Below are 459,810 nucleotides of genomic sequence, written 5' to 3'. Positions count from 1 at the left end.
GGCGCCGGTATCGGCATGCGCGCCAAGATCGGCACCGGTGGCGATGTCGCGTGCCAGCGCAGCAAGCCGACGCGGGCCGTGACCCAGAGCCTCGGTCTGCTGCCGAAGGCGCAGTGCGACCTGGCCGAGGAACAGGGTCAGGGCCGCGAACATGCCGGCCTGCAGCAACGTTGGCCATAGCGCGGCATCACCCTGCAACGGTGCCAGCAGGGCGAGCGTACCGACGCCACCGGCCAGCCACACCGGAAGGCGATCGCGGTGCCCCAGCAGCACGCCCAGCAACAGCGCAATCGGCAATGCCGGTGACAGGCTGACGATCGCGCACAACACGGCTAGCTGCAGCGACAACAGCAGTGCCAGACCGTTGCGGGCGACGGCCCGGCCTGCCTGCAGTCCGCCCAACCAGGCGGCTGGCAGCACGGCGACGGACGCCAACGCGGCGGCCTGCACCTGCGGACCACGCAGGGCCAGCACCAGGCCAGCCAGGGCCAGTGCCGCGCTGCCGATCAGCAGGCGGCGGTCAGCGTGGCGGGCGAGCTGCTGCAGATGCGGCAGGCGGGCGGTATCGGGGGGGCGGGAGGATGCAACGGACATCGGCGACTCCTGGATCAGCAAACGACAACGGCCACGCCGCGGCGCACGCAGGAGTGCGTGACCAGGGCGCGAGCCGGGAATTCAGGGAATGCGACGCGATCAGCGACGCGGAGACGGGACACCGTGGCCACATCCTGTGGGTGACGGTGCAGCAGAGCGGGCATGCGGACTTCCTTGCAGAACCAGACACACGCCGCAGGCCCGACCGGACCTGCGCGCTGCGGACGCAGGGGCCCGCAACTGATGTATCGGCCGCAGACGCGCGGAGTGAAGCGCGCCGGTGCCTTCGCTCAGCCCGCGTTGTCGTTGTTGAAGAAGCGCAGGATCACGTCTGCGATCTGTTCCGGATCTTCCATGTGCAGGTGATGGTTGCCGGCAAACACCGCAAGACGGCCATCGCGCAGATGCCGCAGGCGATCGCTGCGCATCGGTTCGGGATAGTACGACTGTGCCGGCGTGGCATAGATCACCTGCGTCGGGCAGGCGATGGCCTGCAGCAGGTTGTCGATCTGGCCTTCGCTGAGGCGGATCGCAGTGGGCAGCATCAGGCGCGGGTCGCTGCACCAGCGGTAGCCGCCTTCGACCGGCTCCACGCCGCGCTCGACCAGCAGCCGTGCACAGCGCTCGCTGAGCTGGTTGGTCATCATCCGCGCGCGGATCGGCGCGGCGAGGTCGGGGAACACGCGGAGCTGCTTGCGCGCCAGCCCACGCGTGGCATTCACATGCTCGCGCAGGCGGTTGGCGGTCTCTTCTTCGGGACCACGCAGGCCGCCGAGTGCTTCGATCGCCACCAGCCGTTCCACCCGGTCGCTGACCGAGGCGGTGAGGCTGGCGATGCCGGCGCCCATCGAATGGCCGAGCAGGCTGAAACGGTCCCAGCCCAGCGCATCGGCCACATCGAGCACGTGGCAGATCGCGGCGGCCGTGGTGTAGCTGGCACCGGCCGGCAGATGCGCGCTGTGGCCATGACCGGGCAGGTCGATCGCCACCAATTGCAGCGACGACAGATGCGGCGCCAGCGGCACGAAGCTGGCCGCGTTGTCGAGCCAGCCGTGCAGGGCCAGCACGCGCGGACCATCGCCGTGATTGCGCAGGCCGGCGACGCGCGCGCCACCGACCTCCAGTTCAAACGGTTGCAGACTCATGCCAGCGAGGCCACGGCCAGCCGCGCCAGGGCGCGAGCGTGTTCCGGCTCGGCGTTGAGGCAGGGGATGTAGCGCATCGTCGCGCCGCGCTCGGCCAGCGTTTCGGTGAAGCCCATGGCGACCTCTTCCAGCGTCTCCAGGCAATCGGTGGCGAAGCCGGGGCACACCACGTCGATCTGCTTCACGCCGGATTCGGCCAGCGCCCACAGGCTGGGCTCGGCATACGGCTGCAGCCAGCGCTCGCGGCCGAAACGCGACTGGTAACCCATCTGCCAATCGTCCCTGCCCAGGCCCAGTGCCTTGGCGATGGCCTGCGCACTGGCTTCGCAGCGCTGCGGATACGGATCGCCGGCATCGGCCAGGCGCTGCGGGATGCCGTGGAAGGAGAACATCAGTTTCTGACCGCGACCGTGCTGTTCCCAGTAGCGGCGGATCGAGCCGGCAACGGCGTCGACCCAGCCCGGATCGACCGAATAGTCGCGCACCAGGCTCACCGTCACGCCCGGATTGCGGCGCTGCCAGGCATCGACGCGATCTTCGACCGAGGCGGTGGTGGTGGTGGAGTACTGCGGATACAGCGGCAGTACCACGATGCGGCGCGCACCGTCGGCCGCCAGGCGGTCGAGCTCGCTGGCCAGCGCCGGTTCGCCGTAGCGCATTGCATGGCGAACCTTCAGGGTCGGCAACAGCGCTTGCATGGCCTGGGCCAGCTGGCGCGTATGCACCATCAGCGGAGACCCTTCCGGTAGCCAGACCTGGGCGTACTTGGCCGCTGAACGGCTGCTGCGCAGCGGCAGGATCAGTCCGCGCAGCAGCGGCTGCCACAGCAGTGGCGGGATCGCGACCACGCGGCGGTCGGACAGGAATTCAGCCAGGTAACGGCGTACGGCGGGGGCCGTCGGCGTCTCGGGCGTGCCTAGGTTGACCGCCAGCACGGCGGTATCGGGTGCGTCGAGCATGGGGTGCATTGTCGCCGATCCGGTGTCGCGCCGGGATGCAGGGTTCGGATTGCAGGCATAGCGGGCATCTATGTGAGCGGGGAGCGCTCATTGGCGATTCATGACAACACTACTAATTTCAGTCACTTGCTATATCTTCCTATGGACTGACTTCTGGAGCCTGCCATGCGTCGCCCGATCCAAGCCCTGCTGATCGCCGCCAGCCTGCTGTCCAGCCAGGCCATGGCCGGACCGCAGGAAGACCAGCGTGCGCGCAATGCCGTGCGCGTGCTGGCTGAAATCCAGGAAATCCCTGAACAGGGCATTCCGGATAAATTGCTCGACGAAGGCCGCGCGGTCATCGTCATTCCCGATACGATCAAGGCCGGTCTGGTCATTGGCGGACGTCGTGGCCACGGCCTGATGTCGGTGCGCATGCCCAACGGCGCCTGGTCCAACCCGGTATTCGTGAAGCTCACGGGCGGCAGCATCGGCTTCCAGGCCGGCGTGCAGTCTTCCGACGTGGTGCTGGTGTTCCGCAACGACCGCAGCCTGGACAATCTGGTCAACGGCAAGTTCACGCTGGGCGCCGATGCCGGTGTCGCCGCCGGCCCGGTCGGCCGCAATGCTGCCGCTGCCACCGACGGCCAGCTGAAGGCCGAGATCTGGTCCTGGTCGCGCGCCCGCGGCCTGTTCGCCGGCGTCGCGCTGGATGGTGCGGTGCTGCAGATCGACGATGCCGCCAATCTGGACGCCTACGGCAGCAACACCACGCCGCGCATGATCTTCGAAGGTCGCGCCGTCGGTTCGCCGTCGATGGACGTGGTCGCCTTCCGCGATCGCCTGGAAGAGGCTACCTACGCCGCCCGCAACAACCGCAACGGCAATGGTGGCAACGCGGCGCGTCCGGCGCCGGTCCCGGCGGCAGCTCCTGCGCCTGTTCAGGCAGCGCCGGCCGCCCCCGCCGAAGCCACCACAGCACCGCTGCAGAACGTGCCGCAGACCCCACCGCCGCAGCAGCAGGGCTTCCAGCCGGTCAACGACGGCGAAATCCGCACGGAAACGCTGGGCGGAAACTGACTTTCGTCACGCGCGCCGGCTAACACCCGGTGCGCTATGCTCGACAGCCTGATCACTAACGTAACGAGCGTCTTTATGGGCAGTTTCAGCATCTGGCATTGGTTGGTCGTGCTGGCCATCGTCCTGCTGGTGTTCGGCACCAAGCGCCTGACCAGCGGCGCCAAGGACCTCGGTTCGGCGGTCAAGGAATTCAAGAAGGGCATGCGCGACGAAGACAAGCCGAACGCGCAGCTGGGCGATGAGTCGCGCAGCCAGGACGCCTCGCGCACCGCGCAGGACGAGCACGACCGTAACGCTCGCTGATCCGGAGCGGTCGCGGTGTTTGATATCGGCTTCAGCGAACTGCTGGTGATTGCAGTGGTCGCCCTGGTGGTGCTCGGTCCCGAGCGCCTGCCCAAGGCGGCCCGCTTCGCCGGCCTGTGGGTGCGTCGTGCCCGCAATCAGTGGGATTCGGTGAAACAGGAACTGGAACGCGAACTGCAGGCCGAGGACATCAAGCGGCAGATGCAGGACGTACGCCAGGGCATGCAGGACACCGAGAACCAGCTGCGTGCCAGCGGTGAAGCGATCCGTCGCGAAGCGCAGGAGGCGCAGCAGCAGGGCGATACGCTGGCGCAGGAGGTACGTTCACCGGCACCTGCGGATCTGCCGCCGCACATGGGTGCCGCGCCCGACGCGGTTGAACCGACGCAGGACGGTGGTGCCGCCGAGCCGGTTTCCGCTGCGCCCGCTGAAGCCGGTACGCCGCCGCCGGCGCAGAGCACGGAGCGCCAGCCATGAGTGAACAGGATTTCGGCGAAAGCTCGCTGGTCGAACATCTGGTGGAACTGCGCGGCCGCCTGGTGCGCGCGTTGCTGGGCCTGGGCGTGGTACTGCTGGCGCTGCTGCCGTTCACCCAGAAGCTCTACAACGCATTGGCCGAACCGCTGGTCTCGCAGCTGCCGAACGGGCAGACGATGATCGCCACCAACCCGGCCGGCGCCTTCTTCGCACCGCTGAAACTGACCTTCTTCGTCGCCCTGTTCGTGGCGGTGCCGTGGCTGCTGTACCAGTTGTGGGCGTTTGTCGCTCCGGGCCTGTATGCGCGTGAGAAGCGCCTGGCGGTGCCGCTGCTGGTGTCATCGGTGCTGCTGTTCTACACCGGTTGCGCCTTCGCCTACTTCCTGGTGCTGCCGGCGGTGTTCCACTTCCTCACCACCTTCAGCCCGGACGTGATCGCGATTACCCCGGATGCGAATGCCTACCTGGATTTCGTGCTGGCGATCTTCTTCGCCTTCGGCGGCAGCTTCGAACTGCCGGTGGCGATGGTGATCCTGGTGCTGCTGGGCTGGGTGACGCCGCAGCAGTTCAAGGAAGGCCGCGGTTACGCGATCGTCGGCATCTTCGTGCTGGCCGCAGTGCTCACCCCGCCGGACGTGGTCTCGCAGCTGATGCTGGCGATTCCGATGTGCCTGCTCTACGAGCTGGGCATCCACGCCGCACGCTGGCTGGTGCCGTCGTCGGTAGTGAAGAAGCCCGCTGCCTGAAAAAAGGGGACGGAGGGGATTAAGTCGTTTGTGCCACTGTGCGGCTAACGACTTAATCCCCTCCGTCCCCTTTTTCGTCAGGCGTGGAACACGTCGCTCGAGGTTGGCGTGGACGGAATCGGAGGCGCTGCGCGGCTGCCGCGGTGCACGAACATCTGCTTCCACGCGGCGTAGACCGCGCCGACATACAGCGGCATCAGCACCGTGGTCAGCACCAGCTGGGCGATGAAGGCCGCAGCCAGCGGGCCGCCGACCAGCATCGCGATCTGGATCACGATCACGAACAGGATGTACATGCAGAACGCAGCGATCAGGCCGAGCGCTGCGAAAACGATCATCGCGCCGATGTTCTCGATGCAGCCCTGCAGGCTCAGGCGCAGCGCGTGCATGCCGCTCTGCTTGTCGAACACCACCAGCGCCGGCTGGGTGAACATTGCCAGCGACAGCGCCACCGCGCTCAGGAATACCAGCAGCATCCACAGCGCGATGCGCTTGGCCGGCAGGTTGGCGACCAGCGCGGCGGCATCGTCCGGCTTGATCTGCTGGCCACTGCGGCTGATCTCTTCCATCTTGGTCATGACCTCGCTGAAGGCGGTGAAGCCCTCGCGGCCGATCATCAGGAACAGCAGCGCGCCCAGCAGCAGTACCGCCAGCACCTGGATCGCCAGCGGCACCAGCAGGTGGCTGACGCGGTGGTCGCGGATCGGCTGCAGCAGGTGCGAGGCCAGGCCCGGGCGGCCTTCGTCGATCTCGCCCACGGCGTACAACATGCCGCCGAACATGATCGGCGAGATGGCCAGGGTCATCAGCTGCACGGCCATGCCGGCAGCGCCGGGAATCAGCGTCGACAGCAGAGTCACCACCCAGCTCACCAGCAGCCAGGCCAGGCCGATCCGGGCCAGCTGCAGCGGCGCGCGCCGGTACAGCGAGAACGTATCCAGCAACCACTGGGCGCCCGCCGAAGCCGGCAGCTTGCGAATCTCTTTCATGGACATCCGGGAAGGACAGGAGGGGGCCGGGCGGCTGCCCGTGCCGCCGATTATCCCTGTTTTGCCACCGGCTGGGCTGAAGACAGCCGCGCCTGGCGGACGAAGCGGCGCAACAGCTGGCGGGCCAGCGGTGCGGCGCTGACCGCGCGCTCGATGCTGCGGGCGCAGCCGCCGTGGCGACCGATGCAGTCGGCGCGGGCGCGTACGTAGCCGCGCATGTGGTGGGTGGCGAACTCCGGATGGAACTGCACGCCCCAGGCCTGGCGGCCCCAGCGGAAGGCGTGGCAGCCATCCAGCGGTGAGCGTGCCAGCACTTCGGCGCCGTCGGGTGCGCGCAGCACGGTCTGCAGGTGGGTGGCGTGAGCGGCGAAGTGCTGCGGCAGGCCCTGGAACAGCGGGTCCTGCGCGGCCTGCGGCTGCAGTTCCAACTCGATCGTGCCGGACTCACGGCCGGCCGGGTTGTAGGCCACCTCGCCTCCCAGCGCGTGCGCCAGCAGCTGGTGGCCGTAGCAGATGCCGAACACCGGCAGGTCCGCGTGGGCGGTCTGGCGCAGCCATGCGGCGCTGCGCTCGCTCCATTCGGCGTGGTCGGTGACGAAGGCGGCCGAGCCGGTCACCAGTACGCCAGCGAAGGCATGCGGGTCGGGCAGGGCGCCACCGTGTTCGACATCAACCACCACCGTCTCGTGTTCTTCCAGCCCGGCGGCGACGCGGATCCAGTGCGGAAAGCGCCCGTAGCGGCGCAGCGACGGTACCGGGCGGCCGGTTTCAAGAATCAGGAACGGGGCTGGGTTCATCCGGGGGCGGCAGGACTGACAGGACTTCCTCGATTGTAGTCAGCCCCTGCGCCACCTTTTCAAGCCCGGCCTGGCGCAGGGTTCGCAGCCCTTCAGCCCGTGCGGCCCGGCTGAAACCGGCCAGATCCATGTCGGCGCGGATCTGCCCGCGCAGCCGCGAGCCCAATGGCAGCAACTCATACAGGCCGATGCGGCCAAGGAATCCGGTGCGCCGGCACTCCAGGCAACCGACCGGCCGACAGGGCGTGGCGGCATCTGGATATGCAGCATGGCTATCAGCCAGCACCGCCCAATCGGCGGCGCCGAGGCTGTGTGGCTGCTTGCAGTGCGGGCACAGCGTGCGCACCAGGCGCTGGGCGAGGATGCCGTTGAGGGTGCTGGCCAGCAGGTAGTGCGGTACGCCCAGGTCGAGCAGGCGGGTGACCGCCGAGGGCGCGTCATTGGTATGCAGCGTGGACAGCACCAGGTGGCCGGTCAGTGAGGCCTGCACCGCCATCTGTGCGGTCTCCAGGTCGCGGATCTCGCCGATCATGATGATGTCCGGGTCCTGCCGCAGCAGAGTGCGCACGCCGCTGGCGAAGTCCAGGTCGATGTTGGTCTGCACCTGCATCTGGTTGAACTCGGGCGCGATCATCTCGATCGGGTCCTCCACCGTGCACACGTTCACGTCCGGCGTGGCCAGCCGCTTCAGCGTGGAATACAGGGTGGTGGTCTTGCCCGAGCCGGTCGGGCCGGTCACCAGCACAATGCCATGCGGGCGCTCGACCAGCGCATTCCAGCCGGCCGCCTCCTGCGGGCTGAAACCGAGCTGGTCGATGCTCTTGAAGGCGGCATCGGGGTCGAAGATGCGCATCACGCACTTCTCGCCGAATGCGGTAGGCATGGTCGACAGGCGCATCTCGACCTCGCGGCCGCCCGGCGAGCGGGTCTTGATGCGGCCGTCCTGCGGGCGCCGGCGCTCGGCCAGGTCCATCCGGCCAAGCACCTTGATACGGCTGACCACGGCGGTCATCACCGCCGGTGGCACCTCAAACACCTTGTGCAGCACGCCGTCGATGCGGAAGCGCATGCGCCCCATCTCGCGGCGCGGTTCCAGGTGGATGTCCGAGGCGCGTTGCTCATAGGCGTACTGCAGCAGCCAGTCGACGATGTGCACGATGTGCTGGTCGTCGGCATTGACGTCGCCGGTGCGGCCCAGCTCCACCAGCTGCTCGAAGCTGGGCAGGGTGGTATTGGCCTCGCCACGCACGTCGCCACGGGCGCCGCGTACCGAGCGGGTCACCCCGTAGAACTCCATGGTGTAGCGATGCAGGTCCAGCGGGTTGACCACCGCCAGCTCGATGCGGCGCCGGGTCAGGTGCTGCAGGTCGCGGCGCCATTCCTGCACCAGGGGCTCGCTGGTGGCCACCAGCACGCGCTCGGCATCCACCGCCAACGGCAGGAAACGGTGGCGGCGCGCGTAGGCGTGGGACACCAGCGCGGTCACCGCAGCGACGTCCACCCGGGTCGGGTCGATGCGCAGGTAGCGGCTGCCGGTACGCTGCGCCAGCCATTCGGTGAGACGTTCCAGGGTCAGCTCGCCACCGCCGTTGGCGGCCAGCTTGAGGTTGGACAGCAGCACCAGCGGGTGCACTTCGCTGGCGTTGCGCGCGCCCTGTGCGGAAAACCGCATGCGTTCGCGGTCCTGTTCGGCCACCCGGCCATCGGCGACCACGGCTGCGGCAATCTGCTCGAACTGCAGCCGTCCCCAGGGCAGCGCGACGCCGCCCGCTTCGCCGGGCGTGCCGACCGGCAGCCGATGTTCCATCTGCCTGCTCCTCCCGGGTACGGAATGCCCCGCAGGTCGGCCGTTATACTAACGCACCCCCTTGCCGGCCAAGACTCGTACGCATGTCCGCGACCCCGACCGTTCCGATCACCTTCCAGGGCCTGATCCAGACCCTGAACCAGTTCTGGGCCCAGCAGGGCTGCGTGCTCATCCAGCCGCTCGACCTGGAGGTGGGCGCCGGTACCTTCCACCCGGCCACCTTCCTGCGTGCGATCGGTCCGGAAAGCTGGAATGCGGCCTACGTGCAGCCCTCGCGCCGCCCGACCGACGGCCGCTACGGCGAGAACCCGAACCGCCTGCAGCGCTACTACCAGTACCAGGTGGCGATGAAGCCTGCGCCGGACAACATCCAGCAGCTGTACCTGGATTCGCTGAAGGCACTGGGCATCGACCCGCTGGTGCACGACCTGCGCTTCGTCGAGGACAACTGGGAATCGCCGACGCTGGGCGCTTGGGGCCTGGGCTGGGAAGTCTGGCTCAATGGCATGGAAGTGACCCAGTTCACCTACTTCCAGCAGGCCGGTGGCCTGGAATGCCGCCCGGTGCTGGGCGAGATCACCTACGGTCTCGAGCGCCTGTGCATGTACCTGCAGAACTGCGACAACGTCTATGACCTGGTCTGGACCTACGGCCCGGACGGCCAGCCGGTGACCTACGGTGACGTCTACCACCAGAACGAGGTGGAGCAGAGCACCTACAACTTCGAATACGCCGACGTGGAAGAGATGTTCCACCGTTTCGACGCCTGCGAGCGTGAAGCGCAGAAGCTGGTGGAAGTGAACCTGCCGCTGCCGGCCTACGAGCAGGTGATGAAGGCCAGCCACACCTTCAACCTGCTCGATGCGCGCCGCGCGATCAGCGTGACCGAGCGCCAGCGCTACATCCTGCGCGTGCGCGCGCTGGCCCAGGCGGTGGCCAAGGCGTACTACGAGCAGCGCGAGAAGCTGGGCTTCCCGGGCGCGAAGAAGGCCTGACGGCCGCTCTCCCCCCTTACTCCGGGGCGCCGGACGCGTCGCGCGCTGCGCCCCCACCACAGGATTGAAACGATGAGCCAACTGTCCCCCCTGCTGATCGAACTGGGCACCGAGGAGCTGCCGGTCAAGGCGCTGCCGGGCCTGGCCCAGGCGTTCTTCGACGGTGTCGTCGAAGGCCTGCGCAAGCGCGGCGTCGCGCTGGAACTGGGTGATGCACGCCCGCTGTCGACCCCGCGCCGCCTGGCCGTGCTGCTGCCGGGCGTTGGCCTGGAACAGCCGGAACAGCACAGCGAAGTGCTGGGCCCGTACCTGAACATCGCGCTGGACGCCGAAGGCCAGCCGACCAAGGCCCTGCAGGGCTTTGCCGCCAAGGCCGGGATCGACTGGACCGCGCTGGAGAAGACCACCGACAACAAGGGTGAGCGCTTCGTGCACCGTGCGGTGACCCCGGGCGCGACCACCGCCAGCCTGCTGCCGGAGATCCTGCGCGAGGCGATTGCGGCGATGCCGATTCCCAAGCCGATGCGCTGGGGTGACCACGCGTGGGGCTTCGCCCGCCCGGCGCACTGGCTGGTGCTGCTGCACGGTGCCAACGTGGTCGAAGCCGAGCTGTTCGGCCTGCAGGCTGGCCGCGTCAGCCGTGGCCATCGCTTCCACCACGACCAGGCCGTGTCGCTGGCGCAGCCGCAGGACTACGTTGAAGCGCTGCGCGCCGCGTTCGTGCTGGTCGACCCGAGCGAGCGCCGCGCGCGCATCGTCGCCGAGGTCGAGGCCGCTGCGGCCAAGGCCGGTGGCAGCGCCCGCATCACCGACGACAACCTGGAGCAGGTGGTGAACCTGGTCGAGTGGCCGTCGGCGGTGCTGTGCAGCTTCGAACGTGCGTTCCTGGCCGTGCCGCAGGAAGCGCTGATCGAGACGATGGAAATCAACCAGAAGTTCTTCCCGGTGCTGGATGACAGCGGCAGGCTGACCGAGCAGTTCATCGGCATCGCCAACATCGAATCGAAGGACGTGGCCGAAGTGGCCAAGGGCTACGAGCGCGTGATCCGCCCGCGCTTCGCCGATGCCAAGTTCTTCTTCGACGAGGACCTGAAGCAGGGCCTGGTATCGATGGGCGAGGGCCTGAAGACGGTGACCTACCAGGCCAAGCTGGGCAGCGTGGCCGACAAGGTGGCGCGCGTGGCCGCCCTGGCCGAAGTGATCGCGCCGCAGGTCGGCGCCGATCCGGCGCAGGCCAGGCGCGCCGCCGAGCTGGCCAAGAACGACCTGCAGTCGCGCATGGTCAACGAATTCCCGGAACTGCAGGGCATCGCGGGTCGCCACTACGCTGTGACCGGTGGTGAATCGGCCGATGTGGCGCTGGCCATCGACGAGGCCTACCAGCCGCGCTTCGGCGGCGATGACATCGCGCTCTCGCCGCTGGGCAAGGTGCTGGCCATTGCTGAACGCGTCGACACGCTGGCCGGCGGTTTCGCCGCGGGCCTGAAGCCGACCGGCAACAAGGACCCGTTCGCCCTGCGCCGCAACGCGCTGGGCCTGGCCCGCACGATCATCGAAAGCGGCTTCGAGCTGGACCTGCGCGCGCTGCTGGCCAGCGCCAACGCCGGCCTGGCCGCGCGCAACGTGCAGGCCGACATCGGCGAACTGTACGACTTCATCCTCGACCGCCTGAAGGGCTACTACGCTGACAAGGGCGTGCCGGCCACGCACTTCAACGCCGTGGCCGAGCTGAAGCCGGCCTCGCTGTACGACTTCGACCGCCGCCTGGATGCGATCGGCACCTTCGCCGCGCTGCCGGAAGCCGAAGCACTGGCTGCGGCCAACAAGCGCATCCGCAACATCCTGCGCAAGGCCGAAGGCGACATTCCGGCCCAGATCGACCCGGCACTGCTGCAGGAAGATGCCGAGCGCGCGCTGGCCGAGGCGGTCACCGCGGCCATCGACGACACCGGCGCCAGCCTGCAGCACAAGGACTACGTAGCGGTGCTGGCACGCCTGGCCCGCCTGCGTCCGCAGGTTGATGCCTTCTTCGATGGCGTGATGGTCAATGCGGAAGATCCGGCGCTGCGTGGCAACCGCCTGGCGCTGCTGACGATGCTGGGCGAGCGCCTGGGCAAGGTCGCGGCGATCGAGCATCTGTCGAGCTGAGATGTGGTGCCAAGCAAGCTTGGCACCCACCGGTAGTGCCGGCCGCTGGCCGGCATTGCCACCGATCTGTGGGTTGCCGGCCAGCGGCCGGCACTACCGGAACATCGCCGGCGATGTCCATCGGGGTCATTGCCGGCATCGCGCACGATGCCGGCATCCTCGGCTGCGATCACGATGATCGCCACAACGGCGCGTATTTTGACCGCCACTTAACAACCGATCCCCAATGACGTGATGCATTTCGCATCGTCACCTTCGGTCGGTATGCTGTGCCGCATGCAGCCAAAGAAATACGCCCTGCCGCTGATGGTCCTGTCGCTGGCCGCCACCACCGTGGCCCACGCGCGCGGCACCATCGACAAGGTGGACATCAAGGGATTGGACAAGGGCGACGACGCCGCAATCATCGAGAACATCCAGGAATCGCTGTCGCTGTACGACACGATCGGCAAGGAACAGGGCGAATCCCGCCTGGAATACCTGCTGTCACAGGCCGAGCGGCAGACCCGCCAGGCACTGGAACCGTTCGGGTACTACAACCCGGTGATCAAGGTCGAGGCGCCGCGCGAGGACGAGCACGTGCGCGTGCTGATCCACGTTGACAAGGGCACCCCGGTCACCGTGCGCCGCGAGCACATCGATATCACCGGCCCGGCGATGTATGACCAGTACCTGCAGGACGACCTGGCCGCGTTCAAGCCGCGCAAGGGCCAGCGCTTCGTGCATACCCAGTACGAAGCCAGCAAGATCACCATCACCCGCCGCCTGGCCGAGCGTGGTTACTTCGACGCCGACTACACCCAGCGCCAGGTGCAGATCACCCGCGCCGACAATGCGGCCGACATCGACCTGACCTGGGACAGTGGCCGCCGCTACAACATGGGCCCGGTGCGCTTCGAGCAGGATTACTTCGTCGACAAGCTGTTCGATCCGCTGGTGTACTGGGACCAGGGCAGCTACTACCACGAGGGCAAGCTGGATCGCCTGCGGCAGTCGCTGACCAAGCTGGACTATTTCAGCGTGATTGATATCCAGCCGCGTCCGGACCAGGCCGACGAAAACGGCGACGTGCCGGTGGACGTGAAGCTGACCCGCGCCAAACGCACCATCTACACCGCCGGTCTGAGCTACGGCAGTGAGAGCGGCCCGGGTGTGCGTGGCGGCATCGAGCGGCGGTTCCTGAACAACCGCGGCCACAAGATGAACACGCAGCTGGACTACGCGCAGAAGCGCAAGAGCCTGGTCACCAGCTACCGCATTCCTGCGTTCAACTGGCTCGATGGCTGGTACACCTTTGCCGCCAGCGCCTATGACGAGCAGACCGACTACATCGACCTGCGCAACTTCAAGCTGATTGCCAGCCGCAGCGGCGAGATCAACGAGCACTGGACCGCGATCGCCTCCATCAACGCGCTGCGCGAGCGCTGGCGCTACGCCTCCGGCACCGAGTTCACCAGTGCGGTGTACAACACCTCGACGCTGGTCTACCCGCAGATGGTTGCCGACTACGTCAACGTCGATGACGAGATGTTCCCGCGCAAGGGCATCAGCGGTACGGCGACGATGCGTGCCGGCGTTGAAGGTGCCGGCTCGGACACCAGCTTCGTGCAGGCCAACGCCGTGCTGCGCTGGTACATCCCGGTGGGTGAAAGCAACCGCCTGATCCTGCGCGGCGAAGGGGGCACCACCTGGACCAGCGATCTGGTGGCGATGCCGCCCAGCCTGCGCTACTTCGCCGGTGGTGACCGCAGCATCCGCGGCTATGCCTACCGCGAGGTGGGGCCGCGGACCCCGGCGCCAGACAAGTACGCGCTCGGTGCCAAGAACCTGGTGATCGGCTCGGCCGAGTACGAGCATTATTTCAATGGCGGCCCCTGGGGTGCGGCGGTGTTCGTCGATACCGGCAGCGCCTTCGACAACACCATTGATCTGCACACCGGCGTCGGCTTCGGCGTGCGCTGGAAATCGCCGGTGGGCCCGGTGCGCATCGACGTGGCGCACGGCCTGAACAATCCGGACTCGCAGTTCCAGCTGTACCTGAACATCGGAGCGGACCTGTGAGCACGCCCGCACCGACCCCGAACACGCCGCCACCGCGCGTGCGTTTCTATCGCCGCCGCCGCTTCTGGGCATGGTCCGGCATCGGCGTGATCGGCCTGGTACTGCTGGCCCTGCTGGCGGTCTACTGGCTGCTGCAGACCGTGGCCGGCCGTGATGTGCTGCTGGCACAGGTGGTCGCACGGCTGCCGGTGGGCGCCAGCTTCACCTGGGACAAGGTGGACGGCCCGGTGGCCGGCCCGCTGACCCTGTACAACGTCGACTTCCGCTACGACGACATCCATTTCCACGCCGAGCGCGCGCACCTGGAGCCGGACCTGCGCCCGCTGCTGGGTCGCAAGCTGCTGCTGGACAAGCTGGAGCTGACCAACGCGACGCTGAACCTGGCCAAGAGTGACGAGCCGTTCAAGCTGCCGTCGTGGCCCGATTCGCTGCCGCAGATCGAGATGCCGTTGGCGATCCAGGCCGACGTCATCGCCATTGATGGCTTCCGCATCAGCCAGGCCAACGAGCCTGTGATCGACATCAGCCGCGTGCGTGGTGGCATCGAGATCGCCAATGGTGAGTTCCAGGCGCACAAGCTGGTGGTGGACAGCGACATGGGCAACTTCACCGCCCAGGGCCGCTACATCCCGGCCAAGGACTACGACACCGATGTGACCGTCACCGCGGTGCTGCCTGCTCCACGTGGGCGTACCGCCGCCACTCTGGGTCTGGTCGCGCGCGGTGACCTGTCGCACATGGAAGTGGCGGTGGCCGGGCGTGCGCCGAAGCCGCTGCATGCCATGCTGGTGTTCGACGGCCGCACCGATCCGAGCTGGAATGCCAGCATCCGCAGTGACGAACTGGATCTTTCGCTGTTGTCGCCGGCATTGGCCAGCTCGGCGATCGCGCCGCTGGCGCTGGACTTCACCGCTGCCGGCAAGGGCGGCAACGCCAACCTGCGAGGCAAAGTGAAGCAGGGCGATCAGGAACTGGAGCTGGCACCGTCGGTGGTGTCGTTGCAGGACCAGGTACTGAAGGTCTCGCCGCTGCTGGTGAAGGGCCTTGGTGGCGAAGCCCGGCTGGAGGGCACCGCCGATTTCAGTCAGGAAGACCAGCAGAAGCTCAACTTCTCGGTGGTCGCCCATGATCTGACCTACGTACCGGCACCTGATCCGAACACCGCCGGCAGCGCGCCGGTGCCGGTCACCCTGAAGGAAGCACGCTTCGGTCTGGCCGGTACCCTGAAGGCCTGGGCGGCGATCGGCCGCGCCGAGGTCGAGCGCGAGGCGCAGAAGGCGCAGCTGCAATTCGATGTGCGCGGCAACGATCAGGCCGCGTCGATTCACCAGCTGCAGGCGCAGACGCCGGGTGGCCAGCTGCAGGTGGAAGGCCAGGTGGCCTGGGCACCGCAGCTGGACTGGGATGCCAAGGCCACGCTGAAAGATTTCGACCCCGGCTATTTCGTGCCGGGCTGGAACGGTCGTCTGTCCGGCAACCTGGCCTCCAAGGGACGCCAGCTGCCGCCGCCGGCAAACGCGCCGCCGGGTACCGCCGGCACGCTGGAAGCCACCGTCGATCTGCCGTCGCTGAAGGGTGTGCTGCGCCAGCGCAATCTCGACGCGCAGGGCAAGTTCGCGCTGCAGGGCGCGCAGGGCGAGGGCAATCTGAAACTGTCGCTGGGCAGCAGCCGGGTGACCGCTTCGGGCAAGGTCGGTGATCGCCTCGACATCGATGCGCGTTTCGAGCCGCTGCAGCTGAGCGATCTGCTGCCGGGCGCCGATGGCGGCCTGCGTGGCCAGGTACAGGTGAAGGGACCGCGCGATGCGCCGGACATCACCGCCGACCTGGTCGGCAGCAACCTCAACTGGGACGGCTACGGCGCCGAGAGCGTGAGCATCAAGGGCCACCTGCCGTGGCGCGGCGACAGTGGCACGCTGGCGATCCAGGGCCAGCAGGTCAACGCCGGCATGCTGCTGGAACGCTTGAACGTGGATGCGCAGGGCAGTGTGTCCAACCTGCGCCTGGCGGCGCAGACCCGCAACGAGATGGGCGCGATCGAGCTGCAGGGCAGCGTCCGCCAGCAGGGCGCGCAGTGGCGCGGCGAGCTGGCAGCGCTGCGCATCGCACCGGTGAAGGGCGATGCCTGGTCGCTGCGTGCACCGGCGGCGTTCGCGATCAACGGCAGCACTTACACGCTGTCCGAAGCCTGCCTGGCCGCCGCCAGCAGCGGTGCGCTGTGTGCACAGGCCAACTGGCCACGCGAGGGCCTGGTGGTGCGCAGTGATGCGCTGCCGCTGGCGCTGGTGCAGCCGTGGTTGCCGCCGCAGTCCGGCCGTCGCATCTATCTGCGTGGCGATGTCAGCCTGGACGCCCAGATCCGCCCGCGCGGCAATGCCTGGGAAGGCCATGTGGAAGTGCGCTCGAAGGAAGGCGGCGTGCGCCTGGGCGAGAACCGCAACACCGTGGGCGATACCACCCGTGGCGAACTGGTACGCTATGACCAGTTCTCGCTGAAGCTCGACATGACCCCGGCGAGCATCAAGGGCTATCTGGGCATGGGCTTCCAGGGCAACGGCTTCGTCGACGCGAAGATGCAGACCGGCTGGGAAGCGAGTGCGCCGCTGAACGGCGAGCTCTACCTCAACATGTCACGGCTGTACTGGCTGGAGCTGTTCTCGCCGGACATCGTGCGCCCGACCGGCCTGATCGAAGGCCACGTCAGCCTGCGCGGCACGCGCGGCCAGCCGTCGCTGGGCGGTGATGCGCAGCTGAGCAACTTCAAGGGCGAGTTCCCGGCGCTGGGCCTGACCTTTGACCAGGGCAAGGGCAGCTTCGTCGCCCAGCCCGATGGTTCGGCCAAGATCACTGCGCAGGCCAACTCGGGTCAGGGCACGCTCTATGTCGACGGTGGCCTGTCGTGGTTCGGTGATGCACAGCCGCTGCAGCTGAAGATCCATGGCGAGAACGTGCTGCTGTCCAACACCAGCGAGCTGCGCATCGTCGCCAATCCCAACCTCGACTTCACCCTGGCCAAGGCGGCGATGGAGCTGCGTGGCACCGTGCACGTGCCCGAAGCGGACATCGACATCGAGCGGCTTGACCGCGGCACCTCGGTGTCCGAAGACGTGGTGGTGCTGGACCCGGCCGATCCGGAAGAGTCGCGCACTTCGCCGCTGGATATGGACCTGGTGGTCAGCCTTGGTGACAAGGTGAAGATGACCGGTTTCGGCCTGAAGGGCGCGCTGACCGGCAAGATGCAGGTCTGGGCCAAGCCTGGCCGCGAAATGACCGCCAATGGTGGCCTGGAAGTAAGTGGTCGCTACAAGGCGTACGGGCAGGACCTGACCATCACCCGTGGCAACCTCACCTGGAACTACAACGCGGTGTCCGACCCGCGCGTCAACATCCGCGCCGAGCGCCGGATCGGTGATGTCACCGCCGGCATCGACGTGACCGGGCGTGCGCAGCAACCGCGTGCGGACGTGTGGTCCGATCCGGCGATGTCGCAGTCCGAAGCACTGGCCTACCTGGTGCTGGGCCGCAGCCTGACCGGCGCCAGCAGCGACCAGGCACAGCAGGTGAACGCGGCGTCGGCTGCGTTGTCGGCGGGCAGCGGGCTGCTGGCCTCGCAGCTGGGTGCCAAGCTGGGCCTGGACGATGCCGGCGTAAGCCAGTCGCGCGCGCTGGGCGGCTCGGTGATCGGTGTCGGCAAGTACATCTCGCCCAAGCTGTACGTCGGCTACGGCGTGTCGCTGGTCGGTGCCGGTTCGGTGATTACGCTGAAGTACCTGCTGCGTCGTGGCTTCGACGTGGAAGTGGAGTCGAGCACGGTGGAAAACCGTGGTTCGATCAACTGGCGGCGGGAGAAATAATCCGCCGTGGCATCCCAGTAGAGCCGAGCCATGCTCGGCTTGAGCGCGCAGCGTGGGATGGTGGGGCGGGCAGAAGAGCAGCCGAGCGTGGGCTCGGCTCTACAGGTACGTGCCCCCAACCATCGGCCGTTGCCCCATCGGTCCCCAGCGGCTATGGTCCCGGGCTGTTCTGTCGTACCGGATTGCCTCATGTCGCCACGCAAAGCCCTTCCCACCGCCCTGGCCCTGGGCCTGACCCTGGCCGCCGGTGCCCACGCCGATGAAGGCATGTGGATGCCGACCCAGCTGCCGGACCTGGCCAAGCCGCTGCAGGCCGCTGGCTTCAAGGGCAATCCGGCCGACCTGGCCAATGTCACCGCGCCGCCGCTGAGCGCGGTGGTCCGTGCCGGTGGTGGCACCGGCTCGTTCGTGTCTGCCGACGGCCTGCTGCTGACCAACCACCACGTGGCGATGGGCGTGATCCAGTACAACAGCTCGCCCGAGCACGACCTGATCAATGGCGGCTTCATCGCCAGGGACCGTGCCGACGAGCGCCCGGCCAACCCGGACTTCCGCGTGCTGGTCACCGTCGGCTTCGACAAGGTGACCGACCAGGTGCTGGCACAGGCCCGTGGCAAGACCGGCCGTGCCTACTTCGATGCCGTCGATGCGGCCAGCAAGCAGATCGTGGCCGAGTGCGAGAAGGACGGCAGCGTGCGCTGCTCGGTGGCCAACATGTACTACGGCACCGACTTCTACCGCATCGCCCAGCTGGAGCTGAGCGACGTGCGCCTGGTGTATGCGCCGCCGCGTGCGATCGGCAACTACGGCGATGAGATCGACAACTTCATGTGGCCGCGCCACACCGGCGACTTCACTTTGCTGCGCGCCTACGTGGGCAAGGACGGCAAGCCGGCCGCCTACAGCAAGGACAACGTGCCCTACCAGGCGCCGGCACACCTGCAGATGTCGGTGGAAGGCCCGAAGGAGGGCGACTACGCGATGCTGGCCGGTTACCCGGGCATCACCTACCGCCACCGCACCGCGGCCGAGTTCGCCGGTCAGATCGATACCGTGCTGCCGCGCCGCGTGTCGGTGTTCCAGCAGATGATCGACACCATCGAGGCCGCCAGTGCCAAGGACGCGCAGGCGCGCACCCGCTACGCCTCGCAGCTGCAGTCGCTGAAGAACAACCGCAAGCGCGCCGCCGGTGAGCTGGAAGGCTTGCTGCGCAGCGACGCCAAGGCCCAGCGTGCCGCCGACGAAACGGCGATGCTGGCTGCCACCGACCGCAAGTACCAGGGCGATATCAAGGCGCTGCTGGCCAACCTGTCGCAGGGCGCGGCGGTGGGCGAGCGCGACCTGCTGCTGGACCAGATGGCCGCGCAGAGCCAGCTTCTGCGCTCGGCACTGCTGCTGGAACGCCTGCGTATCGAATCGGCCAAGCCGGACGCGCAGCGTGAGAGCGGTTTCCAGCAACGCGACCAGGCGATGATCGAAGGCGTGCTCAAGCAGGTCCAGCGCCGCTACGCGCCGGAGGTCGAGAAGGCGCTGCTGACCACCCTGCTGACCCGCTACCAGCAGCTGCCGGACGCGCAGCGCGTGGCCGAGTTCGACGCGGCCTTCGGCCGTACCCCGCAGCAGCTGGCCACGGCGCTGGATACCCTGTATGCCGGCACCCAGCTGGGTGACGAGGCGCAGCGCCTGTCGCGCTTCGCCGCCGCACGCGAAGGCAAGGCCCTGGCCGCCGATCCGCTGATCGCCGTGGCCGGCCCGCTGGTGGCCGCGCAGCTGCGCATCGAGAACGAGAGCAAGACCCGCGAAGGCGAGCAGCTGCGCCTGCGTCCGGCCTACATGCAGGCGCTGTTCGCCTGGCGTGCCAAGCAGGGCCGCGCGGTGTATCCGGATGCCAACCGCACCCTGCACATCAGCTACGGCAAGGTCGAGGCGCTGCACCCGCGTGACGGCGTGACCTACTCGCCGGTGACCACTGTGGCCGGTATCGTCGAGAAGAACACCAACGCCTATCCGTTCGATGCACCCAAGCCGTTGCTGGCAGCGATCGCCAAGGGTGACTTCGGCAGCACCGCCGATCCGGCACTGAAGACCCAGACGGTCAACTTCCTGACCAACCTGGATACCACCGGCGGCAACTCCGGCTCGCCGGTGCTCAACGCCAAGGGCGAACTGATCGGCCTGAACTTCGACAGCAACTGGGAGTCGGTCAGCGCCAGCTGGTGGTTCGACCCGCGCTACAAGCGCGCCGTCCACGTGGACATGCGCTACCTGCGCTGGCTGCTGGCCAAGGTCTACCCGGCGCCCGAGCTGCTGAAGGAAATGGGCGTGCCGGCCCAGTAAGACGCCGGCCACGACCCACGGTCGTGGCCCGCACCGCGTAGGCCCCCACCTTGGTGGGGGTGGTTGCCCCCAACGCGCCCGCACCCCCGGCCACGCCTGGCCTACACTGCGGGTTCTTCCGATGGAAACGCGCGCGTGGTCTCCAGCTGGATCCTGCTGCTGGTCTCGGTTGCCTATGCCGCGCTGCTGTTCGGCGTGGCGTGGTGGGGTGACCGTCGGCCGATGTATCCCGACCGGCCGTGGCTGCGGCCGGTGGTCTACAGCCTGGCGCTGGCCGTGTACTGCTCGTCGTGGACCTTCTACGGCGCGGTCGGCACCGCCGTGCGCAACGGCGTGGGCTACCTGCCCATCTACATCGGCCCGCTGCTGCTGCTGTTGTTCGGCTGGCGCATCATCGAGCGCCTGGCGCTGATCGCACGCAGCCAGAACGTAGTCTCCATCGCCGATTTCATCTCCTCGCGCTTCGGCCGCTCGCGGCGGCTGGCGGCGCTGGTGGCGATCATCGCGCTGATCGGCATCATTCCGTACCTGGCCCTGCAGTACAAAGCGGTGGCGATGAGCCTGCAGGTGTTGACCGGCAACACCGGCCCGACCGGCTTCTTCACTGATCCGGCGCTGTACGTGGCGCTGCTGATGGCGTTGTTCGCCACCCTGTTCGGTACCCGCCAGGTCGATGCCACCGAGCATCACCACGGCATGATGCTGGCGATCGCCTTCGAATCGGTGATCAAGTTGCTGGCGATGCTGGCCGTGGGCGTGTTCGCCTACCTGTGGCTGAGCAACCGCAGCGACGCGGTGGTCGAGTCGGTGCACACGCTGTTCACCGGCCTGCCGCCGGTGGGATTCATCTCGCAGACCCTGCTCAGTTTCCTCGCGATCATCTGCCTGCCGCGCCAGTTCCACGTGGCCGTGGTCGAATGCGGTGACGTGCGTGACGTGCGCCGCGCGCGCTGGATGTTCGGTGGCTACCTGGTGCTGATCTCGGGCATGGTGTTGCCGATCGCCACCGCCGGCGTGACGCTGTTCGGCACCGGTGGCAGCGTCGCCGACGATTCGATGGTGCTGGCCCTGCCGCTGGCCGAAGGCCGCAATGCGCTGGCGCTGATCGCCTACGTGGGCGGCTTTTCGGCGGCCACCGGCATGGTCATCGTGTCGTCCATCGCGCTGGCTACCATGGTCAGCAACGACCTGGTGATGCCGGTGCTGCTGCGTCGGAGCGGTGACCACCAGGAGGCCGCCGACGTCGCCTCGCGCGTGCTGTGGATCCGCCGCCTAGCGATCCTGCTGCTGGCGTTGATGGCCTACAGCTACTACCGCACCAGCAGCAACGACAGCACCCTGGCCTCGTACGGCCTGATGGCGTTCGCAGCGGTGGCGCAGTTCGCGCCCGGCCTGATCGGCGGCCTGTACTGGCGCGGTGCCAGCCGGCGTGGCGTCGAGGTGGGCATGCTGCTCGGCTTCGCCACCTGGCTGTACACCCTGCTGTTGCCGGCGATGACCATGGCCGGCTGGGTCGATGCCGGCTGGGTGCAGCACGGCCCGTTCGGCATTGAGTGGCTGCGCCCGCAGCAGCTGTTCGGCATGACCGGCTGGGATCCGCTGACCCATGGCACGTTCTGGTCACTGCTGGTCAATGCGGCGACGATGATGCTGGTGTCCGCGCGCTGGCGGCCCGGCGTCGACGAGCGACTGCGTGCCGCACCCTTCCTCGATCCGTATGCCGAACGACCGTCGGTGGCGGGTGGTTGGCCGGGTCACGTGCATGTGGGCGATCTGCTGGCGCTGGCTTCGCGCGTGGTCGGCGAGCGCCACGCGCGGCGTTCGTTCTTCGAGCAGGCACAGTCGCTGGGCCGTGAGCTGCAATCTTCGGCGCCTGCGGACCGCCCCTGGGTACAGTTCACCGAGCGCCTGTTGGCGGCCTCGATCGGCGCGGCCTCGGCGCGTCTGCTGCTGACCAGCCTGTTGCGTGGTTCGGGCATGGACCTGGGCGAAGTGGTGGCGGTGCTGGACGAAGCCGGGCAGGAACTGCGCTTCAACCGCGAGATCCTGTCGACCACGCTGGAGAACATCAGCGCCGGCGTCAGCGTGGTTGATCCGGACATGCGCCTGACCGCATGGAACCGCCGCTACCAGGACATGTTCGGCTACCCCGACGGCATGCTCTACGTGGGCCGCCCGGTGGCCGACCTGATCCGCTACAACGCCGAACGCGGCGAGCTGGGCGAAGGCGATATCGAGGTGCAGATCAACCGCCGCATCGGTTACATGCGCGCAGGGTCACCACATGTGTTCGAGCGCACCCGCAGCGATGGCAAGGTGATCGAGATGCGTGGCCAGGCGCTGCCCGGTGGCGGCTACGTAACCAGCTACAACGACATCACCGATTACAAGCACGCGGAAAAAGCACTGCTGGAGGCCAACGAGACGCTGGAACAGCGCGTGGCCGAGCGCTCGCATGAGGCTGAGGTCGCGCAGCAGTCGAAGACCCGTTTCCTGGCGGCGATCAGCCATGACGTGCTGCAGCCGCTGAACGCAGCGCGGCTGTTTGCTTCCGCGCTGCGCGACAGTGATCACGTGAGCGACGAGCAGAAGCATCTGGCCGAACGCGTGGATGCGTCGCTGCGTGCGGCCGAAGAACTGCTTGATGGCCTGCTGGACGTGTCGCGGCTGGATGCCGGTGGCCTGCACCCGGTGATCGGCGAGTTCGACGTGAGTGCGTTGATGCGCGAACTGGCCGCGCAGTACACCCCGGTCGCCGCCGGCCGTGGCCTGCGCCTGGACCTGTTCGCACGCCCGGCATGGGTGCGCAGTGACCGCCGCCTGCTGCGCCGCGTGCTGCAGAACTTCCTGGCCAACGCGCTGCGCTACACACGGCAGGGGCGCATCGTGCTGGCGGTACGCCAGCGCGGCGACGAAGTGGAGCTGCAGGTGTGGGATACCGGTCCCGGTATTCCCGAGCACCACATGCGGCAGATCTTCGACGAGTTCCACCGCTACCAGCAGCCCTTCGACTGGGGCGAGCAGGGCTTGGGCCTGGGCCTGTCGATCTGCCAGCGCATCTCGCGCCTGCTCGATCATCGCCTCAATGCGCGCAGCCGGGTCGGCAAAGGGTCGATGTTCTCGATCATCCTGCCGCGGGTGGCGCCGCTACCGGGCTACACCGAACTGGCCGCGCCGGTACAGTCCGTCGCCGCGCCGGTGCGGAGCGATTCGTTGGCGGGCCTGCGCGTGCTGTGCGTGGACAACGACGAAGAGATCCTTGATGGCATGCGCGCGCTGCTCGGCCGCTGGCAGGTGCAGGTGATTACGGCATCGACGGTGGATCAGGCGCTGGAGAAAGTGGCCGAGCGGCCGCAGGTGATGCTGGTGGACTACCACCTGCACGACCGCATGGACGGCCTGGATGCGTTGGTGGCGCTGCGTGAAGCCGCCGGTTACCCGCTGCCGGGTGCGTTGTTGACCGCCGATGGCCGCGATGAGCTGAAGCGGATGGCACGCGAGCGTGGCTACCGCGTGCTGACCAAGCCGATCAAACCGGCTTCGCTGCGCGCCTTCCTGGGCGCGTTGCGCGATGCCCAGTAGATCCACGCCATGCGTGGATGAAATGCCAGGTAGTGCCGGCCGCTGGCCGGCAACCACGCGATCGCTGGCTTCGATGCGTTACCCCACGCCGTGCAGGTGCTCGTACAGGATCGTCGCACCGATGATCACCAGGATCACGCCACCGATGATCTCGGCACGCTTGCCGACCATGTTGCCCAGCACGCGGCCGAGCATGATGCCGGCGGTGACCATGGTCAGCGTGCACAGGCCGATGACCGCGGCCATCACGCCGATATGCACGTCCATGAAGGCCAGGCCGATGCCCACCGCCATCGCGTCGATGCTGGTGGCGAAACCGGTCAACGCCAGCTTCCAGAAGCCGTGGTGCTGCGAGGGGTCTTCCTCTTCCTCGCCACTGTCCGGGCGCAGGCCGTTGTAGATCATGTGGATGCCCAGTGCGCCGAGCAGCCCGAAGGCGATCCAGTGGTCGAAGGCTTCGACGTACTGCAGCGCGGCGCGGCCGAGCAGCCAGCCGATGATGGGCGTGATCGCCTCGATGACGCCGAAGATGATGCCGGCCCGTAGTGCATCGCGGAACACCGGCTTGCGCATGGCCGCACCCTTGCCAATCGCCGCAGCGAAGGCATCGGTGGACATGGCAAAGCCGATCAGGAGGATCGAAATGGGGGACATGGGCAGCTGCTGAGGTCGGGCTAGGACGGACGCACGGCCTGCGCTCGCGCCCAACCTGACGTTGCGCGCGCGGGCCGCTGGTCTCGCCAACCATCATGGTTGTCCACGCCACGGCGCACCGGCCGAGTATGTTGACGTGGACGATTCCTGCGAAGGAATCCGGCTACTCCCCAAGGGGACGCGAAGCTTAGCATCGCGATTCGCGCGTGGCGCATTTCCAGCGAAACGCGCAGGCAGGGCTGGTTTGTATAGCGATGGCTATAACAGGGCGAAGCAAAGGCGTGCCAAGCAAGCTTGGCACCTACCGAAGCGGTTTCGGGTGATTTGGGAGCTGAAGGCGATTGCCGGCCAGCGGCCGGCACTACCGTCAATCTTCTTCCGGCGGCAGCACGATGGCGTCGTTGTCGATCGCCAGCTTGCCCGCCATCAGCACGGCCTGGGTACGGTTGGTCACGCCCAGCTTGCGCAGGATGGCGGTGACGTGGGCCTTGATCGTTGCTTCGGAGACGTTGAGGTCGTAGGCGATCTGCTTGTTCAAGCGACCTGCGCCCAGCATCTGCAGTACGCGGAACTGCTGCGGGGTCAGCTCGCGCAGGCGCTGGCCGACTTCGCGCTCTTCGCTGCCGGTGGGCGGCACGTTGTGCGCTTCCGGCGGTGCCCAGGTCTCGCCATCGAGGATGGTGCCCAGTGCATGACCGATGGTGTCCGAATCCGCAGACTTCGGAATGAAGCCCAGCGCGCCGTGGTCGAGCGCGCGGCGCATCACCGTCGCCTCTTCGCGCGCGGACACCACCACCACCGGCAGGTGCGGATGCAGCGAGCGCATGTGCACCAGCGCGTTGAAACCCTGCGCACCGGGCATGTTGAGGTCCATCAGGACCAGGTCGGCGTCGTTGTGCTGGTCGGCCAGCGCGTACAGCGCTTCCACGCTGTCGGCCTCGAACAGCTGCACGCCGGGGATGACCCGCTGCACGGCCCCACGCAGGGCTTCGCGGAACAGCGGGTGGTCATCGGCAATCAGGAGGGTGGTCATGGGTCGAGCTTATCGATCAGGAAAAAGAGCGACGTGATGGCAGGTGCAGGACGGGTCGGACACGGCCGGGTCCCTCCTCCCGGCCACGTCCCTGGCGCGTCCTGCGCCTGCAGTCACGCCATCAGCGCACCTTGCGCTCGTCCACCAGCGACGCCACCACCGACGGATCGGCCAGGGTCGAGGTGTCGCCAAGCTGGTCCGGCGCGTTCTCGGCGATCTTGCGCAGGATGCGGCGCATGATCTTGCCCGAGCGGGTCTTCGGCAGGCCCGGTGCCCACTGCAGGTGGTCGGGCGTGGCGATCGGGCCGATCTCCTTGCGCACCCAGGCGACCAGTTCCTTCTGCAGTTCGTCGTTGGGGGTCTCTTCGGCCACCAGGGTGACGTAGGCGTAGATGCCCTGGCCCTTCACGTCGTGCGGGAAGCCGACCACAGCCGCTTCGGCCACCTTCGGGTGCGAGACCAGCGCGCTTTCCACTTCGGCGGTGCCGATGCGGTGGCCGGACACGTTGATCACATCGTCGACGCGGCCGGTGATCCAGTAGTAGCCGTCTTCGTCGCGGCGGCAACCGTCGCCGGTGAAGTAGCTGCCCGGGTAGGTGCGGAAATAGGTATCGATGAAGCGCTGGTGGTCGCCGTACACCGTGCGCATCTGGCCCGGCCAGGAATCACGGATGATCAGGTTGCCCTCGGTCGGGCCGTCCTGGATCTCGCCATCGGCATTGACCAGCGCCGGCTGCACGCCGAAGAAGGGCAGGGTGGCCGACCCCGGCTTGAGGTCCATCGCGCCGGCCAGCGGCGAGATGAGGATACCGCCGGTCTCGGTCTGCCACCAGGTATCGACGATCGGGCAGCGGCTGTCGCCGACCACCTCGTAGTACCAGCGCCAGGCTTCCGGATTGATCGGCTCGCCGACGCTGCCGAGCAGGCGCAGCGTCGCGCGCGAGGTCTTCTTCACCGGCTCCTCGCCTTCGCGCATCAATGCGCGGATGGCGGTCGGGGCGGTGTAGAAGATCGTCACCTTGTGCTTGTCGATGACGTTCCAGAAACGCGAGGTGTCCGGGTAGTTCGGTACGCCTTCGAACATCAGCGAGGTCGCGCCGTTGGCCAGCGGCCCGTACACGATGTAGCTGTGGCCGGTGACCCAGCCGACGTCGGCGGTGCACCAGTAGATGTCGTCCTCGCGCAGGTCGAACACCGCTTCATGGGTGTAGGCCGCGTACAGCAGGTAACCGCCGGTGGTGTGCAGCACGCCCTTCGGCTTGCCGGTGGAACCGGAGGTGTAGAGGATGAACAGCGGGTCTTCCGCGTTCATGCGTTCCGGCTCGCAGGTGGACGGCTGGCTGTCCACCACATCGTGGAACCAGCGGTCGCGCGGGGCCTGCATGTCCACCGCGCCGCCGGTGTGGCGCACCACCAGCACGGTTTCCACCGTGTTCGTGCCCGGCAGTTTCAGCGCGGCATCGACGTTGGCCTTCAGCGGAATCTTTCGACCACCACGCAGGCCCTCGTCGGCGGTGATGATCAGCTTGCTCTGGCAGTCGCTGACGCGGTCGGCGATCGAGTTCGGTGCGAAGCCACCGAACACCACCGAGTGGATCGCACCGATGCGCGCGCAGGCCAGCATGGCCACCGCGGCGTCGACGATCATCGGCAGGTAGATGGTGACGCGGTCGCCCTTCTTGACCCCGAGGTTGCGCAGCGCGTTGCCGAGGCGGCAGGTGCGCTCGTACAGCTCGCGATAGGTCACGTGCTGGGCCGGTGCATCCGGGCCGTCCGGCTCGAACAGCAGGGCGGTCTTGTCGCCGCGCGTTTCCAGCTGGCGGTCCAGGCAGTTCACGCTGGCATTGAGCTCGCCATCTTCGAACCACTTGATGTGGAAGTCGGACAGGTCGTAGCTGACGTTCTTGATCTTGGTCGGCTTGCGCATCCATTGCAGGCGCTCGGCGGCCTTGCCCCAGAAACCATCCGGGTCGGTCACCGACGCCTGGTACTGCTGTTCGTACGACGTCTTGTCGATGCGTGCCTTGGCGGCGAACTGCGGATCGACGGGGTAGATATCAGCCATGGCACCCTCACTTGCACGTTGACTTTGTATGTGCGGTCGCAGCATCGCAACGACCGATCCCCCTCAGTTTGCCCCATCCACCCCCGGCCGCGTCACCACCTTGGTTAGACCATGGTCGAAAGTGAGCGTCCTGCAGGGCCGGGTTCGACCAATGGCCAATAGCCGCTGTGCGTGAACGCCCCGCAGTCTCGGCTCGACCGTGCCCCACGCGCGGCATCACCTTGCCACTTGGGAGAGAGGGCAACATGAGCCACCGTACGTTGAAAGCCGTGCGCACACCTTTGGCGGCCTGCCTGTTGGTCGCCCTGGTCGCACCGGGCATGGCGTTCGCAGAGACCGCCAAAGAGAAAGCGCTGGAAGCACGCGTTGCCGAACTGGAACGCCAGGTCCAGCTGCTGCTGTCCTCGCAGCAACAACAACAGACCCAGATCAGCCAGACCCAGCAGGCGGTGACCGAAGTCCGTACGGTGCAGGCCGAGCAGAAGCCGGTCGCCTCTGTGCCGGCAGGCAAGCAGCCGATCCAGGTCACCACCATCACCCCGGGCGCGGCGCCGGGCACCACGGTCAAGATCGGTGGCTTCATCAAGGCCGACTTCCTGGCCACCCAGACCAGCGATGGCCAGCTGGCCGACGACGCCACCGGCCGCTCGCTGTACCTGCCGGGCCAGACCCCGGTGGAAGGCGCTGGCGGCAGCGGCAAGCGTTCGGGCACCGATTTCAACGCCCACGCCAAGTTCTCGCGCTTCAACCTGGGCATCGACAACGTGAGCGAATCGGGCAACAAGGCCGGTGCGTTCTTCGAGATGGACTTCTTCGGCAACTCGCTGGGCAACCAGACCGCCACCAATACCTACGGTGTGACCCTGCGCCACGCCTACATGTACTGGAACAACTGGATGGCCGGACAGACCTGGTCCAACTTCATGGATGCGGCGTCGCTGCCGGAAGCGGTCGACTTCGTCGGCCCCACCGATGGCGTGATCTTCGTGCGACAGGCCCAGGTGCGCTACACCCAGGGCGGCTTCAGCGTCGCACTGGAAAACCCGGAAACCACCACCCTCACCGGAACCCGCAATCCGGTCACCGGGGCCTGGACCAACGCCAGTGCCAACTCCGACCGTGGCAGCCTGCCCGACCTGACCCTGCGCTATGGCTGGAAGGGCAACTGGGGCACCTTCGGTGTCGGCGGCATCGTCCGTCAGCTGAAGGTCGACAACCAAGCCACCGGCGCCAAGGCCGACAAGGTGGCTGGCGGCCTGACACTGGGCGGCAAGTGGGTGATGGGTGACAGCGATTCGCTGCACTACCAGCTGACCGGCGGCGAAGGCATCGCCCGCTACATCGGCCTGGGCATCACTGCCGACAGCGCCTACGACGTGGCCCGCGACGAGCTCAACCCGACCGGCGTGCTTGCTGGCTACGTGGGCTGGCGGCATGCGTTCTCGCCGAAGCTGCGCACCAACCTGATCTACGCGCGCAGCGACTACGACAACGACAGCATCCTCGGCCCGCTGGTGACCAAGAGCGTGCAGAGCATCCGCGGCAACATCTTCTACTCGCCGCTGCCCAAGGTCGATATCGGTGCCGAGCTGATGTACGGCCGTCGCGAAGTGGAGAACGGCAACAAGGGTGACATCACCCGATTGCAGTTCACTACGAAGTACAGCTTCTAAGCGCGTGCCGGCCAACAGCCGGCACCTACCGAATTGAGTGCCGACCAAGGTCGGCACCTACAGAGGGAAAACGTCCCATGTCCAGTACACCCAGCACCGCACACAAAGCGGGCACCCTGACCCAGGGCCACAAGAAGGTCATCTTCGCCTCGAGCCTCGGTACGGTCTTCGAGTGGTATGACTTCTTCCTGTACGGCTCGCTAGCCGCCATCATCGCCAAGCAGTTCTTCAGCGGTGTCAATGAAACCACGGGCATGATCTTCGCCCTGCTGGCGTTCGCCGCCGGCTTCTTCGTGCGTCCGTTCGGCGCGGCCTTCTTCGGCAGCCTCGGCGACCGCATCGGCCGCAAGTACACCTTCCTGGTCACCATCCTGATCATGGGCATCTCGACCTTCCTGGTCGGCGTACTGCCCAACTACGCTTCAATCGGTTTCGCCGCGCCGGTGATCCTGATCATCCTGCGCCTGGCCCAGGGCCTGGCGATGGGCGGTGAGTACGGCGGTGCCGCCACCTACGTGGCCGAGCATGCGCCGGACGACAAGCGTGGCCTGTACACCAGCTTCATCCAGTGCACCGCCACGCTCGGCCTGTTCATGTCGCTGCTGATCATCCTGGCCTGCCGCTACTTCCTCGGCAATGAAGCCTTCGAAGCCTGGGGCTGGCGCATTCCGTTCCTGGTCTCGATCCTGCTGCTGGGCGTGTCCGTGTGGATCCGCCTGCAGCTGAGCGAATCGCCGTTGTTCCAGCAGATGAAGTCCGAGGGCAAGGGCTCCAAGACGCCGTTCCGTGACAGCCTGAAGGGCGGCAACCTGAAGCTGATGCTGCTGGTCCTGCTCGGCGCTGCAGCCGGCCAGGCCGTGGTCTGGTACGGCGGCCAGTTCTACGCGTTGTTCTTCCTCAGCAGCATGCTGAAGGTCGATGCCACCACCTCCTACCTGCTGATCGCGGCGGCGCTGGCGCTGGGCGTGCCGTTCTTCATCTTCTTCGGCTGGCTGTCCGACCGTATCGGCCGCAAGAAGATCATCCTGGCTGGCTGCCTGCTGGCGGCTGTTACCTACATCCCGATCTTCAAGGGCCTGACCCACTTCGCCAACCCGGCCATCGAAGAAGCCCGCAGCAGCTCGCCGGCCCTGGTCGTGGCCGATCCGAACACCTGCTCGTTCCAGTTCGATCCGGTGGGCCTGCGCAAGTTCACCAGCTCCTGTGACGTGGCCACCGCCGCGCTGACCAAGGCCGGTGTGCCGTACGACGTGCAGCCCGCCGCCGCCGGTTCGCTGGCGATGGTGAACGTGGGCAGCGCCAGCGTCACCTCGTATGAGGCCGCCGGCCTGACCAAGGAAGAAGGCAAGGCCAAGGCCGATGCGTTCGGTGCGGAACTGAAGACCGCCCTGACCACTGCCGGGTATCCGGCCAAGGCTGATGGCGCCCGCATCAACATCGCCGGCACCATCTTCATGCTGTGGCTGCTGGTGCTGTACGTGACCATGGTCTACGGCCCGATCGCCGCTTACCTGGTCGAACTGTTCCCGACCCGCATCCGCTACACCTCGATGTCGCTGCCGTACCACATCGGCAACGGCTGGTTCGGTGGCTTCCTGCCGGCGATCTCGTTCGCGCTGGTGGCCGGTACCGGCAACCTCTACTACGGCCTGTGGTACCCCATCATCATCGCGCTGATGTCGGTGGTGATCGGCGGCCTGTTCCTGCGCGAAACCAAGGACGTGGATATCACCAAGTAAGAATGATATTCATCGGATGAAGGAGAGGCCGTGGTGCAGACCACGGCCTTTTCGTTTCCCTGTAGCGCCGAGCCATGCTCGGCGACCGCGCAAAGCGCGGCACAAAATTCCGCAGACGCGAACAGACAGCACTCAATGCCGTAATCGCGGTTGACAGGCATCCGAAGCCACAGCCCGTATCTGACCCCATCGAGACGTGCAGCACCCCGTATAGTCGGCCCATGACCACCACCGCCCCAGCCGACATCCTGCACACCCTGCGTAGCGCCTGGCAGTCGCAGCGCCCCACGCTCGACCAGCGCGAAGCCGACCTGCGCCGCCTGCGTGAAGCGCTGAAGCCGCGTCTGGACGAGATGGCCCAGGCCATCGCCGAAGACTTCGGCCACCGTGCCCACGTCGAATCGAAACTGGCCGATGGCATGAGCGTGCTGTCGGCCATCGACCACCTGCGCCGCCATCTGCGACGCTGGTCGAAGCCGCAGCGGGTCGGTGCCGGTTGGCGACTGTGGCCGGCGCATGCGCAGCTGCGGCCGACGCCGCTGGGCGTGGTCGGGGTGATCTCACCCTGGAACTACCCGGTCACGCTGGCATTGGTGCCGCTGGCCACCGCCATCGCCGCCGGCAACCACGTGCTGCTGAAGCCTTCGGAGCACACGCCGCGCACCAGCGCGTTCCTGGCCGATCTGCTGGACAGTGTGTTCCCGCCCGATCGGGTGGCGGTGGTGCAGGGTGGGGCGGACGTGGCCGCAGCGGTGTCCTCGCTGCCGCTGGACCATCTGCTGTTCACCGGCTCGACGGCGGTTGGCCGCAAGGTGATGGCCGCCGCGGCTGAGCATCTGGTACCGGTCACACTGGAGCTGGGCGGCAAGTCGCCGGCGATTGTCTGCCGCGATTTCCCGCTGGACAAAGCCGCCGCGCGGCTGGCCACCGGCAAGTGGTTCAACGCGGGCCAGACCTGCATCGCGCCGGATTATGTGCTGATCGATACCATTCGCCAGCGCGAATTCGTGCAGGCGCTGCAGCAGCAGGTACGCGAGCGCTACGGCGATTTCAGCAGCGCCGACGACTACACGCGCATCATCAACGAAGGCCAGTACCGGCGCCTGCAGGGCTATCTGACGCAGGCGCGCGAACGCGGCGTGCCGGTGATTCCGCTGGCGCAGGTGGATGAGGCGCGCGCCGACCGCGAGCGCCTGCTGGTGCCGACCGTGGTGCTGGACCCGCCGGACGACCTGGACCTGATGCGCGAGGAGATCTTCGGGCCGATCCTGCCGGTGCGGGCCTACCCGGACCTGGAGGCGGCGCTGGCCGACGTGCTGTCCCGCGACCGGCCGCTGGCGCTGTATCCCTTCAGCCACGACACGGCGACGGTGGAGCGCATCCTCGGCCAGGTGGTGGCCGGCGGGGTGACGGTGAACGACACGCTGCTGCACTTCGCCGCCGATGGCCTGCCGTTTGGTGGGGTGGGGGCCAGCGGCATGGGCGCGTACCACGGCCGGGCCGGGTTCGATGCAATGAGCAAGCGGCTGCCGGTGCTGTGGCAGTCGCGCTGGGCCGCCAGCGACCGGCTGCGTCCGCCGTACTCGAAGATTGCGGGGTTGTTGAAGCTGCTGGTGCGGTGATCGGGTTCCGGTAGGTGCCAACCTTGGTTGGCACAGGGTGATTGCCGGCGCCAACCAAGGTTGGCGTCTACCGGGGTATAAGGGCGCCCATCAAGGCCCACCCGGGTAGAATGCCCGCATGAAGATCGCCTCGTGGAACGTCAATTCGCTCAATGTCCGTCTGCCGCACCTGGAGCAGTGGCTCAAGGAGTTCGGCCCGGACATCGTCGGTATCCAGGAAACCAAGCTGGAGGACCACAAGTTCCCCGATTCGGCGCTGATCGCCGCGGGTTACCGCAGCGTGTTCGCCGGCCAGAAGACCTACAACGGCGTGGCGCTGCTGTCGCGTGAGCCTGCGCAGGACGTGCAGATCGGCATTCCCGGCTTCGAGGACGAACAGAAGCGTGTCATCGCCGGTACCTTCGGCGACCTGCGTGTGATCAACCTGTACGTGGTCAACGGCCAGGACATCGGCACCGACAAGTACGAATACAAGCTGCGCTGGCTGGAAGCGGTGCATGCCTGGATCGCCGAAGAACTGCAGCGGCACCCGAAGCTGATCGTGATGGGTGACTTCAACATCGCCCCGGACGCGCGCGATGTGCACGACCCGGAGGTCTGGAACGACAACCACATCCTGACCTCCACCGCCGAGCGTGGCGCATTGAACAAGCTGTCGCAGCTGGGGCTGCACGATGGCTTCCGCCTGCATAACGACGAGGCGGGCACCTTCAGCTGGTGGGATTACCGTGCGGCGGGCTTCCGCCGCAACCTGGGCCTGCGCATCGACCTGACCCTGGTCTCCGACGCGCTGAAGGGCAGTGCGGTGGCCTCGGGCATCGACCGCGAGCCGCGCACCTGGGAACGCCCGAGCGACCATGCGCCGGCGTGGGTGGAAGTAGAGTCGAGCTTGCTCGACTGATCTCCCATGCAGTCGAGCAAGCTCGACTGATCTCCCATGCAGTCGAGCAAGCTCGACTCTACAGAACGGGGCCCGACAATTGCCGGGCCCGTTCTGGAACATCTGCCGGCCCGTGGCCGGCACTACCCTCAGATCACCGTATGCTCTTGCGGGTGAACAGGTTAACGATCGCCAGCAGGATCACCGCACCGATCAGCGAGAACAGGAACGTGCGGATGGTGATCGCTTCGTTGATGCCGCCGCCGAACAGCCAGCCGGAAATCAGCGCGCCGACGATGCCCACCACGATGTTGAGGATGATGCCCTGCTGGGCATCGCGCTTCATGATGATGCTGGCCAGCCAGCCTACGATGCCGCCGACGATCAGCCAGATGATGATGCCCATGATCGAACCTCCGGTGGGGAACTGTGACCAGTTGACGCGCATGGCCGTGAACCCGTCGTGCAATTGCGTGACGGGCGCGTGCGGATGAGCCTGCCAGCCACCCTCGATGGCCCGTGGCGCTTCGGTCCGGTGACTGTCTGGCGCTGCCCGCACGTGCCGGGCCACCGCGGTGAACCGCAGGCGCGGCAGGTACTGGCACAGGCATTGGGCGCCGACCCGGAGACGCTGCCGCTGGTCCGCGACGACAAGGGTCGGCCGGAACTGAGCGGCGCGCTGGCCCATTACGGCACCGGCTGGAGCCACAGCGGCGAGGTGCTGCTGGTGGCGCTGGGCGAAGGCGTGCGGCTGGGCGTGGACCTGGAGCTGCTGCGGCCGCGGCCGCGCCTGCTGGAGATCGTGCAGCGCTTCTTCCATGCCGAGGAGGTGGCCTGGCTGCAGAGCCTGGATGAGGCCGGGCGCGAGCACTGGTTCTTCCGCGTGTGGTGCGTCAAGGAAGCCATCCTTAAGGCGCACGGGCAGGGCATCTCGTTCGGCCTGCACCGGCTGCAGCTGGCGCCGGGGGCCGATGGTGCCCTGCATCTGCGCTGGTGCGACCCGGAACTGGGCGAGGCCGCGCGGTGGCACCTGCACGAATGGCAGGCCACCGGCCAGTTCCGTGCGGCGTTGGCCTGGTATCCGCACTGAAGCGGGGAATCAGCGCGCAAAACCGGCGATAATGTCGGCATGAGCGAACACCCACTTCCCGCCAGCGTGGCTGCCACGCTGGAACAGGGCCTGGCCAGCATGGGCCTGGACGCCGCGCTGGCGCCGCCGCTGCTGCGCTACCTGGCCCTGCTGCACCGCTGGAACGGCACCTACAACCTCACCGCCATCCGCGACCCGCAGGAGATGGTCACCCGTCACCTGCTCGACTCGCTGGCGATGCAGCCGTTCGTGGCCGATGGCAGCCTGGCCGACCTCGGCACCGGCCCCGGGCTGCCCGGCATCCCGCTGGCGATCGCCTGCCAGGGCCTGCAGGTCACCCTGGTCGAGAGCAACGGCAAGAAGGCGCGCTTCATGCGCGAGGCCGTGCGCCAGCTGGGTCTGGACAATGCCCGCGTGGCCGAATCGCGCGCCGAGGCGCTGGACGAGGCCGGCCGCTACGACCAGCTGACCGCGCGCGCGATGGACACCCTGGCCGGCATCGTCCGCGTTGGTGGCCACCTGCTGCGCCCCGGCGGCGTACTGCTGGCCATGAAGGGCGTCTACCCGCATGAGGAGATCGCGGACCTGCCGGCTGGCTGGCAGGTGCGTGAGGTGACCCCGTTGAGCGTGCCCGGCCTGGCCGGCGAACGCCACCTGGTCACTGTTACAGGCCCCTGATTCCCGCCGCCAGCCCCTTGTGGAACAACGGGTTGGCGATCCACGATTTCCGCAAGGGGCCGGTTGTACGCATAATGACCGGTCCCAGCACACGTCGACGAGGCACACCCGCATGGCCCGCATCATCGCCATCGCCAACCAGAAGGGTGGCGTCGGCAAGACCACGACCGCCGTCAACCTGGCCGCTTCCCTGGCCAACGCACCCAAGCGTGTGCTGTTGGTCGACCTGGATTCGCAGGGCAACGCGACCATGGGCAGTGGCGTGGACAAGCGTGAGCTGGTCTCCTCCACCTACGATCTGCTGCTGGGCGAGTCCAGCGCCGCCGATGTGCGCGTGCAGACCGCCGAAGGCTACGACCTGCTGCCCGGCAACATCGACCTGACCGCCGCCGAGATCCAGCTGATGGCGCAGAGCGAGCGCGAGCAACGGCTGAAGCGTGCGCTGGCACCGATCCGCGATGAGTACGACTACATCCTGATCGACTGCCCGCCGGCGCTGTCGCTGCTGACGCTCAATGCGCTGGCCGCCGCCGATTCGGTGATCGTGCCGATGCAGTGCGAGTACTACGCGCTGGAAGGCCTGAGCGCGCTGGTGGAAACCATCGAAGCGCTACGCGCCAACCTCAACCCGGCGCTGGAGATCGAAGGCGTGCTGCGCACCATGTTCGACGTGCGCAACAACCTGGCCAACGCGGTCTCGGCCGAGCTCACCGAGCACTTCGGCGACCGGGTGTTCCGCACCATCGTGCCGCGCAACGTGCGCCTGGCCGAGGCGCCCAGCCATGGCCAGAGCATCGTCGGCTACGACCGCGCCTCGCGCGGTGGCGTGGCCTACCTGGGCCTGGCCGGCGAGATCATCCGCCGCAACAACGAACGCAACAAGGCCGCCAAGGCCGTGGAGACTGTCTGATGACCAGCAGCAAGCCGGCAGCCAAGAAGCGAGGCCTCGGCCGTGGCCTGGATGCGCTGCTGGGTCCCAAGGGGGCGGTCAGCCAGGTGCAGGCCACCACCGCGGTGATCGAGCCGCTGCCGGGTGAAGTGCTGCGCAAGCTGGCCGTGGGTCAGCTGCAGCCGGGCAAGTACCAGCCGCGCCGTGAAATGGACGAGGGCAAGCTGTCCGAGCTGGCCGACTCGATCAAGTCGCAGGGCGTGATCCAGCCGATCCTGGTGCGCCAGCTGCCGGCGGGCAACTACGAAATCGTCGCCGGTGAACGGCGCTGGCGCGCATCGCAGCTGGCCGGCCTGGACGAAGTGCCGGTGGTTGTGCGCGAGCTGGAAGACCGCACCGTCATCGCGATGGCGCTGATCGAGAACATCCAGCGCGAAGACCTCAACCCGCTGGAAGAAGCCGAGGCGCTGCAGCGCCTGATCAGCGAGTTCACCCTGACCCATGCCGAGGCCGCCGAGGCCGTGGGCCGCTCGCGCGCGGCGGTGTCCAACCTGCTGCGCCTGCTGGAGCTGCCGGTGGCGATCCGCCTGCTGCTGGAAACCCGCCGCCTGGAAATGGGCCACGCCCGCGCGCTGCTGACCCTGGCCCCCGAGCTGGCCGGCAAGCTGGCCCAGGAAGCAGCCGATGAAGGCTGGTCGGTGCGCGAGGTCGAGCGCCGTGCGCAGGCCTTCGCGGCCGGCAAGGTGCCGAGCAACCGCCCGGCGGCCACGCCGAAGGTGCAGCAGGCCGACATCGCCTCGCTGGAGACCGAGCTGTCCGAAGCGCTGGGTGCCAAGGTGGCGATCAGCCACGGCCGGGGCGGCAAGGGCAAGCTGATCATCCACTACACCGATCTGGATACCCTGGACGGCGTGCTGGAAAAACTGCGCACGCGCCAGGGCTGAGCCCGGCGCAGCGCCAGGGGATGCGGCCTGTTCCTGCCGCGTCCTGTAGATGACAGGGAACGCACCGCCGCGCGCGCCGGGGGATGCACTGCTCTCCGGTCCGTGGCCTCATCCAGGGAGCAGGACATGAGCAACACATTCGACGACGTCAGCCCGGGCGGCAGCCCGATCATGGTGCACAGCCGCCAGAAGGACTTCACCCCGCCGCAGGGCGAAGAACACATCGAGGCGATCGGCGCGCACATCGAGCGCCATCTGGGTCCGGTGTCCGGCGTCTTCCACGAGATCATCTCCGACCTGGTGCACATCGACGTGCACGTGGTGCCGGCCAATGACCAGTTCCCGTACCTGCGGCTGGTGACCTCCGGCATGAGCGACCTGCCGATGACCGTGCCCGCCGAGGTGGACGCGGACGCGCCCCGCTACATGGAACTGATGGTGACCCTGCCGGCTGACTGGCCGATTTCGCAGGATGCCTTCGAGGACGAACGCAATTACTGGCCGGTGCGTCTGCTGAAGGGCATGGCGCGGCTGCCGCACGAGTACGACACCTGGCTGGGCTTCGGCCACACCATTCCCAACGGCCATCCCAGCGAGCCCTACGCGCCGGGCGTGGGCTTCGACGGTGCCATCGTGCTGCCGCCGGTGACTACCCCGGAGGACTTCGCCACGCTGGAACTGGACGACGGCAAGACCATCAGCTTCATGACCCTGGTCCCGCTGTATCCGGAAGAGATGGACCTGAAGCTGAAGAAGGGCGCCGAGGCGCTGCTCGACCGCTTCGATGCGAAGAAGATCAAGGATGTAATCGAACCCGGCCGCACCAATGTGGCCAAGAAGCGTTTCGGGCTCTTCTGAGCCCGCAGCGTATCCTCTGCACCTGTACTCATTGATTTCCAGGCCACTGCAATGACCATCCTGCTAACCGGCGCTGCCGGCTTCATCGGTGCCTACACCGCCCGCGCGCTGCTGGAGGCGGGCCAGCCGGTGGTCGGCCTGGACAACTTCAACGATTACTACGACCCGCAGATCAAGCGCGACCGCGTGGCCGCGCTGTGCCCGACGCTGGACCTGCGCGCATTGGACCTGACCGACCGCGAGGGCCTGGCCGCGCTGTTCGATGAAGTGCAGCCGACTGCGGTGATCCACCTGGCCGCGCAGGCCGGCGTGCGCTATTCGCTGGAAAACCCGCACGCCTACGTCGACAGCAACCTGGTCGGCTTCGTCAACATGCTCGAACTGTGCCGTCACCGCGGCGTGCAGCACCTGGTGTATGCCTCCAGCAGCTCGGTCTACGGTGATTCGGCCACGCCGCCGTTCTCCGAGGACCAGCGCGTGGACCAGCCGCGTTCGCTGTATGCAGCGACCAAGGCGGCCAACGAGCTGATGGCCTACACCTACGCACAGCTGTACGGACTGCATGCCACCGGCCTGCGTTTCTTCACCGTGTATGGCCCGTGGGGCCGGCCGGACATGGCACCACTGCTGTTCTCGCGCGCGGTGCTGGCCGGGCGGCCGATCGACGTGTTCAACGAAGGCCGCATGCAGCGCGACTTCACACATGTTTCCGACATCGTGTCGGGTATCCTCGGCGCCCTCGCGCATCCGGCCGACGGTCCGGTGCCGCACCGGGTGTTCAACCTCGGCAACCATACGCCGGTCGAGCTGGAGCGCTTCATCAGCGTGATCGAGCAGGCTGCCGGCCGCCCCGCGCAGAAGGTCTACAAGCCCATGCAGCCCGGTGACATGGTGCGCACGATGGCCGATACCCGGCGCGCCCATGACGCATTCGGCTTCGACGCGGCGACCCCGATCGAAGAAGGGCTGCCGCCTGTCGTGCAGTGGTGCCGCGAGTACTTTGGCGACCGCGCCTGAGGACGGATCCTCACGCCACCGGGTTCATCTTCGGATAACCTCGGTTTCGGAGAATGCGCGGTCTTTGTCCCCCCTTGGCCGAGTGCCTTATGAGCCAACCCGAGCTTTCCGTTGTCGTCCCGGTGTTCAACGAGCGCGACAACGTCGCCCCGCTGGTTGCCGAAATCACCGCTGCGCTGCGTGGCCGGCTGCTGTTCGAGATCGTCTACATCGATGATCACTCGCGCGATGACACCCTGGCGGTGCTGCAGGGCCTGAAGGCGACCACACCGGAACTGCGGGTGCTGCACCACGTGAACCAGAGCGGGCAGAGCACCGCCGTGCGCACCGGTGTCAAGCATGCGCGGGCGCCGTGGATCGCCACCCTGGACGGCGATGGCCAGAACGATCCGGCCGATATCCCCAAGCTGCTCGCCGCGCGCGACGCCGCCGAGGCGCAGGTGAAGCTGTTCGCCGGCTGGCGCGTCAACCGCCAGGACAGTGGCAGCAAGCGCTGGGCCAGCCGCTGGGCCAACGCCATCCGTGCACGCATGCTGCGCGACGATACGCCCGATACCGGCTGCGGCATCAAGCTGTTCGAACGCAGTGCGTTCCTCGACCTGCCGTACTTCGACCACATGCACCGGTACCTGCCGGCGCTGATGCAGCGCGCCGGCTGGAAGACCACCAGCGTGCCGGTCAACCACCGCCACCGTACCGCCGGCGTCTCCAAGTACAACAACCTGGGCCGTGCGCTGGTCGGCATCCGTGACCTGCGCGGCGTGGCCTGGCTGATCACCCGCAGCAAGCGCACCGCGGTGGAAGAGCGGTGATGGGCCTGGAACTGCACTGGCTCGACCAGCCGCTGACCTGGCTGTACTGGACCGGCCTGCACGTGACCGGCTGGAAGCTGATCGGCTATACCGGCGCGCTGATGTTCGGCGGCCGCTGGCTGGTCCAGTTCGTCGCCTCCAAGCGTGCGGGCAAGCCGGTGATCCCGCGCCTGTTCTGGTACATGAGCGTGGTCGGCAGCCTGATGACGCTGAGCTACTTCCTGTTCTCGGCCAAGCAGGACTCGGTGGGCGTGCTGCAGAACCTGTTCCCGGCGTTCACCGCGCTGTACAGCCTGCAGCTGGACATCAAGCACCGGGGCTGGAAGCGGGACAGGGCCAGCCACTAGGTCTTCGGTAGATGCCAACCTTGGTTGGCGCTGGGATTCTCCGGGTGCCAACCAAGGTTGGCAGCTACCAGAGCGGCCGTGCATCGGTAGCGCCGGGCCATGCCCGGCGGCTGTATCCGTCGGCCGCGCTGCGCGCTCGCGGGGCATGGCCCCGCGCTACCACGCGCCTTCGGCGCTGGGTCTCCCCGTCTGCCAACCAAGGTTGGCAGCTACCAGGACACGGCTCAGGCAGGACCTTCGTCCCATGCCATGGGCCGTGGGCGGTGCCATCATCGGGGTCTGCCTTCCCGGGAACCTGTGCTCGTGAAAACCCGTCTTGCCGTTGCCCTGTTGATCGCCCTGTCCGCCCCCGCTGTGGCCCTGGCTGCACCGCCTGCCACCGCCGCGCCGGCCAGCGTGGCCACCGAATCGCCCGCCGACGCCGCCTTCCGCGCGGTGTACGAGAAGGAATGGAAGTGGCGCCAGGATGGCGGCGGCGAGGCCAGCGAGGACGAGGACGCCCCGGCCAATGCCACCCGCATGCCCGACGTCGGCCCGGCCGCGCAGCAGGCGCGCTTGAAGGTGTGGGACGAGACTCTCGCCGCGCTGAAGAAGATCGACCCGAAGACCCTGTCGCCCGACAACCAGGTCAACTACGCGATCTACCGCGACCAGGTGTTCAACCTCGCCGAAGAGGTGCGCCTGCGCGGCTACGAGATGCCGTTCAACGCCGACTCCTCGTTCTGGTCCAACCTGTCCTTCATGGCCCGGCGCGAGATGAAGACCGTGCAGGACTACCAGAACTACATCGCACGGCTGAACGATGTGCCGCGCTATTTCGGGCAGCAGACAGAGAACATGCGCGCCGGCCTGAAGCGTGGCTTCAGCGTGCCGCGCGCGGTGCTCGATGGCCGCGAGGTGTCCATCGCCACCGTCGCCGAGTTGAAGGACCCGACCGAGTCGCCACTGTACGCGCCATTCAAGAAGCTTCCCAACAGCATCCCGGCCGCCGAACAGGCCAGGCTGCAGGCGCAGGCGCGTGAAGCGATCAACGGCAAGGTGGTGCCGGCGTTCCAGCAGTTGCGCACCTTCTTCGTCAACGAGTACGTGCCGCAGGCGCGTACCACCCTGGCCGCCGAAGCGATGCCCGATGGCAAGGCCTACTACAAGCAGCAGATCCACGAATACACCACGCTGGACCTGTCGCCGGACGAGATCCATCGCATCGGCCTGGATGAAGTCGCACGCATCCAGAAGGAAATGAACGACATCATCAAGCAGGTGAAGTTCAAGGGCAGCTTCGCCGAGTTCCTGACCTTCCTGCGTACCGATCCGCAGTTCTATGCAAAGACGCCGGAAGAGCTGCTGTCGCGTGCTGCGTGGATCTCCAAGCGCGCCGATGGCCAGCTCGGCAAGTACATGACGCTGCCGCGCGCGCGCTTCACCATCGTGCCGGTGCCGCCGGATATCGCGCCGTTCTGGACCGCCGGCCGTGGTGGCATGGGCACCTACTGGCTTAACACCTACAACCTGCCATCGCGCCCGCTGTACAACCTGCCGGCACTGACGCTGCATGAGTCGGATCCAGGCCACGCGCTGCAGGGCGCCATCGCCGCCGAGCAGAAGAACCTGCCCGAGTTCCGCCGCAACGCCTACATCTCCGCCTATGGCGAAGGCTGGGCGCTGTACTGCGAGAAGCTGGGCGTGGAGATGGGCATCTACGAGACCCCGTACGAGGATTTCGGCCGCCTGACCTACGAGATGTGGCGCGCCGCGCGCCTGGTGATCGACACCGGCGTGCACAGCAAGGGCTGGACCCGCGAGCAGGCGCTGGCCTACCTGCGTGACCACACCGCGCTGAGCGAGCATGAAGTGACCACCGAAGTGGACCGCTACATATCCTGGCCGGGCCAGGCGCTGAGCTACAAGCTGGGCGAGATCGCCATCGTGCGCCTGCGTGCGCAGGCCGAGAAGGAGCTGGGCGACAAGTTCGACATCAAGGGCTTCCACGACACCCTGCTCAAGCAGGGCTCGGTGCCATTGCCGGTGCTGGAACAGCAGATCCAGGCCTACATCGCCGAGCGCAAGAAGGCCTGACCGCACTACCAGGGATCGGAAACGGGGTCGGATCGCAGGATCCGACCCCGTCATGTTTCACCCCACCGCTCGTGGCTTGGCCACCCGCGCTGCGAAGGTCGGCAGCACCAGCAGGGTCAGCACGGTGGCGGTGATCAGGCCACCGATCACCACCGTCGCCAGCGGCTTCTGCACCTCCGCACCCGAACCGCTGGCAATCGCCATCGGAATGAAACCGACGATCGCCACCAGCGCCGTGGTCAGCACCGCGCGGATGCGGCTGGAGGCACCGTTGATCGCCGCCTGCAGCGGCAGGTCACCGGCGTCCAGGCGCTCGCGGATCGCCTGCATCAGCACCAGGCCGTTCAACGTGGCCACGCCGGATACCGCGATGAAACCCACCGCTGCCGACACCGAGAACGGCATGCCACGCAGCAGCAGTGCGAGGATGCCGCCGACCAGCGCCAACGGTACGCAGCTGAACACCAGAATGGCTTCCTTGCCACTGCGCAGGGCCATGAACAGCAGGCTGCCGATCAGCAGGAACACCACCGGTACCACCGTCGCTAGCCGCTTCTCCGCGCGCTGCAGGTTCTCGAACTGGCCGCCCCAGGTCAGGTAGGCTCCCGGCGGCAGCGCCACGTCGGCCACCGCGGCCTGTGCCTCGCCGACGAAACCGCCCAGATCGCGACCGCGCACGTTGGCCTGCACCACCACGCGGCGGCTGCCGTTGTTGCGGCTGATCTGGTTCGGCCCTTCGCTCACCGTAATGCGCGCCACCGACGACAACGGAATCACGAGCCCCGATGGCGTGGCGATCGGCAGCGAGGCCAGCTGGTCCGGATCGTTGCGCGAGGCATCGTCCAGGCGCACCACCACGTTGAAGCGGCGGTCGCCTTCGAAGATCTTGCCGGCCGCGGTACCGCCGATGCCTGTGGACAACGCGTCACTCACGTCTGCAGCGGTCAGTCCGTACTGCGCCGCCGCCACATGATCGATGGCCACGTTGAGCGTGGGCAGGCCGGAGATCTGTTCCACCCGCACGTCGGCCGCGCCGTTCACCGCACGCAGCTTCAGCGCCACCTGGTCGGCCACCTTCTGCAGCTGGCTGAAGTCATCGCCGAAGATCATCACCGCCAGGTCGGTACGCACGCCGGAAATCAGTTCGTTGAAGCGCAGTTCGATCGGCTGGCTGAACTCGAAGCTGTTGCCCAGCTGCTGCCCGGCCAACTTTTCAAAGCGCGCCACCAATGCCTCCTTGTCCAGCTTCGGATCGGGCCAGTCCTTGCGTGGCTTCAGCACGATCACGCTGTCGGAGATATTGGTCGGCATCGGGTCGATGGCCGCCTCGGCGGTACCGGTACGCGAGAACACGGTCTCCACTTCCGGCTGCTTGGCGATCGCCTTTTCCAGTGCCAGCTGCATCGCCAGTGACTGCTCCAGCGAGGTCGACGGCACGCGCAGGGCCTGCATCGCCACGTTGCCTTCGTCCAGCGTCGGCATGAACTCGCGGCCCAGCAGCGAGAACGCGCCGATGCCCACCACCACCATCATCACCGCACCGGCCAGTACCGTGCGCGGATGTGCCACGGCCTTGCGCACCACTGGTTCGATGCGCGCACGCAGCACGCGGATCAGCTTGGTCTCGTGCTCGCCATCATCGGCATGCGCATCGCCGTCCTTCACCTTCGGCTCGCGCACCAGCAGTGCGGCCATCGCCGGCACGAAGGTGAAGGAGAAGATGAAAGCACCGATCAGGGCCAGCATGAAAGTGGCCGCCATCGGGTGGAACGTCTTGCCCTCCACGCCTTCCAGGGTAAGGATCGGCGCGAACACCAGCAGGATGATCAGCTGGCCGAAGGCCGCCGGGCGTGCCATCTTGCGCGCCGAATCAGCGGCCACGCGCAGGCGTTCCATCGCGGTCAATGCACGGCCCAGTTCGGCGCGGCGCTGGCCCAGCATCAGCAGCGTCGATTCGATCACGATCACCGCACCATCCACCAGGATGCCGAAGTCCAGCGCACCCAGGCTCATCAGGTTGCCACTGATGCCGAAGCGGTTCATGCCGATCACTGCAAACAGGAACGACAGCGGAATCACCAGCGCGGTGATCGTCGCTGCACGCAGGTTGCCCAGCAGCAGGAACAGCACCACCACCACCAGCAGCGCACCCTCGGTGAGGTTCTTGGCCACGGTCTTGATGGTGGAATTGACCAGCACGCTGCGGTCCAGCACCGGTGCTGCCACGATGTCCGCCGGCAGCGACTTGTTGACCTGTTCCAGGCGCGCCGCAGCTGCCTGCGCCACGGTGCGGCTGTTGCCGCCGGCGATCATCAGCGCGGTGCCGAGCACGGCTTCGTGGCCGTTGCGGCTGGCCGCACCCAGGCGCGGTGCGCGGCTCAGGTCAACGTCGGCCACATCGGCCACGCGCACCACCACGCCATTGCGGGTGGCCACCGGGGCCTGCGCCAGATCGTCGGTGGTCAGCGCCAGGCCGTCAGCACGTACCACCAGGCCTTCGCCGGCACGCTGCACGAAGCCGGCACCGGCCTGCACGTTGGAGCGCTGCAATGCGGTGACCAGATCGGCCAGGCCGAGGCCATGCGCGGCCAGCCGCGCGCTGTCCGGATGCACGCCGTATTCCTTGACGTAGCCGCCGACCGTATCGACGCCGGCCAGCCCCGGGCTGGAGCGCATCTGCGGCGCGATGATCCAGTCCTGCACGGTGCGCAGGTAGGTCGCACGTTCTTCGGGTGACCGCAGCAGGTTGCCTTCCGGCGTGCGGTAGACCTCGCCGGCCTGCCAGCCCGCTTCACCGGGCTTGGCCAGCTTGGCCGGATCGAACGCGGTGAAATCCACCGTCCACATCAGCACCTCGCCGAGTCCGGTGGTGACCGGCGACAGCATCGGCGACGCGCCATCGGGCAGGTCTTCCGATGCCTCGCGCATGCGTTCGGCCACCTGCTGGCGGGCGAAGTAGATGTCGGTCGCATCGGTGAAGATGGCGGTGACCTGCGAGAAGCCATTACGCGACAGCGAACGCGTGGTAGTGAGGCCAGGAATGCCGGCCAGCGCGGTTTCCAGCGGATAGGTCACCTGCCGCTCGATCTGTTCGGGCGTCAGCGCCGGTGCCACCGTGTTGATCTGCACCTGGCGATTGGTGATGTCCGGCACCGCGTCGATTGGCAGCTTGCCCAGCTGGAACAGGCCCACGGCGGCGATCAGCGCCGCCATGAACACCACCAGCCAGCGGTGGCGCACCGCTGTTTCAATGATCAGCTTGAACATGGTCGCCTCCTCAGTGGCCGTGCTCGGCTTCGCCCTTGGCCAGTTCGGCCTTGAGCAGGAAGGCGTTGCTGCCAACGATGCGCTCGCTGCCGGTCAGCCCACCGAGGATCTCGATGCGGTCACCAGCGCGACGGCCGGCCAGCACCGGCTGCGCCTTGAAGCCGCCTTCGACGGCGACGAATACCGCACTGCTGCCATCGATGTTCTGCACTGCATCGGCCGGAACGCTGAGCGAGCCATCCTGGCCCTCGGTGACCACCACGGCCGATACCGGCGAGCCGGCCGGTGGCAGCGACGCATCCACCGGCATGGCACGGATCACCGCGACGCCACCCTGCTGGCGGACATCGGCGGCCGAACCGGTGACGGTGGCGGTGAAGCTGCCACCCGGCACGCTCACCTCCAGCTTCATGCCGGGCGTGACCTGTGCGGCCAGCGCCGGTGGTGCGGTGAACACCAGCTCGTTCATCGACGGGTCGGCGACGTCGGCGACTGCACTGCCGGCGGCGACTACGCCACCCGGGGTGACCTGCACGTTGCCGACGATGCCGGCCACCGGACTGGTGATGCGCACACGGCCGCTGCTGTCCGGCGAACCGTTGGCGGCGGCCTGGGCCTGCGCGGCGGCGGCCTGGGCCTGTGCCGCCAGCGAACGTGCGCGCGAGGCTTCCATTTCCTGGCGGGCGACCACGCCCTGGTCGACCAGGGCCTTGTCGCGGCCATAGGCCAGGCGCGCGGCTTCGGCTTCGGCGGATGCGGCCAGCGCATTGGCGCGGAACACCGCCGCCTCGCCACTGACCACGATGGCCAGCGCCTGGTTCTGTTTCACCGCCGTGCCCGGCGCGACCAGCACGCGCTCGACGCGGCCGGTCACCGTGGAGGCCACCGAAGCGCGGGCGCCCACGGTGGGCTCGACCCTGCCGGACAGCCGGGTTGAGCCACCGCCACCGCGACCGATCGCGACCACTTCGATACCGGATGCCTTGATCTGTTCCGTGGTCAGTGCAACCACGCCTTCGTCCGCGTCAGCAGGGGCCTTGGCGGCTTCCGCCTTGGCTTCCTTGCTGTCGGTCGTGTGGCCATGGCCATCGTCGGTGCCCGCCTTGGCCGCGGCGGGGTCTTCATTGGCAGGTGTCTGCGCGTTGCCAGCGCAGCCGGCCAGCAGGACGGTCAGCAGCACGCCGCCGATCAGCGGGAAAGTACGGGAGAGAGTCATGGGGCCTCCACAAAAGGTGCGCGCCCTTCAAGGCGGGCAAGATCGATTTCCGCGGCGACGCGCGACAGGCGCGCATCCACGGCGGTGCCGCGGGCGGCGATGAGGGCGCTGCGCGTGCTGCGCAGTTCCAGCTGCGAGATGCGTCCGGCGTCAAAGCCGACGCGGGCCAGGCGGTACGCCTCTTCGGCGGCGACCACGCTTTCGTCGGCGGCGCGGGTACGGCTGCTGGCGGCTTTCAGTCCGGCGACGGCGGAGAGACGTGCGGCCTCGCTGTCGCGGCGTTGCTGGTCCAGGCGTGCTTCGGCCGCGCGCTGGTCGGCATTGGCGGCGCGGATGCCACCGCGGTTGCGGTCGAACAGCGGGATGCTGAGGCTGACCCCGAGGTTGTAGGCACGCTCGCCGCCTTCGCGGAAGCGGGTCTGCGCGGCGGTGACGCTGAGGTCGGGCAGGGCGCGCTTGCGCTCCACGTCGACCAGCTTGCCCGCCGCATCGGCTTCGGCTTCGGCGATGCGCACCGCCAGCGCACGCTCGGTCGGCGCGCCGCGGCGGCGGCGGCGCGCGGCGGCGCAGCGGCTCGTCAGTCGACTGCACCGGCGCATCCAGCAGCGCGGTACCGGCCAGGCGGGCCAGCGCGGCATCGCGGAAGGCCTGCGCCTCATCCAGCGAGGCGCTGGCGTTGGCCACTTCGCTCTGCGCCTGCACCGCACGCAGCTGCGGTTCGCGGCCCTGCTTGACCATCGCGTTGACGGCGTTGGCGTCATCGCGGGTGAGACTCAGCGCTTCTTCGGCCAGGGCGTAGCGGCGCAGTGCACTTTCCGCCTGTGCGTAGACCACCGCGAGCTGGCTGGCCACATCGCTGCGACTCTGCGCGCCACGCAGGTTGGCCGCCTGTGCCTCGGCGCGGGCGGCACGGACACGCGCGCCACGTTGGCCCCAGACCTCCAGCGGCTGGGACAGGGTGAGCACGGTATCGGCCTTGCCCATGCCGCCATAGGAGCCGGTGCCCCAGGCGTTTTCGGCGGAGTAGGAAAGGGAAGGGTTGGGCAACGCACGCGCCTGGTCGGCGCGCGCGTCGGCGGCCTCGGCCAGTGCCGTACCCACGCGGGTACCGGGCAGCTGGTCCAGGCGTTCAAGCAGGGTGTCGTAGGAGGGGGCGGCTTGCGCCATCACCGATGCCGCCGGGGCCAGGCCCAGCAACACGGCGACGACCAGCCCGGCCGCGCGCGGCGACCGAGGTGTCAGGATCGACATAGGGGGATTCCGGTTGTGAGTGAAACGGGAGCCCGCGATTGCGGGACGCGCTCAACTCACGCCCGGGGGGGACGCGTCAATTCATCCTGGGCGACCGCATAGGTCGCCACGTCGCCGGCATTCATCCAGCGCGCCGGCAGTGGCGTACCGAAGGCGGCGAAATCGTTCGCTGGCAGGCTCAGCGTGGAGTGATGGCAGTGGTTATGCGTGCAGGCACCCGTGTGCTTGCTGTCGCTGTCACCGCCTGCATCGTCCGTAAGGGACTCGACATGGGCGCTGCTGGCATGCGGTTCCACCGCACACACCAGTGCGTCGGCCACCGGAACGACCACGAATGCCGCCATCAGCAGCATCATCAGGTACGTACGCAGTTGGCGGGTGATCCGGCGCATGGAAGGGAGGCTAGCAAGCGGTTTTCGCCGGATACAATATCAATGGTCACCTCGGGAATTCGTCGGAACCTCCCGTTCAGGTGGGCGGCGCCGCCTGCTTTGGTAGGTGTCGACCTTGGTCGACACGCTTTTCGACCCCCGACACATTGCCGGCCAGCGGCCGGCACTACCCGTGTCACGGCAGCTTCGCGATCACCTTGATCTCGAACTGGAACCCATACAGCCAGGTCACGCCGATGCCGGTCAGGGTCGGGTGCGGCGCCTCGCCCCAGTACTCGGGCACGATCGCCCAGGCCTTCTCGAAGTTCGTTTCCGGATCGACCAGGAACACCGTCACGTCGACCACGTCATCGAAGGTGCAGCCGGCAGCGGCCAGCACCGCATTGAGATTCTCGAAGGCACGGCGCACCTGCGCTTCGAAGTCCGGCTCGGGCGAACCGTCCTCGCGGCTGCCGACCTGGCCGGAGACGAACAGGAAGCCGTTGGAACGGATCGCCGGCGAGTAGCGGTTGCGCTCGTACAGGGCCTGGCGACCGGCGGGAAAAACGACATCACGCTGAGACATGGGGAAGATCCCGTGGGAGAGAACGCCATCCTCCGCGCCAGTGCTGTCTGGATAAACCGCGATGATCGGCCTAGATTGATTGTTAATTCCAAACAATCATGGCCCACCATGGACCGTTTCGAGGCGATGCGGGCCTTTGCCCGCGTGGTGGAAACCGGCAGCTTCACCCGCGCCGCGCAGACCCTGCAGATCAGCCGCACCACGGTGACCCAGCTGGTGCAGCAGCTGGAGGCGCACCTGCGGCTGCGCCTGCTCAACCGCACCACGCGCCGGGTCAGCGTCACCGCCGATGGCGCGGCCTACTACCCGCGCATCGCCCGCCTGCTGGCCGAGCTGGAAGAGGTGGAAGGCGGGCTGGGCGACGCCGCTACCCAGCCGCGCGGGCGTCTGCGCGTGGATGTGCCCGGGCCCTACGCGCGGTTGCAGCTGGTACCGGCGCTGCCGGATTTCCAGGCGCGTTACCCGGAGATCCAGCTGGACATCGGCGTCAGCGACCGCGAGGTCGATGTCATCGCCGACAACGTCGACTGCGTGATCCGTGGTGGCACCCCGGCCGACCCGGCACTGGTGGCGCGGCCGCTGGCAGCGCTGCCGATCGGTTTCCACGCCAGCCCCGGCTATGCGCAGCGCTTCGGCCTGCCGACAGACCCACGCGCGCTGGAAGGGCCCGATCACCACATGGTCGGCTTCCTCAGTCCTCGTAGTGGCCGGGCGCGGGTGTTCAGCGCCCAGCGCGGCGATGAGCGCGTTGAGGTGCAGGGCCGCTATACGGTCGGCTTCGATGACGGCAACGCCTATCTGGCGGCTGCGCTTGCGGGGCTGGGCGTGGTGGCGCTGCCCAGCTATATGTCCGAGCCCCATGTGGCGCGTGGCGAACTGCTGCCGGTGCTGCAGGACTGGCAGCTGCCGCCAATGCCGATGCACGTGATGTTTCCGCCGAACCGGCACATGAGCCAGCGGCTGCGGGTGTTCATCGATTGGGTGGTGGGGGCGCTGGGGTGACACATACGGGGCGTGCGAAAATCACCACAGCACGCAACAGGAAACAGCCTCACGCATGAGTCGCATCGTCGCACTGGATACCGAAACCACCGGCATCTCCCACCGCCTGGGGCACCGGGTGATCGAAATCGGTGCCGTCGAGCTGATCGATGGCCAGCTCACCGGTCGCCAGTTCCACACCTACCTGCAGCCGCAGCGCAGGGTCGATTGGGGCGCGCAGCGCGTGCATGGCATCAGCGATGCAATGCTGGTGGGCAAGCCGCTGTTCTCCAGCAAGGCCGCCGAACTGCTCGACTTCCTGCGCGGCAGCGAGATGGTCGCGCACAACGCCACCTTCGATGTGGGCTTCCTGGACAACGAGCTGCGTCTGTGCGGCATCCCCGGCACGCTGGCCCAGCATTGCCGCATCACCTGCAGCCTGAAGCTGGCGCGGGGGCGCTGGCCCGGCCAGGGCAACAAGCTGGACGATGTGCTGCAGCGCCTGCGCATTCCAGGCCAGCGCGGCCTGCACGGCGCGCTGAAGGATGCGCACCTGCTGGCCCAGGTGATTCCTTACCTGCGCTGAGCTGGCCTGGTAGCTGTAGAGCCGAGCCCATGCTCGGCTCGGTCTTACGGGCCGAAGCAGCCGAGCATGGGCTCGGCTCTACAGGAAGGCGGCCGTCGCATTCAGCCTCAGCCTGTGGGTAACTTGCGCAAGTGCTTGAACCCGTGCATAATGCTCGGCTCGCTGTGTCCGGTTTTCTACCGGGCGGCGCCCCCGGGAACACGTCCCCGGCCGCCCAACGCCAGCGTAACCCTTTGATTCTCTTGACGTGTGGTGGGCAACCATCGAGGCCGCCGTCTCCCGGGCTACGGGCTGACACAACTTACTATCGAGGTGCGCAATGTCCCGCGTATGCCAGGTTTCCGGCAAGCGAGTGCAGACGGGTAACAACGTCTCGCACGCCAACAACAAGACCCGTCGTCGTTTCCTGCCGAATCTGCATGAGCGCCGCTTCTGGGTTGCCAGCGAAAACCGCTGGGTGAAGCTTCGTGTTTCCGCGCATGCACTGCGCACCATCGACAAGAACGGTATCGATTCCGTTCTGGCTGAGCTGCGTGCGCGCGGCGAAAAGGTCTGAGGAGTAGACGATCATGGCAGGCAAGCGCGATAAGGTCCGTATGATTTCGACCGCTGGTACCGGTCACTTCTACACGACCGACAAGAACAAGAAGAACACCCCGGGGAAGATGGAATTCTCCAAGTACGATCCGGTCGTGCGCAAGCACGTCCCGTACAAGGAAGGCAAGATCAAGTAATCCGCAAGGATTGCTGGTCGCTTCCGAAGAAACCCGCCCTTGTGGCGGGTTTTTTCATGCCCGACGGTAGGGCCGGTGGGTGCCTGTGGGTGCCGACCGTTGGTCGGCACACTCCCTCCACACCCGGTAGGTGCCAACCTTGGTTGGCACACTTGTCCCGCCCCCGGTAGGTGTCGACCTTGGTCGACACGCTGGTTCAACGCAGTCGAGCCCGGCTCGACTCTACACACCCTGCTGGGCAGAATGGCCCATCACCTCCCGACGGGCGACGCGATGCTGTTCGAGTGGTTGCTGGGTTCCTACCTGCTGCTGATCGACTGGCTGATCCGGCTGGTCGCGCTGTGCTGGATCCCCACCCGCACCACGCCGGGGGCGGCGCGCAGCTGGCTGCTGCTGGTCGGCTTCGTGCCGCTGCTGGGCCTGCCGCTGTACCTGCTGTTCGGCCACCCGTGGCTGTCGCGCGAGCGCATCCGCCGCCAGGCCGAGGCCTCGCAGGTGATCCGCGAGGAACAGGCGCTGCAGCATCGCCTGCGCTGGGCCCCGCAGCCGGACACCGCCAGCGCCGAGATCGTGCCGCTGGTGCAGCGCCAGGGCGATTTCATGCCGGTGCACGGCAACGCGGTCGACCTGCTGACCGACTACGACGAATCGCTGCACACGCTGATTGCCGACATCGATCAGGCCGAAGACCGCGTGCACCTGCTGTACTACCTGATGTTCGACGACGCGGTCGGCGAGGCCATTGTCGAAGCACTGCAGCGTGCCGCCGCACGTGGCGTGCAGTGCCGCGTGCTGCTTGACGCGGTGGGCGCCAAACGGGGACTGCGCGCCTACAGCAAGCGACTGCGGTCACGTGACGTTGAAGTACGCGCGATGCTGCCCGGCGGCCTGCGTTGGCGCCGCAGCGGCCGCATGGACCTGCGCAACCACCGCAAGATCGCGGTGATCGATAATGAAGTGGCCTATGTCGGTTCACAGAACCTGGCGGGTCCGCAGTTCGTGCCCGGCCACCCGAACCGCGAGCTGGTGGCGCGCGTGCGCGGCCCGGCAGTGGCACATCTGGAAGCGGTGTTCGCCAGCGACTGGTACATGGAAACCGGCCAGCGGCTGGACGTCATCGCCGATGTGCCCGAGTGCAGCGACGACATCGCCACCCAGCTGCTGCCCAGTGGCCCGGCCTACCCGTACAGCAACGCGCGTGATGCGGTTGCGGCGTTGATTCATCTGGCGCGACGCCGCCTGGTGATGGTCACCCCGTACTTCGTGCCGGACGAAGCCACGCTCAGCGCCTTGCGCATTGCGGCGTTGTCCGGCGTGCAGGTGCAGCTGATCCTGTCGGCCAGCAACAACCAGCGGCTGACCTCGTGGGCGCAGGAGGCGTACTACGACGAGCTGCTGCGCTGTGGCGTGCGCATTGCCCTGTACGAACCGCAGTTCCTGCACGCCAAGCACATGAGCGTGGACGAGGACATTGCCGTGCTCGGCTCGATCAACATGGATATCCGCTCGTTCGCGCTGAATGCCGAAATCGGCCTGATCTGCTACGACCGCGCGCTGGTGCAACAGCTGTGCGCGATCGAGGATGGCTATCTGCGTGAGTCGCGGCAGCTGGATCTGCAGCAGTGGCGCAGCCGCCCCACGTGGCGGCGCAGCCGCGAGGGCATCGCGCGGCTGGCCGATGCGTTGATGTGAGTGGCGCGCACAACCGGCGGGATGGGTGCAACCGGAGGGGTAGAGTCGACTGTTAGTCGACTATCGCGCGCAGCGCGGGATTTTCTGCAAGAGCAGTCGACTGACAGTCGACTCTACCCCGTCATTCCCGTCATCGCCGATGGCCTACAATCGGCACATGACTGATTCACCGCGTAATGGCGAACTGGACCTGGCAATCATCGGCGGTGGTGCGGCCGGGGTGCTGGTGGCGATCCAGGTATTGCGCCAGGCCAAGGCGCCGTTGGCGCTGGCCATCTTCGAACCCGCCTCGCAGCTGGCCCAGGGCATCGCCTATGCCACGCCGTGGCCGGAGCACCTGCTGAACGTGCCGGCGGCGAAGATGAGTGCGTTTGCCGACCAGCCCGGTGATTTCCTCGACTACCTGATGGCCGCCAACGCCTACCCGGGCGAGGCGCGCGAGGTGCTGGGCGAGCGCTATGTATGCCGCCACTACTTTGCGGCCTACCTGCAGCAGCGCCTGCAGGAGGCCGCTGCGGCCAGCCCGGCGCAGCTGCAGGTGATCGCGCAGCCGGTGCTGGGCCTGCAGCCGGATGACCATGGCTACCAGCTGACACTCGGCGATGGCAGCACGCTGCACGCCGCGCAGGCGGTGCTCGCCACCGGCAACAGCATGCGGCCGCTGCCGGTGGCCGGTGCCGAGGCACTGCCCGCCGATGACGTGATCGAGGCCTGGGACTACGACGGCGTACGCACCCTGGCCGGCGAGCAGGCTGTGGCCATTGTCGGCTCCGGCCTGAGCATGGCCGACACCGTGCTGGCATTGGTTGCTGCCGGCCACACCGGCCCGCTGCACGTGATCTCGCGCCATGGCCTGCTGCCGTTGCCGCATGCGCATGGTGGCCTGCCCACGTTCGACCCGGCTGCGCTGCTGCCGTTGAACCTGCGCCAGCGCCTGCGCGCGCTACGCGGGTTCGCTCGTCAGGCGCAGGCCGACGGCCTGCCGTGGCAGGGCGTGATGGACCGTATCCGTCCGCACGGGCAGGCGCTGTGGTGCAGCCTCGACGCGGCCGACCAGCGCCGCTTCCTGCGCCATGTGGTGCGCTACTGGGATGTGCATCGCCACCGCATCGCCGAAGAGGCCGACGCACAGCTGCAGGCGCTGATCGAAAGCGGCCAACTGCGTGTTCACCGGTCCCGCCTGCAACGCATCGGCCGCGAAGGCGACGCCCTGCGGCTCTCTGGTCGCGATGCCACCGGCAATGAACAGCGGTGGACGATTGGCGGGGTGATCAACGCCACTGGCGTGGAAACCCGCGCCAGCGCGTTGCGCAATCCGCTGCTGCAGCAGCTGCAGGCCGATGGGCTGGCCCGCCCCGGCCCGCATGGGTTGGGCCTGGACAGCACGGTGCCGGGCGACCGCCTGTGTGCTGCCGGGGGCCAGACGCAGGCACGGCTGGGCGTGCTCGGCAGCCTGCGCATCGGCAGCCTGTGGGAAAGCCTGGCGGTGCCTGAACTGCGTCAGCAGGCGCAGGCACTGGCCACCCGGGTGGTCGCAGGAGCCGCGACGGCGATGCCGTAAAATGGGGGCATGGATGTCTCCCACCTGCTTGATGGCCTGAACCCGGCCCAGCGCGAAGCCGTCTCCGCTCCCCCCGGCCACCACCTGGTGCTGGCCGGTGCCGGTTCCGGCAAGACCCGCGTACTTACCCACCGCATCGCCTGGCTGCATGAAGTCGATGGCGTGCCGACCCACGGCATTTTCGCGGTGACCTTCACCAACAAGGCGGCCGGCGAAATGCGCCACCGCATCGACGCACAGCTGCCCAACGGCAGCCGTGGCATGTGGATCGGTACCTTCCACGGCCTGGCCAACCGCCTGCTGCGCCTGCACTGGCAGGACGCGAAGCTGCCCGAAGGCTTCCAGGTGATGGACTCGGACGACCAGCTGCGGCTGGTCAAGCGCGTGGTGCAGGCGCTGGAGCTGGACGACGGCAAGTACCCGGCCAAGCAGATTGCATGGTGGATCAACGCACAGAAGGACGAGGGCCGTCGCCCGCAGCACATCCAGCCCGAGCCGCACGATGCGTGGCTGGAAACCATGCGCCAGGCTTACATCGAATACCAGGCGCGCTGCGACCGCGCCGGCCTGGTGGACTTCGCCGAGCTGCTGCTGCGCGCGCATGAACTGCTGCGCGACAACCCGGCGCTGCTGTCGCACTACCGCGCCCGCTTCCGCGAGATTCTGGTGGACGAGTTCCAGGACACCAACGCCATCCAGTACGCCTTCGTGCGGGTGCTGGCCGGTGATTCCGGCCACGTGTTCGTGGTCGGCGATGATGACCAGGCCATCTACGGCTGGCGCGGTGCCAAGGTCGAGAACGTGCAGGGCTTCCTGCGTGACTTCCCCGGTGCGCAGACCATCCGCCTGGAACAGAACTACCGCTCCACCGCCAACATCCTCGGCGCCGCCAATGCGGTGATCGCGCACAATCCGGATCGCATCGGCAAGCAGCTGTGGACCGACAGTGGCGACGGCGAGCCGATCGACCTGTACGCCGCGTACAACGAGATGGACGAGGCGCGCTACATCGTCGAGCGCGCCCGCCAGTGGGTGCGCGATGGTGGCAGCTACACCGAAGTGGCCGTGCTCTACCGCAGCAACGCGCAGTCGCGCGCGCTGGAAGAAGCGCTGCTGAGCGAACAGGTGCCGTACCGCGTGTACGGCGGCATGCGCTTCTTCGAGCGTGCCGAAATCAAGGATGCGCTGGCCTACCTGCGCCTGCTGTCCAACCGCAACGATGACGCCGCCTTCGAGCGCGCGGTCAATACGCCCACCCGTGGCATCGGCGACCGCACGCTGGACGAAGTGCGCCGCGAGGCGCGCGCGCAGGGTATTTCGCTGTGGGAAGCGACCATGCTGGTCACCCAGGGCAGCGCGCTGGCCGCTCGTGCGCGCAATGCGCTGGCTGGCTTCCTGGTGCTGGTCAACGAGCTGCAGGCGCAGACCGTGCACATGACCCTGGCCGAGCGCGTGGACCACGTGCTGGCCCGCTCGCAGCTGCGCGAGCACTGGAGCAAGGAAAGCCGCAATTCGCTGGATTCAGAATCGCGCACGGACAACCTCGACGAACTGGTCTCGGTCGCCTCGCGCTTCGTGCGCCGCGCCGATGACATCGAGGAAGTGGGCGAGGACATGGACGAGCTGGTCGCGTTCCTGGCCTACGCCGCGCTGGAGGCCGGTGAGGGCCAGGCGCAGGCGGGCGAGGACGGGGTGCAGCTGATGACCCTGCACTCGGCCAAGGGCCTGGAATTCCCGCTGGTGTTCCTGGCGGGCATGGAAGACGGCCTGTTCCCCAGCGCACGTTCGCTGGAAGAAAGCGGGCGGCTGGAGGAAGAACGCCGCCTGGCCTACGTCGGCATCACCCGCGCGCGCCAGAAGCTGGTGCTGAGCTACGCCGAGTCGCGCCGCATCCACGGCCAGGACAACTACAGCCTGCCGTCGCGCTTCCTGCGCGAGATTCCGCGCGAGCTGCTGCACGAAGTGCGCCCGAAGGTACAGGTCTCGCGGCCGGCCTCAATGGGTGCCAGCCGGGTGATGGGCCATGCCTCGATCGAGGCGCCGCCGGTCAAGCTCGGCGCGCTGGTCACCCATCCCAAGTTCGGCGAGGGCATGGTGACCGACTACGAAGGCAGCGGCGCCCACGCCCGCGTGCAGGTCGAGTTTGCCGATGCCGGCAGCAAGTGGCTGGTGATGGCGTACGCCAACCTGACGGTGATCTGATCACCGTCGGGGGGCGGGAATTCCGGTAGAGCCGAGCCATGCTCGGCTGCTTCTGGCGGGAAAGAGCAGCCGAGCATGGGCTCGGCTCTCCAAAGGCGAGTACCCATGACCCGCAACGTGCTCTTCCTCTGTAGCCAGAACCGCCTGCGCAGCCCTACGGCCGAGCAGGTATTCGCCGATTGGCCGGGCATAGAGACTGCCTCGGCCGGGCTGCTGGCCGACGCCGAGGAAGTGCTCAGCCCCGAGCTGCTGCAGTGGGCGGACCTGGTGTTCGTGATGGAGCGGGCGCATCGTAACCGGCTCTCCAGCCGCTACAAGGCCTGGTTGAACGGCAAGCGGGTGATCTGCCTGGATATTCCGGATGACTACGATTACATGGACCCGCTGCTGGTGGAGCTGCTGAAGCGCAAGGTGGCACCGTTCCTGCGTTGACCGCGGTGTTGTAGAGCCGAGCCCATGCTCGGCTGCTTTTCGCGCCAGAAGCAGCCGAGCATGGGCTCGGCTCTACAATAGGCGGCACTTCTTCCAGGACCGCCCCCATGACCGAACCCACGCTGCACGTCACCGTGAAGTTGAACGCCCGGCTGCAGCCGGAGCATCGCCACGAACTGTTCGAGGATCCGCTCGACGCGCTGCTGCAGGCGGCCCAGGTGGGCGAGCTGACTGGCGGCGGCACCGCGATGTCCGATCTCGGCGAGGTCGAATACGGTGATATCGAAGTTGCCCTGGTCGATGCGGCCGGCGTGCCGAAGCTGATCGACCTGCTGGAACAGCTGGGTGCTCCGAAGGGTTCGCAGCTGCAGGGCGCGGGTGAAGCCGACCGCAGCTTCGGCGTGACCGAAGGCCTGGGCATCTACCTCGATGGCCTGAATCTGCCGGACGAAGTCTACGAACAGTGCGATTCCAACCACGTGTTCGAACAGCTGTCGGAGAACATCGACGGCCTGGGCGAGATCTGCAGCTGGTGGCAGGGCCCGACCGAGACCGCGCTGTACATGTACGGCGAATCGTTCGAGGCGATGCGTGATGCGATTGCCGGATTCGTGGCCAGTTATCCGCTGTGCCAGAACGCACGCGTGGTGCAGATCGCCTGAAGGTGGGGGCGCTGTAGAGTCGAGCTTGCTCGACTGCCTTTTATGAGCAGAAGCAGTCGAGCAAGCTCGACTCTACGGCAGCAGGTTATCGGCCGGCTGACTGCCGGGCGTTGTCGCGCTGGGCAAGATCCTTGCCCAGATGATAGCCGCCGCAGAGCAGGACGAAGGTGGCGGCGAGGCTCCACAGGATGATCCTGAGGGTGCTTTGTGATGTCGGCTTGCTGTCCTGCATCAACGTTCTCCCGGGGCGACCCGATACCGCTTGGTCAGCATGCGCCGCGGTCAGTGGGTACGCAAGCTGGCGATGCGCACACGCCGCTGCGCGGCGCCGGATTGATCCTGCTCAAGGCGCGGCCTCCACATCCGGTGTGCAATGGTGTCGTTCCCATCTGGCAGACCGCCACGGAGCCCCACCATGTACAAGCGCATCCTGATTGCCACCGACGGTTCCGAGCTGGCCGACAAGGGCCTGGCCAAGGGCCTGGAGCTGGCCAAGGACCTCAATGCCGAGGTCGATATCGTGACCGTTTCCGAGCCGTGGGCCGTCGGCATGTACGACGCCATGGGCTGGAGCGTGGGCTACATGAACAGCCCTGAGTACAAGGCCGACCGCGAGGAAGGCGCGCAGAAAGTGCTGCAGCCGGCGCTGGCCAAGGCCGCCGAGCAGGGCATCACCGCCAATCCGGTGCATGTGCTGGACCGCTATGCGGCCGACGGCATCATCGAGACGGCGGGCGAGCGCAACAGTGACCTGATCGTGATGACCTCGCACGGCCGCCGTGGCGTGACCCGTGTGCTGCTGGGCAGCCAGACCGCCGAGGTGCTGGCACGCAGCACGCTGCCGGTGCTGGTCATCCGCTGATTCAAGCGTTCCCGGGGAGGGGACCCGACGCCGGCCGCAGGATGCGCGCCGGCGTTGTTTTTCTTGTGGGGCCGGCAGGGCGTATCCACGCATGGCGTGGATCTGCTGAATTGCAGGGATCCGGACCCCGGCTACATCACCAGCTGTACAGCTTCCAGTACACCGGCGACACGCCATCCTTGTCGTTGTCGAAACGGCCGTCGCCGTTCTTGTCGTACATGTAGAACGGCGCACCGCGCGACGGGGTCACCTTGACCATGCGCAGCTGTCCGGACACGCGGTATTCCTCGATGACATCGCCGTTGTCCATGGTGCGCCTGGACACATCCGCGCCCTTGACGTCCACCGGGGGAGCGCCCGCGCCACCCATGCTGGCGCAGCCAGCGAGCAGGAGCAGGGAAGCCAGCATCAGGGTCTTCATCGGCGGGGGCCTTTGCCTGGAATGAGCCTTGATTATGCCCCATCGCCGGGCGCCTGCCGTGTCGCCGCGATGCAGGCACGGGCGCGTAGAATCGACCCATGAGCAGATTAGTCCTGATCGACGGGTCCAGTTACCTGTACCGCGCGTTCCACGCGCTGCCGCCCCTGTCCAATGCACAGGGCGAACCCACCGGCGCGCTGTTCGGCGTGGTCAACATGCTGCGCTCGACACTGAAGGAGCGCCCGGCTTACGTGGCGTTCGTGGTCGATGCGCCGGGCAAGACCTTCCGCGACGACCTGTACGACCAGTACAAGGCCAACCGCCCACCGATGCCCGATGAGCTGCGCAGCCAGGTCGAGCCGATGTGCCGCATCGTCGAGGCGCTGGGCATCAGCATCCTGCGCATTCCCGGCGTGGAAGCCGACGATGTGATCGGCACGCTGGCCCTGCAGGGCGTGGCGCAGGACCTGAAGGTGACCATTTCCACCGGCGACAAGGACTTCGCCCAGCTGGTGCGCCCGGGCATCGAGCTGGTCAACACCATGACCGGCAGCCGCATGGATTCGGATGCGGCGGTGATGGAGAAGTTCGGCGTCCGCGCCGACCAGATCATCGACCTGCTGGCGCTGATGGGCGACGCGGTCGACAACGTGCCGGGCGTGGAGAAATGCGGGCCGAAGACCGCCGCCAAGTGGCTGGCCGAGTACCAGCACCTGGACGGCGTGATGGCGGCCGCGCCGACCATGAAGGGCAAGATCGGCGAAAACCTGCGCGCCGCGCTGGAGCGCCTGCCGCTGAACCGTGAGCTGGTGACCATCCGCACCGACGTCGCGCTGGAGGCCAGCCCGACCACGCTGGCCCTGCGCGAGCAGGACGTTCCGGAGCTGACCGAGCTGTATGCGCGCTACGGCTTCACCCAGGCGCTGAAGGAGCTGGGGGCACCGCTGCCGGCGCCCGCCGCTGCCAGTGAGGCCACCCCAAGCCTGCGCGGCACCGCCGCCGGCTTTGCCCGCGGCAGCGCCGAGGCACCGGCCGCGGGTACGCTGGATCCGGCGCTGGCGGCGCCGGGTGAATACGAGACCGTGCTGACCGCCGAGCAGCTGCAGGCCTGGGTCGAACGCCTGCAGCAGGCCGACCTGATCAGCTTCGATACCGAAACCGATGCGCTGGACGCGATGCGTGCGCGCCTGGTGGGTATCAGCCTGGCGGTCGAGCCGGGCAAGGCCGCCTACATTCCGGTTGGCCATGATTACCCGGGTGCGCCAGCCCAGCTGCCGATGCAGCAGGTGCTGGATGCACTGCGCCCGGTGCTGCAGGACCCGGCGAAGAAGAAACTGGGCCAGCACGGCAAGTACGACCTGCATGTGCTGCGCCGTCACGGCGTGGAGGTGCAGGGTTACCACGACGACACCATGCTCGAGAGCTTCGTGCTCAACTCCACTGCCACCCGCCACGACATGGATTCGCTGGCCCTGCGTTACCTGGGCTACAGCACCATCAAGTTCGAGGACGTGGCCGGCAAGGGTGCCAAGCAGATTCCGTTCTCGCAGGTGGGCATCGATGAAGCCAGCCGCTATGCGGCCGAGGACGCCGACATCACCCTGCGCCTGCACCGTGCGCTGCAGCCGCAACTGTTGGCCGAACCGGCGTTGGACAGCGTGTACCGCGACATCGAGATGCCGCTGGTGCCGGTGCTGACCAGCATCGAAGCCAACGGCGTGCGGATCGACACCGACGAACTGCGCCGGCAGAGCCAGGACCTGTCCTCACGCATGTTGGCGGCGCAGCAGAAGGCCACCGAACTGGCCGGACGCAGCTTCAACCTGGATTCTCCCAAGCAGTTGCAGGCGGTACTGTTCGACGAGCTGAAGCTGCCGGCGGTGGTGAAGACCCCGAAGGGCCAGCCGAGTACCAATGAAGAGGCGCTGGAGGCCATTGCCGACCAGCATGAGCTGCCGCGGGTGATCCTCGACTACCGCGGCCTGGCCAAGCTGCGCAGCACCTACACCGACAAGCTGCCGGAGATGGTCAACCCGGACACCGGCCGGGTGCACACCAGCTACCACCAGTCCGGTGCCGCCACCGGCCGCCTGTCCTCGTCGGACCCGAACCTGCAGAACATCCCGATCCGCACTGAGGATGGCCGCCGCATCCGCCGCGCGTTCATCGCCCCGGAGGGCTTCCAGCTGCTGGCCGCCGATTACTCGCAGATCGAGCTGCGGATCATGGCCCACCTGTCCGAAGACCCGGGCCTGGTGCGCGCCTTCGAGCAGGGTGCCGACGTGCACCGTGCCACCGCCGCCGAGGTGTTCGGGCGTACGCTGGAGGACGTGACCCCGAACGAGCGCCGCGCCGCCAAGGCGATCAACTTCGGGCTGATGTACGGCATGAGCGCCTTCGGCCTGGCCCGCAACCTGGGCATCGACCGTGGCCAGGCGCAGGACTACGTGGCGCTGTACTTCAGCCGCTACCCGGGCGTGCGCGACTTCATGGAGCGGATGCGCCAGCAGGCCCGCGACCAGGGCTATGTGGAAACCCTGTTTGGTCGTCGCCTGTACCTGAACGACATTCATGCACGTAACCAGGGCCTGCGCGCCGGTGCCGAACGCGCGGCGATCAACGCGCCGATGCAGGGCACCGCCGCCGACATCATCAAACGCGCGATGGTGGACGTGGACCAGTGGCTGCGTGACAGCGGCGCACCGGCACGGATGATCCTGCAGGTGCACGATGAACTGGTGTTCGAAACCGAAAGCAGTTTCGTGGAAGACTTGCGTTTGCAGGTGGTGGAGCGCATGTCGCAAGCGGCCAAGTTGCGGGTGCCGCTGGTGGTCGATACCGGCATCGGCAACAACTGGGACGAAGCGCACTGAAGATGTTTCAGGCGGAAAACGACGTGAATTCGTTCATTCGTCAGAGGTTTCTGACTCGATCATGAATGTTTCCCCGATCGATGTTCATTAAATTGGGCCCCTTCACGAACCGTTAGTGTTCGGAGTGCTTCTATAACTCTCGACAGGCGCAATGCCTGTTGTGGATCTCTCCCATCCCCTGGAGCAGATCTCGGAACGGGGACTCCTCCCCAAGTGCCCGTTCCCCGGCCCCGTTGACCTCCCCCTGGTCAGCGGGGCTTTTTATTTGCGCCGCCGGCACTTCGGACCCCAGATGCTAGGCTGGGCGACCGTTCCACAGGGGAAGACCATGCCCGACCTGTTCGCACTGGCAATGCCCTGGTGGGAATTCATCCTGCGCGCGGTGGTGGTCTATGTCGTGGTGCTGGGCATGGTCCGCCTCGGCGGAAAACGCGCGCTGGGCCAGATCACGCCGTTCGACGTGCTGTTGATCGTGCTGCTGGGCAATGCGGTGCAGAACGCGCTGCTGGGCACGGACACTTCGCTGGGTGGAGGCCTGCTGCTGGCCGCCACCCTCATCCTGCTCAATTACGGGGTGGGCTGGCTGACCACCCGGAATCGCCGTATGGAGCGGATGATCGAAGGAGAACCCACCGTGATCGCGCGCGATGGCCGGCTTTTGGAGGGTGTTCTCCGCCGCGAACTGATCAGTCGCGCTGATTTCGACGCCGCGCTGCGCCAGCAGGGCGGGCTGCAGATCGAAGACGTGCAGATCGCCCTGCTGGAGACGACCGGACACATCACCATCATTCCGCGGAAGAGCACCTGATCGTGTAGCGCCGAGCATGGGCTCGGCGCTGCACGGCATCATTCATGGTGTGCAGCGGGTAGTGCCGGCCGCCGGTTTGCGCTCGTAGTAGGCGAAACGGTTGCCGCTGTCGATGCCGACCAGGTTGCCGTTCTGCAGCAGCTGCAGCACGAAGTCGCTGCCGATATCGCGATGGATGAAGATGCGGCCGTCGCGCAGGCTCGCCCGCAGTGGCTGTTCGCGGCCACCGGCCTCAACTACACCCCCCTCGAGGAAGCGCAGCTGCGACAACACGCTGCGCTCGGCTTCAAAGCTGCCACAGGGCAGTGCGGTGGCCGGCACCGGCGTGAGCGCGGAGGTGGAGGCGCTGGCGAGAACGGCAAGGTCCTTGGCCGGACCGCAGGCCGGGGCATCGGCGCGCTGGGCACAGGATCGCTGCAGCGCATCGCGGGCCTGCTGCAGGCGGCCACTGCTCCACAAGGTTTCAGCGGTGTCGGCGCAGAACGTTTCGCCCTGCTGCACGCGGCAAAGGTCGATCAGTTCATCAAGCTGCGCGGGCGGCAGGGGCGCATCCACGGAATGCTGCAGGCCGAGCAGGGCCTTGCCCATCATTTCCGAGGCAATCTCCTTGGCTGCCGTCATGCAACCCTCGGCGTCGAACGACGGCAGCTCCTTCCTGCAGATCTCGGGAATCGGCGGTTCCTCCGTTTTGGGCGCGGCGTCCTTGGCCTGCTGCTGGTAGGTCTCCAGCAGACGCATGCAGGCTGCGCCCACGCCTTCAACGCACCATGCATGAAGCTTCTGGGGAGCGGCCTCCGGCAGCGCTTCCAGGCAGTCGGAGGTGTTCATCACGCAACCGCCCTCGATGGGTTCCGGCATCGTCTTGCAGGCGGCGGCGTGCTCACGGGTGAACTCGCGATAGGGCGTGCTGATCGTGCGGTCGTTGTCCGAGAAGTACCAGTTTTCCAGCTGGCCGGTGGACAGGTTGCCGGTACCGAGCACGTCTTCCTGGCGGGCAACGCGCAGTTCCTCGGTGGCCTGGTAGGGGCCGGACAGGAAGCCGTGTCCTTCGCTCTCCAGGGTCAGCGTGGTGTTGCCGCCGCTGTCCTTGTAGGTGCCGCAGGCCATCGATTGCGCGGCAGCCGGCAGGCTGGCCGAGGCCAGCGCGAGCAACAGCAGGGAGCGCCAGCCCGCAACGCGCGGGCGAAGGGAAACAGCAGCAGACATCGGTTCGTCCTTGAAGGAGATGGAACAGGTCCTGTCCGGTGCGTCGCGCACCGCAGGTAACGAAGGCACCACGCTCAGCCGTGGCACCGGAACTTCAGAGCCAGTCGCGCGGCACCAGGTAGTCGGCCAGGCGCGCTTCGGCGCTGCCCGCTTCCGGACTGAAGCCATACTCCCAACGCACCCGCGGCGGCAGGCTCATCAGGATGCTCTCGCTGCGGCCGCCGCTCTGCAGCCCGAACAGGGTGCCGCGGTCATAGACCAGGTTGAATTCCACGTAACGGCCACGGCGGTACAGCTGGAACTCGCGCTCGCGTTCGCCATGGGCGGCGTCCTTGCGCCGCTGCACGATCGGCAGGTAAGCGTCGAGGAAGCCATCGCCCACCGCGCGCAGGTAGTCGAAATCGCGCTCGAAGTCGCCGTGCAGGTCGTCGAAGAACAAACCGCCGATGCCGCGCGTCTCGTTGCGGTGGCGCAGGAAGAAGTATTCATCGCACCAGCGCTTGTGCGCGCTGTAGCGTTCGTCGCCGAACGGGGCACACAGATCGCGTGCGACCCGGTGCCAGTGCTGCACGTCCTCGTCGAACGGATAGAACGGCGTCAGGTCGAAGCCGCCGCCGAACCAGCTGGCCACCACTTCACCGTCGCGCTGGGCCTGGAAGAAGCGCACGTTGGCATGGGTGGTCGGCACGTAGGGGTTGAGCGGGTGGAACACCAGCGACACGCCGGTGGCGCGCCAGGAGGCGCCGGCCAGTTCCGGGCGGTTGGCCGAGGCCGACGGCGGCAGGCGGCTGCCGGCCACGTCGGAGAAGCCGATGCCGGCCTGCTCGAACACCGCGCCGTCGCGCAGCACGCGGGTACGCCCGCCACCGCCCTCGGCCCGCTGCCACAGGTCTTCCTGGAAGCGGGCCTGGCCATCGGCGGCCTCGATCGCTGCACAGATGCGGTCCTGCAGGTCGGTGAGGTAGGCGCGAACGCGCTCGAATTCGTTCATGGCGCCTACTTTACCGCAGGGCCTGTGCCGGTACCCGCGCGCGCGACGCAGCGGGGGCCGACCCATCGCGCTGGTAGCGGGTGAAGCGGTTGTCGCGGTCGTTCGCCACCAGGTCGCCATTGGCCAGCTGCCAGAACACCCGGTCCTCGCCTCTCCCGCTGCGCACGTGGACGGCTCCCTCGCGCAGCACGGCAGGTTGCGCCTCCAGCCCTGCCATCCGGACCTGGCCATCCTCGCCGAACACCAGGTCGCCGGCCTGCGCCTGGTAGCGGCCACAGGGCAGTGCGTCCAGAGGCGCTATGGCCAGATCCGCCGGTGACAGCGACGCCAGCGGCGTGGCCGTGCTGCAGGCCTGTGGATCCTCGCCGACCCTGCACGCCAGCTGCAGCGCATCGCGTGCAGGCAGCAGGCGCTTGGAAGCCCACAACACAACGGCGGTCGCATGGCAGAAGCTGGCGCTGGGATGTTCGCGGCACAGCGTGCTGACCTCGTCCAGCTGCTCAGCAGGCAGTGACACCTGGTGCGGTGTGCTGCCCGCCAGTGAGAACGCCCAACCGATATCGCGTGCACGGCTGGCTGTCTCGGCTTGCTCGCACGCGTCCCGGTCGTAGCTCGCGGTGCCCTGTTCACAGGACGCTGGCGTGGCCGGCTCTTCGCGATCGCTGGCAAGGGCCATTTCCACCAGCAGGTCGTTGCGGGCATCGCTGCGGTAGTCCTCGATCAGCAGATTGCAGGCGACGGGAACATCCTCGCGGCACCATTGTCGCCAGCGTTCGGGACCGGCGAGTGCCATGTCATCGATGCACTGCGCGATGTCCGTGCGGCAACTCCCGGCCGCAAACGCCGGTGCTGCGCGGCGCTCGGTCGCGCTCTCCAAGCTGTAGCGGTGGTCATCGCCGGCCAGGACGCGGCCGGCGCTGGCGATTTTCAGTGCGCTGACGTTGCCGGTGACCAGGCTGGCCATCACCAGCGACTCGCCCAGTCGCTCCAGGTTGTACGGTTCCGGCGCCACGCCAGGCGCGAGCAGGCGGCCCTGCACAGGGCTTTCCACCTGCAGGCGGGTACCGCTGTCGGCGTCCTTGAAGGTGCCGCACAGCAGCGCCTGTGCGGACACGACCGGACTCAGCAGCAACAGAAGCGCAGCACCCCACCCCACCCCCGTGACAGGCGGTGGCGGATGTCGGTGGCGGAAGGCATCCGGTAACTCCTGGCAGAACGGCAGCGTAAAGGTCAGTGATCATGGCCGAGCGCGGCCCGGCAGCGTGCGTTGGGAAGGGGCCGATATCGCTGGTAGCCGGTCTGCGTGTCCATGCCGAGCAGATCGCCGTTGCCCAGTTGTCGCAGCACAAGCGTTTCACCGTTCTGCTGCAGGTGGACAGCACCCTCGTGCAGGCGGGCCTGCGTGCCCGCACCGAAGTCGATCACGTCAGCATCGGCCTGGTAACGACCACATGGCACCTTCTGCAATGGCACCAGGCGCAGATCGGCGCCGAGTCCGCGCAACGGCGCGGTGCGTTCGCAGGCACTGACGCGTCCAGCATCACAGACCACCTGCAGCGCCTGCACCGCCAGCGCAGGTTCCAGCGCGATCAACTGCTGTTCGGCCACCTCGGTGCAGAAGCGCCCACCGCGCTGGTGCAGGCAGAGCCGCTGCAGCGTGGTGCGCTGCGCGGCAGGCAATGGTGCGTCCTGCTGACCGGCCGCGGCGGCCGGTGAAGCGAGAAAGTGGCGCAGCAGCGCCGAGCATCCAGCGCCGACGCCTTCCTCGCACGCGCGTTGCGCCTGTTGCGGTGGCGCATCCGCGAGCCGCGCAATGCACAGCGCAGGTTGGCCCAGGCAGGCGCCGGGCGCGGGGGCGCGCTGGCAAGCCTGGGGTCGATGCAGCTCGAAGTCGTTCATACCGTCGTTGATATGTGCCCCGTCAGCAGCCACGCTGATGGCGGTGGATGCACCGTCGTCGAGAAACACCAGGTGCAGATCGCCGGCGCTGCGATCGATGCGCAGAGGTGCGCGTTCCTGACCGTCCAGAGCCCGATAGCCGGTGGTGGATGATTCGAACACCAGCGCCATGCCGCCATCGGTGCTGCGGTATTCGCCACACTGCAGCGCGTCGGCGGCAGCAGGCAACGCGGCCGACAGCAGCAGTGCGGGGAGAAGGGTCAGCAAGCGCATGCGACGGTCCTTGTCGTGCGGGAAAAGGTGTGGCTCAGTGGAAGCGCGAGCGGATGTCCGGCCGCAGCAGGCGCCATGCCAACCATCCCTGTGCAACGAGTATGGCCACAGCGCCTCCAGACAAGGTCAGTGCCACCAGGATTCGTTGGACCTGGGCTTCGCGCAGTGTATGTGGATCGGCAATATGCGTCATGAGGCCAGCGAAGATGCTGTCCAGCCACCAGACGACTGCGAAATTCGCCACGGCGGACAACCACAGCAACGCCACGTAACTCAAGAGTCCCCAGCGACGCTGCTGGTAGAAGCCCCAGCTTGAAAGCAGGGCAGGTATGCCGGGCAGCGCCAGCCACAATGTGGCGGCGACCGGGTCCTTCAGCACCCACTGCACGCTGTGGGGGAGACCCTGCTCAGTGGCCATCATGACCATTCTCTGCCAGAGCGGACTGTCAGCCAGCTGCGCAAGCAACACCGCTTGAAGTGCAATGAGTACGATGAATCCTGCGCAGACCAGCAGTGATGCCAAGCCCAGCGGTCGGATGAAATCCTGGGCGGCGACTGCGCTGGGAGGACGGCCTTGGGGCGATTGAAGCGACATCCGATGTCCTGGGCAGCAGTGGGTAATCAGTGGACCGTCACCCGGGTGGCGACGGCCGGCAGGATATGGTGTTCGCTCAACGGTGCCAAGGGCTGGCCGTGCGGCGGCTGCAGCGGCACCCAGGCCAGTTCGGCGATCTCGGCGCGCGCCTGTGGCGTGCCGTCCACCTGTACCCACCACGCCTGGGCCTGCACGCGATGGCCGGGCTCGTTCACCGCCCAATCCTCAAAGGTGCCCAGCGCGACGGCGGTCCCGGCGCACACCTGCACACCGAGTTCTTCGTCCAGTTCGCGCGCCAGTGCCTGCAGCGGTGCTTCGCCGGCTTCAGGCTTGCCACCGGGCTGGATGAAGCGGCTGGCGCCGTGCTTGCGCACCACCAGCGCCCGGCCGCGGTCATCCAGGATGACCGCGGCCACGATATGGATCGTGGCCGCGGCGTTGCTCACTTCAGGTTCTGCTCGAACAGCTTGAGGATGCGCTTGTACTGGTCCAGCCAGGAATCGGCGCGCACGTAGCCGTGGCGCTCCAGCGGGTACGGTGCGATCGACCAGTTGTCCTTGTGCAGTTCGATCAGGCGCTGGGTGAGGTTCACCGAGTCCTGGAAGAACACGTTGTCATCCATCATGCCGTGGGCGATCAGCAGGTTGTCCTGCAGGTTCTGCGCGTATTCGATCGGCGAGGACACGCGGTACGCCTCCGGATCGATGTCCGGCGTGTTGAGGATGTTGCTGGTATAGCCGTGGTTGTACTGGTGCCAGTCGACCACCGGGCGCAGCGCGGCGCCGGCCTTGAACGTGCCCGGCGAGCGGAACAGGGCCATGAAGGTCATGAAGCCGCCGTAGGAACCACCGTAGATGCCGGCATGGTCGCGGTCACCCTGCTGGGTGTCGACCAGCCAGTCCAGGCCGTCCTTGTAATCCTCCAGCTCCGGGTGGCCCATGTTGCGGTAGATCGCCGTACGCCAGTCGCGGCCGTAGCCTTCGCTGCCGCGGTAATCCATGTCCAGCACGATGTAGCCCTTCTGCACCAGCAGGTTGTGGAACATCTGCTCGCGGAAGTAGGCCGGGTAGCGCTGGTGCACGTTCTGCAGGTAGCCGGCGCCGTGCACGAACATCACGATCGGATACTTCCTGCCGGGTTCCTTGTTTTCGGGCTCGTAGTACTTGGCCCAGACCACGCCGGCACCATGCTTGGACGGAACCGCCACCAGCTTCGGCTGGATCCACTGGCGTGCCTTGTACTCGGCGGTGCGGGTATCGGTCAGCACGCGCGTCTGGCCAGCGCCGGTGCTCGGCAGCACGGCGAGCTGCGCCGGCAGGTAGGCGCCGGAATAGCGCACCAGCAGCTGCTGGCCGTCCGGCGACAGCGAGAAATCTTCCACGCCATTGAGGCTGGTCAGCTCGCGCACCTGGCGGCTGCCGGTGTCGACCGCGCAGACTTCGTAGTCATGCGGCGCCTGCTGGTTGCACAGGAAGTAGAAGCCCTTGCCATCGGCCGACGGCACCGGCGCCGAAGTTTCCCACTTGCCGCTGGTCAGCGCCTGCGGCTTGGCAGTGCCGGTCTGGATGTACAGGTGCGAGAAGCCCGATTCCTCCGACAGCAGCCACAGCGTGCGGCCATCGGCCATCCAGCCGAAATCGTTGAAGCCCCAGTTGATCCAGGCGTTGTCGGTCAGGCGATGGCGGTTCTGCACGCGGCCGTCGGCGGCGCTGATGCTGACGATCCAGCGGTCCTTGTTGTCGTTGGCACGCAGCATCACCGCAGCCTGCTGGCCGTCGGCGCTCCAGCGGATGCCACCGCCCATGAAGTCGCTCATCACCTGCAGGCTGCGCTCGCCCTTCAGCGCGTCCTTGCCGGCCTTGCGGCGCAGCTCGGCCAGCGGATCGGTGCTGATGCCCGGCAGGCCGGCCAGCGAAACCTTCTCGACCTTGCCGGTGCGCACGTCCACGTACCACAGCGTGTGTGGCTCGAAGCCGTTGCGGCCGACGCGGGTGCGGGTGTCTTCGGTTTCCTCGTAGCCCGACTCGGTCACGTACAGCGGCATCTTGCCGCCACGGCCGTCGTCGAAGTCCTTCGGCTTGGTCACCACGATCAAGTGGGTCAGGTCCGGCGACAGCACGCTGTCGGCGATCTCCACGTCGGCGCCCAGGTACACCGGGCCCGGCGCGCGGGTCGGGTCGGCCTGGCGCCAGCGCTGGTCCTGGTCCTTCAGTGCTTCGCGCTGGTCACGGTCGCGGCGCAGGGTTTCCAGCGTGCGCAGCTGCTGGTCGCGCAGCACGTCAGCCTTCGGTGCCGTGCGCGGGTCCGTCTCGGCCTTCAGGCTGGCCACCTGCTGCACGCCGCTGGCGGCGGTCCAGTGGAACCAGTTCTGGCCGACGCGCCAGATCACGCCGTTGTCGGCGGCGAAGTTCACGTTGCCCGCGCGCTCGTTGCTGCGGGTCAGCTGGGTCAGCGCGCCGCTGCGCAGGTCACGCACGAACACGTCACCGTTGCGGACGAAGGCGCTGCGGCTGCGGCTGCGGTCATAGACCGGCTCGGCCACGTCCAGGGTGCCGCGCTGGTCATCGGCCACCTGCGCGGCCACGCCACCGGCCACCGGCTGGCGGAAGGTATCGCGCACCGGGCTGCCGTTGCGCTTGAGCTGGTATTCCACCTGCTGGCTGTTCCACGACCACCAGGCCTTCTCGACCGGCGGGCCAATCCAGTCCGGGTCGGCCATGGCCTGTTCGATGGTGATCGGCGTCGGCGCGGCATGCGCAGCCGGTGCGGCCAGCACGGCCGACAGCAGGAGGGACAGGGGCAGCACTCGGGACATGGGCGGACGGCACCAGTAGAGGAAACCGGCCAAGCGTAGCAGCCGCAAGGGCCCGGGGCAGGGGCCACAGGTCATGGCAGCGGGATTGGCAAAGTGGTGCAACCGGTGGCCGGCCTCGCGCATCCATTCTCCTGAACCCGCATCATCCACCGAACAGGAGCCCGACCATGCAGGAACTGATCCCGATCACCCTCTTCATCTGCATCGCCTACGCGATCCATGCCATTGCCGATGCCCGCGCCCGCAGCAAACTGGTGGCCCCGCACGTGCCGGAAGAAGTGATCCGCTCGCTGGCCGTGCTGGAAGAAGAGCGCCGCCGCCAGGGCGCGCTGCGCTGGGGCATCAGCCTGGTCTGCCTGGCCCTGGCCATGGCCCTGCTGGAAGCCATCGGTGCCCGTGACCTGACCTTTGGCGCCGCCGCCGCGCTGGTCGGTAGTGCCGGCCTCGGCCAGCTGCTGGCCTGGCACTTCACCCGTCCTGCTGCGCGCAAGGGCTGAGCCGGCCCATGCCACGGGCACAGGGGGCGCCCCATAGATGAGCCTGCTCGGCGAAGCATTGTCGGCACTGCGGGGCCGCCGCCGCCACGATACGGCGGCGACGGCGGCACCCGCTGCACCGCTGGATGCGGACCAAGCCCTGGTGCGAGCCATCATCGACGGCTCGCAGGCGGCGTTTTCGCAGCTGGTCGAGACCCATCAACGCACCTGCGCGCACGTGATCGGGCGCATGGTGGGCGACCGCGATCAGGTGGCCGACCTGCTGCAGGAAACCTTCCTGGCGGTGTTCCGTCAGCTGCATCGGTTTCGTTTTGAATGCTCGCTGCGCACCTGGGTTTCCCGGGTCGCATACACCACGGCGCTGCAGCACCTGCGCCGGCGGCGGCTGGAAGCGCAATGGATGGTGGCCGTGGAGGTGCCGGAGGAACTGGGTGTCGGCGATGAAGGCCCGGGCCCGGTTGAGTTGAGCGAGGCGCTGCAGGCCGGGCGCCAGCTCGGCGCGGCGCTGGAACGGCTGAGTGCACCGCAGCGGCTGATCGTCGGCCTGCACTACCTGGAGGATTTCGATCTGGCCGAAATCGAGCAGGTGACCGGACTGGCACGCGGTACCATCAAGAGCCACCTGCACCGCGCGCGCCAGGTCCTGAAGCAGGAACTGACGCGGCATGCCGCCGCCGGAGAACTGCTGTGAACCGACCGACCGACCCTCGCGATGCGGAAAAGCGCGCGCTGGCGCAGGCGTTGCGTGAGCAGGTGCAGCAGGAAGAAACGCCGGATGTGAGCGAGGCGCTGCAGAAGCGGATCGCCGCTGAGTCACGCGACAGTGGCGTGGGCTATGTGGTGGTGCAGGTGGTGTTGCTGGGCGCGTTGGTGGCTGCGGCGGTCTGGTACTTCTGGAATTAATCGATTGTCAGTCGTATCCGGCGTGAATTTTCCTCCGTCATTCCCAATGTCGCTGATTCGGAGAATCCCCCGCATCCGACGGATTGCGCCATCTCCAGACGCTACGAAGAGATCCCCGCACTGAGGATAGTTGCAAAGGAATCTGCTGCTATTGATGTCGATGACTCTCCTGGAAAAGTCTAGATCGTCAGCAATCGCTGACGCTGGCCAGGAGCCGCGCAAGCTCACGGCCATATCCAGCAGTATCTACTTCAAAGGAGCTGAATAATGTCGAAGATCTGCAAGTCCGTGCTTCTTCCTCCGGCGCTCATTGCAATGCTTGGTCTATCCGGAGTCGCATCTGCGTCGCAGGGAAGTGCGTCCAATGATCTCACGCAGATCCAGAACGCCTCCGTGCTGGACATCACTCTCGCCAGTGTGGAGGAGTTGCAAGAAGGAGCCGGCGACAACGAGATCGCGGGTGTTCAATGTACCAACTACTCAAGCGGTGGTACTCACTGCGGTCACTACTCGTCAGGTGAAGAGCTCCAGCTTGCGCACGTAGTTCCTGACGCCCAGAAGTTCAACGTCTAAGAACGCGGACGGTCGCCTATGGGGGTGGCCGTCCGTCACCAAGGAGAGGGTGATGAGAACTTCCATAGAGGATCTCAGGAGAGCAATTGAAGATCCATGCAGAACGGTTGATGTTTGCTCGGTGCTGCTGGATGCATGGTTCGAAGTAGCTCCGCGTCGTCTGGGTGAGGCTCTTTCAAGATTCAGAGATGAGCGGCTTGAGAATCAAGAGCGTGTTGAGAATTTTGAAAGAACATTCAAGCAGCTGGATGCTGCGGCGAGAAGAAGATTGCTTGGCTCCCCGTGGGTTTCCGGATTCATGGATGATCCAGATGGAGTCTCCCATGAAGATACAGACGGAATGCCTGTCACAACCATCGAGGCGCTTCATCTCGCCGCAATGGCGGAGTGTCCAGTTGCTCCCATCCATGACGAAATGGGCAAATTTCACCAAGGGAGAGGAGTCGAAAGCCCCCTTGGGGAGTGGGTGATCAGGCGGCATGAATCCGGATTTGAGAAGGTCGAGCGCGCAAAGGTGGGTGGTGTGATCACTCTGGACGTGGACAGCGGGCTGGCGCGTCGGAACGAGCCAGAGAGCGGAACGTTCTGCAATCCATACCTGAGCATCTCATCAGAAGAGCTCGCCGTAATCCAAGAAAAGCTGGAAGCTGCCATAAGGCTTGTGGATGAAGCCACTCCACATCTGGGTCTCCTGATTCGAACATTCACAAGGCGTGTGCTCGTGAGGAAGTCGATCGAGCTGGGTGATCAGGCTTCACCTCTGAATCTTGGATCCGAGTATCGACCGATTCATGCAGGTTGCATCCGAATCCTCAACGTTCACAGGCCGGAAATGACCGTAGATATCTGCGCAGAGGCAATTCTGCATGAGTCCGTCCACTCGTACCTCTCCGCCTATGAAGAGGTGCATGGGAAGTTCATGTCAGGTGCAATCAGAGTTCGCCCGGTTTCACCATGGTCAGGCAACTTCATTCCCAACCATTCACTGGCTCATGCGGTTTTTGTCTACTACGCCATCCACCAGCTTCTCGGGAGGTTGGTTGGTATCGGTGCTGGGATTGGAGAGGAATCCGGGAGGAGAATGAAGCGACGACTGATGCACGTAGCAGGCGGATTCTTCATCGAACGGAAGATATCGACGCTATTCGTACTGGAGTCACCCGCCTCTTTGCAGCTGATGGCGGTCGTGGATGAAATTCAGGAGGAGATCAGGGCCGAGTACAGCCAAAGAATGCCAGGGGAAACGCCGGAGAGCGCGGCATGAAGATTCCAACCATTGTTATCCACTCCGATCCGGAAGACGTCGTCGCAGCCGTGCTCGGGGATGTTCGGGGTGTGAGTGTGATCCATCTGGACGAGCTGACTCGAAATTGGCGCGTTCAGGAGGCTGGAATCATTGAACCCGTACTGGAAAAATCGATTCCGAGCATGTGTTCTTCCTACATCATCAACAGAGTATTCGATCTCTCCTGCACCGAGATTGGAAAGCGTCTTCGTACATTCCGTCTGCATGAGAACTGGGCATACACGGCTTTGGGTTCGGTTCTGTCGCGAGCACACGCACTGGCACACGGAATTGGTCCTCGCGGAGTGAGTAGATCGCTTCTCCCCTTGAATGTGCAGTGGAAGCTTATTTCCGAGCGTATCCCAGACATCAGAACGCCACAGTTCGCTTTTGGGTTCGGTCATCGAATGCCTGATATGTCGCATCTGGACAAGTTCGTACAGAAGTCAGTCTGGTCCTACTTCCGGTGGAATGGTGATTCCGATGTCGTAGAAGGGGAGCAGCAGTGGCATCCATTCTTCGTCGAACAACCGCAAGGCACCCCAATCATATGTAGCTATCACGGAGAGGCGTTCACTCTGAGTTTCCCAAAGGGGCGACCCAAGGCGGATCTCGGGGTTTTTCCCGCTCTCGTATACGCATGCCGGGAACTGTTCGACAACAGGATGGCGGAGATTCTGGTGTACCAAGAGGACGAAAGCCTGACCTTCTGTGCCTGCAGCCCATACATGGCTGGAGTAGGTGAGCTGAGAGAAAGAGAGCAACTTCTTCTACGAGGAGTTCCGTCGAGTTGAAGTTGAGGGCGCTGCAAAGGCCAAGGAGGGTACGTGCACGGTTACTACATCAAGATGGCGTTGATTCGATTCAAGCAGCGAATTGGCACTCATCTGGCAATCGCTCTCATGCTGGGTGCAGGGGTAGGGATCACGACTGTGATGCTCTCCATTGTTTTCCAGGCATCGTCCGATCCCGCACCAGACCGGAGCTCGACATTGTTCCGCCCGTACCTTGACGCGCGTCCAGATGCACTCCGCAGTGGTTCTCCGGATTCTGGTCAGGCACTGACCTGGCCAGACGCGAAGGCGCTTCTGAACCAAGGCGGGACGTGGAAACAGGCAGCTATGGCAGGGGGGGCGGTGACGCTCTCCCGGCCGGGAGAGTCGAGCGCAAGACTGCGCGCCAGGTTCGCCACGTCCGAAGTCTTCAGTGTCCTTGGCATTGCCGTTGTTCAAGGGCGGGCATGGACTGCCGAGGAGGGACATGCTGCGAGTCGAATGGTGGTCCTGTCGCGTGCGCTCGCCAAGCGTGAGTGTGCACAGAACTGCGTTGGTCATCCGTTGGAACTGGGCAGACGCACCTACACCGTAGTGGGTGTCGCGGAGGATTGGCATCCGGTGCCGATGTTTCAGGGAGATCTCACACGCCGGCCGTTTGTGGAGCCTGACGAGATCTACCTGCCAGTTGAAACCGCAATCGCGGACAAGTTGACTGTTGTGGACGGGACGGCGATCTGGGGTGGTGACCAGGACACGGATCTTGCAGGGGGGAACGTTTCATGGCTTCAACTGTGGGCGTGGCTGCCTACCGCAGATGATGTCGCCGCCTACCGCGCGGGTCTGAACGCCTATGCGCAGGCAAAGGGCCTTCGGACCGAGCCAGGTACCCAACAGGTGGCACTCTGGCCGTTGATGGAGTGGCTGGACAGGCTGGGATTGGTTCCGGAGCGGGCCAGGATGCAGCTTCGGCTGTCACTGATCCTTCTCGGTGTGTGCGTCGTCAATGCGGCGGCACTGCTGAGCTTCAGTCTGGGGCGCCGTAGGCGGGAGCTCGCTATACGACGTGCACTGGGAGCGCGACGCCGGGACGTGTTCGTCCAGCTCATGTGGGAATCCATCGCGGCGGGAGTCGCAAGCAGTGCACTCGCTGTCGGCACCTATGCACTGGGAATCCGGGTGGTTGCTGCGGGAGACGTTCTGCCCAGCGCGATCACAGCGATGCATGCTGGGGCAATGCTGATGGCGGCTGCCCTGGGAGTCGTCACGACGTTGCTCTGCTCATTGGTCCCATCGTTTGAAATCTGCAGGGTCAGCTCACTGTCGAGTGCCTTCGCGAAGGGAGCTGCCTGAAATGTTCGAATCGATGAGGGAGACCCGACGACACCTGGGAAGCGCCGCACTGCTTGCAGTGCAGGCAGCGCTTGCAAGCCTGGCATGTGCGTTCGCACTGCAATCTACGCTGGACAGCTTCGCCAGATTGAACACCGGGAGCATCCGGGAGGCAGCATCGATTGGTGTGGTCAGAGTCTCGGATGTCGAAGAAGGCGCGGATGAAGCAGTGCTGCGGGCAGACCTGTCCGCGATCCGGCTACCCGGTGTTCAGGGCGCGGCTCTGAGCGACTCCGTTCCGTTCGGGGGAAGAGCTCATCGATACGGCGTGTGCACCAGCGAGTCGGCCATGGCGCACTCGATGAGCTCCGGCACGACAGACATTGCTGGATGTGATCGCATTCCCGTGGTAACTGCCAGCGCTGGCTTGCTGGCGATGCTGGGCGCGGGAATCGTCCTGGGGCGGGATGCCGCAGAGGACGACATGCTTGAAGGCGCTCCGGTGGTGCTGATAAGTGAAACGCTGGCTGCACATTTGTTCGGAACGGAGAGTGCTGTTGGCCGTCACCTGTACTTCGGCCCCGGCAGCAGCCGGGTCGTCGTGGGCGTATTTGCGTCTGTTGCTGGGCCGGCGCCAGGAGGCAATGAGCGAGACTCGCAGTGGGCGTTGCTTCCGGGCCTTCCCATGGGCGCGAGTCGCTATTATCTGGCGAAGTGGAGGTCTATGGTCGATCGTTCATCGCTTGATCGCATTGTCGATGCGCTGCAACGGCCTTATCGGATCGTGAATCCGACCGGTGTCGAGACGCTGGCGGGATATCGCGACGCCTACGTCAAAGCTGATCGCTTCGCTACGACCGTGCTCGCGGTCATGACGGCCGTTGTTCTCGGTGTCCTGATGGCCGGAATTTCCGGAGTTGTAGGTGCATGGCTTGATCGACGCCGGCACTCCATCGCAATCCGACGCACTTTGGGTGCGCGCGGATCTGTGATCTTTGCCGAAATCATGTTCGAGGTTTCACTGTTCACCACGTTGGGCGCCCTGCTCGGTGCGTTGTCGTTGCAGTGGGTAGGGTCGCTGCAGGACGGCATCACAGGTTCACCGTGGTTCTCGATATCGAGCGCTGTCGTGCTGGTGATGGCGGCCTGCTTGACTGCACTGGTACCCCGGGCGCTGCGAATCGCCAAGGAGCCGCCCTTGACCTTGCTGAAGCCTCTGTAGCCCATTCATCCTGTAATTCGGGTCCCCCTGCGACAAAGTGAAGCAGCGCGTCACCCGGTCGCATCCCACGTTAACGAAATCCTCCTAAAGTGGTCTGGTATCCCACCGGTCTCAGGCAGGAGGCGTCCCTTGGACGCGTTGTTGTTGTCCCGGATCCAGTTCGGATTCGTCATCAGTTTCCACGTGCTGTTCCCCGCCTTCACCATTGGTACGGCCAGCTGGCTGGCCTTCATCGAATGGCGTTGGCTGCGCACGAAGTTGCCCGTTTGGCGCGAGCTGTACTTCTTCTGGCAGAAGATCTTCGCGGTGTCGTTCGGCATGGGCGTGGTCAGCGGCATCGTCATGGCCTTCCAGTTCGGTACCAACTGGCCGCGGCTGAGCGAGGTGGCCGGTACCGTCATCGGACCGCTGCTGACCTACGAGGTGCTGACCGCGTTCTTCCTGGAAGCCAGCTTCCTCGGCGTGATGATGTTCGGCTGGGGCCGGGTCTCGCCGCGCCTGCATTTCCTGTCCACCTGCATGGTCGCGCTGGGCACGCTGTTCTCCACGTTCTGGATCCTGTCGTCCAACAGCTGGCTGCATACCCCGGCCGGCTACGAGATGGTCAACGGCATCGTGCATCCGGTGGACTGGTGGCAGGTGGTATTCAATCCGTCGTTCCCCTATCGCCTGGCACACATGGCGCTGGGCTCGTTCATCACCACCTGTTTCGTGATCGGTGGCGTGGGCGCGTGGTACCTGCGCAAGGGCACGCACGTGGAAGCGGGACGGCGCATGCTGATCGCGGCGGTGGCGTTCGCCGCACTGACCGTGCCGGTGCAGATCTTCGTCGGCGACATGCATGGCCTGAACACGCTCAAGCACCAGCCGATGAAGATCGCGGCGATGGAAGCGCACTGGCATGAAACCAGGGAAGGCGAGGGCGTGCCGCTGGTGGTGTTCGCGCTGCCGAACGAGAAGGAGGAGCGCAACGATTTCGAAGTGGCCATCCCGAAGCTGGGCAGCGTGATTCTCACCCACAGCCTGGACGGCACCTTCGATCCTCTCACCTCAGTGCCGGCCAGCGAGCGCCCGCCGGTGACGCCGGTGTTCTTCGCCTTCCGCATCATGGTCGGGCTGGGCACGCTGATGCTGGTGCTGGCCTGGGTGTCGGCCTTCCAGTTGTGGCGGAAGAAGCTGCTGGATTCGCCGTGGCTGCTGCGCGGCTGGAACTGGATGCTGCCCAGCGGTTTCATCGCGCTGCTGTCGGGCTGGTTCGTCACCGAGATGGGGCGCCAGCCGTGGGTGGTGTATGGCGTGCTGCGCACCGCCGATGCAGTGGGCCCGCAGAGCGCGTGGATGACCGCGCTGTCGCTGGGCGTCTACGTGGTGGGCTACGCCTTCGTGTTCGGCTGGGGCATCTGGTACCTGGTGAAGATCCTGCGCCACGGGCCGCAGCCCTATGCCGAAGGGCCGTCGCTGGACCACGGCAGCCACACCCCGGCGCGTCCGTTGTCGGCCGCCGACGAACCGCTGGAGGAGCGCTGACATGGACCTGATGACCTGGCTGCCGGTGGCATGGTTCGCGGTGATCGGCTTCGGTGTGCTGATGTACGTGGTGCTGGACGGCTTCGTGCTCGGCATCGGCATCCTTGCCCCGTTCGCCGAGGACGAGGAACAGCTGGACCTGATGATGAACACCGCCGCGCCGATCTGGGACGGCAACGAGACCTGGCTGGTGCTCGGTGGCGCCGGCCTGCTGGCGGCGTTCCCGAAGGCGTACGCGGCGCTGTTGTCGGCGCTGTACCTGCCGGTGCTGCTGCTGGTGGTGGCGCTGGTGTTCCGCGGCGTGGCCTTCGAGTTCCGCTTCAAGGCACATCGTTCGCGCCGGCTGTGGAGCGTGGCGTTCGGCCTCGGTTCGCTGCTGGCCACGTTCGCCCAGGGGGTGATCCTCGGCACCCTGGTGCAGGGCATCCCGCTGGTGGACGGTGCCTACCACGGCGGCCCGTTCGCTTGGTTCAGCCCGTTCGCCATGCTGACCGGTGCCGCGCTGGTGGCCGGTTATGCGCTGCTGGGCAGCACCTGGCTGATCCTGAAGACCGAAGGGCGCGTGCAGGCGCTCGCGCGGCAGATGACCCGCCCGCTGGTGGTGGCGGTGATCGCGGCGATGGGCCTGGTCAGCAGCTGGTTGCCGTTCCTCGATTCGCGCCTGATGGAACGCTGGTTCAGCGACGGCAACTTCTGGTGGCTCTCGCCGGTGCCGTTGCTGACCCTGGCGGTGGCTGCCGCGCTGTGGCGCAGTGCCACTCATCCGCGCCGCGATCTGCCGCCCTTCCTGCTCAGCCTGGCCCTGTTCGTACTTGGCTTCCTTGGCCTGGTGCTGGGCATGTGGCCGTACCTGCTGCCGCCGTCGATGACGCTGTGGCAGGCCGCCGCGCCGGCGTCTTCGCTGGGATTCACCCTGGTCGGGCTGGTCATATTGCTGCCAGTCATCCTCGGCTATACAGCGTGGTCCTACCGGGTATTTCGCGGCAAAGTGCACGCTGACGCCGGCTACCACTGAGAACCCTGCGCGGGAACTGCGGCTGGCCGTTCCCGCGTTGTTGTTTGTGAAGACTGCATTCCCTGCGTTGGACGTGATAGCGTGCGCTCCTTTCCGGCAGCCAAGGGGGTAGCCGGCAACGTTCTGGACGGACGCACGGCTGCAGGAAGGGGGAGCCGCGCGTCGCCTTGAGTGGCCCGTGCCTATCGTTCCCCCAGTGAAACACCACCGCTAGATGATTGAATTCTCCGTCGTCGACTGGGCCGCCTGGGCGCCTGGCCTGACCGAGCGCAGCCAATGGCTGCGCTGGGCCGATGCGCCGTTCCTGCCCGTGGGCGAGGGCGCGCCAGCGCTCACCGAAATCCCGGCGATGCAGCGTCGGCGTATCGAACGGCTGGGCCGGATGGCGATCCAGGCCGCATGCTGGTGCGAGGACGCGCAGGGTGCCGACAGCCAGGTGCCCTTGGTTTTCGCCAGCCGACATGGCGATGTGCCCCGCTCGATGGATCTGCTGGCATCGCTGGCAGCCGAAGAACCCCTGTCGCCCACGACCTTCGGGCTGTCGGTGCACAACGCCATTGCCGCCCTGTACTCGATTGCCCGTGGTCATCGCGGCAACTACCTGGCGCTGGCCGCGGGCCGGGCCACGGCGGAAGCCGCCTGCCTGGAAGCGGTCGGTCTGCTGGCCGACGGCGCCCGTGAGGTGCGTGTGGTGGTGTACGAATCGCCCCTGCCGGGCATATACGCGCCGTTCGCCGACGAACCCGACGTGTTCTTCGCATGGTGCTGGCGTCTCACCCAGCCCCGCGAGGGCTGCCCGACCCTGTCACTGCGCTGGGAACCGGCGGGTGCTGCCGAGGGCGTGCCGGGCCATCTGCCGCACGCACTGGACCTGCACCGTTTCCTGTTGTCGAAGATGCCGGCGCTTGAGCATGTAACGCAGGGACAACGCTGGTCCTGGGGTCGCCGTGGCTGAGGGGCTGCGCCGCCTCGATCATGCCTGGCGTGTGTTCGGCACGGCGCTGTGCTTTCTTGCTTTTGGGCTGGGCGGGCTGGTGCTGGGAACGGTGGTAATGCCGCTGCTGCTGCTGATGCGCGACCCACTCGCGCGCCGCCGCCGTGCCCGCCGCCTGGTCCAGCTCGCCTTTGCCGGCCAGCTGCGGCTGATGCGCAGCCTGGGTGTGATGACCTGCGAGATCGAAGGGCGCGAACGCCTGCAGCGCGACGGCCTGCTGGTGCTGGCCAACCATCCAACGCTCATCGATGTGGTCTGCCTTGTGTCACTGCTGCCCAACGCGGACTGCGTGGTCAAACGCGCGGTAGCCAGCAGCCCGTTCATGCGCGGTGCGGTGCGGGCCGCCGGCTACATTGCCAACGACGATGGGCCGGGCCTGGTCGATGACTGCGTGAAGGCGGTCCGCGCGGGTGGCAGCCTGGTCATTTTTCCGGAGGGCACCCGCAGCGTGCCCGGGCAGCCACTGCGGCTGCAGCGCGGCGCCGCCAACATCGCCGTCCGCGGCCGTCTGGACATCACGCCGGTGCGGATCACCTGTACGCCGCCGACCCTGGCCAAAGGGCAGAAGTGGTATCGTATTCCCTCACGTTGCTTTCACGTTCGGCTGCAGATCGGCGAAGATATCCCGATCTCGACATTTCTGGTCGAAGACGACTCGCCAGGAGGGAATGCCCTGGCGGCACGTCGAGTCACCGAGCACCTTTCCCGTTACTTCGACCTGTCTGGAGACCCCACCCGTGCAAGCACTTGAGCACGAGATCAAGGTATTGATCATTTCCTCGCTTTCACTGGAGGACATCACGCCGGAGGACATCGATCCGGTTGCGCCGCTGTTCGTCGAGGGCCTTGGCCTGGATTCGATCGATGCGCTGGAACTGGGCCTGGCGCTGCAGAAGAAGTACGGTGTGAGCCTGTCATCCGACTCGGAAGAGACCCGCCGCCATTTTTCCAGCGTGCGCGCGCTTGGCGAGTTCGTCGCCGCCCATCGGTCGTAACCGGTGCCAGGAACTGCCATGACCAAGAATGAACTGTTCGATCGCATCGTTTCCATCCTCACCGACAGCTTCGAGATCGAACCGGCCCGGATCACGCCCCAGGCCCGGCTGTACGACGATCTGGACATCGACAGCATCGATGCGGTCGATCTGATCGTTCAGCTCAAGCCGTTGCTGGGTCGCAACCTGCAGCCGGAAGCATTCAAGACCGTGCGTACGGTGCAGGACATCGTCGATGTGACGCATGGCCTGCTGCCGGACCAGGCGGCCGCCTGACCGCAGCGCGAGCGTCGTTCCCATGGCACGCGCACGCACGGTGGCGGTGGCTGCGATCTCGTTGGCCTATCCGCTGCTGGTCTATCTGGCGATGGGCCGTTTCGAGCCGCGCTGGTCGTCGCTGCTGTTGTTCGCGCTGGCCCTGCTGCGGGCACTGGGCACGCGGCAACCGGTGTGGTGGGGCGCGGCAGCGGGTGCCGGCCTGCTCGCAGTGCTGGCGACGGTACTCAACCAGGCGCTGCCATTGAAGCTGTACCCGGCGCTGGTCAATGCCGTAATGCTGGTCCTGTTTGCCGGCAGCCTTCGATTCGGTCCTCCCGTGGTCGAGCGCCTGGCCCGCTTGCAGGAGCCGGACCTGCCTGCGTCGGCGGTGCCCTATACCCGTCGCGTCACCCAGGTGTGGTGCGGCTTCTTTGTCTTCAACGGCAGCCTGGCCCTGCTGACCGCGCTGTATGCGTCGGACCGGGTCTGGATGCTCTACAACGGTTTGCTGGCGTACGTGTTGATGGGAATCCTGTTTGCGGGTGAGTGGCTGGTGCGGCAACGGGTCAGGGCGGTGCACACGCATGGCTGAGTGGATTGCCCTGGATCGGCTGCTGCTGGATGCGCGGCCGCAACGCCCGGTCGGTGTCTGCGACGGTGTGCTGCTCGACCACACCGGGTTCCACCGGCGCGTGCTGGCGTGGCGCTCGGCCTTTGCCGCTGCCGAGGGGCGCGACTGGGCCCTGTACTTCGACGATGCCGTGGCCTTCGCTGCAGCGCTGTACGGTGCCTGGCATGCCGGCAAGCGGGTATTCCTGGCGGCTGACAACCTGTCGGCCACGCTGCAGGCCCTGCAGTCACAGGTGAGTGGTTTTGCTGGCGATGTCCCCGCCGACTACCGCCCGCTGGCGGTGGTGGATGCAGAGGTGGACGGCGCGTTGCGGATGCTGGACGAGCGCGCCTGCGAGCTGTGCGTGTTCACCTCTGGCAGCACCGGCCAACCCAGCGCGATCAGCAAGCGCCTGGACCAGCTGGCGCGCGAAGTCGACGCGCTGCAGGCTGCGTTCGGTGCGCAGCTGGAAGGGGCGGAGGTGCATGGCACGGTTTCGCACCAGCACATCTACGGGCTGCTGTTCCGTGTGCTGTGGCCGCTGGCCGCCGGTCGCCTGATTCATCCGCGCCGGTTCTTCCATGAAGATCTGGTGGCGGCGCTGTCCGGTACCGAAACACTGCTGGTGGCCACCCCGGCCCACCTCAAGCGCCTGCCCGAACAGCTGGATTGGTTCAGCCTGCATGGCCGCCTGCGCGCAGTGTTCTCCTCCGGTGGCCCGCTGCCTGAAGAAGCGGCGCGGCAGGTGCGGCAGTGGTTGGGCGTGGCTCCCACCGAGGTGTATGGCAGCAGCGAGACCGGCGGCATCGCCTGGCGTCGCTGGGAAACCGACCTGCCGCCGTGGCGGCCACTGCCGGGCGTGCAGTGGCGGATCGAGGAGGGATGCCTGGCCGTGGCGTCGCCACACCTGGAGAACGCCGGCTGGTGGCGCACCCAGGACCGCGTCGAAGCGCTGGCCGATGGGTGTTTCCGCCTGCTGGGCCGAACCGATCGCATCGTCAAGATCGAAGAGCGGCGCGTCTCGCTGGATGCGCTGGAACGAGCGCTGCGCGAAGACACCGAAGTGGAGGATGCACGCGTGCTGGTGCTGCCGGGCCAGCGCGAGCAGCTTGCAGCGGTGGTGGTGCCGGCAGATGCCGCGTTGCTGGACGGTGGTGACGCGGCGCGTCGTGCACTCGGCCAGCGCCTGGGTGCGCGGCTGGCCCACAGCCACGACGCAGTGACCCGTCCACGTCGCTGGCGACTGGTCCAGTCGCTGCCATTCAATGCGCAGGGCAAGGTCACCCAGGCGGCGCTGGCGGCACTGTTCCAGCCGCTGATGCCGGTACCGCTGTGGGATCACCGCGATACGTCCAGCGCGACATTGCGCATGACCCTCGACCCGGCGCTACGGCCGTTCCAGGGCCACTTCCCGCAGGCACCCATCCTGCCCGGTGTGGCCCAGCTGGACTGGGCGGTGCGTTTCGGCCGACAGGCGTTCGCGATGCCGGCGGGTTTCCTGCGCATGGACGCGGTGAAGTTCCAGCACGTCGCGCGGGCGGGTGACGTGCTGACCCTGCATCTGGACTGGGATGCGGCGCGTGGCGTGCTGGGTTTCCGCTATACCTCCAGCCACGGAATGCACTCCAGCGGAAAAGTGGTGTTCGCCGATGCGGATTGATTCCTCCAGTGCCAGTGCCGCGTTCGCGCCATTGGTGGTGATTCCTGTCTACGACCACGAACATGCGATCGCGGCGGTGGTCGACGGCGTGCTGGCTTCCGGCCTTCCATGCCTGCTGGTGGACGACGGCTCACATGACGCGTGTGCAGCAGTGCTGCGTTCGCTGGCGCAGCGCCAGGGGGTCGACCTGCTGCGCCTGGACATCAACCAGGGCAAGGGCGGGGCGATGCTGGCCGGTTTCGCCGAGGCCCACGCGCGTGGCTACAGCCACGTGCTGCAGATCGATGCCGACGGCCAGCACGATACCGGCGACCTGCCACGTTTCATCGAGGTATCGCGTGCCCATCCGGATGCAGTGATCTGTGGTATCCCGGCCTACGATGCCAGCGTACCGAAGGCACGGCTGTATGGCCGCTACGCCACCCACATCTGGGTCTGGATCAATACGCTGTCGCTGCACCTGCGCGACACCATGTGCGGCTTCCGCGTTTACCCACTGCCACCGGTTCTGCGCGTGGCCGGCGAAGAGACCATCGGCCGGCGCATGGATTTCGATACCGAGGTGATCGTGCGCCTGTACTGGCGGCAGGTGCCGGTCGAGCACCTGGCCACGCGCGTGACCTATCCTTCCGATGGCGTGTCGCACTTTGATATGTGGCGCGACAACGTACGCATCACCCGCATGCACACCCGCCTGTTCTTCGGCATGCTCTGGCGCGCACCGCGCCTGCTGCGCCGCCGCCTGCGGGGGCAGCGCTGAAATGGCGACCCCTCAGGGTGCCCCGCACTGGGCCGATATCGGTGAATCCACCTCGGTGGCCGGCGTGCTGGTCCTGTACTGGGTGCACCGCTGGTTCGGGCGCTGGCCGTTCCGCATGTGCGTGTGGCCGGTGGTGGCCTGCCACTGGCTGGGCAATCGCGTTGGCCGCGAGGCCTCGATGCAGTATCTGCAGCGGCTGCAGGCCTACAGCGGCGTGTTGGGTCGCGCGCCGACCCGGCGCGACAGCCTGCGCCACTTCTTTGCATTTGCCGACACGATGCTGGACAAGATCCTCGGCATCGGTGGGCGCTATCCGCCCGAACGCATCCACCTGCATCGCACCCCGGTGCTGGAGAGGATCGCGCAGCGCGAAGGCGGGCTGATCCTTACCGCGCACATCGGCTGCCTGGAGCTATGCCAGGTGCTGGCCGAGCGGGTCCCCGGCCTGTGCATTACCGTGCTGGTGCATACCGCGCATGCGCAGCGCTTCAACCGCCTGCTGCGTCGGCTGGATCCGCTTGCAGCAGTGGAGCTTGTGCAGGTCACCGAAATGGGGCCTGCCACGGCGATGATGCTGGCCGACAAGGTGGCCGCTGGCGGTTTCGTGGCCATTGTCGGCGATCGCACGCCGGTCGGTGGTGGGCGCTGCCTCAGCGCCGATTTCCTCGGGCAACGTGCGCCGTTCCCCATCGGTGGGTATGTACTTGCCGCCGCACTGGGCTGCCCGGTCTACACCATGGCCTGCCTGCATGAGGGCGAGGGCTATCGGGTCGTGTTCGAGCCGTTCGCTGATCGCATCGTGCTGCCACGGGGGTCGCGTGATGCGGCATTGTCCGCGCAGGTGCAGCGCTATGCGGGCTGGCTGGAGCAGCAGGTCATCCAGTCGCCGCTGGACTGGTTCAATTTCTTCCCCTTCTGGGATCAGGCTCCGCATGACGACTGACGCCGTACCTGTGTGCCGCTTTGGCGATGCACCCTTGACCATCGAAGACGTGGTTGCCCTGGCCCTGCGCCGTTGCGAAGCCGCGCTGAGCGAGGCGCCGGCGTTCCGCGCGCACATCCAGCGCGGTGCCGACTTCCTCGACCGCCTGCTGCGCGATGATGGCGTGATCTACGGTGTGACCACCGGCTACGGCGACTCGTGCACGGTGAACATTCCGCCGGCGCTGGTAGCGGAACTGCCGCACCATCTGTACACCTACCATGGTTGCGGCCTCGGCCGTTACCTGGACCCGGTCGAGACCCGCGCGGTGCTGGCCGCGCGCCTGGCGTCGCTGGTGCGTGGCATGTCCGGTGTCAGCGTACCGCTGCTGGAAGGCCTGGCTACGCTGCTGCAGCACGATGTACTGCCGCTGATTCCGGCCGAAGGTTCGGTCGGTGCCAGCGGTGACCTGACCCCGCTGTCCTACGTGGCGGCGGTGCTGTGTGGCGAGCGCGAGGTGCTGCACGACGGCCGCGTGCAGCCAGCGAGCGAAGTGCTGGCGAAGATCGGCATGGCGCCACTGAAGCTGCGGCCGAAGGAAGGCCTGGCAATCATGAACGGCACCGCCGTGATGACCGGCCTGGCCTGCCTGGCCTGGCAGCGCGCCGACTACCTGGCACGCATGGCCACGCGCCTGACCGCTTTCAATGTGCTGGCCAGCGACGGCAACGCGCACCACTTCGACGAAGACCTGTTCGCGGCCAAACCGCACCCGGGCCAGATGCGCATTGCCGCGCGCCTGCGCAGCGACCTGCACAGCGAGCACCCGCCGCGCAATGAACAGCGCCTGCAGGACCGTTATTCGCTGCGCTGCGCACCGCATGTGATCGGCGTGCTGGAAGACAGCCTGCCGTTCCTGCGCCAGCTGATCGAAACCGAACTGAACAGCGCCAACGACAATCCGCTGATCGATGTGGATGGCGAGCGCATCCTGCACGGCGGCCACTTCTACGGAGGCCACATCGCGCTGGCGATGGATACCCTGAAGAACACGGTCGCCAACATTGCCGACCTGCTCGACCGCCAGCTGGCGCTGGTGGTCGATGCGCGCTACAGCCATGGACTGCCGGCCAACCTGTCGGCCGCCACCGGCCCGCGTGCGGCCGTCAACCATGGCCTGAAGGCACTGCAGATCAGCGTTTCGGCGTGGACAGCCGAAGCACTGAAGCAGACCATGCCGGCCAGCGTGTTCTCGCGGTCCACTGAATGCCATAACCAGGACAAGGTCAGCATGGGCACCATCGCCGCGCGCGACTGCCTGCGCGTGATCGAACTGACCGAACAGGTGGTGGCCGCGATGCTGGTGGCTGCCCGCCAGGGCCTGGCGCTGCGCGAACGGGTTGGCCTGAACGCGCAGCTGCATGGCAGTCTGGCCGATATGTACGCCGACCTGGGGCAGCGCATTGCCCTGGTCGAAGAAGACCGCGCGCTGGATCGCGAACTGCGGGACCTGCTGGTGGAGATCCGCGCGCAACGTTGGGAGCTGTATGCCGGTGAATGAAACAATCGAACGGGTGGCCGAAGTTGCGCTGGCCCCGGCCTTCCATGACTGCGACCCGATGAACGTGGTCTGGCATGGCCATTACTTCAAGTACTTCGAGATCGCGCGTTGTGCACTGCTGGGTCGTTACAACTACGACTACCCGCAGATGCTCGAATCGGGTTACCTCTGGCCGGTGGTCGATGCACGGGTGAAGTATGTGCGCCCGCTGCTGTTCAACCAGCCGCTGCGCGTGGTCGCGCGCCTCGTGGAATGGGAGAACCGGCTGAAGATCGACTATGAAATCCTCGATGCGCAGAGCGGCCAGGTGCTGACGCGCGCAATGACCATCCAGGTGGCGGTGGACGCGGCCAGCAGGGAAATGCTGTACCAGTGCCCGCCGGTACTGTGGGAACGCCTGGGAGTGCCTGCGCCATGAACCGAGCCAACCGTTTCGCGCGTGCGCTGCTGTGCACGGTGTTGCTGCTGGCCGCACCGCTGGTGCAGGCCGCCGATCCGGCCATCGACGCGATCACCCAAGCGGTGGCGCGGCCGGACGTATTGCGTGGCCAGTTCACGCAGGAAAAGCAGGTCAGCGGCTTCAGGAACCCATTGCGCTCGCAGGGCCGGTTCGTGGTCGCGCGCCAGCATGGCGTGATCTGGACCACGCTGAAGCCGTTTCCCTCCGAGGTGGTGGTCACTGCCGACCGCATCCTGAGCCGCCAGCGTGACGGCAGCACCCGCGTCGAGCTCGATGCGCGGCAGCAGCCGGCGATGCGCTCGGTGAACGCGATCATGTTCGCGCTGATGAGTGGCGACGTGCAGGCGCTGTCCGGACCGTTCACCGTGACGGTCAGCCGCGAAGGGCAGGGTTGGCGGCTGCAGCTGACGCCGAAGTCGGCGATGCTGGCCAAGGCGTTCCAGTCGCTGACTCTGCAGGGCGACCGTTACGTGCGCCAGGTCGAGATTGTCGAGGCCAGCAAGGACCGCACGCTGATCCAGTTCAACGCGCTCAGCGAGGCTCCGGCCGCGCTCAGCGCAGACGAGGCGCGCCGCTTTGAGTGAGGACGTGGCGTTGAATGCACCGGACCGGTTGCGCCGCTGGTGGCATTGGCTGGGCATCGCCTGGCTGGTGCTGCTGCTGGCGCTGGGCGTGCAGCAGTGGCACCTGTGGAGCCAGCAATCGCGGATCGACACCGACATCCTCGCGCTGCTGCCGCAGGACGCGCATGACCGTCTGTTGAGCGACGTCACCCGGCGCATCGCCGATGGCAGTTCGCGGCAGGTGGTGGTGCTGCTCGGCAGCAAGGACGGCGCTGCCGCCAAGCGTGCGCAGGCCGCGTTTGCTGCGGCCATGGCCAAGGACGCCGATCACGCGTTGCTGGTACCCAGCGGCTCGATCGAAGGCTGGTTCGATGAGGCGCGCGCGTTCTATGCGCCGTACCGCGACCGCCTGCTGACCCCGGCCCAGCGCGAGCAGCTGCAGGGCGGCGAACCGGGCGCGTTGGCCGAGCAGGCGCTGGCCGCGCTGTACGGCCCGATGGGGGCCCCACGTCTGACCGAGTGGCGGCAGGATCCGCTGTCGCTGTGGCCGCAATGGTGGCAGCAGCAGGCACAGGGCGCGGGCCTGCGGCTGGGCGATGATGGCCTGCTCGACGCCGAAGGCAGGCACTGGGCTGCACTGCAGTTCGATACGCCGGGCTCGGCGTTCAAGCTCGATGGCGAGCGCCATCTGGATGGATTGCTGGAACGCGCCGGGCAGGCGGCGAAGGCTGCCGCTCCGGACCTGGAGATCCTGCATGCGGGCGTGCCGCTGCATGCCGAAGCGGCGGCAGTGCAGGCCAACCGGGAGATCAATACCATCGGCTGGGGCTCGCTGGCGGCGGTGCTGCTGCTGGTGTGGCTCGCGTTCCGCTCGCTGCGTCCGATCCTGCTGGTGGCCACGTCGCTGCTGATCGGCTGCGGCGTGGCGCTGGCGGTGACCGTGCTGGTGTTCGGCAACGTGCACGTGTTGACCCTGGTGTTCGGTGCATCGCTGGTGGGCGTGGCCGAGGACTATGGCATTCACTGGTTCGCCTCGCGCCAGGCCGAGCCGGCTGATCGCCGCTGGAAGCTGCTGAGGCACCTGCTGCCTGGCCTGTGGCTGGCGCTGCTGACCAGCGCACTGGCCTACCTGGCGCTTGGCCTGACGCCTTTCCCGGGCCTGCGCCAGATGGCGCTGTTCTCGGTGGTCGGCCTGGCGGCCGCGTTCCTGACGGTGATCTTCTGGTTCCCGTGGCTGGATGGTGGTGAAATCCGCCAGACCCGTTTCTCGCAGTGGCTGGGCAGCACGCTGGAGCGCTTCCCGCGTCTGCATGGTCGCCGTGCGGTGACGCTGTTCGTGGTGATCACGCTGGCGCTGTCTGCGATCGGCATCGCGCGCCTGCAGAGCAACGACGACCTGCGCAGCCTGCAGTCCTCGCCGCCGGCATTGATGGCACAGCAGATCCGCCTCAGCCAGCTGCTGGGCATGCCCAGCCCGGCGCAGTTCTACCTGGTGCAGGGTGTGGATGCCGCGCAGCTGCTGCAGCGTGAGGAAGCATTGACCGGGCGCCTGCGTGTATTGGCCAACGACAAACGCATTGGTGGCTACCGCGCGATCAGCGATTGGCTGCCGTCGCCATCGCGCCAGCAGGCCGATGCCGCGCTGACCGCGAAGGTGGAACCGGGTGTGCTGTCGGCCGTGTCCGAGGCCGTGGGCGAGCCGCTGCAGCGACCGCAGTTCGCGAATGAGCCGCTCACCGCCGAAGCCTTCCTGGCCTCGCCGGCCTCGCAGCCGTTCCGCCACCTGTGGGTGGGCGACGTGGGCGGGCAGATGATCAGCGTGGTGATGGTCGATGACCTCTCGCGTGCCGATGCGCTGGCCACCCTTCAGGGCGCGGCCGAAGGCTTGCCGGGCGTGCGCTGGGTGGACCGCACTGCCGATTTCTCGCAGCTGCTGGGTCACTACCGCAAGCTGATGGGAGGGCTGCTGCTGGTCGGTATCGCGCTGGTGTTCGGCGCGCTGTGGCTGCGCTACCGCCGCCAGGCCTGGCGGGTATTCGCGCCGACGCTCATCGCCGGTGCGCTGACCCTGGGTTTGCTGGGCCTGTTCGGCCAGCCGCTGCAGCTGTTCAACGTGCTGGCGCTGATGCTGCTGCTCGGCATGGGCATCGACTACGGCATCTTCCTGATCGAGCACCGCGGTGACGCCAGCGCATGGCTGGCGGTGTGCGTGGGCGCGGCCAGCACCTGGCTGTCGTTCGGCCTGCTGGGGTTGTCGCAGACCCCGGCGCTGCGCGCCTTCGGCCTCACGCTGCTGTTCGGCATCGGCCTGGTCTGGCTCATCTCGCCGTTGTTCCGACCGTCACCCCATGCATTGCCGCCGTCCTGAATCGGAGCGCTGGCGCCCTGGCCCGACGCTGGCGCGGCGACCACTTCGGGAACATCATCTATCCCCCTCGACCCGTATCCGGAAGGGCGTTACATGAACAATCCCATCAACAGCGGCTCCCGTGCACGTGTGCTGGAGGCCGCGTGCCGCTGCTGATCGTGCGCAGCATTGCGGCGCTGCTGCTGTGCGCGCTGCTGTCCGCCTGCGCCGGGCGCATGCCAAGGCCGCAGGTCGAGCTACCGCCGCTGCGGTTGGCCCCGTCGAGCCTGCCGACGCCACTGGCGCTGCAGCAGCAGCTGCATTTCCGCTTCGGGCGCCACGAACGTGATCTCGACGCTCTGCTGGAAGCCGATGCGCAGCAGGTGCAGCTGGCGGTGCAGGCCATGGGCCAGACCGGCGTTCGTCTGCACTGGGATGGCCGGCAGTTGACCGAACAGCGTGCATCGTGGTTGCCGCCGCAGGTTCGCGCGGAGCGCGTGCTGGATGATCTGCAGTTCGCGCTGTGGCCGACGGCCGCGATCGCCGCCGTGTTGCCGCCTGGCTGGCAGGTCGGTGATGACGGCCACCAGCGCAGTCTGTCGCGCGACGGTACGGTGTGGCTGCAGCTGCAGCGCCTGCAGGATGGCAGCCTGCAGCTGGACAACCGCGCAGAAGGCTACGCGCTGCGCATCGAATCGATCGATATGGCTGGGCAGGACTGATGGACACTGCCGTTTTCCTCAACGACCTGGGCATTGTCTGCGCGCTGGGCGAGGGCCGCGCGGCGGTGGCGGAGGCGATGTTCGCCGAGGTGCCTGGTGGGTTGAGCAACAACGACAGCCTGTTGCCGGGGCGGACCCTGGCGTTGGGGGAGGTGTGCACGCCGCTGCCGACGCTGGACGAACTCCCGCTGGCCCTGCGTGGGCGCAACAACGCGCTGCTGGCGGTTGCGCTGGCGCAGATCGCGCCTGCGGTGGCCGCGGCCATCGCCCGCTATGGCGCCGAGCGCGTGGCTGTGGTGATGGGGACCAGCACTTCGGGTATTGGCGAAGGCGAGCGGGCCATGTGCTCCCACGCCAGCAACGGTCATTGGCCGGCGGACTACGATTACGCGCAGCAGGAAATGGGAACGACCGCGCAGTTCGTGCGGCTGCGCAGTGGTGCGCAGGGCCCGGCATGGACGCTGTCCACGGCATGTTCATCCAGTGCCAAGGCCCTGGTGTCGGCTGCGCGCCTGTTACGCGCCGGGGTGGTCGATGCGGTCATCGCCGGTGGCGCCGATTCTCTGTGCCGCTTTACCGTTGCGGGTTTCAGCGCGCTTGAGTCGGTGTCCGCGCTGCGCTGCAATCCGTTCTCGCAACATCGATCCGGCATCAACATCGGGGAAGGCGCCGCGCTGTTCCTGCTCACCCGCGACATCGGCCCGGTGGCGCTGGCAGGATGGGGTGAGTCCTCCGACGCCCACCACATGTCCGCACCCGACCCGCAAGGCCAAGGCGCCATCGATGCGCTGCGGCAGGCACTGAAGCGCGCTGTCTGGTCGCCCGCCGATGTCGATTACGTGAACCTGCATGGCACCGCCACCGACCACAACGATGCCATGGAAAGCCTGGCGGTTTCGGAGGTGCTCGGTACCGATGTACCGGCCAGCTCGACCAAGCCGCTCACCGGGCATACGCTCGGCGCCTCCGGCGCGATCGAGGCGGCATTGTGCTGGATGATGCTGGCCGAGAACCCGCTGCAGCGGCTGCCACCGCACTGGTGGGATGGCGCCGTGGATGAGGCGCTGCCGGAACTGTCACTGGTGGCACCAGGCACCCGCCTGGCACGCCCGCTGCGACGGATACTGAGCAACTCGTTTGCCTTCGGCGGCAGCAATGCGGTGTTGGCACTGGAACGCCGATGAACCCTCTCTACGCGATCGAGGAAGTGGTGCCGCATCGCCAGGACATGTGCCTGCTGCAGCGGATACTGCGATGGGACCAGGACAGCATCGAGGCCGAACTGGTGGTACCCGGGACGGGTCTGTTCATCGAGAACGGTGAAATGCCGGCCTGGATCGGCATCGAGTACATGGCGCAGGCGATTGCCGCCTGGTCGGGGTGTCGCGCGCGTGCGGCTGGCGCAGCGCCGCAGCTGGGCTTCCTGCTCGGCAGTCGGCGCTACAGCAGCCTGCGCAGTGGTTTCCCGAGCGGAACCCGCCTGCGTGTGCAGGCGCGTCGCGAACTGCTGGGCGACAATGGGCTGGGGATGTTCGCCTGCCGGATCCTGGCGGGCGAGGAAGAATGGGCGGTTGCCAACGTGTCGGTGTACGAGCCGCTCGACGCGAAGGCCTATCTGGAGAGTGGACAGGCATGACTGGGAATCGATGCGTGCTGGTGACAGGCGCCAGCCGGGGGATCGGCCGCGCCATTGCGCTGCGTGTTGCCCATGACGGATTCGATGTGGCGGTGCATTGCCGCAGCCGCGTGGAGGAGGCACAGGCCGTGGTCGCCGAGATCCAGGCCCTGGGCGTGCAGGCGCGCGTGCTCACCTTCGACGTGTCCGATCGTGATGCCGCCCGCGCGGCGCTGGAGGCCGACGTGGACGCGCATGGCGCGTATTACGGCGTGGTCTGCAATGCGGGCATCGCCCGCGACGGCGCTTTCCCGGCGTTGTCGCCGGAGGATTGGGACCAGGTCATCCACACCAACCTGGATGGCTTCTACAACGTGCTGCATCCGTTGATCATGCCGATGGTGCGTCGGCGCAAGCCGGGCCGCATCGTCACCCTGTCGTCGGTGTCAGGCATTGCCGGCAACCGTGGCCAGGTGAACTACAGCGCGGCCAAGGCCGGCATCATCGGCGCTACCAAGGCCTTGGCACTGGAACTGGCCAGCCGCCAGATCACGGTCAACTGCGTGGCGCCGGGCCTGATCGAGACGGAGATGCTCAACGAGGAAGTGGTGGAGCACGCGCTGAAACTGATTCCTGCCGGCCGCGTTGGTCGTCCCGATGAGGTGGCGGCGACGGTGGCCTTCCTGCTGTCCGAGCCGGCCGGCTACATCACCCGGCAGGTGATTTCGGTCAACGGAGGCATGCTCTGATGGGCATCGACCATCGCGTGGTGGTGACCGGTGCCGCCGCCATCAGTCCGCTCGGCCACGACTGGCCGACCATCCACGCGAAGTTGCGCAGCGGCCGCAACGCCGTGCGCGCGATGCCCGAGTGGGATGTCTATGCCGGGCTGAACACCAGACTGGCCGCACCGGCGCAGCCGTTCGAGCTGCCGCCGACCTACAACCGCAAAAGCACCCGTTCGATGGGCAAGGTGGCGATCATGTCGGTGCGTGCCACCGAAATCGCCCTGCACGAAGCGGGGCTGCACGACCATCCGGTGCTGCGCAGCGGGCGTACCGGAGTGGCCTATGGCTCCTCCTCCGGCAGCCATGAGGCCATCGGCGAACTCGGCCGCATGCTCAACGAGTTCACCACCGATGGCATCAGCGCCACCACCTACCTGAAGATGATGAGCCACACCGCACCGGTCAACATCGGCGTGTTCTTCGGTCTGTCCGGGCGCGTCTACACCACGTCCAGTGCCTGTACATCCGGCAGCCAGGGCGTCGGCGCGGCCTATGAGGCAATCCGCAGCGGCAAGCAGACGGTGATGGTGGCCGGCGGTGCCGAGCAGCTGGACGCCGCCGCGGCCGCGGTGTTCGACACCTTGTTCGCGACCAGCGTGCAGAACGACGCCCCGCAGTCGACGCCACGCCCGTTCGATGCCGGCCGCGACGGCCTGGTGCTGGGCGAGGGCGCGTGTACGCTGATCCTGGAAGACCTGGAGCACGCGCTGGCGCGCGGTGCGACCATCCTTGCCGAGGTGGTGGGGTACGGCACCAACAGCGACGGCCAGCACGTCACCCAGCCCAGTGCCGACACCATGGCCCAGGCCATGCGCCTGGCGCTGGAGGATGCCGGACTGGACGCGGCGCAGATCGACTACGTCAACGCCCACGGTACCGCGACCGAGCACGGCGACATCGCCGAAACCCAGGCTACCGCGCAGGTGTTCGGCTCGCGGATGCCGATCAGCTCGCTGAAGAGCTACGTCGGGCATATGCTGGGCGCCTGCGGTGCATTCGAGGCCTGGGTGAGCATCGAGATGATGCGTGCCGGCTGGTTTGCCCCGACCCTGAACCTGGTGGAGGTCGATCCGCGCTGCGGCCAGCTGGACTTCATCACCGGCCAGGGCCGCGAACTCCAGGCCGAGTACGTGATGAGCAACAACTTCGCATTCGGGGGCATCAACACGTCCCTGGTGTTCCGTCGCTGGGGCGAGTGATCCCGCAGCCGCCAGGTGTGCGAGTGGCTGAACGCCACCGCCACATTGCTGAACCCCGCAGGGGAAACGCCGCCGATCGCGCCGCCATCGTCGGCTGACGGCTTTCCCCGGTGTCGGCTTTCCGACACAATCATGGCTCTTCCCGGGTTATCGTCCCGCGGACATGCACGCCTACGTCTATAAAAGCCAACTCAAGCCGGACACCTACGTCTACGTTCCCCGACGCGATGATTTCAGCGCGCTGCCTCCGCCGCTGCTCACCTCGCTGGGGACGCTTGCCTTCGTCCTGGAGGTGGCCCTGGATGCCCAGCGCCGCCTGGCCCAGGCCGATCCCGAAAAGGTCCGCAGCGAAATGAGCGAACGCGGGTTCTACCTGCAGGTGCCGCCGTCGGTGGCCAGCCTGATGCCGCGGCACTATGACTGACGCCTCCCGTCCGCGCGTACTGTCGATCGCCTTCGCCGTGGGTGCCGTACTGGCGCTGGGCGCCGCCGTGGGCGGCATTCCGGGTGCCATCCTTGCCGCCCTGGCGCAGCCTGCGTTCGCGCTGGGTGTGTCGTGGTGGCGCCGCAGCCGTGCGCTGCTGCCGCTGAAGGTGGTCGCACGCCAGGACCTGCCCGCGCTGCTGGCGCTGTGGGCCGCCGCACCGCTGCTGCTGGCGCTGCTGCTGGCCTGGCCGCTGGCGGCGCTGCGCGACAGCGGCAGCCTGGCCGCTGTGCTGGGCCTGAGCGTGCTGGTCAGTGCCGGCCTGCTGGCGGCTTGGCGTACCTGGCCGTTGTGGAACGACGTTGAACGCCTTGACGGCAGCCCAGCATTGGCAGGCGCTGGCAGGCGCGATCTGACCGCCTGGCGTGGCCTCGGCGTGGCCGCGCTGGTGATCGCACTGGCTGCACTGGTGGTGTTGCCGGCCTGGCCCGACCTGCTGCCGGAAAGCGCACGCTGGCCGGCCGCGCTGGCGGTGCTGGTGCTGTCGCCGCTGCTGCACCTGCTGCTGCAGCGGGTGGCGCCGGCGCCGCTGGTGTCGTTGCGCTCCAGCCCGTTGGCCACGGCCAGCAACGAGCACGAACCGATGTTTGCCGCCGCGGCCGAATCCGTGCCGCTGGAGGCGATGGCACCGCAGGAGCTGACCCCGGCACTGTATGAAGCCGCCCGCCATGGCCGCATCGACCGCGGCCTGCAGCTGCTGCAGGCCGGTGCCGATCCGTATGCGCTGCCGGACCCGAACTGGCGCGACCAGCGCAGCCTGGCGGTGCTGGCGGCGGTGCTGCCCGATCTGCGCCTGCTGCGCGAACTGATCGCCCGCGGCGTTGATGTGAATGCACCGCACCGGGGCATGACCCCGCTGCTGGCCGCCACCCGTGACAGCTGGCATGGTCGCCCCGAAGCGGTCATGACCCTGCTCGCCAACGGTGCTGATTCGCGTGCTACCGACAGCTATGGCAACACCCCGCTGCACCATGCCGCGCGCAGTTCCGACCCGGGCGTGGCGGCGCTGTTGCGCGACGCTGCCGCCGAAGTCGATGCATTGAACAACGAGGGCTGGTCACCGCTGGCCGTGGCCTGCCAGGTCGGCAACTGGCGCTTGGCTCGCTTCCTGCTCGAACGCGGTGCGCGCAGCGAACCGGCCGAGGGCACGCCGGTGCTGCTCGCCGCTGCCGCCACCGAAGACGATGATCCGGCCGGCGTGCAGCTGCTGCTCAAGCACAAGGCGCGCGCCGACGCCCGTGATCGCCAGCGCCGCAGTGCGCTGCACGAGGCGGCGCTGGCCGGCCACGTGGAAATCATCGGTGTGCTGCTCGCCGCCGGCGCCAATCTGGAAGCGCGCGATGCGCTTGGTCGCACGCCGTGGCTGGAAGCGGCCCGCGCCGGTCGCGCCGGTGTGATTGAACATCTGTTGCCGCACAAGCCCGACCTGATCGCGGTGGACGGCGAAGGCCGCAATGCGGTGCAGCTGGCCGTCATGGCCGAGGACGTCTCCCCGCTGCTGATCAAGCGCCTGGTCGATCTGGGCATTGCTGCCGATGCGACCGATCCGGTCGGCCGTCGTGCGGTGGATTACGCCGCCGAAGCCGGCCGCTGGGCGATCGTCGCCCTGCTGGATCCCTCCTATCCATTGCCGGCTGCGGTCAGCGATGGTCTGGCCGAGCGCGGCGAAGCGGCCGCGGCCAGCGGCCTGCTGCCGGATCGCCCGCCGCTGACCCTGCTGCGCGAAGCGCTGGGCTTCGGCAACACCGACGGCATGGCCGCGCTGGCCAAGCTGTGCCAGCCGGAAGAACTGGGCAGCCTGCTGCTTGACCCCGAACTTGCGCTTGAGCCGGACGCGGTCGATTGGCTGCTGGCGCATGGTGCTGATCCCTACGTACGCGATGCCTGCTCGGACACGCCGATGTTCGCGCTGCTGTCGCGTGGCATCGATGCGGTGCCGGCGCTGCAGGTGATGCTGCAGCGTGGCCTGTCACCGGCCGGACGCGGTGGCTTGGCGCGTTTCCTGGCGGCTTGTGCGCAGCACGACCAGGCCGCCCGTGGCCTGGAACAGCTGGCACTGGAACTGCTGGAACGTGGCGCCGATCCGTTCGCCGCTTCGCCGGCCGGTGATCCGCCGTTGTCGCTGGCGGTGCGCCTGGGCTGGCTGCGCCTGCAGCAGGCCCTGCTCAAGGCCGGTGTCGATCGCGAAGCGCGCGACAGCCATGGCATGACCGCATTGCACCTGGCCACTGCATTGGCCCGCGAAGGCGCGCTGAAGCTGCTGGTGCAGCACGGTGCATCGCCGGAAGCACGTGCTGCCGACGGGCAGACGCCGCTGGGCGTGGCGCTGTCGATCGGTCGCCGTGATCTGGCCGACTGGCTCGACTGGCGGGTATGGCCGTTGCCGCGCCGTACGCTGCGCGAGGCCGATCTGCCGGCCGCCGCGATGGCCGGTGATGTGGATGCCGTGCGCCGCCTGATCGACTTGGGCTTCGCCGTTGATGCGGTCGACGCACAGGGCTGCACCGCGCTGCTGCGTGCCGCCGGTGGTGGCCATCTGGCGGTGACCGACCTGCTGCTGGCGCGTGGCGCCAATCCGCAGCACGCTGCGGCCAGTGGGGCTACGCCGCTGTCGGCGGCGGTCAGCATGCGCCAGGTGGATATCGTTTCGGCCCTGCTCGATGCCGGCGCCAAGCTGGAACACCGCCTGCCGGGCGGCGTGACCGTGCTGATGCTGGCCTCGGCGCTGGGCCTGCCGGACATCGTCGCGCGCCTGCTCACCGCCGGCGCCGACGTGCATGCCGGTGATGCGCAGCAGCTGGGCCCTCTGCACTGTGCTGCGCTGTACGGCTTCAGTGCGCGCGACCGTTCGCGCCTGCTGGCGCTGCTCGACACCCTGCTGCTGGCCGGTGCCGAACCGGACCAGGCCGCCGCCGGTTCGGTCACGCCGCTGCTGCTGCTGCTGGGTGCGCGTGCCGAGCCGGGCACTGCCTGCGACGAGCAGGTGGTGATGGCGGCGGTGGAGCGCCTGCTGGATGAGGACGTCAGCCTGGACGTGCGCGATCCGCGCGGCTTCGGTCCGCTGCACCTGGCCGCGCTGCATGGCCTGCCGTTGCTGGTGCAGCGCCTGCTGCGCGCTGGTGCCGATCCGGAAGCGCGCGACAGCCTCAACCGCAGCCCGCGCGAGATCGCGGTGATGCGTGGCTTCATCGACGTGGCCGGCGAGTTCGAACCGCGCGTGCCGGGTGTTTCGTCGATGGCGCGGTTCCTGCGCGACAACGGTTGATCCCGGGAAAAGGGTAGTGCCGGCCGCTGGCCGGCACGCCTACTTGCCGTCGCTTTCCGCGTCGGCCTCGAACAGGTGCATCAGGTCGTTGCGCGCATCGCGCGAGGTCTGGATCACCGCCGCCTCGTCGTCGTACACCAGGTACTGGTCGCGCAGCAGCTGTTCGTCGTGCTCGCGGAAGCGCTGCACATGGCGCTCGGCCACGTCCGGCGCCACGCCCAATGCAGTCAGCACGCGGCCGCTCATCTCCAGGCTGGTGCCGAACACTTCGCGGAACGGCTCGGCCGACATGTCCATCAGACGCCAGGCATGCTGGCGGTTGCGTGCGCGGGCCAGCACCTTCGCGTCCGGGTACAGCCGGCGCACCATGCGTACCGCGCGCAGGTTGGTCTCCGGGTCATCCACGGTGATCACGAACACATCGATGTGCTCGCCGCCCGCAGCGCGCAGCATCTCCGGCCGGGTCGGGTCGCCGTAGTACAGCTGGTTGCCGAAGCGGCGCAGGTCGGCCACGGTGTCCGGATTCGCTTCCAGCGCCACGAACGGCACCTTCTGCGCGGTCAGCAGGCGCGCGATCACCTGGCCGAAGCGGCCCATGCCGGCGATCAGCACCTTGGGCCGGTTGTCCGGCGCCACCTTGTCGGCCTCGGCGGCCTGGCGCGGCGCCGCCTTCTCCTGGCCCAGCAGCTTGAGCAGCGCGATCATCAACAGCGGCGTGATTGCCATCGACAGGCCGACGATCGCCACCAGCCGGTCGTGGTTGGCGTTGCCCAGCAGGTGCGCGCGCTGCGCCTCGTTGAATACGACGAAGGCGAACTCGCCGCCCAGCCACAGCACGCTGCCCAACAGCAGTGACTGCCGCGAACTGAGTTTGGCGATACGCCCGATCACGTACAGCAGGCTGAACTTCACAACCAGCAGGATCGCCACCCCGGCCGCGATCAGCCACGGCTCGGCGGCGATGCGGTCGAGGTCGATGCCCATGCCCACAGCGATGAAGAACAGGCCCAGCAGCAGGCCCTTGAACGGCTCGATCTGCGCTTCCAGTTCGTGCCGGAACTCCGAATCGGACAGCAGCACGCCAGCCAGGAACGCGCCCAGGCTGGGGCTGAGGCCGGCCTCCTGCATGAACCAGGCAGTGCCGAGCACCACCAGCAGGGCGGTGGCGGTGAATACTTCCGGGCTGCGGGTGCGTGCAATGATGCTGAACACCCTGCGCAGCACCGGGCGCCCGCACAGGATCACCACTGCCAGCGCACCCAGCGCCACCATCGCATCCTCGATGCGCAGGGTCTCGTTCTTCGCCCCGCCCAGCAGCGGGATGGCTGCCAGCAGCGGGATCGCGATCAGGTCCTGGAACAGCAGGATGGCAAAGCCCAGCCGGCCATGGTCGCTGTTGATCGCCTTGTGCTCGGACAGCAGCTGCAGGCCGACCGCCGTGGACGACAGCGCTAGTGCCACGCCCACCACCAGCGCGCTTTTCCATTGGAAATGGTCAAGCAGCAGCAGGCCACCCAGCACCAGCCCGGACAGCGCCACCTGCGCTGCACCGGCGCCGAACACCGAGCGCCGCATCACCTTCAGGCGTGCCGGCGACAGCTCCAGGCCGATCACGAACAGCAGCATCACCACGCCGATCTCGGCAGCGCCGAGGATGCGGTCCGCATCCTGCACGAAGCCCAGCCCGTCCGGGCCCAGCACCACCCCGGCCGCCAGGTAGCCCAGCACCGCACCGAAGCCGAATCTCTTGAACACCGGCACGGCGATGACCGCCGCCAGCAGCAGCACCAGGGCCAGTTCCAGACCACCGCTATGCATGGGAATACCTGGTCATCGGGGAAGCCCGCAGTGCGTCCGGTCGGGTGGGGAAAAGCGTGGCGAACGCCACCCCGCCATTATGCGCGCCAGTCTGTGTACGCACGAGAACAACCGGCCGGGTCCCGCCGCAGGGCCGCCGGGTTGACCTGCATGGCCCACGGGTCCAGACTGCCCGCCGCCGGCGGCGCGTCCGTCGGCATACGCATCCCGGAGTCCCCAACCCATGTCCAGCGACAGTAGAAGTCGACCTCGTTCGACGCCAGCGATGGCCACCGCCTGACATCGGGACGGTTTGCCTGCGTTGGCGTTGCGCGAGGTCGCACCCCCACAAGGCAAACCCGATGAACCAGAAGCAATTGCTGCGCCAGGTGGCCGATGCCGCCGCACTGGCCGCACCGCTGGCGAACTACAACACCGCCGACGCGGTGGAATTCCTCAACACGCTGGAACTGACCCGCGCCGCGGAAACGCTGGCCGCGCTGCCGTTGCCGCGTGCGGTGAAGATGCTCGAAGCACCCGAACTGCAGCGCAGCGGGGAGCTGGTGGCCGAGCTGCCACCGGCGCGCGCCGCCGCGCTGCTTGGACTGATGGCCGACGATCGCGCCACCGATATTGTCCACGAGCTGGACGAAGAGGAACGCGCGCGGCTGATCCCGCTGCTGGGCACCGACGCCCGCCAGGCCATCCAGAAGCTGCTCAGCTACCCGCCGAACACCGCCGGCGCGCTGATGACCACCGAGTACGTGGCGGTGCCTGCCAGCTGGACCGTGGCGCAGACCCTGCAGCACATCCGCCAGGTCGAGCGCACCCGTGAAACGGTGTACGCGATCTACGTGCTGGACCCGGCCAGCCAACAGCTGCAGCAGGTGGTGACCATGCGCAGGCTGATCACCGGCCTGCCCGAGGAGTCGATCCTGGACGTGGCGCAGGTCAATCCGCCGGTGACGGTGGACGCGCTGATGGACCAGGAAGAAGTGGCGCGGCTGATCCGCCGCCACGACCTGCTGGCGATTCCGGTGGTGGACGACCAGCAGCAGATGCTGGGCATCGTCACCGTGGACGACGTGCTCGATGCGCTGATCGAGGAATCCACCGAGGACGCGCACAAGTTCGGCGGCATGGAAGCACTGGACAAGCCGTACATGCAGATCGGCTTCCTCGAGATGCTGCGCAAGCGCGCCGGCTGGCTGAGCGTGCTGTTCCTGGGTGAGATGCTGACCGCCAGCGCGATGCAGCACTACGAGGACGAACTGGCACGCGCGGTGGTGTTGACCCTGTTCATTCCACTGATCATGAGTTCGGGTGGCAATTCCGGTTCGCAGGCCACCTCGCTGCTGATCCGCAGCCTGGCGCTGCGCGAACTGCGCCTGCGCGACTGGTGGAAGGTGGCCCTGCGCGAGGTCCCGACCGGCATGGTGCTGGGCGCGATCCTTGGCTGCCTGGCCATCGTGCGCATCGTGATCTGGCAGCTGGGCGGCCTGCACGACTACGGCGAGCACTGGATCCTGCTGGCGATCACCATCGGCGCCGCGCTGGTCGGCATCGTCACCTTCGGTTCGCTGTCCGGCTCGATGCTGCCGTTCATCCTCAAGCGCCTCGGCTTCGACCCGGCCAGTGCCTCGGCCCCGTTCGTCGCCACCCTGGTGGACGTGACCGGCCTGGTGATCTATTTCAGCATCGCCGCGATGATCCTGCACGGCACGCTGCTGTAACAAAAAAGGGGACGGAGGGGATTAAGTCGTTTGTGCCACAAAGACTTAATCCCCTCCGTCCCCTTTTTTGGGTACCGTAGGCGCATGAGTACCTACCACCTGCAGTCTGTGTTCCGTCCGCAGTCGGTCGCGGTGATCGGCGGCAGTCCGCGTGAGCGTTCGGCCGGCCGCGCGGTGATGCGCAACCTGCGCGGCACCGGTTTCCCCGGCAAGGTGGCGTGGATCAACCCGCGGCATGCCGAGATCGATGGCATCCGCACGATCAAACGGTTGAAGGACCTGGACTGGGTGCCGGACCTGGTGGTGATCACCGCACCGGCGGCGATCGTGCCGCAGGTGGTGCGTACCGCCGCAGAACGCGGTGTGCAGGCAGCAATCATCCTCACCGCGCACCTGGGCGAAGGCCCGGGCTCGTTGTCGGAACAGGTGGAGACGGTGGCGCGCAAGCACGGCCTGCGCATCCTTGGCCCACACTGCCTGGGCGTGATCGCACCGCATGCACGGCTCAACGCCAGCATCGCCGCACACTTCCCGCAGGCCGGCGACCTCGCCTTGATCTCCGAATCCTCGGCCATTGCCGCCGCGCTGGTGGAGTGGGGTGTGGCGCGTTCGGTCGGCTTCTCCGCCGTGGTTTCGCTGGGCGACACGATGGACGTCGACTTCGGCGACCTGCTCGATTACTTCGCCACCGACTACCGCACCCGCGCCATCCTGCTCTATGTCGAGCAGATCAAGGATGCGCGCAAGTTCATGTCGGCCGCGCGTGCCGCCGCGCGTGCCAAGCCGGTGGTGGTGGTGAAGTCCGGCCGCGCCGAGCGGGTGCAGCCGGGCAGCCGCGATACCCATGTGCAGGCGCTGGCCCGTGCCGACGACGTCTACGGTGCGGCGTTCAACCGTGCCGGCCTGCTGCGTGTCAGCGCGCTGGACGAACTGTTCACCGCTGCTGAATCGCTGGGCCGGTTGGGGACCTTCCCCGGTCGTCGCCTGGCCATTCTCAGCAATGGTGGCGGTGTCGGCCGCCTTGCCGTGGACCAGCTGATCGCGCTGCGCGGCACGCTGGCAAACCTGTCCGACAGTACGGTGCAGAAGCTCGATGCGGTGCTGCCGCAGGGCTGGTCGCGCAGCAATCCGGTCGACATCGTGGTCGACGCCGATGGTGAGCGCTATGCCACCGCCATCGAAGCGCTGCTGGCCGACAACGAGAATGACGCGGTGATGGTGGTCAACGTGCCGACCGCATTCACCTCGTCTGCAGACGCTGCGCAGGCACTCACCCGCACGCTCGGCCTGCGCCCGCGCCATCACCGCGACAAGCCGGTGTTCGCGGTGTGGCTGGGCAACGATGACCAGGCCACGGCCACGCTCAACGCGGCGCGGGTGCCGACCTATCCGACCGAGGCCGAAGCGGTGCGCGGCTTCCAGCACCTGGTGCGCTACCGCGAAGCGCAGAACGCGTTGATGGAAACGCCGCCCAGCCTGCCGCAGGACTTCAGTGTCGACGCCGCGGCCGCACGCGCGCTGGTCGATGCGGCATTGGCCAATGGCCAGCAATGGCTGGACCCGTTGGCCACGCATGAACTGCTCAAAGCCTACGGCATTCCCTCCGCGCCGGTGATGCATGCGCGCGATGCGCACGAGGCAATGGACCTGGCGCAGCCGCTGCTGGAGCGCGGTGCCACGGTCGCACTGAAGATTCTCTCGCCGGATATTCCGCACAAGTCGGAAGTGGATGGCGTGCGCCTCAACCTGTCCACGCTGCCGGCGGTGCAGAGCGCGGCCAACGCGATCCTGTCGCGCGCACGCCAGCTGCGGCCGGATGCGCGCATCGACGGCCTGCTGGTACAGCCGACCATCGTGCGCCCGAAGGCGCGCGAGCTGATCGTTGGCATTGCCGATGACGCGACGTTCGGTCCGGTGATCGTGGTCGGCCGTGGCGGTACTGCAGTTGAAGTGATCAACGACAAGGCGCTGGCGCTGCCGCCGCTGGACCTGCGCCTGGCCCATGAGCTGATCGGCCAGACCCGTGCCTCGCGCATCCTCAAGGCCTATGGCGATGTTCCTGCCGCCGACGAGCGCGCACTGGCATTGGCGCTGGTCAAGCTGGCACAACTGGCCGCCGACATTCCCGAAGTACGCACGCTGGACATCAATCCGTTGCTGGTCGACGGCAAGGGCATCCTCGCCCTCGACGCCCGCGTGGCCATCGCGCCCTCGCGAATTCTGCACAAGGGCCGTGGCCATCCGCGTTTTTCGGTATTCCCGTACCCGAAGGAGTGGGAGCGCACCATCGAACTGTCCGATGGCGGCCGTGCCTTCGTGCGCCCGGTGCGGCCGGAAGACGACGCGTTGTTCCGTGCGTTCTTCGCCCGCGTCAGCGACGAGGACCTGCGCCTGCGCTTCTTCCAGTCGGTGAAGCATTTCAGCCACGAGTTCATCGCGCGCCTGACCCAGCTCGACTACGCACGCTCGATTGCGCTGGTGGCGATCGAGCCGCGCAGCGGCGAAATGCTGGGCGCGGTGCGCCTGCACGCCGACGCCGATTACCACCGTGGCGAGTACGGCATTCTGATCCGCTCGGACCTGAAGGGCCACGGCATCGGCTGGCGGCTGATGGCGATCATGATCGAGTATGCCAAGTGGCTGGGCCTGGACGTGGTCGAAGGCCAGGTGCTGCGCGAGAACAGCACCATGCTGGCGATGTGCCAGAGCCTGGGCTTCAAGACCAAACTGGACCCGGACGACCCGACGGTGATGATGGTGACCCTGCCGGTACAGCAGGTCGAGGTGCCGACGGCACCGCTGTAGAGTCGAGCTTGCTCGACTGTTGCCATCGAAAGCAGTCGAGCAAGCTCGACTCTACGACCAGGCTACCGCAACGGTTCCACCCCACCGCCGTGCCATAGCACAGCACCTCGGTCAGCCCGGTCATCACGTCGGTGGCGTCGTAGCGCATGCCGATGATCGCGTTGGCGCCGAGCTGCCGCGCATGCTTGATCAGGTCGCGGCAGGTTTCCTCGCGGGCCTGTTCGCACAGCTCGGTGTAGAGGGTGATGTTGCCACCGAAAATCGTCTGGATGCCCCGAGGAAGTTGCCGACGATCGAGCGCGAGCGCACGGTGATGCCGCGCACCACGCCCAGGTTGCGCGTGATGCGGAAGCCGGGCAGCTCGAAGGTGGTGGTGACCAGTGAATCGTCGAAACGTGCCAGCGAGGTCGTCGGATTGCCGCTGTTGCGGGGGTCTGCCATGGCCGCGTCCGTGTCGCTGCCTTCTGTAGAGTCGAGCCATGCTCGACTGGCTGTGCAGCAGTCGAGCATGGCTCGACTCCACAATGCAACCGCCCGTTGCGGCATGGTTCCGTCACCGTGATGGCGCGACAATACCCACCATGACCGACCGTATCCCCCTGTTGTTGCTGCCCGGCCTGCTCAACGATGCCGAGCTGTGGCGCGCGCAATTGGCCGATCTGGCCGACATTGCCGATTGCACCGTGGGTGACCAGACCCGTGGTGAGACGCTGCAGGCGGTGGCCGAGGACGTGTTGGCGCAGGCACCCGAGCGCTTCGCCCTGGCGGGTTTCTCGCTGGGCGGCTTCGTCGCCCAGCAGATCCTGCGTATCGCGCCGGAACGCGTGCTGCAGCTGGCGCTGATCGATACGTCGATCCACGCCGACTCCCCCGAGCGGGCCGAACAGCGCCGCAGCCAGCGCGCCAGCGTGCGCCTGCCCGGCAAGTTCCATGGCTTCGGCGACGCGCTGATGCGCAGCTACATCGATGCCTCGCGGCTGGATGATTACGTGCTGGTGCAACGTGTGCGTGACATGACCGCCCGCCTGGGCGCGGCAGTGTTCCTGCGCCAGAGCGCGCTGGAACGCCGCGATGGGCATGATGTGCTGGCCGGTTACCGCGATCCGCTGTTGATCGTCTGCGGCGCAAACGACCGCATCACGCCGCTGGCGGTGAGCGAGGAAATGCACGCGATGGTGCCGCACTCGCAACTGGTGGTGGTGCCCGACTGCGGGCACCTGGCACCGATGGAAAAGCCGGAAGAGGTCAGTGCGGCGATGCGCGGGTGGTTGCTGCAGGCGTAGGCCAAAGCCGCTTCTGGTGGGTGCGGACCTTGGTCCGCACGGTGTTTCAATGATCGATCAGAGGTCAGTGCCGACCAAGGTCGGCACCTACCGATTGCGATCCGCAACCGCAGTTGGGTTCAATCCCAGGCAGGTGCAATCCCTTCCGGGTTGGCCAGGCGATGGCCGCGGTCCAGCTTGGCGATCTGCGCCATGTCTTCGTCGGTCAGGCGGATTGCTGCCGCTTCCAGGTTGCTCGAGAGATTCTCGCGCTTGGTCGACGACGGGATCACCGAGAAGCCCTGCTGCAGCGCCCAGGCCAGCGCGATCTGTGCCGGAGTGGCCTGGTGACGGCCGGCAATGGCCTGGATCACCGGGTCCTTGATCACCTCGCCATAGGCCAGGCTCATGTAGGCGGTGATGTGGATGCCGTTGTCCTGCAGGAACTTCACCAGCAGGCGGTTCTGCAGGTACGGGTGGATCTCGATCTGGTTGGTGGCGATGGCGTCGGCACCGAGGATGCCGATCGCCTTGCGGGTCTGCGCGATGGTGAAGTTGGAGATGCCGATCGCCTTCGTCAGACCCTGTGCCTTGGCCTCGGCCAGTGCGGTCAGGTACTCCTCCATCGGCACGTCGACCTTGTCGTTCGGCGACGGCCAGTGGATCAGTGCCAGATCGACGTGGTCGGTGCGCAGCTTCTCCAGACTGGTACGCAGACTGGCCAGCAGCGCTTCGCGCTTGAACTCGGTGATCCAGACCTTGGTGGTCAGGTAGATCTCTTCGCGCGGCACGCCGGAATCGGCGATGGCCTGGCCGACCTCGGCTTCATTGCCGTAGATCTGCGCGGTATCGATGGCGCGGTAGCCGACATCCAGTGCGTTGCGCACGGAGTCGATCACGGTCTGGTCTTTCAGGCGGAAGGTGCCGAGACCGAAAGCGGGGACAGTCATGGGGAGCTCCAGCAGAGGGGGAGGGATGCGAATATCCGGCAAAGGGTAGGCCACTGGCTGCATGCGTGCCGGCAACGGTGCATTGCACCACCGTACCGGCAAGGCGCCGGCACGGCATGACATCGCTCAATGCGCGGCCACGGCGATGCCATCGGCGCGGTCATCGATGCCGTCGCGGCGGTCCAGGCGGCCGCTGAGCACGGTCAATGCATACGCGCCCACCACCACCAGCGCGCCCAGCCACGGCGTGTGCATCAGGCCAACGTGCTCCACCACCAGGCCACCCAGCGAGGCGCCCAGCGCGATGCCGATGTTGAAGGCGGCAATGTTCAGCCCCGAGGCCACGTCAGTGGCCTGCGGCGCATAGCGCTGCGCCTGCTTGACCACGTACACCTGCAGGCCGGGCACGTTGCCGAACGCCACCGCACCCAGCGCCAGCACCGTCAGCAGCATCAGCCAGGTGTTGTAGGCGGTGAAGGTGAGCACGAACAGCACGACGGCCAGCAGGGCGAAGATGCGCTTCAACGCGGGCACCGGGCCCATGCGGTCGGCCATGCGCCCACCCCACAGGTTGCCGATCGCCACCGACACGCCGTACACCAGCAGCACCAGGCTGACCGCATTGGCGGAGAAACCAGTGACGTCCTGCAGGATCGGCGCCAGATAGGTGAAGGCCAGGAAGGTGCCGCCGTAGCCCAGCGCGGTCATCGCATAGACCAGCAGGAGGCGGGGCCGGGCGAGCACGGCCAGCTGCTGGCGGAAGCTGGCCGGCGTACTCTGCGGCAGGCTGCGCGGCACGAACAGCAGCGCGCCGAGCAGGGCGATCACGCCGAGGCCGGCCACCGCCAGGAAGGTGGCGCGCCAGCCCAGGTGCTGGCCGATGAAGGTGCCCAGCGGCACTCCGGTCACCAGTGCCACGGTCAGGCCGGTGAACATGATCGCGATCGCGCTGGCGGCCTTCTCCTTCGGCACCACCGCGGTGGCGATGATCGAACCGATCGAGAAGAACACGCCGTGGGCGAGGCCGGTGAGGATGCGGGCGATGATCAGCGAGGTGTAACCCGGCGCCAGGAAGGCGATGATGTTGCCGAGGGTGAACAGCACCATCAGGGCCACCAGCAGCGACTTGCGCGGTACGCGGCCGGTGAGCGCGGTCAGCACCGGCGCACCGATGGCCACGCCGAGGGCATACAGCGAGACCAGCAGGCCGGCCGAGGGCAGGCTGACCTGGAGGTCGGCGGCAATGGTGGGAATCAGGCCGACGATGACGAACTCGGTGGTGCCGATGGCGAAGGCACCGAGGGTCAACGCCAGCAGGGCGAGGGGAATGCCACGGATCATGGCCGGCTCCGGAGGGAAGGAAGGCGCGCAGTGTGCGCGGCGCACCTTTGCCGAAAAACCAGTCTTCACGCCAATCACTATTGCCGCTCAGTCAATAATGGCGGCATGAAGACCACTCTGGACGAAATGCAGGCCTTCCTCACGGTGATCGACAGCGGGTCTATCAGTGCCGCTGCCGAGCAGCTGGGGCAGACGCCCTCGGGCGTGAGCCGTGCGCTGGGCCGGCTGGAGGACAAGCTGGGGATCACCCTGCTGACCCGCACCACCCGCCGACTGCACCTGACCGCCGAGGGCGAGGCATTCCTGCGCCATGCACGGGCGATCATCGATGCGGTGGAATCGGCCGAGGAACAGATGGCGGCGCGCCGCGAGCGCCCGGCTGGGCGCCTGCGGGTGGATGCGGCGATGCCGTTCGTGTTGCACGTGATCGCGCCGCTGGTGAGCGGCTATCGTGCGCGCTACCCGGAAGTGCAGCTGGAGTTGAACAGCTCCGACCGCTACATCGACCTGCTCGAGCGGCGCACCGATCTGGCGATCCGGATCGGGCCGCTGGCCGACTCCACCCTGCATGCGCGGCCGTTGGGGCGGTGCCAGCTGCGACTGGTGGCCAGCCCGGCCTACCTGGCTGCACACGGCGAACCGACCAGCGTCGCCGCGCTGGGCCAGCACACGCTGCTCAGCTTCAACGAACCGGAATCGTTGAATCACTGGCCGCTGCCGGGCGACGCCGATGGCCTGCTGCGGGTGCGTCCGGATATCGCGGTGTCCAGCGGGGAAACACTACGCCGACTGGCGGTGGAAGGCGTCGGCATCACCTGCCTGTCCGACTTCGTCACCGACCGCGACCGCGCTGCCGGCACGCTGGTGCCGGTGCTGGCGGCGCAGACGCTGGATGTGTACCAGCCGATCCACGCGGTGTACTACCGCAACACCGCGGTGTCCGCACGGATCAGCTCGTTCGTGGATTACCTTGCCGATGCGATGGCGCAGAGCGATTACGTGCGCTGATCGGATTCGGTGGGTGCGGACCGTTGGTCCGCACTGCCCCTGCCATCGCCCGACCAACGGTCGGGCGCTACCCATCTGACGCTGGCCGGCAACCGGACCCATCAGGCCGCGCGGGCCAACCCGCCCTTCGCATCCGCCGTGGTCGATAGATCGAACACCTCCACCGCGTCGATCAAGCGGTTCGCCTGCTGTTCCAGGCTGCGTGCGGCGGCACTGGCTTCCTCCACAAGCGCGGCGTTCTGCTGGGTGGTGCCGTCCATCTGGATCACGGTCTGGCTGACCTGTTCGATGCCCGCGCTCTGCTCCTGCGAGGCGGCGGAGATCTCGGCCATGATGTCGGTCACGCGCTGCACCGACGCCACGATCTCGGCCATGGTGTCGCCGGCCTCACGCACGCGCCGTGCACCGTGCCCGACCTGTTCCACCGAGGCTTCGATCAGCGACTTGATCTCCTTCGCGGCCGCGCCGAACGCTGTGCCAGCGTGCGGACCTCACTGGCGACCACCGCGAAGCCGCGGCCCTGCTCGCCGGCACGCGCCGCTTCCACCGCCGCATTCAACGCCAGGATGTTGGTCTGGAAGGCGATGCCGTCGATCACGCTGATGATGTCGGCGATCTGCCGCGACGAGCCTTCGATCGCATCCATCGTCGCCACGACCTGGCCGACCACTTCACCGCCCTGCGAGGCCACGCTGTGTGCGCCGATCGCCAGCTGGTTGGCCTGGCGCGCATGCTCGGCGTTCTGGCGCACGGTGGAGGTCAGTTCTTCCATCGATGCCGCCGTCTCTTCCAGATTGGCCGCCTGCTGTTCGGTGCGGCGTGACAGATCGTTGTTGCCGGCGGCGATCTCCGCTGCCGCCGTGTGGATGTTGCCGGAGGCGTGCTTGATGTCGGTGACGATGGTTGCCAGCTGCGTAGCGGTGGTGTTGGCGTCGCCGGCGATACGCGCGAACACGCCCTGGAAATCACCGTGCATACGCGCGCCAAGGCGGCCATCGGCAATCGCGCGCAGCATGCTGGAGACCTCGCCGAGGTTCAGTTCGGTGGTCTGCATCAATCGATTCAGGCCGTCGACCATCGCGCGGAAGTCATGCTCGAAGCGTGCGCTGTCGCCGCGCTGGCTGAAGTCACCGGCGGCAGCGGCCTCGGCCAGGCGGCGGATCTCGCCATTGATCACGCCGAGATTGGCCTTGGCCGTATCCAATGCGTCGGTGATCACGGCCTTCTCGCCGGGCAGGCGTTCCATGTCCTCGCTGAGGTCACCGATCGCGTAACGGCCCATGATCGCAATCGCACGCAGCTTTACCTGGATATGCGCGTCGACCAGCGCGTTGCTGTCGGCCACCATCGTGCCGAACGCGCCGGGGAAGGCATCGGCATCCATGCGGTGGCTGATGCTGCCGGCTTCATGCGCCTGTGCCATCGTGGCCTGTGCATCCAGCACGTCGCGCAGCGTGGACTGCACCGCCTGCATGGCCTGCGCAAGGCGACCGATCTCATCGCGGCTGCGCACCTGCACAACGTGCTGCAGGTCGCCGGCAGCGACTGCACGCGCGGCGGCTTCCACCGCCAGCACCGGCTGCACGACGGCACGCCGCAGCCACCAGGCCAGTCCCATCAGCAGCAGCACCGCAGCCAGCACGGTCAGCGCCGCGCACAGCAGCAGGGTCTGGCGTGCCTGCTGCGAGCGTGCCGTCAGCGCCGCTTCGGCCACCTGCGTGGCGTGCGTGCTCAGCGCATCCAGTGCCGTCGCCACCGGGCGATCCTTGCCGCGCACGAGGTTGTCGCCGGCGGCCGGGTCGTAGCTGGCCTCGGCGAACGCCTGCAGCGCCCCGTGGTAGTCCTGCTGCAGCTGTGCGTGCAGGCCGATGAAGGCCTGTGCCAGATCACGCGTGCGCGCATCCGGGCTGCTGGTCAGTCCCTTGGCCAGCTGCTCGACCAGGCGGCCTTCACTGTCGAACGCCTCCAGGTGGCGCTGACGCAGTGCGTCGTCGCGGCCGCGCAGCAATACGTTCTTCCATTCCTGTACCTGGCCGCGGAACTCACGCTGCAGGCGTTCCGCATCGCGGCTGTGCGCGACTTCGGGCGGAACTTCGGTGGACAACTTCAACCAGGCGGAGGCCAGGCCCGCCAGTGCGCACAGCAGGACCACGGCCAGACCAACGGAAACCGCGCCGAGCAGCTTGGACTGCAGGCGCGGAGCACGGACAGACGCTTTCATGGAAGGGACTCTCGGGAAGGGGCAATGCGGTATCGACCCGATGCGTGCATGCTGAAGTGGGACGCGCATCACATTCGCGTTTCGTTTAGTGATGTGAAGGAGATGTTTCATAGGACAAATGTGTCCATATGGAACGAATGCGGACTCTCGACAGAGGATTTAAATGTAACTATTGTTGTTACATGAAATCCGCGAACCCGCTTTCCGACGCCCTGCATGTAATGGCGCACCTGGTCGGCCAGGCCGCCCCGCGCACCTCCGAGCAGCTGGCATCGTGCCTGCCCACCCATCCGGTGGTGATCCGGCGCCTGCTGACGCAGCTCCAGAAGGCCGGCCTGGTGAGCAGTGCCCGCGGCCACGGCGGCGGCAGCCTGCTGGCCCGCGATGCTGCCGCAATTACCCTGCATGACATCTATCTGGCCGTGGGCGCACCGCCGCTGGTGCAGGTCGGGGCCCGCGATTCGGGTGGCGGCTGCCCGATCCAGCAGCTGGTCAACGGCGCCCTGCTCGAGGGCGCACGCGAGGCGCAGCGCCTGCTCGAAGCGCGGCTGCAGGCGACCACGCTGGACCAGCTCGGCGCCGACTTCGCCCGACATCTTGCCCATCACCGTTCCCTGGAAGGTCACCATGAATCCTGATGTGCTCATCGTCGGCGGCAGCTACGCCGGCATTGCCGCCGGCCTGATCCTGGCCCGCGCCCGTCGCCCGGTCACCGTCATCGACGCCGGTTCGCCGCGCAATCGTTTCGCCGGTCATTCGCACGGGGTGCTGGGGCTGGATGGCGTCAGCGGCGCCGAGCTGCTGAAGACCGCGCGCAGCAGCTGCTGGACTACCCCACGGTGCGTTGGGTGCATGCCGAAGCCGTGCAGGCCAGCGCCAGCGCCGAAGGTGTGGAAGTACGCACCGCCGATGGCCAGGTCATGGCGGCGCGCAAGCTGCTGCTGGCCAGTGGTATCGCCGACCAGTTGCCGGCGTTGCCCGGACTGACCGAGCGCTGGGGCAGCACCGTGCTGCACTGCCCCTACTGCCATGGCTATGAAGTGGGTGGTGGTGCCATCGGCCTGCTTGGCGGCCATCCGATGTCCGCCAGCAAGGCGCCGCTGTTCGCCGACTGGGGCAATGTCACATTCTTCAGCATGGGACTGGACATAACTGATGACGAGCGCGCCGCCATGCAGCAGCGCGGCGTGCAGATCGAGACCTCGCCGGTACTGGGCGTGCAGGGCGACCAGCCGACCTGGCTGGAAGTGGAGCTGGCCGACGGCCGCCGCATCGCCCAGCGTGCGCTGTTCGTGTCGGCCACCCAGGCGATGGCCACGCCGCTGGTGCAGCAGCTGGGCTGCGCGTTGGCCGAGAGCCCGCTGGGCGTGCTGATCGAGGTCGATGCGATGAAGCAGACCTCGGTGCCGAACGTGTATGCCGCAGGCGATGCCACGACGGTCGGCAACATCACGTTGGCTGCTGCCGAGGGCGTGCGTGCGGGCATTGGCCTGCACCATGCGCTTGTGGCCGAGGACAGCGTGGCGCGCTGATCCTTGCACAGGTGGGTGCCGACCTTGGTCGGCACCGCGCCATTACCCCTTCACGCACAGCACCTGGCGCAGCGTGTGCACCACGTCGACCAGGTCGAGCTGCGCGGCCATCACATCGTCGATCGACTTGTACGCGGCCGGTGATTCGTCCAGCACGCCGCTGTCCTTGCGGCATTCCACGTGCGCGGTGGCCTCGCGGTGCTGGGCCAGCGTGATCTGCTGGCGCGCGGCGCCACGGCTCATCACCCGGCCGGCACCGTGGCTGCAGCTGTGGAAGCTGTCCGCGTTGCCTTTGCCGCGCACGATGTAGCTGCGCGTGCCCATGCTGCCGGGAATGATGCCCAGCTCGCCCTCACGCGCGCTGACCGCGCCCTTGCGCGTCACCAGCAGTTCCTGCCCATGGTGCGTCTCCTTCTGCACGTAGTTGTGGTGGCAGTTCACCGCCATCGTTGCGAGCTGGAACTTCGGCAGTCGATGCCGCATCTCGGCCAGCACGCGCGACATCATCGCCTCGCGGTTGTGCCGGGCGTAGTCCTGAGCCCACGACACCGCTTCGACGTAGTCATCGAACAGCGGCTCGCCTTCCATGAAGAACGCCAGGTCCTTGTCCGGCAGGTGGAAGCCGAGCACACGGCGCGCGAGCTCTTCGCGCGCCTTCTCGATGAAGTAGGTACCGATCAGGTTGCCGGTACCACGTGAGCCGCTGTGCAGCATCACCCACACCGTGTCCGTCTCGTCCAGGCACAGTTCGATGAAGTGGTTGCCGCCGCCCAGCGTACCCAGCTGGCGGTCCAGCTTGTCGGTGCGGATGCGGCGGTGCTTGTCCTTGATCTTCTCCAGGCCGGCGGCCAGCCCGGACTGCACCAGCCGGGTGTGGATGCTGTCGGGCATGCGGTGATGCTCGCCGCCGCGCCCGTTGCCCACCGGAATGCTGCGCTCGATGCTGTTGCGCAGTTGCCGCAGGTCATCGGGCAGGTCGTTGGCGCGCAGCGTGGTACGCACCGCCGCCATGCCGCAGCCGATGTCGACGCCGACCGCGGCCGGGATGATCGCACCGCGGGTCGGGATCACCGAGCCCACGGTCGCGCCCTTGCCCAGGTGTACGTCCGGCATCACGGCCACCCACGGCCCGACGAACGGGATCGCGGCGATGTTGCGCAGCTGCTCATGCGCCTGCGCTTCCAGCGGCACACCGTTGACCCAGCCCTTGATCGGCGTGGTGCCCTCGGCGTGCAGCCATTGATAGTTCTGTTGAGTGTCCATGTCTTCGTGTTTGTCCTTGATGGGCCGGCGGCGCGTCCCTGCGCCGCCGCTACCCCCTACCTGATCGTCACCAGCTGCTTCAGCACGCCATCCAGGCCGCCGAACACGGTGAGCTTGTCGATCTTCTCGGTGACCTTCTCCAGTGCCTCCAGCTCCTTCAAGCGCATCAGCACCGGGTTGTCCTCGATCAGCTTTGCGGTGTTGAGCTGCGAACGCGTGGCGTTGGCCTCCTCGCGGCGACGGATCACGCTGGCCTGGGCCTGCTTCTCGGCCAGCACCACGCCGTTGAGGATCTCCTTCATCTCACCCGGCAGGATCACGTCCTTGATGCCGACGCCGAGCAACCGCACGCCGTGGCCCTCGATTGCCGCCTGCACATGTGAGGCGATCTCGCCGTCCAGCGCCGCCTTGTCGCCCAGCAGCTCGTCCAGGCTGCGCGCGGCAATTGCCTGGCGCAGGCCGAACTGCAGCTGCCGGTAGACGAACTCATCGGCATTGCTGAGCGTGCGGTGTGCACGCACCGGGTCGACGACCTGCACGGTCGCGGCCAGGTTCACCCGCAGGGTCACCTTGTCGCGGCTGAGCAGCTCCTGGCCGGACACGTCCAGTGAACGTGCACGCAGTTCCACACGCTCCACCGACACGTTGCCGTTGAAGTTCCAGAACGCGTGCAGGCCGGCGTCCAGCGTCTGCCGCAGCGTGCCATCGATGAACAGCAGGCCGACCGACTCGCTCGGCACCGTGCTGATCACCGCCACACGCGGCAGCACGCCCAACTGGCCCAGGCGCTGCTGCACGTCCGCCGGAATGCGCGGCTCGTCACCCAACGCCATTACCTGCACCTGGGCATCGACCGAACCACGCCAGTACAGACGGCGGCTGCCCGGCGGCAGAACTTCATCGATGCGACCGTTGCGCAGCACCAGGCCGACCTCGCCGGCACCGACGTTGGCCAGCACGAAGTGCGTGTCCAACTGTGTGCCCAGCGCTTCGATCAGGCTGTCCTGGTCGCTGCCGGTATAGGCCGCGCCCTTCGATGCAGTGTGGATGTCCACGTGCGGCCGGCCGCCGAACGGCGACAGGCGGTGCACGCCCGGCAGCAGGATCTGCTGGAAACGACGGTTGCGATACACCAGGCCGCGCTCGCCGTCGCCGATCACGACCTTGATGGTCCAGAACATGGGAGTCTCTCCTTGTATGGCTCTGGTGGTTCGACCCGTTGCGGATGAACCGCCATGACCCGGGTCGATCAGGTCGTGGCGAGGCCGCCTGCACACCACGTGCAGGCAGCGGAAGAGGGCGGCCATCGGCGGACGGTCCGCGCGCGGAGCCTTCGGTGCACCGGCACTGCTGCCATCGTCGTTGCCGGCAGGCAGCACCGGGGCGGAACGTGGCTGGCAGTGGCGGCGGACCGAGGCCCGGCGTGCGGTCCGTTGCCTTCCACGCCCCGCCCGAAGGCGATGGCGGTGGACGGCGACGATGGCCGCTGGGGCTTGCGCCCCGGGTGTTGCTTCAAGTCATGACGTGACAGGTCATGTGGTTTGGAGTGGGAGTCGAACCCACGACAGACGGAATCAGGATCCGTTGCTCTACCCTACTGAGCTATCCAGTTGGGGACCGCGCGGAATCGAACCGCGTACCGGCGAACCGGCGCCTGCCTCCAGCAGGCGATCCAGGCGATGGCATGTCCGCGACCTCCGGCATACGCCACGGCAACGCCGCGCGCACCAGCCCGTGGTTGAAACGGGACCGTTGGAGAATCGAGGGTGCAGGCCACCGACATTATCGGCGAGCGATAATGTTTTGATGCGATGCAGATAATGTCCAGGCGCTGCCGGTCGCGCGAAGTAAATCCTTCGGCGGGGCGGGAAAAGCCTGGGTCAGTGAGCGGCGGGTTGCCGCGCGGGGTGCAGTTCTGGCATCGCGGTTCCTTGTGCCGACGCAAACGAAAACGCCCCCGGGACTTGCGTTCCGAGGGCGTCGTCAGGCCTCGGAGATCGGGGTGGCCGATCTCCGCAGGGCGGATATCAGGCCGTTGTCAGCTGGTCTTCCTTGCCGAACGCGCGCGCCAGCACGTCCATGCGCAGGCATGGCAGCAGTTTGGCGGTGGCGACGGAATGCGCGTTCAAGGGAAGTTTCCAGTGGTTGTTGAAACGAGGTGCGCACGATAAACCACGATTTACTCGCGCGCAACCATTTTGTTCAATTATTTTCTTCGCTGTTGTGCAATGCCGGCCAGCGGCCGGCACTACAACTCAGGCTTCCGCGCTGGCGGCGTCGAGTTGCGCGATATCCTGCACGCTCAACGACAGGTTGGCCGCTGCCAGCAGATCGTGCAGCTGCTCGATGCTGGTGGCGCTGACGATCGGCGCGGTGATCGACGGCCGTGCGATCTGCCATGCCAATGCAATCTGTGCAGCGCTGGCGCTGTGCTTGCTGGCCACGTCATCCAGCGCCTGCAGGATGCGCAGGCCACGCGGATTCAGATAGCGCTTCACCACCGTTTCGCCACGTGCCGGGCTCTTGGCTGCATCGGCGGGTGTGCGGTACTTGCCGCTGAGGAAGCCGCTGGCCAGGGCGTAGTAGCCGATCACGCCGATCTGTTCGCGCTGCACCAGCGGTTCCAGCTCCTTCTCGTAGCCGGCACGGTCGTACAGGTTGTACTCCGGCTGCAGGGTTTCGTAACGCGGAAGTTTGTAGTCGGTGGACACCTTCAGCGCATCGGCCAGGCGCGTGGCGCTGTAGTTGGAGGCACCGATCGCGCGCACCTTGCCGGCTTCGATCAGGCGGCCGAACGCTGCCAGGGTCGCTTCCAGCGGCGTCGACTCATCATCCTCATGGGCCTGGTACAGATCGATCACGTCGGTCTGCAGGCGGCGCAGCGAATCCTCGACCGCGGCGTTGATGTTGTCCGGGGTCAGGCCGGGGCGCTCGGCCCACTTGGCCACCTTGGTCGCCAGCACCACCTTGTCGCGCTTGCCACTACGGGCAAACCACTTGCCGATCAGCGTCTCCGATTCGCCGCCGGCATTGCCCGGCACCCAGGCCGAGTACACATCGGCGGTGTCGACCAGGTTGAAGCCGGCATCGACGAAGGCATCGAGCAGGGCGAAGCTGGCCTTTTCATCGGCGCTCCAGCCGAACACGTTGCCACCGAAGGCGAGCGGACGTACATGCAGGCCGGAACGGCCCAGTTCGCGGGTTGCCGTCATGGGCACGGACTCCTTGGGGGAAGTGTTCCAGAATAGAACGCGTTGTGTGACCGTGCTGCGGCGGCGACCACAAAACAGTGTTCCGCGATACGCACGCAGCTAACGTTTTGTGAACACCTGGGACGCCGCGGCTGCTAGTCTCGCCGCATCTTCCGCTGGAGTCGCTCCGATGATGCCTGCTTCGTCCCTGCGTGGTTGCCGCCTGCTGCTTGCTTCGGCCCTGCTTGCCGCTGTTCCCGCATTCGCCGCACCGGCTACTGTGGCACCGGCGCAGATCCAGGTGTCGCCGGCCATCGACGCGGCCGTGAAGGCGCCGACCCGCGATGCCAGCAACGTCAAGCGCGATGGCTTCCGTCATCCGGCGCAGACGCTGTCGTTCTTCAAGGTGACGCCGGAAAAGACCGTCATCGAGATCACCCCCGGCAACGGCTGGTACTCGGAAATCCTGGCGCCGCTGCTGCATGACAAGGGTCATTACGTCGCCGCCGTGGTTGATCCGATGGCGGTGCCCGAAGGCCGCGGCCGTGACTACCAGCAGCGCAGCCGCGACAGCCTGGAAAAGAAGTACGCCGCTGCGCCGGCACAGTTCGGCAAGACCGCGGTGGTGGCCTACGATCCGGCCAAGCCGGTGTTCGGCCCGGCCAATTCAGCCGACGTGGTGCTGACCTTCCGCAACGTGCACAACTGGCGCAAGGCCGGGCAGGCGCAGGGCATGTTCCAGGGCTTCTTCAACGTGCTCAAGCCGGGCGGCGTGCTGGGCGTGGTCGAGCATCGCGCCAAGGCCGACGTGGCCGACGAGGATGACACCGGCTATGTCGGCCAGCAGCAGGTGATCGCGATGGCCGAGGCCGCCGGCTTCAAGCTGGACGCGCGCAGCGAGGTCAACGCCAACCCGCGTGACACCAAGGACCACCCGAACGGCGTGTGGACGCTGCCGCCGACCAACCAGCACGACAAGGCCGATGATGCGAAGTACCAGGCGATCGGCGAAAGCGACCGCATGACCCTGCGCTTCATCAAGCCGTAAGGGGGGCATGCGCTGACCCTGTAGAGCCGAGCCCATGCTCGGCTCATCGCGCGCAGCGCGACAGGGAACAACAGCAGCCGAGCATGGGCTCGGCACTACAGGGACGTGGCGCGTGGCACGGCATGGGACAATGCCCCACCCGCCGCCCGCCGTGCCCGCAATGCTGATCGCCTTCAACAAGCCCTTCAACGTGCTCTGCCAGTTCACCGACCGCAGTGTGCCGCCGCGGCCGACCCTGGCCGGGTTCGGCCTGCCGCCGCGCGTGTATGCCGCCGGCCGCCTGGACCATGACAGCGAAGGCCTGCTGCTGCTGACGGATAACGGTACGCTGGCGCACAAGTTGACCGACCCGAAGCACAAGGCCGACAAGACCTACTGGGTGCAGGTGGAAGGCACGCCCAGCGATGAGCAGCTGCAGGAGCTGCGCGATGGGGTGGAACTCAATGATGGGCCGACCTTGCCGGCGAAGATCCAGCGCCTCGATCCGGCGCCGTCGCTGTGGACACGCGATCCGCCGGTGCGCTTCCGCAAGACCGTGCCCGATGCCTGGCTGGCGATCACGATCCGCGAGGGCCGCAACCGCCAGGTGCGGCGGATGACCGCGGCGGTGAACCTGCCGACGCTGCGGCTGGTGCGGGTGTCGATGGGGCCGTACCGGCTGGAGGACCTGCAGCCGGGGCAGTGGCGGCAGATCGGTTGAAATGAAAAGGCCGGAGCCCTTCCTGCGGAAGGACCCCGGCCCTGGCAGTGGCCGACGATCTCAGGCGTCGCTGCCGATATCGCTGTGCTCGTCCACCACGGTGTCGTTGCGGCGGTCGCGTGCGTTGATGCGCTGCGCCTGCCCATTCACCACGTGGCCATTGGCAGCCTTCTTCTTCTGCTGCTTGCGGTACAACGCGTAGCCGAGCAGGCCGACGCCGACGGCAGCTGCGGCAATGGTCACGGCCGGGTTGCGGCGAGCGAACTTGGTGGCGACCTTGCCGCCGGTCTTCACTGCGCCGAGGGCGGCGCCGGTCTTGATCCAGTCCGCATTGCGCAGGCTGCCACCGGCGCTCTTCAGGCCATCGCCGGCGGTGTGGGCCAGTTCCAGGGCGCGCTCCAGAGCGCGGTCGGTGATTACGGTCAGCTTGCTCATGCGGGGGTCCTTTGCCTCGGGTCGAAGTCCAGTGTCGCGTGTTGCCCGTAAACGGTATGTCAGCCGGGGACGCACGTGGTGTGACTTTACCGCAGCCATTCAGGATCAGGCAGGCTCCGCAATCGGCCGTGCCGGCACGACCGGTCAGGTTCCGCGCGGCTTGGCCCGGTGCGTGGCCGTGGCCGTCCACGGATCATCCGGCCACGGATGGCGCGGGTAACGGCCCTTCATCTCCTTTTTCACTTCGGCGTAGGTGCTTTCCCAGAAGTTGCGCAGGTCCTGGGTGACCTGCAGCGGGCGGCCGCCGGGAGAGAGCAGGTGCAGGGTCAGCGGCACGCGGCCATCGGCGATGCGTGGCGTGTCGGCCAGGCCGAACAGTTCCTGCAGCTTCACCGCCAGCACCGGCGGCAGTGGTTCGCCGCTCTCGCTGTCCAGCGCATAGGTGATCGGCCGCTCCAGCCCGGACGGCACGGTGATGCGGATCGGTGCATGGCGTTCGACCAGCTGCCGTTGTGACCACTCCAAGGGCGACTTCAGCGCCTCGCCGAAGCTGGATTCGTCCAGCGCATCCAGACGGGTCTTGCCGGCGAACGCGGGCTGCAGCCATTGCGCACGCGTGGTCAGCAGGGCGTCGTCGCTGCAATCGGGCAGGCCGAGCTCAGGCATCCAGCGCCGCAGCGATTCCACCCGTGCCTGCCACTGGCGCAGGCCTTCGGTCCAAGGCAAGGCCTGCAGGCCGAGTTCGGCGACCGCGTCGGTCAGGGCCTGCGCGGCGTGCTGCGGATCGACCCGCCCGGCCGAGCGGCTGTCCAGCACGATGCGGTCGAAACGGGTCTCGCGCAGGGCCACCAGGGCGCGGCGCTCGCTGTCCCAGCGCACCACATCTTCAGTGACGAAGCGCTCCGGCCACGCCTTCCGCAGTTGGCCTTCGTCCACCGGTGCGGCACGCAGCAGCAGTGCATCGCGTGCCTCAAAGCGAAGCTCGCTGGCCACCAGCCACGGTTCGCCACGCAGGTCGCTCAGCTCGTGCAGGCGCGCGCTGCGGCCATTGGCCAGCAGGTAGCGCAGCGGATCACCGGGATGCTGGAAACCGATCCGGTCGGGGAAGGCATGTGCGAGCAGATCGCCCAGCTCGTGCGCCTCGATGCTGGCCGGCGGCGTAGTTTCACAGCGCAGGCGACGTCGCCACTGCCTGGCGGCCGCATCGATGGCGGCCAGCCCGCTACGGTTGGCGTCACCCGGTGCGCGGCCATTGCGGAACGCGGCCAGTGCGCGCCAGCGGGCCGCCAGCGCGTCACCGCCCTGGCGCAACGGGTCGCGGGCGTCCAGCAGGGCGGCCAGATCGGCGGCCAGCGCCTGCGCACGTGCATCGGGCGCCGCCAGCAGCATCGCTGCCATCCGTGGGTGCGTACCCAGCGCCAGCACACGCCGGCCGAGTGCGGTGATCGCACCACTGCTGGACAGCGCGCCCAACCGCTGCAGCAGTTCGCGCGCGGCGCCCATCGGGCCGGCCGGGGGCGGATCGAGGAAGCGCAGGTCGCTGCTGCCCCAGGCCCGCCAGCTCCAGCGCCAGTCCGGCCAGTTCCACCTGGTCGATCTCGGCGCGGCGCTGCGGCTCCAGCCGCTGCGACTGCGGCCACAGCCGCCAGGCCACGCCTTCGGCCACGCGACCGGCGCGACCGGCGCGCTGGTCGGCCGACGCCTGGGCGATGGCCACCACGTCCAGCCGGGTGAAGCCGCTGTTGGGGTCGTAGCGCGGTTCGCGCGCCTGGCCGCTGTCGATCACCACACGCACGCCGGGCAGGGTCACCGAGGACTCGGCCACGTTGGTGGCCAGCACCACGCGGCGGCGACCATCGCTGGCGGCCTGCAGCACGCGCGCCTGCTGTTCCACCGGCAGCTCACCATGCAGGGCCAGTAGCTCGACGTTGCCGTCGAGTGATTCCTGCAGCCCCGCCTGCACGCGCGCGATCTCGCGTTGACCGGGCAGGAACACCAGCAGGTCGCCGGGGTGTTCGGCCAGCGCCTGCTGCACCGCGCGGCGCACCTGCAGTTCCAGCGCCTCATCGCGGCGCGCCGGGAAGTGACTGACCGCCACCGGGTAGCTGCGGCCCTCGCTGCTCAGCCGCGGCGCATCGAGGAAGCGCGCCAGCCGCTCGCCATCCAGCGTGGCCGACATCACCACCAGGCGCAGGTCGTCGCGCAGCTGCGCCTGCACATCCAGCGCCAGAGCCAGGCCGAGGTCGCCGCTGAGATGGCGCTCGTGGAATTCGTCGAACAGGATCGCACCGACCTCTTCCAGCATCGGGTCGTCCTGCAGCATGCGGGTCAGGATGCCTTCGGTGACGACTTCAATGCGCGTGCGCGCCGAGACCTTGTTCTCGAAGCGGATGCGATAGCCGACCGTGCCACTGACCTCCTCGCCCAGCTGCCGCGCCATGAACAGTGCAGCGCTGCGTGCGGCCACCCGGCGCGGTTCCAGCAGGATGATCTTCCGGCCCTGCAGCCACGGCGCATCGAGCAGGGCCAGTGGCACCTGGGTGGTCTTGCCGGCGCCGGGCGGAGCTTCGAGCACCAGCCGTGGCTGCACGGCGAGGTGCTGCTGGATCTGCGGCAGCAGCGGGGAAATCGGGAAGAGCGGGGCATTCATGTGCAAAGGATAAGGGGCCATGGCGGGCGCAGGTACAATGCGCGGGCACTTTTCCCCCGCGATGACCATGCACCTGATCGATATCGGCGCCAACCTGACCCACGACTCCTTCGACCGTGACCGCGATGCCGTCCTCGACCGCGCACGGCAGGCCGGCGTGGTGCAGATGGTCATCACCGGTGCCAGCCGCGAGCACTCACCGTTGGCGGTGCAGCTGGCGCAGCAGCATCCGGGCTTCCTGTATGCCACGGCCGGCGTGCACCCGCATCACGCGGTGGAGTACACCGAAGAATGCGATGCCGAGATGCGCGCGCTGCACGCCTATCCGGAAGTGGTGGCGGTGGGCGAGTGCGGGCTGGACTACTTCCGTGACTTCTCGCCGCGCCCGGCGCAGCACCGTGCGTTCGAGCGCCAGCTGCAGCTGGCCGCAGACAATGGCAAGCCGCTGTTCCTGCACCAGCGTGATGCGCATGCCGATTTCATGGCGCAGATGAAGAACTTCGAAGGCCGCATCGGGCCGGCGGTGGTGCATTGCTTCACCGGCGAGCGCGATGAGCTGTTCGATTACCTGGACCAGGACTGGTACATCGGCATCACCGGCTGGCTGTGTGACGAGCGCCGCGGCGCGCACCTGCGCGAGCTGGTGAAGAACATTCCGGCCAACCGCCTGATGATCGAGACCGACGCACCGTACCTGCTGCCGCGCACGCTGAAGCCGCTGCCGAAGGACCGACGCAACGAACCGATGTTCCTCTCGCACATCGTGGAAGAGCTGGCGCGTGACCGTGGCGAGGACGTGGCGGTGACGGCGGCCAATGCAACTGCCGCGACGCGTACGTTCTTCCGCCTGCCCGACGCGGGTTGATTCCCTTCGTCGCGTCGAACGCGGCGACCGTGTGTCGTAGAGTCGAGCTTGCTCGACTGCCGTGCAGAAGCAGTCGAGCAAGCTCGACTCTACAAGCGGGTCAGAGTGATTCCAGCAGCCCGCAGTCCTTCCCGGTACGTCGGGAACCTCGGCTTCCAGCCCAGGGCTTGGCGCGTGCCACGGCTGTCGATGCGCTTGTTGCTCTCATAGAAGCGCCGCAGCGTCGGGCTCAGTGCCGGGTCGTCCCAGGCCACGGCAGGCGGCATCGCAAACCCGCCCAGCTTCGCGGCGAAGGCCAGCACATCCTGTGGTGGTGCCGGTTCGTCGTCGCTGGGCAGGTACAGGCCCCGGTGCGCCGGTCGCTGCATCGACGCGATGATCACTGCCGCAAGATCCTCTACGTGCAGGCGGTTGAACGCCAGGCCCGGCCGAATCACATGGCGGGCACGGCCCTCCGCCAACTGCAGCAGGGCATTGCGGCCAGGACCATACAGCCCTGGCAGGCGGAGCACCGCCGAGGCGATGCCGCGTTGTTCAGCCAGTGCAAGCCACTGTGCTTCCGCGAGCAGGCGCCGTACGCCCGTCGTTTCAGTTGCATCGGCCACGCTGGTTTCGTTGATCCAGCCGCCGGCCCGATCGGCATATACCGACGTGGACGACAGATAGCCCACCCAGCGCAGCGCCGGACTTTCGTGCAGAGCCGGAAGCAGCGGACGCAGTGCCGGGTCGCCCTCGGCATCGGGTGGCACGCTGCACAGCACGGCCTCGGTCTGCGTGATCTCATCGAGCAGGGCTGGCGACGGTGGAGTGTCAGCGTGCAGCTGATGCCGCAGCAGGCCATCGTCCGGCGCCGATGAGGGGTCACGCACCGTGCCGACGACGTGCACTCCCCGTGCCTGCAGCTGCGTGGCCAGCACGCATCCGCTCCAGCCCATACCGAGGATCAGCACCCGCGTAGGCAGCGCGCTGGCCTGCAACGGGATGCTCACGCGCCGCGCAGTGCCTGGTAGGCCTGCAGGCTGCTGTAGGCGACCTGCAGCAACAGGGCTTCCTGATCGGCCTTGCGTGCACGCGCCAGCATGTCGCCGACGATCTGCTCGGCCTCGACCTGCTGGCCAGCCTCCAGGTCCCGCAGCATCGATGCCTTCAATGCAGAGCCGGCCTGGGTGAGGGTGCCGCGCGCGGTGTCCTGCGCGGCGTCGGGAATCGGCTCACCGGCAGCTTCGGCCACGGCCAGGCACTCGTCGTACAGGCCACGCACGATCGCCTCGCCATCATCGGTGGCGACGATGGTGCCGATATCCGCACGCAGCAGGCAGGTCGCGGCGGCCAGCGCGGTCAGGAAGGTGTACTTGATCCACTGTTCCTGGCCGATGTGTTCGCTGGCCAGGTGATCAAGATTGGCCTGCGCGCAGGCGGCGGCGAAGGCACGTACGCGTGCGGACGCCGCGCCGCCATCGCGCTCGCCGAAGGTGAGCTTGGCCGGCTTGCCCAGATGCAGCACGGCGCCATCGGGTGCCTTGGTGGCGCTGATGAAGCACAGGCCGCCCAGCACCGCCTCGCGGCCGAAGCGCAGGTCCAGCGCATTGTAGTGATGCAGGCCATTGAGGATGGGCAGCACGGTGGTGTTCGCGCCCACGGCTGGAGCAATGGCGTCGATCGAGCTGTCCAGGTCGTAGGCCTTGCAGCTGAGAATGACCAGATCGAAAGGCTTCTGCGCGGCCAATGCGGGCAGCGCATCGGCGGTGACGTGCTGCACCGGGAAGTTGGCATCGCCGATCGGGCTGCGGATGACCAGGCCATCGCGGTCCAGCTGTGCGGCGCGCGCGGGGCGTACGAGGAAGGTTACGTCCACGCCGGCCTGGGCCAGGCGACCACCGAAGTAACCGCCGGTACCGCCGGCGCCAAGGATCAGGATGCGCATTGCACGTTCACCGTTTTCTGGGGAATCAGGAGTGCGATTGTGCCGGAGATTGCGGCCAACGGCGGAGCCCCTCGTGGTGGTTCGCGCAGTTGGTTTCATGAGCTGGGTCGTGTGAGATGGGTTCGCGGGGGACGCCGTGAACCCCGCTCCGCGGTCCGGCCCAGCCGCTGGCGGCTGTGCGTTCGGGCGCTTGCGAAGCAATGCTTCGCAAGCAAAGCGCCCTCACCCCTGGGGCTTAGCCGCGCCATCCATGGCGCGGATACCCCCGCGAGCCCATCGCACACGACTCCTGACAGTTTCCGGGTGCGGCCACCACGGAAAACAGATCAGCAGCAGAAGCGGGTCGCTCGCTGCGCTCGCTCGTGCAGAGCGGTGCTCAGGTCAGTTGTTCGCTGAAGCCTTCGGTATAGCCCAATAGCAGTGTGGTGCGGGTGGCCAGCGTTGCAGCCAATTGTGACCAGGTGTCGTGTGTTCCGGCAGCGTAGACGCGCTGCAGGTCAGCGACCAACGCATTTGCCTGTGCAGGCGACGGCGCGCTGTCGCGCTGGAAGCCCAGCCACGATGCGCCAAGTCCGAACAGGCGGTAGTCGTGGCGCTCCTGCAGATGCCGTATCAGGGCATGGTTCTGGAAGATGTCCCAGTCCGCGCTGAAGTACCCATTGGGCAGGGCGGCAATCAGCAGGTCATCGCGGTCCACCGGCACCTGCTGCACGCAGACCACCTCGTCGACGATGAGGTCCGGCGTTGCATTGGCGGCGACCAGCGCCTCGATGTCCTCGTTGCTGCACATCAGCGTGCCCGCCAGCGCGCTCCATTCCAGCCGATGAGAGGAATGCTCGAGCTGCGCGACCACATGCGCCAGCAACCGTTCGCGTGCGGCCAATGCATCTTCGGGGGTTTCCGGGTCTTCTTCCTCGTACAGCGCGATGCGCGCGTCGTCTGACGCGTGCATGCTGGTGTAGCGGCACTGGCCGGCATCATCGAGCGTGCACAGGTAGCGATGGCGGGGAGCGGCCACGTGCAGCGAGGCCAGGCAATCCAGCACCTCATCCAGCGTGGGCGAATCGCCCAGCAACGCATGGCTGAAGGCATCGATGGGACCGTCCACAAAGGCCTTTTCCAATGGAATGGCAGTGATCTTCATCGCCACAGCCTAGCCGCAATCCCGAACGAAAAGAGCTGGGCATCGGCTTGGAACGCTTCATCCACGCATGGCGTGGATCTACCGTGTCGACCAAGGTCGACACCTACCAACAGCAGCGGCAATCTGTCGAAGGCGGGGTGGGTCCGGTTGCGGGGGCGTGAGCCGCGTGGATGCGGCGACCGAGCTTACATGGACGTACTTGCAGCGGCCCCCGCAACCGGACCCCCCCCGCCATCCCGCGGATAGTCAGCTTTTGCCGTTGAAGTTGACGTTGACGTTGATTCGGCGGGTGCAGGGCTGCAGGCCCTGCAGGCCACCCTCAGCTGCGCATGCCCACGCCGCGACGCAGCAGCCACAGCGCCAGCGCCGTCAGCACCACCACGAATCCGATCATCAGGCCGTAGGCCACCGGCAGCGGTACGTCACTGCTGCCCAGCAGGCCATAGCGGAACGCATTGACCATGTAGAAGATCGGATTCGCATGCGTGGCCGCTTCGGCCCAGCCCGGCAGCAGCTTCACCGAATAGAACACGCCACCCAGGTAGGTCAGCGGGGTCAGGATGAAGGTCGGCACGATCGCCACGTCGTCGAACTTCTTCGCATACACCGCGTTGATGAAGCCGGCCAGCGAGAAGATCGTCGCGCCCAGGATCACCGTCGTCAGCATCACCAGCGGGTGCGGGATGCGCACCGGGGTGAAGAACATCGCGATGATCAGCACGATCACGCCCACCATCAGGCCGCGCAGCACGGCGCCGGCCACGTAGCCCCACAGGATCACCCAGTTCGGCATCGGACTGACCAGCAGTTCTTCCACGTGACGGCCGAACTTGGCGCCAAAGAACGAGGAACTGATGTTGCCGTAGCTGTTCTGGATCACGCTCATCATCACCAGGCCCGGCACGATGAACTGCATGTAGGTGTAGCCGCCCATGTCACCCACGCGCGACCCGATCAGGTTACCGAAGATCAGGAAGTACAGGGTCATGGTGATCGCTGGCGGCACCAGGGTCTGGCCCCAGATGCGCATGATGCGGGCGATTTCGCGGCGCACGATGGTCATCAGTGCGACGCGGTTGCGCTGGCCGTCGGTCAGCTCGGTGGTGCTCATGCAGGCTTCTCCAGGTTGCCGGTGAGGCGCACGAACAGCTCCTCCAGGCGGTTGCTCTTGGTACGCATCGAACGCACGCGGATACCGGCCTCGTTGAGCGTGGCGAACACGCGGTTGAGGTCCATTGCGCGCGGCATGTCGATGTCCAGCGTGTGCGGGTCCGGCGCGGTCAGCGTCGCACCTTCGATCACCGGCAGCTGCGCCGGCAGGTCACCGTCGATGTCCAGCAGGAAGCCCTCCACGTCCAGCTTGGCCAGCAGGGTGCGCATCGGCCCCTGCTCGACGATCTGGCCATGGTTGATGATCGCCAGGTGGCGGCACAGGTACTCGGCTTCTTCCAGGTAGTGCGTGGTAAGGATGATCGTGGTGCCTGCGGCATTGATCTCCTTCAGCACGCGCCACATGTCGCGGCGGATTTCGATGTCCACGCCGGCGGTCGGCTCGTCCAGGATCAGCAGGCGCGGGCGGGTCATCATCGCGCGGGCGATCATCAGCCGCCGCTTCATGCCGCCGGACAGCGTGCGGCTCATCACCTGTGCCTTTTCCCACAGGTGCGCGCGCTTCAGTTCCTCTTCGGCGCGCTGCTCGGCTTCCTCGCGCGGTACGCCATAGAAGCCGGCGTAGTTCACCAGGATGTCGAAGGGCTTCTCGAACAGGTTGAAGTTGATTTCCTGAGGCACCAGCCCGATCAGGCGCATGGTGGCGCTGCGGTTGCGCACCAGGTCGCTGCCGAACACTTCCACCTGGCCCTCGCTGAGGTTGACCAGGGAGCTGATGATGCCGATCAGGGTCGACTTGCCGGCGCCGTTGGGGCCGAGAAGGGCGAAGAAGTCGCCCGGGGCCACTTCCAGGGAAACCCCCTTCAGGGCCTGGGTGCCGTTGTCGTAGGTCTTGCGCAGGTCGCGCACGCGCAGGGCGGGCGCCGTATCGTTCTGGGATGCCAAGCTCGAAGCCTTCGCGCCCATGGGCTGGCGCTGGAGAGGGGCGGGGAGGGGCTATTATAGAAGACCCCGAGGGCTTGCCCCGGCTACACACTGTCCCGAAAAGTCGTGCCTGTTCAATTCCCCCTCAAGCTGGTCGGCTGCCGCATGCTGGCCCCGACCGTCGGCCACTACCAGTTCGTGCGTGACGATGGACAGCCGCTGGATTTCCAGCCCGGCCAGTTCATCCAGGTCCATTTCAGCTACGCCGACGGCACCGAAACCAAGCGCAGCTACTCGCTGGCGACCATCCACGACCACGCGCTGGGCCCGGGCGAGGCGGTGGATATCGCGGTCAGTTTCGTGCCCGGTGGCGCCGCCACGGCCCTGTTCGAGGCGCTGGAGCAGGGCGGCCAGATCAGTGCGTCCGGCCCCTATGGCCGGTTCTGCCTGAACCCCGGTGATCACAATGCGCGTTACCTGCTGATCGCCACCGGTACCGGCGTTACCCCGTACCGCTCGATGCTGCCGCTGCTGGAAAAGGCCATGGCCGAACGCGGTGTGCAGATCGTGCTGCTGCAGGGCGCGCGCAGCCCGGGCGAGCTGCTGTACAGCGAAGATTTCTACAGCTTCGCCGAAAAGCACCCGAACTTCCGCTATGTTCCGTGCCTGTCGCGCGAGTTGCCGGCTGATCCGCACCCGGACGTACAGCACGGCTACGTGCAGCAGGCGCTGGCCGGCTTCACGCCGGACCCGGCCACCGACATCGCCTACCTGTGCGGCAACCCGGACATGGTCGATGCCTGTGCCGAGCTGCTGAAGGCCGCCGGCCTGGGCAACCCGCAGATCCGCCGCGAGAAGTACGTAAGTTCAACCCCTTCAAAGGCTTAAGTGGCCTATTGACCTTGGCGAACAGCGGGCGTACCGTCCGCTGCAGGTCAGCTCGGAGTCAATCCGATGCAAGTGGTTATGCCCCCTGAGGGAGCCTTTGCACACGCGCCTAAGTTGCAGCATGTACCGATTCTGATCGGTGACGATGGCTCATACCCAATTGAAGCCAACCGCTACCTCGATGAGCGCAGCAACGGGGAATGGCAACTTCCTCGCGACCGATCAAAAGCAAAAGCTGAGAGTGAGCTCTTTTACGGGCCCATCCCAACCTTGCGCTCGCGAAGAAACATGGCCGCAAGGCTTTCTATTTTTCTCGAATGGTGCATAGACCAAGCCACTGATTGGCGAGAAATTTCCTACAACGAGAATATCCTTCATCAGTATCAGCCGGCACTCCTGAGTGGAGACGGCTCCCCGAGTGGGAGGCAGTTGGATCCCGCTACAGTTAACCTCTACGTCAATGAGGCGTGTCTATTTCTGACCTGGGCCAGCGAGCGCGGCTATCGCCTGCCCATGCAGATACCTGTAAGAAAAGTTGCATACACCTACATATCGCCCACAAGCTCGCAAAGCGGAACACTGCGCTCAAAGACTGTGCGGATCGGGTCTCTAACTGCGCCGGAAGCTCCGATCATCCTCCCTCCTGACAGGGAGGTTGAGATGTGGTTGAAGTCGATTTCGGTGCGTGCGCCCGTAAAAATTCTGATCTTCGAGCTGATCATCCGTTCTGGCCTCAGGATCTCGGAAGCCAATCAACTACGGGTCACCTGTTTTCCAGCAAAAAGAACGAGCGAGAGAACCAACTGGCAACCCGACTGGATATTGGCTGGTGAGGTTCCGCTAGTGCTCAAGTATGGCACTAAGGGAGGCAAGGTCAGTCCTGGGTCAGACCTTGGCACAAGATGGCGTACGGTATTTGTGCCACTAGATCTTGCCGAAAGGATCTGGCACTACATTTCGGTGATTCGACCGACCCAGCTGACGAGATATCACATTGGTGATAGGAAACACACCAAGCGGACAGATCGTCTGTGGCTTGGAGAAGGTGTGAACCGACCTGTGAGCAATGAGATGCTTCGCCGGATTTGGACTTCCGATCGGCATTGTCCCAAAGGATGGCACCCTCATACAGGAAGGCACCATTTTGCGGTGGAGAAGATCTGCGCCCTGACGCGGGCGCAGTTGGCCCTCGCAGGCAACTCAGAGCTGAGTGGTGCTGACTTCGGTTGGTTGCATGGGCTCATGGCCGGACAGGTAAAGATGCTTCTCAGTCCGCTTATGGGGCACGTTGATGAGCGCACGACGATGCAATACTTGCGCGCTGCGGTAGCCAAAATTGGTCGTGATCGAGGGCATCCAGCAATTCGTTGGAATGCGATCATCGACGAGGCATTGACGTGAGAGCGCGTGAAGATACAGGGGGAATGCCTGGGAAATGGGTGGTGCCCTGTACACATCCGGACCTCATTAGCACGGGGAAGATCTATGACTTCTCGATTCTGGCGACTGGTGCAAGTGATGCCCCGCCCATTGCCGCAGTCAGGCATTCCTGGAAGGGGGGATTCACTGGTAGGCCGGAGCTGCTGCGCGATCTATGGCCTACGCTGAGCGCGAGTATTGAAGGCATCGCATCAGACGGTGCAGCTGCAAGAAGGGGGGCACTGGTGTCCTTCTGGAGATTCCTCGATGCACTTGAGGGATACATGGCCTCAAATGGAATTCCATTCAAACGGGTGGTTAGACTTCGCGATCTGACATCCCGGCACGTTGCCCTCTACACAAGCCCGGGTCCGGAGGGTGCATGGGATGCCACTATGGACAGCAGAGCTGCCGTCGTCCGCGCGATTATAAAGACCGCGATTAGCTACCATGAACTTCCAGAGCTAGTACTTCCAGTTTTCAGGATAGCCTCGAATCGCCGCGAGACCCCATCCGAAGAGCACGGATTGGCCGTCATTAGGCTGCTACGAGCGGAGGCACTGAAGGTTCTACAGCGGTGGAGGAGAACGGACAGACTCATTCCTCAAGGACGCGATCTGATCGAGTTGTACAGAGAGAATCCTGAGTTCATGAATGCCCCCGACTTCGTATGTACGGAAGCGGATGCGCACGCGACCTATCGCGCGCTCATAAGGCTGACGGGAAATCCAGTGCCTCGGCGATCTCAGTTGTTGGCGATCTTCGGCAAGCGCATCAAAAGACTCCCAAGCTGGTGGGCGCACTACCCCGATGACCACGAACGATCAGGAAGCGAGGTCGGCTGGCACGATCTGGTTGCCGGAACCTATCCTACTAGCGCAGATGTCTCAATTTTCTTCCTGCTCTTTGTAGCGCGGAGCGCCTGGAACCCCGCAACCGCAGCATCCATGAACTTGAGCGACTGGACGGCAGTCTATGATGAGCAGCATGCATGGATCTATGCGCCTAAGGACCGGGCCAAAGGGACCGCGCAATGGACTGTGTCACGGGTAGGCGATGCGACGGGCTGTCATTCGTTAGTTGAGCTTCTTCTGAAGCGGACAGAAGGGCTTCGAGGCCATATCGAAAGAAACCCGCGCCTGTGCCCTCTCCCAGACGTTGTCGCTCGTAGTCCATGGGTGGGCGTAACAGTGCGCGGACGGCGACAAGGGGTGTATGTAGTAAATCCCCGCACAACTCGAACTGCAAACAACTGGCTCGCCTCTCTGATAGAGCAACTCGATGACGGCACCCGTACAGCTTCCGAGACCATGTCAATTGGACAGTTCAGAGATGTCGCCGCGGCTGCGATCTTCAAGGATTCTCAATACTCGAACTGGGTAATGATGGTACTACTTGGTCACAAGAACCTCATGACCACTAGGCACTATGGCTACCGAAGATCTTCTTTTGAGGAATCCTTCTCGCTTGTGTCCGAAGTGATTGATGACTTGTTCTCCCAGCTTCGGGTCAATCGTGTGTTCGACGTAGCCTTGACGAGGGCGAAGCTCGCAAAGTTGGACGTCAGTGAAGCCGAGATCGAAAAGCTGAATCAAGCACGCCGTCATAAGACCTACGACGGAAGCGGATGTGCAGATCCTTACAGCCCGCCAGCAGTCATTGATCCAGGCAATCCGAGAGATGGATGCACTCTATGCGTCCAGCAGCATAGGTGTGCTTCCAGCGGCTGCCCCAACTGTTTTGTGTTCACGGACAGCCTGGACTTCATCTGCCGGCGTGTGGCAGAGCTAGAGGCAGTTCGGACCTCCGTAGGAATGGTTCGGTTCGATGCTGGATCAGATGCAAGTGACCTGGCGCGGCTTCGCCTAACCGTTCTTCAATGGCCAGCAGATGCAGTGAAGTTCGCCATTGATAAGTGGGCGGCAAGGATAGCCTCCGGTGAGCACATGCCAATCTACTTCGCAGGGCAGCACTGATGAAAATGGTCAACCGGTCTCTAGTAGCAGGCAACCATGAACTCCTAGCTCCTGACGTGGAGGTGTCGCTACTGTCGATTAGTCCGAATGAGCTGAGGTTGGCGCCGGAGGCAAAGCTGAAGCAGCTTCAGAAGCTTGTTGGAATGGGGGACAACTGGGGCGTTCTTCGTATTGACGACGAACATCAGTCTGGCCTACGGACCTCTGATCTCGATCTAAGGCTCTATTCTGGAAGGGGCAAGACGTGCAAGGGGAAGCACTCACCCTTCGTAGTTCGAGAGCTTATGAGGCTGGCGATCACGATGGCGATAATTCCAGGCAAAACCGGGAAGGTGTATAGATACACAACGATCCGGACGCTCATTGCCAATCTTAAGAGGGCGATCCAGCGTACAAATGTACGTCCAAGCTCCAAGAGACTCTGGAGCCTGGTCGAACGCGCTGGCCTGACGCAGAAGTACTCTGACTGCCTTGGGGTGGTTGAGTACTACCACCGACTGGGGTGTCTTCCCGATGGCCCCGCGCCCATGCGTCCAACGGTTCATGGAATGAAGGCTGCGCGAGATCGAACGGGTGAACCTGAGCATACAATCCCGGTCAGCATAGCGAAACCTCATCAGCCATACTCAGATGAGTTCGTCTCTGAAGCAGGCTCGATGGCACTGGTGATGATCGAAGTCGTTGGTCCTACTTTGTTGGATGCCGTAGAGGCCGCACTCGCCGCTACTGAAACTACTCGTGATCTGAAAGACGGTCCCTCGCCATCTCCCAGTCGCCGAGCTGCTCGCGTAAGCAATGCTGTGATCCGGTCATGGGAATGGCGGGGGCCTGACGGGGAGCCGCTTAGGGATGCCCCGCTTCAATTTTCGATGAAATCCGGGCGAAGTGGAAAAACCGTCGCATGGCCGCCTCGGACGTTACCCCAGGCCTTGCGCCTGATAGTGGTTCTACAGGGTGCACACGCTTTTCCGGTGGCTCTTTCTGGCGGTCCCCGACATGGTGAACTGCTAACGATGCAGATCGGCTCGCTTGGCAAGCGAGGTGGTTCCAGTGTTTACGAGTTCAGAACCTGGAAGTTTGAGAATCCCGGAGGGAGGCAGAGTGAAGCGCCAGCGCCGTCAATTGCCATTCAAGCGATTCTGCAGCAAGAGCGCCTAGCGAACATTTTTCGACGGCACCACGGCCTAAAGGGGAACGGCCTGTGGGTTTCCCCAAGATATCCAGATAAGGTGCCGAGCCTTGCGCATGTGTTCAATAGCTTCGTGGAGATACTTGGCCTGGAGCGCTGGCTCACCGATGGTGGTATGAACCCGCATCGATTCCGAAAGACCCTCGCTCGAATTGTTGCTCTAGCGCTTGTCCATGCGCCAAAGATTTTGATGGATGTCTTTGGGCACAGGGATGAACAAATGACAATCATGCGCTACATACTTTCGGATCCAGGAATTCTTTCCGAAGTACAGCAAGTTGTACGTGAGATGCTTATTCTAAAGGGAGTGGAGGCGATCAATAAGGCTGATGAGGTTCAGGGGGCCGGCGCAGAGAAGCTACGGGGGCGTGTGGCGCTGTTCGCGCGCCGGCTGGGTAAGTCCGCCCTTGATCCGCAGAACATCAGGGAGTTCGCCCGCGCGATGACTGCTGAGGGCTCTTCTTGGGCAGTTGTCGCACCAGGAATAGTGTGTACGAACTTCACCGATGGAGGCCTTTGCAACAAGGGGCATGGTCAGGCTAATCCACACTACTGTCATCCTGCATGTGAGAATCAGTTGATTCTCCCTGACGACGAGGATAAGGCGTCCAGAAGCGTTGTTCAGGCCATCGAGACAGTTCAGTACAATCTTGAGTTGCTAGAGCACGCTTTCGTGGATGATGACGTTATGCTCATTGCTCAGTTCCGGGGGCAGATCAAGTCCGTGCTCGGCAGGTGGAAGAAGGTGGACGAATACTTCTCGAAGAGCAGTTTGCTGACGCGCCTCGTACCCAATGTGGTACTTCTGAAATGAGACAAAAGAAGAGTCTTGCCGAGCTTGGAAAGGAGCGGACGGAGGCGTTCGTTGCACGCCTTCGATCAACTATGGCCGAGATTGACAGGGAGATATCGGAGAACGACGGAGTGTATCCACGGAACTCTGGTCGGCTGAATGTTGCAGAGCTGTGTCGGCGGGCAAAGGTAACAGCGGTATCGCTGCACGGAGAGAAGCATGCCGGCACCACAAAGCTCGAGGTGCAGGCCTGGCTCACGAAACTTCGAGTGGACGTTCCTACGAGCGTGAAGGCCGCCAGACGAAAGTCCTACTCACAAAGGCTGGGATGGAAAGAGAGGTACGACGGTATTTCTGCGCAGTTCAAGAACATGTACTCGATCGAGGTGGTGCAGCGAGATGCAAAGATCGCCGCCTTGAAGAAGGAGATTTCTGAGCTGAAGTCACAGATCAAGAAGCAGCGCGAGGCGGGCTCAAGGGTGGTTGGAATCGAGAGCGGGAGAAGGAGAAAAGCGAGTTCGTAATAGGGCATCTCGCAAGCTTCGAATGATGCCCCGCCAGAACTCTTAGGAGCGCGTTCGCACCAGCTCCTCAAGTCGATGAAACTGGTTGTTTCGCTCTAGGTCGGGAGCGGCGGCCCTTACTTGAGCTAGGCATTCATTCAGTCCTAGAGGCGCCCATTGTTGGGATCCAACAACGGCACCCAGCAAATCTAAAGCCTCAGTTGGCGACTGGCTACAAAGGCCAGATTCTAGTAGAAGATGGACGATGTAGTCCGAATTCGCTACCGGCTGAAGCCAGTCACGTACCGCCTTCAATGCGGAAGGGAACTCAACCCGGGCCGCGATGGCGAGTCGAGCTAAGGAGGCAGCAATGCTGGGTGTAGCTAGATTGCGCGATTTTGGCCAAATCTCCTGCCAGAAGGGTTGGACTCGATTTCTCCAGAAGTCTTCGCGTTGATCGCCTGCGGCCTCCAGTGCTTGGGAGAGCGATTGTGCGGACTTCTCCAGTCCATCCTGTGGAAGCTTGCCCAATGCAGATCTAAAGTCGTCCCGAGAGTAGCCTTCCAATTGCCCTAGGGCTGAGTGCGTTAGGAAAGCAGAGAACTGTCCTCGGTGTTCACCAAGGTCGGCGTAGTGACCGGCCGTCAATAGGAACTGCGACTTCAATGCCACCATCAATGGCTGGTACAGTCGCGGTGACCAAAGAAATCCTTCCCAGGCTGCTTTCGCTTCGACAGGGTTGGACCAATCGAAGAGCGGTAGTAGCGTCGCTTCGGTCCACGCCCGGTCTACGCGATACAGGGCGATGAGTCTAGATGCGAGCAACACCCTGCCATGGCGGAATCGATCTACTTCAACATCGCATATGGCGGAAAATGCCGCCTTAAGTTCAGGGGGAAGTAGGTCTCCATCGTTGGGCGCCCTCTTGAACCATAGATTGAGCAAGGCGCGCGTGGCATGCCCAATGGGGTGATTAATCGCCTCCGAGACAGGGTTATCGATTGGCTCGCCGTTCCTTGTCATGCCACTACTCAAGGGGATCGGAAGCGCAAGCACTCGACCGGCGAGAGTCAATAGGAGGTTCTCGCGATTCGCGCCGCTTCTTGAAGTGGCCTCCATCCACCACGCTACTGCAGGTGCGATCTCGGACAGAACTTCATCAGGCATTAGCAGTACCAAAGGCGATGCGTACTGCCAGGAGCGGGCTGCCATTGAATCGTCCGACCAAACCTGAAGCGCCTCGCGCCACCGAACTGCGGGCCAGACGTCTTGGTGAGCGAGGTCGCAGAGCGCGGCAAGGCTATGGAAGAAGCGAGTACGGCAGACATCCCGCCAAGTGTCCTCATAGAACGGTCTATGGGCAGGCCTCGGCGATTCAAGCCATTCAACTAGCTCCTTGCGAGTGCGAGGGGCGACATCGACCTCTCTGCCGTCCTCGAAATCCGGATCTCCGGTGCCGCTCATCCAGTGTGAGAATTCGTCCTTCTCGTTAGGGTCCAATCTCAACTCAGGATGCGCGATGGATATCTCCGCTAGGCGCCTTGCTGCAGACACACCAAGATGTAGGCCCGAGGACTCCAGCTTCGCTAGACGAATCCATACTGCGCGAGCAACCAGGCGATCCCAGCGTTCGGACTCCAGATCATCGCGATACATCTCGCGGGGAGGTCCTGCCAAGATGACATTCTCCAAGCGTGCTTGAGACGCGTTGTCTAGAATTCACCCCTGGAGAACAAGAAGCCTCAGCACTTCGCGTGCGGTGCACTGCGACCACAGCCACCGCCCCTCATCCAGTAGCAGCCAATCGACCCACTGCTCCTGCTCGATGCAATTGTCCTGGCTGGCCGCAAACAATGCCAGCCGCTTGAATGTGGGATACGGGATCTCGAACCATGCCTGAGCCATGAGCGTGGATCTCGACTCATCCGTAGCTCGAACTGCTAACCAAGCGTCGCGTAGCAGTTCAATCAGGCTAACCCAGTCTCGGAAGGACCGGTTCTGCCAATGGGGCGTGATTGATGGAAGGTCCCAGTAGGATCTATCGACAAGGTCATCTGCCTCTCCTAGATCTCGAAGAAGGCCCAGCGCGTCACAGAGCAGTTGCTGTAGGTCCGAATGCAGGAGCGGGAGTGCCTTCTCCCACTCACCCTTAGACTGATCCTGGAGGACCGCATGTACATTGTCCTCCGCAAGCACAAGGTCCCAGTCAACCAACTGCTTAATTCGCACTGTCTCGTCTGCACCATCGGCCACTTCGCCGTCCCAAACAAATGGACGCCTTAGTGTGATCTTTGGGCTGAGAAGGCTACGAAGTTCCATCCGAAGAGACGTGTTCAGTCCCTCACGTCTAAGACGCTTGATCCAACGATATAGCAGCCCCCCTGACAGTGGGGTCTTGAGTCGGCCACCGAGCACGATTCTCCAAAGAGTTCGCATCTTTGGATCGGGCACACCCTTTGGGGCGTCCAGGCGAATAAGATCCAGCTCCGAGACTTTGCCATCCCGTTCCAGTGTGGCCAGACGCTCAAGTTCGGAGTCGACTAGAGAGATCCAGCGACTATCCATCTGCCCGCCACGCTCTGCAATCCATATGATCAATCGTGGATCGTCCAGATGACGCACAAGCCAGCGTGCGAGCTGGAACATCAATCCATCCCATCGGCTGGCCATACTTCCAGAAGACGCCAGTGTCATAGGAGGAGCGTGATCATAAGGCGCAGGCCTACGAACCAAGCTGAATCTGAGTTCTGCATCCTCCTCCTTAACCGAGGAGAAGCCAAAGCGGGCTAGATCCCTCTGCAAGAATCGCTCATGGGAAAATGCCTCGAGGAGCCACTCAAGCGGGGGAACTGGATTGAACTCCGCGAAGCGCTTCGCGGGGAGGCCTGACTTGTCTGAAAGAGCCCACAGCATTCGTCCAACAAAATCGTCCTGGAGCGTGCTGTCCTGAGGTTGGGCCATGGCGTGCTTCGCAACAATGGCCTCTTTACCTTGAACTCCATCGCGATAGACATCTGCCCAAGTCCTGATTGTGTCGTGCAACGCAGAGTGGTCATGGGTAGCAGGCTGAACCCTGTAGAGGATAGGTCTAACGCCCTTAGCTTCCCATTCAATAGTCTTCAGATGCTCTTTCCCGGCTTCGCAATCTCCGAACGCCCACGCCTGCGGGGTAACCTCACCGAGCATTCGATCTGCTGCTAATGCGTCCATCATGTACCGGAGGACCGGATCGTCAATGCTGTATCCAATGAAGCAAACGACATAGTTGCGAAAAAGTTCGCTGACGAACCGCGCGGCCCAGCGTTCGGTCAAGTAAGCCAAGCCGAAGTCACCACTGGTGGCCACTAGTCGATGGAGTGCTGCATCATCCTCACTCTCCGGAAGCAGGCCATGCAGAAAGACAAGCCCATCCCAGCGGCTGCTCTTAGGGATCGGCAGCATTGGAGCGGGATAGGCCGGAAATGGTTGGCCCATGCGCTTCGCCGCCGCGTGGAAGGTTCGATCGAAGTTGGTAGTCACCAACCGCAACGCGCCATCCCGGCTTCGTGCTAACCGAAGAAGCGCTGCTTGGGTGTCAATTGCTCCCTTCCGACGAAGCTTGGGTCTCAACGATTTCGCTAGGGCGCGCCGAACCGCCAATCGCTGCCCAGGCAGTCGCCTTTCAAGTAGATCGAGAGTCGCGTCGAACTTTGAATGATCGAAGGCGGCACGCTCGATGTCCGTGAATGATGTCCCATTCGACGCATAGATTTGCTCAACCAGTCCTTTGAAACCAGGTAGTCCTGACGGGTAGGAGACTCCGGCGCCGCAGAAGAAGACTACTCGTCCTTCTTCGTGTGCCTGTAGAAGTGCTTCTGGGATGTCTGGCCCGTCGACGATGAACTGCATTGCAACTCCCTCTGAATGCTCTCGAACAGAGTGTAGGTTCAAATCAGATGGAATTGGCCAATCGCAGCGTCCAATTAAGTTCTTCTTTTGAAGTTTGTGCGGATTCAGTCTGATGGTCCAAGAGGTGAGATCTGTCCGAGCCCGCTCAACGCCTCGTCGTGGCAGTGCCAATCATTCTTCAGTAAATTCGGCTTCGAACTCGTGCTGATGTGGCAGTATTGAAGGTAGGGTTTTTGGTCTCATCCGCGTTTAGGAATGTTAAAGCCAACCACAGCGGAGGACCGCAACTTCAGCGCCTCAACAGTGGTTGGCAATTGAACGCTTCCATATGAAGGGACTGCATTCCGATACCCACTCATATGGACGAGGTGCTTATGGAACTAGCGAGTCCAGGGCATCCATTCTCGGAGTCCTCCGGACTGGCTCTGTCTGATGCCGGTGGCAAGAAGCGCTCTCATTGCCTCACAGCAACCTACATATGTGATCCAGAGGGAGAGTCTGGAGAGCACTCCGGTATCGAACTGGTGATGGAGTACGTTGGCAGACCATTCATGTCGATCCCAACTCCATAGTTTGGAGCATGTTTTAGCATGCATCGATCATCTGTGTCCGAATTACCTCCGCTAGCCCCTTGAGGCCGGGCAGGGATTGGCGACGAGTGGGGTAGTACAGCATGAATGGTGCGCCCATTGATGCCCAGTCTGGCATCACAACTTCAAGTGCGCCGGACGAGATTTCGTCCTGCACTCTGAGTTCCAGACAGTATGCCAACCCCAATCCCTGCAACGTTGCAGCGAGCAGAGAGTCGGTGCTGCTCACCCTCAGCATTCCGCTGGGAATTACCTTGACCATACGATCACCGTCGCCAAGTTCCCAGCGATAGATTGAGCCGTCGCCGATTCTGTTCTCAATACAAACATGCCGCCGCAGATCGCTTGGATTCTCAGGTCTCCCAGCATGTTGCAGATAGCTGGGCGCTGCCACGACCACCCACTTAAGCGGATGTGTAAGCTCCAGACCAACCATCCCCTCTGGCACTCGGTCACCGTATCGAATGCCGCCGTCAAAGCCTTCCGCTACTAAGTCCACCAGGCGTTCTTCTATCACTAGATCAAGATGGACGTTAGGCCAGCGTTGCTGAAAGCTCCACAGCACTGGCCAGAGTAGGAGGCGCGCCGCATCGTGTGATAGCGAGATCTTGAGCATCTGGATCTCTGACTGCTTCCGAGCCCGAATCGCGGCTAGACCCTCTCCAATTGTATCTAGGCCAGTGGCTGCATAGCGTTCCAGTTCGCGTCCTTCAACGGTGATCGAAAGCGCACGGGTCGTACGATTAACGAGACGCACACCCAGTCGATCTTCCAGCCGCTTTAAGGCGTGACTTAGAGCTGAGGCAGATAAGCCAAGTTCGAGGGCGGCGGCGCGCATTGATCCATGCCGAGCGATCTCGATGAACGCAGCTAGATCTGAAATGCTTATTCTCTCTAGATCACCTTTCAAGACACTTCACCCGGGTATCGATTACTAAACGTGCCAATGATCCGCCGCACAAAGCATGATTTATGGATCGAACGCAGTGCAGATGCTTCCCCATTATCGCCGAGGATGGCATGGCAAGAAGCTGCGCCGTCGACGCTTTCGATCATTTCTGAATTGAAAGAACTTCAGCAATAAAATTGCTACTTGCGCATGTTCGCCGCAGTAAAGTTGCGTCTCCTCCACGGTCGCTGTACTCAAATTTGCTTGGGCCAGAGTGACCAATCAACTGGGATGAACATGTCAAATTCGAATAGTGATTTGCCTGAGCACGACGATGAAGCCACGCCGGTCATCGGCCGCAGACAGTTTATTGCGGGAAGCAGTGTGGCCATCGCCAGCGGAATTGCTGCTTCCTCGGCATTCGGTGCTGTGCCCGCTGCGGTACTCTCGGAGGCGCAGGGTCAGGGCCGCCCGCGAGCCGGCCTGATCGACCCTCGGCAGGCATATCCTCGGCCACCCTACCCGCGCCAAGAACAGCCTTGGCCGGGGCTTGCGTCGAAGATGCGTCCGCTGCCGGACCACGGTGAGAAAACCTATCGAGGCAATCGGCGCCTTGAAGGCCGCAAGGCACTGATTACGGGAGGAGACTCAGGAATCGGTCGGGCCGCTGCCATTGCATACGCCCGCGAGGGTGCCGATGTGGCCATCAACTATTTGCCTGAAGAAGAGGAAGATGCGCGTGAAGTTATTGCGCTGATACGCGCAACCGGCCGTCAGGCATACGCTTTACCTGGTGATATTCGCAGCAAAGACTTTTGCCTGGATCTTGTGCGCAAGGCGGCATCGGCGTTGGGCTCGATCGACACCTTGGTGCTGAACGCGGCGTATCAGCAGCAGGAGCCGGACATTCTAAAGATTACCGACGAACACCTCGAGAACACCTTCCTTACCAACATCAATGCAATGGTATGGATGACCCAAGAGGCACTGCGTGTGTCTCTTCCGCCTGGAAGCGTCATCATCGTTACTACGTCTGAGCAGGGCTACGATCCGTCCCCCTACCTGGTCGACTATGCGATGACGAAGAGTGCGCAGGTTAGCTACGTTCGCTCGATGGCTAAGCAGCTTGGCCCTAAGGGGATTCGGGTAAACGGAGTTGCTCCAGGTCCTATCTGGACTCCGTTGCAGATCAGTGGCGGGACTGCATCCGAGAAGATTCCGAACTTCGGGGGGGACAAGCCGCTAGGACGCGCAGGTCAGCCTGCTGAGCTGGGTTCAATCTTCGTCCAACTTGCGGCAAGCGACGCCAGTTATGCGAACGGCCAGGTGTATGGGGCCGAAGGTGGCGCTGCACGCCCCTAACTTGCGTCACAGACGACCCCAACTCCTTTCATGACTCAACTACACCTGGTCGCCAACGAACGTAGGAGATAGACCTTGACAGAAGCAAGTTACAGCCTTAGAAACCGCTGCGTTGCCATTACTGGCGCCGGTTCGGGGATCGGACTGGCAACGGCGGAGATGATCTTACGCAGTGGTGGAAGCGTTCTTGGAGGATCCAGGCGTTTAGGTGACTTCAAGCGGCTACAGGATGAGTTCGGCGCTGATCGCGCCTACTGGATGCGTCTGGATGTGCGCGATCCGGATAGCGTGGGTGCCTTCGCATCTTGCGGCATTGATCACTTTGGAAGCGTACATTCGGTAGTGGCCAACGCCGGGGTTGGCTACTACGGCGGAGTCGCTGACGCAAGCGATGATCAAGTCATCGAAATGTGTGAAATCAACTATCTCGGAACGGTCCTCACGGTACGTGCTTTCCTCCCTCATCTTCGTAGCGTTGGTGGCGGGGATATTTTGATCGTATCGAGCGTCGCAGCTCATCGCAGTGGGGCGGACGAAGCCGTCTACGCAGGTACCAAGGCCGCCCAGCTCATTTTTGCGGGCGGCTTGGACCGAGAAGTAAGGAAAGATGGGATTCGCGTGAGTGCCATCTGCCCCGCAGGTACTCATACATCTTTTGCCGTGGGTCACGGTCGCACGGCCGACGATCCCCGTTTGAGCGAATTCATGGCCGCGCAGGATGTAGCCTCGCAGATTGTCTATTGCTTGCAGCAACCGCGGACCTTGCGGACCGGCGTATGGACGACTTGGAGCATGAGCCAGTCCAGCTGAGGTGCTGCCCAGACAGCATCGGTCGGCCACAGTTTGATACCTGACCTCAAGACGCAAGCCAGCCCTCGACCCGATATGGGCGTTTTCCGGAATCAAGCGAGGCAGCCATTCCCCAGCAATAATGCCCGTTACCGGATTACCCCGAGATGTCGCACACATACCTGAAGTCACGACTTGCTCTTCCCACGCTGACAGTTGCTATTGGTCTGGCCCTTTCTTCGCATGCCAGCGCTGAAGCTTTGACGCATGCCTCCTCCGTCAAGCAGTTGGACACCTTGGTCGTTACCGCCACCGGTGCCCAGCAGTGGATCAGGGATGCGCCAGCCAGCATTAGCGTTATCAGCCGCGAGGAGATCGAGCGTAAGCCGGTCACCAGCATCGGCCAGCTGCTGAGTACCGTCCCTGGAGTGACCGGTGGCTATGCACTGTCCGGAGCGCAGTCGAAGATCCGCCTGCGTGGACTGCCCGAGCAGTACACGCTGATCCTGATCGACGGCCGCCGCCAGGGCAACTCCTCCGGCGTGAACTACCGCGACGACCTGGGTCCGCAGGATCTGAACTGGCTGTCGCCGGACATGATCGAACGAATAGAAGTGGTGCGCGGCCCGATGTCGTCGCTATACGGTTCGGATGCGATGGGCGGCGTGATCAACATCATTACCCGCAAGATTTCCGACCACTGGGGCGGCTCGGTCACCTTGAACCACAGCGTGCCCGATTCATCCACCCGCGGTGATACCACGCAGATGGGTGCCCTTTTCAGCGGCCCACTGACCGACAACCTGGGGATCCGCATCGGGGCCAACGTGACCGACCGCAAGTCCGATCGCCTTGAGGGCCAGACTCCGGGCAGCAAGGCGGAGAATGCCAACCTGCAGTTCCACTGGCGCCTCAACGATGACCACGCACTGACCATAGAAGGGTCGCGCGGCGTGCAGCGCAACACCGGCAGCGGTGATGTATATGCCTGGGGTCTGTCCAAGCTGGTACAGACCGGTTACGTGCTGGGCCATGATGGCCGTTACGGCGACTCCACCACCTCCAAGACCACCCTTGTGCGGAACGACTACCAAGACAAGGGCAGTGCGGTGGGCAACCATTCGAAGGAAACGGTGTTCGATACTGCCTTCACCACCGCTTTCCATTGGGGCTTCGAGCACAGCCTGAACGTGGGTGGTCAGTGGAAGCGCGAGCAGCTGGAAAACAGCGACACCATCGGTACCGTACCTGTGACTTGGACCGGCAGCAGCCGCATCAGCCCGACCAGTGAAGCGGACTCATGGGCCTTGTTCGCCGAAGACCACATCACCCTGCACGAGCGCTTCGTGCTGACTCTGGGCGTGCGCTGGGACAACACCGACAACTACGACGACAACGTGAGCCCGCGCATCTACGGCGTGTGGCACCCGGCAGACGCATGGACAGTACGCGGCGGTGTCTCCAAAGGGTTCCGCGCGCCCAATCTTAAGCAGGGCACCGCTGGTGCGGCCACCCAGTCTCTGGGACGCGGCTGCGGCAGCCTGACCCCGGAAGGCTGGAACAGCCGGCTGATCAACGCCGACGGCACGACCGGCTGCTACATGGCCGGTAACCCGAACCTGAAACCGGAAACCAGCACCAACTATGAGCTTGGCGTGGGCTTCGACCAGAACGGCTGGTCCGCATCGGCCACCTACTTCCTGACCAACTTCGACGACAAGATCGAACAGGTGCCGCTGCGCGAGATCCCAGGCCAGAACACTAGCTTCGTAAACGGCTTCTGGTGGACGGTGGCGCAGAACATCCAGAAGGCTCGCACGCGAGGCGTGGAAGCCAGTGTGACCGTGCCGCTGCACGAGCGACTGAGCTGGACCACCAACGCCACACGCATGTTGGAATCGAAGAACCGCACCACCGGCGCCAGCCTGCTAGTGGTGCCGAAGATCACCGCCAACACTTCGCTGAACTGGAGCGTGTCCGATGCATGGTCGCTTAACCTCAGCGCGCAACACATCGGGAAGCAGCTTGTGTCTTCGTCCAGACCTACCTTCGCCAAGGCATACACCACGGTGGATCTGGTCACCGCTCTCGATGTGAACGAAAACCTGACCTTGCGCGTCGGCGTACTGAACTTGGGTGATGTTTCCACGCTTGAAGAAGGCAATAATTACGACGGCGGCGCACGCACGCTCTTTGTGGGCGCGACCGCGCGCTTCTAAGGCGGGTTGATCAGGTCAGGAGATTGCGTTCGGTTCAGCACGTTCGATCACGTCGATGATTGCAAATGAACTTTGCCGCACTCGGGTTTGGAGAATGTAAGCCCGAGTGCGGCTCTAATCGCAATCCTCCGGTCAAACGCTAGCATTCGAGAGCGAGCCTGTTGGAAGAATGAGGGTCTAACCGAGGTCTATTTGTAGGACGACGCTGGCACTATTCGCTTGGCTCAAGGGTAAAGACGAATGGTCCGACTTCACCCAAGCCGGACCATTCGCCGCAATCAATTACTTCTTCTTCGCAGCCGACTGCGCCTGAGCGTCGCACCTGTCCTTCAGCGCCTTGGTCTGAGGATCGGCAAGATCCACCTTGAACTTCGTCCGGTCAGCCAGCTGTTCACACGTAGCAGGCTTTGCCTTAGGCGCCTCCTTCACTTCCGACTCGGCATGAAGCGCCGGATCATGTGCGAAGGCCGATGCGGACGCTGCAATGGAAGCGAAAAGGACGCTGATGAGGGCAAAACGATTCTTCATGTTGCTTCTCCTAGGTTGATTTCGGCGTTATGCCGGGTGTCACGGCTGGTAGAGGTCGGCTTGGTAGCCGGTAATTTGCACCTCGATGATCACGGGGGTGCTGCCGCGGTTCTGCCAGTACCACCCATGGGTACCTTCAAAGGGAGCAATGAACGTTCCCTCGGCCTGACGCTGGGCGCCTTCAACGGCGTAGCTGGTCCAGGGGCCCTTCACGTCGGGACGCTCGCCGTGCATGTCCACGGCAACATCAGACGTGGCCTTCCAGCTGAAAACCATCCCAGCGCCCTGAGCCATATGGGCCTTCACCTCCTGGCCCTTACCAGGGGCAAGCTCGATCGTCAGTGAGTCCTGCCGTAAAGGAGTGCTGGCGAGAGAGACAGCGGCGGGTTCGAAGGCCTGCTTGCCATTGCTCCCGAAGGCAACCTTGGCCTTCTCGAACAGCGCCGAGACGGCTTCGGCGCTGCCAGCAGATGCCGGAACTGGGGGAGCTACGGCCTCTACCTGGTCAGTGGAGGCTAGGGCGTCCAGACCCAGAACCTTACCTACGCCCGTAGGGTCGATTCCGTACTCCGCGGGAAGCACGGTGGTGAGCAGAATCACCCCTGCAACGGCAGCGGCCAGGGCGGTGGATTTCAGCAGCTTGCGAGTGCTGGGCAGCTGATTGGAAAGCGTGATGGACATGAGTACCTCTGTAGATTCAGGAAACGAAGTAGCCGGTGAGCTGCATGCCAACAAGCACGAAGCCGGCGCACATAAGGGCGGTGTTGATGCTGTACGCCTGTCGATGGAATGACGGCAAGCGGCGCCAGAAGCCCATCACGATCAAGATGCCTGCGAGCGCGAGCAGCTGTCCGATCTCGACCCCCACGTTGAAGGCGAGCATGTTTGGGACAAGCCCGTCAGGTGAGAGCGAGAAATCCTGCAGCTTTGTCGCTAGACCAAAGCCATGGAAGAAGCCAAAGATCAGCACGGCGGCTTTGGTGTTGGGCTGTACCCCAAACCAGCGCTTGAACGCGCCCATGTTGTCCAGCGCCTTGTAGACAACCGACAGGCCAATGATTGCGTCGACCAGGTACGCATTCACATGCAATCCGCCCAGGACACCTAGCAGCAAGGTGGTGCTGTGGCCGATCGCGAACAACGTCACGTAGATGCTGACATCACGCATCCGGTACAGGAAGAAGATCACCCCGAACAGAAACAGGAGGTGGTCGTATCCAGTCACCATGTGCTTGGCGCCGAGGTACGTGAACGCGATGAGCTGCAGGCCGGTACTGTCTTCCAGGAAGGCCTGGTCGCCTTCACTGACGCCATGCGCCCAAGCAACGCAAGGCAGAAGGATGGCTGCAAGCAGGTAGAGCCACGCTTGGGTTCGTTTGGAAATGGTCAACTGCATGTTCCTGGGAGGGGTTGAGATGGACGGGTTCACGCTGCGTCCTCCTTCCGCTCATCCCCTTCGCGGTGGATGAGGCGATAGAGCGCCGGCAACACCAGCAAGGTCAGCAGCGTGGAGGAGATGATTCCGCCGATAACGACCGTCGCCAGCGGGCGCTGAACTTCCGCGCCAGCCCCAACGTTTAGGGCCATTGGCAGGAAGCCCAGGCTGGCAACCAGGGCCGTCATCAGCACGGGGCGCAGCCGGGTCAGTGCACCTTCGGTTACCGCTTGGTGCAGGGGAGTGCCCTGTTCCCTAAGGCTCTTGATGAAGCTGATCATGACCAGGCCGTTGAGCACGGCGACGCCCGACAGCGCGATGAACCCCACGCCTGCAGAAATGGACAGGGGTATGTCACGCATCCACAGAGCCACCACGCCACCGGTCAACGCAAGTGGAACGCCGCTGAACACGATGGCAGCATCCTTGCCCGAGCCGAACGCCATGAAGAGCAAGCCGAAGATCATCACCAGGACGACCGGCACGACCACGGACAGCCGCTTGCTGGCAGAGATGAGCTGCTCGAAGGTACCGCCATACTCAATCCAGTAGCCTTCCGGCAACTGCACCTCCTGACCAACCTTCTCTCGCAGCTCCTCTACGAACGAACCAAGGTCGCGACCACGTACGTTGCTGGTGATGACGACGCGACGCTTGCCGTTCTCGCGACTGACCTGGTTTGGGCCTGGCGCAACTTCAACTTTAGCCAGCTGCCCCAGCGGAACGAACGCTCTCTGTTCGCCGGAACTGGCCCCGACGGCGACGGCTACCGGTAGCGATGCGAGCGTCCGGGTGTCCTGACGCAGGTTCTCGGGCAGACGAACGACGATGTCGAAGCGACGATCACCCTCAAAGACCTGACCGACCGCCTCACCGCCCAGCGCAACAGAGATGGTCTTCTGGACCTCGTCGATCGAAACGCCATAGCGGGCCAAAGCACCCAGGTCAGGCGTGATGGTCATAAGAGGCAGACCACTGATCTGCTCTAACTTCACGTCTGCGGCGCCTGGGATGGAACCTGCGGCGTCCTCGATCTGGCTGCCGATCTGCGCCAGCTGATCCAGGTCGTCACCGTACAACTTCACCGCCACCTCGGCGCGTACACCGGCAATCAGCTCGTTCATGCGCATCTGCACGGGCTGGGTGAACTCGTAGTTGTTGCCGGGAATTGCTCGGACAGCCTTCTCCAGCTCAGCAATGAGCTGCGCCTTTGGCTTGCGGGGATCAGGCCATTGGTCGCGATCCTTGAGCATGATGAAGGTGTCTGCGACCGACGGTGGCATGGGGTCGGTCGCTACCTCTGCTGTGCCGATCTTTGCGACAACCTCATCCACCTCGGGGAACTTCTTGATGGTCGCTTCAAGCTGGCGCTGCATGCCGATGGCTTGCGTCAGACTAGTGCCGGGAATGCGCAGCGCGTGAAGCGCAATATCACCTTCGTCCAGATTCGGAATGAACTCAGTGCCCATGCGACTGGCCAGAAGACCCGCCAGTACGGTGAGGACGGCTGCACCACCCACAACCAGTTTGCGAGCACTGACTGCCCGCTCCAGCATCGGGCCATACAGCTTGGTTACGCCCCGCATAGCCTTGGTTTCCTTCTCCGAGACCTTGCCCGTGACAAACTGAGCAACCGCAGCGGGAACGAACGTGAGGGACAATGCCATCGCACCAGTCAGCGCGATAACGACGGTCAGGGCCATCGGGTGGAACATCTTTCCTTCCACGCCGGAGAGCGCAAAGATCGGGATGTAGACGGCGGCAATGATGAACAAGCCGAACAAGCTGGGCTTGATCACCTCGGCACTGGCGCTGGCGGCCAAAGCAAAGCGCTCATCCCGGGTCAACAGACGCCCCAGGGCGTGCTGACGCTCGCCGAAGCGGCGCAGACAGTTCTCAACAATGATGACCGCGCCGTCGACGATCAGACCGAAGTCCAGCGCACCCAAGCTCATCAGATTTGCTGAGACACGGTTCTGGACCATGCCGGAGATGGTCAGCAGCATGGTCAAAGGAATGACCGCGGCCGTGATCAGTGCGGCGCGAAGATTTCCGAGCAGAAGGAACAGCACCGCAATGACCAGCAGGGCACCTTCCAGTAGGTTCTTCTTGACGGTTTCAATGGTGCGGTCGACCAGCTCCGTACGGTCATAGACCGCATGCGCGCGGACACCTTCTGGAAGCGTCTCGTCGATCTCCTTCAGCTTGGCAGCGGTTCGCTGAGCGACTTCGCGGCTGTTCTCACCAATGAGCATGAATGCAGTACCAAGTACCACTTCCTTGCCATCTTTGGTCGCTGCACCCGTTCGCAGTTCGGTGCCCTCGTGAACGTCTGCGAGGTCACCGACGCGAAGCGGCAGCCCCTCGCGATTGGCGACCACGATCTTGCGCAGGCCGTCCATGTCCGCCACTTGGCCAGGAACGCGCACAAGGTACTGTTCACCACTCTTTTCAATGTAGCCGGCACCCACGTTCGCATTGCTGCGCGCCACGGCCTCCATCACATCCTGCATGGTCAGCTCGTACGCCTGAAGCTTGCGCGGGTCAGGCGTGATGTGGAACTGCCGCACATAGCCACCGACGGTGTTGACCTCTGTAACACCTTTCAGATGTCGCATCTGGGGGCGTACCACCCAATCCTGGAGGGTACGAAGCGCCATCGGCGTCCAGGTCTCTTCAGCACCCTTCTCGGCTTCCACGGTGTACATGAAGATCTCACCGAGACCGGTGGCGACCGGGCCCAGCGTTGGCTTCAGCCCAGTTGGGAGCTGTGATGCGGCTTGCTGCAAGCGCTCGGCCACCTGCTGCCGCGCGAAGTAGATGTCGGTACCGTCTTCGAATACAACGGTGACCTGGGAGAGACCATAACGCGAGATGGACCGCGTGTACTCCAGCTTGGCTAAGCCGGCCAAGGCTGTCTCGACGGGGAACGTTACCCGCTGCTCTGCCTCCAGTGGAGAGTAGCCCGGTGCTTCGGTGTTGATCTGGACCTGGACATTGGTGATGTCAGGGACGGCGTCGATTGGCAGCTTGCTGTAGTTCCAGATGCCCAAGCCTGACAGCGCCAGGACCAGAAGCAGCACAAGCCATCTATGCGCGATGGACGCGCGAATGATTCGCTCTAGCATGATGGATCCTTAGTGGTCGTGGCTGGCGCCAGACTTCTCGATGTCTGCACGGATCAGATAGCTCTGCTCGGCGACGTACCGCGTTCCGGGCTTCAGTCCGCCAAGAACCTCTGCCCACTCGCCATCACGCTTTCCAAGCTCAAGCATGCGCACCTCATAGGTATCGCCCACCTGCGCAAATACGACGGTAAAGTCGCGAAATCGCTGGAGCCCTGACTCTTTGACGGCCAGTGGAACAGGTGTCTCGGCAATGATGACCTCGGCCGAGACAGCCATTCCTGGACGCCACTTGCCGTCACCATTGGGGATACTCACGCGCGCAACCACGCTTTGGCCGCTGCTTGCCAGCGGAAGCAGGCTTTGGAGCCTACCTTCAGTCTCCAAGGCACCCGTGGCGGAACGGATCCGCACTGCTTGACCTGGAGCGAGACGCTCGGCGTCAGTGCCCAGAGCTCGTAGATCGACCCAGACCTCTGACAGATCGGCAACGTCGAACAGTGTGTTGTCGGCGGCCACATCACCAACACTGGTGTTGCGCGCAAGAACGATGCCGCTGAAGGGAGCAATCACCGCGTAGGTGCGCATGCTGTCATTGCCTTCAACCGTCGCCAGCGTCTGCCCTGCGGAAACGCGTTGGCCCATCTCGACCGACACGCTGCGGACAATACCTGGGAATCGTGCTTTGACGGCGGCCTGGCGGCCAGTGTTGACCGCGATGTTCCCCATCAGCGTGACCGTATCGCGGATAGTGCCAGCGGTAGCCTCTTCCACCACCACACCCGCATCCTTGGCAGCGCTTGGCTCGATGGTGGTACGGCCCTCATAGGACTGATAGGACCAGGTGTGTGTCTTTCCTCCTACCACTGCGTCTGCCTTCACGTCGAAAGAATGAGGTTCCACGACCTCGCCGTTCCCCACGAGATAGTCGTTTTCGGCGGTGAAAGTGAAATCATTGACCTCACCGTCGAGGCGCTTCAACTGCATTGTTGCCTTCACCTCATTCGGTGAGATCGGCTTGTCATTTCGATAGGCGTAGAGGCGGAACTGAGGAGGCGTGTTGGTTTCATAGACGGTGACTTCAAGTGCGAAATCACCATCGCGGAGCATGCGACCGCGGTTGGGGCCGCGCTCGTAGTCGCCGGCCGCGGCGGTGGACTCTGCGGCTTCTTTCTCAACCGGCTTTTCACCGCCACAGGCGGCCAGTGCCAGCGGAAGCAACATAAGAAGGGCGTAACGATTCATGGGCGGATATCCTGGGCGGAGGCGGTGAGGCGATCTGCCTCGACCAGCAATCGGAGATAGAGTGCGGCGGACTCGACTTCGCGCTCACGAAGGTCGAACAGCGTCTTCTGCGCCTGGCTCAATGCGAGATAGGAGAATCGACCCTCCTCGAAGCCACGACGGCTCTGATTCATCGCCTGCTCCGCCTTGGGGAGCTGCCGCTCACGAACGGAGGTGACCTCCAACTGCGCTTGGCGCAGCTGTTGATAGACTCCGAACAGCTCCTGGTTGAGCTCCAACATTTGTGCTTCACGGCGTGACTTGAGCGCACTCAGTTCGTAGTCGACTTCGGATACCGAGTAGGCTGATCGACGCCGGGTTCCCAAGGGAACCGAGATCGACATGACCAAGCCACTGTCCTTCGTTGCTTCAAGACGGCGAAGTCCAAATCCAACACTCACGTCAGGCTTCGCGCTGGAAACGGCGACATCGCGGCGCGCGGCAAGAATTCTGGACTGGGCATCGAAGGCACGTTGCTGTGGCGCGTTCTGAAGGCGTTCGGACAGCGTCTGGTAGTCATCCAGCGGGGGGAGGATGTTTGTATCGCCGGCGACGGTGTCGAAGTCAGCGGTGAAAGAGCCCCAGGAAGACGCAAGCGCCATGCGCGATGCCTCCAACCGCTGGACTGCTTGATCACGCTTGAGCTCTGCATCGGCCAGGGCGATTTCAGCGGCCCTCAGGTCTGAGTCCGGGTTCCGTGCCGCAGAGACCCAGCGGGCCACCTCTCGCTGGAGCGCGCGGGCCATACGAATCCGCTCTTCCGCATGCTCGACATGCTCCTGCGCCGCAAGCACGTCGATGAATCGACCAGCGGTGCGTGTGGCGATGGCCACCCGGGTCACATCAGCCTCTCGCTGGGCTGCATCGACCTCCGCGCCGCCAAGCGCTTGGCGGGCCGCCCGCTTGCCACCCAGTTCCAGAATCTTGGATACCCGGAACGTTGCCTCGGCAGCGTCCATACCTCGCACGCTGCCACTACCGGCCACGTTCTCCAGTTCTCCGCCGAGCACCAACGGGGCTGCTAAGCCCTCTCGCGCCGCACGGTTCTTTGTCGCCTCTATTTGTGCGGCATCTGCCTGCACGCTTGGGTGAGTGCCAAGGGCGCGGGCAACCGCATCCTCCAGGCGCAGCACTTCGGCGGCGTGGCCAGGAAGGGCCACACCGCAGGCGCCGGCAACAGCCAGCGCCCACACACTACGGAATTTCACGGAAGCCTCCGGAAAGAAAGTCAGAACGACGCGCCGCGTCCCGCTACACGGGAGGCGCGCTCAGGCTGCTAGAGCGCAGCTAGGGTCGTCAGACGATCGGAGGTCGGAAGGGTGACGCCGGGTGCCCTGCAGGCACCCTCAGAAGTCGCAGAGCATGGACTTCACCGGCCAGCGGTAGTGAAGCCAGGTAGACGTGGGGCGTGAACAAGCTTCCAGCGAAACTCGCGTCTGCCTGATGCAGTACCGCATGAGCGCCAGTGGCGTGATCCGGGTCCAGATTGTCGCCCGCACCGCCGGCATGTGAATGGCCATGATCCACCGCTGCTGCGATGTCATGTTCCAATCCGTGCAGTTCGCTGAGCTGGATCACCATCGGCCGCGCAACGACACTCAACAGCATCAGCGCAAAGAAGCTGATCCTGAGGGCAAGGCCGTGGCGGGCGGAAAGACGCATATGGGTTAGCTTAAGCGGGGCTGGCTGGGGTTGTCGAGGGGCCGAAACTGGGCGCAGCCCATCGGAAATACCCCACATAGGGCGGTGGCCGGGCCTTAAGCGCACCCGGCCACCGCTCACCGCTGCGGTTTACATCTTCTTGATCAACTCGTACTCCCCTCCGGTGCGGAGCAGAAGCGTTACGGGCTCCTCGCCCCTGTTGCGCCAGAACCATCCGTGGTTGCCATCGAAGGCAGCCAGGAGCACCCCCTGCTTGGTGGCTTCCCCTCGACCCTTCTCATAGCTGATCGCTCGACCGCCGCCGTCTCCGTGGGTGTCGAAGTTCACGACGCCGCCTTCAACAGACCACTGGTAGCTGGCGCGCTCGCCCGCCTTCATGACGAGCTTGATCTCGGTGCCCTGGCCCGGCGTCAGGACAACCTGTTCTTCGTCCCGCCATTCGGCAGCGGTGGCCGCATTACTCGCGGCAGGCTTCTGAGCAACTTCAACGGTCTTACGGTTCTGCGTGGACACCTGCGTCAGCAGGGCGGCTGCCTCGTCTTCGGCGGCCTTTGCGTCCATCGCAGCGTCAGCTGCCGCTTCCTCGGCAAGCTGTTCCTTGATCTCCCCCATTTCCTTCAGACCAAGTACCCGACCAACACCAGTGGGATCGATTCCGTACTCAGATGGCATCACCACTCCAACCAGGAGGATGATGGCGATGCCGGCGGCAATTGCGGTGGTGCGTCCCAGCTGGCGGCTGGTGGGAAGGTCGCCTTCGGCGGGCTTACTGTTGTACATGATGTAGTTCTCTTGAAAGTCAGGAAACGAAGTAGCCAGTGAGCTGCATGCCGATCAGAATGAATCCGGCGCAGAGCATGGCGGCATTGGCGGTGTAGGCGTGCTTGAAGAAGCTGGGCGTGCGGCGCCAGTAGCCCATTGCGATCAGAATCGCGCCAAGCGAGAGGATCTGGCCGATCTCCACGCCGACGTTGAACGCAAGCAGGTTGGGCAACAGACCATCGGGTGAGATGTCGTACTCGATGATCTTGGTTGACAGACCAAAGCCGTGGAACAGGCCGAAGATCAACGTCGCAACCTTTGTGTTTGGCTGGAAGCCGAACCAACGCTGGTAGGCGCCCAGATTGTCCAAGGCCTTGTAGACCACAGACAGACCAATGATTGCGTCGATCAGGTAGCTGTTGATGCCCACGTTGAACAGCACACCCAGCAGCATCGTTGTGGAGTGCCCGATCGCGAACAGCGTCACATACAGCGCGACATGCTTCATCCGGTACAGGAAGAACACCACGCCCAGGAGGAACAGGATGTGGTCATAGCCGGTGGCCATGTGTTTCGCGCCCAGATAGGCGAATGCGATCAGATTTACTCCAGATATTTCCTGGATGTAGCCCTTGTCGCCTTCGGCGATCGCGTGAGCCAACGCCCCGTCAGCTGTGAGTAGCAGCATGAACAGGGAAAGCAGTGCGAGTAGAGTTCGCGGCCAGTGCGACAGTAGTGGGGGTTGGAGAAGGACGCGCGAGAGCGTCCCGGATTCAGAACTGGGGATCATGATGAGGATCTACGAATGCGGTCAGCGGACCTCCGCCAAAGCTATCCGCTACGACACTGGGAACCGGCGCAACGTGCTACGAGTGCGCAGAAGGCGCGCACGGCACGTCACACGGATCACTGCGCGTAAGCGGGGTCCGGGCGGGGAACGAATGAATAATTTCTTGCAGCGACGAACGTCCAGTAAGGATTGACTGGACGGGCGCTGCCAAGCCTCTGCTCAGTGCGAGCACGATGCCTGGGTCTCAGGCGATAGGAGGCCTGAACAGGGATGAGCGATGATGCTGAAGCTCTGCCGCTGGCTGGTGCCAGGGATGGATATCGCTCAGATCAACTCGAGCGGGTCCAGCAAGGCTGGCCAAGATGCCTACAGAAGCCGTCAGATCGGCCTGGTGCAACAGGCTGTGCAATCCAACCGCGTGTTCAAGATCACGGTCTGCGGCATCACTCACCCCAACATGGGGGTGACCATGTTCCACCGCAGCCTGCACGATGTGCTGCAAGCCGTGCAGCTCACCCAGATGATTCAGGACGGGTCGCACGAGCAGACTCGCCACCAGCATCATGAAGATGCAGCTGCGCAACAGCACGCTGGTTGGTAGACGAAGGGATCGCACGGGCAAAGACTAGAGGCTTGTTCTGGCAAAGTCGATATGACAACGTCGGGCGCGAGCGGTGAAAATGCCCTCTCGCGCCCCTTGTTCAAGTTTCCGTCATCCAGGCCAACGAGGGTGCACGTCGTCGATGACATACCGATGTGAATGCTTGCCGTTGGAAGAGGCGTGTTCCGCCCAGTGGGGATGGTCCGCAGCCAGATCGTCGTGACCGTGGGAAATCTCGTCCGGGTCATGGGCGGGCCAGATTCTCCAGGCGAACACGAATCCGGCGATGCCGACTACTGCCAGTGCCATGATCGCCACTGGCATTCCAAACTTCGCACCCACGGTTCCCGCCAGAGGGTAGGCAATCAGCCAACACACGTGGGAGAGAGAGAACTGCGCTGCGAACAGGAATGGCAGATCGGTGGATTCCGCTGATCGTCGCAGCAATCTGCCGCCAGGAGTCACCAGCCCCGCATAGCTCATCCCCAACAATGCCCAGCCGGCGAGCACGATGGGCCAACCTATGGAGGAGGGCGAGAGCAGCCAGGTAAGACTGAGGGTCACAAGTACAATGCACATTGCAAGGGCTGCGGAGAGCATCACACGCCTGTCAGCCACCCGATCGAGAACCTTGGGGAGGACAAGCGCCGTCAGCATCGAACCGCCACCGAAAGCTGCCAGCGCCCATGCCACCTGTGACTCTGCTCCGCCGAGAACGTTGCGCACCACGACGACAGTGTTCACGAACACCATGGCGCCGCCGGCGGCCGCACACAGATTAAGGGCAAGCAACCCTTTCAGCCTGGGCGTCTTCAGGTAGATCCGCATTCCTCGAATCGCGCGGGCGTAGGGACCGTCCTTTCTCAGGGAAGGAGCAACGAAGGGGAATGCAGTTGAGAACACCAGCATGGCGGATATCACGAAGCCTACGGACGTACCAGCGAACAGGCCGTGGAAGCTGATCAGCGTCAGCAGAGCAGCGGCCAACGCGGGACTCAGCAGGCTCTCCAGGTCATAGGCCAGGCGCGACAGGGACAGTGCTCGGGTGTAGTCGCGTTCCTCCTTCAGGATTTCCGGGATCGTCGACTGGAACAGAGGGGTGAAGCACGCCGAGGCCGACTGCAGCAAGGCAATGAGCAGGTACACCTGCCAGATCTGGTTGACGAACGGCAGACAAAGCGCCGCGCCCGCCCGCACCAGGTCGAGGGCAATAAGCACCGGTTTGCGTAGATTTGCCGGGACGATCGCTCCGGACAGAGGGGCCAACAGCACGTAGACAATCATCTTGATTGCCAGAGCCGTACCTAGCACAGCGCCCGCCTCAGCCCCCGCCAGGTCATAGGCCAAAAGAGAGAGCGCCACGGTAGCCAAGCCCGTGCCGATCAGCGCGATAACCTGCGCAGCGAACAGGTTCCTGAATGTTGGAAAGCGTAGGACCTCGATCATGGCTCACCTCTAGATGGAACAGTGGAAAGCGCCGCTGCCCTGCGGATCGTAATCCGATCCGTAGGGCAGGACGTGAAGCCGTGGAAGGGGCTTGTGCTCAATCGACTTCGGGTACCGGCAGGGGGTCTTCAATGCCCGCGGCCTTCCTGCGCGCAGTTCTTCGGAGTACCAGCCCGCACAGCGCAGGCAGCACGAACAGCGTCAGTACGGTTGCCGTGGCAAGACCCCCGATAACCACTGTAGCCAGTGGCTTCTGCACTTCGGCGCCCGTACCCGTTGCAATCGCCATCGGGACGAAGCCCAGGGAGGCAACCAGCGCGGTCATAAGAACCGGTCTGACGCGCTCCATTGCACCCAGTTCGACCGCCTCATCTGGCGGAAGCCCCTCGTGCAGGCGTTTCTTGATCGCGGAGATCAGAACCAGGCCGTTGAGCACCGCGACACCAGATACCGCGATGAAGCCCACAGCGGCTGAGATCGAGAAGGGGATTCCTCTCAACGCCAATGCGAAGAATCCACCGGCCAGAGCAAGTGGCACTGCAGTCAGTACCGTACCTGTCAGCAAACCGTTGCCAATCGCCATGTAGAGGACGGCCGCAATGAGGATGAAGCAGAGAGGCACAATGATCGCCAGTCGCTTCGTTGCTGCCTGCAGATTTTGGAACTGCCCGCCCCATTCGATCCAGGAACCGGTGGGCAACTGCACCTGCTGGCCAATAGCCGCCTTGGCGTCGTCAACGAAGCTACCCAGGTCACGCCCGACCACATTCGCTTCCACATAGATTCGACGTTTGCCATTGTCGCGGCTGACTTCGTTCAGACCCTGCGTGAAGCGGAAGCTGACCAATTCACGAAGCGGAACAGACTGACGGCCTTCCTGACTGCCTGGCGGCAGCATGACCGGAACGGCTCCCAGTACATCGAGATCGCTGCGGTCCACACGGGGCAGACGAACCACTACGTCGAAGCGCCGATCACCTTCGAAGATCTGGCCCGCCATGCGACCTGCCAGCGCAGCAGACACTGTGTCGGCCACTTCCTTGACGGTCAGTCCGTAACGGGCGATCGCGGCCCGGTCGAATGCCATGTCAAAGGTCGGGAAGCCTCCCGTTTGCGCCACACGGACATCCGATGCGCCCGGAATCTTCTTGAGGACGCTCGCAATCTTGTCAGCGCTGCCGGCAAGCGCCGTCAGGTCTTCGCCATAGATCTTGACTGCAACGTCGCTACGAACGCCGCCGATCAGCTCATTGAAGCGCATCTCGATGGGCTGGGTGGCGTCATAGTTGTTACCAACAAGAAAGGCTGTCTTCTCTCGAATCCTCTCGATCACCTGCTCTTTGGTCTTCACTCCATCCGGCCATTGGTCCTTGGGCTTGAGGATCACGTAGTTGTCGGACGCGTTGGGCGGCATGGGATCTGCGGCCAGGCTTGCGGTACCGGCCTTGGAGTACACCGTCTGTACCTCCGGCAACGTCATCAGTGCCTTCTCAAGAGGAAGGTCGATGGCGACGGACTGCTCGATCGATGTGGACGGGATGCGAACGGAGGACAGGTTGAGATTCTGCTCATCCAATGTGGGCATGAACTCCCGACCCACAAAGCCAAAGGCCACAACGCCGGCCACCAGGACGCCAAGACCACCGGCCAGGTAGGGCATGGGTTGGCGGATTGCGCTGCGAAGCATCGGCTGATAGCGGCTCTTGGTGGCAGCGACTACCCGTACTTCTTTCTCGGAAATGTGGCCCTTGAGCATGACCGCCACCATCGCCGGAACGAAAGTGAGGGAGAGCACGAATGCAGAGGCCAGCGCCAGCATCAGGGTAATTACCATCGGGGAGAACATCTTTCCCTCGACGCCCTGGAAGGTCAGGCATGGCACGAAGACCAGGAAGATGACCGCCTGCCCATACACGGTCGGGCGGACCATCTCCTTGGACGAGGCGATCGTTTCATGCAGCCGCTCCGATAGATTGAGTGGGCGCCCAAGTGCATGCTGTCGCTCTGCCAAACGGCGCAGCGCGTTCTCGACGATGATGACCGCGCCGTCGATGATCAGGCCAAAGTCGAGCGCACCCAGACTCATCAGGTTGCCAGAGATCCCGAGCTTGTTCATGCCGATCGCGGTGATCAGCAGGGACAACGGAATCACCAATGCAGCAATGACAGCAGCTCGCCAGTTTCCGAGCAATGCAAATAGGATGACCACGACTAGAAGAGCGCCTTCGGCCAGGTTCTTGGCGACGGTCTTGATCGTTGCGACAACCAGCTGGGATCGGTCCAGCGTGGGAACAATCCTCACGCCCGGCGGCATGGTCTTGCCGATCTCCTGCAGCTTGTCACCCACTGCGGCCGCCACAGTTCGGCTGTTGGCGCCAACCAGCATGAGTGCGCTGCCAACGACGGTCTCGTAGCCATTGCGGCTGGCGGCACCGCGGCGGAGCTCACCGTCAACGACCACACGTGCGACGTCTCCCACTGTTACGGGAACTCCGTTGCGATTGCCCACAACGGCACGGGCAATCTCGTCCACGGAGCGGATGCGGGCGTCTGCGCGCACCAGATAGGACTCGCCCGACCTCTGGATGTAGTCTGCTCCGACCGACAGGTTGGCATCCTGCAACGCGTCGGCTAGGTCGGTATAGGAGAACCCGTACTCTGCGAGCTTGCTCGCATTGGGCTCAACGACATACTCCTTGACGTAGCCGCCGAGGCTGTCGACGTCTGCTACGCCCGGCGTCGTGCGCAGCTGAGGCCGCACAATCCAGTCCTGGACTGTGCGCAAGTAGGCCAGACGTGCCATGTTGTCCGTCAGCCGTTCCCCCTGATCAGTCAGGAACGAACCGTCGCTTTGCCAGCCAGGCTTACCATCATTTCGCGGGGCATCTTTGCCATCTGGGTGGGTGAATTCAACGCTGTAGTGGAATACTTCGCCCAACCCGGTCGAAACCGGGCCCATCAGCGGTTCGGCACCCTCCGGCAACTGGGGCCGAGCCTGAGTCAGTCGCTCGGTGACCTGTTGGCGCATGAAGTAGAGGTCTGCGCTCTCATCGAAGATCACCGTGACCTGGCTGAAGCCGTTGCGCGAGAACGACCGGGTGTTCGCGACGCCCCGAAGTCCTGCCATCGCGGTCTCGATCGGGTAGGTAACGCGCTTCTCGACCTCCACTGGACTCAGCGTCGGGATGACGGTGTTGATCTGGACCTGCTTGTTCGTGATATCCGGAGTCACGTCGATCGGTAGCAGGTTCAGTTGCCACCCGCCGATCACCGCAATCACCAGTGTGATGAACAGAACCAGCCAGCGGTGCCGTACGGCACCCGTAAGTACTTGCTCGATCATTACTCGTCTCCGCCCGACTTTTTCATCTCGGCCTTCACCAGAAACGCATTACGGGTAGCAACCGGGGTTCCCGCAGTGACGCCAGAAAGGATCTGCGCCATACCACCGCTACGGAGGCCAATGAAGACCGGCTGTGCAGTGAACCCCTTACTGGTTCTGACGAAGAGGACGTCTTTTCCGTCGATGTTCTGGACCGCCTCTTCCGAGACAGACAGCCCCTCACCCGATCCGGAAGCGGTGACCAGCCGGACCTGCACACCGTCACCCACAACCAATCCGTTCGCCTCTGCGCTCGGGGTGATTACGACTGTGGCAGCCCTTGTCAGCCCACCTACGGCGGCAGCAACTGAACGGACCTTGCCTGAGGTGACGCTTCCGTCGGAGCGGGTAATGGACGCGCTGTCGCCGGCCTTGATCCGACCGGTGTCACCCGCACGAACGGAGGCCTGAATCTCCACGCCATTGGAACCTGTGACCCTATAGAGGGAGGCCTGCGGCTCGACGAAAGCGCCCAGAGTCACTTGCGAGCTGCTGATGGTTCCATCGATAGGGCTGATGACGTTGACGCTACCTCCTCCATCCACATTGGCGGTGCGTGCCACCAGGGCAGCGCGTTGTGCTTCTGCTTGCGCTGTGAGATAAGCGGCGCGACTCGCCTCGGCCTCTTGTCGTGCCAACACGCCCTGTGCGAGCAACGACTCATCGCGCTTGACGTTCTTTTCGGCGAGGGAGAGGCTGGCGCTGGCCACACGAAGGTCAGCCGCAATACGGGCCCCATCAGGGCTGGCTACGCGTGCCAGCACTTCGCCCTTCTTCACCTTGTCGCCCACCTGCCGGATGACATCGGTGACGTTACCGGCCGCACGTGCCACCACGACGGCCTCACCACCGGGGATTGCCACGACCGAACCCGATGCGGTGATGTTCGCCGCTACCTGAGCGGAAGTGACGGGCTCCACCGAGATCCCCGCAGCGGCAACATACTCCTTGGGAATCGCGACTTCCTGAGCCGCCTCCGCCGGCGCACTGGCGCTGGCTTCGTCTTTCGCGGGGTCGACCACCGTCTCTGAAGGGGCGGATAAGCGTGCAATGCCAAATCCTGCGCCAAGCGCCAAGGTAGCCACGCCGATCATCGTCAGGGTGTTAACAGCCGGAATACTTCTCTTCATCTACATGTCTCCAAAGGCAATCTGACCGCTGGCCACGGCGAGCGATGCGTAGGCGGCAACGCGTGCGAGTCGTGCATCCACCACGCTCAGCCTCGCGTCCGTCAGCGTGCGACGGCTAAGCAGCAGCTCAACCAGTGGGGTTCTACCGGCCTCGTATCCCAAGCGCGCCATTCGGTAGGCTTCCGTGGCTGCTTCCTCTCCCTTGGAGGCAGCGATCAGTCCTCGCTTGGCGGCGTCAACACGCGCAAGCGCAGTCGCACGGTCCGCCTGGCTCTGGAGGCGTGCGGCATCCAATCGAGCACGGGCGGCGTCGCTCCGTGCTCGAGCCGCGCTGATCCCGCCACTGTTCCGGTCAAACAATGGGATGCTCAGAGACACGCCGACGACCAATGCGTCCCCACCGGCGGCGAAGTTGCGACGGCCTGCGGTGAGGTTCAGGTCCGGTGCCCGCTTGAAGCGTTCAGTGCGCAGAACCGCATCGCTCGCGTCGACGTCTGCCTTCGCAGACAGGACAGATGCCGAATCGACGTTCGCAATTGCGGGCGCAACCCACTCGCGCACCAGGAGTGACTCGGACGTGCCTGAGTAGGGTTCCGCTCTTCCCGCCAGTACTGACAGTTGCTCGAGAGCTGCAGCCGCCTCTGCCTCTCTTGAGGCGGCAATCGCTTCTGCTGAGCTCAAGCCTGCCTGGGCTTGTGCTACGCGCAGGCTGGCCTCCTTTCCTGCGTCAACCAGCGCCTGAGCTGCCTTCAGGTCGCCTCTGGCGCGATCAACATCTTCGGCAGCAATGTCGCGCCGTATCAGCCCAGCTTCGGAAGACGCGTAGGCAACAGCCAAGGCTGCGGCGAATTCGACTTGCGCCTGGTGCTGGCGAGCTTCGGCCGCCTGCAGCCCTTTCTCTCCCGCCTGGATTCGAGCCCCACGTTGGCCAAAGATCTCGAGTGGCTGGCTGATGGTGTAGGTCGTCTGCCGCTGGCTCGCGCCATTGCTGGGGGGAGCGTTGAGATTCTCTGCGAGGGCATCAATGGTGGGGTTACGTAGCGCTCGCGCTTGGCGGGCTTCGCCCGCAGCGGCAGCTGTGTCGAACCCCTTTTCCTGAAGGAAGGGGGATTGGGCCCTGCTCTGCTCGAGCAACGCGCTGAAGTTCGGGGCGTCCGAGGCATAGGCCGCAGAGATACTGGTCAGGGCCAGCATCACCGTCAGGGCAAGCAATGATGGTTTCATGAGGATCCGGTGCAGTGGGGCCGCAATCTCGGCCGTCTTTCTGCACTACGCGGCCTGCGCGGCCTTCCCCTCGAATCCGGCGAAAATTTATTTCCCGCGGCTCAGTGCATCTGTCAGTTTGGCCCGCGCTCTCAGGACGCGACCCTCTATCGTTTTGAGACTGATACCCAGGGCGGAAGCTGCTTCAACCTGGGAAAGGCCGACGAAGGCAGTCAGAACCAGAGCTTCACGCAGGCTCGGGTCGATCGTGTTGAGAACCCTTCTTACTTCTGCGAGCTCAAGCTGAGAACCGGCAACCTGCTCTGGCCCGGCCTGCTCGGAATGCAGGGCGCGTCCTTCCTCATCATCCAAAGGCTTGGCCCGAAACAGGAAGTGGCGGACGCGTCGAAACCGTTGCGTATCACGAACCTTGTTGATTCCAATACGCATCAGCCAAGGAAGTACCGAGCGCGTCGGATCGTACTCTGACAGGCCTCGCCAAGCGGCAACGAATGTCTCCTGCACGACATCATCGACGTCGGTTTCGGGCAGACCCATGCCTCGAACCATCTGCTTGATTGCTGGCGAGTGACGGCGGACCAGGCGAGCGAAGGCCTCAGCATCACCCGCCGCAGCTTCAACTGCCCAGTTGTTGTCGTCCTCGATGGTCACAACGTTTGTGGGGCTCAGGGAGAGTCGGTGCGAAGTGCTTCAAGGAGTGCCTTGTCGTAGGCCGGCCGGTGCTCGGGTTTCAAGCCCTCGCGCATCTCGAACACATGCTCGAGCGTGATGCGCTGGAGATCGCCCGCAGCCCGCTCCACCTCACGACTTGCACGTTCCACCTGGGGGTTCCATTTGGGGTCAGCCGCGATGGCGTCCGCCAGCTGGCGGTTGGCAATCCGCAGGCGCGCTTCGATCTCACCTCGCCTTGTTGCGAACAGCTGTTCCTTGGCCTGGAGGATCTGCTTCTCCGAGTCGTCCAGAGGCACCACGGCGTGAAGGCGTTCATGGAGATCGCTGTGCCCAGGATTGAGCGAGTGCCAGATCCAGCCGATAGCCAGCGCGCACACTACGCCAATGATGGCGCCAGCGATTGTTGCCAGCGGCAGCCTCATGAGGGGTCCGATTGCCATCAGCGTTCCACCAGTAGAGCGTATGGGGACATGGAAGCTGGGGCCGCGACCCATGTCGGGCGCGAGGGTGCCTGGGTGACAAAGAAGGCGGAGCCTACTCCTCCGCAGGTAAGCACCGCCGCGAGCGCCGCGCATGCGAGTGCCCGGCGGAACTCTCGCTTACCGGCCCATTGCGAAGGGGAAGCTTCCTGGGACAGGCGTCGGACCAGGCTATCGGTGGCCCGATCATGGCCGTCTGGCCTTGTAGCTGCCGAGGCTCTGGACAGCCAATCGTCTAGATCATTCATGTGGAGATCTCCTCATCCTTCCCTACTTATACGCCTGCCGTGGGGAGATCCCCTCAAACCTCTGATTGCTGACCTCCCCGCGGGTTCTCAGATTCACCGATGAGCACCGGGGCGAAGCTGATCCGGCACTGGGAGGTTCACAGGTCTGGACGTGATTAGTGCCGTGTCAAGAGTTCAGAACGGATGCTTCAGCGCACACGGTTCTAGAGCATCCGAGAAGCCCAGTGAAGAAGGAAGCGCTCTTGCTCCGCCGTTTCCACGGCTCCGGGACGAGCACTCCGAACTCTGGCCATAGCTTCTTCAGCGCTTAGGCATGATCTGCTCTCGAGCAGTAGCATCGAAGCCACGGTGCCCGCTCTGCCAAGCCCTCCTTTGCAATGAACGACTACTTTGTCACCGCGGAGCAAATCGTCAGTGAGGACGGGGCCTAGTCGTGTCCACTCGTCCAAGAACTGAGGATCCGGCGCTTCTCCATCACGAATCGGAAGACCATGCCAGTGCAGGCCATGAGCGCGCGCGCGTTCGGGTAGCGACCCTATCCCGAGATCGTCGAACTCCCACGGTTCAATCAAGGAAAGCAGATGGCGACATCCCCAAGCTGAGACGGACGCTAGATCGAGCTCGAGATCTCTACACCACGAGCCCGTCATTGCAACTTTCTGATGCTTACCGGGGGCAAAGGTAACGCCTATGGTTCCTCCGTTGGCACCGACGGAAAGTCCCGCAATCTGCAACGGATGAGACAAGCTAGTTCTGTGCACAGAATCCTCGAGTATTGGGGGCTGGCGGTGTCTCACTGCGGCGTCCGAAGATTGCATCCACGGCACACTCCATCCACTAAGGCCGCGCCTTGGGCTTTGTGCTGCCTGGATTGAGGCGCTCCTCAAGACGCTGGATCACCAGCTGCAGCCCCTCGTCTCCATCAGAATATGGTGCAGCGAAGAGAGGGGCTTCAATCCAGAGGAAGTGTTGGCCGGGATGCACGTAGGCCCCGTGATCATCCAGCAACAGTGCCTCGCCAAGTTCTGCCGAAACGAATCGAAGGTCCTTCGTCGGACCGTCCCATTCGATGTATGGGAGATGTTGAGACCATTCGGGAGCGCGTCCCTCCAGCACCAAGAGGGATGTAATCTCTGCAACAACCTTTTGGGGTACAGAGGTGAACATGACGATCCGATTGAAGGTGCTGCTGGCATAGTTTAGGAACTCCATCAGGCCGGGTCGGGGTATTTGACTGACGGCATTGGAGATAAGTGTTCCCTCAAGGTCCAGTGCAAGAATGATTGGACGCATCTATCAAGTCTCGTGATTCTTGGTTCAGCTGAGCCAGGGAAGTGGGTAATCGAGGGCCTCTGTTTTGACTAGATTTCGCCCAAGGATGGAGCTGCAAGCCAGTAGTCATCGCCTATCTTCAGTATGCTTTCCAGCGCTACATCGATCATCAGTGGTCGTCGCCAACCTGTGTCAGGAAGGAAGCAATAGTCGGTTCTTCGAAGTTCACCCGCGGCCGCCTTTACTACCAGCCAGCGCGTCCTCCTTCGCATCTCTCGGGAAAGCACTTCTAGTGCGGCGTCCTCGTTGCCACCGCTACTAAGGAACTGGCTCGCTGCTCCCCTTACAGATGACCAGAGCACGTATCGTTTCCGCCCCAGGCTCAGACGAGTCCACTCCTCATCCTGACTTCTCAGGATTTCATCTACGCGGTGCACTCCGATACGGTGACGGCGCAGCAATGATGTGAGATAGGCGCTTGCCTCTCGATCCGCTAGCTGGCGCCAGATCCAAAGTCTTGCGTGTTTATCAAGCGTCGGGCGCCAAGCATCAAGCATCCCCTTGAGCGCTGCATCAAGGTCATCAGGAAGAATCAGGTCATCGACGTAGGACCAACTGACCGGTTCGTAGAGAGAGCGCTTAACGGCTCCGTTGCCTGAACTGGAACCGGTCACAACACCTGCGCTTTTTAGGAATTGCAGGAGTTGCTGGGCGACAGCAGGGTCTGAGGAAACGGGCGCGCTAACGGAAGTGGAGCGTTCAAGCGCACACCAGGCGCAGGTGTAGAAAGGACCAAGCGATACGACAAGTGAGTCGAGCTCGGGCCACGAAGGAAGGAGGGTCTGTTGGCTACGGCCATAGATCACTCGATCCCCGGCAAATTAACCAGTCCGGATGCTACCAAGGCGGCACGATGTCGTCTACATGATTTTCATGTATGCCGTGCCCCGGTCATAGATTTCCATCCGCTCCTTGAGGCGGACCGGATGGCTACGAAGACGATCTATCAGAACCCGTACCTCCGTTTGGTCGGAAAGCTTCGGGAGCATCGGGAGATCTTGGGCATCAGTCAGACTCAGCTTGCTGCCCATCTGGGGTGGCCCCAACAGCGCATTTCTTCAATAGAGTCTGGATCACGTCGTCTAGACGTTCTCGAATTCTGCCAAATGGCATCTGCGCTGGGTGTCTCTCCAGCTGAGGTGTCTGATCTGATCTGCAAGGCTCTAAAGGCAGTGCGAGTCTCGAGGATCAATTGACAAGGCTCACATAAGTCGAAAGTCTTATTTCAAGCATAAGTAATTGATTTATATGCTTTAAATAAGTTTTCCGTTGTTATTTAGTCCTTCAGCAGCAAATAAGCCTGGGTAGTGCCGGCCGCTGGCCGGCAGCTTCACGAACCGGAGGCGGCATCACGCCGCCCCCGGTCGCCTGCCTCAGTACGCGATCCAGGCGTCGCGCCAGGCGGAGCCGGTGCCCGGGCGATAGGCATCGGCGTTGATGTTGCACCACGCACCTTCCGGGAACGGCCGGCAGGCGTAGAGCTTGCCGTCGGTGCCTTTGACCACGGTTTCGCCCGGCGTGTAGCTGCCGATACCGGCCGGATACACGAAGTCGTAGTCGTCACCCGGCGGCGGATCGACCGGATCCGGCAGGCGGGTATCGATCTGGAACAGGTTGCCCGGCTTCAGGTAGACACGGTTCTCGGTGGCCGAGGCGACCGGCGTGATCACGCCGTTCTTCATCACGCCCACGCGCGCCTGCTGTGCACTGGCGTTGACCTTGCGGGCCAGCGCCAGCGGCCACTGGTTCGCAGCGGTCTGACCTGCGGCCAGGGTGATCTCCGGGCGCTCCAGATCATTGCCCTGGGCGTTGAACACGCGCAGCGTCAGGGTGGTGCCTTCTTCCAATGCACCGCGGGCGGTGACCGGGCCGGCATCCTGCCACTGCGGCGGCGGTTCGATGCCACCACCGCCTTCGAAGCGCACGTCCGCGCAGGTGTAGAACGCCTCACCGGAATCCGAGCGCTGCCAGGTGTTGTAGATCACGTGCTGGCCACTGCGCTTGGGCAGCGGGCAATCCAGCTTGTAGACGTCGCCGGAGACCGGCACGTTGCCCAGCGTGCAGAATTCCTGCAGGTCGGCCCAGCGCAGCGGGCTGCCCGGCTGCCAACCGTCTCGGGTGACGTAGAACTTCCACTCGCGGGTGGCATGCGGGGCCGGCGCCTTGAACTCGAAGGTGTAGCGCCCGCGCGAATCGGCGCGGATCGGCGAGGTCGGCCAGTCACTGCGGTTCAGATCGAGGCCGCGGTACTTGCTGTTGCCGCCGCTGCACAGCTCGCCATCTGGAACCACCGCTTGATGGTTGCCGTTGGCGTTGGCCTGGTTGACGCCGGCCCAGTCATAGAACGGCTGTGCGCCACCGATGGCCTTGGCGGCGGCACACGCCGGATTGGTCGGGTTCTCGGGGTTGCCCTGGTAACAGGCATAGACGCGGCTGGACGGCTTGGACAGAGTGCCGTGTGCGAAAGCACCGCCAGAAACGGCTACGCCTGCGACAACGGAGAGTGCGAGGACGGCTCGCCGGGACAAATGCATGGAGAATCTCCTGAGGGTGATGGAACCCCTCGGAGTTTCGGAACGTGCCCCCCCCTATCGCCATAGGAATAGTTTGAAAGGGGACAGTGCGTTTGCCTTGCTGAGATGAAACTCACACTGTGCCGGGAACGGCGTTCTTCCGCCGTTCCCGGCATGGCATCTCAATACGGCACCCACGCATCGCGCCAGGCCGCACCCACACCCGGGCGGTACGCCTCGGCATTGACGTTGCACCACGCACCTTCCGGGAACGGGCGGCAGGCATACAGCTTGCCGTCGCTGCTCTTCACCACGGTCTGGCCCGGCACATAGCTGCCGATGCCCGTCGGGTACACGTGGTCGAAATCACCGCCCGGCGATGGCGTACCCGGGTCCGGCACCTTGGTGTCGAGCTGGAAGCGGTTGCCGTCCTTCAAGTACACGCGATTGTCGGTGGCCGACGCCGCCGGCGTGATCACGCCATTGGCAAGCACGCCCACGCGCGCATGCTGGGCACTGGCATTGACCTTGCGCGCCAGCGCCAAGGGCCACTGCGCGGCCGAGGTCTGGCCGCTGGCCAGCGTCGCTTCCACACGTTCGACATCGTTGCCGTTGGCATTGAACACGCGCAGTGCCAGCGTCGTACCCACCGGCAATTCACCGCGGGCGGTGACCGGGCCGGCATCCTGCCATTGCGGTGCCGGCGTCGTACCACCGCCGCCGCCTTCAAAGCGTACGTCCATGCAGGTGTAGAACGCTTCGGTCGAATCCGAGCGCTGCCAGGTGTTGTAGATCACATGCTGGCCGGTGCGCTGCGGCAGCGTGCACTGCAGCTTGTAGGTGCCATCGGCAGAGAGCGGTGTATTGCCCAGCGTGCAGAACTCCTGCAGGTCGGCCCAACGCAACGGGCTGCCTGGTTGCCAGCCGTCGCGGGTGACGAAGAAGCGCCAGTCGCGCGTGGCGTGCGGCGCGGTCGCCTTGAACACGAAGGTGAACTTGCCATTGGCATCGGCCTGGATCGGCGTGGTCTGCCAGTCACTGCGGTTCACGTCCAGGCCGCGGAAGGTCGGGTTGTTGCCGCTGCACAGCTTGCCGTCGGGCACCACGGCCTGGTGGTTGCCGTTGGCATTGGCCTGGTTGATGCCGTTCCAGTCGTAGAACGCCTGCGATCCGCCGACAGTCTTGGCGGCTGCACAGGCCGGGTTCGTCGGGTTCTCGGGATTGCCCTGGAAACAGGCATAGACGCGGCTGACCGGCGTGGTCATGGTGCCGTGGGCAAAAGCATCGCCGGCCAGCAACAGGCCAGCGGCGGCCAATGAAGTAGCCAGCAGCAGCGGTGTGGATTGGAATGACATGGCGCTTCCTTGTGGTCGTCGAAAGAGAGCGGTGACCGCAGAGTTGCGCTGCGCGGCGGACTTTCGGCGGCACCATGGCGAGTATCGAGTTGCGATGCCGGGTGCGGAACCATGGAAATGCTGATCCGTGACTGTGGGTGTGAAGCCCTTCCCGCGGGCTTCACGTGGGACTGAACGGATGCGCTGGCGATCACGTGTTCGGCGTGGCAACGATCACGTCGTGGAGATCCGGCTATGTCGGCGCCATGCCGACGCGATCCGCCTGGCATGAGAAGCAGCCGTGGGCCGCGTTGTGCAGCTGCACGAAGGCCACGGCAGGGTCGGCAAACAGCGCGTCCAGCCGAGCGCCGACATCCGTGCCTGCACTGATCTCGGCGGCCAGCATCAATGCAGCCTGGTCATAGGCGCGCAACGAGATCATCCGGCGCTGCACATACGGGGGCACCTCGCCTGGCGGCAGCACGCAACGGGTCACGCCACGCTGTACGAAGATCGGGCCCGAGGCGTGATACGGCGAGTGCAGGGGCAGGTGCACATGGGACAACAGCAGCAGCTCGCTGCCACTGGGTGGATCGCTCAGGCTGACCCGGCAGGGGTGTCCTCCTGTTTCGCCGGCCCAGCGACGCTGGATGCCCAGCGCGGCCAGCGCGGTGTCGCTCTTCTCGAACAGGTGCAGGAACGGGCGGTGGTCGATGCCACCGAGGTACCACGCATGCATGGGCGTCTCCTTGGTTTTCCGAGGATTCTGCGCATGCGCCGGCCGCCGTGCTCGCCGTTTTCGGACCCCGCATCTTCATCGGGCCAGGCAGCGCCACGGGGACCGCAGCACAAGGCGCTAAGATGCGCGCGCCGCCCCAGCCGATGAGCGTCGCATGTCCCTGGATTTCCCCACCCTCACCGTGCTTGGCTTCCTGCTCTGCATCGGCATTGCCGTGGGGTTCTCGTTGTTGCTGGTGGTGTTGCGCGGGCAACCGGTGCTGCGCCTGTGGACCGCAAGCCTGTGGCTGCTGACCCTGGGCGTGACCCTGCTGGCGCTGCGACCCTACCTGCCGTTGGCGCCGGCCATACTGGCCGGGAATGCGGCGATGGCCGGCTGCGCGCTGCTGATGCTGCGTGGCGTGGCGCTGCATCTGGAACAACCGCTGCCGCTGTGGCGGCCGTTGCTGATGGCAGCCGTGTTCATGGCCTGCATCTTCGCCTTCCTGGTGCTGTGGCCGGACCTGGGCGTGCGCCTGCAGGTGTTCAGTGTGTTCACGCTGCTGGTTGATGGCTGGATCGCGTGGCTGCTGCTGCGGCATGCCCCCGTGCAGCAGCGCACCAGCTGCCGTCTGGCGGCGGTGGTGTTCCTGGCCGAGGCGGCCCTGTACGCGGTGCGCCTGTTCCTGCCGGTGGCACCCGATGCCGGTGAGGACATCATGCGCACCGGCACGCCGATGTTCGTCACCTACATTGCCGGTGTGATGCTGGAACTGGCGCGATGCTTTGCGATGGTGCTGCTGCTGGTCGAACGCATGCTGGTCGATCTGCGGCGTGCGGCGCGCACAGACGGCCTGACCGGGCTGCTCAACCGCAGCGCGGTGCTGGCCGATGGCCAGGTGCAGTTGCAGCGGCTGCGCCGGCAGGGCCGGCCACTGGCCCTGCTGCTGATCGACGTCGATCACTTCAAGCAGATCAACGACCGCTGGGGCCATCTGGCCGGAGACGAGGTACTGCGCCACTTCGCTGCGGTGCTGCAGCACGGTTTGCAGGGCCGTGACACGTTGCTGGGCCGCTATGGTGGCGAGGAGTTCGTGCTGGTGCTGGCCGGAAGCACGCAGGCTGAAGCGATGGCGCGGGCTGCGACGATCCGTACCGCCCTGCAGCAGAACCCGGCGCGGCTGGCCACCGGGCCGGTGACGTTCACTGCCAGCATCGGCCTGGCGATGGACGACGGCCAGGGCGAGCTGTCCACGCTGCTGGCAGCGGCGGACGCGGCGCTGTACCGGGCCAAGGCCGCGGGCCGCGATCGCCTGGCCTGCGCCACGCCGGCGGAGATTTCGCGTCTGCCCATCGCCGACGACGCCGTGCCCGTGTAAGTTGAGTCACATCTTCCGCGGCAGCCCGTCGTGGTTGCCAGGAACGTCCTCCAGGGGAAACGAGCACGATGCAAAGACACCACCTCGCGTTGGCCGCAGTGTTGGCCAGCCTGATGCTTGCCGGTTGCAGCCAGTCACCGTCACCCGGCGCCGAAGGCGCCAGCGATGCACCCAGCCGCCGTTTCGGCACGATCGACTTCCAGCCCTGCACGCTGTCCACGGTAGGTGCCAATGCCAACGTGGAAGCGCAGTGCGCCACCCTGCAGGTGCCGGAGGACCGGGCCCAGCCCGCTGGCCGGCGCATCGGCCTGCGCATCGCCTGGCTGGAGTCGGGCAGCAGCGGCTCCAGCCAGCCCGACCCGGTGTTCTTCCTGGCCGGTGGCCCCGGCCAGGCCGCCAGCGAAGTGGCCGTCATTGTCGATACCGCGCTGCGCCAGGTGCGCAAGCAGCGGGACATCTTCCTGGTCGACCAGCGCGGCACCGGCGGCTCCAACCCGCTCAGCTGCCTCGGCGCGGATGGAAAGGAACTGCCGATGGACGAGGACGCGGCGCCCTCCGAGGCCTTGCTGCGCGACTATGCCCAGCGATGCGCGGCTTCCCTGCAGGGACGTGCGGACGCACGCTTCTACACCACCACCGAAGCCATTGCCGACCTGGACGCGGTCCGCCAGGCCTTGGGCGTGGACCGGGTCAATCTGATCGGTGCGTCCTACGGTACCCGCGTGGCCCAGCGCTATGCGGGTACCTATCCACAGCACACCCGCAGCATCGTCATCGATGGCGTGGTGCCGAATGAGCTGGTGGTGGGCGGCGATTTCGCCAGGACGTTCGAAGACGCGATCGCCCTGCAGTCGGCGCAGTGCCGCAAGGACGCTGCCTGCGGCAAGCGCTTCCCGACCGATACCCGTGCGCAGCTGCGCAGCGTGGTCGAGACCCTGCGCCGTGCACCGGTTCCGGTCGAGTATCGCGATCCCGGCACCTACGACACCCGGAAGGATGTGCTGACACCGGACAGCGTTGTGGGCCTGGCTTTTGCGTTTTCCTATGTACCCCAATACGCCTCATTGCTGCCGCTGGTTCTTGATGAAGCCGCGCACGGCCGCTACGCACCGCTCGCCTCGCTGGCGCGCGGTGCGAACCGCAGCATGGATTTCCAGATCAACCGTGGCATGCATTGGTCGGTGATCTGCAGCGAAGATGCGCCGCGCTACCAGGCGCCGGCCGAGGACCCCGGGCGCCTGTTCGGCAACGACGTGGCAAGTTCCTTCTTTGCCGCCTGCCCGGCATGGCCGCACCGGCCGGCACCGGCAGCCAATGCCGTGCCGCTGCGCAGTGACGTACCGGCGCTGCTGTTGTCTGGTGAACTGGACCCGGTGACCCCGCCGCGCTATGCCGAGCAGGTCCTCAAGGGCCTGCCCAATGGACGCGCGCTGGTCGCCCGCGGCCAGGGCCACGGCACACTGACCGCCGGTTGCATGCCGCGCCTGCTCGGCCAGTTCATCGACACGACCGATGCCAAGGCGCTGGATGCCGGCTGCCTGGACACGCTGAGCTACGTGCCGGCGTTCACCTCGTTCAACGGATGGGAACCATGATCGTCGCCGACAACCTGCACAAGGCCTTCGACACCCGCACGGGCCGCATCCAGGCGGTCGCCAACGTTGCTTCCGCGCCGAGGATGGTCGCATCACCGGTCTGCTGGGGCCCAATGGCGCCGGCAAGACCACCACCATGCGCATGCTGTACACGCTGATGACGCCCGACCAGGGCAGCATCAGCGTCGATGGTGTGGACGCTGCGCGCAATCCGGTGGAAGTGCGTCGCCATCTCGGCGTGCTGCCCGATGCGCGTGGCGTCTACAAGCGCCTGACCGCGCGCGAGAACATCGCTTACTTCGGCGAACTGCATGGACTTTCGGCCGAGCGCATCCGAGAGCGCATCGAGGTGCTGTCGCACGCGCTGGACATGGGTGACATCCTCGACCGCCAGACCGATGGCTTCTCGCAGGGCCAGCGCACCAAGACCGCGATTGCCCGCGCGCTGGTGCACGATCCGCGCAACGTCATTCTCGATGAACCGACCAACGGCCTGGACGTGATGACCACGCGCGCACTGCGCCGCTTCCTGCTGGGTCTGCGCGAAGAAGGCCGCTGCGTGATCCTGTCCAGCCACATCATGCAGGAGGTGGCCGCGCTGTGCGATCACATCGTGATCATCGCCAAAGGCACGGTGATGGCCGCCGGCAGCGCCGATGAACTGCGCGCGCAGTCCGGCGAATCCAACCTGGAGGATGCGTTCGTGAAATTGATCGGCAGCGAAGAGGGCCTGCACGCATGAGCATGATGTCGACCCTGATGACGGTGATGCGCAAGGAGCTGCGTGACCTGTCGCGCGACCGCCGTACGCTGGCGCTGACCCTGCTGTTCGGGCCGCTGCTGTACCCGCTGCTGATCCTGGGCATGGGCAAGCTGTCCGAAAGCCGCGTGCGCACGCAGATCGAGCAGCCGCTGCAGATTCCCACCATCGGCGCCGAACATGCGCCGAACCTGGTGCGCTTCCTGGCTGCTCAGGGCCTGAATGCCGCTGCTGCGCCGAAGGACCTGGCCGAGGCCATCCGTTCGCAGGACATCGACGTGGCGCTGCGCATCAGCCCGGACTTCGGCAGGGACTGGGCCGATGGCAAGCCGGCGCTGGTGGAGGTGATCAGTGACAGCACACGACGCGCCGCCGAGGTGCCCACTGCGCGCCTGCAGGCGGCGTTGGCCACGTACAACGGGCAGGTGGGGGCGCTGCGGCTGATGGCGCGGGGCATCGACGCCCAGGTCGCACGGCCACTGGACGTGGCCAGCCAGGACATGGCCAGTGCCGAAGCCAAGCGTGGCCTGATGCTGTCGGCGTTGTTGCCGATCCTGCTGACCCTCACCTCGTTCCTCGGTGGTGCCTACCTGGTGATGGACACCACCGCCGGCGAGCGTGAGCGGCAGTCGCTGGAGCCGCTGCTGGCCACGCCGGGGTCGCGCAGCGCCATTGTCAGCGGCAAGATCGCCGCCGCCTGCATGGTCGGCTTTGCGTCGCTGCTGTTGACCCTGGCCGCGTTCAAGGTGAGCGCGCAGATCGCCCCCGGCAACATCGGCCGCCAGCTCAACATGAACATCATGGCGATGGTGCAGATGCTGCTGGTGATGCTGCCGATGCTGCTGATCGGCACCTCGCTGCTGACCTTCCTGGCCGCAGCCGCCAAGAGCATGAAGGAAGCGCAGAGCCACATGACCTGGTTGATGCTGCTGCCGATGCTGCCGGGCTATGCGCTGATTGCCTACCCGGTGAAGAGCCAGCTGTGGCAGTACGCCGTGCCGTTCCTGTCGCAGAACCAGATGCTGCTGAAGGTGATCCGCCACGAGACCATCACACCGGCGGTCTGGGCCATCTACCTCGGCGCCAGCCTCGGCCTGGCCGCCGTGCTGTGGTTCGCCGCCGTGCGCCGTTATCACAACGAGCGTCTGGCCATCTCTGGCTGACATGCAAAAAAGGGGACGGAGGGGATTAAGTCGTTTCCAGCCCTCCCGTCCCCTCTTTGCGCGGGCGCCCCGCTTGCGCAGCATCGCAGGTCGTCCAAGTGTCTGCTCCACCATCCGCAGGTACGCTGTACTTCCCAATGGATGCTGCGCAGCACTGTGAGCACGGATTGCCTGCAGGTCAGCGGACGCATTCAGATCCCGCAGGAACTGCCCATAGAGCGTCGCCCGCTGTCGCTTGCTCGCGGCCAGTGCCTGAAACGCAGGGTGCTCTGTCAGCATCGGATCGTGCCGTCGCTGCAGGTTTCCGTGCACGCTCGACCATGGGTGATCTTCCGGGCCGGCTGTCATCCCTGCACGAACCGGATTGAGTTCGATGTAGCGATAGACGCTGAGCAGATAGGCGTCGCTGTCCACCATTGAAGAATGGAAGCGGCCCTGCCAGAGCGGTCCGCTGCGCCCATGTCGCTGATTGAAGGCCTGGACGTAGTTGTTGCCCTGCATCCGCATCGCATTGGCTAGGCCCACACCCGTGGAAGGTGTGGCCAACAGATGGACGTGATTGCCCATCAATACGTAGGCATGTAGCGCGACCTGATGCTTCAGAAACGCACTGTGCAACAGGTGCAGAAACAGCTGGCGGTCGATATCGTCAACGAAGATCGCCCCCTTGTTCACACCGCGCTGGGTCACGTGGTACGGCTGGCCGGCCAACATCAGGCGTGCTTGTCGAGGCATGGGAGTTCAGGGATTCAAGGAACCACCAGCCTGCCGCCAACGTGGCTGCGGTGGACATCAGGTGATGCCGCGAGAAGGTGTGGGGTAGGGCAGAAGCGACTTAATCCCCTCCGTCCCCTTTTCCATACCGCGCAGGCGTCACTCCCATCTCACGCTTGAACACGTTGATGAAGGAACTGGGCGTCTCGTAGCCCATCGACAGGGCGACGCTGATCACCGGCTCACCCGCCAGCAGGCGTGGCAGTGCCAGCAGTACGCGTAGGCGTTGCCGCCACTGGCTCAAGGTCATGCCTGTTTCGGCCTGCCAACGGCGGGCGAGACTGCGGCTGGACAGCCCGCTGGTGGCCGCCCACGCCTCGACACCGCGCAGGTCGTCCGGCCAACGCACCAGCACCGAAGCGATCTTCTGCAGTCGCCGGTCACGCGGTTGTGGCAGGGCAAGCGGCAGGGGCGTGCTGGCGGCAATCTCATCGGCGATCACACCGGCCAGTCGTGCCTGCGCAGCATCCAGTGGCGGGTGGGGCCACCACAGCGCACGTGTTGTTGCCGCCTGCAGCAGTGCATCGGGCTGGAAAATGCGCGGTGTGGTGGGCAGACCCAGGCAGGCCTCGGCGTTGAAGTACAGGCTCCAGCCATCGAACCCGTCTGCGCCCAGCAGTGCGTGGGGTAGCAATGGCGGTATCCAGGCGACGTGACCTGCGGGCAGCAGCCAGTGCAGGTCGTCGGCGGCGATCCGCAGCAGCCCCTGATGCGCACCCAGCAGCTGCCCACGGGCATGCCGGTGGCGGGCCGTGCGACGCTTGCCGAGCTGGTGCAGCCGGGCCGCCAGCAACACCGGCCCGTCGGCGGCATCGGCCAACGCGGGGTCGAGCAATGGAGGAGTTGTCTGATCTGCCATATCCATTGGCAGTTATACGGCAGAAGCGTCGCGTCCGTGCCCCGAAACTGGAGCCCACCTCAACGGAGCGCTTCCCCATGCAGCCACAGGACATTCTTCCCGACCATCAGAACGACGTGCAGGTGAACGGCCTCACCGTGCGCAAGGGCAGTGTGGGTGCTTTCCTCGCCAGCGTTCGTGACTGGCAGGATCCGGCCAGCGATCCCGCCGCGCGCGCCACTGCCGAAGCCGACCTGCGTGCGCTGCTGCCGGGCCTGCATGCGTTGGGTCTGTTCCAGGTGCTGACAGCGCGTGATCCGGCACTGCAACGCCTGATCGATGGAGCGGCCTGAAACGGACAAGGCCCGGACATGCCGGGCCTTGGCGTCATTGCAGGGGCAGAAACGACTTAATCCCCTCCGTCCCCTTTTTCGTTCAGTTGTTGCCCGGCGCGAACACCAGCGTACGGCGGGTGGTCACCGGCGCGCTGACCGGCTCGAAGCGCCAGCGCTTGACCGCGTTCAGGGCTTCACGGTCGAACACGCGTCCCGGCGTCGCGCGCAGCACGCGAGCGTTCACCACCGAGCCGTCAGTGCCGACGGTGATCTCCACCAGTACTTCGCCGGAGGTTCCCGAACGCAGGGCTTCGCCCGGATAGCGCGGCGCCGGTGTGCTGACCGGGCGCAGGGTGGGCGCTGCGGGTGCGGCGGCCTGGCGTGCGGCGCTGGCCTGCTGCGCGGCGGCCTGCTGCTGCTTCTGCTCGGCCTCACGACGGGCGGCGGCCTGGCGCTCGGCCTCCTGGCGCTCGTTGTCGCGGCGCGCGGCATCCTGCTGCGCGGCAATCTGCTTGGCGGCGTCGGCTTCCTTGGCGCGCTGCTCGGTCAGGCGCTGCTGCTCGGTCTGCTGCTTGCTGCGGTCCTCGGCGTCCTTCTTCGCCTTCTCGGCTTCGGCTTCGGTGCGCTTGGCCGCGTTCTGCACGCCCTTGGCCAGGCCATCCTTCAGGCGCGGCAGCGCCGGCGCGGAGGCATCCACCTTCTCGATCAGTGCCACCAGGCGCTGCGCTTCGGTGTAGTCCTCGCGGCCCAGGTGCTGTTCGGCGGCGATCAGGGTGTAGGGCAGCAGGTCGGTCAGCGCGCTCTTCACCGAGGCATCGTCCGGGGTCTTGTCGCGCAGGGCGAGGTAGTACTCGATGGCGTTGTCGCCGGCCGGCGCGTACATGCGGTTCTCGCGCAGGGCCTGGCTGGCCGACTCACGCAGCTGCTCGGTGCCCATCGACTGCACCTTGGCGGCGACCACCGGTGCGGCCGGTGCAGCGGCGGTGGGTGCGGCGGCCGGGGCCGGTGCTGCGGTTTCTTCCTTGCCCGAGCAGGCGGCCAGTGCCAGTGCCAGGGCAACGGGCAGCCACCGGCGCGCTGCGGTGATCGTTGAGACGTGCGACATCCTGCTCCCCTCTAGAAGACGACGTGACGTAAATCATTGATATGCATGGCCGGGACCTGCGGTCCGGGCACGGCAGGGTGACGTTTCCCGACGCCACCGCCGGCAACGGCGAGGGTGCAATCTAGCATCCCGGCCACCGCCGCGTACAAGGGGCAGGGGCCGGGACGGCGCAGCGGCGGTCAAGCCGCTGGTGGCGCCGACCTCAGTGGTCGTGCGCCTTGTCGTGCGATCTGCTGTGGCTGTTGGACATCAGCTTGTCGGTCCAGGCAATGCCGATCGCCGACAGGATGAACACGCAGTGGATGATGGTCTGCCACAGCACGCCGTCCTGGGTCAGCATCGAGCAGCGAGCGACACCGATGTTGGCCGCGGCCACGCTCATCTGCTCCGGCGTGCACAGCGGAATACCGCCCAGCGCACCGCTGGCGATGAAGGTCTTCAGCAGGTGGATCGAGGAGATGCCGATGATCGCCATCGCCAGCTTCACCTTCAGCACGCTGGCATTGACGTGGCTCAGCCATTCCGGCTGGTCCGGGTGGCCTTCCAGGCGCAGGCGCGAGACGAAGGTTTCGTAGCCACCGACGATCACCATCACCAGCAGGTTGGAGATCATCACCACGTCGATCAGGCCCAGCACGATCAGCATGATCTGCTGCTCGCCCATCGACACCGAATGCGAGATCAGGTGCCACAGTTCCTTGCCGAACAGGAACACATAGACGCACTGCGCCACGATCAGGCCCAGGTACAGCGGCAGCTGCAGCCAGCGCGAGGCGAAGATCAGCGTGGACAAGGGGGAGAGCGGCGGGCGGTTTGCACTCATGCGAGGGATGCTGCGTTGCGGGGGAGAGGCGAGGTTACCGGCCCGCCATGACGGTGCCAACCCAACTCACGCACTAGACTTCAGGTTCCTTTCCGCACCTCGAGCCGACGCCATGATCGACCTGTATTACTGGCCCACCCCGAACGGCCACAAAGTGACCCTGCTGCTGGAGGAAACCGGCCTGGACTACCGCATCCACCCGGTCAACATCGGCTCGGGCGACCAGTTCAAGCCGGAATTCCTCGCCATCTCCCCCAACAACAAGATGCCGGCCATCGTCGACCATGCCCCGGCCGATGGCGGCGCCTCGCAGAGCGTGTTCGAGTCCGGCGCGATCCTGCTGTACCTGGCCGAAAAGACCGGCCAGTTCCTGCCCAGCGACCCGCGCGGCCGCGTCACCACGCTGGAATGGCTGTTCTGGCAGATGGCGGGCCTAGGTCCCATGAGCGGCCAGATGGGCCACTTCAACGTCTACGCGCCGGAGAAGATCCCGTACGCCATCGAGCGCTACGACAACGAAGTGCGCCGCCTGCACGGCGTGATGGACAAGCGACTGGCCCAGCATGCCTTCCTGGCCGGTGACGAATACACCATCGCCGACATGGCCAGCTACCCGTGGGTCGGGGCCTACGACAAGCTGCCGGTGGACTTCGCCGCCTTCCCGAACCTCAAGCGCTGGCACGAGACGATTGCCGCGCGCCCGGCCACCCAGCGCGCGTATGCCCTGCGCCAGCAGGTGAACCCGAACGCCGGCAAGCCGCTCAGCGACGAAGAGCGCAGGCACCTGTTCGGCCAGCGTTGACCCGGGCAGCTGAAGATGGGTGCCGACCGTCGGTCGGCACCGCGTATGGGCAGAAGGTCATGCTGCCTTCCTGCACGGGCTTGGTTAGGATGGGGAACGACCACCCCGTGCCCCGAGCCGGGGTGGACCTGCCGTTTGCCGGGATCCTCCATGCGCCACCTGTTCGCTTCGCTCGCCCTCATGCTCGCCACCACAACCGCCGCCCACGCTGAAAAGCTGACCCTGGAAGCCATCACCGGCCCGCTGCCGTTGTCCGGCCCGACCCTGATGAAGCCGAAGGTGGCGCCGGACGGTTCGCAGGTCAGTTTCCTGCGCGGCAAGGACAGCGACCGCAACCAGCTGGACCTGTGGACCTACGACATCGGCAGCGGTCAGACCCGCCTGCTGGTCGATTCCAAGGTAGTGCTGCCCGGCACCGAGACCCTCAGCGATGAGGAAAAGGCACGCCGCGAACGCCAGCGCATCGCCGCGATGACCGGCATCGTCGATTACCAGTGGTCGCCGGACGCGCAGCGCCTGCTGTTCCCGTTGGGCGGCGAGCTGTACCTGTACGACCTCAAGCAGCAGGGCCAGGCCGCAGTACGCCAGCTGACCCACGGTGAAGGCTTCGCCACCGACGCCAAGCTGTCGCCCAAGGGCGGCTTCGTCAGCTTCATCCGCGGCCGCAACCTGTGGGTGATCGACCTGGCCAGTGGCCAGCAGCTGCAGCTGACCCGCGACGGCAGCACCACCATCGGCAACGGCGTGGCCGAGTTCGTCGCCGACGAGGAAATGGATCGCCACACCGGTTACTGGTGGGCGCCGGACGATTCGGCGATTGCCTTTGCCCGCATCGACGAATCCCCGGTACCGGTGCAGAAGCGCTACGAGGTCTATGCAGACCGCACCGACGTGATCGAACAGCGTTACCCGGCCGCCGGCGATGCCAACGTGCGCGTGCAGCTGGGCGTGATCGCACCGGCCGCCGATGCGCAGCCGCGTTGGGTCGACCTCGGCAAGGAACAGGACATCTATCTGGCCCGCGTCGATTGGCGCGATGCGCAGCACCTGAGCTTCCAGCGCCAGTCGCGCGACCAGAGGCAGCTGGACCTGGTGGAAGTGGCGCTCGATTCCAACCGCCAGCGCGTGCTCGCCCACGAGACCAGCCCGACCTGGGTGCCGCTGCACAACAGCCTGCGCTTCCTTGAAGACGGCAGCGTGCTGTGGTCATCCGAGCGCACCGGCTTCCAGCACCTGTACCGCATCGACAGCAAGGGCAAGACCACCGCGTTGACCCATGGCAACTGGCCGGTGGACGAGCTGCTGGCGGTCGATGAAAAGGCCGGCAAGGCCTACTTCCGCGCCGGCATCGAGACCTCGCGCGAAAGCCAGATCTACGCGGTATCGCTGCAGGGCGGTGAGCCGCAGCGCCTGTCGAAGGCACCGGGCATGCACAGCGCCAGCTTCGCCCGCAATGCAAGCGTCTATGTGGACAGCTGGTCCAACAGCACCACGCCGCCGCAGATCGAACTGTTCCGCGCCAATGGCGAGAAGATCGCCACCCTGCTCGAGAACGACCTGGCCGATCCCAAGCATCCGTATGCGCGCTACCGCGATGCGCAGCGCCCGGTCGAGTTCGGCACGTTGATGGCTGCCGATGGCAAGACTCCGCTGAACTACAGCCTGATCAAGCCGGCCGGCTTCGATCCGTCCAAGCGCTACCCGGTGGCCGTGTACGTCTACGGCGGTCCGGCCAGCCAGACCGTTACCAACAGCTGGCCCGGCCGTGGCGACCACCTGTTCAACCAGTACCTGGCCCAGCAGGGCTACGTGGTGTTCTCGCTGGACAACCGTGGCACCCCGCGACGTGGCCGCGACTTCGGTGGCGCGTTGTACGGCAAGCAGGGCACGGTGGAAGTGACCGACCAGCTGCGCGGCGTGACCTGGCTGAAGCAGCAACCGTGGGTGGACCCGGCGCGCATCGGTGTGCAGGGCTGGTCCAACGGTGGCTACATGACCCTGATGCTGCTGGCCAAGGCCTCGAACCAGTACGCCTGTGGCGTGGCCGGTGCGCCGGTCACCGACTGGGGCCTGTACGACAGCCACTACACCGAACGCTACATGGATCTGCCGGCGCGCAATGAAGCGGGTTACCGCGAAGCGCGCGTGCTGACCCATATCGACGGCCTGCGCTCGCCGCTGCTGCTGATCCACGGCATGGCCGACGACAACGTGCTGTTCACCAATTCAACCAGCCTGATGAGCGCGTTGCAGAAGCGTGCGCAGCCGTTCGAGTTGATGACCTACCCGGGTGCCAAGCATGGCCTGTCCGGCGCCGATGCCCTGCATCGCTACCGCGTGGCCGAAGCCTTCCTGGGACGTTGCCTGAAACCCTGATCCGCAGCCGGGAAGGAGCCCGCCGATGACCCTGCCACCCCCGATTCCCGCCCACCGACAGACGCCAGCCGGTTGGTGGTGCCGTCATTGGCGCTGGGCGATGCCGTTGACGGTGGTGCTGGTGCTGGGCGGTGCAGGTGGCGTGGTGACCTGGAGCGTGTTGCGCTGGAGCGAGGCGGCACGCGAGAGCCCGCCGATGCGCGAAGCGCTGCGTCGCGCGGGCTGCAGCATCGAACTGGTGGAAGCCTTCGGCGAGCCGCTGCATATTGAATCGATGCCACTGGGCAGCATGCAGACCGCGATCAACGGCCAGCGCGATGTCGGCCTGACCGTGGCCCTGGAGGGTCCGCACGCGCACGGTCGGCTGTTCGTGAAGGGCACCCGCAGTGACGACGTTTGGGATTACCCGGTGATGTACGTGCTGGGCGAGAACAAGCAGACCTTCGACCTGACGGCGCTGGATGATGATGAAGCCGCGCAGGAGTGCGAGCTGCAGGCCTGCCGCGAACGCGGCGAATGCCCGCTGACCGCCGCGTTGTGACCTCCGCGGGCAGGCGACTGCGGGACGTCGGCTGGGTAGAGTCGACTGTCAGTCGACTGCTCTTCGATCAGATAGCGAAACCTCCACGCTGCGCGCGATAGTCGACTGACAGTCGACTCTACGCCGGCAGGCTTCCGCGGAGCCCCGGCTGCACAACCAGCCCGCCATGACTTCCCGCCGATTGTCGCCATCGCCGTGAGCGCGTAGGGTGCGGGCAACCCTTTGCTGGAGTGTCCCATGAAGCCGATTGCGCTCGCCGTTGCCCTGGCCCTGACTGCCGCCCCGCTGCTGTCCGCCCCGCCGGCCCTGGCCGCGCCGCCTGCGAAGGCTGCCACACCGGCCAGCCCGGCCTGGGTCGCCCGCAGCAATGCGCTGGCGCAGATCCTGCTGGATGCGCAGGGGCCGTTCCAGCCGGAAGAGACCGGCTTCTTCGGCGTGCCCGGCTACGACGACAAGGTGGCTGACCTCGGTCCGGACAACGGCAAGCGCTACCGCGCCGCGATGGCCAAGGCCCGCGACGAACTGAAGGCGAAGCTGGCCACCGAGACGGATCCCAATGTCCGCCAGGACCTTGAGATCATGATTCACGCCGCCAGCCAGAACATCGAAGGCAGCGAGCTCAACGAGAAGTACCTGCTGCCGTGGAGCGATGCGCCGCAGACCGTGTTCAGCGGCCTCAACCTGCTGCTGTCCGACCAGGTGCCGGCCGAGCGCCGGGCCAAGGCGCTCGACCGCCTCAAGGCCTATGCGGGCCTGCAGCAGGGCGGCACCGCCTTCACCACGCTGGCCCGCCAGCGCTACGAAGAACGCCTGAAGGACAGCAGCCTGCTGCAGCCGACGAAGATCGAAGTGCAGCAGTCGCTGGACAACGTCGAGACCTACATCACCGGCATCGAGTCGCTGCTGAAGAAGTACCAGATCGCCGGCGCCGATGAGGCGATGAAGGCACTGGCCGGGCAGATGAAGGACTACGCCAGCTGGACGCGCACCACCGTGCTGCCGAAGGCGCGCACCGACGCACGCCTGCCGGCGCCGCTGTACGCCTACCAGCTCAAGCAGGTCGGCATCGACATCGACCCGAAGCTGCTGATGCAGCGCGCGCAGCTGGAGTTCATGGAAACCCGCTCGGCGATGCAGCAGCTGGCACCGCTGGTGGTGAAGGACAAGGGCCTGAAGGTGGCCGACCCGAGCGACCCGGTGGCGGTGATCCGCGCACTGAAGGCCGACAAGATTGCCGACGATCATCTGGAAGGCCACTACCGCAAGGTGATCGATGCGATCGACCCGCTGATCCGCGAGCACGCCATCGTCGACGTGCCCAAGCGCGCCATGCAGATGCGCCTGGGTTCGGCTGCCGAGAGTGCAGCCAGCCCGGCCCCGCATTTCCTGCCGGCGCCGCTGGTCAACAACACCGGGCAGCAGGGCACCTTCGTGCTGCCGCTGGGCAACCCGGCGGCGGGCCCGGGCGCACAGTACGACGATTTCAACTTCGGTGCGGCGGCGTGGACGCTGAGCGCGCATGAAGGCCGCCCCGGCCACGAGCTGCAGTTCACCGCGATGGTCGAGCGTGGCATCTCGCTGGCACGCACCATGTTCGCGTTCAATTCGGTGAACGTGGAAGGCTGGGCGCTGTATGCCGAGGCCGAGATGGTGCCGTACGAGCCGCTGGACGGGCAGATGATCGCCCTGCAGTTCCGCCTGCTGCGGGCCGCGCGCGCGATGCTGGACCCGATGCTCAACCTCGGCCTCACCGACCGCGCCAATGGCGAGCGCGTGCTGATGGAGCAGGTCGGCCTGTCCAAGGCGATGGCCACCCAGGAACTGGACCGCTACATGGTGCGCATGCCCGGCCAGGCGGGCAGCTACTTCTATGGCTACACCCGCATCCTCGAACTGCGCATGCAGACCGAGCTGGCGCTGGGTGCGAAGTTCGACCGCCTGGCCTTCAACAACTTCCTGCTCGACCAGGGCCTGCTGCCGCCGGACCAGCTGGCCGACGCGGTGAACAAGGTGTTCGTGCCGAAGTACAGGCGCTGAGCATCACCGGGTAATGCCGGCCGCTGGCCGGCAACCGGTGTTGGTAGATGCCGACCTTGGTCGGCGCTGTGGGTTCGTGCCAACCAAGGTTGGCACCCACCAGAGCGATGTGTTGGCTGTTGCAGGGATGTGCCGGCCAGCGGCCGGCACTACCCGCTTTGACGCTGCTGCGTCACCGCTGCGGGGTGATCACCTGTGTCGGCAACCGCGCCGGCGGTGCCGGATTCGGCACCCAGATCGCGACGCCGGCGGCGCGCTTCTGCGTGGTCGGAATACCGATGCCGACGCCGCCACCGACGTGCGACCCGAACGAACCGGCGCCGACCGACATGCCCACCGGCGAGCCACTGCTGCCCACGCCCATCAACACCACGCCATTGGCGCCGAGCGCGGCGGCCTCACGCTTCAGGCGTGCCACGGCGGCATCGGTCTGGCCCTGGGTGCCGAAGCCGACGGCGGACGCCGATTCCAGCTGGGCGATTTCCTGGGAACCGGCCGGCGGAGTCGAATAGATCTGCACCAGTGCCGGATCGATCGGTGCGCGGGCGTGGCCCAGCATCACCTTGGAGGTGCTGGCACAGCCAGCGGCGACCAGCAGGATGGCCGCCAACGCGGCCCAACGGATGTTCATGGCACGACCCCTGTAGGACTGGTTGCGATCATCGGCGGGCCACTCTGAATCGGCGCCAACACCCGGGCCAGGGCTCGCACGGCAGCACGCTAGCACGGTGCGGGTGACAGCCCCGCCAATGGCAGTAGGCGGCGGCAGCGGGAACGTCTATGGTTGGGGCAGGAACCAACTGCGGGAGAGCGGCATGGGTGTGATCAGTCTGTTGTGGGGCGTACTGGCGCTGTTGTGGATGATCCTGGCGCTGATTCCACTGCTCGGCTGGGGCAACTGGTTCCTGATCCCGTTCGCTGCGGTGGGCGCGGTCATCGCCGCGCTGGGCATCCTGTTCACCCACCCGAGCAAGCGTGGCCGGGCCTGGGCCGGTCTGGTCCTGAACGGCATCGTGGTGGTGGTGGGCATCCTCCGCCTCGGCCTGGGTGGTGGCGTCATCTGAGCCCACGCCCGGGTGCGACAGGGCGTCGCAGGCGCACGGTCCATGGCCGGGCAGGGGCGTACAATGAAGGGCTGCGCGAGCCCCCCGCGTGCCTGTGAATCCGCGCCCGGCGCGGCTGCCCCATGATCATCCGACCCCGTCCCCACGGCTGGCAACTGCTGTACATCCTGCGCGGTTCGATCGTCAAAGCGATCGCACCCAAGGTGCTGGCCATCCTGATCCTGTCCATCGCCGTGGCTGCGGTGGTGGAACTGGCGCCGCCGACCGGCATTGAACGCGTGTCGGTCACGCCGTTCACCCTGCTCGGCCTGGTGCTGTCGATCTTCCTCAGCTTCCGCAACAGCGCCTGCTACGAGCGCTGGTGGGAAGGCCGCAAGCTGTGGGGCCAGCTGGTCTACGAATCGCGTTCGCTGGCCCGCCAGGTGAACCTGCTGCTGGCCGATGACACCGGCCGCCGTCGCCGCATCGCCTACCTCACCACCGCGTTCGCCCACGCGCTGGCCGGGCGCCTGCGCGGGCGCATCGTGGCGCTGATGGCCCTGCCGTGGCTGGACAAGCGCCAGCGCGAACAGCTGGGCCAGCGCGAGAACGTGCCCGACGCGCTGCTCTCGATGATCGCCGCCGAGCTGGCCCAGGCGCTGCGCGCCGGTGAGCTCGACCCGATCCTCTACACCCAGCTGGAAGAGCGCCTGCACGCGATGTCGTCGATCCAGGCCGGCTGCGAGCGCATCCTCACCACCCCGCTGCCGTTCGCCTACACCCTGCTGCTGCATCGCTGCGCGTGGATGTTCTGCGTGCTGCTGCCGTTCGGCCTGGCCAGTTCGCTGGGCTGGGGCACACCGGTGCTGTCGGCGGTACTGGCCTATGCCTTCTTCGGCCTGGACCAGCTGGGCGAAGAAATGGAAGACCCGTTCGGCCTGGAGCCGAACGACCTGCCGCTGGACGCGCTGGTGCGCACGATCGAGATCGACCAGCTCGACGCGCTCGGCGAACGCCCATTGCCCGAACCCCTGCTGCCGCAGGGTTACCTGTTGCAATAGCCTCTCCTCGGAGCCTGCCATGTCCCACCCGCTTTACCGCCCGCGCCGCATGCGCCATGACGAGTTCTCACGCCGCCTGATGCGCGAGAACACGCTGACCACCGACGACCTGATCTACCCGGTGTTCGTGCACGAACTGGCCGGCCGCACCGCAGTACCGTCGATGCCGGGCGTGGAGCGGCTGTCGATCGAAGAACTGCTGAAGGTGGCCGAAGAGGCGCTGGAGCTGGGCATTCCGGTGATCGACCTGTTCCCGGTGATCGACCCGTCGCTGAAGTCGCTGGATGCATCGGCGGCGTGGGCCGAGGACGGCCTGGCGCAGCGTGCGATCCGCGCGCTGAAGTCGCGCTTCCCGGAGCTGGGGGTGATGACCGACGTGGCGCTGGACCCGTACACCACCCACGGCCAGGACGGCATCATCGATGACAAGGGCTATGTGCTGAACGACATCACCGTCGAGGCGCTGGTCAAGCAGTCGGTATCGCACGCCGAGGCCGGCGTCGACATCGTTTCGCCGTCGGACATGATGGACGGCCGCATCGGCGCGATCCGTCGTGCGCTGGATGCCGACAATCACATCAACGTGCGCATCATGGCTTACTCGGCCAAGTACGCCTCGGCGTTCTACGGCCCGTTCCGTGATGCGGTGGGCAGCGCGGCCAGCCTCGGCAAGGCCGACAAGAAGACCTACCAGATGGACCCGGCCAACGGCGACGAGGCCCTGCGCGAGATCGCGCTGGACCTGGAAGAGGGCGCCGACATGGTGATGGTCAAGCCGGGCATGCCGTACCTGGACCTGGTGCGCCGGGTGAAGGAGACGTTCGGCGTGCCGACCTTTGCCTATCAGGTCAGTGGCGAGTACGCGATGATGAAGGCCGCTTTCGCCAACGGCTGGCTGGACGAGCGCGCCTGCGTACTGGAGTCGCTGCTGGGCTTCAAGCGGGCCGGTGCCGATGGCGTGCTGACCTATTTCGCGCCGCAGGTGGCGCGATGGCTGCGCGAGCGCTGACAATAGCGCCACGATAGACGGAGGACTGCGCGATGGGACCCGAACTGGGGTGGATGCAATGGCTGATCTGGGGCACCGGTACGCTGGTGTTCGGCGCCATCATCGTCGGTGTCTTCATCGCCGCATGGCGCGCGGGCAAGCGCCCGCCGGAGCAGCTCTCCGCCGCCCGCCACGTGGCCCGTGAGCAGGCCCTGCCGGACAGCGTGCAGGCCGAACTGGCCGCGCTGAACCAGCGCAAGGACAACGGCCAGTTGAGCGAAGTGGAGTACGAGCAGTTGCGCGCCAAGGTGTTGTCGCGCTGACCGGGCGTTTCATCCACGCATGGCGTGGATCTACTGGTAGTCGCCAACCTTGGTTGGCGCTTTCACGTATGCCAACCAAGGTTGGCATCTACCAAACGGCTATCCACGCATGGCGTGGATCTACCGGATACACCCGGGCACCGCCGCCACCTTCGGCACCGCCAACCGGTACACATCCACGCCACCGGCACGTGGCGCTTTCGCTGCACTGCTGGCCACCATCATCTCGCCCGGCTTGGCGTTGTCGATCACCGGCGCGCCGGTCCAGCCGCCGGCCTGGTTGAACGACAACCCCAGCGGCTGCAGCGCCGCGCCGCTCCATGCACAGCCGCTGCTCCACACCTGCGCGCTCGTGCCGCTGCCGCGGCTGAACACCACCGCGCCGTCCTGGCCCAGCCAGTCGCCGTCGGTCTCGTCGTCGGCGCTGTTCAACGCGCTCAGTGCGCTGGCCGGGCCGCGCAGGCCCTGCGCATCCAGCGTCGCCACGAACAGGTCCCAGCCAGCGCCTCGGCCCTGCTGGCGCGCAAACAACAGCCGCTGACCATCCGCGCTCAGGGCCGGCCCGCGCTCTTCCCGGCGCCCGCCATCGCCAGCCAGGACCTGCGCGCCGCCCAGCCGGCCATCGGCGGCCAGCGCGGCGCGGTACAGCGCCAGCTTGCCCTCGCGGCCGGCCGCGAACAGCAGCCAGCGGCCGTCACGGCTGAAGTAGGGATCACGGGCCTCCCCGGCCACGCCTACCGGCAGTGCCTGCGCCTGCTGCCATCGGCCGTCGACCACGCGCGCCTCCCACAGGCCCCAGCCATCTTCGCCGCGGCGGGCGAAAACGATTCGCTGGCCATCGGCGCTGATCGTGGCGCGGCCCTCGTCGGCACGGGTCGAGACCACGCCCATGCCTTCGATGCCGTACTCGTTCAACGCCATCGCCACGGGGGCAGAGAGTAGACTGGCGGCAAGCACCAGCAGGGGCGGGGTGATGCGCATCATCCGGGTCCGTGCACGAAAGAGCATCAGTCTAGCCAGCTTGAGGATTCCATGACCGACCGTTACGCCGTCTTCGGACACCCCGTTGCCCACTCGAAGTCGCCGCAGATCCACGCGACGTTCGGTCGCCAGGAAGGCATCAGCATCGACTACCGTGCGATCGACCTGGTCCCGGATGCGTTCCTGGCCGGCCTGGAAGCCTTCGCCGCCGACGGCGGTGTCGGCGCCAACATCACCTCGCCGCACAAGGAAGCCGCGTTCTCGGTGTGCACCACCCTGACCGCACGTGCGCGCCGTGCCGGCTCGGTCAACACGCTGCTGCGCAAGGGCGACCGCTGGCATGGCGATACCACCGATGGCATCGGCCTGGTGCGTGACCTGACCGACCGCCATGGCCTGGACCTGCGCGGCCGCCGCATGCTGCTGATCGGTGCCGGCGGCTCCGCGCGCAGCGTCGCCCCGGCCTTCCTTGATGCCGGCATCACCGAACTGGTGGTGGTCAACCGCACGCCGGAACGCGCCGATGAACTGATCGACGCGATGGGCGAACCGGGCCGCGCGATCAGCCGCTACTGGGAAGACCTGCGTGACCTGGGCGACTTCGAGCTGATCGTCAATGCCACCTCGGCCGGCCGCGACCGCGACGTCGAGTTCAAGCTGCCGCTGTCGCTGGTCAATTCAATGACCACCGCCGTCGACCTGAACTACGGCGAGGCCGCCATCGCTTTCCTGGCCTGGGCGCGTGCGGCGAACTGCCGCAATACCGTGGATGGCCTGGGCATGCTGGTCGAACAGGCGGCCGAGAGCTTCCTGCAGTGGCATGGCGTGCGCCCTCAGACCGACGAGATCTACCAGTCGCTGCGCCAGGGCGCGGCGGTGCTGGCCGGCGAGGACTGATCGATGGACAGCACAACGTTGATGGTGACCGTGCTGAGCATGGTCGGCGTGCGCCTGCCGGTGCTGATCGCGCTGTGCATCGGCCTGGTCTGGGTGGTCGGCGCACCGCGCGATGCCACCCGCACCGGCGCCCTGGTCGGCCTGGTGCTGTTGCTGCTGTCCAGCCTGGGCGGCCTGGCGGCGGGTGTCCTGCCGATGTGGCTGGTCAGCAGTGGCAACTTCAGCGCCATCTCAGGCATGGGCACCATCCTCGGCGTGCTGCATTTCGCCCTGGCGATGGTCGAGGCCATCGGCGTGGTGCTGCTGGTCTGGGCACTGGTGCGCCTGCTGCGTAGCCGTACGATCCCGGCCACCTGAGCGGCAGCGCCGGGCCATGCCCGGCGTATCTGCTCCTGGGATGGTCCGGCCACTGGACCGGGACCGCCAGCGGGCGTCGTCGCTGGCCCGTTCAGGGTGCCAGCAGCAGTGAACGTGGCCGGCCATGCGACAATGACCGGCCTGATCCAGCCACGGTAATTCCCGGCGTGACCGAAACCGTCGCCGCTCCGCGCACGCTTGATGACGCCTTGAAGGACGCGATCCGCAAGGCGTACACGACGCTGCAGGCCAATACACCCGGCTTCTCCACCCGCCGCTCGCAGAGCCAGATGATCGGTGTGGTGTCGCGCGCGCTGTCGAAAAGCGGTGGCGTCGGCGTGGTCGAGGCGCCCACCGGTGTCGGCAAGAGCCTGGGCTACCTCACCGCAGGTGTACCGATCGCGCTGGCCACCAAGAAGAAGCTGGTGATCAGCACCGGCACCGTGGCCCTGCAGTCGCAGCTGGTCGAGCGCGATATCCCGAATTTTCTCAAAGCCACCGGCCTGGAAGCGACCGTGGCGCTGGCCAAGGGCCGTACCCGCTACCTGTGCACGCGCAATGCCGCCGAGGCGCAGGGCGAGGGATCGCAGGGCGGCATGTTCGAGGATGACGCGCCACTGTTCGACCGGCCGCTGGCGCCGATCGAGATGGACATCGCCAAGCGCCTGACTGACGCCTTCACCGGCGGCAGCTGGGACGGCGACATCGACAACGCACCGGAGACCATCAGCCCCGGCCTGCGCAGCCGCATCACCACGCCGGCTTCGGGCTGCGCGGGGCGTCGTTGTGCCTATTCGGCGCAGTGCGCGGTGCTGCGCTCACGCAACACGGTGCGCGACGCACAGATCGTGGTCACCAACCACGCGCTGCTGCTGTCGGCGCTGTCGATCGGCGACAGCGACAATGGCCAACCGTTGATCGCGCCGCCGTCGGACATGCTGCTGGTGCTGGACGAAGGCCATCACATCGGCAACGTGGCGATCGACCAGGGCGCGGCCAGCCTGGCGCTGGACGAGATGGCCAAGCGCACCGGCCGCCTGCAGATCCTGATCGCCGGTGCCTACCGCGCGGTCGACAAGGATCGCCTCGGCAACCTGTTGCCGAACGAAGCGATCGAAGTCGCCAGCAACGTGGCCAAGCAGCTGCGCGCGTTCCGCGATCACATCGAGCGGGTGTGGATGCCGGCACCGGCGGACGAAGAGCCGATGTGGCGCGCGGCCAACGGGCGCCTGCCCGAGGCTTGGCGCGAGCCGATCGAGGCCCTCGCCGACGATACCCGCAGCCTCTACAACTGGGCGCACGCCGCCACCGCGCAGGTGGCCAAGGGCAAGCCGGACGATGCCGCGCGCGAGCGCCTGCAGCGCAACCTGGGCATGGCGCTGGAAATGATCGAGCAGCAGTACAACCTGTGGCAGGCCTGGCGCCGTGAGGACAAGGACGGCGCGCCGCCGATGGCGCGCTGGGTCACCGCTACCCGCGATGGCGACCTGGTGCTGCACGGCTCGCCGGTATCGGCCGCGCACGTGCTGCGCAAGCTGCTGTGGGATGAAGTGGACTCGGTGGTGATGACCTCGGCGACGCTGACCGGCGGTGGCGACTTCCAGTCGCTGGCGATCGACAACGGCATCCCCGAAGAGGCCGAGATGGTCTCGCTGTCGTCGCCGTTCGACCTGCCCAACCAGGCCGAGCTGATCGTGCCGAAGTTCCCGGTCACCCCGGACGACCGCGAAGGCCACCCGCGCGAAGTGGCGCGCTACCTCGATACCGAGCTGGACTGGGCCAAAGGCTCGATGGTGCTGTTCACCTCGCGCTGGAAGATGGAGAAGGTGGCCGGGCTGATGTCGGCCCCGCGCCGCAAGCAGGTGCTGGTGCAGGGCGAGATGTCCAAGACCCGGCTGATCGACGAGCATCTGCGCCGCGTGGCCTCAGGTGAGGGCTCGGTGCTGTTCGGGCTGAACTCGTTCGGCGAAGGCCTCGACCTGCCCGGCGAAGCCTGCACCACGGTGGTGATCACCCAGGTGCCGTTCGCAGTGCCGACCGACCCGCAGACCGCCACCCTCAGCGAGTGGTTCGAAGGGCGCGGGTTGAATGCCTTCAACCTGATCGCCATTCCGCATGCGCTGCGCACGCTGACCCAGTTCGCCGGCCGCCTGATCCGCACTTCCACCGACACCGGCCGCGTGATCATCCTCGATTCGCGGCTGCTGACCCGCCGCTACGGCAAGCGCATCATCGACGCGCTGCCCCCGTTCAAGCGCGTGATCGGCTGAGAAAAGGGGACGGAGGGGATTAAGTCGTTTGTGCCTCAAACGACTTAATCCCCTCCGTCCCCTTTTCCAGATGCCGGCCAGCGGCCGGCGCTACCGGATCGGCATCAATCGCCGAGCAGCGCGGTGTTGCGTACGGCGCCCTTGTCGGCGCTGGTGGCGAGCAGGGCGTAGGCCTTCAATGCGCTGGTGACCTTGCGCGGGCGCGGCGCACGCGGTTTCCAGCCGCGTGCATCAGCGTCGGCGCGGCGTTGGGCCAGCGTGGCCTCGTCCAGCAGCAGATCGATGCGGCGGGCGGGGATGTCGATGCGGATGCGGTCGCCATCTTCCACAAGGCCGATGACACCGCCACTGGCCGCTTCCGGTGAGACGTGGCCGATCGACAGGCCCGAGGTGCCGCCGGAGAAGCGGCCGTCGGTGAGCAGCGCGCACTGCTTGCCCAGTCCCTTCGACTTCAGGTAGCTGGTCGGATAGAGCATTTCCTGCATGCCGGGGCCGCCCTTCGGACCTTCGTAGCGGATCACCACCACCTCGCCCGGCTGCACCTCGTCGGCGAGGATGCCGGCGACGGCGGCGTCCTGGCTTTCGTAGACGCGCGCGGGGCCTTCGAACACGTGGATCGACTCGTCCACGCCGGCGGTCTTCACCACGCAGCCATCCACGGCCAGGTTGCCGCGCAGCACGGCCAGCCCGCCTTCCAGCGAATACGCATGCTGCAGCGAGCGGATGCAGCCCTCGGCGCGGTCCACGTCCAGCGTCGGCCAGCGCGTGGCCTGGCTGAAGGCCTCCTGGGTGGGGATGCCGGCCGGGCCAGCCTTGAAGAACGTATGCAGGGTGTCGTTGTCACTGCGCACCACGTCCCAGCGTTCCAGTGCGTCCGCCAGGCTGGCGCTGTGCACGGTCGGCACCGTGGTATCGAGCAGGCCGGCACGGTCCAGTTCACCCAGGATGCCGAACACACCACCGGCGCGGTGCACGTCCTCGATGTGGTACTTCGGCGTGTTCGGCGCCACCTTGCAGAGCTGCGGTACGCGCCGCGACAGCGCGTCGATGTGGGTCAGGTCGAAGTCGACCTCCGCTTCCTGTGCGGCGGCCAGCAGATGCAGGATGGTGTTGGTGGAGCCGCCCATGGCGATATCCAGGGTCATTGCATTGGCGAACGCGGCCTGGGTGGCGATGCCACGCGGCAGTGCCGTCGGATCCTCGCCGCCATACCAGCGGTGGCAGAGTTCGACGATCAGGCGGCCGGCGCGGCGGAACAGCGCTTCGCGGTCGGCATGGGTGGCCAGCGTGGTGCCGTTACCGGGCAGCGACAGGCCCAGCGCTTCGGTCAGGCAGTTCATCGAGTTGGCGGTGAACATGCCCGAGCAGGAACCGCAGGTGGGGCAGGCGCTGCGCTCGAACGCCGCGACCTTCTCGTCGGAGGCGCTGTCATCGGCGGCCACCACCATCGCATCGACCAGATCCAGCTTGTGCTCGGACAGCCTGGTCTTGCCCGCTTCCATCGGCCCGCCGGAGACGAACACCACCGGGATGTTCAGGCGCAGCGCGGCCATCAGCATGCCAGGGGTGATCTTGTCGCAGTTGCTGATGCACACCAGTGCGTCGGCGCAATGCGCGTTGACCATGTACTCCACGGCGTCGGCAATGATCTCGCGGCTGGGCAGCGAATACAGCATGCCGTCGTGGCCCATCGCGATGCCGTCGTCCACGGCGATGGTGTTGAATTCCTTGGCGACGCCACCGACCTGCTCGATCTCGCGCGCGACCAGCTGGCCGAGGTCCTTCAGGTGCACGTGGCCAGGCACGAACTGGGTGAAGGAGTTGGCGATGGCGATGATCGGCTTGTGGAAGTCGCCATCCTTCATGCCGGTGGCACGCCACAGGCGCGGGCGCCGGCCATGTTGCGGCCGGCGGTGGAGGTGCGGGAACGGTATTCGGGCATGGCTGGCGGAACGGGCGGGCCGTACGACGTGGGGGTCGCCTGATCATGGCCAATTTTTTCGGTTGCTGCTGCAACCACCGGATCACGCCCCCGCAACCGGACCCACCCCGCCTTCGACAGTTTCCTGCGATCTGTCGGGGCCGGCGCTCTGCTCCTGGTAGGTGTCGACCTTGGTCGACACGGTAGATCCACGCCATGCGTGGATGATGGGGAATGACGAAAATGAAAGTCCGTTCATCTTTCGGACTTTGCCGATTCCGGTTGCTGGTCAGGATTTGGCATCATTGGGGCATTGATCCGTCGACAGGGCATGAGGCCATGAAACGTTCCCGCACCACCGCGCTGCTGCTGATGAGCGCCGCGCCGCTGCTGTTCACCGCCTGCCAGAAGGAGCCGGAGGTGAAGGTGCAGGAAGGCCTGTACACCTCGGTTGAGGCCTGCACCGAGGCCACCGGCGATCCGTCGTCGTGCCGCAATGCCTTTGCCGAAGCGCAGAAGCAGGCCGCCGATGCCGCGCCGAAGTACGCCAGCAAGGAAGCCTGCGAGAAGGACTACAAGCCGGAACAGTGCGTGCAGCAGCACACCTCGGCCGGTACCTCGTTCATCGGCCCGATGATGATGGGCTTCTTCATGTCGCAGATGCTGAGCAACCGCGGTGGCCTGGCCCCGCAGGCGCCGGCGGCGTCGCCGGCCTACCAGGACAAGAGCGCCGGCTGGGCGCGCCCGGCTCCGGGCGGCAGCGGCGGCCTGAACACCGCCAGCGGCATCGGCGCCGGCAAGGCCGGCCTGGCCCCGGTCACCAGCGAGCCGAACCGTGCGGTCACTGCCAGCCGTGGTGGCTTCGGCAACACCAGCGCGCGCCGCAGCACCAGCGGCAGCTACGGCGGCTGATCGACCCATGCAGCGCATCCGGATTGCCGAGCGTGCCCAATGGCGGGCGCGCGCGGAAGAGGCGGGTTTCCGCTTCCACACCATCGACGGCCAGCCGTACTGGGATGAAAGCGCGTACTACGCGTTCACCCTGCGCCAGATCGAGCAGGACATCGAAGACCCCAGCGCCGAGCTGCACCAGATGGCGCTGGACCTGGTCGGCGATGTCATCGCCAGCGAACGGCTGATGGACCAGCTGGCGATTCCGTCGCACTACCGCGACTGGATCGCCGACAGCTGGCGCCAGCGCCAGCCACACCTCTACGGCCGCCTGGACCTGGCCTATGACGGCACCGGCCCGGCCAAGCTGTACGAACTGAACTACGACACGCCGACCTCGCTGTTCGAGGCCAGTTTCTTCCAGTGGCAGTGGCTGGAAGACCAGCGCAACGCCGGTCGCCTGCCGCAGCATGCCGACCAGTTCAACGCCATCCACGAGGCGTTGGTCGAGCGTTTCGGCGAACTGGCCACGCAGCTGCCACCGCCGCTGTATTTCAGCGCGGTGGGCAGTTCCGAAGAAGACCGCGGCACGGTCGACTACCTGCGCGACTGCGCCTCGCAGGCCGGCCTGCATGGCCAGGCCATCGCCATCGAGGATATCGGCCTGTCCAAGGACGGACGCTTCACCGCGCTGGATGATTCGGTGATCGGCACCCTGTTCAAGCTGTATCCACTGGAAGACCTGATGGCCGAGGAATTCGGCCGCGCGCTGCCCGGCTCGGGCGTGCAGCTGCTGGAGCCGGCCTGGAAGGCGGTGCTGAGCAACAAGGGCATCCTGCCGCTGCTGTGGCAGCGCAACGTGGGCCATCCGAACCTGCTGGAAGCGCATTTCGATGACGGCAGCACGCTGGCGTCGGGCTGGGTGCGCAAGCCGCTGTTCTCGCGCGAAGGCGCGAACATCGAGATGCATCTGGCCGATGGCAGCACCCAGCGCAGTGACGGCCCCTACGACGGCCCGGCGATCATCCAGCGCGCGCATCCGCTCACCCGCTTCGAAGGCGGCTACCCGCTGATCGGCAGCTGGGTGATCGGTGACCACGCCTGCGGCATCGGCATCCGTGAGGACGACAGCGCGATCACCCGCGACAGTGCGCGCTTCGTGCCGCACGCGATCGTCGATGAGGCGCCGACGCGGATCTACGTCTGATGGCGGTGCGGCGCAATCGCGACCTGCGGCCTGCGCCACTGCCGGGTCGGCATCTGGATGACGGCCACGCCCTGTGGCGCTATTCGGACCGGATCGCGGTGCGCTGCCATCGCTGCGATACGCCCGGCTGGGTGGTGGGGACGTCGGAATCGCGACGTTTCCGCTGCCTGGGCTGCAGCGCATCTCTCGACAGTGGATGCAGCTGTGGTTGCTGTGTTGCGGGCGACTGGGTCGGACCAGTGCGCTACAGCGGCTATCGTCCCTGCGGATACTGTGGGCACAAATGGGTCCGCGTCGAGCTGCACCGCGCGCGTGCAACGTCGCCGTTGCGGACGCTGGCGGCGGACTGCAGTCAGTGCGGACGCAGCAGCGAGGTGGAGGTCACGCTGTCGCGGTGGCGTGGCAATGAGGCGATCGACCCGCACTTCGGCATGCCGCTGCGGTTGATCGAAAAGACCGCGGCGGGCGTGCTGTGGGCCTACAACGAGGCCCATCTGCAGGCACTGCACGATTACGCTGCCGCGCCTCTGCGCGAGCGCGCGGGCGTCACCAATGGCTCGATGTTTTCGCGCCTGCCGCAGTGGATGAAGCTGGCCCGCAACCGGGTGCTGCTGCAGCGTGCGGTGGAGCGGTTGCAGCGGCGGTTGTTGCAGGGGTAATGCCGGCCGCTGGCCGGCAACCGGTGTTGCTGGATGCCGACCTTGGTCGGCGCTGTGGGTTTCGTGCCAACCAAGGTTGGCACCCACCAGAGCGATCACTGGTATCAAAGCAGCCCTTCGCGCTTCACCGCCAGGTAGCGCTCCACCAGTGCGCCCGGCAGGGCATCGGCGGTCACGTCGAGCACCATGACCTTTTCGCTGCGCAGCGCGTCGTGCGCCTTCGCGCGCTGCTGCAGGTACAGCGCCGCTGCACCGGCCTGGGTGGCATCCTCCAGCGTCTGCACTTCGCCCTCCAGCACGCCGTCCAGCTCGCGCTCGCGCAGGCTGGCCACGCATACCAGGTGGCGCCGCTGCAGCAGGCGCACCGCCGCCAGCAGGTCTTCGATGTCCTCGTCGCGCACGTTGCTGACCAGCATCACCAGCGCACGCCGGCGCTGGCGCAGCGATACCTCGGTGGCGGCGGCCAGATAATCGGTGGCCACCGCGCGCGGCTGCAGGTCGTAGCTGGCGCGCAGCAGGTGCTCGACCGTGCCCATGCCGCGCTGCGGCGCCACCCAGCGGCGTTCGCCGCCGGCAGCGAACAGGCCGGCGGCATCGCCCTGGCGCAGCGCCAGGTAGGCCACCACCAGCGAAGCGTTCAAGGCATGGTCGAAGTGCGAAAGCCCGCCTTCGCTGGCCAGCATGCGCCGGCCACTGTCCAGCATCAGCAACAGCTGCTGGTTCTTCTCGTCCTGGTACTCGCGCGAGATCAGCTTGCGCGCACGCGCGGTGGCCTTCCAGTCGAGCTGGCGCAGGCTGTCGCCGATGCGGTACTCGCGCATCTGGTGGAAGTCGGTGCCTTCACCCCGGCGGCGCTTCACGTGCGCACCGACCAGCCGCGAGGCCTGGTCGGCACTGAACAACGCAAAGCGGGTGAGCGGCACGAAGTTCGGATAGACACGCACGTCCAGCGCGGGGGGCAGCGTGCGTTGCTGCCACCACAGGCGCCACGGCGAGCGCATGCGCAGGTGCACGCCCTCGAAGCGGAAATGCCCGCGCTGCAGCGGCTGCAGATGGTAGCGCAGGGTGGCAGCGGTGCCCGCCTGCAGGTGCACGCGCTGTGGCAGCGATTCCAGCGGCCAACCGCCGGGCACCAGGTCGAACACCTGCACCGTCATCGACGCGTCTGCCTGCAACCGCAGTGCAGCCTCGCGGCGCACGCCCAGTGCCAGCGCTTCGGGCAGTTCGCGCTGCACCTGCGGCGACGGACGCCGTGACTGCCGCCACAGATCCATCAACGCCGGCACGGCAATCGCCAGCGCCGCCAGCGCCCAGCTCCAGCGCGGCAGCAACCCGCCCAGCACCAGACCGCCCAGGGCAGCCCAGGCCAGCAGCAGCGCCAGCAGCAGCGGGGCCGGCCTCATCGGCGCGGTGCTTCCACCTTGGCCAGCAGCGCGCCCAGCACGTCGTCGGCGTCCTGGCCTTCGATCTGCAGTTCCGGGGCCAGCGCAATGCGGTGGCGCAGCGCCGGGCGCGCAATGTCGCGCACGTCGTCCGGCGTGACGAAGTCGCGGCCGGCCAGCACCGCCTGCGCGCGCGAGGCACGCACCAGCGCGATGCTGCCGCGCGGACCGGCACCGACCGCGATGCCCGGCCACTGCCGGGTAGCGGCCACAATCCGTACCGCGTAGTCGATCACTTCGTCATCGACGGTGATCGCCGCGGTGGCACGCTGCAACTCCAGCAGTTCGCCGGCACCGAGCACGCGTGGCACCTGGCTCAGGTCGAAATCGCTGGCGGCACGACCACTGGTGATCGCGGTCACCATGCGCTTCTCGTCCTCCAGCTGCGGGTAGTCGATCAGCACCTTCAGCAGGAAGCGGTCCAGCTGTGCTTCCGGCAGCGGGTAGGTACCTTCCTGCTCCAGCGGGTTCTGCGTGGCCAGCGCCATGAAGGGCGGCGCCAGGGTGAAGGCCTTGCCTTCGATGGTCACCTGGCCTTCCTGCATCACTTCCAGCAGTGCCGACTGGGTCTTGGCCGGTGCACGATTGATTTCGTCGGCCAGCAGCAGGTTGGTGAACACCGGGCCGCGGCGGATCTTGAAGCTCTCGCTTTTCGGGTCGTACACCGCGTGGCCACTGACGTCGCTGGGCATCAGGTCGGGGGTGAACTGTACGCGGCCATAGTCCAGCTCCAGGGCCTGTGCGAGTGCGCGCACCAGCAGGGTCTTGCCCAGCCCGGGCACGCCCTCGATCAGTACGTGACCACCGGCCAGCAGGGCCACCAGGATCTGGTCCAGCACTTCGGCCTGGCCGATGAAGGCGTGGCCGATGGCATCGCGGATGGCATCGACGCGTTCAATCAGGCGGGCGTTGGCGGCCGCCGGCAGCTCGGGGACTTCGGTCATAGCAGGGATCTCATCTGGAGCAGCAAGCGGATGCGCTCGCGCAGGGCGGAGGAATCGTGTGGCGGAGGGGGCGTGAGCGCGCTGGCGACGCGGGCCTGCGGCCATTTCAGCAGCTCGGCGATGGCCTGATCGCGTGGCGCACCCTCCAGTGCGGCGGCAATCGGTGCGCGCAGGCGCAGGCGGTGCAGGAACAGAGCGAGCACGGCCTCGTACAGGCGTATGCCGTGACCGAAGCGCAGCAGCAGTTCGCCACTGGCGCGCACGTGCTCCAGCAGCGAACGGCGTTCCAGTACCGGTGACGGCAGCAGGCTGCCGAAGCGCTGCGAGCGGCTCCACAGCCAACCCAGCAGGGCCAGCAGCAGCGGTGCCCACAGCGGCCAGCCCTGATAGAACATGCGCGACCATAGCGACGGCGGGCGGCTGGCATAGACCAGCCAGACCGCACCCTTGCCGTAGTTCGGATCGAGCAGGTAGCGGGTCAGGTCGCGATGGGCAGGATCGTGCAGGCCGTCGCTGGCCTTGCCTGCGGCAGAGGCCAGGCGCGCCGCCGGTGAGTCCACTTCGCCGCGCATGAACTCCATGTCGGCCAGCACGCTCACTCTGCCCTGGCCATGGCGCAGGCGCGCGAACACCAGGTCGCGATCCGTGCCCCAGCGGCGTTCGGCCTGCGCACTGGCCGCAAACCCTAGAGTGAAGCGGCGGCCACCACAGAATTCGACGTGGCCCGGATCGTCGTCGACATGGAAGGCCTGGCAGTCGCTGCGCTGGAACAGGCTGTCCACGCCCAACTGATCCAGCAGGGGGCCCTGCGTGCTGCTGGCATCGTCCTCGGCCGGTGGCGGTGTACGCACCAGCAAGTGGCCGCCCAGGTCCACCCAGTCCAGCAGCTGTTTCACCGCCGGCACCGGCAGTTCGCTGCTGTCCTGCAGCAGCACCACCGTGTCATGGCGCCCCAGCGTCATCTGCCGCAGTTCCAGACGCGGCCGTGAGTGCACCTGGATGCCATCGGCGCGCAGGGCCTGGCCGAGTACATACAGCGGGTTGTAGGCGGCCTCGCCCTGTGGCGGCAGCCGGATCGTCTCGGTCACCCGCTCGTGCGTGCGCAGGTAGAGGATGGTCAGCGGTACGCCGAACAGCACCAGTGCACCGAGCAGCAGCGACCAGAACAGGCGCGGACTCATGCCTGCCACCCGAACTGCTGGCGCAGGGTATCGGCCAATGCATCGAAATCGGCACGACTGGGCAGGCGGCCACCGTAGGCGGCGTACTGCCACATGCGCACGATGCGTGCGAACAGGTCGCGGTCACTGGCCTCGGGCATGCGCCGCGAAGCGCGCAGGCATTGCGCTTCGGTGGCACCGGGTGGAAGCGCGATACCGCTGCGCTCGCCCACCGTGCGCACGCTGGCGCGGTACAGCAGGGCCAGCGCCTGCCGCGGCCGGCCCTGGTCCCACAGCAGGCCGGCCTGGGTGGCCACGTCCGGCGGCAGAACCACCGGCAGTTCCACCTGTTCCTCCAGCACCTGCGGTGCTGCCTCGGCCTTGCGCCGGCCACTGCCCCGCAGCCACGGCAGCCACAGCCGCGCGGTCAGCAACAACACCAGCAGCAGGATGCCGAGCAGGCCCCACAGGCCCCATTCGGCCAGCCGCGCCAGCCAGGCGATGCCATCCTTGCGCGCTTTGCGTTCACCTTTGCTGTTGGTGTCACGCTGCAGCTGCTTGTCTTCCTTCTTCTTTTCCTCGGCCTGCTCGATCGGCTTCCAGCGCGTGACCTGGCGGGTCGGGCGCTGCAGCGGGTCTTCATAGGCGCGGTTCACTGCCTGACGGAAACCGGCGGTGTCCACCGGCGTACCGCCGAAGATCATGGCCGGGGTATTGGCCGGGTCGTTGGCTGCAGTGGCCGGTTCTTCCGCGCTGTCCTCGTCCACCTCGGCATCGTCGGCCTGCTCAGCGACCGTCTGCGCCTGCTGCGCATGAACCGGCGCGGAGGCCAGCGGCAGGGCAAGGCACAGCAGCAGCGCCAGCGTCGACGCCGCCGGCAGCAGGCGATCGCGCAGGCGGCGCAGGGCGATCTCCACGTCCCACGCTTCCATCTGCGTACGCCGGTTCAAGTACAGGCCGAAGCCGGCGCCGACGTAGAACGGTCCGATCAGCACCGAGGCCAGCCAGCACGCCAGATTGAAGCCCGCCCGCGCCCATGCGGGTGTGTCCTGGCCGATCATGTCCCATGCGGCGCGCCAGGATTCGGACATCAGCTCCAGCGGCATGAACATGAACACCGCACCGATCCCGCCTGACACCAGCACCGCTTCGAACGCCATGCAGGTCAGTGTCAGCACCATTGCCGCACCTGCGGCGCCGACCGCCACCGCGCGTCGGCGTGGACCGCGCTGGCCAGGCGTGTTGCCTTCCAGCAGGTTCACCGGCAGGCACAGGCTGCGCAGCACGCTGAAGCGGCGCCAGCCCAGGTAGCCCCAGAAGCCGCTGTTGCCCCAGTGACCCTGCGCGCGCAGCGCCGCCAGCGTGCCGACCGGTTCGCCGAAGATGCCGCGCGACAGCACGTACAGCGGCGCACGCTCGAACAGTGGCTTGCACCACCACATCGCCAGCCACGCCCAGCCGAAGGCATCCAGCCACCAACCCAGTGCATTGAAGATCACGAACAGCGGAGCGCTGGCCAGCAGCCAGCTGCCCCATACCGCACGTGCGTGCCGGCGGGTGAGGGCACTGCCCAGCTCCATCGCTTCCCAACCGCTGCGCGCGCGCAGCACCACGTCCAGACGGTCAATGCGCATCGCCGCCTCCGCGTCCGCCGCGCCACAGCCACAACAGCACGCCGACCCAGAGCACGCCGGCCACGCTGAACTTGCCCCATGCGGGTACTTCGGCGATTGATGACCAGAAGGCTTCGATGAAGGCGGCGACCAACAGCATGAAGGCGACCCCGAGGCACAGCCGCGCGCCGATGCGGCCACCGTCGACCAGTGCATCCAGGCGGCTGCGCCGGCCGGGGGCCAGCAGCTTCATGCCCAGCTGCAGGCCGGCACCGCCGGCGATCACGATCGCAGTCAGCTCGAAAGCGCCATGGCCGACCACGAAGCGCCAGAACGGGCTGCCGTGGCCGATGTGCTGCAGGTGGCCGGCCACCGCACCGATGGTCACGCCGTTGAACAGCAGTACCAGCAGCGTGCCCAGCCCGGCCAGCAGGCCGCTGGCGAAGGTGCGCAGGGCGATGCTGATGTTGTTCATGACGTAGTGGCCGAACATCATCCAGTCGGTGCCGCTGTCGCGTCCCAGGCGCTCGGCCGCGGGGTCGTACATGCGCTCCATCTCAGCGATCTGGCGGTTGTCCATCAGCATGTGGATCAGATCCGGATAGACCTGCACCAGCACGAAGCAGGCCACTGCTGGCAACGCGAACATCAGCAGTGCCACCCACATGCTGCGTGCCTGGCTGCGCACCAGCAGCGGGAAGTCGGCCACCAGGAATTCCAGTGCCGCGCGCCAGCGCGTTGGCCGCGTGCGGTACAGCACACTGTGGCCCTGCTGCATCAGCTGCTGCAGGCGCTGCACCAGCTGTGGGCTGTAGCCGCGCTCACGGGCCAGCGCCAGCTGCTGACACAGGCGGCGGTAGCGCTGTGGAACGGCGGTGTCGTCCAGTGCCAGCCCGCTGGCCTTGCGCCGCGTGCGGCGCGAAGCACCGGCGCGCAGCAGCAGCCAGTGCTCCAGGTCCTGCCATTCCTGCTGGTACCGGGCGACGAACTGTTCCTGCTTCATCGCCGCCCCAGCAGCCAGTTGGCCATGGCATACAGGCGCAGCACGGCGACCTGGCCGTGGGTGCCGGTGAGGGGCTCGGCAATGCCGGCCAGCTCCTGCTGGCGCGCCGCCGACAAGCGGGGCGCGCGCTCGGCAAAGGCCATCAGCGCCGCTTGTTCATCCGGGCGCAGCGGCTGCGGCGGGGCCAGCACGCTGTCGATGGTGGGTGGCGGCGGCAGGTACAGCGCAGGCGCGTGCACCACCACGGTGCCGGCCACCAGGTCACCCAGGCGGCGGCCATGCGGGTCGAACAGGCTGCTGATCAGGCCCAATGCATAGCCGAACGGCAGCATGTCCACGGTACGCAGCAGGTTACGGGTGATCGACGCCATCCAGCCCACCGGTGCGCCATCGCGCGACAGCACGCGCAGGCCCAGTGCGCGCTTGCCGAGGGTACGGCCCCACAGTGCCTCGCAGATGATCGGGTAGGCCCAGTAGACCAGGAACATCAGCACCAGGTAGAGGCCGGAGCCGAACTTGTCCAGCAGTGCCAGCGGGATCGACATCAGCACCAGCACCGCGATGCGCACACCGAGATCCACCAGCCAGGCCATCGCCCGCGGCAGCGGGCCGGCGGCCGGCAACTGCAGCAGCACACCCTCCGGCGTCACCACCTCGCGGTAGGTATCGAGCATCGGCGCGGCCATCAGTGCGATGGCCTTGGTTGTGGGCGGCGGAGTCCTCTCCGGCAGGCAGCCACAGGCATGGGGGTCTCGACAGGTCCTGGTCGGGCCCAGACTTTAGCAGAGCCGCATGGCGGCGTTGGCCGTTCAGCCCAGGTACTCGTCCTTCAGCCGCACGTAGTGGTCGGCCGAGTAGTGCAGCGACTCGATCTCCTTGTCGCTCAGCGTGCGCGCCGGGCGGGCCGGGTTGCCCACCCACAGCTCGCCTTCGCCGACCACCTTGCCCGGGCCGACCACCGCACCGGCGCCGACGAAGCCATGGCGCTCGACCCGCGCGCCGTCGAGGATGCAGGCACCCATGCCGATCAGGCTGTAATCGCCGATGGTGCAGGCATGGATGATGCAGCCATGACCAACGGTCACGCCTTCGCCGATCAGGGTCGGGTAGCCGGCCTTGTTGTACGGGCTGTGGTGGCTGACGTGGATGATGGTGCCGTCCTGCACGTTGGTGCGTGCGCCGATGCGCACGTAGTTGACGTCACCGCGGATGATCGTGCCCGGCCACACCGACACGTCGTCGGCCAGTTCCACATCACCGATGAGGGTGCAGGCCGGATCGATGTACACGCGCTCGCCGAGGACGGGCATCTTGTCGCGGAAGGGGCGCAGCGGGTTCATCGATGTCTCCGGAAATCAGGGCGTTCGCGACGATGATACCTGCGTGGTGCGTTGTAGAGCCGAGCCCATGCTCGGCTCCCTGCGCAGCCGAGCATGGGCTCGGCTCTACAGGGAGCTCAGGGTTCGTAGCTGTAACCCATGCCGTAGACCGAACGGATCGGCTCGCCTTCCATGCCGGCGTCGGCCAGCTTGCGGCGCAGGTTCCGCACATGGCTGTCGACGGTGCGGTCGACCACCACGCGATGGTCCAGGTACAGCCGGTCGAGCAGTTCATCGCGCGCCCAGATCCGGCCTGGCGTAGCCAGCAGGGTGCGCAGCAGGCGGTATTCCACCGGCGTCAGATCCAGCCCCTTGCCGTTCCAGGTAGCGCGCGCGGCCGGCTCGTCGATGTGCAGGCCGTCGTTGGCACGCGCCGATGGGTCCGGGCGGTAGCGGCGCAGCACTGCGACCACCCGCGCGACCACCTCGCGCGGACTGAACGGCTTGCAGATGTAGTCGTCGGCACCGATCTCCAGACCGAGCAGGCGATCGATCTCTTCCACCCGCGCGGTGACCATGATCACCGGCACGTCACTGCTGGCACGCAGTTCGCGGCACAGGTCGACGCCATCGCGCTGCGGCAGCATCAGGTCCAGCAGCACCAGATCGGGCTGGTAGCGCGCGAACGCGTCGATCACCTGACCACCATCGTCCACCCATTCGCTGGCCATGCCGGCGGCGGCCAGGTAGTCGCGCAGTACCGAGGCCAGGCGTGGCTCGTCCTCGACGATCAGGATCTTCGCGGACGTGGCGGGGGACGTGCTCATGCAGGCTCCGGCAGGGTGATGACCACGCGCAGGCCGCCCAGCACCGAAGGCTCGGCGTGGATGTGGCCGTGGTGGGCGAGGATGATGTTGTGGCTGATGGCCAGACCCAGCCCGCTGCCACCGCTGGCCCGGTTGCGCGAGCTCTCCACCCGGTAGAAGCGCTCGAACAGCAATGCACACTTGTCGGCCGGCACGCCCGGTGCGGTGTCTTCCACGATCAGCTGCACCCCGGCAGATACACGCGCTGCCTGCACACGTACACGGCCGCCGGTATGGGTATAGCGCAGCGCATTCTCCAGCAGGTTGGCCAGCACCTGCTGCAGGCGCCGCTCGTCACCGGAAACCTGCAGCGGAGTAGTGGGCAGGTTTTCTTCCAATGCCAGCCCCGCCGTGGCGAAGCGCACGCGCATGCCAGTGAGCTCGCTGCGCAGCAGCGCCGCCAGGTCCAGCGGTGCGAAGCGGTAGGCCAGGCCACCGGACTGGGTCATCGACAGGTCGTGCAGATCGTCGATGAGTTTGCCCAGCTGGCGTATCTCGCCCTGCAGTGCACCGAGGTTGGCGCGGTCCAGCGGGCGGATGCCGTCCTCGATCGCCTCCAGCTCGGCGCGCACCACCGCCAGCGGCGTGCGCAGCTCATGCGAGATATCGGCGATGAAGGCGCGGCGGTTTCGCTCGGTGTCGTCCAGCGCCTGCGCCATCCGGTTGAAGTCATTGACCAGTGCATCCAGCTCGTCATCGCTGGTGCGTTCGATGCGGGTGGCATAGTCGCCGGCGGCGAGCCGGTGGGTGGCCGCGGCCAGCTTGGCCAAGCGCTGGCGCAGCGCGCGCGACACCAGCCAGGCCAGCAACACCGTCACCAGCAGCAGCGAGATGCCGATCACCCACCACGCGCGCACCTGGGTGTTGTAGAAGTTCAGGTCGTTGGTGGCGATGACGGTCTGGAACGGCACCATGCCCAGCCAGCCGACGGTCTGCCCGTCCAGCTGCACCGGATGCGGCTCGTCATCGCTGGTGGCATCGGGGTTGCCGGCCACGAAGCGGTGCTGCGCATCGAACAGGCCCAGCCGCGAGGGAACGCCGGTCTGGTCGGACAGCGGCGGCACCGGCCCCTCGTGGCCATGGGACAGGTCCGGGCGCAGCAGTCGCGCCCAGCGGTCACTGTCACCGCGCAGATGCTCCCAGCCGCCGTGCGCGCTGTACTCACGCTGCAGGTGTGGCATCAGCCGCTGCATGCGCAGATCGCCCTGATCGTTGAGGTAGTCCAGGAAGCCGGTCTGGAACGCCACGCGGCTGGCAATGCCGTTCACTGCCAGCACCAGCAGGCAGGCGGTGAAGATCGCGAGGAAGGTCTTCGCGGTCAGGCCGAATTTGAATCGAATCTTCGCCATCGCGGGGGCCATTAGCGGCGCATGTGGCGCCGAAAGCAAGCGCCGGCTGAGCCGGTCGCACAATCTCCATATTCTCTGCACAGTTTCACGGCAGCGTGCACGGGTCAACGCAAGGCCCCCCACGCCCCCATGTCATTCGTGCGCCCGCTGTCCCGTTCTTCCCGTACGCTGTTGCTGCCCCTGCTGCTGGCCCTGGCCGCCTGCTCGGCGGGCAGGACCGAAGCCCCGGCCACCCCCGAAGTGGGCGTCATCACCGCCAGCGCGCAGCCGCTGGCACTGCAGCAGACCCTGCCCGGCCGGGCGGTGCCGTTCGAGGTGTCCGAGGTGCGGCCGCAGATCGGTGGGCTGATCCGCCAGCGGTTGTTCACCGAAGGCCAGCAGGTCAAGGCTGGCCAGCTGCTGTACCAGGTCGATCCGGCACCGTACCAGGCCGCCTTCGGTACCGCGCGTGGCCAGCTGGCGCAGGCCGAGGCCACCGTGCTGTCGGCGCAGCCGAAAGCCGAGCGCACCCGCACGCTGCTGGGCATGGACGCGGCCAGCAAACAGGATGCCGACGATGCCACCTCGGCGCTGAAGCAGGCGCAGGCCAATGTGATCGCCGCGCGCGCCGCATTGCAGGCCGCGCGCATCAACCTCGACTACACCCGGGTGACCGCACCGATCGAGGGCCGCATCGGTACCTCCAGCGTCACCGCCGGTGCGCTGGTCGCTGCTGGCCAGGATGCGGCGCTGGCGACCATTCAGCGGTTGGACCCGATCTATCTGGATGTCACCCAGTCCAGCACGCAGATGCTGGCACTGCGCAAGCAGCTCGATGCCGGCCTGGTGAAGGCCATCGATGGCAAGGCACAGGTGAAGGTGCTGCTGGAGGACGGCAGCACCTATGCGCATGAAGGCACGCTGGAGTTCGTCGGCAGCGCGGTCGATCCGGGCACCGGCAACGTGGTGCTGCGCGCGGTCATTCCGAACCCGGACGGCCTGCTGCTGCCGGGCATGTACCTGAAGGCGGTGCTGCCGATGGCCACCGACGCGCGTGCCCTGCTGGTGCCGCAGAAGGCGGTGCTGCGCAATGAACGTGGAGAGCCGCTGCTGCGCCTGCTCGATGCCAAGGACCACGTGGTGGAACGCCGGGTCAGTACCGGTCAGGTGGTGGGCAACCAGTGGCAGATCACGCAGGGCCTGAAGGCCGGCGAGCGGGTGATCGTCAGCAACGGCAGCGCGGTTTCGCTCGGCCAGCAGGTGAAGGCAGTAGCAGCCACCACGGCGCAGCTGGCCGCCATGCCGGCGATCGACCCGAACGGCAACACCGACGAAAAGTCGCACTGAGGCCCGCCGCGCATGGTTCGTTTCTTCATCGACCGGCCGATCTTCGCCTGGGTGATCGCCATCGCGGTCAGCCTGCTCGGCCTGCTCGCGATCCTGATCCTGCCGGTGGACCGCTACCCGCAGATCGCCCCGCCCACCATCACCATCCGCGCCACCTACACCGGTGCCTCGTCGCAGACCGTGGAAAATGCAGTCACCCAGGTCATCGAGCAGTCCCAGCAGAGCCTGGACCACCTGATGTACATGACCTCCACCAGTGCCTCCGATGGCTCGGCGCAGGTGAACCTGGTGTTCGCCACCGGCACCAACCCGGACACCGCGCAGGTACAGGTGCAGAACCAGCTGCAGGCCGCCATGGCCACGTTGCCGCAGGCGGTGCAGCAGAACGGCCTGACCATCACCAAGTCCAGTGGCTCGATCTTCGAGGTGCTGTCGTTCACCAGCGAAGACGGCAGCATGGACAACTTCGATGTCGCCAACTTCATGGAAGCGCGCATCGACGACCAGATCAGCCGTGTCAGCGGCGTCGGCAACATCCAGCCGATCGGCCAGGAATACGCGATGCGTATCTGGCTGGACCCGGAGAAGATGCGCCAGTACGCGCTGATGCCGTCGGACATCGAAACCGCACTGCAGGCGCAGAATACCGACGTGTCGGCCGGTGAACTGGGTGGCCAGCCGGCGCTGAAGGGCCAGCAGCTGGACGCCACGGTGACCGCGCGCAGCCGCCTGCACACGCCCGAGCAGTTCGCGCAGGTGGTGCTCAAGGCCGATGCCAATGGCAGCGTGGTGCACCTGGGCGACGTGGCGACGATCGGCCTGGGTCCGGAAAGCTACGACAGCATCAGCACCTTCAACGGCAAGCCGTCGGCCTCGCTGGGCATTGAACTCAATGCCGGTGCGAACGCGATCGCCGTCTCCAAGGCCATCGATGCACGGCTTCAGCAGCTGCAGAAGTACTGGCCGCATGGCTACACCGCCCACGTGGCATTCACCACCACGCCGTTCGTGACCATCTCGCTGAAGGAAGTGGTGATCACCCTGATCGAGGCAATCGCACTGGTCGTGCTGGTGATGTACCTGTTCCTGCAGAACTGGCGGGCCACGCTGATCCCGACCATCGCGGTGCCGGTGGTGCTGCTGGGCACGTTCGGCGTGCTGGCCGCGTTCGGTTATTCGATCAATACGCTGACCATGTTCGCGCTGGTGCTGGCCATCGGCCTGCTGGTGGACGATGCCATCGTGGTGGTGGAAAACGTGGAGCGGGTGATGACCTTCGAAGGGCTGGCACCGAAGCCGGCCACGCTGAAGGCGATGGGCCAGATCACCGGCGCGTTGGTCGGCATCGTGCTGGTGCTGACCGCGGTGTTCCTGCCGATGGCGTTCTTCAGCGGTGTCACCGGCGTGATCTATCGCCAGTTCTCGGTCACGATCGCTGCTGCGATGATCCTGTCGGTGCTGGTGGCGATGACCATCACGCCGGCGCTGTGCGGCAGCATCCTGCATCAGATTCCCAAGGGCGGCCACCCACATGGTGACCACGGCGGCGAGCCGAGCCTGCTGGGCAAGTTCTTCATCTGGTTCAACCACCGCTTCGAGCGCACCTCCAACGGCCTGCGCCAGCGCGTGGATGGTTTCCTTGGCCGGCGCACGCTGGGCGTGCTGTTCTACCTGGTGCTGAGCATGGCCACCGGCCTGCTGCTGTGGCACCTGCCGGGCGCGTTCCTGCCCGATGAGGACCAGGGCATGCTCAACGCGCTGGTGAAGCTGCCGGCCGGTTCCACCCTGGAGCAGACCCGCGCGGTGATGGATCGCCTCAGTGCCGCCGCAGTGGAGGACGGCAGCGTGCTGTCGATCCAGGCAACTGCCGGTTTCAGTGTTACCGGCAGCGGCCAGAACGTCGGCCAGGCCTTCATCCGGCTCAAGGATTGGGATGACCGCAAGGACGATGCCGATACCATCGCCGCGCGGCTGACCGCAGCCATGGCCAGCGTGCCCGATGCGCAGGTGTTCATCACCTCGCCACCGGCCATCCTCGGCCTGGGCGATGCCGGTGGTTTCACCCTGGAACTGCAGGACGAAGGCGGTGCCGGCCATGCCGCCGCCGTGGCCGCGCGCAACACGCTGCTGAAGGAAGCCGCCAAGGACCCGAAGCTGGTCAACGTGCGCTACGCCAGCCTGGAAGACGCGCCGGTGTACGCCGTGAAGGTGGACGACGCCAAGGCGCAGGCCATGGGCGTGAATCCGCAGGACATCAATGACACCCTGAACGCGGCGCTGGGCGGCGACTTCGTCAACAACTTCATCTACAAGGGCCGCATCAAGAAGGTGTTCATCCAGGGCACCGCTGAAGCACGCATGCAGCCGCAGGATATCGAGCGCTGGAGCGTGCGCAACCAGGCCGGCCAGATGGTGCCGCTGTCGTCGCTGGTCAGCAGCCACTGGACCAGCGCGCCGGCCGCGCTGCAGCGCTACAACGGCGTATCGGCGATGGAAATCACCGGCCAGCCGGCGCCAGGCGTCAGCTCTGGCGAGGCGATGGCCGAGATCGCGCGCCTGGCCGACACACTGCCGGAAGGCTTCAGCCATGCCTGGTCGGACATGGCCTACCAGGAGCAGCTGTCAGGCAACCAGGCGCCCATGCTGTACGCCATCTCGCTGCTGTTCGTGTTCCTGTGCCTGGCCGCGCTGTATGAAAGCTGGGCGGTGCCGTTCGCGGTGATGCTGGCGGTGCCGGTGGGTGTGTTCGGTGCCGTGCTGATGATGAACCTGCGTGGCCTCAACAACGACGTGTACTTCCAGGTCGGCCTGCTGACCACGATTGGTCTGGCAGCGAAGAACGGCATCCTGATCGTCGAGTTCGCGCGCATCCTCGAACAGCAGGGCAAGAGCACCCGCGAAGCGATCCTGCAGGCGGTCTATCTGCGGTTGCGACCGATCGTGATGACCTCGCTGGCGTTCCTGATGGGCGTGTTGCCGCTGGTATTCGCCACTGGCGCCGGTTCGGCCGCGCGCCGTTCGCTGGGTACCGGCGTGGCCGGTGGTACGGTCGCCTCGATGGTGCTGGGCATGTTCTTCGTGCCGTTGTTCTACCTGGTGGTGCGCCGCCTGTTCCCGGGCCGCGCGCCGGCCGAAGCCACTGCCCCGGAGGCACGCCCATGAAGCCGATGCTGCTGCGCGCCCTGGCGGCCGCGACGATGACCACCCTGCTGGGCGGCTGCGTGAGCATGGCGCCTCATTACCAGCGCCCCGAGGCGCCGGTACCGGCGCAGTTCGGCAATGCCGCTGCCGGCCAGGCCGAGCCGGCAGTGGCGATGCCGGCCTGGCGTGAGGTGTTCCTGGAACCGCGCCTGCAGCAGGTCATCGCGCTGGCGCTGCAGAACAACCGCGACCTGCGCGTGGCGGTGCTGCAGGTGGAGAAGGAACGCGCGCAGTACCGCATCCAGCGCGCAGCGCTGCTGCCGTCGGTGGATGCCAGCGGCAGTGTCACCCGCTCGCGGGTGAGCGATGCCAACAGCGAGACCGGTGCCACCCAGGTGACCGAGTCCGACGCGGTGCAGGTCGGCATCAGCAGCTGGGAACTGGACCTGTTCGGGCGCATCCGCAGCCTGAAGAACGAGGCCCTGCAGAACTGGCTGGCCAGCGCCGAGAACCAGCGTGCCGCACGCACCAGCCTGGTCGCCGAAGTGGCAACGGCGTGGCTCGCGTTGGCGGCCGATGGGCAGTCGTTGGCATTCACGCAACAGACCCTGGACAGCCAGCAGCAGACCCTGCAGCGCACCGAGGCCCGCCATGCACAGGGCCTGGCCTCGGGCCTGGACCTGTCGCAGGTACAGACCAGCGTGGACGCCGCGCGCGGTGCGCTGGCCAAGCTGCAGACGCAGCAGGCGCAGGATCGCGATGCATTGCAGCTGTTGGTAGGGGCGCCGCTGGATCCGGCCCTGCTGCCAACCACGCAGGCGCTGGATGGCAGCGTGGCACTGGCGCCGCTGCCGGCCAACCTTCCGTCCAGCGTGCTGCTGCAGCGCCCGGACGTGTTGTCCGCCGAACACGCGCTGCAGGCGGCCAATGCCGATATCGGTGCCGCGCGCGCTGCGTTCTTCCCCACGCTGACCCTGACCGCCAACTACGGCCACAGCTCCACCGCGTTGTCGACGCTGTTTTCGGCCGGCACCCGTGGCTGGTCGTTCGCACCCAGCATCACCGCGCCGATCTTCCATGCCGGCGCACTGAAGGCGTCGCTGGATGCGTCGAAGATCGGCAAGGACATCGGCATCGCGGAGTACGAGAAGGCGATCCAGCAGGCCTTCAGCGAAGTGGCCGATGCGCTGGCCACGCGTGACCACCTGACTGCACAGATGGACGCGCAGCGCGCGCTGGTGGCCGCCAGCCAGCGCAGCTACACGCTGGCCGATGCGCGCTACCGTACCGGGCTGGATGGTTACCTGCAGTCGCTGGATGCGCAGCGCAGCCTGTATGCCGCGCAGCAGGACCTGATCGCCCTGCAGCAGCAGGAAGCGGGCAACCGGGTGACCTTGTTCAAGGTGCTGGGCGGCGGCGCCGACGCACGGTAACGCGATCTGCTCTGGTAGGTGCCGACCTTGGTCGGCACGAATCATCAGATCGCGACACTCCATGCTTCCGTGCCGATCAAGGTCGGCACCCACCAGAAGCGGACGGTCCCGCTTACGCCACGCGGCCCCGGCGTGCGCGCTCCAGATGCACCAGCAGCAGTGAGATCGCTGCCGGCGTCATGCCGGGAATCCGCTGCGCCTGGCCGATGGTCTGCGGGCGCACGCGCTCCAGCTTCTGCAGTGCTTCGGCCGACAGCCCGCGCACCGTCGCGTAATCGAAGGCTTCAGCGATCGGCGTGGCTTCATGCCGTTGCTGGCGCTCGATCTCGTCGCGCTGGCGGTCCAGATAGCCGGCGTACTTCACGCCGATCTCCACCTGCTCGGCCACCTTGGCGTCGGCCACGGCCGGGCCAAGCGACGGCACCTGCATCAGCTGCGCGTAATCCAGCTCGGGGCGCTTGATCAGGTCCAGCACATTGGTTTCGCGGCTGACCGTTACACCCAGCGTGTCCTGTACCTCGCGGCCCAGTGCATTGGCCGGGGTTGCCCACAGCGCGCCCAGACGTGCGCGCTCGGCAGCGACGGCTGCCTGCTTGGTCTCGAACGCGTTCCAGCGGCGGTCATCCACCAGGCCCATTTCGCGGCCGGCCGGGGTCAGGCGCTGGTCGGCATTATCCTCGCGCAGCTGCAGGCGGTACTCCGCGCGGCTGGTGAACATGCGGTACGGCTCGTTGGTACCGTGGGTGATCAGGTCATCCACCAGCACGCCCAGGTACGCCTCGTCGCGGCGCGGGCACCAGCCGTCCAGCCCGCGCACCTGGCGCGCAGCGTTGAGGCCGGCCAGCAGGCCCTGCGCGGCGGCTTCTTCATAGCCGGTGGTGCCGTTGATCTGGCCGGCGAAGAACAGGCCGTTGACCAGCTTGGTTTCCAGCGAGGCCTTCAGCCCGCGCGGGTCGAAGAAGTCGTACTCGATTGCGTAGCCGGGGCGGGTGATATGCGCGTTCTCGAAACCACGGATGCTGCGCACCATCTCCAGCTGCACGTCGAACGGCAGCGAGGTGGAGATGCCGTTGGGGTAGATCTCGACGATGCCCAGGCCCTCGGGTTCCACGAAGATCTGGTGGCTGGCCTTCTCGGCGAAGCGCACCACCTTGTCCTCGATGGACGGGCAGTAGCGCGGGCCGATGCCTTCGATCTGGCCGCTGTACAGCGGTGAGCGGTGCAGCGCGTCGCGGATGATCTGGTGGGTCTGTTCGGTGGTGTGGGTGATCCAGCAGCTGACCTGCTGCGGATGCTCGTCCACCGAGCCGAGGAAGGACATCACCGGCCGCGGCGAATCGCCGGGCTGCTCATCCATCACGCTGTAGTCCAGCGAGCGGCCGTCGATGCGCGGCGGCGTGCCGGTCTTCAGGCGATCCACCTGGAACGGGCGTTCGCGCAGGCGCGCAGCCAGCGTGGTGGCCGGCGGGTCGCCCATGCGGCCGGCGGCGTACTGGGTCGGGCCGACGTGGATCTTGCCGGCCAGGAAGGTGCCGGCGGTGAGCACCACGGCTTCCGCGTCGAAGCGCAGGCCGGTCTGGGTGATGACCCCGCGCACGTGGTCGCCCTCGATGACCAGGTCATCCACCGCCGCCTGGAACACGGTCAGGTTGGCCTGGCCTTCGACGATGGCGCGGATCGCCATGCGGTACAGGTTGCGGTCGGCCTGGCAGCGGGTGGCGCGCACGGCCGGGCCCTTGGAGGCGTTCAACGTGCGCCACTGGATACCGGCGCGGTCGGCGGCATGCGCCATCGCACCGCCCAAGGCGTCGATCTCCTTGACCAGGTGGCCCTTGCCGATGCCGCCGATGGCCGGGTTGCAGCTCATTGCGCCCACCGTTTCGATGTTGTGGGTCAGCAGCAGGGTGCGCACGCCGGTGCGGGCCGCGGCCAGCGCGGCTTCGGTGCCGGCGTGGCCACCGCCGATGACGATGACGTCGTAACGATGGAAGGACGGGTTCATGGGGGTTGTTCAGCTGGGGGCGGGCGCGGCTGGGGCGGCGCCGGGGTGGCGATTTTAGCGCCATTCGGGGCCGGGGCGTCGGCGTCCACTGGCCGGCGTCGAAATCAGCCCTAAAGTTGGCAGGATTTTTGCAGATAACCCAATAGCACCCACCGTGGCTGGCGCCGTAGGCGCCCGTGACCGGAATTGGAACAGGGGCCGGTACAGGCGCACGGTGGGGGAGCAGAGGGCCGGCAGTCGGGGGACTGTCCGGCCCTGTTTTTTTTGCGGCTGTCGGGAAGGCGCCATCCACGCATGGCGTGGATCTACTGAAGCCGGGGCCCTCGTCGGTTGGCGACCCAACAAAACAGACGGCCCCGCATTGCGGGGCCGTCTGCCTTCAGAGGTGCCGACATCCGACAGGGCCGGAACAGGGGGGATCCAGATGTTCCTGTCGGATATCGACGTAGAGCTTTTTGCGGCGGCCCGTGTCGTTTTTGTCACTTTGTGACGCGGGCCGTCACTGTCCGCGTAGATTGGGGCTTAGACCGTGTGAAATGCAAGATGGTTCAGCGCTCAACTGTGCGCTGCGTCGCACGATCCATGTTGCGCCAGGGGGAACCGTTCATCCTCGGCGCGCTCGGCGCCGGCGCCGGACGGGCCTGCGGCGGAGGGGCCGAAGGCCGCACGCCGGACTGCGGCGGGCGGCGCATCGAGTCCATGTTCCGCCATGGCGAACCCCCGTTGTACGACGGCCGCGACGGCGGTGGCGGACGGTTCTCCCCTCCATTGCCCGGGCGCGGCGGCGGGCGGTGGTTGTGCGGCGGGCGGTAGATCGGGCGCGAGTAATACGGGTTGCCGTAGCCGCCGTAATAGCCGCCATAGCCACCGTAGTAGGGGCCGTAGTTGTAGGGATAACCGGCCGGGTAGCGGTATTCCACCGACGGCGCACCGTGGTAGTAGCTGCCGCTGCGGCCGCCGCCGACATAGTCGTAGGTGGTGCAGCCGGTCAGGGCCAGCAACAGGCCACCGGCAAGCATCAGGCGCGTTTTCATGGTGGGTCCCCCCAGAGGACGGGTGTGCAGTCAGCTTCGGGCGCCAGCATTGAATCGGCCCTTAATTCCGCCGGCCAGGATGAATGGAGGCGTAGGGTTACATGCTGGCATGACCTTGTCCCGGTCGCCAGCGCGAAGCCATACGTTAATCTTGCGTCATGAGCGATTCACTGTTGCCCCGCGCCGACGACGTCCTGCTTGCTGCCGCGAGGATCGCCCCGCACGCCAGCGTGACGCCGGTGCTGCGCTCGCGCACGCTCGATGCGCTGGCCGGCGCGAGCCTGGCGTTCAAGGCCGAGCACCTGCAGCGCGGTGGCGCATTCAAGTTCCGTGGTGCCTGCAACGCGGTGTGGTCACTGGAGGCCGATCGCGCCAGTGCCGGCGTGGTCACCCACTCCTCCGGCAATCACGGCGCCGCACTGGCACTGGCCGCACGCACCCGTGGCATTCCCTGCCACGTGGTGGTGCCCGAAGGCGCAGTGGCGGCCAAGCTGGCCAACATTGCCCGCCATGGCGCGACGCTCTGGCGCTGCCCGCCGACCATTGCCGACCGTGAGGCCACCTGCGCCAAGGTACAGGTCGATACCGGCGCGACTCTCGTCCATCCCTATGCCGACCCGGCAGTGATGGCCGGGCAGGGCACCGCCGCCCTGGAATTGCTGCACAGCGACGGCCCGTTTGATGTGCTGGTGGTGCCGGTGGGCGGTGGCGGCCTGGCCAGCGGTACCGCCTTGGCGCTGCAGCATGCCAGCCCGCAGACCCGGCTGGTGCTGGCCGAGCCGGCCGGCGCAGATGACACCGCGCGATCACTGGCCGCAGGCGAGCGCCAGGGGGCGTTCACCCCCGACACGATCTGCGATGGACTGCGTACCCTGATCGGCGCGCCCAATTTCGAACTGCTGCGCGCGGCCGGTGCCGAGGTGATCGTGGTTGATGACGCGGCGACGATGGCCGCGATGCGCTTGCTGTGGGAAGTCCTCAAGCAGGTGGTCGAGCCGTCCTCGGCCACCGTGCTGGCCGCGGTACTGGCGCAGCCGCAGCGTTTTGCCGGCCTGCGCGTGGGCCTGGTCCTGTCCGGTGGCAACGTCGACCTGCCCGCACTGCGCTGGGGCGCGCCTTGAGCCGCGAGCGCAACCGGCATCGCACCGGCCTGCTGGGCTGGCTGTGGAGGCTGTTCGTGGTGCTGGTGATCTGGCTGCTGGGCGTGACCGCCTGGATTGTCTGGGTCGGTGAACGTGACCAGGCCGCCAAGGCCGACGCCATCATCGTGCTTGGTGCAGCGGCCTACGACGCCAAACCGTCACCGGTGTTCGAAGAACGCATCCGCCACGGTCTGGATCTGTACGAGGCCCAGTACGCGCCGCTGCTGATATTCACCGGTGGCTATGGCGGCACCGGCGCGCGCTTCTCCGAATCGCAGGTGGCGCGGCGTTATGCGCTGAAGCATGGCGTGCCGGATGATGCGATCCTGATCGAAACCGCTTCGCGCAACACCGTGCAGAACCTGGTCGAAGCCAAGCGGCTGATGGACCAGCGTGACCTGCACCGGGTGATCATCGTCAGCGACCCGCTGCACATGGCGCGCGCGCTGCGCCTGAGCAAGGCACTGGGCATCGATGCGCTGGCCTCGTCCACGCCCAGCACGCGCTTCCGCAGCTTCCACACCAGCTGGCGCTTCCTGGTGCAGGAAATCTATTTCTTCCACCGAGACCTGGTGCGCCCGCCGCTGAGCTCGCCGGCCAATACCTGAGGGCGGCCTGCATTTGGTGGGTGCCAACCTTGGTTGGCACAACCTGTCAGATCGCGATGCCGCCGGCACTGTGCCGACCAAGGTCGGCACCTACCAGAGCGGGTTCCGTGCATGAATCGGTAGTTGCCGACCTTGGTCGGCGCATGACCTGCGAACGGACGATCAGCTCTGCTTGCGACGGATCGGAATCGCCGACACCGGCACCGAGGCCACGTCATGTCCGCCTTCGCGGATCGGTGCGCCCGGGTCCGGTGCCCAGGCATGCGCATAGATCACTTCCCAGCTGCTGGGCAGCTTGCCGTCGGCACGGCGCATCGGCTCGTATGCCGCCGCCGCCGCCGCGAAACGGCTACGCCCGGTCAGGGTGTGGCGGCGGTCCACCCGCGCATTGGTGGCGCCCATCGCACGCAGTTCGCGCATCAGCGACGGCAGGTCGTCGTAGGTCAGGGTGAACAGATCGCGATCCAGTACCGGGTCGCGGAAGCCGGCCATCATCAGCGCATCGCCGAACTGGGCGATCTGCGCGAAGCGGCTCACGTGCGGGCGGTCATCGGCGGCCGCGAAGGCTTCGTTGAGTTCGATCAGGGTTTCCGGGCCGAAGGTGGAACACAGCAGCAGGCCACCGGGCTTGAGCACGCGACGGAAGCCTGCGAACACCGCCGGCAGGTCGTCCACCCACTGCAGGCACAGGTTGCTGAAGATCACATCCACGCTGTTGTCGGCCAGCGGCAGCGCAGCGGCGTCGCCGCACAGGCGCTGGAACGGCTTCCACCAGCCGGCCTGGCGCTTGGCCTGGTCCAGCATCGGAAGCGCCACGTCCAGCGCGATCACCTGCGCCTTCGGCCAGCGCTTCTTCATCAACGCACTGGCATGGCCGGTACCCGCGCCGATGTCCAGCACCACCTCGGGCTTGCGCGCCTCCAGGTAGTCCAGCGATTCGATCAGCCGCGACTGCACCTCGCGCTGCAGGGCGGAGGCGGCGTCGTAGCTGCTGGCGGCACGCGCGAACGCGCGGCGGACGTGGCGGGCATCGAAGTGGGACGGCATTGCGAAAGTCTCTTAGAACGTACCGGGGTAGGCGCCGCCGTCGATCAGCAGGTTCTGCCCGGTGAGGTAACCGGCCTGCGCACTGCACAGGAAGGCGCAGGCGGCGCCGAATTCGTCCGGCGTGCCGAAGCGGCCGGCGGGAATCTGCTGGCGGCGGCGCTCGGCCACTTCGCCGGCGTCGCCGTCCTTGCCCGCGCTGTGGGCGAAGTTGGCGCGCAGGCGGTCGGTGTCGAACTGGCCGGGCAGCAGGTTGTTGATCGTGACATTGTGGGCCACGGTGCGGCGCGACAGGCCGGCGACGAACCCGGTCAGGCCGCTGCGCGCGCCATTGGACAGCGCCAGGATGTCGATCGGGGCCTTTACTGCCGACGAGGTGATATTGACGATGCGGCCGAAGCCGCGCTCGATCATCGCGTCGACGGTGGCGCGGATCAGCGCGATCGGCGCCAGCATGTTGGCGTCCAGCGCGGCGATCCAGTCGTCGCGCTCGAAATTGCGGAAATCACCGGGCGGCGGACCACCGGCGTTGTTGACCAGGATGTCCACCTGCGGGCATGCGGCCAGTGCCGCCGTGCGGCCGGTCTCGGTGGTGACATCGGCGGCGACTGCACGCACCTCGGCGGCGCCGGCCAGTGCGCGCAGCTCTTCGGCGGCAGCCTGCAGCGCAGCGTCACCACGGGCCACGATCACTACGTTGACGCCCTCACGCACCAGCGCACGCGCGCAACCCAGGCCCAACCCCTTGCTTGCGCCGCAGACCAGTGCCCAGCGGCCGTTGATACCCAGATCCATGCGTCAGTCCTGCGGAATTCGGAAGGCGCTCATTGTCCGCCAACGGCCGGTGACAGGCCGGCAACGAAGTGTTGCAGCGCGGTGGCCACTTCGTCGGCATGACCAAGGAAGGGCGCATGGCCGCCGTGGGCGATGGTCAGCGCCTGCGCGCCCGGGGCGAGTGCCGCGGCGGCCTGCATCGCCGCAGGAGACACCAGCCGGTCACGCTGGCCGGCGATCCACAGGCTGGGTTTGCCCAGGGTCGGCAGTGCGCCGCGCAGGTCGGTGCTTTCCAGCAGGCGCAGGCCTTCCAGCAGTGCGCGTTCGGTGGGCGCACCGCGCTCGACCAGGCGCTGGCGCAGGGTGCGAAGCTCTTCGCGGGCGTGCGCCGAGCCCATCACGTCCAGCGCGAGGAAGCGTTCCAGGGTGCCGCCAAAGTCGGTGGCCAACTCGCGACCGAACTGCTCGAACACGGCCGGTTCCACCGCATGCGGCCAGTCCTCGCCACGTACGAAGCGCGGCGTGGCGGCGATCGTCGCCAGCCCGCGCACCTTCGGCAGCGTCGCCGCCGCATGCAGTGCGAACAGGCCACCCATCGACCAGCCGCACCACACCGCCGGTGGCGTGGCCGCGGCAATGGCATTGACCACGAACGGCAGGCGCAGCGGCGTGGTGTCCTCGCGGCTGTGGCCATGGCCGGGAAGGTCGACCAGATGCAGGGTGAACTGGTCGGCCAAGCGCTGCACCAGTGGTGCGAACACACCGCCTTGCAGGGCCCAGCCATGGATCAGTACCAGGTCCGGCCCACGGCCGGTGACTTCAATATGCATGGGCAACGACGCGGAACTCAGGCGAAAGCGGGCAGCGGCGGTGGCGCGGCTTCACGCACGGCCAGGGTGACGCGATCGCGCGCGCTGGCGATGGCCTCCACCAGGCCCCGCACCTGTTCCGGCGTGTGCAGCGCGGACAGTGTCACGCGCAGGCGTGCCTTGCCTTCCGGCACCGTCGGCGGGCGGATTGCACCAACCAGCCAGCCGGCCTGTTCCAGCGCCCTGGACATTGCCACGGCCGCGTGGTCATCACCGCATAGCAGTGGCTGGATCGGTGTGTCGGAGGCCATCAGGTCCAGCCCATGACGACGCGCTTCACTGCGGAACAGCGCGATCAGGTCGGTCAGCTTGGTGCGGCGCCAGTGGTCGCGGCGCGCCAGGCGCACCGCTTCAAGCGCAGCAGCGGCCATCGCCGGTGGCACGGCGGTGGTGTAGATGTACGGGCGCGCGGTTTCGGCCAGATGCTCGATCAGGTCGTCGCGGCCGAGCACCAGCGCACCGGAACCGCCCAATGCCTTGCCCAGCGTGACCAACTGCAGCGGCACATCGTCCACGCCCAGCCCGGCGGCGGCCACGGCACCACGGCCATCACCGACTACGCCTACACCGTGCGCATCATCCACATAGAACAGCGCCTGCTGCAGGCGTGCCACAAGCGACAATGCACGCAGCGGTGCGATGTCGCCATCCATGCTGAAGACCCCATCGGTGGCCAGCATTGCCGCGCCATCGGGCGCGTGCTTGAGCTGACGCATTGCGCCTTCCGCATCCAGATGCGGATAACGGCGCAGGCGTGCACCGGCCAACCGGGTGGCATCGAGCAGGCTGGCGTGGTTGAGCTTGTCCTGTACGCAGACATCGTTCTCTTCGCTCAGCAGTGCCTGCTGCACCGCCAGATTGGCGGCGAAGCCACTGCCGAACAGCAGCGCACGCGGATAGCCCAGCCACTCGGCCACCTCGCGTTCCAGCGCCTCATGCAGGGCGTGGTGGCCGCAGACCAGGTGCGAGGCACCGGCGCCAGCGCCTTCGCGCGCGGCGGCGTCCTGCAGCGCGTTGACCACGCTGAACTGCTGGGCCAGGCCAAGGTAGTCGTTGCTGCAGAAGCCGGTCAGCCACTGACCGTCCACTTCCAGGCGCACGCCGTCACGACGGCTGACCGTGCGTCGCGGGCGGCGACGGCCTTGGGCATCGCGCAGAGCGCGCTGGGCGTGGAGGCGGGCGGTCAGGTCGGGGCGGGCCATGGTGGCTGATTGCGTCGACGGGGCGGCTAGGGTAGCGCGTTGCCGCGGCGCCTGCTTGCGGCCCGTCTCAGGCCGCGTGAGCGCAGCCACAGCCGGGCGTATCGGCACTGATATCGGCGTGCACGGTGCCGCCGTGGTCGTGGCCTTCGGCATCCACCTGCACCGCCATCGGCTGCAGACCCAGGCGCGCGAACAAGGCCAGGTCGCGTTCGCTTTCCGGGTTGCCGGTGGTCAGCAGCTTGTCGCCATAGAAGATCGAATTGGCACCGGCCAGGAAGCACAGCGCCTGCAGTTCGTCGCTCATCGCCTCGCGCCCGGCCGAAAGCCGCACCATGGAGAGTGGCATGGCGATGCGCGCCACCGCGATCATGCGCACGAACTCGAACGGGTCCAGCTCGGCACTGCCATGCAGCGGCGTGCCCGCCACCTGCACCAGCTTGTTGATCGGCACCGAATCCGGATGCGCCGGCAACGTGGCCAGTGCCAGCAGCAGGCCAACGCGCTGCGCGCGCGTCTCTCCCATGCCGACAATGCCGCCGCAACAGGTTTTCAGGCCTGCATCGCGCACGTACTCCAGCGTATCCAGACGGTCCTGGTACTGGCGCGTGTGGATGATCGAATCGTAGTAGTCCGGCGCGGTGTCGAGATTGTGGTTGTAGTAGTCCAGGCCCGCATCCTTCAGCGCACGCGCCTGCTCACCACTGAGCATGCCCAGCGTGGCGCAGGTCTCCAGGCCCAGAGCCTTCACCCCGGCGATCATCGCCGCCACCTTCGGGATGTCGCGGTCCTTCGGTGAACGCCACGCGGCACCCATGCAGAAGCGCGACGCACCGGCGGCCTTGGCCTGGCGGGCCTTGGCCAGCACCGCGTCGGTGTCCATCAGCTTCTGCGCGTTCACCCCGGTGCTGTAGCGCTGCGCCTGCGGGCAGTACGCGCAGTCTTCCGGGCAGCCGCCGGTCTTGACCGACAGCAGGGTGGACACCTGCACCTGCGACGGGTCGAAGTGCTCGCGATGGACCGCTGCGGCGCGGAACAGCAGTTCGGGGAACGGCAGCTCGAACAGCGCCTGCAGTTCGTCGTGTTGCCAGTCGTGGCGGATGGCAGCAGCCATGGCGGGACCTTGGGTACGAGTGGAGCGAGGGCGGCAGTGTGGGTGGCTCGGCGAAGGCTGTCAACCATATAGATTCTAGTTTGGTTTACGGTCCGTTCGTGCAATCGAGCATCGACCGAAGCGCCGCATTTCACCGCATGCTGCAAGGCGTCCAGCCACAGTGCCTGCTGCCCAACGCAAGCGCTGGCGCGCAGACTCTCTCCCATGATTGGTCTTCACCGACTCCGCGACCGCATCACCACACTGGTCCTGAGTGAGGCCTGGCGCCGCCGCGCCGCGCTCTGGGGGGGCGCTGTGGCCGTGGCGCTGGTAGCCATCCTGTTCGCCAAGGCCAGTGACGCGGCCTTCCATCTGTTCCAGCGCATCACCTCGCACTCGCCGTGGTGGGCCCTGCTGCTCACGCCGGGCATCTTCGCGCTGCTGGCCTGGTTGACCGCCGGTGTGCTGAAACCCACGCGGGGCAGCGGTATTCCGCAGGTCATCGCTGCGTTGGACAAGCCCGATGAGCCATTCCGGAAGACCAATCTTTCGCCTGCGGTCTCAGCCGGCAAGCTGCTGCTGACCTCGTTGTCGCTGCTCGGCGGCGCATCGGTCGGGCGCGAGGGGCCCACCGTCCACGTGGGCGCCAGCCTGATGTACCTGTTCGGCCGCTGGTTCGGTTTCAAGGATCCCCGCGAGCTCTCGCACTTCCTGCTGGCCGGTGGTGCTGCCGGCATTGCGGCGGCGTTCAACACACCGCTGGCGGGTATCGTCTTCGCCATCGAAGAGCTCAGCGGCCGCTTCGAGCATCGCTTCTCAGGCACGCTGCTGACCGCGGTTATCGTCGGTGGCGTGGTGTCGCTGGGCCTGCTGGGCAATTACACCTACTTCGGCCACGTGAGCGCACGCCTGCCGCTCGGCCAGGGCTGGCTGGCCATCCTGCTGTGCGGCGTGGTGGCGGGCTTGCTGGGAGGCCTGTTCGCAGGCGCAGTATTGGCCAGTGCGGCGGGCCGCCCGCGTTGGCTCGGGCAACTGCGGCAGCGGCATCCGATTCTGTTGGCCGCAGGCTGCGGTCTGGTGGTGGTACTGCTCGCCCTGGTCTTCGGTGAAGGCGCGTTCGGCACCGGCTACGAGCAGGCGCGCAGCCTGGTGCAGGGGCAGGCGATGGTCGGCCATGAGTTCGGGTTGATGAAGTTGTTGGCCAACCTCGCGTCGTACGTGGCCGGTATTCCCGGCGGCCTGTTCTCGCCGGCGCTGGCAGTCGGCGCGGGACTCGGCCACAACCTGGCGGTGCTGATGCCGGGCGTGGACCCGCGCGCGTTCGTGCTGCTGGGCATGTGTGCTTACCTGACCGGCGTCACCCAGGCGCCACTGACCTCGGCGGTGATCTCGCTGGAGCTGACCGACAGTGGTGACCTGCTGCTGCCGATCCTGGCCACGGTGCTGATCGCGCGTGGCGTGTCCGGGCTGGTGTGCAGGGTGCCGATCTACCGCGGGTTGGCGGAGTTGTTGACGGCGCCCCGTGCGCCAGACGTCGCGGGGGGCACCGATCCTGGAGCGCGGACCTGAGGCAGGCTCATGTGCCCTGCCGCAGCCAGGCCACCAGTGCCGAGAACGCGGGTGATGGCTGGCGTCGGTTCGGGTAGTACAGGTGGTAACCGGCGAAGGGCACGCACCATTTGTCCAGCACGGCCACCAGGCGCCCAGCCGCCAGATGCTCGGTGACCAGTGGTTCGGGAACATAGGCCAGCCCCAGACCGTCAAGCGCGGCGTTGATGACGTGAGTCATGCTGTTGAACACCAGCGGTCCCTCCCCGCGCACGCTGAACTCCTTGCCCTTGTCCTCGAATTCCCAGGCGTAGATCGATCCGTTGGGACGGTGGCGGATGTTGATGCAGCGGTGGCGGGTGATGTCGGCCGGCTTCTTCGGCTTCGGGTGCGCGTCGAAGTATGCAGGTGAGGCCACTACGACCAGCCTCCAGTCTGGACCGACACGAACTGCGATCATGTCCTTGCTCAGCGCCTCACCCAGGCGGATGCCGGCGTCGAAACGCTGCTCGACCACGTTGGTGAACCCGTAGTCCACGTAGAACTCCAGCGTGATGTCCGGGTACGTGGCCAGGAAGCCAGCGAGACGCGGGCGGATGATCATCTCGATCGAATCGTCGGTACAGGAAATCCGCAGTGTTCCGGTCGGGGTGTCGCGCAGTTCGCCCAGTGCCTCGATGCTGGCGCCGATGGCCGCGAAGTGAGGGCCGATGGAGTGCATCAGACGCTCGCCGGCCTGGGTGGGCGAAACATTGCGGGTGGTGCGGGCCAACAGGCGGATGCCCAGTCGCTCTTCCAGCAGGCGCATCGAATGGCTCAATGCCGAAGGAGTGACGCCGAGGCGCGCAGCTGCCTTGGTAAAGCTCTGTTCCTGCGCGACAACCAGGAACGCCTGGAGATCATTGGATTTCACGAAGGCCATGGCGCTGCATCGTTCGGAGGCATGGCCGAACCCTAGCACGGACTTGTGAGCACAGCTCAGTAATCCATCAATCGGCAGGTGGATTATCAGGGCAGGCTCCCCCGCCTATCGTGGCGCCCTGCATCCTCCTCCAAGGCCACGACCATGAAGCGCACCTCCCTGCTGCTGGCGCTGATCACCAGTGCATCCGCCCCTTTGACCGTGATGGCCGCCGATGTTCCTGTTGCGGAAAAGCCGGCGGGCGCGGACAACTTCTACAGAAGCGCCGATGTATCCCGCGAGCGTGTGACGTTCCGCAACCAGTACCAGATGAGCGTAGTGGGTACGTTGTACCGCCCGAAAACCCGGCGCGGGAATGAGCACGCCCCGGCGATCATCGTCGGCCACCCGATGGGCGCGGTGAAAGAGCAGAGCGCGCAGCTGTACGCGCAGAAGCTGGCCGAGCAGGGCTTTGTGACGCTGGCGATCGACCTGCCGTTCTGGGGCGAAAGCCAGGGTGAGCCGCGCAATCTGGTGGCCCCGGAGATCTATGTGGAAGCCTTCAGCGCTTCGGTGGACTACCTGGGGACGCGCGAGTTCATCGATCGGGAGCGCATCGGCGTGCTCGGTATCTGCGGCAGCGGCAGCTTTTCCATCGCAGCCGCCAAGCTGGACCCACGCCTGAAGGCCGTCGCCACCGTCAGCATGTACGATATGGGCGCGGTTACACGCAATGGCCTGAAGCATTCGCAGAGCGCAGACCAGCGCAAGGCACTGCTGGAAAAAGCCGCCGAGCAGCGCTACACCGAGTTCGATAGTGGCAAGGGCGTCTTCCTCGATTATCTGCCGGCCACGCTGCCGCCCGATGCAGACCCGGTCACCCGTGAATTCTGGGATTTCTACCGCACCACGCGCGGCGCCGCCCTTCCCAAGGGCTATACGCTGGAACAGACCCAGAACCGCATGCTGACCAGCGAAGTGCGCTTCATGAATTTCTATCCGTTCAACGACATCGAAACGATCTCGCCACGTCCCATGTTGTTCATCGCCGGCAGCGAAGCGCACTCTCGTGAATTCAGCGAAGACGCCTACCGACTGGCGGGTCAACCCAAGGAGTTGTATATCGTGCCGGGAGCCGGCCACGTGGATCTGTACGACCGCACCGATTTGATTCCGTTTGCGAAGCTGGGCAGCTTCTTCAGGCAGAACCTGGCAGAACGTTGAGATGAGTGCTTCGATCGCATCCAACGCAACGGCGGAACGCACTCCTGCGCGTGCGCATTGGGGCGGTGTGCTGGCGATGACGCTATGCGTGTTCGCTCTCATCGCTTCGGAGTTCATGCCGGTCAGCCTGCTCACGCTCATGGCCGCCGATCTGCGCGTAAGCGAAGGCATGGCCGGCTACGGCATCGCCATCTCAGGTGTGTTCGCGGTGCTGACCAGCCTGTCGATCAGCCGCGTGGCGGCTCGCATGGACCGCAGGACACTACTGCTGTCGTTGACCTCGCTGATGGCAGTCTCCGGCGCGGTGGTGGCATGGGCCAACGGCTATGCGATGTACATGGCGGGCCGCGCGCTGATCGGCATCGTCATCGGTGGCTTCTGGTCGATGTCCGCCGCCACCGCCATGCGACTGGTACCTGCGGCACAGGTGCCACGCGCACTGGCGATCTTCAACGGGGGCAACGCATTGGCAACTGTGATTGCCGCGCCGCTGGGGAGCTGGCTGGGCGGTGTGATCGGTTGGCGGGGTGCCTTCCTGTGCCTGTTGCCCATAGCGGCCGTCGCACTGGTGTGGCAATGGCTGAGCCTGCCCCGCCTGCCGGCATCGCCCGTCGCCGCGACCGACAGTGTGCTGGGCTTGCTCAGGCACCGCGTCGTGCTCCTCGGGATGGGGGCCTGCGGCGCATTCTTCATGGGGCAGTTCGCACTGTTCACTTATATCCGGCCGTTCCTGGAAGCCGTGACCCATGCTGGCAGCACCGCGTTGCCATTGATGCTGCTTGCCATTGGCGCGAGCGGCGTTATCGGGACGCTCGTCATTGGTGTCTTTCTTGCGCGTGGTCTGTACAGGACCCTGATCGCAATCCCCGTACTGATGGCAGCTGTGGCTGTAGCGCTGGTGCCACTGGGCGCATACGCATGGCCGGTGGTGACGCTCCTCGCCATCTGGGGCTTCCTCGCCACCGCGGCGCCAGTGGGCTGGTGGAGCTGGGTCGCGCGGACCTTCACCGGCAGTGCCGAGGCCGGTGGCGGATTGATGGTGGCGGTAGTGCAGTGCTCGATCGCGCTGGGCTCCACCCTGGGGGGACTGTTGTTCGACAGTCTCGGCTATGCCAGCAACTTCATGGCCAGCGCCGGCGTCCTGCTGGTCGCCGCACTGTTGGCTTGGCGGACGGCAAAACGGGCTGCTCTGCTCCTGTAGGGCGCGCGCCGCAACTGTGGGGCGACAGCGGTCTGCACGATCTGCCGATAGGCACGTTCCATCGCTCGGATAATCAGGATCAATCATTTCGTATCTTCACTCCTGTAGTGAAGCTGATTCCCCGTTGCACCGTCTACCCGATGCCAGGTGCGCCGCTGAAGATGCACCCACGCCGGGGCTGCACCCGGACCTGCATCGAGAGCGACCATGATCAACTGCCGTATCCGCCGCCTGGCGGCTGCCGTGCTGGCCCTGGCCAGTTCCCCCGCGCTGGCGCTGGCAGGCACGCCTGTGCTGCCCAGCGAACGCAGCATCGGCATCATCGAGCCGGTGGCGCGTTTCGAGGGCGCCATGCCTACCAGCGTGGCGGTGTCCGAGACCGGGCGGATCTTCGTCAACTTCCCGCGCTGGGGCGATGAGGTGCCCTACAGCGTGGCCGAGTGGCGCGATGGCCATGCCGTGCCCTATCCGGATGCGCGCATCAACCGCAAGGACGGCCCCGATCCGGCGGCCCACTTCATCAGCGTGCAGAGTGTGGTGGCCGATGGCCAGGGCCGGTTGTGGGTGCTGGATACCGCCGCGCCCGGGTTCTCTGCGCCACAGGCCGGCGGCGCCAAGCTGGTGGCGATCGATCTGGCCACCAATACCGTAGCCAGAACGCTGGTGTTCCCGGCCAACGTCATCGACGCGCGCACCTACGTCAACGATGTGCGCTTCGATTTCCGTGTCGGCCGCGAGGGCGTCGCCTACGTGACCGACTCGTCGCTGAGCGGCATCGGCGGCATCATCGTGATCGACCTGGCGACCGGCGCCGCGTCCAAGCGCCTGATCGGTCATGTGTCCACATCGGCGGATCCGGCATTCGTACCGATCGTGGAAGGACAGCAGATGCGGCTGCGTAACGCGGATGGTTCGACGCAGCCGTTCACCGTGGCTGCCGATGGCATTGCGTTGTCGCCGGATGGCGCGACGCTGTTCTATACCCCGTTGTCCAGTCGCCATCTGTACAGCGTGCCCACCGCCTTGCTGCGCGCCCCCAAGGTAAGTGAGGCGGCGCTGGCTGCGGCCGTGGCCGACCTCGGCGACAAGGGCGCGTCCGATGGTATGGAGATGGACGCCAACGGCCGGCTGTATGCGAGCGACTACGAGCACAACGCCATCCATGCCCGTGATGCGCAGGGGCGCTGGACGACCGTGGTGCACGATTCACGCATCCTGTGGCCCGATACCTTGTCGATGGGACCCGATGGCTATCTGTACTTCACCGCCAACCAGCTGCATCGGCAGGCCGGATTCAATGGTGGCGTTGATCGTCGGCAGACGCCGTACATGGTGTATCGCACCCGGGTGGATGCGAATCCTGCGCCAACGCGGTGAGGTGATCGGGGTAGCGGGTGGGCGATAAAACCCCTACGGCTCGTTGAGGGCACCCCCGATGGCAGCCCGCTGACGGCGGCGACATGCTGAAGTGCATGTCTGTCTTCTTCGACCCGGGCCGCCACGTGCAGGCCGCACTTCGCGTGCTGCTACCGCTTCGTTGCCTGGTCTGCGGTGACCCAGGCCACGATGGACTCGATCTCTGCGATGCCTGCCTGGCCGGACTGCCCTGGGCCGGTCGGGCCTGCCTGCGCTGCGCGTTGCCGTTGCCGGACACCGCGTTGATCGTCTGCGGGACCTGCCGTGAGGAGGTCCCGCCACAGGCCGCCACCCATGCCAGCCTGCTGTACCTGCCGCCTGTCGATCAGCTGCTGGTGCGCTACAAGTTCCATCAGGATCTCGCAGCCGGACGCCTGCTCGCGCAGCTGATGCAACGCGCACCGCCGCCGTGGTGGTGTCCGCCGCTGGTGCCGGTGCCGCTGCACAATCGCCGGTTGCGCCAGCGCGGCTACAACCAGGCGGGCGAGCTGTGCCGGTTGCTGCCGATGCCGGTCTGGCAGGGGCTGTACCGGCGGCGGCATACCGCGCCACAGTCCGAGCGCACGGCCGAACAGCGCCGGGAAAATCTGTTCGACGCGTTTGCGGTTCGTGGTCCGGTGCCCACGCGGCTGACCGTGGTCGATGATGTGATGACCACCGGCAGTACGGTGATGGAGGTCGCCGAGACGCTGCGCCTGGCGGGCGCTGCGGAGGTGCGTGTGTGGGTCTGCGCGCGGGCGCCGTGATCGCCCTCTTCATCCACAGGGGCTAGGATGAGGCCGGTTCCGGATCGAAGGAGTGGCCATGAATTCCCCCTTGTCTCCCTTGCTGTCGGCGGTTGGGCGCAGCTGGTGGATCCTGCTGCTGTACGGACTTGTCGCACTGGGTTTCGGCATCATCGCCATCGGCTGGCCGCTTTCCGCAGCGATGGCACTGGCGTGGACACTGGGCGTGATGGCCATCGTTGAAGGCGTCATCAGCCTGTTCGCACTGATCAGCGGCGGCAGTGGTGCCTCGCGTGGGTGGCTGGCGCTGTATGCCATCGCTTCGTTGGGCTTCGGCATCCTGGCGGTGATCAATCCGCTGGCCACCGCCAGCGTGCTGGTGCTGTTCCTGGCGGCGTGGCTGCTGGTGGCCGGCATCTATCGCGTCGTGTTCGCAATCCGCGTGCGCAAGCAGATCCAGGGCGAGTGGCTGCTGATCCTCAGTGGCGTGCTGGCGGTGGTGCTGGGCCTGCTGTTTGCGGCCAATCCGTATGCAGGCGTGGCGGTGACAACGCTGTGGATCGGCATCGGCAGTCTGCTGTATGGGTTGCTGCAGGTGCTGGTGGCATTCAAGCTGCGGAAGCTGAAATGAGGGCGGCCTATCCGCTGCTGTTGGCAACGGTGCTGGGCCTGACCGGATGCCTGTCAGGCACCACGTCTGGTGCGAAGGCCGGAGCGGACCATCCGCCGCTTGCGGGTGTGGACGTCCGGCTGAGCGCGGTTGATGTGGCCGGGAAGGACACAGGGGTGCAGTGGCAGGACGAGTGGTTGACGCTTCGGGAACCCCCGATCGCGAGCAGCGCAGACATCGCCGATGTGCGCCCGGTACCGGATGATTACGGCATGACGGCGTTGCAGATCCGCTATCGGCCCGAAGCGCACCAGCGCATACACGATGGCACGGCGGCCCTGGTCGGTCAGCGCATCGCGATCAGTGTGGATGGTCGTGTGGTGACGGTGGCGACGGTACAGGGACCGTTTTCTGAATCGATGAGTCTGAGCGGGTTGCCGGGCAAGGACGAAGCGCAGGAGCTGGCCAGGCACATCACGGGCGAATGACGGGCGTGCCCAGACCCCGCGCTGCGCGCGGAGGTAGACCCTGGTCGACCGCTACCGGGCGAACCGCGCCTCGATTTCTTCCAGTGACTTGCCCTTGGTCTCCGGCAGCCAGAATGCGGCCACCAGGAAGAACACGAAGGTGCACGCCGCCCAGAACACGAACATGCTGGCGTAGCCGTAGTGCCCCACCGTGGGCAGGAAGAGGGCGGCGATGGTGGTCGACACGAACTGGTTGATCAGCAGCGCGATGCTCATGCCGTTGGAGCGGATGCGGTTCGGCATCAGTTCCGACAGTGCCAGCCACACGCAGACGCCGGGGCCGACCGCGAAGAACGCGACGAACACCAGGATGCAGGCGGCCACGGCCCAGCCGTGTGCCGGTGGCGGCACCGGGCCGATGCGGGCCTGCTCGATGCGTAGCGGTGCCCGCGCGGCACTCGCTGGGTCGGCGAACGGATTCAGATGCAGTTTGCGGAAGAGCGCACCGATCACGCTGTCCGGCCGCACCGTGCCGGTGCGCTCGATGCGCAGTTCGCGATCAGTCAGGTTGTCGCTGCGCAGGGCGCGCACATTGGTGAAGTCGCCGTAGGCGTACGACACCGTCAACTGCATCGGTCGGCCTTCGCTATCGATGCCACCGCTCAGGCGCTGCCACTGCGCGTCATCCAGCACCAGCTGCAGGCCGTCGCCGCTGACCGCCGCCTGCAGTTGCGGCTGCACATCGGCGCGGCCGCGCTCGGCCTGGAAGAACAGCGTGGCCGCCGCCAGCAGGGCCACGCAGATGCCGCCACTGCCGAGCATCAGCAGAAACTTGCGGCCCTTGCGGTCGACCAGCAGCAGCGCGACCACGGTCATCACCGCGTTGAGCAGCTTGATCGCCACGTCGGCACCGTTGGCCACCGAGCCGGACAGGCCGGCCTGGTTGAGGATGTTCACCGCGTAGGCCAGCACCGAGTTGATGCCGGTGGCCTGGGTGCAGGCCAGCACCACGCAGGCCAGCAGGAACGGCACCACGTAGCGGCGGCTGAGCAGCGGATCGCGCTTGCCGTCGCTGCTGCTCGATTCCGGCGCCTGGATCTGGGCCAGCGTGGGCTCGACCTCTGCGGCGGGGAGGACGCGTTGCAGGCTGCGGCGGGCTTCATCGATGCGGCCGCGGCGCACCAGCCAGCGTGGTGATTCGGACAGCCAGAAGATGCCGGCGCAGAACAGCAGGCCCGGCGCCAGGCAGGTCCAGAAGATGGTGCGCCAGGCGTGGTCCTTCACCGCAAACAGCTCCTGCGCCTGCTGCGCGACCGGCAGTGAGCGCACGGCTTCGGCGGCGGCATCCACGGCGTGGGCGTGGTATAGGCCGATCAGGGCTGCCAGCACCAGGCCAACGGTCAGCAGCAGCTGGAACATGGCCGCGCCGCGCCCGCGCCGTTCGGGGCTGAGCACTTCGGCCAGGTACAACGGAATCACGACGCCGATCAAACCGCCACTGATGCCCTGCAGCAGGCGTCCCAGCAGCAGCGGCGTGTAGCCGGAGGCCAGTGCCATGATCGGAATCGAGGCGGTGAACAGCAGGCCGGCCAGCAGCATCGCGCCGCGGCGGCCAATCAGGTCGGCGATCATGCCGGCGAACAGCGAGGACAGCACGCTGCCCAGCAGTACGGCCGCCACCACGAAGCCGAGCTGCTGGCTGCTGAGCTGCCAGGCGTGACTGGCGGTCGCTTCAAGATAGGGCAGGGCACCGGCGATGATGCCGATGTCGATGCCGTACAGCAGGCCCCCCAGGCCGCCAATGAAGAGCAGGTAGCGTACGGGCCAGCGCGGGGCGGTGGAAGCGGGTACGGCAGGTGCGGCGGCTGCGGTCATCGGCGTATTCCTGGAATAACGGGGATGGTGCGTGGCTGAGGCATTGCGCTTGCGCGCTTTCATGTAGAGCCGGGCCATGCTCGGCTTGCCGCGCGAAGCGCGGCACGGACGTCATCGATGTCGGTACGAAAAGCAGCCGAGCATGGCTATGCCGATCGTCCTGATCGGCACCCTCCGGGCCGTCGCAAGCGACGTTGGCAATGGCTCCTGCCATTGCCTTCGGCTCTACAAAAACGCAGATATCAAGCGTTTGCAGCGTTCAAATCGACGACGCGCCCGCCGATCACCACCTGCTGCAGGCGCAATCCGGCATCCAGTACCACCAGGTCGGCACGGGTGTCGGGCGCAATGCGACCGCGATCATCCAGGCCCAGGTAGTCGGCGGGGAAGGTGGAAACACGCTGCGAGGCATCGGCCAGCTCCAGGCCCACCTGCACCAGGTTGCGCAGCGCCTGGTCCATGGTCAGCGCGCTGCCGGCCAGCGAACCGGTCGCCAGGCGCACGCAGCCGCCGCACTTGTGCACACGCTGCTCGCCCAGCGCGTACTCGCCATCGGGCATGCCGGTGGCGGCAGTCGCGTCGGTCACCGCATACAGGCGCGGAATCGCGCGCGCGGCCAGGCGGATCACGCCGGGATGGATGTGCTGCAGGTCGGGAATGATCTCGGCGTACTGCGCATGCGCCAGTGCCGCAGCCGCGATGCCCGGGCGATAGTGATCGACGCCGGTCATGCCGTTGAACAGATGGGTGAAGCCGGAGGCGCCGGCCTGCAGGGCAGCAACACCTTCTTCGTAGGTACCGGCGCTGTGGCCGAGCTGCACGCGGATGCCCATCGCCGAAAGCGCGGGAATCAGCGCGGTGTGTTCGCCGATTTCCGGGGCCAGCGTTATCACCCGGATCGGCGCCAGCGCGTGCAGCTGCTGCACCAGCGCCAGCGTCGCCTCGATCGTACGGTTGGGCTGTGCACCCAGCCGCTGCGGGCTGATGAACGGTCCTTCCAGATGCACGCCGACGATGCTGGCGGCGTCTGCATCGGGCGCGGCCATGGTGGCGGCCACGCCGTGCAGCGCATGCTCGATCTCATCCAGGCCGGCGGTCATGGTGGTCGCCAGCAGTGTGGTGGTGCCGAAACGAAGATGGGTGCGGGCGATGGTGCGTGCCACGTCGCCGCCCTGCATCAGGTCCACGCCGGCCGCACCGTGCACGTGCAGGTCGATGAAGCCGGGCAGGATCACCGGCAGCTGCAGGTCATCGGCACCGCTGTGGTCGTCCACCTGCAGCTGGCGCACGTGCGAATCGAAGTGGACGTGGCCACGCCGCCAACCCAGCGGCGTGAGGATGCGGCCCTGCAGGGTGCGGGTGTCGGTCATGCGGCGGGCTCGGCGATGATCACTTCGATGCCCAGCCGCTGCAGCCCTTCACGGGTTGCGTCGTCGATGCCGGCGTCGGTGATGATGGCGTGGATCTGGTCGAGGCGGGCGATGCGGTGCAGGCTGACGCGGCCGAACTTGGAGGCATCGGTCAGCACCACGATGCGGCGCGCGCGCTCGACCATGCGGTGGTTGAGGCGGGCTTCGGCTTCGTCATGGGTGGTCAGCCCGAACTGCAGGTCCAGGCCATCCACGCCCAGGAACAGGGTGTCGAAGCTGTAGGAGTTGAGGCTGGCCTCGGCCTGGCTGCCCTGCAGCGACAGCGACTGCTGGCGCAGCAACCCCCCGGTCAGCAGTACGGTGATGCCCGCCGCATTGGCCAGTTCCCAGGCGATGTTCAGGCCGTTGGTCATCACCGTCACGTCGCGATGTGCGCGCAGATGGCGTGCCAGCGTCATCGTGGTCGAGCCGGAGTCGATGATGATGTTGTCGCCGGGCTGCACCAGGCGCGCGGCGCGCGCGCCGATCGATTCCTTCAGCGGAAGGTTCAGTGCATCCTTTTCATGGATGTCCTGTTCCTGCGGCGGCGTGCGCACCAGCGTGGCACCGCCATGGGTTCGGTTGGCCAGGCCCTGCGACTCGAAGTGGGTCAGGTCGGCACGGATCGTCACCGCCGACACGCCGAAGCGCTCTACCAGATCGGCCACCTGCACCGAGCCGTGCTCGATCAGCAGCTGCAGGATCTGTTGCCGGCGGGAGCGGGTGTTGCGCATGGCCATTCTCGGTTTCGCGGGAAAAGGTAGAGATTAGCCGTTCGCAGCAACGCCGGCAGCCGAGCCTGTGTTCCGCGGGCGGGTTCCGGCCTGGTTGGCGCTGCAGGCACGGGCGTACTCGCCCAGGCACAGACCGATGCGGTGCTGCACCAGTGCGGTGGGGGTGTTGGCCAGCGTGCCCTCACGCACGGCGCGGTACTGCTCCGGCAGGTACTGGCTGAGCAGCACCAGCGGTGGCGCGTGCTGTTCCAGGTTGGCGAACAAGGTCTGCACCGCCTGTACCAGCGCCGGCTCGCCCCAGTAGTAGCGGCAGCGGTCGCTGAAGGAATAGCTGCGCAGCAGGCGCAGCGCGGCGTCATCGCCCTGGTAGTAGGACTGCCAGTACTTCGGCTGCGCCACCATCACTTCTTCCAGCACCTGCGGCAGGCGCGAGCACAGTGCGGCCGGCAACAGTTCAGCCTCGATCGCGGCCAGCGCGAACAGCGCTTCGCGGTAGGCGAAGGTCGCCGCCGGGCCGACCTTGAGGATGGCGAAGTGGTCGCGCACCAGCGCGTGCAGGCCGCTTTCGCGCTGGTAGTCGGTGGAGTGCGCTTCGAACACGATGCGCGGCTGCTGTTCCAGGAAGTCGGCCAGCGCGCTGGCGGCGGCGGCGTCGTACTCGTGCACGCTGCTGTGGTCGAAGTCCACGCCTGGCTGCACCACCATCGCGATCACGCGCTGCCACGCATCGCGCAGTTGCGGCGTATCGAACGCCTGCTGGTGGATGGCCAGGGTCTGCGCAGCGGCGGCCGGGGTGGTCACCTGCAGGCCACCGGCCAGCGAGGCTTCGCCACCGGGAATCGGCACTTCGGTACCGATGACATAGACCGGCGGCGGCAGGCCGTGCTCGGCGGCGGTGCGCTCGGCGATCTCGGCCAGCTCGGCCGAACGTGCAGCAACGATGGCATCGGGCAGCGGCACCGGGTCATCGGCGCAGGACATGCTGCAGTCCAGGTGGATCTTGTGGAAACCCGCGGCGACGTAGGCCTCGATCAGCACGCGCGCATGGGTCATCGCTTCGGCGGCCGGGCGCTTCTGCCACGCGTTCGGGCCAAGGTGGTCACCGCCGAGGATCAAGCGCTCGCGCGGGAAGCCTTCCTCATCGGCCAGGGTGCCGACGTAGTCGCGGTACTGCGGCGGGGTCATGCCGGTGTAGCCGCCGAACTGGTCGACCTGGTTGGAGGTGGCTTCGATCAGCAGCACGGTGCCATGCGCCAGCGCCACGTGCATGGCCGCGCGCAGCACCTGCTCGTTGCTGCAGCAGACGCTGTACAGGCCGACGTTGGCACCGGCGCGGTGGGAGGCAAGCAGGGTCTGCAACGGGGACATGGTCAGGCTCCGGACATCAGGAAAACGAGGGTTGGCAGGCGAGCAGGGCGGCACCACGTGCGCCACCGGCATCGCCGAAGCGCGGCGGCACGATCGGCGGTACCTGCACGCCGTTGAACAGATGGGCGGCGATGGCTGCCGGCAGCTGCTGGTACAGCGGCGCATACTGTGAGAGGCCGCCGCCGAGCACGATCACATGCGGGTCCAGGGCCAGCACCAGCGCGGCCAGGCTGTGGCCAAGCAGATCACGATGGATGTCCAGCGCCTTGCGCGCACGCGCATCGCCGGCCTCGGCCAGGGCGATCACCGCGCTGGCATCGGTGGCGCTGCCACCGAGATGACGTTCGATCATCGCCACACCGCTGCCGGACACATAGCGCTCCACGCAGCCCTGCAGGCCGCAGCCGCAGTCCAGCAGCGGCAGGCCGTGGCGCTGCAGCAGATGGCCGGGCACGCTCCAGTGTCCCCATTCGCCGGCCAGACCGTTGAAGCCGGACAGCAGCCGGCCCTGCAGGCAGAAACCACCGCCGGCACCGGTGCCGAGGATGGCGCCGAACATGCTGGGGTAGCCGTCGGCGGCACCGCCATGGGCTTCCGACAGGGCAAAGCACTGCAGATCGTTGCCGAAGTGCAGCGGGCGTTGCAGGCGTGCCTGCAGATCCTGCGCCACGCATTGGCCGGTCAGTGCAGGCACGTTCGCGCTGAGCTGGCGGCCGCTGCGGCGGTCACGCACGCCGGGCAGGGCAATGCCGATGGCCGCATCGCTGCGGCCAAGTGCAGCGTCCGCCTCGGCCACCAGCGCCACCACCGCCTGCAGGAAGCCGTCGTAGTCACCCTGTGGGGTGGCCACGCGGCGGCGCCAGGTGACCTGCATCGCCGCATCGCACGCCACCAGCTCGATCTTGGTGCCGCCGATGTCGATGCCGTAGCAGGCGTGCGCGATCAGCTCAGCCATGGTGGATGGTGACGCCCTTGACGACGCGGTTGACGGTGCCGTCCGGGAACGGGTTGTCCGGGGTCAGGCCCAGCGCGGCCGAGCGCTGCAGCGCGAACAGCTGTGCGAAGCCCAGCCAGACCGGCGCCAGCCACGGATCGTCCAGTGCCGGCACGGTGAGGGTGTATTCGTCATCGGCACCGATGTCCGAATGCGGACCGATCGCCAGCACCTGGCCGGCCACGCCGTCGCGGCGCAGTTCTTCCAGCAGGTCCTGTTCGTAGCGGCGCGCGAGTGGCTGCACGCTGCGCAGCACCACCACCAGGGTGTTGCCATCCAGCGTCGATTTCGGGCCATGACGGAAGCCCAGCGGGGTATTGGCCAGCGCCAGCACCCGGCCGGCGGTCAGCTCCAGCACCTTCAGCGCGCACTCGCGTGCCAGCGCTTCCAGCGGGCCGCTGCCGAGGTAGATGATGCGGTTGAACGGGCGCTGCGCCAGCGCCGCCACCGGTGCATCCCACTGTGCCTGGCCTTCGCGGGCCAGCGCGGCAATCTGTTTCAGACGCGCGATACGCGCATCCCACGGCGAACGATCGAACACGGTCAGTGCGGCCAGCAGCATGCAGGTCAGGCTGCTGGTCATGGCGAAGGCGCGGTCGCAGCTGGCCGACGGCATCAGCAGGGTGCAGGTATCGGCACGGCCGGCGCCACGACGGGCCAGTTCGCCATCTGCATTGCAGGTGATGTCGAGGAAGCGCGCGTCATCCACGTCGCTGCGCACGCGGTCCACCGCCGCCACGCTTTCCGGGCTGGAGCCGCTGCGGCCGAACGAGACCAGCAGGGTCGGCCGGTCGCGCTGCAGGTACAGCGCCGGGTGGGTCAGCAGGCTGGTGGTGTGCACCACGCGCACATCGGCCGGCCATTGCGCGTTGATTGCATCGGCCACCATTTCGGCGATGAAGCCTGAGCTGCCGGCGCCGGTGAACAGCACGCGCTGGTTGGGGTCGTTGAGGCTGTCGCCGAGGAAGGCCTGCAGGCGGTCGCGGGCACGCGACAGGTCCTGTGCGAGGGCTTCCCACAGCGTCGGCTGCTGGGCGATTTCGGTAGCGGTATCGGCTCCGCCAAGGCGCTGCCAGGCGGACACATCGGAAAGCAGGGTGACGTCCATTCGGAGGTTCCAGTTGGGCCAGCGCACCATCTGTGTTTTCTTTCGAAATGTCAAATAGCGAAAGTAAAAAGAAAGAAAATGGAGCGATGGCTTTTCCCGCTGCCGAGTGCCCGGGGAAACGAAAGATCGGGCCGAATGCCGTATCGCACAATGCTTAACAGGCGTCTGCAAGCGCTTACACAAAGTATTGCAACGCAACAACTTTCGTTTCAATGGAATATATCTTCCTTTTTCCTTTCAATTTGTTGACATCTTTCGAATCGCTGCCCTAGAGTCGGCCCAACCGCTTTCGAAACGCCCGGTGAACGGGTTGGGAGTCCGTGTGGAAATCTGCGTTCGTCGCTCGCCGCTGATGCTGGCCCTGTTGCCGGCATTGATGCTGGCGTCCATGCCGGCCCGGGCCGAGTCGGTCGGCAACCTGCGTACGCTCAGCGCCAGCGCCAGCCATGATGGCGTGCAGGGCTGGGACCTGCAGACCGACAAGGGCGCACGCATCCGCATCGAACTGCCGGCCACCGACATCATCCGCGTGCAGGCCGGCCGCAACGGCACGCTGACCGGTGCCGGCGACAAGGCCGCACCGATCGTGCTGCCGCAGCCCAAGGCCAACGTGCAGGCGCAGCTGGAAGAAGACGCGCAGGAAATCCGCGTGCGCACCGATGCCCTGGTGCTGCATGTACAGCGGCAGCCACTGCGCATGCGCCTGGAACGCCTGGACAACGGCCAGACCACCGCGCTGTGGCAGGAACTGCAACCGCTGGACCTGGATGCCACGCAGAGCGTGCAGGTGCTGTCCTCGCAGGCCGATGAGGGCTACTTCGGCGGCGGCCAGCAGAACGGTCGCTACCAGTTCAAGGGTCGCGAGCTGGAGGTGTCCTACTCCGGCGGCTGGGAAGAGGGTGACCGCCCCAGCCCTGCACCGATGCTGCTGAGCAGCCGCGGCTGGGGCATGCTGCGCAACACGTGGAGCGACGGCAGCTACGATCTGCGCGAGGCTGACCAGGCCACGCTGCTGCACCGTGAAGACCGCTTCGATGCGTACTACTTCGTCGGCGCCGACCTGCCAAAGCTGATCGAGCGCTACACCCAGCTGACCGGCCGCCCGAACATGGTCGCGCGCTGGGCGCTGTCCTACGGCGATGCCGATTGCTACAACGATGGCGACAACAGCAAGAAGCCCGGCACCGTCCCCGAGGGCTGGAGTGATGGCCCTACCGGCACTACGCCGGATGTGATCGACAGCGTGGCCAAGCAGTACCGCGCCAACGACATGCCCGGTGGCTGGATCCTGCCCAATGATGGTTACGGTTGCGGCTACAAGCAGTTGCCGGAAACGGTGAAGGGCCTGGCCGGGTATGGTTTCCGCACCGGCCTGTGGACCGAGAACGGCGTCGACAAGATCGCCTGGGAAGTGGGCAAGGCCGGCAGCCGCGTGCAGAAGCTGGACGTGGCCTGGACCGGCAAGGGCTATCAGTTCGCGATGGACGCCAACCGCCAGGCCTTCAACGGCATCCTCGACAATTCCGATTCGCGCCCGTTCCTGTGGACGGTGATGGGCTGGGCCGGCATCCAGCGCTATGCGGTGGCATGGACCGGCGACCAGAGCAGCAGCTGGGATTACATCCGCTGGCACGTGCCGACCCTCGTCGGTTCGGGCTTGTCCGGCATGGCCTACGCCAGCGGCGACGTCGATGCGATCTTCGGTGGCAGCGCCGAAACCTTCACCCGCGACCTGCAGTGGAAGGCGTTCACGCCGGTGCTGATGGGCATGAGCGGCTGGTCGTCGAACGCGCGCAAGCACCCGTGGTGGTACGACGAGCCCTATCGCAGCATCAACCGCGATTACCTGAAGTTGAAGATGCGCCTGACCCCGTACATGTACGGGCTGGTGCACGAGGCCGCGCAGACCGGTGCACCGCCGGTGCGCGGCCTGATGTGGGACAACCCGCGCGATCCGCATGCGCAGGATGAAACCTACAAGTACCAGTTCCTGCTCGGCCGCGACCTGCTGGTGGCGCCGGTGTACCGCAGCCAGGCGGCCAGCCGTGGCTGGCGCCGCGACATCCACCTGCCGGCCGGTGGGTGGATCGACTACTGGGACGGCCGCCGCGTGCAGGCCGGCGCCGATGGCCGCCAGCTCGACCGCCAGGTGGACCTGGCCACGCTGCCGGTGTTCGTGCGCGCCGGTGCGATCCTGCCGATGTACCCGTCGATGCTGTTCGATGGCGAAAAGCCGCTGGATGAAGTGACATTCGACCTGTACCCGCAGGGTGATTCGCAGTACACGCTGTATGAAGACGATGGCAACACCCGCCGCTACCAGCAGGGCGAGTCGAGCACGCAGGTAATCCGCGTGCAGGCACCAGCGCAGCGCAGTGGCCCGGTGCAGGTGCAGATTGATGCCGTGCAGGGCCAGTACAACGGCCAGCTGGCGCAGCGTCGCTATGGCCTGCGCGTGCTCAGCCGCCAGGCGCCACGCGCGGTGCAGGCCGGTGGTCGCGCGCTGCCGGCGCTGGCCGATGCCGCCGCCTTCAACAGCGCCAACGAAGGTTGGTACTTCGATGCCCAGGAGCGCCGCGGCACGCTGCATGTGCGCACCGCCACACAGGACATCCGCCAGCCGCTGCAGCTGCAGCTGGACTTCGCAGTCGCTGCTGCCGTGGCCGACGATGCCTATCCGGCCGCGCCGGTGCTGGGCCGCGAACTGCCGGCCGACAGCCTGCTGGTGGTCAACCGCCCGGCCGAAGAACCCGGCCATGCGCTGGAAAATGCCTTCGATGATGATCCGGGCACCTGGTTCCGCAGCGTGCGCAACCAGGCCGTGCGCACCGGTGCGCATGAGTGGGTGATCGGCTTCGGTGAGCGCAGGATGATCGACGGCATCGAGCTTGCCCCGCGCAACGACAAGAACTGGAAGCACGGCCAGGTACGCGACTACGAGGTCTACCTCGGCGACAGCAATGGCGAGTGGGGCGAGCCGATCGCCCGCGGCCGCCTGCAGCTGAAGGAAGGCATGCAGCGCATCGACTTCCCGGCCCACGCCGGCCGCCTGCTGCGTTTCCGCGTGCTGAGCGTGCAGAACCCCGAAGGCGACGGCGCCAGCAGCGCCGACCCGATGGTCACCGCCGCACAGGGCAGCGCCCGCGCGTTCGATGCATTGCAGCCGCGCGATGTCGGCCCGATCGCACTGTCCACCTTCCACATTCTCGAACACCAGGAACCGGAGCGACCGGCCCGGCAGCGCTATCTCTCCGAGCTGCCGGTGCCGGCCGCGCTGGCCAGCCAGGTGCGCACCGACCAGTCCTTCCGTGGCGACGCCGGCATGCGCATGAACGGCCTGCAGTTCCGTCGTGGCCTGGGCGTCGGCGCCAACAGCCGCATCGACCTGCGCCTGCAGGGTGGCTGGCATCTGCTGCGCGCCGACCTCGGCATCGACGACGCCTGCCGCAGCGCCGGTGGCCTGCAGTTCCAGGTCTGGGGTGACAACCGCCTGCTGTACGACAGCGGCCTGGTGAAGGCGCCCGGCGTGGTCAAGCCGGAGCTGGACATCCGTGGCCTTTCCACCCTGAGCCTGCGCACGCTGGGTGCGCAGGGCAGCCAACCCGCCCAGGTCTGCGCCAACTGGGCCAATGCCGTGCTGATCGGCCAGGAGGGCGACTCCGCCAGCATCGTCGCCCCATGACTCCCTCGTAACACCGCTCCTCCCCCCGCCCATTCCGACTACGGCCCTCATGGCCGTGGCCCGGGAGCGTTTTGCCCGCCGAACGCCCACGCGCTCACTTTTTGCGCCGCACCCCTGCCAGGAGAGAACCCCGATGTTGCCCGCACGCCACCACCGCCCCCCCCTGTCGTTCGATCGCTCCGCTGTCGCTGGCCATCGCCGGCGTGCTGCTGTCGGTCGCCGTTCCTGCCTTCGCCCAGGAGAGCAAGGACAAGGCCACCGACCTGGCCCGCATCGAGGTCACCGGCTCCAACATCCGCCGCACCGACGTTGAAACCGCCTCGCCGGTGCAGGTGATCAGCAAGCAGGACATCCAGAACATGGGTGCACGCACGCTGCTGCAGGTGCTGGACAACCTGCCGGCCGCGCGCCCGGCGCAGCAGGACGCGCGTTCGCTGTTCACCGGCTCCGATGGTGCCTCGCAGGCCAACCTGCGTGGCCTCGGTGCCCAGGGCACGCTGGTGCTGCTGAACGGTCGTCGCCTGTCTTACTACGGTGCACCGGCCGGCTTCCAGACCCAGTTCGTCAACATCGATGCGATCCCGGCCGCGGCCATCGAGCGCATGGAAGTGCTGACCGACGGCGCTTCGGCGGTGTATGGCACCGACGCGGTGGCCGGCGTGATCAACGTGATCACCAAGCGCAACTTCCAGGGCGCCGAGATCAGCTTCACCAACGACACCTCCTCGCGCATCGACTCCTACGGCGAGCGCCAGGCCAGCATCACCGCCGGCTTCGGTGACCTGGCCGAGAACCGTTTCAACATCTACGGCGCGGTGAACATGTACCGCCGCGACGCGATCCCGCTGAGCGATTTCTACGACAAGCGGCCCGACCAGTACTACGTCAACAACCCGAATTATCTCAACAACCTGCGCCTGGGCGTGGGCAGCAAGCCGGGCGAGTTCAACCCGGGCAGCTACTTCGCGTTCGATCCGGTCACCGGCCGCCGCGTGCAGGAAGCTGCGCCGGGCTGCAAGAACGTGCTGACCAGTGAAGCGGCTGGTCCGCGTTGCGTCTGGGAAACCTGGATGAACAACGAGATCGATGCCGGCGCCAAGTCCGAGCGCAACACTGCCTACCTCAACGGCACGTTCCTGGTGGGCGACAGCACCGAGATCTTCGCCGAGGCGACCTACACCGACATCGACCTGCGCGCCAACGGCGGCACGCCGCGCACCTACGGCACCACTACCGGCAACCCGACCAGCTGGTTCTCGCGCAACACCGGCAACACCGTCAACCAGTTCCTGTACCCGTTCCTGGGCCCGAACAACGAGTACAACCACGCCAGCCCGCAGATGAAGGCGATGATGGGCGGTGTGGTCGGCCTGAACTACCTGCTGCAGGATGCCGGCCCGAACTATTTCGGCCGGCGCAACACCGACAAGAGCTACCGCGTGCTGGCCGGTGCGCGTGGCAACCGGGGTGACTGGAACTGGGAGACTGCCTTCGCCAGTGCCGGCACCCACTCCACCACGTACCAGACGATCAACGTCAACATCAAGGGCTTCGAGAAGGCGTTCGGACCGTACTCGGTCGATCCGACCACCGGCCGCGTGATCATCTCCGATCATCCGGCGTACAAGTTCGGCGAGATCAGCGAAGCCAACGCCGCGCTGATCCGTGAAGCGTTCCCAACCTTCGACATCCAGTCGTGGACCCGCCTGCATACCCTGGATGGCAAGATCGAAGGCCCGCTGTTCCAGCTGCCGGCCGGCGAGATGCGCGCCGCGTTCGGCTTCAACGCCAGCCGCGAAACCTTCTACACCCCGGGCAACGCCGATGCAGCCAACGGCCTGATCACCCAGCAGGGTGGTTCCTGGTTCGACGGCAAGCGCAACACCTACGCGCTGTTCGCCGAGACCGTGGCGCCGATCACCGACAAGCTGGAGCTGGATGCCGCAGTGCGCGTGGACAAGTACCCGAACTTCAGTGCCAACGTCGCGCCGAAGATCGGCTTCAAGTACCAGGCGCTCGACCAGCTGATGCTGCGCGGTACCTATTCCACCGGCTTCCGTGCTCCGAGCCTGGCCGAGTCCGGCAACGGCGGCGTGTTCGCGCAGCTCGGTGGCTTCCGTGACGAACTGCGCTGCGGCGAGACCAATGCCATCGCCAACCTGCTGCTGAAGTCGCAGCGGCCGGGCGATGTCGATCTGGGCAAGACCCTGCTGAACGTGGATTGCAGCCGCACCGTGGCCCGCATGACCCAGCCGAACAAGGACCTGAAGCCGGAAAAGGCCAAGATCGCCACCCTCGGCTTCGTCTACGAGCCGGCAACCTGGCTGTCGGTGTCGGCCGACTACTGGTTCATCTACCGCGACAATGAAATCGTCGCGCCGGACTACCGCCGCATGGAAGACATCATCTCCTCGTCGCGTTCGCCGATTACCGACAGTGACCGTGCGAACCTGGCACAGCTGGCGGCAATGTGCGCCGATCCGGCCAGCGGCGTGAGCTGCCCGTCGGTGCTGCCGGGCTACTCCGCCGGCAACGTGGCCAGCGTGGTCGGCCAGTACAAGAACCGTGGCAAGACCCTGATCGACGGCTTCGACATCGATGCGCGCAGCCGCTTCTCGCTGGGCGACTGGGGCAACCTGAACATCGGCCTGGCCGCCACCATCGCCAACCGCAACCGTTTCTACATGGATGCGGAGAATGGCTGGTACTACGGCGACGTGGTGGGCTACTACAACAACCCGCGCCTGCGTGCCACGCTCAATGCCGACTGGACCTACAAGCAGGTCACCACCAGCATGTTCGTCAATTATGTCGGTGGCACCAAGTGGGCAACCGACCAGATCGACGAAGAGAGCAACAACAAGGAAACCTGCACCGGCGGCTACCTGGCCCTGCAGAAGAGCAAGTGCGATGGCGCGCCGTCGTGGTGGACCGCCAACATGAGCGTCACCTGGCGCCCGGATGATGCGTGGAACCTGAGCTTCACCGTCAAGAACCTGTTCAACCGCCTGCCGTTCTACGATCCGAACAGCTTCCTGGGTGACTCCAGTGACTACGCAACCATCTTCGGCCGTGGTTACAGTGTGACCATCGGCTACCGTTTCAAGTAATTCCGTTTGCGTGACCCGGCGGGCCGGCTACGGCCGGCTCGCTGCCAAGAGGAGAGATGTTTGCCATGAAGCGTAGGGAATTCATCGCGGCCAGTGCCGCTGTCGCCGCCAGCAGCCTGTTGCCGCAGACCCCGGCCTGGGCACGCGGGCGCAAGGTGCGTCTGGCCATGATCGGCACTGGCATGCGCGGCCTGGTGCTGCTGAAGGAGCTGGTACGTCGCGACGATGTCGAGGTGGTCGCGCTGTGCGACATCGAACCGATCATGCTCGGCCGTGCCATGGACATGGTGGCCAAGGCCGGCAAGCCGGCACCGAAGACCTACGGCCAGGACCGTGACACCAACGCCTGGAAACGCCTGCTGGAACAGAAGGGCATTGATGGCGTGATCATCGCCACGCCGTGGGAGTACCACGCGCCGATGGCGATTGCGGCGATGCAGGCCGGCGTGGCCGTAGGCTGCGAAGTGGTGGCTGGCATCACCCTGCAGGACCACTGGGACGTGCTGAAGGCCCAGCTGAGCACGGGCACCCCGTACATGCTGCTGGAGAACGTCTGTTACCGCCGCGACGTGATGGCCGCGCTGCAGATGGTGCGCCAAGGCCTGTTCGGCGAGCTGGTGCACCTGCAGGCCGGCTACCAGCACGACCTGCGCGGCGTGAAGTTCAATTCCGGCGACCCCAACCAGCCCTACGACAGCGGCGTGGAGTTCGGGCCCAAGGGCTGGAGCGAAGCACGCTGGCGCACCGAGCATTCGGTGCAGCGCAATGGCGAACTGTACCCCAGCCACGGCATTGGCCCTTGCGCGATGTACACCGGCATCAATCGTGGCAACCGCTTCACCCACATCAATGCATTCGCGACCAAGGCCCGCGGCCTGCACGAGTACACCGTGGCCAAGAGTGGCGGCACCACCCACCCCAGCACCAAGGTCAAGTTCAAGCTGGGCGACATCGTCACCACCACGCTGGCCTGCGAGAACGGCGAGACCATCCTGCTGCAGCACGACACTTCGCTGCCGCGCCCGTACTCGATGGGCTTCCGCGTGCAGGGCACCAAGGGCCTGTGGATGGATGTGAACCATTCGATCCACATCGAAGGCCGCAGCCCGCCGCACCAGTGGGAGGAGTTCAAGAAGTACCAGGACGAGTACGAGCACCCGCTGTGGAAGCAGAATGCCGACACCGCCGCCAGCGCCGGCCACGGCGGCATGGACTGGTTCGTCATCCATGCATTTGTTGAAGCGCTGAAGGCCAAGGCACCGATGCCGATCGACATCTACGACGCGGTGACCTGGAGTGCGATCACGCCGCTGAGCGAGCAGTCGATCGCCAACGGTTTCCAGACGCTGGAGTTCCCGGACTTTACTGCTGGTGCGTGGAAGCAGCGCAAGCCGATCTTTGCGTTCGACGGCAGGTACTGATCTGCCTTTTGTAGAGTCAAGCCATGCTCGACTGGTTTGAATGCAACGCCGGGCCATGCCCGGCGTTGCTGTCTGCATCGGTGCGTTGGCACCCGTAGAGCCGAGCCCACGCTCGGCTGTCTTTCCCGCCGGTCGCATTAAACTAGCGGCCCCACCGTTGGTGGAGCCCCATAACATGCCATGGCAGAAGGTCAGCGAACTTCCTGACCAGCGATTCGTCGGCCCCTACGGCATCGAATTCTGGCGAATCCAAGAAGGCCAGGTCTTCCACCAGGGTCGGTTGCTGCGCAAGGCCGACGCAGCGAGCTTCGAGTTCATTCCGGCGCACTACTTCATCGGTCGCGATGCGCACGCGGTCTATCATGCTTGGACCCGGCAGACCTCCATCGACCAGGACAGCTTTCGTCAATGTGGCGCGTACTGGCTGGACAACCACGCCGTCTACTTCGAGCACGAGACCTCGCTGAGGGCGATGGCCGAGGCAGATTGCACGACGTTTCGCGATCTCGGCGGCGGCTACGGGGCCGACGACCATGGCGGCTGGTACTGCGGCCGGCGGATGAAGCACTGCCAGCGTGGCGAGCTGCTGCAAGGGATGCCACAGGACCCCCTGTACGCCGTTGACGACAGCAGCGTCTACTGCGACGGGAAGCCTCTGCCCGGCGTGGATCACGCGCGCTGGCGGTTGCTGGGCGGACGCTTCTCGGGCGATGGCGGCCGTGTCTACTACTTGGAACGGAAGCTGCCGCGCGTGGATGTGGCGTCGTGGCGTCGTGGCGCCTGTTGCAGGGGAGCTGGTCGCGGGACCACAAACACCTGTTCCATATGTTCATGATCGACCGACCCGATGCTGCGTGCACAGCATGGTTTCACGCATGATGAGGGTTGACGCGCGACGCGGTTACCGCGACACCTTGATCTGCGTCAGCCGTCCCCCGGACGCCCTGGCATGCGGTACGCGGAACATTGCACCAGGTTGCACGAGTTCGGCCTGCTGCATCATCTTGGGCCACCACTCCAGAAGCCGCGCTGCGCGGTCGTAGTGGTTGAACGTGCTCCAGCCCTTGGCCAGAACGAATACGGTCAGGCCGAGGCGTGCGATCGCCTCGCGCTCTGCGGGCTTGCGATGATGATGATCCTGGGTAACGTGTACGCGGATGCCACGCTGGGTGGCCACGTCGAAGAGCTCCAAGTCAGTAGTGCCGGGCTTCACGAACTCCCTTACGTGGAAGACTTCGTGTTCGTCCGTTCCTGCAATGGCGTCGATGGCCCGGGCCAGCGCGGGCGGAAGATTCTCATCGATCTGTGCCTTCAAGGCGCGGCTCGATTCTCGAACTGCAGTGCCTTCTTCACCGCAGTCAGAGGCAGGTCATATAGCCTGGCCACGCGACGCTCGTCGCCACCTTCGGCACGCAGCGCCTCGACAATGGCGATGGTAGGAACGCCCGATTCGTAAAGGATGGGCTGACCAAAACTGCGCTGTGGATCAAATACCACCGCGCGGGAGCCCCTCAGTGGGAACCATCGTTCGGCACGATCATCGATGCCCAGTTCGATGCCGTCACGCAGTGAAGGTGCGATGACCTTGCGCATCACGTCCTGGCGCTTCACCACATCCACCAGTGCAGCATCGCCGCTGTCGCCCACGAGCTCCATGAAAATGCGGCGCCCATCGGTCTTGAAGCTGGTGCTTGTGAAGGGATATTCCTTGCCGAGCCGCTCGTTCAGCTCGGCAATGGTTCGCCGCACCAGGTTGAGTGGCACGCCACATGCGACGAATGTGCGGACGAAGCGGAGCTCGATCAGATCGCGAAAGCCAATGCCGTCGATCTCTGAATCGGCCCATTGCGACTTCCAGAGGGGAGGGTGGGCTTCCGGATGCCCATGCTTCCGGCCCTGGTAGCCCTTCAGCCAACGGCGCAATTCCGACGAGCTACCGCCAATGAAGCGCGCGGCATCGGCGTAGGAATAGAGACCGACGCCGAGGCTGTCCTGTGCTGGCAAGGCGATACCCATGGCAGGGAGTCTACTCAATCCGAATGGAGCTGGAGTACAGAGCCACATTCTGCGCCCTGCGGGACTCATAAGCTGAGAACGGGGACACGCACGGGCGAATCTGCCCGGTGATTGGCAGGCCGAAACCGACAAGAAGATGGCGCGCCCGGAGGGATTCGAACCCCCGACCAATGGCTTCGGAAGCCACTACTCTATCCGGCTGAGCTACGGGCGCGTTGTAGAACCGCCGCGCCGTCGGCCAGTGCCGGGGCGGGCATCGCAGCGCCATGAGGCGGTGCGGGACGGGCATTCTATCCAGTTTCGCCGAACAAATCTCCCCCCACGGGCAAAGCCCTGCCGGAGGCGCAGGAGTATCCTATCGCCATGGCTGATACCCCCCTCATTTCGCCGCAGTCGCCGGCGACGCCGCGTTGGCGGCATTACTGGAGTCTGATGCGCGCTGATCGCCCGATCGGCACGCTGCTGCTGCTGTGGCCCACCTGGTGGGCGTTGTGGCTGGCCGCAGGCGGCCTGCCGCCGCTGTGGACGCTGTTCGTGTTCACCGCAGGCGTGTGGCTGACCCGCTCGGCCGGTTGCGTCATCAACGACTACGCCGATCGCTGGCTCGACCCGCACGTGGAGCGCACCAAGTCCCGCCCGCTTGCGACCGGCGCAATCAGTGGCCGCGCCGCGCTCGCTCTGTTCGCGCTGCTGATGCTGGTGGCGTTCGGCCTGGTGCTGACCCTGAACGGGCTGACCATCGGCCTGAGTTTCATCGGCGTGTTCCTGGCCGCCAGCTACCCGTACCTGAAGCGCTACACCCATCTGCCACAGGTCTACCTGGGCATGTCGTTCGGCTGGGGCATCCCGATGGCGTTCGCCGCCGTGCAGGGCGAGGTGCCGATGCTGGGTTGGCTGCTGTATGCCGGCAACATCCTGTGGTCCACCGCCTACGACACCTGGTACGCCATGGTCGACCGCGAGGACGATCTGAAGATGGGCTCGCATTCCACCGCGATCCTGTTCGGCGATCTCGACCTGGTCATCCAGGGCGTGCTGTACGCGCTGTTCCTGGCCACCATGGCGCTCGTTGGCGTGCGCGGGGGGCTGGGCGGCTACTACCTGGCGGGCGTGGCGGTGGCCACGGTGCTGGTGGTGTACGAGTTCTGGATCTGCCGCAACCGCGAACGCGGCCCGTGTTTCAAGGCGTTCCTGCACAACAACTGGGTGGGTGCCGCGCTGTTTGCCGGCATCGCCGTGGATCTGGCGCTGCGCTGAGAAGCGCAGCCGAGCGTGGGCTCGGCTCTACAGGGGGCAACCCCGAAACCGGATATCCGTAGCGCCCGAGCCCATGCTCGGGCGTCGGCCGCACAGCGCCGGGTATCCCACCACCTACGACCAATAGGTGGCTGACAGCCCGCACCCCACCGCCCAGAATCGATCCATCGAACCTGGGAGGGTGAATGATGGCCTCGACGGCAGCAGTACAGGACGGCTGGATGGCGCGTGCAGCGCTGCGCTCGGCTGCCTGGGCGGAAAAATGGTTCCCCGATGCATATGTATTCGCGGTACTGGGCGTGGTCATCGTCGCGCTGGCCGCGATGGGCTTCGGCTCGACCCCGCAGGCCACCGCCAGCGCCTTCGGCGACGGCTTCTGGAGCCTGATTCCCTTCACCATGCAGATGGCCTTCGTGGTTATCGGTGGCTACGCTGTGGCGACGGCGCCGGTGGTCGCACGCTTCATCGATTTCCTCGCCCGTGTGCCGCGCACCGGTCGCGGCGCGGTGGTGTACGTGGGCCTGGTCAGCATGCTCGCCTCGCTGCTCAGCTGGGGTTTCTCACTGGTGTTCGGCGGCCTGCTGGTCCGCGCGTTGGCCCGCCGTACCGAACTGCACATGGACTACCGCGCGGCCGGCGCCTCGGCCTACCTCGGTCTGGGTGCGGTGTGGGCGATGGGGCTGAGTTCGTCGGCCGCACAGCTGCAGGCCAACCCGGCCAGCATGCCGCCGGGCCTGGTGGAGATTACCGGCGTTCTGCCGTTCACCGAAACCATCTTCCTGTGGCAGTCGATCGCGCTGACCGCGGTGCTGATCCTGGTCTCGCTGCTGATCGCCTGGCTGACCGCGCCTGCGGCCGGCAGTGCGCGAACTGCCGAGGAGTTCCCCGGCGCCGCGCAGGCGGAGCCGGAACCGTTGCAGCGCCGCACGCGCCCGGGCGAATGGCTGGAATACAGCCCGCTGCTGACCGTGCTGCTCTCGCTGCTGGCGTTCGGCTGGCTGTTCAACGAGTTCGCCAACAAGCCGGTGGTCACCGCCATCGCCAACCTCAACACCTACAACTTCCTGTTCATTTCGCTGGGCCTGCTGCTGCACTGGCGCCCGCGCAGTTTCCTCAACGCGGTGGCCAAGGCGGTGCCCAGCACCACCGGCGTGCTGATCCAGTTCCCGCTGTACGGCGGCATCGCGATGATCCTCACCCACGCCGCTGGCGGCGATGGGCAGACGCTGGCGCACCGGCTGTCGAGCCTGTTCGTGCACGTGGCCAGCACCGATACCTTCGCGCTGGTGATGGGTGTCTATTCGGCCGTGCTGGGCTTCTTCGTGCCCTCCGGTGGTGGCAAGTGGATCATCGAGGCGCCGTACGTGATGCAGGCCGCCAACGAACTGAAGGCGCACCTTGGCTGGGCGGTGCAGGTCTACAACGCCGCCGAAGCGCTGCCGAACCTGATCAATCCGTTCTGGATGCTGCCGCTGCTGGGCGTGCTGGGGCTGAAGGCACGCGACATCGTCGGCTTCACCTTCATCCAGCTGCTGGTGCACATTCCGCTGGTGCTGGGTCTGTTGTGGCTGCTGGGGATGACCCTGGCGTACGTGCCGCCGGTGATGCCCTGAATGAAGCGTTGGCGTCCCCGCGTGAGCCGGGAAGCCAACCTTGTTCAGCGCGTGTTTCCGGCTGCGAACGCCATGAATGCGTGCACGCTGGCGATGGCATGAGCACATGCCGAACCTGCATGAATCCTTCAGCCGCTTGTGCCACAAAGGATTCTGCGCGTTCATTCACAAGCGTACACACAGATGTAGCCATCCACCCACGCGTGATTAACCATTCGCTGCAGACGATGGCCACGTCCACCGCATTCCGCGAGTGGCTTTGGAGATCGGACATGGCACAGCAGAACCAGAACCCGAACCAGAAGCAGCAGGGCCAGCAGAACCAGCAGGATCAGCAGCAGGGCCGTGGCCGCGACCAGCAGCAGCAACAGCAGCAGGAACAGCAGAAGCGCAACCAGAACCAGCAGCAGGGTGGGCAGGACGAGGAAGAGTGACGTCGGTACCCACCTCCTGTAATACGCAGAGCCCCGCCCCGTGCGGGGCTTTGCTTATTCCAGCACGCCGATACGCTGCAGCACTGCCGCCGCCGACATGTCGTTCGGATTGGTGCCGGGCTGGTCCTGCGGCACGTCCATGCCCATGCCGCGATACAGATCCACCCAGTGCTGGGCGATCTCTCCAGTCTGCGGGTTGCGGAAGTTCATCGGCTGCAGTGCGAACACGTGATGCCGGCGGAAGGCGCGCTCGATGAAGTCCGAGCAGTAGTAGCTGTTCTCGTTCAACACATACGACGTGTTGTACGGCTTGCCCAGCATCGTGCGCGCGGTGGCGACCGCATCCTTGATGGCCGCCTGCTGCGGCGCGCGCAGGCGATAGACCACGACCTGCCGCTGCTTGGCTTGGGCGTCCTGCTGGAACTCGGCCAGCGACTGCCGGCGCGATCCCTTCTCGTCCGCGTGCAGCACCTCCCAGCCCTTCGGCGCCGAGGCGACCAGGGCGACGTGATCGAAGCTGGGTGCGCCCTGCGTGCCGGTGGCATCGTCGATGGCCGCGCTCAGGCCGCTGCGGCCGGCAGTGACGAACAGCAGGTCGCCTTCGTGGACATCGACGGCCAACGCCACGGCCGGCCACAGGGCGGGCAGCAGCAGGCCGATCAGGAGCAGGAGGCGATGCATGAGGACTCTCGGACAGGCGGAATGCCGGAATTGTAGGGTGCGCGGTAGCATGGAGCGACCGGACCGGATTCAGGATGAGCCCATGCGTCGATACCCTTCTCCTGCACTGCTGGTGCTTGCCTGCGGCGCGGTGCTGGTTGCCTGCACGCCAGCGCCGCAGCCACCACAGACAGCGGCCGAAGCCGTGACTGCCGCAGCGGCGCCGGCGACCAGCGCCACCGAGCCCACACCTGTGGCTGCAGCCAGTGAATGCCCCTACCCGGAATTCGATACGTTCCTGAAGCATTTCGGCAACGAGATCACGCTGCAGGAAAAGGCCACGGCCGATCCGCTGCTGGACAGTTACATCGATGCAGAGGCCGAGCCGGAACCGCGCAAGGTGGAAAGCCGGTTGGCGCTGGCCGATGTGGAGTGGCCGGTGATGCCCGATCCTGCCGCGTTGTCCGGGCAGGGCCGCGAAATGCAGGTCAGCCTCCTGGCCGACGGGCAGCGGCAGGTGCAGATCCGTACGCCGGACAGCAGCGACCAGCAGACCTACACCTTTGCTCAGACGCCGTGCTGGACGCTGGTCAAGCGTGAGGACGAGTCGATCTGAAGCCTGATCCGGCACAGGCGCGGCGGGCCAGTGACTGCTAGTCTCGATCCCTGGTCCAGGCAGGGAGACGCCGATGCAGGCTTTCAGGAAGCACGCCACCACCGCCGTCGCCGCCGTATTGGCGATAGCCCACTTCAGCGGCGCCCAGGCACAGCCGGCGCATGCCGATGATCGCGCCTACTTCGCCAATGCCACCGCCGAACAGGCCGCGCGTGACGCGCTGGGCAAGCGCGTCGAGGCCCTGCAGCAGGCGTCCACCCTTGCACCCGCGGAACGCTTCCGGCAGGCCGAGATACTGGAGGCGCAGTGCCTGCGCCATCACGGCTACCTGCACCTGCAGGCCGCCCGCACTGCGCGTGATCAGCGTCCGGCGCAGGCGCTGGATCAGGTGACGGGGCTGTGCAGCCGCATTGCCCGCAGCGGCCGCGCCGCTCTGCGCGAGGCGCCCGCAGATGCGCCGTGGGCAGCGCCCTATGCCTTCCTGCGCGCACGCGCGTTGAAGGAGTCCGCCACCCCGGCCAACGCCGCGCTGGATGAGGCCGTGGAGGCACTGGCCGATCCGGCGCTCGACAGCTTCGCGCGCCTGCGCGGGCAGATCCTGCGCAGTGCCGAGTACCCGCAGATCGAGCACGGCGGCCGGCACTGGGACACGGGGCGCGACAAGCAGGCGCTGGCCCAGCAGCCCGACCGCGCGCTGCGCGAGGCCGGCTGGAAGGGCTATTGGCAGGGGCTGCACTCGCGCCGTGAGCCGATGGCTTCGGTGCTGCTGGGGCTGGTGCAGGTGAATGATGCTGCCGCACGTCTGCAGGGCGATGGCTCGGCACCGGCGCACGGCTACCAGCGCATGGGCCTGGATACCGCCGTAGTGGATGCAACGCTGGTGGCCATCGAACAGCACGCGGGTGACCGCCGCGCCTACCAGGAGATGCTGCTGCACCACGCTGCGCGATCGGGCATCGCTGCGCCGCAGATCTGGGATACCACGGTGCCCGATGCCGGCTACACGCCCCCGGTGCTGACGCTGGCGCAGCTGCGCGACAACGCCGCCGATGCCATGCAGCACCTGGGGCCGGCGTACGTCGCCGAACTGCGCGCACTGCTCGATCCGGCCAACCAGCGTATGGATCTGGCCACCGAACGCGGTGACCGCAGCCAGGACGCGTTCCCGGTGAGCGCTCCCGGTGTGCCGGCAATGCTGTTTGTTGGCGTGCGCCGTGGCGATCTGGACAGCGATGTGGAAATTGCGCATGAAGCTGGCCATGCCATGCATGGCGAGTGGATGCAGCGCGGTCATGCGTCGCCGCTGCAGCGCAATGGCAGCCCGTGGCTGACCGAAGCGTTCGCGATCTACAACGAGCTGCGCTTCCGCGACCAGCTGTACCAGCAGGCACAGGACCCGCGTGCCAAGGCCTATTACCTGAAGTCGCTGCTGGACGACATGGTGCTGCAGCTGTTCACCTCTTCCGAGGAAGCGCAGCTGGAGCAGTCGATCTACCAGGCGTTGCCGCCGGTACGCTGGGCACCGCCGATGATCTGGACGCGCTGACCGGGCAGGTGCTGGCGCGCTTCGGCCAGCAACCGGAGCGCTACCCGCAGCTGCGCAACACCTGGATCGGCAAGCGCCTGATGTATGAAGACCCGAACTATCTGGTGAACTACCTGTATGCGGGGCTGCTGGCCGTGCAGCTGTATGTGCAGGACCAGCGCGACCCCGACGGGTTCCGTGAGCGTTATCTTGCCGTGCTTGGCGAGGGCTTCGATCGCGCGCCGGACGAGCAGGTGGCGCAACTGCTGGGGCACGCGCCAGACTGGGCGGCCCTGGTGGACGCCGATCTGCAGGTGTTCAACCAGACGGTGGCACAGCTGCAGGCGCTGCATGCGCGGATCGAGGCAGGGCAGGGCACGTGAGCATGCTGCGGGCAGGACAGCAGGCCGCAGCCATGACATGCCTGCTGTTGCTGCTGTGCCTGCTGCCGATGGCGGCGCTGGCGGCAATCCCGGTGCCGGCGCTGGACGATCCCGTGGTGGACACGGCCAACGCGCTGTCCACTGAAACCCGCGCCACCCTGCGCAGGCAGGCGCTGCAGCTGCAGGTGCGGAAAGGTGCACAGCTGCAGGTGCTGGTGGTACCCAGCGTGGGCAACGAGGGCATCGAGCCCTACGCACAGCGGGTGTTTGATCAATGGCAGCTGGGTCGCGCCGGTGTCGACGACGGCGTGCTGTTGCTGGTGGCGGTGCAGGATCGCCGCGTACGCATCCAGACCGGCTATGGCCTGGAAGGTGCGCTACCAGACGCGTACGCCGCTCGCATCATCGACAACGCGATCGTGCCGCGCTTTCGTGAGGGTGATTTCGACCAGGGCGTGCTTGATGGCACGACGATCATGGTGGCGCTGATCGAAGGCGAGGACCTGCCTGCATGGGAAGCGCCGCCGGCCAGCAATGTGCTGCCTGCGGACTGGCGCCGCGCAGACTCGGTGGTGGCGTTGACCCTGCTGGCCGGCTTCCTGGCCGGGCTGTGGCGCTCGCCGCCGCCCCTCCCGCCAGCGAAGACCGAGGACGATTTCAGCGGAAGCCGTCGGGAGCGGCGGCGCAAGGCACTGGCCGCCAATGCGTCGGCACCGAGGCCGAGCTGGCCGACCTTGCCGGCCTGGGGGCGTCCGATGCTGCTGACAGCGGTGGTTGCCGCAGGGGTGCTGTCCGTGGCGTTGCTGTTGCCACGCCACCTGCTGGCGGGCCTGTGCTTCGTGATGGCGCTGGGCGTGCCGGTGGCGGCCCTGCTCGGCTGGTGCTGGCGTCGCAGCCGCGGGGTGCGCATCGTCCTGTGCGGCATGCTGGTACTCAGCATGGTCTTGCTGGTACAGGCGCTGCTTCGTGGCCAGCTGCCACCGAGCCTGGCCCGGCACCTGCTGCTGCAGGCCGCCGCGGGTGTTGTCACCCTGATGGTGTTCCTGCTGGTGCAGGCCTGTCGCGCACGCTGGAAGAAGAACCGCAGCAGCTTCGTCGTGCGCATGACGGTGCTGGTGCTGTTGACCCTCGGTTATGTCGGGGGCGCGTTGCTGGCGATCCATCGTGCCGAAGGTGACGATCCACGGCTGCTGGCGATGATCGTGTCAGGTGTGTGTGGCGTGCTGCTGTACTTCGTAGGGTTGTTCACCATGTTGCCGGGCGAGCGCGCACGTGGCCGGGTTTCGTCACGCCGCGAACGCAGCGCGTCCAGTTCGTCATCCAGCAGTTCGTCGTCGAGCAGCTCCGGCAGCTGGTCCGGAGGCGGTGGCCGCAGCGGCGGAGGCGGCGCGTCCGGCAGCTGGTAGCTCAGATCGCCTGTACCCGCCAGCCGAGTGCAGCGTCCTCCACAACGCCCGGGCCGGCCACGTCGCCGACCTGCAGCAACAGGCCCTGTGCATTGGGCAGGTCCTTCTGCTCGGGGAACCAGCGCCGGTCCGCAGCGACCACGATCAGCAGGCCCTCGTCGTCGCCCATCGGCGCGAACTGCGGCGAAGGCAGGCTGATCGGTTGCAGGCCGAACCGCAGGCTGGACTGTTCGCGCACAGCGTCGACATCGTGGCTGGGCAGGCCGACCTCGCTCAGGCAGGTCAGTTCGCCGCCGTGGAAGGCGCCCTGATGCGTACTGTCGGGCAAGCGGCGGCGCCCGATCAGTTCCAGGATCAAGCCATCGGGGCCGGTAAAGTACACCGACTGCGACTGCCAGCTGCTTTCCAGCGCGAAGTAATCCAGCCCGGCCGGATTGCGCTGCAGTGGCGTGCGTTCACGCAACCAGGTCATTGCCTCGCCGAAGCGGTTGTCCGGTACGTTGAAGGCCAGGTGCACGCCTCCGACCGGACGTCCTTCACTGGGCTGCAGTTCGATCGTGCTCCAGCCGATGTGCACATGGATGCCGACCACGCGCTGCTGCAGCACATCGCGGAAGTAGCTGGCCACGGCACCGACGTCGGATACCGGCAGAGTGAGGTGCAGCAGGCGCATGATCGATCCTCCGTGGACACCTCCACTGTAGCGCCGGGCGCAGCGCGGTGGCCACTAGCGCAGTGAGTGGTCGAAGAACCGTATCGCTGCGTCCACTGCCTGCGCGTGGGTCTGTGCCTTTGGCACCGACGTAGTGCACAGCTCCTGCAGCCGCTGCTGCCCGGTCGCGGTGCACGCGGCCAGGAAATCATAGTGGCCCACATCGGCCAAGCGCTGCAGTTCCGCGCCCGGAATCAGGGCCCCGGCGGCCGCGCCATTGGTCTGTGGCGGCGCAACCGTGTCAGCCTCACCCAGCACGATCGACACGGGCAGCCGCAACGAGGACAGCTGCTCGGGCGCGAAGGCCTGGATGATTGCCGGAGCCAGCAGGAATGCCGCCCGCACGCCGGGGATCGCGCGCGCGTCGTTGGCCTGCGAGATCCATGGCGCCAGTGCGGGAGAGGCCGCAGCGGCAACGCGCGCTTCCATTGAGTGCGTTGCGGCTTCCTGTTGAGGCCGGCAGACGCCGTCATCCGGGTGTGCGCGGCAGAAGGCCAGCAGTCGCTGCAGGTCCGGTCGTGCACCGGCTGCGAGCAGCGCGGTGTAGCCGCCGGCCGAGAACCCGGCAACACCCAGGCGTTCAGGATCAACATGTGGGCCCAGCACTGGATCGGCCCGCACGGCCGCCAGCGCGGCGCACAGGTCATCCGCACGCAACCAGCTCAGGATGCTGCCGGGCAGGGTCATCTCGTCCACGCCGTTGTTGCCTGGATGATCGACCGCGATCACCAGATACCCGGCCCGCGCCAGCGCAGTGCCCAGCCAGCCCATCATGCGCGCACTGCCGCCGTTGCCGTGCGAGAGCAGCAGCGTTGGCAGGCGATCACCCGCGACGGGAGCCTCCATCGCGGCACGTCCGACGTCGAACAGCGGCGCGTCGGGCGGGCCGATGGTCAGCGCGGTTTCCCGGCTGCCGGCCAGCGCTGGGTACCAGACCGTGTAGCGCAGCGCGTCGTGGTGCTGCGCATCGCGCACAGCCGCGCTGGCCACCGTGGTGGCGCCGTGGCGCTCGCCGGCCGCCCGCGTCTCGCTGGCATCGGCCACGGCAGTGGAGACCATGAGGATCATTCCCAGCACAGCGGCCATCATGCGCATCTTCAGTTCCTTGTCAGTTGGGACGTTCGTCGACTGGCAGCCAGATCTCCACGCCGCCGTTGCCGGTGTGCTCATCGAATCGGGCGTCGTAGCGTTCCAGATCCGGTGCATCGGCAAGGCTGAGGTTGGAAGCAGGAAGATAATGATCCAGCAGCCAGAACCAGGTCGAGCGGATGGTCGAGATGTGCGCGCCGTGCCAGGCCACCAGATAGCGACGCGGCGGAATGTGCACACTTTGCCAGTGCGCAGGCACGCTCGGCACCACGCTTGCCGGCAGTGCGGCGATGTAATCGAAGCCGCCATCGTCGTCGCTGTTGCAGCACACACCGAAGCTGATCGGTGCCGGCTTCGGCCATTCGCGGTTGAGCTGCGCCCATTGGCCGGGAATCGCGCCGCCACTGTCGCGGGTATGCCGCATGCCGATGCCCACCACCTGGAAAGCGGGCGTGTCGAGCAGCCGCGGCGCTTCACCGCAGGGCACCGGCGCATCATCCACGCGGATCGCCTGTACCAGCGCCAGCCCATCGGTGCCCTGTTCGCGTACGCGCTCCGGCGTCTGCCCGAACTGTTCACTGAAGGCGCGGGTGAACGCGGCATGGGTGGTATAGCCGGCCCCCAGCGCGACCTGCAGGATGTCGCCCGCGCCGTTCGCCAACCGCTGCGCGGCAGCGGTCAGGCGCCGTCCCCGCAGATAGCGCACCACCGAGGTGCCAGTGCGGGCCTGGAACAGGCGTGACAGATGGAACGGCGACAGCCCCGCTGCGGTGGCGATATCGGCCAGCGCCAATGGCCGGTCCGCATGGGTTTCGATGTACCACAACGCCTTGCCCGCCGCGCTCATCTGCCTTTCCCCGAATCCAATGCCGGCACAGTAGCGGATCGGCAGGCGCGGCGCTTAGCAGTTCTTGCGCCTGTGCGGCATCAAGCTGTCGTACTGACGTCATGCCTCCTTCACAGATCGGGCCGAGACTGCGCGCCTTGTCCAGGCCTGTTGTGTGCGCACAGGTGCTGGCCCTGTCGCGTCCTCCCGGAGCCCTGCCGTGCATCGTTCGAAGCTTTCGCGTTCCATCCTCCTTGCCCTTTCCATGGCCAGCGCAGGAGGCGCGATCGCAGCGGAGGCCGATGCGGTCGATACCGCAGGCGGCAGCCGCGCCGCACCCACCCAGCTCGACGCGATGCTGGTCACCGGCACCCGCGCCTCCAACCGCACCCAGTTCGAAACGCTGGCGCCGGTGGACGTGTTCACCAAGGAAGACATCACGTCCGTTCAATCCACCGACCTGAAGGACGTGCTGGCCCAGCTGGTGCCGTCGTTCGTGGTACAGCGCCTGCCGATGGCGGACGGCCAGGTGTTCGTGCGCCCGGCGACCCTGCGTGGCCTGTCACCGGACCAGACCCTGGTGCTGGTCAATGGTCGCCGCTTCCACCGCAGCGCGCTGCTCGGCAACCGTGGTGCGCAGGCAGCCGACCTGGCACAGATCCCGACCAGTGCGATCAAGCGCATCGAAGTGCTGCGCGACGGCGCATCGGCACAGTACGGCTCGGATGCCATCGCCGGTGTCATCAACATCATTCTTGAGGATGGCCCGGGCACCGAGATCACCGCCGGTTATTCGCAGTACGCGCAGGGTGACGGTGCGTCGCGGGACTTCAGTGCGCGCACCGGCTGGTCGCTGGGCGACTACGGCAGCCTGGTGCTGTTCGCCGAATCGTCCAACTCCGAAGCCACCTCGCGCACCCGCCAGCGCCCGGATGCCATTGCGTTCCAGGCCGCGCATCCGGAGCTGGAGCTGCCCAACCCGGTACAGCGCTGGGGCCAACCGGAACTGGAAAGCCGCCGCGTCGGCTTCAACGTGAAGGCCAACGCCAGCGAGACGCTGGAGCTCTATGCCTTCGGCCTATACAGCCACAGTGATGGCGTCAGCGATTTCAACTGGCGCAACCCCGATACCACACCGGCGCCTACCGCACCACCCCGATCTTCCCAGGCTGGAACCTGCGTTCGCTGTACCCGGTGGGCTTCAGCCCGCAGTACGGCAACGTGCAGAACGACCTGCAGCTGGTCGGCGGCCTGCGCGGTGATATCACGGCCAAGCTGCGCTGGGATGTCAGTGCTTCGTATGGCCGTAACGCGATCGACTACAGCCTGAAGAACTCGATCAATGCCTCGCTCGGCCCGGCCAGCCCGACCGCGTTCGACCTCGGCCGCCTGACCCAGACCGAGAAGAACGCCAACGCCGACTTCAACTACGAGTGGGATGTGGGCGCACTGTCCAAGCCGATCAATGTCGCCTTCGGTGGCGAATTCCGGCAGGAAACCTACCAGGTCCGCGCCGGTGATCCGGCCTCGTACGCAGTCGGCCCGGGCGCGGCCGCGGGCCTGGAGGCCAACTCCAATGGCGCGCCGGGCTTCTCGGCCAGCCAGGCCGGGCAGTGGAGCCAGCGCAGCAAGGCGGCCTACGTGGATATGGAAGTGCCGCTGGGCGAGCGCTGGAGCATCGGCGCGGCCAGCCGCTACGAGGATTTTTCCAGCTTCGGCAGCACGCTGGACGGCAAGCTGTCGGCGCGTTTCGCGATCACCCCGGACGTGGCCCTGCGCGGCACCGTGTCCACCGGCTTCCGTGCGCCGACGCCCGCGCAGCTCAACACCACCAGTACCACCCAGGGCCTGGACACGCGCACGCTTCAGATCTTCACCAGTGGCCGCCTGTCGCCGAATGATCCGCTGGCGCAGCTGCTCGGTGCCAGGCCGCTGAAGCCGGAGGAATCGCGTACCGCCTCGCTGGGCGTGACCTGGCGCACCGACCTGGGCCTGTCCGGTTCGGTGGACGTCTACCAGATCAAGCTCACCGACCGCTTCAGCCAGTCGGCCAGCTTCGCCATTCCGGCCGGTACGCCCAACCCGCTGGGCTACACCTCGGTGAACTACTTCACCAACGACTTCGACACCACCACCACCGGCGTGGACGTGGTCGGCAACTACCTGCGCGACCTCGGCGGGGGCCGCATGACGCTGACCCTGGCCTACAACTACAACCGCACCCGCGTGGACAACGGCAGCACCTCGGTGGCCACCAACGAAACCCAGCGCGTGCTGTTTGAAGACCGCCTGCCCGAGCACAAGGGCAGCCTCACCGGCAGCTGGGATATCGGCGCCTGGTCGCTGATGGCGCGCATGCGCTACTACGGTGCCTGGACCGACGCCAGCGGCAATGCGGTGGGCGACATCTACCAGCGTTTCGGCGCGATGAGTTTCCTCGACCTCGCGGTGGGCTATCGCATCAACGAGCACCACAGCCTGCGCGTCGGCGCCGACAACGTACTGGATCGCTACCCGGATGAGGCCGTGTTCCAGGCCAGCCGCGGCCTGATCTACTCGCGTAATGCACCGTATGACACCGACGGTGCCAACCTGTACGCACAGTACCGGTTGAGCTTCTGATGGACCCGACCCGTCGCTCCCTGTTGCGTGCCGGCACCCTGCTGCCGGCCGCCGCCGCACTGTCTTCACTGCCAGCCATGGCGGCCACGCGTTACGCTGCGCCCATGCAGATTCCCGCAACGACCGTGGCGCCGGACGTGCTGGCCCACGATGAAGGCTATTGGGCCGCCGTGGCCAGCCACTTCGACATCACCGATGAAGTGAACCACCTGGAGAACGGCTACTGGGGCGCGATGGGCCGCGAGACGCTGGCCAGCTACCAGCGCCATACCGCTGAAGTGAACCGCGGCAACGCCTGGTACGGCCGCCGTGAATTCCCGGCGCAGTACATGGCGGTGCAGCGGCAGGTGGCCGAACTGCTGGGCGTGGGCGCCGACGAGATCGCACTGACCCGCGGCGCCACCGAGGCGATGCTGGCGTTGATCGGCGGCTACAACCGCCTGCAGCCTGGCGACCAGGTGCTGTATGCCGACATCGACTACGACAGCATGATCGGCGCGATGCGCTGGCTGCAGCAGCGTCGCGGCGTGCAGGTCGAGCGTATCGCGCTGCCGGCGGTGCCGGACCACGCGCAGATCCTGCAGGCGTATGAGGACGCATTCGCGCGGTTGCCGCGCCTGAAGCTGGTGCTGCTGACCCAGGTCAGCCATCGCCATGGGCTGGTGCTGCCGGTGGCGGAGATCGCCGAGCGTGCACGCGCACGCGGTATCGACGTGATCGTCGATGCGGCCCATGGGTTTGGCCAGATCGACTACGCGGTGCCACAGCTGAAGGCCGATTTCGTCGGCATCAACCTGCACAAGTGGATCGGTGCGCCGGTCGGTGTAGGCGCGATGTACGTGCGCAGGGGTCGCGTTGCGGACCTGGACCCCTATATGGGCGAGACCGACGACGGCCGCGTGGGCAGCCGCGTGCACACCGGCACGGTCAACTTCGCCGCTTACCTGGCGCTACCGGAGGCGATTGCCCTGCACCAGCGCATTGGCGTGGCCAACAAGCAGGCGCGCCTGCGCTACCTGCGCGAGCGCTGGACGGTACCTGCGCGGCAGATGGCGCATATCGAAGTGCTGTCTTCGCCGGACCCGGCGCTGGCCAGTGCATTGGCCAGTTTCCGTCTGCGCGGCCACACCTCGGTGGAACAGAACCAGGCACTGCAGAAGCGTCTGTTGGATGAACATCGGATTTTCACCACGTATCGCGATGGCCTGGAATCGGGTGCCTGTGTACGGGTGACGCCGTCGGTGTTCACCCGGCCGGAGCAGATGGATGCGCTGGCGCGGGCCCTCTCTGCCCTGGCCTGACCCTGCTTTGGTAGGTGCCAACCTTGGTTGGCACATTTCGAGCTTGGCGGGAAATCTTCCGCCGGGCAGGGCCCGGCGCTACCGCTCTTCTCCAGCCTGGTGGGTGCCGACCGTTGGTCGGCACACCCTATCCACGCATCGCGTGCACGGACATTGCCAACCAAGGTTGGCATCTACCGAAGCGGATCCCGTAGATCCACGCCCTGCGTGGATGCTCTCCGCCTACCGCTCGATCGCCGGCAACGCATCCGACAACAACAACCGGTCAATCCGCCGCAACGCGCTCTCCAGCTGCCGGCGATCCGCTGCCAGCCCCAGCGACAACCGCACGCCGTTCTGACGCTGCACCCTGGGCGGGCAAAACGCCGATGAAGGAGCGATGGCCAGCCCCTGCAACTGCGCGGTACGCACCAGCGTGGCGTCGGTCCATGGTGCCGGCACCCGACACCAGGCATGCAGGCCCTCGGCACGCTGCAGCAGCGACGGTGCCAGCAGGTAACGCGCCATGCGCATGCGTTCGCGTGCCTCGGTGCGTACCTGGACCAATAGTGATTGCGCCGAGCCATCCAGCAGCAGCTGGCTGGCCAGCGCCGACACCAGCGGATGCCCCATCAGTCGCGTCGCCCGCAACGCCGCCGTCATCGCCTCGGCGTGCACAGCGCTCGGGCATTGCACGAATGCGGTGCGCAGGCCGGGGCTGATCACCTTCGACAGCGTCGCTACATAGAACACATGGCGCGGTGCCAGTGCTGCCAGGGGTATCGGTGCATCTTCGGCGAGGTGCCAGTACGGATCATCTTCAATCGCCAGCAGGCCTTCGCCTTCCAGCACACGTGCCAGCGCCTCGCGCCGCTGCAGCGGCAGGGTCAGCGCGGTCGGGTTCTGGCAGGTGGGGTTGAGATAGACCAGGCGCGCGCCGCTTTCGCGCGCCTGCCGCAGCAGCGCTTCAGGGCACATGCCGTGTTCGTCGCTGTCCACCGGCATCAGCCGACGCCCCAGCGCCGCTGCGGCCTGCAACAGGCCCGGATAGACCAGCGCATCGCACAGGATCGTATCGCCATCGCGGCCCTGGCTGACCAGGATCGCGGCCAACGCCACCTGCGCGCCTTCGGTCAGCAGCAGGCAGTCGTCATCCACGGCGCCCAGCATCGGCTGCAGCCAACGCGCCGCTGCGTGGCGGTCGGTCGGGTTGCCGCCGCCCAGGTGATAGGTCATCAGGTTCGGTGCGTTGCTGCGTGCAAGCACGGCGGCGGCACCACGGCGCAGCGTTTCGGCCAGCGCATCGGCGTCGGGTACCGGCGGCACGTTCATGCTCAGGTCCACCACCTGGTCGAAACCGGCCTTGGGTGGTGCGATGAAACTGCCCTGCGGTCCACGCGCTTCGATCAGGCCGCGCTTGCGCGCTTCATCAAAGGCCCGCGTCACCGTGGTCAGGTCGATGCCGAGCTGCTGCGCCAACGCGCGCTGCGAAGGCAGGCGCTGGCCCGGTGCGAGACCACCGCGGCGCACTGTGCGTTCCAGCGAATTGACGATGCGCAGGTAGATCGGCCCGTTGTGCGCGAGCACGTCCTGCACCCATTCGCGTGCTGCGACATCCGGTCGCGGCATGTACGGAGCATGTCGGGGCGTATCGTTGCTTCCAACGGCGGGAGCCTGTCCATAACCATCGGTCGGTTCGGACAGGTGACCGCCGTTGTTGTTTGCGGCGGCCGCATCGGCCCGCGTCGGTGATGTCATTGCGCGTCCTCAGCGCTTGGCCTGCCAGGGGCAGTAGCAGCCCACGGCAAGCAGACCTTTCGGGCGCACGGTTTCGCCGCGCACCAGTCTGTCCAGCAGCGGTTCGACGAAGCTGTTGGCCGAGTTGCAGACCATGCCGATGCTGTAAGGGCCGGCGTAGGCGAGGTGGCCCTGGCGATCCCAGATCGCGACAGCGGGGCTGGCCGGGATGTGTTCGATGCCGTCGATGGTCGGCAGGTTGATCACCTTGTTGCTCAGCGGCTCGGGCAGCTCGCCCTGGGTACCCGGGCGGCGGATCGCGTAGAAGTCGATGCCGGCACGGCGGTACATGCTGATCAGGTAGCTCAGGTGCGCACCGGTCTCGCGGTTGCACACGCCGCAGGCCGGGTCCCAGAAATGCACCACGCGGATGCGGCCGGTATCTCCGGCCAGATCGGCCGGCAGGCGCAGCTGCGAGTCGTCGAAGACGATGGCCTGTTCGGTGAAGGTGGACTGCGCGCTGTAGCCGAAGTACTGCCACAGCGCAGCCGCCACGCCGGCCATGAACAGGCAGGCGAGGGCGATCATCGTCGGCAGCAGCCAGCGGCGACGCGGCGCGGCTGCGCCCATCAGGACGCGTCCCCGCCGAACTTGTGCACGTACTGCTTGCGCATCTCGCGGCAGGAGTCGGCCTGCGCGCGACGCTGGATCTCGCTACGCGACGGATCCTCGCTGCGCTGCATGCATTGCTCAATGGCGTGGCGTTCGGCGGCCTGCACATCCACGGTCTGCGGTTGCAGGCAGACCCAGGCCAGCGCGGCCAGCATCAACACCACAAAGCCACCGCACCCGGCCATCACCAGGTGGAACTTCAGTCTCTCGGCACGCATCGATGCACGTCCCTTCATCCATACATTGCATACAAAATATCATTTTGTATGGATTGAACGCCATGCACCCGGTTCAGACGATGGCGTTGTGGCGGGCCTCGGGGGCTTCGGACAGGATCTCGTTCAGCTTGGCCAGTGCCCCGGCCAAAGCGCCCTGGTCGACCGCGCCGCCCAGCGACAGGCGGATCGCGTTGCCGGGCGGCGGCTCTTCCACGCTGAAGGCATCCGAGCTGGCGATGCCCAGGCCCTGTTCCTGCGCGGCCTGGATCAACCGGTACTGGTCCAGCCGTGGCGGCAGCGGCAGCCACACATGCAGGCCGGCCGGATGCGCCTGGGCACGGGACGGCAGGTACTGCGCGGCAATCGCCTGGCGCTCGCGCAGTTCCTGCTGGAAGCGCTGCACCATGTCCTGGGCCTGGCCGCTGCGGATCCACTGCGAGGCCACCGCCACCATCGACTGGGTCGGCATCAGCGCGATCGCGCGCAGCGCATCCAGCACCGGTTCCATTGGCTCGCCGGCCGGCACCACCAGGTAGGCGGTGCGCAGGCCCGGTGCCAGGCACTTGGACAGGGTGGAGATGTAGTAGACCGGGCAGCCGGCGTCGCGGTGGGCGGCAAGCGGCGGCGCGGCATCACCGGCCAGCAACCAGTAGGGATCGTCTTCGATCACGGTCAGATCGTGGCGCTTCGCCACCGCCAGCAGGGCCTGCCGGCGCTGCGCCGACATCGTTGCCGTGGTCGGGTTCTGGATGGTCGGCACCAGGTACAGCAGGCGCGGGCGGCGCAGCTCGCAGGCTTCTTCCAAGGCGTCGGGCAGCATGCCTTCGGCGTCCATCGCCACCGGCACCACGCCCCGCTGCAGCACGCGCGCGGCGGCCAGCAGGCCCGGGTAGGTCAGCTGCTCAGCGGCGATCAGCTCGCCGGGCTGGGTGCGGGCCAGGATCAGCGCGCACAGCGCGGTCTGCGCGCCCGGGCAAATCACCACCTGGTCGGCACCGACCGTGCCCAGCATTGGCGCCAGCCACTGCACCGCGGCGGCGCGGTCCTCGCGGGTGCCGGCGCCGACGTGATAGCTCATCAGCTCGCCCTGGCCCAGCTGCTGGCCCACGTGCTGGAAGCCGGCCTCCATGCCCTGTGCGAACGGCGCGCTGCCCAGCAGCGGCGGGATGTTCATGCTCAGGTCCACCGAGGTGCTGCGGTTGCCGGCCGACAGCGCGATGAAGGTGCCGCCGGCGCCCTGCGCGTCGAGCAGGCCGGCCTGGCGCAGCTCGGCGAAGGCGCGGGTGACCGTGGTCAGGTCCACGCCCACCTGCTGGGCCAGGTCGCGCTGCGGCGGCAGGCGGTCGCCCGGGCGCAGCACGCCGTCATCCACCGCCTCGCGCACCTGCTGGGCAATCTGCAGGTACAGCGGGCCGGCGCCCTCGCGGAAAGGGCGAACCCAGGTGCGATTGGGGTGTTTCAGGCGGCGGCCGGCGGCAGGTGGCGTCATCGGTCAGGTTTTTCCATACGTGCAGGTGCACAAGTCCATACAATTATGTATTTTGTATGGGCTTGATTGGATTGGTTCGCCTGCTTGTAGGCGACCTCGTACCCACAGTGTAGCCGCTCCACGCCCGGGCGCTGCGCGCAGGCGAGCCGGTCAAGCGCGCTTCTTCAACAGGGTTGACCTCCAATGAATATCTGCTGGAACCGCATCCGCTTGGCGCTGGTCGCCCTGACCTGCGTCGGCCTGTCGGGCTGTGACTGGGTGCTGCTGGATTCGAAGGGCATGGTCGGGCTCGCCCAGCGCGACCTGATCCTGATCTGCATCGGCCTGATGCTGATCGTGGTGATACCGGCCATCGTGCTGACCTTCGTGTTCGCGTGGCGCTACCGCGCCGGCAACACCAAAGCGAAATACACGCCGGACTGGTCGCACTCCACCAAGGTGGAGATCGTGGTCTGGGGCGTGCCGCTGATCATCATCGCGGTGCTGGCGGTGATCGTGTGGAAGTCGACCCACGAGCTGGACCCCTACAAGCCGCTGGACGTGGCTGGCGAACCGCTGCACGTGGACGTGATCGCCACCGACTGGAAGTGGGTGTTCGTGTACCCGGACCTGGGCATCGCCACGGTCAACCAGCTCAACTTCCCGGCCAACCGCCCGCTGGCGTTCAATATCACCTCCAACTCGACGATGAATACCTTCTTCATCCCGCAGCTGGGTGGGCAGATCTACGCGATGGCCGGCATGCGCACGCAGCTGCACCTGATCGCCAACGAGCCCGGCCAGTTCCGTGGCATGTCCGGCAACTACAGCGGGCATGGCTTCTCGAACATGAAGTTCATCGCCACTGCCAGCAGCAACGAAGACTTCGAGCGCTGGGTGGCCGAAGTGCGCAGCGCGCCGGACGCGCTCAGCTTCACGCAGTTCAAGGCGCTGGCCGCGCCGTCGAAGAACGCACCGGTGCAGCACTTCTCCAGTGTTGAACCGCTGCTGTTCAAGAAGGTCATCGACCAGTTCATCGGCGTTGGTGAGAACACCGCTGCTGCGACCCCGGCGGGCGCTGCCGGCGGTGCCCAGGTTTCCCAGGAGTAACGAACATGTTGGGTAAATTGACGTGGGAGGCCGTGCCGCTGCACGAGCCGATCGTCGTGGTCACGTTGGCGGCCATGGTGCTGGGTGGCCTCGCGCTGCTGGGCGCGGTGACGTACTTCAAGCTGTGGGGCCCGCTGTGGCGTGACTGGTTCACCACCGTGGACCACAAGAAGATCGGCATCATGTACGTGGTGGTGGCGCTGGTCATGCTGGTGCGTGGCTTTGCCGATGCGCTGATGATGCGCGCGCAGCTGGCAGCGGCTGGCCCGGGCAGTGATGGCTTCCTGCCACCGGAGCACTACGACCAGATCTTCACCGCACACGGCGTGATCATGATCTTCTTCGTGGCCACCCCGTTCGTGGTCGGCCTGATGAACATCATCGTGCCGCTGCAGATCGGCGCGCGCGACATGGCGTTCCCGTTCCTCAACGCCTTCAGCTTCTGGATCTTCGTGGTCGGCGCCGCGCTGATGATGATCTCCCTGGGCGTTGGCGAATTCGCCATGACCGGTTGGGTCGCCTATCCGCCGCTGTCGGGCATCGAGTTCAGTCCAGGCGTCGGCGTGGACTACTACATCTGGGCATTGCAGGCTTCGGGCATCGGCACGCTGCTGACCGGCGTCAACCTGTTCATCACCATCCTGCGCATGCGTGCGCCGGGCATGACCCTGATGAAGATGCCGGTGTTCACCTGGACCGTGCTGGTCACCAGCGTGATCATCATCGCCGCCTTCCCGATCCTGACCGTGGCACTGGGTGCGCTCACCCTGGACCGCTACCTGGACTTCAACTTTTACACCAACACGTTGGGCGGCAACCCGATGATGTACGTGAACCTGGTGTGGGCCTGGGGCCATCCGGAGGTGTACATCCTGGTGCTGCCGGCGTTCGGCATCTTCTCTGAAGTGACCGCCACGTTCGCGCGCAAGAAGCTGTTCGGCTACAAGTCGATGGTGGGCGCCACGCTGGCGATCGGCATCCTGTCGTTCATCGTCTGGCTGCACCACTTCTTCACCATGGGTTCCGGCGCCAGCGTCAATGCCTTCTTCGGCATCATGACGATGATCATCGCCATTCCCACCGGTGTGAAGATCTTTACCTGGCTGTTCACCATGTACGGCGGCCGCGTCGAGTTCAGCGTACCGATGCTGTGGACCATCGCCTTCCTGGTCACCTTCACCATCGGTGGCATGACCGGCGTGCTGCTGGCCATCCCGGGCGCGGACTTCCTGCTGCACAACAGCCTGTTCCTGGTCGCGCACTTCCACAACACCATCATCGGCGGCGCGCTGTTCGGCTACCTGGCCGGCTTCGCCTACTGGTTCCCGAAGGTGTTCGGCTTCACCCTCAACGAGCGCCTGGGCAAGTGGTCGTTCGCGTGCTGGGTGATCGGCTTCTACCTGGCCTTCATGCCGCTGTACATGCTCGGCTTCATGGGCATGACCCGTCGCATGAACCAGTACGACAACCCGGCGTGGACGCCGTACCTGATCGCTGCCTTCATCGGTGCACTGTTCGTGTTCGCGGGCATCATCCTGATGCTGGTGCAGATCTACGTAAGCGTGCGTGACCGCAAGCGCAATCTGGACCTGACCGGCGACCCGTGGAACGCACGTACGCTGGAATGGGCCACGCCGTCGCCGCCGCCGTTCTACAACTTCGCCGTGGTGCCCAAGGCCGATGAGCTGGACGCCTTCCACGAAGCGAAGAAGCGCGGCCTGCCGCCGCCGCCGAAGAAGTACGCACCGATCCACATGCCGAAGAACACCGGCGTGCCGCTGATCCTCAACATCTGGATCCTGGTGCTGTGCTTCGCCCTGGTCTGGCACATCTGGTGGATGGCCGCGGCCAGCTTCATCGCGATGATCGTCACCCTGATCGTCCGGTCCTACGACGAGGACGTGGACTACTACGTCAGTTCCGAAGAGGTGGCGCGCACCGAAGCGGCCAGCCTTGCCAAGCTGAAGGAGGTACGCGCATGAACCTGTTGACCCGCCCCGAGCTGGCCAGCGACACGCAGGCGCACGAGGACCACCACGAACACGACCATGGCCACGAACAGGGCGGCATGAAGGTGTTCGGCATGTGGGTCTACCTCATGTCCGACCTGGTGCTGTTCGGTTCCTTGTTCGCCTCGTACGCGGTGCTCAGCACCGCCTACGCCGGCGGCCCCACCGGCAAGGAGCTGTTCTCGCTGCCGTTCGTGATGGCCGAGACCTTCCTGCTGCTGGTCTCCAGCATCACCTACGGCCAGGCCGTACTGGCGATGCATCGCCACGACACCTCGGCGGTGCTGCGCTGGCTGGGCGTGACCTTCGTGCTCGGTGCCTCGTTCATCGGCATGGAGATCTACGAGTTCTCGCACCTGATCCATGAAGGCGCAGGTCCCAGCACCAGTGCCTACCTGTCGGCGTTCTTCGCGCTGGTCGCCACCCACGGCCTGCACGTGGCCAGCGGCCTGATCTGGATGGCAGTGGTCATGCACCAGGTCTACCGCCGTGGCCTGACCCCGACCAACATCACCCGCGTGTCGTGCCTGAGCCTGTTCTGGCACTTCCTGGACCTGGTGTGGATCTGCGTCTTCACCTTCGTCTACCTGATCGGAGCCTTCTGACATGGCCCACGTCGAAACTTCGCGCGCCGGCAATGCGCACGGCTCCATCAAGTCCTACCTGATCGGCTTCGTGCTGTGCGCGCTGCTGACCGTGGTGCCGTTCGCACTGGTGATGAACCCGGTGCTGTCGCGGCCGCTCACGCTGTTCCTGCTGGTCGGCTTCGCAGTGGCGCAGATCCTGGTGCAGCTGGTCTATTTCCTGCACATGGATCGCAAGTCCGAAGGTGGCTGGAACCTGGCCAGCTTCGTGTTCACCCTGGTGATCCTGTTCATCATCGTCGCGTTGTCGGTGTGGATCATCTGGAGCATGCACTACCACATGATGATCAACTGAGCCTGCGAACCGTGATAGGCATTGCGTTCCCCCATCGTGGCCTGCGGCTGGCCGCAGGCCTGCTGCTCGGCCTGCTGGCTGGCTGCAGCGCGCAGTCGCGCATGGACTTCTACTCCAAGGACATCGCCTGCGAAGAACTTGGCCAGCAGTGGTCGATGCCCGACAGCCACGGCACCGTGCGTGGCCCGAAGGACCTGCAGGGGCAGGTGACCTATCTGTTCTTCGGTTTCACCAGCTGCCCGGACGTGTGCCCGACCACGATGGTCGAGCTGAGCCAGGTGAAGCACCTGATGGGCAAGGATGCCGACCAGCTGCAGGTGGTGTTCGTCAGCGTCGACCCGGCGCGTGATACGCCGGAGGTGGCGCGGACCTATGTGGAAGCCTTCGACCCCAAGGCGATCGCACTGGTTGGCAACGAAGCGCAGTTGGCCGCGATGGCCAGCGACTTCAAGGCGTTCTACGAGAAGGAGCCCGGCCAGGTACCGGATACCTACACCATGAGCCACATCGCGGGCGGTTACGTGTTCGACCGCCAGGGCCGCCTGCGCCTGTTCGCGCCGTATGGCATGCCGGTGGAAAAGCTGTTCTCGGACGTGCAGCGCCTGCTGCTCGAACCTGGTCATCCGGCCGCCGGCAACGACGCACTGGCCAGCTGCAGCCTCAAGCACAGCGACACACTCGCCGCGCGCTGACGTCACCTCCACCGCGGTGGGTGCCGAGCGTTGGTCGACACGTGATGCATGAATCCGGTGGGTGCCGACCGTTGGTCGGCACACCCTGACATCAATCCCCGGCCGGCCAGGACAGCCAACCGGCCGGGGCACCACTCAACGCTTTACTTGGTCTCTTCCCACTGCACCACGTCCGGCTCGGTGGCGCGGATACCGGCGGTGGACAGCAGCTTGGTGGTCGCATCCAGCGCCGCGTTCACCGACGGGTACTCCACGATGGCCTGGCCCGAAGCCTTCGACACCTTCACCACGGTGCCGCCGGTGGCGGTAGCCGCACGCTGGGCCGATGCTGCGTCGGTGAAGAACACCTTGACCCGCGACGTCGCCACCACCGGCGCGCCGTCACGGGACACCGCCGCCGCGAACTTGCCGGCACCGGCATCAGCAGGCGCGGCCGCTGCGCCATCCAGCGAACGCTTGGCACGCGAGCTGGCGGTCGCCGCCGCCTGCGGGGTGATGGTGAACTGACCGCCGCTGGCCTGCTTCACGGTGGTCGAGGGAGACAGCTGGAAGCGCGTGCCGCCCACATCGAACGAGCGGCCGGTAGCGGACGCCTTCAGTTCCTGCGCATCCACGGTCGACAGGGTCCTGGCTGGAGGGGTCTGCCCCGAGCTCTGTGCCCAGGCAGGGGAGGTCATCGCCGCGAAGGCGAGCGTGCTCAACAGAATGGTGGTCTTCATCATCAGTGCCCCAGAACGCGGATCTTGAAGAATTCGAGGTTGCCACGCGATGCAGCGGTCGCGGCCTGCCCCATGTCGGTCACTTCCAGCGTCCAGGTGCCGCTGGCATTCTCATCCAGGAAGGCATTGCTGGACAGCAGGTCCCAACTGGTGAAGTTGCTCTGCGCGCCGCCCGTGCCCGAACCGATCGCGGTGAACGCCGGTTGCACCACGCTGCGAGTGCCGCTGGGCGACACCAGCACGAACTGCAGTTGGCGCGTGTTGCGGTGGTTGACCCGGAAGCCCAGCTGCACGCTTTCGATGTTGCGCGCGCCATTGGCCAACTGGAAGGTCAGGCGTGCGGCGGCGGCCGAGGTGTTGCCGATGGCCACGGTGCGCGTGGTGTTGCGCCAGCCGCTGTCGACCAGCGGTCCCAGCGACTGGAAGTTCTCGGCGACCTGCACTGCACGCGCAGCGTTGACCACACCGAAGCCGTACCAGTTGCTGTAGGCGCGGTTGGCCGCATTCACCGTCCAGCCTGGCACCAGCGTGCGCCCATCGGCCAGCGTCACCGCCGGCTGGTTCGGGTGGTTGCGGGTGGCGGTGGTGGCCAGGATGTACTTCACATCGCGATAGGACAGGTTCGGATTGGCTTCCAGCACCAGTGCCGCCACGCCCGAGACCATCGGCGCTGACGCCGAGGTGCCGTTCATCTTGGCGGTGTAGTTGCAGGTGCTGTCGATGGCCGACAGGTTGCTGTCCAGCGTGTTCTGGCGGTTGGTGTTCTTGTTGCTGCCCTGCGCGCACCCGGTCACGTCGGTGGTGACGATGGCCGGGTCGTAGGCGCGCGCCACCAGGCCGGGGGCGTACTGTGCCTGCAGGCCGTACTCGCCGCCAAAGGCCGACACCCACAGGGCCGAGCCGGTGGAGGAGTACGACGAGCGCACGCCATCGGCGCGCACCGCGCCTACGGTGATCACGTTGAACAGGTTGTTGCGCGGATCGCGTCCGGCGGGGACGCAGCCGGTGTTGCGGTTCTTGGTGTCGGTGGTGCAGACATCCTGGGTCTGGCTGATCGAGGCATTGTTGAAGTTGTTGCCGGCCGACTTCACGTAGATGCCGCCGCGGCCACCACGCGTGCCCGACAGTGCCTGCTCGTACGAACGAATCGTGTTTTCGCTGTACGCCAGCGGCAGGTTCGGATTGCCCGGGCCGGCGCCCCAGCTGTTGTTGAACACCTGCACGTCGGCCGACTCCGCGCCGTCCCACCAGGCGTACTCGATGTTGCTCTGCTGGTTGCCCAGGGCTGAGCGCGAAATCGGGTTGAAGCCTTTCAGCGTTGCCGCCGGGGCCACACCGCGCACGCCCAGGTTGTTGGCACCCACCGCGCCGGCGATGCCACCGACCATGGTGCCGTGGTTGTCGACATCCGGGTTGGTCGGGGTGGGGTTGTTCGAGCCGTTGGTGAAGTTCTTGCCGGCTACAGCGGCCACGTTGGCCGCCAGGTCCGGATGGGCGATCTGCAGGCCATCATCGACGATGGCGATGGTGACGCCCTGGCCACGGATGCCATTGCGGAACAGACCATCCACGTTCAGGTCGTTGCCGGCCACCGGCAGTGTGTCAGCCGGGACCGTCTGCCCGGTGTTGAGCAGGTGCCACTGGATACCCGCCAGCGGATCAGCCTGTTGAGCCTGGGCGGTGGCGGCCAGGCTGCCCAGCACCAGGGCAGTGGCGAGGGCCAGGCGCGCGGAGCGCGGTGGCGCGGTGCGTTGCGTGTGTCGCTTCATACACGAATCCTTCTGTTGTGAATCGGCATGGCAGGACGGCGGGGCGGATCTGCCCCATCGCAACGAGCCAAACGCGACACAACGAAGAACTCCCTACCTCTTCACACAAGCAATCTGCAGATGTGCCAATTGCGTCACAAACGCTTATGCCATGGGGTAATGACGGCTGCAGCGGCCTGCATCTGGTAGGTGCCAACCTTGGTTGGCACGCGTATCCACGCATGGCGCGAATCTACCCAGCATCATCGCGCGCCCTCACATCACGCTGTGCTACTACAGCCCGTGCACCCTTCCGCATGGAGCACGATGATGGTCAATCCGCTCGCCCAGGCCCATCGCGGCCTCGGCACCACGCTGTTCAGCCTGTTGAACCCGATACCCTTCGGCTTCTTCGTCGGTGCCCTGATCTTCGACGCGATCTACCTCAACAGCGCCGAGGTGATGTGGGGCAAGGCCGCCGCCTGGCTGATCACCTTCGGCCTGCTGATCGCCATCGTGCCGCGCCTGATCAACCTGTTCGCGGTCTGGCGCCGCAACGGCACGGCCACCCGCATCGACCGCATCGACTTCTTCCTCAATCTGGTCGCCGTGGTGCTGGCCATCTGGAACGCCTTCGTGCACAGCCGCGATGCGTATGCCGTTGCTGTGCCGGGCACGATCCTGTCGGCGCTGACCGTGGCCCTGATCGCCCTGGGCCTGATCCTGCTGTCACTGCAGCCGCCGGTGCTGCAGGGAGGTCGTCATGGCTAAGCACATCCTGCCCACCGTCGCCGCGCTGGCGCTGGCCGTCACCCTGTCGGCCTGCGCGGGCAAGGCCGAATACCACCCCACCGACCAGTCGGGACCGCAGCCACCACTGCCCAAGCCGGCCAACTTCCTGATGCCGCCGATGCAGGTGCCCAAGGGCGTCGGCTGGGCCGACGGCCAGTCGCCCACGGTGGCCGAGGGCCTGAAGATCGAGCGCATCGCCGCCAACCTGCAGCATCCGCGGCGGCTGTTGACCCTGCCCAACGGCGATGTGCTGGTGGTGGAAGGCAACGGCCCCGGCGAAGAACCGGTCACCACGCCCAAGCAGTGGATTGCTGGCAAGGTGAAGGCGCGCTCGGGCAAGGCCGGCAAGGGCGGCAACCGGGTCACCCTGCTGCGCCGCACGCCGGGAACGAACACCTGGACCCAGCACGTCTACATTGAAGGCCTGCATTCGCCGTTCGGCATCCAGTTGATCGGTGACACGCTGTACGTGGCCAACACCGGCAACATCATGCAGTACCACTACGTGCCCGGCGAAACCCGCATGTCCGACAAGGGGCGCGAGTTCACCGACCTGCCCAGCACCATCAACCACCACTGGACCAAGGAACTGCTGGCCAGCCGCGATGGCAGCAAGCTGTACGTGGGCGTCGGCTCCAACAGCAACATCACCGAAAATGGTTTGGCCGTCGAATACCGCCGCGCGGTCGTGCTGGAGGTGGACGTAGCCACCCGTGGCAGCCGCATCTTTGCGTCAGGCATCCGCAACCCGACCGGGCTGGACTGGGAGCCGAGCACCGGCACGTTGTGGGCGATAGCGAACGAACGCGATGAGATCGGTGCCGACCTGGTACCTGATTACCTCACTTCGGTGAAGGAGGATGGCTTCTACGGCTGGCCCTACAGCTACTACGGCCAGCACGTGGACGAACGCGTGCAGCCGCAGCGGCCGGATCTGGTGGCCAAGGCCATTACGCCCGACTACGCCATCGGCTCGCACGTGGCACCGCTGGGCCTGCTGTTCTACACCGGCCAGGCGCTGCCGGCGCAGTACCACGGTGGTGCCTTCATCGGCGAACACGGCAGCTGGGATCGTTCACCACTGAGCGGCTACGAAGTGGTCTACGTACCGTTCAAGGACGGCAAGCCGACCGGGCGGCCGCAGACCGTGGTCAGCGGTTTCGCCTCGAAGGACGAGAAGACCCTGATGGGCGCACCGGTGGGCATGGCGATGGATGCCGAGGGTGCATTACTGGTGGCCGACGACGTGGGCGACGTGGTGTGGCGGGTCTCAGCCAAGTAGTTCTGTAGAGCCGAGCCCATGCTCGGCTTACGCGCGCAGCGCGGGGTTTCCGCGTACAGGTCGAAGAGCAGCCGAGCATGGGCTCGGCTCTACAGTTCCGCAGTACTGCTGCGGAACCCGCTGAACACCGACTCGGCAGCAAACCCCACGCCGCCCAGCAGCACGCCGAAGTACACCACCGTGGCCACCACGAAACCGTAACCGGCTGCCACCGCCGCACCATCGCGCTGGATGAAGCCAATCGCAAACGACATCAGCGCCAGCGCCGGCAACGTGTTGCTGAAGGGAATCGGCCCAGCCGGCGCCATCAGCAGCAGGGTCGCAAACACCAGCATCAGGTTGTTCAGGCGCATCATCTTCTTCGAGCGCACCATCACCGCCAGCCGCATCGGCCGCGACAGCCGCTCCATGCGGTGCACCCATTTCAGCGCACGGCCCAGGTTGGCCTTCAGCTTGTCGGTGGCGATCTCGCGGCGCGCCAGCTTCTGCGGCACCCACAGCGGGCGGTTGCGCACCCGGCTCAGGCCGATCAGCAGGATCGAGGCGCCGAACACCGTGCTGAGCCCGGGAATCGACACGGGAATGATGAAGATGGCCGAGAGCAGGATCACGATCAGCAGCAGGCCCTCATCGCCCAGCGCGCTGAGCAGGGTGCCGACGCTCACCTGGTCGCCGGGCAGCTCGTCGATCATCTGCTCGATCTGCTGGGCCAGGGGCGCGCTGTCGTTGGTTTCGGGGGCACGGTAGGTCATGCGTCGCAAGGTTCTCCAGGGAAGGGCGGTCAGCGGGCCGTCCTGCGGTGGGGGACGCACAGGCTCCTGCAGTATCCCGGCCAACGTGGGCAAAGAGGTGAACCGGGCATGAGGGGGTAAACTGGCGTGCCCCGCATGAGTTGAACGCAATGGACATGGGCCGCAGGCAATCGACCATCGAACTGGTCGCCATCGACATGGATGGCACCCTGCTGGACCCGTCGCACCAGCTCACCCCACGCGCCAGGAAGGCCATCGCGCAGGCGCGCGCGCTGGGCGTGCATATCGTGCTGACCAGTGGCCGCCCGGTTCCCGGCCTGGCGCCGTTCCTGCATGAGCTGGGCATCACCGGCGACGACGACTACTGCATCGCCTGCAATGGCGGCCTGGTGCAGCGCATCGGCACGCGCGAAACCGTGGTCGAGTATCCGCTCAGCTTCGACGACTTCCTGTTCTGCGAGCAGGTGGCCCGCGAACTGGGTGTGCATTTCCAGGCGTTGGACAGCCAGCGCATGTATACGCCCAACCAGGACATCAGCTACTACACCGTGGCCGACTCGCATCTCTCGCGGATGCCGCTTTCCTACCGTCGCGTGGAAGACATGGACCCATCGATGTCCTTCATCAAGCTGATGATGATCGACGCGCCGGACGTGCTGGATGCCGCCATCGCGCGCCTGCCCAGCGAACTGACCGAGCGCTTCGCGGTAATGAAGAGCGCACCGTTCTTCCTGGAAGTGTTCGACCACCGTGCCGGCAAGGGCCCCAGCCTGCAGAAGCTGGCCGAGCACCTGGGCATCGACCGCGCCAACGTGATGGCGATCGGCGACCAGGAAAACGACTTGACCATGCTGCAGTACGCCGGTACCAGCGTGGCGATGGGCAATGCCATCGACGCGGTGAAGGCGGTGGCGCGTTTTGAAACCACGAGCAATGCCGATGAAGGCGTGGCGCGCGCCATTGAGCGTTTCGTCCTGCAGTAACCGCGCGTCCAGCTGCCCCGGTAGGTGCCAACCTTGGTTGGCACACGCAAACGGCACGCGCCGACCAAGGTCGGCCCCCACCACGCCCCATCCGCCCAAGGTGGTTGCCAACCTTGGTTGGCACACGCAGACGGCAAGCGCCGACCAAGCTCGGCCTCCACCACGCCGGGGCTATACCCACGTATAGCCAACCCATCCCCACCGCCATCGGCGCTGTACCACGGTGCAATGGCGAATGCGGCAGTGCGATGCAAGAATTCCGCACGTCGAAATCACGCCATCGAATCCTGAGGCAGAGGATCGTCTTCCTCTGCCACTGACCGGCGCGCACTGCGCTGTCACTCCCTCAACGCAATCGCACCGCCAGCCAGGGCGCCGACACCGGTGCTGCAACGCGCTGGGCGTGCGCCTGCGCCGCTCTCTCCCTGCACCCTGGATCTGCCCATGAACACCCCACCCACGACGCGTCTCGCCCTGGCCATCATCACGGCCATCGCCGCACCTGCGTATGCCGCCGATACCCACGACGCATCACATGACACCCCCACCACCTTGAACGCGCTGCAGGTGATCGCCACGCCGCGCGGCGCCGCCGTTGCACCGACCCAGGTGGTCGGCCCCAACCGGTACATCATCAAGGCCGAAGACCTCGACGCGATGGTCACCGGTAACAACGGCCTGGCCATGCTCAAGCAGGTGCCGGGTGCCAGCTACACCGCCACCGACGGGCTGGGTCTGGATATCTCCGCCACCAGCCTGTTCGTGCGCGGCTTCCGCATGAACGAAATGGGCATCACCTTCGAAGGCGTGCCGCTGAACGACAACGGTTTCCTCTCGCTCACCGGCACCAGCGTGGTGAACGTGGGCGTACCCGATGGCATCGGCGCGATCACGGTCAGCCCCGGCGGCGCACCGGTCAGCGTGTTCTCCAGCAGCGTCAACGGCGGCAGCCTGGAGTACCGCCTGCGCGACCTGCAGGACACGCCCAGCCTGCGCGTGAAGCAGGGCGTGGGCAGCAACAACACGTTGGTCACCACCGTATCCGGGCAGAGCGGCCAGCTCGGTGAGCACGGCCCGAAGGTGCTGGTCGACCTGCAGCGTGTATCGGCCGACAAGTACCAGGGTGAGGGCACCCAGAACTTCCTGCGCGGCGACCTGAAGCTGCAGCAGGATGTCGCCTGGGGTGACTTCACCGTCTTCCTGTCCGACAGCAAGGCCAAGGTCTGGGGTTACAACAACATCTCCTTCGACATGATCCGCAAGCTGGGCTGGAAGGCCGACATCTTCTATCCGGATTATGCGTGGGCCTGGTACGTGGCCTCGCCGGAGAACGCCGACAAATCCTGCGGTGCCTACACCTGCGGTGAGCTGTCCGAACTGATCCCGTACGACACCGGCCAGATCACCCGCGACCGCGTGTCCTCGATCAACCATCGCTTCCAGATCACCCCGGCCCTGAGCGGCAACGTGCAGCTGTACAACGCCAACAGCCACACCCAGGCCACGCTGACCGACCCGACCGTGCCGTCGCCCAACGGCGCACCGTTCTCCGAACAGGTGCAGACGCCGCGTGTGAATCGCCTGGGCGGCATGGTCAACCTGCAGTTCGAGACCGGCGCGCACACCTTCACTGCTGGCTTCTGGCAGGAGAAGAGCAAGGCCGCGGCCAAGACCGAGTGGTACCAGCAGCCGCTGCTGGGCGAGGGCCCGCCGCTGAAGGCCACCGGTCCGTTCGATGTGTATGGCCCCGCGTTCAAGACCGACAACGCATCGAGCTGGGTGACCCGCTCGCGCCAGTTCTACCTGCAGGACGACATCGTGCTGAACGACACGCTGAAGCTGGGTGTCGGCTTCAAGGCCGTGGACTTCCGCACCAGCGGTGGCGGCCTGGGTGATGCCAAGGACCGGCCGGTGAACGGAACGCTGCGCGCGAAAAGCAACTTCCTGCCGCACGTCTCGCTGTTCTGGAGCCCGACCGAATCCACCGATGCCTTCATCGACCTGGCCAACACCATGAACGGCTATCGCGTGGCCCAGCGCGGCAACATCGGCTACACCGCCTCGGCGTGGACCATCACCGACCAGGAAGAGTTCGACCGCGTGGCCGGCACGCTGCGCCCGGAAAAGAACTGGAACCTGACCGTGGGCGCGTCGCATCGCTTCGACCGGCTGACGATCACCGGCGACGTGTTCTACAACGACATCCGCAACCGCCTGCTGTCGGCGGCCATCGGCACCCAGTTCGCGCAGATCAACACCGTGCGGCTGATGCCGAAGATGCACGTGATCGGTGCTGACCTCGGCATCACCGCCGACCTGACCGACCACCTGCAGTTCTACCAAGGTGTGGCCGTGGCCCGTTCGTACTACGACAGTGATTTCGTGGTGGGCGATACGGTGTACCCGATCAAGGGCAACGCCCAGCCGGGCTACCCGCAGATCTCGCTGGTCAGCGACCTGTCGGCGCATTTCGGCGACTGGCGCTTCGGTGCCACCAGCACCTCCTACCTGCGCCAGCCTTTCACCTACGAGAACGACATCCGCGTGCCGACCTTCTGGCAGGTCAACACCTATGCCGCCTACCGCTTCGGTGTGGACAGTGCGGTGCCGGGGCTCGAGCTGCGGCTGGACGTGAGCAACCTGTTCAACCGCCACAACATCGGCACCGCCACCATCGCCGGCTCGTCGTTCTCGGGGGATTACCAGACCCTGCAGCGCAGCGCCCCCCGGCAGCTGATGTTCAGCACCTCGATGGCGTTCTGAGGCAACGAGAGGTGGGGTCAGAGCTCTTTGCTGCGCAAAGAGATCCGACCCCGCAGCCATCCCGTAATCGGGGGTCAGATCCCTTTGCACGCAAAGGGCTCTGACCCCCAAAACCCGCCTACAAACCCGCATTGCGCAAACAACAGGGATTTTCTGGCGAAGACGCAAGGTTCCCACAATGTTGCTGGGCCATCCTGTCGGCATGGCTCAGTACAACCCGCGAACCCCGCTGTTCGGCATCCGGGGCCCAGGACGGCCCCAGCAGGCGCTGTCCGTGGCGCCTGCAATCGACCTGCGGGCCGAATACCAGTTCTGGCAGGTCTACGAACGCGTGGTCCGCCCGCTGCCCGGCGGTGGGCTGCGTCAGGCCTGGCTGGTCTGCCAGAAGGTGTACCGGGACCGTTGGCAGCACCCGGACGACAGCGAGGCGGCGGGACTGTCGCGGGTGCTGTTCGGCGGGAACATGACGGCTGACCGGGCGTCGGAGCTGGCGGAGCTGCACGCGCTGGTCAGCCGTCGGGTGGCGTTGCTGGCGAAGCGTGGGCGGGTGGATTCCGCGGCGTGATGTGCGGGGAGACGCCCTTGGCGTCGCCGGGCGACCATGACCCGCTTTGGTTGCCCGCTGCCGTGACCCGCTCTGGCATTGACCCATCCGCTGCCATGACCTGCTCTTGGTAGAGTCGACTGTCAGTCGACTGCTCTACTCATCGGCTCCGCAGAAATCCGCGCTTCGCGCGCGAGTCGACTAACAGTCGACTCTACCAACGTCCTCTCCAACTGGTGCTTCTAAGGCTTTCCCCTGTCCAACTGCCGGTAACCGATCGCCTCAGCCAGATGCGCCGTCTGGATCGTTTCACAACCCGCCAGGTCCGCAATCGTGCGCGCCACCCGCAGAATCCGGTGCATCGCCCGTGCGGATAGCTGCAGACGCTCGATGGCCTGCTCCAACAGATCCTGATCGCCCTCGCTCAGTCGGGTACAGGCCCGCAGCGCCGCTGGTTGCAGATGGGCATTGAGCGCGCCACGCGCCTGCTGCCGGGCATGGGCGGCTTCCAGAGTACAGGCCATCCTGCAGGAAGCAGAGAGCAACCAACACGGTGAAGAATTGTTTCAGTTCAATCGCTGGCTGATTCAGAAGGGCAGGCCGGTGCGAACCCGGAGGATATACCTTTCGGCAGCGGCCGGTCTCATGCGTTCGGCAGGTATCAGCTCTCTTGTCCAGCTGGATGAGCAGAAGTTACGGCTTCATTTGGACAAGGTGCCAGGTAGCAAGGCCAATCTAAGTTCGTTGATCCGCTTTGCGCGCGAGGAGCTTGATCATCACATAGGGATGCCGCGGTGCCCTCGCAAAAACGCTCCGGAGCCCAAGCCCGTGGTTCAGCTGCGCAGTCTGATGAAGAAGCTCAAGGTGGCTGGAGATGATGCGGCGTTGGAGGATCTTCAGAAGGCTGTCGCTATTGCCTTCCAGATTCCCCTACGGGCGATCAGTTCCGGTGTTTGGTGGCCGGAGAAGAGGGAGGGCCGATGGTGCATCGTCTCGCTGGACGAGGTAGTGAAATGCCCGCCTGCTTTGCGGGAGGCCGTTATACGCTGGCATAGCGCTGTGCGGTCGTCTTCGGAGGCGTCCTGAGCGTTCGTGGCTACGCTCTTGGGGCGAAACTCACTTCCCACTAGTGCTCAGGCGACGCTCCTTTGCAGGGAAGAAGCGTGCGCGGCTCATCTGAGTTGGGCCAACCAGCTTCACGCTGAAGCTTCCTGATCAAGTTCAACCAGCTCGGAGAAGGAGTGCAGCACACCGCTTGGTCGGCAAAGTTCCACCGGCCATAACCCTCCTCGCTGGCGATCGAGGCGGTCTAGCTGGCGCCAGGGCTGGTAGAGGTCGTAGCACGCAGGAACGGCTTCATAGAGCGACGGGTTACTTGTCGCTCCAAGTAGGCACGCTTCTGCTCTCGTTTGCTACAGCAGGACTGATCCCTCAAAGCAGAGTCATACCCACGGAGGGATTGAGCAGGACCGGCAGATCTGAAAGGAGCAAGTGCAGCTAGCTCATTACACCCCCTGCTCCTTGTAGTCTGCCGACCGTAGGGCTCCGGATGCCACCTTGGTCAGGAAGTCGTAAATTCCGTAAATTTCTGATGCAGGTCGTCCATCAACTGCATATTGGAGTAGGCGGGCTTGGTAGTCCAACCGGCGCACCTTAGCTTCGGCGTGTTCACGAAGCGCGGCGACGTCAAACTTCCAGCCGACTCCGACAGAGCGGTGGATAAGCGCGACCATTCTTTCGATCGATGCAGCCGCGTGCAGCGACAGTGCACCAGGTTCTGCGAATCCAGGCTTGTTCTTGAATGGAAACACCGCCTTGGTCGGGTTGTTACTCCCAGTGAACTCTTCGGACACCCTGCTCTTTAGTTCGTAGGAAGCCAGCAGCGCGATAAGAAACACGAAGCGAACCTCGGCCCCGCCGTATTGGCAGAAGGCATTCAAGCCGCGCTCTCCCACACTCTGCTTTGCGACGTAGTCCCGCTGCAGCACCCCGCTCAGGGCGACGGCGGTGGCGATATCGGCATGCGTCATCGGTCGTATTCCGTTTTCTGGGTCGACAAGCTCACCAGCTGGTCCAAATTGGTTGGTTAGCCATGTTGCCAGGTGCTCCTCCACATCGACGGCAGGCCGATGCTGGAACTGCTCAGGTACCTGCCCCAACTTCGCTTTGATCAACTGCCCCAGGAGCGTCTCAGCGTCTTGAAGTGCTTTGAGCTCCATATCGCAACGGCTCCACAGTTCATCTGCGCCCCGGTTCGCCGAGACTGCGGCGGCAAACCTTAGTGACAAGCTATCGGTGGCGACCTTCTTTGCTCCATGCTGCGCGGCTAAATCGAGCACCTGCTTGATACGTTCGTACGCTTCCTCAGCAATTCTGTCCAACTCAGCGGCAGGTGTGGTTGACCGCTCTTCCGCTGCATGACCCTCCCGCCATACCAGGGTCAAATGATCGATGAGCCCTTGCAGCGTGCCGTCTATCCAGTAGAAAGACGTGCCGAGCGCAGAATCCGCCGCCAGATTCTGCGCACCGCCAGTGGATGGCAACTGAAAGGCGTTGATCGACGTGCGGGCAAAAGCATCTGGATCATCTACCCAGTTGAGCAGCGGCTTGTACTGCTCAACAAGCAGGCACTTCTGAAGCCGAGCACAGAGAACGCGCCGCCCTGCGAGTGCGTTCAACCCGTGCTCCGCGGCTCCATAGGATAGAAAGCCCTGCGTGTGGCTAGCTAATCCCTTGGAGACTAGTCGGCTGCTGGTGTCAGATGTAAAAGGGGCGGCAGTGCGAGACGACTGGGTAGCTCGCTTCCAATGCCGGCTACCCATCCACCCGGACGAGCCGGTGGAGTCTCTTACGCTCATCTGCCTTAGCACGTCGACAACAGCTTCTGCCTCACCGGGGAACCGTTGAAACTGCTCATCCAGTTGCGCCTTAGACTGTGCCGGCAACCCCAGAATGTCGACCATATACGAGCCAAGCGACCGCCGCGTATCAGATTCGACCGCGGAGCCGGGGAGTGAACCGTGCCAGGCCGTCATTGTTCAGAATCCTCGGTGTCGGGCAACTGGGCCATCGAATCTTGAAGGCAGGGCACCGCCGTGAGGGAGTCCGCATGCTTCTTGAGCGCATAGCGGGCCTTCTTGTTGGGTGCGTAGCCTTCTTTCGCATAGCGAATGCGCCGCAGTTCGGCAATTGCTTGCATCAGCGCTTCGTCGGCGTGCTGAGCCTTGCCGTCTGCCATAAGCTGACTCGCGTAGGCAGCGGCATGGGCCAGCTCGCCAAACTCGTTGATGGAACGGATGGCATGGTAGGTATCGTTGCCGGCGGGGAAGATCACCGCGTGCGGAGTAGAAGTCATCTGTTTCATGAATGGGATCCAAGGTGGAGGTGGCGCCATGGTGATCCCCCTCCATGAAGACTTCCAGGCTGAACTTCCCGGGGTGGTACCCCCATGACCTGCTGACCAGGCGCCGCCTTAGGTGACTCTGGGTCTCGGCGCATCCGTAGCCGCGTTGCCATCTTCCAAAGCGCCGGCCCGGCCTAGTGGAGGGAAGAATTGAATCAACGTGAGTCTTCCCATTCAGGGCTTGAGCCATCTCCGCCCGAGCTGGTCCCAGTAGCCCCCCAAGGACCCCGGCTGGGACCATGAGTCGCCCGGCCAGGCTGAATTCGGGCATCAGCCAGTTGCATGGCGGCCATCTCGGTGCTGCAAGCAAGGACTTCGCCATCTTCCAAGGACTACCTGCTGGACTCTCTGCCACACGCCAAGCTATCAGGACGTATCCCTCGTGAGTGATGCGCTGTTAAGGCGGCGTACCCAGCTGTCTGCCGGCTGGGGATCGGTAAATATGGTGTGCAACAGCCGGTAGATCCCAATCAGGTAGCTCAATCGCACCAGCGTCTCGTGCGAGCTGTCATCCGCTACACCGGCCTCCAATGCCAAGAACGCCGAGGCAGCCGGCTGCCCAAGCAGCGCAGATTGCTCCATCTCCGTCAGGCACCATGCTGTGGCGATCTGGTGGAACCCCTGACGTGCCGGCCCTGCAAGCTTGGGATCGTTCTTGGCAAAAGACGTGCGCATGGCGATTGCCTTGAGGTGACCCTCCCAATGCTACCCCAAGGCGAGGGCTGCCTTACTCTCATCGCCTTGTGCGGTGCATCATTGGGCTTTGGAGGGGGGGCGGATCGTGCTCAAGCGGATACTGGGCGCACAATAGAATCTGGGATGGAAGCGCAGCAGCGCAGGCGAGTCTCCAGGTAAGCTGCGCCGTGAGGGGCGGTTGTTGGGTGTCTACGTGGCGGATCCGGTACCCAGCTATCGCTTTCCGCCCTGGCAACTTCGTGCGGATGGCCAGCTCGTAGCCCACTTGAGTGGAATCCTGGGCGTGTTGCGCGAATCGGGCCCTTTCCAGCGAGAGCCGAATGGGCTGCGTCTAACCACCGGCTGGGGCGAAGCTGAGTGGTTTCTCTCGCCGCATGCGTTGCTCGATGGCGCGGCACCAGCTAGCGCGCTGATCGATGATCCGGCGCGGGTTCTTCGGGTCGCACGTGTAGAGTTCGGCGGCGACGCCCTGCAAGCGGAGTTATGAAATGAGCTGAAGGCAAAGCGCATTGCTGCCTTCAGTCTGCTGGGCCATTGTAGGCTGTGTCGCGCCCGCACAACCTCAATGCGATGAAGAGAAATGGGCTTCATCGAAGGCAGTCTCAGTGGGCCGCACTAACATTAGTGACTTTTTAAGTGATTGAACTGGCCGGAGGTGCCATGGAACACCCGCTGCAGAGCATTCTCATCTTGGTCTTGGGCTGGCTGCTTGGGACTTTAAGCCCCGCTATCGTAGATGCAATCAGGTCAAAGCGTGAGGCTGCCCTCAGCAGAGAGGCGGTCGAGAATGAGCTCTTGGAGCTCTCGGCAGTACTCTTGCCTGCTTGCTACAGGACAATGGGGGCAGTCGGAAAGATCGATAGAGCCTACTTGGAGTGGCAGAAGGACAAGCTAGAGAAGGAGCCGGAGAAGGAGAAATTGCTGAGGTTCCTCGGCTTGACCAAACAACTATTGGCCTTCCCCGATGATCAAATACAAGCTGCATCCCAAGCCATGGCAACGGCCGAAACCAAGGCGGCGCTTCTGCAGAAGTACCCCATTCCGTTGGTTGATCATTGTCTTGCCTCGCTGAAGATGTTTGAGGTCGATTTTCAGTCAAAAATTCTACAGGTCCGGCGCAACATTTCGCTGCTTGAGTCCATCGTAGATCAGTCGCGGGAGTTCTACCGGCTGACCTTCGTAGAGCTTTCCGATGCAAACCACAAGATCATTCAAGACAACCTCAAGCAGACATACAGTGAATATGCAGAAAGAGCCAAGATCATCATTGACCAAGTCTATGCGCTGCGGCCCGCGGGCTAATCTATTGCCCGAAGCTAAGTGGAGCCTCATTGCAAACAAGCTGAGGGGCGACAGATGACGGCGTCACATCCAGACCTCTTCCACGCGACCTCAAAATCGCTTTCGGCCGGTCAAATCGTTGCTGCGTCCGCCCCTGGGACATACTATCCGGCGGTGGTGAACGTCCTTGAATCCAAGCGGCCATCGCATCTTCCTTCTCGGAGGGTGTGTGTGTTCGCGTCTGAAATCCCCGCTGCATCGTCACTATTTCTCGCAGGTCAAGGCGTGGCGCCTAGTTGCATTAGGCTGTACCGGGTGGAGATGAGCCACTTCCACAGAGCTCCATTCCGAATCATCCATGAGCTGCAGAAGCGCCTGGATTCTTCGCGGGCGGTAGACAGGCTCGTTGAGGAGTATTGGAGTCCGAAAAAGACCTGGAAATTCTTTGAGTATTTCGGTCCTTCCTTCAGTGTTCTAGAGGAGATCCCCCCGGTTAGCGAAAGTGATCTGGACCTCTTCAGGTATGCGTACCTAGTTGACTCGGACCAAAGCGATACTTTCTAGTTCACTGCATGTGAGATCTGCAGCAGGCTGGCGCAGCGCTTCCGGTGCCAGCCACTGCAACCACATATGTCGAGTTGGGTTGCCTGCTTAAGCAGTTGTCGTGGAAGAGTATGGGACGCTGCCAGCCCGCAGGTCGTGGCAGTCAAAGTACAAACCTCGATCCTTGCCATCACACGTTACGAATCTCTATGGGGTCGGCAGCGGAGCTACGCCCAATAGTTCCCTGTCCTCACTGCTCATTGGGTTCTGAAGGGTTTCCGCCGTCCTACGAGCGCACCACGCATAGAACTCGGGATGATCATTGAGTAGTTGGGCTTGCGCGGTCTGGTCAAGCCATACCCGATAGCAATAGCGCACAGGACCCAATGTGAGAGTTGAATGGAAGCAGGTGGGGGCATGGGTGGTGCTGTTGCCGATCACTAACAATCCGCCGTGAGCTGCGTAGAGACCGGATGCATGGGTCGCCTCCCTGCGTTGGTATCCCACATCATGATCAACTAGCAAGGTCATCATGTTTCGTGAGCTGGTACCAACGGCGAAATCTGCAAGGCCACTGAGAGGCGGGGCGCCCATCTCCGCAAGATGACAGCACATATGCTTGGCGAAGTGTCTGCAGACATCTGTGTAGAGATGTCCTGAGTTCGGGTTGAATCTTTGCTCACAGAAGACAAGGGATGGCTGCAAGCCTTGGTGGGAGAGGCTGGTAGCTTTTTCATTGAACTCGTCGAACGCTAGGTCCCCGGGGCGCGTCCTGGCACTGTTGCACGGCTCGCAAAGCCGAGAGGTAAAGTGGAAAGCTTTGGATTTCGGACTCTGTGCATGCCTATATGGTCCACCCGGATGGCCGATCAGAGTGCTCTGGCTGCCAAAGATCGATCGGAGAGCAGACGCCTTTATCTTGTGTTCCCCTGAGAGCGTATCGCTCGACCCACACAAGCAACATCTACTGGTGATGGGGGCGGCATACTGTTCCACAGATGACCTTTCCGCTAGGGCGGCGGGTTGCTGTCGGTCGGATCTGTCCACGCTACTTCTAGCGATCGAGTCAGTCAACCATAGGTTCCGTACATAGTCCGCACCAGGATGCTCTACAGGCGATCCCTTGCAGTGGACCCGCGTTGTCATACGGCCAAGAGCCAAGCCGGAGCTAGGAGGTATATGAGTCTGATTGGGGAGGCCGGCGCAACATGCCAGCTGGCCAGAGCATCTTTAGCGGCCATATGGGGGCGTGCGAGAATAGCCCTGGAGTGCCCAACAAGTTGCAGGTGCCGCCTTGATCTATGTTGCCTACGCCGTCGTATTGGGGGCCTCCCTCAGCGGCTTTACGATCGACCCATCGAAGATGTCGCCTCCATCAAGGGTGTATTACGACTGCATGATGAAGCACACCGCGCTCTACGCAAAGAAGAGCCCGAGCGCGGATGAGGTGATCGCTGCCGCAGGGGCCGCGTGCCGAAGCGTGCGCGAACGGAGCATCCTTGAATCAGCCTCTGCTACTTTGAAGGAGATGCGATCAAAGGGCTTGGATCCCGATCCAGCGGTAGTGCTGTCCGGAACACGCGAAGGCGTGGATGACGCCGATGCGATCATGCGGCCGGATCTGATTCGGAATGTGTTGGATTCGAGGTAGATAGCCTTTGTGCCGGGACAGCTTGGACAATGGATTCCTGTAGCTCGCGCGCTAGTCGGTACTCGCTCCGTCCCATGCGGAGTTGATCCCAGGCTGACTGGTTAGGTCACTCATCACCGTTTGCCGGCGGATTTGGGAGAAAGGTGCGAGTCAGGTTGGCTGCACCTATATGGCGTCCTTGGTGCGCTGGTGCGAAGATTGCTTCTTCAGTTCTCGGATTTCCCAATGCCTAGCTACCCATATCGCGTTTTCGTGGATGCCAATGTGTGGATTGGTTGGGGTCAAGGGTTCCGTAAGGCCGAGGCCTCCACTCTGGAGGAGCTGATCGAGCACGAACTGATAAAGCTTGTATGTACCGACTTGACGATCATCGAGGTAGCTAAGCACTTTCGCGACTCTGACCTCGAGCGACTGGAGCCATTGACCAAGTCTGCGCTGAGTCAGTCAGCCAAGCTGTTGCTTGGCATCGATGTGCCCGTCGTGGATAAGGATGAGATTCGCGCTTCTTTCTTCGAGAGGCATAGGAAGTTCGTCACTGCGCACATTCGAGGCCGTATGCGCGCGGAAGTGCTAAGTATCGACAATGTCAAACCCAGTGATGTGCTGAACCAGTACACACACAGCACCGGAATGTTCGCTGAGGGAAAGAAGAATCAGTTCCCGGACGCCTTTATTTTTGGCGCAGTTAGTGATGGGGCCGGTCCGGAAGATCCCCTCATCATCTGGTCCCTGGACGGGGACTTCACCCATGCCTGTGAGCAGAGTGAGCACATCACCCAGGTCAAGAGGATGCCCCAGCTGTTTGAGGCACTTGGCATCATTCCGGAAGGTGAGCAGAAGATGAGTTGGCTTGAGGAGTGCCATGACCTGTTCACTCGAGCGGTGCACGACGCGATCTACGGCGAGCCAGTGCAGGCGCGAGACGAGGACGATGCGGAGATGGAGGTGCTGGGAGTCTTAGACATTGACGAGGTCACCGTAACGTCGCTCTATCGAATCCATGATGAAGCAAGCCAGTACATCGGTTTCGGTCGCTGCGAGCCAAAGATTGAGGTCCGCTACAGCGCACCGGACTGGGACTCGGCGGCCTGGAACAGCGAAGAGAAAGTGCTTGTCCCGCTCCAGCACGTGGACGGGCAGGCTGTAGTGGAACTGGATGAGATTACGTTCAGTTTCCTGGCTGAGATTAGTGGTGAAAAGGTAGTAAGCATTGAGGGGTTGGAACTAAAGGGCATGTGGGGATTGACCGCCGAGCTCGGCAGGGAAGCGCAGTACGACTACAACTGAGCTGCCGCATCGTGATCCGGCGCCTTTCCGACGAGATCTCGCCAGATAGCCCTGGCTATCGCGATCTTGCGAGAACAGCTGATGAACGTCGCTCGGAGGTTCGTCGCTAGGCTCGTCCGGCCAGCTCAAAGCGCTGTGGCTTGTAAGAGCGCTGCGAAGTGGCGTGCATGTCATTCTTAGGCTTCTCCCACACCGGCCGCACGTAGCAGAACTCGCTTGACGGCACCTAGGTTCAGGCCGGTTATGACCTTGCCTTTGCCCTTTTTGCTCGCTCGTTTCGTGTGCTTGGCGGCCGTGGCGCATGGTTCGGTCGAAACAGAGGCCGATGCAGCTTTATCAGCGACATCGCTGGCTGCGCTTGGTGCACTGACCGTGGGCTGATGCTCATACACGTAGGCGTGCTGGAAAAGGGTCGCATTGGCTGGAGGCGGTTGATCAGCGACAGCGTATCGAGCAATGGACGCAAGGTTGCGGCCCTCCTTCTCGGAGATGTTGCGCAGCATACCGTCGATGATCGAATCAGCTAGCGAATCATGAATGTTCGCTAGGATCGGAGAGCGCATCCCGGCCTCAGATGAACGCAGCTCAATTTCGGTCCAGTAGAGGATGTGTTCGCCCATGACGATGCGCAACACAAGAGCTGCACGTGGCCGGGGGCGCACTCGAGGGTCGACGATGAACCAGCCACGCGTGGGTAGCCTGCCGCTGCGACTTTCGCCCTTACGTAGCTCGTTGGGGAGGAAGTTCCAGCACGAGGCTTCGCCTCGCTCTTGTCGCTGACTCGCGTCGACTGGCCCAAAGATGGTGAAGCTGGTGATGAATTTCTCTTCTTCCAGGTCCTTCAAAGCCTTCTCGATGCGCGCAAAGGATGCGGCACCCGGGTGCACTATCGATCGAACCGTCACTTTCCCAGGGTTGTTGGTCTGTCCGCTATTGGGACCGGTAGAGCCTTGGCTGGACTCATCGCCGTCGTCCGATCCGCTTTTCGGCTCTCCAGTTGGGGAGATGTGGCTAGACTTGGTCTGTGTCCTGACACGGGGCTCCTCCAACCACTCGATTGCGCTTGTATCGAAGCCCTGGAAGCCCTTGTTCGGATCGGCGTCCACCCCGGATTGGATTTGGTGCTGGCTATTGCCGCGGCGCTCAGATCTGCCTCCCCGTGACCGCCCTGGGTCTTGCGTGCCATTCGTGCTCTCGTGACCGCTGTTCTCCCGCTCATCCTCGATATCAGGTGTGCGTTCTGGGAGCGTCCAGCCTGCAATGTGCGTAGCCAGGAACGTTTCGGATCCCTTCATACGGTTGCCCTTGAGAAGGAATCCCCGCAGCTTCATCCGGAACGGCCCCAGTTCGGGATCCCAAGGGATGCGGCCTGACGCATGCCAGGGAGCGAACCGATTCAGGCCCCGCTCCTTAAGTGCTAGGGTGTGGATCAGGTTTGCACTTTCCTGTGCGTAGGGACTATGCGCAAAGAACGCCATCATGGGCGCATGCATCTTCAGTACGTGAGTACGCACGACCACCTTCCATGTCCCTGTCTCCCGACAGATCGCTGTCTCGAGGCCATTGTCCAGCTTTCTGAAGACGATCAGCGCGTCCTTCTGAGCATCCCAGTCGCCCTTGCCGGCGACATTTACCATGTAGGAGTCCGGATAGTAGAAGGACTGCTCGATCAGTGTCCTTGGAATGACAATGTCCAGATCCGTGCCTTTGTGGCGAACTCGCCGCACGATGCACCTTGAGCCGTCATAGGCTCGGAATGGCAGTTCGTACTGGGACGGGTTGAGTAGCCTGAAATTGTACTTGTCCGCCCAACCCGCGGGTTTCTCAAGATTGTCACCTAGTAGTACCTCTTTCATTAGGCCTTCCCCGCCGGGCATGTTCAGCGTCAGGGTGGTCGAGGGTAGGTCACCAACGCGGCGACCGGACTGGTAGACATGTCCGATGCGAATCGCAGGCAGCGAGCTTGCATCCAGCAGCTCGGTGCGGAAGACCGGCGGTGAGTCCTTATCCTTGGCCAGAAGTTGGCCAACATCGACCTGGGACATTCCGCGCACCGACTTCGCGTCTAGCCCCGGCAGCCGCTGCAGGAGTACTTCTACGCTTGCGGATCTGCTGAGCTCATGCATCTGCCGATGCTTGTCGTACCACTTCACTACCCAAAGATGGTCATCGGCTGGAAATCTTAGAAACTGCATTTCTACTGGCTTTAGTGCGCACTGTCGGCCACCTTAACGCAGTAGCATCATTAATTGCAGGACCGCAGTAAGGTTCAAGTTTTTGACGCAACGTCGGCAAATTGACGCTTCGCGTGGGTGCATCGAATGAACAGAAGATCCAAAGGAGGCTGGTTCCATGGAAACTATCTACAACTTCTATCTGTACTTTGACCCCGCTGATCGTTGTGAGCGCGTCGGCTACGTCACGTACGAGCTCACTGGCGATGACGAGGAAGGAGGGCGCTTTCTGCAAAAGCACCTGAAGGGTGACCTCCAGCGCGCTACCAAAGTGAAGCTGTCCAGCTCGTTTACCAGGCACGAGTTCAATGCCAGCTGTCGACTGGGCAGTGAGCGCGAGCTCCTCGCTGAAGCGATGGCGCATGCTGGTGCAACTGAGGGCGCTCTGGCGTTGATCACCCCTGTCGTGAATCGCCAAGTCAAGTTCAATCACGCTGCTGTCAGCGGTCAGTTCGATGTTGACAATGCTGCGGCAGCTGCCGGTGAGCACGGTCTAATGGTTGACTGGCTCAGAAAGTACTCGACCCAGGATGGCTTTCGATTCACGGACTTGATTCACGACGACTACTTCATTGCGATCAAGCTGACTTACAACGGCGGGCTGTTCGTGTCGTCGATGAAGCTCTTGTTGAGCTGTATCGACAGCTTGGCCTACGTGGAGTTCGGCGATCTCCGTGAACCGCCGTCCTTCGTGCGTTGGCTGAATGAGTACGTTGATCTAGTGCCGCTAGGGATCACTGCCGAAGAGCTGTGGGAGCTGCGGAATGGACTGCTCCATATGTCCAACATCAATTCGAGCAAAGTCCGGCAGAGAAATGTCCGCTGTGTCTCGTTCCGCGTAGGTCAGTCGCAAGTCAAACTGCCTGATACCGGAAGCATCTTCTATTTCGAGTTCATCGGCCTGATCAACGCCCTCAGCCAGGGATTGGAGCGCTGGGCTCACAGCTATGAACTGGATCGAGAGAAGTTTGCCACGTTCGTCGAACGGTACGACGAGACGGTTTCAGACATTCGGGTTGCCGCCATCCAGATCAAGAACTAGGAACGCCGAAACGAACCGTTGCAGGTAGGAAGGTCCAGAATTGACCGCGAACTCTTAGCTGACGGGGTTTGCGAGCGGTAGCGCCGTTAGCTGTACTGTCGCTAGGTTAGCTGTAATTGACAGCCGCCACCCACCAGCGCCGCCGCGCTCGCACTGTGGTGGGGAGAACGGAACGGCCGTTGCCGCCAGCGCCGCGGGTCCAGCCCTTCACCACTCACCGAGGCAATCGCGGCCAGCTGCAGCGCCTCTGCTTCCTCGGTGTCCGGCAGCAGGCTGGGCAAGCGCGAAGCCAACAGCGTCTTGCCGCAACCAGGGCTACCGATCAGTAATAGGTGGTGTCCACCCGCAGCGGCGACCTCCAACGCACGCCGTGCGTGCGCCTGCCCGCGCACGTCGGCCAAATCGGGCAGCGGTAACGGCGTCGTGTCCACGCGCTCTACGGGCGGCAGCAGGCGTGGGTTCCCCAACCCAGCGCAGCATTCCAGCAGCGTGCGCGCCACTCGCACATCAGCGTGCTCGGCCAGAGCTGCTTCTGCCGCATTCCCGGGTGGCACCACCAGAATGCGCCCTGCCTCTGCCGCCGCAATCGCGGCCGGCAGCGCACCGGCCACCGGCCGCAGTTCACCGGTCAGGCCAAGCTCGCCCAGGAATTCGTACTGAAGCAGCGACTGCGGATCAACCTGGCCGCTGGCCGCTAGAATGCCCAGTGCAATGGCCAGGTCGTAGCGGCCGCCTTCCTTGGGCAGGTCGGCCGGCGCGAGATTCAACGTGATGCGCCGCTGCGGAAAGTCGAAGCGCGCGCAGAGCAGGGCGGCACGCACGCGCTCGCGCGACTCGCGTACGCTGGTCTCGGCCAAGCCCACGATCTGCGTGGCAGGCAGGCCGCCAGAGAGGTGTACTTCCACCCGCACCAGTGGGGCATCGACCCCGGCGCGGGCACGGCTGTGGACCAGCGCCAGGCTCATGTGTGGGTTCCTGCGAAGAGACGCTTGATGGTGCGGCAGGTGCTCTGCGGGGAGCTATCGGGAATTGCTGGTGAAGTGGCTAGGAGGATTCCGACAGGTGCCTGGAGCCAGCCTTCTTCCTTCGCGGCAACCAGTCTCTGCAACGTGAGCGCCGGAACTCGCCCGGTATCAAGTGGATCGACGTTGATCAGCCAGAACCGCTGCCATCAGCCCATCCGCGGCCCCTGCCGGCTCTCTTCCTGCTGCCGCTCCTGCGCTTGCGCCAGCTGCTGCGACTGCTCCCGGTCCTGAGCGCCGAGGCTCCGGTTGGCCGCTGCATACTGCTGCTCCGGTGCGATCGCCAGGGCGTCCTGTGTTGGCATCTGCACCCGGTTGGCGGCGGGGTCCGAGGACGCGCCCGGCCCGGAGCGCGTCACGAACAGCGTGGTACCCGCAGCACGGGTTTCGGTGGCTTCACTCAATGCCATGTCTACTGTGTCGCCGGGCTTGAACCCGGCTTCTGCCGCAAGCCGGTAGGCGCTGGCCAGCAGGCGGTCGCTGCTCTGGTCCCACGGCTTGTTGTTCCTTTCATCCAGCATGGCTACCGAGGAGCGCAACTGCTCCAGCAGCCCGCTGCCACCTGGGCGCAGGGCTGTGCTGTGGTGCCGGTCTACGTCAGCGTCGCGCTGCGTGGCAGGCCTGGAGGTGTGTGGCGAAGGTGTGTCCGGTGCGACGCCCGCAGGTTGCTGCTCTTGTTCTGAGGTCGTGCGCCGCACGTGTGCCTGAGCAATCTCCTCTGGCGTGGTGACGGAAACGATCTGCATGCGCTCGTCAACTTTCCCAGCCAGTGTGGCCAGCGAGCCATCCTTCTGTACCTGCAGCGTGAACGTGCCGAAGTCGGGCACGGCGCGTGCGTGATCCTGGGCAACGGCGGCTACGGCGTCATCAATCTCTTCGGCACTGCGCACAATGCCGGCACTACGGTAGGCGTCCACCACCTGGCTGCGCAGGCCGTACTCGGTCGGCGTGGGGTTGGCCCGGGCGATGTCGGCCATGGACGTCAGCTCCTGTACGCCGGCCTGCTGGCTCTGGCGCGTACGATTGAGCTCCTCGATGATGCTGCCCTCGGCCGGGTTGGTGCCATACACCCAACCCGGCGTTTGCCACTGCCCGTTGGCGTCCTGTGTGTACTTCTCGCCGTTGGAGGCGCGCAGGGGCTGCGTCTGGGTCAGCGCGTTGGTGATCACCTCCGGTACCGGCTCAATGGTGGCGAACTCGTGCCAGTTGTACTGGTTGAACGCCACCTGGTAACGCGCGGCGAGCGCCTCGGGCGTGTTTGCGGCGTTCTGGGCAATGATGCGCTGCGATTCCCGTTCCAGTTGGCCGGACTTTTCCGCGCCGACGGGCACGCTGTAGTCAAAGGGGACGCGTCCATCAATCATTGAGTGGATGGAGAGGTTCCATTCGCCGTTGTGCGGATTGCGCACGTAGTGGCGGTTGGTTTCAAACGGCTCGCGCGGCGGCGTGCTCTCGCCGCCTGCATCGAGCTTGAAGGGGCTCTGCGGCCTGGGCAGGTTGGCCATGCCCAGTGAATATGAGTCGTTGGCGGCTTTGTAGTTCAGCTCGTCCACCAGCCGGCCACCGGCGACCATCGTGATCTCGCGGTAGCTTCCGTCGGGCTGCGGTGTGCGCACGCTGCGGCTCCAGGTGCCCTCTGAATCCTCCGGGTCGCGGCTCCATTCGTTACCACTGCGGTCCACCTGGGTGTAAACGGCTTTCTTGTCCTGGTACTGGGCCCAGTACTCACCGGCGAAGCCGCCGGCCACGCCGCCCAGCAGTCCGGTAGCCAGCGCACCTGGCCCGGTCCACGAGCCGGTAACGACTCCGTACCCTGCGCCCAACAGGAAGCCGCCGCCAAAGCCGCCCGCGGTGCGCCCCACGAAGTGGGTGGCCGCAGATTTTGCGCCGGCGTCGTTGCCCTCGCTGCGCAACTCGGCACGCGGTGGCCGGTGATGGCGAAGTCCACGGCCAGTGCGGCGACACCCGCGGCCCCGAGTACGCGGGCGCCGGTAATCTTTCCGCGCGCGGCGGCAGCTTCGGCGGCACCTTCTGCAGCGCCCGCTCGCCCTGCAGAGCCAGCCAGTTCCGGAGCCGTGCTTGCCGGGCCAGGGCGCACGATGGTCAGTGGCATTTCCGGGTTGAACGCTGTGCGCACGCGGACGGCGGTGTGCTCGGTCAGCGGCAGGCGACCGCCCTGGTTGGCCTCCTGAATCGCGGTGCCCATCGATGCGCGGCCACCCCAGCGCTCGCTCAGGGTCGAGTTGCCGGGTTCGTCGATGGCATCCAGCGCCGCCTTCACGTTGGCTTCGGACTGGGTGACAGCGCGCCAGCGCAACTCGGAGGGGTTGAGGGTCTTCAGTTCCGCAATCTGCGCGGCGTGGGTGCGCTGGTAGCCGTCCAGATCGGAGAAGAAGGTGCGGATCTTGGCGTTGGCTTCCGCCGCGGTCATGTTCTCGGGCGTGTTGGTGACCAGGTCGCCGTTGAGGATGCCGGCGCGAAGGGTGTATTCCAGGTTCTGGATGCGGGCACCCATACGCTCGACGGCGGCAGCGCGCACATCCGGCGGAGAATCCTTCGCCAGCAGGGTTCGGCCATCGTAGGTTTCCGTGAGGTCCTCGAGAACGAACTTCAGTTGATCCGTGTACGCACTCAACGGGCCGCCTGAGTGTGGCGAAATACCCAGGCGGGTTGCCAGCGCGGGGTTCGCGGGCAGGTTGAGAATGTTGTCGGGTCCGTGGAGCGTGAAATGCCCGCTTCTGGCAAGCGACCTCAGCAGCTGGCTTTGTTCGAACGCATTCTGTTCGATCAGATGGTGTCCCTGAAAAACCGGTGTGTCGGCCATGCGCACCACCTCGTTCAAGAATCCGTTTGAAGGAGCTCGTCTTAGAGATCGGCTACATCGCGCAGCCGTACGCCGGAAAAGTTGGCCGCAGTCAATGCATCAAACATCGCGCGGTCGCAGATGGGCGGTGCGCCCATGCGATCCTGGCGGAAGATATGGGAATCGCCCACAACGTCCTGCTTGAACACCAGGCTGGCTCCGCCGGCAAGGCTGTAAAGCTTCTCGTCCTCGCCGGTCTGATAATTGTGGTCGAGCTTGATTCTCACGCGGGACGAGGCTTCATCCAGGGCATCGCGCCTGCGCAGCACATTGCCCAGGTAGTACTGAGGGCCGGGGCTGCCGTCGGCAAGGCTGAAGTCGCAGGCCACAAAGGCAAACGCTTCGGGGTCCACCCGCTCAAACAGCTGCTTCAACGGCTCAGAGACAATCCAGATGCCAGCGAGCTCTTCCAGATCGCGTGGCATTGCGCCCTTCTCAGGTACATGAACCAGGTGGGGACGCTCCGGATACTGGTCTGGCGTTCCGTCAGGACGCGAGACGACATTCATCCCCGGATCGATCAGCTTCTCTTCGTTGGCGATCTCTATACCGGGAACCCTGCCGTTGCCCAGGAGGCCGGCGTCGATCAGGAAGAATTCGCCCTTGTGAGATGCGGCTTCGGTTGAAACTTCAGTGGCGGTCGATTCGGTCACGGGGGCGTCCATCTATGGATGCGGGGGCAGAACGGGAAAGCCGTTGGACCGATGCTAGCTGGGCTTCAGTGCAGCCACAAGTTGCGCCGAAACGGTGCCCGATTCGCGTGAATCCCGAGAAAGTTCGGAACAATGCACAAGCGGGCGCTGCGATTCATTCATCACCCCGCACGCAGGCAGAAAACCCCGCGCCACAAGCGCGCTCAGTCCTTGGGGCGCATCCGTTCGGGGATAAACGCGGTCAGCGCGAGATCGGCCATCACCAGCCCCTCCATCACCCGGTCGCCCACGTACTGCTCCGGCTCGCCGTTCTGGCGCGTGCGCTCGGCCGCCAGCAGGATCTCCTGCACGATGCGTTGGCCGGTGAGCGCGCAGTCGGCGTCGGACAACTGCATCTGCCGGCTGCGCAGGTGATGCCGCTCGGGCCAAGGCTGTCCGTCGGCCGCAGCGCCCGCGCCGATGGCGTGCAGGATGGCGATGAGGCTGTTCGGGTCCGGGGCTGGAGCGTTCGAGCGCGCTTCCTGGATGGGGCGCGGGGGAGGGGAGTGCGGTGTGGTCATGGCGGGCTCCGTGCATGCAAGCGGAAGCCGCCACCGATAAAGGTGGCGGACAGGGCGTGGCTCGAAAACCGGTTGCTAGACAAAGCCGGCGGGTACAAGACCCCCACGCCCCGCCCGCCATAGCCGGCAGACGGATTGCCAGCCGGCACCACGCGAGGTGATGCCGGCTGGCAAGCGCAAACTTACGTCTAGCAATCCGGGTTTTCGAGTCCCGACCACCGATGCACGGTGGCACAGTAACGATTACCTGCTGTTGTGCGGAATGCCAATGGGTAGGGGGCAATGCCGCCAAAACCCGAGACGCTTTTGGCATTGTCGCATAGCGTCGGAACAGGCGAGAGCCTTGGCGTGCTGGGCGGAACGGCACTTCTGGAACGGAGTCGTCAGAACCTTCCGTCAGAGACGCAAGGCACGGCAAATGCGACAGCATTGGTCCGATGGCAATGTGTGATCGCCCGTACGATGGAACCGGTGCGACGGCCGCTGATGAGTGCCGCGTACTTCGCCTCCATGCATGAGTGACTTTCTGCCTATTGACCCCACAGGGCGTCACGCAGAATCTGACTACCGTTGTAGTCACTCCGAACCTGTCCTGCACGGAGCAGGAGGGTTCTGCAGCGTTCGACTGGATTCCACCCACTGGCGCAGGCCAAACAAGGACCACTTTACGTGTCACGCCGCAATCGACTTCTACTGTCTGCGGGTCTGGTCCCGCTTCCGTGGTTCCTGTTCTGGACCAGCGTTGCCTCCGTGTTCGCGCCGGGCTACAACCCGCTTGCACAGCACGCCAGCGAGCTGCTGCAGGCACCAACGCTTGCAAGCATCTGCGCCAGGATTGCTCCCATCGGCTGCGGCGTGGGCTTCGTGGCGTTTGCCATCGGGGTATGGCGGGAGTCCGGTCGCCGGATTGCCGTAGGCGCGATCTGCTGGATGATCTTTGGCGTCTCCATGCTGACCAACGGGCTCTGGCCCATGGGCCATCCGATGCACGGCTTCTACACCATTGGTATCGCCAACATCATTGCACCGGCGATGTCGCACATCGAATTGAGCGCGTGGTCGGCCAACCGAAGGGCGTACGCCGTGACTGCTGTGGTGAGCGTCGCGGGCATCGTCTATCTCTGGTTGAACGTGGTGGGAGCGGACCCGGAGGGGTTCAGGGGGCTGACCCAGCGCGTGTTCTCATCGATCAACTCGCTGTGGCCATTCCTAGTTGCGTTGTATCTGCTGCGCAGGGGTTCAAGCGCGCTGAAGGCGCAGCCGGCGCTTTGATGGAAAGGCATGCAGGCACATGGACGACCATTGAGCGTGTGAGGTTGAGAAGGGGATGAAGATTTTTCGCCGTCAGCTGATCTACGTTCAAGTGCATCAGGACCACTTCGTTGCGCGCGTGGTGGGTGGAGACAGGCGCATCCGTCGCCAGTGTCATGCCCTTGGCAATCGCGCGGGTCCGATCAAAGACTTCTCCACTCTCCGGCCCCAGCTCAAGGCGATCTTTTCGGAACTCCTGCCTGGGTTCTCTCTCGTCAAGCCGTGGGGGATTCTGCACTTTGATCCGGTTGAGTACCCGGTTACGAAGGAGGAACTGGCGGGATTCCAGAAGGCTGCCATGCAAAGCGGCGCGAGCTTCTGCTTTCTCTCCACGTGGGAGCAGCGGCACGAAGACAGGGATCTGTTGGAGATGTTCAAGTAGGGTTCGGCCCGATACTTCGTTATAGGCCACGCAGATTCGTGGGCCGGTTCGAGGCACTGCGAGAGTCCCCTCTTGGCCGGAAGAAGACATCAGCGGCAAGAGGGATACTTGGCGTACGGGAGGCGACTGGATCCGATCCAAAGACGATATCCCCGTGAGTGCACGCTCCGCACTATAGTATGCGGTTCGGTTTATACCTCGGCTTGTTAGTCCGGTCCAGCCATCCTAAGATCGAGGGCAGCGGGGCGTAATGAGACCCAAGGAGGACATCATGGTATTAGGATTGACGATTCTCGAGATGCCAAAATAATAGATTTAACCCGCGTCTCATTGCACGGTTCAGGGGGAATCGGACATGTACCTCAAGCAAATCGAAGCTAAGAATTTCAGACTGCTTTACGACGCCCAGTTACTTCTCGAAAGCCGAACCACCGTCATCGTCGGACGCAATAACAGCGGCAAGACATCGCTAACTGAAGTGATGAAGCGCCTTCTGTCCGATGCGTCACCCTCTTTTTTTCTAGAGGACTTTTCGTTCTGTTGCTACGACCAGTTCTGGGATTCCCATCTTCGAAAATCCAACGGCGAGGACGAGGCCGAGATAAGGAAGATCTTGCCTGCGATAGAAGTCCGACTTCGCTTTTCGTACGAGGAGGATGAGCATCTCGGTCTGCTCGGCGAGCTGGTCGTCGACCTTGACCCGGAATGCACGGAAGCCTTGGCCATCGTCCGATACGCGCTCAAGGACGGGAAGCTGCCCGAACTGTTCGGCGACTTTGCGGAGACGGACGAGGATGAGAGGCCGGAATTTTTCCGCCTCCTCCGTGAGCGAATTCCGTCACTTTACGAGACTACCTTTGTTGCCGTCGATCCGAACGATGAAACTAACGAGAAAAGCATCGAAAGGTCGACGCTGAGGAAACTGTGTGTCGGTGGCTTCATCAGCGCACAACGGGGACTGGATGACGCGAGTCAGAAAGAGCGCGTGGTCATCGGCAAGGTGCTGGAGAACCTGTTCTCGACAGCCAAGAGCAACACCGACGACGCGGACAGCCACGCCATCGCCCAGGAACTCGAGATCGCGGTCAAGTCCATTCAGGACAAGATCGGCGACGACTTCAACGAGAAGCTCGACCAATTGCTTCCGGCTTTGTCGCTATTTGGGTATCCGGGCCTCAACGCCCCCAAGCTCCTGACCGAAACTACTCTCGACGTTGCCAAGCTTTTAACCAACCACACGAAGGTCCGGTATACCGGATCCAATGGCATCCATCTTCCCGAAGCCTACAACGGTTTGGGAACACGAAATATCATCCTGATTCTCCTGCAGCTCCGGGAGTTCTTTAAGCTCTTTCTTGCGATGGAGCCCAGGCCCTCGGTGCACCTCATTTTCATAGAGGAGCCTGAAGTCCACCTGCATCCGCAGATGCAGGAAGTCTTCATCCGAAAGATCGCGGACATCGCATCGGCGTTCAATCAGGAAACCGGCGAATCGTGGCCCGTGCAATTCGTCGTTTCGACGCACTCCTCCCATGTCGCCAATGAAGCACACTTCGAGACGATCCGGTATTTCCTAGCCTCGGCGAACAAGAATGGCACCATCAGCACCAAGGTTAAGGATCTCAGGAAGGGGCTGGCCGAAAAACCTGAACCAGATCGCACCTTCCTTCATCAGTACATGACCCTCACCAGATGCGATCTGTTCTTCGCGGACAAGGCGGTCCTGATCGAGGGCACAACGGAGAGACTGCTGCTTCCAAGAATCATCAGCATGTTGGACAAGGATCTAGCGGAGGGAACGAAGCTCGGTAGCCAGTATCTCTCCGTCGTCGAGGTCGGCGGCGCCTACGCACACATCTTCTTCGACCTCGTCAATTTCCTTGAACTCCGGACCTTGGTCATCACTGACCTCGACAGCGTGAAGGCCAATGGCGCCGGCAAGCTCGTGGCCTGCCAGGTGTCGCAAGGGGACAAGACCAGCAATGCCTGCCTGAAGTCCTGGTACGAAAACAGTGGCATCACCCCGACGGAACTGTTGGTGGCCGATGAAGCAGCCAGGACCAAAGGTCTGTTGCGGCTCGCGTATCAGTGCCCTGAAGCCGAGACAGGTCCTTGCGGTCGCAGCTTCGAGGACGCGTTCATGCTGGCAAACCCTGAGATCTTCCCATTGCCGGGGCCCGGCGCGCAGGAGAGGGAAACCCAGGCCTGGGAAGAAGCGAAAGAGGTGAAAAAATCCAAGTTCGCACTCGAGCTTGCCCTGTCTGATGGCGACTGGAACATCCCACGCTACATCCGGAGCGGGTTGACATGGCTTGCTGAAGGCGACCCGCCGCCTGTGCCCGCGCCACCCAACGATGCGGAAGTGGTTGCATGAATGCTATTCCCGAAGCCAGCCCCGCACTGATCGCCGCGCGGGAAGCGGAGGCGGCTGTCGCACAGTGCTTGCAGGACCACCGGAGCTTCCTGCTCGAAGCAGGCGCCGGCGCAGGCAAGACTTATTCGCTGGTAGAGGCGCTCAAGCATCTCATCGAATACGAGGGCCCCAAGCTGCGAAGGAACCACCAGCGCATTGCTTGCATCACCTATACCAATGCAGCCGCGGCTGTTATCAACAGCCGTATCGACAGCAACCCGCTGGTCTTCGTCGGCACCATTCATGCGTTCTGTTGGTCGTTGATGAGGAAGTTCCAGCGCGCGCTGAGGTCACTGGTCGCGGCGATGCCTGAGTGGGAAGAGAAGTTGGCCGAGGCGGACGGAATCGGTAGCCGGATTGTCGAGTACGAGCTCGGCTACCGCCGCGTCACCGCAGAGACCGTCACCCTGCACCACGACGACGTTCTGGCGCTAGTGGTCTCTCTGCTCCCGAACGTGAAGTTCCAGACACTTCTTGCGCAGCAGTATCCATTCGTATTGATAGACGAATACCAGGATACGGACATAGCGGTGATGACTAGCATTAGCGAGCATCTGTTCGGACGCGCGGCCGGCCCGATGATCGGTTTGTTCGGCGACCACTGGCAAACCATCTTTGATAAGACATGCGGCCACGTCGCCCATGTAGCGCTGACGGAAATCGGTAAGAGGTCGAACTTCCGCTCATCGACCAAGATAGTCGACGTTCTGAACAAGATGAGGCCAGAGCTGCCACAAGCGGTGAAGGACGAGGGTTTCATTGGCTCGGCGATCGCATTCCATACCAACGCCTGGCAAGGCGCACGCCGATCCGGCGCAGGGGGCGGACACTGGAAAGGCGATCTCCCTGCCGAGGCAGCCCATGCCTATTTAGCGACGCTAATCAAGAAGCTGGAATCGGACGGCTGGAACCTGGCTCCTCAGCGAACCAAGGTTCTCATGCTCACCCACAACGTCCTCGCTTCGGAGCAGGGCTACGATTCGATCGCCAAGGCTTTTCCCTACACGGACCAGTTCATAAAGAAGGAGGATCCGCTCATCGCGTTCTTTTGCGACGCGCTCGAGCCCGCATGCGCGGCGTTCCAACATAAGCGCTTCGGGGAGATGTTCTCGTTGCTGGGCGGCTCGACGTCTGCGGTTTCTTCGCATGCGGACAAGGTCGCGTGGTCCTCCTCGATGGAGGGACTCGCCAAGATCCGGCTCGCGGAAACCATTGGCCAAGTGCTGGACTACATGATCGAGCATGCGCATCCACCGCTGCCTGACGCCGTGCTTGGGGTGCTTGGCGAGGCCGATGAATGGCATGGCGAGGAAGGGGAGGAGCCGCCACGCCGGATCCAGCAGACCCGACAGTTGCGGGACGTTCCCTACAGGGAAGTCATCGCCTTGGACAGGTTTATCGACGGTCATACTCCGTTCGCTACCAAGCACAGCGTGAAGGGAGACGAGTTTGAGAATGTCCTGGTCGTTCTCGGACGCGGCTGGAACAAATACAACTTTGACCAGTTCTTGCAATGGTCGACCGAAGGAGTCCCGGCCGGCAAGCAGGATGCATTCGAGAGGAGCCGCAACCTGTTCTATGTGTGTTGTTCCCGTCCGACAACGCGCTTGGCGCTGCTCTTCACACAGGAGCTTTCCGACGTGTCACTGGCAACGCTCGACAACTGGTTCAACGGGGCGACCGAACCAGCTCCCGCACCACAGGAGGACCGACCATAGCCCCTGCCAAGAGTTCAGCTGTAGAGTCAACGGAAGAAATCCTAAAAGGGTTGCGCTCCCAATTTCCGCATCTGGCCGAAAGTGGACATCGTTCGACGACCTGCTGCATTGATCTTCCGTCAGCCAAAGCGTGGGTGTCTCCTTCCCTCAATTGATGATCTCCCCACTTCCCGAAGCAACAAACGCCTTCAACTGCCGAACGAACTCCGGGTCGTAGAGCTCCCACTCCGCAATCTCCCCAACCACCCGCAACGGCTCCGCACTCCGATACGATCGCGTCGGGTTCCCGGGAAACTTCTTGTTGGTCACGTTCGGATCGTCCTCGAACGGCCCGGTCGGCTCCACCACATACACGCGCGGCCGCCCCTCACCGCGAGCCATCTCCGCAGCCAACCCAGCGCCTTTGGCAATGGTGGTGAAGTAGATGTGGTTCATCATCACGCTGTCGCGATAGTTGGACCGGAACCCTGCACTCAGCAACTCGCCCACCGCCAGGTCAGCGCGGGTGCCGTGGTAGAACGGCCCGGCGACCTGGTTGCAGGTGTCATGCGAAACGGGTGTCCATTCGGTGTCCTGCGCCATCGGCACTGCCCCTGCGTGTCCTGCCGGATCGACAGGCCGGCGAGTCTAGGGCGCCCGGTGGGTCTTGCTGCAAGGCCCCATCCGGGAAATACTCTGTAGTGGGAGGCGCGGTGCGCCTCCTTTTTTCATTCTGCGGCGCCGCGCCCTTCCAGCTCGCGCACGGCGGTTTCCAGCGCGTCCAGCTTCTGGCGGGTCTTCAGCAGCACGGCGCGCTGCACTTCGAACTCCTCGCGGGTGACCAGGTCGAGTTTGGCCAGGCCGGCCTGCAGCGCGCTCTTGAAGGTGGCCTGCAGTTCCTCGCGCGATTCGCGCAGGCCCGGCGGCACCAGGTCGCTGAGGCGACGGGCGAGGTCATCGATGTGGTTCAGGTCGATCATGGGGTGCTCCGTGGGGTAGGGCGGGCCGTGCAGGCCACAAGGATACTGCTGGGCCGGGCGCCCGCACAGGCATGGGCTGTTTCGCACTGGGCGTGTTCAGGCGCTATCCTCCACGCCGGAAGACAGGAGATAGACGATGAAGATGGTCATGGCGGTGATCAAGCCGTTCAAGCTCGACGACGTGCGCGAAGCGCTGGCCGAGCGTGGGGTCACCGGGATCACGGTGACGGAAGTGAAGGGCTTTGGTCGCCAGAAGGGCCACACCGAGCTGTACCGTGGCGCGGAGTATGTGGTCGATTTCCTGCCGAAGGTGAAGCTGGAAGTGGCGGTGACCGATGACCAGGTGGAGGCCGTGGTTGAGGCCATCGTGAAGGCGGCCGGCACCGGCAAGATTGGTGACGGCAAGGTGTTCGTGTACGACCTGGGCAGCGTGGTGCGTATTCGTACCGGTGAGCTGGACGCGGACGCGTTGTAAGCGCGCCGCGGGCTGTCGGCGCACGACAGGGATGCCGGGGTGCGACGAGGTAGAGTCGACTGTTAGTCGACTTGCGCGCGCAGCGCGGGGTTTTCCGGCTTCGGAACGAAGAGCAGTCGACTAACAGTCGACTCTACCTGGTCGGGCGCACGCAGCCGCCGAGGCATCATCCCCGTCGGGGCATCCAGCCCCAACGACGTTGTCCCATCCCATCGGGCGATCCATCGCCGCCCAAAAGACACGACACCTACCGCCGCTTCGCCCACTTATAGAACCGCTTCCAGCCCTGGCGCACGGCGGCGACCCAGCCTGGGTCGGCCACCAGTGCGGCCTGCGCGGCACTCGGGGCCTGGCCGGTCACGCGCTGGCGGATCTTCAGCAGGTTCTTCATGTCGCTGCGGCGCATCTGCCGGCTCAGCGGGCCGCGGCGCAGCCAGCGGGGTACGCGCCAGGCCGAGGTGAAATCCAGCAGCACCGGCACGCCGCCACTGACCACCACATTGGTGCCATGCAGGTCGTTATGGGTAATGCCGGCGGCGTGCAAACGGCTGAGCGCGTGCTGCAGCTGCTCGAATACTTCATTGCCGACGGCCTGCGCAGTGCTCAGGGTCTGGCCGGGGATGAACTCCATGCCCAGCGCCAGGCCACCGAGGGTGCCGAGCAGCGCGGGGGCATGCTTCCAGCCGCCGAGGCGCTGCAGCATGCGGGCTTCACGTCGCACCATCAGTCGCGCGATCAGTGAAACGGGAGTGCCGCGGTAGCGGGAATAGTCCTTGATGACCGCCTCGCGCCCGTCCAGGCAGGTGCGATAGACGTCGGGGGCCAGGAAGCGTTCGCCGCGCTTGAGTAGCAGCGGGGTGGCGGCGTCGCCGCCGCAGGAGGAGGGGGGCAGAGCAGGAAGATACATGTCGGGGTCTCGGACGACCCGGTGGGTGGCGCAAAGCGTCAAGCGAACCGGTGTTACAGGGAGTTACTAAGTTTTCGTTAATTTTAGTACTCGTCAGTTCGCTATTCCACGATTTGTCGGAGAAATGTCGGGGTCGTGGCTGGAACAGTTCGTCACGCCGAATCGGACAATTACGTCTCACTTGTTGGAGTGGGCCTTTCAGATCAGGCAGTTGTGCCTTCCTGACGTCCATTCATTCGCGTTCCGCTGAACGCCATGCACGCCCGGCTTGACCCCGACGCACGGCCTGCCGACCATAAGCTGTTGATTCGCGACATCGGCGGCCGCCCCTCTCCGGCACGTCCCCGTCCCCTGCCGCGGTCCCCTCCGGTGCTGGCCGTCCGGCCGTGCATCGCCCTGATTCCCGTTCCGGCTGCGGCTGGAGGAAAGTGCTTTGATCATCAAAATCGTCATTGCAGCGCTGTTCGTCGCCTGCGTGCTGTACATCCACTTCCGTGGAAAGGTCCGCGCGCGCTGGTCGCGCCAGCTGCTGGACCACTCCAGTTTCATGGCCCCGATCAACGTGGTCATGTACATGTTCTCGAAGGTGCCGACCACGCCGTTCCTGGACCCGGCCAAGGAGTTCCCGCAGCTGGAGCCGCTGCGCCAGAACTGGCAGATGATCCGCGACGAGGCGCTGGCGCTGCGCGATGCGCAGAAGATCGCTGCGTCCAGCACGTTCAACGACGCCGGCTTCAATTCGTTCTTCCGCCGTGGTTGGAAGCGCTTCTACCTGAAGTGGTATGGCCCGTCACACCCGTCGGCGAAGGCGATGTGCCCGAAGACCACGGCGCTGCTGGAGTCGCTGCCGGACGTGCGTGCGGCGATGTTCGCGCAGCTGCCGTCGGGCAGCGAGCTGCGCCCGCACCGCGATCCGTTCGCCGGTTCGCTGCGCCTGCACCTGGGCCTGGCCACGCCGAACAACGACGGCTGCTACATCGAAGTGGACGGCATCAAGAAGAGCTGGCGCGATGGCGAGTGGATGATGTTCGATGAGACCTACATCCACCATGCGCATAACGAGACGCCCGATGATCGCGTGATCCTGTTCTGTGACATCGCCCGCCCGCTACACTTCGGCCTGCCGGGCCTGTTCAACCGCGCGGTCGCGGCCACGCTGTTGGCCGGCGGCGCCTCACCGAACCTGCCGGGTGACCCGACCGGTGGCGTCAACAAGGCCTTTGGCAGCGTCTACAAGGTGCGCCTGAAGGCCAAGGCACTGCGCGAGCGCAGCGTGGTGGCTTACCAGGTCATCAAGTGGGGCTTGGTGGTGGCGGTGATTGCCGGTATCTGGGCGCTCTGATCGTTACATGAGGTTGCCGGGCATGGCCCGGCGCTACCGGAAAACGAAAAAACCCGCGCTGTCGCCAGCGCGGGTTTTTGCTTTGGTAGGTGCCAACCTTGGTTGGCACGCTTTCCGATCAGCCCTTCAGTGCCGCCTGCACGAACGGCGGGGTCACCAGCACGCCGGTGTGCAGCGCGGCGGTGTAGTACAGGGTCTCGAAGGTCTTGGCGGCCGAGTCGGCCTGGCGGAAGTCGAAGCTGCTTTCGCCCTTGCGCGCCAGCGTCACGCTCCACCAGCCGGTGGGGTAGCACGGCTGCGGGAACGGCAGGGTCTTGAACGAGCCGAAGCCGGCCTTGCCCATCTCGGTGCGCATTTCGTTGATCAGCTGCAGCTGCATCAGCGGCGATTCGGACTGCTGCACCAGGATGCCGTCGTCCTTCAGGGCCTTGAAGCAGCTTGCGTAGAAGGCCTTGTTGAACAGGCCTTCACCCGGGCCGACCGGATCGGTCGAGTCCACGATCACCACGTCCACGCTGCCGGCCGGGCAGTTGGCCATGTAAGCCACGCCGTCGTCGAACAGCAGCTCGGCGCGTGCGTCGTCGTTGGAATCGCACAGTTCCGGGAAGTGCTTGCGCGCCATCACCGTGACCTGCTCGTCGATATCGCACTGGGTCACGCTCTCCACGCCCTTGTGCTTGAGCACTTCGCGCAGGGTGCCGCAGTCGCCGCCGCCGATGATCACCACGCGCTTGGGCGCGGCGTGAGTGAACAGCACCGGGTGGCTGATCATCTCGTGGTAGAAGAAGTTGTCCTTGCTGGTCAGCATGATGGCCCCGTCGATGGTCATCAGGTTGCCCCAGTCGGTGGTCTGGAAGATCTCGATCTTCTGGAACGGCGACTGCACCTCGTCCAGCTTGCCGGTGATGCGGTAGCCGATGGCCGAGCCCGTGCGCTCGAAGTGTTCGATGTACCAGTTGTTGCTGTCAGTCATTGGAAAACAGTCCTGTTCGGAGGGGTGAAGCCGGGCTGGCGGGCGGGGCCGCGTGGCACAGATGCCACATCCGGACGGATCGGCCCGTTCAGGTTGGAACCTGCCACGGGCGCGGGCGCGCATGATAACGAACCTGTGGGCATATAGGCGTTATCATGCCCCCCCTTTTATTGCCAACAAGGCCGACTGCAATGACCGATTGGTCCCTCGACCAAGCCCGCAAGACCTACTCGATCCCGCATTGGGCGGACGGTTACTTCGACGTGGATCAGGCCGGGCACATGGTAGTGAGACCGACCGGGGCAGACGGCCCGGTGGTGTCGCTGCCCAAGGTGGTGGACGCGGCCCGTGCGGCCGGTGCCAAGCTGCCGCTGCTGGTGCGCTTCCCGGACATCCTGGGCCAGCGCCTGGGCAAGCTGCAGGCGGCCTTCACCCAGGCCCGCGCCGATTGGGATTACGCCGGTGGCTACACCGCCGTCTATCCGATCAAGGTGAACCAGCACCGCGGTGTGGCCGGCACCCTGGCCAGCCATCACGGTGAGGGCTTTGGCCTGGAAGCGGGCAGCAAGCCGGAACTGATGGCGGTGCTGGCGCTGTCGCGCCCGGGCGGCCTGATCGTCTGCAACGGCTACAAGGACCGCGAGTACATCCGCCTGGCCCTGATCGGCCGCAAGCTGGGCCTGCAGACCTTCATCGTCATCGAGAAGCCGTCCGAGCTGAAGCTGGTGCTGGAAGAATCCAAGGCGCTGGATGTGAAGCCGGGCCTGGGCGTGCGCATGCGCCTGGCCTCGCTGGGCGCTGGCAAGTGGCAGAACAGCGGTGGCGACAAGGCCAAGTTCGGCCTGTCGCCGCGCCAGCTGCTGGACCTGTGGAAGTCGCTGCGCGATACCGAATACGCCGACTGTCTGAGCCTGCTGCATTTCCACATGGGCTCGCAGATCTCCAACGTGCGCGACATCGCCAACGGGATGCGCGAAGCCACCCGCTACTTCGTCGAACTGTCACAGCTGGGCGCGAAGATCACCCATGTGGACGTCGGCGGCGGCCTGGGCGTGGATTACGAAGGCACCCGTTCGCGCAGCTTCTGCTCGATCAACTACGGGCTGCATTCGTATGCCAGCAACATCGTGCAGCCGCTGGCCAATGCCTGCGAAGAACACGGCCTGCCCCCGCCGCGCATCGTCACCGAGTGCGGCCGCGCGATGACCGCGCACCATGCGGTGCTGATCGCCAACGTGTCTGAAGTGGAACAGGCGCAGGAAGGCCGCGTGCCGGACCAGCACGACGACGAGCCGGCTTCGATCCGCCACCTGCGCGAGATCCACGAGGAACTGGACGTGCGCCCGGCGGTGGAACTGTTCCAGGAAGCCCAGCATTTCCACGCCGAAGGCCTGTCCAGCTATGCGCTGGGCCAGATCGACCTGCCGCAGCGTGCGCGCATCGACGATCTGTTCTACGCCATCGCCCACGGTGTGCGTGCGCGCCTGAGCTATGACGAAAAGAGCCACCGCCCGGCGCTGGACGAACTGAACGAGCGCCTGGTCGACAAGTACTTCGTCAACTTCAGCGTGTTCGAATCGATTCCCGATGCGTGGGCGATCGACCAGGTGTTTCCGATTGTGCCGATCGAGCGCCTGAACGAGACGCCGGACCGTCGCGGCATCATCGCCGACATGACCTGCGATTCCGATGGCATGGTCAAGACCTATGTCGAGAACGAAAGCCTGGACAGCTCGCTGCCGCTGCACGCGATCAAGCACGGCGAGAGCTACCGCATCGGTTTCTTCATGGTCGGTGCCTACCAGGAAATCCTCGGCGACATCCACAACCTGTTCGGCGATACCGACGCGGTGGAAGTGCTGGCCGATGCCGATGGCTACGCCATCACCCAGCAGCGCCGCGGCGATACCACCGACGTGATGCTGGACTACGTGGGCTACAAGCTGGATGACCTGCGTGCGGCCTATGCCGAACGCGTGGCCTCGGCCGACCTGTCGCCGGAGCGCGCGCAGGAACTGTCCGAAGCGCTGGAAGCGGGCCTGACCGGCTACACCTACCTGTCCGACGAACCGCTGGTCTGAGGTAAACGGGAGCGCTGGGCATGGCCCGGCGCTACCGGCCCTGATGAGCGCCCGCGCGATCTTCCACCTGTTCCTGCATGCCGCCGTGCCAGCGTTGCTGGCATGGCTGTTCTGGCGCAAGCGCTTCGCCTCGGCGTGGTTGCTGATGCTGCTGGGCTGGATCATCGATCTGGACCATCTGCTGGCCGACCCGATCTATGCACCGAACCGCTGCAGCATCGGTTTCCACCCGCTGCACACCGCACCGGCGATTGCGGTCTATGCCGGGCTGTGCGTGCCGAAGAAAACGCGATTGTTCGGCATCGGTTTGATCATCCACATCGTGCTGGACGCGATTGACTGCTGGTGGATGCATCACCGTTGATGCATGGGTGGATGCCGACCTTGGTCGGCGCTTTTGATGCGTGTCGACCAAGGTCGACACCTACCGGGTGCACGGCGACCAGTCGAATTGACGCTTGGTAGAGCCGGCCGTCAGGTTGGCCGCTTCACCCCAACGGCAACCACAACGTCGCACGCAATCCCGGCTGCGCATTCTCAAGCGCCAAGCGCCCGCCATAACTGGCGGCGATATCCCCCACAATCGCCAGGCCCAGCCCACTGCTGCCCTCGCGCTCATCCAGCCGCACGCCACGCTGCGTGACCTGTGACAGTGAATCCGCGGCCAGGCCCGGGCCGTCATCACGTACTTCGATGCGTAGCTGCCCGTCACTGCTGTCTGCGGTGACGTCCACCTGCTGTTGCGCCCACCGCCCGGCGTTATCCAGCAGGTTGCCCAGCATTTCTTCCAGATCGGCACTGGCACCGGCGAACTGCAGCGCCGGATCGATGCCTTCCGCCGTGAACGCAATGCCGTGTTCGCCATGCACGCGTGCCATCAGCCTGCACAGTGCTTGCGCGACAGCGGCCACGTCGGTGCGCTGGCGATGGTCGGCGGCCAGCCCGGCAGCCAGGTAACGGTCAACACTGGCCTGCATGCGTGCGCTTTGCTCGCGCACGGTGGCGCGCCAGTCCGCGCCGTCGCCATCGGCCTCGGTGGCCAGCACGCTCAGCGGGGTTTTCAGCGCATGCGCCAGATCCTGTGCGCTGGTACGCGCGCGCGCCACCATGCGTTGCTGGTGCTCCAACAGCGCGTTGAGTTCTTCGCCCAGCGGTGCGACCTCCGCACCCAGCCCCTGTGTATCGATGCGCTGCGCGTCGCCGCGACGCACCCGTTCCAGCTGCGCACCGAGGCGATGCAGCGGGCGCAATCCAAAGTGCACCTGGCTGGCCAGCACCGCCAGCCACGCGGCTACCAGCACGGCCAGGGCGATGGCCGTGCGCTGACGGAATGCGGCCACATCCGCATCCAGCGCACTGCGGTCGGTGGCGACCACGACCACGAACGGCTCGCTGGCGCGCGGCAACCGCACCTGCTGCACGCGTGCACGCAGGGATTGCTGCAGCGGCCCGCTCAGATTGCGCGTGGCCGGCCCGCTGGTCGTGGCCGGCAGGGTTTCATCCCACAGCGAGCGCGACTGCAGCAGCACACGGCCATCGGCACCGGCGATCTGCCAGTACGCACCGGAAAACACCCGCTGGAAGCGCGCGTCGTTCGGTTCCTGGCGCAGGCGCAGCTGTCCTTCCGGATCCACTTCGGCCTGTGCCAGCAGGGTCAGCATGTCCTGCTGCAGTTCGTGGTCGAGCCGGTCACGCGCGCTGCGCTTGAACAGTTCGCCCAGCAGTGAACTGGCCAGCAGCGAGACCAGCAGCAGGCCGACGCCGCCGGCCAGCAGCAGGCGCCGTCGCAGCGATGGCTGCCGGGTCATGGCGCGGCCAGCCGCCAGCCCTGGCCGCGCACGGTCTGGATCAGATCGATGCCGAGCTTGCGGCGGACCCGCCCGAGCAGGACGTCCAGCGCGTTGGAATCGGGATCCAAGCCGCCATCGAACACCTGTTCGCCCAGACGGTCGCGGCCGATCACCTGGCCGCTGTGGTGGATGAAGTAACTGAGCAGGCGGAACTCCTGCGGGCTCAGCGACAGCGCCTGCCCATCCAGTTCGAAACGGCCGGCGTTGACGTCCAGTTGCAGCGGGCCGCAGTGCAGGCGGGGGCTGGCATGGCCATGGCTGCGGCGGATCAGTGCGCGCAAGCGCAGCACCAGTTCGTCGGCCTGGAACGGTTTGGTCAGGTAGTCGTCGGCGCCGGCATCGAAGCCGGCCAGCTTGTCGTGCCAGCGCCCGCGCGCGGTCAGCACCAGCACCGGAAAGCTGCGGCCATTGCCGCGCCAGCGCTCGATCACGCTCAATCCGTCCAGCCCGGGCAGGCCGAGGTCGACGATGGCGGCCTGCAGGTCTTCGATCTGGCCGATTTCCTCGGCCTCGCGCCCGTCGGCAACCACGTGCACCACGTAGCCGGCCTGTTCCAGCAGGGGCAGCAGGCGCTGTGCCAGCGCAGCATCGTCTTCGGCCAACAGGATGCGCATCAGTCGTCCAGCTCCGTCTTCAGCAGCTTTCCGCTGCGCGCATCATAGTCCAGCTCCACCACCACGCCGTCGCCGCGCAGGATCTCCACTTCGTAGACGCCATCGTCCAGCTCCACTTCCAGCAGCTGGCCCGGGTAGCGCTTGAGGGCATCGCGCACCACGCTTTCCAATGGCACGTAACGGCCCTGCTGCACGGCGCGGCGCGCGACCTGCTGCGCCGGGTCCTGTGCAGGCGCGGCGGCGGTCGGGGCGCTGGCCAGGGCCAGCAGCAGGGGCAGGGTGGAGAGCATCGGGGTGCAGTGAGAGCTGTAGGAACAGGCATGAGTGTGCCGGTGGCGACTAACCGTTGGCTAACAGGGGCGGCTAAGACGTTGTTAACCACGGGGTGCATCGTGGCGTTGCCGGGATGGTCCGGTCACGAACACGAACAGGAGAACCCCCATGTTGAAGTCGCTCACCCTCGCCACTGTTGCTCTGCTGGCCATCGCACCGGCTGTACAGGCCGCGCCGCTGGGCATGGCCCAGGTCGAACAGACCCTGCGCAAGGCCGGCTACACCCAGATCCACGAGATCGAGCGCGATGATGGCCTGTGGGAGGCTGACGTGAGCCGCGCCGACGGCCGCTTCAGCGAGGTCTACGTTGACCCCAAGACCGGCGAGATCTTCGATGAGCACAGCAGCCGCGCACTGTTGACCACCGAGCAGGTGCTGGCACGGGCACAGGCGCATGGCCTGCGCGAGATCCATTCGCTGGAACGCGATGGTGCGACGTGGTCGCTGGAAGCGCGCAATGCCCGCAACCAGAAGGTGGACGTGCGCCTGAGCGGTTATGACGGCCGCATCCTGCACAGCGAGCGCGATGGCTGGCTGGATTGATCCGCGTGCCGGTAGGTGCCGACCTTGGTCGGCACGGAAAGCAGAGCGTGTCGACCAAGGTCGACACCCACCGGCACATGCAAGGTCGACACCTACCGGACACGTGCACCGGTAGTGGCCGACCTTGGTCGGCCCAGGCCCGACGCGGGGCTTACCAGCCAAACGGCGGCGGGTAATCCCAATAGCCCGGGCCGCGGCCGTAGTAGCCGCCGTACGGGCCGTAGAAGCCTGGGCCCTTGCCTTCGCTCACGTGGATGTTGACGTTGACCCCATGGGTCTTGCCTTCATCGGTAGTGTAGTTCTTGCTGAGGTTCAGGGTGGCGGCGTTGTAGTGGCTGTTGCCGCCGTTCTTGGAATAACCGATGCCGGTGGTGAAGCTGCCAGACACCTTGACCTTGTCGTCGGTCACGTCGGCGATCTTTGCGTCGTCGTGCACGCGCGGGCCGCTCTTGTCGCCGTAGAACGTGCCCGGCGGGTCCTGCTTCAGGCTCGCATCGTTCAGATAGCGCATCGGTGCCTGCGGCAGCGACAGATCCAGCCCGGTCGCCTGCGGCGCGGTCGCGCCAGCAGCGGACTGGGCCAGCACGGTTCCCGGCAGGGCCAGGCACAGCAGCAGGGTCAGGGGGCGGATCATGACGGCGCTCCAGCGGACAAGTGGCCACGCAACACGCGGCGGTACAGGCCGACGCTAGCAGGGGCTGCTTGAATGATGCCTGTCGGCGCCGGCTTGCGGTAGGGCCGGGCCATGTCGGGAGGCGGTCACAACCGCCCGAACCCGAACAGCCCCTGCAGCGGGTGCCTGCGACGCTCGATCCGGGCCCGCAGCAGCTGCGCGCCGATCATCGAATAGGTGATGCCGTTGCCGCCGTAGGCCATGGCGAAGTGCACCCGTGGCCCCCATTGATCGTGCGGGCCGAAGAACGGCAGGCCGTCCGCCGTTTCGGCGAAGGTGCCGGCCCAGGAAAACGCCGGCACCGGGTCCAGCCGTGGGAACCAATGCAGCAGCTGTTTCATCAGCTTGTCGGCCTTGCGTTCTACGCGCCGATCACGGCGGGCGGGAATGTCGATGGCGTCGTCCAGGCCGCCCACCAGCAGGCGGCGATCGCCGGTGGCGCGCAGGTACAGGTAGGGACGTGCACTCTCCCACACCATCGTGTTCCGCAGCCGGCCCAGCACGTCTGCATCGATCGGGTCGGTAATGAAGGCGTAGCTGCTGCGGTTGCGTGCGACGCGCTGCTGCAGCCAGGTCTGGTTGGCGTAGCCCATCGCCAGCACGACATGGCGGGCGTGGATCGTGGCGCCGCCCTCGGTGAGTGCGGTCACCCCGCGCGCGCTGGGCGTGAGCGTGTGCAGCACCGTACGGTCATGCACATTGCCGCCGCGCCGGCGCACGCGCTGCAGCAACCCATAGGTCAGGCGATAGGGATCCACCCGTGCCGCCTGACGTGTGAGCAGGGCACCACCGGCGTCCACGTCGAAGCGTTCCTGCAGTGCCTCCGGGCCGAGCCAGCGGGCATCCAGGCCAATGCTGCGCCGGGCCTCACCCTCGGCCATCAGGGTGGGTACGTCACGGTGGCGGCTGGCCAGGTACAGGCTGTCCATGCGCTGGAAATCAACGTCTTTCAGACCGCGAGCGACCTCGCCAAGCGCCGGAATCGCCTCGGCACAGGCCCGGTAGGCCAGCGCGGCGGCGTCCTGGCCATAGCTTTGGGCCAGTTCCAGCAGATGGGTATCTATCTCGTACTGCAGCAGCGCTGTGCTCGCGGCGGTACTGCCCCAGCCGATGTCGCGCTGCTCGATCATCGCCACGTCATGGCCATGCCGGGACAGTTCGTCGGCAATCAGCGCGCCGGTGATGCCGCCGCCGACCACCAGCACGTCGCAGCGCAGGTCCTGCTGCAGCGGGGGAAAGGCGTGGATCAGGCCGTTGCGTACCGCCCACCACGGGTAGCCACTCTTGAGGTCCATGGTCGTGCGTTGCTCAGGCGGTGGGGCGGCCGGTGTGCGGGGTCTGGATCAGTTCGGACAGATCGAAGCCCTGCAGGCGGGCCGCCGCCAGATAATGGTCCTGCACGGTCGCGTCCAGGCGTGGCTCGCGCGCCAGCAGCCACAGGTATTTGCGGTCCGGGCTGCCGACCAGCGCCACGCTGTAGTCCGGAGCAACCTGGATCACCCAGTAGTCGCCCTTGGCGAACGGCAACCAGCGCAGGCCCTTGGGCAGGAAGCTCACCTCCAGGCGCGCGCTGTCGTTGTCGACGGCACAGGCCTCGCCGGTGGCTTCCTCGACCTCGCCGTCCATACGGCAGCGGTTGGTGATGCCGACGTTGCCGTTGTCGAGCAGGGTGTAGTGCGCCGACACGTCGGTGCAGCCCTCCGGTTCATGGCGCATAGGCAGGCGCGCGATCTCGTACCAGGTGCCCAGGTAGCGCGGCAGCTTGAGGTCGGCAACGGTCTTCAGCGGCGGGTGATCGGTCATTGGCGGTCGTTGCAGGGGGGGGCCTCCACGATGCCGATGGCCTTGCCATGGGCGGGTGAAGCCGGGGCGATGGCCGTGTCCAGAACGTTCCGTCGCCCCGACGGAGCGCCCGTTGTCACCGGCGCGGCGGTATCCTGCAGCCAGCGCCGTGTTTTCCTGATCCAGACGAGGTGGAGGTGCCGATGTACCAGGTGATCCTGTTGAAGAGTGAATCCGAGTTCGCACGCGAACAGTGGCCGCAGGTCGATGACCTGGTCGACTACGAAGGCGTGGCCTACAGCCTGCGTGCCGGCCCGCGCCAGCCGCTGCCGACCGACCACGACTGGCACCCGGTGGCGGTGTATGCGCCCGATGAGATCACCGAGGAAGAGTTCCAGGACTGGTACGCGCTGCAGCAGCCCACGGTGGAAGAGCTGCGCCTGAAGTACTGATGCTCGACGCTGCCGGGGCCGCCCATCCGCCCTTTACCGGCTCTGCCGTATAGTCGCGCGCAGGCGCGGTGGTCCGCGCGAACCGGTGTGGCTGGCTTGTCTTCTTTCCTGCGATCGATCCGTGCACGAGGGCCCTGGTGGGTCCTGATGCTGTGCTCCGCCCTCCTGCTGTCCGCGCCGGTGCTGGCACAGGATGAGGACCTCACGCCAAAGCAGCAGTTGGCGCAGATCGAATCCAGCCTGAAGGAGATCGACCGCAAGCGCGGTGATGCTTCGGCCATCGAGACACTGGCCATGTTGTCCGAGGACGCCTCGAAGGCGCGGCGTGAAGCCGAGGCGCTGGAGAAGGAGCTGCAGCCACAGTTGGTTCGCCTCGACGAACAACTGGCGCAGTTGGGTACGCCTGCCGAGGGCACTACCGAGCCGCCGGAACTGGCGGCGCAACGGCGCAGCATCACCAAGCAGCGGGACGGACTGGCCGCGTCGGTAGCGCAGGCCAAGACCAGTGCCGTGCGTGCCCAGCAGCTGGCGACCGACATCGACCAGCAACGCGTCGCGCAACGTACTGAAGAACTAGGGCAGAAGGTTGCCTCGCCGTTGTCTCCCGCGCTGTGGAGCAAAGTTGCCGAGCGCCTGCCGATCGATATCGCACGCGTTGCGCCGTTGGCCGAGCAGGGGCGCGATACCTTCGTCGCCGGCATCCGGGCCAATGGCTGGGGCACGCCGTTGCTGGGCCTGGTGGCTGCACTGGTCATGATGTTCCCGCTGCGGTTGTGGCTGCGCCGGCTGGGTCGTCGCTTTGCTGCGTCCGAGCGTGCACCCGATGGCCGCCTGCGGCGTTCTGGCCTGGCCATGTGGCTGCTGCTGGTGGGAACACTGCTGCCCGGCTATGCCGTGGTGGTACTGATGGCGGCGCTGGACGCCATCGATGCCATCGCGCCGCGCCTGCAGGTGGTGGCCGACGGCCTGGAGACGGCTACCTTCCGCGCCGCCTTCATCGCCGCGCTCAGCGCCTGCATGCTGGTTCCCAAGCGTCCGTCGTGGCGGTTGCTGAATCTGGATGACACCGCCGCACTGAAGCTGCGCAAATACGCCTGGGGTGCGGCGGCGCTGGCCTGGCTGAGCACGGTGCTGGTCGCCCTCGATCAGGCCACGCGTACCAGCGACGTCACCACGGTGGCGCTGGATGGCCTGATTGCGCTGACCTACCTCGGCCTGATCATGGCCATGCTGGTGACCCTGGCGCGCCTGCATCGCCGGCAGACCGCCGAGGCCGAGGCCAAGCTGGAGGCGCAGGCCGATGGCGTGGGTGCGGCCACGCCGGTGCGCCGCAGCAGTTGGCTGGTATTGGCACGCGTGGCGGGCAACATCGCTGTGGCAGCGGCCATCATCGCCACCCTGCTGGGCTATCTGAACTTCGCCAAGTTCGTGAACCAGCAGTTGATCGGCGGCAGCATCGTGGTGCTGGCGGCGACGCTGCTGTTCAAATTCGTCGATGACCTGAGCACGTGGATGCTCAATGCCGACAGCAAGGTTGGCCAGACCATTCTGCTCAGCACCGGCCTGAGCGTATCGCGGCTGGAGCAGGCCGGCGTGCTGCTGTCGGCGGTTCTGCGTACCTTCGTAGTGTTGATCGCGCTGCTGGCACTGGCAGCGCCGTTCGGCAACATCGGCTCGGTCGTTGAACGCGTGGCCTCGCTGGCCAACGGCATCCCGATCACCAAGGACCTGACGCTGCAACCCGGCCGCATCGCCATTGCTCTGCTGGTGATGCTGGTCGGCCTGGCGGTGACCCGGCTGCTGCAACGCTGGCTGACCGACACCTATCTGCCCAAGACCGAGCTGGACCTGGGGGCGCGCAACTCGATCAGCACCATTGCCGGTTACGTCGGCATCATCCTGGTGGGGCTGTGGGCGTTGACCGCGATGGGCCTGAACCTGAAGAACCTGGCGCTGCTGGTCAGCGCGCTGTCGGTGGGTATTGGTTTCGGCCTGCAGGCGATCATCCAGAACTTTGTCTCGGGCCTGATCCTGCTGGCCGAGCGCCCGGTGAAGATCGGCGACTGGGTGAAGCTGGGTGATCAGGAGGGCGACATCCGCCGCATCAACGTGCGCTCGACCGAGATCCAGGTGGGTGACCGGTCGACGCTGATCGTGCCGAACTCGGAGCTGATCACCAAGACCATCCGCAACATGACGATGGGCAACAACCAGGGCCGCATACAGATCCAGTTCGCGGTGCCGCCCAGCACCGATGTCGGCAACCTGCGGCAGGCGCTGCTGGATGCGTACACGGCGCACACCAGTGTGCTGAAGCAGCCGGCGCCAACGGTCTACATCGACAGCATTGCCGGTGGCCAGATCACCATCAACAGTTTCGCGTACGTGGCCAGCCCGCGACAGGTCTACGCCACCCGCAGCGATCTGTACTTCAGCCTGCTGCAGATACTGGCGGAGCGGAACATTCCACTGTCGACCCCGACCGACATCCACATCACCCGCGATCCGCAGGAGTAGGGGGTTTTTGCAGGGCTGCGCCCTGCACCCGCCGAAGCAACGTCAACCGCAAGAGCAACAGCGTGCATTCCGTGGATTGGCGGGGCGGTGTCGGAGTGCGGGGACGCCGCAAGTACGTCCCTGTAGGCTTGGCAGCCGCATCCATGCGGCTGACACCCCACACTCCGGCACCGCCCCGCCTTCGACAGATTTCCGCGATCTGTTGGAATTGCTTTTGGGGTCAGATCCGTTTTCCGGAGGAAAACGGATCTGACCCCATCTTGATTTTCGATATCTGACAGATTGTGTCGACCAAGGTCGACACCGCCCCGCCAATCCACGGAATGCACGCTGTTGCTGTTGCCGTTGCTCCGGCTCGTAGCGGGTGCAGGGCGCAGCCCTGCAAAGAACCCTACCCCCGTGGTCGACTGCGTGAGGGCACCAGTGCGAACGTATCCACCGCCAGCTTCTCGGCGTGGTTCAACCACGCGCGGATCTCCAGATCATCCACTTCGTGATCCAGCCCGAACGACACGTTGATCTTGCCGTTGGCATCGGGCTGCACCCACTGCTGGGCCAGCACCACCTTGCGCTGCGAGGAAACTGCCTCGATCCAGAAACCACGATCCGGGCGCGTACTCGCCACCAGCTGCAGCATGTACTGGCCAGCGCGGGTACGGCGACCCTTCTGGGTGATCATGTGTGCCTGGCGCACGCTCGGGCGCGGGCCCTGGAATGCGTCCAGTGGTGCGTCCACGGCGATGCCGCCACGCAGGTCGTTATCGCGGTACAGCTTGATGCCGTTGTCGCGGTTGACGAGCAGGGCGCACCAGTCACCGTCAGCCGAGCCGTCCTCGAACGCGGTGCAACGGTCGACGTAGGCCAGGGTGTTGTCCGGGTTGGCATCATCGAACTGGCGCGAGGTGTTTTCCAGATACACGGACTTCAGGCCCCAGTCCTTGTCGTACTCCAGCAGCACCGGTGGCTGCACGTGCTGCAGGCCGACCACCACCTGGTCATCGCCATCGATCTTCAGCTCGCGGGTCGGTTCACCCAGCCACAGCGAACGCGCGAAGGCCAGGTACTGCGGGTAATCGCGGCCGCCATCGCGCTGGGTGGCCACGCTGGCGCTGGGCGCGCGCTGGCTATCGATCAGCGAACGGCCAAAGCCCATCGTCTTCAGGTTCGGGTCCAGCAGGCTGAGCAGGGTCGCACCCGAATCCAGGGTGGTGCCGGCGTCGGCGTTGAGCTGCTGCGGGGCGATGCCGTCGCCCAGGAACAGCAGCAGGTTCTCGCGCTTCTGCCGGGTCAGGATGTGGGTCAGATCGTTGGGCATTGCCAGGTGATCGGAGGCGATCACGATCAGCGTGTCCTTGCCGTACGGGCTGGCCTGGATGCGCTGCACCAGCTGCGAGATCAGGCGGTCGCTGCACTTGAGCGCGTTGAGCATGTTGATGTTGCCGTACTGGCTTTGGTAGCGCTCGCCCTTGCACGACACGGGCAGGTGTCCCGCTGGGTGGTGGGTGTCCATGGTGAGCGTGGTGAGCATGAACGGCGAACCGGCGCGCGAGAGCTGCTCGAAGCGCTGGTAGGCGGTATCCAGCAGCACGTCATCGTGCACGCCCCACGCCGAGTAATGGATGCGGCCGATCTTCTTCTGCTGCTTGAACCACGCCAGGTCATGGACTTCATCGAAGCCGTGGCTGGCCAGGAACTGGCCCTTGCCAGCGAACTGGCCGTTGGCACCACCCAGGTAATGGTTGGTGTAGCCCTGCTGCTTGAGGTAATCGCCCAGGCACACGGCCTTGGGCAGGAAGCTGCCCATGCGGTCCATGCTGTTCTCATCACCCTGCGAGGTGGTCAGCGGCACGCCGCACATCGATGACACCAGGCCGGCGATGGTCCAACCGCTGCCCTCAGCGGAGGCAAGGCCGCGCACGTCCAGCGACTCAGATGCCAAGCGGTTGAGGTTGGGCATCAGGCCCGGGAAAGCGCTCTCGTCCAGATAGGTACGTTCCAGGCTTTCGCCGTAGATCCAGACGATGTTGCGCGGACGCTGCAGCGGCTGCGTCGGCACCTGGTACTCGGGGGCGATGCGGGCGAAGTCGACCGGACGCAGCTGCTGGTAAAGGCGCTGGCCGTCGCGGGCCAGCGGGCTGATCATGATCGCGGCCACCCACACGGCCGCGAAACCGGCGAACAACGCGCCACCGTGGCCGGGCCGGCGCCAGCGCTTCACCCGCGTCGCGAACAGCGGCAGCAGCGAGACCAGCGCCAGCACGATGAAGCCGGCGATATAGCCCTTGAAATCGGAGACACCGGCGCCTTCCATATCGGCGCCGAGGTGGTACAGGGTGGCGGCATTGAGCCCATCACCGGAGAGTTTGTCGATCAGCCACCATGCGCTGAGCATGAGCAGCAGCAGCGAGAGTGAACCGGCCTTCCACCACACCCATTTGCCGGACGCGAGGAACAGCCAGCACAGCAGCAGCAACGACAACAACAGTATCCAGAGCATAGGCAGCTTCGGCAGTGACGGGATGTTGATGGACGTCGTACCGACGCGTGTCCATCCGACCGGCGCTGTCGCAAGCACATACACATGACAGGCCGATGACCCGATAGTGCATGCACGAACCTGACTGAAATGTTTGTTGAAATGACGCGCGCGCAATCGCGTTCAGAAGGTAAAACGAGCGTGAAAGGGTTCGTTGGATTGCATTAAAAACCGCATGAATACGGATGTTTTCATTGATGCGCTAGCGATGCCCGCGTTCTTCGCGCGCCCGCGCACGACGATCGAACAACAACGCGCTGGTAACGATGCCCAGCCCGAGCACCACGCCGATGAACAACAGAATCAGGGCGATGAGCGGGTAGCCGAACAGATGCCAGCCGGTGTCGATCTTCATCATCATTGCCGCAGCCATGATCAATGCCGCGCTGATGATGCCGGCCGCCACGCGGTTGGCGATCTTCTGCAGGTTTTCCATCAACCGCGATTCTTCCAGGCCGGTCACCTTCATCTGCAGGCGGTTCTCGGCCAGCAGCGCCATGATGTCCGACAGCTTGCGCGGCCCATCGCGCAGCAGCTGCTGCAGCTCCATCGCCTCGCTGGCGAGGTTGGCGGCAGACAGCGATTTCTTCAGGCGTGCGCGCATCACGTGCTGCAGCTGGCGCTCGACGATGCGGCGGGTATCCAGGTCCGGTGCCAACAACCGGCACACGGTTTCCAGATTGAGCAGGGCCTTGCCCAGCAGGCTCAGCTCCGGCGGCGTGCGCAGGCCGCAGGCGGTGGCGATGCGCACCAGGTCCAGTACCACGCGGCCTTCCGAGAAGCTGCCACTGGCGGCGTAGCGCGCAATCAGCTGGCCGGTCTCGCGCAGGTAGCGCTCTTCGTCGAATGCCTCCAACCGCGTGCTGATGCTGATCAGGTCGTCGGCCACTTCTTCGCCACGGCCATCGACAGCGGCGAACAGGATCTTCAGCAGCCGCTCGCGCAGGCGCGGCGGCATGTGCGCGACCATGCCCAGGTCGAAGATCGCCAGCCGTCCATCGGGCATCACCCGCAGGTTGCCGGGATGCGGGTCGGCATGGATCTCGCCATGCACGAAGATCTGGTCCAGGTAGCCGCGGATCAGCGCCGCCGCCAGCGGGTCCATCGATTGTTCGGTGCGGCGGACATCGGGAATCGCATCCACGCGCACGCCGGTGGCCAGTTCCATGGTCAGCACGCGCTGACTGCTGTAATCCCACAGCGGCTGCGGTATCCACAGGCGGCGGAACGGCTTGAGATGGCGGCCGAAACGGGCCAGGTTCTCGGCCTCGGCGTGGTAGTCCAGCTCCTGCATCAGGGTCTTGGCGAACTCGTTGAGCCAGTCGCGCAGGCGCACCCGACGGCCGACCTGGGTCAGATGGTCGGCGGCCAGCGCGAAGCTGCGCAGTGCCTCCAGGTCCGAGCGCAGCTGAGCAGCGACCTCGGGTTTCTGAACCTTCACCGCCACCTGGCGGCCATCGTGCAGCACCGCGCGATGCACCTGCGCGATCGAGGCACAGCCCAGTGGCTCGGGATCGAACGCGGCGAACAGCTTGTTCACCGGCGCGCCCAGCTCCTGTTCGACGATGGCATGGATGCGAGCGACCGGAATCTCGGCCACCTTTTCCTGCATGCGCTCCAGCGCCGTCGCGAACTCCACCGGCACCATGTCCGGTCGCGTGGACAGCATCTGGCCCAGCTTGACGAAAGTCGGCCCCAGGGCTTCCAGGTCGCTGACGAACTGTTCCGGGTTGCCATCGGCGGGCACGTCGGCCTGGTTGCTGGCGGCGTCCAGGTTCATGCCCGAGAACACGCCCGAATGGCGATAGCGCATCAGCAGGCGCAGGATCTGGCTGCGCCGGTTCATGCCCTTGACCAGCGGAGGGTTGCCATTGGTGGTGGGCGGATTGCTCACGCGGAACTCCCATGCGACGGATACAGGTAGTGCCGGCCGCTGGCCGGCAATGTCCGGAACTGCGCGGTTGCCGGCCAGCGGCCGTCACTACCGGATTCCGCAGTGTCGCCGGGGAGCGGTAGGCATGCAGTGAATCCGACCGCTTCCGCAGTCGCCCCGGTATCGGTCAGAATCCGCTCATTCCCTCACTTGGACGCCCCATGGCCGGTGCCAGCCTGTTCGCCCTGCTCGACGATATCGCCTCCCTGCTCGACGACGTCTCGGTCCTGACCAAGGTCGCGGCGAAGAAAACCGCCGGCGTGCTGGGCGACGACCTTGCACTGAACGCGCAGCAGGTGACCGGCGTCAACGCCAACCGCGAACTGCCGGTGGTGTGGGCGGTGGCCAAGGGCTCGCTGGTGAACAAGGTGATCCTGGTGCCAGCGGCGCTGGCGATCAGCGCGCTGGAAGCCTGGCTGCACAGCCGCGGCTGGAACGTGCCGCTGATCGTGCCGCTGATGATGATCGGCGGCGCCTTCCTGTGCTTCGAGGGCGTGGAGAAGTTGGCGCACCGGTTCCTGCATTCCGCCGATGAGGACGCCGAACACCAGGCCGAGCGGCGCAAGGCGCTGGCCGATGCGCAGGTGGACATGGTCGCGTGGGAAAAGGACAAGGTGAAGGGAGCCATCCGCACCGACTTCATCCTCTCGGCCGAAATCATCGTGCTGACCCTGGGCGTGGTCGCCACCGCGTCGTTCACCAACCAGGTGGTCACGCTGGCCGTGGTGGCACTGGCGATGACGATCTTCGTCTATGGGCTGGTGGCGGGCATCGTGAAGCTTGATGACGTCGGCCTGTACCTGTCGCGCAAGGGCGGTGCCATCGCCGCCTTCGGTCGTGGCCTGGTGGCTTCGGCGCCGTGGCTGATGAAGTTCCTGTCGGTGGCCGGCACCATCGCCATGTTCCTGGTCGGCGGCGGCATCCTGGTGCACAACGTGCCGGCGCTGCACCACTCGGTGCAGGCGCTGGGCGGCGAAGGGCAGTGGGGCTGGTTGATCAGTGCTGCGGCCAACATGGTGGTCGGCATCATCGCCGGCGCCATCGTGCTGGCGGCGGTGACCGGGTTCCAGAAGCTGCGGGGCAAGTAGTCACCGGCGGGTTCCCCGGTAGAGGCCGACCTTGGCCGGCGCTTTGTTTCCCACGCGTGCCAACCAAGGTTGGCACCTACCAAAGCGGTTTCCGGTGTACCGAAGAACTACCCCGCCTGCACCCGGTTCTTGCCCTGCCGCTTGGCTGCATACAGCGCGTCATCGGCGCGGCGCAGCAGGGTCTCGGTATCGTCGCCGGGCTGCCATTGCGCCAGCCCGGCGCTGAAGTGCACCGGCACGCGCTGGTCCTGCACGGTCAGCACGCGGTGCGCAAGCGAGCGCTGCAGGCGCTGTACGGTGGCCATGCTGTCGGCGCCCTGGGTTTCCGGCAGCACCAGCACGAACTCGTCGCCACCCAGCCGTGCGATGCCGTCGGTGGCGCGCAGCAGCAGCTTGCACACGGCCACCAGATGTTGCAGCAGCGCATCACCGCCAGCGTGGCCATACGTATTGTTGGTCTGGTGGAAATCATCCAGGTCGATCACTGCCACGCCCAGCGGTGAGTTGTTGCGTGCGGCACGCGCCAGTTCACGCTGCAGCAGTTCGTCCAGGCCGCGACGGTTCAGTGCCTGGGTCAGCGGATCGACGCGCGCCAGGTCACCGGCGGCACGCAGCTCCTGTTCCAGCTCGGCGATGCGCTGTTCAGCGCGCTCCACTTCCTGCCGCGCGCTGGCCAGATGATCGCGTGCCTGCGCGGCCTGCTGCTGTACCTTGCCGGTGTCGCGCATCACGTCCTGCAGCAGCTGGTTGAGATCGGCGATGCTGCGCGCTTCGCGCAGCTGCAGTGCGTAGCTGCCGATGCGGTCGTGGTACTCACCGGTGCTGGTGGCCATGCCATCCATGCGCTCGATGAACTCGCCCATCAACCCGCGCATCGCCGCCTTCGAATCGTCGATGCCCTGGCGCAGCAAGCCCTGCTTGTAGATCACTTCGCGCAGTTCAGCGCGGGTACGCTCGACCGCTTCAGCTTCCAGCGGCCCGTCCAGCAGCTGGCGAACTGCGGCGATCTGGCCCTGCAGCCAGCTGCGGTCGTCCAGCAACTCACTCACGTTTTCCAACAGCAGCGCGAACAGCTCCAGCAGCAGTGCCTGCTGCTCCTGCCAGCTCTCGGCGCGCACGCCGACCTGGTGGCCGAGTTCGCGCACGCCCTGTTCGATCGGTTCCAGTGCGGTACCCGGCTGCCACTGGCGCAGGCGCGTGGCCAGGGCCTGCGCCTGTTCGCGTAGATCCGGGTCGTGCTGCAGCAGGGCCACCACGGCGCCACCCAGCAGCAGCCGCAGCTGCTCGGACAGGCGCAGGCTTTCCGGCTGCCCATCTGGCGAATGCTGTTCGATGGTGCGGATGTACTTGTCGATCAACTGCCGCATGGCGCGCCCGTAGCGCGGCCAATCGGCGCTGGCCTGCGCCGACTGCAGGCGGTCGCCCATGTCGCCCAGTTCGCCGGGCAGGGTGGCCATGCCGTTGGCGAACGCCGCCAGCAGCGGCTCGGGCGCGTCGGCGCCGGCGAACAGCTGCTGCAGGGCCACGCCACCGCCGCCCTGCAATACCACGCGGTCGCCCAGCCCATCGTCCACCACCGCGCGCACGCGTGCCGGCGGCCCAAGGGCGGTACCGGGGGCAGAGCGGTGGTCGGGCTGGTCCGTCATGGAGCGAATCCTGGGGGCTGGCAGGGACTGGTTCCAGCATATCGGCGCGGCCGCCGACGGCTTGAACGGCTAGGATGGGCGACAGAATGCCGCAGTGGAGGTGGTGATGCGCGTGATGTTGCTGGGGGCGACCGGCCTGGTCGGCGGGCTGACCCTGCCCAGGCTGTTGGATGACCCACGCTGCAGCGCCGTGGTGGCGCCCACGCGCCGCCCGTTGGGCGTGACCGACGGGAAGCTGGAGAACCCGGTGCTGGCCTTCGATACGCTGCCCGCCGTAGCTGGGTGGGCGCGCGTGGACGCGGTCATCTGTGCGCTCGGCAGCACCATTGCCCAGGCTGGCAGCCGCGAGGCTTTCCATCGCATCGACCATGATTACCCGCTGGCGTTCGCCCGGCTGGCACAGGCGCAGGGTGCACAGACTTATGTGCTGAATTCCGCAGCCGGCGCCAACCCGCAGTCGTCGATCTTCTACAGCCGGGTGAAGGGTGAGCTGGAGCGCGATCTGCGCGCGCTGGGCTTCCACTCGTTGACCCTGGTTCGCCCAGGGCTGATCGGGGGCGAGCGCAACGAGGTGCGTCGTGGCGAGCGCCTGGCGCTGACGGTGTTGGGTGCGTTGGGGCCGGTGCTGCCACGGGCGTGGCGGATCAACCCGGCCAGCGAGATCGCCAAGGCACTGGTCGAGGCCGCGCTGGCCCCGCAACCGGGTGAGCACGTGCTGGCATCGGGCGCACTGGTCGGCTGATGTCGCGTGCGCTGCGCCTGACGCAGCTTCAACAGCTGCTGCGCCGCCACCGACGGCCGGTAGCCGGGCAGGTGCTGGCCGACGCGCTGGGCATCAGCCTGCGCACGCTGTACCGCGATATCGAGACGCTGCGCGAGCAGGGCGCTGACCTGCGCGGCGAGGCTGGCGTCGGCTACCAGCTGGCGCCGAGCGATACCCTGCCACCCATGACGCTGCCCCCGGCCGAAATTGACGCGCTGGTGCTGGGCCTGCGCTGGGTTGCCGCGCGCACCGAGCCGGCGCTGGCCGAGGCCGCGCGTGATGCCCTGGCGCGTATCGCGCATGTGCTGCCAGCCGCGCGCCGGGAAGCCTTACGTGACAGCGGCTTGCGCGTTGGCCCTTCGCGCGCTGCGGCCAAGGTGCCGCCTGCACGCCTGCAGGCCGTGCGCGAAGCAGTGGGTTCACAGCAGCGCCTGAAGTTCGGCTACGAGGATGCGCACGGCCAGCGCAGCGAGCGCATCGTCTGGCCGTTCGCACTGGGCTACTTCGATGAGGTGCCGATGCTGGCGGCGTGGTGTGAGCGCCGCGAGGATTTCCGTCATTTCCGGCTGGACCGCATCCGCCAGGTGCGCGTGCTGGAGGATCGCTACCTCGTGCCGCGCGCCACGCTGCTGCGGCGCTGGCAGAAGGCGCAGGGCATCGCGCCGGACTGGTTGGACCGTTCGTAGCGTCGGGCTTGCTCGACTGTCCTTGCGCTTTGCTTCCTGCTGCTGGCGCGATGGGTTGGCGGCCTTTGCTGTTTGCTCCTGGTAGATGTCGAGCTTGCTCGACTGCCTTTGATCTTCGCGAACAGCAGTCGAGCAAGCTCGACCTCTACCAGGGCAGGGGCAACAGCAGTCGGGTGCGCTCGATGCTACTGACAGAATCTGTCAGCAGGCCCATACCACCATGATCGCTCCCAACAACGGAGCTTCCCCATGTTCACGCCCAGCACCCTGCTGCAGTACGTGCGCGACGTCGCCACCAGCGCCACCTTCTACAGCGGCATCCTCGGCAAGCCGCCGGTTGAGCAGTCATCCGGCTTTGCCCTGTTCCTGCTCGGCGATGGCGCCGCACTGGGCCTGTGGCAGCGCGACGGCGTGCAGCCGCCGGTGTCCGCGCAGGCCGGCGCCGCCGAACTGGCGATGGTGGTGGCCAACCCGGAGGCTGTGCAGCAGATGCACGATGCGTGGCGCGCTCTTGGTGTGGAGATCCTGCAGGCGCCGGTGACACTGGAATTCGGCCATACCTTTGTCGGGGCAGATCCTGATGGCCACCGCCTGCGTGTGTATAGCCGCGCCGAGGGCTTGGTCGCGCGCGATTGATCGCCCGCATTGTGTAGATCCACGCCATGCGTGGATGCGGGCAAAAAAAACGCCGGGCAATGCCCGGCGTTCTTTCCACGTCAGGTGCCAACCAACGGTTGGCACCCACCGGTCAGGTGGCCGATCAGCTGGCCAGTGCCAGGTCGTCCATCATCGCGCGCAGGAAGCGGGCGGCTTCGCCACCGGTCGCCGCGCGGTGGTCGAAGGTGACCGACAGCGGGATCACCTTGTGCGCTTCCACGCCGCCCATCACCGGGGTCATCTGGTGGCGGGCACGGCCGGCACCGACGATGGCCACGCACGGCGGCACCACGACCGGGGTCGCGTAGCGGCCGGCGAACATGCCGAAGTTGGACAGCGAGATGGTGTAGCCGCTCAGTTCCGAGGCGGCGATCGAACGCGATTCCACCTGCTCGCGCAGGCGGTTGACGCCTTCGCGGATGCCACGTGCATCCAGCATGTCGGCATTGCGCAGGGCCGGCACGAACAGGCCGTCGTCGGTGTCCACGGCGATGCCGATGTCCACCTGCGCATGCAGGGTGCGGGTCAACGCTTCACCGTCGAACCAGGCGTTCATCGCCGGCACCTTCTGTGCGGCGACCACGATCGAACGCACCAGGCGCGCGGTGACGTCGTTGCCCGGTAGCCAGGCGTGGATGTCTGCGTCGTCGTTCAGCGTGGTCGGCACCACCTTGCTGTGCGCATCGGCCATCACGCGGGCCATGTTGCGGCGCACGCCCTTCAGCGGTTCCGGCTGGCCCTTGGCGACCACGCCCGGCGGCTGGGTGCGCATCGGCTTGCCAGCGGCAGACAGCGGGGTGCGGGCTTCGCTCTGCACCGGGGCAGACACCTGCGCCGGGGACGGCGCGGCATACGCGGCGGCAGCGACCGGCGCCGGAGCAGCGCCGAGCTTGGCGCTGCCGTTGGCGGCGGCCTGCTTGACGTCGGCCATGGTCACGGCGCCATCGGTGCCGGTGGCCGGCACGCGGCTCAGGTCCACGCCCAGCTTGCGTGCCATCGCACGCACGGCCGGGACGGCTTGACGCCACCGACGGCCAGCGCCTGTTCGGCGTGCACGGCGTTGGAGCTCTGCATGGCCCCGACCACGGTACCGGCGTCGTCACGCTCGGCGGCGGCCGGCTTGGCTTCCTTCCTCCGCAGCGACCGGCGCAGCCGGCGGCGGCGGCGGGGTCGGTACGACAGCCGGCGCCGCCGGTGCGGCGTGACCGTGGCTGTGGCCGGTGTCCTGGCCATCGGCGCGCTGCGGCAGGTTCGGGTCCAGTTCGAAGCTGGCCAGCACCGAGCCGGTCGGGATGATGTCGCCGGCGCCGCCGGACAGCTTCAGCACCTTGCCGGAGAACGGCGAGGGCACTTCCACCACAGCCTTGGCGGTCTCCATCGACACCAGCGGCTCGTCCAGCTTGATCACATCGCCTTCCTTGACGAACCACTCGACGATGGTCGCGTCCGGCAGGCCTTCGCCCAGGTCGGGCAGGTTGAAGTTCTTGGTCTGGCTCATTTGCAGTTCTCTTCCAGCAGTTCCAGTTCGCGGGCCGGCAGCCAACCCGTCGCGCCATTGGCGCGCTCGGACCACCACCACCCGCCGTGTTCGTGATGAAGCTTCACCATCTCGCCGCTTTCCACATCCAGCTCGCGGGCGTCGTAGTCGCACAGGGCTTCAGCGCGACCCTCGTCCAGCAGCTGCAGCCAGGCGATGGGCGCCCATCCAGCGCGCCCATCGTTGGTGCGTACCCAGGCAAACGCCGGCCATTCCTCGTCACGGACACCTACTTCGACGATCTGGCCGGTGTGGAACCGGAGCGGGTTGGGATACTGGCTGCGGTAAGCCCCCAGAAGGCGGGCCCGCATGTCAGCCGGCCGCCACCGCGCGCTTGGCCGCAGCCACGATCCGCTCAACGCTCGGCAGGTACTTCATTTCCAGGCGGAACAGCGGAATGTGGGTGTCGTAGCCAGTGACGCGCTCGACCGGGGCCAGCAGGTCGTAGATCGATTCCTCGGCCAGGCGCGCGGCGATCTCGGCGCCGAAGCCCGCGGTCTTCGGGGCCTCCTGCACGATCACGCAGCGACCGGTCTTGGCCACCGACTCGGCGATGGTGGCGAAGTCCAGCGGACGCAGCGTGGCCACGTCGATGACTTCGGCACTGATGCCTTCGCCGGCCAGCTTGTCGGCCGCTTCCAGCGCTTCCTTCACCTGCGCGCCCCAGGTCACCAGGGTCACGTCGGTGCCGTCGCGCAGCACGAAGCAGACGTCCAGCGGCAAGGCTTCGCCGTCGTTGACGACCACTTCCTTGTACTGGCGGTAGATGCGCTTGGGCTCCATGTAGATCACCGGATCCGGCTCGCGGATCGCGGCCAGCAGCAGGCCGTAGGCACGCTGCGGCGACGACGGCAGCACCACGCGCAGGCCCGGCACGTTGGTGAAGATCGCCTCGTTGGCTTCGCTGTGGTGTTCCGGCGCGCGGATGCCGCCGCCCCACGGCACGCGCAGCACCATCGGGCAGTGCAGACGGCCACGGGTGCGGTAACGCAGCCGGGCGGCGTGGCAGACGATATGGTCGACCATCGGGTACATGAAGCCATCGAACTGGGCTTCGGCCACCGGCTTCATGCCCTGCGCGGCAAGACCAATCGTCAGGCCGGCGATGGTGGTTTCGTCCAGCGGGGTGTCGAGGATGCGCTCGGAGCCGAAGCGCTGCTGCAGGCCGGCGGTGGCGCGGAACACGCCGCCGTTGACGCCCACGTCTTCGCCCAGCACCAGCACCGACGGGTCGTGTTCCAGCTCCCAGGCCAACGCCTGGGTGATGGCTTCGATGAGGGTGATCGGGGTGGTGGTCATGCTCTCTTCTCCGCGCGCGACCGCAGCGCTGTCGGCGGCGTTGGTGTGCGCGCCGGGCGCGCCGTTCTTGATCTCATCCATGGCGCTTCTCCAGGGCGATCGCCTGGGCACGCTGGGCCAGCAGGTCCGGCGGCGGATCGGCATACAGGAAGTCGAACATCGCCTCGACCGGCTGCACCGGCGTGTTGAGGTACAGGTTCACTTCCTCGTCCACGCGCGTGCCGCACTCGGCGACCCAGGCGGCTTCCTCGTCTTCGCTCCACACACCGGCGTTGATCAGGTACTTGCGCAGGCGCAGCATCGGCTCGCGCTGCCACGCATCCTTCACTTCAGCGTCGTCGCGGTAGCGGCGCGCGTCATCGGCGGTGGTGTGGTCGGACAGGCGGTAGGTCATCAGTTCCAGCACGGTGCCACCGTCGCCGGCCAGCGCACGTTCGCGCGCCTGCTCCATTGCCGCCAGCACCGCGATCAGGTCGTTGCCGTCCACCTGCAGGCAGTGCAGGCCGCCGGCCAGGCCCTTCTGCGCCAGCGTTTCGGCACCGGTCTGGGCCGAACGCGGAACCGAGATGGCCCAGCCGTTGTTGACGATGCACAGGATCAGCGGGAGCTTGTAGGCGCCGGCCGAATTCAGTGCCGCGTAGAAGTCGGTCTTGGAGCTGCCGCCGTCGCCGCACACGGCCACCGCGATCTGCGCTTCCTTGTTGAGCTTGAACTTCAGCGCCGCGCCTGCGGCATGCAGGCACTGGGTGGAGATCGGCACGCAGAACGGGAAATCCTTGGCCGCGTTGCCGCCGTAATCATTGCCGCGTTCGTCGCCGCCCCAGTACATCAGCACGTCGTGCGGGCGCACGCCACGCATGAACATCGCGCCATACTCGCGGTACGAAGGTGCGAACACGTCGTCCTTCTGCATCGCAGCGCCGATACCCACGTGCGCGGCTTCATGGCCTAGGCAGGCGGCATAGGTGCCGAGCTTGCCGGTGCGCTGCAGGGCGATGGATTTGCTGTCGAACGTACGTACGAACAGCATCTGCTTGAACAGCGGTACCAGGACCTTGGGGTCGCGCAGCGACGCGGGCAGGTCATCGCGGACGAGCGTGCCGTCCGTATCCAGGTACTGCAGGTATTCGATCTTGAATTCAGCGGCAACCGTCATTGCGTACTGCACCTTCGACAGAGAAGTTACAAATGATATGAATCGCCATGTTAAGGAACGCGTACGGAATAGCCTTCCTGCGCCGCAACACGGCGATTCCCCGTTTTACCCCTGCCGGCGGGTGGGGGGCCAATAACAACAACGTATTCAGTCGTTGCTGCAAAGCATCAGAATACGCCTCTGGCTGACCGCCAGTACAACGGCCTGGACGGTTCCACGCGCAGGCCCGGGATCGGCCGATGCTCCACGGCCAACCGCACGCCCGGGTATGGACCCGGCGGCTGCCAGCGCGGCGGCAACGCGCTACCCTTGCCGCCCCCGATCTGGTCCCGCCCATGTCCGTCGACAACAACCAACGCGATCTCGAAGCCGGCATCCACACCGACCTGCAGGGACGCCTGACCTACGGCGGCTACCTGCGGCTGGACCAGCTGCTCAGCGCGCAGCAGCCGCTGTCCAACCCGCCGCACCATGACGAGATGCTCTTCATCATCCAGCACCAGACCTCGGAGCTGTGGCTGAAGCTGCTGGGCCATGAGCTGCGTGCCGCAATCGGCTTCCTGCAGCGCGATGAAGTCTGGCAGTGCCGCAAGGTGCTGGCGCGCAGCAAGCAGGTGCTGCGCCAGCTGACCGAGCAGTGGTCGGTGCTGGAAACGCTGACGCCGTCCGAGTACATGGGCTTCCGCGACGTGCTGGGCCCGTCGTCGGGCTTCCAGTCGCTGCAGTACCGCTACATCGAGTTCCTGCTGGGCAACAAGAACGCGCAGATGCTGCAGGTGTTCGAGCACGATGCGGCCGGGCAGGCGCAGCTGCGCACCGTGCTGGAGGCGCCCAGCCTGTACGAGGAATTCCTGAAGTACCTGGCCCGCTTCGGCCATGCCGTGCCGGCGGTCTACGAGGCCCATGACTGGACCCAGCCGCACGTGGCCGACGACGCACTGCAGCCAGTCTTCGAGCGCATCTACCAGGACACCGACCGCTACTGGCGCGAATACGCGCTGTGCGAGGACCTGGTGGACCTGGAGACCGCCTTCCAGCTATGGCGATTCCGACACATGCGCACGGTGATGCGGGTGATCGGCTTCAAGCGCGGCACCGGTGGCTCGTCCGGCGTGGGCTTCCTGGCCAAGGCATTGGAGCTGACTTTCTTCCCCGAACTGTTCCAGGTGCGCACCAGCCTGCAGGCCGCGCCGCCGGCAGGGCTGGGCTGACCCCCCCATTCAGCTTGGATCCCTGCCGGCGGCTGGATCGTTTCAGATGCAAGTTCAGGGAGCAGGCTGCCACCTGCCTCAAACGGCGTGTATTTGACGTGAACGCCAGAAGTCGGTGATCCTCGCGCGTTGCTCCAACTGCACACCGGACGTGCTCGTCATCCACCGAACCAGGAAATCCGCATGAGCCTAAACGCCACTGCGAACACCCCAGAGCCGGCGCTGCCGGACTTCAAGACCACGATGGGCCATCCGCGTCCGTTGTGGATGCTGTTCATGACCGAGTTCTGGGAGCGCTTTGCGTTCTATGGCATCCGCTGGGCCTTGGTGCTGTACATCGTTGCCCAGTTCTACAACGGCAGCGCTGCCGGTGAAGGCGACGCCAGCCGCATCTACGGCGCCTACCTGGCCCTGGTGTATGCCGCAGCGATCTTCGGCGGCTACGTGGCCGACCGGGTACTGGGCTACCAGCGCTCGATCCTGACCGGCGCGATCATCATGGCCGCTGGCCTGTTCATGATCTCGCTGCCGCAGGAGCACATCTTCAAGCTCGGCCTGGCCACGATCATCGTCGGCAACGGCCTGTTCAAGCCGAACATCTCGACCATGGTCGGCAAGCTGTACGGCCTGAAGGACGAGCGCCGCGACTCGGGCTTCACCATCTTCTACATGGGCATCAACATCGGCGCGATGATCGCCCCGGTGCTGACCGAGTACCTGGCCCGCAAGGTCTTCGGTACCGATGCAATGCCGTCCTACAAGGTCGTGTTCATCGCCTCCGGCGTGGGCATGCTGATCTCGCTGGTGTGGTTCTACATCGGTCGCGCCGGCCTGAAGGGCATCGGTGCACCGCCGGCCGGTGCTGAAGGTTTCGGCCGCATCATCATGGTGCTGGTCGGTGCCGTGGTCGCCATCCCGGTTGCGTACTTCCTGCTGGCCACCGGCGCCACCGCGCTGGCCTGGATCCTGGGCGCGATGTTCACCGCGCTGGCCATCCTGCTGCTGGTCGAGGGCATCCGCGAGGGCAAGGTGCAGCGCGACCGCGTGATCGCGATGCTGATCATCTTCGCCTTCAACGTGATGTTCTGGATGTTCTTCGAACAGGCCGGCAGCTCGTTCACCTTCCTGGCCGAGAACATCGTCAACCGTCAGATGGGTGACTGGACGTTCCCGACCGCGTGGTTCCAGTCGGTCAACTCGGTGGCGATCATCACCCTGGCCCCGGTCATCGCCTGGATCTGGGTGGCCCTGGGCCGCGCCAATCCGTCCATTCCGCGCAAGTTCGGCCTGGGCCTGCTGTTCAACGGCGCCGCCTTCGCCCTGCTGATGTTCGCCCTGTCGCAGATGGTCGTGGACGGCAAGATCCCGTTCTGGACCCTGTTCATGGTCTACGTCATCCAGTCGGTGGGTGAGCTGTGCCTGTCGCCGATCGGCCTGTCGATGGTCACCAAGCTGGCCCCGGTGCGTCTGGTCGGCTTCGGCATGGGTGGCTGGTTCCTGTCCACCGGCATCGGCAACAACCTGTCGGGCATCTTCGCTGGCGTGGTCAGTGGTGAAGGTGGCATGACGGTCGAGTCGGCCCTGAAGGGGTATACCTTCGGGTTCTGGGCCCTGATCGGCTCCGGCGTGGTGCTGTTCCTGGTTGCCCCGCTGATCAACAAGCTGATGCACGGCGTCAAGTAATGATGAGAGGGTAGAAGGCATGCGTAGCAAGCTCGGTACTGCGGTAGTGGTGGTCTGTGCGGCGCTGATCGGCGCCTGTTCCCAACCGCAACCGCCTGCCGCCGCCGAGCCTACGCAGCCCCTGGATACCCGACCCACCGAGCCACCGGTCGCTGACCCCAGCGAACCGGTGGCCTCGGGCAACACCCCGGTGGCGGCGGATATCGCCGCCATCGCCGGGCTCGGCGCGCAGTTCGACCCGGCCCGCGACCCCGCCGACGATCTGGCCACCGCCAAGGTGGAAGCCCAGCGCGGCAAGAAGCGCATCCTGCTCGAGGTCGGCAACGCTGCCTGCGATCGCTGCCGGGCGCTGGACGAGGTGGTCGAAGGCAACGGCGACCTGCGCCGCTTCCGCGACGCCCACTACGTGTGGGTGAAGGTCAACGCCAGCGACGAACAACCCAACACCGCCTTCTTCGCCCAGTTCCCGATGATGGAGCGCGACTACCCGTACCTGCTGGTGCTCGATGCCGACGGCGGACTGCTGGTATCGCAGGCCACCGGTGAGCTGCGCAAGGGCGAAGCGTTCCAGCCTGCGCGGGTGAGCGCATTCCTCAAGCAGTGGGCACCCGACAAGCCGGTATAGGGTAGTGCCGGCCGCTGGCCGGCATGCTCTGGTGGGTGCCGACCGCTGGTCAGCATGCTCGGGTGGGTGCCGACCGTTGGTCGGCATGCTCGGGCAGGTGCCGACCGCTGGCCGCCAACTCCGGTGGGTGCCGACCGTTGGTCGGCACTGTGGTGCATCCGCGCCTCGCGCGGATCTACTGCGCGCGCCGTCACACTCTTCGAATCGGCGTCTCAACTTCACTGCATGTACGCCGTTACCGGCAAGGACCTCAGTCGACGCCCCGTCGACGCAACCTACCGGAACGCCCATGCACAGCGACCACGCCGAACGACTGCCCGATCCTGCCAGCAACCTGGCCGAGGCTGGGGCAGGCGAGGGCGTGACCCTGCCGGCGCAGGAGGCCCTGCTGGATGACGCCGGTACCGGCGAGGACAGTGTTGAACTGGCGCCGCCGCGCCACCGCCTGCCGCAGATCGCGCTGCCCGACAACGTAGTGCTGAAAGGTGCGGTGCAGAAGCTGGTCGAACAGAAGGCGCGTCTTGATGCGCTGGCCGCCGACGGCCAGCTGGCCGGGTTGCTGCCACCGGAATGGCAGGGCCATGGCGTGCGCGCGATCGAACTGTCCACCTTCATCCAGGGCGTGCTGCCGTTCCTGCAGCCAGGCGAGCGTGGCGAGACCGCGCCGGCGCGGCTGCCAGTGCGCCACGTGCTCGGTGACGACAGCCGCTGGGGCCTGGAGGATGTCGCCGAACCGAAATCGCTGGCCTGGTACCTGGCCAGTGACGAACGCGCCACCGCCGGCAGCAAGGACGTGGCCGAGGCGTATCTGGTGGGGGCACTCGGCCTGGCGTGGATGCAGGAAGGGCGCAGCCGCCCGGGTTTCCTGCGTGCGATGGGCCAGGACAGCCTGGCGGCGCGGGTGACCATGCTCGGCTATCCGCCGGCCAACGAACTGGCGCTGTACAGCGTCACCGCGCACGGCCAGCCGCAGATCTGGTGCGTGCATGGCCGCCGCCGCATGCGCCCGCTGGTGGCGCCGTGGCTGAGTGTGCCGCTGCTGACCGCCTACGGCGTGCCGGCGCCGGTTGCGTGGCCGTCCAGTTTCCCGCCGGTGGAGGCCGTGGCCGAGCTGCTGGCGACCGCACGCCAGGGCGCGCGCTGCCGGAAGTGGACCTGGCCAAGGCCGTGGCGAAGATCGCCGAAGAGGCCGCATCCGACGCCTGGCAGCCGGTCAGCCTGCTGCAGCTCAACACCTGGTCGCCGCGTTGGCACTTCTTCCTGGGCACCTTCGTCGGCCTGCCGTCGCTGCTGCTCGTAGCTGCCGCGCTGGCGTTGCCGGGGGCGGTCGAAGCGGCCACGGTTGCCGCCTCGCTCGGCTTCGCCGGCGGTGCCATTGCCGCACTGGCGGTGCCGTGGATCCATGCGCGCCGCAAGCATCTGAGCTGAAAAAGGGACGGAGGGGATTAAGCCGCAATCAGCACAGGTGTGCCCAGAACGACTTAATCCCCTCCGTCCCCTTTTTCTTTCAGACCCCCTCGCCCATCCGCTCCAGGCCTTCGCCGGCCAGGCGCAGGATCAGCTTCTCCAGCACCTGCTCTTCCTCCTCGCTCAGCACCGACATCAGCTTGCGGGTGATCTCGATCACCATCGGGGCGATGGTTTCGTACACCTCGAAGCCGGCTGCCGACAGCGCCAGCACCGAACGGCGGCGGTCGTCGCCGTGGGTCTCGCGCTTGATGAAGCCGCGCTCCAGCAGGCGGGCCACGGCGCGGCTGACCGCTACCTTGTCCATCGCCGTGCGGTCGGAGACCTCGCTGGCCGAGGAACCCGGGTACAGCGCCAGGATGGTGATGACCCGCCATTCGGGAATCGCCAGACCGTAACGATCGCCGTATAGCTTGGCGATGTTGCCGCTGACCCGGTTGGACAGCACGCTCAGCCGGTAAGGCAGGAACTGTTCCAGGTCGAGCAGGACGTGCGAGGCACGCAGGCGGGTCGAAACGGGATCGGCGGGGCTCATGTTGCGGTGCACCTTGCTGGTGGTTTCAAGTGTAACTATAAGGGGTGGGTCCAGACCCTGCATTCTCGCCGGGTCCCTACCTGCCCGCACCTGGTTTGTACCGATGCGGTACCGATTCGGAGCCACGCCATGAATACCGCAGTCCCGACCGCCTCGCATCCCAACCCCGGTATGCAGGTCACCACCTTCGAGAACCCGATGGGCATCGATGGCTTCGAGTTCGTCGAATTCGCCGCCCCGGCCGGCCGTGGCCAGGAGCTGCACGAGTACTTCCGGAAGATGGGCTTCAGCGCGGTGCTCAAGCACAAGCAGCGTCCGATTACCGTCTATCGCCAGGGCGACGTCAACTTCCTGGTCAATGAAGACCCCGATTCCTTCGCTTCGGACTTCGCCGAAAAGCATGGCCCGTGCGCCTGCGGCTTCGCCATCCGCTTCAAGAAGCCGGGCCAGGAGGTCTACCAGACCGCGCTGGGCAACGGCGCCGAAGCCATCGCCTTCAAGCCGGACAGCAAGGCCGTCAGCGCGCCGGTCATCAAGGGCATCGGCGACTGCATGCTGTACTTGGTCGATCGTTACGGCAGCGCGGGCAGCATCTTCGACGGCGACTACGAACCGATCGCCGGCGCCGACCTGCACCCGGTGGGCTTCGGCCTGACCTTCATCGACCACCTGACCCACAACCTGTACTTCGGCAACATGCAGCAGTGGTCGGACTACTACGAGCGCCTGTTCAACTTCCGCGAGATCCGCTACTTCGACATCAAGGGCCTGAAGACCGGCCTGGTGTCCAAGGCGATGACTGCGCCGGACGGCATCGTGCGCATCCCGCTGAACGAGTCGTCCGACCCGAAGAGCCAGATCAACGAGTACCTGGACGCGTACAAGGGCGAGGGCATCCAGCACATCGCGTGCTTTACCGAGAACATCTACGAGACCGTTGAAGCCATGCGTGCGCAGGGCGTGGACTTCCTCGACACGCCGGAGACCTACTTCGACGTGATCGACCAGCGCGTGCCGAACCACGGTGAAGACGTGGCGCGCCTGGCCAAGAACAAGATCCTGATCGACGCCGATCCGGAAACCCACCAGCGCAAGCTGCTGCAGATCTTCACCCAGAACTGCATTGGCCCGATCTTCTTCGAGATCATCCAGCGCAAGGGCAACGAAGGCTTCGGCGAAGGCAACTTCACCGCGCTGTTCGAGAGCATCGAGCGCGACCAGATCCGCCGCGGCGTGCTGTAAGGTCATCGGTAGCGCCGGGCCAGTCCCGGCGCCTGCCCATCTGTAGAGCCGAGCCATGCTCGGTTGCTTTCCGTTCCGGTCTCGCCGTACCCAGGAGCCCCCATGTCCCCCGCCATCACCGCCCGCGGCTATCAGTCCGGCTTCGGCAACGAGTTCGCCACCGAGGCCGTCGCCGGCGCGCTGCCGGTCGGGCAGAACTCACCGCAGAAGGTGGCCCACGGCCTGTACGCCGAACAGTTGACCGGCACCGCCTTCACCGCGCCGCGTGGCAGCAATCGCCGCAGCTGGCTGTACCGGATCCGCCCGGCGGTGACCCACGGCGAGTTCACCCCGTTCGCGCAGTCGCAGCTGCAGTGTGATTTCGGCGCACAGCCGGCCTCGCCGAACCAGCTGCGCTGGAGCCCGCTGCCGCTACCGGAGCTGCCGACCGACTTCGTCGAAGGCCTGTACACGATGGGCGGCAACGGCTCGCCCGACGCGCATGCCGGCGTGGGCATCCACCTCTATGCCGCCAACCGCGACATGGTCGGCCGCTACTTCTACAACGCCGATGGCGAGCTGCTGATCGTGCCGCAGCTGGGCGCGCTGCGCCTGCTGACCGAACTGGGCGTGATCGAGATCGAGCCGCAGCAGATCGCGGTGCTCCCGCGTGGTGTGCGGTTCCGTGTCGAACTTCCCGATGGCCCGAGCCGCGGCTACATCTGCGAGAACTACGGCGCGCTGCTGAAGCTGCCCGACCTCGGCCCGATCGGTTCCAACGGCCTGGCCAATCCGCGCGACTTCGAAACCCCGCACGCGGCGTTCGAGGATGTCGATGGCGACTTTGAGCTGATCGCCAAGTTCGAAGGCCGACTGTGGCGTGCACCGATCGACCATTCGCCGCTGGACGTGGTGGCCTGGCACGGCAATTACGCGCCGTACCGCTACGATCTGCGTCGCTTCAACACCATCGGTTCGATCAGCTACGACCACCCGGATCCGTCGATCTTCCTGGTGCTGCATTCGCCCAGCGACACGCCGGGGACCAGCAACATGGACTTCGCGATCTTCCCGCCGCGCTGGCTGGTGGCGCAGAACACGTTCCGCCCGCCGTGGTTCCACCGCAACATCGCCAGCGAGTTCATGGGCCTGGTGCATGGCGCCTACGACGCAAAGGCCGAAGGCTTCGTGCCGGGTGGCGCGTCGCTGCACAACTGCATGAGCGGTCACGGCCCGGACGCGCCGACCTTCGACAAGGCCTCAAGTGCCGATCTGTCCAAGGCCGATGTGATCAAGGACACGATGGCCTTCATGTTCGAGACCCGCGCGGTGATCCGCCCGACCGCACAGGCGCTGGCAGCGGGCCACCGCCAAGGCGATTACCAGCACTGCTGGAACGGCCTGCGCAACAATTTCCGTTGACCCGAAAAAGGGGACGGAGGGGATTAAGTCGTTTCAGGCACACGTGTGCTGATTGCGGCTTAATCCCCTCCGTCCCCTTTTTTCTTCAAGCGACCTCAACGAACGCGTCGCAATGCTCCAGCGGCAGCGCCTCCAGCAGGCGTTGCCGCACGCGCTGGCAATAGCCCTCCGAGGTCAGCCCGGGCAGCATCTGCATCGCCGATTGCAGCCGCTGCAGCACGTCTTCCTCTGCGCGTGCCTGCTGCAGGTCGCGGAACAATGCCGCCGCCTGCGGGTGACGTTGCATCTCCAGGATCCCTAGCATGTAGATTCGCGCGGCCACCAGCGAGCGGCGGCGTTCGACCGGCGTGGCGGCAGGCGCTGCCGGCGCCTGCGCCAATGCGGCCCCGGCCGGCCCGGCAACGGCTGGAGGGAGGGGCCGCCGCTGCCGGGCCGGTGCTCAGGTAGCCGGCCTGCACCAGCTGGATGACCATCGCCGGCGCCTCCGGGCCGAGCAGGCCGGTCAGTTCGGCGATGCTGCGCTGGCCGTCGCACAGGATCAGCAGCCGGCGCTGGCGCATGTCCAGCGGCGCGCGGTGGGCCTGCAGCGCGGTTCGGGCGAGGTCGGTCTTGCGCGGTTGCATGGAAGGGACAGCCAAGTCGGTGCACGCCGAGCCTGAACGAAGGCGATGAAACCGCGATGACAATGCAGCATCTGCACGTGCGCTGCGCTAGCGTGCAGCCATCTTCGCGCCAGGGAACCGCACCGATGAAGCACCTCCCGATTGCTGGTCTGTTGCTCCTTTCGCTCACCGCCTGCAGTGCCGGCCCCGACAAGCAGGGGGCGGCCGGCAGCGGTAGCGATACCCCGGCAGAAACCGCCTCGGCGACCGGGCCAGCCCAGTCGACGGATCCTGATCTGGCAGCCCGCCCAGCGAACGACCTCCGCAAGGACAGCCCTGCGCGGCTGGACGGCTTCGCCGGCGCGAAGCTGGGCGCTGGCATCGCCGAGATCCGCAGCGGTTTCGAAACGCCACTGCAGGGGCTGGGCACGGACGCGACCGGCAAACCGCTGCCGGCCGACGACAGCAACGACGGCTGCTACTTCCTGCGCCCGCAGAATGCCGAGGATCCGCGCCTGATGATCGAAGGCCGCAAGCTGGTGCGCTACGACGTGCGCAGCGCAGCCATCACGGCACCAGGTGGCGGCAAGGTCGGCATGACTCTGGGTGAGCTGCAGGTGCTGTACCCCGAGCGCGCTGATGTCGGCCCCGACAAGTACGATGAGAAGGCCCAGCACCTGCGCGTGCGACCGGCGCAGGAAGGCGATGCGGTGATCGACTTCGCGCTCGGCGCGGACGGCAGAGTCGGCGCATGGCGGGTCGGGAAGACCCCGCAGGTCGACTATGCCGAAGGCTGTGGCTGATCCTTGATCCACGGCCCAGCCACGCGCGCGGGCCAAGCGTAGAATCGCGGCACCACTGCTGGGGAGTGCTCGATGATCGCCATTGCCATTGCCTGGTTCCTGCTCGGCCTGCTGCTGCTGGCGCTGGGCGGGGACTCCATCGTCAAGGCCGTGTCCGGTCTGGCCCAGCGCTTTGGGGCCAGCGCGTTCACTGCGGGGCTGCTGCTGCTCGGGATAACCACCTCGTTGCCGGAACTGGCGGTCAACGCACGCGCGCTGGCGGTGGGTCAACCGGAGTTGGCACTGGGCAACGCGGTGGGCAGCAGCATCGTCAACCTGGGCCTGACCCTGGCGGTGGCGGCCATGGCTGCACCCCTGCTGCTGCGCGCGCGCCTGCAGACGGTACTGTGGTGGTCGCTGCTGGCGGCCGGCGTGCTGCTGATCCTGTTCGGGCTTGATGGCGGCCTTGCACGCTGGGAAGGCGGCGTACTGCTGGCCGGCTTCATCGTGGTGCAGGTGCTGTTGCTGCGCGGTGGTCGCAGCGAGAGTGAGGAGGTGCAGGTGGCCATTGCCGAATCCGCAGTGAGCCGCACCAGCCTGCCGTTGAACGTGCTGCGGGTGCTGATCGCGGCGCTGGCCCTGTACTGGGGCGCACGCCTGGTAGTGGGGGCCGCAGCGGATTTCGGTGCAGCCCTGGGTTGGACGCCGCTGCTGGTGGGCTTGCTGCCGGTAGCAGTCGGCACCGCATTGCCTGAGGTGGCCACCGCCATCGCTGCCGCACGCCGTGGTCATGGCGACATGGTGCTGGGCCACGTGCTGGGCTCCAGCGTGGTCAACCTGCTGCTGGTGATCGGGGCGATGGCGGTGCTGCAGCCGTTGGCCTTGCCGGCCTCGTTCGTGCGCCTGGAACTGCCTGCGCTGCTGGCGTTCGCGCTGGTGCTGTACCCGATGCTACGCGGCGACCTGAAGATCAGCCGTGGCGAAGGCGCGATCCTGCTGGTCGCGTTCGTCGGCTGGTTCGTGCTGGAACTGCTGCTGGTGGGCGCACCGGTGTTGTAGATCCACGCCATGCGTGGATGCGGTTGATTTCGTGCCGACCAACGGTCGGCACCCACCACCGATCACCCGGTGGGCCAACCTTGGTTGGCACTCGGGGAAAAAGCGCCGACCAAGGTCGGCCTCTACCGGAATTACCGGTTCTGCGTGGTTTCTTCTTCCCGCACCGGCTCCGGCGGCGGCAGCTGCTCCTCGGCGGCACGTTCGTTACCCGGCAGGGTGGGGCGGGTCTCCATCAGCAGCGACAGCGCGGCCTTGGCCATCATGTGTGCGCTGATCGGCGCGGTGATGAACAGGAACACGGTGATCAGCAGCTCGCGTGGCTGCGGGTCCTGGCCGAGGAAGATGTGGTAGCAGACCGAGCACACCAGCACGCAGCCCACGCCCAGCGTGCTGGCCTTGGTCGGTGCGTGCAGGCGCTTGAAGAACGTGGACAGCTTCACCAGGCCCAGTGCGCCGACCAGGATGAAGAAGCAGCCGAACAGCAGCAGGATCGACAGGCCGATCTGGATCGCGGTGATCATTCGACGATGTCCCGGCGCAGCACGAACTTGCTCAGCACCACGGTGCTGCCGAAGCCGAGCATGGCGATGATCAGCGCCGCCTCGAAGTAGATCGGCGAGTTGAGGTACATGCCAAACAGCATGAGCTCGGCGATTGCGGTCACCGACAGCGTGTCCAGCGCGAGAATGCGGTCGGGCACGGTCGGCCCGCGCAGCAGGCGCCAGGTGGCCAGCAGCATCGCCAGGCCGACCACGTGCATGCACGCCACCAGGGTGGTCTGGATGACTTCAAAACCGGTCATGGGAAGATCTCCATCAACGGCGCCTCGTAACGGCGCTTGATCGTATCGATCAGGTCCTGTGGGTCCTCCAGGTGCAGCACGTGCACCAGCAGGAACTTGCGGTCGTCGCTGAGCGCGGCCGAGACCGTGCCCGGGGTCAGGGTGATCATGCTGGTCAGCGCGGCGATGCCGTGGATGTTGGCGATGTCCAGCGGCAGCCAGATGAAACCCGGGTGGATGTTCTTCTCCGGGCCCAGTACCTGCAGGGCAACGCGGATGTTGGACATCAGGATGTCCCACAGGGTCACGCACAGCAGTTTCGGCAATGGACGCAGGGTGCCGATGCGGGCGAATTCGCGGTCCAGGCGTGCGGCGAACAGCGGCACCACCAGGCCCAGCAGCAGCCCCAGCACGATCTGGCCGAGGGTGAAGCTGTCGGACATCAGCAGCCAGAACGCCACCACCATGATGCTGAGCATCGGCGAGGGAATCAGGCGACGGAACGGGGAGCGCTGGGCAGTCATGGCTGGCGGATCTCCGGCGTGGTCGCACGCAGCTGCTGCACGTATTCGCTGGGTTGCAGCAGCTGTGCGGCGGTGGCGTCGGTGTAGCGCATCAGCGGTGCTGAGGCCAGGGTCATGCCGATGCCGTAGGCCAGCAGAAGGCAGGCCGCGTAAAGCTCGACCCGGCGCAGGCGGGCCTTGCGCGGCTTCGGTGCTTCCGGATCGACCGGCGGCACGCGCCAGAACAGGCGGATGCCGCCGCGGGTCAGGCCCATGATCACCAGCAGGCTGCTGATCAGCACGGCGGTCCAGACCGGGGCGGTGTACTGCGCCGGCATGCCGGCCAGCAGCGCGGCCTTGGCCAGGAAGCCCGACAGCGGCGGCAGGCCGGCCACCGACACCGCGCCGATCAGGAACAGCACCGCCGGCGTTTCCTTGCCCGGCATCGGCGCGACCACTTCCTTGCGGTCGCTGGCGCCGCCGCGACGGCGGCGGATCAGGTCGGCGATCAGGAACAGCGCGGCAGCGACGAAGCTGCTGTGCGGCAGGTAGTACAGGCCGGCGGAGAGCACCCGCGGCGTGCCCACCGAGAACGCGATGAACAGCGTGGCTGCCGACACGATCACCAGGTACGAGATCAGCACGCGCAGGCGGGTCGCGGCCAATGCGCCAAGGCCGCCCAGCACCAGCGTTGCCACGCCGGCCCACAGCAGCCAGTCGCGGCCATAGCCGGCCATCGCACCGGCATCGTCGCCGAACCACAGCATCTGGATGCGCAGCACCGAGTACAGGCCGACCTTGGTCATGATCGCGAACAGCGCAGCCACGGCGGCCGGTGCGCGCGAATACGCTTCCGGCAGCCACAGGTACAGGGGCATCAGCGCGGCCTTGGCGCAGAACACCAGCAGCAACAGGCCCATCGTCGCCTTCACCAGGGTCAGCTGCGCCGGCGGCACCTCGGCGATGCGCTGCGACAACTCGGCCATGTTCAGCGAACCCAGCGTGGCGTACAGCAGGCCCAGCGCGATCAGGAACAGGGTCGAGGCGGTGACGTTGAACACCACGTAGTGCAGGCCGATGCGCATGCGCAGGCCGCGGCCACCGCTGAGCAGCAGGCCGTAGGAGGCGATCAGCATCACCTCGAAGAACACGAACAGGTTGAAGATGTCGCCGGTCAGGAACGCGCCATTGAGGCCGACCAGCTGGAACTGGAACAGTGCATGGAAGTGCGGTGCGCGGCGGTCCCAGCCCGAGCAGGCGTGCAGCAGGCAGGGAATGGCCAGCAGCAGGGTGGTCAGCAGCATCCACGCCGACAGCCGGTCGGCCACCAGCGCGATGCCCAGCCGCGACGGCCAGTCGCCGAGCAGGTAGACGTTGATGTCACCGCCTGCGGTCGACGCGAACAGCAGGCCCACCGCCAGCGCCAGCGCCGACAGCGCGGTCCAGGCCACCGCGCGCTGCACCTTGGGGCCATAGCGGCGGTGTTCGACGAACAGCGACAGCGCAGCACCCAGCAACGGAATCAGGATCGGCAGGATCACCAGATGGTTCATGCGCGGTCCTCGCCCTGGCGCGGCGGTACGCGCTCATCCTGCAGGTCGTCATCCGGCTCGTGAGCGTCCACATGGTCGCTGTGGTTGTCGCTGCGGCTGCGCATGGCCAGCACGATGCTCACGGCGGTCATCGCGAAGGCGATCACGATCGCGGTCAGCACCAGCGCCTGCGGCAGTGGGTCGGTGTAGTTGCCGAGGTGGCTGTCCACGCCCTCCTGCAGTACGGGCGCCTTGCCCAGCACCACGCGGCCACCAGCGAAGATCAGCAGGTTGGTGGCGTAGGACAGGAAGGTCATGCCGAGGATCACATCAAAGCTGCGCGCACGCAGCAGCAGGTAGATGCCGATGGCGGTCAGTACGCCGATCGCGGTCGCCAGGGCCAGTTCCATCAGTGCATCTCCCCGGTGCGGGCCGAACGGCGTTGCAGGTCGATCTCACCCTTGCGGGCAGTGCGGGTACGCGACGGCTTGATCGTGCCCATCATCGACAGCATCAGCATGGCGCCGCCGAACACCACCAGATACACGCCGATGTCAAAACCAATCGCGCTGGCCAGCGGCACGTCGCCGATCAGCGGCAGGTGCAGGTCGAGGTGGCCGCTGGTGAGGAACGGCACGCCGAACAGCATCGAGGCACTGCCGCTGAGCAGGGCGATCAGCAGGCCCATGCCGATGCAGCGGATGTAGTCGAAGCCGAAGCGCGATTCCACCGACGCGGTGCCCTGGATCACGTACTGGATCAGCAGCGGCACCGCCAGCACCAGGCCGGCGATGAAGCCACCGCCCGGCGCGTTGTGGCCGCGCAGGAACAGGAAGATCGACACGGTCAGCGTCAGCGGGAACATGATCTGCGCCAGGTCGGCCGGCACCGGCAGCTTGATCGGCGGGCCGGGCATGATCTGCTCCGGCGCCATCCGCGTGCGCCGCAGCAGGGCATGCACCACCAGCGCGGCGATACCGAACACGGTGATCTCGCCGAAAGTATCGAAGCCGCGGAAGTCGACCAGGATCACGTTGACCACGTTCTGCCCATACGCTTCGGGCAGGGCACGGGCGAGCATCTCGCCGGCCATGGTGTTGGGCGGCAGCGTCATCGCGGAATAGGCCAGCGCACCCAGACCGGCGCCGGCGATGATCGCGATCACTGCATCGCGGCGCTTGCGCCAGCGCGGCCGCTCGGGCCCGGATTGCGCGGGCAGGTAGTTCATGCCCAGCAGCATCAGCACCAGGGTCACCATTTCCACCAGCAGCTGGGTCAGGGCCAGGTCGGGTGCGGACAGGAACACGAAGGTCAGCGCCACCATCAGGCCGACGCCGCCCACCAGCAGTACCGCCAGCAGGCGCTGCTTGTAGATGCGCAGGGTGGCAACGGCGCAGGCCATCATCACCAGCCACAGCACCCAGCCCAGCAGCGGGATGGGCTGTGGCGCGGTCCAGTTCGGCGAGGTCGGATTAGCCACGAAAGGCGCGGCCGCGACCACGATAGCCACCAGCACCAGGCCCAGCAGCATGCGCTGCAGGCTGCCGTTGGCGATGCCGTTGGTCAGGCGCATGGCCAGCGCGGAGATCGCGTCCAGCTGCGCGTGGAACACGTTGCGGCCAGTGCTGACGTTGGTCACCGCGTGCAGGTTGATCAGTTTGCGCAGGCCGAAGTACAGCGCCACGCCGCCGACCACGCCGATGGCGCTCATCGCCAGCGGCAGGTTGAAGCCGTGCCATACCGCCAGGCTGTACTCGGGCATGGCGCTGCCGAGGATCGAGGCCGCAGCGGCATGCAGCACCGGCGCCACGGTCAGTGCGGGTGCCACGCCCACCGCCACGCAGATCACTACCAGCAGTTCCACCGGCACCTTCATCCAGCGCGGTGGTTCGTGGGGCACGCGGTCCAGGTCGTGCGGGCCGGGGCCAAAGAAGGTGTCGTGCACGAAGCGCAGGCTGTAGGCCACCCCGAATACGCCAGCCAGCAACGCGGCGATCGACACCGCCGTGCGCATGATCCCCGGGCCTCCGGCCGTGATCGCCTCGGCAAACAGCATTTCCTTGGACAGGAAGCCGTTGAGCAGAGGGATGCCGGCCATCGCCAGCGAAGCGATGATCGCCAGTGCGCTGGTGAACGGCATTAGCCTGCGCAGGCCGCCCAGCTTGCGCATGTCACGGGTGCCGGTCTCGTGGTCGATGATCCCGGCGGCCATGAACAGCGAAGCCTTGAAGGTGGCGTGGTTGAGGATGTGGAACACACCAGCCACCACCGCCATCGGCGTGGACAGGCCGAACAGCAGGGTGATCAGGCCCAGATGGGAAATGGTCGAGTAGGCCAGCAGGCCTTTCAGGTCGTGCTGGAAGATCGCGTTCCAGGCGCCGATCAGCAGGGTCAGCGCGCCGATGCCGCTGACCGTATAGAAGAACAGGTCACTGCCGGCCAGCGCCGGATGCAGGCGCGCCAGCAGGAACACGCCGGCCTTCACCATGGTGGCCGAGTGCAGGTAGGCCGAGACCGGGGTCGGCGCGGCCATCGCATGCGGCAGCCAGAAGTGGAACGGGAACTGCGCGCTTTTGGTGAAGATGCCGGCCAACACCAGAAACAGTGCGTACGGGTACAGCGCGCTGGCGCGGATCTGCTCGCCGGCGGCCAGCACCACGTCCAGGTCGAAGCTGCCGACGATGCGGCCGATCAGCAGCACGCCACCGAGCAGTGCCAGGCCGCCGCCGCCGGTGATCACCAGCGCCATGCGCGCGCCTTCACGGGCGTCCTGGCGGTGCGACCAGAAACCGATCAGCAGGAACGAGCTGATGCTGGTCATTTCCCAGAAGATCATCAGCAACAGCAGGTTGCCCGACAGCACCATGCCCAGCATGGCGCCCATGAACAGCAGCAGGTAGCAGTAGAAGCGGTGCGCGTTGTCCTGCTGGCTCAGGTAGTAGCGCGCGTACAGCACCACCAGCGCGCCGATGCCCAGCACCAGCCCGGCGAACATCCACGCCAGCCCGTCCAGGCGCAGGGTGAAGTCCAGCCCGATCTGCGGCAGCCAAGGGACCATCGTCCGCACCACCTGACCGTCGAGTACGGACGGGGTCAGCCAGCCGAGGATGGCCAGCCCACCCAACGGCGCCAGCGCCGCCAGCCAGGCAGCAGTCGAGCGCGAACTACGGGGGAAGGCCGCAACAGCCGCTGCCATCAGGAACGGCAGGGCCAGCAGCAGGGGCAGGCTGGGGAGCATGCAGGGAATCCATGATTCACGAGCAGGTCAGGGAGGATAACAGGCCGCGAAATGTCGCCGAAACCCATCAAACAGCGATCAATTGCATGTAACGTTCGCTGATTCATTTTTTCTGCGGTGCAGCATCGCGTTCCTGCAGTCCCTCCCGGTTGCCCTCGGGGGACACCCCTACGCCCACGCAGGCGGACCGCAGGCCCTGTCCCACAGGGGCTGCCGTCGGCGGGCGGGACGTGGGGAGCGAGTCACCGGCGCAGGCTGGCAGGGCCGCCGTGGAGCGTGGGTGACGGAATCCGCCCGTTCAGGAAACGATGGGCGTCGTCGACCCTGGGCAGGTCAGTAGCGCCAGTCGAGCTTGCGGTAGAACTTGGCCATCACCCAGGCCGGGCCGATCAACAGGTAGGTCAGGTCGGTCAGGAAGCTGGGCTTGCGGCCCTCGAACTTGTGGCCGATGAACTGAGCGATCCAGGCCACCACGAACACGCCCACCGCCAGCCAGAACAGGTTGTGCAGGCCGATCTCGGCCTCCAGCAGGCGGCACAGGCAGCCGAATACGAAGAACTGGATGAGCATACCGATGCCCAGCGGGCGCGACAGCTTGTTGTAGAAGCACCAGGCGCTGAACATCGCGAACGCCGACCAGATGCCGTACTGGAACCAGGTGATCAGCGGCGGCAGGCACCACAGCAGGGCCACCACCGACCACAGGATCGCCGGAACCGCCACCACGTGGATGCGCTGGTTGATCACATTGCGGTGGTCGTCGGAGTAGCTGGCGAAATAGCGGTCGATCGGCCGCGCAAGCTCGGTGGATGTCTGCATGCGGCCAGCATACTCCGCCGGGGCCGGGCGGTGAGGGGCGGCGAAGTGGTGGGCGGACGGGGTGGGGCGCACCGGGTCGGCCCGATGGGTGGGGCGCACCGGGTGGGACCGATGGGTGGGGCGCACCGGGTGGGACCGATGGGGCGGGGCCGACCGGGTAGAGTCGACTGTTAGTCGACTATCGCGCGCAGCGCGGGAATTTTCGCCGTGGGAACGAAGAGCAGTCGACTAACAGTCGACTCTACGCAGTCGACCGCATCCCAGCAGACGCACCGCCGTCGGCGGTCGCGCCTTCAATACGCCCCCGCCCTTCCGGACGGGGACAGGGGGATCAGTCGACGCTGATCCCGGCCAAGCGCTGCAGCGCCTCGGCGTACTTGGCGCGGGTGCGCTCGATGATCTCGGCCGGGATGTTCGGGCCCGGGGCGGTCTTGCCCCAGTCCAGCGTCTCCAGGTAATCGCGCACGAACTGCTTGTCGTAGCTCGGCGGGCTGGTGCCCACTTCGTACTCGTCGGCCGGCCAGTAACGCGAGGAATCCGGCGTCAGCATCTCGTCCATGATGTACAGGCGGCCATCGGCGTCGGTACCGAACTCGAACTTGGTATCGGCCAGGATGATGCCGCGCTCGCGCGCGTAATCAGCGGCGAACTTGTAGATGCGCAGGGTGGCGTCGCGCACGCGCTCGGCCAGGTCCGCACCGACCTGCTTCACCATCGCATCGAAATCGATGTTCTCGTCATGGTCGCCAACAGCGGCCTTGGTCGAGGGGGTGAAGATCGGCTCGGGCAGCTGCTCGGCCTGGCGCAGGCCGTCGGGCAGGTCGATGCCGCTGACCTTGCCGGTGCGCTGGTAATCCTTCCAGCCGCTGCCGATCAGGTAGCCGCGGGCGATCGCCTCCACCGGCACCGGCTTCAGCTTGCGGGTGACCACCGCGCGCTTGGCGTACAGGGCCGGGTCCACGCCCTCGGGCAGCACGCTGGCCACGTCGATGCCGGTGAGGTGGTTGGGCATCAGGTGCGCAGTCTTGGCGAACCAGAAGTTGGAAACCTGGCAGAGCATCTCGCCCTTGCCCGGAATCGGGTCGGGCAGGACCACGTCGAACGCCGACAGGCGATCGGTGGCCACCATCAGCAGGTAGTCGCCCGGCGGGGTCCCTGCGGGCAGCCGCTCGCGCGGGATATCGAACACATCACGCACCTTGCCGCGGTGGCGCAAGGGCAGGCCGGGGAGATCGGATTGCAACAGCGTGGTTGGCACGGGCACTCCTGGGGCGTTGTCGATACGGCTGCCCAACGGACCCGGCGGGCCCGCTGACCAGCGGGCGGCCTAGTGTAAAGCCGTCCGGGCCCGCTGTGACGTAAAATGAGCGTCCATTTCGTCGGTCGACCCCGGAGCGCCATGCGCTGGTACGGAAAACTGCTCGGATTCATCGCCGGCGCCCTGCTGTTCCGGCCCAATCCGCTGTTTGGTGCAGTGGTCGGCCTGCTGATCGGCCATGCCTTTGACTCGGACTGGTTCCGCCTGAACAAGGAGAACCCATACCGGGAGCTGGGGCTGACCTCCGAGGCTACCGATGCCGAGGTCGAGCGCGCCTACCGCAAGCTGATCTCGCAGTACCACCCCGACAAGCTTGGCGGCGCCGCCCCCGAGCTGCAGCAGCAGGCCGAGCAGAAGTCGCGGCGGATCAATGCCGCCTACGACCGCATCAAGACCCTGCGCAAGCGCTGACCCTCTTTCCCCTCGTTGCAAGGCCCGGCCATGTCCCACTGCCTCATTGCCCCCTCCATCCTGTCCGCCAACTTCGCCCGCCTCGGCGAGGAAGTCGACAACGTCCTCGCCGCCGGCGCGGACTGGGTCCACTTCGACGTGATGGACAACCACTACGTGCCGAACCTGACCATCGGCCCGATGGTCTGCCAGGCGCTGCGCAAGCACGGCGTCACCGCCCCGATCGACGTGCACCTGATGGTCGAGCCGGTGGACCGCATCATCCCGGACTTCGCCGAGGCCGGTGCCACCTACATCAGCTTCCACCCGGAGGCCAGCCGCCACGTGCACCGCACCATCCAGCTGATCCGCTCGCTGGGCTGCAAGCCGGGCATCGTGCTGAACCCGGCTACCCCGGTGGATATCCTCGACTGGGTGCTCGACGACCTGGACCTGGTGCTGCTGATGTCGGTCAACCCGGGCTTTGGTGGCCAGGCCTTCATCCCCTCGGCGCTGGACAAGCTGAAGGTGGTGCGCAAGATGATCGATGACAGCGGCAAGGACATCCGCCTGGAGATCGACGGCGGCGTGAAGGCCGACAACATCGGCCAGATCGCGGCTGCCGGTGCCGACACCTTTGTCGCCGGCTCGGCCATCTTCAACGCCAAGACCAGCTACCAGGACGTGATCGCGCAGATGCGTGCGAACGTCGCCGCGGCACGCTGACAAAAAGGGGACGGAGGGGATTAATCTCGTTTAATTCCCTCCGTCCCCTTTATCTGCGCATGGCACTGTTGAACATCCGTCCGGCCACCGAGGCCGATGCTGGCCTGATCCTGCATTTCATCCGCGAGCTGGCGATCTACGAGAAGGCCGAGCATTCGGTGCAGACCGATGAGATCGGCATCGCCGAGAGCCTGTTTGGTCCCGATGCCACTGCACGCGCACTGATCTGCGAAGCCGACGGCGAGGCCATCGGCTACGCCGTGTATTTCTATAACTACTCGACCTGGCTGGGCCGAAAGGGCATCTACCTGGAAGACCTGTATGTCAGCCAGGAAAAGCGCGGCGCCGGCGCCGGCAAGGCACTGCTGAAGTACATCGCACGCCAGGCCGTGGCCGAGGGCTGCGGTCGTTTCGAATGGTCGGTGCTGGACTGGAATACCCCGGCCATCGAGTTCTACACCGCCGCCGGCGCGAAACCGCAGGATGAGTGGACCGTGTACCGGCTGCAGGGCCAGGCGCTGCACGATTTCGCCAACGGGTGAGATGACGTGCATCCACGCATGGCGTGGATCTACTGCTGGGCAAAAAAAGCCACGCCAATCACTGGCGTGGCCTCGCTGCATGCGTGGGAGGCTGATCCTGCCTCCATCCGTCGTCCCTGCTATGGCCTCCCATTCTCCGGTAGCTGAATGACATCTGCGTGACATTCACTGCGGACAAACAGCGCATTGCTAGCCTGTGCCACCGCATACTTGGAAGCTCTGCATGACCACCCCGCGCTGGCGCCTGATCCTCAACGGTAAATCCGCCGGCGATGACGCCCTGCGCGACGCCGTCGGCCATTGGCGCGGGCAGGGCGTGCAACTGGAAGTGCGGGTGACGTGGGAGGATGGCGACGCCGAACGCTACGTGGCCGAGGCGATCGATCATGGTGTGGACGTGATCGTGGCCGCCGGTGGCGATGGCACGCTCAGTGCGGTGGCCGAGACCCTGGCGCACCGTGAGGAACCAGCGGATGCGCTGCCATCACTGGCACTGATTCCGATGGGGACCGCCAACGACTTCGCCACGGCCGCCGGCATTCCCACCGAGCCGAAGGAGGCCTTCGCCTTGATCGGGCAGGCGACGCCGCATGCGATCGATCTTCTGCGCGTGGACGCCGATGGCACGCAATGGTGGTGCGCCAATCTCGCCAGCGGTGGCTTCGGCACGCAGGTGACGGTGGAGACCGATGCCGGCTTGAAGAAGATGCTGGGCGGGCTGGCCTACGTGATCACCGGCATCGCCAAGCTGGGGCGGATCGAGCCGATCCACGCGTGCCTGTCGGGCCCGGATTTCGCGTGGGAAGGCGATTTCATCGCGCTCGGCATCGGCAACGGTCGCCAGGCCGGTGGCGGCCAACAACTGTGTCCGCAGGCACTGATCGATGATGGGTTGCTGGATGTGACCGTGCTTCCGGAGCTGGAGGGTGAAGTCACGGCCACGCTCGGCCAGATGCTGAAGTCCGGCACCCAGGCCGCGCTGGAACAGTTGGCAACGCGCGCGCGGCTGCCGTGGCTGCAGGTGGAGTCCGAGCGCCCGTTGACGCTCAACCTCGACGGTGAACCTGTGCAGGCCCAGCGTTTCCGGATCGAGTGCGTGCCGGGCCGGGTACGCATGCACCTGCCGGCCGGTTGCCCGTTGCTGGCTGGGTAGGGAGGTAGAGTCGACTGTTAGTCGACTGCTTTTCGTTCCGACGGCGTAAAACCCCGCGCTACGCGCGCAAGTCGACTAACAGTCGACTCTACCGGTCCGCGTCGTCGGTTCCCGTGGCTGGCCCCGCCCGTCCCGTGGTTCAGTTTCCCAGGGTTCCCCTCCCGCCGATCCTGCGATACAGTCAAGGGGTGTCCAGCCTGACGACCCCGCATACCCTTTCTTCCGCACGCCGTTGGTGGCGATGGTGGCCCGTTGCCGTCGTCCGCCCCCATAACGCTGTGTCCCGGAAGGAAAGTCGTCTTGAACTCGCACGCTCAGTTTCTGCAGCAGGCCGCTGAAGGCCACACCCATATTCCCGTTGTCCGCGAAGTGCTGTCCGACCTGGACACGCCGCTTTCGGTTTATCTGAAGCTCGCCGACGGCCCCAATACCTACCTGTTTGAATCCGTCGAAGGCGGCGAGCGCTTTGGTCGTTACTCGATCATCGGCCTGCCGGCACGTCGCGTGTACGCCTTCCATGGGCACACCCTGACCGTGCGCGAGGACAGCCAGGTCGTGGAAACCCGCGAAGTGGCCGATCCCTTCGCCGAGGTCGAGGCGCTGCGCAGCGCCCACTCGGTGCCGAAGCTGGACGGCCTGCCGGGCTTCACCGGTGGTCTGGTCGGCTGGTTCGGTTTCGAGTGCATCGGCTACATCGAGCCGCGCCTGGCCCCGCCGGCTGGCCGCGATGAGCTGGGCACGCCGGACATCCTGCTGCTGGACTCCAACGAACTGGCGGTGTTCGACAACCTGAAGGGCCGGCTGTACCTGATCGTGCATGCCGACCCGCGTACCGACGGTGCCTTCGAGCAGGCCCAGGCACGCCTGGATGCGTTGACCGCCAAGCTGCGCGCACCGGGTGCCGGCTATCCCGCACCGCTCAACAGCGACGTGCTGGACGAGTCCGATTTCGTTTCCGGTTTCACCCGCGAAGGCTTCGTCGATGCGGTCCAGCGCAGCAAGGAGTACATCCGTGCCGGCGACATCTTCCAGGTGGTGCTCAGCCAGCGCCTGAGCGTGCCGTTCAAGGCGCGCCCGGTGGATGTGTACCGCGCGCTGCGTGCACTGAATCCCTCGCCCTATATGTACTTCCTCGATGTCGGCGACCTGCAGGTGGTCGGCTCCTCGCCGGAAATCCTGGTGCGCCTGCAGGACGGAGAAGTGACCGTGCGCCCGATCGCCGGCACCCGCCCGCGTGGTGCCACGCCCGAGCTGGACCAGGCGCTGGAAGTCGAGCTGCTGGCCGATCCGAAGGAACGCGCCGAGCACCTGATGCTGATCGACCTGGGCCGCAACGACGCCGGCCGCGTGTCCAAAGCCGGTACCGTGGAAGTGGGCGAGCAGTTCGTGATCGAACGCTACAGCCACGTCATGCACATCGTCAGCGAAGTGACCGGGCAGCTGCAGCCGGGCTTGAGCTACGCCGACGTGCTGCGCGCCACCTTCCCGGCCGGTACGGTCAGCGGTGCGCCGAAGATCCGCGCGCTGGAAGTGATCCGCGAGCTGGAACCGATCAAGCGCAATGTCTACGCCGGCAGCATCGGCTACATCGGCTGGCACGGCGATGCCGATACCGCGATCGCGATCCGCACTGCGGTGATCAAGGACGGCCGCCTGTACGTGCAGGCCGGCGCCGGCATCGTCTACGACTCGGACCCGGACAAGGAATGGGACGAGACGATGAACAAGGGCCGTGCCCTGTTCCGCGCCGTCGCCCAGGCCGCCAAGGGTCTGTGAGTTCTACCGTGCCGTGGCCGACGCCGCGGCACCTTCCGCTGTTCCCATTCAAGACAAGGAGTACCGCATGAAGCTGCTGAGCGCATTGCTGTGGTCGTCACTGCTGGCCACGATGGCCCCGCCTGCGTGGGCGCAGGCCAATACCATTCCCTCGCAGCCGCACCTGCTGGTGAAGGGCGAGGCGCGTCGCGTGGTGATGCCGGATCGGTTCGGCCTGCAGTTGAACATCGAAGAGACCGACATGGACGCGGATGCGGCGCGCCGCCGCGTGCAGGACAACGTTGCCCGCGTGCTGGCGCTGTTCAAGCAGTACAAGGCGGTGGAAGGCAGCGTACGTGCGGACAACCTGCGGATCGGTCCGGCAACCCGCTATGAGCAGAGCCGGCAGGTCTTCATGGGTACCCAGGTGTCGCGCCAGTTGCGCGCCAGCTTCGCCAGCGTGAAGCAGATGCAGGACGTGCTGGGCGCACTGAAGGCCAATGAGAACGTGCAGGTCAGCAGCGTTGCCCCGACCTACTCCGGTGAAGTCGCGCTGCGCCGCGAGCTCAAGGGCGAGGCCGCGGCCAAGACCCGCGAGTCCGCGCAGGGACTTGCCAAGGCCTATGGAACAAAAGTGCGCGGCCTGTACAGCATCTCCGATGTGGCGCCGAACTTTGCCTATGGCATCCAGGCCGGGCAATGGCCGCAGCCGGGCGAGGATGGTGAGTATCTCGACAGGATCTCGGTGACCGGCAGCTACGCACCGGCCTCGGCGCCGGCGCCCGCTGAACGCGAATCCATCGAAGCCGGCCCCATCACCTACACCGAAAACGTATACGCCATTTTCCTGATAAGCGACGGAACCTGACCATGTTGTGGATGATCGACAACTACGACAGCTTCACCTACAACCTCGTGCAGTACCTGCAGACGCTGGGCGCCGAGGTGAAGGTGGTGCGCAACGATGCGATGAGCGTGGACGAGATCGCCGCGCAGAAACCCGAGCGCATCGTCATCTCGCCCGGCCCGTGCACGCCCAACGAAGCGGGCGTGTCGCTGGCGCTGATCGAGCGCCTGGGCCCGACCACGCCGATCCTCGGTGTGTGCCTTGGCCACCAGGGCATCGGCCAGGTCTACGGCGGTACGGTGATCCGTGCCGGCAACATCATGCACGGTAAGACCTCGCCCATCCGCCATGAAGGCAAGGGCGTGTTCGCCGGCCTGCCGGACCGCTACCAGGCTACCCGCTACCACTCGCTGGTGGTGGACAAGCACAGCCTGCCCGACGCGCTGGAAGTGACCGCCTGGACCGAGAACGAGGACGGCTCGATCGAAGAGATCATGGGCCTGCGCCATCGCCAGTTCCCGGTGGAGGGCGTGCAGTTCCACCCCGAATCCATCCTCACCGAACACGGCCACGCCCTGCTGCGCAATTTCCTGCAGCGCCCGGCGGCTTGATCCAAGGAGCATTCCCATGAGCTTCTCCCCCCAGGAAGCCCTGCAACGCACCATCGAACACCGCGAGATCTTCTTTGACGAAATGGTCGACCTGATGCGGCAGATCATGCGCGGCGACGTGTCGCCGATGATGACCGCCGCCATCCTCACCGGCCTGCGCGTGAAGAAGGAAACCATCGATGAGATCGCCGCGGCGGCCACAGTAATGCGCGAGTTCGCGCTGGCGGTGCCGGTGGCCGATACCACCCACCTGGTCGATATCGTCGGCACCGGTGGCGATGGCTCGCACACCTTCAACATCTCCACCTGCGCGATGTTCGTCGCCGCTGCCGCCGGCGCGCGCGTGGCCAAGCATGGCAACCGCAGCGTGTCGTCCAAGTCCGGCAGCGCCGATGCAGTCGAAGCGCTGGGTGCGGCCATCGAGCTGCAGCCGGCGCAGGTGGCCGCGGCCATCGAACAGACCGGCATCGGCTTCATGTTTGCGCCGATCCATCATCCGTCGATGAAGGTGGTCGCGCCGGTGCGCCGCGAGATGGGCGTGCGCACCATCTTCAACATCCTCGGCCCGCTGACCAACCCGGCCAGCGCACCGTCGGTGCTGATGGGCGTGTTCCACCCCGATTTAGTGGGTATCCAGGCACGCGTGCTGCGCGAGCTGGGCACCGAGCGCGCCATGGTGGTCTGGGGCCGCGACAACATGGACGAGATCTCGCTGGGCGCCGGCACCCTGGTCGGCGAGCTGCGTGACGGCAAGGTGCGCGAGTACGAGATCCACCCGGAGGACTTCGGCATCGCCATGTCGGCCAGCCGCAACCTGCGCGTGGATGGCCCGGAGCAGTCCATTGCCATGCTGCGTGCGGTGCTGGACAACACCCCTGGCCCGGCGCTGGACATCGTGGCCCTGAACGCAGGCGCCGCGCTGTACGTGGCCGGCGTGGCCAGCGACATCGGCGATGGCCTGGCCCGCGCCCGTGCCGCCATCGCCAACGGCAGCGCCCGTCAGCGCCTGCAGCAGTACGTTGACACCACCCGCGCGCTGGTAGCCTGAGCGCGCGGTTCAGCCCGACCCCCTCGATGGCCGATAATGGCCGTCCTCACCGCCCCCGCATTGAACCGACGACGATGAGCGACATCCTGCAGACGATCCTGGCCCGCAAGGCCGAAGAAGTGGCCCAGCGCCGTGCCCAGCGTCCCCTCGAGGACCTGCAGGCCGCCGTGGCCAGCGCCCCGCCGGTACGTGGCTTCGTGCGCGCGCTGCAGGCGGCGGTGGCCAACGGCGACCCGGCGGTGATCGCCGAGGTGAAGAAGGCCAGCCCGTCCAAGGGCGTGATCCGCCCGGATTTCCGCCCGGCCGACATCGCCGTCAGCTACGAGTTCGGCGGCGCCAGTTGCCTGTCGGTGCTGACCGATGTGGACTTCTTCCAGGGTGCCGATGCCTACCTGCAGCAGGCCCGTGACGCCTGCACGCTGCCGGTGCTGCGCAAGGACTTCGTGATCGACGCCTACCAGGTGTACGAGGCGCGCGTGCTGGGCGCCGACTGCATCCTGCTGATCGTCGCCGCGCTGGACGACACGCAGTTGGCCACGCTGTCCGAACTGGCGATGTCGCTGGGCATGGATGTGCTGGTGGAAGTGCACGACATCGACGAGCTGGAGCGTGCGCTGCAGGTGCCGGCGCCGATGATCGGCATCAACAACCGCAACCTGCGCACCTTCGAGGTGTCGCTGCAGACCACGCTGGACATGCAGAAGGCGGTGCCGCGTGATCGCCTGCTGGTCACCGAGAGCGGCATCCTCGGCCCGCAGGACGTGGCGCTGATGCGCGACGCCGGCATCCACTCGTTCCTGGTGGGCGAGGCCTTCATGCGCGTGGAAGAGCCGGGCGAGGGCCTGCGTCAGCTATTCTTCGCGGCATGAAAACGCACTATCCAACGCCGCGCGAGGATGCGCCGCTGGTGGTCTTCGACTTCGACCACACCCTGTACGACGGCGATTCGGGCACCCACCTGTTCGCCTCGCTGATCAAGCGTAATCCGCTGCGGATGCTGGCGGCGCTGCTGGTCACCCCGATCGCCGGGCCGCTGGTGGCGATGCTGCCGACCCGTCGAACGGGTATTTCGGTCTATGTGTGGATCGGCAGTTTCGGCCTGCACCGTGCGCGCGATTTCAACAAGGTGATCGACGCCTACGTGCTGCGCAACGAGGCGCAGATGCGCGCCAAGCTGCTGCCGCAGGCGCTGGAGGTGTTCGCCGCGCACCGTGCCAAGGGGGACCGCGTGGTGGTGGCTACAGGCGCACCGCCGGAACTTGCGCGCGCGATCCTGGCCTTCGTCGCCCATCAGGACGTGCCGGTGATCGGTACCGAGGTCGGCCCGCGGCTGGGCGGCGTCGGCCCGACCCGCCACTGCCACAATGAAGAGAAGATGCGCATGCTGCGCGAGCGCGGCTACGGCGACATCGACATCGCCTATTCCGACAGCACCGCCGACCTGCCGCTGCTGCTGGCTGCCAAGCGCCGGTGGTGGTGAACCCGAAGCCGGGCAGGGTGGACTTCTTCCGCCGCGTGCTGCCGGCGGGCACCCGCATCCTCAACTGGGGCTGCGTGGACCGCGGTGGCGACAAGGCTGATTCGAGCCTGTTGTAGAGTCGGGCCATGCTCGGCTGCCTTTGTAGAGTCGAGCCGTGCTCGACTGCTTTCCCGCCAGGAGCAGCCGAGCATGGCTCGGCTCTACAGGTCCTTGCGCTCAGCGGTACAGGTGCCCGTACACCGCGTGGCCGATCTGGAACAGGCTGATGCCCAGCACCAGCACGCCGACGGCCACCAGCACCCAGCGCTCCTTCACCCGCTTGACCAGGATCGCCGCCACCGGCGCGGCCATCATGCCGCCGATCAGCAGGCCGGCGACGATCTGCAGGTGCTGCACGCCCATCGACAGCAGGAAGGTGGCCGAGATGGTCAGGGTGACGATGAACTCGGCCGCGTTGACCGTACCGATGGTGGTACGCGCCTGGCCGCCGCGGGCGAGCAGGGTGGAGGTGGCCACCGGGCCCCAGCCGCCGCCGCCGCTGGCGTCGAGCAGGCCGGCGAAGAAGCCCAGCACCGGCACCCGACGGATCTCGCCCTGGGGCATCCAGCGCCCGGCCGCGCGGGCCAGGATGATGATGGCCAGCACCAGCAGGTAGAGGTAGATCAGTGGCCGGATGATGTCGCCGGGGATCTGGGTGAGCACGTAGGCGCCCACGGCGCCGCCCACTGCGCCGGGCAGGGCCAGACGCAGGAACAGGCGCTTATCGACATTGCCGGCTGCCAGGTGCGACACACCCGAGGCGCCGGTGGTGAACACTTCCGCAGTGTGGATGCTGGCGCTGACCTGCGCCGGCGGCAGGCCCATGCTCAGCATCACCGACGAGGACACCAGGCCGAACGCCATGCCCAGCGCGCCGTCCACCAGCTGCGCGCCGAGGCCGATGAGGATGAACCACCAGAATTCGCTGCTCAGTTCCATGCACCGAGCCTAGCGCGCGAAGGAGTGCGGACCAAGGTCCGCACCCACCGGTTGCTCAACGGGTGCCGTACAGCACCACGGTCTTGCCACGTGCATGCAGCAGGCCGTCGGTCTGCAGCTTCTTCAGCACGCGGCCAGCCATTTCGCGCGAGCAGCCCACCAGACGGGCCAGTTCCTGCCGCGAGACGCGCAGCTGGCTGCCCTGCGGGTGGCTCATCGCCTCCGGCTCCTGCGCCAGGTCGTGCAGGGTGCGCACGATCCGGTCAGTGACGTCCAGGAACGCCAGGCGACTGGCCTTGCGGCTGGTGTCGAGCAGGCGCTTGGAGATCTGCTGGCCCAGCGCGTAGAGCAGGCGCGGGGCATCGGCCGACAGCGGGCCGAGGAACAGCTGGTGCAGGCGCTCGTAGCTGATTTCGGCCAGCTCGCAGGCGGTACGGGTCCGCAGGATCACCTCGCGGCGGTCCGATTCAACGAACAGGCCCATCTCGCCGACAAACTCGCCGGCACCGAAGTAGCCCAGTACCAGCTCGCGATCGTCATCTTCCTCGGCCATGATCGAAACCGAGCCGCTGATGACGTAATACAGGGTTCCCGCCGGGTCACCGGGTCGGAAGACGTCGGTACGGGTGGGGTATCGCCGCCTGTGGCTGTGCGCCAGGAAACGATCGATTGTGGCGATATCCAGGGCCAGTGGACTGCTAGCTAGGCGCACGGTTGACACGATAGGAGCGCTCCCTCTGCGCATGAACGGATTCACGGGGTCGATAGCGGAGCTTAACCAGCGCAATTGTTAAGGGCAAACAGTGTGCCAGATGTGAGCGGTCTTCACGTTCCCCCCGGGGACAGTTTGCCCCATAATTCACCCTTTCCCTTCTTACACAGGAATCGACCGCCGTGGTCAAGCCGTTGCCTCGCCTGAGGCTGCAGGGTTTCAACAACCTCACCAAGGCGCTGAGCTTCAACATCTATGACGTGTGTTACGCGCGCACCGAAGAGGAGCGTCAGCGTTACATTGAATACATCGATGAAGAGTACAACGCCGACAGGCTGACTCAAATCTTGACCGATGTCGCCGAGATCATCGGCGCCAACATCCTGAACGTGGCCCGCCAGGACTACGATCCGCAGGGTGCCTCGGTGACCATCCTGATCTCCGAAGAACCGGTGATCGACAAGAAGCAGGCCGGCAAGGAGCTGATTCCCGACGCAGTGGTCGCGCACATGGACAAGTCGCACATCACCGTGCACACCTATCCGGAAACGCACCCGCAGGAAGGTATCGCGACCTTCCGCGCCGACATCGATGTGGCTACCTGTGGCGTCATTTCGCCGCTGAAGGCGCTGAACTACCTGATCGAGAGTCTGGAGTCGGACATCGTGATCATGGACTACCGCGTCCGTGGCTTCACCCGCGATGTGAAGGGCAAGAAGCACTACATCGATCACAAGATCAACTCGATCCAGAACTTCCTAGCCAAGAACATCAAGTCGCGTTACGAGATGTTCGACGTCAACGTCTACCAGGAGAACATCTTCCACACGAAGATGCACCTGAAGGACTTCGACCTGGACCAGTACCTGTTCGAGGAAAAGGCCAAGAACCTGTCGTTCAAGGAACGCATGAAGATCGAGGCGCTGCTCAAGCGCGAGATCGAAGAGCTGTTCCACGGCCGGAACCTGTCCGAGTAAGCCCCATGCGCGATGCCCGCAGGCATCGCCGCCCAGGCGGGACGACCCGCCCCGTGGAACTGGTGTCGCGCAGGCGGCATGGTTCCACGGTGATGTACCGACCCACGCCCGGTGTGAAAACACCGGGCCGTTTCGTTTTTCTCAAAAAAAGGTAAGGAGCCCCCACCCATGCCCTGGATCTACCTGCTGCTGGCCGGCCTGTTCGAGATCGGTTTCGCCCTCGGAATGAAGTACTCCGAAGGCTTCAGCAAACCCCTTCCCACCGTTGCCACGGTGGTGTCCGCGCTGATCAGCCTGTACCTGATGAGCCAGGCGATGAAGAGCATCCCGGTCGGCACGGCCTACGCGATCTGGACCGGTATCGGCGCCATGGGCGTGGCGGTGCTGGGCATCTACCTGTTCAACGACAGCGCATCGCCGGCCCGCCTGGCCTGCGTGGGCCTGATCGTGGCGGGTGTGATCGGCCTGAAGCTGGTCTCGCCGAACTGATTGATGGCCCGACCAACGGTCGGGCCCCACCGCACCTCTTGGTAGGCCCGCACCGTTGGTGCGGGCAACCCTTCAAATGCGGTAGGCGATGGTCTTCATCACCTTGGAGGCCACTGCCATCACGCCGGGGATCGGGAATGGCAGGCGGCGTGCGCCGGCCTGTTCGGCGTGCTCCGCATGGCGGGCCTCGTCGTCCTTCATCACGGCGATGACCGCGCGGCTGCGCAGGTCACCGGCCGGCAGGTCAACCAGATGCTCGTCCAGGTGCGCCTCCACCTGGCGCTCGGTCTCGACCACGAAGCCCAGGTTCCAGCCGTCGCCACGCAGCCCGGCCAGGGTGCCGATGGTGTAGCTGCCGGCATACCAGAGCGGGTTGAACAGGCTGGGCCGGCTGTCCAGTTCGCCCAGCCGGGCGGCGCACCAGGCCAGGTGGTCGGTCTCTTCCTGGGCCGCTTCCAGCAGGTGTTCACGCGTGGCCGGGTCGCGGGCCACGGCGGCCTGGCCGAAGTACAGGCCCTGCGCGCAGACCTCGCCGACGTGGTTGATCCGCATCAGCCCGGCCGCGTGGCGACGTTCGGCGCTGTCCATGCCCGGCTCACCCGTGTCCGCGGCCGGGTAGGGGCGGGCCGCCGGCGGGTTGCCGAACACCGTGTCCAGGGCGCGCTGCGCCTCGGTCAGCAGGTGGTCCAGCGGGGTGATCTGGCGGGGCACGGTCATGGCGGTACACGGTGGGGCGGAAGACCCCCGATTCTCGCCCGGCCCCGCGCCCCTGCCAACCCGGCCTTGGGTGCGGGTTGCGCGAGCCCTGCAAGGTGAGTACAATCCCACCTCTTACGCTTCACCTTTTCACAACGCGTGGCAGAGTTCCGGCGAGCCTTTCGCCGCAATGAGCCCGACCTAACCTAGAGTTCTTCATGAGCACTTTCACTGCCAAGAACGAGACCGTCCAGCGCGACTGGTACCTCGTCGACGCCGAGGGCAAGACCCTGGGCCGTCTCGCCACCGAGCTGGCCCGCCGTCTGCGTGGCAAGCACAAGCCGGTCTACACCCCGCACGTTGATACCGGCGACTACCTGGTCGTCATCAATGCAGAAAAGATTGCCGTCACCGGCAAGAAGCTGCAGGACAAGATGTATCACCGTTTCACTGGTTACATCGGCAACCTGAAGACCGAATCCCTGGCACAGGCGCTGGAGCGCCACCCGGAGCGCGTGATCGAGATCGCCGTCAAGGGCATGCTGCCGAAGGGCCCGCTGGGTCGCCAGATGTACCGCAAGCTCAAGGTCTACGCCGGCACTGAGCATCCGCACGCCGCACAGCAGCCGCAGGTTCTGGATATCTAATCATGGCTATCACTCAAAACTACGGCACTGGCCGCCGCAAGTCCTCCACCGCTCGCGTGTTCCTGCGCAAGGGTTCGGGCAACATCACCGTCAATGGCCGTCCGCTGGACGAGTTCTTCGGTCGTGAGACTGCGCGCATGATCGTGCGCCAGCCGCTCGAGCTGACCAAGAACACCGAAAGCTTCGACATCCTGGTCACCGCCGCTGGCGGCGGCACCACCGGCCAGGCCGGTGCGATCCGTCTGGGCATCGCCCGTGCTCTGGTCGAGTACGACGAAACCCTGAAGTCCGAGCTGCGCAAGGCTGGCTTCATGACCCGTGACGCCCGTGAAGTCGAGCGTAAGAAGGTCGGTCTGCACAAGGCCCGCCGCGCCACCCAGTTCTCCAAGCGCTGATTTACCGCGCCTGGTTGGGCTCCTTCGGGAGCCCGCTGGATGGAAAAACAAAAGCCCGGCTTCGGCCGGGCTTTTGTCGTTTCGGGGGGGTGCATTTCCGGGTTGCCGGCCAGCGGCCGGCACTACCCATGGTTTCGCATCTCGGAAGGGGTGGGGTCAGAGCCCTTTCCTTTGGAAAAGGATCCGACCCCGGGCCTCTCTCTGGAGGGGAGCCCCCTTGATGTTCAAGGGGGTGCGCCGACAGGCGCGGGGATAAGGTGGAATGCGCGACCAGATTAAACGCAAAAGGCCAGATCTTTCGATCTGGCCTTTTGCTTTTAATTTGGCTGCCCCGGATGGATTCGAACCACCGAATGCCTGAGTCAGAGTCAGGTGCCTTACCGCTTGGCGACGGGGCAAAACGTGCAACTATTTTCTCACTTTTCACACTGGAAAACAACTTGATTTTCAGTGTGGTGGCTATGGGTGGACTCGAACCACCGACCCCAGCATTATGAGTGCTGTGCTCTAACCGGCTGAGCTACATAGCCTTGGTGAGCCCGCTATTCTGCGGATGTGTATCGTCCCTGTCAACACTTTTGTGTCGTGCTTGTGGGCCGACAGAGGGCATGGGATAGTCCCAACCAGTAGATTTTCTTAGGAGTCCGCATCGTGATCGATCCGGACGGCTATCGACCGAACGTCGGCATCGTGCTGATGCGGCAGGACGGCCAGGTGTTCTGGGCACGACGTGTGCGCCGGGACGGTTGGCAGTTCCCGCAGGGTGGCATGAACACCGACGAGACGCCTGTCGAGGCCATGTATCGTGAACTGCAGGAAGAGACCGGCCTGCTGCCTGAGCATGTGGAAGTGCTCGGGGCGACACCCGGCTGGCTGCGCTACAAGCTGCCGGCGCGGGCCATCCGCCGCAACGAGCGGCAGGTCTGCATCGGCCAGAAGCAGGTCTGGTTCCTGCTGCGCCTGACCGGCGATGAATCGCATGTGCAGCTGGACCATACCGATTCGCCCGAGTTCGACCACTGGCGCTGGGTGGACTTCTGGTACCCGGTGGAGCACGTGGTGATGTTCAAGCGTGGCGTCTATGCGCGTGCCCTGCGACACCTGGCGCCGTTGGCGCGCGGAGTGGCCGGGCAGGGCGTGACCGCCATGCCCAAGAGTGCCGCCGAGGCCTGGATGCCAGGCCATACCGCCGGGCATGACCGCCCACGCAAGCGCCCGCGGACCCGCGGCTACTGGCCGAAGAAGGCCACCGGCGATGGTCCGGCGACGTGAACGGCTGAACGTTATCGAGAATGGTTCAGGTCTCTGATTGACAACCATTCTCGTTTCCATTGGAATAGCCAACAGGCCACTCCTGGCCTGTCAGCCCGGTTCACGCCTGTGTACGTCTGCATCTGCAACGGAGTCACCGATCACCAGATCCGCGAAGCCGCCAGCCATGGCGTCAGCACGGTGGCCGAGCTGACGATGCGTACCGGTTGTGGCGCTACCTGTGGTTCCTGCCTGGACATGGCCGGCGATCTGCTGGCCAAGGCGCGCGCCACCCACGATCTGCCGCTGCCGGTCCTCGGTTTGGCCCAGGTCGCCTGATCGTCTCTTTCGCGGCGCGTTGACGCCGCGCTTCCGCATCCTTCACGTGCGGCCGCACAGGCCAATGCGCACGATTCGCGTTCCTTCACGACTGCGCGCAAGGCGCTAAAGTGCCTGCGTTTTCAGCGTGCAGGAGCATCCCCATGAAGGGCGACACCAAGGTCATCGAATTCCTCAACAAGGTCCTCTACAACGAGCTGACCGCGATCAACCAGTACTTCCTGCACGCCAAGATGCTGAAGAACTGGGGCATCAAGGAGCTGGCCGAACACGAGTACAAGGAATCGATCGACGAGATGAAGCATGCCGACATGCTCGCCGACCGCATCCTGTTCCTCGAAGGCCTGCCGAACTTCCAGGCGCTGGGCAAGCTGCGCATCGGCGAGAACCCGACCGAGATCCTGCAGTGCGACCTGTCGCTGGAACGCGACGGCGTGGTGACCCTGCGCGAGGCCGTGGCCTATTCCGATTCGGTCGGTGACTACGTCAGCCGCCAGCTGTTCGTGAAGATCCTCGACTCGGAAGAAGAGCACATCGACTGGCTGGAAACCCAGCTGGACCTGATCGAGCGCATCGGCGAGCCGAAGTACCTGCTGAGCAAGCTGGAAGAGTAAGTCAGCCGGCCTGGCCGGCGCGATGCTGTGCCAGGTAGCCCGTCAGCGCCACGCGTGCCCGGGCGAATTCGGCAACCAGCAGCGCTACCGCCACGGCGGGGCGCTGCACGCTGCCGCTGCGGGCCTCGTGTTCGATCCGCTGCGCCACCGCCGACAGCGACAATGCCCCCACGTTCGCACTCGATGACTTCAGGCTGTGGGCGATTGCCTGCAGGCGCGGCTCGTCGCTGCCCTGCGCGGCCTGCTGCAGCTGCTGCACCATGGCCGGTGCATCGTCCAGGAACACCGTGATGATCTGGAAGGCGGTGTCGCCGATCACCGCGTGCAGTTCGTCCAGCACATCGCGGTCAAGCACCGGCTGTGGCTTGGAGCCGACTCGGCTGTCGTCGTCTTGTAGAGCCGAGCCATGCTCGGCTGATGGAGCGCGACTGCTATTGGCCGTCAACCGAGCATGGCCCGGCTCTGCAGAAGGCCGTGCAGGTGATGCAGCCTTACCGTCCCCCCAGCGCTTCAACAGCGCATGCAACGTGGTGCGTGCGATCGGCTTGGACAGGTAGTCGTCCATGCCGGCCTGCAGGCAGCGCTCGCGATCCCCGGCCATGGCATTGGCGGTCATCGCGATGATCGGCAGCCGCGCGCGCCCGGTTTCTGCTTCTTCCGCACGCCAGTGGCGCGTGGCGGCGTAGCCGTCCAGCACCGGCATCTGGCAATCCATCAGCACCACGTCCACGCCGCCTTCGCGAAGGGCGGTCAGCGCCTGCTCGCCATCGGTGGCGTTGCGCACCTCGCACTGGAACACGCGCAGCAGATGCTCGGCCACCATCCGGTTGACTGTGTTGTCCTCCACCAGCAGCACCCGCAGGTGCAAGGGCGGCAGCGGGGGCGTGGGCTGCCCCTCTTCGACATTGGCCAGCAACGCGGCAGGGCGCGCAGGCGCGGCCGGTGCAGCCAGCAGCGCATGCAGTGCGGCGTCATCAAAGTGCGCGGGTAGCTGACGCTGGCGCGGGCGTGCCGGAAGAGCATCGTCCTGCAGCCACAGGACCTGCAGCGCGTCGTCCTCGCCACGCTCGGCCAACGCCTGCTGCAGGGTCACTTCGCCGATGCGGCGCGCGCGTGCATCGACCAGCAGCCAGGCCGGAGCCGGCTGCGCCGGCCGTGGTGCCGCGCGCAGGCGCTCGACCACGGCGTTGGCCTGCGCCAGCGCATGCACCTGCAGTCCATGATGGGCCGCGATGCGCTCGATGCGCGCCTGCAGGATCGCATCGGTACTGAACAGCAGCAGCGGGGCCGGCGTGCGCGCCATTGCCGGCAGGTCGCCGGGCACCTTCAACAGCGGGATCTCGAACCAGAATGTCGCACCGTGGCCCGGCGTGGACTGCACGCCGATGCGCCCGTGCATCAGGTCGATGATGCGCTTGCAGATGGCCAGGCCCAGGCCGGTGCCGCCGTAGATGCGGGTGGTGGAGGCGTCGGCCTGGCTGAAGGACTGGAACAGGCGAGCCTGCAGGGCCGCATCGATGCCGATGCCGGTGTCGATGATCTCGAAGCGCAGCTGGTGTTGTGCAGGACCTTCGCCCAGCCGTTGCACGCGCAACTGCACCTGGCCGCGCGCGGTGAACTTGATCGCGTTGGCCAGCAGGTTGCTCAGCACCTGGCGCAGGCGCACCGGGTCGCCGCGCACCGGCAGGCGCACGGAGGGATCCAGCTGCAGGTCGAGCGACAGGCCCTTGGAATCGGCCGCGCGCTGCATCAGCTGCACGACGCCATCAAGCAGGTCACGCAGATTGAAACTGGTGATCTCCAGTTCCAGTGCCTGCGCTTCCAGCCGTGAGTAATCGAGGATGTCGTCGACGATGCGCAGCAACTGTTGCGAGCTGGCCGAGGCGGTAGCCAGCATCTGCCGCTGGTCCTCGCCCAGCGGCCCACGCGCGATCAGCTCCAGCATTGGCAGGATGCCGTTGAGCGGCGTGCGGATCTCGTGGCTCATCGTGGCCAGGAACTCGCCCTTGGCCAGCACCGCCGCTTCGGCGGCCTGCTTGGCCTGCAGCAGCTGTTGTTCCAGCTGGCCCTGGCGTTCGGTGGTGTGGCGCAGCTGGTCACGCTCGGCGGCCAGCGCGCTGTGCTCGCGCCGCAGTTGGGCCAGTGCGCGGCTGCGCGTGCGCAGGCGCAGGCCCAACAGCAGCGCCATGGCGGCCGCAGCAAGGGCAACCAGCAGCGCGCCCCACAGCGGCATGTCAGAGCACCGCGTTGTGGAAGTCGAAGTTCAGGTCGCTGCCGGCCGACTGCACCATGTTGCCCTGGATGTAATCGACCCCGCCGACCCACATCGCGGCTGCAGCCTGCGGATCCTCGATCTGCTGGCCGATGATCTGCAACCCTTCTGCATGTGCCCGTTCGATCGCCTTGCGCAGTTCTTCGCGTGTGGCGGGGTTGGCATGGCTGCTGGAGAAGCGTGCGGCCATGCGCACGAACGACAACGGCAGCTGGCCCAGCAACGCGTCAGCCTCGCCCCCGGGCTCGAACTGGCTCAGGCAGAAGCGCACGCCGGCGCCGGCCATGCGCTGGCAGAACTGCTGTAGCGGCACGGCATGGATCAGCGCGTCGGGCAGGCGCACGTCGATCACCAGCGCGCTGCCGGGCAGGTCGCGCTGCTGCAGCGATTCCAGCAGCCAATCCGCGAACGCATCGCGTTGCAGGGTGCGCAGTGACTGCGAAACGAACAGGTTCAGCGGTTGCGTCGCGTGCCGGTACAGGTCCAGCAGGCCCAGCGCATGATCCATCACCTGCTGGTCAAGGTCGGCGATGCGCCCGGCGGCTTCCGCGGCCGGGATCACCTGGCCGGCTGCCAGCACCGTGCCGTCAGCCTGGCGCAGGCGAAGCAGCAGCTGGTACTGCGCGGTGTTGCCACCGGCCACAGCGACGATCGGCTGGTAGGCCAGTTCCAGCTGGCCTTCCAGCAACGCCAGGTGCTCCTGCTCACTGATCACGTCGCGGTGCACGTGGCCTGCCACGCCGGCGCTGAGCAGGCGTGCCTGCAGCGTGGTGCGTTCGACGGCCTCCAGCGCACTGTTGGCATCCTCGAAGCCGGACGACAGCGGCGCGTAGCCGACCACGCCGCGCAGGTGCACGGATTCGTCGTCGCGGATCACGAAGGCGCGCGCCGACAACTGCTCGCGCAGCGTTGCGGCGATGCCTTCCAGGCTGTCCTCGTCGGTATTGCGTACGAGCAGCAGGAAACTGTTGTCATTCAGGCGTGCCAGCAGGTGCGGGTGGCCGGCTTCCGCCAGGCGCTGCCCCGCCTGCACCATCAGGCGCTCGAAGGCTGCATAGCCATAGCGCTCGCGCAGTCCCAGCGCGCTGGACACCTCCACGAACAGCACACCGCCCCGGTCGCGGTGGGCGAGTGCGGCGTTGAGCTGCTGCAGCACGTGATGACGCGTCGGCAACCCCGTTTCCGGGTTGCTGGTGGCCGGTGCGCCGGTGGCACCGGGCAGGGTCGCGGCCTGCGCACGTGCGCGGCGGATGCGGTTGGCCACGGCGGCGATCAGGTGGCGCGGACGGATCGGCTTGCTCAGGTAGTCATCGGCGCCACTGTCGAGCACCTCGAACTGGCGTTCCGGGTCCGGGTCCCCGCTGAGGAACACGATCGGCAGCAGCTGCAGGCCGGGCTGCTGGCGGATCAGCGCGGTCAGACGCATGCCGTCCAGGCCGGGCAGGTGCAGGTCCATCAGGATCAGGTCAGGGCGATGCTCCTTGATCGCCTGCAGCGCACCGTCGGCATCGCTGTGCACGATCGCCTGCATGCCGGCGCCGTGCAGCACGCTCTGTGCGAACAGGGCCTGCGCGCGGTCGTCCTCGACGATCAGCACGCGATACGGTGAATCGGACGGCGGCGGCGCCTGGTCGTTGTTGCCGGCCTCGGCCAGCACCACCGGACCGGGAAGCGGCGGTGGTGCGCTGTGGATGGCCGGGGCATCGGCGGCGGCACCCTGTGGCGTGACTGCTGCGGGTGCGGCCGGAGCGCTGCTGGCCGTCTCGGCGCTCCAGCGTTGCCAATGATCGGCCGGAGGGGTTTCAGCGCGTCCCGGGCGGGCGCCCGCGGGGGATTCGTTTGCGGCCATCGGTGCTCCTGGTGTTCGCGTCCATTATGCGACAAGCCCGGTGCTCAACCGGTGCCGGTGTGCCCCGGCGGTGCTGCCGATGCGCCGCGCGCCAGCCAGCGCACGCCTTTCCACAAGGTGCGCCAGACCAGCCACACCAGCAGCGCGCCGGCCAGGCTGCAGGCCAGCACCACGATCAGCGCGATCCACGGGTGCGCCAGCGCCAGTGCCAGGCCGCCGATCACCACGGTGTCTTCGGCAGCGGACGCGACCCAGTTGCTGGCCGGTTCCGGCGAGGTGTTCAGCAGGGCGCGGGTGCCGGCCTTCAGGCCATGACTGGCCAGCGCGACACCGGCGCCGGCGGCAAGCGCACCGGTGCCCAGCTGGCCGTCCGGCGACAGCGTGGCAGCGGCAAGGAAGGCGCCGGCAGGCACGCGCGCGAGTGTCTGTACCAGATCCCAGACCGAGTCCACACCGGGGATCTTGTCGGCAAAGAACTCGGTCACGGCCAGCGCCGCCGAAGTGCCCAGCACCCACCACGATTCAGTGGCCTGCAGGGCCGGCGGCAGGTCGACCCAGCCGAGCAGGCCGGCCAGGCCGACGCCGAACACGGTGAGGTAGACGCGGATGCCGGCCAGCCAGGCCAGCAGGATGCCGATCACGAACAGATGGGCTTCGGTCATGGCGATGCTCCGGCGACGGAACTGTGCAGGGGGCCACACTATCGACGATGGCGTGCCTGAACGCCACAGACGGTGGCTCGCCATTGCGCAGGAAACCCACCCGTCCTGTCATACACTAGCCCGTCGTTTGCCACAGGGGCCGTATCGGTGTCGCCCTCGCGATGCCCCGGAATCCACCCATGACCAACCGTCCTCCCATGCGCGTGCAGGTCCGCCTGCCCGGCGCGCCGCAACCGCCGGCCGACCGTCGCCGCCTGCTGGTGATCGGCGGCATCTGGCTGCTCAGCCTGGTGCTGGCGGTGCTGGGTGGCTGCTGGATGGCCACGCCGCGCGACGCCCAGGGCCAGCGCCTGCAGGCCGCCGAGAAGCGCGCCGAGACGCTGCAGGCGCAGCTGACCGAACTGCGCCAGAAGCAGGCCACGCTGGAAGCCTCCGACCGCATCAGCCGCGCCGCCAACACCGAGGTGCAATCCTCGCTGGCCGAGCGCGATGAAGAGATCGCCGGCTTGCGCGCCGACGTCGCCTTCTATGAGCGACTGGTGGGCTCCACCAGCCAGCGCAAGGGCCTGAATACCCATTCGATCGAGTTCAGCCCGGAAACGGCCGGCACCTGGCAGTACACCGCCGTGCTGACCCAGAACCTCAACCGCGGCGCCATCAGCCAGGGGCAGATGCGTTTCACCGTGGAAGGCGTCAAGAACGGCAAGCTGGCCACGATCAGTTGGGATGACCTGCACCAGCGCAGCAAGGTACCGGGACAGGATTACTCGTTCCGGTACTTCCAGCAGCTCACCGGCAGCGTGATGCTGCCGGCTGACTTCACCCCGCAACGCGTGCGGGTGACATTGGGGAGTGGTACGGGGGGTACCACCCAGGTATTCGACTGGAAACAGGCCGGTGCGCCGGCCGCCAAAGGGGAGTAGGCAGATGTTCGGAAGCAGCAAATCCAACCGTGAAGGCCAGCTGGTGGTGGATGCCCTGATCGGCAACCAGGTGGTGATCCGGGGTGATGTGGAATTCAGTGGGGGCCTGTATGTGGAAGGCCGCATCCACGGCAAGGTGATCGCCGCCGAAGGCGCCAGTGGTGCGACCCTGACGGTCGCCGAGCATGGCGTGATCGAGGGTGAGATCCGCGCCCAGGTGGTGGTCATCAGTGGCCGCCTGGACGGCGACGTGCACGCCACCGAGAAGGTCGAGCTGACCCCGAGCGCAAGGGTCAATGGCAACGTCCACTACCAGGTGGTGGAGATGAATGCGGGCGCCCAGCTGAACGGCCGCCTGATCCATGCCAGCGCCCCGATGGCTGCCCTGCCGGCCCCGGAAGGCGATGAGGCCAATGGCAGCAAGGGTGACACCGCCGCACGCCGCAAGCTGGCCGAGGCGATGGCTTGAAAGCCATCGTCGGCACCCCCATGCTGACGGCATGAGCACGCTAGTCTCCCTGCCCGGCGCCACCCCGGTTGCCGCGCCCGATTACCAGTCGCTGGAGCGCCCGCTGAACTTCACCGAGTCGGCGGCCGCCAAGGTCAAATCCCTGATCCAGGAAGAGGGCAACCCCGACCTGGCCCTGCGCGTGTATATCGAAGGCGGTGGCTGTTCGGGCTTCCAGTACGGGTTCGAGTTCGACGAGAACCGCGCCGAGGATGACCTGGCGGTACAGACCAGCGGGGTGACCCTGCTGGTCGACCCGCTGAGCCTGCAGTACCTGATGGGCGCCGAGGTGGATTACACCGAGAGCCTGACCGGTGCCCAGTTCGTGATCCGCAACCCGAACGCGAAGACCACCTGCGGCTGCGGCAGCAGCTTCAGCATGTAAGAGCCCTGTGGCCAGGATGTGCCAACCACGGTTGGCACCTACCAGAGCGGATCAGTAGATCCACGCCATGCGTGGATGCTCTGTGCCTCCATGCCCACAACAGCAGATTGCGCACAGCGCCGACCTTGCCACCCGCATCGATTGGCGGCACGCTTGGCGGATGCCCAATACTCCTTCGCCGCTTTCCGGTTTCGCCTTCGTTGGTGAACCGTTGGAGCGCGCCGATGCCCTGCGCGAAGATGCCGATGCACTGGCGCGCCTGTGGCCGGGCGCGCGCATTCTCGTGCTCGATCAGGACGGCAGCGCCTTCACTGGCGATGACGACCAGCCGCTGGCGCTGACCGGCGCCGACATCGGTGGTGGCCCGGGGGCCGCGATCTTCCTCGGCCTGCGTGGCGAGCAGGCCTGGTTCTCGGTCGAAGCCACCAATGTCACCGTCACCGCTCCGCGCCGCCTCGACCTGCGCCAGGCCGCCCTGCTGTGGTCGATGGCCGATGCGACCGCTTTCAGCTATGCCCGCGGCATGTCCTACTGGCATTCGCGCACCCGCTTCTGCGGCGTGTGCGGTGGTGCTGTGGCATTTGCCCGTGGCGGCTTCGTCGGCCGTTGCGCGCAGTGTTCCACCGAGCACTACCCGCGGGTCGATCCCGCCGTGATCGTCGCCGTGGAAAACCAGGGCCGGCTGCTGCTGGGCCGGCAGTCGAACTGGGCACCGCGTCGTTACTCGGTGCTGGCCGGTTTCGTCGAACCCGGCGAGACCTTCGAGCAGACCGTGGTGCGCGAAGTGCACGAGGAGAGCAAGGTGCGGGTGATCGCGTGCCAGTACCTCGGCTCGCAGCCCTGGCCGTTCCCGGGCGCGCTGATGGTCGGTTTCCGTGCCCAGGCGCAGGACGACCTGCCCACCGTGGACGGTGAGCTGGAAGACGCGCGCTGGTTCAGTGCCGACGAGGTGGGCGCGGCGCTGGCCCGCGATGTCGAGGACGATGGCCAGGGCATCCGCCTGTCGCCGCCGATCTCGATTTCGCGCGGGCTGATCGAACACTGGTACCGGCAGCAGAAGGGCTGAGCCTGGCCGGCGGCGGCGCCTGTATTGCCGCCACCTGAACACGGCCCGGGTTACAGTGCCGGTCACCGCGGAGGGCGTTGCTGCGACAGGTAAGGTAGCGACGCCGAGCGTTCTATTTCGTAGGGAGACCTGCCATGTTCACCACTCTGGCCGCCGTGCTGGTGGCACTGGCCCTGGGCCATGTAGCCCCGGCCGCTGCCGCCTCGCTGCGCCGTTTCGACGGCTTCCGGCGATGGCTGGGCTGGCTGGATGCGCGCGGTGGCAAGGCTTGGCAGGGACCGGTAGGGGTGGCGCTGGCGCTGCTGCCGCCGCTGCTGCTGATGGCGCTGCTGGCGTGGTTGCTGCGCGGGGTGCTGTTCGGCCTGCCGTCGCTGTTGCTGGGCGTGGCGGTGCTGGCCTGGTGTTGGGGACCGCGCGACCTGGATCGCGATATCGAAGCGATCATCGACGCCGATGATGCAGCGACGCGGCAGGCAGCGGTGCGCAACCTGCAGGCGGCCGGTGGCAGCCTGCGCGAGGATGTGCCGTCGCTGGTGGAAGCAACGGTGTTCAACGCGCTGCGGCGCTGGTTCGCGGTGCTGTTCTGGTTCCTGCTGCTGGGCCCGGTCGGTGCGCTGGGCTATCGCCTGTTGGCATTGATGGCGAAAAGCCCCATGCGCGCACGCGTGCCGGTGGAGCCGCTTGCGCTGGCACAGCGCCTGCTGGGCTGGATCGAGTGGCCGGTGGCGCAGCTGATGGCGTTTTCGATGGCGCTGGTGGGCAATTTCGATACAGCGTGGAAGGCCTGGCGCCAGGCCCATGGCGAACGCCTGGCCGGTGGCATCGGTTTTCTCGGCGCGGTGGCGCGGGCCAGCGTCAACGCCGAGCTGCGCGAGGACGCGCACGATTACACCGAGGCCGGATTGCTGCCGGTGTGGCAGCGCCTGCCGGACCTGCGCGATGCGATGAGCCTGGTGTGGCGGATGCTGCTGCTGTGGCTGGCGATCCTCGCCCTGCTGGTGATTGCAGGCTGGGTGACGTAGTTGCTTTGCAGGGCTTGCAGCCCTGCACCTGCAGAGTCGACAGCAACAGCAACGGCAGGATTGCTGCGGGTTGGCGGGGTGGGTCGGATGGCGGGGGACGCCGTGAATCCGTCCATGGAGGCTTGGTCGCCGCATCCATGCGGCTCACACCCCCGCTATCGACCCACCCCGCCTTCGACAGTTTTCCGCGCACTGACGTTCTGTAGAGCCGAGCCATGCTCGGCTCCGAGCGAGCGCCGCGATCCGCTTTTGATCTTCATTTTCTTTTCCGTGGTGGACGCACACGGAAACTGTCCGTGGCCGGGCGGGATGGGTTTGCGGGGGTGTCCGCGGCATGGGCCCGAGGCATGCCTCGGGCGGGTTGGGCAGGAGGCTCAACCCCGGTCTTGCCGTGTGCGCAGGACAGCGCACACGAGCAAGCCGCGGCCAAGCCTCCACGGACGGATTCACGGCATCCCCCGCAAACCCGTCCCGCCCGGCCAACCCCAAGGCTTCTGCCTTCAAACGCCGCCCACCACGAGGGGCTGCGCCGTTGGCTGGAAACCTAGATCGGTGCCAGTGCAGTGAACGGTGCCCACGGCAGGTTGCGCAGCAGCGCATACCCGGGCAGTACCCAGAGCCAGAACACGGGATTGGCCAGCACCCGCATCAGCGGATCGAGCACGCGTGGGCGGATGCCGGCGATGTTCAGCAGCATCAGCAACAGGAACGGCAGGCTGATGACCAGCAGCGGGTTCATCGCCATCGCGCCGGGCAGGTCGAAGTGGACCAGGGAATACAGGCAGCGCGTGCTGCCACAGCCCGGGCAGTACAGGCCGGTCAGGGCGTACAGCGGGCAGCTCGGCAGTGGATTGCCGGCGACATACGGATTGACGTTGCGCAGGACCACCGCGGCACCCACGGCCAGGCCGGCAGAAACCAGCAGCGGCGCCCATCGGGCGAGTCGGGAACGAGCGGGAAGCGCGGACATGCGACAACGGATCCGGCGCAGGCGCCGGATCCGTCCAGACGTATCAGTAGCCGCTGTTGCTCATCGCGCCCATGCCGCCGAGCACAACGAAGAACAGCACGTACAGCACGACCACGACGACCCAGGCGATGGCCGACCAGATGGCCCACTTCTTGGCCTTGGCGGCGGAGTCCTGGGCGCCGGCGATGTCGCCAGCGGCCAGCTTGCCGTTGACCTGGGCGGCGTAGACGATCGACACGATGCCGGCCGGCAGGCAGCAGAACAGGGTGGTCAGGATCGCCCAGACCAGGTTGTTCGGGACCTGCGGAGTCGCAGTATTCATGGGTTCAAGCTCCTTGATGGGTGGTGGTGGTAAATCATTGGTCGGAAAGAGCGCCCAGTACGGCCAAGCCGCCGAACAGCCCGAACCACAACAGCAACAGGACCGGCAGGGCCACGGCCGAAGCCACCGCCCACCAGCCCGCCTTGCGCGACGCACTGTAGGCCCCCGGCAGGTCGCCGGCCGCGCGGCGGCCATCGACCTGGGAGGCATAGACGATCGACACCACGCCCAACGGCAGGCAGCAGAACAGCGTCGTCAGGATCGCCCAGACCAGATGGTTGGGGATGTAAACCGGACGGCTGAGCGGTGGTGGTTGATTCAAAGCAAGACTCCATTCCTTGGTGGCCAGCCGTGATGTATCGGCCGGACCTCCCCCCTGTGGGTGCGTAATCTACCGCAACCGACGTTGCATGTATGCGTTTACAGTCACGACATGTCGCGTACGTCACCGGACGGTGCCCTATGCAGGGGAGGCTGCCGGGCCCGCCTGGCGGGCCGGGTCCGTCAGGCGTGATCGCCGCGCAGGGCCCGCACCTGGGCCTCCAGCACCGGGGCGCTGGTGCTGTGGCCATCCACGGCCGGTGCCGCCACCACCTCGACGGTGGCGCGGAAACGGCGCGGCACGCGCATGCGGCCCAGGCGGCTGTCGCGACGGCTCCACATGCTCGACCACATGCCGCGCAGCGCCATCGGCACCACCGGCACCGGCCGCCGTTCGAGGATCTTCTCGACACCGGACTTGAACGGCGCCATCGCGCCATCCTTGGTCAGCGCGCCTTCCGGGAAGATGCAGACCAGCTCGCCTTCGGCCAGCGCGGCGTCGATCTCGTCGAACGCGCGCTGCATCAGCGCCGGGTCTTCGCGTGCACCGGCGATCGGGATCGCCTTGGCGGTACGGAAGATCCAGCGCATCACCGGGATGTTGAAGATCCTGTAGTACATGACGAAGCGCACCGGGCGCGGAATCGTCGCCGACAGGATCAGTGCGTCCATGTAGCTGACATGGTTGCAGACCAGCAGCGCGGCGCCCTCGTCGGGCACGTTCGCTTCGATGCCGTGCGGGCGCAGGCGGTACAGGGTGCGCACCATCAGCCAGCTGAGGAAGCGCATCAGGAATTCGGGGACGATGGTGAAGATGTAGATCGCCACCAGTGCGTTGGCGATGGCCAGCGCCAGGAACTGCTGCGGAATGCTCCAGTGCAGCAGCTTGTGCGCGGCCAGTGACAACAGGGCCGCGCCGACGATGAAGCCGGAGTTCTGGATGTTCAGTGCGGCGAACACGCGCGACATCTGCGCCTTCGGTGTGCGGCTCTGGATCAGCGCGAACAGCGGCACCACGAAGATGCCGGTGAACAGACCGATGCCGATCAGGTCGATGACGATGCGGATGCTGCCGGGCTGCTGCAGGAAGGTGCCGATGGTCAGCCCGTGCACCGTCGCCTCGCCGCTGCGGGCGAAGTACAGGTCGAGCAGGAAAGCGGTCATGCCGAATGCACCCAGCGGCACCAGGCCGATCTCCACCGTGCGCGCCGACAGCTTCTCGCACAGCAGCGAGCCAACGCCGGTGCCGACCGAGAACAGGGCCAGCGCGAAGATGTACAGGGTCGGTTCGCCGCCGAGGTTGGTCACCGCATAGGCCGGCAGCTGCGAGGTCAGCACGGTGCCGACGAACCAGAACCAGGATACGCCCAGGATTGAATTGCGCACTGCCTTCTGCTGGCGCGCCATGCGCAGCACCGCCAGCGATTCGGGCAGCGGGTTCCAGTTGATTTTCAGGTCCGGGTCGCCGGCGTCGACCTTGGGAATCAGGCGCGCGGCGACGTTGCCGCAGATCGCCAGGCCGATGATCGCGCAGGCCGCCACCACCGTGCCGTGGCTGCCGGCCACGGTGAACACCAGTCCGCCGACGATCATGCCGGACAGGATCGACATTGAAGTGCCCATTTCAACCAGACCGTTGCCGCCGGTCAGCTCTTCGGGCTTGAGCACCGAGGGCAGCACCGAGTACTTCACCGGGCCGAACAGCGTGGATTGCATGCCAGTGCAGAACAGGGCGACCAGCAGCACCGGCAGGCTCTGGGTGAGGAAGCCGGTGGCCGCCAGCGACATGATCACGATCTCCATGGTGGTGGTGATCACGATCAGCCGCGACTTTTCCAGTTTGTCGGCGATCTGCCCGGCCAATGCCGAGAACAGGAAGTACGGCAGGATGAAGATGGCCGGCGCCAGCGTGGCATACAGCCCCAGTTCTTCCTCTGGCACGGCCATGAACAGCAACATGCTGATGATCGCCTGCCGGTACACGTTGTCGTTGAACGCACCGAGCGCCTGCACGACGAAGAACGGCAGGAAACGGCGCTGGCGCAGCAGGGCGAACTGGTTGTGACCGGACATGGGGCCTCCTTGACCGGCGCAGCCTAGCATTCCTTCCCATCTGCTGTGGGTGCGGACCTGTGGGTGCGGACCGTTGGTCCGCACCCTTTGAAAGATCTCAGATGATGTCGTCGACCACGCCGCCGTCCACGCGCAGGGCGGCACCGGACGTGGCCGAAGCCTGCGGCGAGGCCAGGTACACCACCATGTTGGCCACTTCTTCGACCGTGGCGGTGCGCTGGATCAACGAAGATGGCCGGTGCGCCATCACGAACTCGCGACCGATCTGCTCCAGTGGCTTGCCGCTGCGCTGTCGTTCATCTTCGAACATCGCCGCGAAGCCGTCGGACAGGGTCGGGCCGGGCAGCACCGCGTTGACGGTGACACCGCTACCGGCCACGCGCTTGGCCAGGCCACGCGACAACGACAGCTGCGCGGTCTTGCTGACCCCGTAATGGATCATGTCAGCGGGAATGTTGCGGGCCGATTCGGAGGAGATGAACAGCACGCGGCCCCAGCCGGCATCGACCATCGCCGGCAGCAGTGCCCGTGACAGGCGCACGCCGGACATCACATTGGTCTGCCAGTAGCGCTCCCAGGTGGCATCGTCGGTCTCGAAGAAGTCCTCGGGGCCGAAAATACCGGCGTTGTTGACCAGGATGTCGACCTGGGGCAGGCCCGCCAGCAGCGTATCGACGCCGGCCGCATCGGAGAGATCGGCGGCGACGCCGATCACCTCGGCACCCGGAACGGCGGCGAGCAGCCGCTGGCGGGCGCGTTCGACACTGTCGGTGCTGCGGCCATTGAGAATGACCCGCGCACCTGCGATGGCCAGGCCCTGGGCGATCGCCAGGCCGATGCCGGCGGTGGAAGCGGTGACCAGCGCGGTGCGGCCGGCGAGTTCGATCTTCATGCGGGAATCCGGAGCAGGGGATGACCCAGTATCCGCGCAGGCGCGTGATCGGGCTGCAGCGCCAGGCGCAACGCGCTGTTGCGCACAGTGCAGTAGATCCACGCCATGCGTGGATGGAACGTCCGATCAGCGATCGGGATCAAGTCAGGCTGGTCACCGCCTCATTCGCCGCTGCCCGAACCTTCGGCAGCATCCGCAGCACCAGCGCCATCTGCGTGCGGATCAGCTGCAGCTTCGGCGGCATCGCCTCGTCGATCTGCTCCAGCTCGGCCGCCACCGCGCGGTCGGCGTCGTTGTCGTCCTCACTGACCGGTTGCCGTGCGGTCAGGGCCGAGGCCAGCTGCTGCAGCGCCTTGCGTACGCGCTCACCGGCGGCAAGCGCCAGCGGATCGCCGGCGTAACTGTCCACCTGGTCGCGGTGCGCACCCAGCGCCGAAAGATGGCCGAGCAGCATGTTGGACAACGCCAGGAAATGGAAACCGGCATCGAGGTTGCGGCGCACGTGGCCCGGCTCGCGCAGCATGTTCGACAGCGCGGTGGACAGCGCGGCATCGGCGTTGTGCATGTCGCGGCGGGCGATGCGGTAGGCCAGGTCATCGCGCATGCCGCTGCGGTACTGGCCCAGTACCGAATCCAGGTAGCGTGCGACGGTGTCCAGCACGCGCGCCAGCACCAGGTGCAGCTGGCGGCCCTGCCAGTCGGGCAGGATCAGGAACGCGGCGGCAGCGGCGATCGCGCAGCCCAGCAGCGTATCGACCATGCGCGGCACGATCAGCACGAAGCCATCACCGATCAGGTTGAAGCAGGTCAGGGCCATCACCGTGATCGCCGCCGACGCCACCAGGTAGCGGTCGGTGCGGGTGAAGAAGAACAACAGCGCCGACAGCAGCGCGATGAGCAGTTGTACGTGCAGTTGCGGGAACAGCTGCAGCAGCGCCCAGGTCAGTACCAGGCCGGCCACGGTGCCGACGATGCGTTGCGCCAGGCGCTGGCGGGTGGCACCGAAGTTGGGGCGGCACACGAACACGATGGTCAGCAGCACCCATGAGCCGTTCTGGGCATTGAACAGGCGGATTGCCGCGAAACCGGCGATCAGCGCCAATGCCATGCGCAGGCCGTGGCGGAACAGGACCGATCCGGGCGTGAGCTGCTGGCGGACGCGCACGCCCATCTCGCTCAGGGTGTGCGGGTTGCTGTCGCGCAGGCGCGTATCGACGTTGTCCAGGCTGGCTTCGGAGCGCTCCGCATCCAGCAGGCGGCGCTCGATGCTGCGCAGGTTGTGCACCAGCAGGTCCAGCGAGCCAAGCAGTCGCTGCCACTGCGGCCGTTGCTGGTCGCGCAGGTAGGCCAGCGCATCGGCCAGGTCGCGTCCGGCCTGCTGGTTGCTTTCGCCATACACGAACGGACGGCGCAGGCGGATCGCCTCGCCCAGCCGCGCGCAGGCCTGGCCCTGCAGGTCGAGCAGGCGCTGGCAGCGGTACAGCACATCGCTGTGGAAGAAGGCATCGACCAGCGCACCGTACGGGTAATGCGAGGAGCTGGCGCGCTCGTGGAAATCCTGTGCCATGTAATAGAGGCGCAGGTACAGGCCGGAGTTCACGCCGGGCCGGCCGGAGCGGCCGAAGCGGGCGAGAATCGCGGCCTTGGCCTCGTTCAATGCACCGACCACGCGCCGGTTCTGCTCGGCCAGGTCGAGCTGGCGACGTTGCAGGTCAGCCTCGCGCACCGGCTCGAACAGTGTTGCCTTCAACTGCAGGTAGCGGCCCAGTTCAACGTACAGGCGCGCCACGCGTTCGCGAACCGGACGGTTGGCGAACAGTGCGGTCCACAGGATCGACAGCAGGCCGTACCAGACCGCACCGGCCAGCAGATGGCTGACCGCGTCCAGCGCGCTGTGCAGGTCGCTGGCGCCATGCTGCTCCAGCCCGATCATGGTGTAGATCGCCAGCGTCACCGTGGCCTGGGCGATCGACGCATAGCGCTCGCCGAGCGCACCCAGCAGGGTCAGCCCGAACGTGGACAGCGCCAGCGCACCGATGAAGATCCATGGCCAGGGGAACAGCCAGATCACCGAGGCGGCGGCGAGGCAGAAGCACAGCAGCGACAGCAGTACCGCCTTGGTACGGCCCCACCAGTTGTCATCGGTCTCGGCGATGGCGCTGGCGATGATGCCGAGGAACACGCCGGGCAGGGCGGTGAGCGCATCCAGCTGCCAGCACACGGCAAGCGCTGCGGTCAGGGCGATGAACACACGCAGGCCGTAACTGGCCTTTTCGTGGGCCCAGAGACGGCTGAGGCGGGATTCGCGGGCGGACATGCAGGCTCGGTGGAAGGGTCTTCCACCATTATTGCGGGCTGCGCGTGAAATATGGAGTGCGGACCAACGGTCTGCACCCACCGTCCGCACCCACGGTAATGCCGGCCGCTGGCCGGCAGATTCGCGGTAAGGAGAAAGCCGGCCAGCGGCCGGCTCTACCCGTAGAACCACGCCATGCGTGGATGGGCCCTTCTACGCCCGCTGTGCGCGCTTGAGCAGCTTCGCTTCGCGCTTGCGCGCGCGACGCGCCCGCCAGCGCTCGGCCAGGCAGGAGAAGATCACGTACAGCGCCGGCGTGCTGAGCAGGGTCAGGCTCTGCGAGAACAGCAGGCCGCCGATCATCGCGATGCCCAGCGGGCGACGCAGTTCGGACCCTTCACCCAGGCCGATCGCCAGCGGCACCGCCGCCAGGATCGCCACCATCGTGGTCATCATGATCGGGCGGAAGCGCACGATGCTGGCCTCGCGCGCAGCATCGCGTGGTGCCAGGCCATGCTCGCGCTGCGCGACCAGCGCGAAGTCGATCATCATGATCGCGTTCTTCTTGACGATGCCGATCAGCAGTACCAGCGCGATCATCGAGATCACCGACAGCTCGGTGTTGGTGCCAAACAACGCCAGCAACGCACCGACGCCCGCCGCCGGCAGTGTGGACAGGATGGTGACCGGATGGATCAGGCTCTCGTAGAGCATGCCCAGCACCAGGTACACGGTCAGGATCGCGGCGAACACCAGGATCAGCATGTCGCTGGGATCGGAGTTGAAGCCGAAGCCCGCGTCGTCGGCCAGGCGGATGTCGCCGGGCATGCGCATGCCGGCCACCGTCGCGTCGATGATTGCCTTGGCCTCACCCATGCTCACGTTCGGAGCCAGGTTGTAGCTGAGGTCCATCGTCGTGTATTGGTTTTCGTGGGTGATCTGAGACGGTGCCAGCCCCGGGACCTGGGTGGCCACCGCGGTGATCGGCACCATGTCGCCGTTGCGCGCACGCACGTACACCTCATCCAGTGCCGCCGGGGTGGCGGTCTGCGAAGGCAGCGCATTGACCACCACGCTGTACTGGTTGATGTCCGAATAGATGGTGGAGATCTGGCGCTGGCCGAACGCACCGTACAACGCACCGTCGATGGCGCCGACCGTGATGCCCAGGCGCGCGGCTTTGGCGCGGTCGATCTGGATGTTCTGGCGCAGGCCTGCATTGTCCACGTCGGTGCCGACGTCACGCAGTTTCGGGTTCTTCTTCAGCTCTGTCTGCAGCTTGGGCAACCATTCCTGCAGTGCGGCCAGATCATTACCCTGCAGCGAAATGCGGTACTGCGCGCCCTGGCTGGAACCACCGCCATCGTTGCTGGGCAGATCCTGGATCGCGCGCAGGCGCAGCTGCAGGTCAGGGTAGCGGTCGGCCTTCGCACTGAGGCGTGCCAAGGCATGCGCGGTCGTTTCGCGGCGGCCGTCGCTGCGCGACTTCAGCTCGATGTTGAACTGCGCGCTGGAGCCCTGGCGGCCGCTGCCCAGGCGTACGCCCACGGTCTTCACCGCCGGGTCGGCCATCAGCATGTCGGTGATGCGGCGCTGGCGGGCGACCATGTCCTCGAAGGACACCGTGGCACTGGAGTTGGCGCGGCCCCAGATCAGGCCGGTGTCCTGCGGCGGGAACGCGCCCTTCTTCACCGCCCCGAACAGGAAGATGGTGACGCCGATCAGGATCAGCGGCGTCAGCGACAGCAGCAGCGCGTGGCGCAGCGAGAAGTCCAGGAACACGGTGTAGATGCGCAGCATGCGCTCGTGGCCGGCATCCAGCCAGCGGCCGAAGCGCGACGGCGGCGCGCTGTGGTCGTGGGCGCTGAGGAAGCGGCTGCACAGCGCCGGGGTCAACGTAAGCGAGACGATCATCGAGACCACGATGGCCGCCACCAGAGTGACGGTGAACTCGCGGAAGAACGCGCCCATCATGCCGCTGGCGAACAGCAGCGGAATGAACACCGCCACCAGCGAGGCGGTGATCGAGACAATGGTGAAGCCGATCTCGCGCGCGCCGGTCAGCGCCGCCTGCATGCGCGGCATGCCCTCGTCGAGGTGGCGCATGATGTTCTCGATCACCACGATCGCATCGTCGACCACGAAGCCGATCGCGATCACCAGCGCCAGCAGGCTCAGGTTGTTCAGGGTGAAGCCCATCACGTACATCACCAGCGCGGCACCGGCCAGCGACAGCGGTACGGTCACCGCAGCGATCAGCGTCGGTGCCAGCCGGCGCAGGAACAGCGCCATGGTCAGCACCACCATCGCCAGGCTGATCAGCAGGGTGATCTGCACCTCATGCAGCGACGAGCGGATGGTCGGCGTACGGTCGAAGTACGGCGTCATCGTGGTGCCGGGTTGCAGATAATCTCGCAGGGTCGGGATCTGCGCCTTGACCCGGTCCACGGTCTCCACGATGTTGGCGCCGGCGCGGGTGAACACGTACATCACCACCGCTGGTTTGTGGTCGAACCATGCGGCCTGGTAGGCGTCCTGCTGGCCGTCGTAGACGTTGGCGATGTCCTTCAGTCGGATCACCCGGCCGTCGCCCTGGGTCTTGACCACCAGGTCGGCGAAGTCGGCGGCGCGTGCCACCGAATCGTTGGCGATGATCGCGGTGGTGGTGTTGCCATCGCTGAGGAAGCCGGTGGGCGAGGTCACGTTGGCCGCGCGCACGGCATTGCGCAGGTCATCGGCGGTCAGGCCCAGTGCGTTCATCAGGCGCAGGTTGACGTCCACGCGTACCGCCGGCGTCGACGCACCGGCGATATCGACCGAGGCGACGCCGCTGATCTGGCGGATGCGCTGTGCCAGCAGCGAGTCTGCGACGTTGTACAGCTCGTCGGCCGACTGCGTCTGCGAGGTCAACGCGATGGCGATCACCGGATCGTCGTTCGGGTTCGCCTTCTGGTACATCGGCGAGCCCATGCCCGAGGGCAGGTCGGCCTGTGCCGAGTTGATCGCCGTCTGGACGTCCAGTGCGGCCGAATCGATGTTGTGGCCGCTCTGGAAGATCATGAACACCAGCGAGCTGCCTTCCGAGCTCGACGAGCGCATGCGGTCGATGCCCGGCAGCTGGCCGAGATGGCGTTCCAGCGGTGCGGTGACCGTGGAGGCCATGGTCGCCGCATCGGCACCGGACTGGCTGGCATGCACGAAGATCACCGGGATCTCGATGTTCGGCAGTGCCGATACGCCCAGGCGCAGGTAGCAGATCAGGCCGACCATGAACAGGCCGATGGCCAGCAGGGCGGTGCCGATCGGGCGGCGGATGAAGGGGCCGGACAGGTTCATCGTGCGGCCCACCGCAGCAGCGGGGCGTGGATCATGCCTGCGGCTCCTGCAGCGAACCGTTGCGCAGCGCGCGCTGCTCGCGGCTGCGGGCAAGCCATTCGGAGAAGCGTTCCATGTACAGGTAGATCACCGGCGTGGTGTACAGGGTCACCAGCTGCGACAGCAGCAGGCCGCCGACGATGGCGATACCCAGCGGGCGGCGCAGCTCCGAGCCGATGCCGGTGCCCAGCGCCAGCGGCAGTGCGCCGAGCATTGCCGCAGCGGTGGTCATCATGATCGGGCGGAAGCGCAGCAGGCAGGCGCGGCGGATCGCTTCATGCGCGTTGGCACCGGCGCGGCGCGCCTCGATCGCGAAGTCCACCATCATGATGCCGTTCTTCTTGACGATGCCGATCAGCAGCACGATGCCGACGATGCCGTCCACCGACAGGCTCAGGCCGCACAGCATCAGCGCCAGCAGCGCGCCGACACCCGCCGGCGGCAGCGTGGAGATGATCGTGATCGGGTGGATGTAGCTCTCGTACAGCACGCCCAAAACGATGTAGATCACCACCAGCGAGGCCAGCAGCAGCCACACCACGTCGGTCTGGCTGCCGGTGAACTCGGCGGCCTTGCCGATGAATTCGGCATGCAGATGGGCCGGCATGTCCAGGCTGTCCTTGGTTTCCTGGATGGCACGTACCGCATCGGACAGCGAATAGCCGGGCGCGACGTTGAACGAGACCGTCACCGCCGGCAGCTGCTGCTGGTGGCTGACCAGCAGCGGCGCACTGCTGACCTTGCCTTCGGCCAGTGCCGACAGCGGGATGATGTTGCCGGCGCCGACGGTGATGCCGGTGTTCTGCGCGCCGATGCCGGTGGCGGTCGACGAGTTCGACGAGGTGACCTGGCCGAAGCTGGTGGCGTTGGTGCCGGTCAATGCGCCGGCACCGTTGGAAGCCACCGCCAACTGCTCCATCAGCGCCGTGCTGGTGCGGAACTCCGGTGCCACTTCCAGTACCACGCGGTACTGGTTGAGTTCGGTGAAGATGGTCGAGATCTGGCGCTGGCCGAACGCATCGTAGAGCGTGTCGTCGATGGTCTGCATCGGCACGCCCAGCACGCTGGCCTTGTCGCGGTCGATGTTCAGCTCCAGGGCGCGGCCCTGGTTGGACAGGTTGTTGTCCACGTCGGCCAGTTCCGGACGCTTGCGCAGCGCTTCGGTCAGGCGCGTGGCCTGCGTCGCCACCGTTGCCGAATCCACGTCCGACAGCGAGTACTGGTACTCGGTGGCGGCCACGCGGGTATCCAGGGTCACGTCCTGCACCGGCTTCAGGTACAGCGCCACGCCGGGAATGCCGGCCACTGCCTTCTGCAGGCGCGGCAGGATCTCGTCCAGGCCATCGCGCTGGCTGCGCTCCTTCAGCACGATCGACAGCTGGCCCTGGTTGAGCGTGGGGTTCATGCTGCCGGCACCGATGAAGGCCGAAACGCCCGTCACATCCGGATCGTGGCGCAGCGCTTCGGCGACCTGTTTGGTGCGCTGCTCCATCTGCGGGAAGGCGATGTTCTGGTCGGCCTGCACCACGCCGGTGATCAGGCCGGTGTCCTGCTCGGGCAGCAGGCCCTTGGGAATCAGCACATACAGCAGCACGGTCAGCACCAGGGCGGCGCCAGCCACAACCAGGGTCAGTCGCTGGTGGCCCAGCACCCAGTCCAGGCTGTGCTCGTACAGGCCAACGGTGCGCGTCCACAGGTTCTGCTTGCCGGCGGCGGCCGCGCGTTCGTGCGCGTCCTCACCCTCGGGCAGGGCGTCGGGCTTGAGCAGGTAGGCGCACATCATCGGGGTGAGCGTCAGCGAGATCAGCATCGACAGCACCACGGCGATGCTCAGCACCCAGGCGAACTCGTGGAACAGACGGCCGGTGACGCCAGGCATCAGCAGCAGCGGCAGGAACACCGCCACCAGCGAGACCGTCAGCGACAGCACGGTGAAGCCGATCTGGCGCGCGCCGATCTCGGCTGCTTCCTTGCCACTCTTGCCCTGCTCGATGTAGCGCACGATGTTCTCGATCATCACGATCGCATCGTCGACCACGAAGCCGGTGGCCACCACCAGCGCCATCAGCGACAGGTTGTCCAGCGACATGCCGGCAAAGGCCATCACCGCGAAGGTGCCGGCCAGCGACAGCGGCACCGCCACCGAGGGAATGATCGTGGCCCACAGCCGGCGCAGGAACACGAAGATCACCGCCACCACCAGGCCGATGGTGAGGATCAGGGTGAACTGCACTTCATGCACCGAGGCGCGGATGGTCTCGGTGCGGTCGTTGAAGATTTCCAGGTGCACGTCGGCCGGCAGCACGCCCTGCAGCTGCGGCAGGATCGCGCGGATGCGCTCGACGGTCTGCACGATGTTGGCACCGGGCTGGCGGCGCACTTCCAGCAGTACCGCCGGCTTGCCATCGGCCCAGGCGGCCAGCTGATCGTTCTCCACGCCATCGATCACCTCGGCCACGTCCGACAGTCGCACCGGGCGGCCGTTCTTGTAGCTGATGATGGTGTCGCGATACTCCGCGGCGCTGGCCAGCTGGTCGTTGGTGCCGATGCTGTAGGACTGGGTCTTGCCGTTCAACGACCCCTTCGGCGCATTGACGTTGGCCTGGGTCAGCGCGCTGCGCAGCTGCTCCAGGGTCAGGCCCATGTTCGACAGCTGCGCCGGATTGACCTGGATGCGCACGGCCGGGCGCACGTTGCCGGCGATCGAGACCAGGCCCACGCCCTGCACCTGCGACAGACGCTGGGCCAGGATCGAGTCGGCGTAATTGTTGACGTCGCGCAGCGGGCGCGTGTCAGAGGTCAGTTTCAGGGTGACGATGGCTGCGTCGGCCGGATTCACCCGGTTGTAGACAGGCTGGTAGGGCAGCGACGAGGGCAGGGTGGCCTGGCGGATCGCCGCCTGCACGTCCTGTGCGGCGATGTCGATGTCGCGGTCCATCGAGAACTGCAGGATGATCGTCGACAACCCGGCCGACGAGTCGGAGGTCATCAGTTCCAGCCCGGAGATCTGCCCGAACTGGCGTTCCAGCGGCGTGGTGACCAGCGACGCCATGGTGGTGGCGTTGGCGCCAGGGTACTGGGTGGTGACCACCAGGCTGGGCGCATCGATTTCCGGCAGCGCCGACACCGGCAGCTTGCGGTAACCCAGGATGCCCAGCAGCAACAGGCCCGCCATCAACAGCGAGGTGGCGATGGGACGGCGGATGAAGATCGTCGAAAAGCCCACGGACTGATCCTTGCTGGCACTTCAATGTCGGCGCCGGCAGGTTCGCCGGCGCGAGGGAGATCAGTGGCCTGCGCTCAGCGCGGGCCACCACCGCGACGGCCACCGCCGCCCGCGTTCTTCTGTTCGGCGGCCTTCAGTTCGGCCTCGGTCGGCGCGGCCGGGGTCTCGCCAGGCTTCAGCGCGTTGACCTTGCTGCCCGGCTTCAGGCGGAACTGGCCTTCACTGACCACCCGCTCGCCGCCCTTCAGGCCTTCGGCGATCTGCACCTGGCTGTCGCCCACTTCCACACCGCTGCGCACGGTCTGCATCTTTACCGTGTTGTCGCCCTGCACGACGTAGACGTACTCGCCGTCCGGGCCACGCAGCACCGCCTGGGTCGGGATGACCACACCACCGGCGATCGTGCGCAGCTGCATGCGCACGTTGACGAACTGGCCCGGCCACAGGCCGTTGTCGGTGTTGTCGAAGATCGCGCGCGCCTTGAACGTGCCGCTGTCGGCGCTGATCAGGTTGTCGACCACATCGAGCTTGCCATCACCTGACAGCACGTGCGAATCGGCACGGTCCAGCGCGGCCACCGGCACCGTGCCGGCGGCCTGCGCCTGGCGCACGTCGCCGAGCTGGCGCTCGGGCAGGTTGAACAGCACGTGGATTGGATGGATCTGGGTCAGGGTGACCAGTGCGGTGCCGGCGTTGACGACGTTGCCTGCGTCGACCGCACGGATGCCGGCGATGCCGGAGATCGGTGCGGTGACCTTGGTGTACTGCAGCTGCACCTGCGCCGAGCGCATGCTGGCCTCGTTCGCCGCGACTGCGCTTTCGTACTGTGCCACTTGGTTTCGCTGTGTATCAAGATCGGTCTTGGCGACGTACTGGCGATACTCCGGCGCGTTCGAGCGCTGGAAGTTGGAGCGCGCGGTGGCCAGCAGGGCTTCGTTCTGGCGCTTGGCCGCGGCGGCCTGGTCATAGCTGGCCTGCGCGGTGCGCGGATCGATCACCGCCAGCACATCCCCCTGCTTCACTTCCTGGCCTTCGCGGAAATTCAGGCTCATCAGCTGGCCGCCGACCTGCGGGCTGACGGTGACGGTATTCATCGCGGTCACCGTGCCCAGCGCGCTGGCATACACCGGCACGTCCTGGCGTGTCGCATCGACCACGGTCACCGGCACCGGGCCGGCATCCGGGTCTTCACCGCCCTGGCGCGCACCCGCCGCGGGTTTTCCAGCCTTGTCCTTGCCGCCACCGACGACGCGCAGGCCGACCACGGCCAGCACCAGCACTGCCACGACCAGCAGCACGATCTTCCAAACACGTGACATTACGAGGACTCCGAGAGGGCTGGACCGGGCGGGACGCCGGGGGCAATGCGCAAAGCATACCTGTGCCACATCACGTTTCCTGCATGACGGATGGGACGGGCGCTAAGACCGGATCCGGCGCCGGAGGTTCCCGTGGCGGCGGTGTTGCCCTACATTCAGCCGGAACCCCCTTTGTTGTGGAGATCGCGATGCGCCGTTCGCTGCTGCTGTCCGCCCTGCTGCTGGCCCTGCCGGCCCTCGCCCACGCCCAGGACGGGCAACGCCCCGAAGTGACCGCTGCCGCGCAGCGCCTGCAGGCCAAGGTGGTCGAATGGCGCCGTGACTTCCATCAACACCCGGAGCTGTCCAACCGCGAGGAGCGCACCTCGGCCGAGGTGGCCAAGCGCCTGCGTGCGATGGGACTGAAGCCGAAGACCGGCATCGCCCATCACGGCGTGGTGGCGATCATCGAGGGCGGCAAGCCGGGGCCGAAGATCGCCCTGCGCGCCGACATGGACGCGCTGCCGGTGACCGAGCAGACCGGCCTGCCGTTTGAGTCAAAGGCCACCGCGCAGTACCGCGGGCAGACCGTGGGCGTGATGCACGCCTGCGGCCACGACGCGCACACCGCCACGCTGCTGGGCGTGGCCGAAGCACTGGTGGCGATGAAGAAGGATCTGCCGGGCCAGGTGATGCTGATCTTCCAGCCGTCCGAAGAAGGTGCACCGCCACCGGAGGAGGGCGGCGCTGCGCTGATGCTGAAAGAGGGCCTGTTTGCCGACTTCAAGCCGGAAGCCGTGTTTGGCCTGCATGTGTTCTCCAGCGTGCAGGCCGGGCAGATCGCCGTTCGCGGTGGCCCGCTGATGGCGGCGTCCGATCGTTTCGGCATCAAGGTGATCGGCCGCCAGACGCATGGCTCGGCGCCGTGGAACGGGGTTGATCCGATCGTCGCCACTGCCGATCTGGTTGGCACCGCGCAGACCATCGTCAGCCGTCGCGCCAACCTGTCCAAGCAGCCGGCAGTGCTCACCTTCGGTGCGATCAACGGCGGCATCCGCTACAACATCATTCCCGATGAAGTGGAGATGGTCGGCACCATCCGCACTTTCGACGAAGGCATGCGCCAACAGATCTTCGCCGACCTGCGGAATGTGGCCGAGCACACCGCCGCCGCGCATGGTGCCAAGGCGGTCACCGAGATCTACGAGGCCGATGGCAACCCGGCCACGGTGAACAACCCGGCCTTGACCGCGAAGATGCTGCCGAGCCTGCAGGCGGTGGTGGGCAAGGACAACGTCTACGAGCCGCCGCTGCAGATGGGCGCGGAGGATTTCTCGCTGTACGCGAAGGAGGTGCCGGGCATGTTCTTCTTCGTCGGCTCCACCAGCGTGGGCATCGACCCGGCGACGGCGCCGGCGAACCATTCGCCGAAGTTCCTGCTGGATGAGAAGGCGCTGGATGTCGGGTTGAGGGCGTTGCTGCAGGTGAGCCTGGATTACCTGCACGGTGCAGGCACTCCTGCGGGGTGAGGGTTACCGGCAGGGCTTGCAGCCCTGCACCCGCCGAAGCAACGGCAACATCAACGGCAGAAGCGGTGCTGGATTTCTGCTGGTTGGGCGGGGCGGTGTGGGCCTGCAGGACACGCCGTAAACCCATCCATGGCGCCAACGGTCCTGCAGGCCCACACCGCCCCACCCCCGACAGGTTCACGCGGCTGTTGGTAGGTGTCGACCTTGGTCGACACGGCAGGCGTCAGGAACGTCTGAAGGATCGGTTTTTGATTTTGATTTTTCTGATCTTTCCCGTGGTGGTGGCCGCGCGCAAGGAACTGTCAGGGGCCGGGTGGGCAGGCGGGGCGGGGGTGTCCGCGGCATGGATGCCGCGGCCAAGCCCCCAAGGACGGGTTTACGGCGTCCCCCGACCCGCCTACCCACCCGGCCAAGCCGATAGACCGCCTTCCACGACCAACCAACACAACCACCACGGAGGGGCTCCGCCGTTGGCCGACCCGGCCGAAGGCCCGCCCTCCGCGCGATACAATGACCCCCATGAACACCCCACAGGATTCCAGCCTCGGTCGCGAGGTCAGTTACCCGTCGCAGTACGATCCCGGCCTGCTGTTTCCCATCCCGCGCAGCGGCGCCCGCGCCGAGATCGGCCTCGATGACGGCACGCTGCCGTTCGTCGGCCACGACCGCTGGCACGCCTTCGAGCTGAGCTGGCTCGACCCGCGTGGCAAGCCGCAGGTCGCCGTCGCCACCGTGCAGGTGCCGTGCACCTCGCCGCGGTTGATCGAATCGAAGTCGTTCAAGCTGTACCTCAACTCCCTCAACAGCACCCGTATCGACAGCGCCGAGGCTCTGCGCGCGCGCATCGTGGCGGATCTGTCGGCCTGCGCCGGTGCGCCGGTCCAGGTCGAGTTCGGCCTGCCGGGCCTGCGCGAGACGCCGCTCGGTGAATCCATCGACGGGCTGGACGTGGAGATCGACTGCTACGGCCCGCCGCAGGCGGACTTCCTCGCCGCCGATGCGGGCGAGGTGGTGGAGGAGACCCTGGTCTCATCGCTGCTGAAGTCCAATTGCCCGGTCACCGGCCAGCCGGACTGGGCCACGGTCAGCCTGCGTTACCGCGGGCCGAAGATCGACCGTGCCGGCCTGCTGCGCTATCTGGTCAGCTACCGCGAGCATGCCGAGTTCCACGAGCAGTGCGTTGAACGGATCTTCAGTGAGGTGTCTGCGCGCTGCCAGCCGCAGTGGCTGGAAGTGGAGGCCCGCTATACCCGCCGTGGTGGTCTGGACATCAACCCATGGCGTGCCAGCCCCGGCATCACCGCCCCGGCTGCGACCTACCGCGAACTGCGGCAGTAACCGCCTCAGGCGGTTACGGGTAGTGCCGGCCGCTGGCCGGCACGACCGGACACCGTCTCTCCCGATTGTTCAGCCGCCCCCGGGGGGCTTCACATCTGCACCATCCCCATTTAACAACCTCCATGGCACCGTGCGAATCACGTAGTCATGCAGACGGGAGTTGTGGATGAGTACCGAGAAGAAAGCCGATTTCTCCGGCGTCAGTGGCAGCGTCGACAGTACCGCCGAGCAGGTGCCGAAGGCGGACTTCTCCGGCGTCAGCGCCTCGGTGGACAGCACCGCAGACGTTGTCAGCGGCGGCACCTACACCGTGCAGAAGGGTGACTCGCTGTCGAAGATCGCCAGGCAGCATCTGGGCGACGCCAATGCCTGGAAGAAGATCTTCGAAGCCAACCGCGATGTGCTTGATGACCCGGACAAGATCTTCCCGGGCCAGACCCTGAAGCTGCCGCCGAAGTAAGCCGGCCATCGAACGCCGTCCGACAATCCCTGGGAGGAACCCCGAATGATCAAGACCACCCCGCTCCAGACCGCCCTGATCGCCGCCCTGCTGGGCAGCGTTGCCTTGGTCGGTTGCAAGAAGAAAGAAGAGTCGACCGACACCAACGCCGCTCCGGCAGCGACCGCCCCGGCCGAACCTGCAGCGCCGGCGCCGATGACCGGCGCACCGCCGCCGATGGCCGAGGCCGCCGCAGTCAGCGTCTCGTCGGTCACCGTCGGCAAGACCGCCGCCGCCGACAAGTCGGTTGCGACCACGGCATTGTTCGCACCGAAGGATGACGTCATCGTCTCGGTCAAGACCGACGGCGCCGCCAACAACGTCACCGTTGGCGCGAAGCTGACCTACCAGGACGGCCAGGTGGCCGGCGAACAGAACGCCACCCTGAACACCAGCGGTGCGGAAACCACCAACGTCACGTTCAAGAATGCAAAGGGCTGGCCGGCTGGCAAGTACCGCGCCGAGGTCACCGTCGATGGCAAGGCGGCCGGAACGCCGCAGGAGTTCGAGGTCAAGTAAGTCCTGCCGACTCTCTCCCGGCAGGGCTCACGATGGACGCAGCCGCGAGGCTGCGTCCTTTTTTTGGGCGATGCCCGCTCTGGAGGGCTACCGGGGTACGCTGAACGCAACACGGACAGGTCGGGGACGGAATGCTCAGCTGGATTGCGCTCACGCTCGCAGCGGGATCCGCGGATCTCTGGAGCTACGGCTGCGACCACTTTCTATACGGCGCCTGTCTGCGCGTGCCGACGGGCATGTCCGTGACCTACGAGGCACCTATCGACTTTGGTCTGCACCGCGTCAGGCGCGGCGATAGGGAAGTTGCCCTGATCTACGAGGGCGATGCCCCCGAAAAGCCTGTGCCAGGAAGCACGCCGGATCTGCGCTTCACGGACGGCGGATATGCCGTGTCGGCGTATGCAAGGGCGGAAGGGCGTTCCACCCGGTACGACGTCTACGTTCGACCCGGATCGTCCGGCGCCGGGTCGCTGCACATCCGAGGCGCTGCAGCGACGGCTGATGAACTCGCCGGCCTGGCCGCCGTCGTTGGGGGATTCCGCATCTGCGACTTCCAGCGAAGCAAGCACTCACAGACATTGACCTGTCCAAGGCGTGCCGAGTGGGGGCCGCGATTGTCGGAGTGGGTCGTACGTGCCTCCACGAGAGGGAAGGCGGACTAGCCAACCAAGCTTCAGGTTCCAGGCCGGAAGCGAACCGGCGGCGCAACACAGTGGTGCAGTACCGCCGCGTATGGCGTGGCTTTGCCCCGCGCGGCTGAAAACGCGACAATGCAGGGGTTTCCCCGCCGCGCGCCCACCCTGACGGCGACGGGGGAAAGCGACACGGTTGCACGTGGCCCGGCGCTGGCGCCGGCCTTCCCCTGAGCATTGCTACAGAGTCCAAGTCCCCCATGTCCAAGATCCTCTACACGCTGACCGACGAAGCCCCGTTCCTGGCCACCCAGTCGCTGCTGCCGATCGTCGGCGCCTACACCGCCACTGCCGGCATCGTGGTGGAAACCCGTGACATCTCGCTGTCCGGCCGCATCCTGTCGCTGTTCCCGGAACTGCTCAGCGACGCGCAGAAGGTCAGCGACGACCTGGCCGAACTCGGCCAGCTGGCGACCACGCCGGATGCCAACATCATCAAGCTGCCGAACATCTCCGCCTCGGTGCCGCAGTTGAAGGCGGCCATCAAGGAACTGCAGGACCAGGGCTATCCGCTGCCGGATTACCCGGAAACCCCGGCCGACGATCAGCAGCGCGACTACAAGGCGCGCTACGACAAGGTCAAGGGCAGTGCGGTGAATCCGGTGCTGCGCGAAGGCAATTCGGACCGCCGCGCGCCGCTGTCGGTGAAGAACTACGCGCGCAAGCACCCGCACCGCATGGGCGCCTGGGCGTCGGATTCGAAGTCGCACGTCGCGCACATGGCCGCCGGTGATTTCTACGGCAGCGAGAAGTCGGCCACCCTGGCCAACGCCGGCGCGCTGAAGATCACCTTCCACGGCAAGGACGGCAGCACCGTCGTGCTGAAGGAAAAGACCGCGGTCAAGGCCGGCGAGATCGTCGATGCCGCGGTGATGAGCCGCAAGGCACTGGCCGCCTTCATCAGTGAGCAGATTGCCGATGCCAAGGCCCAGGGCGTGCTGTTCTCGCTGCACCTGAAGGCGACCATGATGAAGGTCTCCGACCCGATCATGTTCGGCGTGGCCGTCAACGAGTTCTACAAGGACGTGCTTGCCAAGCATGCCGACGTGCTCAAGCAGGCCGGTTTCGATGCCAACAACGGCATCGGTGACCTGGCTGCGCGCCTGCCGTCGCTGCCCGAAGCCACCCGCGCTGCGATCGAAGCCGACCTGGCTGCCGAGTACGCACAGCGCCCGGGCGTGGCCATGGTCAACTCGGACAAGGGCATCACCAACCTGCACGTGCCGAGCGACGTGATCGTCGACGCCTCGATGCCGGCGATGATCCGCGACTCCGGCAAGATGTGGAACGCTGAAGGCAAGCTGCAGGACACCAAGGCCGTCATTCCGGACCGCTGCTACGCCGGCGTGTACCAGGCGGTCATCGACGACTGCAAGGCGCACGGCGCCTTCGACCCGGCCACCATGGGCTCGGTGCCGAACGTCGGCCTGATGGCGCAGAAGGCCGAAGAGTACGGCTCGCACGACAAGACCTTCCAGATTGCCGCCGATGGCGTGGTCAAGGTCACCGACGACGCCGGCACCGTGGTGTTCGAACACGCCGTGGAAGCCGGTGACATCTGGCGCATGTGCCAGACCAAGGACGCGCCGATCCAGGACTGGGTGAAACTGGCCGTCGAACGCGCCCGCCTGAGCAGCACCCCGGCCGTGTTCTGGCTGGACGCCGCCCGCGCCCACGACGCGCAGGTCATCGCCAAGGTCGAGCAGTATCTGAAGGACCACGACACCAACGGCCTGGACATCCGCATCCTGCCGCCGGTGGAAGCCACCGCGTTCTCGCTGGACCGCATCCGCAAGGGCGAGGACACCATCTCGGTGACTGGCAACGTGCTGCGCGACTACCTGACCGACCTGTTCCCGATCATGGAGCTGGGCACCAGCGCCAAGATGCTGTCGATCGTGCCGCTGATGGCCGGTGGTGGCCTGTTCGAGACCGGCGCCGGTGGTTCGGCCCCGAAGCACGTGCAGCAGTTTGTTGAAGAGGACTACCTGCGCTGGGATTCGCTGGGTGAGTTCCTGGCCCTGGCCGCGTCGCTGGAACACCTGGGCAACCGCTACGACAACGCTGCCGCCCGCGTGCTGGCCAAGGCGCTGGACGAAGCCAACGGCCAGTTCCTGGACAACGACAAGTCGCCGTCGCGCAAGCTGGGTGGCATCGACAACCGTGGCAGCCACTTCTACATCGCGCTGTACTGGGCGCAGGCGCTGGCCGCGCAGGACGAAGATGCTGCGCTGAAGGCACGCTTCGCCCCGCTGGCCAAGGCGCTGACCGACAACGAGCAGAAGATCGTCGAAGAGCTGATCGCCGTGCAGGGCAAGGCGGTGGACATCGGCGGCTACTACCGCCCGGACGTGGCCAAGGCCAGCAAGGCGATGCGCCCGAGCGCAACCTTCAACGCCGCATTGGAGCAGCTGCGCGGCTGATCCATCGCCGTTCGGCCGTGACACCGGAACCCGCGCCTAGGCGCGGGTTTCTTTTTTCGGCTCGGAATCTGACCCGCATTCGACCCGCATCCAGAACCGTGACATCCGTCGACTGTCGGAATGCCGTCAATGAGGCATGAAACTTGCCCGCGATGGCCGTCGCATAACCGATAAGAGTGGTTCTGCCACCGCCCTCGATCTGAGCAGTCGATCACGACGGCCGCCGTTGGCGATGCCCTAGCCTTGGCGACGCGAGACCACCGGGGAGGTGGTCGCTCGGGGATCACGGATGGCACGCGTGCTGGTGGTGGGAACCGACATTCAGGGCGAGCAGGCCCTGCTGCAGCGGCTGCGCGTGGCATCGGCCCTGCCGGACGGCCAGATCCGCCGCAGCCAGGACCTGGACGATTGCGACCTGCTGGTCATCCGCGATACGCCGGCGCTGCGCAACGCGGCCCAGCGCATGCGCCAGCAGCACCCGCGATTACAGTGCTGGATCGAGGATATCGGCGGCCAGCTGCGTGATGGCGACGGGCACCAGGACGTGCTTGACGATGGTGCCATCGGCCGCGCGCTGCGCCACATGCAGTTGATACCGGAGCCTCTGGCCATGCATGCACCTGCACCGATCCGCCTGGCCGATGGTGCACATGCCATTACCCGCCTGCTGCGCGAGCGGCTGCCGCTGCGCCAGGGGCAGGCACTGCTGAGTGATGCGGGTGACCCCGTCCTGCTGATGGACCTTGAGCATGATCAGGCCGTGCTGTTGCAGGAACCCGCGAGCGCGCTGGTGGAGCGCCTGGCCGATGCCTTCGAACGTCTGCAGCTGGATGCGCTGACACCCGCACGCCTGCAGGCGCTGGCCGGTGAGCGGCCACGCCAGCCACTGCGGCCGCTGCTGTGGCAATGGGCGCAACGCAGCCGTCATTGGCAGGCACTGGACGAACGCCTTCGCGGCGCCTCGGTGAAGTTGCTGCGCTGGCCGGATTTCCGCGTGCTGGGTCACGACCACGATGGTTTCCGCCTGTGCTCGCTGCTGCTCAAGCGCGCGTGCACGGTTGACGAGTGTGCGATGCTGCTGGAACTGCCTGCAGCGGCGGTGCGCGATTTCATCCATGCCGCCTACCTGTGCGGTTACGCGCAGCTGCAGCCCGCCCCGGCGACGCCGATGATGGCGACAGGTGGCATCCGCACCGACAACGGGTTGCTTGCCCGCCTGTGGCGGCACCTGCGCGGGAGCGAGCGCAATGCGTGAGCACAAGGTGGTGGTGCTGGGCGGCATGGGCAGCGGCAAGTCGACCCTGGTGCGCAGCATCGCCAGGGGTGCGGTGATCGACACGGATGTGGCCAACAGTGATCGCCTCGGTGCCGACAAGGCTTCCACCACGGTCGCGCTGGACTATGCAGACATCGACCTGCCCAATGGCGAGCGCCTGCGTCTCTATGGAACGCCCGGGCAACAGCGCTTCGATTTCCTGTGGCCGATCCTGCTGCAGGGTGCGCGTGGCGCGGTGCTGCTGCTGGACGCGCGCCGTGCCGGGTTGGCCAGCGAGCTGGAGGACTACCTGCAGGTGCTGCAGCCGTTCGCATCTTCCCTGGCACTGGTCGTGGCGGTGACCCATCTCGACCAGGCACCACAGGCCGCGCTGGATGACTGGGCCACCCGTGCCTGCCTCGATGACCAGCCGCTGCCGCTACTGGCCGTGGATACCCGCGACCGCGAACAGGGATTGCTGCTGATGGACGTACTGATGAGCGAAATGGAAGCGCACGCACTGGTGGCGGCGCATGGCTGACGGGCAGATGGCGGTGCTGCCCGATGCCGGCCAGCGTGAGCGCCTGCAGCCGCTGCTGCAGGACCTGCAGCAGCGGGTGGAAGGCGTGCGCACGGTGGTGCTGGCCAGTGTCGATGGCTTCGCCCTGGTCAGTGCCGGGGCCGAAGGGCGCGGCGAACGGCTGGCAGCGATGACCAGCGCGATGCTGGCACTGGCTGCAGCGGTCGGGCGCGAACTGGTGCTGGGCGATCTGCAGACACTGATGCTGGAAGCCGCAGGCGGCAAGGTGCTGATGCTGGCGATCCAGGCCGACGGGCGTGCACCACTCCTGCTGATGGCGGCCTGCGACCAGCGCAGCGTGATCGGCCAGGTGCTGTGGCAGAGCAGGGAATGTGGCCAGGCGATCCTGGCCGAACTCGGCGGATCGTGAGCCCGGCCGCAGGGGAACGAGGGGCTCGAACCAACATCGACAAGGGGTGCGACGTGGCTGGATTGAATGAATCGTTGAACGCACTGATGGGCATCGACGGCGCGCAGGCGGTGGCGCTGGTTGACTACGAAAGCGGCATGCTGCTGGGCGAAGCCGGTGCCGGCATGGACATGGAAGTGGCCGCCGCCGGCAACACCGAAGTGATCCGCGCCAAGATGAAGACCGCCGCGTCGCTGAACCTCAACGACAGCATCGAGGACATCCTGATCTCGCTGGGCAAGGCCTACCACATCATGCGCCCGGTGGCGAAGAAGAAGGGCCTGTTCTTCTACATCGTGCTGGACCGCACCAAGTCCAACCTGGCGCTGGCCCGGCGCAAGGTGCAGGACGTGGAGGCCGAACTGGCGATCTGAGCCGCCGGTTCTTGTAGAGTCGAGCTTGCTCGACGGCTTCTGCCCCTGCCTTCTGTAGATTCGAGCCATGCTCGACTTCGGCCGAAAGCAGTCGAGCATGGCTCGACTCTACACAAGTCACCCCACGCCGGCGTATGGTGGATGCCCGTCTCCCTGCCGAGCCGTGCATGTCCCAGCCTGACATCGCTGCCGAACTCGCGCCGCGTATCGCCGGCGCCATCCGCGATGGTTTCGAGCAGTACCACGCCCGCTTTGCGGCAATCACCGCCCGTGCACGGCTGCGTTTCGAGCAGCGCGACTGGGCCGGTGCGCGTCAGGATGCGGTCGAGCGCATCGCCCTGTACGACCTGTGCATTGCCGAGCAGATGGATGCGCTGCGTCGCCTTGCCGGTGACGCGATCGGCGAGCGCGCGTTGTGGCTGCAGGTGCACGCCCAGTACAGCGCGCTGCTGCAGGGCCTGATCGACGCCGAGCTGTACAAGACCTTCTACAACACGCTGTCGCGACGCCTGTTTGCTACCCGCGGCGTGGACCCGGCGCTGGAATTCATTGCTTTCGACGTCGAGCCCTCCGATGCCATCACCCATCCGGTGGCACGGCATACCTATGCGGTCTCGCCGACGCGGCCGGTGGAGGCGTTGCAGCGGGTGCTGGCCGACTATCGCTTCGACATCCCCTATGCGCACCAGCTGCGCTGCGCCGCGGCCATCGTGGTGCGCCTGCAGGATGATCTGGCCCACTGGGGTGACACGCCGGTACGCAGCATCGAGCTGCTCGACACCGTGTTCTACCGCGAGCGCCGCGCCTACCTGGTCGGTCGCGTGTTCGGCGAGCATCGCTTTTCGCCGTGCGTCATTGCCCTGGTCAACGACGAGCGTGGCCTGCGTGCCGATGCAGTGCTGACCCGGCGTCGCGATGTCGCCCACCTGTTCGGCGTGTCGCGCAGTTATTTCCAGGCCGACCTCGCCACGGTGGGTGACGCGGTGGTGTTCCTGCGCAGCCTGCTGCCGGGCAAGCCCATCGATGAGATCTACACGGTGCTGGGCCGCGCCAAGCAGGGAAAGACCGAGCGCTACCGCACCTTCTTCCGCCACTTCAATGAGCATCCGCAGGAGCGGCTGGTGCACGCCGAAGGCACGCCGGGCATGGTCATGGCGGTGTTCACCCTGCCCAGCTACCCACTGGTATTCAAGCTGATCCGCGACCGTTTCGCCTGGCCCAAGGCGATGTCGCGGCAGCAGGTGGAAGAAAAGTACGCGCTGGTGTTCAACCTTGATCGTGTCGGCCGCCTGCTCGATGCACAGCCCTATCGTCATCTGCGCTTCCCGCGCGAGCGCTTCGCGCCGGCCCTGCTGGGTGAACTGCAGCAGCAGTGTGCGCAGAGCGTGCGCGTCGATGGCGACCAGGTGGAGGTTTCACTTTGCTACGTGCAGCGCCGCTTCCGTCCATTGAACCTGTATCTGCGCGAGCAGGGAGGCGAAGCCGTGCGCGCGGCGGTGCTCGACTACGCTCAGGCCATCACCGACATGGCGCGCAACAACATCTTCCCCGGTGACATGCTGCCGAAGAACTTCGGCGTATCGAGGCATGGTCGGGCCGTGTTCTACGACTATGACGAGCTGTGCCTGGTCAGCGACTGCGTGTTCCGCGCGTGGCCGCAGCCGCGTACGCCGGAGGAGGCCATGGCCGACGAGCCTTGGTTCCATGTCGGTCCGCGCGATGTGTTCCCGGAGCGCTTCGGCCCGTTCATGGGCCTGCCGGCGAGCGAGTTGGCCGCGGTGCGCGAGCACTACCCGCACCTGTTCGATCCGGGCTGGTGGCAGGGCCTGCAGGAACGCTTCGCCCGTGGTGATTATCCGGATACGCCGCCCTACGCGACGGCCCATCGCCTGGCCTGAACGGATTGGCGTGAACCGCCTGCCGGTCCGGTCCGGACTGCGGTACGCTCGGCGCTGACTTCATCACCACGGATCCGGCAATGATGCGTTCCCCCCTGTTCCTTGCGCTGGCCCTGGCGTTCTCCGCCGGTGCCCCCCTGCTGCCAGCCGATGCCGTCGCCCAGAACGCGCGCGCCGTGCGCGCCACGGCCGAAATGAGCATGGCACTGTCGGGCAGTATCGACGTCGCGGCCGACGGTTCGGTCAGCAAGCTGGTCCTGGACCAGCGGGCAATGCTCGCACCAGGCATCGCGTCGTTCGTGGAGGGCGCCATCCGTGGCTGGCAGTTCGAGCCGACCCTGCACGATGGCAAGCCGGTGGCCGTCCACGCGCCACTGCGGGTTCGCCTGCGTGGCAAGGAGCAGAACGACGGCAGCTACCAGATCAGCATGACCAGTGTTGATTTCAGTGAATATGATCCGAAGGCTACCGATTCGGTGACCCAGAAGCACATGCCGGCACCGCGCTATCCCGAGGATGTTTTCCGCAATGGCGGGCAGGGTGACGTGCTGCTGCTGGTCAAGGTGGCCCGCGACGGCACCGTGGCCGACGTCATTGCCGAACAGGTGAACATGACCGTCGTAGCGCCGGAGAGGACCATGGCCAAGATGCGCGACCTACTCGCCAAGGCCAGCATCGGCGGCGCGCGCAAGTGGACCTTCGTCCCCCCGACCACCGGCGAGGACAGCACGCTGGATTCCTGGACCGTGCGTGTGCCGGTCACCTTCGCCCTGAACAACAGCGACAACGGCCAGCCGGAACGCTATGGCCGCTGGCGTGCCTTCATCCCCGGCCCGCGCCAGGCGGCACCGTGGCGCAAGCCGGACGCTATCGAACAGGCGGGCAGTGATCTGCTACCGGCCGGGGGCGTGTACATGGTCGATGGCACCCAGCGCGGCCTGCGCCTGCTGACGCCGCTGGCCCAGCGCTGAGCCCGCTGCGGTGAAGCGGTCGGCCAGGCCGGTCGCTTCTCAGTCCGCGTACGGGTAGACCACCACCCGATTGCGGCCCTGTTCCTTGGCCATGTACAGCGCCTTGTCGGCCAGCCGCAGAGCCTGCTCGGCATCGACATGGAAGCTCGGGAAGTGGGCCACGCCCAGCGATACGGTGATGGTGCCGACCGGTTCGAACGGATGGTCGGCGATGTGCTGGCGCAGGCGTTCACCGGCCTGACGGGCCGATTCAGTACTGATGCCCGGCAGCAGCAGCAGGAATTCCTCGCCACCGGCGCGGCAGAGCAGGTCGCTGTCGCGCGAGTAGCGGCGCATCTGGTCAGCGATGTGGACGATGGCGTTGTCGCCGACGTCATGCCCGTAACTGTCGTTGATCGACTTGAAGCGATCGATGTCCAGCGCAAGGATCGCGAACGGGATGCCCTGCACCTGCAGCGCATCCAGCGCCTGCTGCAGGCCGCGACGGTTGAGCAGGCCGGTCAGCGGGTCGGTACGGCTGGCACGGTTGAGCGTGCCGATACGATCCTGCAGGGCATTGAAGCTGTGCAGCACCGCATGCTTCAGCTGCGCGACCTCGAAGTACCAGGCACGGATGCCGCTGACATGGTTGATTGCATTGCCGGTGTCCTCGCCGCCCTGCACGTTGCGCGCCAGCTGCCACAGCGGCATCGAAATGCGGCGCGCGAACCACCAGGTGACCAGCAGCGACAGCAGGCCGAGCGGAATCGCATTCCAGATCACCGCGGTCATCAGCCGCGACAATGGCTGCAGGGTGGCCTCGGTCGGGCGCTGCGCGATGATACCCCAGCCGGTGGCCGTTACCGGTGCGTAGCCGGCCAGCATCGAAACGCCCAGGTTGTTGCGCACCTGCTGCGCACCGCGTTCACCGCGCACCACCGCCTTCACCGCCGGGTTGCCAACCACGTAGTCACCCACGCGCTTGCCATCGGCGTGGTACAGCAGGCGGCCATTGCGGTCCACCACGTATAGATAGGAACCGTCGCGGTAGTAGTGCTTGCCCAGCAGCGTGTGCAGTGCGCTGCGCTGGCGTAGGTACAGCGTGCCGCTTACATAGCCGCGATAGCGGCCCTGGCGGTCGAAGATCGGGTGCGACAGCGACACCAGCAGCTTGCCGGTGGCCGACTGGTAGGGATCGCTGATCATCGGCTGGCGCGCCGCAAGTGCTGCGTTGTTGCCGACACTGTGCAGCACCTCACCCTGCAGCTGCAGGGTCTGTGGCGAGGTGGCGATCACCAGGCCGTCGGCGTCCACCACCAGCGAGGAGTTGAAGCTGCTGGACTGCAGCTGAAGGCGGCTGGCTTCATCCTGGGCGTGCTTCGGATCAAGGTCGTCCTCACCCAGGCGGGTCGCGGCATAGGCCAGCTGCTGCTGTGCGGCCAGCAGGAAGTTCTGGGTGGTCTCTGCCAGTTTGGTGGCATAGACGCGGTTGGCTTCCAGTGTGTTGCCGACTAGCTGGTCACGCTGCACGCGATAGCTGGCCAGCAGAGTGTTGGCCAGGGCGATGATGGCGCTGAGCAGGGCCAAGGCGAGGATCAGCTTGCCCAGGTTGAGGCGGGGAGACAGCGTTCGCATGCGTCGACGGATCCGGCAGAAGGCTGGACCCGACCGGTTCTCCGGAAGGGGCGACAGCGGGAATCGGTGGCCGGGCCCACGGGGGCCGGGCAGGGTATCGCGCGGATTATCGCCAAAAGCGGGCGCCAGCGAAGTGAAGTGCGTCGCCCTGCAGGCAAAAAAAAAACCTGCCGCAGCGAGCGGCAGGTTTTTTCCGATGCAGCGCCGGGGTCAGCGCTTCATCGAACCGAAGAACTCGTCGTTGGACTTGGTGTTCTTCATCTTGTCGAGCAGGAACTCCATCGCGGCCATTTCATCCATCGGATGCAGCAGCTTGCGCAGGATCCAGATCTTCTGCAGCAGTTCCGGTTCGATCAGCAGGTCTTCGCGGCGGGTGCCGGAACGGTTGATGTCGATGGCCGGGAACACGCGCTTTTCAGCGATGCGGCGGCTCAGGTGCACTTCGCTGTTGCCGGTGCCCTTGAACTCTTCGTAGATCACCTCGTCCATCTTCGAGCCGGTGTCGACCAGCGCGGTAGCGATGATGGTCAGGCTGCCGCCTTCTTCCACGTTGCGCGCGGCACCGAAGAAGCGCTTCGGGCGGTGCAGGGCGTTGGCGTCCACACCACCGGTCAGCACCTTGCCCGAGCTCGGCACCACGTTGTTGTAGGCGCGGGCCAGGCGGGTGATCGAGTCGAGCAGGATCACCACGTCCTTCTTGTGCTCGACCAGGCGCTTGGCGCGCTCGATGACCATTTCGGCCACCTGCACGTGGCGCGCGGCCGGCTCGTCGAAGGTCGAGCTGATGACTTCGCCGCGCACGGTGCGCTGCATTTCGGTCACTTCTTCCGGGCGCTCGTCGATCAGCAGCACGATCAGGTGCACGTCCGGATGGTTGGTGGTGATGGCGGTGGCGACCTGCTGCATCATCATGGTCTTGCCGGCCTTCGGCTGCGACACGATGAGCGAGCGCTGGCCCTTGCCCTGCGGTGCCATCAGGTCGAGGATGCGGCCGGTGATGTCTTCCGACGAACCGTTGCCACGCTCCAGGGTGAAGCGGCGGCGCGGGAACAGCGCTGTCAGGTTCTCGAACAGCACCTTGTTCTTCGACGCTTCGATCGGCTCACCGTTGATGGTGTCGACGATGTTCAGCGCGAAGTAGCGCTCGCCGTCCTTCGGGAAGCGGATGCGGCCGGAGATGTGGTCACCGGTGCGCAGGTTGAAGCGGCGGATCTGGCTGGGCGAGATGTAGGTGTCGTCCGGGCCGGCCAGGTAGCTGGCTTCGGCCGCGCGCAGGAAGCCGAAGCCGTCCGGCAGGATTTCCAGCACGCCATCGGCGGCGACGCCGTCACCGTGGCGGGTCAGCACCTTCAGCAGGGCGAAGATCACATCCTGCTTGCGGGCGCGCGCCACGCCTTCGGAGATCTGCAGCTGCTCGGCGATTTCCAGCAGCTTCTGCGCCGGCATGCGCTTGAGGTCGCTCAGCGAGTAGACCGGGAAGCCCTCAGGCACGTTGGCGTGCGGGCGCGGCACGAACGGCTGCTGCTCGCCGCCATCGTTGGGCAGGCCGTCGTCGCGGAAGCGGTTGTTGCGGTCACGGTCGCGGCGGTTGCGGAAGCGGTCGCGGCGGTTGCCCTGACCTTGCCCCTGGCCCTGGCCCTGCTGGCCGTTCTGGTTGTACGGGTTCTGGCCCTGGTTCTGGCCACCGCCCTGGGGGTTCTGCTGGCGCGGCTGGCCGGATTCGCGACCCTCACCGCCTTCGCCGCCGCCACTGCTGGCAGGGGCCTCGGCGGCGGGCGCGCTCGGTGCGGGGCGGCTGCAGCCGGTGCCGGCGCTTCGGGCGCGGCGGCCAGCGGCAGGGTCGGCTGCGCCGGAGCGGCGCTGGTTTCGGCGGCTGACGGAGCGGCAGCCTTGGCTACGCGGGGCTTGCGCACGCGCTTTTCGGCGGGCGCATCGGCGCTGCCGGTTTCGGAAGTGTTATCGGACAAGAGCGTTATTCCTCGCTTGAAGGTGCGAGCGCCCGGCTGGGGCGGCGAACGTTGGGAATGGGTCTGGAAGAAACTGCGTCCAGAGGGTGCGGCACGCGAACGCGGCCGGATATGCCGACACTATCATCGGCCTGCGGCGCCGTGCAAGGGTCACCGGGAACAACATTCATCATGGGCGCGGGGCGCCCCGCCGGCAGCCGTGGTCCACGGCTGCCGGGGAACAGCAGGATCAGGCCAGGGCCTTGTCCAGCAGGCCGGCCAGCTGGGCCTTGCCCACCGCACCGATCTGCTCGCCGACCTTCTCGCCGTCCTTGAACACGACCAGGTACGGGATCGAACGCACGTGGTACTTGGCGGCCAGCGCGCGGTTGTGGTCGACGTTGACCTTGGCGATCTTGGCGCGGCCCTGGTAGGCATCGGCCAGCTCGTCCAGCGCCGGGGCGATCATCTTGCAGGGGCCACACCACTCGGCCCAGAAATCGACCAGCACCGGTTCCTTGGAATTCAGCACTGCGCTATCAAAGTCGGCGTCGCCGACATGTACAACCTTGTCGCTCATCTTGGTTTCTCGTCTTGGATTGCACCCGGCCATGCCGGAGGTGGGTGAACTGGGCCATGCCCGGTGGCGCGACCCTCGTCGTTGCCTCGCGGCGCACTGCCGCGGTGCGTTCGGCGGGATGCCTGGACGCTCACGGCCGGAAGTGTACCCCTATCGCAGGGCAGGGACAGGCGCCGGCTGGAACCCAGCGTATCGTGATCGCTTCGATGCCCGGTATGTGTCGGATTTCACTGTCTTCCTGTAGATGGGGCTGGCAGTGGGCGACACCAGCGGCCCTGGCCGGGCCGTTCAAGTCCGGTGTGGTTGGGTGAAGGTCGCCGTCTCTTTGTCTTATGAGACGGGTCATTCCGGTTTGCTGGCCCGAGTGCGTTAAACTGGGGCATTGTGCGGCGCGCGGACCGGGTGGTCCCAGCCTGCCAACCCGCCGCAGGGGCCGCAGTTTGCGACGGTGCCCCTAGACGATGAAGTGCCAGCCGCCCTACGGGCCGGCGGCCATACCAAGACGGACACATGAGCGACAAACCGCTGACCGATTTGACCTTCTCCTCCTTCGAGCTGCATCCGGCCCTGCAGGCCGGCCTTGAAGGAGCCGGATTCACCCGCTGCACGCCGATCCAGGCGCTGACCCTGCCGGTCGCGCTGCCCGGTGGTGATGTTGCCGGCCAGGCCCAGACCGGCACCGGCAAGACCCTGGCCTTCCTGGTCGCTGTCGTGAACCGCCTGCTGACGCGTCCGGCCCTGGCTGACCGCAAGCCGGAAGATCCGCGCGCGCTGATCCTCGCCCCGACCCGCGAACTGGCCATCCAGATCCACAAGGATGCAGTGAAGTTCGGCTCCGACCTGGGCCTGCGTTTCGCGCTGGTCTACGGCGGCGTGGATTACGACAAGCAGCGCGAACTGCTGCAGCAGGGCGTGGACGTGATCATCGCCACCCCGGGCCGCCTGATCGACTACGTGAAGCAGCACAAGGTGGTATCGCTGCACGCCTGCGAGATCTGCGTGCTGGACGAAGCCGACCGCATGTTCGACCTGGGCTTCATCAAGGACATCCGCTTCCTGCTGCGCCGCATGCCCGAGCGCACCACCCGCCAGACCCTGCTGTTCAGTGCCACCCTCAGCCACCGCGTGCTGGAGCTGGCCTACGAGCACATGAACGAACCGCAGAAGCTGGTGGTTGAAGCCGAGACCATCACCGCCGCGCGCGTGCGCCAGCGCATCTATTTCCCGGCCGACGACGAGAAGATTCCGTTGCTGTTGGGCCTGCTGTCGCGCAGCGAAGGCGCGCGCACCATGGTCTTCGTCAACACCAAGGTGTTCGTCGAACGCGTTGCCCGTTCGCTGGAAAAGGCCGGCTACCGTGTCGGCGTGCTGTCCGGCGACGTGCCGCAGAAGAAGCGCGAGAGCCTGCTCAACCGCTTCCAGAAGGGCCAGCTGGAAATCCTGGTGGCCACCGACGTGGCCGCGCGCGGCCTGCACATCGATGGCATCAAGTACGTCTACAACTACGACCTGCCGTTCGACGCCGAAGACTACGTGCACCGCATCGGCCGCACCGCGCGCCTGGGCGAAGAAGGTGATGCGATCAGCTTCGCCTGCGAACGCTACGCCATGGGCCTGCCGGACATCGAGGCCTACATCGAGCAGAAGATTCCGTCCGAGCCGGTCACCAAGGAACTGTTGACCCCGCTGCCGCGCCCGGAACGCCCGGCTCCGGCTGCAGGCGAGGAAGGCGAGGACAACGAAAGCGTCGGCCAGATCTTCCGCGAAGCGCGCGAAGCCCGTGCCGCCGAGGAAGAGCGTCGGGGCGGTGGCCGTAGTGGTGGCCGTTCCGGCGGTGGTGGTGGCCGTGGTGGCCGTGACGGTGAGCGCAGCGGCGAACGCCGCTCGCGTGGCCCGCGCAAGCCGCGCGTGGAAGGCGAGCAGGGCGCTGCCGCCCCGGCCGCCGGCGCCGAAGGTGCCACCGCCCAGGCTCCGCGTCCGCCGCGCCCGCCGCGTGCCGAAGGCGCACCGGAAGGTGCGGTGGACGGCGAGCACAAGCCGCGCAAGCGCCGTCGTCGTCGCCATGGCCGTCCGGTCGAGGGTGCCGAGGGCGTGCAGAGCGCCGCCGGCAATGGCGCCAGCCCGGTCACCCCGGTGCAGGTGGTGGCCAAGCCGGTGCGTACGGCTGCCGATACTGGCGATTCGTTCCTGACCCGCATCGGCCGCAAGATCCGCCGGATGCTGTCGGGCAACTAAGCCGGTGGCACCCGACCGTTGGTCGGGTGGCTTGAAGGGCGTGCCGACCAACGGTCGGCACCCACCGTCTCCACGACGTCGCGCCGGTCCTGCATAATCGGGGCATGAGTGTCCTGCGCTTCGACAATGTCAGCAAACAGTACGCCGGTGGCCACGAGGCGCTGACCGATGTCAGCTTCGAGGTCGCGCCGGGCGAGATGCTGTTCGTCACCGGCCATTCCGGTGCGGGCAAAAGCACCCTGCTCAAGTTGATCCACCTGGACGAGCGGCCCAGCCGCGGCGCGGTGGTGTTCGACGAGCGCAACCTGCTGAAGGTGCGCGGCGGCGACGTGCCCCGGCACCGACGCGCGGTGGGAGCGGTCTACCAGGACCATCGCCTGCTGATGGATCGCTCGATTGCCGAGAACGTTGCGCTGCCCCTGATCCTGCGCGGCACCCGCCGCGGCGACATCAACAAGCGGGTGCGTTCGGTGCTGGAGCGGATGGGCCTGGGCCATCGCGAGAAGGCGCTGCCCTCGCAGCTGTCGGCCGGCGAGCAGCAGCGCGTCGGCATCGCCCGCGCCATCGTCGGTGAGCCCAAGCTGCTGGTGGCCGACGAGCCGACCGGCAACCTCGACCCGACCCTGGCGGCGGAGATCATGGCCCTGTTCGCCGAGCTGCCCTCGCGCGGCACCAGCGTGCTGGTGGTCAGCCACGACCTGCCGCTGCTGCGTCGCATGCGCAAGCGCGTGCTGATCCTTGACCACGGCCGGCTGGTGGATGACATCTCGCCGCAGGACCTGGCGGAGTAATCGATGGCGAAGAACGAAAACAGCGAAGCCGCCGCCCCGTCCCGCGTGGGCGTCTGGTTCCAGCATCACGTGCACAGCGTGGTGTTCAGCCTGGGCCGCGCCTGCCGCAAGCCGTGGGCGACCCTGCTGACGGTGATGGTCATGGCGCTGGCGCTGGCCCTGCCGCTGGGACTGTCGATCGCGCTGGACAACCTCAAGCAGTTCGCCGGCAGCGTGCAGCAGTCGCGCGACATCAACGTGTTCCTGAAGGGCGACGTCGATGGTCCCGGCGCGCTGCGCCTGGCCGGCCAGCTGCGCGACCGTGATGACGTGGCCGAGGTGAACGTGCGCACGCCGGAGCAGGGCCTGCAGGAACTGCGCGATGCCGGGCTCGGCGAGGCGATTGATGCACTCAACGACAACCCGCTGCCGTCGCTGCTGGTGATCACCCCTGGCCAGGGCAAGGACGACGCGCGGCTGGCGCGCGCGCTGGAAAGCCTGCCCGAGGCCGACCTGGTGCAGCACGACGCACTGTGGCGCCAGCGCCTGGATGCCTGGCTGGCGTTCGGCGCGCGGCTGGTGCAGGTGCTGTCGGTACTGCTCGGCGTCGGCGCCGCGCTGGTGGTCGGCAACACGGTGCGCCTGGACATCCAGGCCCGTCGCGAGGAAATCGGCGTGCTGCAGCTGCTGGGCGCCAGCGATGGCTTCATCCGCCGCCCGTTCCTGTACCTGGGCGCCTGGTACGGCCTGGGGGCCGGTGCGGTCGCGCTGGCCCTGATCGCCGCCGCCGGTGCCGCGCTGCGCGTGCCGCTGGCCGAACTCTCGCGCAGCTACGGCAGCCCGTTCGTGCTGCATGGCCTGGACCTGCTGCATGGCGGTCTGGTTCTGCTCGGCACGCTGTTGCTGGGCTGGCTGGGCGCATGGCTGGTGACCGGCCACTTCCTCCGCCAGACCGCCCGACCGACACCTGAGACCGGCATGCAACCGCAAGCGTTGAAGCACCTTGGAGGGCCCGCGACGCGGGTGATGGTGGTCGATGGCTCGAAGCTGGTGCGCAAGCTGATCGCCGACGTCCTGCAGCGTGACCTGCCGGGCGTGGAAGTGATCGGCTGCGACAGCATCGAGGACGCGCAGCAGGCGCTGGCGCAGGGCCCGGTGGACCTGGTGACCACCTCGTTGACCCTGCGCGATGGTGACGGCCTGGCTCTGGCGCGGATGGTCCGCGAAGCGGCCGGCCAGGCCTACGTGCCGGTGATCGTGGTTTCCGGCGATGCCCAGCAGCATCTGGAGCAGCGCCGCTTCACCGAGTACGTCACCGATTATTTCGACAAATCGCTGGGCCATGAGGCACTGGCAACCTTCATCCGTGGCTACGTGCAGCCGCAGACCATACCCGGCGCGACCATCCTCTATATCGAGGACAGCCGCGTGGTCGCCGAGGCCACCAAGCGCATGCTCGAGCGCCAGCAGTTGAACGTGCTGCACGTGGTCAGCGCCGAAGAAGCATTCACCCTGCTCACGGCCGAGTCGCTGGGCCGCAGCCGCCACCGCATCGACCTGGTGCTGACCGACGTCACCCTGAAGGGTGAACTGAGCGGCCGCGATGTTGTGCAGCGCGTGCGCGTGGACTTCGGTTACGGCAAGCGCCGCCTGCCGGTGCTGGTGATGACCGGCGATGGCAACCCGCACAACCAGACCGGGCTGCTGCAGTCCGGTGCCAACGACCTGGTGCTCAAGCCGATCGAAGAACGGCTGCTGGTCACCAAGGTGCTGTTCCAGCTGCGCCTGGCCCGCTTGAACGATGGACCCCTGATTCGATGATGGATGAAGCAGCCGACACCCCGACGATCCAGCTGGAACCGAGCTGGAAGCAACATGTAGGCGATTACCTGTTGCAGCCGCAGATGCGCGAGCTGTCCAGCTTCCTGCGCCAGCGCAAGGCCAGCGGTGCGGCGGTGTTCCCGCCTGGCCCGCAGATCTTCGCCGCGTTCGACGCTACCCCGTTCGAACAGGTGAAGGTGGTGATTCTCGGCCAGGACCCGTACCACGGTCGTGGCCAGGCGCACGGCCTGAGTTTCTCGGTGCCGCCTGGCGTGCCGGTGCCGCCGTCGCTGCTGAATATCTACAAGGAGATCGAGAGCGATCTCGGTATCCCGCGCCCGGACCATGGCTGCCTGATCCCGTGGGCGCAGCGTGGCGTGCTGCTGCTCAATGCCGTGCTGACGGTGGAAGAGGGCAAGGCGGGTGCGCACCAGGGGCGTGGCTGGGAAGGCTTCACCGACCACGTGGTGGATGTGCTCAACCGCGAACGCGAAGGACTGGTTTTCATGCTCTGGGGCGCCTATGCGCAGCAGAAGGGCAAGGTCATCGACACCGGTCGCCATCGCGTGCTGAAGTCGCCGCACCCGTCGCCGCTGTCGGCCCATCGTGGCTTCCTCGGCTGCCGTCATTTCTCGATGGCCAACGAGTACCTGCAGCGTCGCGGCCAGGCCCCGATCGACTGGTCGCTGCCGCCGCGTTCGGCGCTATGAGCACGGGCGCCCGGCCCAGGCTGAACACCTGGCAACGTTGCTGACCCTGAATGGGTCCCCAGAACGGCCCGTTCAGCTCCGCTTGACCGGAATCGGCCGCTTTTCGGCAGGTAATTGCTTGAATTCCAAGGGATTGTGAATCCCGAAAAGCGTGCTCGCCACTGTCATCAAATCGCGCTACGGTAGGGCTCTGTTTGGGACCAGTGTTGCATCAATAGGATGCTGGAACTTTTTCCTCCTTTAGCAGTCCAAATCCCGGACTGCTAAGATGGGTGCCTATGAGCCAGAACACCTCTACTGCCCTTGTGGCAAACAATCTCCCGATTCCCAGTGCGCTCGGTTCGCTGGACGCCTACATCGGTGCCGTGCACCAGATCCCGGTGCTGTCGGTCGATGACGAACAGGACCTGGCCCGTCGCTTCCGCGACGGCAACGATCTGGACGCTGCCCGCGAGCTGGTGCATTCGCACCTGCGCTTCGTGGTGCACGTGGCCCGCGGCTACAACGGCTACGGCCTTGCCTTGGGTGACCTGATCCAGGAAGGCAACATCGGCCTGATGAAGGCGGTCAAGCGCTTCGACCCGGATATGGGCGTGCGCCTGGTCTCCTTCGCCGTGCACTGGATCCGCGCCGAGATGCACGAGTTCATCCTGAAGAATTGGCGCATCGTGAAGGTCGCCACCACCAAGGCGCAGCGCAAGCTGTTCTTCAACCTGCGCAAGTCGAAGACGCGCCTGGGCTGGATGAACGCGGCGGAAGTCAGCGCGGTGGCCAAAGACCTGAACGTGTCCGAGCGCGAGGTCATGGAAATGGAGTCGCGCCTGTCCGGTCGCGATATCGGTTTCGATGCGCCGACCGATGAGGACAACGAGCATGCGCCGCCGTCGCCGGCAGCGTACCTGGTCGCCAACGACGAAGATCCGTCGATGGCATACGAACGTGCCGACAGCGAAGACAACCAGATGCAGCTGCTGCGCGAAGGCTTGGCTGAGCTGGATGCCCGCTCGCGCGACATCATCCGCCGTCGCTGGCTGGATGCCGACAGCAAGGTGACGCTGCAGGAGCTGGCCGACGAGTACGGCGTGTCGGCCGAGCGTATCCGCCAGGTGGAAGCGAACGCGCTGAAGAAGATGAAGGCGCTGTTCACCGCGTAAGGCGGGGTGGCGTCGCAATTGTGAAAGGCCCGGCAGCAGTGCCGGGCCTTTTTCGTTTGTGGGGCTTAGCCACGCATGGCGTGGCTCTACTCTGACGCCAGAGCGGTGATTGTGCCGACCGGGTCATGTGCTGGATGCTGATGTTCACGCCGTACCACGCAGTGGCACGGTATGATCATGCCACGCGTCTTCCGCACACGAAGTTTCAATCGCAGTATGCGTAGGACCACCCTGTCCGAAGCTGCGCTGTACCGGTCGGTACGTGAAATGGAAGCGGGTCTGGTGGATGCTGATCTTGGCGGCGGAATCTTCAAGAAGCGCGTTGCGTTACCGGGGCGGGGAAAGCGTGGGAGCGTTCGAATCATCGTCGCCACACAGCGAGGCGGGCATTGGTTCTTCCTTTTCGGCTACGAGAAGAATGAACGTGCTGCGATCACGAATGCGGAACGGGATGCGCTGCAGTTGTACGCATCGGAGTTCCTGAGAATGAGTACGGCGCAGCTGAATCGCGCCGTGCAGTACGGGGATCTACAGGAGATCGGCCATGACGAAGACCCCTGAGCGACGGCGCGCGAAAAGTGCGCTTCTTGAAGCGGTGCATGATGCTGCTGTGAGTCTGCACGCGCATGGCTTCATCGATAAACGTCGGTTGAGCAGCTACGAAGCACTTTGCCTTGAGCCGGTCCCTGAGTACAGCAGTGCCCAGATCCGTGCCCTGCGTACGTCACTGCAGCTCAGTCAGCCGGTCTTTGCGGGGGTTCTCAATACCAGCGTTTCCACCGTACGCAGCTGGGAGCAGGGCGAAAAGAAACCCAGCGGACCGTCACTGAAGTTGCTTAACCTGATTGATCGGAAGGGTCTCGAAGCAGTCCTGTAAAGCAAAGGCCCGGCAACGCCGGGCCTTTGCTTTACCGTGGTATTCAATCCGCGCCATGCATGGGAGCGGGGGAGCCTCACCCCTCGCGTGCGATCGCGCGCCAACCAATGTCGTTGCGGTGGAATTCGTTGGCCCAGGTCACCTTGGCCACGCCGGCATAGGCGTTGGCCTGCGCGTCGCGCACGCTGTCACCCAGCGCCGCCACGCACAGCACGCGGCCGCCGGCGCTGACCACCTGGCCCTGCGCGTCCAATGCAGTCCCCGCATGGAACACCTTGGCACTGGCCGGCACGTCGTCCAGGCCGGAAATCACGTCACCGGTGATCGGCGCTTCCGGGTAGGGCTTCGCGGCCAGCACCACGCCCAGCGACGGGCGTGCGTCCCACTGCGCCTGCACCTGGTCCAGGCGGCCATCGATGGCGGCTTCCACCAGCTCAACCAGATCCGACTGCAGGCGCAACATCACCGGCTGGGTTTCCGGGTCGCCGAAGCGCACGTTGAATTCGATCACCTTCGGCGCGCCGCTGGCGTCGATCATCAGGCCCGCGTAGAGGAAACCAGTGAACGGGATACCGTCGGCGATCATGCCCTGCACGGTCGGGTTCACCACCTCGCGCATCACGCGTGCATGCACCTCCGGCGTCACTACCGGCGCGGGCGAGTAGGCGCCCATGCCACCGGTGTTCGGGCCGGTGTCGCCGTCGCCGACGCGCTTGTGGTCCTGCGAGGTGGCCATCGGGAGCGCATGCACGCCGTCCACCATCGAAATGAAGCTGGCTTCCTCACCATCGAGGAACTCTTCGATCACCACGCGCGCACCGGCATCGCCGAACGCGTTGCCCGACAGCATGTCACGCACGGCATCTTCGGCTTCGGCCAGGGTCATCGCCACGATCACACCCTTGCCGGCGGCCAGGCCATCGGCCTTGACCACGATCGGGGCGCCCTTGTCGCGGATGTAGGCCAGCGCCGCGTCCACCTCGGTGTGCACGGCGTAGAACGCGGTGGGGATGTTGTGGCGGGCCAGGAAGTCCTTGGCGTAGGCCTTGCTGCCTTCCAGCTGCGCGGCGGCGGCAGTCGGCCCGAAGATGCGCAGGCCGGCGGCGCGGAAGCGGTCGACCACGCCGGCCACCAGCGGTACTTCCGGGCCGACCACGGTCAGCGCCACGCCTTCGGCCTGGGCCAGCGCCAGCAGGCCGTCGATGTCGGTCACTTTCACCGCCACGTTGCGGCACTTGTCTTCGCTGGCGGTGCCGGCGTTGCCGGGCGCCACGATCACTTCGGTGACACGGGAGGACTGGGCCAGCTTCCATGCCAGGGCGTGTTCGCGGCCGCCAGAGCCGATGACAAGTACGTTCATCACGAGATTCCAGATTGCGTGGGAAGGGAAGATCGATATCCCCGGCGGCGCGCGTGGCTCACTCGCAGCCTTCGCGTCGCAGTGATTCGGGGAAGGAATAGGCCCAGGTCTTCGGGTCCAGGGTAAAGCGGTGTTCCTGCCGGACCTGCTTGCCACCGCAGGTGGTGCCGGTTTCCTCGATCAGCAGCGGCCAGATGCGCGCGCTGCGATCGCTGTCGTCGAAACGCAGGGCGAAATCGATGCTGAAGCGACGGGTACGGCAGTCCTCGACAGTCTCCGGGTCGCTGCTGGCGCCCAGGTTGTCGCACTCGTACTGGGCGTCATTGTCGATATGGCTGCGCACGCTGCCACTGGACACCAGGCCGTTCGGGCCTGGCAGGATCAGCGACTGCGAGAGCAGCGAGAAGCCCTGCCCGAACCAGCCGTCCTCGACGCGGAAACCATAGAAGTCGCTGCCTGCGCGGATGATGCTGGCGGTGCCGGGCTGGCCGCCGCTGCCAAAGCGTTCGCCAGTCAGTTCACTGGTCACGTCGAAGCCCTCGCCCTTCGGATGCAGCACGAAGAAGTCGATCATGCCTGCGTCGATGTGCGCGCCTTCGGACAAAGCACCGCAGACCGCCAGCAACTGCTGCCAGCTGTCACCGCTCACCACCGGTTGCTCGGCGCAGACGTGCCAGTCCATCGGGCGGGTTTCGCCGTCGTCGTTCCAGCTGCCGTGCCATTCACCGGAGAGCCTGGCGTTCTTGCCGTAGCGCTGGACCAGGAAGGCCTGCAGTCGCGCGGTGCGGCTCACGTGCGCCGTCGGCTCGGCAGGGGCCGACGTGGCGGCCTGCGGCGACGACGCAGGCACCGGGGCGGCCGCAGGCTTGCAGCCGGCCAGCGCGGCCGCGCCCGCGAGGGCGAGCAAGGCCAGCGATTTCAGTGAGACTGCGGACATCCGTGTCGCTCCAGTATCAGTGGCGGAAGTGGCGAACACCGGTGAACACCATGGCCAGGCCGTGTTCGTCGGCGGCGGCGATCACTTCGGCATCGCGCATCGAACCGCCCGGCTGGATGACCGCCTTGATGCCGGCGGCAGCAGCGGCATCGATGCCGTCGCGGAACGGGAAGAACGCATCGGAGGCCATCACCGAGCCCTCGACCACCAGGTTTGCATCGGCGGCCTTGATGCCGGCGATGCGCGCCGAGTACACGCGGCTCATCTGGCCGGCGCCGACACCGATGGTGCGGTTGTCCTTCGCATAGACGATCGCGTTGGACTTCACGAACTTGGCCACCTTCCAGGCAAACAGCAGGTCGGTGAACTGCTTGTCGGTCGGCACCAGCTTGCTGACCACCTTCAGCTCATCGCGGGTCATGCCGCGGTTGTCCGAGGACTGCAGCAACAGGCCCGAGCCGACGCGCTTGCTGTCGAAGTTGTTCAGGCCATCACCATGCGGGATGCGCAGCACGCGCACGTTGGCCTTCTTCTGCGCGTATTCCAGCGCGGCCGGCTCGTAATCCGGGGCGATCAGCACTTCCACGAACTGGCGGTCCAGGATGACCTTGGCGGTGGCAGCGTCCAGCGGCGTGTTGAAGGCGATGATGCCGCCGAAGGCGCTGGTCGGGTCGGTGGCGTAGGCCAGCTCGTAGGCATCGCCGTTGCCGGCACCGACGGCCACGCCGCACGGGTTGGCGTGCTTGACGATGACGCAGGCCGGCGCGTCGAACTGGCGCACGCACTCCCACGCCGCATCGGCATCGGCCAGGTTGTTGTAGCTCAGTTCCTTGCCCTGCAGCTGCTGGAACGTGGCCAGGGTGCCCGGCACCGGGTACAGGTCGCGGTAGAACGCGCCGCTCTGGTGCGGGTTCTCGCCGTAGCGCAGGTCCATCACCTTCACGAAGGTGGAGTTCATCTGCGCCGGGTACTCGGCACGGGCCGGCACGGCGGCGTCGGTGGCGGTGACCGCCGACAGGTAGTTGCTGATCGCCGCGTCGTACTGGGCGACGCGGTTGAACGCGGCCACCGAGAACGCGAAGCGGGTGGCGGCCGACAGCTGGCCGTCGTTGGCCGCCAGCGAGGCCAGCAGTTCGGCGTACTGCGACGGATCGGTGGCCACCGCCACGCGGGCGAAGTTCTTGGCCGCCGAGCGCAGCATGGCCGGGCCGCCGATGTCGATGTTCTCGACCGCGTCGGCCAGGGTGCAGTCGGCCTTGGCGGTGACCGACTCGAACGGGTACAGGTTCAGCACCAGCAGGTCGATGGCACCGATGCCATGCTCGGCCATCACCGCATCATCCAGGCCCGAACGGCCCAGCAGGCCACCGTGCACCATCGGGTGCAGGGTCTTGACGCGGCCGTCCATCATTTCCGGGAAACCGGTGACCTCGGCCACGTCCTTCACGGCCAGGCCCGCATCGCGGATCGCCTTGGCGGTGCCGCCGGTGGACAGCAGCTCCACGCCGCGTGCCGCCAGCGCAGTGGCCAGCTCGACCAGACCGGTCTTGTCGGAAACGGAGAGGAGGGCCCGGCGGACGGGCAACAGATCAGCAGTCATGGGACAGAATCGGCAGCGGAGCGGGGTCGATATTGTAGGCGGTGGGGGCCCGTGGCGGGCGCTGGAAGGGGTAATTTGCCGTGGCAATCGGCGTAAGGCCGGGTCGGGCACACCGATCCGGCCCGATCCGGAGTCTGGGCTGCGGACCAGAGCCGGGTTGTCGGAATCTGCCAACGATGGGGTAGGCTGTGCCCGCACTGCCAAGGATCAGCGGGTACGGATCATGTCGATCTATGCATTGAAGGGACGTTTCCAGGACCTGTTGCGTCCAGCCGTACGCGGTCTGTTCCGCATGGGGATCACTGCCAATACGGTGACCGTGGCTGCTGCCGTGGTCTCGCTGCTGGTGGCCGCAGCCGTGTGGTGCTGCGCGCCTGCCCAGCCTCTGCTGTACCTGCTGCTGCCGTTGTGGATGCTGCTGCGCATGGCGCTCAACGCGGTGGACGGCATGCTGGCGCGCGAATTCGGCCAGCAATCGCGGCTGGGCGCCTATCTGAACGAATTGTGCGATGTGATCGCCGATGCGGCGCTGTACCTGAGCCTGCTCAGCGTACCCGGCGTGCGCCCGGAGGCGCTGTGGCTGCTGGCCTGGACGGCGGCGCTGAGCGAGTACGCCGGCGTGCTGGGGCTGATGGTCGGTGCCAGCCGCCGCTATGACGGCCCGATGGGCAAGAGCGACCGCGCCTTCGTGATCGGTGCGCTGGGCTTGCTGCTGGCCTTCGGCTGGGGCGGTGCACTGACGGTCAGCGGCGTGGCTGCAGCCATGGCAGTGTTGTGCGTGCTGACGATGATCAACCGCGTCCGTCGCGGACTGCGGGAAGCGGCGGTTTCGCCGAATTAATCAAGCAGATACAAAAAGACAATCAGGAGATTGCATGCGTCAGGCGCAGGAACGGGAATTCCACAGCTTCGACCAGGTACCACTGTTCTACCGGTACTGGGCGGGCACCACCGCAACCCCGGCCACCAAGGCCATCGTGCTGCTGCACCGCGGCCACGAGCACTCCGGCCGGGTCACCCACCTGGTCGATGAGCTGGACCTGCCCGACACCGCCTTCTTCGCCTGGGATGCGCGCGGCAATGGCCGTTCGCCGGGCGCACGTGGCGATGCACCGGGCTTCCCGGCGCTGGTGCGTGACCTGGACAGCTTCATTGCCCACATCGGCGCCGAGCACGGTATCGCGGTGGAAGACATCGTGGTGATCGCGCAGAGCGTGGGGGCGGTGGTCGCCGCGACCTGGGTGCACGATTACGCGCCGCGCCTGCGTGCGCTGGTGATGGCTTCGCCCGCCTTCAAGGTGAAGCTGTACGTGCCGTTCGCACGCGCTGGGTTGGCGCTGATGCAGAAGCTGCGCGGCAATTTCTTCGTCAACAGCTACGTCAAGCCGCAGTGGCTGACCCACGACCCGGCACGGGTGGAAAGCTATCGTACCGATCCGCTGATCACCCGCCCGATCTCGGTGCGCGTGCTGCTGGGCCTGTACGAAGCGGCCGACCGCATCGTCGCCGATGCGCAGGCGATCAGCGTGCCGGTGCAGCTGTTGGTGTCCGGCTCGGACTTCGTCGTGCATCGTGGCCCGCAGGACCGCTTCTACGAGCGCCTGTCCAGCCCGATCAAGGAGCGCGTGCACCTGCCGGGCTTCTTCCACGACACGCTGGGCGAGCGTGATCGCGCACCGGCACTGGCGCGCATCCGCAGTTTCATCCAGGCGCGCTTCGCCGAACCCCTGCGCGAGTTGTCGCGTCGTGACGCACACCGGCATGGTCCGACCTTCGAGGAATCGGAGATCCTGGCCTGGCCACCGGAACGCAACAGCCTGGCCGACCTGCGCTGGCGCGTGGTGCGCGGCGGCCTGCGCGTCGGCGGCACGTTGTCCGAAGGCATCGCACTGGGCCTGCAGACCGGTTTCGATTCGGGCAGCACGCTCGACTACATCTATCGCGACCAAGCGCGTGGCAAGGGCCCGCTGGGCCGCATGGTCGACCGCAACTATCTCGATGCGATCGGCTGGCGCGGCATCCGCATCCGTGGCCAGCACCTGCAGGAACTGCTGCGCGATGCCGCCCAGCGACTGCGCGGGGAGGGCACGCCAGTGCGCGTGCTGGACGTGGCCGCTGGCCATGGCCGCTATGTGCTGGAAGCGCTGGGCCAGGGCGAACAGCGCGCCGACCGCATCCTGCTGCGTGATTTCAGTGATCTGAACGTGACCCAGGGGCAGGCCTTGATCGAGCGCCTGGGCGCGGCCGACATCGCCCGCTTCGAGCAGGGCGATGCGTTCGACCCGGTGCAGCTGGCGCAGGTCGACCCGGCGCCGACGCTGGCGGTGGTTTCGGGCCTGTACGAACTGTTCCCCGACAACGATGCGGTGCTGCGTTCGCTGCAGGGCATCGCCGCGACCGTGCCGGTGGGCGGCTACCTGGCCTATACCGGCCAGCCCTGGCACCCGCAGCTGGAATTCATCGCGCGGGCCTTGACCAGCCACCGTGGCGGCGCGGCGTGGGTGATGCGTCGCCGTACCCAGCAGGAGATGGATGAGCTGGTACGCCTGGCCGGGTTCGAGAAGGTGGCGCAGCGTATCGACGACTTCGGCATCTTCACCGTGTCGCTGGCACGCCGGACCGCGTGATGGCGACACTCGCTGCAACCCCGCTGGCCGCGGAAGGGCGCCCCTGGCGGCGCGCCCTTCTGTGGCTGGCCCTGCTGGGCCCGTTCTTCTTCGCCAGCTATGGCTTCGCCAACTGGATGGCCGGTCGCCACGCTGCGTTGCCGGTGATGGCGTTCGCGTGGGAGACACGCATCCCGTTCGTGCCGTGGACGATCGTGCCGTACTGGTCAATCGACCTGTTCTACGCGATCTCGTTCTTCCTGTGCCGTCGGCGCCTCGAACTGGACCGGCACGCGCTGCGGCTGTTCAGTGCACAGCTGATCGCGGTGACCTGCTTCCTGTTGTGGCCGCTGCGCTTCAGCTTCGAGCGGCCAGAAATCGGCGGTGTGTTCGGCTGGTTGTTCGATGTGCTGCTGGGCTTCGACAAGCCGTTCAACCAGGCGCCGTCGCTGCACATCGTGCTGCTGATCGTGCTGTGGGTGAAGTTCGCGCAGTACCTGCACGGCGTGTGGCGCTGGGTGCTGCATGTGTGGGCGCTGCTGATCGGCGTTTCGGTGCTGACCACGTTCCAGCATCATTTCATCGACATCCCGACCGGCCTGCTGGCCGGCTGGCTGTGCGTCTGGCTGTGGCCCGAGCAGGGCACGCCACCGTTGCGTGCCTGGCACACCGCGCGTGATGCCAGACGTTGGCGATTGGCAGCGCTGTACCTGCTGGGGGGCGCTGTATTGCTGGTGCCGGTGGTGTTTCTGCGTGGCGCCGCGTTGTGGCTGCTGTGGCCGGTGGTGTCGTTGCTGCTGGTGGCGCTGGCCTATGCCGGGCTGGGTACGGCGGTGTTCCAGAAGCGCGCCGATGGTCGCCTGACCATGGCGTCACGCTGGCTGCTGGCGCCGTACCTGGGTGCAGCCTGGATCAATTCGCGGCTGTGGACGCGGCGTGCGCCGCAGCCGGTGCCGGTGATGGATGGCGTGTGGCTGGGGCGCATTCCCTCCGAGGCATTGGCGGCACCCCTGGTGGGGGTGGTCGATGCCTGCGCCGAGCTGTCCTGTCGCGCGCAGGGCGCAGCGTATGCCAGTGCGCCGATGCTGGACCTGGTGGTGCCTGCTCCGGAACAGCTGCGCGAGGCGGCTGAGGGCATCGAGTGCCTGCGTGCGCGGGGGCCGTTGCTGGTGTGCTGTGCGCTGGGCTACTCGCGCAGTGCTGCCAGCGTGGCGACCTGGCTGCTGCGCAGTGGTCGCGCGGCTGATGCCGATGCGGCGGTGGCGATCGTGCGTGCTGCGCGACCTGGCATCGTGCTGGGCGCGGCGCATCTGCATGCCATCACTGCTGCGGCAGGAGCGCGCGCATGAGGACGGTTCCCGATCTGGCAACCATGCAGCTGCTGCTGCGGCAGGGGCGTTGGCCGGCGCTGCTGTCGCTGGGCCTGTTGCTGGTGGCGTTGCTGCTGCTCGGCATCGAGCCGGGGCTGGCGATGATCGCTGCCGGCCTGTTGCTGCTCAGTGTTGCCGCGGCCATCGCACAGGCCTATCACGGGTGGAGGGTGGCGCTGGACGCCAGCCTGCTGCAGCTGCTGCGCGATGAGGGCCTGGACGGCGATGCTGCCGCGCGCCGCACCGATCAGCTGCTGCAGGACAGTGGCCTGCGCCGCGCGTCGCCCGATGCGCAACTGCGGGGCTGGGACGCGCGCTGGGCCGGCATGCGCCGCCTGCTGCTGCGCCAGTACCTGCTGACCGCGGTGCAGTTCGCACTGCTGGTGCTGGCCGTGTTGTGGCCGCAGACGTGAACCGGAGGGATCGATGTTCGCCGAACTGATTGCCCGCGCCTGCAGTGGCGCGATCCATGTGGTGACCGGCGCCCGTGCGCTGTGGATCGGCTGTGCGCCGTCCAGCGAGCGACGCGTGTATTACGGCAACCACGCCAGCCATGGCGACTTCGTGCTGATCTGGTCGTCGATGCCACCGGCACTGCGGCGGCAGGTGCGCCCGGTGGCCGCGGCCGAATACTGGCAGCGCGATGGCCTGCGCCGCTACCTGATCGATGCGGTGTTCAACGGTGTGCTGGTCGAGCGCGAGGCCGGGCATCGCCAGCAGGATCCGCTTCAGGTACTGCGCGATGCCGTGGACGAAGACTGCTCGCTGATCCTGTTTCCGGAAGGCACGCGCAATGTGGGCGATGAGCCGCTGCTGCCGTTCAAGAGCGGCATCTACCACCTGGCGCGGCAACGGCCGGAACTGGAGTTCGTGCCGGTGTGGATCGACAACCTGAAGCGGGTCATGCCCAAGGGCCGGTTCCTGCCGTTGCCCCTGCTGTGCACGGCCACCTTCGGCACGCCGTTGCGGCTGCAGGCCGACGAGGACAAGGCCGCGTTCCTGGCGCGCAGCCGGCAGGCGCTGCTGGACCTGGCGCCGAATGGAGGTCGTGCATGAGTTTCGTGTTGGATGTATCTGGCGATCTGGCAACGCAGAGCGTCGGCCAGCAGACCGGCCTGCTGTTCGCTGGCGTGGGTGCGGTGCTGGTGCTGGCGACACTGGTGGCTGAGACCCTGCGCTGGCGCCAGCGTGGGCGGCCCAGCGCGGTGATCGCCAACCTCGTCTCGCGCATCCGCGCGTGGTGGGTGATGGCGATCGTGGTCGGGCTGGCGCTGTTCTTCGGCCGTGCCGGGGTGATCGTGCTGTTCGCGATCATCTCGCTGTTCGCGCTGCGCGAGTTCATCACCCTGGCGCCGACCCGTTCAGGTGACTACTACGCGCTGCTGGCCGCGTTCTACATCGTGCTGCCTTGGCAGTACTACCTGGTGTGGATCGACTGGTACGGCATGTACACACTGCTGATTCCGGTCTATGCGTTTCTGTTCCTGCCGATCCTGTCGACCATCGGCGGCGACACCACGCACTACCTGGAGCGCACGGCGAAGGTGCAGTGGGGGTTGATGATCTGCGTGTTCTGCATTTCGCATGTACCGCTGCTGCTGAACCTGCACGTGCCGGGCCATGACCCGTCGCGCAACGTGTTGCTGTTCGCCTTCCTGGTGATCGTGGTGCAGTCCTCGGACGTGCTGCAGTACATCTGGGGCAAGCTGCTGGGCAAGCACCTGATCGCGCCGAAGCTGTCGCCGTCGAAGACGGTGGAGGGCTTCGTCGGCGGCGTGCTGAGTGCCAGCGCGCTGGGCGCGGCGCTGTGGTGGATCACCCCGTTCACGCCGCTGCAGGCGTTCGGCCTGTCGCTGCTGATCAATCTGATGGGGTTCTGGGGTGGCCTGGTGATGTCGGCGATCAAGCGCGATCGTGGCATCAAGGACTGGGGCCACATGATCGAGGGCCATGGCGGCATGCTCGACCGGCTGGATTCGGTGTGCTTCGCCGCGCCGGTGTTCTTCCACGTGGTGCGGTATTACTGGAAGGCGGGCGGGGGCGGTTGATTCTGCCGGGCTTTCATCCACGCGTGGCGTGGTGACCCGCTTCTGTAGAGTCGAGCCATGCTCGACCGCTTCTGCGCCAGGCAATCCGTAAACGACAGTCGAGCATGGCTCGACTCTACAAAGGCGGCATCGGCGCTCAGGCGCTGATGCCGTATTCCTTCAGCTTCTTGCGCAGGGTGGCGCGGTGGATGCCCAGCATCGCGGCGGCCCGGCTCTGGTTGCCTTCGCAGTGGTTGAGCACTTCCACGAACAGCGGGATCTCCATCTCGCGCAGCACGATCTCGTAGACATCGTCCGCGTCGCAGCCATCAAGGTCACGCAGGTAGCGGCGCACGGACTGGGCGACGTGTTCACGCAGCGGTGGCCGGGGAGCGCCACGACTGTTGTCAGGACGAGAAAGGACAGCGTTCAAGGGGGTTCCCGATTCGGTTGGCCCGTGCGCGCGAAGCGCGCGGCCGGACGAGGTGGTGGCGGTCAGTCTAGCGCGAGCGTGCCCGGCCTGCCATGACCGGGCGGCCACTTGCGATCAAAGGAAGTCGAAGGTGAATGCGACGGTGGACGCCGCAGGCTCCTGTACGCGGAAGGAGATGCGTGCGCTCTGGCCCGGTTCCAGCAGGGCCGCACCGGGGTTCTCGCCCAGGTACTGCGCAGGCGTGAACACGCTGCTGCCGATCACCCGGCCATCGGCATCGGACAGCGACAGGCGCAGGTCCGGCCATGCTTGTGCCCAGCGGGCGTCGTTGCGGATGCTGGCCTGTACCTGCAGCACGCCGGCCTGCCCGGGCAGTGGCCGGATCTCGCGACTGGTCATGGTGAAGGCGGTGGGTTCATGCCAGGCGGGCAGGCTGCAGCGCAGCACGCCACAGAGCGTGCCCAGCCATGCGCGGTTGCCGGCGTCGGCGGCCAGCCGCGCTCGGTCGGCAAGCACGCTCTGCAGTACCAGCAGCAGCGCCAGCGCGGCGACCAGCGCCCAGTGCCAGCGGGGCGTCGGCAGGGCGCGCGGGCGCACATTGCCGAGGAAACTGGGTGCATCGGCAGTACCCGTCGTTGCCGGGGGTACGACCCGCGCCGGTTCAAGGGCCGCAGTGTCATCAACGATGACCGTGTCATCGTCGCGTTGCATCTCCGCAGCTGGCGCAGGGGCCAGCTCGACGGGTGCGACCGGCACCTGCGTTGCAGGCCCAGCTTCGTCCTGCGTGCGCGTATCGGTCGCAGGCGCGGCCTCACCTTCCGGCGTCGTGCGCAGGAAGGTCGCCAGGGGACGGCGCGGTGGGTTCGGCTCGGACATGCTCAGGGCGCGGGCTCGGATCCAGCGGTCATTCAACCACGATCAGGCGCGGCGTACGCCGGTGATGCGCATCCAGTCGCCATCCTGGGTGGCCTGCAGGTCGTCGAACCACGCGGCATAGCGCTGCAGCAGTTCGCCTTCCTGGCCATGCAGGATGCCGGACAGGGCGATGCGGCCGCCGGCGGCGACGCGCGCGGCCAGCAGTTCGGCCAATGCATCCAGCGCCGAAGCGAGGATGTTGGCGACCACGATCGGGTAGGTTGCCACCGGTTCGTCCTGCGGCAGGTACACGTGCATGCGCGCCTGTTCGCCGTTGCGCTCGGCATTGTCGGCGGTGGCGACCAGGGCCTGCGGATCGTTGTCCACGCCGATGGCTTCAGCGGCACCCAGCTTCAGTGCGGCCAGCGCGAGAATGCCCGAGCCGCACCCGAAGTCGAGCACCCGCTGGCCCTGCAGCAGGCCGTCCACGGCAAGCTGGTCCAGCCAGCGCAGGCACAGGGCCGTGGTCGGGTGGGTACCCGAGCCGAAGGCCAGGCCCGGGTCCAGTCGCACCACGGCCGCATCGGCGGCTTGGGCGGCTTCCGGCAGTTCATGGTTCCACGGCACGATCCAGGTACGGCTGCCGAAATCCATCGGCTGGAACTGGTCCAGCCAGGCGCGTTCCCAGTCTTCGTCCTCGACCGCACGGAAGCTGCCACCACTCCAGTCCAGCTCCGGGTCGAACGATTCCAGCGCGGCCAGCAGCAGCAGAGCGTTGCTGTCGGCGGGGAACAGCGCGCTCAGCACCAGGGTGTCCCACAGCGGGGTCTCGCCCACGCCCGGCTCGAGGATGGCCTGTTCGTTGCTGGTATCGGCCTCGGCATCGAGCAGGGTGACGGCCAGTGCGCCGACGTCCTCCAGCGCGTTTTCATAGCGGGGCTGGGTGGCTTCGGTGCAACGCAGGGTCAGTTCCAGGAACGGCATGGCGGTGGGGGCAATCACGGGAAAGGGGGCCATGCTAGACCATCAGGGCGTCTCCGTATTGCCTGAGATGCTGCCCCTGGATGAACGGAGGTGGTTCAGACAGGCCTGTCGGGCCTTGCTAAACTTGGCGCTTTCCTGTGTGCCGTGAACGCTCACTGCCGCCAATGGCCTTTGCTCCGACCCTGAAAACCTGGTTGCTCGTGCTGCCGGCGGTGGCCGTGCTGGGCGTGGCCGGGTATCGGGCCAGCGGCCATGCCGGGTCGGCGCAGGCGACGGCGGACGAGCTGCCGGTGTCGTCGCTGGCAGCGGTGGATGCGGCGGTGCCGCTGCCGGTGATGCCGGAAGCGCTGGCGCGTCGCCTGGCGGCATTCGAGCGCGGCAATGCGCTGCCCTCGGGCCTGCCGCTGGATCTGCGCGCCGACATCGAGGATGCCACCGATCTCTACGCCTATGCGCAGCGCCTGCGCATGCAGGCCGACGACGGCAACCACGAGGCGCGCTGGATGCTCAGCCGGGTTTACGACTACTGCGCTCAGTACGCCATCGACCCCGGCGGCTACCGTTTGGACAACAACGTGCTGGCGGGGTTGGGTCTGACCGCCGCACCGGCGATGGTGCAGGCGCGTGAGCGCGTGGCGCAGCGCTGCGGTGGATTCGTGCCGGGCGACAAGCTGGGGTCCGCCCTGGTGCTGGCGGAGCGTCGCAAGGCGGCCGAGCAGGGCAACCTGGCAGCGGAAGCATCGCTGTTTGCCGAAGGCGAGCCATTGCAGGACAGCCCCGAGTATCGCCGTGACCTGGTCGAGCGGGTGCGCACCTCACGCGACCCGGAAGCGTTCATGGCGATCGCCCCGGGCATGGGCGTGCGTGCGGCAGGGGACCGCGCACTCAATGGCCTGGTGGCCGGCGAACAGCTCAGTGAACTGGCATGGCGGCTTGCGGCCTGCGAACTCGGTCTACCGTGTGGGGCCGACAGTGTGCTGGTCAACAGTTTTTGTGCGAATGGAGGGATCTGTTCGCAGGATGGGACGCAGGATTTCCGGGATTTTGTGTATGACGCTGCGGTTTCGCGGCAAGGTGCGGGGAAAATGAAGCAGTGGATCAAGCGATTGGTTGGAAAGAGGGACGGGCAATGAATTACCGTCGATTCCTGCATGGGGCCAAGTTCTGGTTCTGGGTGGCGCTGTTCGTGGCTTACTCGGCCGGCGCGGTCGGGCTGTTGATGATCGACACGTACGAAGATCGTTACCGGCATCTGTCGAAAGTGGAACTGACCACGGTGAAGACGCACGAAGACGTGCGCCGCGCGGGTGCCAGCCAGGTCGCCGCGGTCTATCGCGCGCAGAGTGGCATGCCGTTCGCCTCGTTGCCGGCCGGCAGCACCTTCCAGGTGGTGTGGCCCGACGGCTCGACGGAGACCATGGTGATCATCGACCCGAGCTCACCCAACGGTATCCGTCCGCTGGCGAACTCGCAGATTCCTGCGACGGCGGCCGACGCGCGCTGAACCTGCATGTGTAGAGCCGAGCCATGCTCGGCTGCTCTTGCCGGCATGCCGAGCGTAGGCTCGGCTCTATAGAAGAGATACGGAAAAGGGCGGGGATTTCCCCGCCCTTTTCATGTCCAGCACCTGCCGCCGATCAGGTCAACGCAATCGGCTTGTTCTTGCGCTCGGCAAGACGCTTTTCCAGGTAGTGGATGTTCTGGCCACCGGCCTGGAAGCCCTTGTCGCGCATGATCCGCTGCTGCAGGGCGACATTGGTCTTGATGCCATCGACCACCATTTCGCTCAGCGCCACCTGCATGCGGGCAATGGCGGTTTCGCGGTCGGGGCCGTGCACGATCAGCTTGCCGATCATCGAGTCGTAGTTCGACGGCACGCGGTACCCACTGTAGATGTGGGTATCCACGCGCACGCCGGGGCCGCCCGGCGGATGGAAGCCGGTGATGGTGCCCGGGCTCGGCACGAAGGTCTCGGCGTCTTCGGCGTTGATGCGGCACTCGATCGCATGACCGTTCAGCACCACGTCGCTCTGCTTGATCGACAGCTTCTGGCCAGCAGCGATCTTCAGCTGCTCGGCCACCAGGTCTATGCCGGTGACCATCTCGGTGACCGGATGCTCCACCTGGATGCGGGTGTTCATTTCGATGAAGTAGAACCGGCCGTCCTCGTAGAGGAACTCGAACGTGCCAGCGCCGCGATAGCCGATGCGGATGCAGGCTTCCACGCACACCTTGCCGATCTGCTCGCGCTGTTCGGCGGTGATGCCCGGTGCCGGCGCTTCTTCCACCACCTTCTGGTGGCGGCGCTGCATCGAGCAGTCGCGCTCACCCAGGTGGATGGCGTTGCCCTGGCCGTCGGCCAGCACCTGGATCTCCACGTGGCGCGGATTCTCCAGGAACTTCTCCATGTAGACCTCGCCATTGCCGAACGCGGCCTTGGCCTCGCTCTTGGTGGTTTCGATCGAGGTCTTCAGCGAGGCTTCGGCGTGCACCACGCGCATGCCACGGCCACCGCCGCCACCGGCTGCCTTGATGATGACCGGGTAGCCGATCTCACGGGCGATCTTGGTGTTGGCGACGATGTCCTCGCCCAGCGGGCCGCCCGAACCGGGCACGCACGGCACGCCGGCGGACTTCATCGCGCGGATGGCTTCGACCTTGTCGCCCATCATGCGGATGGTGTCGGCCTTGGGGCCGATGAAGATGAAGCCGGACTCTTCCACGCGCTCGGCGAAGTCGGCGTTCTCGGACAGGAAGCCGTAGCCCGGGTGGATCGCCTGGGCGTCGGTGACTTCGGCGGCGGCGATCAGTGCCGGGATGTTGAGGTAGCTCTGCGGCGACGGCGCCGGGCCGATGCAGACCGACTCGTCGGCCATGGCCACGTGCTTGAGGTTGCGATCGACCGTGGAGTGCACGGCCACCGTGCGGATGCCGAGGGTGTGGCACGCGCGCAGGATGCGCAGCGCGATCTCCCCTCGGTTGGCGATGACGACTTTGTCGAGCATGGCGTGCCCCTCAGCCGATCACGAACAGCGGCTGGTCGAATTCGACCGGCTGGCCGTTCTCGCCGAGGATGGCGACGATGGTGCCGGACGTGTCGGCTTCGATCGGGTTGAACATCTTCATCGCTTCGATGATGGCCAGGGTCTCGCCTTCCTTGACCTGCTGGCCAACGGTGACGAAGGCCGGCTTGTCCGGAGCGGCCGACGCATAGAAGGTGCCGACCATCGGCGAACGCAGCACGTGGCCTTCCGGCAGGGCCGGGCCCGGCTTGGCGGTGCCGCCGGTGGAGGCTTCGGTCGGCGACTGCATCGGCATCGCCTGCGCAGCCGGGGCGGCCGGCGGGACGTACACCGGGGCCGGCATCGGCGCGGCGTAGCCGGCAACCGGGGCGCGCGACAGACGCACCGACTCTTCGCCTTCCTTGATTTCGATTTCAGCCAGGTTCGACTCTTCCAGCAGGTCGATCAGCTTCTTGATTTTGCGGAGATCCATGGTGGCCTCTTTGCTCTTGATGTCAGTGTGGTGGGGAGCGCATCGCGCTCGGGTCAAAGCAGTTCGTAGAACTCGCGCAGCTGCCGTGTGCGGTCGCGCGTCTGGGTGATCAGGCATTGCATCTTCGCGGGGTTGCGCGAGGTGCCGTCTGCATTGAAGGCATACACCGCCTCGCAATCTGCATCGCGCAAGGTGATCCAGATGCGCTGGGCCTTCACCAGCTGCTGTTCGGCCACCGCGCAGCGGCTGCAGCTGCCATCGGTTGCCTGCGCCTTCAGTTCGCCACGCGCCTGCGCGTAGACGGCGTTCAATGCGCTGTCGGCATCATCCAGGCGATCGGAATCGCACATGTCGCGCTCGTAGCCGCCGCTTGCCTGTGCGCAGTCGATGCCCGCGGCCGCGCGCTCGGCAGCGACACTGGCGCCGCACAGACCGGCCCACGCCAGAACGCCGGCAATCACGCGCGGCAGCATCTTCACGCGCGGGCCGCCTGCACGCGCAGCAGCGCCGCGTCCATCGCGTAGCGGTAGCTGTCGGCGCCGAAGCCGCACACCACGCCCACGGCCTTGTCACTGAAGTAGCTGTGCTGGCGGAACGGCTCGCGGGTATGCGGGTTGGACAGGTGGATCTCGATGAACGGCACCGCCACCGCCGCCAGCGCATCGCGCAGGGCGACCGAGGTGTGGGTGAACGCGGCCGGGTTGATCAGGATGAAAGCGGTTCCGTCATTGCGCGCGGCCTGCACGCGGTCCACCAGCACATGCTCGGCGTTGGACTGCAGGCTCTCCACGGCGTGTCCGGCGGCCGATGCCTGGGTGGCCAGGGCCTGGTCGATGTCGGCCAGCGTGGTGTGGCCGTAGACCTCCGGCTCGCGGGTGCCGAGCAGGTTGAGGTTGGGGCCGTGCAGGACCAGCAGCTTCGCCATGGGATCCGGAAGACGGGAAAGGGCGGCAGTCTGGCGGAACCGGCGGATGCTGTCCAGTTCGACGAAGTTTGCAGCGTTTCAATCGTGTGTTTGAAATCTGCCGGAGCGCTTGTGGCTGTACGGCGGGCGGTGGATCAAGGCGCGCTGAACGTCGTGCTGGCCGGGGATGCGGGCACGTAGGCCGACGATGGCGGCAGGCAGCGGAGAAGGCGGATGCCGCCATGGGCCGTGATGCGGTGGATCCACGCCATGCGTGGATGAAGGAAGTTCGGTGCGCAGCAAGCTATTCATACATCGAGGGGCAGCCCAAAGTACGCAGCACGCCGGCCACCGCAATTGCCATACACCCGCTCAGGTCTCCAGTGGCACCGTCGGCACCACGTTCGGGAACACCTCCTCCAGTGGCTCCCGTTCCCCCGGCTTCGGTGCCGGCCAGTTGTAAGCGTTCACCGGCTGCGCGCGGTTTACCCATAAGGCGTAATACAGATGGTCGGCGCGGCCATCACCGGTATTGGGGTGGATCAGGATGGTCAGGCCCAGGCTGTTGAGTTGCAGCCAAGGTACCAGCACCGGCAGCAGGTCGTTGGTGAAGCCGAAATAGAACGACGGGGTGACGTGCGGGCCGCGTGGCTCCAGGTTCCAGTTGCCCAGTTCCACCGGGAAACGCTCGGCCGCCCAGCGCCGCAACAGGGCCGCCTTCTCGAAGCTGTCCTCGTCGAAGTAGATATGCGCGTGATAGCTCTTGATGTCGGTGTAGGCGCGTGGAGTCGCGGGCAGCGTGGTCTCGCCGGGGCGCACGCTGGCCGGGCGCGGGGTCGGTTCGCTGGCCGTGGCGTGGCCCCAGGGGCTGCTGCCCTCGGGCGCGGGCGGAACGATGGCGCGGAAGCCGGGCCGCCCAGGTTCGGTGGTGTTCGCCGCGCCGTTGCCGCGCGGGGCTGCGGTGGCGGTCGATGCACTGGCCAGGCCGCCAGCGGCCAGACCTGCCGAAGCGATCAGGCGGCGCCGTGCGGGCGAAAGCAGGTCGGCCCAGTGGGCGTCATCGTCGCCGGTGTCGGTGAGGGGCTGCGGGTCCGAGTGCATGAGGGGCTCCGTGGCGGCATCGTGTGGGCAGGCAAGCACGCTCGGACAGGGCTGCCGGTGGCGTCCAATAAGCAGGGGGCATCACCTCATGCAGGGGCGCCTTCGTCGCCTTGAGCGCGACCGGACGGCGGGCTAGGGTGCAGGTCTGCCGCCCTGGAACCCGCCATGACCTCGCTCGATGCCGACACCCCGCGCAAGCGCGCGGCCTTCCGCCAGCTGCATGCGCAGGGTTGCTTCGTGTTGCCCAATCCGTGGGATGTGGGCAGTGCCCGCTACCTGCAGCGGCAGGGCTTCCAGGCCCTGGCCACGACCAGTGCCGGCTGTGCCTGGAGCGAAGGGCGGCCGGATGGCGCGGTTTCGTTGCCGGCCACGCTGGAGCATCTGCGCCTGATGGCGGCGGCGACCCCGTTACCGTTGAATGCCGACTTCGGTGATGGCTTCGGCGCTACGCCGCAGGCGGTGGAGGAGGCGGTGGCCGCGGCGCTCGACACGGGCATCGCGGCGTTGTCGATCGAGGACGCCAGCGGCGTGGCCGATGCACCGCTGAGACCCATCGACCAGGCGGTCGAGCGCCTGCGCGCTGCCCGTGCAGCCATCGATCGCGCGGGCGGCGACGTGCTGCTGGTCGGGCGTGCCGAGAACTTCTTCGTCGGCGTGCCGGATCTGCAGGACACGCTGCAGCGCCTGCGCGCCTATGCCGAGGCCGGTGCAGACGTGCTGTATGCACCGGGCATCACCACGCGCGAGCAGATCAGAGCGGTGGTTGCCGCCGCGGGGTCGAAGCCGGTGAACCTGCTGGTCGGTGGACCGACGCCGCTGCGCCTGCAGGACATTGCTGCACTCGGCGTTCGCCGGGTCAGCCTGGGCGGCGCACTGGCCCGTGCCGCGTGGGGTGGGCTGATGCAGGCGACCCAGCCGATCATGCAGGACGGATGCTTCGATGGCCTGCAGCAGGCGGCCTCCGGGGCTGCCTTGAACGCGCTGTTCCACTAGCTCCACACCCTGCAAGGCGGGAGCGGCCGGCGACTACAGCGCCTCGATCTCCCGCTTGGGCAAGGTCACGCCGGGTTCCAGCGCTGGCAGCAGTTGGCGAAGCAGGTGTGGATTGCCCTGCAGCCCGGTGCCATCCAGATACGTCCAGCCGGAACCGCCAACGCGGCGCACGGCCACCATGAACGTGGTGCTGCGCATCGGGGTTTCACGCACCCGTATCAGGGATTGGCGTGGCACGAAGCAGACTTCTTCCTCCCCGGCAGCATACGTCCGGGTCGGCACACCTACATCTTCGCTGATGACCACTACGCCGGCGCTGTGCTGCTTCTTCAACGCATCACGGGTGATTGCCTGGAAGGCGTCATCGCCGCCGGCCAGCCGCTTGAGGCTGGGATGGGTGCGCTTGATGAGGAAGTCCGCATCGCCGCGGGCGTACGCAGCCATCATGGCGCGCACATCTTCGCGCAGCGACTTCGCATCACTGGGACTGAGTTCACCTGCGAAGGCGGATGGCAGCAACAGCGACAGCAGCATCAGTATCGTCAGGGGCAGGCGTCGATGCATGTTCGGGTGTCTCACAGGGCACCGCCGCACTATACGGTGGATGCGAAAACAGCGTCCCACCGATGGCGCTGGTTTCCCCGGAATCTCTACTTACTATTGGTAGGTAGTGATTCCCGGAGACCCCCCATGCACAGCCTCATTGTCATCGCCCACCCTGAACCCGACTCGCTGACCCATGCGATGGCACATCGCATCGGCGATGCCATCACTGCGGCCGACGCCCGCAACACCGTGGCCTACGCCGACCTGATGGCCGAAGGCTTTGATCCGCGCTTCAATGCTCAGGACCAGGCCTTGTTCCGCAGCACTGGCGCGGTACCGGCCGACATCGCTGCCGAGCACGCACGGCTGGAGGCCACCGATACGCTGGTACTGGTGTTTCCGTTGTACTGGTGGTCGTTCCCGGCACTGCTTAAGGGCTGGATCGACCGCGTCTTCACCAACGAATGGGCGTACGCACAGGATGCACAGGGCAAGCTGGTGAAGAAGCTGCAGCGCCTGAACGTGCATCTGGTGGGGCTGGGCGGCGCCGATGCAGCGATGGTCGAACGACGCGGCTACGATGCGGCGATGAAGACGCAGATCGACATGGGCATCTTCGACTACTGTGGCGCACGCGTGCTGACGTCAGACCTGCTGCTGGATGCCGATACCGGTGCGGCCGAAACGCATCTGCAGACCGCGCTGGCAATCGGCCGTAAAATAGGCACTCCGATGCGCTGATCGCCGTGTACCGCCGATGCCCGCCAACGCCGTTCCCACGCGCCGCCGATTGACCCGCGAGCAACGCGCTCGCCAGTTGCTGGACGTGGCCTGGACGCTGGTTGGCGAAGAGGGTACCGACGCGCTGACGCTGGGACGGCTGGCCGAGGCGGCCGGTGTGACCAAGCCGGTGGCCTACGATCACTTCGTAACCCGCAACGGCCTGCTGGCTGCGCTCTACGATGACTATGACGGGCGGCAGACGGTGGTCTTCCACGAGCGTATCGGCCGCGCCCGGGCGCAGCTGGCTGATCGCGCGGCGGCCATCGCCTCCGGCTACATCGACTGCATCCTCAGCCAGGGCAGTGAAGTGCAGGGCATCCTCGCCGCATTGGTGGGCGCGCCGGAACTGCACGAGGTGCGGCGGCGTTACCAGCAGGACTTCATCGACAACTGCCAGGTCTGGCTGGGCCCGTTCGCTGCCGACGGCACGGTGTCGCTGGCGGGACGCTGGGCGATTCTCGGTGCGGCTGAAACCCTTTCAGAGGGCGTGGCTGCGGGCGCGCTGGACAAGACCGGCGCCGAGGCCGAGCTGCAGCGGCTGATCGTGGCGACGGTCAAGCGTCGCTGAGCCGCTCAGGCGTCGGCGGTGCTGTCGGCCAGCGTGGCGAATCCTGCCGCCAGCTGTTCGCGCACCAGCGCATCGCGCGCGTCGCGGCTGTCGGCGCCCAGCACCACCGTGATCAGCCGAACCGGAAGCGCGCGTCCCTGCACTGCCCGGCATGCGGTGGCGGCCAGGCAGAAGCCTGCGGCCTGGGTGTAGCCGGTCTTCAAGCCATCCACGCCGTCATCGTCCAGCAGGCCGTTCTGGTTGTTGCGGCTGAAGCTGCCGTGCGCGAACGCGCGCTGCGCAGTGATTGCCAGCATCTGCGGATGGTCATTCATCAGGCAGGCGGCCAGCACCGCCATGTCGTGCGCACTGGACGCATGATGCGGCGTGGTGATGCCGGACACGCTGGCGAACCACGTGCTGCGCAGGCCAAGCCGGCGTGCGTGCTGGTTCATGCGTTCCAGGAATGCCGTCTGTGATCCGTCCAGATGGCGCGCGATGGCCAGCGCCGCGTCATTGCCGGAGACGATCATCAACCCTTCCAGCAGGCGCGCGAGCGTGACCGTTTCGCCGGGCACCAGGCCCATGCGCGTTTCATCATCGGCGACCGCGTGCACGTCGTCGGCGGCGATGGTGACGTCGTCGTCCCACGAGCGCCCGCACTCCTCGACACATTCGTAAGCCGCGTAGGCGGTCATCAGCTTGGTCAGCGAGGCCGGTTGCCTGGCGATGTCCGCGTTGTGCTGGTGAATCACCGCGAAGGTTGCCGCATCGAGGGTGATGGACGACAGCGGCGCACGCGCAGGGGCAGGAGACGGCATGAACGCGTCGACGAAGGAGGGCCTGCAGGATAGCCCGTGGCAGCTGCATGAAGTTGCAATATTGAAACGATATAACGTACCAGTATTGAGGGCCGCCGCTGGCCCGATTGGATCTGTGATGACTGCACGCACGCCACGCCGCTGGTTTCATTCCTCTTTGCTGCTTGCGTTGGTGGCTCTGGGCGGCTGTCAGACGAGCCCCCGCGCCGAGGCCGTTGCTTCTGGCCAAGCGCGCCCGCACAACGTGATCGTGATGATCAACGACGGCGCTGGCTGGGGCACCTGGGATGCGGCGGCCTACTGGCAGTACGGCAGCCGCGAAGGCGCGCCGTATGCGGATTTTCCGCAGCGCCTGGCGGTAACCACCTTCCCGTTGAACAGCAGCAGCCAGCCGACCGGCGACAACGCGCAGACCCTCGGCTACGACGCGGGCAAGGCCTGGGATACCGGGCCGGTGCCGGCGCAGGACCTGCCGTTCGCCGGCTACCAGTACCTGGCAGCGGTGGCGACCGACAGCGCCGCAGCGGGCACGGCGTTGTCCTCGGGCATCAAGACCTACAACAACGCCATCAACTTCAACAACGATGGCCAGCCGGTCGAGTTCAACACGCTGCGCGCCAAGCGCCTGGGCATGGCGACCGGTGTGGTGACTTCGGTACCGTTCGCGCATGCCACGCCCGCCGCGTTCGCGGCGCAGAACGAGTCGCGCAACAACTATCACGCCATTGCGCACCAGATGCTGGCGCAGGGCCACCTGGACCTCGTGATGGGCACCGGCGGTCCTGGCTACAGCGTTGATGGTCGCGCCTGTGACGAGGGTACCGGCGCGGCGAAGGCCGAGGGCTGCGCGAACCCGTGGGAATGGGTTTCGCAACAGGATTGGCAGCAGCTGGAAGCGGGCAGCACCATTGCCGGCAACCCGTCGGGACCGTGGCGCCTGATCCGCAGCAAGGAGGATTTCGCCGCACTGGCGCAGGGACGGCTGCCGGCCGACCGGCCGCTGATCGGCGTGCCGCGCGTGGCCAACACGCTGCAGCAGGCGCGTCAGCTGCAGGTGCTGGGCAGGGATGCGGCAATGCCTTCAGGTGTGAGGAAGATCGACAGCGTGCCGGATCTTGCGACCATGACCCGCGGTGCGCTGCGGTTCCTGCAGCAGCGTTCGTCCAACGGCCTGTTCCTGATGGTGGAGGGCGGTGCCACCGACTGGGCCGCGCATACCAGCGCCTGTGGCACCGAATGGCACTACGGCCAGTGCGGCGACCAACCGCAGTACGGCCGGCTGATCGAGGAAACCGTGGAGTTCAACGACGCGGTGGCGGCGGTGGTTGAATGGATCGAGCGCAACGGTGGCTGGGAGCACAACCTGCTGATCGTCACCACCGACCACGACAACAGCATGCCGATGGGCCCGGAAGCACAGAACGTTGCCTTCGCGCCGGTACGCAACAACGGCCGTGGACGCATGCCGGGGATGAGCTTCCGTCCCACTGGCAACCATTCCAATGCACTGGTGCCGTTGTGGGCCAAGGGCGCCGGGGCGGAATTGCTGGGCCAGCGCGTGCGGGGCGTCGATGCCGGCTACCGTCAGCACGTGCGCTGGAACGACGGCAGCTACATCGACAACACCGACGTGGCTGCGGCAGTGCAGGAGGCGCTGCAGCGCCCACGGTAACGGCCGGTTGCACCCGGGCTGTTGTCGGGGCAGCCTGCGCACATGCAGTCAGATATCCGCATCGACGGTCGTGTCTTTGCCTACTTCTTCCCCTGTGCGTGGGAAGACTACGCCAAGATCGGCTTTTCACGTGACCCGCTCGGACGCATCAGCGCATTGCACCGGCGTTGGTTCGAGTTCTTCGATCTTGGCGCCGGTGCGCTGGTGGAAGCGGAAAGCGAACGCGATGCGCGGGATCTGGAACTGCAGCTGCGTTCGCCGTTCAAGGCGCACCGCGCGCCGGCGCCGATGACGGTCCAGGACAAGGCTGGCGGTCGCACCGAATGGGTGCGCGGTGCCAACCAGGCCCTGTCGCTTGCGGTTGCCGCGTTGGGCGAGCAAGGTTATCGCTGCTATCCACTGAAGGCGTGGCTGCGGGCCGCCCTGCGCCTGCGCATGGACCGGCTGCACGACTGGGCTGCGGTGCAGCTTCCGGAAGAGGAAGGCCTGCGGATGCCCGGTGGCCCCGGCGAGGGCGTGCTGCGTGACACTCTCGATGGTTGCAGGGCGCTGGATATCGATCCAATGCCGTGGCTGCCTGCACACGTCCAGCGCTGGTACGCAGGTTGAGCCGCGTTCAACGGGGGCACGGCGGTTGAGCCGGCGCGGCCGGCTGGGGCGCGCATTGCGGGGCAGGGGTTGACGCGCTGGCCAGCTGGCGTGCCAGCTCGGCGCTGGCCACATGGCCGTGCAGGAACAACAAGCCGCTGAAGATGTTCATGAGCGTGCCTCCACTTGAGTGGATTGCACGATACGGGCAGCATGGACGAGCAAAAAGCGACATTTCCGCAAGCATGCCTTGAGAGGAATTCAAGCCTGATGTCCCGCCCTCCGCTCCATGCCCTGCAAGGCTTCGTGGCCGCCGCCCGGCTCGGCAACCTGTCGCGTGCGGCGGCGTCGATGAACCTGACCGTCAGCGCGCTCAGCCACCAGATGCGGCAGCTGGAAGAGCGGCTCGGGCAGCCGCTGCTGATCCGCCAGCCACGTGGTGTCACCCTCACCCTTGAGGGGCAGCGCCTGCTCGATCAGGTGGGTCCGCATCTGGATGCGATCCACGAAGCCTTCCAGCCATACGCGGCACGTGCCGAGCACGTGCTGACGATCAGCGCGGTGCCGTCGATGGCGTCGGCCTGGCTGGTGCCGCGCCTGGGTCAGTTCGTGGCTGAGCACCCACAGATCGAGATCAACCTGCAGTCGAGTGAACGCCTGATTGATTTCGAGCGGCAGCGCCAGTTCGACGCGGCGCTACGGCTGGGCAGCGGGCAATGGCCGGGCCTGGTGGTGGAACCGCTGTTCGATGAGTGGTTGGTGCCGATGGCGAGCCCGGCGTTGATCGAACGCATGGGAGGCGTTGACCGTGTGCCGTTGACCCAGTGGCCGCTGCTGGGCGATCCCGACGGGGCGTGGGGCGCCTGGTTCGCGTTGAGCGGGCAGAGGCCGCCGTCGCGCTTCGTGGCGGTGCTGGATGATTCGGAGGCGCACCATCGGGCCGCTCTGGATGGCGTGGGCGTGGCTCTTGGCCGGGTGACCCGGGCACGCCTGCTGCTCGATTCAGGCCAGCTGGTGGCACTGTCCAGCCAGCGCCTGAAGACGGCGTGGCCGCATTGGCTGGTGTACCCGCAGCGCTCGGCCAGCCATCGCGGCTTCCTCGCGTTCCGCGACTGGCTGCATGCGCAGGCCGCCGAGCACGTACGGCACATGGCAGACGCGCATTTGTAGAGTCGAGCCATGCTCGACTGACTTTTCGCAGGAGCAGTCGAGCATGGCTCGACTCCACAGTCACCGGACCAGCGTAACCGCCTGCCCGGCACGCGCGAACGCTTCCTCCAGCAACGGGCCTGCCTTGATCGCCTCCACTGCCTCGAACAAGGCCTGCAGCGCGTCGGCCGGGCGTGAGGCCGGTGCCGCCACTGCCTGCTGGATCGCGGTGAAACAGTCGGCCAGCACGCGATGGCCGGAATGCGTCTGCGCCCATGCGTCCAGCGGCTGGCGTACACCGGCTGCGGCATCCAGACGTTGCTGATCGAACAGGGTGATGGCCGCAGCAGAGGTCTCCGCCCGCTCGATCGTGGCGTGGCGCAGTTCACGGCTCAGGAACAGGTCATAGGCCGCGCCACGCCCCACCGCGATGCGCAGCCCCTCGCGGTCGAGGTCGGCCACCTGCTGCGCAGGGCTGTCCTCGCGAACCAGATAGGTGCCTTCAATCTCCACGTACGGGGCACTGAAGGCAATGCGGTCGGTACGTGCCGGATCGATGGCCAGGAAGGCCAGATCCCAGCTGTCTTCGCCCGCTGCGGCGACCACCGAGGCTGCGGCATCGTGGCAGGTGAAGCGTGCCTGCACCCCCATCCGCTGCGCCAATGCGGTAGCCAGTTCCAGCGAAGGGCCGCGCGGTGAGCGCGCATCGCCCTGTGCCAGCACCGGGTTGCCCAGGTTGATCGCCACGCGCAGGAAACCGTGCGGTGCCAGCGTATTTCGATGGTCGGCCACGGACATGCAGGACTCCACGGGGCGGGGGAGACCCAGCATGCCAACAACGGTGTCCGTGTGGCGTGGAATCAGCCGCGCGCGGCGAAGGTGCCGTGGAAGCCCAGTGGCACCGCATACGGCAGCCAAGCCTGTGCCAGCGGACCGTCGTCCAGGTGGCGTGCATCCAGCACCGCCAGGCCGCTGCGCTTGTTCACCGGATCAAGCAGGGTACCGATCAACCAGCCATCATCGGCGTTGCGGCTGCCCGGACGCGGTACGAACACATGCTCCTCGGCCATGATGTCCGGCCCGTAGTTCCACAGCTGGCGGCGCCCGCGCTCGATGTCGAACGCGGCTACCGCGTTGAAGTACGGTGCGGTGGCCGGGCCGTCGATGGTCGGCGCGTACAGACGCGCCCCCCGGGTGTTGACCGAGCGCGGATCGAACAACGGGAACTCCACCGCACTGATGCCCAGTGGCTGCCAGCGCGCCTGTCCACGACGCAGGTCCAGATGCAGCTCGACCAGGCTGGCGCCACTGTTGGCCGCATGTGCGCCGTCACCGGCCATCGCTTCCTTCATCGGCGAGCGTGCCTCGTTGATGTCGTCATGGCGCACGGCGCGCAGCACGATGCCGCCATCGCGGGTGAACGCGTCACCGAAGTGGTAGATCGCCGCGAAAGGAGCCTCGAACCATTGCGCCTTGTCTGGCGCATCCTTGGCGACCACCGCGATACGCACAGGACGCTGCGGTGCAAACTGCATGCGCTCGAAGAAGCTGCCACCTGCGCCGGTGAAATCGAACGGCATCATCACGAACACCAGGTGCTGGTCGGTCATCGCGAACGCGTGCAGATAGCCGTGTTCGGGGGTTTCGATCACATTGGCGCTGCGCAGCTGGCCGTCCGCACCGATGTGCCAGACCAGCAGGCCATGTCCCCCCATCAGGCTGATCGAGCCGAAGTTCCAGAGGCTGCCATCGCGGTCGCGCAGCGGGTGCGCCGAGAACGGCAGCGCGGCCAGATCCGGGCGCCAGGTGACAGGGCCAAGCGTCTGCAGCGAATCGGGGTCCACCTCGAACGCCGAACCGGATTCGCACAGCGCGAACAGGCGGCCATTGATCATCGTCACCGAGGTGTTGGCCACGTTGGCATCATCGTTGTTGCGTACCGCCAGCGCGCCGGGAACGCTGGTGCCGGCAGCCGGATACTGGAAGCGGCCGGCCTTCTGTTCACGGGTGAATTTCGGCGTGGCGACCATGCGCCCGTGATGGGTCAGGCTGCCATCACCATTGAAACGCCAGCCATGCACCATGCCATCGCCGTCGAACCAGCGGTCGTAGCGGAAGCCATCGCGCTCGGTCCACGCCGGGCCGTTGCGGTACAGCGTGCCGGCCAGGCCTGGCGGCAGCGTTCCCTGCAACTGCACGGTGGCCGGGCCGAGGCATTCGCTGCCGACGCTGCGCCAGCCGAGCAGCCACGGGTGGTCCTGCATACCCTGCGCGAACCGCGCCGGGTCGCCGGCGAAGGCGGGAGCGCTGCGCAGCGCGGTGGCACCCAGGGCCAGGCAGGCACTGCTGCTGAGCAGGGTACGAAGGAAGCGGCGACGGTCCATGGTGGTCTCGGGTCTGGATGCGGGAATCAGCGCAGGGTGATGTCGATGGCGGCGCCAGCGGCCGGCACATTGACGCGTGCTTCGTCGAAGGTCGGCTTGCGCATCACCTGCGGGTTGTTGCTGAAGCCGTAGCCTTCCACCGGCATGCCGACCAGGTTGGTGTCGAGCTTGCCGTTGTCGTTCTCGTCGTGGGTGAGCAGTACGGCGTAGCTGCCGGCCGGTACGCCCTTGAACGTGAAGTGGGCGCTGTCGCCGCTGGGCGCCGCCTGCTGGGCCTGCACGGGCTTGGCCTTGCCGTCCCAGGCGGCGGCGCTGTCGACCAGCGCAACGCGCAGGGTGCCGGTCTGCGCGCGGACGTCGTGCACGGTCACGGCCAGGTCGGCGGCGTGGGCACTGCCGGCCAGAGCCAGGGCAGTCAGGGCGGTGCTGAGCAGGGCGGTGCGGATCATGGCAGTGGCTCCGGAAGTGTGCGTGGCGGTGTGGAGCCAGTCTGCGCGGGGCGCTGCACCGGGTTCAGGGCCAGTGGTCATCGATTCGACGTGCCAGAAGTCACTTTCTGCGCGGGACCCATTGCCGCCGGCGCGCGCGCCGGTCAGCATCTGGCCATGCCCAGCCTGTTCCGCCATCTCTTGCGTCCTCTCAGGCTTGCCGGCCTGGTTACCGTGCTGGCGGTGGGCCTGTCATTCGCTGTACAGCGCAACGGTGCCGGGCTGAGCCTGCTGCTGCTTGCCGTGTTCCTGCTGCTGTTCGTGGTGCACGGCTGGGCGTCGATGCCTTCCCGCGTGCGTGCCGTCGCTGCGGTGTTGCAGGCGCTGCTGGCGGTTGCGCTGGTTGCGCTGCAGCCGCGCACTGGAACCGCTCCGGTGCTGCTGGTGGTGTTGGTCGCTCAACTGGCCGAGCACTGGCCGCCGCGCTTCGTGCTGGGTGTTGCGCTGCTGGCCAACCTGGCGGTGTATGCCGTGCTGCGCCACAGCGGCTTCAGTCAGCCGCTGCTGGTGGTGCTGTTGTATGGCGGCTTCCAGGCGTTCGCCGCGCTGACCGCGCACTATGCGCGCAGCACGGCGCTGGCCCGTGATGACCTGGCCCGGGTCAACGCCGACCTGCTGGCCACCCGCGCGCTGCTGGCCGACAGCGCACGTGATGCCGAGCGCCTGCGCCTGGCCCGCGAACTGCACGATGTGGCTGGGCACAAGCTCACCGCGATGCGGCTCAACCTGCGCGCCCTGGCCGCTGACCCTGCGCTGGCCGGCCGCGAAGGGCTGGTCCTGGCGGAACAGTTGTCCGGCGAACTGCTGGCCGATATCCGCCAGGTGGTGCAGTCGATGCGTGATGATCGCGGCCTCGATCTGGCCACGGCATTGCATGCGCTGGCGGCGCCGTTCCCGCGACCGAGACTGCAGCTGCAGATAGGAGAGGGCGTGCGCGTGGGGGATCCGCTGATGGCCGAGACGGTGCTGCGGCTGGTGCAGGAAGCGCTGACCAATGCGGCACGGCACGGCAATGCAGAAACCGTATGGCTGACGATCAACGAAGAGGATTCACGGTTGCGTATCGATATCCGCGATGACGGTCAGCGCGCCGAGCGCATCCGCGAAGGCAATGGCATCGCCGGCATGCGCGAGCGCCTGGCTGCGGTGCGTGGCCGACTGGAATTCGCGCGCACCGCACAGGGCGGCATGCACCTGACCGCATGGTTGCCGGCATGAGTGGCGCCGCGATCCGCGTTGCCCTGGCTGATGACCAGGCACTGGTGCGTGCAGGCCTGCGTGCGCTCCTGCAGGGCTTGGGGGTAGACGTAGTGCTGGAGGCCGAAGATGGCCAGATGCTGCTGGACGCGTTGACGGCCCAGCGGGTGGATGTGGTGCTCAGCGATATCCGCATGCCCGGGATGGACGGGATCGAGGCACTGCGCCAGCTGCGCGCGCGCGGCGATGCCACGCGCTGGCTGCTGCTGACCACCTTCGATGAAAGTGATCTGCTGCTGCGCGCCAGCGAGGCCGGTGCTCAGGGCTTCCTGCTCAAGGACGCTGCACCCGCAGACCTGCGCGAAGCAATCGAGCGCGTCGCCGCTGGTGAAACCCTGCTGCTGCCGGTCAGCACCGAGCCGGTGCGCGCCCGTTACCGCTTCCACGACGAAGCACCGCCCACCGATACTTTCGGCGAGCGCGAAGTGGCGATCCTGCGCCTGCTGGCCGGGGGTTACAGCAACAAGGAGATCGCGCGCAGCCTGTTCCTGGCCGAAGGCACGGTGAAGAACTACGTGTCCGCCATTCTCGACAAGCTGGGCACCCGCGATCGCACCCGTGCAGTGCTGAAGGCGATTACCCTGCGCATCATCTGAGTGGACGGAGCAAGGAGTGCCAGTGAACCCGATCCTGCATGTGGAGATCCCGGCCAGTGACCTGGACCGGGCCATCACGTTCTACCAGCGATGGCTGCAGGTCGCGATGGACGAACCTATCCTGCTTCATGACTGCCGGATGGCCTACCTGCCGTTCTCCGATGAGGCCGCCGGTGCCAGCATTGCGCTGGTGCACGGCGCGGACTATCAGCCGTCCGAGCAGGGGGCGCGCATCTATATCGGCGTCGATGACCTCGATGCCAGCCTCGACCGTGCGCTTCAGGCCGGGGCCGAGCTGCGCTTCGGCCCGGCCGACGCGGGTGACTGGCGTGTGGCCGAGATCCGCGACAGTGAAGGCAACCGGATCGCAGTGCAGGCGCGCGCGATTCTGTAGAGCCGAGCCCATGCTCGGCTGCTGTTGGCCCAGCCGTTCCAGCTCAGCCGAGCATGGGCTCGGCTCTACAAGAGCGCGGCGCGCGAGCGCTGCAGCCAGTCATTGATGGCCGGGTCCAGCCGCGGGTCGTCCGGCAGCTGCATGCCGAAGCGCTGCTGCAGCACGTCGCGTACATCACCGACATCATGCAGCGGGCGCTTGTCCGGTGCATGCCCGGGGCGGTACTCGGTGTAGTTGCCGCTGCCGATGGTCCGGCGCCAGTTTGGCCCGGTCAGCGATGCACGCAGCTGACCCGGGAAACTGGAGTCGGGATGGGTGCATACGTACCAGTTGCCCACCACGTTGTCGATCGGTGCCGGCGCCTGCAGGTCGAACCGATACATCGCCCGCCAGCCGTCGTTGGACTCGGCCGACAGCACGAAATCACCCTCGTCGGGCAGGCGCTGCAGCAGGTAGCGCTCGTGCGGCGTGGCCTGTGGCTGGGGATCGTGCAGGCGCAGCGGCACGGTCGGGGTCAGGCTGCCGAAACCGGCATCCACCAGCCAGTCATCGCCATCCACCTGCACGCGTAGCAGCAGGTGGGTACGCGCGGTCAGTTCGCCGTCTTGGGCGGCCAGCAGTACGCGCGCGCTCAATGGCTGCGCGTCGAAGCCCAAGGCCTGCAGCAGCGCCAGCAACCCGCCATTGAGCTCGAAGCAGTAACCGCCACGGCGGTCATCAAGCAGCTTGCGCTGCACGCTGTCCAGATCGATCGGCACCGCATCGCGCAGCAGGCAGCTGAGGGTCTCGAAGGGCAGCAGTGCGTTGTGGCGCTGCTGCAGCAGGGTCAGGCCGGCCAGGGTCCGCGGTGGCGGCGCATCCAGCTGCAGGCGCTGCAGGTAGCGGGGGACATCGAGCGTCGTCATGGAGGCACCGGGCGGGGGAGGGGCGTCCACTGTGCTCCCCAAACCGGGGTTGAGGTCAAGCGCGGCAGCCGTGTCATGCCTCCGTCGCCTGCACCCGGTACAAAGGCCGCGTCCACCAGCGATGGGGGGACGCAGACGAAGAAAGTTCTAAAGTTATCCTGAATCCGGCCGATACAGGTGCGTCCTTTCGCCTGGAGTCTGTCATGTCGGCCGTTGTCCCCCACCTCCGGTCCCTGCGCACGCGCCTTGCTGCGTTGCACTCGGCGTCCCCCGGCCTGCTGCGCTGGCTGCAGCCACATCGGCTCAGCGTAGCCAACAAGCTCAAGGCGACCCTGTGGATCTGTGGCCTGGGCCTGGTGGCGATCGCCGCTGTCTACGCCTGGACTGGTCATGCCAACGCACTGGCTGCGCGCAGCCAGGCCAGCTACCAGCGCGGCAGCGATCTGGCTGCCAGCCTGTCCACGCGGGTGGCCGAAGCGCGTCGCCTGCAGACCCAGTATGCACGCAGTTTCGATGATGCCGACCGCGCGCAGCTGTTGGCCACGCAGAAGGCGTTGCAGACCGATCTGCAGGCGCTGCGCGCGACGCCGATGGATGCTGGCCGGCGCAAGGCCTTGCAGGCGCTGACCGAAGCTGCCGACGCATTCTCGCAGGGTGTGGTCGCCCTGTTCGAACGGGTCGACGAGATGGGCCGTGGTGATGCCGGCCTCGCCGCGCAGCTGCAGCAGGCCGCCGATACCCTGCAGGTACAGGTGGATGCGCTGCAGCGGCCGTCGTTGGCGTTGTCACTGCAGAAGATGCGAAGGCAGGAGGCACTGCTGCTGCTCGACGGTGACTCCACTCACGCCGACCGCGCCAGCGAGGAAAAGCTGCCGTTCGACCTCGCGCTGGCGGGCCTGCCTGCGGATGTGCAGGACACCCTGCGCACCGGGATGGAGGCGTATCAGGCCGCATTGCTGGGGTATACCGCTGCCCGGGTCGGGCTGGATGTGGAAGCACAGTCGTTGCTGGATACTGCCGCGGGTGTAGCGCCGGCGTTGGCCGCATTCCAACAGGCGCAGGTGGCGGCGCTGGCCAAGGCGCAGGCGCGCCAGCAGGCCGGCGCGCGCACGATGAGCGTGCTGTTCGCATTGACCCTGCTGCTGGTGGCCGGCGTGCTGATCACCAGCCTGGTGCTGGTCCTGCGCGCGGTACGCCAGCCGATCCAGGACACCCTGCGCTTCGCCAGCGACATCGCCGACGATCGCCTGGACACCACCCTGCGCGTCTACAACGCCAATGATGAGATCGGCCAGCTTGCCCAGCGTCTGGTGGACATGCAGCAGCGCCTGCGCGCGCGCATCGAGACCGAGCGTGCCGTGGCGCGCGGCAACACCCGCGTGCGCCAGGCCCTGGACAGCGCGCAGACTGGCCTGATGGTGATCGATGCCGAAGGCCTGGTTGCGTATGCCAATCCAGCCCTGCTGCTGCAGCTGGAACTGCGGGCTGAAGACCTGGTGGGCAGCGATGCGGTGCGCCTGCATCCGGCCCTGGCCGCCCTGGCCGGTGTGCGACAGCGCGAAGAGCGCGAGATCGGCCATGGCGGTGTGCGCTATCAGCTGATCGCCAATCCCATCGTCGATGAAGGGCAATTTCTCGGCGTGGCAGTGGAGTGGCGCAGCCGCGCGCTGGAGACCCTGCTGGAAACCGAAGTGGCGGCGCTGGTCGACGCCGCCGCGCACGGTGACCTGCATGGCCGCATCGCGCTGGAGGGAAAACAGGGCTTCGTGCGCACACTGTCGACCAGCATCAACCGCTTGCTGGCCACCTTCGAGACCAACCTCGGCGATCTGCAGGCGCTTCTGGCTGCGCTGGCCCGCGGCGACCTCAGCGTGCGCATGGAAGGTGAGCTGCAGGGCGTGTTCGCACGCATGCGCGATGATGCCAACGCCACCGTCGCGCAACTGGGCCGCATCGTCACTCGCATCCAGCAGGCGGCGTCCAGCCTCGATACCGGCGTTGGCGAGATCGTCGCCGGTCATCATGACTTGTCACAGCGCACCGAGCAGCAGGCGGCCAACCTGGAAGAGACCGCAGCGTCGATGCACGAGCTGACCGACACCGTCGGCCGCAATGCCGATGCTGCGGGCCGTGCCGACGTGCTGGTCAAGGGCGCGGCGGCAGTGGCCCAGCGCGGTGGCGAGGCCGTTGGCCAGGTGGTCGCGACCATGCACGGCATCAGCGAAGCCTCACGACGGATCGGTGACATCACCCAGTTGATCGATGGCATCGCTTTCCAGACCAACATCCTCGCGTTGAATGCTGCGGTGGAAGCCGCGCGCGCGGGTGAGCAGGGCCGCAGCTTCGCCGTGGTGGCCGCGGAAGTGCGCCTGCTGGCACAACGCAGCGCGGAGGCGGCCAAGCAGATCAAGGGCTTGATCGAGGATTCGGTGGCGCGAGTCGGCCAGGGCAACCAGCAGGCCGAACAGGCTGGTACCACGATGGGCGAGATTGTCGGCAGCGTGCAGCAGCTGGCGGACCTCCTGGCCGGTATCCGCAGTGCGTCGCAGGACCAGCATGCCGGCATCGCCCAGGTGAACCAGACCATCGTGCAGATGGAAGCCAATACCCAGCGCAACGCCAGCCTGGTGGAAGAGGCGGGTGCTTCGACAGCGCAGATGCAGGCCCAGGTACTTGCCCTGGCCGAAGCGGTGGGCGCGTTCCGTCTGCAGTCGATACCACGAGCGCGCGCTGCGGCGGCTTAGCTTGCGGTTCCTTGTCGGCTGGCCGGGAATCAGCCGAGCGTAGGCTCGGCTCTACATCGGTTGCAGGAACACTGTAGAGCCGAGCCTATGCTCGGCTCACGCCAGCGTTCGGCGGCAGGAATCAATACACGTCGCGTCGGTAGCGCCCGTTCTCCAGCAGCGTTTCCACAACCTCATCGCCCAGCGCAGCGCGCAGCACCTGGTCCACGCCTTCGGCCATGCCCTGCAGCGAGCCGCAGACATGAATCACCGCGCCACGCTGCATCCATTCGCGCAGCGCATCGGCGGCTGCATGCAGGCGATCCTGCACGTAACCACCTTCGCCATCGCGCGAGAACGCCAGGTCCACCCGCGCGAGATGGCCCTCGGCCTGCCATGCTTCGATCTCGTCGGCGAACAGGAAGTCGTGTGCACGCTGGCGTTCGCCGAACAGCAACCAGTGCCCGTGCTCACCTGCATGCGCGGCTTCGCGCAACAGGCTGCGCAGGCCCGCGATGCCGGTGCCATTGCCGATCAGCACCATCGGCGCACCGCCAATGCGATGGAAACCGGGGTTGCGGTGCACGCGGGCCACGATGCTGGCACCGATCGGTGCATGCAGCGACAGCCAGCCCGAGCCCAGCCCGGCGCGCCCGGAGGCGTCATGCACCAGGCGTACCACCAGCTCCACCACACCGTCATCCGTACAGGAGGCAATGGAGTACTCGCGGCCGGGCAGCAGCGCCAGCCCGGCCAGCCACAGGCAGGCGTCCTGCACCGCCAGCGCGGTATCCGCGTCGGGCAGCTCACGCTCACTGGCCAGCGCCAGCAGCGTACGTGGTGTGCCGTCCACAAGCAGTGGCTGCTGCGGATCCAGCCCATGCGCCTTCAACACCGCGCTGGCGTGCCGCGCGTTGTGGCGGGGGGCGATATGCAGGATGTCGCCCGCCTGCCACTGCACCTCGGCCGGCGCCGCAAGACGGATGCGCCAGATGGCGCCGCCCATGCTGCCCGGGTTGAGCCGATCGCGGCCGAGCAGCCGCCAGTCATGCATCTGCGTGGCCGCCGGCAGCACGCTGTCATCGGTAGTGATGCCGGTCAGCGCGCCCAGCTGCAGCTGCCATTGGCGCAGCGCCGCGACCGAGGCGGCATCGACTTCGATGCGCTCGAACAACGGGTGCGCGCCGTTGCCGAGCAGCCAGCCATCAACCTGGCGGCCGAAGCCGCAGTAGTGCGGGTACTGTCGATCACCCAGCGCCAGCAGTCCAAACTGCAGGCCTGACAGGTCGAGTGTCTGTGCGATCAGCCGTCGTGCAGCGCCTCGCGCCGCATCCGGTGGTTCGCCATCGCCGAAGGTGCTCAGTACCAACAGCGCCTGCGCGGTGCGCGCCAGCTGCGCCGCATCGACGCGGGCCAGTGGCAGCACCTGCACCGCATGACCGGACGCCTGCAGCTGTGCCGCTGCGCGCCATGCGAGTTGTTCGCCCAGTCCGCTCTGGCTGGCGTGCATCACCAGCCACGGCGTGCCATCGCCATCGACAGGCGTCGCTGGCAGCGACTGACGCAGGCCACGCGCGGCGCGCTGGCTGCGGCGGCGGTCCAGGTAGAGCATCCAGCCGGTGATGAAGAACAGGCTCATGCCCAGACTGCTGAGCATCACCACCACGCGCCCGGGCACGCCGAAGTAGCTGCCCGAGTGCAGCGCGAATACGCTGGTGGCCAGCTGCGCGCCCGCGCCCTGGCGCGCGTAGGGGCGGGCATCGAGCGTGGCACCCGTGCCCGGGTCGAGCTGCAGCAGATCATGCGCGCGGTCATGCTGGCCGCCGCGCTGCGACGGATCACCGGCCATCACGCGGACATTCAGTGCCTGCCCGGGCTTCTCCGGCAGGCGCAGGTCGATGTACCCGGTGCGCACGCCGGGCAATGCATACAGCGTGGCTTCGATGCGCTCCAGGTTCAGGGCGGCGTCGGTGGCGACCTTGTGCTTTGCGGCCGGTGCGACGCCCAGCAGGGTGTTGGCGGCACTGCGATACCAGTCGAACGACCACCAGAGGCCGGTCAGCGCACTCATCAGGTAGATCAGCAGCACCCAGGTGCCGATCACCGAGTGCAGGCTCCACAGGAAGCCTCGGCCGCTGCGTTTCCATTCCACCGCCAGCCAGCTGCGCCAGTGCCACCAGCGTCGCGGCCAGCGCAGGTACAGCCCGGACAGGGTGAAGAACAGCAGCGCGATGGCGCAGCTGCCGGTGATCCATTTGCCGCGCTCGCCGGCGGCGAGATGCCGATGCAGGTCCTCGACAAAGTCGAAGAACCGCTGTCCGCGCAGGGCACTGAAGCGCTCACCGCTGTACGGATCGAAGTACACCCAGTTTTCCTTGCCGCCGGCAAAGCGCGCAACCGAGGGCCGTTGCCCGGTGGCATCCACGCGCAGGCGCTGCAGCGGGCGTTCACTGCCGGCCTGCAGCAGCGGTACCAGTTCGCTGAGCGCAAGTGGAAGCTGGCCATCGGCATGGTGCTCGGCGATCTCGGCGAAGCCGGGATTGGCCGCCCGCAGCAGTTCATCCTCGAAGGACAGCACGGCGCCGCTGAGGCCCATCACGGCCAGTACTGCACCGGCGGTGATGCCCAGCAGCCAGTGCAGTTGGAACAGGACGTTCTTGAACATCGAAGGAGGAGGGCCCGGAAGGCTGCCGCCCGCATCCTGCGCAACAGCAAATGAGAATTAGTCGCGTAATTCTCCGTGGCGGACGGGCTACGGTCAAGGAGGGTTTTGTTGCAGGGCTTTGCAGCCCTGCACCCGCTACAAGCCGGAGCAACGTCAACGTCAAAAGCTGGCTTTCCGTGGGTTGGCGGGGTGGGTCCGGTTGAGGGGGACGCTGCAAGTCCCCCTCCGGGGCCCGGCCCAGCCGATGGCGGCTGTGCGTTCGGGCGCTTGCGAAGCAGTGCTTCGCAAGCAAAGCGTCCTCACCCATGTAAGCTCTGTCGCCGCATCCATGCGGCTCACACCCCCTCAACCGGACCCACCCCGCCTTCGACAGATTTCCGCGATCTGTCGGAAATATTCTTGGGGTCAGATCCGTTTTCCGTAGGAAAACGGATCTGACCCCGGAATTTCATTCGATATCTGACAGATGTGTCGACCAAGGTCGACACCTACCAACAGCCGCGAAGATCTGTCAGAGGTGGGGCGGTGTGGGTGGTCAGGACCGTTGGCGCCATGGATGGCGCCATCGAGCCCCCATGGACGGGTTTACGGCGTGTCCTGACCACCCACAGTGCCCCGCCATCCCACGAAATGCCCGCTTTGGCTTTGGCTTTGGCTGTTGCCGTTGCATTGAGCAGGGTGCAGGGCTGCAAGCCCTGCAAAAAACACCCTCACTTCACCCAGCCGTCGATCTCGCCGTGGGCGAACGGCCCCAGCTTCGCCTTGACCATCCGCCCCTGCGCATCGAACAGCACGCTGTAGGGCAACAGGCCCTGTGCGTTGCCCAGCTGCACGCTTGCGTCGCGTGGCCCCGGGGTCTCGATCACGATCGGATAATCCACCGGGACCCGCTGCAGGAAACCGCGCACGTCTTCCGGCGTATCCAGCGCCAGGCCCAGCACCTGCACGCCTGAGGCGCCCTGCGCAGCGGCAAAGCGCGCCAGCTCGGGCATTTCTTCAACGCAGGGCGCGCACCAGCTGGCCCAGACATTGATCAACAGCGGGCGACCGGCAGCGTGCTGGCGCAGGTCCAGCGGCCGGCCTTCAAGATCGGGCAGCGACAACGCAGGCAGGCGGTCGCCAACCCGCAGGACCGGTACCGCAGCCGCGACAGCAGGCGCCGCTGGCACGGCCTCAGGCGCAGCCGGCGCCGGTGCCAATCGATGGCCGGCCCACAGGCCAAGGCCGGCGGCCAACACCGCTGTCCACAGCAGCGCTGGCCGTTGCCACTTCATCGCGCGGTGCGCAGCAGCGCTTCCTCGACCACCGCCTGGGTCAGCAGGGTCGGCAGCACCGTCGGCGGCGCGCCGGGGCCGTACACCACGTACAGCGGCACGCCGACGGCCTTGTGCTCTTCCAGGAACGTGGTGATCTGCGGATCGACGTTGGTGTAGTCACCGCGCATGTACACCGCGTTGGTGCGCTTTAGCAGTTCCTTGAACTCCGGCCGCGACAGCACGGCGCGCTCGTTGGCCTTGCAGCTCACGCACCAGTCCGCGGTCATGTTCACGAACACCACGCGCTTGTCAGCACGCAGGCGGTCCAGCAGTTGCGGCGAGTATTCGACCACGTTGTCAGTGGCCGCCTGCGCGGCGCGCGCCGGCGGTGCCAGCTGGGTCACACCCCAGGCCGGCACCAATGCGCCGATCGCCAGCAGCACGCCGAGCAGGGTCACTGCTCGCGAGCCGGTCCAGCGGTTGCGCTCGAACAGCCACAGGCCGAAGGCGAGCAGCAGCAGGCCGCCCAGCACCAGCGCCATGCCGTCCACGCCACGCTGCTTGCCCAGCACCCACAGCAGCCACAGCGCGGTGGCGTACATCGGGAAGGCCAGCACGTGCTTGAGCGTTTCCATCCACGGGCCGGGCTTGGGCAGGCGGCGCGCCAATGCCGGCACGAAGCCGATCAGCAGGAACGGCAGCGCCAGGCCCAGGCCGAGGAACAGGAACACGGTCATCGCCTTCAGCGGCGGGGCAATGAACGCGTAGGCAATCGCGCCGCCCATGAACGGTCCCACGCAGGCACTGCCGACCACGCAGGCCAGCGCACCGGTGAAGAAATCACCGGCCGGGCCACTGCGGCTGGCCAGCGACTGGCCCAGATTGCCGATGCCACCGCCCAGGGTGAACACGCCGGACAGGCTCAGGCCTACCGCGAACATGATGTAGGCCAGCGCCGCCACCACACCCGGGTGCTGCAGCTGGAAGCCGATGCCGACGGCGTTGCCGATCGCGCGCAGACCCACCATCAGCGCACCGATCACCGCGAATGCGACCAGCACGCCCAGCGTGTACCAGAGGGCATGGCTGCGTGCGCGCTGCGGGCTTTCGCCACTCTGCGCCAGGCTCAGAACCTTCAGCGACAGGATCGGCAGCACGCAGGGCATCAGGTTCAACACCAGGCCGCCGGCCAGCGCCAGCAGCAGCACCCAGACGAACGAACGGTCCGGGTTCGGCGTACTCGCCGGCGGGCGCGTACGCAGGGCGTTGTCACCGCGTGCGTCCGGGGCGAATTCATTGCCTGCGTCTTCACTGCCGACGGTTGCCGGGGCCGCTGCATCATCGTTGGGCACGGTCGGCAGCAGACGCAGCGGAGCGCCGTTTGCGGCTTCGCGTGGTGCGCCGTTGGCGGCAGGCAGCGGGCTGATCACCTCGTTGCGCGGTGGCACCTGGTCGGCGCTGGCGTTGACCTTGCCGGCCGGAATGGACAGCTTTACCCGGCGGGTCATCGGCGGGTAGCAGATGCCATCGGTCTGGCAGCCCTGGAAAGTCACCACCAGGGTGCTGTCAACCGCATCGGTGACGGAGCGGCGCAGCGGCAGCGGCACTTCCACTTGATTGAAGTAGACCGAGACGTCGCCGAAGTGCTCGTCGCGATGCGACTGTGCGGCAGGCCAGCGCGGTTTGTCGGCCAGCACGCCGGTGCTGCCCTCCAGCTTCAGCGAGGTGCGGTCGCGATACAGGTAGTAGCCCGGCGCCGGCTGAAGCGCAGCAGCAGGGTGTTGCCGTCACTGGCGATGGCGTCGAAGCCGAACGCTTGTTCCGAGGGCAGTGGCAGCGCCTGGCTGTTGCTGGCTGCACCTGGCAGGCGCAGGCCGCCGCTGTTGCCGGCACCGGCCAGCGGGTTGTTGAACGGGCTGGCGCCGGCGGGGCGCGCGGCAGGAGCGGTGGCCTGTGCCCCGGCACCCGGCAGCGTGACCTGCACCACGCGCTTCTGCGGCGGGTAGCAGACACCGGCATCGGCGCAGCCCTGGTAACGGACTTCCAGACTGATGGTGCTGGCGGCCTCGGTCGGCGTGCCGGGCAGGGTGGCCTGCAGGCGCTCGCGATAGGTTTCGACCTCGCCGAAGAAATCGTCGTGGTGCTTGTCGCCCCTGGGCATCTGCAGCGCGCCGGCATTGAAGGCCGGGTCGGCCTTGACGCTGGTGCGGTGGCGATACAGGTAATAGCCCGGTGCGATCTTGAACTGCAGTTGCACCTGGCCACGTTCGGGGGCGGTCGCGGTCAGCGCGAACGCCTGGTCCACCGGCAGCAGGTCCTTCTCATCCAGAGCGAAGGCGGGCAGCGAGAGCCACAACAGGGCGCACAAGGCGGCGCCACGCGCAATCAGAGTCTTCAAACAGTGTCCTCCCGGGTCTGTGCCCGGATCCAATCCAGATATGCCGGCAGGCCGGCCCGGGTTTCGACCGCGATGCACTCCGGGAGTTCATACGGATGCAGTTCGACGATCCGGGCAATCGCGTCATCAACGCGGCTCGCAGTGGTCTTCACCAGCAGCTGCAGTTCGCTGTCGGTAGTCACCTCGCCCTGCCAGCGATAGGTCGACTGCGCGCCATCGAGGCGCGTCACGCACGCGGCCAGGCGCTCGCCGACCAGCGCGTGCGTGATGCGCTCGGCACTGGCCCGGTCCGGGCAGGTGGTCAACAGCAGCAGGACGGGATCGACGGTCGACATGACCGTCGAGTATAGGGCCGCCGCCGGGTCAGGGCCCGGCGGCGGCAGTGGACCGCTGCGTTGCGCGGTCAGTTGGCCAGCTGGCAGGTGGCAGGCTTGGCCGAAGTGAACAGGGCCGGGGTCGCCCACTCGGGGTGGTCGATGAACGGGTTGCGGTTGCCCTGGAAGCTGTAGACCACATCGTTGCGGGCACGCTCGGCATCATCCGGCGGATCGGACAGGTGCCAGTCGATCAGGGTCGACAGCAGGCCCATGTAGGCCGGCGAACTGCTGGTCTTGACGATCCTGCTGCGATCGTCGGTCAGCTCCAGGTCCGGCTCGGACTGGCCGGTGGCCGCATCCTTGCCGCCCTCGTAGCGGATCGCCATGTACATCACCGCACGCGCCATGTCGCCCTTGCGCTTGCCCCACACCTCGAAGGTGCCGGTGTTGCCGTCCGGCGTGCGCACCCAGTTGGAGTTGCCCGGGTAACCGCCGCTGCCGCCGCCCTGGCCGTTGTTGGCCTCGGTGGCGCGCTCGCCGCAGTTGGCGTCGCACTTGCCGAACGGCTTGTTGCCACGGTCGGCGTTCCACTGCGCGTCGGTCAGGTACAGCATGTGGGTGTCGGTATACGGTGCGTAAGGCAGGCCCTTGTCACCGGTGGTGCTGGCAAAGCCCAGCGAGTTCGGCCAGGTGTGCTCGCGGTTGTACTTCAGGCCACTGCCGCTGCCGGCGCGGTCGGTCACCTTGGCGTAGCTGCGGTTGCGGTACGCATCCAGGATCCTGCCGCTGTTGTTCGGATCCTCGTCGGCGATTTCCAGGATGGTCCACGTACTGGTGCCCGAGCCGCTGTACGGGTAGGCGGTGTGGCCCTTGATGGTGGCGTGCAGCGAGCAGCGCAGCTGGCTGGGGCTGCTGGTGTTGACCCTGGAGTAGTAACCGGCCGGCACGCCGGGGTTGCCCGGGTCCGGATTGCCGCCGGTGGTTGCCACGGTGAAGGCGATGCGGCTGTCGGCAGCCGGGTGTGCGCCCTGCAGGTCGGTGATGCGCGCGGCGCGGATGTCGAAGCGGCAGGCTTCACCGGCCACCAGCGCGGTGTTGGTGGACAGCTTCACATTGCGGCCGCTGGCCGGGTAGGTCAGTGGCACGCTGCCGGAAGTGCCGCAGCTCAGCGCGAAGGCGCCGCTGGCCAGGTTCACCGTCTCGCTGAACACCACTTCCAGGTCGGCGGCGGCCGGGAAGGTGCTGCTGCCCTGTGCCGGGGTGGTGGTGGAGACCGACGGCGGCGTGTTCGGACCAGGGGTACCGCCACCGCTGAAGGTCTGGCCGTTGTTGCAGCTGCCAAACGTCTGCTTGGCCGATTCGGCCCAGGTGAAGTGGGCGTACTGGCTGCCGTTGCCGGTCAGCTGCAGCGAGGTGCCCGGCGCCGTGCTGTTGGTCTCGGCCACCGGAATGTTCTGGCTGGTCATGCCGGCGGCAGGGCCACCGGAGGCAGTGATGGCGCCCTCGTAGCTGAGGAACTGGACCACCTTGCCGCTGGCATCGACCAGGGCGATGCCGTCGTTCGGGCCGTTCTGGAGGCCGTTGGTCGGGTAGTTGACCACGGCGATGCTGGCGCTGCCGCAGCCAGCGGCGGTGCCGGCCGGGACCGGGTTGTTGGCGTAGACCGTGGCCGCCGAAGGATTGCTGCCGTTGTAGAGGTAGAGGCGGTAGCCGGACAGGTCCTCGCCCGCGGTAGCGACCACTTCGATGGCTTCGCCGACGTCACCGGCGGCGGTGCTGTCGTCGTAATGCAGTTCGTTGATGAAGACCTCGGCCTGGGCCGGCGCGGCGGCCAGCGCCAGCAGGCAGGCGGCGGCAAGCGGGGACAGCAATCGCATCGACTACTCCTTGTGATTGGGAATGCGCGGCCGAGCCTAAGGCCGATCCAGTGACACTTTGTCGTAAATGAACGTCAGATATCTGACAGTGGGACATCTATCACTAAATAGCACCCCATGCCCCCTTGGCTTGCCGCACTGCATCCCTATACAGGCGTCCACGCAGGGAGGCAGGTTTCCCGGTCCCGAGAAAAATTTCGGGATCAGCCCTTGAAAGGCCTGTGGAGGTCTCCATCTCTGTCGTGCTCCCGACTTGTCGGGCTTTTTCACGCGCGTTGCTGGCACTCGCCTGGTACGACTGCTAACATCGCCGGACTTTTTTAGACCAATCAATAACTTAAGAGGTCTCTCATGAGCATCAAGCCGCTGCACGACCGCGTTGTGGTCAAGCCGATCGAAGCCGACGAAATCTCCGCCGGTGGCATCGTCATTCCGGATTCGGCCAAGGAAAAGTCCACCAAGGGTGAAGTCGTGGCCGTCGGCCCGGGCAAGCCGCTGGACAACGGCAGCGTGCGCGCTCCGTCGCTGAAGGTCGGCGACAAGGTCATCTACGGCCAGTACGCCGGCAGCTCGTACAAGAGCGAAGGCGTCGAGTACAAGGTCCTGCGCGAAGACGACGTGCTCGCCGTCATCGGCTGAGCCTCGGCGCGACCTGTTTTTCTGTAAGACATCCCCTTTCGTCGCCGGGCCCGGCCCGGTGCAAACATCGAGGTAATCGCAATGGCTGCCAAGGATATTCGTTTCGGTGAAGACGCCCGTTCGCGCATGGTGCGCGGCGTCAACGTTCTCGCCAATGCCGTCAAGGCCACCCTGGGCCCGAAGGGCCGCAACGTCGTTCTGGAAAAGAGCTTCGGCGCGCCGACCATCACCAAGGACGGCGTGTCCGTCGCCAAGGAAATCGAACTGGCTGACAAGTTCGAGAACATGGGCGCGCAGATGGTGAAGGAAGTTGCTTCGCGCACCAACGACGACGCCGGCGACGGCACCACCACCGCCACCGTGCTGGCCCAGGCCCTGATCCGCGAAGGCGCCAAGGCCGTTGCCGCCGGCATGAACCCGATGGACCTGAAGCGCGGTATCGACAAGGCCGTCGTGGCCGCCGTCTCCGAGCTGAAGAACATCTCCAAGCCGACCGCCGACGACAAGGCGATTGCCCAGGTCGGTACCATCTCGGCCAACTCGGACGAGTCGATCGGCCAGATCATCGCTGACGCGATGAAGGAAGTCGGCAAGGAAGGCGTCATCACCGTTGAAGAAGGCTCGGGCCTGGACAACGAGCTGGACGTGGTCAAGGGCATGCAGTTCGACCGCGGCTACCTGTCCCCGTACTTCATCAACAACCAGCAGTCGCAGACCGCTGACCTGGATGACCCGTACATCCTGCTGCACGACAAGAAGATCTCCAACGTCCGTGACCTGCTGCCGGTGCTGGAAGGCGTCGCCAAGGCCGGCAAGCCGCTGCTGATCGTTGCCGAAGAAGTCGAAGGCGAAGCGCTGGCCACCCTGGTGGTCAACACCATCCGTGGCATCGTCAAGGTCGTGGCCGTCAAGGCTCCGGGCTTCGGCGACCGTCGCAAGGCGATGCTGGAAGACATGGCCGTGCTGACCGGCGGCACCGTGATCTCCGAAGAAGTGGGTCTGTCGCTGGAAAAGGCCACCATCAAGGACCTGGGCCGCGCCAAGAAGGTGCAGGTCTCCAAGGAAAACACCACCATCATTGATGGCGTGGGTGACAAGGCTGCCGTCGACGCACGCGTCGGCCAGATCAAGACCCAGATCCAGGACACCTCCTCGGACTACGATCGCGAGAAGCTGCAGGAACGCGTGGCCAAGCTGGCCGGCGGCGTTGCCGTGATCAAGGTCGGTGCTTCGACCGAAATCGAAATGAAGGAAAAGAAGGATCGCGTCGACGACGCCCTGCACGCGACCCGTGCAGCCGTTGAAGAAGGCGTGGTCCCGGGCGGCGGCGTTGCCCTGGTCCGTGCGGTCACCGCGCTGGCCGGCCTGAAGGGTGCCAACGAAGACCAGAACCACGGCATCCAGATCGCCCTGCGCGCGATGGAAGCCCCGCTGCGCGAAATCGTTGCCAACGCCGGTGAAGAACCGTCGGTCATCATCAACAAGGTCAAGGAAGGCACCGGCAGCTTCGGCTACAACGCCGCTACCGGCGAGTTCGGCGACATGCTGCAGTTCGGCATCCTGGACCCGACCAAGGTGACCCGTTCGGCGCTGCAGAACGCCGCTTCGATTGCTGGCCTGATGATCACCACCGAAGCCATGGTTGCCGAAGCTCCGAAGAAGGACGAGCCGGCCATGGGTGGCGCCGGTGGCATGGGCGGCATGGGTGGCATGGGCGGCATGGACTTCTAAGTCCACGCCCCCGGCGGTCGGTGCCGGCCCTGGTCGGCACGCCGTCCCGATGCAAGGAAGAACCCCGCCGCAAGGCGGGGTTTTTCGTTGCCCGGTTGCCGCCGCCGCAGCGCATCGCTACGCTCGGTGGCCATGCCTACCTCGTTCATCGTCGTCGACGACTTCCTTTCTCCTGCCGATGCGCAGGGGCTGCGCCAGGCGGCGCTGGGCCTGACCTATCCGGTGCAGGACGGCGCATTCCCCGGCCGCAATTCGCAGCAGCGGCTGGAACTGGATGGACTGTCAGGCGCGGTCTCGCGGCTGGTCAACGAACCGCTGCGGCCGGTCAACCCACTGCAGTCGCACGGCAAGTTCCGCCTCACCCTGGCCGGTGATACCGGCCG

388 protein-coding genes, 4 tRNA genes, 20 pseudogenes and 1 riboswitch (2 of these 413 only partly in view) are annotated in these 459,810 nt (G+C 66.0%); of the genes and pseudogenes, 226 read left to right on the top strand and 186 right to left on the bottom strand.

All coding sequences use genetic code 11. From position 1 onward, the window contains the following. The 3 genes from FQS62_RS21920 to hemH all read right to left on the bottom strand — a co-directional run. Positions 1-594 carry the start of a methyl-accepting chemotaxis protein gene (locus FQS62_RS21920; protein ID WP_208043325.1) on the bottom strand. 1,512 nt of this gene lie to the left of the window's left edge, so only the first 594 of its 2,106 coding nucleotides appear in the window; its start codon is at positions 592-594; its stop codon lies off the left edge, out of view. Positions 595-884: 290 nt separating this feature from the next. Next, the gene (locus tag FQS62_RS21915) at positions 885-1,739 is read right to left on the bottom strand and encodes an alpha/beta fold hydrolase (RefSeq protein WP_088480920.1); all 855 of its coding nucleotides are present in this window, start codon (positions 1,737-1,739) and stop codon (positions 885-887) included. Continuing rightward, complete coding sequence (gene hemH / locus FQS62_RS21910; RefSeq protein WP_164159232.1) at positions 1,736-2,698, bottom strand: ferrochelatase; 963 nt, start codon at positions 2,696-2,698, stop codon at positions 1,736-1,738. Before hemH ends, FQS62_RS21915 begins: the two co-directional genes overlap by 4 nt. Positions 2,699-2,863: 165 nt before the next feature. Between hemH and FQS62_RS21905 the strand changes: the two genes are divergently transcribed. The 4 genes from FQS62_RS21905 (at position 2,864) to tatC (ending at position 5,283) form a co-directional block, all read left to right on the top strand. Next, positions 2,864-3,757 (top strand): lipid-binding SYLF domain-containing protein, encoded by an 894-nt coding sequence (locus FQS62_RS21905; protein WP_049443856.1) that lies wholly within the window; start codon positions 2,864-2,866, stop codon positions 3,755-3,757. A 75-nt stretch (positions 3,758-3,832) separates the two neighbouring features. Beyond that, positions 3,833-4,060 (top strand): Sec-independent protein translocase subunit TatA, encoded by a 228-nt coding sequence (gene tatA / locus FQS62_RS21900; RefSeq protein ID WP_005420453.1) that lies wholly within the window; start codon positions 3,833-3,835, stop codon positions 4,058-4,060. A gap of 15 nt (positions 4,061-4,075) precedes the next feature. Then, on the top strand, positions 4,076-4,537 hold the full coding sequence (gene tatB, locus FQS62_RS21895) for a Sec-independent protein translocase protein TatB (RefSeq protein ID WP_208043324.1): 462 nt from the start codon (positions 4,076-4,078) through the stop codon (positions 4,535-4,537). Beyond that, positions 4,534-5,283 (top strand): twin-arginine translocase subunit TatC, encoded by a 750-nt coding sequence (gene tatC / locus FQS62_RS21890; protein ID WP_005411675.1) that lies wholly within the window; start codon positions 4,534-4,536, stop codon positions 5,281-5,283. Before tatB ends, tatC begins: the two co-directional genes overlap by 4 nt. 77 nt (positions 5,284-5,360) lie before the next feature. Here the strand turns inward: tatC and FQS62_RS21885 are convergent, their stop codons facing one another. From FQS62_RS21885 to FQS62_RS21875, 3 genes are read right to left on the bottom strand one after another with little or no spacing between them, the layout of a single operon-like run. Beyond that, on the bottom strand, positions 5,361-6,272 hold the full coding sequence (locus tag FQS62_RS21885; RefSeq protein ID WP_049443851.1) for a BPSS1780 family membrane protein: 912 nt from the start codon (positions 6,270-6,272) through the stop codon (positions 5,361-5,363). 50 nt (positions 6,273-6,322) lie between these two features. Further along, positions 6,323-7,069, bottom strand: a complete 747-nt coding sequence (locus FQS62_RS21880; protein ID WP_049443849.1) for a glutamine amidotransferase — start codon at positions 7,067-7,069, stop codon at positions 6,323-6,325. Beyond that, the gene (locus FQS62_RS21875; RefSeq protein WP_049443847.1) at positions 7,041-8,876 is read right to left on the bottom strand and encodes a GspE/PulE family protein; all 1,836 of its coding nucleotides are present in this window, start codon (positions 8,874-8,876) and stop codon (positions 7,041-7,043) included. Before FQS62_RS21875 ends, FQS62_RS21880 begins: the two co-directional genes overlap by 29 nt. Before the next feature lie 83 nt (positions 8,877-8,959). Between FQS62_RS21875 and glyQ the strand changes: the two genes are divergently transcribed. The 6 genes from glyQ to FQS62_RS21845 all read left to right on the top strand — a co-directional run bounded on the left by glyQ (position 8,960) and on the right by FQS62_RS21845 (position 23,853). Beyond that, complete coding sequence (glyQ, locus tag FQS62_RS21870; protein WP_006403404.1) at positions 8,960-9,871, top strand: glycine--tRNA ligase subunit alpha; 912 nt, start codon at positions 8,960-8,962, stop codon at positions 9,869-9,871. A 72-nt stretch (positions 9,872-9,943) separates the two neighbouring features. Then, positions 9,944-12,019 carry a glycine--tRNA ligase subunit beta gene (glyS, locus tag FQS62_RS21865; RefSeq protein WP_049443844.1) on the top strand — a complete coding sequence of 692 codons (2,076 nt, stop codon included), beginning with the start codon at positions 9,944-9,946 and terminating at the stop codon, positions 12,017-12,019. A gap of 264 nt (positions 12,020-12,283) precedes the next feature. Next, the gene (locus FQS62_RS21860; protein ID WP_080392815.1) at positions 12,284-14,080 is read left to right on the top strand and encodes an autotransporter assembly complex protein TamA; all 1,797 of its coding nucleotides are present in this window, start codon (positions 12,284-12,286) and stop codon (positions 14,078-14,080) included. Further along, positions 14,077-17,934, top strand: coding sequence for a translocation/assembly module TamB domain-containing protein (locus tag FQS62_RS21855; RefSeq protein ID WP_107380753.1), 3,858 nt, complete (start codon positions 14,077-14,079; stop codon positions 17,932-17,934). The genes FQS62_RS21860 and FQS62_RS21855 overlap by 4 nt, the downstream gene beginning before the upstream one ends. A 189-nt stretch (positions 17,935-18,123) precedes the next feature. Next, positions 18,124-20,271, top strand: coding sequence for a S46 family peptidase (locus FQS62_RS21850; protein WP_208043119.1), 2,148 nt, complete (start codon positions 18,124-18,126; stop codon positions 20,269-20,271). 135 nt (positions 20,272-20,406) lie between these two features. Further along, positions 20,407-23,853: a hybrid sensor histidine kinase/response regulator gene (locus tag FQS62_RS21845; protein WP_208043120.1), complete on the top strand. Its 3,447-nt coding sequence runs from the start codon at positions 20,407-20,409 to the stop codon at positions 23,851-23,853. A gap of 78 nt (positions 23,854-23,931) precedes the next feature. On the opposite strand, the gene FQS62_RS21840 is transcribed toward FQS62_RS21845, so the two are convergent. The 3 genes from FQS62_RS21840 to acs form a co-directional block, all read right to left on the bottom strand. After that, positions 23,932-24,507, bottom strand: coding sequence for a manganese efflux pump MntP (locus FQS62_RS21840; RefSeq protein ID WP_208043121.1), 576 nt, complete (start codon positions 24,505-24,507; stop codon positions 23,932-23,934). An 88-nt stretch (positions 24,508-24,595) separates the two neighbouring features. Continuing rightward, positions 24,596-24,685: riboswitch (yybP-ykoY riboswitch) on the bottom strand. A gap of 189 nt (positions 24,686-24,874) precedes the next feature. Then, the gene (locus FQS62_RS21835; protein ID WP_208043122.1) at positions 24,875-25,540 is read right to left on the bottom strand and encodes a response regulator transcription factor; all 666 of its coding nucleotides are present in this window, start codon (positions 25,538-25,540) and stop codon (positions 24,875-24,877) included. Positions 25,541-25,661: 121 nt separating this feature from the next. Continuing rightward, positions 25,662-27,605: an acetate--CoA ligase gene (gene acs / locus FQS62_RS21830; RefSeq protein ID WP_088480335.1), complete on the bottom strand. Its 1,944-nt coding sequence runs from the start codon at positions 27,603-27,605 to the stop codon at positions 25,662-25,664. A gap of 245 nt (positions 27,606-27,850) precedes the next feature. On the opposite strand from acs, the gene FQS62_RS21825 reads away from it, so the two are divergent. The 4 genes from FQS62_RS21825 to xth all read left to right on the top strand — a co-directional run bounded on the left by FQS62_RS21825 (position 27,851) and on the right by xth (position 33,540). Then, a complete protein-coding gene (locus tag FQS62_RS21825; protein ID WP_049443822.1) occupies positions 27,851-29,278 on the top strand; it encodes a DcaP family trimeric outer membrane transporter in 1,428 nt (475 codons plus the stop codon). Between the two features lie 77 nt (positions 29,279-29,355). Next, on the top strand, positions 29,356-31,017 hold the full coding sequence (locus tag FQS62_RS21820; protein WP_049443821.1) for an MFS transporter: 1,662 nt from the start codon (positions 29,356-29,358) through the stop codon (positions 31,015-31,017). 221 nt (positions 31,018-31,238) lie between these two features. Then, entirely contained in the window at positions 31,239-32,639 is a 1,401-nt protein-coding gene (locus FQS62_RS21815) for a coniferyl aldehyde dehydrogenase (protein ID WP_208043560.1), read from the top strand. Between the two features lie 118 nt (positions 32,640-32,757). Next, the gene (gene xth, locus FQS62_RS21810) at positions 32,758-33,540 is read left to right on the top strand and encodes an exodeoxyribonuclease III (protein WP_099589332.1); all 783 of its coding nucleotides are present in this window, start codon (positions 32,758-32,760) and stop codon (positions 33,538-33,540) included. Positions 33,541-33,673: 133 nt separating this feature from the next. Here the strand turns inward: xth and FQS62_RS21805 are convergent, their stop codons facing one another. Then, the gene (locus tag FQS62_RS21805; protein ID WP_005411656.1) at positions 33,674-33,925 is read right to left on the bottom strand and encodes a GlsB/YeaQ/YmgE family stress response membrane protein; all 252 of its coding nucleotides are present in this window, start codon (positions 33,923-33,925) and stop codon (positions 33,674-33,676) included. A gap of 84 nt (positions 33,926-34,009) precedes the next feature. Between FQS62_RS21805 and FQS62_RS21800 the strand changes: the two genes are divergently transcribed. The 9 genes from FQS62_RS21800 (at position 34,010) to FQS62_RS21760 (ending at position 42,230) form a co-directional block, all read left to right on the top strand. After that, positions 34,010-34,609 carry a 4'-phosphopantetheinyl transferase family protein gene (locus FQS62_RS21800; protein ID WP_099589331.1) on the top strand — a complete coding sequence of 200 codons (600 nt, stop codon included), beginning with the start codon at positions 34,010-34,012 and terminating at the stop codon, positions 34,607-34,609. 39 nt (positions 34,610-34,648) lie between these two features. Beyond that, positions 34,649-35,287, top strand: a complete 639-nt coding sequence (gene rsmG / locus FQS62_RS21795; RefSeq protein WP_208043561.1) for a 16S rRNA (guanine(527)-N(7))-methyltransferase RsmG — start codon at positions 34,649-34,651, stop codon at positions 35,285-35,287. Between the two features lie 112 nt (positions 35,288-35,399). Next, positions 35,400-36,197: a ParA family protein gene (locus FQS62_RS21790; protein WP_032128472.1), complete on the top strand. Its 798-nt coding sequence runs from the start codon at positions 35,400-35,402 to the stop codon at positions 36,195-36,197. After that, the gene (locus tag FQS62_RS21785) at positions 36,197-37,120 is read left to right on the top strand and encodes a ParB/RepB/Spo0J family partition protein (protein WP_049443811.1); all 924 of its coding nucleotides are present in this window, start codon (positions 36,197-36,199) and stop codon (positions 37,118-37,120) included. The genes FQS62_RS21790 and FQS62_RS21785 overlap by 1 nt, the downstream gene beginning before the upstream one ends. Positions 37,121-37,246: 126 nt before the next feature. Further along, positions 37,247-37,978 carry a suppressor of fused domain protein gene (locus tag FQS62_RS21780; protein WP_049443809.1) on the top strand — a complete coding sequence of 244 codons (732 nt, stop codon included), beginning with the start codon at positions 37,247-37,249 and terminating at the stop codon, positions 37,976-37,978. 51 nt (positions 37,979-38,029) lie between these two features. Continuing rightward, a complete protein-coding gene (locus FQS62_RS21775; RefSeq protein ID WP_208043562.1) occupies positions 38,030-38,995 on the top strand; it encodes an NAD-dependent epimerase/dehydratase family protein in 966 nt (321 codons plus the stop codon). Positions 38,996-39,084: 89 nt separating this feature from the next. After that, positions 39,085-39,807 carry a glycosyltransferase family 2 protein gene (locus FQS62_RS21770; RefSeq protein WP_208043563.1) on the top strand — a complete coding sequence of 241 codons (723 nt, stop codon included), beginning with the start codon at positions 39,085-39,087 and terminating at the stop codon, positions 39,805-39,807. Then, a complete protein-coding gene (locus FQS62_RS21765) occupies positions 39,807-40,154 on the top strand; it encodes a lipid-A-disaccharide synthase N-terminal domain-containing protein (RefSeq protein WP_010482376.1) in 348 nt (115 codons plus the stop codon). Before FQS62_RS21770 ends, FQS62_RS21765 begins: the two co-directional genes overlap by 1 nt. 303 nt (positions 40,155-40,457) lie before the next feature. Beyond that, positions 40,458-42,230: a DUF885 domain-containing protein gene (locus tag FQS62_RS21760; RefSeq protein ID WP_208043564.1), complete on the top strand. Its 1,773-nt coding sequence runs from the start codon at positions 40,458-40,460 to the stop codon at positions 42,228-42,230. A 57-nt stretch (positions 42,231-42,287) separates the two neighbouring features. Here FQS62_RS21760 and FQS62_RS21755 read toward each other — a convergent pair whose 3' ends face one another. The 5 genes and pseudogenes from FQS62_RS21755 to FQS62_RS21730 form a co-directional block, all read right to left on the bottom strand. Further along, positions 42,288-45,497, bottom strand: coding sequence for an efflux RND transporter permease subunit (locus tag FQS62_RS21755; protein WP_208043293.1), 3,210 nt, complete (start codon positions 45,495-45,497; stop codon positions 42,288-42,290). A 10-nt stretch (positions 45,498-45,507) separates the two neighbouring features. Then, positions 45,508-46,713, bottom strand: coding sequence for an efflux RND transporter periplasmic adaptor subunit (locus FQS62_RS21750; RefSeq protein WP_107380747.1), 1,206 nt, complete (start codon positions 46,711-46,713; stop codon positions 45,508-45,510). After that, positions 46,710-47,964: pseudogene (locus tag FQS62_RS22330) on the bottom strand (TolC family protein). Before FQS62_RS22330 ends, FQS62_RS21750 begins: the two are co-directional and overlap by 4 nt. Before the next feature lie 56 nt (positions 47,965-48,020). Next, positions 48,021-48,356, bottom strand: coding sequence for a hypothetical protein (locus tag FQS62_RS21735; protein ID WP_107380745.1), 336 nt, complete (start codon positions 48,354-48,356; stop codon positions 48,021-48,023). Positions 48,357-48,531: 175 nt separating this feature from the next. Next, positions 48,532-48,921 (bottom strand): RidA family protein, encoded by a 390-nt coding sequence (locus FQS62_RS21730; protein WP_057500905.1) that lies wholly within the window; start codon positions 48,919-48,921, stop codon positions 48,532-48,534. A 108-nt stretch (positions 48,922-49,029) separates the two neighbouring features. Between FQS62_RS21730 and FQS62_RS21725 the strand changes: the two genes are divergently transcribed. The 9 genes from FQS62_RS21725 to FQS62_RS21685 all read left to right on the top strand — a co-directional run bounded on the left by FQS62_RS21725 (position 49,030) and on the right by FQS62_RS21685 (position 57,771). Beyond that, positions 49,030-49,923 (top strand): LysR family transcriptional regulator, encoded by an 894-nt coding sequence (locus FQS62_RS21725; RefSeq protein ID WP_208043295.1) that lies wholly within the window; start codon positions 49,030-49,032, stop codon positions 49,921-49,923. 55 nt (positions 49,924-49,978) lie between these two features. Next, entirely contained in the window at positions 49,979-50,488 is a 510-nt protein-coding gene (gene dnaQ / locus FQS62_RS21720) for a DNA polymerase III subunit epsilon (RefSeq protein WP_208043296.1), read from the top strand. Positions 50,489-50,807: 319 nt separating this feature from the next. After that, positions 50,808-51,044, top strand: a complete 237-nt coding sequence (gene rpmB / locus FQS62_RS21715) for a 50S ribosomal protein L28 (RefSeq protein ID WP_005411638.1) — start codon at positions 50,808-50,810, stop codon at positions 51,042-51,044. A gap of 10 nt (positions 51,045-51,054) precedes the next feature. Then, positions 51,055-51,222 (top strand): 50S ribosomal protein L33, encoded by a 168-nt coding sequence (gene rpmG / locus FQS62_RS21710; protein ID WP_170272460.1) that lies wholly within the window; start codon positions 51,055-51,057, stop codon positions 51,220-51,222. A 273-nt stretch (positions 51,223-51,495) separates the two neighbouring features. Continuing rightward, positions 51,496-52,914, top strand: a complete 1,419-nt coding sequence (gene cls / locus FQS62_RS21705; protein ID WP_208043299.1) for a cardiolipin synthase — start codon at positions 51,496-51,498, stop codon at positions 52,912-52,914. A gap of 139 nt (positions 52,915-53,053) precedes the next feature. Further along, entirely contained in the window at positions 53,054-54,475 is a 1,422-nt protein-coding gene (locus FQS62_RS21700; RefSeq protein ID WP_208043297.1) for an FAD/NAD(P)-binding protein, read from the top strand. Between the two features lie 9 nt (positions 54,476-54,484). Continuing rightward, the gene (uvrD, locus tag FQS62_RS21695) at positions 54,485-56,677 is read left to right on the top strand and encodes a DNA helicase II (RefSeq protein WP_208043298.1); all 2,193 of its coding nucleotides are present in this window, start codon (positions 54,485-54,487) and stop codon (positions 56,675-56,677) included. A 105-nt stretch (positions 56,678-56,782) separates the two neighbouring features. Continuing rightward, the gene (locus FQS62_RS21690; RefSeq protein ID WP_049443786.1) at positions 56,783-57,109 is read left to right on the top strand and encodes a low molecular weight protein tyrosine phosphatase family protein; all 327 of its coding nucleotides are present in this window, start codon (positions 56,783-56,785) and stop codon (positions 57,107-57,109) included. Positions 57,110-57,216: 107 nt separating this feature from the next. Next, the gene (locus FQS62_RS21685) at positions 57,217-57,771 is read left to right on the top strand and encodes a hypothetical protein (protein WP_057500898.1); all 555 of its coding nucleotides are present in this window, start codon (positions 57,217-57,219) and stop codon (positions 57,769-57,771) included. 85 nt (positions 57,772-57,856) lie between these two features. Here FQS62_RS21685 and FQS62_RS21680 read toward each other — a convergent pair whose 3' ends face one another. Then, a complete protein-coding gene (locus FQS62_RS21680; protein ID WP_162838399.1) occupies positions 57,857-58,003 on the bottom strand; it encodes a hypothetical protein in 147 nt (48 codons plus the stop codon). Between the two features lie 183 nt (positions 58,004-58,186). Here FQS62_RS21680 and FQS62_RS21675 point away from each other — a divergent pair, with 183 nt between their 5' ends. After that, positions 58,187-58,633 carry a universal stress protein gene (locus FQS62_RS21675; protein ID WP_005411629.1) on the top strand — a complete coding sequence of 149 codons (447 nt, stop codon included), beginning with the start codon at positions 58,187-58,189 and terminating at the stop codon, positions 58,631-58,633. Between the two features lie 136 nt (positions 58,634-58,769). On the opposite strand, the gene FQS62_RS21670 is transcribed toward FQS62_RS21675, so the two are convergent. Then, entirely contained in the window at positions 58,770-59,054 is a 285-nt protein-coding gene (locus tag FQS62_RS21670; RefSeq protein WP_049443782.1) for a DUF2782 domain-containing protein, read from the bottom strand. Positions 59,055-59,152: 98 nt separating this feature from the next. On the opposite strand from FQS62_RS21670, the gene polA reads away from it, so the two are divergent. Then, entirely contained in the window at positions 59,153-61,927 is a 2,775-nt protein-coding gene (gene polA, locus FQS62_RS21665; RefSeq protein WP_208043781.1) for a DNA polymerase I, read from the top strand. Positions 61,928-62,255: 328 nt separating this feature from the next. Beyond that, a complete protein-coding gene (locus FQS62_RS21660; RefSeq protein ID WP_049443778.1) occupies positions 62,256-62,735 on the top strand; it encodes a DUF421 domain-containing protein in 480 nt (159 codons plus the stop codon). 42 nt (positions 62,736-62,777) lie between these two features. On the opposite strand, the gene FQS62_RS21655 is transcribed toward FQS62_RS21660, so the two are convergent. The 7 genes from FQS62_RS21655 to FQS62_RS21625 form a co-directional block, all read right to left on the bottom strand. After that, positions 62,778-63,941 (bottom strand): hypothetical protein, encoded by a 1,164-nt coding sequence (locus FQS62_RS21655; RefSeq protein ID WP_049443776.1) that lies wholly within the window; start codon positions 63,939-63,941, stop codon positions 62,778-62,780. Between the two features lie 94 nt (positions 63,942-64,035). After that, positions 64,036-64,932: an oxygen-dependent coproporphyrinogen oxidase gene (gene hemF, locus FQS62_RS21650; protein WP_099589316.1), complete on the bottom strand. Its 897-nt coding sequence runs from the start codon at positions 64,930-64,932 to the stop codon at positions 64,036-64,038. Positions 64,933-64,942: 10 nt separating this feature from the next. Next, positions 64,943-66,046 (bottom strand): hypothetical protein, encoded by a 1,104-nt coding sequence (locus tag FQS62_RS21645; protein ID WP_208043623.1) that lies wholly within the window; start codon positions 66,044-66,046, stop codon positions 64,943-64,945. A gap of 116 nt (positions 66,047-66,162) precedes the next feature. Then, on the bottom strand, positions 66,163-67,104 hold the full coding sequence (locus tag FQS62_RS21640; RefSeq protein ID WP_049443767.1) for a hypothetical protein: 942 nt from the start codon (positions 67,102-67,104) through the stop codon (positions 66,163-66,165). Between the two features lie 34 nt (positions 67,105-67,138). Next, positions 67,139-67,699, bottom strand: coding sequence for a hypothetical protein (locus FQS62_RS21635; protein ID WP_049443765.1), 561 nt, complete (start codon positions 67,697-67,699; stop codon positions 67,139-67,141). A 26-nt stretch (positions 67,700-67,725) separates the two neighbouring features. Further along, positions 67,726-68,145: an NUDIX hydrolase gene (locus FQS62_RS21630; RefSeq protein WP_049443763.1), complete on the bottom strand. Its 420-nt coding sequence runs from the start codon at positions 68,143-68,145 to the stop codon at positions 67,726-67,728. After that, a complete protein-coding gene (locus FQS62_RS21625) occupies positions 68,142-70,514 on the bottom strand; it encodes a S9 family peptidase (protein ID WP_049443761.1) in 2,373 nt (790 codons plus the stop codon). The genes FQS62_RS21630 and FQS62_RS21625 overlap by 4 nt, the downstream gene beginning before the upstream one ends. A 167-nt stretch (positions 70,515-70,681) precedes the next feature. Between FQS62_RS21625 and FQS62_RS21620 the strand changes: the two genes are divergently transcribed. The 29 genes from FQS62_RS21620 to FQS62_RS21480 all read left to right on the top strand — a co-directional run bounded on the left by FQS62_RS21620 (position 70,682) and on the right by FQS62_RS21480 (position 98,844). After that, positions 70,682-71,011, top strand: a complete 330-nt coding sequence (locus FQS62_RS21620; RefSeq protein ID WP_005414880.1) for a hypothetical protein — start codon at positions 70,682-70,684, stop codon at positions 71,009-71,011. Between the two features lie 37 nt (positions 71,012-71,048). After that, on the top strand, positions 71,049-71,702 hold the full coding sequence (locus tag FQS62_RS21615; protein ID WP_049443759.1) for an RNA polymerase sigma factor: 654 nt from the start codon (positions 71,049-71,051) through the stop codon (positions 71,700-71,702). Then, entirely contained in the window at positions 71,699-71,914 is a 216-nt protein-coding gene (locus FQS62_RS21610; protein WP_049443757.1) for a hypothetical protein, read from the top strand. Before FQS62_RS21615 ends, FQS62_RS21610 begins: the two co-directional genes overlap by 4 nt. A gap of 267 nt (positions 71,915-72,181) precedes the next feature. Next, positions 72,182-72,487, top strand: coding sequence for a hypothetical protein (locus tag FQS62_RS21605; protein ID WP_099589314.1), 306 nt, complete (start codon positions 72,182-72,184; stop codon positions 72,485-72,487). A 52-nt stretch (positions 72,488-72,539) separates the two neighbouring features. Continuing rightward, positions 72,540-73,751: a hypothetical protein gene (locus FQS62_RS21600; RefSeq protein ID WP_154349864.1), complete on the top strand. Its 1,212-nt coding sequence runs from the start codon at positions 72,540-72,542 to the stop codon at positions 73,749-73,751. After that, a complete protein-coding gene (locus FQS62_RS21595; RefSeq protein WP_154349863.1) occupies positions 73,748-74,566 on the top strand; it encodes a hypothetical protein in 819 nt (272 codons plus the stop codon). Before FQS62_RS21600 ends, FQS62_RS21595 begins: the two co-directional genes overlap by 4 nt. Before the next feature lie 33 nt (positions 74,567-74,599). Then, on the top strand, positions 74,600-75,898 hold the full coding sequence (locus FQS62_RS21590) for an ABC transporter permease (protein WP_099588987.1): 1,299 nt from the start codon (positions 74,600-74,602) through the stop codon (positions 75,896-75,898). A 1-nt stretch (position 75,899) separates the two neighbouring features. Then, complete coding sequence (locus FQS62_RS21585; protein WP_208042843.1) at positions 75,900-77,099, top strand: ABC transporter permease; 1,200 nt, start codon at positions 75,900-75,902, stop codon at positions 77,097-77,099. A 129-nt stretch (positions 77,100-77,228) separates the two neighbouring features. Then, entirely contained in the window at positions 77,229-78,626 is a 1,398-nt protein-coding gene (locus tag FQS62_RS21580) for a cytochrome ubiquinol oxidase subunit I (RefSeq protein ID WP_049443747.1), read from the top strand. Between the two features lies 1 nt (position 78,627). Continuing rightward, complete coding sequence (cydB, locus tag FQS62_RS21575) at positions 78,628-79,641, top strand: cytochrome d ubiquinol oxidase subunit II (protein WP_208042842.1); 1,014 nt, start codon at positions 78,628-78,630, stop codon at positions 79,639-79,641. Between the two features lie 214 nt (positions 79,642-79,855). Next, positions 79,856-80,596 carry a beta-ketoacyl synthase chain length factor gene (locus FQS62_RS21570; protein ID WP_049443744.1) on the top strand — a complete coding sequence of 247 codons (741 nt, stop codon included), beginning with the start codon at positions 79,856-79,858 and terminating at the stop codon, positions 80,594-80,596. Continuing rightward, positions 80,589-81,386: a lysophospholipid acyltransferase family protein gene (locus tag FQS62_RS21565; RefSeq protein WP_049443742.1), complete on the top strand. Its 798-nt coding sequence runs from the start codon at positions 80,589-80,591 to the stop codon at positions 81,384-81,386. Before FQS62_RS21570 ends, FQS62_RS21565 begins: the two co-directional genes overlap by 8 nt. Further along, a complete protein-coding gene (locus FQS62_RS21560) occupies positions 81,373-81,630 on the top strand; it encodes an ApeE family acyl carrier protein (protein WP_046983475.1) in 258 nt (85 codons plus the stop codon). Before FQS62_RS21565 ends, FQS62_RS21560 begins: the two co-directional genes overlap by 14 nt. 18 nt (positions 81,631-81,648) lie before the next feature. Beyond that, on the top strand, positions 81,649-81,906 hold the full coding sequence (locus FQS62_RS21555) for an acyl carrier protein (protein WP_049443738.1): 258 nt from the start codon (positions 81,649-81,651) through the stop codon (positions 81,904-81,906). A 22-nt stretch (positions 81,907-81,928) separates the two neighbouring features. After that, on the top strand, positions 81,929-82,480 hold the full coding sequence (locus FQS62_RS21550) for a COG4648 family protein (RefSeq protein WP_049443737.1): 552 nt from the start codon (positions 81,929-81,931) through the stop codon (positions 82,478-82,480). After that, the gene (locus FQS62_RS21545) at positions 82,473-84,158 is read left to right on the top strand and encodes an ApeI family dehydratase (protein ID WP_208042841.1); all 1,686 of its coding nucleotides are present in this window, start codon (positions 82,473-82,475) and stop codon (positions 84,156-84,158) included. Before FQS62_RS21550 ends, FQS62_RS21545 begins: the two co-directional genes overlap by 8 nt. Then, on the top strand, positions 84,148-84,918 hold the full coding sequence (locus tag FQS62_RS21540) for a glycosyltransferase family 2 protein (protein ID WP_088480126.1): 771 nt from the start codon (positions 84,148-84,150) through the stop codon (positions 84,916-84,918). Before FQS62_RS21545 ends, FQS62_RS21540 begins: the two co-directional genes overlap by 11 nt. 1 nt (position 84,919) lies before the next feature. Further along, positions 84,920-85,861 (top strand): lysophospholipid acyltransferase family protein, encoded by a 942-nt coding sequence (locus tag FQS62_RS21535; protein ID WP_049443731.1) that lies wholly within the window; start codon positions 84,920-84,922, stop codon positions 85,859-85,861. After that, positions 85,851-87,401 carry an HAL/PAL/TAL family ammonia-lyase gene (locus FQS62_RS21530; RefSeq protein ID WP_208042840.1) on the top strand — a complete coding sequence of 517 codons (1,551 nt, stop codon included), beginning with the start codon at positions 85,851-85,853 and terminating at the stop codon, positions 87,399-87,401. Before FQS62_RS21535 ends, FQS62_RS21530 begins: the two co-directional genes overlap by 11 nt. Beyond that, the gene (locus FQS62_RS21525) at positions 87,388-87,819 is read left to right on the top strand and encodes an acyl-CoA thioesterase (RefSeq protein ID WP_154349858.1); all 432 of its coding nucleotides are present in this window, start codon (positions 87,388-87,390) and stop codon (positions 87,817-87,819) included. Before FQS62_RS21530 ends, FQS62_RS21525 begins: the two co-directional genes overlap by 14 nt. Next, on the top strand, positions 87,816-88,445 hold the full coding sequence (locus FQS62_RS21520) for a LolA family protein (protein ID WP_099588983.1): 630 nt from the start codon (positions 87,816-87,818) through the stop codon (positions 88,443-88,445). Before FQS62_RS21525 ends, FQS62_RS21520 begins: the two co-directional genes overlap by 4 nt. Next, a complete protein-coding gene (locus tag FQS62_RS21515; RefSeq protein WP_208042839.1) occupies positions 88,438-90,792 on the top strand; it encodes an ApeM family transporter in 2,355 nt (784 codons plus the stop codon). The genes FQS62_RS21520 and FQS62_RS21515 overlap by 8 nt, the downstream gene beginning before the upstream one ends. Before the next feature lie 143 nt (positions 90,793-90,935). Beyond that, entirely contained in the window at positions 90,936-91,493 is a 558-nt protein-coding gene (locus FQS62_RS21510) for an ApeN family LolB-like membrane protein (protein ID WP_208042838.1), read from the top strand. Beyond that, positions 91,493-92,677 carry a beta-ketoacyl-ACP synthase gene (locus FQS62_RS21505; RefSeq protein WP_208042837.1) on the top strand — a complete coding sequence of 395 codons (1,185 nt, stop codon included), beginning with the start codon at positions 91,493-91,495 and terminating at the stop codon, positions 92,675-92,677. Before FQS62_RS21510 ends, FQS62_RS21505 begins: the two co-directional genes overlap by 1 nt. Beyond that, positions 92,674-93,129 (top strand): hotdog family protein, encoded by a 456-nt coding sequence (locus FQS62_RS21500; RefSeq protein ID WP_049443719.1) that lies wholly within the window; start codon positions 92,674-92,676, stop codon positions 93,127-93,129. Before FQS62_RS21505 ends, FQS62_RS21500 begins: the two co-directional genes overlap by 4 nt. Continuing rightward, entirely contained in the window at positions 93,126-93,857 is a 732-nt protein-coding gene (locus tag FQS62_RS21495) for a 3-ketoacyl-ACP reductase FabG2 (RefSeq protein ID WP_049443717.1), read from the top strand. Before FQS62_RS21500 ends, FQS62_RS21495 begins: the two co-directional genes overlap by 4 nt. Further along, complete coding sequence (locus FQS62_RS21490; protein ID WP_208042836.1) at positions 93,857-95,095, top strand: beta-ketoacyl-ACP synthase; 1,239 nt, start codon at positions 93,857-93,859, stop codon at positions 95,093-95,095. Before FQS62_RS21495 ends, FQS62_RS21490 begins: the two co-directional genes overlap by 1 nt. Positions 95,096-95,258: 163 nt before the next feature. After that, positions 95,259-95,519 (top strand): YcgL domain-containing protein, encoded by a 261-nt coding sequence (locus tag FQS62_RS21485; RefSeq protein WP_088480133.1) that lies wholly within the window; start codon positions 95,259-95,261, stop codon positions 95,517-95,519. Then, positions 95,512-98,844, top strand: coding sequence for an ankyrin repeat domain-containing protein (locus FQS62_RS21480; RefSeq protein ID WP_268923178.1), 3,333 nt, complete (start codon positions 95,512-95,514; stop codon positions 98,842-98,844). The genes FQS62_RS21485 and FQS62_RS21480 overlap by 8 nt, the downstream gene beginning before the upstream one ends. Before the next feature lie 39 nt (positions 98,845-98,883). Here the strand turns inward: FQS62_RS21480 and FQS62_RS21475 are convergent, their stop codons facing one another. Further along, complete coding sequence (locus tag FQS62_RS21475; protein WP_049443710.1) at positions 98,884-100,662, bottom strand: monovalent cation:proton antiporter-2 (CPA2) family protein; 1,779 nt, start codon at positions 100,660-100,662, stop codon at positions 98,884-98,886. A gap of 341 nt (positions 100,663-101,003) precedes the next feature. On the opposite strand from FQS62_RS21475, the gene mgtE reads away from it, so the two are divergent. Further along, complete coding sequence (mgtE, locus tag FQS62_RS21470) at positions 101,004-102,374, top strand: magnesium transporter (protein ID WP_049443708.1); 1,371 nt, start codon at positions 101,004-101,006, stop codon at positions 102,372-102,374. 84 nt (positions 102,375-102,458) lie between these two features. Continuing rightward, positions 102,459-105,179, top strand: coding sequence for a bifunctional acetate--CoA ligase family protein/GNAT family N-acetyltransferase (locus tag FQS62_RS21465; protein WP_208043928.1), 2,721 nt, complete (start codon positions 102,459-102,461; stop codon positions 105,177-105,179). 62 nt (positions 105,180-105,241) lie between these two features. Here the strand turns inward: FQS62_RS21465 and FQS62_RS21460 are convergent. Continuing rightward, positions 105,242-105,620 (bottom strand): annotated as a pseudogene (locus FQS62_RS21460) (YbjQ family protein). A gap of 140 nt (positions 105,621-105,760) precedes the next feature. On the opposite strand from FQS62_RS21460, the gene FQS62_RS21455 reads away from it, so the two are divergent. Beyond that, entirely contained in the window at positions 105,761-106,462 is a 702-nt protein-coding gene (locus FQS62_RS21455) for an alpha/beta fold hydrolase (protein WP_049443588.1), read from the top strand. A 119-nt stretch (positions 106,463-106,581) separates the two neighbouring features. Here FQS62_RS21455 and dkgB read toward each other — a convergent pair whose 3' ends face one another. Together dkgB and FQS62_RS21445 are read right to left on the bottom strand one after the other, a co-directional pair. Then, positions 106,582-107,391 (bottom strand): 2,5-didehydrogluconate reductase DkgB, encoded by an 810-nt coding sequence (gene dkgB, locus FQS62_RS21450; protein ID WP_057500862.1) that lies wholly within the window; start codon positions 107,389-107,391, stop codon positions 106,582-106,584. A 126-nt stretch (positions 107,392-107,517) separates the two neighbouring features. Next, on the bottom strand, positions 107,518-108,732 hold the full coding sequence (locus FQS62_RS21445; protein ID WP_088480135.1) for an MFS transporter: 1,215 nt from the start codon (positions 108,730-108,732) through the stop codon (positions 107,518-107,520). Between the two features lie 105 nt (positions 108,733-108,837). Between FQS62_RS21445 and FQS62_RS21440 the strand changes: the two genes are divergently transcribed. Next, complete coding sequence (locus FQS62_RS21440) at positions 108,838-109,740, top strand: LysR family transcriptional regulator (protein ID WP_049443582.1); 903 nt, start codon at positions 108,838-108,840, stop codon at positions 109,738-109,740. A 101-nt stretch (positions 109,741-109,841) separates the two neighbouring features. Here the strand turns inward: FQS62_RS21440 and FQS62_RS21435 are convergent. Beyond that, positions 109,842-111,961: pseudogene (locus tag FQS62_RS21435) on the bottom strand (methyl-accepting chemotaxis protein). Positions 111,962-112,143: 182 nt separating this feature from the next. Between FQS62_RS21435 and FQS62_RS21430 the strand changes: the two are divergent. Then, entirely contained in the window at positions 112,144-112,599 is a 456-nt protein-coding gene (locus FQS62_RS21430) for an Rrf2 family transcriptional regulator (RefSeq protein ID WP_049443577.1), read from the top strand. Beyond that, positions 112,589-113,493 (top strand): annotated as a pseudogene (locus FQS62_RS21425) (NAD(P)/FAD-dependent oxidoreductase). The gene FQS62_RS21430 and the pseudogene FQS62_RS21425 overlap by 11 nt, the downstream one beginning before the upstream one ends. 42 nt (positions 113,494-113,535) lie before the next feature. Here FQS62_RS21425 and FQS62_RS21420 read toward each other — a convergent pair. From FQS62_RS21420 to FQS62_RS21405, 4 genes are all read right to left on the bottom strand, one after another. Continuing rightward, positions 113,536-114,756 carry an RtcB family protein gene (locus FQS62_RS21420; protein WP_208043335.1) on the bottom strand — a complete coding sequence of 407 codons (1,221 nt, stop codon included), beginning with the start codon at positions 114,754-114,756 and terminating at the stop codon, positions 113,536-113,538. Between the two features lie 56 nt (positions 114,757-114,812). After that, entirely contained in the window at positions 114,813-115,937 is a 1,125-nt protein-coding gene (locus FQS62_RS21415) for a slipin family protein (RefSeq protein WP_208043336.1), read from the bottom strand. A 356-nt stretch (positions 115,938-116,293) separates the two neighbouring features. Continuing rightward, a tRNA-Gln gene (locus FQS62_RS21410) sits at positions 116,294-116,366 on the bottom strand. 645 nt (positions 116,367-117,011) lie between these two features. Then, positions 117,012-117,968 carry an aldo/keto reductase gene (locus FQS62_RS21405; RefSeq protein WP_208043337.1) on the bottom strand — a complete coding sequence of 319 codons (957 nt, stop codon included), beginning with the start codon at positions 117,966-117,968 and terminating at the stop codon, positions 117,012-117,014. Positions 117,969-118,137: 169 nt separating this feature from the next. Between FQS62_RS21405 and FQS62_RS21400 the strand changes: the two genes are divergently transcribed. Next, positions 118,138-118,995 carry a class I SAM-dependent methyltransferase gene (locus FQS62_RS21400; protein WP_208043338.1) on the top strand — a complete coding sequence of 286 codons (858 nt, stop codon included), beginning with the start codon at positions 118,138-118,140 and terminating at the stop codon, positions 118,993-118,995. 160 nt (positions 118,996-119,155) lie between these two features. Next, a complete protein-coding gene (locus FQS62_RS21395; protein WP_049443565.1) occupies positions 119,156-119,695 on the top strand; it encodes a pseudouridine synthase in 540 nt (179 codons plus the stop codon). Positions 119,696-119,755: 60 nt separating this feature from the next. Here the strand turns inward: FQS62_RS21395 and FQS62_RS21390 are convergent, their stop codons facing one another. Together FQS62_RS21390 and hrpB are read right to left on the bottom strand one after the other, a co-directional pair. Beyond that, positions 119,756-120,130, bottom strand: coding sequence for a hypothetical protein (locus FQS62_RS21390; RefSeq protein WP_005411574.1), 375 nt, complete (start codon positions 120,128-120,130; stop codon positions 119,756-119,758). Positions 120,131-120,274: 144 nt separating this feature from the next. Further along, positions 120,275-122,780 (bottom strand): annotated as a pseudogene (gene hrpB, locus FQS62_RS21385) (ATP-dependent helicase HrpB). Positions 122,781-122,847: 67 nt separating this feature from the next. Here hrpB and FQS62_RS21380 point away from each other — a divergent pair. After that, entirely contained in the window at positions 122,848-123,645 is a 798-nt protein-coding gene (locus tag FQS62_RS21380) for a TatD family hydrolase (RefSeq protein WP_049443593.1), read from the top strand. 89 nt (positions 123,646-123,734) lie between these two features. On the opposite strand, the gene FQS62_RS21375 is transcribed toward FQS62_RS21380, so the two are convergent. The 5 genes from FQS62_RS21375 to FQS62_RS21355 all read right to left on the bottom strand — a co-directional run bounded on the left by FQS62_RS21375 (position 123,735) and on the right by FQS62_RS21355 (position 128,789). Beyond that, entirely contained in the window at positions 123,735-124,634 is a 900-nt protein-coding gene (locus tag FQS62_RS21375; RefSeq protein WP_088479467.1) for a Rossmann-fold NAD(P)-binding domain-containing protein, read from the bottom strand. Further along, positions 124,631-125,569, bottom strand: a complete 939-nt coding sequence (gene panE / locus FQS62_RS21370) for a 2-dehydropantoate 2-reductase (protein WP_088479468.1) — start codon at positions 125,567-125,569, stop codon at positions 124,631-124,633. The genes FQS62_RS21375 and panE overlap by 4 nt, the downstream gene beginning before the upstream one ends. A 376-nt stretch (positions 125,570-125,945) precedes the next feature. Continuing rightward, positions 125,946-126,713 (bottom strand): hypothetical protein, encoded by a 768-nt coding sequence (locus tag FQS62_RS21365; protein ID WP_208044134.1) that lies wholly within the window; start codon positions 126,711-126,713, stop codon positions 125,946-125,948. A 319-nt stretch (positions 126,714-127,032) separates the two neighbouring features. After that, a complete protein-coding gene (locus tag FQS62_RS21360) occupies positions 127,033-127,824 on the bottom strand; it encodes an ABC transporter permease (protein WP_208044135.1) in 792 nt (263 codons plus the stop codon). Then, positions 127,821-128,789: an ABC transporter ATP-binding protein gene (locus FQS62_RS21355; RefSeq protein WP_005411567.1), complete on the bottom strand. Its 969-nt coding sequence runs from the start codon at positions 128,787-128,789 to the stop codon at positions 127,821-127,823. Before FQS62_RS21355 ends, FQS62_RS21360 begins: the two co-directional genes overlap by 4 nt. 84 nt (positions 128,790-128,873) lie before the next feature. On the opposite strand from FQS62_RS21355, the gene FQS62_RS21350 reads away from it, so the two are divergent. The 5 genes from FQS62_RS21350 (at position 128,874) to FQS62_RS21330 (ending at position 135,536) form a co-directional block, all read left to right on the top strand. Beyond that, complete coding sequence (locus tag FQS62_RS21350; protein WP_080353137.1) at positions 128,874-129,635, top strand: ferredoxin--NADP reductase; 762 nt, start codon at positions 128,874-128,876, stop codon at positions 129,633-129,635. Between the two features lie 66 nt (positions 129,636-129,701). Continuing rightward, positions 129,702-131,036, top strand: coding sequence for a site-specific integrase (locus FQS62_RS21345; protein WP_125899101.1), 1,335 nt, complete (start codon positions 129,702-129,704; stop codon positions 131,034-131,036). Continuing rightward, a complete protein-coding gene (locus tag FQS62_RS21340) occupies positions 131,033-133,030 on the top strand; it encodes a hypothetical protein (protein WP_125899102.1) in 1,998 nt (665 codons plus the stop codon). The genes FQS62_RS21345 and FQS62_RS21340 overlap by 4 nt, the downstream gene beginning before the upstream one ends. Continuing rightward, positions 133,030-135,033 (top strand): site-specific integrase, encoded by a 2,004-nt coding sequence (locus FQS62_RS21335; protein WP_125899103.1) that lies wholly within the window; start codon positions 133,030-133,032, stop codon positions 135,031-135,033. Before FQS62_RS21340 ends, FQS62_RS21335 begins: the two co-directional genes overlap by 1 nt. Further along, the gene (locus FQS62_RS21330; RefSeq protein WP_049459868.1) at positions 135,030-135,536 is read left to right on the top strand and encodes a hypothetical protein; all 507 of its coding nucleotides are present in this window, start codon (positions 135,030-135,032) and stop codon (positions 135,534-135,536) included. The genes FQS62_RS21335 and FQS62_RS21330 overlap by 4 nt, the downstream gene beginning before the upstream one ends. A gap of 42 nt (positions 135,537-135,578) precedes the next feature. Here the strand turns inward: FQS62_RS21330 and FQS62_RS21325 are convergent, their stop codons facing one another. The 3 genes from FQS62_RS21325 to FQS62_RS21315 form a co-directional block, all read right to left on the bottom strand. Further along, positions 135,579-136,727 (bottom strand): hypothetical protein, encoded by a 1,149-nt coding sequence (locus FQS62_RS21325; RefSeq protein WP_148565003.1) that lies wholly within the window; start codon positions 136,725-136,727, stop codon positions 135,579-135,581. A 507-nt stretch (positions 136,728-137,234) separates the two neighbouring features. Further along, positions 137,235-139,403: an SIR2 family protein gene (locus FQS62_RS21320; RefSeq protein WP_197573146.1), complete on the bottom strand. Its 2,169-nt coding sequence runs from the start codon at positions 139,401-139,403 to the stop codon at positions 137,235-137,237. Positions 139,404-139,988: 585 nt separating this feature from the next. Then, on the bottom strand, positions 139,989-140,831 hold the full coding sequence (locus FQS62_RS21315) for a LysR family transcriptional regulator (RefSeq protein WP_080281918.1): 843 nt from the start codon (positions 140,829-140,831) through the stop codon (positions 139,989-139,991). A 342-nt stretch (positions 140,832-141,173) separates the two neighbouring features. Between FQS62_RS21315 and FQS62_RS21310 the strand changes: the two genes are divergently transcribed. The 3 genes from FQS62_RS21310 to FQS62_RS21300 all read left to right on the top strand — a co-directional run bounded on the left by FQS62_RS21310 (position 141,174) and on the right by FQS62_RS21300 (position 145,252). Then, on the top strand, positions 141,174-142,244 hold the full coding sequence (locus FQS62_RS21310; RefSeq protein WP_226053492.1) for an SDR family oxidoreductase: 1,071 nt from the start codon (positions 141,174-141,176) through the stop codon (positions 142,242-142,244). Positions 142,245-142,319: 75 nt separating this feature from the next. Then, positions 142,320-143,054, top strand: coding sequence for an SDR family oxidoreductase (locus FQS62_RS21305; RefSeq protein ID WP_075075813.1), 735 nt, complete (start codon positions 142,320-142,322; stop codon positions 143,052-143,054). 275 nt (positions 143,055-143,329) lie between these two features. Further along, complete coding sequence (locus FQS62_RS21300) at positions 143,330-145,252, top strand: TonB-dependent receptor domain-containing protein (RefSeq protein WP_226053493.1); 1,923 nt, start codon at positions 143,330-143,332, stop codon at positions 145,250-145,252. 282 nt (positions 145,253-145,534) lie between these two features. Here the strand turns inward: FQS62_RS21300 and FQS62_RS21295 are convergent, their stop codons facing one another. The 9 genes from FQS62_RS21295 to FQS62_RS21255 form a co-directional block, all read right to left on the bottom strand. Continuing rightward, complete coding sequence (locus FQS62_RS21295) at positions 145,535-145,780, bottom strand: hypothetical protein (RefSeq protein ID WP_008267212.1); 246 nt, start codon at positions 145,778-145,780, stop codon at positions 145,535-145,537. 39 nt (positions 145,781-145,819) lie between these two features. Next, on the bottom strand, positions 145,820-146,461 hold the full coding sequence (locus tag FQS62_RS21290; protein ID WP_032961297.1) for a hypothetical protein: 642 nt from the start codon (positions 146,459-146,461) through the stop codon (positions 145,820-145,822). A 16-nt stretch (positions 146,462-146,477) separates the two neighbouring features. Further along, positions 146,478-147,176 (bottom strand): HupE/UreJ family protein, encoded by a 699-nt coding sequence (locus tag FQS62_RS21285; RefSeq protein WP_008264906.1) that lies wholly within the window; start codon positions 147,174-147,176, stop codon positions 146,478-146,480. A gap of 29 nt (positions 147,177-147,205) precedes the next feature. Further along, positions 147,206-150,343: an efflux RND transporter permease subunit gene (locus tag FQS62_RS21280; RefSeq protein ID WP_032961302.1), complete on the bottom strand. Its 3,138-nt coding sequence runs from the start codon at positions 150,341-150,343 to the stop codon at positions 147,206-147,208. 9 nt (positions 150,344-150,352) lie between these two features. Further along, positions 150,353-151,585 (bottom strand): efflux RND transporter periplasmic adaptor subunit, encoded by a 1,233-nt coding sequence (locus FQS62_RS21275; protein ID WP_040006894.1) that lies wholly within the window; start codon positions 151,583-151,585, stop codon positions 150,353-150,355. Next, positions 151,582-152,832, bottom strand: a complete 1,251-nt coding sequence (locus FQS62_RS21270; protein ID WP_075075812.1) for a TolC family protein — start codon at positions 152,830-152,832, stop codon at positions 151,582-151,584. Before FQS62_RS21270 ends, FQS62_RS21275 begins: the two co-directional genes overlap by 4 nt. Before the next feature lie 88 nt (positions 152,833-152,920). Beyond that, a complete protein-coding gene (locus FQS62_RS21265) occupies positions 152,921-153,286 on the bottom strand; it encodes a hypothetical protein (RefSeq protein ID WP_075075811.1) in 366 nt (121 codons plus the stop codon). Between the two features lie 129 nt (positions 153,287-153,415). Further along, positions 153,416-154,066, bottom strand: coding sequence for a hypothetical protein (locus FQS62_RS21260; RefSeq protein ID WP_008264806.1), 651 nt, complete (start codon positions 154,064-154,066; stop codon positions 153,416-153,418). A gap of 19 nt (positions 154,067-154,085) precedes the next feature. Then, positions 154,086-154,736: a HupE/UreJ family protein gene (locus FQS62_RS21255; protein WP_223224807.1), complete on the bottom strand. Its 651-nt coding sequence runs from the start codon at positions 154,734-154,736 to the stop codon at positions 154,086-154,088. A gap of 379 nt (positions 154,737-155,115) precedes the next feature. Here FQS62_RS21255 and FQS62_RS21250 point away from each other — a divergent pair, with 379 nt between their 5' ends. Then, a complete protein-coding gene (locus FQS62_RS21250; RefSeq protein ID WP_008264507.1) occupies positions 155,116-155,439 on the top strand; it encodes a hypothetical protein in 324 nt (107 codons plus the stop codon). A 111-nt stretch (positions 155,440-155,550) separates the two neighbouring features. Here FQS62_RS21250 and FQS62_RS21245 read toward each other — a convergent pair whose 3' ends face one another. The 9 genes from FQS62_RS21245 to FQS62_RS21205 all read right to left on the bottom strand — a co-directional run bounded on the left by FQS62_RS21245 (position 155,551) and on the right by FQS62_RS21205 (position 166,158). Further along, positions 155,551-156,885 carry an MFS transporter gene (locus tag FQS62_RS21245; protein WP_008267238.1) on the bottom strand — a complete coding sequence of 445 codons (1,335 nt, stop codon included), beginning with the start codon at positions 156,883-156,885 and terminating at the stop codon, positions 155,551-155,553. Between the two features lie 97 nt (positions 156,886-156,982). Continuing rightward, entirely contained in the window at positions 156,983-160,228 is a 3,246-nt protein-coding gene (locus FQS62_RS21240; protein WP_008266162.1) for a CusA/CzcA family heavy metal efflux RND transporter, read from the bottom strand. Continuing rightward, on the bottom strand, positions 160,228-161,397 hold the full coding sequence (locus FQS62_RS21235) for an efflux RND transporter periplasmic adaptor subunit (RefSeq protein ID WP_032961315.1): 1,170 nt from the start codon (positions 161,395-161,397) through the stop codon (positions 160,228-160,230). The genes FQS62_RS21240 and FQS62_RS21235 overlap by 1 nt, the downstream gene beginning before the upstream one ends. Further along, positions 161,398-162,621 (bottom strand): TolC family protein, encoded by a 1,224-nt coding sequence (locus FQS62_RS21230; protein ID WP_008266451.1) that lies wholly within the window; start codon positions 162,619-162,621, stop codon positions 161,398-161,400. 87 nt (positions 162,622-162,708) lie between these two features. Further along, positions 162,709-163,272 carry an RNA polymerase sigma factor gene (locus FQS62_RS21225; RefSeq protein WP_049400889.1) on the bottom strand — a complete coding sequence of 188 codons (564 nt, stop codon included), beginning with the start codon at positions 163,270-163,272 and terminating at the stop codon, positions 162,709-162,711. Between the two features lie 14 nt (positions 163,273-163,286). Next, on the bottom strand, positions 163,287-163,715 hold the full coding sequence (locus FQS62_RS21220; protein WP_087786541.1) for a periplasmic heavy metal sensor: 429 nt from the start codon (positions 163,713-163,715) through the stop codon (positions 163,287-163,289). 508 nt (positions 163,716-164,223) lie between these two features. Then, a complete protein-coding gene (locus tag FQS62_RS21215; RefSeq protein ID WP_226053690.1) occupies positions 164,224-164,670 on the bottom strand; it encodes a cyclin-dependent kinase inhibitor 3 family protein in 447 nt (148 codons plus the stop codon). Positions 164,671-164,857: 187 nt separating this feature from the next. Further along, positions 164,858-165,313, bottom strand: coding sequence for an NIF family HAD-type phosphatase (locus FQS62_RS21210; RefSeq protein WP_032961321.1), 456 nt, complete (start codon positions 165,311-165,313; stop codon positions 164,858-164,860). Positions 165,314-165,381: 68 nt separating this feature from the next. Then, on the bottom strand, positions 165,382-166,158 hold the full coding sequence (locus FQS62_RS21205) for a hypothetical protein (RefSeq protein ID WP_125899104.1): 777 nt from the start codon (positions 166,156-166,158) through the stop codon (positions 165,382-165,384). Between the two features lie 120 nt (positions 166,159-166,278). Between FQS62_RS21205 and FQS62_RS21200 the strand changes: the two genes are divergently transcribed. Continuing rightward, positions 166,279-166,548: a type II toxin-antitoxin system RelB family anti-toxin gene (locus FQS62_RS21200; protein WP_075075810.1), complete on the top strand. Its 270-nt coding sequence runs from the start codon at positions 166,279-166,281 to the stop codon at positions 166,546-166,548. A gap of 177 nt (positions 166,549-166,725) precedes the next feature. Here the strand turns inward: FQS62_RS21200 and FQS62_RS21195 are convergent, their stop codons facing one another. From FQS62_RS21195 to FQS62_RS21185, 3 genes are all read right to left on the bottom strand, one after another. Beyond that, a complete protein-coding gene (locus FQS62_RS21195; protein ID WP_088479475.1) occupies positions 166,726-167,886 on the bottom strand; it encodes a lytic polysaccharide monooxygenase in 1,161 nt (386 codons plus the stop codon). Between the two features lie 161 nt (positions 167,887-168,047). Further along, entirely contained in the window at positions 168,048-169,220 is a 1,173-nt protein-coding gene (locus FQS62_RS21190; RefSeq protein WP_107380720.1) for a lytic polysaccharide monooxygenase, read from the bottom strand. Between the two features lie 232 nt (positions 169,221-169,452). Then, complete coding sequence (locus FQS62_RS21185; protein ID WP_049445117.1) at positions 169,453-169,938, bottom strand: DUF1203 domain-containing protein; 486 nt, start codon at positions 169,936-169,938, stop codon at positions 169,453-169,455. 154 nt (positions 169,939-170,092) lie between these two features. Here FQS62_RS21185 and FQS62_RS21180 point away from each other — a divergent pair, with 154 nt between their 5' ends. The 4 genes and pseudogenes from FQS62_RS21180 to FQS62_RS21165 all read left to right on the top strand — a co-directional run bounded on the left by FQS62_RS21180 (position 170,093) and on the right by FQS62_RS21165 (position 174,813). Further along, complete coding sequence (locus FQS62_RS21180) at positions 170,093-171,295, top strand: GGDEF domain-containing protein (protein ID WP_049445113.1); 1,203 nt, start codon at positions 170,093-170,095, stop codon at positions 171,293-171,295. A gap of 68 nt (positions 171,296-171,363) precedes the next feature. After that, positions 171,364-172,890 (top strand): alpha/beta fold hydrolase, encoded by a 1,527-nt coding sequence (locus tag FQS62_RS21175; RefSeq protein ID WP_208044048.1) that lies wholly within the window; start codon positions 171,364-171,366, stop codon positions 172,888-172,890. Continuing rightward, a pseudogene (locus tag FQS62_RS21170) lies at positions 172,887-173,632 on the top strand (ATP-binding cassette domain-containing protein). Before FQS62_RS21175 ends, FQS62_RS21170 begins: the two are co-directional and overlap by 4 nt. Next, positions 173,629-174,813 (top strand): ABC transporter permease, encoded by a 1,185-nt coding sequence (locus tag FQS62_RS21165; protein ID WP_032967061.1) that lies wholly within the window; start codon positions 173,629-173,631, stop codon positions 174,811-174,813. Before FQS62_RS21170 ends, FQS62_RS21165 begins: the two are co-directional and overlap by 4 nt. A 429-nt stretch (positions 174,814-175,242) precedes the next feature. On the opposite strand, the pseudogene FQS62_RS21160 reads toward FQS62_RS21165, so the two are convergent. Both FQS62_RS21160 and FQS62_RS21155 read right to left on the bottom strand, forming a co-directional pair. Next, positions 175,243-175,527 (bottom strand): annotated as a pseudogene (locus FQS62_RS21160) (transposase); the annotation flags it as partial. Between the two features lie 121 nt (positions 175,528-175,648). Next, the gene (locus FQS62_RS21155; protein WP_208044047.1) at positions 175,649-176,446 is read right to left on the bottom strand and encodes a helix-turn-helix domain-containing protein; all 798 of its coding nucleotides are present in this window, start codon (positions 176,444-176,446) and stop codon (positions 175,649-175,651) included. A gap of 77 nt (positions 176,447-176,523) precedes the next feature. Here FQS62_RS21155 and FQS62_RS21150 point away from each other — a divergent pair, with 77 nt between their 5' ends. Continuing rightward, complete coding sequence (locus FQS62_RS21150) at positions 176,524-176,778, top strand: hypothetical protein (RefSeq protein ID WP_208044046.1); 255 nt, start codon at positions 176,524-176,526, stop codon at positions 176,776-176,778. An 82-nt stretch (positions 176,779-176,860) separates the two neighbouring features. Here the strand turns inward: FQS62_RS21150 and FQS62_RS21145 are convergent, their stop codons facing one another. Together FQS62_RS21145 and FQS62_RS21140 are read right to left on the bottom strand one after the other, a co-directional pair. Then, a complete protein-coding gene (locus FQS62_RS21145; protein WP_049445093.1) occupies positions 176,861-177,865 on the bottom strand; it encodes an energy transducer TonB in 1,005 nt (334 codons plus the stop codon). Between the two features lie 202 nt (positions 177,866-178,067). Continuing rightward, on the bottom strand, positions 178,068-178,688 hold the full coding sequence (locus tag FQS62_RS21140; RefSeq protein WP_012481561.1) for a TIGR00645 family protein: 621 nt from the start codon (positions 178,686-178,688) through the stop codon (positions 178,068-178,070). A gap of 112 nt (positions 178,689-178,800) precedes the next feature. Between FQS62_RS21140 and FQS62_RS21135 the strand changes: the two genes are divergently transcribed. From FQS62_RS21135 to FQS62_RS21120, 4 genes are all read left to right on the top strand, one after another. Further along, positions 178,801-179,490: a glutathione binding-like protein gene (locus FQS62_RS21135; protein ID WP_049445091.1), complete on the top strand. Its 690-nt coding sequence runs from the start codon at positions 178,801-178,803 to the stop codon at positions 179,488-179,490. A gap of 150 nt (positions 179,491-179,640) precedes the next feature. Continuing rightward, positions 179,641-181,866 (top strand): dipeptidyl aminopeptidase 4, encoded by a 2,226-nt coding sequence (locus FQS62_RS21130; protein ID WP_049445089.1) that lies wholly within the window; start codon positions 179,641-179,643, stop codon positions 181,864-181,866. 25 nt (positions 181,867-181,891) lie between these two features. Continuing rightward, the gene (locus tag FQS62_RS21125; RefSeq protein ID WP_049445087.1) at positions 181,892-182,407 is read left to right on the top strand and encodes a cytochrome c oxidase assembly factor Coa1 family protein; all 516 of its coding nucleotides are present in this window, start codon (positions 181,892-181,894) and stop codon (positions 182,405-182,407) included. A gap of 237 nt (positions 182,408-182,644) precedes the next feature. Beyond that, complete coding sequence (locus tag FQS62_RS21120; protein ID WP_208044045.1) at positions 182,645-184,444, top strand: DUF885 domain-containing protein; 1,800 nt, start codon at positions 182,645-182,647, stop codon at positions 184,442-184,444. 172 nt (positions 184,445-184,616) lie between these two features. Here FQS62_RS21120 and FQS62_RS21115 read toward each other — a convergent pair whose 3' ends face one another. Next, the gene (locus FQS62_RS21115) at positions 184,617-185,075 is read right to left on the bottom strand and encodes a hypothetical protein (RefSeq protein WP_049445084.1); all 459 of its coding nucleotides are present in this window, start codon (positions 185,073-185,075) and stop codon (positions 184,617-184,619) included. Positions 185,076-185,259: 184 nt separating this feature from the next. Here FQS62_RS21115 and FQS62_RS21110 point away from each other — a divergent pair, with 184 nt between their 5' ends. The 4 genes from FQS62_RS21110 (at position 185,260) to FQS62_RS21095 (ending at position 187,859) form a co-directional block, all read left to right on the top strand. Continuing rightward, positions 185,260-185,508 (top strand): hypothetical protein, encoded by a 249-nt coding sequence (locus tag FQS62_RS21110; RefSeq protein WP_006475755.1) that lies wholly within the window; start codon positions 185,260-185,262, stop codon positions 185,506-185,508. A gap of 122 nt (positions 185,509-185,630) precedes the next feature. Further along, positions 185,631-186,548, top strand: coding sequence for a bestrophin family protein (locus FQS62_RS21105; protein WP_049445081.1), 918 nt, complete (start codon positions 185,631-185,633; stop codon positions 186,546-186,548). 19 nt (positions 186,549-186,567) lie between these two features. Next, entirely contained in the window at positions 186,568-187,557 is a 990-nt protein-coding gene (gene hemB, locus FQS62_RS21100; protein ID WP_006400669.1) for a porphobilinogen synthase, read from the top strand. A 32-nt stretch (positions 187,558-187,589) separates the two neighbouring features. After that, positions 187,590-187,859 carry an SHOCT domain-containing protein gene (locus FQS62_RS21095; RefSeq protein WP_049445080.1) on the top strand — a complete coding sequence of 90 codons (270 nt, stop codon included), beginning with the start codon at positions 187,590-187,592 and terminating at the stop codon, positions 187,857-187,859. A gap of 120 nt (positions 187,860-187,979) precedes the next feature. Here FQS62_RS21095 and FQS62_RS21090 read toward each other — a convergent pair whose 3' ends face one another. Continuing rightward, a complete protein-coding gene (locus FQS62_RS21090) occupies positions 187,980-188,843 on the bottom strand; it encodes a TolB family protein (RefSeq protein WP_208043645.1) in 864 nt (287 codons plus the stop codon). A 48-nt stretch (positions 188,844-188,891) separates the two neighbouring features. Between FQS62_RS21090 and aroE the strand changes: the two genes are divergently transcribed. The 3 genes from aroE (at position 188,892) to dinG (ending at position 192,364) form a co-directional block, all read left to right on the top strand. Next, a complete protein-coding gene (gene aroE, locus FQS62_RS21085; RefSeq protein WP_049445076.1) occupies positions 188,892-189,737 on the top strand; it encodes a shikimate dehydrogenase in 846 nt (281 codons plus the stop codon). A 3-nt stretch (positions 189,738-189,740) separates the two neighbouring features. Beyond that, the gene (locus tag FQS62_RS21080; RefSeq protein ID WP_049445074.1) at positions 189,741-190,094 is read left to right on the top strand and encodes a hypothetical protein; all 354 of its coding nucleotides are present in this window, start codon (positions 189,741-189,743) and stop codon (positions 190,092-190,094) included. A gap of 167 nt (positions 190,095-190,261) precedes the next feature. Then, positions 190,262-192,364, top strand: coding sequence for an ATP-dependent DNA helicase DinG (gene dinG / locus FQS62_RS21075; protein WP_088479485.1), 2,103 nt, complete (start codon positions 190,262-190,264; stop codon positions 192,362-192,364). 104 nt (positions 192,365-192,468) lie between these two features. Here the strand turns inward: dinG and ilvD are convergent. Beyond that, a pseudogene (ilvD, locus tag FQS62_RS21070) lies at positions 192,469-194,306 on the bottom strand (dihydroxy-acid dehydratase). A gap of 318 nt (positions 194,307-194,624) precedes the next feature. Here ilvD and FQS62_RS21065 point away from each other — a divergent pair. Genes FQS62_RS21065 through FQS62_RS21055 form a run of 3 tightly spaced genes read left to right on the top strand, consistent with a single transcriptional unit; the run spans position 194,625 to position 197,042 of the window. Further along, entirely contained in the window at positions 194,625-195,197 is a 573-nt protein-coding gene (locus FQS62_RS21065) for a DUF1190 domain-containing protein (RefSeq protein WP_014038869.1), read from the top strand. Positions 195,198-195,204: 7 nt separating this feature from the next. Further along, positions 195,205-196,383: a glutathionylspermidine synthase family protein gene (locus FQS62_RS21060; RefSeq protein ID WP_088479487.1), complete on the top strand. Its 1,179-nt coding sequence runs from the start codon at positions 195,205-195,207 to the stop codon at positions 196,381-196,383. Then, positions 196,383-197,042: a hypothetical protein gene (locus FQS62_RS21055; RefSeq protein WP_049444235.1), complete on the top strand. Its 660-nt coding sequence runs from the start codon at positions 196,383-196,385 to the stop codon at positions 197,040-197,042. Before FQS62_RS21060 ends, FQS62_RS21055 begins: the two co-directional genes overlap by 1 nt. Before the next feature lie 104 nt (positions 197,043-197,146). On the opposite strand, the gene FQS62_RS21050 is transcribed toward FQS62_RS21055, so the two are convergent. The 9 genes from FQS62_RS21050 to baeS form a co-directional block, all read right to left on the bottom strand. Next, entirely contained in the window at positions 197,147-198,445 is a 1,299-nt protein-coding gene (locus tag FQS62_RS21050) for a DUF58 domain-containing protein (protein ID WP_099588955.1), read from the bottom strand. After that, positions 198,442-199,428 (bottom strand): AAA family ATPase, encoded by a 987-nt coding sequence (locus tag FQS62_RS21045; protein WP_012512415.1) that lies wholly within the window; start codon positions 199,426-199,428, stop codon positions 198,442-198,444. Before FQS62_RS21045 ends, FQS62_RS21050 begins: the two co-directional genes overlap by 4 nt. Continuing rightward, positions 199,425-200,609 carry a DUF4350 domain-containing protein gene (locus FQS62_RS21040; RefSeq protein WP_208043414.1) on the bottom strand — a complete coding sequence of 395 codons (1,185 nt, stop codon included), beginning with the start codon at positions 200,607-200,609 and terminating at the stop codon, positions 199,425-199,427. The genes FQS62_RS21045 and FQS62_RS21040 overlap by 4 nt, the downstream gene beginning before the upstream one ends. Next, complete coding sequence (locus FQS62_RS21035) at positions 200,606-202,222, bottom strand: DUF4129 domain-containing protein (protein ID WP_208043413.1); 1,617 nt, start codon at positions 202,220-202,222, stop codon at positions 200,606-200,608. The genes FQS62_RS21040 and FQS62_RS21035 overlap by 4 nt, the downstream gene beginning before the upstream one ends. Further along, on the bottom strand, positions 202,212-203,204 hold the full coding sequence (locus tag FQS62_RS21030) for a stage II sporulation protein M (RefSeq protein WP_049444246.1): 993 nt from the start codon (positions 203,202-203,204) through the stop codon (positions 202,212-202,214). Before FQS62_RS21030 ends, FQS62_RS21035 begins: the two co-directional genes overlap by 11 nt. Further along, positions 203,201-203,890 (bottom strand): RDD family protein, encoded by a 690-nt coding sequence (locus FQS62_RS21025; protein WP_049444247.1) that lies wholly within the window; start codon positions 203,888-203,890, stop codon positions 203,201-203,203. The genes FQS62_RS21030 and FQS62_RS21025 overlap by 4 nt, the downstream gene beginning before the upstream one ends. Before the next feature lie 123 nt (positions 203,891-204,013). Beyond that, positions 204,014-204,544 carry a gamma carbonic anhydrase family protein gene (locus FQS62_RS21020; protein WP_049444249.1) on the bottom strand — a complete coding sequence of 177 codons (531 nt, stop codon included), beginning with the start codon at positions 204,542-204,544 and terminating at the stop codon, positions 204,014-204,016. A 116-nt stretch (positions 204,545-204,660) separates the two neighbouring features. Next, a complete protein-coding gene (locus FQS62_RS21015; RefSeq protein WP_088479491.1) occupies positions 204,661-205,350 on the bottom strand; it encodes a response regulator in 690 nt (229 codons plus the stop codon). Continuing rightward, the gene (gene baeS / locus FQS62_RS21010; protein WP_208043567.1) at positions 205,347-206,750 is read right to left on the bottom strand and encodes a sensor histidine kinase efflux regulator BaeS; all 1,404 of its coding nucleotides are present in this window, start codon (positions 206,748-206,750) and stop codon (positions 205,347-205,349) included. Before baeS ends, FQS62_RS21015 begins: the two co-directional genes overlap by 4 nt. Before the next feature lie 117 nt (positions 206,751-206,867). Here baeS and smeA point away from each other — a divergent pair, with 117 nt between their 5' ends. From smeA to smeC, 3 genes are read left to right on the top strand one after another with little or no spacing between them, the layout of a single operon-like run. Continuing rightward, on the top strand, positions 206,868-208,064 hold the full coding sequence (smeA, locus tag FQS62_RS21005; RefSeq protein WP_208043568.1) for a multidrug efflux RND transporter periplasmic adaptor subunit SmeA: 1,197 nt from the start codon (positions 206,868-206,870) through the stop codon (positions 208,062-208,064). A gap of 12 nt (positions 208,065-208,076) precedes the next feature. Beyond that, on the top strand, positions 208,077-211,226 hold the full coding sequence (smeB, locus tag FQS62_RS21000) for a multidrug efflux RND transporter permease subunit SmeB (protein WP_208043569.1): 3,150 nt from the start codon (positions 208,077-208,079) through the stop codon (positions 211,224-211,226). Next, entirely contained in the window at positions 211,223-212,638 is a 1,416-nt protein-coding gene (gene smeC / locus FQS62_RS20995; protein WP_088479494.1) for a multidrug efflux transporter outer membrane subunit SmeC, read from the top strand. The genes smeB and smeC overlap by 4 nt, the downstream gene beginning before the upstream one ends. A 112-nt stretch (positions 212,639-212,750) precedes the next feature. On the opposite strand, the gene mnmG is transcribed toward smeC, so the two are convergent. Together mnmG and FQS62_RS20985 are read right to left on the bottom strand one after the other, a co-directional pair. Beyond that, positions 212,751-214,640, bottom strand: coding sequence for a tRNA uridine-5-carboxymethylaminomethyl(34) synthesis enzyme MnmG (gene mnmG / locus FQS62_RS20990; protein WP_208043570.1), 1,890 nt, complete (start codon positions 214,638-214,640; stop codon positions 212,751-212,753). Positions 214,641-215,188: 548 nt separating this feature from the next. Then, positions 215,189-215,674 (bottom strand): hypothetical protein, encoded by a 486-nt coding sequence (locus FQS62_RS20985; protein ID WP_049444263.1) that lies wholly within the window; start codon positions 215,672-215,674, stop codon positions 215,189-215,191. A 158-nt stretch (positions 215,675-215,832) separates the two neighbouring features. Here FQS62_RS20985 and FQS62_RS20980 point away from each other — a divergent pair, with 158 nt between their 5' ends. Next, positions 215,833-216,795, top strand: a complete 963-nt coding sequence (locus tag FQS62_RS20980) for a pyridoxal-phosphate dependent enzyme (RefSeq protein ID WP_057500802.1) — start codon at positions 215,833-215,835, stop codon at positions 216,793-216,795. After that, a complete protein-coding gene (locus FQS62_RS20975; RefSeq protein WP_049444371.1) occupies positions 216,780-217,424 on the top strand; it encodes a YdcF family protein in 645 nt (214 codons plus the stop codon). The genes FQS62_RS20980 and FQS62_RS20975 overlap by 16 nt, the downstream gene beginning before the upstream one ends. A 162-nt stretch (positions 217,425-217,586) precedes the next feature. Here the strand turns inward: FQS62_RS20975 and bioC are convergent, their stop codons facing one another. The 5 genes from bioC to bioB all read right to left on the bottom strand — a co-directional run bounded on the left by bioC (position 217,587) and on the right by bioB (position 222,424). Next, entirely contained in the window at positions 217,587-218,471 is an 885-nt protein-coding gene (gene bioC / locus FQS62_RS20970) for a malonyl-ACP O-methyltransferase BioC (RefSeq protein ID WP_208043183.1), read from the bottom strand. Between the two features lie 12 nt (positions 218,472-218,483). Further along, the gene (locus tag FQS62_RS20965; protein WP_049444268.1) at positions 218,484-219,263 is read right to left on the bottom strand and encodes an SDR family oxidoreductase; all 780 of its coding nucleotides are present in this window, start codon (positions 219,261-219,263) and stop codon (positions 218,484-218,486) included. 29 nt (positions 219,264-219,292) lie between these two features. After that, the gene (gene bioH / locus FQS62_RS20960) at positions 219,293-220,072 is read right to left on the bottom strand and encodes a pimeloyl-ACP methyl ester esterase BioH (RefSeq protein WP_208043184.1); all 780 of its coding nucleotides are present in this window, start codon (positions 220,070-220,072) and stop codon (positions 219,293-219,295) included. Between the two features lie 17 nt (positions 220,073-220,089). Then, a complete protein-coding gene (gene bioF / locus FQS62_RS20955; RefSeq protein ID WP_208043185.1) occupies positions 220,090-221,313 on the bottom strand; it encodes an 8-amino-7-oxononanoate synthase in 1,224 nt (407 codons plus the stop codon). A gap of 67 nt (positions 221,314-221,380) precedes the next feature. Further along, positions 221,381-222,424, bottom strand: a complete 1,044-nt coding sequence (gene bioB, locus FQS62_RS20950) for a biotin synthase BioB (protein ID WP_208043186.1) — start codon at positions 222,422-222,424, stop codon at positions 221,381-221,383. A 204-nt stretch (positions 222,425-222,628) separates the two neighbouring features. On the opposite strand from bioB, the gene FQS62_RS20945 reads away from it, so the two are divergent. Beyond that, positions 222,629-223,972 carry a chloride channel protein gene (locus FQS62_RS20945; protein WP_208043187.1) on the top strand — a complete coding sequence of 448 codons (1,344 nt, stop codon included), beginning with the start codon at positions 222,629-222,631 and terminating at the stop codon, positions 223,970-223,972. A 7-nt stretch (positions 223,973-223,979) separates the two neighbouring features. On the opposite strand, the gene FQS62_RS20940 is transcribed toward FQS62_RS20945, so the two are convergent. Further along, the gene (locus tag FQS62_RS20940; protein ID WP_154349821.1) at positions 223,980-224,873 is read right to left on the bottom strand and encodes a LysR family transcriptional regulator; all 894 of its coding nucleotides are present in this window, start codon (positions 224,871-224,873) and stop codon (positions 223,980-223,982) included. A gap of 78 nt (positions 224,874-224,951) precedes the next feature. Between FQS62_RS20940 and FQS62_RS20935 the strand changes: the two genes are divergently transcribed. The 6 genes from FQS62_RS20935 to FQS62_RS20910 all read left to right on the top strand — a co-directional run bounded on the left by FQS62_RS20935 (position 224,952) and on the right by FQS62_RS20910 (position 230,516). Continuing rightward, entirely contained in the window at positions 224,952-226,076 is a 1,125-nt protein-coding gene (locus FQS62_RS20935) for an alpha/beta hydrolase (RefSeq protein ID WP_328421006.1), read from the top strand. A 1-nt stretch (position 226,077) separates the two neighbouring features. Continuing rightward, a complete protein-coding gene (locus tag FQS62_RS20930; RefSeq protein WP_208043188.1) occupies positions 226,078-227,277 on the top strand; it encodes an MFS transporter in 1,200 nt (399 codons plus the stop codon). 207 nt (positions 227,278-227,484) lie between these two features. Further along, the gene (locus FQS62_RS20925) at positions 227,485-228,654 is read left to right on the top strand and encodes an L-dopachrome tautomerase-related protein (RefSeq protein WP_208043189.1); all 1,170 of its coding nucleotides are present in this window, start codon (positions 227,485-227,487) and stop codon (positions 228,652-228,654) included. A 95-nt stretch (positions 228,655-228,749) separates the two neighbouring features. Then, a complete protein-coding gene (locus FQS62_RS20920; protein ID WP_057500804.1) occupies positions 228,750-229,439 on the top strand; it encodes a ComF family protein in 690 nt (229 codons plus the stop codon). A gap of 58 nt (positions 229,440-229,497) precedes the next feature. Beyond that, complete coding sequence (locus FQS62_RS20915) at positions 229,498-230,049, top strand: HdeD family acid-resistance protein (RefSeq protein WP_208043190.1); 552 nt, start codon at positions 229,498-229,500, stop codon at positions 230,047-230,049. Then, a complete protein-coding gene (locus tag FQS62_RS20910; protein WP_049444288.1) occupies positions 230,046-230,516 on the top strand; it encodes a SecDF P1 head subdomain-containing protein in 471 nt (156 codons plus the stop codon). The genes FQS62_RS20915 and FQS62_RS20910 overlap by 4 nt, the downstream gene beginning before the upstream one ends. 51 nt (positions 230,517-230,567) lie before the next feature. Here FQS62_RS20910 and FQS62_RS20905 read toward each other — a convergent pair whose 3' ends face one another. From FQS62_RS20905 to FQS62_RS20880, 6 genes are all read right to left on the bottom strand, one after another. Further along, positions 230,568-232,370 (bottom strand): MFS transporter, encoded by a 1,803-nt coding sequence (locus tag FQS62_RS20905; protein WP_208043191.1) that lies wholly within the window; start codon positions 232,368-232,370, stop codon positions 230,568-230,570. Between the two features lie 242 nt (positions 232,371-232,612). Beyond that, a complete protein-coding gene (nagA, locus tag FQS62_RS20900; RefSeq protein WP_208043199.1) occupies positions 232,613-233,740 on the bottom strand; it encodes an N-acetylglucosamine-6-phosphate deacetylase in 1,128 nt (375 codons plus the stop codon). Continuing rightward, complete coding sequence (locus FQS62_RS20895) at positions 233,737-234,513, bottom strand: DeoR family transcriptional regulator (protein ID WP_049444377.1); 777 nt, start codon at positions 234,511-234,513, stop codon at positions 233,737-233,739. The genes nagA and FQS62_RS20895 overlap by 4 nt, the downstream gene beginning before the upstream one ends. A gap of 33 nt (positions 234,514-234,546) precedes the next feature. Then, positions 234,547-235,881 carry a D-tagatose-bisphosphate aldolase, class II, non-catalytic subunit gene (locus tag FQS62_RS20890; protein WP_208043200.1) on the bottom strand — a complete coding sequence of 445 codons (1,335 nt, stop codon included), beginning with the start codon at positions 235,879-235,881 and terminating at the stop codon, positions 234,547-234,549. A 16-nt stretch (positions 235,882-235,897) separates the two neighbouring features. Next, positions 235,898-236,836, bottom strand: coding sequence for an ROK family protein (locus FQS62_RS20885; protein WP_208043201.1), 939 nt, complete (start codon positions 236,834-236,836; stop codon positions 235,898-235,900). Further along, positions 236,829-237,983, bottom strand: a complete 1,155-nt coding sequence (locus FQS62_RS20880; RefSeq protein ID WP_107380698.1) for an SIS domain-containing protein — start codon at positions 237,981-237,983, stop codon at positions 236,829-236,831. Before FQS62_RS20880 ends, FQS62_RS20885 begins: the two co-directional genes overlap by 8 nt. 322 nt (positions 237,984-238,305) lie before the next feature. Between FQS62_RS20880 and FQS62_RS20875 the strand changes: the two genes are divergently transcribed. The 4 genes from FQS62_RS20875 (at position 238,306) to FQS62_RS20860 (ending at position 247,031) form a co-directional block, all read left to right on the top strand. Continuing rightward, the gene (locus FQS62_RS20875; protein ID WP_208043202.1) at positions 238,306-241,665 is read left to right on the top strand and encodes a TIM-barrel domain-containing protein; all 3,360 of its coding nucleotides are present in this window, start codon (positions 238,306-238,308) and stop codon (positions 241,663-241,665) included. Between the two features lie 101 nt (positions 241,666-241,766). Beyond that, positions 241,767-244,775: a TonB-dependent receptor gene (locus FQS62_RS20870; protein WP_226053593.1), complete on the top strand. Its 3,009-nt coding sequence runs from the start codon at positions 241,767-241,769 to the stop codon at positions 244,773-244,775. A gap of 65 nt (positions 244,776-244,840) precedes the next feature. Next, positions 244,841-246,196, top strand: a complete 1,356-nt coding sequence (locus tag FQS62_RS20865; protein ID WP_208043204.1) for a Gfo/Idh/MocA family protein — start codon at positions 244,841-244,843, stop codon at positions 246,194-246,196. Between the two features lie 175 nt (positions 246,197-246,371). Next, the gene (locus tag FQS62_RS20860; RefSeq protein ID WP_199120742.1) at positions 246,372-247,031 is read left to right on the top strand and encodes a DKNYY domain-containing protein; all 660 of its coding nucleotides are present in this window, start codon (positions 246,372-246,374) and stop codon (positions 247,029-247,031) included. Between the two features lie 66 nt (positions 247,032-247,097). Here FQS62_RS20860 and FQS62_RS20855 read toward each other — a convergent pair whose 3' ends face one another. From FQS62_RS20855 to FQS62_RS20845, 3 genes are all read right to left on the bottom strand, one after another. Next, positions 247,098-247,511, bottom strand: coding sequence for a DUF5615 family PIN-like protein (locus FQS62_RS20855; protein ID WP_049444304.1), 414 nt, complete (start codon positions 247,509-247,511; stop codon positions 247,098-247,100). Beyond that, positions 247,508-248,212 (bottom strand): hypothetical protein, encoded by a 705-nt coding sequence (locus tag FQS62_RS20850; RefSeq protein WP_049444306.1) that lies wholly within the window; start codon positions 248,210-248,212, stop codon positions 247,508-247,510. Before FQS62_RS20850 ends, FQS62_RS20855 begins: the two co-directional genes overlap by 4 nt. A 137-nt stretch (positions 248,213-248,349) precedes the next feature. Beyond that, positions 248,350-248,426 (bottom strand) — tRNA-Arg (locus FQS62_RS20845). Positions 248,427-248,575: 149 nt separating this feature from the next. On the opposite strand from FQS62_RS20845, the gene ubiA reads away from it, so the two are divergent. The 3 genes from ubiA (at position 248,576) to FQS62_RS20830 (ending at position 251,516) form a co-directional block, all read left to right on the top strand. Next, positions 248,576-249,469, top strand: a complete 894-nt coding sequence (gene ubiA, locus FQS62_RS20840; RefSeq protein WP_099588990.1) for a 4-hydroxybenzoate octaprenyltransferase — start codon at positions 248,576-248,578, stop codon at positions 249,467-249,469. A gap of 188 nt (positions 249,470-249,657) precedes the next feature. Next, complete coding sequence (locus tag FQS62_RS20835) at positions 249,658-251,082, top strand: short-chain fatty acid transporter (RefSeq protein ID WP_199120744.1); 1,425 nt, start codon at positions 249,658-249,660, stop codon at positions 251,080-251,082. A gap of 272 nt (positions 251,083-251,354) precedes the next feature. Next, a complete protein-coding gene (locus FQS62_RS20830; protein WP_164745118.1) occupies positions 251,355-251,516 on the top strand; it encodes a hypothetical protein in 162 nt (53 codons plus the stop codon). 54 nt (positions 251,517-251,570) lie between these two features. Here FQS62_RS20830 and FQS62_RS20825 read toward each other — a convergent pair whose 3' ends face one another. Then, a complete protein-coding gene (locus tag FQS62_RS20825) occupies positions 251,571-252,197 on the bottom strand; it encodes a YiiX/YebB-like N1pC/P60 family cysteine hydrolase (RefSeq protein WP_099588992.1) in 627 nt (208 codons plus the stop codon). Positions 252,198-252,279: 82 nt separating this feature from the next. Between FQS62_RS20825 and FQS62_RS20820 the strand changes: the two genes are divergently transcribed. The 3 genes and pseudogenes from FQS62_RS20820 to FQS62_RS20810 all read left to right on the top strand — a co-directional run bounded on the left by FQS62_RS20820 (position 252,280) and on the right by FQS62_RS20810 (position 256,106). Continuing rightward, positions 252,280-252,792, top strand: a complete 513-nt coding sequence (locus tag FQS62_RS20820; protein WP_049444315.1) for a hypothetical protein — start codon at positions 252,280-252,282, stop codon at positions 252,790-252,792. 73 nt (positions 252,793-252,865) lie between these two features. Continuing rightward, positions 252,866-254,700, top strand: a pseudogene (locus FQS62_RS20815) (M3 family metallopeptidase). Between the two features lie 32 nt (positions 254,701-254,732). Next, positions 254,733-256,106 carry a TPM domain-containing protein gene (locus FQS62_RS20810; protein ID WP_208043377.1) on the top strand — a complete coding sequence of 458 codons (1,374 nt, stop codon included), beginning with the start codon at positions 254,733-254,735 and terminating at the stop codon, positions 256,104-256,106. Between the two features lies 1 nt (position 256,107). On the opposite strand, the gene FQS62_RS20805 is transcribed toward FQS62_RS20810, so the two are convergent. The 3 genes from FQS62_RS20805 to FQS62_RS20795 are packed head-to-tail and all read right to left on the bottom strand — an operon-like array spanning position 256,108 to position 258,754. After that, the gene (locus FQS62_RS20805) at positions 256,108-256,779 is read right to left on the bottom strand and encodes a VOC family protein (RefSeq protein ID WP_049444321.1); all 672 of its coding nucleotides are present in this window, start codon (positions 256,777-256,779) and stop codon (positions 256,108-256,110) included. Positions 256,780-256,833: 54 nt separating this feature from the next. After that, positions 256,834-257,913, bottom strand: coding sequence for an alpha/beta hydrolase family protein (locus tag FQS62_RS20800; RefSeq protein ID WP_049444323.1), 1,080 nt, complete (start codon positions 257,911-257,913; stop codon positions 256,834-256,836). 13 nt (positions 257,914-257,926) lie between these two features. Continuing rightward, a complete protein-coding gene (locus tag FQS62_RS20795) occupies positions 257,927-258,754 on the bottom strand; it encodes an AraC family transcriptional regulator (protein ID WP_049444325.1) in 828 nt (275 codons plus the stop codon). A 199-nt stretch (positions 258,755-258,953) separates the two neighbouring features. On the opposite strand from FQS62_RS20795, the pseudogene FQS62_RS20790 reads away from it, so the two are divergent. Together FQS62_RS20790 and FQS62_RS20785 are read left to right on the top strand one after the other, a co-directional pair. Beyond that, positions 258,954-261,355 (top strand): annotated as a pseudogene (locus tag FQS62_RS20790) (TonB-dependent receptor). Continuing rightward, a complete protein-coding gene (locus FQS62_RS20785; RefSeq protein ID WP_208043376.1) occupies positions 261,355-262,656 on the top strand; it encodes an aminotransferase class V-fold PLP-dependent enzyme in 1,302 nt (433 codons plus the stop codon). The pseudogene FQS62_RS20790 and the gene FQS62_RS20785 overlap by 1 nt, the downstream one beginning before the upstream one ends. 222 nt (positions 262,657-262,878) lie before the next feature. Here the strand turns inward: FQS62_RS20785 and FQS62_RS20780 are convergent, their stop codons facing one another. From FQS62_RS20780 to FQS62_RS20765, 4 genes are read right to left on the bottom strand one after another with little or no spacing between them, the layout of a single operon-like run. Next, positions 262,879-264,393: an aminotransferase-like domain-containing protein gene (locus FQS62_RS20780; RefSeq protein WP_208043450.1), complete on the bottom strand. Its 1,515-nt coding sequence runs from the start codon at positions 264,391-264,393 to the stop codon at positions 262,879-262,881. Between the two features lie 9 nt (positions 264,394-264,402). Beyond that, positions 264,403-265,002, bottom strand: a complete 600-nt coding sequence (locus FQS62_RS20775) for a DUF6436 domain-containing protein (protein WP_208043449.1) — start codon at positions 265,000-265,002, stop codon at positions 264,403-264,405. Further along, on the bottom strand, positions 265,002-265,280 hold the full coding sequence (locus FQS62_RS20770; RefSeq protein WP_226053592.1) for a hypothetical protein: 279 nt from the start codon (positions 265,278-265,280) through the stop codon (positions 265,002-265,004). The genes FQS62_RS20775 and FQS62_RS20770 overlap by 1 nt, the downstream gene beginning before the upstream one ends. Positions 265,281-265,335: 55 nt before the next feature. After that, complete coding sequence (locus FQS62_RS20765; protein WP_125427357.1) at positions 265,336-266,751, bottom strand: aminotransferase-like domain-containing protein; 1,416 nt, start codon at positions 266,749-266,751, stop codon at positions 265,336-265,338. A gap of 183 nt (positions 266,752-266,934) precedes the next feature. Between FQS62_RS20765 and cyoA the strand changes: the two genes are divergently transcribed. Genes cyoA through FQS62_RS20740 form a run of 5 tightly spaced genes read left to right on the top strand, consistent with a single transcriptional unit; the run spans position 266,935 to position 271,480 of the window. Further along, positions 266,935-267,840 (top strand): ubiquinol oxidase subunit II, encoded by a 906-nt coding sequence (gene cyoA, locus FQS62_RS20760; RefSeq protein WP_208043448.1) that lies wholly within the window; start codon positions 266,935-266,937, stop codon positions 267,838-267,840. 5 nt (positions 267,841-267,845) lie between these two features. Continuing rightward, positions 267,846-269,822 (top strand): cytochrome o ubiquinol oxidase subunit I, encoded by a 1,977-nt coding sequence (gene cyoB, locus FQS62_RS20755; RefSeq protein ID WP_014038802.1) that lies wholly within the window; start codon positions 267,846-267,848, stop codon positions 269,820-269,822. Continuing rightward, positions 269,819-270,454 (top strand): cytochrome o ubiquinol oxidase subunit III, encoded by a 636-nt coding sequence (gene cyoC, locus FQS62_RS20750; RefSeq protein ID WP_005414759.1) that lies wholly within the window; start codon positions 269,819-269,821, stop codon positions 270,452-270,454. The genes cyoB and cyoC overlap by 4 nt, the downstream gene beginning before the upstream one ends. 1 nt (position 270,455) lies before the next feature. Further along, positions 270,456-270,788 (top strand): cytochrome o ubiquinol oxidase subunit IV, encoded by a 333-nt coding sequence (gene cyoD / locus FQS62_RS20745; protein ID WP_208043447.1) that lies wholly within the window; start codon positions 270,456-270,458, stop codon positions 270,786-270,788. Positions 270,789-270,799: 11 nt separating this feature from the next. After that, positions 270,800-271,480, top strand: coding sequence for an SCO family protein (locus tag FQS62_RS20740; protein WP_208043446.1), 681 nt, complete (start codon positions 270,800-270,802; stop codon positions 271,478-271,480). 143 nt (positions 271,481-271,623) lie between these two features. Here FQS62_RS20740 and FQS62_RS20735 read toward each other — a convergent pair whose 3' ends face one another. Together FQS62_RS20735 and FQS62_RS20730 are read right to left on the bottom strand one after the other, a co-directional pair. Beyond that, complete coding sequence (locus tag FQS62_RS20735) at positions 271,624-272,202, bottom strand: hypothetical protein (protein WP_049444341.1); 579 nt, start codon at positions 272,200-272,202, stop codon at positions 271,624-271,626. Beyond that, positions 272,202-273,968 carry a S8 family serine peptidase gene (locus tag FQS62_RS20730; protein ID WP_154349798.1) on the bottom strand — a complete coding sequence of 589 codons (1,767 nt, stop codon included), beginning with the start codon at positions 273,966-273,968 and terminating at the stop codon, positions 272,202-272,204. Before FQS62_RS20730 ends, FQS62_RS20735 begins: the two co-directional genes overlap by 1 nt. Before the next feature lie 309 nt (positions 273,969-274,277). Here FQS62_RS20730 and FQS62_RS20725 point away from each other — a divergent pair, with 309 nt between their 5' ends. Both FQS62_RS20725 and FQS62_RS20720 read left to right on the top strand, forming a co-directional pair. After that, positions 274,278-274,718 (top strand): DUF2231 domain-containing protein, encoded by a 441-nt coding sequence (locus tag FQS62_RS20725; protein WP_041863928.1) that lies wholly within the window; start codon positions 274,278-274,280, stop codon positions 274,716-274,718. Then, entirely contained in the window at positions 274,711-276,021 is a 1,311-nt protein-coding gene (locus FQS62_RS20720) for a PQQ-dependent sugar dehydrogenase (protein ID WP_208043445.1), read from the top strand. Before FQS62_RS20725 ends, FQS62_RS20720 begins: the two co-directional genes overlap by 8 nt. A gap of 89 nt (positions 276,022-276,110) precedes the next feature. Here the strand turns inward: FQS62_RS20720 and FQS62_RS20715 are convergent, their stop codons facing one another. Further along, positions 276,111-276,773: an exopolysaccharide biosynthesis protein gene (locus tag FQS62_RS20715; RefSeq protein WP_049444347.1), complete on the bottom strand. Its 663-nt coding sequence runs from the start codon at positions 276,771-276,773 to the stop codon at positions 276,111-276,113. A gap of 149 nt (positions 276,774-276,922) precedes the next feature. Here FQS62_RS20715 and yidA point away from each other — a divergent pair, with 149 nt between their 5' ends. The 3 genes from yidA (at position 276,923) to FQS62_RS20700 (ending at position 281,084) form a co-directional block, all read left to right on the top strand. Next, positions 276,923-277,756 carry a sugar-phosphatase gene (yidA, locus tag FQS62_RS20710; RefSeq protein ID WP_208043444.1) on the top strand — a complete coding sequence of 278 codons (834 nt, stop codon included), beginning with the start codon at positions 276,923-276,925 and terminating at the stop codon, positions 277,754-277,756. 444 nt (positions 277,757-278,200) lie between these two features. Then, the gene (locus FQS62_RS20705; RefSeq protein WP_208043443.1) at positions 278,201-280,519 is read left to right on the top strand and encodes a TonB-dependent receptor; all 2,319 of its coding nucleotides are present in this window, start codon (positions 278,201-278,203) and stop codon (positions 280,517-280,519) included. Between the two features lie 178 nt (positions 280,520-280,697). Beyond that, the gene (locus tag FQS62_RS20700) at positions 280,698-281,084 is read left to right on the top strand and encodes a hypothetical protein (RefSeq protein ID WP_208043442.1); all 387 of its coding nucleotides are present in this window, start codon (positions 280,698-280,700) and stop codon (positions 281,082-281,084) included. Between the two features lie 221 nt (positions 281,085-281,305). Here the strand turns inward: FQS62_RS20700 and FQS62_RS20695 are convergent. Continuing rightward, positions 281,306-281,575: pseudogene (locus tag FQS62_RS20695) on the bottom strand (ATP-dependent protease); the annotation flags it as partial. 337 nt (positions 281,576-281,912) lie between these two features. On the opposite strand from FQS62_RS20695, the gene FQS62_RS20690 reads away from it, so the two are divergent. Further along, on the top strand, positions 281,913-282,149 hold the full coding sequence (locus tag FQS62_RS20690) for a hypothetical protein (protein ID WP_208043441.1): 237 nt from the start codon (positions 281,913-281,915) through the stop codon (positions 282,147-282,149). A gap of 419 nt (positions 282,150-282,568) precedes the next feature. Here FQS62_RS20690 and FQS62_RS20685 read toward each other — a convergent pair whose 3' ends face one another. The 3 genes from FQS62_RS20685 to FQS62_RS20675 all read right to left on the bottom strand — a co-directional run bounded on the left by FQS62_RS20685 (position 282,569) and on the right by FQS62_RS20675 (position 285,141). Next, positions 282,569-283,741: a hypothetical protein gene (locus tag FQS62_RS20685; protein WP_208043440.1), complete on the bottom strand. Its 1,173-nt coding sequence runs from the start codon at positions 283,739-283,741 to the stop codon at positions 282,569-282,571. Positions 283,742-284,094: 353 nt separating this feature from the next. Further along, positions 284,095-284,427 (bottom strand): hypothetical protein, encoded by a 333-nt coding sequence (locus FQS62_RS20680; RefSeq protein WP_208043439.1) that lies wholly within the window; start codon positions 284,425-284,427, stop codon positions 284,095-284,097. A 405-nt stretch (positions 284,428-284,832) separates the two neighbouring features. Next, positions 284,833-285,141, bottom strand: coding sequence for a hypothetical protein (locus FQS62_RS20675; RefSeq protein WP_208043438.1), 309 nt, complete (start codon positions 285,139-285,141; stop codon positions 284,833-284,835). Positions 285,142-285,822: 681 nt separating this feature from the next. Here FQS62_RS20675 and FQS62_RS20670 point away from each other — a divergent pair. The 3 genes from FQS62_RS20670 (at position 285,823) to FQS62_RS20660 (ending at position 289,924) form a co-directional block, all read left to right on the top strand. Further along, positions 285,823-286,464, top strand: coding sequence for a hypothetical protein (locus FQS62_RS20670; protein WP_208043437.1), 642 nt, complete (start codon positions 285,823-285,825; stop codon positions 286,462-286,464). Between the two features lie 1,816 nt (positions 286,465-288,280). After that, complete coding sequence (locus FQS62_RS20665) at positions 288,281-288,637, top strand: hypothetical protein (protein WP_208043436.1); 357 nt, start codon at positions 288,281-288,283, stop codon at positions 288,635-288,637. A gap of 252 nt (positions 288,638-288,889) precedes the next feature. Beyond that, positions 288,890-289,924: a PIN domain-containing protein gene (locus FQS62_RS20660; RefSeq protein ID WP_268923061.1), complete on the top strand. Its 1,035-nt coding sequence runs from the start codon at positions 288,890-288,892 to the stop codon at positions 289,922-289,924. A 176-nt stretch (positions 289,925-290,100) separates the two neighbouring features. On the opposite strand, the gene FQS62_RS20655 is transcribed toward FQS62_RS20660, so the two are convergent. Continuing rightward, positions 290,101-291,969 (bottom strand): hypothetical protein, encoded by a 1,869-nt coding sequence (locus FQS62_RS20655; RefSeq protein WP_208043434.1) that lies wholly within the window; start codon positions 291,967-291,969, stop codon positions 290,101-290,103. A gap of 307 nt (positions 291,970-292,276) precedes the next feature. Between FQS62_RS20655 and FQS62_RS20650 the strand changes: the two genes are divergently transcribed. Then, entirely contained in the window at positions 292,277-293,200 is a 924-nt protein-coding gene (locus tag FQS62_RS20650) for a hypothetical protein (RefSeq protein WP_208043433.1), read from the top strand. Positions 293,201-293,322: 122 nt separating this feature from the next. Here the strand turns inward: FQS62_RS20650 and FQS62_RS20645 are convergent. The 4 genes and pseudogenes from FQS62_RS20645 to FQS62_RS20630 form a co-directional block, all read right to left on the bottom strand. Beyond that, a pseudogene (locus tag FQS62_RS20645) lies at positions 293,323-294,165 on the bottom strand (magnesium chelatase domain-containing protein); the annotation flags it as partial. 206 nt (positions 294,166-294,371) lie between these two features. Continuing rightward, positions 294,372-297,046 (bottom strand): annotated as a pseudogene (locus tag FQS62_RS20640) (XVIPCD domain-containing protein). A gap of 41 nt (positions 297,047-297,087) precedes the next feature. Then, entirely contained in the window at positions 297,088-297,750 is a 663-nt protein-coding gene (locus tag FQS62_RS20635; protein WP_208043430.1) for an imm11 family protein, read from the bottom strand. Between the two features lie 191 nt (positions 297,751-297,941). Further along, positions 297,942-298,298: a hypothetical protein gene (locus FQS62_RS20630; protein WP_208043429.1), complete on the bottom strand. Its 357-nt coding sequence runs from the start codon at positions 298,296-298,298 to the stop codon at positions 297,942-297,944. 669 nt (positions 298,299-298,967) lie between these two features. Between FQS62_RS20630 and FQS62_RS20625 the strand changes: the two genes are divergently transcribed. From FQS62_RS20625 to FQS62_RS20610, 4 genes are all read left to right on the top strand, one after another. Next, on the top strand, positions 298,968-299,570 hold the full coding sequence (locus FQS62_RS20625; protein ID WP_208043428.1) for a DUF998 domain-containing protein: 603 nt from the start codon (positions 298,968-298,970) through the stop codon (positions 299,568-299,570). Positions 299,571-299,625: 55 nt separating this feature from the next. Beyond that, positions 299,626-299,991, top strand: coding sequence for a hypothetical protein (locus FQS62_RS20620; RefSeq protein WP_208043427.1), 366 nt, complete (start codon positions 299,626-299,628; stop codon positions 299,989-299,991). 355 nt (positions 299,992-300,346) lie between these two features. Then, positions 300,347-302,365 (top strand): ATP-dependent nuclease, encoded by a 2,019-nt coding sequence (locus tag FQS62_RS20615; RefSeq protein WP_208043426.1) that lies wholly within the window; start codon positions 300,347-300,349, stop codon positions 302,363-302,365. Continuing rightward, a complete protein-coding gene (locus FQS62_RS20610) occupies positions 302,362-304,122 on the top strand; it encodes a UvrD-helicase domain-containing protein (RefSeq protein WP_226053589.1) in 1,761 nt (586 codons plus the stop codon). The genes FQS62_RS20615 and FQS62_RS20610 overlap by 4 nt, the downstream gene beginning before the upstream one ends. 147 nt (positions 304,123-304,269) lie before the next feature. On the opposite strand, the gene arr is transcribed toward FQS62_RS20610, so the two are convergent. Both arr and FQS62_RS20600 read right to left on the bottom strand, forming a co-directional pair. Beyond that, entirely contained in the window at positions 304,270-304,704 is a 435-nt protein-coding gene (gene arr, locus FQS62_RS20605) for an NAD(+)--rifampin ADP-ribosyltransferase (protein WP_208043425.1), read from the bottom strand. Positions 304,705-304,829: 125 nt separating this feature from the next. After that, a complete protein-coding gene (locus FQS62_RS20600; protein ID WP_049421110.1) occupies positions 304,830-305,081 on the bottom strand; it encodes a ubiquinone biosynthesis accessory factor UbiK in 252 nt (83 codons plus the stop codon). Between the two features lie 136 nt (positions 305,082-305,217). Between FQS62_RS20600 and FQS62_RS20595 the strand changes: the two genes are divergently transcribed. Next, the gene (locus FQS62_RS20595) at positions 305,218-305,556 is read left to right on the top strand and encodes a P-II family nitrogen regulator (RefSeq protein ID WP_005411374.1); all 339 of its coding nucleotides are present in this window, start codon (positions 305,218-305,220) and stop codon (positions 305,554-305,556) included. 247 nt (positions 305,557-305,803) lie between these two features. Here the strand turns inward: FQS62_RS20595 and FQS62_RS20590 are convergent, their stop codons facing one another. Further along, complete coding sequence (locus FQS62_RS20590) at positions 305,804-306,463, bottom strand: RIO1 family regulatory kinase/ATPase domain-containing protein (protein ID WP_208043424.1); 660 nt, start codon at positions 306,461-306,463, stop codon at positions 305,804-305,806. Positions 306,464-306,899: 436 nt separating this feature from the next. Here FQS62_RS20590 and FQS62_RS20585 point away from each other — a divergent pair, with 436 nt between their 5' ends. Then, complete coding sequence (locus FQS62_RS20585) at positions 306,900-307,805, top strand: aspartyl/asparaginyl beta-hydroxylase domain-containing protein (protein ID WP_046984214.1); 906 nt, start codon at positions 306,900-306,902, stop codon at positions 307,803-307,805. A 118-nt stretch (positions 307,806-307,923) separates the two neighbouring features. On the opposite strand, the gene speE is transcribed toward FQS62_RS20585, so the two are convergent. Then, complete coding sequence (gene speE / locus FQS62_RS20580; RefSeq protein WP_208043423.1) at positions 307,924-308,778, bottom strand: polyamine aminopropyltransferase; 855 nt, start codon at positions 308,776-308,778, stop codon at positions 307,924-307,926. 191 nt (positions 308,779-308,969) lie between these two features. Between speE and speA the strand changes: the two genes are divergently transcribed. After that, the gene (speA, locus tag FQS62_RS20575; RefSeq protein ID WP_226053588.1) at positions 308,970-310,859 is read left to right on the top strand and encodes an arginine decarboxylase; all 1,890 of its coding nucleotides are present in this window, start codon (positions 308,970-308,972) and stop codon (positions 310,857-310,859) included. Positions 310,860-310,902: 43 nt separating this feature from the next. Further along, on the top strand, positions 310,903-311,223 hold the full coding sequence (locus FQS62_RS20570) for a DUF6122 family protein (protein ID WP_005411369.1): 321 nt from the start codon (positions 310,903-310,905) through the stop codon (positions 311,221-311,223). Positions 311,224-311,347: 124 nt separating this feature from the next. Here the strand turns inward: FQS62_RS20570 and FQS62_RS20565 are convergent, their stop codons facing one another. From FQS62_RS20565 to FQS62_RS20555, 3 genes are read right to left on the bottom strand one after another with little or no spacing between them, the layout of a single operon-like run. Beyond that, positions 311,348-312,667 (bottom strand): sensor histidine kinase, encoded by a 1,320-nt coding sequence (locus tag FQS62_RS20565; protein WP_208043577.1) that lies wholly within the window; start codon positions 312,665-312,667, stop codon positions 311,348-311,350. Then, entirely contained in the window at positions 312,664-313,323 is a 660-nt protein-coding gene (locus tag FQS62_RS20560) for a response regulator transcription factor (protein WP_046984200.1), read from the bottom strand. Before FQS62_RS20560 ends, FQS62_RS20565 begins: the two co-directional genes overlap by 4 nt. After that, positions 313,323-313,613, bottom strand: coding sequence for a PepSY domain-containing protein (locus FQS62_RS20555; RefSeq protein ID WP_046984201.1), 291 nt, complete (start codon positions 313,611-313,613; stop codon positions 313,323-313,325). Before FQS62_RS20555 ends, FQS62_RS20560 begins: the two co-directional genes overlap by 1 nt. Before the next feature lie 151 nt (positions 313,614-313,764). Here FQS62_RS20555 and FQS62_RS20550 point away from each other — a divergent pair, with 151 nt between their 5' ends. Continuing rightward, positions 313,765-314,199: a PepSY domain-containing protein gene (locus tag FQS62_RS20550; protein ID WP_046984202.1), complete on the top strand. Its 435-nt coding sequence runs from the start codon at positions 313,765-313,767 to the stop codon at positions 314,197-314,199. A 151-nt stretch (positions 314,200-314,350) separates the two neighbouring features. Here FQS62_RS20550 and FQS62_RS20545 read toward each other — a convergent pair whose 3' ends face one another. The 3 genes from FQS62_RS20545 to FQS62_RS20535 form a co-directional block, all read right to left on the bottom strand. Then, positions 314,351-314,833, bottom strand: a complete 483-nt coding sequence (locus FQS62_RS20545) for a hypothetical protein (RefSeq protein WP_006399397.1) — start codon at positions 314,831-314,833, stop codon at positions 314,351-314,353. A gap of 125 nt (positions 314,834-314,958) precedes the next feature. After that, positions 314,959-316,167, bottom strand: coding sequence for an NAD(P)/FAD-dependent oxidoreductase (locus FQS62_RS20540; RefSeq protein WP_208043578.1), 1,209 nt, complete (start codon positions 316,165-316,167; stop codon positions 314,959-314,961). A gap of 13 nt (positions 316,168-316,180) precedes the next feature. Beyond that, complete coding sequence (locus tag FQS62_RS20535; protein ID WP_208043579.1) at positions 316,181-316,675, bottom strand: lipocalin family protein; 495 nt, start codon at positions 316,673-316,675, stop codon at positions 316,181-316,183. Between the two features lie 182 nt (positions 316,676-316,857). Between FQS62_RS20535 and FQS62_RS20530 the strand changes: the two genes are divergently transcribed. Together FQS62_RS20530 and FQS62_RS20525 are read left to right on the top strand one after the other, a co-directional pair. Then, entirely contained in the window at positions 316,858-317,106 is a 249-nt protein-coding gene (locus FQS62_RS20530) for a hypothetical protein (protein ID WP_208043580.1), read from the top strand. A 147-nt stretch (positions 317,107-317,253) separates the two neighbouring features. Beyond that, positions 317,254-319,623 (top strand): DUF3772 domain-containing protein, encoded by a 2,370-nt coding sequence (locus FQS62_RS20525; protein WP_208043581.1) that lies wholly within the window; start codon positions 317,254-317,256, stop codon positions 319,621-319,623. A gap of 391 nt (positions 319,624-320,014) precedes the next feature. Here FQS62_RS20525 and FQS62_RS20520 read toward each other — a convergent pair whose 3' ends face one another. Both FQS62_RS20520 and FQS62_RS20515 read right to left on the bottom strand, forming a co-directional pair. Next, positions 320,015-322,120, bottom strand: coding sequence for a phosphoglycerol transferase I (locus FQS62_RS20520; RefSeq protein ID WP_208043612.1), 2,106 nt, complete (start codon positions 322,118-322,120; stop codon positions 320,015-320,017). 241 nt (positions 322,121-322,361) lie between these two features. Next, a pseudogene (locus FQS62_RS20515) lies at positions 322,362-324,017 on the bottom strand (AarF/UbiB family protein); the annotation flags it as partial. 236 nt (positions 324,018-324,253) lie between these two features. On the opposite strand from FQS62_RS20515, the gene FQS62_RS20510 reads away from it, so the two are divergent. Further along, complete coding sequence (locus FQS62_RS20510; RefSeq protein ID WP_208043614.1) at positions 324,254-325,180, top strand: DUF808 domain-containing protein; 927 nt, start codon at positions 324,254-324,256, stop codon at positions 325,178-325,180. Positions 325,181-325,287: 107 nt separating this feature from the next. Here FQS62_RS20510 and FQS62_RS20505 read toward each other — a convergent pair whose 3' ends face one another. After that, positions 325,288-326,826: a GGDEF domain-containing protein gene (locus tag FQS62_RS20505; RefSeq protein ID WP_049445459.1), complete on the bottom strand. Its 1,539-nt coding sequence runs from the start codon at positions 326,824-326,826 to the stop codon at positions 325,288-325,290. A gap of 106 nt (positions 326,827-326,932) precedes the next feature. Here FQS62_RS20505 and FQS62_RS20500 point away from each other — a divergent pair, with 106 nt between their 5' ends. The 3 genes from FQS62_RS20500 to FQS62_RS20490 all read left to right on the top strand — a co-directional run bounded on the left by FQS62_RS20500 (position 326,933) and on the right by FQS62_RS20490 (position 328,911). Beyond that, positions 326,933-327,568 carry a Rossmann-fold NAD(P)-binding domain-containing protein gene (locus tag FQS62_RS20500; RefSeq protein ID WP_192840561.1) on the top strand — a complete coding sequence of 212 codons (636 nt, stop codon included), beginning with the start codon at positions 326,933-326,935 and terminating at the stop codon, positions 327,566-327,568. Beyond that, positions 327,568-328,275 (top strand): helix-turn-helix transcriptional regulator, encoded by a 708-nt coding sequence (locus FQS62_RS20495; protein WP_049445454.1) that lies wholly within the window; start codon positions 327,568-327,570, stop codon positions 328,273-328,275. The genes FQS62_RS20500 and FQS62_RS20495 overlap by 1 nt, the downstream gene beginning before the upstream one ends. Positions 328,276-328,524: 249 nt before the next feature. Then, positions 328,525-328,911, top strand: a complete 387-nt coding sequence (locus FQS62_RS20490) for a VOC family protein (protein ID WP_049445452.1) — start codon at positions 328,525-328,527, stop codon at positions 328,909-328,911. Between the two features lie 124 nt (positions 328,912-329,035). Here FQS62_RS20490 and FQS62_RS20485 read toward each other — a convergent pair. The 4 genes and pseudogenes from FQS62_RS20485 to pdhA all read right to left on the bottom strand — a co-directional run bounded on the left by FQS62_RS20485 (position 329,036) and on the right by pdhA (position 332,924). Further along, a pseudogene (locus FQS62_RS20485) lies at positions 329,036-330,430 on the bottom strand (dihydrolipoamide acetyltransferase family protein). Beyond that, positions 330,427-330,780, bottom strand: coding sequence for an SH3 domain-containing protein (locus FQS62_RS20480; RefSeq protein ID WP_005411349.1), 354 nt, complete (start codon positions 330,778-330,780; stop codon positions 330,427-330,429). The pseudogene FQS62_RS20485 and the gene FQS62_RS20480 overlap by 4 nt, the downstream one beginning before the upstream one ends. Position 330,781: 1 nt before the next feature. Further along, complete coding sequence (locus FQS62_RS20475) at positions 330,782-331,849, bottom strand: alpha-ketoacid dehydrogenase subunit beta (RefSeq protein ID WP_019338598.1); 1,068 nt, start codon at positions 331,847-331,849, stop codon at positions 330,782-330,784. After that, positions 331,842-332,924, bottom strand: a complete 1,083-nt coding sequence (pdhA, locus tag FQS62_RS20470; RefSeq protein WP_049448461.1) for a pyruvate dehydrogenase (acetyl-transferring) E1 component subunit alpha — start codon at positions 332,922-332,924, stop codon at positions 331,842-331,844. The genes FQS62_RS20475 and pdhA overlap by 8 nt, the downstream gene beginning before the upstream one ends. A gap of 335 nt (positions 332,925-333,259) precedes the next feature. Here pdhA and FQS62_RS20465 point away from each other — a divergent pair, with 335 nt between their 5' ends. The 4 genes and pseudogenes from FQS62_RS20465 (at position 333,260) to FQS62_RS20450 (ending at position 337,871) form a co-directional block, all read left to right on the top strand. Continuing rightward, positions 333,260-334,135 (top strand): tryptophan 2,3-dioxygenase, encoded by an 876-nt coding sequence (locus FQS62_RS20465; RefSeq protein ID WP_049448460.1) that lies wholly within the window; start codon positions 333,260-333,262, stop codon positions 334,133-334,135. A 183-nt stretch (positions 334,136-334,318) separates the two neighbouring features. Then, a complete protein-coding gene (locus FQS62_RS20460; RefSeq protein WP_049448458.1) occupies positions 334,319-335,818 on the top strand; it encodes a peptide MFS transporter in 1,500 nt (499 codons plus the stop codon). 19 nt (positions 335,819-335,837) lie between these two features. Beyond that, entirely contained in the window at positions 335,838-336,443 is a 606-nt protein-coding gene (locus tag FQS62_RS20455; RefSeq protein ID WP_208043945.1) for a thioredoxin family protein, read from the top strand. A gap of 289 nt (positions 336,444-336,732) precedes the next feature. Beyond that, positions 336,733-337,871 (top strand): annotated as a pseudogene (locus FQS62_RS20450) (hypothetical protein). Positions 337,872-337,950: 79 nt separating this feature from the next. Here FQS62_RS20450 and FQS62_RS20445 read toward each other — a convergent pair. Then, complete coding sequence (locus FQS62_RS20445) at positions 337,951-338,445, bottom strand: MarR family winged helix-turn-helix transcriptional regulator (protein ID WP_014648685.1); 495 nt, start codon at positions 338,443-338,445, stop codon at positions 337,951-337,953. 129 nt (positions 338,446-338,574) lie between these two features. Here FQS62_RS20445 and hppD point away from each other — a divergent pair, with 129 nt between their 5' ends. Next, positions 338,575-339,687, top strand: a complete 1,113-nt coding sequence (hppD, locus tag FQS62_RS20440; RefSeq protein WP_176433087.1) for a 4-hydroxyphenylpyruvate dioxygenase — start codon at positions 338,575-338,577, stop codon at positions 339,685-339,687. Positions 339,688-339,789: 102 nt separating this feature from the next. Next, entirely contained in the window at positions 339,790-341,088 is a 1,299-nt protein-coding gene (hmgA, locus tag FQS62_RS20435) for a homogentisate 1,2-dioxygenase (RefSeq protein WP_208043946.1), read from the top strand. A gap of 85 nt (positions 341,089-341,173) precedes the next feature. On the opposite strand, the gene FQS62_RS20430 is transcribed toward hmgA, so the two are convergent. Further along, the gene (locus FQS62_RS20430; protein ID WP_268923011.1) at positions 341,174-341,374 is read right to left on the bottom strand and encodes a hypothetical protein; all 201 of its coding nucleotides are present in this window, start codon (positions 341,372-341,374) and stop codon (positions 341,174-341,176) included. A 462-nt stretch (positions 341,375-341,836) separates the two neighbouring features. On the opposite strand from FQS62_RS20430, the gene FQS62_RS20425 reads away from it, so the two are divergent. Continuing rightward, positions 341,837-342,493: a hypothetical protein gene (locus tag FQS62_RS20425; RefSeq protein ID WP_208043947.1), complete on the top strand. Its 657-nt coding sequence runs from the start codon at positions 341,837-341,839 to the stop codon at positions 342,491-342,493. 72 nt (positions 342,494-342,565) lie between these two features. Next, on the top strand, positions 342,566-343,531 hold the full coding sequence (locus tag FQS62_RS20420; protein WP_049448447.1) for a sodium:calcium antiporter: 966 nt from the start codon (positions 342,566-342,568) through the stop codon (positions 343,529-343,531). A 131-nt stretch (positions 343,532-343,662) separates the two neighbouring features. On the opposite strand, the gene FQS62_RS20415 is transcribed toward FQS62_RS20420, so the two are convergent. The 8 genes from FQS62_RS20415 to FQS62_RS20380 all read right to left on the bottom strand — a co-directional run bounded on the left by FQS62_RS20415 (position 343,663) and on the right by FQS62_RS20380 (position 351,662). Continuing rightward, a complete protein-coding gene (locus FQS62_RS20415; RefSeq protein WP_012481450.1) occupies positions 343,663-344,052 on the bottom strand; it encodes a Na+/H+ antiporter subunit G in 390 nt (129 codons plus the stop codon). After that, a complete protein-coding gene (locus FQS62_RS20410; protein ID WP_208043948.1) occupies positions 344,049-344,333 on the bottom strand; it encodes a K+/H+ antiporter subunit F in 285 nt (94 codons plus the stop codon). Before FQS62_RS20410 ends, FQS62_RS20415 begins: the two co-directional genes overlap by 4 nt. After that, a complete protein-coding gene (locus tag FQS62_RS20405) occupies positions 344,330-344,836 on the bottom strand; it encodes a Na+/H+ antiporter subunit E (protein WP_208043949.1) in 507 nt (168 codons plus the stop codon). The genes FQS62_RS20410 and FQS62_RS20405 overlap by 4 nt, the downstream gene beginning before the upstream one ends. Beyond that, positions 344,833-346,368, bottom strand: coding sequence for a monovalent cation/H+ antiporter subunit D (locus FQS62_RS20400; protein WP_208043950.1), 1,536 nt, complete (start codon positions 346,366-346,368; stop codon positions 344,833-344,835). The genes FQS62_RS20405 and FQS62_RS20400 overlap by 4 nt, the downstream gene beginning before the upstream one ends. After that, positions 346,365-346,757: a Na+/H+ antiporter subunit C gene (locus FQS62_RS20395; RefSeq protein WP_005419863.1), complete on the bottom strand. Its 393-nt coding sequence runs from the start codon at positions 346,755-346,757 to the stop codon at positions 346,365-346,367. Before FQS62_RS20395 ends, FQS62_RS20400 begins: the two co-directional genes overlap by 4 nt. Next, the gene (locus FQS62_RS20390) at positions 346,757-349,585 is read right to left on the bottom strand and encodes a monovalent cation/H+ antiporter subunit A (protein ID WP_088479404.1); all 2,829 of its coding nucleotides are present in this window, start codon (positions 349,583-349,585) and stop codon (positions 346,757-346,759) included. Before FQS62_RS20390 ends, FQS62_RS20395 begins: the two co-directional genes overlap by 1 nt. A 333-nt stretch (positions 349,586-349,918) precedes the next feature. Beyond that, positions 349,919-350,404 (bottom strand): Mpo1 family 2-hydroxy fatty acid dioxygenase, encoded by a 486-nt coding sequence (locus FQS62_RS20385; RefSeq protein WP_005411329.1) that lies wholly within the window; start codon positions 350,402-350,404, stop codon positions 349,919-349,921. Between the two features lie 331 nt (positions 350,405-350,735). Continuing rightward, positions 350,736-351,662: a phosphoribosylaminoimidazolesuccinocarboxamide synthase gene (locus tag FQS62_RS20380; protein ID WP_049448436.1), complete on the bottom strand. Its 927-nt coding sequence runs from the start codon at positions 351,660-351,662 to the stop codon at positions 350,736-350,738. A gap of 141 nt (positions 351,663-351,803) precedes the next feature. Here FQS62_RS20380 and FQS62_RS20375 point away from each other — a divergent pair, with 141 nt between their 5' ends. The 10 genes and pseudogenes from FQS62_RS20375 to FQS62_RS20330 all read left to right on the top strand — a co-directional run bounded on the left by FQS62_RS20375 (position 351,804) and on the right by FQS62_RS20330 (position 360,390). Continuing rightward, complete coding sequence (locus tag FQS62_RS20375) at positions 351,804-352,133, top strand: J domain-containing protein (RefSeq protein WP_005411327.1); 330 nt, start codon at positions 351,804-351,806, stop codon at positions 352,131-352,133. 30 nt (positions 352,134-352,163) lie between these two features. Next, the gene (rpe, locus tag FQS62_RS20370; protein WP_208043951.1) at positions 352,164-352,838 is read left to right on the top strand and encodes a ribulose-phosphate 3-epimerase; all 675 of its coding nucleotides are present in this window, start codon (positions 352,164-352,166) and stop codon (positions 352,836-352,838) included. Positions 352,839-352,897: 59 nt separating this feature from the next. Continuing rightward, the gene (locus FQS62_RS20365) at positions 352,898-353,380 is read left to right on the top strand and encodes a GNAT family N-acetyltransferase (RefSeq protein ID WP_049448432.1); all 483 of its coding nucleotides are present in this window, start codon (positions 352,898-352,900) and stop codon (positions 353,378-353,380) included. A gap of 223 nt (positions 353,381-353,603) precedes the next feature. After that, entirely contained in the window at positions 353,604-354,533 is a 930-nt protein-coding gene (yegS, locus tag FQS62_RS20360; RefSeq protein WP_208043952.1) for a lipid kinase YegS, read from the top strand. A 300-nt stretch (positions 354,534-354,833) separates the two neighbouring features. Further along, the gene (trpE, locus tag FQS62_RS20355; protein WP_208043953.1) at positions 354,834-356,309 is read left to right on the top strand and encodes an anthranilate synthase component I; all 1,476 of its coding nucleotides are present in this window, start codon (positions 354,834-354,836) and stop codon (positions 356,307-356,309) included. 67 nt (positions 356,310-356,376) lie between these two features. Continuing rightward, positions 356,377-357,156, top strand: a complete 780-nt coding sequence (locus tag FQS62_RS20350; RefSeq protein ID WP_208043954.1) for an SIMPL domain-containing protein — start codon at positions 356,377-356,379, stop codon at positions 357,154-357,156. A 2-nt stretch (positions 357,157-357,158) separates the two neighbouring features. Further along, the gene (locus FQS62_RS20345) at positions 357,159-357,746 is read left to right on the top strand and encodes an anthranilate synthase component II (RefSeq protein WP_046983686.1); all 588 of its coding nucleotides are present in this window, start codon (positions 357,159-357,161) and stop codon (positions 357,744-357,746) included. 16 nt (positions 357,747-357,762) lie between these two features. After that, a complete protein-coding gene (trpD, locus tag FQS62_RS20340; protein WP_046983687.1) occupies positions 357,763-358,794 on the top strand; it encodes an anthranilate phosphoribosyltransferase in 1,032 nt (343 codons plus the stop codon). A 74-nt stretch (positions 358,795-358,868) separates the two neighbouring features. Beyond that, positions 358,869-359,663, top strand: coding sequence for an indole-3-glycerol phosphate synthase TrpC (gene trpC, locus FQS62_RS20335; RefSeq protein WP_100435359.1), 795 nt, complete (start codon positions 358,869-358,871; stop codon positions 359,661-359,663). Next, a pseudogene (locus FQS62_RS20330) lies at positions 359,660-360,390 on the top strand (haloacid dehalogenase-like hydrolase). The gene trpC and the pseudogene FQS62_RS20330 overlap by 4 nt, the downstream one beginning before the upstream one ends. A gap of 100 nt (positions 360,391-360,490) precedes the next feature. Here FQS62_RS20330 and FQS62_RS20325 read toward each other — a convergent pair. Then, positions 360,491-361,252 carry a sulfite exporter TauE/SafE family protein gene (locus tag FQS62_RS20325; protein ID WP_046983690.1) on the bottom strand — a complete coding sequence of 254 codons (762 nt, stop codon included), beginning with the start codon at positions 361,250-361,252 and terminating at the stop codon, positions 360,491-360,493. Positions 361,253-361,307: 55 nt separating this feature from the next. Beyond that, a complete protein-coding gene (gene crp, locus FQS62_RS20320; RefSeq protein WP_010482649.1) occupies positions 361,308-361,997 on the bottom strand; it encodes a cAMP-activated global transcriptional regulator CRP in 690 nt (229 codons plus the stop codon). Positions 361,998-362,146: 149 nt separating this feature from the next. On the opposite strand from crp, the gene speD reads away from it, so the two are divergent. Continuing rightward, on the top strand, positions 362,147-362,941 hold the full coding sequence (gene speD, locus FQS62_RS20315; protein ID WP_014648662.1) for an adenosylmethionine decarboxylase: 795 nt from the start codon (positions 362,147-362,149) through the stop codon (positions 362,939-362,941). A 168-nt stretch (positions 362,942-363,109) separates the two neighbouring features. Then, positions 363,110-363,430 (top strand): DMT family transporter, encoded by a 321-nt coding sequence (sugE, locus tag FQS62_RS20310; protein ID WP_005419816.1) that lies wholly within the window; start codon positions 363,110-363,112, stop codon positions 363,428-363,430. 72 nt (positions 363,431-363,502) lie between these two features. Here the strand turns inward: sugE and coq7 are convergent, their stop codons facing one another. After that, a complete protein-coding gene (gene coq7 / locus FQS62_RS20305) occupies positions 363,503-364,147 on the bottom strand; it encodes a 2-polyprenyl-3-methyl-6-methoxy-1,4-benzoquinone monooxygenase (protein ID WP_049448419.1) in 645 nt (214 codons plus the stop codon). A 197-nt stretch (positions 364,148-364,344) separates the two neighbouring features. Between coq7 and rplM the strand changes: the two genes are divergently transcribed. Next, positions 364,345-364,773, top strand: a complete 429-nt coding sequence (gene rplM / locus FQS62_RS20300) for a 50S ribosomal protein L13 (RefSeq protein ID WP_005414692.1) — start codon at positions 364,345-364,347, stop codon at positions 364,771-364,773. A gap of 2 nt (positions 364,774-364,775) precedes the next feature. Next, on the top strand, positions 364,776-365,168 hold the full coding sequence (gene rpsI, locus FQS62_RS20295; protein ID WP_005411311.1) for a 30S ribosomal protein S9: 393 nt from the start codon (positions 364,776-364,778) through the stop codon (positions 365,166-365,168). 323 nt (positions 365,169-365,491) lie between these two features. On the opposite strand, the gene FQS62_RS20290 is transcribed toward rpsI, so the two are convergent. Both FQS62_RS20290 and FQS62_RS20285 read right to left on the bottom strand, forming a co-directional pair. After that, positions 365,492-365,566: transfer RNA gene (locus tag FQS62_RS20290), tRNA-Gln, on the bottom strand. A 55-nt stretch (positions 365,567-365,621) separates the two neighbouring features. Beyond that, positions 365,622-365,698, bottom strand: a tRNA-Met gene (locus tag FQS62_RS20285). Positions 365,699-365,819: 121 nt separating this feature from the next. On the opposite strand from FQS62_RS20285, the gene FQS62_RS20280 reads away from it, so the two are divergent. The 3 genes from FQS62_RS20280 (at position 365,820) to bfr (ending at position 367,372) form a co-directional block, all read left to right on the top strand. Further along, positions 365,820-366,440, top strand: coding sequence for an RNA pyrophosphohydrolase (locus FQS62_RS20280; RefSeq protein ID WP_043399361.1), 621 nt, complete (start codon positions 365,820-365,822; stop codon positions 366,438-366,440). Positions 366,441-366,548: 108 nt separating this feature from the next. Further along, entirely contained in the window at positions 366,549-366,758 is a 210-nt protein-coding gene (locus FQS62_RS20275) for a (2Fe-2S)-binding protein (RefSeq protein WP_005411309.1), read from the top strand. A 143-nt stretch (positions 366,759-366,901) separates the two neighbouring features. After that, a complete protein-coding gene (bfr, locus tag FQS62_RS20270) occupies positions 366,902-367,372 on the top strand; it encodes a bacterioferritin (protein WP_005419804.1) in 471 nt (156 codons plus the stop codon). A gap of 1 nt (position 367,373) precedes the next feature. On the opposite strand, the gene FQS62_RS20265 is transcribed toward bfr, so the two are convergent. Genes FQS62_RS20265 through FQS62_RS20255 form a run of 3 tightly spaced genes read right to left on the bottom strand, consistent with a single transcriptional unit; the run spans position 367,374 to position 372,155 of the window. After that, positions 367,374-369,605, bottom strand: a complete 2,232-nt coding sequence (locus FQS62_RS20265; RefSeq protein ID WP_208042856.1) for an ATP-binding protein — start codon at positions 369,603-369,605, stop codon at positions 367,374-367,376. Between the two features lies 1 nt (position 369,606). Continuing rightward, a complete protein-coding gene (locus tag FQS62_RS20260; protein ID WP_057501370.1) occupies positions 369,607-371,493 on the bottom strand; it encodes an EAL domain-containing protein in 1,887 nt (628 codons plus the stop codon). Between the two features lie 44 nt (positions 371,494-371,537). Continuing rightward, positions 371,538-372,155, bottom strand: a complete 618-nt coding sequence (locus FQS62_RS20255; protein ID WP_049448414.1) for a DUF4126 domain-containing protein — start codon at positions 372,153-372,155, stop codon at positions 371,538-371,540. 179 nt (positions 372,156-372,334) lie between these two features. Here FQS62_RS20255 and FQS62_RS20250 point away from each other — a divergent pair, with 179 nt between their 5' ends. The 5 genes from FQS62_RS20250 (at position 372,335) to ampE (ending at position 376,059) form a co-directional block, all read left to right on the top strand. Then, entirely contained in the window at positions 372,335-373,078 is a 744-nt protein-coding gene (locus FQS62_RS20250; RefSeq protein ID WP_049448412.1) for a DUF6776 family protein, read from the top strand. Between the two features lie 4 nt (positions 373,079-373,082). After that, complete coding sequence (locus FQS62_RS20245) at positions 373,083-373,547, top strand: bactofilin family protein (protein ID WP_049448410.1); 465 nt, start codon at positions 373,083-373,085, stop codon at positions 373,545-373,547. A gap of 31 nt (positions 373,548-373,578) precedes the next feature. Continuing rightward, positions 373,579-373,971 (top strand): iron-sulfur cluster insertion protein ErpA, encoded by a 393-nt coding sequence (gene erpA, locus FQS62_RS20240; protein ID WP_005419789.1) that lies wholly within the window; start codon positions 373,579-373,581, stop codon positions 373,969-373,971. Positions 373,972-374,131: 160 nt separating this feature from the next. After that, a complete protein-coding gene (gene nudC / locus FQS62_RS20235; RefSeq protein WP_208042855.1) occupies positions 374,132-375,037 on the top strand; it encodes an NAD(+) diphosphatase in 906 nt (301 codons plus the stop codon). Positions 375,038-375,171: 134 nt separating this feature from the next. Then, the gene (gene ampE, locus FQS62_RS20230; protein WP_049448407.1) at positions 375,172-376,059 is read left to right on the top strand and encodes a regulatory signaling modulator protein AmpE; all 888 of its coding nucleotides are present in this window, start codon (positions 375,172-375,174) and stop codon (positions 376,057-376,059) included. A 544-nt stretch (positions 376,060-376,603) separates the two neighbouring features. Here the strand turns inward: ampE and FQS62_RS20225 are convergent. From FQS62_RS20225 to FQS62_RS20185, 9 genes are all read right to left on the bottom strand, one after another. Continuing rightward, complete coding sequence (locus tag FQS62_RS20225; protein ID WP_049448405.1) at positions 376,604-377,029, bottom strand: DUF2752 domain-containing protein; 426 nt, start codon at positions 377,027-377,029, stop codon at positions 376,604-376,606. Positions 377,030-377,072: 43 nt separating this feature from the next. Then, positions 377,073-377,351 carry a CD225/dispanin family protein gene (locus FQS62_RS20220; RefSeq protein WP_006473644.1) on the bottom strand — a complete coding sequence of 93 codons (279 nt, stop codon included), beginning with the start codon at positions 377,349-377,351 and terminating at the stop codon, positions 377,073-377,075. A gap of 34 nt (positions 377,352-377,385) precedes the next feature. Next, on the bottom strand, positions 377,386-377,673 hold the full coding sequence (locus tag FQS62_RS20215) for a CD225/dispanin family protein (RefSeq protein ID WP_005419784.1): 288 nt from the start codon (positions 377,671-377,673) through the stop codon (positions 377,386-377,388). A gap of 182 nt (positions 377,674-377,855) precedes the next feature. After that, positions 377,856-379,745 carry an MFS transporter gene (locus FQS62_RS20210; RefSeq protein WP_057499266.1) on the bottom strand — a complete coding sequence of 630 codons (1,890 nt, stop codon included), beginning with the start codon at positions 379,743-379,745 and terminating at the stop codon, positions 377,856-377,858. A 97-nt stretch (positions 379,746-379,842) separates the two neighbouring features. After that, entirely contained in the window at positions 379,843-380,637 is a 795-nt protein-coding gene (locus FQS62_RS20205; RefSeq protein ID WP_208042854.1) for an SDR family NAD(P)-dependent oxidoreductase, read from the bottom strand. 139 nt (positions 380,638-380,776) lie between these two features. After that, positions 380,777-382,954, bottom strand: a complete 2,178-nt coding sequence (yccS, locus tag FQS62_RS20200; protein WP_208042853.1) for a YccS family putative transporter — start codon at positions 382,952-382,954, stop codon at positions 380,777-380,779. 192 nt (positions 382,955-383,146) lie between these two features. Further along, positions 383,147-386,269, bottom strand: a complete 3,123-nt coding sequence (locus tag FQS62_RS20195) for an efflux RND transporter permease subunit (protein WP_049448400.1) — start codon at positions 386,267-386,269, stop codon at positions 383,147-383,149. A gap of 31 nt (positions 386,270-386,300) precedes the next feature. Beyond that, a complete protein-coding gene (locus FQS62_RS20190) occupies positions 386,301-389,534 on the bottom strand; it encodes an efflux RND transporter permease subunit (RefSeq protein ID WP_208042852.1) in 3,234 nt (1,077 codons plus the stop codon). Between the two features lie 74 nt (positions 389,535-389,608). After that, the gene (locus tag FQS62_RS20185) at positions 389,609-390,853 is read right to left on the bottom strand and encodes an efflux RND transporter periplasmic adaptor subunit (protein WP_049448397.1); all 1,245 of its coding nucleotides are present in this window, start codon (positions 390,851-390,853) and stop codon (positions 389,609-389,611) included. 188 nt (positions 390,854-391,041) lie between these two features. On the opposite strand from FQS62_RS20185, the gene FQS62_RS20180 reads away from it, so the two are divergent. From FQS62_RS20180 to FQS62_RS20130, 11 genes are all read left to right on the top strand, one after another. Further along, positions 391,042-392,361 carry a M20 family metallopeptidase gene (locus FQS62_RS20180; RefSeq protein WP_088480457.1) on the top strand — a complete coding sequence of 440 codons (1,320 nt, stop codon included), beginning with the start codon at positions 391,042-391,044 and terminating at the stop codon, positions 392,359-392,361. 519 nt (positions 392,362-392,880) lie between these two features. Further along, complete coding sequence (gene queF, locus FQS62_RS20175; RefSeq protein WP_226053663.1) at positions 392,881-393,699, top strand: NADPH-dependent 7-cyano-7-deazaguanine reductase QueF; 819 nt, start codon at positions 392,881-392,883, stop codon at positions 393,697-393,699. 166 nt (positions 393,700-393,865) lie between these two features. After that, the gene (locus FQS62_RS20170; protein ID WP_208043455.1) at positions 393,866-394,159 is read left to right on the top strand and encodes a LysM peptidoglycan-binding domain-containing protein; all 294 of its coding nucleotides are present in this window, start codon (positions 393,866-393,868) and stop codon (positions 394,157-394,159) included. 45 nt (positions 394,160-394,204) lie between these two features. Beyond that, positions 394,205-394,717 (top strand): hypothetical protein, encoded by a 513-nt coding sequence (locus FQS62_RS20165; RefSeq protein ID WP_049446756.1) that lies wholly within the window; start codon positions 394,205-394,207, stop codon positions 394,715-394,717. 892 nt (positions 394,718-395,609) lie between these two features. Beyond that, a complete protein-coding gene (locus tag FQS62_RS20160) occupies positions 395,610-397,832 on the top strand; it encodes an NADP-dependent isocitrate dehydrogenase (RefSeq protein ID WP_049446753.1) in 2,223 nt (740 codons plus the stop codon). A gap of 289 nt (positions 397,833-398,121) precedes the next feature. Further along, positions 398,122-399,087 carry a hypothetical protein gene (locus FQS62_RS20155; RefSeq protein ID WP_099588822.1) on the top strand — a complete coding sequence of 322 codons (966 nt, stop codon included), beginning with the start codon at positions 398,122-398,124 and terminating at the stop codon, positions 399,085-399,087. After that, on the top strand, positions 399,080-399,628 hold the full coding sequence (locus tag FQS62_RS20150) for a GTP-binding protein (RefSeq protein WP_088479874.1): 549 nt from the start codon (positions 399,080-399,082) through the stop codon (positions 399,626-399,628). The genes FQS62_RS20155 and FQS62_RS20150 overlap by 8 nt, the downstream gene beginning before the upstream one ends. Continuing rightward, positions 399,621-400,037 (top strand): roadblock/LC7 domain-containing protein, encoded by a 417-nt coding sequence (locus FQS62_RS20145; RefSeq protein ID WP_049446748.1) that lies wholly within the window; start codon positions 399,621-399,623, stop codon positions 400,035-400,037. Before FQS62_RS20150 ends, FQS62_RS20145 begins: the two co-directional genes overlap by 8 nt. Before the next feature lie 53 nt (positions 400,038-400,090). Next, positions 400,091-400,450 (top strand): hypothetical protein, encoded by a 360-nt coding sequence (locus FQS62_RS20140; protein ID WP_005419760.1) that lies wholly within the window; start codon positions 400,091-400,093, stop codon positions 400,448-400,450. A 167-nt stretch (positions 400,451-400,617) separates the two neighbouring features. Beyond that, on the top strand, positions 400,618-402,348 hold the full coding sequence (gene aceK / locus FQS62_RS20135; protein WP_049446746.1) for a bifunctional isocitrate dehydrogenase kinase/phosphatase: 1,731 nt from the start codon (positions 400,618-400,620) through the stop codon (positions 402,346-402,348). A gap of 80 nt (positions 402,349-402,428) precedes the next feature. Beyond that, a complete protein-coding gene (locus FQS62_RS20130) occupies positions 402,429-403,319 on the top strand; it encodes an energy transducer TonB (protein WP_099588824.1) in 891 nt (296 codons plus the stop codon). A 39-nt stretch (positions 403,320-403,358) separates the two neighbouring features. Here the strand turns inward: FQS62_RS20130 and FQS62_RS20125 are convergent, their stop codons facing one another. The 3 genes and pseudogenes from FQS62_RS20125 to trxA form a co-directional block, all read right to left on the bottom strand. Further along, a complete protein-coding gene (locus FQS62_RS20125; RefSeq protein ID WP_208043456.1) occupies positions 403,359-404,933 on the bottom strand; it encodes a sensor domain-containing diguanylate cyclase in 1,575 nt (524 codons plus the stop codon). A 210-nt stretch (positions 404,934-405,143) separates the two neighbouring features. Then, positions 405,144-406,900: pseudogene (rho, locus tag FQS62_RS20120) on the bottom strand (transcription termination factor Rho). Positions 406,901-407,129: 229 nt separating this feature from the next. Further along, complete coding sequence (gene trxA / locus FQS62_RS20115; protein ID WP_005411275.1) at positions 407,130-407,459, bottom strand: thioredoxin; 330 nt, start codon at positions 407,457-407,459, stop codon at positions 407,130-407,132. Between the two features lie 510 nt (positions 407,460-407,969). Here trxA and rhlB point away from each other — a divergent pair. The 8 genes and pseudogenes from rhlB (at position 407,970) to FQS62_RS20075 (ending at position 415,026) form a co-directional block, all read left to right on the top strand. Continuing rightward, positions 407,970-409,694: an ATP-dependent RNA helicase RhlB gene (gene rhlB / locus FQS62_RS20110; RefSeq protein WP_129550625.1), complete on the top strand. Its 1,725-nt coding sequence runs from the start codon at positions 407,970-407,972 to the stop codon at positions 409,692-409,694. Positions 409,695-409,798: 104 nt separating this feature from the next. Beyond that, positions 409,799-410,485 (top strand): cell division ATP-binding protein FtsE, encoded by a 687-nt coding sequence (gene ftsE, locus FQS62_RS20105; protein ID WP_005419728.1) that lies wholly within the window; start codon positions 409,799-409,801, stop codon positions 410,483-410,485. A 3-nt stretch (positions 410,486-410,488) separates the two neighbouring features. Next, positions 410,489-411,439 (top strand): annotated as a pseudogene (gene ftsX / locus FQS62_RS20100) (permease-like cell division protein FtsX); the annotation flags it as partial. A 3-nt stretch (positions 411,440-411,442) separates the two neighbouring features. Further along, positions 411,443-412,285, top strand: coding sequence for a response regulator (locus FQS62_RS20095; protein ID WP_208043457.1), 843 nt, complete (start codon positions 411,443-411,445; stop codon positions 412,283-412,285). Continuing rightward, positions 412,282-412,995: a uracil-DNA glycosylase gene (gene ung / locus FQS62_RS20090; protein WP_080354849.1), complete on the top strand. Its 714-nt coding sequence runs from the start codon at positions 412,282-412,284 to the stop codon at positions 412,993-412,995. The genes FQS62_RS20095 and ung overlap by 4 nt, the downstream gene beginning before the upstream one ends. A 278-nt stretch (positions 412,996-413,273) precedes the next feature. Beyond that, a complete protein-coding gene (gene rpoH / locus FQS62_RS20085; RefSeq protein ID WP_032129545.1) occupies positions 413,274-414,149 on the top strand; it encodes an RNA polymerase sigma factor RpoH in 876 nt (291 codons plus the stop codon). A gap of 177 nt (positions 414,150-414,326) precedes the next feature. Beyond that, positions 414,327-414,710, top strand: a complete 384-nt coding sequence (locus FQS62_RS20080; RefSeq protein ID WP_088479104.1) for a type II toxin-antitoxin system RelE/ParE family toxin — start codon at positions 414,327-414,329, stop codon at positions 414,708-414,710. Next, positions 414,694-415,026 (top strand): type II toxin-antitoxin system RelB family anti-toxin transcriptional regulator, encoded by a 333-nt coding sequence (locus FQS62_RS20075; protein WP_019338970.1) that lies wholly within the window; start codon positions 414,694-414,696, stop codon positions 415,024-415,026. The genes FQS62_RS20080 and FQS62_RS20075 overlap by 17 nt, the downstream gene beginning before the upstream one ends. Positions 415,027-415,102: 76 nt before the next feature. Here the strand turns inward: FQS62_RS20075 and purD are convergent, their stop codons facing one another. The 3 genes from purD to purH are packed head-to-tail and all read right to left on the bottom strand — an operon-like array spanning position 415,103 to position 418,923. Further along, on the bottom strand, positions 415,103-416,386 hold the full coding sequence (gene purD / locus FQS62_RS20070; protein ID WP_208043458.1) for a phosphoribosylamine--glycine ligase: 1,284 nt from the start codon (positions 416,384-416,386) through the stop codon (positions 415,103-415,105). A 58-nt stretch (positions 416,387-416,444) separates the two neighbouring features. Then, positions 416,445-417,323 (bottom strand): hypothetical protein, encoded by an 879-nt coding sequence (locus tag FQS62_RS20065; RefSeq protein ID WP_010481053.1) that lies wholly within the window; start codon positions 417,321-417,323, stop codon positions 416,445-416,447. 16 nt (positions 417,324-417,339) lie between these two features. Continuing rightward, entirely contained in the window at positions 417,340-418,923 is a 1,584-nt protein-coding gene (gene purH / locus FQS62_RS20060; RefSeq protein WP_107380621.1) for a bifunctional phosphoribosylaminoimidazolecarboxamide formyltransferase/IMP cyclohydrolase, read from the bottom strand. A gap of 223 nt (positions 418,924-419,146) precedes the next feature. Between purH and FQS62_RS20055 the strand changes: the two genes are divergently transcribed. From FQS62_RS20055 to FQS62_RS20030, 6 genes are read left to right on the top strand one after another with little or no spacing between them, the layout of a single operon-like run. Then, on the top strand, positions 419,147-419,764 hold the full coding sequence (locus FQS62_RS20055; RefSeq protein ID WP_010481057.1) for a CDP-alcohol phosphatidyltransferase family protein: 618 nt from the start codon (positions 419,147-419,149) through the stop codon (positions 419,762-419,764). A gap of 34 nt (positions 419,765-419,798) precedes the next feature. Next, entirely contained in the window at positions 419,799-421,550 is a 1,752-nt protein-coding gene (locus FQS62_RS20050; protein WP_099588829.1) for a bifunctional alpha/beta hydrolase/class I SAM-dependent methyltransferase, read from the top strand. Beyond that, on the top strand, positions 421,550-422,878 hold the full coding sequence (locus FQS62_RS20045) for a phosphatase PAP2/dual specificity phosphatase family protein (RefSeq protein ID WP_208043459.1): 1,329 nt from the start codon (positions 421,550-421,552) through the stop codon (positions 422,876-422,878). Before FQS62_RS20050 ends, FQS62_RS20045 begins: the two co-directional genes overlap by 1 nt. Then, the gene (locus tag FQS62_RS20040) at positions 422,875-423,312 is read left to right on the top strand and encodes a hypothetical protein (RefSeq protein WP_208043460.1); all 438 of its coding nucleotides are present in this window, start codon (positions 422,875-422,877) and stop codon (positions 423,310-423,312) included. The genes FQS62_RS20045 and FQS62_RS20040 overlap by 4 nt, the downstream gene beginning before the upstream one ends. Before the next feature lie 13 nt (positions 423,313-423,325). Next, on the top strand, positions 423,326-423,955 hold the full coding sequence (locus FQS62_RS20035) for a lysophospholipid acyltransferase family protein (protein ID WP_014038692.1): 630 nt from the start codon (positions 423,326-423,328) through the stop codon (positions 423,953-423,955). Next, positions 423,952-424,947, top strand: a complete 996-nt coding sequence (locus FQS62_RS20030) for a phosphatidate cytidylyltransferase (protein WP_049446723.1) — start codon at positions 423,952-423,954, stop codon at positions 424,945-424,947. Before FQS62_RS20035 ends, FQS62_RS20030 begins: the two co-directional genes overlap by 4 nt. A 136-nt stretch (positions 424,948-425,083) precedes the next feature. Here the strand turns inward: FQS62_RS20030 and fis are convergent, their stop codons facing one another. From fis to prmA, 3 genes are all read right to left on the bottom strand, one after another. Further along, positions 425,084-425,359, bottom strand: coding sequence for a DNA-binding transcriptional regulator Fis (gene fis, locus FQS62_RS20025; RefSeq protein WP_005419706.1), 276 nt, complete (start codon positions 425,357-425,359; stop codon positions 425,084-425,086). A gap of 114 nt (positions 425,360-425,473) precedes the next feature. Then, the gene (locus tag FQS62_RS20020; protein ID WP_099588831.1) at positions 425,474-426,235 is read right to left on the bottom strand and encodes a DUF3426 domain-containing protein; all 762 of its coding nucleotides are present in this window, start codon (positions 426,233-426,235) and stop codon (positions 425,474-425,476) included. Positions 426,236-426,277: 42 nt separating this feature from the next. Next, positions 426,278-427,198, bottom strand: a complete 921-nt coding sequence (gene prmA, locus FQS62_RS20015; protein ID WP_049446720.1) for a 50S ribosomal protein L11 methyltransferase — start codon at positions 427,196-427,198, stop codon at positions 426,278-426,280. A gap of 164 nt (positions 427,199-427,362) precedes the next feature. Between prmA and FQS62_RS20010 the strand changes: the two genes are divergently transcribed. Next, entirely contained in the window at positions 427,363-428,331 is a 969-nt protein-coding gene (locus FQS62_RS20010; protein ID WP_154349749.1) for a hypothetical protein, read from the top strand. Next, positions 428,328-428,702 carry a hypothetical protein gene (locus FQS62_RS20005; protein ID WP_049446717.1) on the top strand — a complete coding sequence of 125 codons (375 nt, stop codon included), beginning with the start codon at positions 428,328-428,330 and terminating at the stop codon, positions 428,700-428,702. Before FQS62_RS20010 ends, FQS62_RS20005 begins: the two co-directional genes overlap by 4 nt. Positions 428,703-428,835: 133 nt before the next feature. Here FQS62_RS20005 and accC read toward each other — a convergent pair whose 3' ends face one another. From accC to FQS62_RS19980, 5 genes are all read right to left on the bottom strand, one after another. Continuing rightward, positions 428,836-430,203, bottom strand: a complete 1,368-nt coding sequence (gene accC / locus FQS62_RS20000) for an acetyl-CoA carboxylase biotin carboxylase subunit (protein ID WP_049446715.1) — start codon at positions 430,201-430,203, stop codon at positions 428,836-428,838. Between the two features lie 10 nt (positions 430,204-430,213). Next, positions 430,214-430,693 (bottom strand): acetyl-CoA carboxylase biotin carboxyl carrier protein, encoded by a 480-nt coding sequence (accB, locus tag FQS62_RS19995; RefSeq protein ID WP_208043461.1) that lies wholly within the window; start codon positions 430,691-430,693, stop codon positions 430,214-430,216. A 53-nt stretch (positions 430,694-430,746) separates the two neighbouring features. After that, entirely contained in the window at positions 430,747-431,172 is a 426-nt protein-coding gene (locus tag FQS62_RS19990; RefSeq protein ID WP_049446711.1) for a lysozyme inhibitor LprI family protein, read from the bottom strand. Further along, positions 431,169-431,618 (bottom strand): type II 3-dehydroquinate dehydratase, encoded by a 450-nt coding sequence (aroQ, locus tag FQS62_RS19985; protein ID WP_208043462.1) that lies wholly within the window; start codon positions 431,616-431,618, stop codon positions 431,169-431,171. Before aroQ ends, FQS62_RS19990 begins: the two co-directional genes overlap by 4 nt. Positions 431,619-431,969: 351 nt before the next feature. After that, positions 431,970-432,698: a DOPA 4,5-dioxygenase family protein gene (locus tag FQS62_RS19980; RefSeq protein WP_208043463.1), complete on the bottom strand. Its 729-nt coding sequence runs from the start codon at positions 432,696-432,698 to the stop codon at positions 431,970-431,972. Positions 432,699-432,863: 165 nt separating this feature from the next. Between FQS62_RS19980 and FQS62_RS19975 the strand changes: the two genes are divergently transcribed. Next, the gene (locus FQS62_RS19975; RefSeq protein WP_208043464.1) at positions 432,864-433,691 is read left to right on the top strand and encodes an isocitrate lyase/PEP mutase family protein; all 828 of its coding nucleotides are present in this window, start codon (positions 432,864-432,866) and stop codon (positions 433,689-433,691) included. A gap of 33 nt (positions 433,692-433,724) precedes the next feature. Here the strand turns inward: FQS62_RS19975 and FQS62_RS19970 are convergent, their stop codons facing one another. Beyond that, the gene (locus FQS62_RS19970; RefSeq protein WP_049446702.1) at positions 433,725-434,255 is read right to left on the bottom strand and encodes a hypothetical protein; all 531 of its coding nucleotides are present in this window, start codon (positions 434,253-434,255) and stop codon (positions 433,725-433,727) included. A 126-nt stretch (positions 434,256-434,381) separates the two neighbouring features. Between FQS62_RS19970 and FQS62_RS19965 the strand changes: the two genes are divergently transcribed. Next, complete coding sequence (locus FQS62_RS19965; protein ID WP_049446700.1) at positions 434,382-434,978, top strand: NAD(P)H-dependent oxidoreductase; 597 nt, start codon at positions 434,382-434,384, stop codon at positions 434,976-434,978. Between the two features lie 16 nt (positions 434,979-434,994). After that, positions 434,995-435,588, top strand: a complete 594-nt coding sequence (locus FQS62_RS19960) for a TetR/AcrR family transcriptional regulator (protein ID WP_049446699.1) — start codon at positions 434,995-434,997, stop codon at positions 435,586-435,588. 5 nt (positions 435,589-435,593) lie between these two features. Here the strand turns inward: FQS62_RS19960 and FQS62_RS19955 are convergent, their stop codons facing one another. Continuing rightward, on the bottom strand, positions 435,594-436,388 hold the full coding sequence (locus FQS62_RS19955; protein WP_208043465.1) for a D-alanyl-D-alanine carboxypeptidase family protein: 795 nt from the start codon (positions 436,386-436,388) through the stop codon (positions 435,594-435,596). A 118-nt stretch (positions 436,389-436,506) separates the two neighbouring features. Here FQS62_RS19955 and FQS62_RS19950 point away from each other — a divergent pair, with 118 nt between their 5' ends. The 3 genes from FQS62_RS19950 (at position 436,507) to FQS62_RS19940 (ending at position 439,818) form a co-directional block, all read left to right on the top strand. After that, the gene (locus FQS62_RS19950) at positions 436,507-438,060 is read left to right on the top strand and encodes an alkaline phosphatase (protein ID WP_208043466.1); all 1,554 of its coding nucleotides are present in this window, start codon (positions 436,507-436,509) and stop codon (positions 438,058-438,060) included. Positions 438,061-438,102: 42 nt separating this feature from the next. Continuing rightward, complete coding sequence (locus tag FQS62_RS19945; RefSeq protein ID WP_049446694.1) at positions 438,103-438,669, top strand: GIY-YIG nuclease family protein; 567 nt, start codon at positions 438,103-438,105, stop codon at positions 438,667-438,669. A 249-nt stretch (positions 438,670-438,918) separates the two neighbouring features. Further along, positions 438,919-439,818 carry a LysR substrate-binding domain-containing protein gene (locus FQS62_RS19940; protein WP_049446692.1) on the top strand — a complete coding sequence of 300 codons (900 nt, stop codon included), beginning with the start codon at positions 438,919-438,921 and terminating at the stop codon, positions 439,816-439,818. A 60-nt stretch (positions 439,819-439,878) separates the two neighbouring features. Here the strand turns inward: FQS62_RS19940 and FQS62_RS19935 are convergent, their stop codons facing one another. From FQS62_RS19935 to FQS62_RS19925, 3 genes are all read right to left on the bottom strand, one after another. Continuing rightward, the gene (locus FQS62_RS19935) at positions 439,879-440,595 is read right to left on the bottom strand and encodes an ABC transporter substrate-binding protein (RefSeq protein WP_208043819.1); all 717 of its coding nucleotides are present in this window, start codon (positions 440,593-440,595) and stop codon (positions 439,879-439,881) included. A gap of 62 nt (positions 440,596-440,657) precedes the next feature. Next, complete coding sequence (locus tag FQS62_RS19930; protein ID WP_208043820.1) at positions 440,658-442,181, bottom strand: carotenoid oxygenase family protein; 1,524 nt, start codon at positions 442,179-442,181, stop codon at positions 440,658-440,660. Positions 442,182-442,207: 26 nt separating this feature from the next. Then, the gene (locus FQS62_RS19925; RefSeq protein WP_049446759.1) at positions 442,208-442,630 is read right to left on the bottom strand and encodes a DUF2141 domain-containing protein; all 423 of its coding nucleotides are present in this window, start codon (positions 442,628-442,630) and stop codon (positions 442,208-442,210) included. 156 nt (positions 442,631-442,786) lie between these two features. Between FQS62_RS19925 and FQS62_RS19920 the strand changes: the two genes are divergently transcribed. From FQS62_RS19920 to FQS62_RS19910, 3 genes are read left to right on the top strand one after another with little or no spacing between them, the layout of a single operon-like run. Further along, positions 442,787-443,887 carry a sensor histidine kinase gene (locus tag FQS62_RS19920; protein ID WP_208043821.1) on the top strand — a complete coding sequence of 367 codons (1,101 nt, stop codon included), beginning with the start codon at positions 442,787-442,789 and terminating at the stop codon, positions 443,885-443,887. After that, on the top strand, positions 443,884-444,522 hold the full coding sequence (locus FQS62_RS19915; RefSeq protein WP_154349739.1) for a response regulator transcription factor: 639 nt from the start codon (positions 443,884-443,886) through the stop codon (positions 444,520-444,522). The genes FQS62_RS19920 and FQS62_RS19915 overlap by 4 nt, the downstream gene beginning before the upstream one ends. Positions 444,523-444,544: 22 nt before the next feature. Next, positions 444,545-444,916 (top strand): VOC family protein, encoded by a 372-nt coding sequence (locus FQS62_RS19910; RefSeq protein ID WP_049446683.1) that lies wholly within the window; start codon positions 444,545-444,547, stop codon positions 444,914-444,916. A 65-nt stretch (positions 444,917-444,981) separates the two neighbouring features. Here the strand turns inward: FQS62_RS19910 and FQS62_RS19905 are convergent, their stop codons facing one another. Beyond that, complete coding sequence (locus FQS62_RS19905) at positions 444,982-445,821, bottom strand: arylamine N-acetyltransferase family protein (protein ID WP_154349738.1); 840 nt, start codon at positions 445,819-445,821, stop codon at positions 444,982-444,984. A 203-nt stretch (positions 445,822-446,024) separates the two neighbouring features. Here FQS62_RS19905 and FQS62_RS19900 point away from each other — a divergent pair, with 203 nt between their 5' ends. Continuing rightward, positions 446,025-448,565 carry a methyl-accepting chemotaxis protein gene (locus FQS62_RS19900; RefSeq protein WP_208043740.1) on the top strand — a complete coding sequence of 847 codons (2,541 nt, stop codon included), beginning with the start codon at positions 446,025-446,027 and terminating at the stop codon, positions 448,563-448,565. A gap of 121 nt (positions 448,566-448,686) precedes the next feature. Here FQS62_RS19900 and FQS62_RS19895 read toward each other — a convergent pair whose 3' ends face one another. From FQS62_RS19895 to FQS62_RS19875, 5 genes and pseudogenes are all read right to left on the bottom strand, one after another. Continuing rightward, positions 448,687-451,209 (bottom strand): PepSY domain-containing protein, encoded by a 2,523-nt coding sequence (locus FQS62_RS19895; RefSeq protein WP_208043739.1) that lies wholly within the window; start codon positions 451,207-451,209, stop codon positions 448,687-448,689. A 710-nt stretch (positions 451,210-451,919) separates the two neighbouring features. Then, a complete protein-coding gene (locus FQS62_RS19890) occupies positions 451,920-452,483 on the bottom strand; it encodes a TlpA family protein disulfide reductase (RefSeq protein ID WP_154349735.1) in 564 nt (187 codons plus the stop codon). Then, positions 452,480-454,863: pseudogene (locus FQS62_RS19885) on the bottom strand (protein-disulfide reductase DsbD domain-containing protein). Before FQS62_RS19885 ends, FQS62_RS19890 begins: the two are co-directional and overlap by 4 nt. Continuing rightward, positions 454,860-455,198, bottom strand: a complete 339-nt coding sequence (cutA, locus tag FQS62_RS19880) for a divalent-cation tolerance protein CutA (RefSeq protein WP_049446675.1) — start codon at positions 455,196-455,198, stop codon at positions 454,860-454,862. Before cutA ends, FQS62_RS19885 begins: the two are co-directional and overlap by 4 nt. 68 nt (positions 455,199-455,266) lie before the next feature. Continuing rightward, positions 455,267-457,057, bottom strand: a complete 1,791-nt coding sequence (locus FQS62_RS19875) for an endonuclease (protein ID WP_049446673.1) — start codon at positions 457,055-457,057, stop codon at positions 455,267-455,269. A gap of 351 nt (positions 457,058-457,408) precedes the next feature. On the opposite strand from FQS62_RS19875, the gene FQS62_RS19870 reads away from it, so the two are divergent. The 3 genes from FQS62_RS19870 to FQS62_RS19860 form a co-directional block, all read left to right on the top strand. After that, positions 457,409-457,696 carry a co-chaperone GroES gene (locus FQS62_RS19870; protein WP_006396661.1) on the top strand — a complete coding sequence of 96 codons (288 nt, stop codon included), beginning with the start codon at positions 457,409-457,411 and terminating at the stop codon, positions 457,694-457,696. Between the two features lie 81 nt (positions 457,697-457,777). After that, positions 457,778-459,427, top strand: coding sequence for a chaperonin GroEL (gene groL, locus FQS62_RS19865; RefSeq protein ID WP_057500842.1), 1,650 nt, complete (start codon positions 457,778-457,780; stop codon positions 459,425-459,427). A gap of 132 nt (positions 459,428-459,559) precedes the next feature. Then, a protein-coding gene (locus FQS62_RS19860; RefSeq protein ID WP_226053606.1) for a hypothetical protein crosses the window boundary here: on the top strand, positions 459,560-459,810 show its 5' portion. The gene runs 217 nt beyond the window's last position; 251 of the gene's 468 nt are visible here — the first part of the coding sequence; its start codon is at positions 459,560-459,562; the stop codon falls past the right edge of the window.

Source organism: Stenotrophomonas sp. SBJS02 (assembly GCF_020428325.2).
Classification (GTDB): Bacteria; Pseudomonadota; Gammaproteobacteria; order Xanthomonadales; family Xanthomonadaceae; genus Stenotrophomonas; species Stenotrophomonas africana.
Note: the sequence above shows the minus strand (reverse complement) of the source record. Positions and strands in the feature narration are given on the sequence as shown.

Coding starts and splice junctions, on each gene's coding strand:
- FQS62_RS20410 (WP_208043948.1), bottom strand. CDS start 344,333: ATGACCGGTTTTGAAGTCATCCAGACCACCCTGGTGGCGTGCATGCAC.
- FQS62_RS20565 (WP_208043577.1), bottom strand. CDS start 312,667: ATGACCCGGCAGCCATCGCTGCGACGGCGCCTGCTGCTGGCCGGCGGC.
- FQS62_RS20550 (WP_046984202.1), top strand. CDS start 313,765: ATGTTGAAGTCGCTCACCCTCGCCACTGTTGCTCTGCTGGCCATCGCA.
- FQS62_RS21220 (WP_087786541.1), bottom strand. CDS start 163,715: ATGAGGCTGCCGCTGGCAACAATCGCTGGCGCCATCATTGGCGTAGTG.
- FQS62_RS21280 (WP_032961302.1), bottom strand. CDS start 150,343: ATGCTAGAGCGAATCATTCGCGCGTCCATCGCGCATAGATGGCTTGTG.
- bioH (WP_208043184.1), bottom strand. CDS start 220,072: ATGCATATTGAAGTCACCGGCCGTGGGCCGGACCTGGTACTGATCCAT.
- FQS62_RS21290 (WP_032961297.1), bottom strand. CDS start 146,461: ATGTCCATCACGCTTTCCAATCAGCTGCCCAGCACTCGCAAGCTGCTG.
- FQS62_RS19875 (WP_049446673.1), bottom strand. CDS start 457,057: ATGCGATTGCTGTCCCCGCTTGCCGCCGCCTGCCTGCTGGCGCTGGCC.
- FQS62_RS20505 (WP_049445459.1), bottom strand. CDS start 326,826: ATGACGGACCAGCCCGACCACCGCTCTGCCCCCGGTACCGCCCTTGGG.
- FQS62_RS21255 (WP_223224807.1), bottom strand. CDS start 154,736: ATGCTGCTACTCACAGCTGACGGGGCGTTGGCTCACGCGATCGCCGAA.
- FQS62_RS20805 (WP_049444321.1), bottom strand. CDS start 256,779: ATGCGCCTGCTGCACCTCACTCTGCCGGTATCCGACGTCGGTGCCGTG.
- FQS62_RS20530 (WP_208043580.1), top strand. CDS start 316,858: ATGTACCAGGTGATCCTGTTGAAGAGTGAATCCGAGTTCGCACGCGAA.
- FQS62_RS20795 (WP_049444325.1), bottom strand. CDS start 258,754: ATGAGCGCGGCGGGCAAGGCGTTGTGGTACATCGAAACCCATGCGGAC.
- FQS62_RS21605 (WP_099589314.1), top strand. CDS start 72,182: ATGTCGAAGATCTGCAAGTCCGTGCTTCTTCCTCCGGCGCTCATTGCA.
- FQS62_RS20650 (WP_208043433.1), top strand. CDS start 292,277: ATGGAAACTATCTACAACTTCTATCTGTACTTTGACCCCGCTGATCGT.
- FQS62_RS21465 (WP_208043928.1), top strand. CDS start 102,459: ATGAGTACCTACCACCTGCAGTCTGTGTTCCGTCCGCAGTCGGTCGCG.
- FQS62_RS19890 (WP_154349735.1), bottom strand. CDS start 452,483: ATGAAGTGGCAACGGCCAGCGCTGCTGTGGACAGCGGTGTTGGCCGCC.
- FQS62_RS21550 (WP_049443737.1), top strand. CDS start 81,929: ATGGCACGCGCACGCACGGTGGCGGTGGCTGCGATCTCGTTGGCCTAT.
- FQS62_RS19945 (WP_049446694.1), top strand. CDS start 438,103: ATGCAGTCAGATATCCGCATCGACGGTCGTGTCTTTGCCTACTTCTTC.
- FQS62_RS21135 (WP_049445091.1), top strand. CDS start 178,801: ATGATCGACCTGTATTACTGGCCCACCCCGAACGGCCACAAAGTGACC.
- FQS62_RS21390 (WP_005411574.1), bottom strand. CDS start 120,130: ATGAGCAAGCTGACCGTAATCACCGACCGCGCTCTGGAGCGCGCCCTG.
- FQS62_RS20005 (WP_049446717.1), top strand. CDS start 428,328: ATGAATTACCGTCGATTCCTGCATGGGGCCAAGTTCTGGTTCTGGGTG.
- FQS62_RS21455 (WP_049443588.1), top strand. CDS start 105,761: ATGACCGACCGTATCCCCCTGTTGTTGCTGCCCGGCCTGCTCAACGAT.
- FQS62_RS20030 (WP_049446723.1), top strand. CDS start 423,952: ATGAGTTTCGTGTTGGATGTATCTGGCGATCTGGCAACGCAGAGCGTC.
- FQS62_RS20715 (WP_049444347.1), bottom strand. CDS start 276,773: ATGACCTACCGTGCCCCCGAAACCAACGACAGCGCGCCCCTGGCCCAG.
- FQS62_RS21725 (WP_208043295.1), top strand. CDS start 49,030: ATGGACCGTTTCGAGGCGATGCGGGCCTTTGCCCGCGTGGTGGAAACC.
- FQS62_RS20680 (WP_208043439.1), bottom strand. CDS start 284,427: ATGAAACAGATGACTTCTACTCCGCACGCGGTGATCTTCCCCGCCGGC.
- FQS62_RS19905 (WP_154349738.1), bottom strand. CDS start 445,821: ATGACGACGCTCGATGTCCCCCGCTACCTGCAGCGCCTGCAGCTGGAT.
- FQS62_RS21525 (WP_154349858.1), top strand. CDS start 87,388: ATGCCGGTGAATGAAACAATCGAACGGGTGGCCGAAGTTGCGCTGGCC.
- hppD (WP_176433087.1), top strand. CDS start 338,575: ATGAATACCGCAGTCCCGACCGCCTCGCATCCCAACCCCGGTATGCAG.
- cls (WP_208043299.1), top strand. CDS start 51,496: ATGCTGTTCGAGTGGTTGCTGGGTTCCTACCTGCTGCTGATCGACTGG.
- FQS62_RS19870 (WP_006396661.1), top strand. CDS start 457,409: ATGAGCATCAAGCCGCTGCACGACCGCGTTGTGGTCAAGCCGATCGAA.
- FQS62_RS21395 (WP_049443565.1), top strand. CDS start 119,156: ATGCTGATCGCCTTCAACAAGCCCTTCAACGTGCTCTGCCAGTTCACC.
- FQS62_RS19935 (WP_208043819.1), bottom strand. CDS start 440,595: ATGTCCGTGGCCGACCATCGAAATACGCTGGCACCGCACGGTTTCCTG.
- FQS62_RS19895 (WP_208043739.1), bottom strand. CDS start 451,209: ATGTTCAAGAACGTCCTGTTCCAACTGCACTGGCTGCTGGGCATCACC.
- FQS62_RS21355 (WP_005411567.1), bottom strand. CDS start 128,789: ATGGGCGCGAAGGCTTCGAGCTTGGCATCCCAGAACGATACGGCGCCC.
- cyoA (WP_208043448.1), top strand. CDS start 266,935: ATGAATATCTGCTGGAACCGCATCCGCTTGGCGCTGGTCGCCCTGACC.
- FQS62_RS21440 (WP_049443582.1), top strand. CDS start 108,838: ATGAAGACCACTCTGGACGAAATGCAGGCCTTCCTCACGGTGATCGAC.
- FQS62_RS20965 (WP_049444268.1), bottom strand. CDS start 219,263: ATGGATCTGGGTATCAACGGCCGCTGGGCACTGGTCTGCGGCGCAAGC.
- trpD (WP_046983687.1), top strand. CDS start 357,763: ATGAGCTTCTCCCCCCAGGAAGCCCTGCAACGCACCATCGAACACCGC.
- FQS62_RS19965 (WP_049446700.1), top strand. CDS start 434,382: ATGCACAGCCTCATTGTCATCGCCCACCCTGAACCCGACTCGCTGACC.
- FQS62_RS20425 (WP_208043947.1), top strand. CDS start 341,837: ATGAAGCACCTCCCGATTGCTGGTCTGTTGCTCCTTTCGCTCACCGCC.
- yidA (WP_208043444.1), top strand. CDS start 276,923: ATGGACATGGGCCGCAGGCAATCGACCATCGAACTGGTCGCCATCGAC.
- FQS62_RS20820 (WP_049444315.1), top strand. CDS start 252,280: ATGCGTCGATACCCTTCTCCTGCACTGCTGGTGCTTGCCTGCGGCGCG.
- panE (WP_088479468.1), bottom strand. CDS start 125,569: ATGCGCATCCTGATCCTTGGCGCCGGCGGTACCGGCGGTTACTTCGGT.
- FQS62_RS21110 (WP_006475755.1), top strand. CDS start 185,260: ATGGGTGTGATCAGTCTGTTGTGGGGCGTACTGGCGCTGTTGTGGATG.
- FQS62_RS20780 (WP_208043450.1), bottom strand. CDS start 264,393: ATGACATCACCGACGCGGGCCGATGCGGCCGCCGCAAACAACAACGGC.
- FQS62_RS21775 (WP_208043562.1), top strand. CDS start 38,030: ATGACCATCCTGCTAACCGGCGCTGCCGGCTTCATCGGTGCCTACACC.
- FQS62_RS20570 (WP_005411369.1), top strand. CDS start 310,903: ATGAGCGCCCGCGCGATCTTCCACCTGTTCCTGCATGCCGCCGTGCCA.
- purH (WP_107380621.1), bottom strand. CDS start 418,923: ATGACTGCTGATCTGTTGCCCGTCCGCCGGGCCCTCCTCTCCGTTTCC.
- cyoB (WP_014038802.1), top strand. CDS start 267,846: ATGTTGGGTAAATTGACGTGGGAGGCCGTGCCGCTGCACGAGCCGATC.
- xth (WP_099589332.1), top strand. CDS start 32,758: ATGAAGATCGCCTCGTGGAACGTCAATTCGCTCAATGTCCGTCTGCCG.
- FQS62_RS21040 (WP_208043414.1), bottom strand. CDS start 200,609: ATGAGTCCGCGCCTGTTCTGGTCGCTGCTGCTCGGTGCACTGGTGCTG.
- FQS62_RS20765 (WP_125427357.1), bottom strand. CDS start 266,751: ATGACGCCACCTGCCGCCGGCCGCCGCCTGAAACACCCCAATCGCACC.
- FQS62_RS21600 (WP_154349864.1), top strand. CDS start 72,540: ATGAGAACTTCCATAGAGGATCTCAGGAGAGCAATTGAAGATCCATGC.
- FQS62_RS20910 (WP_049444288.1), top strand. CDS start 230,046: ATGAGGGCGGCCTATCCGCTGCTGTTGGCAACGGTGCTGGGCCTGACC.
- FQS62_RS20415 (WP_012481450.1), bottom strand. CDS start 344,052: ATGATCACCGCGATCCAGATCGGCCTGTCGATCCTGCTGCTGTTCGGC.
- FQS62_RS21415 (WP_208043336.1), bottom strand. CDS start 115,937: ATGTTCTGGACCATCAAGGTCGTGATCGGCGACGGCGAGCGCGGCCTG.
- FQS62_RS21090 (WP_208043645.1), bottom strand. CDS start 188,843: ATGATGCGCATCACCCCGCCCCTGCTGGTGCTTGCCGCCAGTCTACTC.
- FQS62_RS21325 (WP_148565003.1), bottom strand. CDS start 136,727: ATGGCAGCCCGCTCCTGGCAGTACGCATCGCCTTTGGTACTGCTAATG.
- ftsE (WP_005419728.1), top strand. CDS start 409,799: ATGAGTGTCCTGCGCTTCGACAATGTCAGCAAACAGTACGCCGGTGGC.
- FQS62_RS21735 (WP_107380745.1), bottom strand. CDS start 48,356: ATGCGCCGGATCACCCGCCAACTGCGTACGTACCTGATGATGCTGCTG.
- FQS62_RS21320 (WP_197573146.1), bottom strand. CDS start 139,403: ATGCAGTTCATCGTCGACGGGCCAGACATCCCAGAAGCACTTCTACAG.
- speA (WP_226053588.1), top strand. CDS start 308,970: ATGACCGATTGGTCCCTCGACCAAGCCCGCAAGACCTACTCGATCCCG.
- FQS62_RS21015 (WP_088479491.1), bottom strand. CDS start 205,350: ATGAGCACGTCCCCCGCCACGTCCGCGAAGATCCTGATCGTCGAGGAC.
- nudC (WP_208042855.1), top strand. CDS start 374,132: ATGCCCAATACTCCTTCGCCGCTTTCCGGTTTCGCCTTCGTTGGTGAA.
- smeB (WP_208043569.1), top strand. CDS start 208,077: ATGGTTCGTTTCTTCATCGACCGGCCGATCTTCGCCTGGGTGATCGCC.
- FQS62_RS21780 (WP_049443809.1), top strand. CDS start 37,247: ATGAGCAACACATTCGACGACGTCAGCCCGGGCGGCAGCCCGATCATG.
- crp (WP_010482649.1), bottom strand. CDS start 361,997: ATGCGCAGAGGGAGCGCTCCTATCGTGTCAACCGTGCGCCTAGCTAGC.
- FQS62_RS20080 (WP_088479104.1), top strand. CDS start 414,327: ATGCCACGCGTCTTCCGCACACGAAGTTTCAATCGCAGTATGCGTAGG.
- FQS62_RS20860 (WP_199120742.1), top strand. CDS start 246,372: ATGCCATGGCAGAAGGTCAGCGAACTTCCTGACCAGCGATTCGTCGGC.
- FQS62_RS20945 (WP_208043187.1), top strand. CDS start 222,629: ATGATTGGTCTTCACCGACTCCGCGACCGCATCACCACACTGGTCCTG.
- FQS62_RS21080 (WP_049445074.1), top strand. CDS start 189,741: ATGGACAGCACAACGTTGATGGTGACCGTGCTGAGCATGGTCGGCGTG.
- FQS62_RS21055 (WP_049444235.1), top strand. CDS start 196,383: ATGGCGGTGCGGCGCAATCGCGACCTGCGGCCTGCGCCACTGCCGGGT.
- FQS62_RS21880 (WP_049443849.1), bottom strand. CDS start 7,069: ATGAACCCAGCCCCGTTCCTGATTCTTGAAACCGGCCGCCCGGTACCG.
- uvrD (WP_208043298.1), top strand. CDS start 54,485: ATGGATGTCTCCCACCTGCTTGATGGCCTGAACCCGGCCCAGCGCGAA.
- FQS62_RS20510 (WP_208043614.1), top strand. CDS start 324,254: ATGGCCGGTGCCAGCCTGTTCGCCCTGCTCGACGATATCGCCTCCCTG.
- FQS62_RS19900 (WP_208043740.1), top strand. CDS start 446,025: ATGTCGGCCGTTGTCCCCCACCTCCGGTCCCTGCGCACGCGCCTTGCT.
- FQS62_RS21360 (WP_208044135.1), bottom strand. CDS start 127,824: ATGAGCACCACCGAGCTGACCGACGGCCAGCGCAACCGCGTCGCACTG.
- FQS62_RS20520 (WP_208043612.1), bottom strand. CDS start 322,120: ATGCTCTGGATACTGTTGTTGTCGTTGCTGCTGCTGTGCTGGCTGTTC.
- FQS62_RS21635 (WP_049443765.1), bottom strand. CDS start 67,699: ATGTCGCTTCAATCGCCCCAAGGCCGTCCTCCCAGCGCAGTCGCCGCC.
- FQS62_RS20655 (WP_208043434.1), bottom strand. CDS start 291,969: ATGTCCCAGGTCGATGTTGGCCAACTTCTGGCCAAGGATAAGGACTCA.
- FQS62_RS20325 (WP_046983690.1), bottom strand. CDS start 361,252: ATGGAACTGAGCAGCGAATTCTGGTGGTTCATCCTCATCGGCCTCGGC.
- FQS62_RS21240 (WP_008266162.1), bottom strand. CDS start 160,228: ATGATCGAGCAAGTACTTACGGGTGCCGTACGGCACCGCTGGCTGGTT.
- FQS62_RS20255 (WP_049448414.1), bottom strand. CDS start 372,155: ATGACCGAAGCCCATCTGTTCGTGATCGGCATCCTGCTGGCCTGGCTG.
- accC (WP_049446715.1), bottom strand. CDS start 430,203: ATGCTCGACAAAGTCGTCATCGCCAACCGAGGGGAGATCGCGCTGCGC.
- FQS62_RS21115 (WP_049445084.1), bottom strand. CDS start 185,075: ATGAACATCCGTTGGGCCGCGTTGGCGGCCATCCTGCTGGTCGCCGCT.
- FQS62_RS19930 (WP_208043820.1), bottom strand. CDS start 442,181: ATGGACCGTCGCCGCTTCCTTCGTACCCTGCTCAGCAGCAGTGCCTGC.
- FQS62_RS19920 (WP_208043821.1), top strand. CDS start 442,787: ATGCCCAGCCTGTTCCGCCATCTCTTGCGTCCTCTCAGGCTTGCCGGC.
- FQS62_RS21260 (WP_008264806.1), bottom strand. CDS start 154,066: ATGTACAACAGTAAGCCCGCCGAAGGCGACCTTCCCACCAGCCGCCAG.
- rpoH (WP_032129545.1), top strand. CDS start 413,274: ATGAGCCAGAACACCTCTACTGCCCTTGTGGCAAACAATCTCCCGATT.
- FQS62_RS20785 (WP_208043376.1), top strand. CDS start 261,355: ATGGACCCGACCCGTCGCTCCCTGTTGCGTGCCGGCACCCTGCTGCCG.
- bfr (WP_005419804.1), top strand. CDS start 366,902: ATGAAGGGCGACACCAAGGTCATCGAATTCCTCAACAAGGTCCTCTAC.
- FQS62_RS20560 (WP_046984200.1), bottom strand. CDS start 313,323: ATGCGCATCCTGTTGGCCGAAGACGATGCTGCGCTGGCACAGCGCCTG.
- FQS62_RS20040 (WP_208043460.1), top strand. CDS start 422,875: ATGAGGACGGTTCCCGATCTGGCAACCATGCAGCTGCTGCTGCGGCAG.
- FQS62_RS19960 (WP_049446699.1), top strand. CDS start 434,995: ATGCCCGCCAACGCCGTTCCCACGCGCCGCCGATTGACCCGCGAGCAA.
- FQS62_RS21380 (WP_049443593.1), top strand. CDS start 122,848: ATGCACCTGATCGATATCGGCGCCAACCTGACCCACGACTCCTTCGAC.
- FQS62_RS19940 (WP_049446692.1), top strand. CDS start 438,919: ATGTCCCGCCCTCCGCTCCATGCCCTGCAAGGCTTCGTGGCCGCCGCC.
- smeC (WP_088479494.1), top strand. CDS start 211,223: ATGAAGCCGATGCTGCTGCGCGCCCTGGCGGCCGCGACGATGACCACC.
- FQS62_RS20020 (WP_099588831.1), bottom strand. CDS start 426,235: ATGTCCGAGCCGAACCCACCGCGCCGTCCCCTGGCGACCTTCCTGCGC.
- FQS62_RS20735 (WP_049444341.1), bottom strand. CDS start 272,202: ATGATGAAGACCACCATTCTGTTGAGCACGCTCGCCTTCGCGGCGATG.
- FQS62_RS20405 (WP_208043949.1), bottom strand. CDS start 344,836: ATGACTGCCCAGCGCTCCCCGTTCCGTCGCCTGATTCCCTCGCCGATG.
- FQS62_RS21485 (WP_088480133.1), top strand. CDS start 95,259: ATGCACGCCTACGTCTATAAAAGCCAACTCAAGCCGGACACCTACGTC.
- FQS62_RS21595 (WP_154349863.1), top strand. CDS start 73,748: ATGAAGATTCCAACCATTGTTATCCACTCCGATCCGGAAGACGTCGTC.
- cydB (WP_208042842.1), top strand. CDS start 78,628: ATGGACCTGATGACCTGGCTGCCGGTGGCATGGTTCGCGGTGATCGGC.
- hmgA (WP_208043946.1), top strand. CDS start 339,790: ATGTCCCCCGCCATCACCGCCCGCGGCTATCAGTCCGGCTTCGGCAAC.
- FQS62_RS20395 (WP_005419863.1), bottom strand. CDS start 346,757: ATGGAACTGGCCCTGGCGACCGCGATCGGCGTACTGACCGCCATCGGC.
- FQS62_RS20865 (WP_208043204.1), top strand. CDS start 244,841: ATGAAGCGTAGGGAATTCATCGCGGCCAGTGCCGCTGTCGCCGCCAGC.
- FQS62_RS21060 (WP_088479487.1), top strand. CDS start 195,205: ATGCAGCGCATCCGGATTGCCGAGCGTGCCCAATGGCGGGCGCGCGCG.
- FQS62_RS20535 (WP_208043579.1), bottom strand. CDS start 316,675: ATGACCGATCACCCGCCGCTGAAGACCGTTGCCGACCTCAAGCTGCCG.
- FQS62_RS21420 (WP_208043335.1), bottom strand. CDS start 114,756: ATGGACACTCAACAGAACTATCAATGGCTGCACGCCGAGGGCACCACG.
- FQS62_RS20600 (WP_049421110.1), bottom strand. CDS start 305,081: ATGATCGACCTGAACCACATCGATGACCTCGCCCGTCGCCTCAGCGAC.
- FQS62_RS21820 (WP_049443821.1), top strand. CDS start 29,356: ATGTCCAGTACACCCAGCACCGCACACAAAGCGGGCACCCTGACCCAG.
- FQS62_RS21825 (WP_049443822.1), top strand. CDS start 27,851: ATGAGCCACCGTACGTTGAAAGCCGTGCGCACACCTTTGGCGGCCTGC.
- FQS62_RS21190 (WP_107380720.1), bottom strand. CDS start 169,220: ATGTCATTCCAATCCACACCGCTGCTGCTGGCTACTTCATTGGCCGCC.
- FQS62_RS21250 (WP_008264507.1), top strand. CDS start 155,116: ATGATGCTGAAGCTCTGCCGCTGGCTGGTGCCAGGGATGGATATCGCT.
- FQS62_RS20075 (WP_019338970.1), top strand. CDS start 414,694: ATGACGAAGACCCCTGAGCGACGGCGCGCGAAAAGTGCGCTTCTTGAA.
- FQS62_RS21815 (WP_208043560.1), top strand. CDS start 31,239: ATGACCACCACCGCCCCAGCCGACATCCTGCACACCCTGCGTAGCGCC.
- FQS62_RS20265 (WP_208042856.1), bottom strand. CDS start 369,605: ATGCCGCTGTGGGGCGCGCTGCTGGTTGCCCTTGCTGCGGCCGCCATG.
- FQS62_RS20850 (WP_049444306.1), bottom strand. CDS start 248,212: ATGGGTATCGCCTTGCCAGCACAGGACAGCCTCGGCGTCGGTCTCTAT.
- FQS62_RS20720 (WP_208043445.1), top strand. CDS start 274,711: ATGGCTAAGCACATCCTGCCCACCGTCGCCGCGCTGGCGCTGGCCGTC.
- erpA (WP_005419789.1), top strand. CDS start 373,579: ATGAGCACGCTAGTCTCCCTGCCCGGCGCCACCCCGGTTGCCGCGCCC.
- purD (WP_208043458.1), bottom strand. CDS start 416,386: ATGAACGTACTTGTCATCGGCTCTGGCGGCCGCGAACACGCCCTGGCA.
- FQS62_RS20620 (WP_208043427.1), top strand. CDS start 299,626: ATGAAGATTTTTCGCCGTCAGCTGATCTACGTTCAAGTGCATCAGGAC.
- FQS62_RS21045 (WP_012512415.1), bottom strand. CDS start 199,428: ATGACCGAAGTCCCCGAGCTGCCGGCGGCCGCCAACGCCCGCCTGATT.
- FQS62_RS21285 (WP_008264906.1), bottom strand. CDS start 147,176: ATGCAGTTGACCATTTCCAAACGAACCCAAGCGTGGCTCTACCTGCTT.
- FQS62_RS20985 (WP_049444263.1), bottom strand. CDS start 215,674: ATGAAAACGCGCCTGATGCTTGCCGGTGGCCTGTTGCTGGCCCTGACC.
- FQS62_RS20420 (WP_049448447.1), top strand. CDS start 342,566: ATGATCGCCATTGCCATTGCCTGGTTCCTGCTCGGCCTGCTGCTGCTG.
- FQS62_RS21475 (WP_049443710.1), bottom strand. CDS start 100,662: ATGCATAGCGGTGGTCTGGAACTGGCCCTGGTGCTGCTGCTGGCGGCG.
- FQS62_RS20245 (WP_049448410.1), top strand. CDS start 373,083: ATGTTCGGAAGCAGCAAATCCAACCGTGAAGGCCAGCTGGTGGTGGAT.
- rhlB (WP_129550625.1), top strand. CDS start 407,970: ATGAGCGACAAACCGCTGACCGATTTGACCTTCTCCTCCTTCGAGCTG.
- FQS62_RS20050 (WP_099588829.1), top strand. CDS start 419,799: ATGCGTCAGGCGCAGGAACGGGAATTCCACAGCTTCGACCAGGTACCA.
- FQS62_RS21150 (WP_208044046.1), top strand. CDS start 176,524: ATGCAGCCACAGGACATTCTTCCCGACCATCAGAACGACGTGCAGGTG.
- FQS62_RS21210 (WP_032961321.1), bottom strand. CDS start 165,313: ATGCGTCCAATCATTCTTGCACTGGACCTTGAGGGAACACTTATCTCC.
- bioF (WP_208043185.1), bottom strand. CDS start 221,313: ATGGCCCGCCCCGACCTGACCGCCCGCCTCCACGCCCAGCGCGCTCTG.
- rpe (WP_208043951.1), top strand. CDS start 352,164: ATGTCCCACTGCCTCATTGCCCCCTCCATCCTGTCCGCCAACTTCGCC.
- FQS62_RS20475 (WP_019338598.1), bottom strand. CDS start 331,849: ATGGATGAGATCAAGAACGGCGCGCCCGGCGCGCACACCAACGCCGCC.
- FQS62_RS20630 (WP_208043429.1), bottom strand. CDS start 298,298: ATGACCACACCGCACTCCCCTCCCCCGCGCCCCATCCAGGAAGCGCGC.
- FQS62_RS20500 (WP_192840561.1), top strand. CDS start 326,933: ATGCGCGTGATGTTGCTGGGGGCGACCGGCCTGGTCGGCGGGCTGACC.
- FQS62_RS21165 (WP_032967061.1), top strand. CDS start 173,629: ATGAGCATGATGTCGACCCTGATGACGGTGATGCGCAAGGAGCTGCGT.
- hemB (WP_006400669.1), top strand. CDS start 186,568: ATGTCCCACCCGCTTTACCGCCCGCGCCGCATGCGCCATGACGAGTTC.
- FQS62_RS20195 (WP_049448400.1), bottom strand. CDS start 386,269: ATGAACCTGTCCGGCCCCTTCATCCGCCGCCCGATCGGCACCGCCCTG.
- FQS62_RS19925 (WP_049446759.1), bottom strand. CDS start 442,630: ATGATCCGCACCGCCCTGCTCAGCACCGCCCTGACTGCCCTGGCTCTG.
- FQS62_RS20835 (WP_199120744.1), top strand. CDS start 249,658: ATGGCCTCGACGGCAGCAGTACAGGACGGCTGGATGGCGCGTGCAGCG.
- FQS62_RS21730 (WP_057500905.1), bottom strand. CDS start 48,921: ATGTCTCAGCGTGATGTCGTTTTTCCCGCCGGTCGCCAGGCCCTGTAC.
- FQS62_RS21155 (WP_208044047.1), bottom strand. CDS start 176,446: ATGGCAGATCAGACAACTCCTCCATTGCTCGACCCCGCGTTGGCCGAT.
- FQS62_RS20225 (WP_049448405.1), bottom strand. CDS start 377,029: ATGTCCGCGCTTCCCGCTCGTTCCCGACTCGCCCGATGGGCGCCGCTG.
- FQS62_RS21480 (WP_268923178.1), top strand. CDS start 95,512: ATGACTGACGCCTCCCGTCCGCGCGTACTGTCGATCGCCTTCGCCGTG.
- FQS62_RS20455 (WP_208043945.1), top strand. CDS start 335,838: ATGCGTAGCAAGCTCGGTACTGCGGTAGTGGTGGTCTGTGCGGCGCTG.
- FQS62_RS21235 (WP_032961315.1), bottom strand. CDS start 161,397: ATGAAGAGAAGTATTCCGGCTGTTAACACCCTGACGATGATCGGCGTG.
- FQS62_RS21680 (WP_162838399.1), bottom strand. CDS start 58,003: ATGCAGGACAGCAAGCCGACATCACAAAGCACCCTCAGGATCATCCTG.
- FQS62_RS21120 (WP_208044045.1), top strand. CDS start 182,645: ATGAAGCCGATTGCGCTCGCCGTTGCCCTGGCCCTGACTGCCGCCCCG.
- arr (WP_208043425.1), bottom strand. CDS start 304,704: ATGGCGCAGGACACCGAATGGACACCCGTTTCGCATGACACCTGCAAC.
- FQS62_RS21020 (WP_049444249.1), bottom strand. CDS start 204,544: ATGAACCCGCTGCGCCCCTTCCGCGACAAGATGCCCGTCCTCGGCGAG.
- FQS62_RS21625 (WP_049443761.1), bottom strand. CDS start 70,514: ATGTCCCGAGTGCTGCCCCTGTCCCTCCTGCTGTCGGCCGTGCTGGCC.
- FQS62_RS21405 (WP_208043337.1), bottom strand. CDS start 117,968: ATGACGGCAACCCGCGAACTGGGCCGTTCCGGCCTGCATGTACGTCCG.
- FQS62_RS20350 (WP_208043954.1), top strand. CDS start 356,377: ATGAAGCTGCTGAGCGCATTGCTGTGGTCGTCACTGCTGGCCACGATG.
- FQS62_RS19970 (WP_049446702.1), bottom strand. CDS start 434,255: ATGCATCGACGCCTGCCCCTGACGATACTGATGCTGCTGTCGCTGTTG.
- FQS62_RS20930 (WP_208043188.1), top strand. CDS start 226,078: ATGAGTGCTTCGATCGCATCCAACGCAACGGCGGAACGCACTCCTGCG.
- FQS62_RS21850 (WP_208043119.1), top strand. CDS start 18,124: ATGTCGCCACGCAAAGCCCTTCCCACCGCCCTGGCCCTGGGCCTGACC.
- FQS62_RS21835 (WP_208043122.1), bottom strand. CDS start 25,540: ATGACCACCCTCCTGATTGCCGATGACCACCCGCTGTTCCGCGAAGCC.
- rpsI (WP_005411311.1), top strand. CDS start 364,776: ATGGCTATCACTCAAAACTACGGCACTGGCCGCCGCAAGTCCTCCACC.
- FQS62_RS20155 (WP_099588822.1), top strand. CDS start 398,122: ATGGCACGCGTGCTGGTGGTGGGAACCGACATTCAGGGCGAGCAGGCC.
- FQS62_RS21445 (WP_088480135.1), bottom strand. CDS start 108,732: ATGATCCGTGGCATTCCCCTCGCCCTGCTGGCGTTGACCCTCGGTGCC.
- FQS62_RS20260 (WP_057501370.1), bottom strand. CDS start 371,493: ATGGCCGCAAACGAATCCCCCGCGGGCGCCCGCCCGGGACGCGCTGAA.
- acs (WP_088480335.1), bottom strand. CDS start 27,605: ATGGCTGATATCTACCCCGTCGATCCGCAGTTCGCCGCCAAGGCACGC.
- FQS62_RS20610 (WP_226053589.1), top strand. CDS start 302,362: ATGAATGCTATTCCCGAAGCCAGCCCCGCACTGATCGCCGCGCGGGAA.
- glyS (WP_049443844.1), top strand. CDS start 9,944: ATGAGCCAACTGTCCCCCCTGCTGATCGAACTGGGCACCGAGGAGCTG.
- FQS62_RS21545 (WP_208042841.1), top strand. CDS start 82,473: ATGGCTGAGTGGATTGCCCTGGATCGGCTGCTGCTGGATGCGCGGCCG.
- FQS62_RS20065 (WP_010481053.1), bottom strand. CDS start 417,323: ATGTCCGCAGTCTCACTGAAATCGCTGGCCTTGCTCGCCCTCGCGGGC.
- FQS62_RS20800 (WP_049444323.1), bottom strand. CDS start 257,913: ATGCGCATGATGGCCGCTGTGCTGGGAATGATCCTCATGGTCTCCACT.
- FQS62_RS21670 (WP_049443782.1), bottom strand. CDS start 59,054: ATGAAGACCCTGATGCTGGCTTCCCTGCTCCTGCTCGCTGGCTGCGCC.
- FQS62_RS21555 (WP_049443738.1), top strand. CDS start 81,649: ATGACCAAGAATGAACTGTTCGATCGCATCGTTTCCATCCTCACCGAC.
- FQS62_RS21875 (WP_049443847.1), bottom strand. CDS start 8,876: ATGGAACATCGGCTGCCGGTCGGCACGCCCGGCGAAGCGGGCGGCGTC.
- rplM (WP_005414692.1), top strand. CDS start 364,345: ATGAGCACTTTCACTGCCAAGAACGAGACCGTCCAGCGCGACTGGTAC.
- FQS62_RS20730 (WP_154349798.1), bottom strand. CDS start 273,968: ATGAAGCGACACACGCAACGCACCGCGCCACCGCGCTCCGCGCGCCTG.
- FQS62_RS21145 (WP_049445093.1), bottom strand. CDS start 177,865: ATGTCGCACGTCTCAACGATCACCGCAGCGCGCCGGTGGCTGCCCGTT.
- FQS62_RS21400 (WP_208043338.1), top strand. CDS start 118,138: ATGATGCCTGCTTCGTCCCTGCGTGGTTGCCGCCTGCTGCTTGCTTCG.
- FQS62_RS20595 (WP_005411374.1), top strand. CDS start 305,218: ATGAAGATGGTCATGGCGGTGATCAAGCCGTTCAAGCTCGACGACGTG.
- aroE (WP_049445076.1), top strand. CDS start 188,892: ATGACCGACCGTTACGCCGTCTTCGGACACCCCGTTGCCCACTCGAAG.
- FQS62_RS20170 (WP_208043455.1), top strand. CDS start 393,866: ATGAGTACCGAGAAGAAAGCCGATTTCTCCGGCGTCAGTGGCAGCGTC.
- FQS62_RS19950 (WP_208043466.1), top strand. CDS start 436,507: ATGACTGCACGCACGCCACGCCGCTGGTTTCATTCCTCTTTGCTGCTT.
- FQS62_RS20185 (WP_049448397.1), bottom strand. CDS start 390,853: ATGTCACGTGTTTGGAAGATCGTGCTGCTGGTCGTGGCAGTGCTGGTG.
- FQS62_RS20365 (WP_049448432.1), top strand. CDS start 352,898: ATGGCACTGTTGAACATCCGTCCGGCCACCGAGGCCGATGCTGGCCTG.
- FQS62_RS21265 (WP_075075811.1), bottom strand. CDS start 153,286: ATGCGTCTTTCCGCCCGCCACGGCCTTGCCCTCAGGATCAGCTTCTTT.
- FQS62_RS21790 (WP_032128472.1), top strand. CDS start 35,400: ATGGCCCGCATCATCGCCATCGCCAACCAGAAGGGTGGCGTCGGCAAG.
- FQS62_RS21505 (WP_208042837.1), top strand. CDS start 91,493: ATGGACACTGCCGTTTTCCTCAACGACCTGGGCATTGTCTGCGCGCTG.
- FQS62_RS21800 (WP_099589331.1), top strand. CDS start 34,010: ATGAGCCTGCCAGCCACCCTCGATGGCCCGTGGCGCTTCGGTCCGGTG.
- FQS62_RS20490 (WP_049445452.1), top strand. CDS start 328,525: ATGTTCACGCCCAGCACCCTGCTGCAGTACGTGCGCGACGTCGCCACC.
- FQS62_RS21765 (WP_010482376.1), top strand. CDS start 39,807: ATGGGCCTGGAACTGCACTGGCTCGACCAGCCGCTGACCTGGCTGTAC.
- FQS62_RS20770 (WP_226053592.1), bottom strand. CDS start 265,280: ATGAAGGGACGTGCATCGATGCGTGCCGAGAGACTGAAGTTCCACCTG.
- FQS62_RS21490 (WP_208042836.1), top strand. CDS start 93,857: ATGGGCATCGACCATCGCGTGGTGGTGACCGGTGCCGCCGCCATCAGT.
- FQS62_RS21130 (WP_049445089.1), top strand. CDS start 179,641: ATGCGCCACCTGTTCGCTTCGCTCGCCCTCATGCTCGCCACCACAACC.
- FQS62_RS20525 (WP_208043581.1), top strand. CDS start 317,254: ATGCTGTGCTCCGCCCTCCTGCTGTCCGCGCCGGTGCTGGCACAGGAT.
- FQS62_RS21345 (WP_125899101.1), top strand. CDS start 129,702: ATGCAAGTGGTTATGCCCCCTGAGGGAGCCTTTGCACACGCGCCTAAG.
- FQS62_RS20555 (WP_046984201.1), bottom strand. CDS start 313,613: ATGCTCTCCACCCTGCCCCTGCTGCTGGCCCTGGCCAGCGCCCCGACC.
- FQS62_RS21770 (WP_208043563.1), top strand. CDS start 39,085: ATGAGCCAACCCGAGCTTTCCGTTGTCGTCCCGGTGTTCAACGAGCGC.
- ubiA (WP_099588990.1), top strand. CDS start 248,576: ATGGCTGATACCCCCCTCATTTCGCCGCAGTCGCCGGCGACGCCGCGT.
- FQS62_RS21185 (WP_049445117.1), bottom strand. CDS start 169,938: ATGCATGCGTGGTACCTCGGTGGCATCGACCACCGCCCGTTCCTGCAC.
- FQS62_RS21245 (WP_008267238.1), bottom strand. CDS start 156,885: ATGATCGAGGTCCTACGCTTTCCAACATTCAGGAACCTGTTCGCTGCG.
- FQS62_RS20830 (WP_164745118.1), top strand. CDS start 251,355: ATGGCACAGCAGAACCAGAACCCGAACCAGAAGCAGCAGGGCCAGCAG.
- FQS62_RS20095 (WP_208043457.1), top strand. CDS start 411,443: ATGCAACCGCAAGCGTTGAAGCACCTTGGAGGGCCCGCGACGCGGGTG.
- FQS62_RS21050 (WP_099588955.1), bottom strand. CDS start 198,445: ATGAGGCCGGCCCCGCTGCTGCTGGCGCTGCTGCTGGCCTGGGCTGCC.
- FQS62_RS21295 (WP_008267212.1), bottom strand. CDS start 145,780: ATGAAGAATCGTTTTGCCCTCATCAGCGTCCTTTTCGCTTCCATTGCA.
- FQS62_RS21275 (WP_040006894.1), bottom strand. CDS start 151,585: ATGAATCGTTACGCCCTTCTTATGTTGCTTCCGCTGGCACTGGCCGCC.
- FQS62_RS21860 (WP_080392815.1), top strand. CDS start 12,284: ATGCTGTGCCGCATGCAGCCAAAGAAATACGCCCTGCCGCTGATGGTC.
- dkgB (WP_057500862.1), bottom strand. CDS start 107,391: ATGACTGTCCCCGCTTTCGGTCTCGGCACCTTCCGCCTGAAAGACCAG.
- glyQ (WP_006403404.1), top strand. CDS start 8,960: ATGTCCGCGACCCCGACCGTTCCGATCACCTTCCAGGGCCTGATCCAG.
- FQS62_RS21655 (WP_049443776.1), bottom strand. CDS start 63,941: ATGTCTGCTGCTGTTTCCCTTCGCCCGCGCGTTGCGGGCTGGCGCTCC.
- FQS62_RS20700 (WP_208043442.1), top strand. CDS start 280,698: ATGTTGCTGGGCCATCCTGTCGGCATGGCTCAGTACAACCCGCGAACC.
- FQS62_RS20810 (WP_208043377.1), top strand. CDS start 254,733: ATGACATGCCTGCTGTTGCTGCTGTGCCTGCTGCCGATGGCGGCGCTG.
- FQS62_RS21025 (WP_049444247.1), bottom strand. CDS start 203,890: ATGGCCGCGCCGATGCTCGATACCTACCGCGAGGTGGTGACGCCGGAG.
- FQS62_RS20895 (WP_049444377.1), bottom strand. CDS start 234,513: ATGCGCAACACCCGCTCCCGCCGGCAACAGATCCTGCAGCTGCTGATC.
- FQS62_RS21805 (WP_005411656.1), bottom strand. CDS start 33,925: ATGGGCATCATCATCTGGCTGATCGTCGGCGGCATCGTAGGCTGGCTG.
- mgtE (WP_049443708.1), top strand. CDS start 101,004: ATGAACCAGAAGCAATTGCTGCGCCAGGTGGCCGATGCCGCCGCACTG.
- cutA (WP_049446675.1), bottom strand. CDS start 455,198: ATGTCGACCGTCGATCCCGTCCTGCTGCTGTTGACCACCTGCCCGGAC.
- FQS62_RS20035 (WP_014038692.1), top strand. CDS start 423,326: ATGTTCGCCGAACTGATTGCCCGCGCCTGCAGTGGCGCGATCCATGTG.
- FQS62_RS21675 (WP_005411629.1), top strand. CDS start 58,187: ATGTACAAGCGCATCCTGATTGCCACCGACGGTTCCGAGCTGGCCGAC.
- FQS62_RS21620 (WP_005414880.1), top strand. CDS start 70,682: ATGCAGGAACTGATCCCGATCACCCTCTTCATCTGCATCGCCTACGCG.
- smeA (WP_208043568.1), top strand. CDS start 206,868: ATGTCATTCGTGCGCCCGCTGTCCCGTTCTTCCCGTACGCTGTTGCTG.
- FQS62_RS20345 (WP_046983686.1), top strand. CDS start 357,159: ATGTTGTGGATGATCGACAACTACGACAGCTTCACCTACAACCTCGTG.
- mnmG (WP_208043570.1), bottom strand. CDS start 214,640: ATGAACCCGTCCTTCCATCGTTACGACGTCATCGTCATCGGCGGTGGC.
- bioB (WP_208043186.1), bottom strand. CDS start 222,424: ATGGCTGCTGCCATCCGCCACGACTGGCAACACGACGAACTGCAGGCG.
- FQS62_RS20980 (WP_057500802.1), top strand. CDS start 215,833: ATGAGCGATTCACTGTTGCCCCGCGCCGACGACGTCCTGCTTGCTGCC.
- FQS62_RS21660 (WP_049443778.1), top strand. CDS start 62,256: ATGCCCGACCTGTTCGCACTGGCAATGCCCTGGTGGGAATTCATCCTG.
- ung (WP_080354849.1), top strand. CDS start 412,282: ATGATGGATGAAGCAGCCGACACCCCGACGATCCAGCTGGAACCGAGC.
- cyoD (WP_208043447.1), top strand. CDS start 270,456: ATGGCCCACGTCGAAACTTCGCGCGCCGGCAATGCGCACGGCTCCATC.
- bioC (WP_208043183.1), bottom strand. CDS start 218,471: ATGCCGTCCCACTTCGATGCCCGCCACGTCCGCCGCGCGTTCGCGCGT.
- FQS62_RS21915 (WP_088480920.1), bottom strand. CDS start 1,739: ATGAGTCTGCAACCGTTTGAACTGGAGGTCGGTGGCGCGCGCGTCGCC.
- tatA (WP_005420453.1), top strand. CDS start 3,833: ATGGGCAGTTTCAGCATCTGGCATTGGTTGGTCGTGCTGGCCATCGTC.
- FQS62_RS20890 (WP_208043200.1), bottom strand. CDS start 235,881: ATGTCCCCGTTGCAGACCCTGCTTGCCTCCCACCGCGCCGGTGCCAAC.
- tatC (WP_005411675.1), top strand. CDS start 4,534: ATGAGTGAACAGGATTTCGGCGAAAGCTCGCTGGTCGAACATCTGGTG.
- FQS62_RS20160 (WP_049446753.1), top strand. CDS start 395,610: ATGTCCAAGATCCTCTACACGCTGACCGACGAAGCCCCGTTCCTGGCC.
- yegS (WP_208043952.1), top strand. CDS start 353,604: ATGACCACCCCGCGCTGGCGCCTGATCCTCAACGGTAAATCCGCCGGC.
- FQS62_RS21065 (WP_014038869.1), top strand. CDS start 194,625: ATGAAACGTTCCCGCACCACCGCGCTGCTGCTGATGAGCGCCGCGCCG.
- FQS62_RS20880 (WP_107380698.1), bottom strand. CDS start 237,983: ATGGACGTCACCCTGCTTTCCGATGTGTCCGCCTGGCAGCGCCTTGGC.
- FQS62_RS21755 (WP_208043293.1), bottom strand. CDS start 45,497: ATGTTCAAGCTGATCATTGAAACAGCGGTGCGCCACCGCTGGCTGGTG.
- FQS62_RS21615 (WP_049443759.1), top strand. CDS start 71,049: ATGAGCCTGCTCGGCGAAGCATTGTCGGCACTGCGGGGCCGCCGCCGC.
- FQS62_RS20145 (WP_049446748.1), top strand. CDS start 399,621: ATGGCTGACGGGCAGATGGCGGTGCTGCCCGATGCCGGCCAGCGTGAG.
- pdhA (WP_049448461.1), bottom strand. CDS start 332,924: ATGACGGTTGCCGCTGAATTCAAGATCGAATACCTGCAGTACCTGGAT.
- FQS62_RS20590 (WP_208043424.1), bottom strand. CDS start 306,463: ATGTATCTTCCTGCTCTGCCCCCCTCCTCCTGCGGCGGCGACGCCGCC.
- FQS62_RS21535 (WP_049443731.1), top strand. CDS start 84,920: ATGGCGACCCCTCAGGGTGCCCCGCACTGGGCCGATATCGGTGAATCC.
- sugE (WP_005419816.1), top strand. CDS start 363,110: ATGCCCTGGATCTACCTGCTGCTGGCCGGCCTGTTCGAGATCGGTTTC.
- FQS62_RS21315 (WP_080281918.1), bottom strand. CDS start 140,831: ATGCGCGCCGCCGCCCTCGAACTTGGCTTATCTGCCTCAGCTCTAAGT.
- FQS62_RS20925 (WP_208043189.1), top strand. CDS start 227,485: ATGATCAACTGCCGTATCCGCCGCCTGGCGGCTGCCGTGCTGGCCCTG.
- yccS (WP_208042853.1), bottom strand. CDS start 382,954: ATGTCCGCCCGCGAATCCCGCCTCAGCCGTCTCTGGGCCCACGAAAAG.
- hemF (WP_099589316.1), bottom strand. CDS start 64,932: ATGAACGAATTCGAGCGCGTTCGCGCCTACCTCACCGACCTGCAGGAC.
- FQS62_RS21125 (WP_049445087.1), top strand. CDS start 181,892: ATGACCCTGCCACCCCCGATTCCCGCCCACCGACAGACGCCAGCCGGT.
- FQS62_RS20885 (WP_208043201.1), bottom strand. CDS start 236,836: ATGGCTGAGCTGATCGCGCACGCCTGCTACGGCATCGACATCGGCGGC.
- FQS62_RS21905 (WP_049443856.1), top strand. CDS start 2,864: ATGCGTCGCCCGATCCAAGCCCTGCTGATCGCCGCCAGCCTGCTGTCC.
- cyoC (WP_005414759.1), top strand. CDS start 269,819: ATGAACCTGTTGACCCGCCCCGAGCTGGCCAGCGACACGCAGGCGCAC.
- FQS62_RS20250 (WP_049448412.1), top strand. CDS start 372,335: ATGACCAACCGTCCTCCCATGCGCGTGCAGGTCCGCCTGCCCGGCGCG.
- FQS62_RS20675 (WP_208043438.1), bottom strand. CDS start 285,141: ATGCGCACGTCTTTTGCCAAGAACGATCCCAAGCTTGCAGGGCCGGCA.
- FQS62_RS21140 (WP_012481561.1), bottom strand. CDS start 178,688: ATGAGTGCAAACCGCCCGCCGCTCTCCCCCTTGTCCACGCTGATCTTC.
- FQS62_RS21430 (WP_049443577.1), top strand. CDS start 112,144: ATGAAATCCGCGAACCCGCTTTCCGACGCCCTGCATGTAATGGCGCAC.
- FQS62_RS21785 (WP_049443811.1), top strand. CDS start 36,197: ATGACCAGCAGCAAGCCGGCAGCCAAGAAGCGAGGCCTCGGCCGTGGC.
- nagA (WP_208043199.1), bottom strand. CDS start 233,740: ATGACCGACACCCGCACCCTGCAGGGCCGCATCCTCACGCCGCTGGGT.
- FQS62_RS20545 (WP_006399397.1), bottom strand. CDS start 314,833: ATGATCCGCCCCCTGACCCTGCTGCTGTGCCTGGCCCTGCCGGGAACC.
- FQS62_RS20130 (WP_099588824.1), top strand. CDS start 402,429: ATGATGCGTTCCCCCCTGTTCCTTGCGCTGGCCCTGGCGTTCTCCGCC.
- ampE (WP_049448407.1), top strand. CDS start 375,172: ATGTTCACCACTCTGGCCGCCGTGCTGGTGGCACTGGCCCTGGGCCAT.
- FQS62_RS20480 (WP_005411349.1), bottom strand. CDS start 330,780: ATGCGGGCCCGCCTTCTGGGGGCTTACCGCAGCCAGTATCCCAACCCG.
- FQS62_RS20775 (WP_208043449.1), bottom strand. CDS start 265,002: ATGGGCGCAGCCGCGCCGCGTCGCCGCTGGCTGCTGCCGACGATGATC.
- FQS62_RS21330 (WP_049459868.1), top strand. CDS start 135,030: ATGAGACAAAAGAAGAGTCTTGCCGAGCTTGGAAAGGAGCGGACGGAG.
- FQS62_RS21180 (WP_049445113.1), top strand. CDS start 170,093: ATGTCCCTGGATTTCCCCACCCTCACCGTGCTTGGCTTCCTGCTCTGC.
- FQS62_RS20615 (WP_208043426.1), top strand. CDS start 300,347: ATGTACCTCAAGCAAATCGAAGCTAAGAATTTCAGACTGCTTTACGAC.
- FQS62_RS20460 (WP_049448458.1), top strand. CDS start 334,319: ATGAGCCTAAACGCCACTGCGAACACCCCAGAGCCGGCGCTGCCGGAC.
- FQS62_RS21335 (WP_125899103.1), top strand. CDS start 133,030: ATGAAAATGGTCAACCGGTCTCTAGTAGCAGGCAACCATGAACTCCTA.
- FQS62_RS20825 (WP_099588992.1), bottom strand. CDS start 252,197: ATGCATCGCCTCCTGCTCCTGATCGGCCTGCTGCTGCCCGCCCTGTGG.
- coq7 (WP_049448419.1), bottom strand. CDS start 364,147: ATGACCGTGCCCCGCCAGATCACCCCGCTGGACCACCTGCTGACCGAG.
- FQS62_RS19915 (WP_154349739.1), top strand. CDS start 443,884: ATGAGTGGCGCCGCGATCCGCGTTGCCCTGGCTGATGACCAGGCACTG.
- FQS62_RS21310 (WP_226053492.1), top strand. CDS start 141,174: ATGAACATGTCAAATTCGAATAGTGATTTGCCTGAGCACGACGATGAA.
- rpmB (WP_005411638.1), top strand. CDS start 50,808: ATGTCCCGCGTATGCCAGGTTTCCGGCAAGCGAGTGCAGACGGGTAAC.
- FQS62_RS21700 (WP_208043297.1), top strand. CDS start 53,054: ATGGCCTACAATCGGCACATGACTGATTCACCGCGTAATGGCGAACTG.
- FQS62_RS21495 (WP_049443717.1), top strand. CDS start 93,126: ATGACTGGGAATCGATGCGTGCTGGTGACAGGCGCCAGCCGGGGGATC.
- FQS62_RS20165 (WP_049446756.1), top strand. CDS start 394,205: ATGATCAAGACCACCCCGCTCCAGACCGCCCTGATCGCCGCCCTGCTG.
- polA (WP_208043781.1), top strand. CDS start 59,153: ATGAGCAGATTAGTCCTGATCGACGGGTCCAGTTACCTGTACCGCGCG.
- FQS62_RS20385 (WP_005411329.1), bottom strand. CDS start 350,404: ATGCAGACATCCACCGAGCTTGCGCGGCCGATCGACCGCTATTTCGCC.
- FQS62_RS20725 (WP_041863928.1), top strand. CDS start 274,278: ATGGTCAATCCGCTCGCCCAGGCCCATCGCGGCCTCGGCACCACGCTG.
- FQS62_RS21840 (WP_208043121.1), bottom strand. CDS start 24,507: ATGTCCCCCATTTCGATCCTCCTGATCGGCTTTGCCATGTCCACCGAT.
- FQS62_RS21215 (WP_226053690.1), bottom strand. CDS start 164,670: ATGACGGGCTCGTGGTGTAGAGATCTCGAGCTCGATCTAGCGTCCGTC.
- rsmG (WP_208043561.1), top strand. CDS start 34,649: ATGAGCGAACACCCACTTCCCGCCAGCGTGGCTGCCACGCTGGAACAG.
- FQS62_RS21365 (WP_208044134.1), bottom strand. CDS start 126,713: ATGAAGATCACTGCCATTCCATTGGAAAAGGCCTTTGTGGACGGTCCC.
- FQS62_RS20430 (WP_268923011.1), bottom strand. CDS start 341,374: ATGCAACGTCACCCGCAGGCGGCGGCATTGTTCCGCGACCTGCAGCAG.
- FQS62_RS20055 (WP_010481057.1), top strand. CDS start 419,147: ATGTCGATCTATGCATTGAAGGGACGTTTCCAGGACCTGTTGCGTCCA.
- FQS62_RS20180 (WP_088480457.1), top strand. CDS start 391,042: ATGCGCCGTTCGCTGCTGCTGTCCGCCCTGCTGCTGGCCCTGCCGGCC.
- prmA (WP_049446720.1), bottom strand. CDS start 427,198: ATGCCGTTCCTGGAACTGACCCTGCGTTGCACCGAAGCCACCCAGCCC.
- groL (WP_057500842.1), top strand. CDS start 457,778: ATGGCTGCCAAGGATATTCGTTTCGGTGAAGACGCCCGTTCGCGCATG.
- FQS62_RS20915 (WP_208043190.1), top strand. CDS start 229,498: ATGAATTCCCCCTTGTCTCCCTTGCTGTCGGCGGTTGGGCGCAGCTGG.
- FQS62_RS20670 (WP_208043437.1), top strand. CDS start 285,823: ATGGAACACCCGCTGCAGAGCATTCTCATCTTGGTCTTGGGCTGGCTG.
- FQS62_RS20150 (WP_088479874.1), top strand. CDS start 399,080: ATGCGTGAGCACAAGGTGGTGGTGCTGGGCGGCATGGGCAGCGGCAAG.
- FQS62_RS21540 (WP_088480126.1), top strand. CDS start 84,148: ATGCGGATTGATTCCTCCAGTGCCAGTGCCGCGTTCGCGCCATTGGTG.
- speE (WP_208043423.1), bottom strand. CDS start 308,778: ATGACTGACAGCAACAACTGGTACATCGAACACTTCGAGCGCACGGGC.
- FQS62_RS21030 (WP_049444246.1), bottom strand. CDS start 203,204: ATGAAGCAGGAACAGTTCGTCGCCCGGTACCAGCAGGAATGGCAGGAC.
- FQS62_RS21690 (WP_049443786.1), top strand. CDS start 56,783: ATGACCCGCAACGTGCTCTTCCTCTGTAGCCAGAACCGCCTGCGCAGC.
- FQS62_RS20940 (WP_154349821.1), bottom strand. CDS start 224,873: ATGGCCTTCGTGAAATCCAATGATCTCCAGGCGTTCCTGGTTGTCGCG.
- FQS62_RS19975 (WP_208043464.1), top strand. CDS start 432,864: ATGACCTCGCTCGATGCCGACACCCCGCGCAAGCGCGCGGCCTTCCGC.
- FQS62_RS20045 (WP_208043459.1), top strand. CDS start 421,550: ATGGCGACACTCGCTGCAACCCCGCTGGCCGCGGAAGGGCGCCCCTGG.
- FQS62_RS21200 (WP_075075810.1), top strand. CDS start 166,279: ATGGCTACGAAGACGATCTATCAGAACCCGTACCTCCGTTTGGTCGGA.
- FQS62_RS21095 (WP_049445080.1), top strand. CDS start 187,590: ATGGGACCCGAACTGGGGTGGATGCAATGGCTGATCTGGGGCACCGGT.
- FQS62_RS21750 (WP_107380747.1), bottom strand. CDS start 46,713: ATGACTCTCTCCCGTACTTTCCCGCTGATCGGCGGCGTGCTGCTGACC.
- FQS62_RS21175 (WP_208044048.1), top strand. CDS start 171,364: ATGCAAAGACACCACCTCGCGTTGGCCGCAGTGTTGGCCAGCCTGATG.
- FQS62_RS20010 (WP_154349749.1), top strand. CDS start 427,363: ATGGCCTTTGCTCCGACCCTGAAAACCTGGTTGCTCGTGCTGCCGGCG.
- FQS62_RS20375 (WP_005411327.1), top strand. CDS start 351,804: ATGCGCTGGTACGGAAAACTGCTCGGATTCATCGCCGGCGCCCTGCTG.
- FQS62_RS21530 (WP_208042840.1), top strand. CDS start 85,851: ATGACGACTGACGCCGTACCTGTGTGCCGCTTTGGCGATGCACCCTTG.
- FQS62_RS20445 (WP_014648685.1), bottom strand. CDS start 338,445: ATGAGCCCCGCCGATCCCGTTTCGACCCGCCTGCGTGCCTCGCACGTC.
- FQS62_RS20920 (WP_057500804.1), top strand. CDS start 228,750: ATGTCTGTCTTCTTCGACCCGGGCCGCCACGTGCAGGCCGCACTTCGC.
- FQS62_RS21885 (WP_049443851.1), bottom strand. CDS start 6,272: ATGAAAGAGATTCGCAAGCTGCCGGCTTCGGCGGGCGCCCAGTGGTTG.
- aceK (WP_049446746.1), top strand. CDS start 400,618: ATGTCCCAGCCTGACATCGCTGCCGAACTCGCGCCGCGTATCGCCGGC.
- aroQ (WP_208043462.1), bottom strand. CDS start 431,618: ATGGCGAAGCTGCTGGTCCTGCACGGCCCCAACCTCAACCTGCTCGGC.
- FQS62_RS21230 (WP_008266451.1), bottom strand. CDS start 162,621: ATGAAACCATCATTGCTTGCCCTGACGGTGATGCTGGCCCTGACCAGT.
- FQS62_RS20390 (WP_088479404.1), bottom strand. CDS start 349,585: ATGCTCCCCAGCCTGCCCCTGCTGCTGGCCCTGCCGTTCCTGATGGCA.
- accB (WP_208043461.1), bottom strand. CDS start 430,693: ATGGATCTCCGCAAAATCAAGAAGCTGATCGACCTGCTGGAAGAGTCG.
- FQS62_RS20220 (WP_006473644.1), bottom strand. CDS start 377,351: ATGAATACTGCGACTCCGCAGGTCCCGAACAACCTGGTCTGGGCGATC.
- FQS62_RS21570 (WP_049443744.1), top strand. CDS start 79,856: ATGATTGAATTCTCCGTCGTCGACTGGGCCGCCTGGGCGCCTGGCCTG.
- baeS (WP_208043567.1), bottom strand. CDS start 206,750: ATGGCCCCCGCGATGGCGAAGATTCGATTCAAATTCGGCCTGACCGCG.
- trpC (WP_100435359.1), top strand. CDS start 358,869: ATGAGCGACATCCTGCAGACGATCCTGGCCCGCAAGGCCGAAGAAGTG.
- FQS62_RS21500 (WP_049443719.1), top strand. CDS start 92,674: ATGAACCCTCTCTACGCGATCGAGGAAGTGGTGCCGCATCGCCAGGAC.
- FQS62_RS21685 (WP_057500898.1), top strand. CDS start 57,217: ATGACCGAACCCACGCTGCACGTCACCGTGAAGTTGAACGCCCGGCTG.
- FQS62_RS20205 (WP_208042854.1), bottom strand. CDS start 380,637: ATGAAGATCGAACTCGCCGGCCGCACCGCGCTGGTCACCGCTTCCACC.
- trxA (WP_005411275.1), bottom strand. CDS start 407,459: ATGAGCGACAAGGTTGTACATGTCGGCGACGCCGACTTTGATAGCGCA.
- FQS62_RS21195 (WP_088479475.1), bottom strand. CDS start 167,886: ATGCATTTGTCCCGGCGAGCCGTCCTCGCACTCTCCGTTGTCGCAGGC.
- FQS62_RS21585 (WP_208042843.1), top strand. CDS start 75,900: ATGTTCGAATCGATGAGGGAGACCCGACGACACCTGGGAAGCGCCGCA.
- FQS62_RS20705 (WP_208043443.1), top strand. CDS start 278,201: ATGAACACCCCACCCACGACGCGTCTCGCCCTGGCCATCATCACGGCC.
- dnaQ (WP_208043296.1), top strand. CDS start 49,979: ATGAGTCGCATCGTCGCACTGGATACCGAAACCACCGGCATCTCCCAC.
- FQS62_RS21640 (WP_049443767.1), bottom strand. CDS start 67,104: ATGCGCTTGCTGACCCTTCTCCCCGCACTGCTGCTGTCGGCCGCGTTG.
- FQS62_RS20635 (WP_208043430.1), bottom strand. CDS start 297,750: ATGGACGCCCCCGTGACCGAATCGACCGCCACTGAAGTTTCAACCGAA.
- FQS62_RS20125 (WP_208043456.1), bottom strand. CDS start 404,933: ATGCGAACGCTGTCTCCCCGCCTCAACCTGGGCAAGCTGATCCTCGCC.
- FQS62_RS20540 (WP_208043578.1), bottom strand. CDS start 316,167: ATGGACCTCAAGAGTGGCTACCCGTGGTGGGCGGTACGCAACGGCCTG.
- FQS62_RS21520 (WP_099588983.1), top strand. CDS start 87,816: ATGAACCGAGCCAACCGTTTCGCGCGTGCGCTGCTGTGCACGGTGTTG.
- FQS62_RS20465 (WP_049448460.1), top strand. CDS start 333,260: ATGTCCGTCGACAACAACCAACGCGATCTCGAAGCCGGCATCCACACC.
- FQS62_RS19955 (WP_208043465.1), bottom strand. CDS start 436,388: ATGCCGTCTCCTGCCCCTGCGCGTGCGCCGCTGTCGTCCATCACCCTC.
- FQS62_RS19980 (WP_208043463.1), bottom strand. CDS start 432,698: ATGCACTCGGACCCGCAGCCCCTCACCGACACCGGCGACGATGACGCC.
- FQS62_RS20905 (WP_208043191.1), bottom strand. CDS start 232,370: ATGACCGCAGCCGCCGCACCTGCCGTACCCGCTTCCACCGCCCCGCGC.
- queF (WP_226053663.1), top strand. CDS start 392,881: ATGAACACCCCACAGGATTCCAGCCTCGGTCGCGAGGTCAGTTACCCG.
- FQS62_RS20690 (WP_208043441.1), top strand. CDS start 281,913: ATGAAGAAGCTCAAGGTGGCTGGAGATGATGCGGCGTTGGAGGATCTT.
- FQS62_RS20400 (WP_208043950.1), bottom strand. CDS start 346,368: ATGAACCATCTGGTGATCCTGCCGATCCTGATTCCGTTGCTGGGTGCT.
- FQS62_RS21105 (WP_049445081.1), top strand. CDS start 185,631: ATGATCATCCGACCCCGTCCCCACGGCTGGCAACTGCTGTACATCCTG.
- hemH (WP_164159232.1), bottom strand. CDS start 2,698: ATGCTCGACGCACCCGATACCGCCGTGCTGGCGGTCAACCTAGGCACG.
- FQS62_RS20495 (WP_049445454.1), top strand. CDS start 327,568: ATGTCGCGTGCGCTGCGCCTGACGCAGCTTCAACAGCTGCTGCGCCGC.
- FQS62_RS20210 (WP_057499266.1), bottom strand. CDS start 379,745: ATGTCCGGTCACAACCAGTTCGCCCTGCTGCGCCAGCGCCGTTTCCTG.
- FQS62_RS21035 (WP_208043413.1), bottom strand. CDS start 202,222: ATGCGCATTGACCGTCTGGACGTGGTGCTGCGCGCGCGCAGCGGTTGG.